We start from the raw sequence: 461373 nt of genomic DNA on the forward strand, positions 1-461373 counted from the left end.
CGCCAGCCGCTCCTGCAAGGAGGGCAGCAACTCCGGAGAAGCGGTGCCGCCGCGCGCCGCGACGAAGGCCTGGGCCAGGGAAACGTCCGGTGTGGACACGAGGGCGACGATAGCACCGCCTCCGGTAATCCGGTTTCGACTGTTTCCCCGGTGAAGTGCTTGCACGCCTGCTGTGTGGCTTCCAGAAGGGAGGGTGTGGGGCACGGGCGCAGCGGAGCCCACGCGGGCTCCCGTCCGCCTGCCCCGCGCGCGGGCACGGGTGTGGCCGGGGTGCCGCATACCCCATGGCCCGCGCATTGCTGGTATGGGGCGCTGAGTGGAGGTGGAGGTGCAAGTGGAGTCGATTGGAAGCGGCCCTGGAGACGCGGTCCATGCCTCGTGGCTGGAGTTGAGCGCGTCCGCGCTGCGGCACAACGTGGCGGTGTTCCGGGCGTTGGAGGGGAAGGGCGCACCGCCGCGCGCGCTGGGTGCGGTGCTGAAGGGCAATGCCTACGGGCACGGACTGGCGCAGGTGCTGCCGCTGGTGCACGGGGACGTGGACGTCCTCTACTTCATCGCACCGCAGGACGCGCTCAAGGTGCGCGAGCACGAGCGGGCGCACGGGCTGCCTCCGCGGCAGGTGCTGGTGCTGGGGGCGGTGGCGCCGACAGAAGCGGTGGTGCTGGCGCGCGAGGGCATCGACGTGGTGGTGGCGGACCGTGGCCAGGCGGACGCGGTGCCGGTGCTGCGCGCGGCGAAGCTGGAGAAGCCGCTGCGGGTGCACGTGCACATCGACACGGGGCTGGGGCGCGAGGGCTTCACGCTGGACGGGCTGCCGCGAGAGTCGCACTTCCTGGTGGAGGCGCGGGACGTGCTGGAGGTGGTGGGGGCGCTGAGCCACTTCGCGAACACGGAGGACGTGACGGAGCAGGGGTACGCGCTGGCGCAGGTGGACGCGTTCGAGACGGGGATGGCGTTCCTGGAGTCGCAGTTGAAGCCGGCGAAGCCGCTGCAGCGGCACATCGCCGCGAGCGCCGCGACGCTGGTGTTGCCCAGGGCGCGGTACGAGGCGCTGCGGGTGGGGATTTCGCTGTATGGGCTGTGGCCCTCGCCGGAGACGCGGCTGTCGGCGCGGCTGGTGCTGGGAGAGGTGCCGGTGCTCAAGCCGGTGCTGGCGTGGAAGTGCCGCAGCCAGGTGGTGAAGTGGCTGCCGGCGGGCAGCTACGTGGGCTACGGCTGCACGTACCGGTGCCCGGAGCCCACGCGCATCGCCGTGCTGCCGGTGGGGTACTACGACGGCTACCCGAGGCTGGCGTCGGGCAAGGCGCACGTGCTGGTGAATGGGCGCCGGTGCCCGGTGCTGGGGCGCGTGATGATGAACCACCTCATCGTGGACGTGACGCGCGCGACGTCCGACGAGCGCCCCGTGACGGCGACGCTGATGGGGAAGGACGGCGAGGAGTCCGTGTCCGCGGAGTCACTCGCGAGCTGGGCGCAGACGATTCACTACGAAGTCGTCACGCGACTGGGCGCGCACCTGAAGCGGGTGGTGGTGGAGTAGGCGCCCAGGGTGTCGTGAGTCGAACGGAGCTCCTGGGGTTTGATTCTGGCTTCAGGAGCAGGGCGCGGAAACGGCTCGGGCCGGCGGGAGCTCCGGCCAGGAGGGCGCATGCGACCGCGTCTCATGCTGACCGTGCTGCTCGGGTGGATGCTGGTGGGGAGCCTGGGCTCCGGCTGTGCGGCCGGCGCTGGGCGGATTCCACCGGCGGCCTTCCAGTTCCACGAGGTGGTTTCTCGGCAGGGCAGTGCGGCAGGAGGGTGGAAGGTGGCGCAGACCACCATCACTCTCACACGCGTTTCTCAGACCCAGCCGGTCCAGGCCCAGTGTGACGTGGAGATTGGCGTCCCGATCAAAACCAAGAGGAGGGTTGTTGCCGACGTCCTGGCGCAAGAGGCGGCAGCCATGGCAGCCGATGAGGCCGCACGTCTTGCCTTGAGCAAGCGACCCGCGACGAGCGCGGAGCTCTGCTTCCTGTTCCTGGAGCACATGAGGACCCTTTTGGAGTCGCGGCTTCCAGGTGTCAGGGTCCGTCGCTTCATCGAGCCAGGAATCCCTCGAACGAAGTTCGCACCGGAGTAGCGACTGCCGTACGGCCAGCACGCATCGCCACTGGCCTCACGAATGCCTATCTTTCAGCAAGCAGGGAGGCAGTCTCATGGGCCAGTTGCTCACCGCGGAGGCACTCCTCCGACTCGTCCATCAGTACTACCCGGCGGGCCTCTATGAGACTGACCCCCGGTACGAGTCCATGGAGGAGTTCAAACGGCTCGACAAGCTCCGGCGTGCCGCCGTGAGCGATGCCCGTGCATGGGACGCATTTCTTCAACGCGTCAAGGCAGCGATGCCCGATTGCAGCGCGTGGGACTATCCCAATATCCGCTATGACCCTGCCTACTCACTTCGGTTGGGGCTGCCTGGCCATCCCATGGGTGCACCGGAGCACAAAGAGGTGGTGCTGATGGTCTGCATCCTGGCGCCCGTGCACATCCTGTATGCAACTCACAGCAAGCAGGTGCATGAGCAGCGCACGGAAAGCATTTCCTACCAGCCACCGCTTCCCGCGGAGTTCCTACCCTTCGCGGAGAAGCTCGAAGCCCTCGCCATCGAAACGTTCGGCACCACTCGCCTGCCTCAGGACGTGCTCTCCACGCCCGTGCCGGACCTGCAGGTGGGCAATACCGGCTTCGGCAAGGTCACGCTCGCCGACTGCCTCTTCGGCGACTATCGCTGGTAGTCGCCCTCAGTCCTTCGCCTCGAGCGCCGCCACCGCCTTGCCGGCGGCCGCCGGCTCCGGCGGGTACTTCCACCGCCGGTGCAGCCACATCCACTGGTCCGGATACTTGCGGATGCAGCGCTCCAGCGCGGCCGTCACGCGCGCCGTGTGCTCGGTCAGCGGGTCCTCCGACTCACCCGGCGCGGGCGGGAGAATCGGCCCCTCCACCTCCAGCCGCAGCCTCGCCCCGCCGCGCCCGTTGCGCACGCCCATCACCACGAACACCGGCGCGCCCGTGCGCTTCGCCGCCACCGCCATGGCCGGCGTCGTGGACGCCAGCTTCCCGAAGAAGGGCACGAACACCGCCGCCTTCGCCGGCAGCGCCTGGTCCAGCAGCATGAGCGGGGACTCACCCCGCTTCACCGCTCCCAGGACTTCCAGGATGGCGCCTCGCGGGTAGATGAGCCCCGCACCCACGCGCACCCGGTTCACCGCGATGCGCGTGTTGAGCGCCCCCTTCAGCGGCCGCACCAGCGCGGTCATCGGTATGCCCCAGCGGATGAGCATCTCCCCCAGCAACTCCCAGTTGCCGAAGTGCGCCGTCACCATCAGCGCGCCCTTGCCCGTGGCCACGTGCGCCTTCAGCGCCTCCCACGCCTCCCCGCCCTCCACTCCCTGCTCCGCCCAGTCCGGAGGCAGCCGCTCACCGCCCGGCAGCGACTCCACCACCACGCGCGCCATGTTGATGTAGGCGCCGCGCGCAATCTCCCGACGCTCCGCCTCGCTCTTCTCCGGCATCGCCATGGCCAGGTTCTCCATCGCCACCCGGCGGCGGATGCCCAGCGTGTACGCCAGGTTCCCCACGAAGCGGGCGAGCGCGTCGCGCGACTCCGGCGACAGCCACGTGAGGAACGCCCACACCACGCGCGTGAGCAGGTCCACCACCTTGCCGGGCGGCGTGCCGACGATGCGGCGCAGATGCTCCGAGGGCAGCTTCCGAGTGGCCGGTTGTGGGATTTCGGGAGAGGGCGTTGAGGCGATCTGGGACACGGCGGCACTCCACCCGAACCCACCGTGACGGGCAAGGCCACACACACTCGCTCGGCGCTACCCTGCCTGCTTTCCATGGGCCACTATGCGCGCCATGCCCAACCTGCTCCGTCCGGCGGCCCTGGTCGCCGTCACCCTCCTCAGCGCGTGCGGTGCTCGGCAGAACCCCCCCACCGAGCCTTCCGCCGCCTCCGCCCAGGCCTCGCAGCCCGCCGCGGCCGAGGCTTCCACTCCCACTCCGCCCGAGCTGCGCCTCCCCGGCGACGTGCGCCCCACCGCGTACACGGTGGAGCTCACCGTGGACCCGAAGGCCACCACCTTCCAGGGCACGGCCGACCTCGACCTGGAGGTGGTGAAGCCCACCTCCGTCGTGTGGCTGCACGGCAAGGCGCTCACCGTGAAGCAGGCCACGCTCATCCAGGATGGCGCGGCCATCGACGTGAAGCCCGTGACGGGCGGCACCGACTTCCTCGGCTTCTCGCTGGCGAAGCCCCTGGAGAAGGGCGCCGCGAAGCTGCGCGTGGTGTACGAGGGCATCGCCTCCGAGAAGGACACGGACGGCGCCTTCCGCGTCAACGAGGGCGGTGACTGGTACGTCTACACCCAGTTCGAGCCCATCGACGCGCGCCGCGTCTTCCCCTCCTTCGACGAGCCCGGCTTCAAGGTGCCGTGGCAGCTCACCTTCCACGTGCCCGCCGGCAATGTGGCCGTCACCAACACGCCGCAGGTGAGCGAGGAGTCCGGCCCCAACGGTGGCCGCACCTTCCGCTTCGCGCGCACCCAGCCGCTGCCCAGCTACCTCATCGCCTTCGGCGTGGGCCCCTTCGACTTCCTCCCTGCCGCGCCCTCCGGGAAGAAGAAGGTGAAGACGCGCATCATCACCCCGAAGGGCCGCACGGTGGAGGCCACCTATGCCGCCGAGGTGACGCCGCAAATCCTCGGTGCGCTGGAGGAGTACTTCGGCATCCCCTACGCCTACGAGAAGCTGGACGTGCTCGCGGTGCCGCTGCTCGGTGGCGCCATGGAGCACCCGGGCCTGGTGACGTTCAACTCGCGCCTCCTCCTCTCCAGGCCGGACGAGGACACCCCCGGCCGCCAGCGCGCCTTCTCCAACACGCAGGTGCACGAGCTGGCGCACCAGTGGTTCGGCGACCTCGTCACCATGGCGTGGTGGGATGACCTGTGGCTCAACGAGGCCTTCGCCACGTGGATGACCCCGCGCATCGTCGAGACGTGGCGCCCCACGTGGGACGCCCCGGTGGAGCGGGTGACCGAGCGCAGCGACGCGCTGGACTCCGACAGCCTCCTGTCCGCGCGCCGCATCCGCCAGCCCATTGAGAGCCAGAACGACATCGTCAACGCCTTCGACGGGATTACGTACGGCAAGGGCGCCGCGGTGCTCTCCATGACGGAGGAGTGGCTGGGTCGAGACGTGTTCCGCCGTGGCATCCAGCGCCACCTCAAGGCGCACGCGCACGGCAACGCCACCGCGAAGGACTTCCTCACCGCCCTGGACGCCGAGTCCGGCAAGGACGTGACGGGGATGATGAACACCTTCCTGGACCAGGGCGGCGCGCCGCTCGTCACCGCGTCGCTGGAGTGCGGCGCGGAGGGCTCCAAGGTCGTGCTCACGCAGAAGCGCTACCTGCCGCTGGGCTCCAAGGCGCCAGGCCCGCAGTCCTGGCGGGTGCCGGTGTGCGTGGAGTACTCGGCCGACAAGAAGGAGGGCCGCGTGTGCACGCTGCTGGAGGGCGAGCGCACGGAGCTGGCGCTGACCGACGCGAAGACGTGCCCGGCCTGGGTGTTCCCCAACGCGGAGGGCGCGGGCTACTACCGCATGCAGCTGTCGGGTGAGGCGGCGGCGAAGCTCACGAAGGTGGGCCTGGACTCGCTGTCTCGCGCCGAGCGCGTGGCGTTCCTGGGCGACGTGCGCGCGCTGGCCATGGCCGGCGCGCTGCCCGCGTCCGAGGCGCTGGCGCTGGCGGCCCGTACCGCCAACGACAAGGACCGCGTCGTCACCGAGGCCTCGCTGGACCTGCTGGACCTGGCCGGCATGCGGCTGATTCCGGAGGCGAAGCAGGAGGAGCGCGCCCGCTTCCTGCGCGACACGTACGGCCCGCGCGCGCGGCAGCTCGGCTTCACGCCGAAGAAGGGCGAGAGCGAGGACACGCGCCTGCTGCGCGGGCGGCTGGTGCGACTGGCGGGCCGCGAGGGCGGTGACCCGAAGCTCGTCACCGAGGCGCGCACGCTCGCGGATGCGTGGCTGAAGGACAAGCGCGCGGTGGCCCCGGAGATGGTGGACACGGTGCTCTCCATCGCCGCCGGCCATGGTGACGCGGCCTTCCAGCAGAAGCTCATCACCGCGGTGCGCACGGAGAAGGACCGCAAGACGCGGCAGCAGCTGATTCAGGCGCTGGGCGGCTTCACGGACCCGCAGCTGGCGAAGCAGAGCTTCTCGCTGATTCTCGAGAAGGACCTGGACCCGCGCGAGTCGATTGGCATGTTCTTCGGCCCGCGCAACCCGCGCACCTCGGCCGTGGTCTTCGACTTCGTGACGCAGAACTACGAGAAGCTCGTGGGGGACTCGCCGGACGCGCTGCTGCCCAAGGACTGGGCGGCGCGCATGGCCTTCGTGGGCTTCGGCGTCTGCGACGCGGACAAGCGCAAGCAGGTGGCCGACTTCTTCACCGAGCGCAACGCGCGCGCTCCGGGCGGCCCCCGACTGCTGGCCCAGGTGCTGGAGTCGGTGGACCAGTGCACCGCGCTGAAGGAGGCGCAGGGGCAGAGCATCGAGACCTTCCTCGACCAGCGCTCCGCGCCGAAGCCGCCGCAGGCGCCGAAGTCGCGCTGACCTCCGGCTGAAGCGGGGGCCCGGATGCCGTCATCGGCGTCCGGGCCCTTTTCATTTCTGCCTACTTCTTGGAGCCGCGAGACATGAAGGCCATGAAGGCCTCCTGCGCCTCGGTGGACTGGAGGCGCTGGACGAACTCGGCGCCCTCGCGCGCCAGCGTGGCGCGGATTTCGGCGCGCAGCGGCTCGCGAATCAGTCGCTTCGTCACGCGCACCGCCTCGGCGGGGCGGGAGGCCAGGGCACCCGCGCGCTCGGCGGCCACTTCCTGGAGGTTGGCGGCCGGCACCACCTTGTTGACCAGGCCCGCGCGCTGCGCGGTGGCCGCGTCGAAGGGCTCTCCGAAGAGGAGCAGCTCGCTCGCCAGCGCGAAGCCCGCCATCCGAGGCAGGAGCAGGCTGCTTGCTCCCTCGGCGCACAGGCCCAGCTGCACGAAGGGCATGTTGAAGCGCGCTCGCTCGCTGGCCACGACGTAGTCGCAGTGCAGCAACATCGTCGTGCCGATGCCCACCGCCGGCCCGTCCACCGCCGCGAGCACCGGCTTGGACGCGTCCACCAGCGCGTGCAGGAAGCGGAACACCGCGCTGTCCTCACCGGAGGGCGGGTGCTCCATGAAGTCGCCAATGTCATTGCCCGCGGTGAAGACGCCACCCGCGCCGGTGAGCAGCACCACGCGCACGTCGGCGTTGCCTTCCGCCTGCCGCAGCGCGTTGGTCGCCGCCTCATACATGGCGTGCGTGAAGGCGTTCTTCTTCTCGGGCCGGTTGAAGGTGAGGGTGAGGACCCCGGACTCCAGCTTCGTCAGCAACGTGTCGGACATGACCCGGCAGCCTAGCCGACTCACTGGCAAGGGGAGGGCGAATGGCAACTTCGGCGCACAGCCTGCGACAATCCCACCAGAACGTCGCCTTATCCGAGGAAGACCATGACTGTCCGCAGCGCCACCGCCAGCGCCCCCAATGTCCGCACGGTCAGCGCCCCTCCGCGCTTCGATGGCAGCAAGCCGGCTCCCGGCACCACCAACACCAACGCCGCGCAGGTGACGAACCCGCCGCTGCGGGGTGACCCGAAGAACCGCAACGCGGACACGTACAACCAGGTCCTCAACCAGTTCGCGGTGGGCAACAACCCTCGCTACACGCCGCGCGACTCCAACGGCGACGGCACCCGCGACACCTTCTGCAACATCTTCCTGTGGGATGCGACGCGCGCGATGGGCGCGGAGATTCCCCACTGGGTGGACGGCAAGGGCAACTCCGTGGCGCCGGGCAAGGGCCGGGAGATGAACGCCAACTCCACCGTGGACTGGATGCACACCCACGGCGAGAGCAAGGGCTGGCGGAAGGTGACGGCGGACGAGGCGCAGAAGATGGCCAACGAGGGCCACCCCACCGTCGCGCTGTGGAAGAACCCGGGCGGCATCGGCCACGTGGCGATGGTGCGCCCCGGTGAAGTCACCGCGCAGGGGCCCGCGTCGGCGCAGGCCGGCGGGAAGAACTTCAACAGCAAGCACATCAAGGACGGCTTCGGCAACGCGAAGCCGGAGTACTGGGTGAACGATAGCGGCAAGGCCACCGGCAAGCCGCCCACCGAGCCCACGAAGCCGCCCACCACCACCCCGCCCACGAAGCCCACCACGCCTCCCTCCACGGGTGGGGTGAGCGTGCCGAAGACGGACCTCAAGCGCGGCGCGGAAGGCGCGGAGGTGCTCAAGCTGCAGAATGCGCTCGTCAAGCTGGGCTACATGACGCAGGCGCAGGTGAACACCGGTCCGGGGACGTTCGGCCCGAAGACGGAAGCGGCGGTGGCGAAGTTCCAGAAGGACCACGCCATCAGCCCCAACTCCGGCATCTTCGGCCCCAAGACGCGCGCGGCGATGACGGACGCGCTCAAGGGCAACGGCGGCACGCAGGGCCCGGGCCCCACCGGCCCCGTGACGGGTCCGACGGCGCCCACGGGCACGGACGCGGCGAAGGCGGCGAAGATTGACCAGATTCTGAAGGGCACGGGCCTGGCGGGCCAGGGCGCGCACATCGTGGCGATGTCCAAGAAGTACAACGTGCCGCCGGAGCTGGCGCTGGCGATGTTCCGCAAGGAAGCGTCGTTCATGACGGCGGGCTCGGCCGTGAAGAACAACAACCCGGGCAACCTGCGCTTCGCGCAGTGGGAGACGCAGTTCGGCGGCAAGCCGAACGGCAGCTTCGCGCACTTCCCCGACGTGAAGAGCGGCGTGGAGGCCTACTTCAAGCTGCTCGGCGGCCCCGCGTACCGTGACTTCATCGACCGCGGCGACTTCAAGGGGCTCATCAACAAGTACGCGCCCCCGACGGAGAACGACAGCGGGCTGTACCTCAAGCAGGTCACGCAGTGGATGCAGGAGTACAAGGCGAAGATTGGCTAGTGCTCGCTGCGTAGACGTCTGGAATTGACGAAGGGGTGGAGGGCACTTCGGGTGCCTTCCGCCCCTTGTCGTTGGTGCGTCTCAGCGCCTCAAGGCCGCAGCGCGCGAGCCACCAGCGGCGCCAGCGTCACCACCTCATGAGGGAACGGCAGCCCGGTGGGTGGCTCCACGCTGTCCGTACTCACCAGCCGCGTCAGCGGCAGCGTGCGCAGCCGTTCAATCGCGGGGCCCACCAGCAGCGCGTGCGTCGTCACCACCGTGAAGTCCTCCGCGCAGCCTGCTTCGCGCAGCGTGCCGGCCGCCGCCGCGAGCGTGCCTCCCGTGGACACCATGTCGTCCACGAGAATCGGGCGCCGTCCGCGCACCTCGCCCATCAGCCCGCTGGCGTGGACCTCATCGCCGCTCAGCCGCACCTTGTGAATCACCGCCCACGGCCGGCCCAGGAGCCGCGCCAGCGCCTCCGCGCGCTTCACCGCGCCCAAATCAGGCGCCACCACCACCGACGTGTCCGTCACGTTCGGCCGCAGCGCCTCCGCCAGCAGCGGCAGCGCGGTGAGGTGCTCCAGCGGCGCGCCGAAGCACCCCTCCAGCGCGGGGCTGTGCAGGTCCACCACCAGCACCCGGGCGAACCGCCCCTGCGACACCATGTCTGCCATCAGCCGGCCACCCAGGGGCTCGCCTGGCCGGGCGCGCCGGTCCTGCCGGGCGTAGCCCAGGTATGGCACCACCGCCTCCAGCCGGGCCGCGCCCGCCCGCCAGCACGCATCCGCCATGAGCAGCAGCTCCAGCAGATGCTCGCCCGTTGGCGGAGTCGTCGCCTGCACGATGACGGCGGTGCGGCCACGCACCGACGCGGGCACCTCCACGTGTATCTCCCCATCGGGGAAGCGTTCGAAGTGGCAATCGGAAGGGGCCACACCCAGGGCGGCGCCGAGGGCTCGCCCCAGGTGGGGGCTGGCAGTGCCAGTGAGGAGGACGGGGTCCATGGCCTCCACCCTAGCGCGCCTTCCGGGCGGGGGCGCGGGGCCCGGCGCTCCCCCCGGAAGCAATCCGACGGGAGGGCCTCTGCCTGGACCTCCGCCGCCACCCGCGCCCGCCGTGCTTCACCTTGAGGGGTGTGGAGGATGGCGATGCGCTTTCAGGACCGGGCAGAGGGAGGCCGCCAGCTGGCGACCCGGCTGTTGTCCTACCGGGGAATGAATGTGGGCGTGATGGGGCTCGCACGCGGTGGAATGCGTGTGGCCTACGAGGTGGCACGCGCCCTGGAGGCACCCCTCCAGGTATGGGTGGCCAGGAAGGTGGATATCCCGGGACGTCCGACGACGCTGGGCGCCGTGTCCGAGGGCGGGGGCCTGTACCTGGACCGTGAGGCGCTCCGGCAGTCACCCGCCATGGAGTGGGCCTTCAACAACCTCGCGAGCGACGCGTCGGCCGAGGTGGACTCCGAGGCGCAGCTCCTGCGCGGGCGCACCGCCCTGTCACTGGGCGGCGCCACGGTGCTGCTCGTGGACGACGGGCTGGTGACGGGCGCCACGGCCGCCGCGGCGCTCCAGGGCTTGCGCAGGCAGGGCGTCGCGCGGCTGATATTGGCCGCGCCGGTGGCCACGCCGCATGCGCTGGACGTGGTGCGCCCCCTGGCGGATGCGGTGCACTGCGTGCGGACGATGGATGCCCTGCACTCGGTGTCCGAGGCCTACGTCGACGCCCGCCCCGTGCCGGACGTGGAGGTGCGGCAGTTGCTGGAGCGCTCGCGCCAGCCGCCCTACCCCCGCGGGGTGCTGGAGTCCATGGACCCTGGAGGCTTCTGGATGTGAGACGAGGAGGCATGGCTACATGAGACACGGGAGGAGCACGGACCCGGACGTACGAGAGGTGCAGGTGGTGGCGGGCGGCGTGGAGCTGGGCGGGAGCCTGGGGCTGCCCTCCGGGGCGCGCGGGCTGGTCATCTTCGCGCACGGCAGCGGCAGCAGCCGCTTCAGCCCGCGCAACCGCGCTGTGGCGCGCGCACTGCGTGAAGCCGGCCTGGGCACGCTGCTGTTCGACCTGCTGAGCGAAGAGGAGGAGGCACGCGACGCGCACTCCGGCGAGCTGCGCTTCGACATCCCCTTCCTCGCGCGGCGGCTGGCGGCGGTGACGGAGTGGGCGCGGGGACAGCCGGAGCTGGCGCCGCTGCGCTTCGGCTACTTCGGCTCCAGCACCGGCGCTGCGGCGGCGCTGGTGGCGGCGGCGCTGCACCCGGACTTCCTCCACGCGGTGGTGTCGCGCGGCGGGCGGCCGGACCTGGCCGGGCCGATTCTGGCGCGCGTGCAGGCGCCCACGCTGCTGCTCGTCGGCGGGCGGGACATCGGCGTGCTGGAGCTGAACGAGGAGGCGCTGGCGCGGCTGGAGGGCCTGAAGGACATCCGCATCATCCCCAACGCCACGCACCTTTTCGAGGAGCCCGGCGCGCTGGAGGAAGTGGCGCGCCTGGCGGCGGAGTGGTTCTCACGCTACCTCGGCGCGGTCTTGCCGGAGGCGCGCGCATGAGCCTGGACACGCAGGGGAGCCCCGACCTCTCGAGGGGCTCCGAAGGAGGCACCATGGACGCTGGACCCGTGCCCGGAGCGGGCGCCCCGATGCCCCGGGGAGAACACCCCGCCCAGGGCATGACGAGGACGGTGCGCGGTGTGGGCCGCTCACCGGAGGAGGCGCTGGAGCGGGCCGGAGTGGCGTTGTCCGCGCTGGTGGCGGACCCGGCCTCCGTGGAGGTGCGCGAGGAGGTGTTGCTGGAGTGCGATGCCAGGGACTTGGACCACCTGCTCGCGGACTGGCTGGGCTCCATCGTCCACAACATGGCCGCGCGACGGCTGCGCTTCCGGTGCTTCGCGGTGCGCCTGGATGGGCGGCGCCTGTTCGGCAATGCCTTCGGTGAGCATGTGGACCCGGCGCGGCACCACGGGGCGCTGAGCCTGCGCCGCGTGTCGTTCGCGAGGCCCACCGTGCGGCGGAGCGCGGACGGGCAGTGGACGGCCGAGTGCGAGGTGCAGGGCTGAGCCTGACGAGAGGAGGCGCGGATGGGCACCCGGGCGGTGGAGTTGCGCGGGGCGGGCGGTGCCCCGGTGACGGCGGTGCTGGAGTTGCCACCCGGCAGGCCCGCCGCCAGCGCGGTGCTGGTGTCGTGCTTCGCGTGCCTGGGCCAGTCACCCGGGCCGGCGCGGCTGTGCCATGCGCTGGTGTCCCGGGGCTTCGCGGTGCTGCGGGTCGACTTCACCGCGCCGCCCGTCGGTAGCGACGGCGCCCGGACGAAGCCGGACACGGTGCCCTCGGTGGACGCGGTGGTGGAGGCGGCGGCGTGGCTGCGCGAGCGCTACCCGCCGGCCCGCCTGCTGGTGGGCCACAGCCTGGGAGGCACCGCGGCGGCGGTGGCGCTGCCCCGCCTGTCGGAGGTCGCCGCGCTGGCCCTGGTGAATGCGCCTTCGGGGCCGGAGCCCGTGCTCGAGCGGCTGACGGCGCAGGAGCGCGAGGCGCAGGAGGGCGAGGTCTCCCTGGGCCCCGGACGGCTGCGCCTGGCGAAGGGCTTCCTCCACGACATCGCCGCGGCGCGGGTGGCCCAGGCGCTGGGCGCCTTTCCGGGCGCGGTGCTGGTGCTGCATGCGCCCGAAGACAGGTACGTGGCGCTGGAGCATGCGCGGCGCCTGGTGGCGGCGGCGAGGCGCCCGGGCAGCCTGTTCCTGCTGGACGGCGCGGACCACTTCCTCTCCCGTGAGGCGGACGCGTCGCTCGCCGCGGACGTGCTGGGCCCGTGGGCCGCGCGGCACGTGACGCCGGTGACGGAGCGCGAGTCCCCGCTGCCGCCGGGCGTGGTGGAGGTCCACGAGGCGGGGGAGGGGCACTTCGCCCAGGACATCCGCACGGGCCGGCACCGGCTGCGCGCGGACGAGCCGCTGAGCGTGGGCGGCGAGGACTCGGGCCCCACACCCTATGGCCTGCTGCTGGCCGCACTGGGCGCGTGTACGGCCATGACGCTGCGCATGTACGCGGCCCGTAAGGGCTGGCCGCTGGAGCACGTCCACGTGCGGCTCAGCCACGACAAGGTGCACGCGAAGGACTGCGAGGAGTGCGAGCTGAAGACGCGGAAGGTGGACCGGCTCAAACGCTCGGTGAGGCTCTTGGGCCCGCTCTCGGAGGAGCAGCGCGCGAAGCTGACGGCCATGGCGGACCGCTGCCCGGTGCATCAGACGCTGGAGTCGGAAGTGGATGTCCTGACGGTGCTGGAGGATTGAGCGTCGCGCTCCGTCGCGGGGCTGGTAGGGTGGCCGCATGATTTCGCGTGAGCAGCGCTTCGTTTGGTTGGACCTGGAGATGACGGGATTGGACCCGGAGACGTGCGCCATCATCGAGATAGGCGTCATCATCACCGGCCCGGACCTTCGTCCCCTCGCGGAGATGGAGCGCGTCATCTGGCAGCCGGAAGAAGTGCTCCTGCGCATGGAGCCGGTGGTGAAGGAGATGCACACCCGCAACGGCCTCCTGGACAAGGTGCGTGCCTCCACCACGGCGCTGCGCGTGGCGGAGCGCGACGTGACGGCCCTCATCTCCGAGCACTGCGCGCTGGGCGAGGGCGTGCTCGCCGGCAACTCCATCCACACGGACCGGCGCTTCCTGTTCCGCTACATGCCCCTGCTGGAGCGCTACCTGCACTACCGCATGGTGGACGTGACGAGCCTCAAGGTGCTGTCGCGCGCCTGGTACCCGAACCTCGTGGAGCCCCGCAAGCCGCCGAGCGGGCACACCGCGCTGGCGGACGTGCGCTCCAGCATCGCGGAGCTGCAGTACTACCGGGACGTCCTCTTCCGCGGCACGCCGGGCTGAGCACCCGGCCTCAGGTGTCGAGCAGCTCGGAGATGGTGTCGAGCAGCAAATCCAACTCGAAGGGCTTGGCGAGGAAGCGCGCGCTGGAGCGGCGCTCCTCGTCGGAGATACGGCCGGCGCTCATCACCACCACGGGGACGTCGCGCAGCGCGGCGTCCTCGCGCATGCGGCGCAGCATCTCCCGGCCGTCCATGACGGGCATCATCAAGTCCAACAGCACCAGGTCCGGCCTGGCGACTGTCATGCGCTGCAGCCCTTCCGCGCCGTTGAAGGCGGTGACGACGTCGTAGCCCTCCACGGAGAGGATGTCCTGGAGCGCCTCGACGATGGCGAGCTCGTCGTCGACGATGAGGAGCCGCTTCATGCGCCCCCCTTCCCGCGCCGCAACAGGCCCCTGCGCTTGCCGGGCTTCGCCGCCTTCTTCGTCATGCTGGGGGGCACGGGCCGCGCCTGGCCGGTGAGGATGGCCTCGGCGCTCTCGAAGGTCTCCGCCACGTCGATGCCCTCGTTGGTGATGGAGAACAGCCGGAGGGCCGGGTCATTGTCGCTCTCGCGCATCTTCAGCACGGACAGCATGCGGTACAGCTGCGAGCGCAGCTCCACGAAGCGCAGGAGGAGGATGTTGTCGATGATGGCCTCCACCCGCTCCAGCGGCGCGTGCAGCACCGGGCCGAAGAGGGTGTTGGTCTGCTGTGTCGCCAGGGTGGTGACGCCCAGGGCGCGCAGTTGGTTGGTCATCGCGGTGAGGAAGCGCGGGGTGCGGTGGGGGTCCGTGGACTCCTGGATGAAGGGCTCCAGCCCGTCCAGCACCAGGCGTTTGATTCCGTGCTTCTTCACCAGGTCGAACAGTTCCTGCACCAGCGCATCCGGCAGCGACTCCACCGCCACGCGCGACTCCAGCCTCACCAGGCCCGAGCTCGCGTACTTGCGCAAATCCAGGCTCACCATGTCCGCCTTGTTGAGGATGCGGGCGCCGGTCTCCACGAAGCCGAAGTAGAGGCCCGGCTCCCCGCGGCGCGCGCCTTCCGCCAGGAAGTGCAGGCACATCAGCGTCTTGCCACTCCCGGGAGAGCCGAAGACGAGCGTGGACGAGTAGCGCACCAGCCCGCCGTGCAGCATCTCGTCCAGCCGGGGAATGCCGAAGGCCAGCCGCTGCCGCAGCTCCGGCACGCGCTCCGCCTGCTCCGAGTAGAGGGCCTCGGTGCGCGGGTAGATGGTGAGCCCGGAGTCCGAGATGTCGAAGCTGTGCTTGCCGGCCAGTTGCCCGGCGCCGCGGAACTTCGTCACCTCCACGCTGCGCACGGACTTGACGCCCTGTGGCTCCATGGCGAGGCGGACGACGCCGTCCACCATGGCGAACTGCGAGTCGGCCGCGTCGTTGCTCAGGCCGGTGAGCAGCAGCGTGGTGCAGCCCGCGAGCGCGTTGTGCACGCACAGGCCATGGAGGAACTCGCGGAAGGCCAGGCGCGACTCGGCGCGCTCCTCCACCGCGGACAGTCCGTCCAGCACCAGTGCGGTGGCGCCGTGCTCGCGCACCGCGCGGAAGATGAGCCGGCTCAGGCCCGCGAGTCCCTCCGCCTTGAGGGGGGCGTAGCCGCTCTCGTAGTTCAGCGTCCGGCCCACCGCCTCCTTGCGGAAGAAGCCCATGTCCTGCAGGTGCAGCACCATGCGCGCGTGCGACTCGGCGAGCACGGTGATGTAGATGGCCTTCCCTCCGTGAGCGACGGTGGCGAAGCAGAACTGGTTGCCGAGGATGGTCTTCCCCGTGCCCGGCACGCCGGTGACGATGTACGTGCCACCACGCAGCCAGCCGCCGCGCAGCAGGGTGTCCAGCCCTGGCACGCCGCTGGGGACCCGCGCGTCGCTCGTGCCCGCCAGGTCAGGGGTGTCCGTCACAGGTGCGCTTTCCTCCCTCGGCCGCGAAGGTAGGCCACCGAGGGGCTCCAGCCACGGAATTGAATGCGCTGTGTTCGGAATGCAGCGATGGACGTACGCGCATTGACGGAGTGGGTCAAAATCACGCAAACACCGACAGACATGTTATCCCCGGTGACCGGTCCGGGGGTCGCCGGGCCGGGCACCGGCGGCCGTGGCCCCGGGTTGATGCATCCTCGAACGGGAGGTCCATCCATGAGCAGTGCACGCGTGCTGGGAATCGCCTTGCTGTCCTGCCTCGTCCTGGCCCCGCTGGCGGAGGCGAAGAGCGTCCTCTTCTCCGGCTATCAGTGGGACGTGCGCAGCGGCCAGGGCGGCCCGGGTCCCAACACCTGGGATGACCGCAACGTCTGGGTGGATACGAATGGCTGGCTCCACCTGAAGATTGCCTGGCGTGACGGCCGCTGGACGACGGCGGAGCTGTACATGCCGCAGCAGCGGCTGGGGTTCGGCACCTACCAGTTCAAGGTGATTGGCCGGCCGGACCTCTTCGACGACAACGTGGTGCTGGGCTTGTTCAACTACACGCGCCCCGACGTGGGGCCGGACGGCACGAACGAAATCGACCTCGAGTTCGCGAAGTGGGGTGGCAGCCAGTCGCAGATGGGCAACTGGGCCGTGTACCCCGCGGTGACGGGCGTCACGTATGCCCATCAGACCTACGCCATCAGCCTCACCGGGACCTACTCCACGCACCGCTTCCAGTGGGCGTCCCGTCAGGTCTACTTCCAGGCGCTGCACGGCCACCAGGATGGCAACACCAACCAGTTCGCGAGCTGGCTCTTCAGTCCGCCGGACTCCCTGCAGCGCATTCCCCAGAACCCGCTGCCCGTCCACATGAACCTCTGGCTCTTCCAGGGACAGGCGCCCAAGAACGGCCAGGAGGTCGAGGTCGTCATCGCGGAGTTCAAGTTCACCCCCGCGCCGTAGGGCGGGCCTGGGATTGAATTTCCAGCGGGCTCCACCGTCGGCTGTTTCAGCCCCCGCGCCGTGGAGTCTCCATGTCCCGCAACCTCGCCCGCTTCCTTCCCCTCTGCTTCCTCATCGCCGCGTGTGGGACGTCCGCGCGGCAGCAGGCGCTCATCGAGCGGCGTGACGCCATCCGCACCGCGAATGCGGAGCACCAGGAGGAGTTCATCCGGACCTATCGCGGCGGCGAGGGGTTCCAGGACACGGTGTGGGGGATGTCGCCCGAGGAGGTGAAGGCGCTGTACCCCGAGGCGCGGATGACCAGCACGGAGGGAGACCTGCGCGCCACCACCCCCGTCGCCGACCGCGACGCCACCGTGGACTTCTTCTTCGCCATGGACAAGCTCGCGGCCGTCGTCGTCCAGTTCGAGGAGCCGGACCCGCTCCGGGAGGAGTTCGACTCACTCTCGGAGTTGCTGCGGATGAAGTACGGCCAGCCCCTGGCCGAGCGGGACACCACCGCGGATGCGGAGCGGAAGCTGTGGGACATCGAGTCGCTCAATGACCGCACGGAGCGCACCGCGAGGATGCGCGAGATTGGCTCCGGGCGCCGCTCCACGAAGGACCCGGTGGATGCCGAGTCCCGGCAGTGGGAGGAGGAACAGCGGCTCGAGGCCATCCACGCCCGAAACGACTTCGCCCTCCGGAGCGAGTGGCAGAACACCGAGACGCAGCTCGCCCTCACCGGACGCCAGACGCCCGCGACGAGCATGCTCCTCCTCCAGTACGAGAGCCGCCACCTGAAGCCCTACCTGAAGCGGACCGTCGAAAGCTCCGAGGCGGAGCGCAAGCGCGAGGAGGCCCGGGACCTGTAGTCCCTCAGCGGGTGACGCCGGGCCGCGGCGTCCAGTCCCTCGCGCATGAGGTCGGGGCGCGGCGTCGTGGCGCTCAGCGGGTGACGCCGGGCCGCGGCGTCCTGCCCCTCACCGGGCCGCGTCTCCCGGCGCCGTCAGCCTGTCGCGCAGCACGTGCTTCTGCACCTTGCCGAGCGCATTGCGAGGCAGCGCCTCCACGAAGACCACGCGGCGCGGCTTCTTGAAGCTGGCGAGCCGGTCCTTGCACCAGTCCACCAGCGCCTGGGCCTCGGGTGCGGGCGCACCGGCCGGCGGCACCACCACGGCCACCACCTGCTCGCCGAAGTCCGCGTCCGGCATCCCGAGCACCGCCACCTCCGCGACGCCGGGGTGCGAGGCGAGCACCTCCTCCACCTCGCGCGGGTACACGTTGAAGCCGCCGCTGATGATGAGCTCGCGTGCGCGGCCGGTAATCCGCAGGTAGCCGTCCGCGTCGTGCTCACCGAGGTCACCGGTGCGGAACCAGCCCTCCGCGTCGAAGGACTCGGCGGTGGCGTCCGGACGGCGCCAGTAGCCGGCGAAGACGTGGGGCCCGCGCACTTCAATCTCACCCGTCTCGCCGCGGGCCAGCGGCCTGCGTGAGCGCACGTCCACCACGCGCGCCTCCTGGCCGGGGTAGGGGAAGCCCACCGTGCCGGGGCGGCGCTCGCCGTCATACGGGTTGGTGGTGTTCATGATGGTCTCCGTCATCCCGTACCGCTCCAGGATGCGGGCACCGAACTCCGCCTCGATGTCGCCGAAGAGCTGCGGGCTCAGCGGCGCCGAGCCGGACACCCACAGCCGCAGCCTGCGAGGCTTCACGCCCGTGCGCCGCGCCTCCTCCAGCAGGCGCCCGTACATGGTGGGCACGCCGAAGAACATCGTGAGCGAGGCGTCGTCCCGCAGCGCCTCCAGTGCCTCCGTGGCCACGAAGCGCCGGCGCAGGTCCGCGCTGGCACCGGTGTAGAGCGTGCCGTGCAGGCCCACCATGAGGCCGTGCGTGTGGAACAGCGGCAGCGCGAGCAGCAGGCGGTCTTTCTCCGTCCAACCCCACGCCTCGGTGACGGCCTTCACGTTGGCCAGCAGGTTGCGGTGCAGCAGCATGGCGCCCTTGGAGCGGCCCGTGGTGCCGGAGGTGTAGCCCAGCACCGCCAGCTCCTCGGGACGTGGCAGCTCCAGCGGCGTCGAAGCGGCGGCGGTGCCCTGCGCGAGCAGCGCCTCGAAGGGCACCACCGTCAGGGACGCGGGCAGCGCGGTGGCCACGAACTCCACGGTGACGAGCCACTGGAGCGAGGGGAGCTGCTCCCGCAGAGGTGCCAGCTCCGCCGCACCGGAGGCGCCGGTGACGCACGCGCGCACCTCCGCGTCGGAGAGGATGTGGGCCAGCTCCACCTGCTTGTACGCGGTGTTGACGAGCACCACCACGCCGCCCGCCTGCTGCACGCCGAGGTAGGCGACGGCGAACTGTGGACTGTTCTCCAGGAACAGCGCCACGCGCTCCCCGCGCTGCAGCCCGAGCGCCTTCAGGCCGCGAGCGAAGTCCGCGACGCGTCCGGCGAGCGCTCCATAGGAGTACGCCTCGCCCTCGAAGGTGAGCAGCGGGCGGGACGGAGTGCGGTGGGCATGGTCCAGGAAGGCTTCGAGCAGGGAGGACGGCATGGCGGCGCAGCCTACCGCCAGCGCCCCGGCTGGAGGCCCGGACAATCAGGTTCGGGTAATAAATGGATAAACGGAATAGACGGTTCCTGGCTAGGGTGGCCCATTCCTCTTCTCCAGGAGCCATCCATGACTTGGGAGTTCCGTCGTTGGAGCCGGTTGCTCGCGGTGCTGCTGACGGGGTGGGTGATGCCCACGGTGGCGTCGGCGCAACTGCCGTACCCCACGCGCAGCGCGTACCGCATCAAGAGCGTGCAGCCCGACTTCTGGCCCAGCTACGACGAAATCGCGGGCAACAACACGGGCGGCGTGGCGATGAACCTGGTGTGGGCCAACTGGGAGCCGTCGGTGCAGGCGCCGCCGTGCGCGGCGGGGCGGGTGGAGTACAGCGGGCGCTGCTACGTGCTGGATGCGGGGGTGGACGCAGCCATTCGCGAGTGGACGGCGCGCGGCCTGGTGGTGACGGCGATTGTGTACGGCGTGCCCGCCTGGGCGCGCGCGGGGCGGGTGTGCACGCCCGCGGCGCCGGGCTTCGAAATCTTCTGCGCGCCCAACAACGCGGCGGACTACGGGCGCTTCGCCGGCATGCTGTCGTGGCTCTACAACGGGCAGAACGGGCATGGCCGCATCGCGGACTTCGTCATCCACAACGAGGTCAACTCCAACGACTGGTTCGACATCGGCTGCGGGCAGGGCGCGGGGGCGTGCAACGTCACGTCGTGGCTGGACACGTACGCGGCCAACTACAACGCGGCCTATGACCAGGTGGTGTCGTGGCAGCCCGCGGCGAAGGTGCTCATCTCGCTGACGCACCACTTCGGCACGGAGTTCGACCAGCCCTCGGCGTCGAGCCCGCTGCTGTCCGGTATCACCGTCCTCAGTGGCATCGCAGCGCGGGCGGGCTCGCGCTCGTGGCGCGTGGCGTACCACCCGTATGCGCCGGACCTCCTGCGGCCGCAGTTCTCCGCGGACGACTACCCGCGCGTGACGTACGGCAACCTGGGCGTGCTGGCGGGCTGGCTGCGCAAGACGTATCCGGGCCGGCCGCACGCGTGGGAAATCCAGCTCACGGAGAGCGGCATCCACTCGGGCAGCCCGCAGTCCTCCGAGGCCGCGCAGCAGGCCGCCGTCTGCGACACGTTCCGCAACGTGCTCGGGACGCCGGGCATCGAGAACTACGTCTATCACCGCATGCAGGACAACGCGGCGGAGGGTGGGCTGGCGCTCGGGCTGCGCCGCACGGACGGCAGCGCGAAGCCTTCGTGGTCCACGTGGGCGCTGGCGAACCGCAACGACTTGAACCCGCCCCAGCTCTCCTGCGGCTTCGAGGACCTGCCGTACACGCGCCTGCGCCGGGCCTACCACTCCACGAAGGGTCACTGGGCCTCGTCGCGGCTGTCGCCTCCGGGTTTCGGGGTGGAGCGCTCGTGGCGGCTGCTGCGTGATGCGGCGCCGAACACACGGCTGTTGTACGAGTGCCGCGTGGGCAACCACAACCTGCTCTCGCCGGATGTGAACTGCGAGGGCCAGTTCGCGATGGGGCCGGTGGGCTTCATCTACACCTCGCAGGTGACGGGCACGGTGCCGCTGTACCGCTGCCGCGTGGGGCAGGGACAGGACCACTTCATCTCCGGTGCGTCCAACTGCGAGGGACAGGTGACGGAGCAGCTCCTCGGCTACGCGGTGCCGTAGCGCTGGAAGTCGGTGGGGCAGTGGGCGCAGAAGACGCTCACTTCCCTCGAGTGGCCCCGCACGAGCTCCCGGAGGCGCGCCTGGTTCGCCACGCGCGCCTTGTTGTCCGTCGAGCGCAGCCACTGGAAGAGGGCCACGCCGGGCGGACTGCGCGGGGACACGGGGTGGATTTCACGGTGGCTGAAGTACGCGTCTCCCGCGTGGAGCAGCCAGCCGCTCGGCGTCTTCACCGCGATGCCGCAGTGGCCCTCCGAGTGGCCCACGAGCGGGACGATGAGCACCTCGTCGGAGAGACCGGGAATGGGGCGCACGGCCTCGAAGCCGAACCAGCGCTCGCCGTCCACCGCGTGCACGTTCCACCGGGGCCCGTGGGCCCACTGCTGGGGCCGGTAGCCGAACTTCTTGCTGCGGTCGACGGGCTTCATCGCGGCGGCGTGCTCGTCGCGGAAGACGTGCACCTCGGCGGTGGGGAAGTCCGACAGGCCGCCCGCGTGGTCCAGGTCCAGGTGCGTGGGGAGGATGTGGCGGACGTCCTCGCGCTTGAAGCCGAGCTGCTCGACGCGGGCGACGGCGGTTTCGCTCGGGTCCAGCCGGGGCGCGTTGCGCTTCACGAAGCGTTGGCCCAGGCGCGAGGGGTCCTCGATGTCACGGATGCCCAGGCCCGTGTCGACGAGGGCGAGGCCCTGGGAGGTCTCCAGCACGAGGCAGTGGCAGACCATCCGGGCGCGAGAGAAGAAGCTGCCCTCGCCCAGCACGAGGCGGGCGCTGGCGGGGCAGAGGGTTCCGCAGTTGATGTGATGGACTCGCATGGTCCGCATCGAATAGGGGCGCTGGCCTGGGGGCGATTGGAGGAATCGGCCATTCCTCCCGGCACGGGTTGAAGGTGGTGGGGCGGTGCCCCATGCTTGGGGCGTGACTGTCTCGGTCCTCCCCGTTGCGCCCGCGAGCGCGCTGTCGCGCTTCGTGAAGTGCTTCCGCGTCATCTCTGGCGGAGACGACGAGGGGTCCTTCATGCGGTTGCCGGATGGCGAGGCGGACCTGGTGGTGCGCTTCACGGCTTCCTACGGTGGGGTGCACGCCATCGGCACGCGCCTGAGCGTGCTGCGCAAGCCGGTGGACGCGGTGCCGCCGCGGACGCTCGTGGTGCGCTTCAAGCCCGGGGGCGCCTACCCCTTCTTCGGCGTGCCCATGTCCGAGCTCACCAACCGCATCGTGTCCATCGACACGCTCTGGGGCGCGGACGGCACGCGCCTGCGCGAGAGGCTCGGGGACGCGGCCTCGGTGTCCGAGCGGCTGCACGTGCTGGAGGGGGCGCTCACGGAGCGCGTCCAGCGCGGAGACGTGTTCGAGCCCGCCGGGGCCTACGTCGTGCGGCGCGCCGTGCGGCTCATCACCGGGTCCACCGAGCTGCCACGCGTCGAGGGACTGGCGCGCGAACTGGGCATCAGCCCGCGGCACCTGCGGCGCGCCTTCGAGGACGTGGTGGGCGTGGGCCCGAAGGAGTTCGCGCGTGTCGTGCGGTTCCAGCGCGCGGTGCGCGCCTCACAGCGCGCCGCCACGCCGGACTGGGGCGCCATCGCCGCGGCGACGGGCTACTACGACCAGTCCCACCTCATCACCGAGTTCAAGGCCCTGACGGGCGTCACGCCTCGCGTGCTCCTGCGCCCGCTCAGCGCGTCTCCTGCTGGAACGTCTTCACCAGCGCGTTGATGCGCCGCCCGGTGGGGTCTTCCTTCCGGGGGTCGGCGATGACGAGCACCAGCTTGCCGGAGACCACCGTGGAACCCACGGTGTTGCCGACGAGATTCCAGCCGGCCTCCTCGGCCTGTTTTGCCTTCTCGGCGTTGTCGAAGACGCACACCGTGGTGTCCAGGCCGCTCACCTTGCCAGCCTGGCACTTGCCACCGGGCAGCTTCTCGCCGGCATCGGTGAACGCGGAGGGCGACTCTCCGGCCGCCTTCCACGCCTCCACCACATCATCCGCGCCGCTGGAGCAGCCCGTCACCAGCAGGGCCATCAGCGGGAATGCCACGCGCCGCATGCTCAGTGCCGTCCCTTGTGCTTCTTGTGCTTGTGCTTGTGGTGGCCGTGACCGTGGTCGTGGTGGTCGCAGTCATCGTCGTCGTGGTCGTGGTCGTGGTCGTCGCGCTCCTCGCGGATGATGACCACCTCTCGCTGGGGCGGCGGAGGCGGAGTGCCCACGCGCACCTCGACGCCAGGCACCGGGAGGTTGAGGCTCACCTGGAAGATGGGGCCGTGGTACTCGGGCGGCGGGGCGATGCGCACCACCGGGCGCGGGGCGCTCCATGGGCGGTAGACCGCGTTGACGCGCACGAGCTTGGGGTTCTCCCGCTTGTACTCCTCGGGGTACTCACCCGCGTAGTAGGAGACGTCTTCCTTCTCCACGAACTCGTGGCGCGGCGGGGGCTCGTAGGCGTGGTAGTGCGGCCCGTCGTGGTAGCAGTACTCCACGTCGTCTTCGTCCACGTCGATGTGGATGAGGACGTTGATGATGACCGGGTGGTGCCCGTAGTAGGCGTGCCGAGGGCCCTCGTAGCCGAAGGGCGTCGGGTCCCCGATGAAGACGTAGACGTTGTCGTGCGTGCGGTAGAGCACGTCCGCGTGCAGCGGCGCGGCGGTGTGCACGTGTGTGATTTCAATGTGGCACAGCCCATCCGCGGGCTGACCGGTGCGCGGATGCAGGCCCGCGTACTTCCACTGCTTCGCCTCGGCCACGCCGGCGGTGAGCAGGAGCACCGCGGACAGGGCGGCCAGATTCAGTCGTGACATGGTGGGGGTTCTTCCTCGGGGGACGGACGCCATGCCAGACCCCGGGAGTGTGGGGTCGATCACACCCGGGCGCGTGGCTTCCACTCAGGGTGGTTGCTCGCCTGCTCTGGGGGCGTTGCGCTCACCGTCAGCGCGAAACATTCCACCTCCTCGCGCTTGTTATCGTGCGCGCCCATGAGTGAGCCCACGGCCGTTTCGGATCCACGCATCGGCTCGGTGCTGCAGGAGCGCTACCGCATCATCGAGCGGCTCGCCGCGGGCGGCATGGGCATCGTCTACCGGGGCGAGCGGCTGGAGGTGGGCAAGCCGGTCGCCATCAAGTTCCTCCATGCCTGGGCGGCGCGGGACGAGGACTTCCGCAAGCGGTTCCAGGTGGAGGCGCGCGCCATGAGCCGCCTCACCCATCCCTGCTGCGTGTCGGTCATCGACTTCGGCGTGGACCAGGACTCGCCGTACATGGTGATGGACTTCGTCACGGGAGAGACGCTGCGAGGCCTGTTGCGCGAGGGCCCGCTGCCCCTGGCCCGGGCGCTGGCCACGCTGCGGCAGGTGCTCGCCGGGCTGGCCCATGCCCACGGGCAGGGCATCATCCACCGCGACATCAAGCCCGAGAACATCCTCGTCACCCACGCCGTCGGGCTCGGGGAGCAGGTGCGCATCCTCGACTTCGGACTGGCCAAGCTCCGGGACGAGGTCACGGGCCTCACCGCGGGGATGATGCTCGGGACACCGGCGTACATGGCCCCGGAGCAGATTCACGGCGAGCCGGTGGGGCCTCCGACGGACCTGTATGCTGCCGGCGTGCTGCTCTTCGAGCTGCTCACCGGTAAGAAGCCCTTCAGCGCGCCGGGCACCGCGGAGCTGCTGCGCATGCACCGTGAGATGCCGCCCCCGCTGCTGCGCGAGGCGGCCCCCGAAGCCGGCTTCTCGGCCGAGCTGGAGGCGACGGTGGCGAAGGCGCTGGCGAAGGCCCCGGCGGAGCGCTTCCAGTCCGCGGCCGAGTTCCTGGCCACGCTCGAGCCGGCGCGGCCGGAGCCCTTCCTCGCGGCGCCTTCGGCCCACGACGCGCCCCAGGCTCCGAGTCCCGCGTCTTCCACGCCGGCACGTCCGGTGGAAGAGGCGCTCGAGACCGAGAGTGAGCGGAGTGACTCCACGGTGCGCGTGCCCGCCGCGCGGCCCGGGGCCTCCGGGGCGACGGTCCGCTCCGGCCTCGTCGCGTCCGCGCTCCCCAGTGTGCGCTCACGCGCCGTGGTGGGGGGCGCGGCGGGGCTCGTTCTGCTCGGGGCGGGCCTCGTCTGGTGGACGGTCTCCTCGACGGCGCGTCCGTCTCCCTCGGCCTCGAAGGAGGGGGCGCGCTCTCGGACGGGCGCCACGCCTGCTGGCGTCCGGCGGCCCGTTCCGGAGCAGCTTCCGGGCATCGAGGAGGTCCATGGGCTGATTGAGGCCCAGCGTCGGGATGCGGCCCTGGCGGCACTGAAGAAGCTGGCCGTGAAGTACCCGGCGAGCGCCTACGTCCGCTACCTGGAGGGGAACGTCGACTTCGACAACCTCCGCTGGGTGGACGGCGTGGCGGCGTACCGGGCGGCGCTGCGCAACGACGCCGCGTACCGGAACGACCCCACCCTCATCCAGAACGCCATCCGCTGCCTCGTCAGCGACCGGTTCCACGGCCTCTGCGAGGACTTCATCCGCAAGGACCTGGGCGAGGCCGCCGTGCCGTACCTGGAGGAGGCCGCGCGCTCGGATGCCATGGCCAACGTGCGGACCCGGGCCGCGGGGCTGCTCCGCCAGCCCTAGCCCCTGTCCTGTCACAAGACGGGCTGTCGCCAGGAGCGTGAGAGGTGAGCAGGGCCTTCCTGGTGGAAGCGCCGTATCAGTTCGTCCCGGCCGGGCTTGCCGTGCTCGAGCAGGTACGCCAGCTCCGGGGGCATCAGTGCCTTGACGGTGACGAGTCGCACTTGACCAGAGGGGACGGTGAGATGCCCGGGCAACGTGGCTGCGTCCATCCCCAGCAATACGCCCACACGTCCGTCCTTCGTGAGGAGGGGCTCGGGCATTCCCTTTCCGGCGACCTCCATGGACATGAAGCCGCCCTTCACCTGCTCGCGCACCCGCTCGTGCGTGGCCACCTCGGCGGCTACTCGCTCCAGCAGGTAGAGCGGCCAGCTCTTCTCCACGTTTCCGAGAGGTTCGTTCGTCTCCAGGGCGAGCTCCACGCCGAAGCCCACGGAGGGTTCGGGGCGCAGGTAGAAGGGGTCCGAGAGTCCGTCGGATACCAGCAGCGTGTGCTCGTCCGGGCGGTGGATGACCCGCCAGGACTCCCGCTTGCTGGGCCAGTCACCGCCAACGACGATGGGGACGAAGGTCTCTTCTTCCATCTTCCCGAGAGCGGACCACGCTTCTGCACGCGCGGCGTGGGTCTGCTCCCACAATTCGCGGAACCTCCGGGTGCGTTCACGTTCCTCGGGACTGATGGCGCTCGGGCCGGTGACTTCCTTGAACCGTGTGCCGGTGATGCCCTCACGCTCCATGGCCTCCTTGATGTCCTCGGAGACGATGAGTGTGACCAGCCACCCCCAGGGGCGGAAGATGTTGGCGTCGCCCACCTTCGCCGGGTCGATGCGCATGCCGTACACAGCCCGATACGTTCCGACCTTTTCTGGACGCCCGTCTTCCGGAAGCCAGTAATGAACTTCTTCGGAAGCATTGTCATCAATGCACCGCACGACCTGGGTCGCATTGAGGACGAAGTGCTCATCGCGCTGGCCATCCACTTCCACTGGGATGAGTTGCACGTCATTGGGAGCCAGACGGGTCAGGATGGATGCCACCCTGGCGCTGACCACGGGGATGCTGAAGGATGCATGCGAGTAGTCGAGAGGCGTGCCGGGGCCTCTGACGGGGATCCGAACACGGCCGTCCGCTCGTGCCCATTCGCCCACCCGGAATTGCCATGGGTTGTCGAGCTTTCGCCCTTCACGGTCGAGGGGATGGCCCAGATCCCACCGACCACGAAAGTTCATGTCATCAGACAAGTCGAAGTAACGCCTGGTCGCGGAGAAGGTCATGGTGACATCAGCTCTTGGTGACCAGCTTGTTGAGCTTGCTGCTCGGCATGGAGATCTCCCTGGCCAGATCCTTCAGTTCCTGAGTGAGCGCTTCAGCGCAACGCTGAATGCTGCGGCATCCCGTCGTCGCGTCATCCAGCCGCTTGTAGACCTCCTCATGGTACTCCTGCGGATGCGGTCCCTTGTGTCCCGGGATGCGGACCTTGTTCGCCGGGTCGTCCAGAGACATGCCCGCACGGTCGAAGATCTCCTGGAACCTGGGTGACCACGGGCCGCCCAGGTTCGTGGACTCCCACCACTTGTTGGTGGCGATGTGGTGCTCATGTCCTTCGGTGTCGACTCCTGAGGACGTCGGGCCCAGGGCCGTCGCAGCCACTGCCTCGGGGGCCAGCGCGATGGTGACGACTCCGCCCGACGAAACGGCCACCGCGCCCACCTGCCCCGAGGCCGCCAGTCGGAATCCTCCCTGCTGCGCGCCCACCAGCGCTGCCTGCGCGGAGCCGGGCAGGGTGGGAATCTTCGTCGCGAGGGTGTTCGCCGTACTCCCCAGCGCGGCCATGGCGAGCATGACGAAGGCCCGCGCGGCATTCTTCCCCATCACCTTGCCGTACCTTTCGCCCGCGTCCCGCACTTCGTCGAAGGTGTTTGCCGTCTTCACCTCCGCCGCCAGCACCCTCCAGCCCTGGACCAGGCTCCACACCGTGTCCCAGCCCAGGTACGCGATGAGCGCCACCGTCAGCGTCGCCGCAATGCCCTTGGACAGCAGCGGCTCGGGCACCAGCCACAGCCCGAAGTAGACGACCCCGGTGGTGACGAGCATCGTCACCAGGGCCTCCCTGTCCGTCATGTCTTCCAGCGCGTCGGCTGTCTCGTCCCACACCACTTCAAGACCGAGCCGGAAGGCCAGGGTGAGCTTGCCCTCCTCATCCAGCGTGACGCCTTCCTCCAGCAGGTGCAGGCAATCACCGGACAGCTTCTTCCGCGAGCACCACCGCCCATAGGCGCTCTCCAGCTCCGAGCCCGCCTCCGACGCTTCAGGCGCGAGAAGCCGACCCCGCTGTGGCTCCTCGACGGAGACGAGCCCAAGGTGCCCGCGCACTCGCGAAGGGCGCACCCCGAACAGCCGGAGCGCCGCGTCCCTCGGTTGCGAAGAGCGGGGCGCGGTGCGCGCCAGCGTCTGCACGGCTTCCTCGAACTCGTCGCCGTCCAGTTGCACCGGCGCCGCATCGGCGCGGGGCGCGTAGACGACGGGCCGGCCCCCACCTGTATCCAGGTGGACGACGCGCGAGGTCGCGCAGCCCGTCTCCACCACGAGCAGCAACACCACGGCACCCCAGCGAGGCATCATGTTCAGCTCCAGGTCATCGCTTCGTGTCGTGCGTGCTCGGCGCTCGGTTCGTAGTGGGTATATGCCACCTCGGCGCGAGCCGAGGCCTACCCGAACACGGAGGTCGCGTCGGAGCGGGTGGCCGATCCGGATGCCTCATGCTTGGAGCGGCCTGCTGGAGCCCGGCCTCGCGGCACTGCCCGCTGGTGGACGCGGCTCGCATTCATGGGCTCACGTCGCACGCTGGACTCAAGGCATCCTCCGTTCGTGGTCTCTCCCGCTCCTTCACCGACCTCCGACCTGGCCGAGCGCGCCTTCACCCGCGCCTCCGGCGCCCTGCTGGTTCCGGGCAATGCCGTTCGGGTCCTCCTCGATGCCGAGGAAAACTATCCCGCGTGGCTCGAGGCCATCCGTTCCGCGCAGCGGTCCATCTTCTTCGAGAACTACATCATCGAAGAGGACGAGGTCGGCCTCGCCTTCGCGGAGGAGCTCGCGCGGCGTGCGCGCGCTGGGGTGAAGGTCCGCTTGATTCGGGACTGGATGGGCTCTCGCTCGGGCGCGTCGCGCCGGTTCTGGCGCACCCTGGAGGAAGCGGGCGTCGAGCTCCGTGTCTTCAATCCACCCAGCCTGACGAGCCCCCTGGGCTGGGTCAGTCGAGATCACCGCAAGATGATTGCCGTGGACGGACACACGGGCTTCATCACCGGCCTCTGTGTCAGCAAGCGATGGCTGGGCGACCCCGCGCGCCGCATCGCCCCCTGGCGCGACACTGGCGTGGAGCTGCGCGGCCCCGCCGTCGCCTGGGTCGAGCGGGCCTTCAAGGAGGTCTGGGACGCCACGGGCGAACCCCTGCCCATGGATGCGCTCTCGAAGCCCGGCGCCGTCGCGCTCGCCGGAGACGTCTCCGTGCGCATCGTCGCGGGGCAGCCCTCGTCCACGGACCTGTTCCGGCTGGACCAGCTCATCGCCGCCGCGGCCCAGCGCACCCTGTGGCTCACCGATGCGTACTTCGTCGGCTTCGTCCCCTACGTCCAGGCGCTCCGCGGCGCCGCGCGGGACGGCGTCGACGTCCGGCTCCTCGTCCCATCCACCACGGACATTCCCATCGTCAGCCCCCTGTCACGCGCCGGCTACCGGCCGCTGCTGGAAGCAGGCGTGCGCGTCTTCGAGTGGAACGGCTCGATGATTCACGCGAAGACCGCCGTCGCCGATGGCCGCTGGGCCCGCGTCGGGTCCTCCAACCTCAACGTCGCCAGCTTCATCGGCAACTACGAGCTGGACGTGGCCATCGAGGACACGTCGGCCGCCAGGTACCTGGAAGACGTCTACCTGCGAGACCTGGCGAACAGCACCGAGATTGTCCTCAGCAGCCATCGCCGCGTCCGGCCCGTCGCACCGCGAGGACCGCCGGCACCTCGGGGCTCGGGCCGTCCGCCCGTGGGCGCGGTCCGGTTCGCCAACGCCGTGGGCGCGGCGGCGGCCTCGGGCACCCAGGCGCTCGGCGCGGTGGAGGGCGGAATCGAAGTGGCCCTGGCCGGCGGCCTGCTCGCGCTGGCCGTGGTGGGCTTCCTGTGGCCGGCCGTGCTCGCGTACCCATTGGCGGTGCTGGGCGTGTGGCTCTCCCTCGCGCTGCTGCTGCGGGCGCGAAGGAACGCCCAACAACGCAAGGCCGACCGCACCGGGCCGAGCGCCGTGCAGAGCCCATCCAAGAGCGCATAGCGCCCGCGGCCCGCCCGTCCGCCTGGCTTCCACCCCGGGTGACAGGCGCCCGTTGATCCGCCCCGGGCCCGCTGTCCGCTTCTGGGACGTCACTTTCCGCAACCGGGCACCGGACCTGGGACGCCCCCCTGCATCCCGAACAAATCCAGGGATTTGAGCGGCGAAAAGCAATTGGCACGAGCCTCGCTCTTAGAGAGCCCGTGGACATTCCCAAAGCCAAGAAGAAGACCCGCAAGCCCTGGGTCCTCGCCATCGCCGGAGCCTGCGCGCTCATCGCCGTGACAGTGGGCCTGTCCAAGCTGCGCCCCGCGGCGCCCTCGGTGGAGCGGGCCTCGGTGTGGCTGGACACGGTGAAGCGCGGCCCCATGGTCCGCCAGGTGAAGGGCGCCGGAACGCTCGTCCCCGAGTACATCCGCTGGCTCACCGCCGACACCGCCGGCCGCGTGGAGCGCATCCACGTGCGCCCCGGCGCCATGGTGAAGGCCGACACGCTCCTCATGGAGCTGTCCAACCCGGACGTGCAGCTCCAGGCGCTGGAGGCGGAGCGTCAGCTCGCCAGCGCCCAGGCGGAGCTCATCCGCATGCGCACGGAGCTGGAGACGATGCGCCTGGCCCAGGAGGCCACCGTGGCCACCATGACGGCCGAGTCCTCCGACGCCTCCCGCCGCGCCGACGCCAGCAACGCCCTCTTCCAGAAGGAGCTCATCGGTGACCTGGAGGTGAAGCAGACCACCGAGAAGGCCGGCGAGCTGACCCGCCGCCTGGACCTGGAGCGCAGGAAGCTCCAGGTGGTGGCGGTGAACATGAAGGACCAGCTCGCCGCGCAGCAGGGCCAGGTCGAGCGCTTGAAAGCGGTCGCCCAGTTCCGCCGTACACAGGTGGAGTCGATGAAAGTCGTGGCCGGGGAGGACGGGGTGCTGCAGGACCTGCCGCTGGAGCTGGGACAGTGGGTGACGCCGGGCGTGCTGCTCGCCAAGGTGGTGAAGCCCGAGCGGCTGAAGGCGGAGCTTCGCATCGCGGAGACGCAGGCGCGAGACATCCAGCCCGGCCAGAAGGCGCTGGTGGACACGCGCAACGGGGTGGTGGAGGGCACGGTGGCGCGAGTGGCGCCGGCGGCGAGCCAGGGCACGGTGCGGGTGGAGGTGTCGCTGCCCGCCGAGCTGCCCCGGGGCGCGCGGCCCGACCTCACGGTGGAGGGGACGGTGGAATTGGAGCGGCTGGGCAACGTGCTCTCCGTGGGCCGCCCCGCGGGTGCTCAGCCCAACGGAACGATGTCCCTCTTCCGGCTGATGCCGGGGAGCGACGAGGCGATTCGCGTGCCGGTGCAGCTCGGCCGGGGCTCGGTGAATGCCGTGGAAGTGGTGCAGGGCCTCCAGGAAGGCGACCAGGTGGTGTTGTCTGACATGGCCGCGTGGGACGCGGTCGAACGGGTGAGATTGCGATGATGACGACGAATGACGTGAAGGCGCCCGCTTCGACGGAAGAGGCGGTGCTGGCGGGTGGACCGAAGACGGACGCGGGCAAGTCCCTCATCCAGCTCGAGGGGCTCACCAAGGTCTTCGAGACGGAAGAAGTCGAGACGCACGCCCTCTCCAACATCCACCTCAACATCCGCCAGGGCGAGTGGGTGGCGATTGTCGGCCCCTCCGGCTCCGGCAAGTCCACGCTGCTCGCGGTGCTGGGCCTGCTCGACACGGCCTCGCGCGGCGCGTACCTGCTGGACGGGCGCAGCGTGCTGGAGCTGTCGCCGTCGGACCGGGCGCTGGTGCGCAACCGGCACATCGGCTTCATCTTCCAGAGCTTCAACCTCATCGGCGACCTCACCGTCTTCGAGAACGTGGAGCTGCCGCTGACGTACCGGGGCATGCCCGCGGCCGAGCGCAAGCAGCGCACGGAGCGCGCGCTGGAGAAGGTGGGCATGGCGCACCGGGCGCGGCACATGCCGGGCCAGCTCTCCGGCGGTCAACAGCAGCGCGTCGCCGTGGCGCGCGCGGTGGCCGGAGACCCGCTCATCCTCCTCGCCGACGAGCCCACCGGTAACCTCGACTCCAAGAATGGCGAGGCGGTGATGCAGTTGCTCTCCGAGCTGCACAAGGGCGGCGCCACCATCTGCATGGTGACGCACGACCCGGCGCACGCGCGCACCGCCACGCGCACGGTGAGCCTCTTCGACGGCCGCATCGTCCAGGACGAGCAGCGCCGCTAGTCCCCTGCTTCACGCTCCGTCCCGCTCCGCTCCCGCAAGGGGCGGAGTCCGGGCGGCGTGTGTCCGTGCCCTTCACCCCCCGTGGTTCCAGGAACCCCGAATGGAAAACTTCCTTCAAGACGTCCGCTACGCGCTGCGCACGCTGCGCAAGAGCCCTGGCTTCGCGCTGGTGGCGGTGCTCGCGCTGGCGCTGGGCATCGGTGCCAACAGCGCCGTCTTCAGCGTGGTGAACGGGGTGTTGTTGAAGGACCCGCCCTTCACCCAGCCGGAGCGGCTGGTCCACATCTGGGGCAACTTCCACGCGGCGAACCTGCAGGACATCTCCGTATCCGTGCCGGAGTACCGGGACTACGTCACGCAGCCGAGGGCCTTCTCGAAGGTGGGGGCCTACTACGCGGATGACGCCACGCTCACCGGCGGCGACGTGCCGCAGCGGCTCAGCGTGACGTTCTCCACGGCCTCGCTCCTCCCCACGCTGGGCGTGTCGCCGGTGCTGGGCCGGGGCCTCTCCGAGGAAGAGGAGACGCCGGGCCGGGAGAAGGTGCTGGTGCTGACGCACCGGGCGTGGCGCACGCACTTCTCGGAGGACCCGAAGGTGCTGGGCCGCACGCTGCAGCTCGACGGTGAGTCGTACACGGTGGTGGGCGTGCTGCCGCGCGGCGCGGAGTACCCGGCGGGCACGGACGTGTACGCGCCCTTCGCGCCCACGCCGCAGCAGGTGTCGGAGGAGTCGCGCGGCAACCGCTACCTCAGCGTGGTGGGGCGGCTGAAGCCCGGCAAGACGCTGGAGGCGGCGCAGGCGGACATGGTGCGGCAGGGCCGGGAGATGGAGACCACGCACGAGAAGAACTACAAGGGCGGCGGCTGGGCCATCACCGTGAAGTCGCTGAACGACGAGGTGGTGGGTGGGGTGCGCGGCACGCTGTGGTTGCTGCTGGGCGCGGTGGGCTTCGTGCTGCTGGTGGCGTGCAGCAGCGTGGCCAACCTCCTCCTCGCGAGGGCGGCGTCTCGCAGCCGCGAGGTGTCCATCCGCGCGGCGCTGGGCGCGGGCCGCCAGCGGCTGGTGGGGCAGTTCCTCGTGGAGAGCCTGGTGCTGTCGCTGGCCGGTGGTGTGCTCGGCCTGTTGCTGGCGATGTGGGGCACGGACCTGCTGCTGGCCCTGGTGGGAGACGGGCTGCCGCGCGCGGCGGAGGTGCGGCTGGACGTGTCGTCGGTGCTCTTCACCGCGGGCGTGTCGCTGCTCACGGGGTTGGTGTTCGGCCTGGTGCCGGCGCTCCAGGCGAGCCGTGCGGACCTGAACAGCACGCTGCGCGAGGGCACGCGCGGCACGGAGGGCCGCAAGGCGGGCCGGCTGCGCGCGGGGCTGGTGGTGGCGCAGGTGGCGCTGGCGCTGGTGCTACTGGTGGGCGCGGGCCTGTTCGCCAAGAGCCTCCAGGCGCTGAGCGAGGTGGAGGCGGGCTTCACGCCCGAGGGCGTGCTCACCGGGCGCGTCGCCCTGCCGCGTTCGAGCTACGGGACACCGGAGAAGTGCGAGGCCTTCGTGCGCGAGCTGCTCGCGCGCATCCAGACGCTGCCCGGCGTGGAGTCCGCGGGAGCGACGAACCTGCTGCCCCTGGGTGGCCGCAGCGACACCAGCTTCGACATCGAGGGCCGGACGCGGGCGCCGGAAGAGATGTGGCCGGCGGTGGAGAAGCGCCAGGTGAGCGCGGACTACCTGCGCACGCTGCGGGTGCGGCTCGTCGACGGGCGCATGCTGCAGGAGACGGACGGCCCGGGCGCGCCGTGGGCGGTGGTCATCAACAAGTCCTTCGCGGACTCCTACTGGCCGAGCGGCAACGCGCTGGGCCAGCGACTGAAGCTGCACCAGAAGGACGCCCAGTGGACGACGGTGGTGGGCATCGTCGATGACCTTCGCGAGTGGGGCCTGGATGCGCCCGCGAAGCCGACGGCGTACTACTCGGCGGCGCAGCTGCCCATCTACAACGTCAACCTCGCGGTGCGCGCGAAGGCGGGCAACCCTGAGTTGCTGCGCACGGCGCTCGAGTCCGAGGTGAAGGGGCTCGACGCCAACCTGCCCCTGTTCAACGTGGCGCCGATGGTGCGGCTGGTGGACGAGTCCATCGGCTCGCGCCGGCTGTCGGCGCTCTTGATGGGGTTGTTCGCGGGCACCGCGCTGCTGCTGGCGGCGCTCGGCATCTCCGGCGTCATCGGCTACTCGGTGGCGCAGCGCACGCGGGAGATGGGCATCCGCATGGCGCTGGGCGCTGCGCGGCGGGACGTGCTGACGTTGGTGCTGGGCCAGGGCCTGAAGCTCGCGGGCCTGGGCGTGGCGGTGGGCCTGCTGCTCTCGCTGGGCCTGGCGCGGCTTCTGAACACGCTGCTGTATGGCGTGACGGCGTATGACCCCTGGACCTTCGTGGGAGTGGCCGCGCTGCTGGCGGGCGTTGCACTCTTCGCCACCTGGCTGCCCGCGCGGCGGGCCACGCGCGTGGACCCCATCATTGCCCTGCGCTCCGAGTGAGCGCCCGAGAGACTCATGTCCCAGCCCCTCATTTCGCTGCGTAACGTCGAGAAGTCCTACCCCCTGGCGGGCGGCCGCGCCTGGGTGCTGCGCCGCATCGACCTGGACATCCAGCCTGGCGAGTTCGTCACGCTGATGGGCCCGTCCGGTGCGGGCAAGTCCACGCTGCTGTCCATCCTCGGCATGCTCGACGCGGAGTGGACGGGCGAGTACGTGCTGGACAACCAGGGCGTGCACGCGATGAAGCAGAAGGAGCGCGCGGAGCTGTCGCGGCGCACCATCGGCTTCGTCTTCCAGCAGTACCACCTGTTGGACAACCTCACGGTGGCGGAGAACCTGGAGGTGCCGCTGTCCTACCGCAACCTCAAGCGCGGCGAGCGCGAGGCGCTGGTGGGCGACATGCTGGACCGCTTCAGTCTGGTGGGGAAGAAGGACCTGTTCCCCTCGCAGCTCTCCGGTGGCCAGCAGCAGTTGGTGGGCATCGCCCGCGCGCTCATCGCCAACCCCAAGGTGCTGCTGGCGGACGAGCCCACGGGCAACCTCCACTCCGCGCAGGCCAAGCACATCATGGAGGTCTTCCAGGGCCTGAATCGGGACGGCACCACCATTGTCCAGGTGACACACTCGGACGCCAACGCCGCGTATGGCCACCGGGTGGTGCAGCTCGCGGACGGCTGGCTGCAGAAGCCCTGAGCCCCTTCGTCGTGAGCCGGGAGGCTCGTCATGTTGAGCGACTTGAGGATGGACCTACGGTACGCGCTGCGCACGATGCGCCAGTCGCCCGTGTTCACCGTGGCGGCGGTGCTGGTGCTGTCGCTGGGCATCGGCGCGACGACGGCGCTCTTCAGCGTGGTGGACGCGGTGCTGCTGCGGCCGCTGCCCTTCGCGGAGCCGGAGCGGGTGGTGATGCTCGGCTCGGACACGGTGCAGCGCGTGCCTCCGCGCTACAGCCTGATGACCTTCGACGACGTGGAGCGCCAGTCCACGCAGCTGCGCGCGCTCACCGCGTACTCCAACAACCTCTTCAACCTCACCGGTGACGGGGACGCGCAGCAGCTGCGCGGCACGGTGGTGGTGGGCGACTTCTTCGGCGCGTTCGGCGTACAGCCGCTGCTCGGGCGCACCTTCACGCCCCAGGAGCTGGCCACGCCGGTGGCGGTGCTGTCCTACGGGCAGTGGCAGGCCATGGGAGGCGGGGCGGACATCCTCGGCCGCTCGCTGACCTTGAGTGGCCAGCCCTACACGGTGGTGGGGGTGATGCCTGCCTCCTTCCAGGTGCCGCAGGCGAACATCGCGGCGTGGGTGCCGTACGACAGCCAGCCCGGGGCGGCCACGTCCGAGGCGCGTACGCAGCGGGGCTACCGTGCGTTCAGCATCACCGGGCGGCTGGCGCCCGGCGCCACGCTGAAGTCCGCGCGGCAGGAGCTGGCGGCGCTCGCCCCGGACCTCCTGAAGGAGGACGCCGCCCAGGAGTTCGGAGTGGTGGGCTACGCGGAGCAGCTCACCCGCGACGTGCGCCTGGCGCTGTGGGTGCTGCTGGGCGCGGTGGCGCTGGTGCTGCTGCTGGCGGCGGCCAACGTGGCACATCTCCAACTGGCGCGCGCGGCGTCGCGCCAGCGGGAGCTGGGCATCCGCGTGGCGCTCGGCGCGGGCCGGGGGCGGCTGGTGCGACAGCTCCTCACGGAGAGCCTGATGCTGGCGCTGCTGGGCGGCGTGGGCGGAGTGCTGCTGGCCCTGTGGGGCACGGATTTGTTGTTGGTCCTGGGCGCCGACGCCCTGCCGCGCGGCGGTGACGTGGCGGTGCAGGGGCGGGTGCTCCTCTTCTCGCTGGCGGTGACGCTGTTGACGGGCGTGGGCGTGGGGCTCGTGCCGGCGCTCCAGCGCAGCCAGCTCAGCCCGGGGACGGTGCTGGGCCGGGGCGTCACCGAGGCGACGCGGGGACGGGCGCACGCGGTGCTGGTGGTGGCGGAGGTGGCGCTGGCGCTGGTGCTCATCACCGGCGCGGGACTGATGCTCAAGAGCTTCTGGCGACTGCACCAGGTGGACCCGGGACTGGACCCGGAGGGCGTCTTCGTCGCGCGGCTGTCGCTGTCGAGGGACCGCTACCAGGAGCCCGGACGCTCGGCGGCCTTCCACCGGGACTTCATGGCCCGGCTCGCCGCGCGTCCGGAGGTGGCCGCCGCCGGTGTGGGGCAGAGCCTGCCGGGGGGCTGGGACATCCGCCGCTCGGGCTACTGGGTGGAGGGGACGGCGGACGTGCCCAACCGGCCCAACGCCCTCGTCAACACGTCCACGCCGGGCTTCCTGGAGGCGCTGCGCGTGCCGTTGCGCGCGGGCCGCCGGCTCACCGACGCGGACAAGGCGGATGCGTCGAGGGTGATGGTGGTGAGCGAGCGCTTCGCCCGCGACGTCTTCCCCGGCCAGGACCCCTTGGGCCGCCGGGTGACGTTCGGCGGCGACGACGCGCAGGGCAATCCCCTGTGGCTGACGGTGGTGGGCGTGGTGGGGGACGTGCCGTATGCCGGAGTGGAGTCCGGCCAGGAGCCCACGGTGTACGTGCCCATGGACCAGGGCGGGCAGGGGTACTTCGCGGGCGGTCAGCTCGCGGTGCGGGCCGCCCCGGGCCTGTCGCCCCTGGCGCTGGAGGCCGTGGTGCGCGAGGAATTGCGCGCGGTGGACTCGACGGTGGCGCTCGCGCAGCCCACCACGCTGGAGGACCGGCTGGCGACGGACCTGTCCCGGCCTCGCTTCCGCACGGTGCTGCTGGGCGCCTTTGGCGTGCTGGCGCTGGTGCTGGCCGCGGTGGGCATCTACGGCGTGATGTCCTACGCGGTGGCGCAGCGCTCGCACGAGATGGGCGTGCGGATGGCGCTGGGCGCCCAGCGCGCGGACGTGCTGCGGCTGGTGGTGGGGCAGGCGCTGCGGCGCGTGGGGCTGGGGCTCGGGCTGGGCCTGTCCGGGGCACTGGCGGTGCACCGGGTGATGGAGGGGTTGCTGTATGGCGTGGGCTCGCTCGACCTCTCCGTGCTCTCCGCCGTGGCGCTGCTGCTATTGGCCACCGCCTGGCTGGCGAGCTGGCTGCCGGCACGCCGGGCGGCCAGCGTGGACCCGGCCTCCGTCCTCCGTCGCGGCTGACGCCGCCCGTTTTCTGGCGCATTCTTGCCCTGGGTACCCTCCGTGTCCGAGCCTCTTCCCCAAGTCCCGAATCCTCCCGCTCCCGCCGCGGCGTCCACCGCCCGGCCCGCCCGCATCCTCGTCGCCGATGACCAGGCCGACGTGCTGGAGGCGCTGCGGCTCCTGCTCAAGCGCGACGGGTATTCCGTCGTCACCTCGCAGTCCCCCCAGGGCGCCCTGGCCACGCTGGAGTCGGAGGACGTGGACCTGGTCCTCATGGACCTGAACTACGCGCGCGACACGACGTCCGGGCGCGAGGGCATGGACCTGCTGGGCCGCATCCGCGCGCAGGACGCGGCGCTGCCGGTGGTGGTGATGACGGCCTGGGGCAGCGTGGAGAGCGCGGTGGAGGCCATGCGCGGCGGCGCGCGCGACTACGTGCAGAAGCCCTGGGACAACACGCGCCTCTTGGCCACGCTGCGCACTCAGCTGGAATTGGGCCGGGCGCTGAAGCGCAGCCGGCGGCTGGAGGAGGAGAACCAGCACCTGCGCCGCGGGCAGGGCGGCCTGCCCACCATGGTGTCCGAGTCGCGCGCCATGCAGCCCATCCGCCGCCTCATCGAGCGCGTGGCGCCGTCCGGAGCCAACGTGCTGGTGACGGGCGAGCACGGCACCGGCAAGGAAGTGGTGGCGCGGCTGCTCCACGCGTCGTCGACGCGGGCGGACCGGCCCTTCGTGGCGGTGAACTCGGGCGGCCTGTCCGAGGGCGTCTTCGAGAGCGAGTTGTTCGGCCACGTGAAGGGTGCTTTCACCGATGCGAAGACGGACCGCATCGGCTGCTTCGAACTGGCGGACGGCGGCACGCTCTTCCTGGACGAGATTGGCAACATGCCGCTGTCGCAGCAGGCCAAGCTCTTGCGCGTCTTGCAGACGGGCGAGCTGCATCCGGTGGGCTCGTCGAAGACGCGGCGGGTGGACGTGCGCGTGGTGAGCGCCACCAACGTGGACCTGTCCAAGGCGGTGACGGAGGGGCGCTTCCGCGAGGACTTGCTCTACCGCCTCAACACGGTGGAGCTGCAGCTGCCGGCGCTGCGCGAGCGGCGCGAGGACATTCCGCTGCTGGCGGCGCACTTCCTGGCGGAGCACGGCCGGCGCTACGGGCGGCCCACGATGCGGCTGTCTCCGGGGGCGCTGGAGGCGCTGCTGTCGTACGCGTGGCCGGGCAACGTGCGCGAATTGGAGCACGCGGTGGAGCGCGCGCTGTTGATGTCGGCGGGCGACGAGGTGACGGCGGAGGACCTGCTGCTCAAGCGGGCGACGCGTGAGGGTGCGTCGCGGCTGGAGGAGATGACGCTGGAAGAGGTGGAGCGCTACCTCATCGAGCGCGCGTTGGCGCGGCAGGAAGGCAACGTGAGCGAGGCGGCCAAGGGGCTGGGCCTGTCGCGCAGCGCGCTGTACCGGCGGCTGCAGCACTACGGAATCAAGGGAGCTCGGTGAAGCAGAAGCGCGGGCCGCCACAGCACGACGTGCAGGTGCTCGGCCTCGCGTGGCTCGCGGGCCTGCCGGGCTCGGTGGCGTCGCTCGTGCTGGTGTGGCTGGGGGACTTCTCCGCCAAGGTGCAGTGGACGCTGACCACGCTGGTGGTGGGCATGTTCCTGGGCGTGGGGCTGCTGGTGCGCGAGCGGGTGATGCGCCCGCTGCACGCGGTGGCGAACCTCCTCGCCGCGCTGCGTGAGGGGGACTACTCCGTGCGCGGCCGCGGCGCGCGAGGCGGCGACGCGCTGGGCGAGGTGCTGCTGGAGGTCAACGCGCTGGGCGACACGCTGCGCGAGCAGCGGCTGGGCGCGCTGGAGGCGGGCGCGCTCCTGGAAGCGGTGATGGAGGAAATCGACGTCGGCGTGCTGGCCTTCGACGGCGAGGGCACGCTGAAGCTCGTGAATCGCGCGGGGGAGCGGCTCTTGGGGCAGTCACGCCAGCAGTTGATGGGGAAGGGCGCGGGCGCGCTGAACCTGGTGGACCTGCTGGAGGGCCCGGCGCCCCGGCGGCTGACGCGCACCTTCGCGGAGGAGGGTGGCCCGTACGAATTGCGGCGCGGCACGTTCCGCCAGGGCGGCCTGCCGCACACGTTGGTGGTGCTGGCGGACCTGCGGCTGGCGCTGCGCGAGCAGGAGCGCGAGGCGTGGCGCCGGCTGGTGCGCGTGCTGAGCCACGAAATCAACAACTCGCTGGCGCCGATTGGCTCCATCGCGGAGGCGCTGCGGGACACGCTGTTGATGCAGCCGCGTCCGTCGGACTGGGAGGACGACGCGAAGAGCGGGCTGGGCATCATCGCGCGGCGCTCGGAGTCGCTGGGGCGCTTCATGTCGGCGTACGCGCGGCTGGCGCGGCTGCCGCCTCCGGCGTTGGCGGACGTGGAGGTGGACGGCTGGGTGCGGCGGGTGGCGGCGCTGGAGAAGCGCCGGCCGGTGGGCGTGCGCGCGGGGCCGGCGCTGGTGCTGCGCGGGGACGTGGACCAGTTGGAGCAGCTCCTCATCAATCTGGTGCGCAACGCGGTGGACGCGGTGCAGTCCGTGCCGGATGGGGGCGAGGTCTGGGTGTCCTGGGCGGTGCTGACGCCCGGTGCGGTGGAGGTCTGGGTCGAGGACGAGGGCCCGGGCCTCGTGGACTCCGGCAACCTCTTCGTGCCGTTCTTCACGACGAAGCCGCAGGGCAGCGGCATCGGGCTCGCGCTGAGCCGGCAGATTGCGGAGGCGCATGGCGGCGGCCTGCGGCTGGAGAACCGGCCCGAGGGACGCGGGTGCCGTGCGCGGCTGAAGCTGCCGCTGGACACGCCGGGCATGCTGGCGAGCCTGGGCTGAGCCGCCGGCCTGTCTGGTGCCGACGCGTGGCCGGCAATTTGGTGCCCTGGAGAGGCCGTCCCTAGGATGGCGCCCTGAGGCGGGCCGTGGCCGGGAACTTCCGGGGCCGGGTCCGTTCTCCTGGGGTGAATGTCATGAACGCAGGACGGATGGCCGTGCTCGTCGTCTTTGGCCTGATGGGGACGGCGCTGGCGGCGGACTCCTCGCCCGAGGCGGACGAGGACCTGTCGAAGCAGTCCACGGGGCTCGTCCAGTCCCGGATGGCCTCGGAGCAGAAGCGGCTGGAGACGTCCGAAGCCGAGCTCACCGTCCTCCGCCACGAGCTCCAGAAGGCGCGGGCGCGACAGGCGGATGTCCGGGCGCGGAAGTTCGACTCCGCGAGGATGGCGCCCCTGCTCACCCGCTTCCAGAAGGACTTCACGGCGGTGAGCGAGGTGACGGCGCGGGGCGGCCTGCCGACGAGGGACGTCTACTCCAGGTTGGAGCGCTCCTCGACCGAGCTGGCCGACGCGATGGCCTTCGAGCTGGCGGACTACCTGCCGCGCACGGTGAGCATCGAGCAGCGCAGCCCGGTCATCGACGAGCTGTTCGGCGAGCTTCGCCAGGTACAGCTTCCGAGCTGGACCGAACTTCAAGTATTGCGCTTCCCCCAGACGGGCCGCGACGGCGGGATGACCCCGGACGTGTTCCAGGAGCAGATGAAGGAGTCGCTCGCGGGGGCCACCGAGCGCGCGAAGACGCTGTCCCTCGGTGAGCTGGAGCGGCTGTTCGCCCAGGACCAGGAGGCGGTGGCGAAGGTGTGGCAGGGCATCATCGACCGCGCGCAGGCCACCAGCGACCTGCACAGCCGGCAGGTGAAGGACTCGCAGGCCGCCATCGACAAGCTGAGCGGGGAGCTGGACGCGCGTCAGGTGCAGAGGTTCGAGACGGATGGGCGGCTCACCTGGGCCATCATCATCATGGTCGTCGTGCTGCTGCTGCTCTACCTCGCCACGCTCCTGTTCAAGCCCGAGGTGCAGCAGACCATCTTCAACCAGCGCATCCTCGTCGAGATGATTGGCATGGCCTTCCTGCTGCTGACCATCATCATCCTCGGCACGGGAGAGAAGATTGACCGCGCGGTGCTCGGCACGCTGCTGGGCACGGTGGGTGGCTACATCTTCGGCCAGCAGCAGGCCCGTCGAAGTGCCCCGGAGCCCCAGCCGGCCGCGCAGCCCGCGGCGGCGGTGGTGCCCCCTCAGCCATCGGCCCAGGCCGCCACGCTGTTGCAGCAGGCCGCGCAGACGGCGAGCCCGCCCGCCCCCGCGCCAGAGCATGCATCGGAGCCCGCCGCGAGCGAGAAGCGCTCCTGACTCAGCCCTCCGCGAGCCGCGCGGTGTACTCCGCCTCCATCCGCGCGTGCGTGGACCAGAAGCCCGCGGGCTCCGCGCCCCGTAGCCTGGCCCCCAGGATGTCCAGGTGGGTGTGCCAGCCGCTGGCGACACCCACGAGGTGCCTCGGCTCCAGCCGCCGGTGTATCAGCACGAGCCGCACGTCCTCACCCCGTGGGGTCAGCTCGAAGGACACTTCTCCATCCCCGCCCCACGTGTAGCTCAGGAGGCGCGGCGGCTCGCAGCGGGTGACGCGGCCTTCGAGGCTGCACCCGTTCTCGAACTGCTTGAAGCGCGCGGGCGTCGGCTCGAAGTGCGACGACAGCGAGGACTGGAGGAAGTGCAGCTCCACCCGCCCGCCGACGTGCAGCTCCATGGGCCCGGAGGCCAGCCACTTCCCGCGCAGCTCCGGCACCGTGAGGTATTCCCAGACGCGCTCCAACGGGCCGGGCAGCACGCGCTCGAAGCGAATCAGGTCCGTGACGACGACGCCGTGCTCACTCATGGGCGGCTCCGCGCTTGCGAGGGGCGGCGGGCTTGCGCAGCTCCCGCTCCAGCGCATCCAGGCTGTCCGTCCAGAACCGCTCGTAGAAGCGCAGCCAGTCGAGCGCACCCGCCAGGGGCTGGGGCGCGAGCCGGCAGCGGTGCGTGCGTCCCTCCACCGTCCGGTGCACCAGCCCGGCGCGCTCCAGCACCTTCACGTGCTTGGAGGCCCCCGCGAAGGACATGCGGAACGGCGCGGCCAGCTCGCCGATGCTGCGTTCACCGCCGGTCAGGCTGTGCAGCATCCCCCGCCGCGTCGGGTCCGCGAGCGCATGGAACACGGCGTCGAGCCGCTCTTCATGACGTTGAACCATCCGGTTTAAAATAGGGGCGCACCGGAGAGCGGTCAACGGGCCCTGGGAAACGTCACGGGCCGCCCGCGGACCGTGGTGCAGGTCCGGGAGCGGCCCATGGGACTGCGGCGTGTCGGAAGGCTCAGGCCGTCTGCGCGGCGGGGGCCTCCTCGTCGGGAGGCGCGTCGTAGGCGGGGGTGAGGTCCACCACGTCGACGGTGACCAGGTGGTAGATGATGCAGTTGCTCATCCAGAAGAACATGGCGCACCAGTGCACGTAGACGAGCGGCGAGCCAGGCCACACCTGGAGCGGGTGGCCGAAGACGTTGGCCGCCATGTACCCGCCGAACCACTCACCGGCAAAGGTGAAGACCGTGGCGATGGCGATGCGCGTCCACACCTTCACGCGGCGCGGGTAGAACCAGAAGAAGTGCAGGCTCCACAGCATGGCCACGCAGCCGGCCCAGAGGATGAGGCTCCCGAAGGAGAACCAGTGGTAGGGCGACTCGGGAAACACCCAGCCCCAGTCCCCGTTCACCTGCCGCCACGCCATGTTCTGCGCCAGCTCCATGAACCAGAAGAGGGGAGCGATGTAGAGCACCTGGGTCATCAGGATGCGCAGCCAGGTCGCGACCCTCTTCGAGAACAGGCCCATGGGCCAGGCGAGCGAGATCATGCGTTCCCCTCCGGCCGCGGCGGTGGTGTGGACGGACGCCGCGCAGAAGTAAGAACGGAGTAAGTCTCATTTCTTGGCAATTTCCGACGACAACGCATTGCGTATGGGCGCCACGAGCACCGCTCTCGCCTGAACAGTGATTCAGGTTCTACGCATTGCGCCGTGAAACAAATCCGAGGAGTCCCGGAGGGTTGTCCTGACTCGCGACGGAGGGGCGCCTGAAAATGCCGGTAGCTCGAGGCACTGTGCCTCGAGCTACCGGGTGCGGGTCGCCATGGTGCGAACGGCCCGCACGAATCCTGTGGTTGTTTGCTGGTCGGGTCGTCCGGCCGGGTGCCCTGGTCGAGCTCGTCCCGGTCCAGCGCGCCGTCCAGATCGCGGTCGATGCCGATGCGGACCTCGGACCTCTTGGGCACCACCGTGTACGTCAGTTCGCTGCCCGTGCGTCCCAGGGTCTGCGGAAGCGAAGCCGACACCGTCTCTGGGACCCGGTCTGACTGAAACTGGCCACTTCCGATCATCGTCACGTGGGTGAAGCCATCCACGGACACGGGCGCGTTGGGGTGCTCGCCGTTGGCGCCCACGGGGATGGACGCGGTCAGCCACCACGATGCACGTCAGCAGGGCCGCGAGGACCTGACGCACGAAACGCATGAGACGCTCCCTGGGACACCACCGGTCACACGCCCACCCCGTACCGCCAGCGCGACCGACTTCTCACAAAATACCGGATAATCCAGCAATTAAGGACCTTGAACACAAATCCCCGGCCACGGTTGCGGGGTGAGGGCGAAAAAGTGCGTGGGGTCGGTGTCACCCCGCGTGGGGGTCCGGGCCCCGGGTAGCCGTTGGCCCCGGGGCCGGAAGCACTCCAGAATCCGCGCCATGGCACCTGTCCCCAGCCCGTACCGCCGCGCGGTACCCCTTCTCCTCACCCTTTTCTGTGCCGTGGCGCCGGGCGCCCGTGCCGAGGTCGCCATCCAGCGCACCTTCCTGCGCCTGCCGTCGTCCAACGGCCACGGCGCCGTCATGCTGGACCTGGAGCAGAAGAAGGTGACGCACTTCCGCGAGCACCTCTTCGCCACCGAGGAGCCCATCATCGACGCGGTGGGCGCGGACGTCTTCGAGCGGGGCCAGCCGAAGGTGGTGCACTCGCGGGATTTGCTCTTCGACGCGTTCTTCGGCCTGCGCTCGGGCGGCACGCAGCGCTGGCTGAGCACGCAGGACGCCAACCTGGAGGCCAGCGGCTACGCGCCGTGGGCGCCGGGGAAGACGGCGGGCACGGGCGTGGCCACGCTGGTGCAGAAGGTGGGCACGCTGGAGGTGACGACGTACGTGTTCGCGCCCCAGTCGGTGCCGCACGCGTCCTTCGTCATGGCGCTGCGCGTGCGCAACACGGGCACGGCGGCGGTGACGGGGGTGAGCGCCTTCTCGCTCCACAACTTCCACCTGGGCTTCGGCCGGCCGGGCGTCATGGCGGAGACGGACGAGAATGGCGAGACGGTGGAGCTCACCGGCGACGTCTTCTCGGAGAAGGGCTTCGCGGGCGCGCTGGCGGCGCGGCCGCTGGGCGCGGTGGCGAAGAAGGCGGCATGGCTGTCGAGCGCCACGGGCTCGCAGAACGGCTTCAACGTGGTGAACGGCGGCGGCTCGCAGGACCTGCAGGACTTCACGGCGCAGCCGTCCGCGGGCACCGGTTGGGCCACGGCGTACCAGTTCAACCTCGGGGACATCGCCGCCGGGGCGGAGAAGTGGGCGGGCGTGGCCTTCGCGCACCACGCGAATCCGGAGGCCGGGGCCGTGGCGCGGCAGTGGCTTGCGGACTTCGCGGGCGCCACCGACGCGAAGACGCTGGTGGAGGCGGAACTGGCGCGGTGGGAGACCTTCCAGCGCGACACGGTGAAGGTGCCCGCGGGCGTGGCGACGGACGAGGAGTCGCTGGTGCGCCAGTCGGCGGTGGTGCTGCACATGGCGCAGGTGCGCGAGAGCGACGCCTTCCTGCGCGAGTGGCTGACGAAGGACGGTGAGGCGCGGCTCACGCGCTTCAAGGCGGCCAATGGCTCGCCGGTGACGCTGCCGGGCACGGTGCGGCACGCGGGCAAGGGAGCGGTGCTGGCCAGCCTTCCGCCGGGGCAGTGGACGTACGCGTGGATTCGCGACGGGGCGTATGCGGCGGCGGCCATGGCCACGCTGGGGATGCGGAGCGACGCGCGCGACGCGCTGGCGTACTACCTCAACGCGGACAGCGGCCGGTTCCGCGACTGGCGCGAACTGCAGTCGTACAACATGCCGCCGTACATCATCACCCTCACGCGCTACCACGGCTTCGGTGTGGAGGAGACGGACTTCAACGAGTCCGGCCCCAACCTGGAGTTCGACGGCTTCGGCCTCTTCCTCTGGTCGCTGCGGCACTACGAGCAGGTGACGGGAGACGCGTCGCTGGTGGACGAGTACTGGGCCACGGTGTCGACGAAGGTGGCGGACGCGCTGGTGGCGCTCATCGACCCGGACACGGGGCTCATCCGTCCGGACTCGTCCATCTGGGAGACGCACTGGAACGGGCGGCAGCGTGCGTGGGCGTACACCAGCCTGACGGCGGCGCGCGGCCTGTGTGACGCGGCGGTGCTGGCCGAGCGCAAGGGCGACGCGGACCGGGCGCTGCGCTACCGCAACGCGGGCAATGGCATCCGCCGCGCGCTGGCGGAGAAGCTGACGGACGCCAACTTCGCGCTGGGCTCGAACCTGGAGGAGTTGAAGACGGGCCGGGGCTACTGGGACTCGGCGGTGTTCGACGCGTTCGCCTTCGGCCTGTTCGACCCGAAGGGGAAGATTGCGACGGCCACGATGCGCGGGTTGGACCTGCGCCTGTCGTCACCGGCGGGCGCGGGCTGGCAGCGCAACGACGACCGGTATGACCACTCGGGCGGCGCGGACGTGAGCCCGTGGGGCAGCGAGTACGACAGCGCGGAGTGGGTCATCGTCAGCCTGCGCGGCGCGACGGCGAAGCGCCTGGCCGGAGACACGGCGCGGGCGGACCGGGTGCTGAACTGGGTGAAGGACCAGTCGCTGAAGAACTACCTCGCGGTGGCGGAGACGTACGACGAGAGCAACGGCACGTACAAGTTCAACGTCCCCATGGTGGGCTTCGGCGCGGGCGCCTACGCGCTGGCCCTGGCGCAGCGCGCGGAGGCGACGGCGGACCCGGCGTGCGGCGCGTACTTCGACGAGAGCACGCTGACGAAGGAGCCGGACGCGGGCACGCCGGACGCGGGCACGCAGGAGCCGGACGCGGGGACGCAGCGGCCGGATGCGGGCACGTCGACCGACGGTGACGTGGGCGGCGGCGGCTGCAACGCGACGGGCCCGGGGGCCCTGGCGATGTGGCTGGTGGTGGCGCTCGCGGGCGCCGTCCTGGCCCTGCGCCGCCGCGGGGCCTGAGCACCGCGCCAGGACAGCCCGGCCTCGAGGAGCGAGGCCGGGCCGGGTGGAACGTGGACGCGGGTTACTGCTGCCAGGCGTGTCCGGCCGGCAGCTCCCCCGGCCGGACGCCGGGTCGGTCAGGCCAGCCTTCAACGCCAGACGCGGAGTAGCGGATGGTGTACCAGCCACCCCAGTTCATGTTGCTGGCCCGGCGCTTGTAGACGGCGACATCCGTGAGTCCGTCACCGTCATAGTCACCTGTGACGGGGACGTCGTCGGGCTCGCCGATGGCGACGGAGTACGAAGTCCCATTCGAGCTGCGGCGGAGGGTGTAGTAGCCACCGCCGTCATTCGCCGGCCAGCGCGGGGTGTAGACACCGAAGTCGCTGAGGCCATCCCCGTCGTAGTCGCCAATGACAGGCAGGTCCCCCTCCTGTCCCATCGTCACCCACTGCCAGGCCTGGCTCGCGCTGCGCCAGACGGTGAACCACCCGCCCCAGTTGATGGAGCTCGTGCGGCGCTTGTACAGCGCGAAGTCGTCCTTGCCGTCCCCGTCGAAGTCCCCCACCACGGGACTGTCGTCGGGCTCGCCCACGGGGAAGGTCCGCAGGTCTCCGTGGAGGCTCGACTTCCACTGGAACTCTCCGTAGACGAGCCCTCCCACGCGGCTGTCGTACACGGCGCTGGTGTACCGGTGGTAGACGGCGAAGTCGGTGGTGCCGTCACCGTCGTAGTCCGCGGCGACCGGCACGTCTCCTGGCTGCCCGAGCGTGAACCAGCGCCATTCCTGGAGGTTGCTCAACCAGACGGAGAACCAGCCGCCCCAGTTCATGCTGCTGGAGCGCGCCTTGTGCAGCGCGAAGTCGGTGAAGCCGTCACCGTCGTAGTCTCCCGTCAGGGGGACATCATCGAGCTCCCCCGCTGGAAAGCGCATCAGCCTCGGCATGGAGCTGGCCTGGACCGTGAACAGGCCCGGCTCCGGCGGCGCGGGCGAGGTCCAGTACCAGGAGGGGTCCGAGATGCCGTCACCATCGAAGTCGTCCTTCTGATGGGACAGCGGCGAGTCCGTGTAGACGTGGACCTCCCAGGGCGCGAAGGCATCCGTCCACCCGCCTTGCGTGGAGCTATAGGCGAGTGTCCTCGGCCCCTCGAACAGGACGCGCACGCCCAGGGACGCGCGCCAGGTGCTGGGATGGATGAGCCCGGAGACGGGCTGCGCGGTCCGGTTGGCGACGATGAAGTAGTTGCGCGGACCGACGCGCCGGTGCAGGCCCTCGAGGCCGGACGGCAGCGTGAAGTTGCCTTGCTGGTCGGTCGAGCTCAGCGCCGGCTCCAGGTAGCGCAGCTGGCTGGCCACCCGCTTGATGTCATGCCAGGCCGTCGAGGACAGCTCGATGTCCTCCGTCCCCCACCAGGTGACGCCGCGAGCCCCGTGGATGACGGAGCTGAAGGCCATGAAGCGCTGCTCCGCGTACTCCGGACGGCGACCGCGCCGGTCGTCGAACCCCACCCCCCATGTGTAGCAGCACTCGTTGTAGCCCTGCCCCTGCAGCACCATGAAGATGGGGCCCGTGGGAGTGTGGGGCGCCTGGTCATCGTCGTCGTAGATGAACTTCATGGCGTCGACGGTGGTGCCCACGGCGTTGAGGTCCACGGTGGGAAAGGGCGGCGTCAGGTCATCCTCGTCACGGACGAAGTAGAGGGGGTAGGTGTCCTGGGACCAGGCATTCGCCGAGGCCTGCCACGCGCGGTACCGCGCCCGGGTGAAGTCGGGTCGGCCGGTCGGACCGCTGGCGGCGGCCTCCGTGGCGACGACGTGATGGGCCGGGTCGCGCGAGTTGACGAAGGCGCGGAAGCTCACCGCCTGCTCGAGGCTGGGGACGCGCGCGCGCTGACGATTCGTCTTCGGCCAGTCGATGCTGCCGTCCGGCAACCGCGCAATCTGCCCGGGCCCCTCCTTGTTCCATCCCATCTCATCGTGGGTGTCGTACGCGAGGAGGGCTTGCTTCCCCTTGACCTCTTGAATCTTCAGGTCCAGCGCGCTGCCCACGACATGCTGGGACGTTTCGCGCACCCAGTGCAGCTCGTGGCCCGGCTCGTCGGTGAGCTTCCAGTTCCAGGCCTCGGCGAGGGCGTGCACGCCGTGGAGCCCCATGCGGTCGAGGTCCGAACCCGTGAGCGACTGGAGGTCTGTCTTCACGGTGTTGATGCCCGACCACGCGAACTCCGCCAGGGCCTTGTCCGAGCGCTCCTGATTGGGATTCTCGGGGGCGCCAGGACTGGCGTATTTGGGGTAGTCGTACAGGCCGATGACAAAGAATGGCTTGCCCTCGTGCATCCAGCGTGGGCCTCGCGCCGGGTCTGTCGTGCCGGGCTCCGGGTCTGGAAGGAGGTCACACGTCGGAGGCGGCTCCGGTTGGGAGCAGAGCGATTCCGCGAGGGAGAGGCCGGGCTGGAGAAGGCAGAGCAGGGTCATGGCTCCGGCCATGACCCTCGAGTCGTTTCTCTTCACGTCATTGCATCCAGTCGAGATGGGCCATCGGGTGATGGCTGACTGCATGCTAATGCGCCCGGGGCTCCGTCGTGGGGGCCGGCTTCGTCCCCATGAACGCCGCATCCCCCATCGCCGAGGGTGACAGCCCGTGGTTGGACAGCCACTCGAGCGCCGTCTCCGCGACCTCCTTCCATCCGTGGTCGATGACCAGCGAGTGCCCCCTGTCAGGGAACACCTTGTAGTCATTCACGGTGGGCGCATTGCGATACAGCTTGTGCGCCGCGCGGCTGATGACCTCCGGGACGGTGTCGTCCCTCCCGCCGCCGATGATGAGCAGCGGGCCACGGCTCGGGTTGTTGACGTCCACCCGGGCCGCGGTCCCGGGGTTCAGGTTGGCCAGCGCTGCCTCAAACAGCGGGCGGGCGGGCGACGGAATCATGTGCTTCGCGTGCAGCGCATCGGACTCCTCCCGGGAGACGGTGCTCGCGAAGCCCCGGTGGAACTGGTCGGGTGTCAGGGCCACGGCGCGCTTGTAGTTGAGCGGGTTGCCGAGCACCGGCAGCGCGTTGCGGAGCTGGACGAGGGGCAGCGGGAGCACGCCCCGCATCTGCGCCGGGTCGATGGCCACGCTCCCCGCGGCAAGCCCCATCCCGAGCAGCTTCTGGACAATCAGGCCGCCGAAGGAGTGGCCAATCACAATCGGCTTCGTGCCGAGCGAGCGGATGACCTGTGCGTAGTGCTCCGTCACCTCGGCGATGCCCCGGTTGGCGACCCGCTCGGGATGCGCGCGTGCCTCGGCCGCGGTACCTGGCTCCCCGGGCCACCCCGGGTTCAGGGGCTCGTAGCCGACCGCACGGAACAGCTCCATCCAGGGCTTCCAGCTGTCGGCATGCATCCAGAGTCCGTGGACGAAGACGACGGTGGGGCGGGTCGCTGCCATGAGGTCCCTCCTTGTCATTGCCGGGCCCGGGAGAGTCCGGGCCCGGCGGGAAGATGCTACCGATTCCGTTGCACGGCAGCGCCACGGCCGGGTGAAGCACGCGAGCCGTGGCCCGTCCACCTCAGGGGTGACTGAGGGGGTTCGCCGCGTCGGTGCCCGCGGCCTGCTCGTCTCCGTCCAGGGACCCGTCGAGGTCCCGGTCCAGACCGATGCGCGCGCCCGAGCCCGGGGGCACGCAGGTATACGTCAGCGCCCCGTTGCCCAGGACGACGCCCAGCCGCAGGTCCGAGTCGGAGACGAGCGGCCACGCCTGCCGGTTGCCCTTGAACTTCCCGCTCCCGACATAGAGGAAGCCCATGTCCTGCCCGGCGACCCGTCCCTTCGCCACCAGCTCACACTCGCTGGCGTCCGCGCGCTGCCGCATCAGGTCGATGCGCGGGCTCGTCACGGACACGTTGCCCGAGGTGAGCGTCACCTGCTGCCCGACGATGGGCGCCAGGTTGCTCTCGAAGACGAGCATGTACTGCTCCATGTTCTTCTTCGCCGTGAAGCCCTCCGGCGTGTGCGGAATGCCGACGGGGTTGGTCAGGGCCAGGTCGAAGTCGCTCCCGAAGCGGAACAGCGTGGGAATGGTGCCGTCGCTGTTGAAGCCGAAGCCGCGCACCTGGTCGCCGAGGAAGGCATCCCCCGGCACCGTGCTGCCCGAGGTGAACGCCACGCCGAACATGCCAATCTTCTGGTACTGGTTGCGCAGGTGCGGCACCTTGGGGAACTGCCTGCCGGCGTCGAAGCCGGAGCGGCCGTCCGCTCCGAAGAAGCCCTTGAAGGGGCCCTCGCCCGGGTTGGCCGTCACGTCCACGGTGTGGCAGGACTGGCACGGCCCCTGGAAGTCGGTGGTGACGTTGACGAAGAAGTCGCGGCCCGCCTGCTGCGCCGGCGTCAGCGAGTTGTCCAGCTTGCGGATGGGGTTGGGCGGGTACATCACCTGGAGGATGAAGGTGGTGAACTTCTGCATCTCCTGCGGGGTGAGCTGCGAGCTGCGCCCGAGCAGGTCCATGAACGCCGGGTTGAACCGCTTGAAGGCCGCGTCCTCGTCGAAGGAGCCGCTGGCCGGCTGCGAGCTGGGCGCGGCGTCGCCGCCGTTCCGGTCTCCACGCCAGTGCATGGGGCCGTGGTTGGCCATGCCGCGCAGGCTCTGCGTCACCATGGGGCCCTTCAGCGGGTGGAAGGACGTGTCCTGCCCCAGCGTCGGGTCATCACCGAACTCGGGCAGCACCGGGACGATGGGGCTCGGGTTGAGCTTCACGGTGCCGTCCGGGTTGCCCAAATCCCAGGCCAGGCTGTCGAAGTCGCCGAAGATGTGGCAGCTCCCGCAGGACGAGTCGCCGTGGCTGGAGCTGCGCCGCGCGTCGTAGAGGAACGGGCGGCCCTCCACCACGCTCGCCGGCTCCGGGTTGAACATGGGCAGGTGGGCCACCTCCTGCTTCGTCGCGGTGTTGACCACGGAGATGGCGTTGTCGAAGCGCGTCAGCACGTAGAGACGCCCGCGCGCCTCGTCCAGCACCATGCCCGTGGGGCCGCCGCCGGTGAGCGGAATCTGGTTGGCCGTGTTGGGCACGAAGGTGTCCGACTCCAGCGCGGCGGTGGAGTACACGCCCAGCTTGGAGGAGCCGAACGCCGCGACGTACAGCGTGGCGCCGTTGGACGTCACCGCCATGCCCATCGGCTGCGCGAGGCTCTTCTCGCTCTCCGCGTTGGGCGCGGGCGCGCAGCAGACGCCGTAGTTGATGTGCTTGTTGAGGTGCCGGGGCGTGACGCCGCCCGCGCCCAGCACGGTGATGCGGCTCTCGTGCAGGTGCCCGCGGAGGCTGGTGCCGGCGAAGGTGCCGGGGCCCTCGAAGCGCAAGTCGTTCCGCGCCTCGGTGTTGCTGACGTAGACCTTCCCGCTCACCGGGTTGACGGCCATGTTGAACAGGACGGTGCCCACGCCGGAGTAGAAGCCCGCGGAGCCCGGGAGCTGCACGGGCGGGTTGGCGGTGGCGGAGATGGCGAACACGTCCTTGTCCGGCAGCGAGAAGCGCACCTGGTCCGTCCACGGGCGCCCCACCACGTCCAGCCAGTCCTGGCCGTTGTACTTGAGAATCATGGCGACCTCGGGTGCGGTCACGCCCTGGAAGTTGGTGTTGGGGCCAGGGTCGCCGCCCGCGGCCTCGCCGCCGTCGGGGATGATGCGCTCGGCGATCACGGTGGTGCGGTTGCCGGAGTGGAACGCCGCCGCGTAGACGCGCGAGCCATCCGGCGTCACCGCGAGCGCGCGGGGTGTGTCACTGAAGAGGGAGATGATGGTGAGCGGGTTGCCGCCCAGCGTGCTGCCCAGGTTCTCCGAGTCGAACACCCAGACGTCCGCGCGGCCGATGCCCGGCGTGGTGAGCTTCGGGTCGAACGGGGCATTCTGTCCCCGGTGCGCGGCGGTGATGAAGGCGCGCTTGCGGCCCGGGCCGGCGAAGACGATGTCGCGGGGCTCGTCACCCACGAGCAGCGTCCGCGTCACCGTGCCGTCGCTCCCATTCGCGTCGAGGCGCACGACGCTGACGCTGTCGGACAGGTGATTGACGACCCAGACCTCGTCGTTGCTCCGCGCCGCGACGGCGACGGGCTCCAGGCCCACGGGCACCGAGCCCTTGTGGACGAGGCCGCTGTTCTCCACCCGGAAGATTTCCAGGCGGTTGTCCGGCGTGTTGGCGGCGAAGAGCAGCTTCCCGTTGGGAGAGAGTGCGAGGGGCCGGACCTGACCGCTCTCGAAGAGGGCGAACGGCGCCGCTGACGCGGAGGTTCCTACCACGAGCACTGAAAGCAACAGCCCTGCGAGAACCGAACTACAGACGTCTCGACAATGATTAACGCAACGGGATTGCATAATTCCCCCTGAGGTGTCGGCCCCCGTACTCGTGTATGGGCGCGAGGATAGGGTGCTGTGGGGAATCAAACGCCCGTGCGGCGGTCGCTGTAAATGGGCGATAGCCAACAGTGAAGCGTCAATACCGCATACACTTTGCACATGACACGCAGTATCAACTGGCGGTGGTGGTTGGCCTCCTTGGCCTGGTGGGCCCTCTCGGGTCTGGCGGCCGCGAGCGAAGCGCACGATGTGGGAGGTGCCACCTGGGAGCACGCGCTGCTCACCTGGGGAAGCTCCAACGTCCTGTGGACGCCCATTACGATTGCCATCCTGTGGTTCGGGCTGCGCTTCCCGCTGGAGCGGCGGCATCTGACTTCACGCGTCGCGTTACATGTGGCCGGGGCGCTCGCGGTGTCGCTGTTCCGCGCGACGGTCATCTTCCTGACGGAGCCGTGGGTCGGCTGGTACAGCCAGCCTCCCGCCTTCCTCGACGTGCTCGCGCACGCGCTGCTCTACAACCCGTTCATCTACCTCACGATTCTCGGGGTGGCGCACGCCGTCTACTACGCCGACCAGGTCCGGCTGCGGGACACCCAGCTCGCCCGCGCGCAGCTGCATGTCCTGAAGGCTCAGCTCCATCCGCACTTCCTCTTCAACGCGCTCAATTCCATCTCCGCCCTGGTGCACCGCGACCCGCGCGGCAGTGAGCGGATGATTGCGCGGCTGAGCGCGCTGCTGCGTGGAACGCTCGATGCGGCCACCCGGGAGGAGGTCACCCTCCAGGACGAGCTGCGCACCCTGCAGCTCTACCTGGACATCCAGGGGGTGCGCTTCGCCGACCGGCTGACGGTGACGCAGGACATCGCGCCGGAGACGCTCGGTGCGCACGTCCCCCACCTCGTCCTCCAGCCCCTCGTGGAGAACGCCATCCAGCACGGCATCGCCCCGCGCTCCGCGCCGGGGACGGTGACGGTGGCCGCGCGCCGCGAGGGCCCCGCGCTCCTGTTGGAGGTGCGGGATGATGGTGTGGGCCTGAACGCCGCTCCTGCTCCCGCGCACGCGAGCAGTGGAAAGGGGCTGTGGATTACCCGCGAGCGCCTGCAGCAGCTCTACGGCACGGACCACCGGCTGGAGCTGCGGGACGCGGCTGGCGGGGGCGCCTCGGTGATGCTTGCCATTCCCTTCCGCACGGTGCCGTCCACATGACTCCGCGCACCCGGGTGTTGATTGTCGATGACGAGCCGCTCGCCCGAGAGCGCCTCAAGGACCTCCTGTCCGAGGAGGCCGACATGGAAGTCATTGGAGAGTGCCGGGACGGCCGCGAGGCCATTGCATCCATCGAGACGGCGCGTCCGGACCTGGTCTTCCTGGACGTGCAGATGCCCGCGCCCGACGGCTTCGGCGTCCTCCGCGCGGTGGCGCCCGAGAAGCTGCCCACCGTCGTCTTCGTCACGGCCCACCGCGACTTCGCGGTGCAGGCGTTCGAGGCCAACGCGCTCGACTATCTGCTCAAGCCGTTCGACCAGGAGCGCTTCCGCATGAGCCTCGCCCGGGCGCGGGAGCGGCGGCGTTCCCCGGCCACGGACCTGCTGGAGCGGCTCGAGTCGCTCTCGCTTCCCCGGCCCCCGGCGCAAGAGCGCTATGCGACGCGGCTCATCACCAAGGTGGGTTGGCGCATGCGCTTCCTGCGCGTCGAGGACATCGACTACCTGGAGGCGGAGGGGAACTACGTCTCCGTGCACCTGGGGAAGCAGTCGTACCTGGCCCGGGAGACGATGAGCGCGCTGGAGGAGAAGCTGGACCCCGCGAAGTTCATGCGGGTCCACCGCTCGCTCATCGTGCGGCTGGACCGCATCGACGAGGTGGAGCCGCTGCCACCGGGGGAGTACGTGCTGCTGCTGCGCGACGGCACGAAGCTGACCACCGGCCGGAGCTACCGGGCGCGGCTGCAACAGGCGCTTGATTTGCCCTCGTGAGGCGGGGCCGCAGGCGCGGCTCCACCGTTCGTCCCCGGACCTCCACCGTTCGTCACATCCGCGTCGACCCCTGAGCGGCGCGGGGCGACTGTCTCCTGACAACCCAGGAGGCCTCGCATACATCCGTCGCTCAAGCAGTGGTCCATGTCCCTCATCCTCGCCATGTCGTCGGCCACCGTGGCGTGCAATCCCCCCGAGCCCATTGTTCCGGATGAGGCGTGGGAGACGGGCGAAGCAACCCAGCCGCTGGGGCCCGCGGCCTGCGAGCCGGGAGGCAGCCTCTTCGCGCCCGGAGAGATTTCCCTGCCGGAGCGCTCGGAGTACCGGCTCTCCATCTCCGCGGACGGGCGGACGGCGTACTACCACGTCGACCACGAGGCGCCGCCGTACCAGACCCTCTACGTGACGCGTCTGGTGAATGGGCACTGGACTCCTGGTGAGGTGGCGCCGTTCTCGGGCACGTACCAGGACTCGGACCCGTTCATCTCCCCGGATGGCCGGTCGCTCTACTTCTCGTCCATCCGCCCGGTGGATGGCGTGCTGCGCGACGACACCGACCTCTACGTCGTACGCCGTGTCGGCAACGGATGGGGGCCGGCCGAGCACCTCGGGCCCAACGTCAACTCCGTGCGGCAGGAATTGTACGCGAGCGTGACGAACGACGGGACGCTGTACTTCGCGAGCGGCACGTTCGACTCGGACTTCGAAATCTACCGCTCGGTGCGCACGCGGACGGGCTACGCACCGGCGGAGAACCTGGGCCCTGGCGTGAACAGCCCGGACACCTGGGAGTACAACCCGTGGGTGTCTCCGGATGGGCGGCTGATGGTCTTCGCCACGCTCAACCGTCCGGATGGGTACGGGTTGGGTGACCTCTACGTGAGCTACAACCGCGGCGGCACGTGGTCGCAGGCCATCAACCTGGGCCCGGCGGTGAACACGGAGAAGGACGAGTTCCACCCCCTGGTGAGCCGGGACTTGCGCCAGCTCTACTTCGTGCGGCAGACGTGGAATCCGTTCGTCCCGTCCGACTTCTACCGCCTCGACACGTACTGCCTCTTCCGCTGAGCCGTGACGGCGGGGCGCCCACGCATGCGAAGGCGTGGGCGCCTTCCTTCACTACCAGGGGATGCTGCATGGAAGCGTCTTGTACACCACGGGCGAGGCCACGCCGTTCGCATCCACCGCGTAGGCCTCCACCTTGAGCGACCAGAGGTACTCCTCGCCGCGGACGGGGGCGCGCGGGCAGTAGAAGTGCTCGGGGCTGCTGCCCTGGTACCAGCCGCTCACGTAGACATTGCCGTTCCAGGACTGCGTCTCCGTGGTCTGCCAGTAGTAGGTGTAGGGCGCGGGGCCGCTGCTGACGGTGTTCGTGAACACGGTGTCGCCCGTGCTGATGTTGCGGGTGAACGTCAGAGAGGACGTGAGCGACTGCACGCTGCTGCCGTACTCGGGAGCAGTGCCTTCCTCCAGCGACGGCGCGCCGCACGCATACAGCGAGGCACTGACCACGACGAGGAGCGCCTGACGGGACACGAGCTTCAGCATGGTGGGTTCTCCTGAGGCACTTCGGGCACGGACGGCAGGGAGACCGCGCCCGCCCGTTTCAGCCGAGGCGGTCCCAGGTGCCGTCGTCCTTCAAGAGGAACACACCTCCGCTCTTGATGGAACACAGCCCCAGGTTTGCGGCGGAGAGGAGCATGCGGCAGGAGGTGTCCTCCACCTGCTCGTCGCTGTCATCCGCCAGGGCGGAGAGGACGCCCTCGCCCGTCAGCTTGAACACGCGGGAGTCCGTGCTGACGAAGACCTCACCCGCGTGCACGCACACGTCCCGGAGGTCCTCGTGCAGGCCCGTGTCGAGCGCCTCCCACCGGCCCCTCCGTCCCCGGACCAGCGTTCCCTCCTGGCCGACGATGTAGACGAGCCCCTCCTCGGTGAGGGTGACGGCGCCCAGCTGCGCCCGGGTCGGCGAGTCCTCACGGCTCCAGCCCTCGCCGGTGCGGACCCAGATTTCGCCCTTCCAGCCCACCGCGTAGATTTCGTTCGCTGAGCGGCCCGCGAGGCCGGTGAAGTGCACGACGCCGTCATCGACACCCGGCGCGGGGGCGCTCAGGTCGGTCCACCGTCCATCCACTTCCCGGCGCAGGACTTCCCGGCCCAGGCCGCACGCGTAGATGACGTTGTCGATGGTGGCGAGGTGGGTCATCCCGATGTGCCCGGGGATGCTCGACACCGACGCCGTCGACCCTTCCGCCGACGGGCGCAGTTCGCACACCGGGCCGCCCTCGCCCAGCGCCAGGACGCTCCAGGTGGACTCGCCCGGAGTGCGCGCGGCCGTCATGCTGAAGGTCGTCCAGTCCAGCCTCGTCTCGAGCGGGTGCCACTGCCCGTCGAGGTACAGGCTGAACACGCTCTGGGGCTTGCCGGCGGCCGCCAGGTGAAGGTCCTCCGCCGCGACGAGGAGCGGCCCGTCCCCGGCACCCACCACGCATCCGCCGATGAACCTGAAGCGCTCCGTATCCAAGTTGCACGCTCTCCGTCGGAGCACCGTAGAGGGCCGGACCTGGCCGGGCAAGCGGCCTGGCCCGCGGACTCCGGGCGCGGCTCCTCACCGCACGGCGGCGGCCAGCTCCAGCGTGTGAGGCTGTGCCACGGCGTCGTCCATCCGGAAGCCATCCGCCAGCCGCACCACGCGCCGGGCCCGCCGCATGACGCGCGGGTCGTGCGTGGAGAAGAGGAACGTGACGTGGTGCGTGCGGTTGAGCTCCTCCATCAGGTCCAGAATCTGCTCGCTCGTCACGGAGTCCAGGTTCGCCGTCGGCTCGTCCGCGAGGACGATTTGCGGCTGCGTCACCAGGGCGCGGGCAATGGCCACGCGCTGCCGCTGGCCGCCGGACAGCTCGTCGGGGCGGTGCTTCAGCACGTGGGACAGCCCCACGTCCTTCGCGATGCTCAGGGCCCGGGCACGCAGGGTGGAGCGCGGCTCGTCGCGGATGAGGCAGGGGAACTCGATGTTCTCCAGCACGTTCAGCACGGGGATGAGGTTGAACGCCTGGAAGATGAAGCCAATCTTCCGGTTGCGCAGCTCGGCGAGCTCGTTGAAGTCGCGGTCGCCAATCTCGCGTCCCTCCAGCTTGTAGGAGCCGTGCGTGGCCCGGTCCAGGCAGCCGATGATGTTGAGCAGCGTCGTCTTGCCCGAGCCCGACGGCCCCATCACCACGGTGAACTCGCCCTCCTCCACGTCCAGGTCCACGCCCCGGAGCGCCTCCACGGTGGTCTTCCCCAACTGGTAGCTCTTGTGGATGTCCCGCATCTCGACGATGGCCATGGTGTTCCTTTCGATTCGTTAGAAGAAGGCGCGAGCGCTCATCAGCGCGCGCCAGTCGGTGGAGGAGAGCGCCAGCTCTCCGTAGGTCCTGCTGCCCACCTCCACGCCGTTCAGCACGGGCAGTGGGATGTAGGCGGCGGCAGTGAGCGTCAGCCAGTCGCGGGCCGACCAGCTCAGGGACGGGCTGAGCTGCCCGGAGAAGTCCCCCAGGCTCAGCACCAGCGATGCGCCCGCCGTGAAGTCGTCGTGAATCTGCGGCTTGCTGTAGCTGACGAAGAGATAGTGCCGGCGCAGCGGGTCGAAGCTGTAGCGCTGCGGCGTCCCCGGGTCCGAGGACGCGCCCGCGCCGCCCAGCACGCCCGCGATGCTCCCGGCCAGCGCCGGATTGGCCCGTGCCAGCTCTCCCGCGGCAGCCAGCGTCTCCACGTAGCGGGCGAAGCCCGTTGAGTCCAACCCGTCCGCATGGAACGCGTACTCCGCTGACAGCATCGCGCTGTCCTCGAAGAGGTACCGCGCTCCCAGGAGCACCTGCGGCCGCAGCCGTCCGTCATGCAGGCGCGGGCGCGAGGCCAGCGCCACGTTCCGCGCCACGCAGTCCGCCAGCGCGTCCGCGTTGCCGGTACACGCGGGCTCCAACTCCAGCCGCGTGGAGCCCGTCTGGAGCAGCGCCTCGCCGTGGACCTCCAGCCCGCCGAAGACGTGCGAGACGGAAGCGCCGAGGCGGTGCTTGTGCGCGAAGGCGTCGTTGTAGAGGTGGGTGAAGGCGTAGACGAGGTTGAGGTCCGTGTCCGCCACCAGCGCATAGGCGCGCGCGGCCACCGCGTAGTGCGCCTCGTCGTCGCGGTCGTCCGCCACCAGGCCCTGCTGGGCCTCGGACGTGGGCTGGTCCGGGTAGACGAGCAGCGCCGTGGGCAGGCCCGCGTACTGCCGCAGCACCCTGGCCGCGCCCACGAGCGAGAAGGTGAAGCGGTCGAAGGGCATCTCCACCCGCGCCAGCCACGCGCCGGCCCGCTGGGACGCCGGGTCGGTGGGGTCCTTGGGCGGGTTGAGGAAGTCTGTCGGGTTCTGCGCCAGACCCGCGCCCCACACCACGCGCTTCTTGCCCACGGTGAGGCTCAGGTGCGGCGTCAGCGCCCAGTCGCCATACAGCTCGCTCACCACGATGGAGGGGCGGTACTCGGGCAGGTCTCTCTCCACGCCCTCGATGAGGCCGGCGCGCTGCCAGAAGAGGGACACGTCCGTGTTCAGGAAGGCTTCGGGAGTGAAGCGCAGCTTGAGCTGGAGGTTGCCCTCGGTGAGGTTCGTCAGCGCGGGCTGGCCCTCGCCGGGCAGCATGCGCTCGGAGAGGATGCGCGCGTAGGTGAAGCGGCTGTCGAGGTAGCCCGTCGTCGTCACCTCGAGCGAGTGAGACGACTCGGCCACGGGCGCGTCCTCGACAGGCGCCTGCGCGAGGAAGGCGGCGGTGAGCAGCGAAGGGAGCAGGGGCATCATGGCGCGCACTCGGGTGTTCAGCGGCCCAGGTCGTCGAGGACGAAGCGCCCGGTCGGCAGCGCGTCGCGCAGCTCGAAGCGGTCGAAGGTCAGCTCGCTGAAGCGCTGGGTGACAATCATGTTCCGCATGCGCACGCGGGACGGGCGGCGCAGCCCGCCGAAGTCGCGCACGTCGGTGAACTCGGCGGTGCGCAGCAGCTTGCCGCTCACCGTGTAGTACTCGCCCTTCAGCGGGAGGCCGTCCGCCTTGCCCAGCCACAGCTTGACGCGGTCATACGCGGCGTCTTCCGTCTTCGCGTGCAGCTCCAGCACCCACGCCTGCTCCTCCCCGGCGAGCAGCTTCGCGTCGTAGTCCCGCGTGTAGTTGGTGCGCAGCACGTCCGCGTTGTTGAAGTCACCGCCCTGGAACGAGTCACGGTTGGCGATGCGCAGCGCTCGCTTGAGGTTGGGCATGTAGACCCAGGAGTTGTCCCCCACGCGGAGGATTTCCTGCCCGCGCGAGGCGGCGGGCTCCTGGAACCAGGCGCGGAAGCGGTCCGTGCCGGACTTCATCACCTTCATCCGGTACGTCCGCGTGCTGCCGTCCTCGCGGTGGGCCGTCATCACCATGATGGCCTCGAAGCTCGCGGGCCCCATGACGGCGTCGTACTGGCGGAGCAGCTCCTCCGCGGACGGCGGCGCGGCGGAAGCGGAGGCGGAGAGTGGGAGCAATGACAGACACAGCAGGAGTGCGAGTGACTTCATGGGAGGTCTCCAGGCGAAGGAGGGCCGCGCTCACAGCGAGCGCAGCGCCTCGACGGGGTGCAGGCGCGCGGCGCGCAGCGCGGGGAACACGGCGGCCAGGACGGCGCCGAGCGTGGAGGTGAGCAGCACCGCCGCCAGCAGCCGCGGCGTGAGGGCGGGGATGATGGTGTACGGAGCGGTGCCGCCGGGCATGGCCATCTGGAACCCGCCCTGCGCGGCGGAGACGGCGACCTGCGCGAAGACGAGGCCGGCGCCGAGCACTCCGCCCAGCAGCGCCTGGAGCGCGGCCTCCAGCAGGAACAGCCCGCCCACCTGCCAGCGGCGGATGCCCACGGCCAGCATGGTGCCAATCTCGCGGGTGCGCTCCTTCACGCTCATCCACATGGCGTTGGCCACGCCGAAGACAGCCAGGATAATGCACACCCCGACGATGATGGTGAGCATGACCTGCTGGGTGCGGATGCGGTCCACGACGCCCGGGCGCAGGTCCGCCCAGGTGTGCACCTCGTACGTGTCCCCCAGCGCCTCTCGCAGCCTCGCCGCCACCGCGTCCACCTCGTCGCGGTCCTTCACCGCCACCACGTACTCGGTGACGCGTCCGTCCATGCGCAGCAGCCGCTGCGCTTCGGCGAGGGGCAGGGACAGCGTGCGCTTGGACTCCTGCGGGTTGAGGCTGATGACGGTGCCGACGAGGTCCAGGTCGAGCGCGTTCTCCTTGTTCTTCTGCGTGGTGGCCTGGAGGACCAGGGTCGCTCCGGGCTTCAGCTCCAGCGCGCTGGCCAGCTCCTGGCCCATCACCGCGCCCTGGGGCGCGTCCGCGCTCACGGGGCGGCCGTGCACCTCGCGGTGGGCCAGGGGCAGCACGTCCAGCTCGCGCGCGGGGTCCACGCCCTGGCCGACCACGAGCGTGGCGCGCGAGCCGTTCGACACCTGCCCGGAGAAGGCGATGCGCGGCATGACTGCTCGTACGCCGGGCACGGAGGCCAGCTTCGCCTCAAGCGCTATATCCTGCGGCAGGTCCAGCTTCAGCGGCTGGTTCTCCTTCAGGTCGAAGTAGCCGCGGCGGTGGACCTGGATGGCACCCACGCGCGCCTCGACGACGTCGTCGACGGCGGCGTTCTGCATGCCCTTGATGCGGGCGCCGAGGAACAGGCTCACGGCGACGCCGAAGAGGATGGCGCCGGTGGTGATGGCATTCCGGGCCTTGCTGCGGGTGAGGTTGCGAACGGCGAGCGTCAGCAGGGGTGACATGGCTTGGAGCTCCGGTGGGGCGCGGAAGAAGAGGGCCTTCAGTTGCCGGCGAGGGCCTGCACGGGACGCAGGCGGCTGGCGCGCCAGGCGGGGTAGAGCGAGAAGAGGGCCGCGCCCACGACGGCCACCGCGACGAGCAGGGCCAGCTCCCCGGGCGGCATCGCGGGGTGCACCTCGATGGGGATGACGCCCTTGGCCCCCATGGGGACGAAGGAGATGCCCTTGCGCCCCAGGTGCGCGACGACGGCCATGCCGACGAGCGCGCCACCGGCTCCCCCCAGGAGGCCCATCACCGCCGCCTCGGCGAGGAAGAGGGCCGCAATCCACGAGCGGCGCACACCCACGGCCATCATGGTGCCAATCTCGCGGGTGCGCTCCAGCACCGTCATCAGCGAGGTGTTGGCCACGCCCAGCAGCATCAGCACCAGGAACACCGTCGTCACGGTGGAGGACAGGGTGCCCATGCGGGCCATGGCGTCCTTCGCCACCGGGGCCACCTCGTCCCACGTGTGCACTTCGTATTCGGGGCCCAGCTCGGCGCGCAGGCGGCCGGCCACCTCGGGGGCACGGTCGAGGTCCTTCACTGACACGGCCAGCTCCGTGGCGCGGCCCTCCATGCGGAGCAGGCGCTGCGCCATCGCGAGCGACACCTGGCCGAAGCGCGCCTCGCCGGGGCCGAGCGCCAGCAGCGTGCCGCTCATCTTCGCGGCCTCCGCGTTGAGGGCGCCGTCGCGGTCCGCCGCGAGCAGCACGGCCTCCGTGCCCGGGTGCAGGCCCACGGCCGAGGACAGCGACTCGGCGAGCAGCAGGTCCGCGTCCTCCTTGAAGGTGGAGCCGGGCAGCCGGGTGAGCGCCCGCCGGGGGCACACCGCCTGCTCACGCTCCGGGTCCAGTCCCAGCGCGGTGAAGAAGAGGCTCTCGTCGCCCACGCTCATCGTGCCGGAGAATTGGAGCCGCGGGGCCACCGCCGTGACGCCCTCCACGTGACTCACGCGGGAGAGGAAGGCGTCGTCGGCGGGCACGTCGAGGGAGAGCGGCGTGGAGAGGACGTTCTTCACGTAGCCCGCGTGGTGCACCTGCACGGCGCCCGTGGCGGCGGTGACGAACTGCACCACGATGCCGCGCTTCATCCCGTTGACGAAGCCGTGGACGATGACGGTGATGCCCACGCCCACCACGAGGGCCGCGAGGGTGAGCGCGGTGCGGCGGCGGTTGCGCAGGACGTTCCTGCAGGCGACGGTGAAGAGGGTCCACATGGGCGGGGCGGCTCCGGCTGGGCGATTCGGCGGAGCGGCCCTTGAGCACGGCGCGTGCCAGGGCCTCTCTCGCTGGAGACGCAGCGTGGACGGCCCGTGAAGCTGTCAGGAGAGCCGGCGGAGGGGTGCCGGATTTCCTGACAGGTGGCCGGGAAGCGAGGGCCTCTCCTCTCGGGAAGGGCGGCCCTGGTGGGTGAGGCCCGGGACGTGCACCATGGGTCCCCGGAGGATGGCCTTGAGCACGAGCCCCACATCCGACACCGAGCTGGCGCTGCCCCCCGAAATCGAGAAGCTCATCACCCCGCGGGGGCTCCTGATGATGGGGCTTTCGCGCCTGGCCTTCGCCCTGGGGCTGTTCGTGGCGCTCGGCTTCGTCGTGCGCAGCGACATGGTGCTGTGGCGCAAGCTCATCCTGGGAGGCATCGCTGGCGGACTCGGGCTGGCGCTCTTCAGCTTCTCCATGACGGTGCTCGTGATGGGGTGGCCGCCCCACCGGAGGCGGCGAATGCTGGCCGAGCGCGTGGCCCAGCACCTGCGCGAGCAGCACCCCTGGGTGCTGCGGCCGGATGTCATGGTGAGTGACTACTGGAGGAAGTGGCAGCCCATGCAGTTCCCGGGCATCACCCAGCGCCGCACGTATGGGGCGCTGGCCGTGTTCCTGCTCCTCTCCTTCGGAGTCATCGTCGCGACGGGCGGCATCCTGAGTCCGGCGCTGCCGCTGCTCATCGTCTTCTGCCTCTTCATCGGCAGCATCATCCCGAAGCAGGCCACGCCTCCCTTCGTCTGGGGCGCGCTGGCGCTCGTCTGGGGGCTTGCCTGGGTGGCGACCCACGGCCTCGTTCCGGGCTACATCCCCGGGGTCTTCGGCGGGGATGCGCTGGTGCCCCAGTCGAAGGCGCTCGTGTATGCGCAGGCCGGCGCGTTCTCCCTCTTCTTGATGTGGAGCGTCTTCGGGGCCAATCGCTTCCAGGTGGTGTTCCTGAGCGCGGTGCAGAAGGCGCTGGATGCGCGCGACGAGGCGCTGCAGAGCCACACCGAGCACGCCGCCACCCTCACCGCGCTGTCGGGGGAGATTGCGCACGAGTTGAAGAACCCGCTGGCGAGCGTGAAGGGGCTGGCGACACTGATTGGCAGGGATTTGGAGGGCAAGCCCGCCGAGCGGCTCGCGGTGCTCCAGCGAGAGGTGGGGCGGATGGAGGAAATCCTGGAGGGCTTCCTCAACTTCTCCCGGCCGCTGCTTCCGTTGCACCAGGAGGAGCAGCCGCTGCGGCACCTGTGCGACTCGGTGGTGGCGCTCCACGAGGGGCTGGCCCGGGAGCACGAGGTGACGCTGACCGTCGTGGACGAGCAGGCCGTCTACGCGTGGTGTGATACGCGCAAGGTGAAGCAGGTGCTCATCAACCTCGTGCAGAACGCGCTCGACGCGAGCCCCGCGGGGGCCACCGTGGAGCTGGTGCTGCTCGGGGGAAGGGAGGCGCGGGTGGAGGTGAGGGATAGGGGGACGGGCTTGTCCGAGTCGGTGCGTGAGCGCCTCTTCGAGCCGGGTGTCACCACCAAGGCGCGAGGCTCCGGCCTGGGCCTGGCGCTGGCGCGCGGGCTGGTGCGGCAGCACGGCGGGGAGCTGACGCTGGAGGACCGCGAGGGCGGCGGGTGCGTGGCGGCGCTGACGCTCCCCGTGCGGCGGCCCGCGTCCAAGGTGGAAGGGGAGGCGGCATGACGGCGCGGGTGCTGGTGGTCGATGACGACGATGGAGTCCGCTACACGCTGCGCGGCATGTTCGAGGACGCGGGACTGGACGTGGAGGAGGCCGCGGACGGCGAGGCGGGCCTGGAGCGCCTGAAGCGCGGCGGGGTGGACCTCGTCGTCTCGGACCTGCGCATGCCGCGCATGGACGGGCTGGAGCTGCTGCGGCAGTCGCGCTCGCTCGTGCCGGTGCCGAAGGTCATCCTCGTCACTGCGCACGGCTCGGAGCGGCACGCGGTGGAGGCGATGAAGCTCGGTGCGCTGGACTACTTCCGCAAGCCCTTCGTCGTGGACGAGGTGCTGGCGGTGGTGCGCCGCGCGGTGGGCCTGGTCCGGCTGGAGGCGGAGAACGAGCGGCTGCAGGGCGAAGTCAACCTGCTCAAGTCGATGGTGTTCGCCTCGCAGGCGATGTCGCGGCTCGCGCTGCTCATCCAGCGCGTGGCCCCACGCGACGTGACGGTGCTGCTCACCGGAGAGAGCGGCACCGGCAAGGAGCGCGTGGTCGAAGCCCTGGTGCGGGCTTCGGCGCGCGCCGAGAAGCCCTTCGTGCGCTTCAACTGCGCGGCGCTCACTCCGGAGCTGGCCGAGGCGGAGCTGTTCGGCCACACCCGGGGCGCCTTCACCGGCGCGGTGCGCGCGCGCAACGGCCTGTTCCGCGAGGCGGACGGCGGCACGCTGTTCCTGGACGAGATTGGCGAGCTGGACGCGGCCACGCAGGCGAAGCTGCTGCGCGTCCTCCAGGAGGGCGAAGTCCGGCCCGTGGGCGAGGACCGGGCGTACCGCATCGACGTGCGCATCGTCGCCGCGACGCACAGAGACCTCGCGCAGCGGGTGGCCGCGGGGCTGTTCCGCGAGGACCTCTACTACCGCCTCAAGGTGGTGCACCTGCAAGTCCCGCCGCTTAGGCAGCGGCCGGAGGACATCCCCGTGCTGGCGCGGCACTTCCTGGGCCGCTTCGCCGAGCGCTTCGGCACCGCGCCAGTGGCCGTCACCCCGGAGCTGCTGGCGAGGCTCTCCGCCCACCCGTGGCCCGGCAACGTGCGCGAATTGGAGAATGCGCTGGAGAGCGCCGTGGCCCTGTCGCTGGACGGCACGCTCGACCTGTCGCTCTTGCCCGGCGGCACACCGGGCGGCGCGGAGCCGGCGGTACGGGCGGGGCTCAAGGAGCGCGTGGGTGCCTACGAGCGGGGGCTCATCGTGGCGGCGCTCGAAGGCGCGAAGGGCAACCGGAGCGAGGCGGCGCGGCTGCTCGACATCAGCCGCGCGACGCTGCACGACAAGCTGCGCAAGTACGGGCTCGCCGCTGGCGAGGAGGACGGCGATTGAGGGACTACGCCTCGGGGTCGACCAGCCTCCCCTGGAACAGCACCGCGCCGCTCCACGTGTCCCGGATGAAGAACAGGAACGGGTGGTCCGCATTGAACTCGAGCACCTCGTTTTCGAGGAGGGCGGCCGTCGGCACTGCCATCATCGCCGTGGCCGCCGCCGCCTCGGTTCCTTCCTCGTTCACGTCGAGGTTCGCCTGGTGAAGCACCGCCGAGAGGTTCAGCCTTTCCCGCGCCGTCATGCCCGAGAAGTCCGCGAGGGCCGGGTCGAACGCCAGCGGCATGCCCATGCCGGAGAGCGCGCCCTGTAGTTGAAGCGTCGTCGCCATCTTGAACTTCGGCAGCGACACCGCCACCTCTCTGCCGGTCAGCTTGAAGATCCGCTTCTCCAGCACGTTGGCATCCAGTGACGCCTCGAGCCGGGCCAGGTCCTCCACGCGTTTCGGAAGCGCTATCAACATGGCCGTCTCTCCCCCCTTGTAGGGAAGCTCCAGCCACTGGGCGATGCCGTCGTCGGTCTGGCGGTACCATTCCGTCTGCCGCATCATCGAGACGGTTGCCGTCCTGTCCGCCGAGACGTGGAAGGGCTGGCCGTCCTCTGTCAGGTCGGGGTCGAAGGGCTCCTGCCAGACGCCCCGGAAGTAGATGGCGTTGGTCAGGACCAGGCGCGTGAGATCCTCCAGCATGCCCTTCCCGATGAGCTCGGGAATCCGCTCTCCCGTCTGCTGCGAGACCCAGCGGTTGATGTGCTGGCGCGCGGCCTCGGTGTTCCTGGCGAAGTCCACCTCCTCCAACGACGCGCCGTAGTGCGTGCTCGTTGCTTCCAGGAAGGGTGGGAGGAACTCGAACCCGCGTTGTCCCCAGAGGCGGTTGGCGGTCCGCAGCTCCACGTTCCCGCTCTTGTTCGCGGTGGCGAGGTGGCCACTCAGCGCCGTGTACGCTTTCTGGAGCGTCGTCTCTCGCACGGCGTCGAGTCCGAGCACCCGCTCCAATTGTGCCTGCGACTCACCGCGTGCGCCCAGCGCCGTCATCGCCAGCGCGAGGGAGAGGCTGGTCGGTGAGTAGAACGTGTTCCCGGGCTCGGCGCCCACGTGGGCATGGAGGGCGAAGGCGAAGTGGTTGCTGGCCGAAGCTCCGGCTCGCATCGCAGCGAAGTTGCTCTCGGTCATGACAGGCTCCTCGTGAGGCGCCCATCCTAGCGGTCATCAGAGGGCGTCGCGCGTCCAGTCCTCGCGGCCGTAGCGCTCCGCGACGAGCGCCTCCGCGCGGGCACGCACGTGCGGCGCAATCGAGCTGGAGGTCCATTGCGCGCCGAGGCTCTCGGTGAAGCCCTGCTTGAGGGCCTCCGCGGCGTCGGCGTGGCTGACTTCGCGGCCGGCGGCCTCCTTCAGGTCCATCATCGCCCCGCGAAGGCGCTCGGGCTCCAGGCCGAAGAGGCGTGCGTGTAGCGCGTAGTCCGTCACGAGCGGCAGCGCGCCGTGCTGCATGAAGGCCCCGCGTTGCCGCCGTTGCGCGCTGCCGACGAGCTTGCGCCCGTTCACCTTCAATTCCTTGAGGGCGGGGGTGAGGAAGCACGCGCCGCTGGCCAGGGTGCGCTCGGGCCGCGAGGGCTCCAGGTCGGCGCGGACGCCGAAGCGGCTCGCGAGGCCCGCGGCGATGGCTTCCGACAGCAGGGTGTAGTTCTGCTCGATGCTGTCGGCGAACGGCGCGCCCACGCGGGCGATGAAGCTGTACGTCAGCTCTCCGTGGTGCAGTACGCCCGAGCCGCCTGTCACCCGGCGCACCAGCTCGAGGCCCTGCTCCTTCGCCGCGGCGGCGTCGACGCTCTCATAGGACTGCGTGCGTCCGAGGCTGAGGCAGCCGGGGCGGAAGACATAGAGGCGCAAGGTGGGGACGAAGTCCGCCCGCGCGCAGGCGTCATCGAGCTGCGCCTCGTCGAGCGCCATCTGCCAGGAGCCTGGGGATTCCTCGAGAGGCTCGATGACGTTCCAGGCGCGGGGCGCTTCGGCGGGGGAGGACGGAGACATGGGGGCATCCTCTCCACTTCGGTCGGGAACGCAATGCCAGCGGCGTGCCACGCCAGGCGGGCCACCCGGGCGGAGGGGTGGCCGGAAGGAACGTTCATTCCGCCAGAGGCTGTGCCGGCCGCTGGGAGCTGGAAGGAACGTTCAATTCGCCGGGCTGGTTGCCTCGGAAGCCAGGTAGCCGGAAGGAACGTTCATTCCGAGCGGTAGGCCGCCGGACGCCGGTGGCTGGAAGGAACGTTCATTCCGCCCGACAGGGCGCCCGGAAGCCAGGTGGCTGGAAGGAACGTTCCTTCCGTGCCGCACTCGGGCCGGGGGCAGGTGACGGCGCGCTCACAGGGCCGCCGCGAACCTCGCGGCGATGGGCGCTGCGACCCGACCGCCCACGCCTCCTCCCTCCACCAGGACGGCGAAGGCGATGCCGTTGCGGAAGCCGATGAACCACGCGTGCGTGGGCAGCGGGGGGACGGTGCCGAACTCCGCGGTGCCCGTCTTGCCGGCGAGCGCCGGTACTCCCACCGCCGCCCGGCCCGTGCCCTCGGTGACGACGGCCCGCATCAGCAGACTCAGCGCTCCCCGGGTGCCGTCCGCCAGTGACGCGCTCGGGCCGTCGTCCAGGTCCGTGACGAGGTAGGGCGCGCGCCATCGGCCCGACTCGGCCGCGGCGGCGACGGAGGCCAGATGCAGCGGCGTGGCCAGCACACGCCCCTGGCCGATGGCCGCGGCCGCCAGCTCGACGGCGTCGCGAGGCGCGGGGAAGGTGCCGCCGGAGGAGGGAAGCCCCGGGTGGTACTCCACGTCGAAGCCGAAGCGGCGGGCCGCCTCGCCGAGCGCCTCACCGCCGAGGCTCGCGGACAGCAGCACGAACGCGGTATTGCACGAGTGCGCGAAGGCCCCGCGCAACGTCGTGGCACCGAGCGCCTCGTCCTCGAAGTTGCGGAAGGTCTTCCCCTTCACCGCCACCGTGGGCGGGCAGGGCGCCGGCGCGTTCACATCCATGCCTCGTGCGAGCAGTGCCTCCGCGGTGACGACCTTGAAGGTGGAGCCCGGCGGGTAGCGGCCGGTGAGCGCCCGGTGCAGCGGCTGCGAGAGCGGACGGCTGGCGATGGCCAGGACCGCGCCCGACTCACTGTCCACCGCGACGAGCGCCGCCGGCTGTGCCACGCCTTCGAGCGCCGCCTCCGCGGCCGTCTGCAGCGCGGGGCGCAGCGTGGTGGTCAGCGGGGTGCCCTGCTTCCCCTCGAAGCGGAAGAGGATCTGCGCCTCTCCCGACGGGCGCGTGAGGAGCACTTCTCCCGAGGGCGTTCCCGCGAGCTGCGGCTCGAAGGCCCGCTCCAGTCCTGACAGGCCCACGCTGTCTCCAGGCTGGTACAGCGGGCCCAGCTGCGCGAGCAGCTCGGCCGTCACCTCGCCCACGCGGCCGAGGGTGTGCGACGCGAAGCCCTCCGAGGGAGACAGCCGGGCCGTCTTCTTGCGGAAGAAGATGCCGGGCACGGGCGCCAGCGCGGGGCGCACGAGCTGGTAGCGCTCGGGGCGCACGTCGATGATGGGCACGAAGCGCTCGGTCGAGCCCGCTGCGTTCAGGACCTTCTCCACGCGCGCCGGGTCCACCTCGAGCAGCGCCTGGAGCGCGGAGGTGACGTCGGCACGGTTGCGCACGCGCGACGGGTCCACGCCGATGGTGATGACCTCTCCCACGTGGGTGAGCGGCTCGCCGTACGCGTCCAGCAGGTGGGCCCGCTCCAGCCACGCCCGGGTGCGCGAGAAGCGGTCGCCCTCGCGCGCCTCGGGGTGGAGCACGGCGGGAGTCCATCGCACGAACCAGCGCCCTTCGCGGCGCACGAAGGGCAGCGTGCCCTCCAGCTCCCACTCGCCGAGCCCGCGCAGCACGTGGACGGCGCGGAAGGTGGCCGTTGCGGTTTCTCCGTCGCGCTCGACGCGGCCGAGCTCGAAGCGGGAGGAGACGACGCGCAGCCCGTCGCGGAAGCGCTGGTGTTGCTCCTCGAAGTTCGCCGGCGGCCCGGCCACCGCGTGCTTTAGGGCAGGCAGGTCATTCGCCGCCCACGCCCGCAGGTACGCCTCGGCTTCGTCCACCGGTCCATCCGCGGGCCTGACTTTCACGGAGGCGCAGGCCGACAGAAACAGGGACAGCGCGACGCCGATTCCAACCCTCCACCCTCGCCAGGACATGCGGCGCACTCTGCTGCGCGGATGCCACGGCGTCACGCACGAAGGATGCGGCGCCGTCGCCATGGCACACGCGGTGCGGCTCCCTCCTCACGGAGGGAGGGCCGGCCGCGCGAGGGCGCGACGACTCCGGGCGTGGCGCGCTCCGCGCCCGGAGTCTTCGTGCGGCGTGGCTAGTTCGGGGTCCAGCACCGGTAGGACTTCGTCACCTCGTTCGACACGTAGGTGTTGGCGTCGACGATGCGGAACCGGATGTACTTCGTCCAGTACGTCCCGTACGTGTAGAGGCCGAACTGGCAGTAGTCGTTGTACGAGGTGGTGCCGTTGTACCAGTAGGGGCTCGTCGAGCCGCCCCCGAAGTCATCCACCACCTGCCACTGGTACGTGTACGGCGTGACGCCGTTGGCGCCGCTGCCGGAGCACGAGACGTTCGTCCCCACCTTCGTACAACCCATCGTCGCCGTCGGGGGGAGGATGTCGAAGGCGGTGACGGTGTCGCCCGCACCGGCTGCCTCCTGCTCGGCCTCCTCGCCTGCGAGGGGTTCACCACAGGCACCGAGCAGGGCTGCCGCTGACACGAGCACGGCCCCGAACTGAAGGTGCTTCACGACACGCTGGATGGACATGAGGTTCTCCTGCGGATGTGGTTGGTGAGGCGGACCCAGTATTCCTGAGATACAGGTAAAACTGAACAACCCTCAAAGGCGTGCGCCCGGTGACTGAAGCGCGCGACGAAGTCGTCGCCCACGAAGGCCCCAGGGCAGGCCGCCGGTGCCGTCGAGCTTTTGCGACCTGCGTCGCCGGGTACAGATGCAATACAGTGGCGATATAATGTGACACCCATGCCGGGGTGCCGCTCCCCACCTGTGCAGCGCGGTGCACGACTCAGGCCTGGCGTCTCCGGGTTGCACTCGGAGCGCGGAGGGCACGTGGCTTGCTCTTCCCGCTCCCGGGTCCACCGTGGAGGAGCTGTCGCATGAAGAGGCGTGCCGTCGCGTTCACCTTGCTCTGGCTGTCGTTGCTGGCTCCGGGCGTCGTCCGGGCGGAGGGCCGCGCGTTCGACTTCTCCGGGGCCTCGCGGTCCGCGCGCCTGGTGGACAGGCCGTCGCCATGGGCGCACGGCCTGGAGGGGGGAGACCGCATCCGTGCGCTCTCCCACTCTGGCGTCACCGTCACCACTTCGGAGGACGAGGTCATCCCCATGCACCTGTGGGTGGTGCCCCTGGTGCTCACCGGAGTCGGGTTCCTCGGCGGCGTCACCTGGTGTGTTCTCGAGAGCGTGTACGGAGGTGATGGCTCCGACTGCTCGGGGGCGCTGCTGGGCGGGACGGCGGTGGGCGCGGTGCTCGGCCTGGGCTACCTGTACGCGGCGGCGTGCGCCGATACGCCGGAGGGCTGTTCCGAGGGGTGCTCCGAGGAGGACGGGGACTGCATCGCGGAAGAGGCCGTGAAGGGTTCCCGCTCACGCGCGGCCCTCCGCGACGCACGCCGCAAGCTGATGCACGGCGCGCCGCGAGGCCTGCCGCTGGGGCTTATGCCCACGGTGGGGTTCGTCAACGACAGGGCCGTCTTCGGGCTGGGCGGCCGCTTCTGACGAGAAGCGTCGCGCGGGCCTACTCGAACAGGGAGACCTCGCCCAACCTCCACAGCAAGCCAGTGAGGCTCCCCTCCTCTGACGTCATGCGCAGCCGGACGTGGCGCACCGGCAGCTCGCCGGTGAGGGGCGCGTCGAGGAAGACGTGGGGTGTGTAGAGCTCCATCGGTCCGTCGAAGGGACTGTCCGTGTCGGTGTCCAGCAGGGAGAACTGGTAGATGTACCGGGTCGGGTCGTCCCGGTCGAAGTTCACGACGGTGAAGCTCCCGAGCGGCGCCCACTCGCCGCCGTCCACGCTGCCCTCCAGCACCAGCCGGATGCGCCCCTGGTAGCCGAGCGTGCCCTCCAGGTTGCGTACCACCACCCGGCGCAGGCGCGCGGGGGTGTTCAGGGAGAAGGTCAGCGCCTCCACGCCGAGGTCGTCGCCCTGCTCGCCCTCGGGACGCGTCAATACGGCCTCGAGCTTTCCGTCCGTGTACGGGCACGGCCGGTCCACGGGGGCCGGGCTGCACGGCATGCCCCGGCTCACGGGGCGCAGGGTGCCGGCGGGCAGGGGCACGCGCGGGCTGCGCCACTCCTGGCGGAACGTCAGCGTGCTGCCCTCCGCGGCCAGCGGCTCGAAGTACCACTGGCCCACGCTGACCGCACGCACCTGGGCCTCCACTCCGCCGAAGTCCTCCAGCACGTAGGGGCTCAGCGCCCACGGAGAGGCGGCATGCTCCTGCTGCCACACCAGCCCGTCACCGCCATGGAGCTGCACCACCGGCTCGGGCGTGCTGGGCGGGACGAGCACCGGCTCCTCATTGCCCTGCATGATTTCAGGCACCGTCGCGGACGGAGGCGTTCGCGGCGCGGGCGGCGTGGGGGCGAAGGTCAGCGAGGGCCCGGGGCCCACCGCGAGGCCTGAGTCCCACCGCTGTAGCGGTGGCAGCTCCACGTCGTCGTAGAAGGAGAAGGCGACGAAGATGCCGTTGCCACCCTCGTCGAGCGGCGGGTACACGCGGAAGCGGTGCTGCAGGTAGCCGTAGTAGCCACCCTCCGGGAAGTAGCCCTCGTATTGGGTATCGCCGGACAGCGCCTCCAGCGTGAAGCGCCCCGAGGCCTCGGTGAGGCCTTCCGAATACGGCTCGTAGTTCCACACGCGCCCCTCCACGGCGAGGAGGTCGTTCGCGGTGTCCAGCGCACGGTCCACGCGCAGCGGGGTGCTACCGGCCGGCGAGCCGTCCGCATGCTTCACCTCGCCGTACATGAAGACGGGGTCCTCCGGCATCCGCTCACAGCCGGTGGCGAGGAGCGCGAGCAGGGGCAGGGTGACAGTCGAAGCGCGCATGTCAGTAGGTCCCCTTCAGGCCGAACATGGGAAGGATGACGGGCAGGCGCATGGGCTCGCGCACCGGGCCCGAGACGTCGTGGTTGTAGTTGTAGCCAAACGTCTCCCACTGGGCGGAGATGTTGAGCACGTCGAGGTACGCGTCGAGCGTGAAGTCCTCCATGGCCCACGACTTCGAGGCGCGGAAGTCCACGCGGAAGAAGCTGCCCAGCCGCTCGACGCGGTCCTCGTCCTGGCGCACCCACTCCGTGCGCCCGTTCGGGTCCGTCACCAGGCGGTGCGTCTGCGAGGACACCTGTCCGGACTCGGGCCGGCCGGTGTTGAAGTGCACCACCGTGCCGAACGTCCAGGTGTCGAACTTGTAGCTGAGCGCGGCGTTGAAGACGTGCGCCTGCTCGAAGGCGAAGGGCAGGGTGCCCTCCACGGTCTCCACCACCCGGTTGTCGTCGCCGTAGCGCTCGATGCGCACGCGGCGCCGGCTCTGGAGGAAGCTGTACGACGCCCAGCCGAACCAGTTGCGGCCCAGCGGGTGGCGCGCCATCAGCTCGAGGCCGTAGGCGTAGCCACTCTCGGACGGGTCCTCGCCCAGCCCGCCGCGGCGCCGGTTCTCCGCCACGTCCAGCACGTCGAACTCCACGGTGCGCGACAGCGGGTTGTAGAAGACGTCGCCGCTCACCTCCAGCCCCTCCAGGGCCTTCCACTCGGCGCCCACGTCGAGCTGCGCGCCGGACTGGAGCCCGTAGCGCAGGCCGGCGGTGTCCACCGCGGGCAGGTGCAGCAGCACGGTGGGCGGCTGGTGGAAGAGGCCCGCGCCGCCCTTGAGCGCCAGCGTCTGCGTGAGCTGGTGGCGCACGGTGAGGCGCGGCTCCACGGCGGCGTGGGTGATTCCGGGCACCAGGTGGTACGCGTCCACGCGGAGGCCGGGCTGGAGGAGCCAGCGCTCCGTCGGGCGCCACGTCGTGGTGGCGTACGCGCCGGAGAAGGTGGCCAGCGACGAGGGACTCTTCAGCGGGTCTCCATTCACGCCCGGGTACTGGCCCGGGGAAAGGGCCTTGCCGGTGATGACGGTGGCGGCGCGCCGGTGCTCCACGTCTCCGCCCACGGCCACCTCCAGCGACTCGGAGAAGTGCCGCTTCCAGCCCGCGCGCAGCGAGTACGTCGTCTGCGCCAGCCCGTATTCGCCCACCGTCTCCGCCACCAGCCCGCCGGAGCGTGACACCGCCTGCTCGCCGGAGAGGGCCACCTTGTCCCAGCCCACCGTGAAGCCCACCTCCGCCTCACCTCCGGCCCACGGGTGCGTGCCGCGCAGGTCCACCCGGTGGAAGCGGGACACGATGCCTCCGCCCGTGTTGCCCTCCCACTCCATGGACGGGCTCGAGCCCACGTCGTCCGAGCTGCCCAGCGCGAAGAGCCGCAGTCGTCCCTCGCCCACCTTCTGCTCCACGCGCGCCTGGTAGTCGTAGAAGGTGGCGTGCAGCTTCTCGTCCTGCGCTCCGGACACCAGCCGCTGGCCGAGTCCAATCAGCAGGCCCGTGTAGCTGACGCGGCCGGCGACGCTGACGGAGGTGCCCGTCTTCTCGAAGGGGTACTCGATGAAGCCGCCGCTGTTGATGAAGTCCGCGTACGCGGTGAAGTGCAGCCGGTCCTCGCGGGGCCGTGAGAGGCGCCCCTCCACCGCGCCGCCCAGCACGCGGCCGAACTGCACCGGCGGCGTGCCCGGGTAGAAGTCCACGGTGTCGATGAAGTCCGGGTGGATGACCGAGGGCCCCAGCAGCAGGTGGTACAGCATGGGGATGCGCACGCCGTCGAGGAAGAAGCCCGTGGCCGCCGGCTGGCTGCCGCGCACCACCGGGTAGCTCACACCCGACGCGATGCTGCCCACGCCCGGCATCAGCATCACCACGCGGAACGGGTCTCCCATCGTGCCGGGCACCTCGCGAATCTCCTGCTCGTGCAGGCTGATGCGGGTGACTTCCGTGCGGGGCCGCTCGTCGCGCACCACGGTTTCATACGGATTCACCCGGCCGGGCTGCAGGCGGTAGACGACCTGCACGGACTGGCCCTGCGTCACCGTCTCCTCGAACGTCGCCGGCTGGTGGCCGGGCGCGCGCACCTCCACGCGGTGGGCGCCGGGAGTGACTTGCAGCGTGAAGCGCCCCCGGGTGTCCACGGTGCCGGCGGGCTCGGGGCTCCCGTCGAGGAAGAGGGTGGCGTCGGCAAGGGGCCGGCGCGTGCCCCGGGCGCGCACCTCGCCGGTGAGGTGCGCGATGGCGGCGGGCACCTGGACGGGTGGCTCGAAGCGGTAGACGAAGGGCAGGCGCACCGCCACGGGCGTGCCGCCCACCGTGGCCGGGGTGAAGCGCAGGCCGGGAGCGGCCTTCAGCGCGGCCTCGGTGAGGCGCGGCTCGTCCGGCGCCTGCACCACCTTCACCTCGGCCACCGCGCCCTGCACGTCCACGAGCAGTTCCAGCGTCACCTCGCCGGGCGTGCCCTCCAGTCCTTCGGGCCACGCGGCGCGGGACTCCGTCACCAGCGTGGGCGGCACCAGTTGCGCCTCGGCGCCTCCCGTGGTGAGGCCCAGGCGCTCGGCATCCTCGGCGGACACGGACGCGCCCCCATCGGTGGCCTGGACGTCTACCTCCACCGCGCGCTGCTCGCTGGCGGGGGAGGGGAGGCCCTGGGCGCCCGCGACGGCGGGCACCACCGCCAGGAGGAGGAAGACGCAGCAGCGTTGCACTCGCATCACACGCACCAACACCGAGGCTCGCGAAGCGGACACTCCGGCCGGTGCGGTTCGCGGGCGCCGCCTATATCAGCCGTGGGGACTCTCCTCAAAACCCCCGACCCGGCTGGCGCGGTCAACGCTCCCTCAATTTCCTTTCGGCCTCTCTGGCGCCACGGGTGAAGGGGCGCGCGCGAGACGCGGAGGTGGGGCGAGGTAGTTGGTGTTGCTCACGAAGAGCCCCGTCCGGGGCAATTCGTTGGCGCGGGGGCCCTTGTAGCGCAGCACGTAGAGGCCGCTGTTCTCGTCGGTGATGTAGATGAGGCCGTTGTAGAGGATGGGGTGCGGCCACATCCCCACGTCGGGGCTGTCGCGGAAGCGCTCCACCACGCGCGAGGCGGGCCTCGGCACGTAGACGCCCACCTCCATGGGCAGCACGGGGTTGGCGATGTCCCACACCCGCAGCCCCGCCGAGTACCCGGAGCTGAAGAAGAGGTTGGGGAAGACGAGCTGCTGCGGAGAGGACTCGCGCGGGAGCGACGGGCTTCCGGGGTCGCCGGGCACGCAGGGGGGCTCCAGGTTCTCCGGCAGCAGGTAGCGCGACACGACTTGCGGCCGTTGCTCGTTGGAGATGTCCAGGATGTGCCCCCAGCTCCGCGGGCACGTCTGTGTGCCGTTGCGCTCGCCGGAGATGACCAGGTACGGCCGGCCCGGCACCGGGTACACCGAGTGCTCCGTCGACGCGGAAGGCGGCGTGAGGGCCCCGCGCACGGCCGGGTCCGGGTTCAGCTTGCGCAGGCACAGGTCGGGGTCGGTGCCGCTCGTCTCGTCCACGGTGACGGTGTCGCGGATGCACGGCTCGCGGTTGGCCAGTCGCGAGCTGTCCAGCACGGAGTAGCCACCGTGGAGGTTGGCCACGTACACGCGCGTGCCGTCCTGGGAGACGGATATCGACGCGCTTTCGGCGGGCGTGAGGGTGAAGGTGGCCACCGGCCTGGGGCTGATGGGGCCGTCCGGGGGCGCCATCAGCTCGAAGACGCGCAGCGACGGCTCGCGCACGTCGCCCAGGTGGACGGAGGAATAGAGGAGGAAGCGCGCCGGCTCGCGCGGGTCTCTCCACAGGAAGAACTCGTGCGGCCGGTCGGTGCCGAGCGAAATCGTCTGCCGCAGCACCGGGCGGCGGCAGTGGGTGATGTCATAGAGCTGGTAGTTGTTCACCGCGCCGCTGTCCTCGCCCGTCTCCCGGAAGTTCATGACGATGAGCGTGTGCGCGTCGGGGATGGTGCGCAGCTCGCGCGAGGTGGCGTTGAGGACGGTGGGGAGCGCGCCCACGGGCCGGGGCCGGCGCGGGTTGGAGATGTCGACGATGAGCACCTCGGGCGGCAGCGGCGGGGTGCCGAACAGCGGGCCGGTGCCGGGTCTTCGACCGATGCGGCTGCCCACGTAGAGACAGTCGCCGGAGATGCCGGTGGGCCCGTTGCGCCCCCGGGCGATGGTGTCTCCCGGGTTGGGCAGCGGGTGGTGGCCGATGAGCTCGAAGCGTTCGCTCCGCGGCAGCCCGTGCCGAGGCTGGCGCCTGGAGTCCTGCGCCGCGCTCCCCCGGGGCACGGCCAGCGCCAGCAGCCCCGTGAGCATCAGCCACGTCCTCATTGCTCCAGCCATGCGTCCCCCGTGCGTCCGATTCCTCGAAGGGGGCGCACGGTAGGGATGGCTCCCGAGCACGACGATGGGCCGTGGGTGGGGCGCCGCGCGCGGCGGAGGACAGCTTTCCTGGCTCGCGGGGTGGGCGGAGTGAGCGGACCTTCAGTGCGCGTCCGCGGTGGGACATGTGTGCGCCTTGCGAGGCATGGGACAAGGGGTCCATCCAAGGGTGGCCGGCTGCACACGCTTCGGCCTCGTCGGGCATGAAGCATGTGGGCCAGCCCACGAAGGGAGGGGCAGGCGGCGCGCGCGCCTGGAGGCACGTGCGCGTGCGTCATTACTCTTTTCCAGACTCAATGAACGAACGCACGCGGTGCTGGGAACGGAGGGCAGCCCATGCGCACGCCGAAGGATGAGCTGTTGCTCCAGGGGTTGGAGCATGCGCTGGCGGGCCGGTCCACGCAGGCGGCGGAGGCGCTCCTCTCCCTGTACGCGCTGCTGGACGTGCAGGGCGTCTCGGAGGATCTGCACTACCTCCTCTTCGCCACCGCGCTCTCGCGGCGGATGGAGGGCGCGGGGGCGGTGCCTCGCAATCCGTACCTGCACCCGGAGCCGGCGCAGGAGCCGCGGCAGATTGATTTGTTCCGCTTGCTGATGACGCACATGCCGCTGGCGTCGGCGGCGGACGCGGTGGCCAACGCGGTGCTGGTGGGCCTCTTGCGCGGGCACGACGAGGCGACGCTGCTGGACGTGGGCATCGGCCAGGGGCGGCAGGAGCGGGGGTTGCTGCATGCGCTGGCGCGGGCGGGCGCGCTGCCGCGCCGGCTGACGCTGGTGGGCGTGGACCCGAGCGGCGCCAGCCTGTGCGAGGCGGAGGCCACGGTGGCGGAGGTGGCGCGCGAGGTGGGCGCGGCCGTGCGCTTCGTGGGGCTGGAGATGCCGGTGGAGGCGCTGGCGGACGCGACGTGGGCGGCGCTGCGCGGGGTGCCCCGGCCGCTGGTGGTGAATGCGGCCTTCGCGCTGCACCACGTGGCGGAGGCGCCCGACAGCGGCGGCACGGCGCGCGACGCGGTGCTGCGGCGCCTGCGGGCGCTGGAGCCGACGGGGCTGGTGCTGTGTGAGCCCAACGTGGACCACCACCGCGCGCCGGTGCGCGAGCGCTTCCGCAATGCGTGGAACCACTTCACGCGCGTGTTCGAATTGCTGGACACGCTGGACGTGCCAAGGGCGGAGCGCGCGGCCATCAAGCGGTTCTTCGGCCGCGAGGTGGATGACGTGGTGGGCACGGTGGACGAGTCGGCCCGCTGCGAGCGCCATGAGACGGCGCAGTCGTGGATGGACCGGCTGCGCCGCGCGGGCTTCGTGGCGCTGGAGGCGCTGGAGCGGGTGAGGCCCGCGGACATCCACCCGGCGGTGGCGCTGCGACGGGAGCGGGGCTTCGTGGGAATCTCCTACCGGGAAGACACGCTGGTGGCGGTGCTGGGTGCACGGCCGGCGGAGGGACGCGGATGACGAGCGACACACCGGACGTGTTGGCCGCCAGGGTGCTGCGGCGCTGCCGTGAGACGGGCGTGCGGCTGGTGCTGGTGGAGTCGTGCACCGGCGGCCTCGTGTGCGCGAGGCTGACGGACGTACCGGGCGCGTCGGCGGTGGTGGAGCGCGGGTTCATTCCGTACTCGAACGAGTCCAAGGTGGAGCAGCTCGGCGTGCCGCTGGAGTTGCTCCAGGCGCATGGCTCGGTGAGCGCGGAGGCGGTGGAGGCGCTGGCCCACGCCGCGCTGGAGCGCTCACGCGCGGACTGGGCGGTGGCGGAGACGGGCATCGCCGGGCCGACGGGGGGCACGCCGCAGAAGCCGGTGGGGCTGGCCTTCATCGCGGTGCTACGCCGGAGCGGGAAGGCCACGGTGGAGCGCCACGTCTTCACGGGAGACCGGAGCGCGGTGCGCCGTGCCATCGCGGACCGCACGCTGGAGGTGTTGCTCGACAGGCTGGGGTCGCAATCATGAATTGAACGCTGGGCCCGTCCTGCTGGACGCCTATCGGCACCCGCGTCGCTTCTCTACTCTCCTAATCACGCCAGAGCGGCTCACCCCGTAATTCCCTGCGCGAGAAGGAGAGCCCGGTGTTCCAGATAGAGGTCGACCGGCAGCACGGCATCGTGGACTTCATCCTCGACGGGTACATCCGCGTGGAGGAGATGCAGCGCTTCGTGGCGGAGCTGCGAGGCGCCACCGACTCGCTGTCGGGGAAGGACATCAAAATCAAGGCGGACGTGAGGACGTTCAAGCCCGCGTCACCGGAAGCCGCGGACATGATTCGCCGCGTGCAGGAGTACGGGCTGCGCTCGGGCGTGGTGCGGGTGGCGGAGCTGGTGGAGAGCCAGATCGTGGCGCTGCAGCTCAACCGGATTGCGCGCGAGAGTCACACGGACCGGATTCTGCGGCGCTTCTGGCAGGAGTCCTCCGCGCGCCAGTGGCTCATCCACGGCGACGAGGACATGGGGATGCATCCAGGGGTGTGACGGGCGCGGCTGGCGCCGGGGAGCTCAGCCCCGGAGTCCCTCCGCGAACGGGCGGCTGAACGACGAAGCCGGCGCCGAACGCGCCTCCTTCAACGCGGCAAGCTGCCGCGTCACGAATGCACGCGTCGGCACCTGAACCGCGCCCCGGCTGCGCAGCGCCAGCTCCAGCGCCAGCGCATGGCGCCGCCGCATGGGCGCGCTGACGAGCGCGTCGAGCACGGCGACGGGAGTGAAGGGCTGACCCGCGAGGTAGCGCTGCTTCGCGTCCAGCCGCTGGCGCTCCTGCTGCCACCACGCGGCCACGCTCTCGGGCCTCGGCATCGGCAGTGCATCCTCGGGCTTCGGCGTGAGGTCCGCGTCGAGGTCCTCCTCGAGGGGAGGGAGCTCCTCGTCCTCCTCCTCGCGCGGGGCCGCATACTCCTCCGCGATGCGCAGCCCGGTGATGGCGCTGAAGGCCTCGCCCGCGAGCGCGGCGACGCGCATGTTCCACATCAGCTCCACGCAGGCCTCCGCGGCGGCCACGCGGCCGGAGAAGCCGAGCGCCCACAGCACGTCCGGCCGGAGCTTCTCGTCAGCGAGCAGCTCCAGCAGCCGCTTCACGTCCCGCTCATCCCCGCTCATCCCCAGCAGCAGCAGGGGCAGCTTCCCACCGGCCTCGGGAGACCCGGCCGCGGCCTGACAGGCACTCCAGGCACCGCGATGGCCCCCCATCAACCCCGTGACGATGGCGGCATCGCGCAGCGCGGGCTCGTCCGAGTCCAACGCGCGCTGCAACACCGCGGGCTCCAGCGGCAGCCGGGCGCGGCCGGCGGCGCGCAGGGCGGCGGCGGCCACCTGGGGCTCGGGGTGCGTGAGGAATGGCAGGCACAGCGGCGCCGTGGCCAGCCCGTGCACGCCCAGCGTGTCGAGCACCAGGGCCTGCAGCTCGGGGACGGCGTCCTCCTCCTTCAGGAGCGCGGGCAGGTTCGCGGGAAGGGTGGTGGTGGGAACCAGCTCGAACGCACGCCGGAGCGCGGCGAGCGCGGGAGGCTCGGCCGCGGGCAGCGCGGCCAGCGCGGCGGCGGGCCCGGAAGGCGCCTCCGCCTGGAGCAGCGCGAGGGCCGCGGCGACGATGCGCTCGGGCTCGTCCGCCAGCGCGGGCACCAGCAGGCGCTCCGCCACGGGCTCACCGCCCAGCACCAGGCCGTCCACGTGCGCGGCGACGTGCTCCTCCTGCTCCGCCACCTCCTCCAGCACGAAGTCGGGCGCCTCGAGCGCCGTCTCCCACTGGCTCCAGCGGAAGGCGGCCTCTTCGAGGTGCGTCTCGTAGATGTCCCAGCGAAGCTTGCGTTCGGAAGGCTCGGCCATGGCGGGCTAGTTGATCTCCACCGAGCCACCCTTGATGCGGTGGGTGCCCGTGGCACGCGATTCCAGGTACGTGCCCTTCACGATGACCTTGCCGTTGCGGCGCAGGGTGATGCTGGCCTCGCCGCACTTGAGGACGATTTCGTCCTGGCCCTCGATGACCACGCGCCTGCCGTCCACACGGGCCTCGGTGGGAGGCCGGGCCGCCTCGGCGTCGGGGGACGCCTCCAGCAGCGCGTCCAGCAGCGGCGTGGCGCTGGGCTCCTGGATGAGGCCCATGACGAAGGGCAGGCCCGGGTCACCGTTCTCGAAGAGGAGGACCACCTTCTGCCGGCGGGCCACGGCCTCCTGGAGGGCCTTCGCATCCAGGACGGTGGCCAGCCGCGCGGACACGGGGCCGGCGGTATTCCCCGGGAAGTCGACGCGAGGCAGGCCGTTGGCGTCGAGCCCGACGAGTTGCCCGGCGCGGCTGCCGAGGATGGGCTCGGGCATGGCCGCGCCGGCGGGGAGTGGCTTGCTGTCGGGATGCGCGCTCATGGTGTGGATTCCGGCGGGGCGCCTAGACCTCGTGGTCGCAGACGAGGCACTTGGGCTTGCCTTCGCTGCCAGCATTGGCCACGACGGGCCCCTGCATGACGGGGAACGGCGGCGTGTTCTTGTCGTTGTGGAGCATCAGGTCCATGGCGCGCGCCACGTTCTTCCCCTCGAACTTCACGTCGAAGGAGAAGTTGACGAACTCGGCCTTGCCCTTCGTCTTGCTGGACGCCACGCCGCCGCCGGCGGTGCCCGCCTCGTCGCCGCTGCTCGTCTTGAAGTTGGAGTCCTTCACGCACACCGGGTTGCCGGCGACGGACACCTTCTTGGTGCCCTTATCCGTGTCCGAGGACTGGGCGATGTTGGGGTACGGAATGGGCACCGGCCCGGCGGGGCTGGGCGTCTTGCACACGTCCGGGAAGGCCGAGGAGACACCGCCACTGTCCTTCGTCACCACGGACATCTTGTTCACACCGGTATTGACGGGCATGGCGTCCACCTCCAGGAAGGCGCAGTCTACTCCCTCGGAGCGACGCGGCGCGAGCACCCGCCGGGACGGGAGTCAGAGGTGCGCTGATGCAGGCGCAGGCCCCCGGAAGCCTGGGAACCCCCTGTTCTTTCAGGCCTTCTTTGGCGGCAAGACGCCTTCCGCGGTGAGCTTCAGCCCGCGCACGTCGTGGACGCCCTCGTCGAGCACCACGTGCCCGCGCCACAGCAGCGTCACCTGCTCCGCGTCCGTGTCGAGGATGACGGTGTCCAGGCGCAGCTCCGGCTTCGCGTCCCCACCACTGGCCAGCTCCACGGTGATGACCGGGGTCGCCTGCCCGGGGAGCGGAAAGGCGAGCCGGCCCTTCGGTGATGCCCCCGCGATGACGACGGCCTCGTCCCCCTTCAGGTAGCCGGGGGCCACCAGGCCCGGAGCGGCGGCGTTGAAGAAGCGCCGGTCGAAGTCCTTGGGGAGCAGCGGCTTGCGCGTCTTGTTCCAGGCCTCGTCATAGGTGCCCGCGAGCTTCGCGCGCGGCTGCCAGTTCGGCGAGGTGAAGCCGAAGCCCGCGGGGGTGACTCGCTGCCCGAACTCGCGCAGCGGCTCCACCGGGTCCTCCAGGTTGGGCAGCTTCAGCCCCTCCTCGAAGTGGCGCGGGCTGGCGCGGAAGCCGGTGCCCACGGGGTTGCGCGGCTCGAAGGAGGGCTTCGCCGCGTCCGTCCTGTCCCACCCTCCGAAGGCGCGCTCCCACGTGAGGGGCAGCTTGTCGAAGGGCAGCGGCTTCGTCGCTGCGATGTGGCCCATGCTCCGGAACCACGTCCGCTCGCCCACCACGCGCACGCCCTTCTTCAGCGGGCCCACCTGCAGGGCCACCAGCGACTCGGTGGCACCCTTCTGCGGCGGGTACGCGTGGCCGAGGAGCACCACGTCCGTGGCGAGCTTGATGAACGCGGTTCCCGGCTCGTACCTGTCGCTGGACTCGCCGGGCTTGCCCCAGGCTTCGCCGCTCCACTTCACCGGCGGCTGCTCCTCTGCGAGCTTCAGCCCGGAGTCACCCATGGAGTAGGTGGCCTTCACCACGAGCAGCAGCAGGGGTCGCCCCTCCTCGTCGGCGAGGCCCATCATGTCGAAGGCGAAGGGGGTCTCGTTTTCGATGGAGGGGTGTCCCATGGCGTGACGGCGAGTGTATCAGCTGGAGTCGGAGGTGCTCGCTCACGACCACGCCAGCAGCCCGACCAGTCCCGCGTACAGCGGCACGTTGAGCGCCAGCGTGAGCCGGTTGATGCGGCGGAAGCGCGCCTGCTCCTCGTCGGCGAACCAGATGCCCTCGTCGCCCGTGGTGCGTCCCTCCACCGCGTGGAAGAAGAGCGCCGCGTAGGCCACCTCGACGAACAGGCTCACCAGTACGAGCCCCACGAAGGCCAGCGCCCACACGTCCGCGGTGCCCGGCGCTCCCATCCACCGCGCGCGGCCCCAGACCAATCCACCGAGCACCAGCGCGATGCACGCCACGTCGTGCGCCACGCCGTACGGGGGTCGCCAGCTCTTCGTCACGTAGAGCAGGTACAGCTCCGCCGCGCCGCGCAGCCACATGAAGCCGGCGAACGCGCCGAGCACCGCGCGCGCTTCCACGGGGACCTTCTCGTCCAGCGCCACCAGGGGGCAGACGAGGAACCAGAGGAACACCGCGTAGAAGAGCCACGCCACCTTGGGCCCGGAGATGCGGCCGCCTCGCGCGCCCTTCGCGTTCTGCGCGCGGCGGAAGAAGAGCGCGGCCACGCCGCAGAGGAGCGCGAGCACGGCGACGACGACGCGGGTGTGCGGGGAGAGCATCAGAAGCGCCGGGGCGGAGGGTAGTGCGTGGGAAAACGCGCGACGTACCACGCGCGCAGCCGGGGCAGGTGCTCCAGCGAGACCTGCGGATGCAGGTGGTGCACCACGTGGCAGCCCACGTTGCGCGGCGCCAGCCACAGCCGGCCCGGCCACCCGAGCCCGTGGTCCGCCGTCACCGCGAGCACGTCCTCCAGCATGCGCCCGCGCGCCTGCGCCGGAGTGTGCTCGGCCAGCAGCCGGTGCGCGTTGAAGCCCGAGGCCACCAGCAGCGGCAGCCCGTAACCCCACGCCACCGCCTGGGGCCAGCGCCACGCCAGCACCAGCACGCCGAGGTGGAAGAGCACCTGTCCCACCTCCGAGCGCGCGCAGGCCCGCACCTCGTCCGAAGCCGCGAGCCCGGGGGCCGCGGGTGCCTGGAGGAACAGCCGCGCATACGGGCCGCGCAGCGCGGGCACCGCCCACGCGAGCAGCCCCACCGGCCCACGCAGCACCCAGAAGGGCACCACGCCCACCAGCAGCAGCCACGCGCGCGCCAGTCGCCAGCCGTGCAGCGGCCTGCGGCGGTACGGGTCCGACGGCAGGCCCGCGTCGTGGTGGTGGCGCAGGTGGTGGTAGCGCGTGGACTCCCAGGTGCTGGCCACGGGGTAGCCCGCGAGCACCTCCACGAGCCTCAGCCCCACGCCCTTGCGCCGCACGCTCAGGTGGACGGCGTCGTGGAAGATGACGCCCAGTGCATGAATCCGCCCGGCGATGACGGGCACCGCGAGCGGCGCGGCCCACGGCCACCACGCCAGCGCGAGCCAGCATGCGCCCATCCAGGCCCACTCGATGGCGGCGAGGCGCAGCAGGCCCGGCACGGTGGCACGCACCAGCAGCGCGGGGGGTACCGCGGCGCGTCGGGGAAGGGGCTCGGGCGCCGTGCTCGCGGCTTGCAGTGAGGCACTCATGGCGTGGACGGAATGCACGAAGTGAGCACAGGCGGGGAGGGCGGATGCAAGCCCCGATGCTGATTGGACAGCCCGCGGGCGGCGGGGCACGCTCGCAAGACCTGCCCGGTCTGGTGCCGAGGCGTGAGTCGCACAGGGGCGGAGGCGGCGAACCATGAGCGCTGGACCGGGGGCGAACCTGGCTGCACAGGTGTATGCCCCGCTGCACACGACACCGCGCGTCGAGCGCTGGGGCTGGACGTGGCCCCGGTGGAATGACCCGCGCCTGCCCTTCGCGGCGCTCCTCACCCTCTACGGCGTGCTGGGCTTCACCTTCTTCGGCTTCAACCGCAGCCCGTGGCAGATGGCCACCATCGTCGTCACCGGCAGCGCGCTGGACGTGGCGCTGGGGTGGCTGCTGGCGCGGCGCAAGGTGGTGCCGCTGAGCGCGTACATCTCCTGCTGCTCGCTGGCGCTGCTGCTCAACTACTCGCACTCGAGCTGGCTGCTCTTCCTGCCGGTGTGGCTGGCCATCGGCTCCAAGTACGTGCTCACCGTCGAGGGCCGGCACGTCTTCAACCCGTCCATGTTCGGCGTGGCGCTGTCGCTGCTGCTGACGCGCGAGCTCATCACGGCGGCGCCCGCGTACCAGTGGGCCAACGGCAGCGTGGCGCTGTCCGCCTTCATCCTCATGGCGGCGCTGGTGCTCTTCTTCTTCCGCGTGGGCCGGGGCTGGCTGGTGGTCAGCTTCCTCGGCTTCTACGCGCTGCAGACGGCGCTGCGCGCGTTCATCATGCGGCACCACCTGCCGCCGGAAGTCCTCTTCCTCGGCACGCTGGGCGCGCCGTCCTTCTTCATCTTCGTCTTCTACATGCTCACCGACCCGGCCACCTCGCCGGGCACGCGGCGCGGGCAGATTCTCCTGGCCCTGGCGGTGACGCTGGTGGACCTGGTTCTCCACCTGAAGGAGAGCGTCTACACGTTCTTCTACGCGGCCCTCACCTGCGCGACGGTGCGCTTCCTCTTCCTCCACGCGCGCGCGGCCTGGAAGCGTGGGGCGGGCGAATCGCTCAGGGCGTTGCTGTCTCCCGCGTACCTGAAGCGCGCGGGTCTGGTGGGCGGGCTCGGCGCCGTGATGGCCGTGGGCTTCACGGTGGCCGCCGCACCGGGTCTCCGCGCGAAGCCGCTGTCCTTCCACATGGACCGCGTGGACGTGGCGGCGGCGGGGCTGGGCTCCACGATGGGCCACACACTGGAGGAACTGGACCCGCGCCTGGCGCACGTGGCGAAGTGGCTGGTCGCGGTAGGTGACGCGGTGGCGACGGGGGACTACGACGGGGACGGGAAGCTGGACCTGTTCCTCTCGCATCCACTGGCCACGCCCGAGCACCACGCCGGCCTCTACCGCAACCTCGGCGACTTCCGCTTCGAGCGCGTGCCCGTGCCCGCGCTGGAGCGCTTCGCCACCCGCTACAAGGAAGAGGGGCTGGCGGGCGGCGGGACGTTCGTGGACTGGGATGGAGATGGGGACGCGGACCTCGCGGTGGCGGTGGCCTTCGGGCCGGTGCGGCTGCTGCGCAACACGCTGCGGGAGACGGGCGTCGCGGGCTTCGAGGACGTGACGGAAGCGGCGGGCGTGGCGGACCACGCGGTGAGCCTGGGGCTCACGTTCCTCGACTACGACCGCGACGGGCACCTGGACCTCTTCGTCCTCAACGCGCTGACGACCCACCTGCCGGACTACTCGCCGCCGGTGCCGCTCAACCTCTTCCACCTGCCCCAGCCGGAGACTCCGGACGACCGGCGCATGTTCCGCTTCATGCACGACGGCTGGCACGACGCCACCAATGGCGGCCTCAATGCGCTGTACCGGGGCCGGGGCGACGGCACCTTCGAGAAGGTGGACGTCCAGGCGCTGGGGCTGAAGGACACGCACTGGTCGCTCGCGGTGAGCACGGTGGACCTCAACCACGACGGCTGGACGGACCTGTATGTGGCCAACGACTTCGGACCGGATGACGTCTACCTCAACGAGCAGGGACGCCACTTCCGCCGCGTCGCCGGGCGACTCTTCGGTGAGATTGGGAAGGACACGTACAAGGGCATGAACGCGTCCGTGGCGGACTTCGACCGCAACGGGTGGCTCGACGTGTACGTCTCCAACGTGCACCACTCGCTGCAGGCGGAGGGCAGCCTGCTGTGGATGGTGGGGCCGGGCGAGGACGCCTTCACTCCGGCGTTCCGCGACGAGGCCACCTTCCGCGGCGCGCTCAACGAGCGGCGCTTCGGCTGGGGCGCGGCGGCGGGCGATCTGGACAACGACGGCTGGCCGGACCTGGTGCAGGCCAATGGCATGGTGGACGACCGGCTGGATGGGCCGCAGTGGCGCATCCCCGACGGGCAGCGCAAGGACTACTGGTACGTCAACCACAAGCTGATGCAGTCCGGGCCGGAGGTGCACACGTACGCGGACAAGTGGGGCGACATCCGCGGGCGCACCCTCTACCCGAACGAGGCGCGGCGCGTGTACCTCAACCTGGGCGAGGAGAAGCCCGGGCACTTCGTGGACCTGGCGCGCGAGCTGGGCATGGAGGACCCGGACAACTCGCGCGGCGTGCTGCTCGCGGACCTGGATGATGACGGGGACCTGGATGCGCTCGTCACCAACCAGCACGCGCCCCTGTCGCTGTACCGCAACACGCTGCGCGGCGCGGTGACTCCGGAGGCGCACTTCGTGGGGCTGACGCTGGTGGGCAACGGCACGGGCACGCACCGGAGCGCGGTGGGCACGCGCGTCGTCGTCTCCTACGAGGAGGACGGGCGGCGCGTGGAGCAGGTGCGCGAGGTGGGGCTGATGGGCGGCTTCTCCGCTTCGGCGGACCCCCGGCTGCACTTCGGCCTGGGGCGTCACTCCGGGCCGGTGAAGGCGGAGGTGCACTGGTACGGCGGCGCGGTGCAGGAGGTGACGCTGGAGCCGGACCGCTACCAAGAGCTGCGGCAGCCGGCGGAGGCCGCCGCGCTGCGCGGGGGCGTCACGCCATGATGTCTCCGCTCAAGGGCTCCACGGTGCGGCGCGAGTCGCTCACGGAGGCGCAGCGCGCGCAGATGCTGGCGCTGATGCAGCTCTGCTACGCGGGCGTGTCGCCGGAGCGCTTCGCGGAGGACCTGGAGGGAAAGCAGTACGTCATCCTGCTGCATGCGCGGCGTGGCGCGGAGCTGGTGGGCTTCAGCACCTTGCGAGTCTCCGAGGAGCGCGCGGGGGCGCGAGTGGTGGAGGTGGTGTACTCGGGTGACACCGTCATCCATCCGGACTGGTGGGGACACAAGGTGTTGCAGGTGTGCTTCGGGCGCTTCCTGCTGTCGCGCAAGCTGCGCAACCCGCTGCGCCCACTGCACTGGCTGCTGCTGAGCGCCGGGTTCAAGACGTACCTGCTCGCGGTGAACTACTTCGGGAGGACGGTGCCCCGGCGCGACTGGACGCCGCCGCCCGGACGCGAGGACTTCCTCCGCGAGCTGGCCACGCGCTGGTTCGGCGCGCAGTACGACGCGGGGCGGGGCACGCTGCGCTTCCATGGCGCGCACTACCGCGTGCGGGATGGCATTGCCCCCATCGACCGTGCCGCGGCGGCGCACCCGCACATCGCCTTCTTCGCCGAGCGCAACCCCGGCCACGCGGACGGCGAGGAGCTGGTGTGCCTGGTGGAGATTCGCTGGTGGGACCTCACCCGGGCGCTGGGGCGCAGCGTGTGGGGCCAGCTCCGCGGCTGGGCGCGGCGCGGGCTGCGGCAGGTGGGCGTCCGCGTGGGGACGTGAGGAGGCGCGACGTGATTGCGTCTTCCATGTTGCTCGGGGGGCTGCGTGCCGCGCTCGCGCCTTCGGCGCTGCGTTTCCACCGTGCCTTGCGTGAGCCCGAAGCTGCGCAGGCGGAGTGTCTGGCCCGGGTGCTGCGAGCCGTCTCGGGAAGTCAGCAGGCCGCGCGCATCCCGGGCTTCGCACGGGTGCGCAGCGCGCGGGACTTCCAGGACGCGGTGCCGCTGGTGACGCCGGATGGCCTCGCTTCGGACGTGGAGCGCATCGCCGCCGGTGAGGCCCGCGTGCTCACGCGCGAGCCGGTGACGCGCTTCGAGCCCTCGGGTGGCTCCTCCGGTGCGAGCAAGCTCGTGCCGGTGACGGCGGGCCTGCTGGACGAGTTCCAGCGCGCCCTGTCCCCCATGCTGTTCGAGATGCTCCACCACAGACCCGCGCTTCGCACCGGGCCGAGCTACTGGTCCATCTCCCCGATGGGCGGCAAGCAGGGCAGGACGTCCGGAGGACTCCCGGTGGGAAGCGTGGAGGACAGCGCCTACTTCTCCCGCGCGCTGCGGCCATTGCTCTCGCGGGTGTTCGCGGTGCCGGGAGCCGTGGGCGCGCTGCCGGACGTGGAGCGCTGCCGCTACGTGACGCTGTGGCACCTCGTCGCCCGTGAGGACCTGTCCCTCATCAGCGTGTGGAACCCGAGCTTCCTCACGCTCCTCATGGACGCGCTGGAGTGGCACGGGGAGCGGCTGGCGGAGGACCTGGAGCGGGGCACCTGCCGTCCACCGGAGCGTGAGGTCGATGCGGTCCGCGCGGTCCTCTCCCGCATGCGCTTCTCCCCGCATCCCGAGCGTGCCGCCGCGCTCCGCTCCGCCCTGCGGCAGGGCCTCCAGGCCCGAGCGCTGTGGCCGCGACTCTCCCTGCTCAGCATGTGGACGGACGCGCAGGCCGCGCACGCGGTGCCCGCCGCGTGCCGCCGCTTCACCGGCGTGGAGGTGCAGGGCAAGGGACTGCTGGCCACGGAGGGCGTCGTCACCTTGCCCCTCTTCGACGCCCCCGCGCCCGTGCTCGCCGTCCGCAGCCACTTCTTCGAGTTCCTCGACGCCGAGCGCCCCGACACCCGCCCGCGCCTCGCGCACGAATTGGAGCGGGGCCACACGTACACGGTGCTCCTCTCCACCTCCGGAGGGTTGCTGCGCTACCGGCTGGGAGACCTCGTGCGCGTGGAGGGCTTCCGGCACGCCACGCCCTGCCTGCGCTTCCTCGGCCGCGCGGACGCCGTCTGCGACCTCGTGGGGGAGAAGCTCGCCGCCACGCGCGTCGCCGCCGTGCTGGATGCCACGCTTCCGTCCCTCTTCGGAGGTACGCGTCCCACCTTCGCCATGCTCGCCCCCGAGTGGCACGCGGCGCCGGAGCCTCCCGCCTACCGACTCTTCCTGGAGACGGCTGCTCCCGACGCACGCCTTGCCGAGGCGGCCGCCGCCGTGGAGCGCGCGCTCCACGAGGGCCACCACTACCGCTACGCGCGCGAGCTCGGGCAGCTCGGCCCGGTGCGCGCCGTGCGCGTCTCGGAAGGGGCCCGCCGCTACGAGGCCCGCTGCATCTCGCTCGGCCAGCGCGCCGGCGACATCAAGCCCATGGACCTGCACCGCCAGCCCGGCTGGTCCGCCTGGTTCTCCGAGGCCTGCGCATGAGACCTCTTCCGCGCATGGACCTGCACCGCCAGCCCGGCGGGTCCGCCCACTTCTCCGGAGCCGCCGCATGAGACAGCCCCTGCACCTGCAACCCGTCGAGGCTCCGCGCACGCCCAACGTGGACCTCGAAGCGGAGGCAGACCTCTCCCGCTGCGGCGCGCTGAAGGACTACTGGTACGTGGCCTGTCTCTCCACGGAGCTGAAGACGGGCACGCCGCTCGCGCGCACCCTCTTCGGCACGGGGGTGGTCCTCTTCCGCGACGCGCATGGCCGGCCCGCCGCCCTGCGGGACAGGTGTCTGCACCGCAACGCACGGCTGTCGCGCGGGGCCGTGTTCGACGGGCGCCTCGGCTGCCCGTACCACGGCTGGGTCTACGACGCGTCCGGCGCGGTGGTGGAGGTGCCCTCGCTCGGGCCCTCGCAGCGCGGTGAATTGCTGGACGCGGAGGCCTGCGCGCGCGAGGGACTCCAGTCCGAGCCCTGCAAGCTGGGGCAGCTCCAGCGCTTCCCGACGGTGGAGCAGGACGGACTCGTCTTCGTCTTCATGGGTGGCCCCGACGCGTCGCGCGCCCGGGCCGAGCCGTTCCGCGTCCCCTACTGGGGACAGCCCGGGTGGACCGTCTACTTCATGGTGACGCGCTTCCCGAACGGGGTGACGAACCTCGTCGAGAACTTCATGGACGTGCCGCACACGCTCTTCGTCCATCCAGGCTGGTTCCGGAAGCCGGCGAGCAAGCGCGTTCCCGCCACGGTGCGGCGCACGGCCGGCAGCGTGCTGGTGACGTACAAGCAGGAGCAGGACACCGTCACGGGGCTCGGCCGCCTCTTCAACCCGAGCGGCCTGCCGCTGCTCCACACGGACAAGTACTACGTCCCCAACGTCACCCGCGTGGACTACCTGTGGGGCGACCACGGCTTCGTCATCAACTCGCAGTGCACGCCCATTGGCGCCACGGACAGCCTCGTCTACACGGCCATCAGCTACCGGCTCCCGGTGGACGTGCCGGGGGCGCTGGTGGGCCGGGCGCTGAAACCGCTGGTGCGCTGGTACACGCGGCAGGTCATCCAGCAGGACGTGGTCATCATGGGCATCCAGCGAGAGGCGCTGCTCGACGGGCCCGGCGGCGGCGTCTACTCCGGCACCGAGGCGGACCTGCACCACGCCGACATCGAGGCCTATCGCCGCTGGCTGCGCGAGGGCGGCCACGGCGCCGGCCCCGAGGAGGCCGAGCGCGACATGGCCTTCTGGATTTGAACCACGGGCCGCGCTCGGCGACCCGTGGTCCTCCTACCGCTGCTCACCCGCGCCGCGAGCCGTAGTAGCCCGTGCCCCCATGCGTCGGGTGGCTGTGCTCCCGCTCCCAGCGCTCGCGCTCCAGCCGCGCCAGGCGTTCGCGCTCCTTGCGCTCGCGCTCGATGCGGGCCAGGCGCTCCCGCTCCACCCGCTCACGCTCGATGCGGGCGAGCCGCTCGCGCTCCAGCCGCTCCTTGCGTTCGCGCTCGATGCGCGCCACCCGCTCCCGCTCGCGCTCCACCCGCTCCCGCTCGATGCGGGCCTGCCGCTCCCGCTCCAGCCGCTCGCGTTCGATGCGGGCCTGCCGCTCCCGCTCGGCGCGGTTGTTCTCCACCCGCCCGTACGGCTCTCCGACGCGGATGCTGGAGGCGCCGTGCACGCTCTGGGCAAGGACCGGACTCCCGACGGACATCGCGAGGACCACGAGCACTCGAATCATCTTCCCGTTCATGACGGCCTCCAGTTGCAGCGGGTTGCGCTGCGTTCTGTCCCTTCTGACGGGAGCCCCCGGGGACGATTCTTCCGCCGGCCATTTCGGTTCATTACGCACCCCGCGCACCCCGACACACCCAATCCCTTTCACGGAGAATCCTGGGGGCTTCAGGCCACACATCGATTGGAGCATTCTTGCTCCACGGGGAAATCAGCGTAAATAAAGCTTACAAAGTGGGGACCCCACCCCTCGGAAAAGCGCGCTCCGCAGGTAACAAAACACTCTGAAACAGAAATCACGCACTGGGGGTTTGAAATTCACATTCCAGGTGTGTCACGAATAGCGGGCCTTTCTCCCTGGAGGTATTTCGTTGGCTATTCGAGTCTTGAAGAAGTTTGGAGCTGCATGGCTGGGTCTGGCCCTCACTGCTTGCGGCGCGGTGGACACCGCGTCGGGTGACGAGGCCCAGCCGGAGAAGGGGGGGGAGGACATCCAGGCTTCGCTGGGTGCCCTCAACAACGCCGGCGTCACCGGCGTCCACGAGGACGGCATCCCGTCCACCATCCGCGGTGAGCTCGGCCAGGTGGAGCGCTCGCTGACGGCCATGGGCATCGGCCAGGCCGCCGTCGCCGCCGCCCCGACGCTGGGTGTCGTGGCGCCCGTGTTCCGCCTGAACCCGGAAGACATGTACCTGCGCAGCGCGCGCACGGACGACCTGGGCAACCAGCACCTGCGCTACTCGCAGACCAAGAACGGCCTGCCGGTGGTCAACGGCGAGCTCGTCGTCCACGTTCGCCCCAACGGCACCGTGTACCTCGCCAACGGCTCCGCCCGTGACGGCCAGACGCTGCCCGCGAAGGCCACCGTGGCCTCCGCCGCCGCCGCGCAGGCCGCCGTGAAGGCCACCGCTGGCACTGGCATCGCCGCCACCGGCAGCCCGCGCCTGGTGTACGTGCGCGACGACGCCGAGAAGCTGCACCTCGCGTGGGAAGTGCGCGTGTCCGGCGCCGAGCTGAACGGCATGCCGATTGTCGACCTGGTCTATGTGGATGCCCGCGACGGCTCGGTTGCCGCGCGCTTCCCGCAGATCCACTCGGCGCTCAACCGCAAGGTGTACTCGGCCAACAACGGCTCGACCACCCCGGGTACCCTGAAGCGCAGCGAGGGTGGCGCCGCCACTGGCGACGCGCATGTCGACATGAACTACGACATGCTCGGCTACACGTACAACTGCTACAAGACGCTGTTCAACCGCGACTCCATCAACAACGCGGGCGCGACGCTCATCAGCACCGTGCACTACAGCACCAACTACGTGAACGCCTACTGGGACGGCACGCAGATGGTGTACGGCGATGGCGACGGCGTGAACTCCATCGAGCTGGGCAAGGACGCGGACGTCACCGTCCACGAGCTGACCCACGCCGTGACGGAGAACGAGTCCAACCTGACCTACTCCGGTCAGTCCGGTGGCCTGAACGAGGCCATGTCCGACACCTTCTCCGCCATCTGCGAGAGCCAGGCCTCGGGCACCTGGAGCACCGCCGCCGCCATCTGGATGATTGGCGAGGACGTGTGGACCCCGGGCACCGCGAACGACGCGCTCCGCTACATGGATGACCCGGCCAAGGACGGCGCGTCCAAGGACTGGGCGGCCAACGTGACGTCGGGCACCGACGTGCACTACAGCTCCGGCGTTCCCAACCTGGCCTTCGCGCTGCTCTCCAAGGGTGGTCTGCACCCGCGCGGCCGCTCCACCATCAACGTGCCGGCCATCGGCGTCGAGAAGGCCGCTCGCATCTGGTACAAGGCCAACACCGACCTGTACACGGCCTCCACCACCTTCGCGAACGCGAAGACCTGGACCATCCAGGCCGCCGCGGACCTGGGCTACGACGCGGCCACGCAGGACGCCGTGAAGGCCGCGTGGGAAGCGGTGGGCGTGGGCGTCACCACTCCTCCCCCGACCACCACCCCGCTGACCAACAACGTCGCGGTGACGGGCATCGGCGACAGCTCGGGCAACAGCAAGTACTACACGCTGGTCGTCCCCACGGGCGCCACCACCCTGAAGTTCACCACCTCCGGTGGCACGGGTGACGTGGACCTGTACGTGCGCTTCGGCGCCGCGCCGGACTCCGCGACCTACGACTGCCGTCCGTACGCCAGCGGCAACGCCGAGACCTGCACCATCACCAACATCCAGGCGGGCACCTACTACGTGATGCTCAACGCGTACTCGACCTACTCGGGCGTGACGCTGCTGGGCGCCTACACCACGGGCACGCCTCCGCCGGGCACCGTGCTGACGCGCGGCGTCCCGAAGACCGGCCTGTCCGGCGCTTCCGGCTCCGTGTCGGCCAACTACACCCTGGCCGTGCCGGCCAGCACCGCCGCCACCATCGCCATCTCCGGTGGCACGGGTGATGCGGACATGTACGTGCGCTGGAACGCCGCTCCGACGACGACCACGTACGACTGCCGTCCGTACTCGTCCGGCAACAACGAGTCGTGCAGCCTGGCGGCGAAGACCACGGCGGGCACGTACTACGTGAACCTCCGCGGCTACACGGCCTACTCGGGCGTGTCGCTGGTGGGCAACTACTAGTCCCAAGCGCTGAATGAAGCACCGGCACCCGGGCGGCCTTCTGGCCTCCCGGGTGCTGTCGTTTCAGGGGGCGGGCGCGGCCGCCGTCACGGCCGGAAACCCGGACTCCTCCTGGGGTGGCCCGACGCACGGCAGCTCCACGGTGAAGGTGGTGCCGACGCCGACGGTGCTCTCCACCTGGATGCTCCCGCCGAGCGCGGTGAGGATTTCACGCACCAGGTGCAGGCCCAGTCCCAGGCCGCCATAGGCGCGCACGGACACGGCGCGCTCGAAGCGGTCGAAGATGTGCGGCAGCCGGTCCGGAGCGATGCCGATGCCCCGGTCCCTCACGCGCAGCCACGCCGTGTCGTGCTCCACCCCGGCCTCGAGGAGGATGGGCTTGCCGGCGCCGAACTTGATGGCGTTGGAGAGGAGGTTGAGCAGCACCTGCCCCAGGCGCATGGCGTCCCAGCGCCCGGGGATGGAGCCCTCCACGTGGACCTCCAGCGCGCAGCCCGCCCGCTCCAGCGGCTCGCGCAGGCGCGTGGCCACGCGGTGGATGACGTCCCGCAGGTCCACCCGCTCCAGGTTCAAATCCAGCCGGCCGGCATGCAGGCGCGAGACGTCGAGCAGCTCCTCGATGAGCGTGGCCAGCCGGAGCGACTGGCCATCCACCGTGCGCAGGGCGCGCACCGCGGCCTCCGGCAGGCCCGCGGGCGCGTGGCGCTTCAGCGACTGCACCATCAGCCGCAGCGACGTGAGGGGTGTGTTGAGCTCGTGCGAGGCGACGCTGAGGAACTCGTCGCGCAGCCGGACGGCGTCCTGGGCCGCGCGGTACAGGCGCGCGTTGTCGATGCAGACGGCGACGCGCCGGGCCAGCTCCTGCGCCAGGTCCAGGTCCGCCTCGCCGTAGTGGCGGCCGGCCGCGCCCGTGGCGAGGGTGATGACTCCCAGCGTCTTGCCCCGTGAGGTCAGCGGCACGTGCATGGCCGTGCGCGTGCCCAGCGACAGGATGCCCGTCACGTACTCCGGCCCCTGCCCCGCCTCCGCCAGCACCTCGGCGGTGAGCTCGGCGCGCAGCAGGGGACGGCCCGTCCGCAGGACGCCCATGATGGAGGCCGGCGAGTTCCAGTCGGGCGGGTACTTCGCCAGCAGCTCGCGCATGCCGACCTCCTTCTCGGGGTCCGCATGCGCGGAAGCCGCCACCCGCACGCGCCCGTCGTCCTCGGCGACGATGAACATGCACCAGTCCGCCAGGAAGGGGACGACCATGCGGGTGGCCTTCGCCAGCGTCAGCTCCAAATCGAGCGACTCGGCCAGCGCCAGCCCCGACTCCGCCAGGAAGCGCACGGTGGCCTCCGCCTTGCGGCGCTCCCGCACCTCCACGTTGAGCCGCTCGAAGAGCTGGCTGTTCTCCAGGGAGATGGCGAGCTGCGAGGACAGCGTCCGCAGCACGCCCACGCGCTCGGAAGTGAAGGCGTGCGTGGCCAGGTCGTTCTCCAGGTAGAGCACGCCCACCGTCCGCGCCTGCCGCTGGATGGGCACGGCCAGGGCGGACTTCACGGCGCGCTGGACGACGCGCGGGTCGGTGACGAAGCGGCCCTGGTGCGCCGCGTCCCCCAGCACGAGCGTCTCTCCCGTCAGCCACGCGTGCTCCACCAACGTGGCGGGGACGGTGCTCGCGGAGACCAGGGGCGTGTGCTCCAGGCTGACGGGCTCCGACACGGTGCCCTGCGCACGAACCACCAGGGTGGTTGCCTCTTCCAGCACCAGCGCGCCCCGCGTGGCGCCCGCGGACTCCAGGCACACCGCCATCAGCTTCTCCAGCAGCCGGTCCAACACCACCTCGCCCACCAGCGTCGCGGACGCCTTGAGCAGGCTGCGCAAATCCAGCGCCGCGCCCTGCGGCCCCTCGTTCTCCGACGGGGCGGCGGGCCCGCTCCAGGCCCTTCCTCCCAGGGACTTCAGGTCCGGGAACTCCTCCTCCAGCAGCGACACCTTGGCCCACGCGCCCCAGCGGGCGAACCCCTCCAGGGCGGCGCGAAGGTGGAGCGCCGCGAAGCGCTTGCGGCCCAGTGCGTGGTAGTAGCGCCCCGCCAGCTCGTTCCCCAGGGCCTCGTCCTGGAGGAAGCCCTCGGCGTGGGCCCCGTCGATGGCGGCGTCGTAGAGGGCCATCGCCTCCACGTGCCGCCCCTCGAGCCGGGCCACCTCGGCGGCGACGAGCTGGTGCTTGTGGCGGAAGTTCTCCGGGCAGCGCTCCGCCCACGCGCCGAGCTGGCGCTGGTTGGCGGCGATGCGGGCCAGGGCCTCGGCCCGTGTGTCTGAACCGTCGCCGCACCGGGCCGCCAGCAGTAGCGACGTCACGACGTTGTGCCTGGAGATGCGGTGCGAGCCCCGGATGTGCACGATGAGGCGGCCCGCCACCTCGGACAGCCGCCAGGCCTCGTCGAAGTCGCCCAGCAGGTACGCAACGAAGAGGCGCAGGATGGCGTGGAAGCCGCGGTTGAGGGGCGCCACCTCCTTCGCGGCGAGGAAGGCCGCCTCGTCGAAGTCGTCGTCGTCGAAGCGGGCCGGCCGGTGGGTGTGTCCCTGCAGGGCGCGGATGGTCTGGCGCAGGAGGGTGGCGGTGTCCTGCATGGGCACATCACCGCACTTGCGGAGGAAGGACAGGCACGTCTCGACAGAGGCGAGCACGCGGGGCAGCTCGGTGCCCATGGCCAGCTCGGTGTTGATTCCGGTGATGAGCGCGTAGCCCGCGAAGTGCAGGTCTCCACCGGCGAGCCCCACCGCGAAGGCGCGGCGCACCAGGGGCGGGTTGGCGCGCAGCGGCATCACCCAGTGGTTCAGGGACAGCAATGAGACGAGCGCCCGGCATTCCTGCCGGGGGTCTCCCTGCCGCCGGCCCAGCTCCGCCGCCATGCTCGCGAAGGCATGGCCGGACACGGGGTCCCCCGCGCCCATGGACAGCATCATCCCGTGGCCCCCGTACACCACGGGCGCCCACGGGGAGTTGCCATGCTCCAGCGTGAGGTTGAGGGCGCGCGTGTTGACGAGGGCGAAAAGCTCCGGGTGGATGTAGTAGGCCACGTTGTCCAGCTCCGCCAGCAGCCGCACGCAGGCCAGCAGCGCCGGGTCCTCCAGGCGCGGCGCGTCCAGCAGGTCCTCCACCGAGCGGCCCTTCATGAGCGGCCCCACCCGGGCCAGCTCCTCGGCGAGCGCCTGCGTGTAGTCGTGCTCCGGCAGCTCCACGCCGAACAGCCGCAGTCCCGACAGCGCCCACCGGAGCCCCTCGTCGAAGCGGGCGTTGATGGCATTCGCGAGCACCAGGAGGCAGTACAGGTTCGCCTGCTCCAGCCGCGAGGGCGCCAGCTCCAGCGCGGTGCGCACCAGCCTCCCGGCCAGCTCGAGGTCTCCCGAGAAGTACGCGCACTCCGCCGCCTCCTTGTGCAGGCGGAAGACCTGCTCCCGGCGCGCGTCCCACTGTTCCCTGGGGAGCAGCTCGATGCCGCGCAGCAGGTACACCAGCGCCGCGCCGAACGCCGCCGTTCCCTTGGCCTTGAGGCCCGCGCGGAAGTTGAGCTCGGCCAGCTCCAGCCCCTCCACGGTTTCGCCGGGCCGCTCCAGGCCCAGGTGGAGGTGGTCCACCGCCGCGAAGAGCCGCTCGTCGAGCAGGTCCCCCCTGGCCTCGCGCAGCAGCAGGCGCCCGGCCTCGCGGTGCACGTGCCGCCGCTCGTCCTCGGAGAGCAGGGCGTACGCCGCCTGGCGGATCCGGTCATGCGCGAAGACGTAGGTCGCCTCCCGCCCCGGGACGTCGGGCGCCGCGGGGTCTTCGCCGCGCGGGGGCCTGCCTCCCTCCCGCTCCGGGATGAGCAGTCCCTCGCGCAGGAGGTGCCAGAGCGCCGAGGCCGCGTCATCCCTGGAGTCATCCACCAGCGCGGACAACAGCGACAGCCGCACCCGGTCCCCCAGGCAGGAGGCGACCTTCAGGGCGCGCTGGGCCCGCTCCGGCAGTTGGCGGATGGTGGCCATCATCAGCTCCACCACGTTCTCCGTCACCTGCACCCGCGCCAGCCGGTCCAGGTCCCACTGCCACTCGCCACGCTCCAGGTCGAAGGTCAGCAGGCCGGACTGGTGGAGCAGCCGCATCAGCCGGGTGAGGAAGAGCGGGTTGCCGGCTGTCTTGCGCAAGAGGCAGTCCGCCAGCGGGCGGGCGCGCGCGGGGCCGCAGCGGAAGGTGTCGGCGCACAGCGCGGTGACGGCGGCCAGGTCCAAGGGGGCCAGCTCGAGCGTGCGGAAGGGCATCGCCTCCTCTTCGCGCAGGGACGCCAGCAGCCGGGACAGCGGGTGGTTCTCGTCCACCTCGCGCGGCCGGTACGCGCCCACCACCAGGACGTGACACGACTCCGGGTCCGCGGCCAGGTGGTGGAGGAGTTGGAGCGAGCCGGGGTCCGCCCACTGCAGGTCCTCCAGGAACAGCACCAGCACGTGCTCGGCGGACGCGAGCGCCTGGACGAAGGACTGGAAGACGAGCTGCAGTCGCGCCGTGGCCTCCACCGGCGCCAGCGGCAGGGGCGCGGGCTGTGGGCCCAGCAGCGCGTCCAGCTCCGGGATGATGTCGCTGATGACACGGCTGTTGGGGCCCAGCGCCGCGCGCAGCCGGCGCCGCCAGCCCTCGCGAGCCTCCGGGGGCTGTTCCTCCAGCCGGTGCATCAGTCCCTGGAAGGCCTCCACGAAGGCCGGGTAGGGCACATTGCCCCGGAGGATGGCGAACTTGCCGCTCAGCACGTGGTCTCCCGGCGCGGCGCGGCGGCCCAGCTCCCGGATGAGCTCCGACTTGCCGATGCCCGCCTCGCCCGCGAGCAGGACGCCCTCGCTGCGGCCGTGGCGCGCACGCTCCAGCGCCTCGCGCAGCCGCGCCAGCTCGCGCTCGCGGCCGTACAGGCGCGGGGGGAAGGTGAGCTGGCGGGCCAGGTCCACGCGGCCCAGCTCGAACGAGCCCACGGGCCCCGAGGCCTGCCGGCGCCGCGTCTCCAGCAGGTCCGCGAGGAGCGCCTCGGCGCTCTGGTAGCGCTCCTCCGGCATCTTCGCGAGCAGCTTCAGCACCAGGTCCGAGAGGATTTTCGGGACGGCGGGGTTGGCGAAGGCGGGCGGCACGGGCGGCTTCGCCAGGTGGGCGTGCACCAGCTCGGCCGGGTCCATGGACACGAAGGGCGGCAGCCCGGTGAGCAGCTCGTAGAAGGTGGCGCCCAGCGAGTAGAGGTCCGCGCGGTGGTCGATGGGGCGGTTCATCCGCCCGGTCTGCTCGGGGGCCACGTAGGGCAGGGCCCACTGCAATTCGCCCGGCATCTCGTGGCTGGGGGGCAGCCCGGCCACGCGCGTGGCGAGGTCGAAGTCGACGACGGTGACGTGCCGGCTGCCGGCGCCCACCACCATGTTGGTGGGGTTGAGGTCGCGGTGGATGACGTGCTGCTGGTGCAGGCTGGCGATGATGCCGGCGAGCTGGAGGGCCAGTTCCAGGAAGGCGTCCATGGCCACCGGCCGGCGCCCCAGCCACTCCTGGAGGTTCTGCGGGCCGGCGTCCTCCAGGATGAGGGACGGCATGCTCGCCGCGTCCTCCTCCAGCGTCACCGGCCGCGAGACGCCGGGCACCTCGCCGTGGAGGGAGCGCAAGAGTGAGTACTCGTGGCGCAGCATGGCCACGCTGCCGGTGGCGAGCGGGCCGGCGCGCACCCGCTTGACGACCAGGGGCTCGCCGTCCTGCTTGAGGCCTCGCAGCACCACGTAGCGGCGCCCGCGGTGGATTTCCCGCAACCCCTCGTCACCACCGAGCGCCTGGAGCATCGCGCGACTCCCCACCTCCATCCATTCTCCTCCTTGAGGATTTGGATGGTGGGGCGCCGGAGCACTCCCGGGAGCCGTTGCCCGGGCGCTCGCCAGCGGTGTCGCGGGGTGTTCTTGCCAGCGGGGCGCTGGCTTCCCACCTCCCCTTCATGACGGTGCTGCCAGAAGGGCTGTGCTACCTGCCCATATGCATGGCGTGGTGGGCCGGTGCGTGAGGCGGGCTACCCCACGCGCCGCAGGCCCGCCAGGTCCTCCGGCCGCAGGGCCCAGCGCGGCGGGGGGGGTGGCGTGGTGAGGGTGCCCGTCTGCACCGCCGGGAAGCCCTCCACCCGCGCGCCGTCCGGGAAGCTGGAGAGCGGCTTCACCAGGCTGCCCGCGCTCACGATGCAGCCCCGGCCCAGGCGGCTGCCGTCGCAGAGGATGGCGCCCGGCTCCACCAGGGTGCCGGCGCCCACGTGGCAGCCGTGCACCATGCAGCCCGGGCCGATGATGACGCCGTCCTCCAGCACCAATCCGCTGCTGTCCTGTGGCAGGTGCAACACGGTATTCGAAAGCACCTGCACACCCGCGCCGATGCGCACCGGCCCCTCGGAGTCGCCGACAATCTTCACCCCGGGCCCGATGATGCAGCCGGGACCGATGACCACGTCGCCGGACACCTCGGCGGTGGAGAAGAGGGTGGCCGTCGGGTGGACGAGCGGGTGCTTGTCCCGATACGTGTAGAGCTGTCCCATGGGGGCATCCTCGGCGCGGTCTCTCGCGGAAAAGGCGGTGAGGGGCTGGCCGGGCAGGGAGAGATTGCCGCCGCGCAGCCGCCGCAGTCGCTCCAGGTCGTCGGCGGTGGCGCGGCGGAGGAGCTGGCCGGGTCGGCCCTCCACCACCGACTCGTCCGGTACCACCATGCCGGAGGGAATGACGGTGCCCTCACCCACGAGGCAGCGCGCGCCCACGCGGGCGAAGGGCATGAGGATGGCGCCGCTGCCCACCTCGGACAGCGCCCCCACCTCCGCGCCCAGCACGACGCAGCGGTGGCCGAGCACCGCCCGCTCGCCCACGATGACGGGGTGCTCGGACGCGCCGGTGACGGTGGCATTCTCCAGCACGGCCGCGCCCGCCCCCAGCCGCACGGAGCCCCCATGGGAGCGAATCACCGCGCCCTGGGCGATGACGGCGCCAGGGCCCAGGTGGAGTGTCCCCAGGACCCGGGCGCTGCTGGCCAGACTGAAGTGCGCGGCCCCCCCGGTGGGTGCCCCGGGCGGGCTCACGGGTAGCAGGCTGATTCCCATTGTGTGAGCACCCTACACCCGGCCCTCCGACTTAAAGACGGCCCTCCGGCGCAGGTAGGCTGTCGGCCCCCCGACGCTTGGACGGATCGCCTCGCCTTCAGGTCCAGGGTCGGGCGGTGAATCCTCGGGGTTTCCCCTCAGGCGGTCAGGCGTGCCGCGCAGCGCTCGCCCGGCCGCGGGGTGGATCAGCGGCCAGGACTCACCCGGGGTCCGGGTCGCACGCACCGGGTCAGGCGACGGCGGCAGTCCCGTCCCTGGACGCCGTCGGACCTTCCTGACACAAGGTCGGCACGGAGGCATGCAATGTCGTCGGATACATCTCCCGCCGGTGCGGAGCCGTCGCCGGTGGTCGAGGCCGGAGGTCTGCCCGAGGTGGCGGCCCCCGGGCTGTGGACGTCCTTGAAGGAGGCCGTCCACGGGACGCGGCAGGACCTCACCCGGCTGCCGATACGGCGGGCCATCTTCCTGCTCTCCGTGCCCATGGTGCTGGAGATGGTGATGGAGTCCGTCTTCGCCGTGGTGGACGTCTTCTTCGTCGGCCGCCTGGGCGCGGACGCGGTGGCGACGGTGGGGCTGACGGAGTCGCTGCTCACCATCATCTACGCGGCGGCCATGGGGCTGAGCATCGGCGCCACGGCCCTGGTGTCCCGGCGCATCGGCGAGGGAGACCCGGAGCGCGCCGCGCGCACCGCGGTGCAGGCCATTGGCCTGGGCGTCGCGCTCGCAATCCCCATCGCCGTGGCGGGCGTCGTCTTCGCGCGGCCGCTGATGGCGCTGATGGGCGGCTCGCCGTGGGTGCTGGAGCACGGCGTGCGCTACACGCAGGTGATGCTGGGCGGCATGGGCAGCGTGCTGCTGCTCTTCCTCATCAACGCCATCTTCCGCGGCGCCGGGGACGCGGCCATCTCCATGCGCGTGCTGTGGCTGGCCAACGCCATCAACATCGTCCTCGCCCCCATGCTCATCTTCGGCGTGGGTCCCTTCCCGGAGCTGGGCGTCATGGGCGCGGCGGTGGCCACGACCTTCGGCCGCAGCTGCGGCGTGGCGTACCAGCTCTACCGGCTGGTGCGCGGGGACGGTCGGCTGAAGCTGCGGCGCGAGCACCTGAAGCTGGAGCCGGGGACGATGCTGGCCATGCTGAAGCTGTCCGGCGCGGGCACCGCGCAGGCGCTGGTGAACACCACCAGCTGGGTGGTGCTGGCGCGCATCGTCGCGACGTTCGGCAGCGCGGCGGTGGCGGGCTACACCATCGCCCTGCGCATCGTCCTCTTCGCGCTGCTGCCCTCGTGGGGCTTGAGCAACGCGGCCACCACGCTGGTGGGGCAGAGCCTGGGCGCGCGGCAGCCGGAGCGCGGTGAGCAGGCGGTGTGGACGGCGGCCCGCCTCAACGCCATCTTCCTGGGCACGGTGGGGCTCGTGTTCTTCGTCACCGCGGAGCCGCTGGTGGCGGCCTTCGCCCGCGAGCCGGAGGTCGTCTCCCACGCGTCCCACGCGCTGCGCATCATCAGCGGCGGCTTCCTCTTCTATGCCTTCGGCATGGTGCTGTCGCAGGCCTTCAACGGCGCGGGGGACACCACCACGCCCACCCTCCTCAACATCTGCTGCTTCTGGCTGCTGGAGGTGCCCCTGGCCTGGGTGCTCGCCGGGCCGGTGGGGATGGGGCCCTCGGGCGTCTTCCTGTCCATCGCCGTCGCCTTCTCCGTGCTGGCGGTGGCGGCGGTCATCCTCTTCCGGCGCGGCACCTGGAAACATCGCGAGGTCTGAAGCCCCATGTCCCTCCAGCTCCTCCCGAGCATCCTGGCGTGCGGGCTCGTCCTGGCCGCGTGTGGCTCCACCGTGGAGTTGCCGGACGACGCGGAGGCGTGCGCCGGCATCCGGTGCACGGCGGGCAGGTGCTTCTCCAACGGCGGTCAGCCCCAGTGCCGCTGCGGTGAGTGGGAGACCGCGGCCGGGGTGGACTGCGAGGTCAGCGCCTTCGAGGCGCCGGATGACCACGGGGCCTCTCCCGCGGACGCCACCGTGTTGACGCTGCCCATGGCCGCGCGGACGGCCGAGCTCCAGGTCGGCCGGCGCTCGGAGCTGAGGGACAGGGACCTCTTCGCCTTCACCGCCCAGGCGCGCCACGCGTACGCCTTCCGCTGCGGGCGGGTGAAGCTGGAGGAGTGCACGCTGCGCCTGCTGGACGCCTCGGGCCACCAGGCCCCGCTCACCGTGAGCCGGTTGCTGGAGGACGGCAGGGTGACGTGGGTGGGCGTGGCCCGGCCGGAGACGGCGGGCACCTGGTACGTGGAGGTGAGCAACGAGACGTTCGAGGGCAGCTACACGTATCAGCTGCTGGACCTGGGCGCGGACGACCATGGCGACAGCCGCGAGGACGCCACGAGGCTCCAGGCCCTCCGCGAGCCCATCGCCTTCCCGGTGACGCACAGCACGCCGGGGGACCGTGACGTCTTCACCTTCCGCGCCGTCGCGGGCCAGGGCTACCGCTTCAGCTGCGAGCAGTCGAACGCCATCTACCATGAGCTGAGGCTGACGACGGCGGGCGGGCGGGTGCTGGAGGTCCTCCCGCAGTTCGCGGTGGGCCGGGCCGCCGTCGGAGCGATGGCGACGGGGACGGAGGACTGGTTCGTGGAGCTGCTCGTCTCGTCCGGAACGTTCCCGGTGACGTCCTCCTGCCGGCTCGACGACCTGGGTCCCGACGAGCACGCGGACGGAGTGGAGGGCGCCACGCCGCTGATGCCCGGCTTCCCGGTGTCCGTCACCTTCCAGTCGAGGGCCGACACGGACGTGCTCTCCTTCACCGGTGAGCCCGGCCACATCTACACGCTGAAGTCGGGAGGGGCGGACGAGTGCGAGGCGAGGGTGACCGACGCCGCCGGGGTGCCGCTGGCCCTGGGCAGCTCCGGCTCGCTGAGCTTCGAGCCGGTGGTGCAGGGGACGTACTACCTCGTCCTGGCGCGGGGCTCCGCCTGGCTGCCTTCCTTCTTCCTCACGTGGGTGGACCTGGGGCCGGACGACCACGGCGACACGCCGGAGACCGCCACCTTCATCGGACAGGCGGCCGTCGCCACCGGCCGGTTCGAGTCGCCGCTGGATACGGACGCCATCGCCTTCTCCACCGAGGCCGGGGGCATCTACCGCGTCGACTGCGAGCCCGCGTGTGACATGTCCCTGGACACGCAGGGTCGCGTCCCGGCGGGCTTCGCCCAACTGGGGCCCGGACGGTACCTGGTCCACTCGTCGTGGCTGGAGCGCCGCACGCTCCTGCTCCGACCCCTGCCCGGCATCGAGAGCTTCACCCTGTGGTTGACGAAGGTGGCCACCGACGATTACGGCGACAGCGCCCTCGACGCGACACCGCTCACGCTGCCGGCCACCGTGTCCGGAATCCTCCATACGGGCGTGGACGAAGACGTCTTCACGGCGCAGTTGGTGATGCGGCGCCGGTATCAGTTGTCCATGACGGTGAGCGGGCTCCCGATAACGGTGACCGACCCGAATGGCTCCCTGATGTGGTTGTTCGGTGACGGGTTCACCACGAATGGCGCCGGCACGTACGTCATGCGGGTCCACGGGGGCGCGGGCCTGACGCAGCAGCCGTGGCGCTTCACGCTGCGCGAGCAGTGAGCGCGGGCCATCACTCCGGACGCCACTGCCACCCGGCCGACGGGTGGCGTGTGCGCTGGGGAACAGGGGCCGCCGCCGCGCGGGTGCGGCGCGTTGGCGGGGCGCGGGGCCATTCATAGCTCCAGTGCGCGCCGTCAACCCGAGGTCCGCACTTGCTTCGTTTTTCGCTCCGCGGGGGAGCCGCTCCCCTGGTCGTCACCGTGCTGCTCGCCCTCGCCGGCTGCGGCCCCACCTTCGAGATGGCGGACGACGAGGTCGCCTGCGAGGGCGTGCGGTGCACGGCGGGCACGTGCTTCTCCAACGCGGGCCAGCCCAGTTGCCGTTGCGGCGCCTGGGAGGACTCCGCCGGGCTGCTGTGCCAGGTCGCCGCCTTCGTGACGCCGGACGACCACGGAGGCTCGCCCGGAGAGGCCACGCCGCTGGACCTGGGCGGCCCGCACGAGGGCCGCATCAACGCCAGCACGCGCGGCCAGTCGGACCGGGACCTCTTCTCCTTCACCGCGAAGGCCGGCCACACCTACTTCTTCTACTGCGGGCAGCAGTCGGATTCGCTGCCCCGCTGCCTGCCGCGGCTGCTGGATGGCTCCGGCCGGCAGGTGAGCAGCTTCGTCCTCGACTCCAAGCGGAGCTCGTGGATTTTCACGGGGCTGGAGGAGGGCACCTGGTACGTCGAGGTGTCCGGCGACGGCGGCGTGACGGGGACGTACACGTACCAGCTCGTGGACATGGGGCTGGATGACTTTGGCGACTACCCGGCGGGGGCCTCGGGAATGGACCCGTCCGACGCGCCCTTCAAGGTGACGAGCACCTTCCTGGGGGACGAGGACGTCGTCCGCTTCCAGGCCGTGGCGGGCCACGCCTACCGCTTCAGCTGCGCGCTGCCGACGCTGGAGTCCGGCGTGGTGCTGCGGCTGATGGATGGCACGGGCCGGGTGGTGGACTCCGCCGAGGGGCTCGGAGTGCGCAACCAGCCCCGGCTGGACATGAAGGCCACCACGTCCGGGACGTGGTTCATGCAGGTGAGCCCGACGCTGGGCGACCCACCCCTGACCTTCGACTGCCGGCTGACGGACCTGGGGCTGGATGACCATGGAGACACGTCGGCCACCGCCACGCGGCTGACGGCCGGCGTGCCCGTCTCCGTGCGGATGCACTCGAGCAAGGACGTGGACGAGCTGGTCTTCACGGCCGTGGCGGGCCACGCCTATGCGCTGCGGCAGCAGCCCGCGCTTCCCGTGGACCTCCAGCTCTTCGACAGCGCCGGGAAGCGCCTGGGGGCGATTGCCGCCAACGCCTACCTTCCGATTCCCGCCGGTGGGGCGGGCGCGTATCACCTCAAGCTCACGCCTCCCCGGAACGGCATGTCGGACGAGCCCTTCCAGCTCGTGCTGGAGGACCTGGGCCCGGATGACCACCCCACCTACGTCGCGGACGCGGCCCGCTCTCCGCTGGGTGTCCCCATCTCCGTGCGCGCCCATTCCAGCTCGGACTTCGACACGCTCGCCTTCGAGACCGACCCGGACGGCGTCTACGTGGCGAGCTGCGAGCCCGAGTGCCTGATGAGCCTCAACGCCTATGGCTCGCGAAGCGGCTCGGAGCAGGAGCGCGTGAGCTCCAAGCACGTCACCGTCAATGGCGTCGCGTCGCTCACCGTCACGGTGCTGTCGACGTCCTTCCTGGAGGCCCACACGCTGAAGGTGGAGCGGGTGGGCACCGATGACTTCACGGGCGTCTCGAGCCAGGCCGCCCCGCTGGCGCTGCCCGCGTCGGGCAGCTTCGAGGCGGAGAACGACCTGGACGTCTTCACCGTCACGCTGGAGGCGGGCCGCACGTACAAGGTCGACGCGTCACCCTCCACGCTCGTGTCCATCTCGAAGCCCGGCGACCCGCAGCGGGTGCCGGCGGGGAGCTCGTTCACCGCGTCGCAGTCGGGCACCCATGTGGTGGCGCTCTGGCTGTCGGAAGGCAGCTACCCGGGGGCCTGGAGTCTGTCGCTGACGCCGGAGTGAGGTGGCTTGACTCGCGCGGTCCGGAAGGAGGCCAATGCGTCCCATGCGACGCTCGCTCCTCCTGGCCTCTCTCGTCCTGTTGTCCTCTGTCGCTTCCGCGGCGGAGGCGCCTCCACCCGCCGCTCCCGTGGCGGGGGCTCCAACGTCCTACGTCCTCAAGGCCGCGCGCCTGTTCGACGCGAAGGCGGGGAAGCTCGTCACGCCGGGCGTGGTGGTGGTGCAGGACGGGAAGGTGACGGCGGTGGGGGCGGGCGCGAATGTCCCCGCCGGAGCGCGCGTGGTGGAGCTGGGTGACGCCACGTTGCTGCCGGGCTTCATGGACGCGCACACGCACCTGACGGGCGAGCCGGGCCCGGACTGGCGTCAGGACCTCATCGACGACCTGCAGCGGACCATCCCCGAGCAGACACTGGAGTCGCTGCCGAAGGTGCGCGCGACGCTGATGGCCGGCTTCACCACGGTGCGCAACCTGGGGGCGCCGGACTTCATCGACGTGGGGCTGCGCAACTCCATCCGCCGGGGCACGGTGGTGGGGCCGCGCATCATCGCCGCCACGGTGGGGCTGGGGAGCACGGGTGGGCACTGCGACGGGGGCAACTCCTTCCGCAAGGGCGTGCTCGCGGAGGAGTCCACGCGCGGCGTGGCGAACGGCCCGGAGGCACTGCGCGCCCTGGTGCGGGAGAACCTCAAGTTCGGCGCGGACCTCATCAAGGTGTGCGCCACGGGCGGGGTGCTGAGCCTGAACTCGGACGTGGACTCGCCGCAGCTCACGCAGGCGGAGCTGGATGCCATCGTCGACGAGGCGCACGCGCGCAAGCGCAAGGTGGCCGCGCACGCGCACGGGGCGGAAGGGGCGAAGCGGGCCATCCGCGCGGGCGTGGACTCCATCGAGCACGGCTCGCTGCTGGATGACGAGGCGCTGGATTTGATGAAGAAGAAGGGCACCTGGTACGTGCCCACGGCCATGGCCTTCCAGGGCGTGCGGGAGCGCGCGGACAAGGGGATGTTGCCGGAGGAGAACATCAAGAAGGTCCGCGCGGTGGACGAGGCGCGGAGGCAGGCGCTGCGCAAGGCGATTGCGAAGGGCGTGCGGATTGCCTTTGGCACGGACGCGGGCGTCTTCGCGCACGGGCGCAACGCGGGCGAGTTCGCTCTGATGGTGGAGGCGGGCCTGCCGCCCGTGGAGGCGCTGCGCGCGGCCACCGTCAACGCGGCGGAGCTCTTGGGTGTGTCCTCGACGCTGGGCACGTTGGAGCCGGGGAAGCTGGCGGACGTGGTGGCGGTGCCGGGCAACCCGCTCCAGGACATCCGCAAGACGGAAGGCGTCTTCTTCGTGATGAAGGAGGGCGTCGTCTACCGGAACGACACGGAGCCCCAGGCGCCGAGCGCCGCGCGGTGACCCGCGACTACGGCAGGCAGATTTCGAAGCCGGTGCGCCCGGGCGGGAAGGTGTCGCGCGGGCGCGAGGCGGGCGTGACGGCGTAGAGGTGGAAGTCGAGCCGGCGCTGGAGGAAGCCCTTCAGCGCCGGGGCCAGCGCGTCGTCTTCGCCCTGGTAGAGGGTGAAGAAGTGGAAGCCCTGGCCGTGGAAGTCCGCGTACACCTGCTCCAGCAGGGCGCGGAAGATGGCGGGGTCCTCGCCGCGCACGCTGGTGTTGCAGAGGTAGAAGTAGCGGAAGTCGCTGCCTGGCGCGGGCAGGCGCGGCGCCCGCACCACGGACGCCATGGCATTCCACCCGAACCGCACCCAGCGCATGCCGCCCCGGTACGCGTGGACGCGGTAGCGCTTCACGGCCTCGGGGTTCCACGCGGAGGTGCAGCCCACCAGCCGCCCGCTCGCGTCGAAGGCGAGGTACGTGTCCTCCACGCGCAGCCCCGGCCAGCGGGCGAAGCGGTGCTCCAATTCGCCGGTGTCGAAGCGGTAGCCGAAGGGACGCGCGCGGTGGTCCGCGTCGAGGAGCGCGGCGATGGCGGGCACGTCCGCGGGCGTGGCGCGGCGCACGGTGAAGGCGCTGGGGCGGGGCCGGCGGCGGAGGAGGAACTGGACGGAGACGGCGGAGAAGCGGCGCAGCAGGGCGTAGTGGGGCTGGGCCTCGCGTCCGGGCTTGCGGCGCACCAGGGCCTGGAGGGCGGTGGCGTTGGAGGCCATGACGGCGGTGAGGAAGGTGTCCACGCCCAGGCGCTCGGCCGTCTCTTCCAGCACGGGGCCGAAGTAGCGGGCGAGTCCACGGGCCCGGCGCGCGGCGAAGCGGGTGCGCAGGTCTCCGAGGTAGCCCACGCGGCACGGGCGGCCGTCCAGCCAGCCGTCGCGCACGTGGATGGCGCCCATGCCGTCGAGCCGGTCCGCCACTTCGCCCTGGTGGACCCAGACCTCGGCGTCCCCGCGCTGCATGTCGAAGAGGGCGAAGTAGTCCGGGGCGCGCTGGGTGGAGAGGACCAGCTCGCCCTGCATCGGCACCGCGCCGAACAGGTCGAGCAGCATCGGGTTGTCGTTACGGGTGGCGCGTCGGAGGAGGCTCATGCGGCGGCGGTGAGCCTACCCGGTGCGGGCCGCGCGTTGGCGCCGGGCACGGCGCCGTGCTCACATCCGGGCCCGTTCGCCCGAGGGGTACGGAAGGAAGGGCCATGCGGGAGCTGTTGCTGCGCCTCAACCGCCGCTTCGCCGGCCGCCTGGCCACCACGGTGGTCGTCCTCGTGGGCACCTTCCAGTGCTACTGGTGGCTCAACGCGCACCTGCCGCCGCGCGTCGATTTGTCGCTGCCGGTGGACGCGGCCATTCCCTTCCTGCCGTGGACGTACGCCGTCTACACGTCCTTCTTCGTCTTCCCGCTCGTGGCGGCCTGGGCGCTGGAGGCGGAGGAGTACGTGCGCATGCTGGGCGCGGTGCTGGCGGTGAATGCGCTGTGCTACCTGGGCTTCTTCCTCTTCACGTCGCACTTCCCGCGCCCGCCGGTGGAGTCGATTGCGTCCCCGTACTGGCGTGAGCAGTTCCGGGTGATGTGGTCGCAGGACTTGCCGGGCAACACGTTCCCGAGTCTCCACGTCGCCGTCACCGTGCTCGGAGCGCTGCGGCTGCGGCACCGGCGCGCGGGGGGACTGTGGCTCGTGTGGGCCGCGCTCATCTCCGTGTCCACGCTCACCGTGAAGCAGCACTTCGTGGTGGATGTGCTGGGTGGGGTGGCGGTGGCGCTCGCGGCGCATGCGGTGTTCTTCCGGCGGTGGCGCGGCGTGGCGCAGGGGCGCGGTGATGTGACGCCCGTCCTCGCGGGCAGGACTTCGGGAGAGGTGAGCCCGTGAGTGGCCGGTCACTGTTTGCCATGGTCTCGGGGAGGCGTGCGCGATGAGCGGCGCGTCCGTGGATATCCCCACGCCACCGGGGCGGCTCAACGTGGCACTGGCGCTCGGCATCATCAGTGGGGGCGTGGCCTTGCAGTGGGTGGCCTCGCACGCGGAAGGGTGGCTCGGGGTGCTGGGCGCAGGCGTGGCCTTCTCGTTCCTCTTCCTGCCGCTGTACTCGCTGCTGCATGAGGCGGAGCACCGCGTCTTCCATGCGCACCCGGCGGTCAACGAGGGCTTCGGCGTGTTGCTCGCGGCCTTCTTCCCGGGGCCGTTCTCCTTCCTGCGCGCGTGTCACCTGGGGCACCACCGCCGCAACCGAAGCGACGCGGAGATGTTCGACCTGTACTACCCGGGCGACGACGTGCGGCGGAAGCGCCTCACCTTCTACGCGCTCTACCTGGGAGGATTCTGGCTGCTGGTGCCCCTGGCGATGGCGGTGGTGCTGGTGGCGCCCGGGGCGCTGCGGGGCCGGCTCGTGAAGGACCCGTCCGCAGTGGCCATGGTGGAGGGCATCCCCGAGTCCTTCATGCGCCGCATCCGCCTGGAGTGCATCGGCGTGGTGCTGCTGCACGTGGGGCTGGTGCTTGCGCTGGACCTGTCTCCCGGGCGGTACCTGCTGCTGTACGCGCTGTATGGGCTCAACTGGTCGGCGCAGCAGTACGTCACCCACGCGCACAGTCCCCGGCACGTGCTGGACGGGGCACACAACCTGCGAGCCCATCCGCTGTACGAGTCGCTGCTGCTGCACTTCAACTGGCACCTGGCGCACCATCAACACCCGCGAGTGCCGTGGCTGTACCTGCCGCGCCATGACGACACGACGCGCGAGCGGCCGGGCTACCTCACGGCCTTCGTGCGCTTCTGGCGCGGGCCCCGGCCCGTGGTTGCGGATGCGCCCGGCGAGGCACGCCGATAGATACCGGGAGTGCGCGCTGTAACACCTGCCCGGGTGGCGACCTATGCGCTCAGGACCCGAATCCAGGAGTCACGAAGCCATGGCCGACAACGAAGCCGTCCGAGCAGGGGAGCGACAGTCAGCTCCTGGCTTCCTGAGCTGGGTGGCGGTCCTCGTACATGAGCACCGCGCGAGGCTGCTGGCCCTGGCGCGGAGCCGGGGGCTGGACGCGGAGGAGGCGCTGGACGCGGTGCAGGACAGCTTCATCTCGTTCTTCCAGCTCCCGGAGGCGCGGGCCATCTCGGGAGCGCCGGAGGACTCGCTGAAGCTGCTGACGGTCATCCTCCAGCACAACGTGCAGAACTGGCGGAGGAAGCACTCGCGGCGGCAGCGGGCGAGGCTGCTGCTCGAAGCGGCCGCCACCCCGCGCGAGGACACGACGAGCGATGAGCTGATTGCCCAGGCCGAGGAGCTGGCCCGGGTGAACGGCTGCATCGTCCGCATGGGCCGGCTCCAGCGGAGTGTGGTGAAGCTGAGCCTCATCGACGAGCAACCGCGAGAGGAGGTCGCGAAGGTGCTCGGCATCTCGGACGGCTACGTGCGCGTCCTCGTGCACCGGGCGAGGGAGCACCTGCGCTCCTGCGGCTTCCCGGAGGATGAGGACGGGCCCCTCGTGGACGAGCCGTGGGACTGACGGGGCCCGTGTAACGCGCGCCCGGGGCGCGACCTACGTGTCTGTGAGCGGGCATTTTCGCCCGTCCCTCGAAGGAGCGGCAGACATGGCAGGCAAGGTGGCAATCGTCACGGGCGCGTCGAGTGGTATCGGCCTGGGGCTCACGAAGGCTCTGGTAGAGCGCGGTTACTCCGTCGTCGGCACGTCGCGGCACGTGTCGAAGTCAGGCGCGCTCTCCGCGTCGAACCGGCTCGCGCTGGTGGATGGCGACGTGGGCGAGGTGTCTACGGCGAGGCGGGTGGTGGATGAGGCACTGTCGCGGTTCGGCGGGGTGGACCTGTTGGTGAACAACGCGGGGACGTTCATCTCCAAGCCGTTCACCGACTTCACACCCGAGGACTACGCGACGCTGCTGTCGACGAACGTCGCCGGCTTCTTCCACATGACGCAGGCGGTGCTGAGGCACATGGTGGGCCGGAAGTCGGGGCACGTGGTGAATATCGGGACATCCCTCGTCAGGCAGCCCATGGCGGGCGTGCCCGGTGCGCTCTCCATCCTCACCAAGGGTGGCATCGAAGCGGCGACGCGTGCGCTCGCCATCGAGTACGCGCCGCATGGCATCCGCGTGAACACGGTGGCTGCGGGTGCCATCGACACGCCGATGCACACGCCGGACAAGCACGGCTTCCTCAAGAGCATGAGCCCGGCGAACCGGGTGGGCACGGTGCCGGAGATGGTGGACGCGGTGCTGTATCTCGACTCCGCGGGCTTCGTGTCCGGCGAAATCCTCCACGTCGACGGCGGCGCGCACGCGGGGCGGTGGTAGCGCGCTCGCGTTCTTCAACGCGGTGACGGTTCGCGGAGACTCACGTCGCAGAGCCAGCGTCGCGTGCCGGGAAAATAGGCGCAGGTCTCCAGCGGGCCGCAGGCCTGGGCATTCTTCGAATCACATGGACGCCGGCACTTCTTCTGCTCGCAGACGGTGCCCTCGGGACAGGGGGGATGGTCCGCACCGCATCGACGCGTGCACTCCATCTCAACCTCCCCCGGGCGTCCGGGCAGATAGCTCACGCTGCACGAGGTCCCTTCAGGACAGGCCTGGCGCTGACAGTTGTCTCCCTGGATGCGAGCACATGCCGAGACACCCTTCTTGAAGGGTACGCATTCCTGTCCTTCAGGGCAGGCGCGTCCATCACAGGTGGGCATGCAAGAGGGCCCGTTTCTCCCGTCCAGGCAGGTGGTGCCTTCAGGGCAGGTTCCTGGCTCCCCAAGCTCGCACGGGCGGCCGCAGTAGCCGTTGCAGAGAAGCCCTGGGCGGCAGACCATCTCGCGGGTGTACGTGAACGCGGACGAGCAGGGCGCGCCTTCATCCGCCAGTCCCTGGACGACACAAAGGCGTACCCATGGCCCATGGCCCCGGCTCCGCAACGCTTTGCAGGTGAAGCCCTCGTCACATTGAAGGTCCGTCCGACACTCGCTGGACAGGCAGAGGGCTGTGCCGCTCGGGAATGAGAGGCATCCGAGCGGGGGCTCACAGTCCTCCGCCTTCTCACACGGCCGCTCATGAGTCAGCAGTGCCCGGCGTTCATCGAGGGTCAGGACGGGGCTTGCCGTCTCCATGTTCCTTTGAGGCTCTTGCGCTGGGGGCCTGTTCGCGGGCCAGTCCCGCCCAGCGGCGACGACGAAAACGACGGGAAGCGGAAGTAGGAAGCCCGCGAGAGCCGCTAGCAGGGGCCGCCACTTCACTTGCATCTCCAGTCGCACTCTTCGTCGTCACCTTCTTTCTGGGGGCAGTCCCACTTCCAGGTCTGCCCAGGAGGGCACTCCTGCTCTTGAGCCTCCTTCGTGTCCTTGCGCGCGGCGCGGTCGATGAAGCCATCCCGCATGTGGTCATGCGGGCATCCCGTTCCGGTCAGGAGCAAGACCGCGGACATCACACCGTGGCGCCAGCGCATGACTTCCCCCGTGGCAGCGACAGCCTGCTCAGGGTAGCGCCAACGAAAGACAGGTCGCGATTAGCGCCGCGTGAGAGTGCTCAACACCCGACTGCCAGCGTCAGCGCTGCTCCGCCTTCTTGAACCGCAGCCGCTTCAACTCCTCGAACCGCGCCCGATTACGCGGCGGCGTCGTGGCCACCAGCCCGTCCAGCATGCGCTTGGAGCTCTGGTAGATCTCCTCCACGGCGATGTCGAACGCATCGGTGTTCTGCTTCGACGGCTTGCGCGTGGCGGCAATCTTGCGGACGAACTGCAGCGCCGCCGCACGGATGTCGTCGTCGGTAGCGGGCGGCTCGAAGTTGAACAGGGGCTTGATGTTCCGGCACATGCCCCAAGGCTAGGAGCGTGCGGGGCGCACGGGCAAGGCCACTCAGGCCGCCCGGTCGGCGGTGGCGACGAGCCGCTCGTGAAGCACGAAGAGCACCAGCGCGAAGCAGGCAATCATCGGTGCGATGGCCCGCAGGCCGGCGTATTCGCTCACGAGGCCAGCCATGTTCGGCAGCACCGCGATGCCCAGCGTCGCCATGCTCACCTGGAAGCCCACCGCGTGCGGCGCCATGTGCACCCCGACGCGCCTGGGCGTCTCGGCCATGAGCCCCGGGTAGATGGACGCGAGCGAGAATGACAGCAGCGGCAGCGCGATGGCCCCCAGTGCGAGCCCTGGAATGGCGAACAAGGCCGCGGAGAGGACCACCCCCACGGTGGCCATCCGGATCATCCGGACCTGCCCCAGCCGCTCCACCACCAGTCCCAGCACGAGCCGCCCCGCGAAGAGCCCACCCCAGTAGGCCGCCACCCAGGTCCCTGCCGCCGTCCCGGAGAGGCCGCGCTCCTCCGTGAGCAGCGTGTAGCTCCACTGCCCGGCGCAGACCTCGATGCCCGTGTAGAAGAAGAAGATGGCCAGCTGCAGCCAGACCGTGCCGCTGCGCAGGGCCGTCCGGCCGCTGACGCGCGGCGCTTCCTCCGGCACCGGGCCGCTGCCACCGGGCGCGTCCAGAACCACCGGCGCCTCGGAGGGCGGCGTGTCCCAGCGTCTGCGCGACACGACAAAGGCGATGACCATGGCGGCGAGCAGCCCGCCAACCACCGCGTAGCCGACCCGCCAGGAGCCACCACGGCTGAGGACGGTGGTCATGATGGCCGGCCCCACCGTGGCGCCGGCCGCGTACGCGGCGTGGAGCCAGGACATGTGCTTCGGCCCGAAGTTCCGGGCCGCGTAGGTATTCAGCGCGGCGTCGATGGCGCCAGAGCCGAAGCCCATCAGGAGCGACGCCAGCAGGATGAGTGCGAAGGCAGGGGCGGCGGAGATGCCCAGGACACTCGCGGCGACGAGCGCCGTGCTCCCCGTCAGTAGCAGGCCGATACCCAGGCCCTGGATGAGCCTGCCGGCGAGCATGCCGGAGAGGAAGTAGGAGCCCGCCGCGACGGCGACAGGCGCACCGAGGAGCGCCTGGTGGAGGCCCATTCCATCCCGCATGGACGGCCAGGCGACTCCGAGCAGCGCATCGGGCAGCCCGAGGCTGATGAAGGCGAGATAGGCGAGGGCCAGGATGGACCCGGAGGTGCGGGAGCTCGGACGTTGCATGGCGGCGTGAGCCGTGGATGCCACGGGACGCGGACATGACGCCAGCGACAGTTTCCGGCGGAGCAGCGTGGCCAACGCACGCCTGCTCGGGCGCGGACGGGGCCCGGGCGGACCGGCACACTTGCGGCACTTTTCGGACCGCGACTGTGTCTTCACGGGGACGGTGGATGCCCGTTAGAACGGGCACACCATGGCTCCACGGACCTGTCTCGTCACGCGGCGCGAGGAGCTGGAGCAGATACTCCAGCTCCAGGCCGCCAATCTGAAGCAACACGTGTCCCCCGAGCAGGCCGCGCGTGAGGGCTTCCTGACGGTGGCGCACACGCTGGACGGGCTGCAGCGGATGCACGCGCTCGCGCCGAGCGTCATCGCGAAGGACGGCGACACGCTTGCGGGCTATGCGCTGGTGATGCCGGTGGAGGCGCGCGCCTTCGTCCCCCTCCTCGAGCCCATGTTCCAGCTCTTCGAGACGCTGAGCTGGCGCGGGCGCCCGCTGGGTGATTACCGCTACTACGTCATGGGCCAGGTGTGCGTGGCCGAGGCGTACCGGGGCCAGGGCGTGTTCGACGCCCTCTACCGCGGGCACCGCGAAGGCTACGGGACGCGCTTCGACTGCACGGTAACGGAGGTAGCCACGCGCAACACGCGCTCGATGCGGGCCCACACCCGCGTCGGCTTCGAGCTGCTGAAGACGTACCGGGACGCCACGGACGAGTGGGCCGTCGTCGCCTTGCCGCTGCACGATTGACTGTCGGGGAATGGGCGGGCCTGTTCAGCGTTGCATGGCCCCGGAAGAGGCGGGGGTGCCCCCGTCTGGCCGGATGGTACGGTCCGGCGCTGCTTCCGCCCTTCCTTCACGACAGAGGAGCCCACCCATGACGCACCGCCGCACCACGCTGAGCATTCCGACCCTGGCCGCGCTCGTCTTCCTCGCCGCCACGCCCGCGCTGGCGCAGAAGACCATTGCCCCCGAGAAGGCTCCCGTCAGCCCGCTGCAGATGACGGCGAAGAAGCTGGACGACAAGACGTACGTGAAGGTGACCTACAGCTCGCCGCGCATGCAGGACCCGAAGACGGGCGAGAAGCGCGTCATCTTTGGCAAGCTGGTGCCCTATGGCGAGGTGTGGCGCCTGGGCGCGAATGCCGCCACGGAGCTGACCACCACGGGTGACCTCGAAGTCGCGGGCAAGAAGCTCGCGGCCGGCACCTACGCGGTCTTCGCCATTCCGCAGGCCGACAAGTGGACGCTCATCTTCAACAAGGACCTCGGCGAGTGGGGCGCCTACAAGTACAACAAGGACCAGGACGCCCTGCGCGTCGACGTGCCGGCGAAGAAGAGCGTCGACACCCATGAGGCGTTCACCATCGCCCTGGACGACAAGGGCACCGCGCTGAACTTCGCGTGGGAGAACACGCAGGTCTCCGTCCCCGTGAAGCCGGCGAAGAAGGGCTGAGCCACACGGCCTTCGCTCACCGGGAGGCGAACCGTTTCGCCTTCCCGATGCGCACGGCCAGCAATTCCCCCGCGCGCGCGTCGCGCGGGGGACCCACCACGCGCAGCAGCGTGCCGCCCACCGGGAAGCGGTACTCCGCCGCGTGTCCGAGGAACAGCCGCGCGGAGAGCGGCAGCAGCGTGCCCTCTCCGCCCAGCTCCAGGTCCTCCGGGCGGACCACCAGCGTGCACGGGCCGTCCGGGGCCACCATGCCCGCGGGCAGGGGGAACTTCGCGTCCCCCTGTGCGGTGTGGAACTCCCCGTCTCGCACGTGGCCCACGAGGACATTCGCCCCTCCGACGAAGCCCGCGACGAACGGTGTCGCGGGCTCGCGGTAGAGGCGCTCGGGGGTGTCCACCTGCTCGATGACACCCTGGTTCATCACCGCGATGCGGTCCGACAGCGCGAGCGCCTCGCCCTGGTCGTGCGTGACGAAGACCATGGTGGTGCCCAGCCTCGCGCGCAGGGCGGCGATTTCCGCGCGCAGCTCCTCGCGCAGCGCCGCGTCCAGGTTGGACAGCGGCTCGTCCAGCAGCAACACGCGCGGGCCCGCCACCAGCGCCCTCGCGAGCGCCACGCGCTGGAGCTGTCCGCCCGACAGCTCGTGTGGCCTCCGCGTGGCGAGCGCCTCCAGCCGCACCCAGCGCAGCGCTTCCTTCACACGTGACGCCACCTCCGGCTTCGGCATGCGCCGCAGCGTCAGCGGGTACGCGACATTCTCCTCCACGGAGCGGTGCGGCCACACGGCGTAGCTCTGGAAGACCATGCCCAGCCCACGGCGCTCGGGCGGGACGCGGACTCCGGGCCCGGCCACCGTCTCCCCGCCGATGCGGATGACGCCTGTGTCCGGATGCTCCAGTCCCGCGAGCATGCGCAGCGTCGTCGTCTTGCCGCAGCCCGAGGGGCCGAGGAGCGACACCAGCTCTCCCTCGCGCACGTCCAGGCTGAGGCCGCGCACCACCGGCGTGGTGCCGTACGACTTGAACAGGCCCTCCAGCGCGAGCGCCGCCATCACCGCACCTCCACCGCGCGCCGGCCCATCCGCGCGAGCACCGCCTGTCCCACCACCACCAGCGCGACGAAGGCACACGCCAGCACCGCCGCCGCCGCCGGGTCCGCGTAGCTCTGCAATTCGAACAGCAGCGTGCCCAGCACCTCCGAGCCCGCTGGCACCAGCAGCACGGACATGGTGATTTCCGTCGCGCACGCGAGGAACGCGAGCACGAAGGCCACCACGAGCGCCGGCCGGAGCAGCGGCAGCGGCGCGTCCACGAACGCCCGCAGCGGACCCGCGCCGCTCACCCGCGCGGCCTCCGCCAGCGACGGGTCAATCTGCGCCAGCGCCTCCGCGCTGTTCCGCGCCCCGAGCGCCAGGTACTTCGCCGCGTACGCGATGAGCAGCAGCCACGGCGTGTGCGCCAGAGCGAGTACGAAGGCGACGCGGCCCAACAGGATGAAGCGTAGGTCGCGCGAGAAGGCGAGGAGCAGCGCCAGCGCGAGCACCGTGCCCGGCACGGCGTAGGGCCACACCGCGAGCGCCTCCACTCCCGCGCCCGCGCGGCGGAAACCTCGCTGGAGCACCGCCGCCGCGAGCCCCAGTGCGCACACCAGCCCGCCCGCGCCCGCCGCCAGCAGCAGGCTGCGTCCGGTGGCGCGCAGCGTGCGCGGCTCCAGCAGCACGCCGGACCAGTGCGCCAGCGTCAACTCCCGCCACGCCAGGTCCGCGCCGAAGCTGCGCTGCATGGACGTGAGGAGGATGGCCGCCAGCGGGAGCAGCACCCACACCGCGCAGGTGACGCCCACCGCCACCGTGGCCGGCCCCCGCGCTCGGCCCAGGGGGAAGAGGCGGGAGGACACACCCTTGCCCGCGCTCAACCGCACACGGCCCGAGCGCCCCAGCGCCCACGTCGCCACGAGCGCCAGGGGCACGAGCAGCAGCAGTCCCGTGGCCAGCACCGACGCACGCGCCAGCCCCGCGTCTCCGCCCAGCAGCACCAACTCGTAGATGCGCGTGGTGAGCACGCGCGTGGGCGGCGACGCCGACACGCCCAGGAGGTACGGCACGCCGAAGGACGACGCCGCCATGAGGAACACCATCACCGCGCCGGACAGCAGCGACGGCAGGGCCAGCGGAAGCGTCGTCGTCAGCAGCGCGCGCACCGGCGAGGCGCCGCACACGCGCGCGGCCTCCTCCAGCGCCGGGTCCACCCGACGGAACGCGGCGGCCCCGGCGAGCAGCACCAGCGGCAGACCCGAGAGTCCCTCCACGAAGGCGATGCCCGCCGGGCCGTAGATGTCGAAAGTGCCCTCGCCCAACAGTCGGTTGAGGTAGCCCGCCCGGGGGCTCGCGAGGGACAGCCACCCCATGCCCCAGATGAACGCGGGAATGGCGGAGGGCAGGGTGAACAGCACCGTGAACGTCCCACGCAGCGGCAGGTCCGTGCGGAACAGCAGCAGCGCCAGCGGTGTGCCGAGCACCAGCGCCAGCAGCGCGGCCCCCGTGGACACCGTCAGCGTGTTCCCCAGCGCCCCACCTTCCGAGGCCAGCCACGACAGGTCCCCATGCGTCCCCACTCCGCGCAGGAGCAGCACGACGACGGGGCCGACGGCGAAGAACAGGACGGGCACCAGCCACGCGCCCAGCCCGAGCCACCGCCCTCGCGCGGCGTGCGCGCTCATCGGGAGAACGCCCGGGTGAAGGACTCCTTGACGTCCCCACCGCGCGTGAGGCCCCGCTCCACGAGCGCGGGTGTCCACGGCTGCGCGCGCTCCAGCAGCGCGTCCACACCGGGCTCACCCCGCGGCCCGCCGAGCCTGGGGTCCACCGCGTGCATGTCGCCCTTCTCGACGATGAGGCGCTGGCCCTCGGGGGACAGGAGGACGTCCAGCACGGCCTTCGCCGCCACCGGGTTGGGCGTCGTCGCGAAGAGGCCCACCGGGCCGGGGATGACCACGGCGCCATCGGTGGGCCACACCACCTGGATGGGACTGCCGCGAGCCCGGGCCGCCAGCGCGTTCTCCAACAGCAGCACTCCGGCGTCCGCCTCGCCGCTCTCCACCTTCTGGAGCACCGCCGCGTTGCCTCCGGCGACGATGGCGCCGCGCTCGCGCAGGCCGGTGAAGAAGGCGTCGCCGTACCTCGCCTGGCAGAACACCGCCCAGGTGAAGGCGGTGCCCGACGTGAGCGGGTCACCAATGGCCACGCGCCCCTTCCAGCGTCCGTCCGCCAACTCAGCGAAGGACGACGGCACAGGCGTGGTGCCCTGGCGGTGCACCAGCACCATGGTGGACAGGCGGATGGCCGCGTAGCGCGCGTCCAGGTCCACCAGCGAGCGGGGCACCCGGAGCACGTTGGGCGAGGCGTAGCGCGCGAAGGCGCCCTCGCGAGCGAGCCGCTCGTAGAGGAACGGGTCCGACGTGGCGAGCAGGTCCGCGCGCACGGCGCCCGCGGCGCGCTCGGCTTCGAGCCGGCTGGCCACCTTCTCGCTGCCGGCCTGGTACCAGTGCACCTGAACGCCGGGGAGCTTCTCCTTCAGCAGCGGGTCCAGCGCGTCCAGCACGTGCCGATACATGGACGTGTAGACCCACACGTCTCCGGACGGTGCGCCCTCGCGCGCGGCCACGGGGCCTGACGCGGGCGCGGCGGACTCGATGCGGCACGCGGCGAGCAGGGCGAGCAGGGCGAGCACGGCGGCCAGGCCGGCGCCCCGGACCAGGGCAGGAGAGGGCATTCGCCGGGGATTATGCGGAACGGGAGCGGAAAGTCACCGCTGCGTCGGGTTGCGGCGGGGATGCATGGGTTTCGGCCACCGCGGCTTCGGGCTCGCGCGCGGCGGTGTGGAAGTTCGTGGGGTGGTAGCGGTCTCGCAGCCGCATGAACGGCGTCTCGACGAAGCGGTACAGCAGCCAACCTCCGAGCAGACAGAGGGCGGCGATGATGGCCACGGTGGTGCCGCTGCCCAGGCCCCAGGGCTTCAGTTGCTCCCGCGCGATGTGGGCGAGCGGCTTGTGCGTCAGGTAGATGGCGTAGGACCACGCCGCGAGCGGCGCGGCGCCCGGCACTCGCACGCGGTACAGCAGCGAGCCCGGGCTCAGTGCAGCCACCACCAGCAGCGCGAAGGCGCAGGCCACCAGCGAGTAGCCAAAGCCCGTCATCGCGAAGCCGTACCCGTAGCCGTCGATGTAGTAGTACCGCGCGAGCAGCGCGAAGAGGACCGTGGTGGCGAGCACTCCCGCGCCCAGCGTGGCCCCGCCCCGGCCGGTGACGCGCTTCCAGAGTTCTGGATGGAAGTTCTTCAGCATGGCGATGGCCACACCGGGCAGGAACTCGTCGAAGCGGCAGAACGAGGAGTAGTAGATGTTCGGGTAGTAGCCCTCGACGGCGCCGCCCTCCTCCAGTCCGTACCGGAACCACAGCACGCAGCGCAGCGTGACACCGGCGACCATCAGCCCCGCCAGCGCGAACCAGGCCACCCGCTTCGACAGGGAGCGGCCGAAGTGCAGCGCGCCGACGATGACCAGCGGGAGCAGGACGTAGAACTGCTCCTCGATGCACAGCGACCATGCATGGGAGAATGCCGTGCCCGGCTGCAGCCACAGGTTCTGTGTGAAGGTGAGGAAGCGCCACAGCGGCGGGGGCGTCTTGCCGCCCATGAGCGTGGGCAGCGTGAAGTACAGCGCCAGCACCACGTAGTAGTTGGGCAGCGTCCGCAGCAGGCGTCGGAGGTAGAACGCTCGCAGCGACAGCGACTTCCCCTTCGTGACGCCGGAGAGGAGCTGGTTTCCAATCAGGTAACCGCTCAGCACGAAGAACAGGTCCACCCCCGTCCAGCCCACGGTGCTGACCCAGCCGAAGGTCGGCTCGCCGCTGACGAACACCCTGTAGTGGTAGGCGAACACCAGCAGGATGGCGACCGCTCGGAGCGTGTCGAGCCCATCGAACCGGGGGGAAGTCTGCGCGGAAGTCACGGTGCGAACCCTCGTCCCGGGAGCGGCGGGCTCCCATGGCTGTAGCACCGGAGCGTGGGCCGGAAAGACCCACCCCGCCACTTTGCGGCGGCGCCCCGCGGATGTGTCCTGCGCCGCGCAGGCGGGCTGCACCCCGAGCCGTTGCCGCTCCGGCGCGCGCCTCCCTAACTCCACCCCCTTCGTCGCGGTCCTTCGCCGACAAGGGGGAAACATGTCCGGGTATCGCCTCATCTCAGGGCTCGTGGGGCTGGGGGTCCTGCTTGGCTTCGCCCGGCCCGCCGAGGCCGCGTGCAGCTACGCGGCGTGCACCGCCCTATCGGCCGTGGACCGCACCTTCACCTCGGGCACGCGGTGGGCGTTCTCCGTCCAGAGCTGCCCGTGTGAGGGGTTGTCCATCCGGAATGCCTCCTTCACGCCTCGGGGAGGCACGTCGCGGGTGGTGCTCTCGCAGGCGGCCATCGCGGAGATTCACGTCCCCTATCTCGTGGGCACGCCCCGCCTCCTGGACGTCACCCGGGATTCCGAGGGGCTGGGCGTCAGGGCCATCCAGCTGAGCCAGGCGGAGTGCGCGGGAGGCACGCTGCTGGCCAACAACCGCATCTGCGTGAACATCGAGGACCGCGGCTACGCCTGGAAGTTGTCGACCACCTTCCAGCGGGGCGAGCTCGTCTCGGTGACCATGGCCTCGCAGCTCGGCACGTACACGTACATCAACCGGTGGGAGTTCCACGATGATGGGACCATCCAGCCCATGCTGGGGATGACGGGGCGGCTCGCGTATTACGGGACGACCGTGGCCTATGCGCCCTATGGCAGTCGCATGGACTCCGTGGCGAACCCGACGCCGTCCTACGGGCTCACCCACATGCACAACGTCTATTACCGGATGGACTTCGACCTCGGTGGCTCGGCGAACGACGCCATCGCTCGGATGACCCTCCAGCCGTCCACGGCCCCGTCTCCCGGGAGCACCTGCGCCACGCCGGGAACCTGCTGGACGAACGTGGAGACGCCCATCCTGACCGAGTCCGCCCATGACATCGTCGCCGAGGCCTATTCGACGTGGCACATCTACGACAAGCAACTCACCAACAGCGACGGGCGCAGCGTGGGCTATGAGCTCGTCCCCAAGCTCGATGGATTGTGGACCGGACAGGTCACCACCGATGAGCCCTGGTCCCAACACGAGGTCTGGGTCACCCGGTTCAATGCCTGCGAGACGCTCGCGGTGAGGAACTTCCCTCCCCACATCAGGTCGACCTGCGCCTCCGCTCCTTCGAATGTGGGCGCCATGGTCGACGGCCAATCCGTGGATGGGCAGGACCTGGTGGTCTGGTACGTCAACCGGCACCTGCACACGCCTCGTGACGAGGACGAGGTCAACATGCCCACCGAGTGGATGTCCTTCACGCTCAAGCCGAGAAGCTTCCACCACCGGAACCCGCTCGAGCCCTGAGCGCGTCCCGGCCCTTGCTTCAGTCCCCTCGCAGCGCAATCGCGGGCGGCACACGGGCGGCCCGGCGCGCCGGCAGCAGCGCGGCGAGGAAGGCCACCGCGCCGAGCACCAGCACCACTCCCGCGTAGGTCATCGGGTCCACGGGGCGTACCCCGCTGAGCAGGTGTGTGAGCGCGCGGCTGGCCCCGGCGGCGAGGCCGAGCCCCACCACCAGGCCCGCCGCGGTGAGACCCAGATAGCGGCCCAGCACCAGGCCCGTCACCTGCCGCTCCCGCGCGCCCAGTGCCATGCGGATGCCCAGTTCGCGCGTGCGCTGCAGCACCGCGTACGCCACCACGCCGTAGAGCCCCACCGCAGCGAGCAGCAGCGCCACGCCCGCGAAGAGCCCCACCAGCAGCAGGTAGAAGCGCAGCGGCGCCACCGTGCCGTCCACCACCGAGGACAGCGTGCGCACGCTGCTGACCGCGAGGCTCGCGTCCAGGGCGCGAAGCTCCGCGCGCACCGCCGACGCCAGCGCGAGCGGCTCTCCGTCCGTGCGCACGAGCAGCGTCATGCCGGTGCCTCGCGCCTGCTCGTAGGGCACGAACAGTTCCGGCACGGCGGGCGCCCCGAGCCCGTCGAGGGCCTGGTCCTCCACCACCCCCACCACCCGGCCTCCGAAGGCGCCGTTGCCCCAGTCCATCTCCGTGCTCACGGTGTGGCCGACAGGGTCCTCGTCGGGCCAGAAGCGGCGCGCCGCCTCGGCGCTGACGAGCACCACGCGCCCGCCCCTGTCTTCCGCCGTCAGGCCCCGGCCGCGCAGCACCTTCACGCGCAGCGCCTCCAGCGCTCCCGGAGTGATGATGCGCACCCGCGTCTCCCACGGCGCATCCCCCGGAGCCGAGGGCCGATGCGCGTCCTTCAGGGGGACGGTCCACTTGATGCCCCCGTCCATGGGCAGCAGGCTCACCGCGCCCGCCGCCTTCACGCCAGGCAGCGCGCGCACCCGCTCCAGCAGGGAGTCGTAGAAGGCCTCGGGTGCGGCGCTGCCGAAGCGGTAGTGCAGGGGTGGCAGCTCCATCCTCACCGTCAGCACGCCCTCGGGCTGGAAGCCCGGCTCGGCGCCGCGCAGGTGGACGAAGCTGCGCAGGAGCAGGCCCGCGCTCACCAGCAGCAGCACCGCGAGCGCCGTCTCCCCGATGATGAGGACCGAGCGCGTGCGGTGGCGATGCGCGCTGGTGCCACCGCCGCCGCTCACCGCGCGCAGGCCGCGCCCCAGGTCCGCCCGCGCGGCGTGCAGCGCCGGCACGAGCCCGAAGAGGAACGTGGTGAGCACCGCCAGCCCGGCCGTGAAGGCCAGCACGGTGCGATTGAGTGCCACCTCGTCGATGCGCGGAATGTCGCGGGGGCCGAAGAGGGCCAGTGCATCCAGCGCCCACATCGCCGCGAGCAGGCCCGCCCCGCCGCCCAGCACGGAGAGCAGCGCGCTCTCCAGCAGCAACTCGCGCGCGAGGCGGCCCCGGCTGGCGCCCAGGGCCAGCCGGACGGACAGCTCCCCCTCTCGCGAGGTGGCGCGCGCCAACAGGAGATGCGTGAGGTTGGCGCAGGCGATGAGCAGCACCAGCCCCACCGCCCCCAGGAGCAGCAGGAGCGAGGGCCGCACGTTGCCCAGCAGCACGTCACGCAGCAGCTCCACGCTGGCGCCCGTGTCCGCGTTCGTCTTCGGGTACTGCTCGGCCAGCCGGCGGGCGATACCGGAGACTTCCGTGCGCGCCTCCTCCAGGCTCACACCCGGGGCGAGCCGGCCGTACACCTCCAGCCAGTGCGCGCCGCGTGCCTCCGACTTCACCATGCTCGCGTCCCATTGCAGGGGCGTCCACAGCTCCGAGCGCGCGGGGAAGTCGAAGCCGGGCGCCGCCACGCCCACCACCGTCCACGGCTGCGGGCCGCCCAAATCCAACGAGCGGCCCAGCACGGACGGGCTGCCGCCGAAGCGCCGCTGCCACAGTCCATGGGAGAGCACCGCCACCTGGGGCGCGCCCGGTGCGTCGTCGCCCGCCTGGAGTCCCCGGCCCAGCTGCACGCCCGCGCCGAGCACCTGGAAGAACTCCGCCGACACCAGCCCCGTCTGGATTTTCTCCGGCGAGGACTCCGGGCCGTCGGCCCCCAGCGTCACCGCCGCGCTCGCCAGGCCCACCACGCCCTCGAAGGCACGGGCCTGCTCGCGCACGTCCCTCAAGTCCAACGGCGAGGTGGGGCCGGGGCCCTGCCTGCCCACCGTGTACAGGCGCACCAGCCGGGCGTCGTCGCGCATGGGCAGTGGCCGCAGCAGCACCGCATGCACCACGCTGAAGATGGCCACATTGGCACCGATGCCGAGGGCCAGCGTGGCCACCGCCACCACCGTGAAGGTGGGGCTGCGACGCAGCCGGCGCAGCGCGAGCCGGAGGTCCTGGAGGAGGGTGTCCATTCCAGGACCCGGGAGCATGGACCATGCCAGCCCGCACGGCCAACCCCGCCCGGACGGCGGGCAGGCACGGCGGGAGACACACGTGCCCGGCGCTGGGAATCTTCATTCCCGCATCCGGACAGGCGTCGTCACGGGAGCGCTCAGAACGGCTCGAAGCAGTCGTAGTTGCGCTGCGAGAGGATGCGGCCGTCCTTGAAGGTGAGGAACATGCCGCAGGCGGCGCGCAGCTCCGCCCCCACGGCCAGCGTGCGCAGCGGCACCGCGAGCGTGCCCGTCCAGTCCACCTCCAGCGCCACGGTGTCGCCCTGCTCCATCGTGCCGCGCACGGCGTAGCGCTGCGACGACAGCAGCGTCTTCGCGCGCTCCGAGTCCTCGAGCAGCTTCTTCAGCTCCCGCGTCTGGCCGTTGCGGGTGAGCGCATTGGGGTACTCGCGTTGCACCGCATCCGGGTGGAAGAAGGGCGCCAGTGCTTCGCCCGCCACTCCGTTCTCCAGGGCCTGGAGGTAGCGCAGCGCGGTGTCGAGGTTCGTCGTGGACATGGACTCCTCCGGGAAATTGCACAACCCATGTTGCACGACCATACGTCTTCCAGCACCTGCCGGGCGGCCCGCGCTCCATCGTGCCATGCTCGCGCGCCATGGCCCTTCCCCTGGAAGACTACGCACTCATCGGTGACACGCAGAGCGCCGCGCTGGTTGGCAAGGACGGCTCCATCGACTGGTTGTGCTGGCCGCGCTTCGACTCGGACGCGTGCTTCGCCGCGCTGCTGGGCGACGCGTCCCACGGACGGTGGCTGCTCGCCCCGGCGGGCGGCATCCTCAAGGTGACACGCCGCTACCGCCCCGGCTCGCTGGTGCTGGAGACGGACTACGAGACGGAGGACGGCGCGGTGCGCGTGGTGGACTGCATGCCCCCGCGCGGCAGGGAGCCGGACCTCGTGCGCGTGGTGTACGGCCTGAAGGGCTCCGTCCCCATGCGCATGGAGTTGCTCGCCCACTTCGGCTACGGCGACCGCTCGCCGTGGGTGCGCCTCCATGACGACCATGCGTCCGCGCGCGCGGGTCCGGACTCGGTGGCCCTGCGCACCCCCGTGAAGCTGCAACGGCGGGGTGGACTCTTCACCGCGGACTTCCCGGTGGAACCGGGTGCGCGCGTGCCCTTCGTCCTCTCCTGGCACCCCTCGCACGAACCGCCGCCGCCCCCGCTGGACGCGCTGGCCGCCGTGGCGGACACCGAGGCGTGGTGGAAGGAATGGTCCTCGCGCCTGGTGTCCACCGGGCCGTGGCACGAGCACGTCGAGCGCTCGCTCATCACGCTCAAGGCGCTCACGTACTCGCCCACGGGGGGCATCGTCGCGGCGCCCACCACGTCGCTGCCGCTGTCCTCGGGAGGCCGTCCTGGCGACGCGCGCTTCTGCTGGCTGGGCGACGCGACGAATGCGCTCCAGGCGCTGCTGGACGGGGGCTACCTGGACGAGGCCCGCGCGTGGCGCGACTGGCTGGTGCGCGCGGTGGCCGGCGAGCCGGACGAATTGCAGTCCTCGTACGGCGTCGCGGGGGAGCGGCGCTTCCCCGAGCAGGAATTGCCGTGGCTGCCCGGCTACGAGGGCGCGCGGCCGGCGCGCATCGGCCATGCGCCCCGTCGCGGCCTGGGCACCGAGGACGTGGGCGAGGTCATGGGGTGCTTCAGCGACGCCGCGCGCCGGGGACTGCCTCCCAGCGGCGACGCGTGGGCACTGCAGCGGGCCATGCTCGAGCACCTGGAGGGGGCGTGGCTCCGGACTCCGGCGGAAGGGCCGGCCCTCACGTATCCCCGGGTGATGGCGTGGGTGGCGGTGGACCGGGCGCTGGAGAGCGCCGCGCGCTTCGGCCTGGATGCGCCGGTGGAGCGCTGGAAGCGGCTGCGCTCGGACGTGCACGCGGAGGTGTGCCGCGACGGCTTCGACTCGCGGAGCGGTGCCTTCACCCGTGAGTACGGCGGCCGAGGCCTGGACGCGCGGCTGCTGCGCCTGGGGCGGTTGGGCTTCCTGCCCGCTGTCGACGCGCGCGTGCGCGGCACGGTGGAGGCGGTGGAGCGCGGCCTGGGCGAGGGGGACTTCGTGCGCCAGGACGACTCGCGCGGCGCGGGCGTGTCCCTGGTGTGCAGCTTCTGGCTGGCGGACAGCCTGCACCTCATGGGCCGGCGCGACGAGGCCCGCGTCCTGTTCGAGCGGCTCCTCCAGGTGCGCAACGACGTGGGCCTGCTGCCGGAGGAGTATGACCCGCGCAAGCGCCGCATGGCCGGCCACTTCCCGCACACGTCCAGCCACGTGGCCCTGGTCCAGGCGGCCATGGGGCTGTCGCGGGGCACCGCGCTGACGGGGGAGGGTGCCTGAAAAGCAGAAGCCCCTCCGTGCGGCATGCACGGAGGGGCCTGTCTTTCAATCTGTAGCCGAACTCCCGCCTACTTGCAGGAGCGCGCCGGCATGCCGTCAATCCAGTCGGCGATGAGCTGCGAGCCCTGGTCGTGCCGGAGGGCGCGGCCAAGCTGCGGCATCATCTTCCCGGACTCCACCGTGTTGAGCCGGTACCAGAGGATGGACACCGTGTGGTCGCCGGGGACGATGTCGAACTCGCCGCCCACACCACTGCCCGCCGAGCCCGGCCGCTTGCAGGCACCCATGTTCAGGGTGAGCTCCTCGGTGCTGTCGATGTCGAGGAACAGCTGGCTGGTATCCCCCGCCGTCGCATTCCGCCGGTGGCAGTGCGCGCAGTTGATGTCCAGGTAGGTGCGGGCCCGGATGCTCAGGTCCGCATCCGCCGGGTTGAACGCGTCCGGCGCGCGCGGCAGCTGGATGGCCGGAGGCGCCCCCGTCAGCTTCCCCAGCTCCGCCAGATGCTGGAGCTGGTTGACCTGCACCCCGCCGTAGTCGTGGTTCCGGTTGAGGTAGCGGGCCTTCACACCGATGGGGAGCAGCACCTGGTTCTGTGCCGCGTCCAGGATGTGGTGGCACTGGCTGCACTGGTTCTTGCTGGGCACCAGGTAGTCGAGCGTCCGGGACACGCCGTCCGCGCCGATGAACGTGAGGTTGCGCACCACGCGGCCGCCGTTGGCCAGCGTGGCCTCCGTCTGGGCGTCGTTCCAGAAGTACGGGTACGCCTCCCAGCCGCCGGGCTGCCGCACCAGCACGCGCGTCTCGATGACACGCACGTTCTTCTCCGGCTCGCGGAGGTCCGCGGGGAAGGAGAACGTCTTGGTGATGAGCGTGCCCACCGGCAAATCCAGCACGTCCTTGGGCTGATACGCCGCCTTCTTCCCCGGGGGGATGTAGAGCGTGCGGGACTTGAGGGCGTAGTCGGAGAAGAGCGCCGTGGTCAGCTCGTAGGGGACGTTGCCCTCCACCGGCACGAGCCCGCCCGTCGCCGGGCTGCCGGTGAAGAGGCCCAGGTCCGACAGGTTCGTGGGGATGACCACCGAGCCGTCCGGCAGCCCCGGCCCGGCGTCCGGTGTCCCCGCGTCCCCGCCGCCATCCGGAGTCCCGCTGTCCTCGCCCGCGTCCGTGCCGGCATCCACCCCGGCGTCCGCGGTGCCACTGTCCACCGGCGGTGTGCCGGAGTCCTCCTGGGAGGTCCCCGCGTCGGGCCCCGTCCCGGGCGGGTCATCACCGCCGGAGCACGAGGCCACCGCTGCGGTCAGCAACACCGCGGCGAGGCCCCATCCGAGTCCGGAGCTGAACGGCTTGCGCATGCGACGCTTCTCCTCCGACACCCGCATCGACGACGGCCTCAGGGAAGCGCCAGCGCCGGAGCGAAGCCGGAGCAGTTGAACGGCGCCGCGCCCTGCGAGTAGCGGCGCGTCTCCGCGAAGGCGCCGGGCACGTCCGGCGACGCGGACATGAGCTTCGCGGCGACGGCCTGCAGGTCGAAGTCCACGATGGCTTCCTTGGTCGTGGCCGGCAGCGTGTTGCCGGTGAAGCAGATGTTGATGGGGTTCTTCAGCGTCTCGTTGCGCGGCGCCGGGTCGATGCCGTCCCAGAGCAGGTGCTCCACGCGCGTCGTGGCCTGCGTCGCGGCGCCGTAGGCGTACACCGCGGCCACCAGCGCGCCCAGCGGGCGGCGCTCCGCGTCCGTCTTGCCGTTGTCCACCGCCTGGCCGCTGCCACCCGTGAAGGTGTTGCCGTGGATGTAGACGTCCGCGCTGTTGAAGTTGAAGAACGCGGCGCTCCACAGGCTCAGGTCATCCTCGATGGCGAGGCCGCTGAGCACGGCGATGTCCACCGTGTGGTTGTCACCCCAGGTGTTGCCGACGAACTCCACCCGGCGCGACGCGAGGATGAACGTACCGGTGCCGGCGGGCACCTGCGACACCGTGCTGCTGCTGGCCGTCACGGAGGCGAAGTTGTCGCGGTTGTTCCCCGTAATCGTGTTGCCGGTGATGAGGATGTCCGTGCCCTTGATGGGGTTGCCGGGGAGGTCGAACACCACGAGGCCCGTGGTGTTGTCCTGCGCGGTGTTGCCCTGCACGTAGGCGAACTTCGTGTTCTCGATTTCGATGCCCGCCACGTTCTGCTTCGCGATGTTGCGGCGGACGATGGCGTAGCGCGTCTGCCCCACGTAGATGCCGGCGTCGGCCGCGTTGTAGGACTCGCAGTCCTCAATCGTGACGTAGGACGACTTCACCGGGTAGATGCCGTACTTGCCGTTGTTCTCGTCGTCCGCGTTCTTCCACTCGGTGCGGATGCGCTGGACGAAGACGTTGGCGGAGTTCTCCACGCGCAGCGCGTCCTTGCGCGCGTTCCAGATGGCCAGGTCCTTCACGGTGAACAGCTTGCCCACCACGTCGATGCCGTTGGTGTTGCTGGCGGCGCCGGTGAAGTCGAGCACCGTGCTGGCGCTGCCGCCCGTGCCCTCGCCCTTGGCGCCCTTGCCCGCGCCGACGATGGTGATGCCGTTCGTGCGGATGGTGAGGGCGTTGTCGAAGACGAACGTGCCCGCGCCGAGCTGAATGGTGGTGCACTCGGCCAGGTCGTTCACCGCGTCCTGGAGCGCCTGCACCTGGTTGGCGTTGAAGGTCAGCGTCGCCTGGGGCTTGCCCGTGCAGGAGAACTCCTGGGGCCAGACCTGGGTCGTGCCGGCGTCGGTGCCCGCGTCGGTGCCGGCATCCGTCCCCGCATCAGTCTGCGTGCCCGCGTCGGTCTGCGTGCCCGCGTCCGTTCCCGGGTTGCCGGCGTCCGGAGTACCGGAGCCGTCATCATCATCCGAGCATGCGGGAAGGGCGAGCAGACCCACCAGGGCGAGGAGCACGGTACGAGGCGCGCGCGACAGCGGCAGACGGTGCATCAGGGGTTCCTCCTGCGGAAAGCGCTGCGCCTCTTCGCTCCCGAGCGTGGGGCTCCAGGGCGCAAGCAAGACCGAGCGAATCCTCCCCGTGAAGATGGTCAACCTCAAGGGTCCGGTGACGAATTCATGACGCACTACCGTGACGCGGTGCGTTCTGTAACCGGGTTGAGAATAGGCGCATGTGTCGAGCGACACCGCGCGTCCGTTGCACGCGGATTCGTGCCGTGGAAGCACCGCGCACAGGACTTCGTCGGGCTCCACCCCGGCGTGTCGGGCACCCGCCTGGCTCGGGTAGAGAAAGCTCCCACCCGATTGTCGGCAGTCCCTGTGGAAGGCGGGCCCCCCTCTGGGAGTTGCAGGGGGAAATGACCCGGGGGCCCCTGAAAAGGCCGGAAACGCCGTCAAGCGGACGACAGACCGTTCCTGTAGTAAGTCGCCCCCGGAACCGACTGTGGCGGCGGTGTCTCACCGACCGCGCAAGGCGAAGGAAGGGCAACGACATGCGGAAGACGTGGCTGGTCGCGGTGATGCTGGTGCTGGCGGGCTGCCAGCAGCCGGCGAAGACGGATACGGCGTCCGGCGGGGGCGCGACGGGTGGCGGCAGCGCCGCGAACCCGCAGACGGAGGAGCAGAAGACGCTGTACGCGCTCGGCCTGTCCATTGGCCGGAGCATCAGCGTGTTCGACATGACTCCGGAGGAGCTCGAGTACGTCAAGGCCGGCATCACCACCCAGGTGAAGGGTGAGAAGTCGCCGGTGGACATGGAGACGTACGGTCCGAAGCTGCAGGAGCTGGCTCGCTCGCGCAGCACCCGCAAGGCGGAGAAGGAGAAGGAGAACTCGAAGAAGTTCCTCGAGGAGGCCGCCAAGGAGTCCGGCGCCAAGAAGACCGAGTCCGGCCTCGTCTACAAGGAGCTGACCCCCGGCACCGGTGAGTCGCCCAAGGCGTCCGACATCGTGAAGGTGCACTACAAGGGCACGCTGACCAACGGCACCGAGTTCGACAGCTCCTACAAGCGCGGCGAGCCCACGCAGTTCCCGCTCCAGGGCGTCATCAAGTGCTGGACCGAGGGCGTGCAGATGATGAAGGTGGGCGGCAAGGCGAAGCTGACCTGCCCGTCGGACATCGCCTACGGCGACCGCGGCGCCCCGCCGAACATCCCCGGTGGCGCGGCCCTGGTGTTCGAGGTGGAACTGCTGGAGATCGTCAAGGCCCCCGAGACCCCGCCGGGCATGCCGGGCATGCCGGGTGGCGCTCCTCCGACGGGCGCTCCGCACGGCAAGCCGGCGACGCCTCCGGCGCCGACGAAGTAGTCACACCGCTGCTCCACGGGAGCGGCGTCTGAAAGAGGGCTGGTGGGGGATGTCTCCCTCCCAGCCCTCTTCGTGTTTGCGGGGCTTCGTCCGCGTGCGAGCCGGTGGCGCGCGGCGGTCGGCCCGGGGTACGCAACGGGGTCATGCACTCGAAGAGGGAGCACGCCATGCGCCAGAGCCTGCTGCTGTTCTTGGGAGCGTTGTTGCTGGGGGCCTGTGTCAGCGGACGCACCGTGGAGGTGGGGCGCGAGCCGTCGCCGACGGGGGCCGTGTCGGAGGCGGAGTTCAAGGCGATGCACACGCTGCGTCCGGACGCGGCGCCGCCGCGCAAGGGGCAGGAGGTGGAGGTGGCGGGGACGAAGATGTACCTGAGCCTCCCCGAGGGTGCGAAGGGACCGCTGCCGGCCGTGCTCGTCATCCACGAGTGGTGGGGCCTCAACGAGCACATCCAGCACTGGGCGGACCGGCTGGCGGCGAACGGGTACGCGGCGCTGGCGGTGGACCTGTACGGCGGCAAGGTGGCCACCACGCGGGACGAGGCGATGGCGCTGGTGAAGTCGGTGGACGCGGCGCGCGCGCTGGAGGTGCTGAAGGCCGCGCACGCCTTCCTCCAGAAGGACGAGCGCATCCGGGCGGAGCGCACGGGGAGCATCGGCTGGTGCTTCGGGGGCGGCTGGTCTCTGCGTGCCGCCATGGCCCTGCCGGAACTGGACGCGGCGGTCCTCTACTACGGCAACCCGGTGACGGACCCGAACGAGCTCGCCACCATCCACGCGGCGGTGCTGGGCATCTTCGGGACGAAGGACGCGTCCATTCCGCCGGAGAAGGTGGCGGAGTTCCGCCAGGCATTGGACACGGCGGGCGTGCGGCACCGCATCCTGGAGTTCGACGCGGAGCATGCCTTCGCCAACCCGTCCGGCGGCCGCTACGACGAGCACGCCGCGTCCACGGCCTGGCAGGAGACGTCCGCGTTCCTGGAGCAGTACCTGAAGCGCTGAGGCGCGGACCGGGGGCGAGGTGTTGGCCACCTGTCCGATGGGAGCCGTGCCGCTCGGCCGCTGTTGCTCCCTGCCCCCGGGTCGGCTTGAAGGGCGGGCTCATCCTGGAGGGCATGTGCTGAGGACTGGAGCGCGCGTCGCGGTGGGGCTGTGCCTGCTACTGGCCAGTGGCGTGGGGCGGGCAGCGGACGGAGGCGTGGCTCCTGCTTCGCGCGTCGAGGAGGTCACCTTCCGCAGCGGGGACGTCACCCTCGCCGGGACGCTGTGGCTGCCGTCGGGCGTGGCACCCCGTGCGGCGGTGGTGCTGCTGCACGACGAGGACTCCGGGGCGCGGCTGTCGCCGGAGCCGTACCCGGCCTTCCTCGTCCAGCAGGGGCTCGCGGTGCTCACATATGACCGGCGGGGCGCCGGGCGCTCCTCGGGGGAGGGGCAGCCGTGGGTGGCCGGCATCGACGCGTGGGCGGACGACGGGCTCGCGGCGGCGAGGCTGCTCCGCGAGCGCACGGGCGTGCGCGACGTGGGGTTGATGGGCTTCGGCCAGGGCGCCTGGGTGGCCCTCCACGCGGCGGCCCGCGCGCCCGACGTCGGCTTCCTGGTGCTGGTGTCCGGCGGTGGCGGTCCGCTATGGAAGCAGCAGGAGCACCGCCTGCGCAACGAGGCCCGCGCGAAGGGGCTCACCGGCCCGGAGGTGGTGGACCTGCAGGAGCACCTGGCCACGCTCCACGACGCGCGCCTCTATGCGCCCGAGCGCGAGGCGAAGGCGTTGAAGACGCTCGACTTCCAGCTCAAGCGGGCGAAGCGCCGACGGTGGTACGCGGTGTCGCCGCTGTCCCGCTTCGAGGAGCTGCCGCCGCCCCGCCTCCTGGAGGTGCAGCGCGGCGTGTGGCGCAACGTGCTGTCCCATGACTCCACGGAGGACCTGGGCCGGGTGCGCGTCCCGGTGCTCGCGCTGCTCGGCGAACTGGACGAGGTGACACCCACCCAGGCCACGGCGCGCGCGCTGTCGCAGCGGAACGCGCGGGACGCCGGGAGCGAGGCTCCGCGGGTGACGGTGAAGGTGCTGCGGGGCGCGGACCACCGGCTCGTGCTTCCGGCCGACGCGAAGCGGCCGGGTGTGGAGACGCTGGCGGAGGACGTATTCCCCACGCTGGAGGGGTGGCTGCGCGAGCGGGGCCCGGCCGCGCCGTGAGTCAGTACGGCCGCTGGCCGGTGTAGTTGCCGGGCGGCGCGTAGTTGCACACCCAGAACTGCCACTGCGTCACCTGCGAGCCGAAGGGCGAGTTCTTCGTGCACACCTGCGTGGCGCAGCCCACGCGCTCCGTGGCCCGCCACACCACCTGCGTGTAGTGGCCGCACTGCTTGCCCTCCGCGCAGGTGTTGCGCGCGTAGTCGTAGTACGCCACCTCGTCCACCCACGCCTTCACCACCCCCTGGGTATCCCAGTAGTCGAGCGTCGCCGCGGCGATGTTCTCCCCCAGGTTGCCGCGGTTGGCGTTGTGCTTGAACTCGCACTTCGCCGCGTGGTTCGTCGCGGTGGTCGCCGCGCCGGTGTCCCAGCCCAGCGGCTTCAACGCCGGGTCGGGCGTGGGCGTCTTCACCGCCGCCCGCGCCGCGTTGTGCGCGTCCAGCATGTCGCGGGCGAACAGGGGCAGCGTGCTCGGATCCGGGTCGGTGTCTTCGTCGTCCGGAGAGGACTCACCAGAATCACAGCCGGTGGCGAGCCACGGCACCAGGAACCCGAGTGCCAGCAGGTATCGAAAGGAGGGGCGGGACATGGCTGGGATTATCCGTGCCCGCGCGTCTCCATGCACCCGGCCAGCGTCCCCCTCCCGAGGTATTGAACCGGGCGGAAAGTTCCAGGGCCCGGGGGCCGGGGCCGCGTCTGGAATCGTACGGCGGGGGAGGGGGAGGAGCGCGGGGGCCGGGAGCCTGTTAATCTCACCCTTCCGTACCGGAGGCCCCCCATGAGCAAAGACCCCCCACAGAGCCGCGCGAGCAAGGTCTTCACCTCGCTCGAGGGCATGGACGAGTTCAGCGTCATGTCCATCGACCCGGATGCTCGGAAGCTGAAGGTCGAGCTGGAGGGCAAGCGTGCGGCCTCGGAGGGCCGGCCCGAGCCCGTCTCGGTCGGCGTCTTCTCGCGGTTGTTCCGCCGCCTCTTCCGCGGCTGAGGCCCCCGTTTCAGAAGGGGCGCTTGCCCACCCAGTTGCCCGGCGGCGTGTAGTTGCACACCCAGTTCTGCCACGTGGGGAACTGCGAGCCGAAGGGCGAGTTCTTGTTGCACATCACCGTGGCGCACCCCACCGCGCCCGTCTCCCGCCACACCACCTGCGTGTAGTGGCCGCACACCTTGCCCTTCTTGCAGGTGATGCGCGTGAAGTCGTAGTCCACCGCCTCGTCCGCCCAGCTCTTCACCACGTCGGCCGTGCTCCACGCGTCGGGCGTGGCGGCGGCGAGGTTCTCCCCGAAGTCACCCCGGTCCGGGTTGTGCTCGAACTTGCATTGCTTCGCCCAGGACGCGGCCTTCTTCGCGGCCTCGTCGGACCAGGTGAGGGGCGGCAGCGCGACCTTCGGCGTGGGTCTGGCCTGCGCGCGCGCCTGGTTGTGCGCCGCCAGCATGTCTCGCGCGAAGTCCTTCGGCGTGGGCAGTCCGGTGCGAGCGGGGGCCTTCTCCCGCGAGGCCGGCGCCGCCTGTCTCGGCGCCACCTGCCGCGGGTTGCTCCGGCGCGTCGGGCCGCAGCCGAGCAGCGGGGTGAGGAGGAGCAGGGCGGACCAGCGGAAGCAGCGCGAAGACGGAGCCATGGGGCGCGATGATGCGCCAGGACGCCCCGCGCCTGCATGGGAACCGTGCGCGCCGGGCCGGGCGGGACGTGCAGGGGCCGGCCGCACGCCTGCTCTCGCCGGCACGGCCCCTCTGACTACGCCGTGAGGCCCGTCAGCGGGCCGGTGCCGTTGTCCCCGAAGGTGGTGACGTTGGGCACGCCCATGGCCTGCATCAGGGAGATGTACAGGTTGGCGAGCGGCACGGCGCTGTAGCGGACGTGCCGGCCCGGGGTGAGCGCCCCGCCGCCGCTGCCGCCGATGAGGATGGGCAGGTTCTTGTGCTCGTGCGAGTTGCCGTCCGCGATTTCGCTGGAGAAGTACACCATCGAGTTGTCGAGCAGCGTCTTCCCGTCCCCCTCCTGGATGCCCTTCATGCGCTCCAGGAGGTACGCGTACTGCTCCACCTCCCACCGGTCGATGGTGGCGAGCGCGTCGTAGTTGGCCTGCACCTTCTGGTGGTGCGAGTACGTGTGGTGCCCGCCGCTCAAGCCGAGGAAGCCGTACACCTTGGGGCTGCGCGCGTTGGCCAGCATGAAGGTGGCCACGCGGGTGAGGTCGCACTGGAAGGCGAGGACGATGAGGTCCATCATCGCCTTCGTCTTCACGCGCGGGTCCTCGTTGTCGGCCGGCACGGTGCCCGGGTTGCACGACGGACCGTCCACTTCAATCGCCTCCACCTGCTTCTCCAGGTCGCGCACGCTGGTGAAGTACTCGTCCAGCTTGCGCAGGTCCGAGGCGCCCAGTTGCGTCTTCAGCGTGGTGGCGTCGTCGCGTACGAAGTCGATGATGCTCTTGCCGTACGCGCGGCGCTTGTCCACCGTGGCCTGGGTGGCGTTCGGGTCGAAGCCCGCGAAGAGCCGGTCGAACACCGACTTGGGGTGCGTTTCTTTAGCCACCGGCGTGCGGGGTCCGGCCCAGGCGATGTTGTTGGCGTACGGGCAGGCATAGCCGGAGTCGCAGTTGCCAATGCCCTTGCCGGCGTCGTTGCCCAACTCCAGTGAAGGGAAGCGGGTGGCCTTCTGCGCCGCCAGGTGGTTGGCGATGACCTGGTCCATGGAGATGCCCGCGTGGAAGTCGGTGCCCTCCGTCTTGAAGGCCTTGGCGCAGCTCAGGAAGGCGGCGGTGGCGGCGGCGTGGTGGCCGTCGCCGTCCGGGCGGCCCGGTTCATTGGCGAGCCCGCTGAGGACGAGCACGTTGTCCTTCACCGCGGCCAGCGGTGCCAGCGTGGGCGTCAGCTCCCAGGTGGCGCCGGTGCCCGTGGGCGTCCACTTGGGCATGTGGATGCCATTGGGCGTGTAGAAGACAGCGAAGCGCCGGGGCGCGGAGCCGGTGGCCGCCCGGGCCGTCGCGGGCACCATCTGTTCCAGCACGGGGAGCGCCATCAGCGCCCCCGCGCCACGCAGGAGGGTTCTCCGGGAGAGTTGGAACTTCTTGCTCATGGCTGCTGGGCCTCCGTCCCGCCGCGACGCATGGTGAAGTGCTCGCTGAGGACGATGCTGAGGATGTAGTCACTGAGTCGGCCGCCGCTGGCCTCCGCCGTGGCGGCGATTTCCCTCACCGCGCACGCGTCGTCCGGCTTCATGCCTCGGCCGAGCGCGTAGGTGAGCAGGTGCTCGGTGAGGCACGAGGGCAGCTTCGGGTCGTCCTTCACGAAGCGCCGCATGTCCTCGCCGCCGCGCAGCACGGTGCCGTTGGGCAGCTCGCCCGTGGGGTCCACCGGCGCGCCGCTGACCTCCTTCAGCCGCCAGCGGCCGATGGGGTCATAGTTCTCCAGCGCCAGGCCCAGCGGGTCCATCATCCGGTGGCAGCCCGCGCAGGCAGGCTGGCTGCGGTGCTGCGCCATGCGCTCGCGCATCGTCTGGTTCGGGTCCACCGCCGGCGGCAGGTTCTCCACGTCGGGCGGCGGCGGTGGCGGCGCGGCGCACAACATCTGCTCCAGCACCCAGACGCCGCGCTGTACTGGCGAGGTCCGGTCCGGGTTGGAGGTGACGGTGAGCAGCGAGCCCTGGCCGAAGATGCCCTGGCGCTCCGGGTGGCCGGTGAGGTCCACGCGCACGGGCGTGCGGCTGCCCGGCTTCGGCAGGCCGTAATGCACCGCCAGCGTGTCATTCACGTACGTGAAGGGCGCGTCCACCAGGTCCTTCAGCTTGTAGTCACCGGTGATGAAGTCGCGGAAGACGAGCTGCGTCTCCTGGCGCATGGCCGCGCGCAAATCCTCGTTGAAGGCGCCGTAGAGCGTCAGGTCCGGCTCCGCCGAGTCCAGCGCGCGCGTGTAGAGCCACTGGCCCGCGAAGTTCTCCACCAGGGCGTTGGACTTCGGGTCCGCGAGCATGCGGCGCACCTGGGCCTCGAGCTCCTCGGGCTTGCCCAGCTTTCCCGCCTCGGCGGCGGCGAGGAGCTGCTCGTCCGGCATGCTGCTCCACAGGAAGTAGGAGAGCCGGCTCGCCAGCTCCACGTCGGAGAGCCGGTGCGGCTTGGAGTCGCCGGGCGCCGGGTCCTTCTCCACGCGGAAGAGGAAGTGCGGCGACACCAGCACCGAGCGCAGCGCCAGCTTCACGCCCGCCTCCGGCCCGTCGCCGTACGTCTTCGCCAGCGCGACGAAGCCCACCAGTCGCTCCACCTCCGCGGGCGTCACCGGCCGGCGCCAGGCGCGGCGGGCGAAGCGGGAGAGGATGTCCCGGGCGCAGGGCTCGGGGTTCGTCGCGGTCAGCGTGCAGGTGCCGAAGGCCCCCTTCGTCCAGGCCGTCTCCACCAGCTTCTCCGCCGCGGTGGAGTACTTCTCCATCAGCAGCGGGGACATGCTGAGCACGTCCGCGTTGTTGTCGAAGCCGTAGCCGTGGTCGTCCGTCGGGAAGTCGCGGGCCGGCCGGGTGGTGTCGCCCAGCAGGTCCCTCACGGTGGCGTCGTACTCGGCGCGGTTGAGGCGGTGCAGGGTGATGCGGCCCGGGTCCTTCGCGGCGTCCTTGCACTCGTCGTTCTGCTGCTGGGGTTCGTCGTCGGGCGGCGGTGGAGTGTCCAGGCCTGGAAGGTCCTCGCCGGGGAGGACCCGGGCCTGGGGAAGACTGTCTCCATTGCAGCCGGCGAGCAGCAGCGCGCAACCCGCGCCCGCCAGCAACCGCCAGCTCCGTCCTCTTGGAAGCCTGGGTGTCACGTCCCTACCCCCTCCACACTCGCCACGCGCCCCCATGCCGCGGCGCCGCCCGGAGGAAAGCAAGACGCTCACCAACGCCAGGTGCGGAGTGGTGGACGGCTCCAGGTGGGCGGGGGCAGGCTGACGTCCGGAATCCACCAGCGTCTGGGTGGCCCCGAGGGGGTGGGAGGGAAAGGGTTTTCCCCAGGTGGGAAGGCTCCGTGTGGGGACGGGCTCCGCACGGCTGGTGCCCTCCCGGCCAGGTGGGGCCCATGCAGGGCGGGCGGGGAGGACACACCGTTGATGAGGGGCGCAGAGGGACAGGACATGACACCGCGTGCCGATGCCGTCGCTGACGACTTCCAGTTGCTGGTGGGCGTGCTCCCCGGCCCCCTGCAGGCGGCGGTGCGAGCGCTGCCGTCCCAGCAGGTGCTCGAGGTGGTGATGGACCTGGGCCGCCCGCCCGAGGCGCGACTGGTGGACCGGGTGGAGCCGTTGCGCGAGGAGCCGGTGCTCCGGGAGGACCTGGAGCACGTACTGGCGCAGGTGGGGCCTCCGGGGGACGACAACCGCGCGGGGATTGAGCGGACGCTGCATCGCGTGTCCGCCATCCGCAACCGCAAGGGCAAGGTGGTGGGGCTGACGCTGCGGGTGGGGCGCGCCATCTACGGCACCATCGACATGCTGAAGGACCTCATCGGCTCCGGGCGCAACATCCTGTTGCTGGGGCGGCCGGGCGTGGGGAAGACGACGAAGCTGCGCGAGGTGGCCCGCGTGCTGGCGGATGATTTGCGCAAGCGCGTCATGGTGGTGGACACGTCGAACGAGATTGGCGGGGACGGGGACGTGCCTCACCCGGGCATCGGCACCGCGCGGCGGATGCAGGTGTCGCGGCCGGACCGGCAGCACGACGTGATGATTGAAGCCGTGGAGAACCACATGCCGGAGGCCATCATCGTCGACGAGATTGGCACGTCGGCGGAGGCCGCGGCGGCGCGGACGATTGCGGAGCGCGGCGTGCAGTTGGTGGCCACGGCGCACGGCAACACGCTGGAGAACCTGGTGCTGAACCCCACGCTGTCGGACCTCGTGGGCGGCGTGCACACGGTGACGCTGAGCGACGAGGAGGCCCGGCGGCGTCACACGCAGAAGACCATCAGCGAGCGCAAGGCGCCGCCCACGTTCGACATCGTGGTGGAGATGGTGAGCCGGGACGAGGTGCTGGTGCACCCGGACACGGCGGAGTCGGTGGACCGGCTGCTGGCGGGACAGGCCGTGGGAGGCGAGCGCCGGAAGCAGGACGTGGACTCGGGTCAGGTGGAGGTGGAGGCGGTGAAGGCGGCGCCGCCGTCACTGCCCGCGCTGCGGCCGGGGCGCACGGCGGGGCCCGGCGTGCGCGGGGCGGAGAACGTCACCGCGCGGATTCCCGGCCTGGGCGGGACGACGAAGGTGTACGCGCACGCGGTGAGCCGGGACTTGCTGGAGAAGGTGCTGCGCGAGCTGGCGGTGGACGTGCGGATGGTGAGCCGGCTGGACGCGGCGGACCTGGTGGTGACGCTGCGCTCGCGGGCGAATGACCCGAGGCTGCGGCGCATGACGGAGAAGTCGGGAGCGCGGGTGGAGGTGGTGAAGCGCAACAGCTCCTCGGAGCTGCGCCGGGTGCTGAAGACGGCCTTCCACGTGGTGGAGGGCGTGGACGAGGACCAGGTCCGCGAGGCCGTGACGGAGGTGGAGCACGCGATTGAGCGGGTGCTCAGCGAGGGCGTGTCGGTGCCGCTGGCGCCGAGGCCGCCGAGGCTGCGCAAGCTGCAGCACCGGCTGGTGAGCCGCTACCACCTGGAGGCGGTGAGCCACGGCAGCGAGCCGGTGCGGCACCTGACCATCTACCCCGTGGGCGCGGAGGTGGAGGCCGCGCTCGCACAGGAGGAGGCCGAGGGGACGGCGTGAGCCACCGTCCCCTCAGCGAGTAGAGACGCGCGTCAGTTCCGGTCGAGGAACGCCTTGTACGCGTCGAAGCCGTAGTCGCGGCCGAGGAAGTCCTTCACCAGCTCGGCGGCGGGCTTGGAGCCGCCGGGCTCCAGCACGGTGCGGCGGTACTTCATCGCCGTGTCCCGGTCCAGGTACCCGTTCTTCTCGAACTGCGTCTCCAGGTCCTTCGCGATGACTGACGACCAGAGGTACGTGTAGTAGGCCGCCGAGTACGAATCGAGGTGCCCGAAGGCGAGCTCGAAGTGCGCGCCGTCGCGGTACTCGTGCTTGAAGGGGCTGAGCTTCTTCTGCAGCACCGCCAGCGCCTCCGTGGTGTCGAAGCCCGGCTTGCGCGAGTAGTAGTCCAGGCTCACCGCCGACAGGAACAGCTGCCGGCGCGACCACAGCCCCTTGCCGAACTCCTTCGACGCGCGCAGCTTCGCCACCAGCTCCGCGGGAATCGGCTCGTTCGTCTGGTGGTGCTTCGCGAACAGCGCCAGCACCTGCGCGTTGCTCGCCCACTGCTGGAGCAGCATGGACGGCGTCTCCACGAAGTCCCACTCCACGCGCGTGCCGGCGATGCCGCTCCACTGCTGGCGGCCCGCGAAGACGGCGTGCACCAGGTGGCCGAACTCGTGGAAGAAGGTCTCCACCTCGTCGTACGTCATCAGCTCGCCGGGGCGGCCGAAGTTGCACACCAGCGTGGCCTCCGGGTAGCGCTTGCCGGCCTGGCCCGCCACGAGGTCGAACTGCGCCGCGTGCTTGTACTTGTCGTCACGCGGGTGCATGTCCAGGTAGATGCGGCCCAGGAGCGTGCTCCCGTCGAGCACGTCGTACGCCTCCACCTCCGGGTGCCACACCTTCGCGTCGTCCACCTTGCGCCAGGTGAGCCCCCACATGCGCGCGGCGATGTCCATGACGCCCGCCTTCACCCGGGCGTACTCGAAGTAGGGCCGCACCGCCTGCGAGTCGAAGCCGAAGCGCTCCGCGCGCAGCCGGTCTTCGTAGTAGTCCTGGTCCCACGGCTCCAGCGTCTTCGCCCCGGGCACGTCCTTCTGCTTGCGCGCCAGCAGCTCCGCGAACTCCTTCTTCGCGCGCGACTCGGTGGCCGCCGCCAGCTTGTCGATGAAGTCCGCCGCCGCCTTCGGCGTGCGGGTCATCTTCGTCTCGGTGGTGTACGCGGCCCAGTTCTCGTAGCCCAGCAGCGTGGCCAGCTCGTGGCGCTTGGAGATGAGCTGCGCCAGCACCGGCTGGTTCTTGGGGAAGGCGCGCTGGCGGTAGGCGCGCCACAGCTTCTCGCGGGCCCGGGTGTCCTTCGCGTACGTCATGAAGGGGAAGTAGTCGGGGTAGTTGGAGGTGATGACCACCTTGCCGTCCTTCCCCACCGGGTGCGACGTCCGGTAGTCCTCCGGCAGGCCGTCCAGCTCCTTCGGGGCGAAGGCCACGCTGCGCACGTCCTCGGCGATGTTCTTCCCGAACTCCTGGCCCAGCTTGAGGATGTCCTCGTTGAGCGACTTCACCTTCTCGCGCGTGGCGTCGTCCCGGTCCACGCCGGCGCGGCGGAAGTCGAGCAGCGAGCGCTCCATCCAGTACCGCGTGGCCGCGTCCGCCTGGGACAGGTCCACCGCCGCCAGGGCGTCATAGACGCCGCGGTCCTGCGACAGCGCCACGTTGGCCGAGTCCACGCGCTGCTCGCACTCGCGCGCGGCGTCGCGGAAGGCGGCGTCGGGGTGCACCTCGCGGGCGAGGCTGGAGCGGTTGGTGGCGGCGTTCAGCGCGCCGGTGGCCTCGTCGTACGCGGCCAGCACGGCCTTGCCGTCCTTGCGCGCGTCCAGCGTCTTGAGCGCGGTGATTTGCGTCCGGGCGCGCTCGAGGTCCGCGTCGCAGGCCGCGGTGTAGGCCTGCACGCTGCCGGAGAGGATGTCGGCGAAGCGGGGCGGGGGCGGCTCGGCGGGCGCGGGGGCCTGCGCGGGAGCGGGAGCAGGGGCCTCGGCCTGGGGCTGGGTATGCTGGGGGGCGGGCTCGGTGGCCGCGGTGCCGTGCGAGCAGCCGGCCGCCGCCAGTGCCGCGGAGAGGGTGAGGGCGGTGAGTCTCTTCAAGGCTGGGTACCTCCGGAGTCCATCGGAAACGCTGAAGCGTCATGCCACATCCCGACGCCTTCCGCTCGGCGGTGGGGCAGGCGTGCCGCATGGCGCCCCACTGTGAGATGACGGGGCGGCCGGGATGTCAGCACCACTCCACGTGAGGAGATTCACTCCGTGACGGACCCTGAGTGCGTGGAGTTGCTGCAGTGGGCCGCGCCCCGGCTGCGCCTGCGCTGGGACGGCTTCCGCCGTGTCCGGGGGCAGGTGTGCAAGCGCATCGGCCGGAGGCTCCAGGCGCTGGGGCTTCCGGACGCCGCCGCCTACCGCGCCCGGCTGGAGGCGGACGCGGCGGAGTGGGCGGTGCTCGACTCGCTCTGCCGCGTCACCATCTCCCGCTTCTACCGCGACGCACACGTCTTCGACGTGCTGCGCGACGGCTTGCTGCCGTCCCTGCTGGAGGCGCTGCCCGCGGGGAGCCCCTTCCGCGCGTGGAGCGCCGGCTGTGCCTCCGGTGAGGAGCCCTCGACGGTGGCCGTCCTCTTCCGGCTCGGCCTCCAGCCCCGCTTCCCGGCCGTGCGTCTGGAGTTGCTCGCCACCGACGCCGACGAGGCGCTGCTCGCCCGCGCGCGCCGGGGCTGCTACCCGCGTGGCTCGCTGCGCGAGTTGCCCTCGGAGTGGGCCGCCCGGGCCTTTCCCGACCCGGGCCCGGAGCCGTGCATCGCCCCCGCGTACCGCGAGGGTGTCACCTTCCTCCGCCAGGACCTGCGCGCGGAGATGCCGGACGGCCCGTTCCACCTGGTGCTGTGTCGCAACGTGGCCTTCACCTACTTCGCCCCGCCGCTCCAGCGCGAGGTGCTGGCGCGGCTGGTGTCACGCCTGGTGCCGGGCGGGCTGCTCGTCATCGGCGGCCATGAGTCGCTTCCCGAGCACGGCGCGGAGCTGGAGTGCGCCGCGGGGCCGCTTCCCGTCTTCCGCCGGACGACGGGCTGAGGCGCTTCGGACCCGGTTTCAATACACCCCGTGAAACATGAGTCATACGTCAGGATTCGTGACGCGCCCCGCCTTGAGCGCTGCACGAGCGCCCGGTACCACGGCTGTCTCTTTTGGGGCCAAACCCCTGGCCGGAGGGAAGGCAACGTCATGCGCAAGGCGCTTTGTGCGGCAGTCGCTTCGTTGATGCTGTCGGCATGTGGAGGTTCTGGCGGTGGTGACACCGCCGCCGAGGTGAAGCAGGACGGGCTGTCCATGTCCGAGGCGGCGGGCCGCACGGACGGCACCTTCGTCCACGGCGGCGGCGAGGTGTCGTTCTCCTCGCGCGAGGTGGAGCCCGGCGTGTACCGGCTGGAGGTCGGGCTGCGCGGGATGACGCTCAGCGGGCTGCTGGACCCGGCCAGCGGCGTCTCCACGCTGGACGGCTTCGCGGACGGGAGCGCGACGGACACGCAGCTCGGTGACGCGGACCGCGAGCTGCTCGCCGCCTTCTACGGCGCGCTCAACGCGCAGCTTCCCGCGGGCGACGCGGCGGCCCCCGAGGCCATGTACCTGCGCCGCGCGGTGGGCCTGTGGGCGCAGAACCCCGCCACCGTGGAGCTGAAGCGCACGGTGATGGGCGAGCAGGGCCGCGGCTACACCATGCTGTGCAGCTACACCAAGTGCAACGGCCGCCAGACGGGCAGCTGCGGTGGCGTGTACAACTGGTACTCGTACTCGAAGCACGACTGCAACAAGGGCGGCTTCGACTGGGCGGGCAACCAGCAGATTGCGCAGCTCGGCGACCACACCTCGTGCAGCGGTGACGAGTTCTACCTGAGCGGCAGCACGTGGCTGTGCGGTGAGCCGGACCACTGGTCCCGCCCGAAGGTGCTGGGCAACTGCTACGGCCGCTGCGGCGGCGGCTGCGGCGGTGACACCCAGTACACGCTGGATGCCACCAACCACGACGGCTGCGTGCGCAACGGCCACGTGCTGGCGAGCGGCTACTGCGATGACCAGTTCGTGTCCGCCAGCGACGACGAGCTGCTGGCGCCCAACTGCTACTGAGCGCATGCCGGCGGTTCGCATGAAGGGGAAGCGGGCGGGCGTCGGGGCGTGCTGGCTGGTGCTGGCCGCCCTCGGGTGCTCGTCCGCGTCTTCCAAGACACAGGCCGCGGAGGAGACGGTGCGCCGCTTCTTCGCGGCGCTGCCCTCGGAGGACTGCGCGGTGCTGGAGCCGCTGCTGGCCACCGGGGGCAACGCGCGCCCCTGCGAGGAGACCGTGCGGGAGCTGAATGAGCACGGCTTCTCCCTGGTGGGCATCTCCGGGGCGACAGTGGACGGGCGGGACGCGGAGGCCGTCATCGTCCGGGCCCGCGTCGCGCGGGACGGTGAGGAGCGCAAGGAGCCGTGGCTGCTGCGAGTGGAGCGGCAGGCAGGCGCGTGGCGCGTGCGGTTCTGAGAAGTGGAGTACGCTTCACGTCCGGCCTCCTGCACGCGCCTTGCAGAACGGCGGGCGCCAGGGAGGGCAAGCGAGTCATGAGGATTCGATACCGTCTGATGCTGGCCGCCGCCGTGGCGCTCACCGTGTCCCTGCTGGCGGTGGTGCTGTGGCCGACGTCTTCCGTTCCGCCGGTGGTGCCGGAGGCTCCCGTCGCGGTGGCTCCCGTGGCGTCCGCGCCCGTGGCTTCTTCGCCGGAGTCGGTGCCCGAGAAGGTCGCCGCGCGGACGCGGGCGGAGCCGGTGCTCACGAGCAGCGAGGCGCAGGCCACGGTGGTGGCGCTGGGGCCCGGTGACGTCGCGCCGGAGCCGGAGGTGGAGGGCGCGCCCGCGCAGGAGAACGACGCGATTGCTCCCGAACTGCCGCAGACGGCGCAGTGGCGGCTGGAGAAGACGACGCGCATCACCGCGCTGCTGGGGCGGGATGTGGAGCGGCTGGAGCGCGAGCGCGAGGATGCCGAGGCGCGCGGTGACGAGCGGCGCAGCGCGCAGCTCCAGACGCTCCTCGTGCGCCACCGGGCCCGGCTGCACGAGCTGCGCGAGGAGATCCAGGAGCTGGGCGAGGCGGCGAAGCAGGAGTCGTCCGCCGAATGAGGCAGGGGCCCGCGTCGGCGTCCCGCTCGAGGGCCCGTGGCTCTCCGTCAGGTGCGTGGACGCGGGGCTCGCCCGTGGGTAGGAGTGGCGCTGTTGCTTGCGCGGGCGGGAAGGAACCGTCCTTCAGCGCGAGGGCCGGTGGCTCTCCGTCAGGTCCGTGGACGCAGAACTCGCCCGTGGGCCGGAGTGGCGCTGTTGCTCGCGAGGGCGGGAAGGAACCGTCCTTCCGCGCGATGGCTGGTGGCTCTCCGTCGGGTCCGTGGACGCAGCGCTCGCCCGTGGGCCGGAGTGGGGCTGTTGCTTGCGAGTGTGGAGAGGTCGCGTCCTTCTGGCGGTCGTGGTCGCATGCCGTGGCTCCGTCGTTTGAGGGCAGCCAGCAAGGCCCTGCTCCGCACGTGCCTCATGGAGAGGTGACTTCGCGGTGGGCCGGCGACACCGCCGTGTCTTGCTCGTTCGGGGGCCGCCGGGGAGGGCCGTTCGTGCTCGGACCTCGTGGCGCGCTTGCCTTTCTCCTGCTGACGGCTGTGGCTTCGCTGCTTGCTTGCCAGCCCGTGGCCGAGGCGCCGTCCGTGCCCGCTCCGCGCACGGACTCGATGTTCATCGTGGACGGCACGGACGCGCCGGACGCCGCCGCCGCCGTGGCGCTCATCGCCCGGCGCACCCGCTGCAGTGGCGAGCCGCCGGTGCTGCTCTGCTCGGGTGCGCTCATTGCGCCGGACGTGGTGCTCACCGCGGCGCACTGTCTGGCCATCTTCGGACCGGAAGGGCCACACGAGGTCTACTTCGGCCAGGTGTTGCTCCCCCAGCCGGAGCCCTCGCCACGAGGCCGATTCGCCCGTGTGTCCCATGCAGTCATCCACCCGGACTACGACGCCGCCACGCACGCGTATGACGCCGCGCTGCTGCGGCTCGCGGCACCGGTGGACGTGGCTCCCTTCCCTCTGCCCGACTCCAAGACTGCCGTGCCCGTCGTCGGTGCCTCCGTGCGGGCGGTGGGCTACGGGGACACGAAGGACGCGCGGGCCCCGTCTGGCCGGAGGCGACAGGGAACGCTCGCGGTGACGCAGGTGGAGCCAGCGGCTTTCCTCGCGGGCCCCTCGCCGAGCATGAGCTGTGTGGGAGACAGCGGTGGGCCGGTGCTCCTGCGCGATGGTGAGCGCGAGGTGCTGGTCGGGCTCACCGCGAGCGGCGACGTCGCCTGCCGGAATGAGGCTCGCAACGTGCGCGTGGATGTGCTGCTCGACGGCTTCATCCGCCCGTTCCTCGCGGAGGCCCCCGCGCCCGTCGTGCCCACGCTGGCCCCGGAAGACCTCTGCCGCGCCACGTGCACGCGCGACGCCGAGTGCCCGTCGGGGCTCACCTGTGTGTCCGCTCAAGGTGCGCCCGGACGGTGCCTGATGCCCGCGCTTCAGGAGGGGGATTACGGAGCGGTGTGCACGGACGACGCTGCCTGTGGCGCGGGCGGGCTGTGCGCGCGGTTGGAGCCCGAGGGCGACGCCGCGTGCCGCTGCTTCACGTCCTGCTCCGGGCCGCTCCCCGACCCGGTGGACCCTCCCGAGCCCGAAGCCGATACGGGCGGCTGCTCGAGCGTGCCAGGCCCCGCGCTCCTCGGACTGCTCGTGCTTGCGCTCCGAGTCGCGCGCGGCGTACGTCGGCCCGCACGGCGCTGAGCGCTGGTTGGAGGACGGTGCGCATGCTGCATCTGCTGGTCCTGAGGTACCGCGTGGCTGAGCAGGAGGCGGAACCCCATGTCGCGGAGCACGTCCGCTACCTGGAGCACCACCACCGGGCCGGGACGTTCCTCGTATCCGGGCAGACGGTTCCGTCGGAGCAGGGAGGCGCCATCCTGGCCCGAGGCGTCGATCGCGCCACCGTGGAGCGACTCACCGCCGAGGACCCCTTCGTCCGGGCCGGCGTCGCGGAGTACACCGTAACGACCATCGACCCGGGCCGTGTGCACCCCGCCCTCGCGGAGTTGCTTGGCGTGAGTGCGTCGCGCGTGCGTCCCAGTTCTTCGGGCGGCGGACGCGTGGAATGAAGCTTCCTTCCACGTTCGCTGGTTGCCGGGTGGGGGGCGCCGGGCGCTGCCGGACGCGTGGAATGAAGCTTCCTTCCGCGTCCGCTGGTTGCAGGGTGGGTGGGGGCCGGGCGGTGGATGCGCGGAATGAAGCTTCCTTCTGCATCTGCTGGCCGCCGTGTGGGGGCGCCGGGCGTCGGACGCGTGGAATGAAGCTTCCTTCCGCGTCTGCTGGTTGTCGGGTGGGGGGCGCCGGGCGTGTCGGACGTGTGGAATGAAGCTTCCTTCCGCGTCCGCTGGTTGCCGGGTGGGGGCGCCGGACGCCGCCGGACGCGTGGAATGAAGCTTCCTTCCGCGTCCGCTGGTTGCCGGGTGGGGGCGCCGGACGCCGCCGGACGCGTGGAATGAAGCTTCCTTCCGCGTCCGCTGGTTGCCGGGTGGGGGCGCCGGGCGCCGGACGCGTGGAATGAAGCTTCCTTCCGCATCTGCTGGCCGCCGGGTGGGGCGCCGGGCGTCGGACGTGTGGAATGAAGCTTCCTTCCGCGTCTGCTGGTTGCCGGGTGGGGGCGTCGGACGCGTGGAATGAAGCCTCCTTCCGTGTCTGCTGGCCGTCGGGTGGGGCGCCGGGCGCCGGACGCGTGGAATGAAGCTTCCTTCCGCGTCCGATGGCTGCCAGGTCGGGTCGCCGGGGCGGGACGCGTGGAATGAAGCTTCCTTCCGTGTCCGATGGCTGCCGGGTGGGGTTGCCGGGCGCCGGACACGCGGAATGAGCCTTCGTTTCGTCATGGCTATCGGGAGAGGGGTCGCCGGGCGTCACCTGCGGAATGAAGCTTCCTTCCGGGACCGCTCAGTGTTGCGGGGTGGCGCCGGCGCCGTCAGGCGGTGCACTGCTGATGGACCAGTGTCCTCCGTGGCGACGAAGGCCCTGACAGTCACGACGGTGCGTGGCTCCACCTGGCGCGCCTTCGTCCCCATGCCATCACGCCCGGGGCACATGCATGTCGCGCCCACATTCCGGCCGAGCCCGGCGGCGTGCCCGATTCTCCGGGACGCGCGGCCACGGTGCCTCAGGCGGGGATGCTCGTCTTGCGCGCGCCCCGGCGCTTGTAGACCTTGCCCGCCTTCAGCGGCGTCGTATCCCCGCGTCCGGTGGTGCGCTTGGCGGTGCCTTCCTTGCGGTACGCCACGGCGGCCGCGGACGGCAGCGTCTTGCGCCGCGACATGCTGCTGCCCGATTCCGGCACCGGCAATCTGCGGCCCGTCGCCGTGAGCCCCTTGCCCGGCGCACTGCGCGGGCTGACGTTGCGGTCCTCGAAGTCCGTACTCCCCAACGCCCGACGGCCGCTCTTCTTCGCCTTGTGGGAGCTCTCGCCCGCGGCCCGGCCCACGTCCGTGGCCTTGAGGGCCAGCGTCGTGCCCCTCTTCTTCGCGTTCTTCACACGCACCGCTCGAGTCTTCTCTGGCATGGAACCTCCCAGGCACTCAGGTAGGAATGAATCTCCCCGGTTGCCAGGGCGCGGTAGGACGGACGGGCCCCAGCGTTGCGTCCGTTGCGCGCCTTCCTTCCGCTCCACATCCGCGTCGCACCCGGGGACGAGGTTGCGCACGCGCACGTCGCGGTGCTCCCATGCCGCCACCGTGCACCGCCCGCCCTTCATGCCCGACGCGTCCCACCGCGTCTGCCCCGGCTGTGGCCGGGCCGTCCTCCCGGGCCGAGATGCGCGCTGCCGGGAATGTGGTGGCTTCCTGGAGGATGCCGCGTACGTCTCGCGCGGACCTCCGCCCCCACCGCCTCCGCGCCAGCTCAGCCGGGCACAGCGCGGCGCCGTCCTCCGTCCGAAGCTGAGTACCCAATATTGGCTGGGCACGCTCTTCCTCACCCTGGGCGCGCTGATGCTGCCGGTGGCGCTCGCCTTCCTCCGGCCCCTGCTGTTGATGACCGGCATCTTCCTGCTGGTGGGCATGCTGCTCCGCCGCTCCGGCTGGCCCGGAGCGCTCCGCCGCGAGCAGCGCCGCCGCCTCCAGGCGCTGCGCTGGGGCCTGAGCGCCCCGGCGGAGCTGACCCGCGTGGAGCGCCACACCCTTCCAGGACTCCAGGCGGGACGCGTGGCGCAGCTCGACTACGTCTTCCTCGTCCACGGCCAGCCCGTGCCGGGAAGTGTGCCCTCGTCGCGCCTCGCGGACGCGCGGCGGCTCCCGGGGGAGCCCGTCTGGGCCGTCTACCTGGCCGACAGTCCGGACGTCAGCGCGCTCTGGCCGCCCGCGTCCTGACGGACACCCGCCCCTGGCCCGGACGTTGCTTTGCCTGTGGGCACATTCCTTCCCAGGCCGCGCACCGTGTCCTCCGGGCCACGGTGCGCGGCCCGGCTGCCCCACCGCGACCATGTCCCAGACCCAGACTGCGTCCCCCGCCTTCCTGTCCGTGCTGCGCCGCCATGGCTTCTGGCCCGCGCTCCTGAGCAGTGCCGCCGCGGTGGGCATGCTGGCCCTCCGGCTGGACTGGAGCGAGCGCGCCAGCTTCGCGTTCCTCCCCTGGAACCTGTTCCTGGCGTGGGTGCCCTACGTCCTGTCGCTGGTGGCGCGCCTGCTGATGGCGCGGGGCCGGGGCCACGGGTGGCTGCTGGCGCCGCTGGCCCTCGGGTGGCTCGCGCTGTTCCCCAATGCGCCGTACCTCCTCACGGACTTCATCCACCTGCACCAGCGGCCCGTGGTGCCGCTCTGGTTCGACGCGGCGCTGCTCGCGCTCTTCGCCGCGACGGGCTGGCTGATGGGGCTGCTCTCGCTGGAGGTGTGGAAGGAGTGGCTGGAGCAGCGCTGGGGCCGGGCCCGCGCCTGGGCCTTCGTCGCCGCCACGTCGCTCCTGTGTGGCTATGGCATCTACCTGGGCCGCGTGGAGCGGTGGAACAGCTGGGACGTGCTCGCCGAGCCGGGGCGCCTGCTCTCCGCCATGGCCGCGCACCTGCGCGAGCCCGGAGCCTTCCCGCACCTGACGCGCCTCACCGTCCTCTTCGCGGGGCTGTTGCTGCTCTCCTACGCCCTCTTCGAAACGCTGATGGCGCGCTTGCGCTGCCGCCGTGCCACGTAGCGGGCGGGAGCCTCCAGCCGGGGGTGCCCCCGGAAACGAGGACACCGCCTCCACCCGGTGCGCCCGGGTGGGGACGGTGTCCCACGTGCTTCGCGCTTCCGCTCAGCCGCCGTGCAGGGGCGCCCGCTTCTTGGGCCCGCCCCCGTGCTTCACGTTCATCTCGCTGGGGGTCTTCTTGCGGCCCTTGAGCGTCGTCACGCGGCGCCGCTGGCTCTTGGGCTCGTGCAACTCGGCGGCGGGCCCGAGCGTCACCCGCTCCAGCGTCTTCTGACGGCGCAGCGCCGCGGCGTCGTCTCGGGGCAGCGTCTTGCGCCCCTTGCTGGCCTGCACACTGGGCTGGGCCGAGTGCGCATCCACCCGCCGCTTGTTCTTGATTCCTGCCACTTTCGTCCGCACGGCCATGATGCCCTCCTTCCCTGGAGAGGTAAGGACGGCGCCCCGGCTTTTCCATCCCCCTCCGGGGGAAGGGACGGGGGCCACGCCGCGTGCCTGCGTGCCCTCCAGCCGCTCCTCCCTCCCCGCGGGGAGGGGCACTTCCCTCCGGGCCGACCTCGGGCCCGTGGGCCCGGCGGCGCCTGGCGGGGAGCTGCTACGTCGAGGAGCGCTTCCCCTTCTTGGGCGGGCGGGTGCTGGTGGTGCTCTCGGGCGGGAAGAGCCAGCCCTCGGCGGCGCGGGAGGAGGAGGTGTTCTGCGTGGCCTCGGAGGGCTCCAGGTGGAGGCCGCGGCAGCCGCGGCACCAGGACTGGGGCCGGCGCCCGCTCTTCATGATGCGGTAGCCGAAGTCCTGCTCGGTGGGGCCGACGTGGCCGCAGCGCGGGCACCGGGTCAGCGACGTGGTGCCGGTCTCCTTTGCCTTCTGGCGGCCGTGCTCCACCACCAGGGCCAGGGCCGCCGCGAAGCCAATCCGTCCCGTCGAGGCGACGTGGAAGCTACGGCCGCGCTTGCGGTTGCCGCGGCCCAGTACGGGCCTGAGGTCCATCCCCCCGAGCAGGTTGCGCTGCTCGAGGACACGCGACGGCGAGTTGTCCGGGGTCGAGTGGCTCACGGGACAACTCATACCGGGGCGGTCTGACATGCCCTGCCCGAGGGCCCAGGTCCCCTGGCCGCCTTCCAGGTGGGTACTGAACAAAAGTCCAGCAATGTCGCGGATCTACGCGCATCCCACCCCGCGAGTGGGGTGGCTCGGGAGGCCGTACGACTGGCTGGAAGGCCCGGTGGAGGTGGGGGCGTGAGCAGCTTGTCGGGGGCGAACGGAGGCCCCCGACATGACCCGCCCGACCAATGAGACGGAGCTGATGCAGCGCCGCGTGCAGCGGCACGAGTCCCACACCCGCTCCACCTACGCGGCCTTCATCCGCCACCTGTGCGAGGTGGGGAGGCTGGAGCCGTCGCTGGCCGAGTGCGCGGCGGTGGCGGTGCTCCGGGCGCTGGAGCGGCGCATCCTCCCGGCCGAGGCGAAGGACTTGGAGGCCCAGCTGCCGCGCCGGCTGGTGGACTTCCTCCCCCCGCTGGAGCAGCGCCCGCAGCGGCCCCGGCGCTTCGGCAGGGAGGAGTTCCTCCAGACGGTGGCGGACGACCTGGAGATGCCGGTGGAGGAGATGGAGCCCGTGGTGCGCGCGGTGTTCCGCGCGATGCAGGACCTCATCTCCGAGGGCGAGGCGAACGACGTCGCCAGCAACCTGCCCCCGGACCTCCAGGCGCTCTGGCGGCTCACGCAGTAGGGGCGGCGCCGCTACTCCCCGGTGTCCGGCCCCAGCAGCCCGCCGCCGCCCCCGTCCGAGGAGGGGAACACGGGCGTGCCGCCGGGCAGGCTCGGGTCATGCGGCAGGCTGCCGCGCGGGCTGCGCAGGTACACGAAGGGCGTGGCGAAGAGGAAGTTGGACACGCGGGACGTGTAGATGTCCGCGTAGCGCTCCATCTGCCGCGCCAGGTGGCTCTTGTCGTTGCCCGCGCGCGTGAGCAGACCCCAGACGGGGTTGGACAGCTCGGTGGCGGCGCGCGCCATGGGGCCCAGCTCCGCGTCCAGCGCCTCCAGCTCCGTGCGCAGCTCGGCCTGCCGCGCCACCAGCGCTGCCTCGGAAGGGGTGTCCGAGCGCGGGCCGTACTGGAAGCGGCGCCGCTGCTGCTCCAGCCGCAGCTGGCAGCTCTCCGCCTCCAGCCGCTCCTTGTGCTCCATGCGCTCGCCCAGCCGCGCCTCGGTGGCGCGGAAGCCGGCGATGGCGCGCACCTCGTCCTCCAGCTCGCGGAGGATGAGCGCCGTGCGCCAGCGCAGCACGTCCTTCGTCACATGCACGTCGCCGAACATGTGGTCGCCCACGTAGAGAATCTGGTCCCCGCTCAGCCCCAGGTGCCGCTCCAGCTCCACCGCGCTGCCGCCGAAGTAGGGCGTGCCGGGCTTGAGGGGCCCCGAGTGCTGCCGCAGGAGCGCCTCGCCGCCCACCTCCACCACCTCATAGAGCGCCGAGCGCGTGGTGAAGAACTCCGGCTTGCGCGCGGACACAATCACCACGTCGAACAGCTGCCGCCACGTCATGCCCCCCGGCAGGTGCCGGTCGAAGGCGAAGTGCATCATGGGCTCGGTGTAGGCCCACTCGCTGTTGGTAATCAGCAGGAGCTTCTTGCCGGCGTGACGCTGGTCCAGCAGTGCCAGCGGCGTCTCCGGGTCGTCGATGACGTAGCGCTCCGGGTCGGCGATGATTTCCGCCTTCAGCCGCCCCTGCATGTGCGTGGCGTCCAGATTCTTCCGCACGTGCTCGTAGAGGTCCGTGTACCCCATGGGCGTCGAGCCCGGGAGCTGGCCGGCGTCCAGCCGGTCCACGAGCTGCGCGAAGATGCAGGCCTCGGACAGCGAGAAGAGCGTGTTGAGGAACACCCAGCGCCGCTCGTGCAAATCGATGAGGGTGCTGGCGTACTCGTCGCGCTGGGCCTCGAAGTCCATGGGCCGGGTGCCATGGAGGGCCTTCTTCACGATTCCGAAGCGGTTGGCCTTGAGGAGGTTGCCCTTCTCGGTGTCGATGATGAGGCCGCGGATGGCGAGCCCCGGGTCGAACGTCAAATCCCCCACCGGCCAGCCCTGCGCCACCAGCCTGTCGCGGATGTATTCGTACGCACGGCGCTCCCACGCCTCCACGCGGTAGTGGATGAGCGTGTAGTCCATGTCGTAGCCCACGGCCTTGATGGCGCGCAGGTTGAGGGTGCGGTTGCAGAAGAGGCCCCGCTCGGGCGGGGGACCGGATGGATGCGAGCGCATAGACACCCCTGGCTTTGCCCCGGACCGGGGCAAAAGTCGATGCCCACGTGGACCCTCGTTTGCTGGCGGGCACATGCCAGGGCCCGTTGCGCGGGCGACGGACGCGTGGAAAGTGACGGGACGAGGGTTGCTCCCGGAGAGAGGTGTCCGTACCGTGCGCGGAGCCTCGGAGCCCCATGCCCGGAGTCTCGCGCCGCGTTGCCATCAGCGCTGTCGTGCTTGCCGTCCTGGTGGGGGCTGCCATCGGTGCGGGCGGGTACACCTTCGTCTACGCGAAGGGCGCCTCGTACCTCACCGACGACCCGGCCGCGTGCGCCAACTGCCACGTGATGAACGAGCAGTACGCGGGCTGGGTGAAGAGCAGCCACCACACCGTGGCGGTCTGCAATGACTGCCACACCCCGCACGACTTCTTCGGGAAGTACTTCACCAAGGCGCTCAATGGCTGGCATCACTCGGTGGCCTTCACCTCCGGGGACTTCCACGAGCCCATCCACATCGGTGAGCGCAACCTGCGGGTGACGGAGGCGGCGTGCCGCTCCTGTCACCAGGACATCGTCGACGCGATTGAGCCGGGGCTGTGGGTGCGGGTGTCCGCGCAGGCCCCGGGTGACTCCCGGAAGGACGCGAACCTGCATGGCAGCCTGCACCCTCCGCCCGAGGACGGGAAGCTGAGCTGCCTGCGCTGCCACCACTCGGTGGGACACCTGGAGCTGGACTGATATGGCGAACCCGAATGCTCCCATGAAGCGCCGGGGCTGGTGGCTGCTGGTGGCCGTGGGCGGGGTGTCCGCCCTGGCCGCGGCGGCCGCGGTCGCGCTGGCCACCAACATCCTCGAGCGCAAGCAGGAGGCCCGAAACCCGTTCTTCCGCGTGGTGGAGCTCACCGACGACACGGTGGACCCCGCCGTGTGGGGGAAGAACTTCCCGCTCCAGTACGACATGTACCTGCGCACCGTGGACCAGACGCGCACGAAGTACGGCGGCAGCGAGGCGGTGCCGCACGCGCCCACGCAGGCGGACCCGCGCTCGGTGGTGGCGCAGAGCCGGCTGGAGGAGGACCCGCGCCTGAAGCGCATGTGGGCCGGCTATGCCTTCAGCAAGGACTTCCGCGAGGAGCGCGGCCACGCGTACATGCTGACGGACCAGACCTTCACCGAGCGCCAGCAGGTGACGCAGCAGCCGGGCGCGTGCCTGCACTGTCACGCCAGCTCGTACACGCTCTACAAGAAGCTGGGCAACGGGGACCTCTTCAAGGGCTTCGACGCCGTCAACCACCTGCCGTACTTCGAGGCGCGCAAGCTGGTGGAGCACCCGGTGAGCTGCATCGACTGTCACGACAGCCAGACGCTGCAGCTGCGGGTGACGAAGCCGGCCTTCATGCTGGGCATGAAGCGGATGAAGGCCGCGCAGGGCGTGCAGGACTACGACGTCAACCGGGACGCCACGCGCCAGGAGATGCGCAGCTACGTCTGCGGCCAGTGCCACGTCGAGTACTACTTCAAGGGCCCGGAGAAGACGCTCACCTTCCCGTGGGACAAGGGGCTGAAAATCGAGAACATCCTCGCGTACTACGAGGAGAACCCGCACAAGGACTGGACGCACGCGGAGACGGGCGCGCCGGTGCTGAAGGCGCAGCACCCCGAGTTCGAGATGTGGAACCAGGGCATCCATGCGCGCTCGGGCGTGGCGTGCGCGGACTGCCACATGCCGTACACGCGGGTGGGCGCGCAGAAAATCAGTGACCACCACGTGCGCAGCCCGCTGCTCAACATCAACCGCGCGTGCCAGACGTGCCACCACTTCTCCGAGGCCGAGCTGCGCGACCGCGCCGAGGCGCTCCAGGAGCGCACCTTCCGGCTGCGCAACCAGGGGCTGGACGCGCTGGTGGGGTTGCTCAACGACGTGAAGGCCGCGAAGGCGGCGGGGAAGACGGACGCGGAGCTGGCCGGGGTGTACGCGCTGCAGCGGCGCGGGCAGTTCATGCTCGACTTCATCGAGGCGGAGAACTCGATGGGCTTCCATGCGCCGGAGGAGGCGGCCCGCATCCTCGGGCAGGCCACCAACATCATCCGCCAGGCGCAGGTGCTGGTGAGGGACCCGACCTTCAAGCCGGAGATTCCCGACATGCTGCCCGCCGCCGAGGGAGATGCCCACCCCGGGCCCGGCGTCCGGGGCAAGACGGTGGGTGCCCCCATGGGGGACGCGGACGGTGGAGGGAGGCCCGGCGATGAGGGTGGCGCGGCCGTTGCTCCGGCGGAGGGTGGCGGTGCGGCCGATGGTGGCAATCCGACCCGGTGACGATGGAGCCGGTGCGGATGCCCCGGCGGCGGTGGCGGCACTCAGCGCAAGCCGGGCGGCGATGGCGGCACTCAGTGCAAGCCCAGCGGCGATGGCGGCACTCAGCGCAATCCCCGGGCATGGCGGCACTCAGCGCAATCCCCGGGCATGGCGGCACTCAGCGCAATCCCCGGGCATGGCGGCACTCAGCGCAATTCCCGGGCATGGCGGCACTCAGCGCAATCCCCGGGCATGGCGGCACTCAGAGCAAGCCCGGCGGCGATGGCGGTACTCAGCGCAAGCCGGGCAGGGCGGGTGGCACGCATTCGGGGCGCGGGAAGACACGGCACTCCGCCCCTGGGCCGCGGACGAGCGGAATGAACGCTCCTTCCGCGATGAGAAGCGGCTGCCCGGCCGGTGGTGGAGCGGGCGCACGCTGTCTTCGGAAGGTCTCCCTCCCGGGTGGAGGAGAAGAAGCGCCGGGCCTGGGTGGACTGAATGCCCGGGAGCGTTCGCCCGTTGGAATAATGGTGGGAGAAGCACACCGGGCCGGAGCGCAAGGGAAGGTCGCATGAGGATGCCATGGAGCCCGGGAGCCATCGCCGTCGCGCTGGTGCTCTCCGCTGGGCTGTCGCGCGCGGAAGAGGCGTGGGAAACGGTGGCGGAGAAGCCATACCTGGTGAAGGTGCGGTCCAGGCCGGGCACCGGTGCGAAGGACGTGTGGGCCGAAGGTGAGCTCGCCGCCAGCGCGGCCGACGTGCAGGCCGTGCTGACGGACGTGGATGCGTATCGACTGTGGATGCCGTACGTGAAGGAGTCGCGTACCCTCAAGGAGCTGCCCGACGGCGCGCGGCTGACGTACACGCGGCTGGACCTGCCCGTGGTGTCGTCGCGCGACTACGTGAGTCATGTCGTGCAGGACTCGAAGCTGGCCGAGGATGGCACGGGTGTCTTTGCCCAGCACTGGCGGGCGGAGCCGGACGCCATTCCCCAGCGTCGCGACACGGTGCGGTTGCGGCTCAACGAGGGAAGTTGGCACGTGGAGCCTCGCGGCGAGGGGAAGGCCCGGGTCGTGTACCGCTTCACCGTGGACCCCGCCGGCTCCATCCCCGGCTTCCTGGCCAACATGGGCCAGAAGGACGGCGTGGTGGACACCTTCCGCGCGGTGGAGAAGCGGGCCCGGCAGCATGCGGAGGCGCGCCGGAAACCGAAGTGACGAAGGCCGGCTTCGCGGCGACGCCATGGCGGTGTGGGGCCATGACGGAGGAATGAACCTCCGCGAGCCCACCTGCCGAGGCACCGCGCCCGCTGCCCGAGGCGCCACATGTGCGAAGCACGCCGGGCTGGAGCGGTGGTGGTGCGTGGGCCGCCGCGCCGGGACGCACCAATCTGCGGATCGGATGTGTAGCGCGAGAGGTTCGGCGCGGGGCGCTGGAGGCTCGGCACGCGGTGTTCGTGAGCGCGCGGCCGAGAGCTTCATTTCCGGAACATGCGGGGCTCGAAGCTGAAGCGCCGGGCTCCGACTCCGTGCCGCACAGGTCCCGCAGACGGACCACCGGGCCGGAATTCGGGACGTGCAACCGGGCCTGGTGGGCGGGGCACGGGAGACGCTCCCGATGGACGCAAACCCCTACGTCCCGGGAGAGGTAGTCCCTCCCTACCTGACCCATGTCAGCCCCCTCCGGTAGAAGGTATTGGCGGAAGAAACGTTCCTTCCGCCCAAGGGTCCGCCCGGCGGGGTGGGGGAAGGGGATGGGGTATGGGGCTGCTGGAGCTGCACTACGGCGGGATGATGCGCGACGCGGCGGAGGTGTTGGGGCTGCGCGGCTATGACCACGTGCCGGCGGAGGAACTGGCCCGGGTGGCGCGCATGTCGGTGGGCTCGCTGTACCGGCGCTTCGGCAGCAAGGAGACCTTCGCCCAGACGGTGCGGGCCTACAACGAGGACGACTTCTGCCGCTCGGCGGAATGGACTCCCTGCGCGCGGCTGCGTGCGGCCGCGGAGATGGACTTCCACGAGGCGTTCTTCACCTTCTGGTACAGCCTGGTGAACTGGGCGGTGGCGCTGCCGGGCCCCTTCTGTTTCGCCTTCCTTCACCGGCACCCGGAGACGCCCGGGCAGCAACCGCCTGGAAGTGCGGCGCGAGCCCTGGTGCGCGATGTCCTCCTCCAGGGTGAGCAGGAAGGTGCTCTGGTTCCGGGGTGCGCCCGGGCGGGCGAGACGCTGGTGTGGGGGACGCTGACCGAAGTGGCGCGCGCTTGGGCCGAGCGACATGAGCCGGTGTCCGAGGACGACGTCCTCGCCTCCGCGCGGACTCTCTGGCGCGCGCTGGCGAAGGCGGAGACTTCCAACGGGCCCCGCGGAGCCGGAACTCCTCCGCATGGGGCAGCGCAGCCCGTACCCGCGATGTCCGGAACGCTCGCGTCGACCCCAGAGCCCGCTTTGTTGGAGGCCGTGCAGGATGCGGCGCAGGCTCGAACAGAGCGGGCTCGGAGTTCACGCCAATCCCACGCCGAGCAGCACGGCGGTGGAGAGACCCGCGATGGCGAAGCTCCAGCCCAGTCGCTTGAGATGTCGCGGCGTGGGCATCAGGACAAAGGTTCCGAGCGCCACCAGCGCGGTCGGCAGCAGCGCCACCACGCGCCATGGCGACACGCCCGTGGACTTCGTCCACAGGAGGGCGCCCGCGACTCCGAACCCACTGGCGGCAAGGCCCACGAGGCGCAGCAGGGCGCGGTCCTGGCCGGGCTTGTGGGCACGGATGACGACGTGCACCGCCACCGTGGCCAGCGAGAACCCGAGTGCGAAGGTGCCCCACAGGGACAGGGCCGCGCCCGGTGCCAGGCCTCCCGCGATGCCCACCGGTACCGCCCACGCTCCGAGCGCCAGGGATGCGATCAACTCTCCCGAGAGCGTGCGCTCCTGCCGTCCCCACGTCATCAGCAGCACCTCCGCGCCCAGGATGCCGGGAAGCGCGAGGTAGGGCCGGGCGGTGGCCTCGAGGTCCTGGAGGGCGAGCAGCAGCGCGGCGGCTCCCAGCGCGGCGAGGACGGCCGTCTGACTCCGGGCCAGCAGGCCCTCCTCCTCGTGACGGCGAGCACCCCGGTGGCCGAGCAGGACGAGGAGGGGCTCGTGCACGAGGAAGCTGGCGACCGCCGCGGCGGCGAGCCACAGCGCGGTGGCGCTCGGACGGGTGACGGCGAGCGCCGTGGCCAGCGGCAGACCGAGCTGGAAGTACGCGCCGTGCTCCCGGGGCAGGAGCGCCTGTCGGGAGAGGGAAGCCCGCGGCCGGGCGGAGAGAGTCATCATGGGACGGCGTGGAGCAAGCGGCGTTCCGCTCCTGAAACCAGGAGACGATGCTGGCGGACGGCGCAATGGGTGCGGAAGCGCCAGGGGCCCGCGCAAGCCTTGCGCCGGGACTCCGTCCGGGACGCCCGGGATGGAGAGGCACGGTTCCTGAAACGTCTCCGCTCCGCCCTGGAGCACACGACTCGGGGAGTGGCCATGGCCTTGAAGCCGCCAGGGGGCCGCTGTGGGAGGCGAACATGGACGTGCTGGCCCGTGAGGCCCAAGAAGCGCTGCGGCAGCGCAGCCAACGCCTGCGGGCTCGCGCCCGAGCGTCCTCGGAAGAACGCGAGGCCGAGGCGGCCGGGCTCACCGACTCGGAGCGACAGGAGTTGGATGCCATCGAGGAGGCGCTCGCCCGCATCGATGGCGGGGAGTTCGGCCGCTGCGCGCGGTGCGGCGGGGCCATCGGGCGGCACCGGCTTCGCGCCGTCCCCGAGGCGCGTCTCTGCATGACGTGCTCGGCCGTGGAGCGGTGAGCGGTGTCCCACGTGGGCTCGTCGCGCGTACCGGTTCAGCGTTGCTCATCCCGGCGGAGCTCACAGGTCGGGGAACGCCACCGAGCCGAGCCTGAGGGTGCGGTCTCCTCCCGCTTCCCGCAGCTCCAGGGTGTGGGGGCCGAGGGGTCTGCTCCCGGCGGCCTCTGCTTCCACGACGAGGAGGACCTTGGCAGCGTCTCCCGCCGTGGGCTTCGACTGCCACACCTGAACGATGTGCAGCCGTTGGCCATCCGGGCCGATGAGCGCCGCGCTCCCCAACGACCAGGGTCGCTCGCTTCGAGAGAACGTCACCGTCAGCTTCACCGCGACCCTGCTTGCCGCTCGGAATGACAGGGCTTCATCCAACTCAAGGTCCGCGCCCGTGACGCGGGGAAGGGGCCGCTTGAATTGTTCGGCGGCGATGCCTCCGCCCTGCATCCATGGCGCCGTGATGGCATCGAGGAGGTTGAAGGACGCGCGCTCCGCTCGAAGTCGGGCGTTCTCCTCCCGTAGCTGCTGAAGCTCCTCGGCCAGTCCGGTGGACTCGTTTCGTGCAGGCCCGGGGTTGCGTTGGACGCGCAGGACTTCCACCTGCGTATCCGCCTGCCCTGGAACCACGACGAGCAGGAAGTGGGCTTCGCCCGGCGTTGCATCCGCGACGAAGCGGACGGTGAGGCGCAGGCGCTCTCCCTCACGGAGCGCCTCCGAAGGCACGAGCGCCACCGTGTCCTCGCCGACGACCACGCGGCGGAAGCGCTCCTTGCCCTCCAATTCGACGCCGTCGCTCGCGAGCGGCGCGTCGAACAGCAAGAGGCTGGCGATGCCCGGCTGGATGGAAATCTCCGGGAGTGTGGCGGGTGGCTCGGAGGTCAGCTCGATGCGCCGTGTCCGGCCCTGCACGGCGGAGCCAGGTGGCTCCTGTGCTCCAACAGCGGTGCTCCTGAGTGCGACGAAGGCGAGGAGCAGGACACGAAGCCGGGCGGACACGAAGCAGGCTCCGGCAGTCACTCGAAGCGCTTGAAACGGTGAACCACTTCGATGTCGACCCGGGAGATGATGATGGCATTCCGCTCATCGCCCCCGGTCTCTCGGCGGATGCCGCGCATCCGGTCCTCCAGTTCACGGATTTCGAAGCAGACCGGGTACTGTGCACCCCCGAAGCGCAGCGTCGTGAAGCGGCCGAAGACGCGCTTGCTTCCAACAAAGAGCTGCCCGGAGAACTCCGCATCATCGGGGATGTTCATGAGGCTTCTGACGATATAGGCCGTGACCCGCTCCTCATGAACGGTGGTGATGGGGTTGGCCTTGCCATTCGGGACGAGCTCGACGGGCACAGTGTTCCCATCGAAGACCTTCAGCTTGTTCATCGCCGCAATCGCCTCGGGTGGGCACTCCTCCTCGGGCGGCATGGCCGGCTCCAGTCGAGGGGGGGCGCCGGCACAGGCAAGCCCCACGCATGCGGCGGCGGCGGCGGCCGTCCGGACCAGGCTGCTGGCGGCGCGGGCGCGGGGCGTTTCGGGCTTCTTCTCCGGGGCCTGGAGCCCGGATGCAGGGTGGGTCTTCTTCACGGCGGCGGCTTCCTGGGGTGGCGCCACCGGTGCGATGGCGGCCGCGATGGTGGGCCCCACGGGTGGCGGGCTCGCGACCGTTGCAGTGTGTGGGGCCTCCGCGAGGCTGGCCAATTTATGACCGGCTGCGGTGGTTGTTTCATCCACGACCTGGGTGGTTGTGTCGCGCCATGAGGCCATGGCCAGGCCCACCAGTGCCACCACGGCGACGCCCATCGCCGCCAGCAGGGCCCGTTGCCTGCCGCGTGGATGTATCCGGCGGGCCCGGCCCTCCACCACGGCCTTCCGTGGGGACGCATGGGGGCTGGGCTTCGGTGGTGGCCGCAGCACCCCGAGCAGCTCCGCCCACAGGCGCAGCAGCTTCGCCCTCACGAGGGAGGGCGGCCGGTGCGTGTGCGTCGGCCACTCCGGACGGCGGGTGCGCGGATTCCGGGTGGGGGCTCCTTCTCCGGCGGGCAGCGGAGGCTCATGCCACTCGAAGAGGAGGGCGTCCCGCGCCTCGCGCGGCTGTTCGTCGAGGGCCGCCTCCAGGGCCTGGTGCAGCTGCGCGCCCGTCTGGAAGCGCTGCTCGGGGTCCTTCTCCAGCAGGCGGAGGATGACGGCCCCGAGCGCGGGCGGCACGCGGGGATTCACCACCGAGGGCGCCGGCGGCGGCTGCGAGACGATGGCCGCGCACAGCACGTCTGGCGGCCACTCGGGGGAGAAGGGGTAGTGGCCGGTGACGGCGCGGTAGAGGCAGACGCCCAGCGAATACAGGTCGTCGGTGGTGGCGAAGGTGTAGCGCCCGTCGATGCGCCAGTGGCGCTGGTGGAAGCGGACGGACTCGGGGCTGCGCAGGTGGCGCGTGCCCGGCGGCAGCGGCCCCGTGGTGAGCGTGGGCGCCCCGGCGTAGTCACCCGAGCCCAGGTCGATGAGCACCGGGTCGCCGTGGGGGCCCCGCATGAGGATGTGCTCGGGCTTGAGGTCCCGGTGCAGGACGCCCCCGGCGTGCAGCGTGTCCAGGATGAGCGCCACCCGGCGCGCGGTGTCCACGAACTGCTGGAAGGACGGATTGTGGAGGTCCGCCCAGAGGTGGAGCGCGGGGCCGGGCACCCAGTCCATGACGAAGAAGAAGTGCCCGGTGACGACGTCCGGCCAGCGCCCGCAGGCGTGGACGGCCACCACGTGCGGGTGGACGGCCTTGTCCAGCAGCAGGGTCAGCTCGCGCATCGAGCGCGGCTCGAAGGGCTGCCGCGCCAGCTTGAGCGCGAAGTAGCGGCCCGGGTCCTGGGTGGCCTCCACCTTGTAGACCGCGCCGTAGCCGCCCGCTCCCAGCCGCTCGAGGAGGCGCCAGCAGCCACCCACCACCGTACCGGGTGGCAGCGTCTCCGGGTTCACCTGGGGGATGTTCGTGGACATGACCTTGAGAGTCTCCTGGAATCTAATCAACCTAGCAGGTTGAGTTGGCTTGTGGAGACCTGGTGTGTCCTCCGGGGCGGGCGTCCATCCGTCGGAACGCCCGGCCCCCCGGTGTCCTCCGGGAGGCGCCCGCCGGGGGCCTTCCGGAAAGAAGCCGTGCACGGAGGCGTGTCTATGGGTATAGACACGCCCACATGTGTCCCATGGTGAAGACCGAAGACCTCATCGACGCCCAGGGAGTGGCCGGGTTGCTGCGCCTGAGCCATACCAACAGCGTCAGCACCTACCTGCGCCGCTACCCGGACATGCCGCGGCCGGTGCTGGACCTGGGCGCGGGCCGCCCCCGGCTCTGGCTCCGCCCCCAGGTGGTGCGCTGGATGCGCGCCCGACACTCCGAGCAGCTCAGCGTTGGAGGTGAATCATGACCACCGCCGTTCCCCGTACGCCCCCGGCCGTCCTGCCCGGCCCCAATGACACCTGCTGGTGCGGCAGTGGCGCCAAGTACAAGAAGTGCCACCGTGGCGCCGACGCCGTCGAGGCCCGCAAGAAGGGGCCGGACGCCGCTCGCAAGGGCGTGCGTCCCGGCATCGTCGGCCCGCGCCGCGACGTGCCCCTGCACATCCCCCGCCCGGACTACGCGGCCACGGGCCGGCCGGGGCGCCGCGGCAATGCCTCGGAAATCAACACGCCGGACGTCATCGCCCGCATGCGCCGCGCCTGCAAGGCCGCCGCCGAGGTGCTCCAGGAGGTGGCCGCCCACGTGCGCCCGGGCATCACCACCGACGAGCTGGATGCGATTACGCACGAGGCGTACATCAAGCGCGGCGGCTACCCGAGCACGCTGAACTACCACAACTTCCCCAAGTCGCTCTGCACCTCGGTCAACGAGGTCGTCTGCCACGGCATCCCCGACAGCCGCGCGCTGGAGGACGGCGACATCGTCAACCTGGACATCACCATCTACCTGGATGGCGTGCACGGTGACTGCTCGGCCACCTACTTCGTCGGCAACGTGGACGCGGAGAGCCAGCGGCTGGTGAAGGTGACGCGCGAGTGCCTGGACGTTGGCATCGCCGCGGTGAAGCCGGGCCGGCCCATCAGCGACATCGGCCGCGCGATTGAAGACCACGCCACGAAGCACGGCATGAGCGTGGTGCGCGCCTACTGCGGCCACGGCATCGGCGAGACGTTCCACACGTCCCTGCAGATTCCCCACTACTACGAGCCCGAGTCCACCACCGTCATGGAGCCCGGGATGATTTTCACCGTGGAGCCGATGATCAACCTGGGCGGGTGGGGCAGCCGGACGTGGGACGACGGGTGGACCGCCGTCACCTCCGATGGCAGCCGCAGCGCCCAGTTCGAGCACACCCTCCTCGTCAACGAGAAGGGCGCCGAAATCCTCACGGTGCCTTGAGCGAGGCGTCGGGCGCGGGCAGCCGCTGGATGCGGCTGCGCGCGCTCGCGAGCACGCAGCCCACCACGAGCAGCGCGGCGCCCAGCGTGCCGCGCCCCACCTCCTCGCCGAGCAGCAGCGCGGACCAGCCCATGGTGAGCAGGGGCTGGAGGAGCTGGATTTGACTGACGCGGGCGACGCCTCCCAGGGCGAGGCCCCGGTACCAGGCGAAGAAGCCGAGGAACATGCTCACGCCCGAGACGTAGGCGAAGCCGGCCCAGGCCCGGGGGCTGGCGTGCAGCATGCGTGCGTCGAGGTGGAGCGCGACGATGGGCAGCAGCACCGGTGCGGACAGCACCAGCGCCCAGCACAGCACGCGCCAGCCGCCGAGCTCCCGGGAGAGCGCTCCGCCCTCGGCGTAGCCCACCGCCGCGGCCGCCACCGCGAGGAGCACGAGCCCGTCTCCCTGCGTGGGCTTCCCCGCGCCCTGCGCCGCCGCGAAGGCCAGCACGGCGGCGAGGCCCGCGGCACTCACCAGCCAGAAGGTGACGGAGGGGCGCTCGCGGGCGCGGAACACGGCCGCCACGGCGGTGGCCGCGGGCAACAGGCCCACCAGCACGGCACCGTGCGCGGCGGGGATGTCGCGCATGGCCAGCGCGGAGAGCAGCGGGAAGCCCACCACCACGCCAGCCGCGACGAGCGCGAGCCGGGGCCAGTGGCGCCGCTCGGGGAGCCGCTCGCGCCGCAAGGCCAGCAGGATGCCCGCGAGCATTGCCGCGACCAGCCCGCGCCCGAGTCCCACCATCGTGCTGCCAAGCTCCGGCACGGCGGCGCGGGTCGCGGGCAGCGTCAGGCTGAAGGCGAGGACTCCGAGCCCGCCGAGCAGGAGTCCTTCGCGGGTTCTCGACTGTTCCGTCATGGGCTGTGCGTCTCCGGGCCACGGGGCTGTGCCGCCGCGCGGGGCGGCGCGGTTTGCGTTCTCGACTGTGCCGTCATGGGCCGTGCGTCTCCGGGCTGGGGGGCCGTGCCGCCGATGCGCGGGGCGGCGCTGTTTGCGTCCTCGACTGTGCCGTCATGGTGCGCAGGCCTCCGGTCCGTGGAGTCGTGGCTCCCGCCCGACTCCCGCCGGCCACCGCGCGAGGCAGAGGCTCGCGGGCCGCAGCGCCTGCACCACCACGTGCCCGGGCGCGTCCGCGTGCACCGTGTCCCCGGGGCCGAGCACGTAGTCCCTCGCGTCTCCCTCGCACGTGAGCCACAGCTGCCCGTCGACGCAGGTGAGCGCCAGGTGCTCGCCGCCGTGCAGGTGCGTGGTCCACATGGCGCCTCGCACCAGGCACAGCGGCCCCGCGCTCCCGTCCCCGCGCGCCCCGGGCCTCAGCCGCTCCGCCAGGGCCCGCATCCAGTCGTGAATCGTGAAGGTGGGAGTCACCGTCATCGCCGCCTCCTCCTGTCCCGCGCAACATGCGCCCGGCGGGAAGAACAGAACAGATGCAGGGTATTTAGATTGTGACCGGTACAGTGGTAGGCGGCAGAACTGTGCCGGTCACTGTGCCGGTGAGCTGTATCTGTTCCGCGAGACGCGGGCCGGGTACCGATGACGGCCGGGAAGCGACACACCCGGGAGGACGCATGGGCGCGCTGGCGCATAGACCGAAGCTGTACGAGCAGGTGGCCGAGCGGCTGGGAGACGCCATCTCCGCGGGCACGCTGCGAGCGGGAGACCGGCTGCCGTCGGTGCGGCAGCTCAGCCTCCGCGAGCGCGTGAGCATCTCCACCGTGCTCCAGGCGTACCTCCACCTGGAATCCGTCGGCCTCATCGAGACGCGCCCGCAGTCCGGCCACTACGTGCGCCGCCGCGAGCGCCCCCGCCTCGCCGAGCCCCTGGTGTCCCGGCCCGCCGCCGCCGCCATGCCCGTCACCGTGAGCGCGCTGGTGGCCCGCGTGTACCGCTCCGCACGCGATTCACGCCTCGTGCAGTTCGGCACCGCATCACCCGCCCCCGAGCTGCTGCCCACCCGGAGGCTGTACCGCGAGCTCAACGCCCTCACCCGCGAGGCGGGTGACACCGGCATCCTCTACGATTTGCCTCCCGGCTGCCTGGAGCTGCGCCAGCAGCTCGCCCGCCGCTCGCTCGACTGGGGCTGCGCGTTGTCCCCCGAGGACTTCATCACCACGTGCGGCGCGTCCGAGGCCATCAACCTGTGCCTGCTCGCCGTGGCGCGCACCGGTGACACCATCGCGATTGAGTCCCCCGCGTACTACGGCACGCTGCAGGCGATTGAGGCGCTCGGGCTGCGCGCGCTGGAGATTCCGAGCAGCCCCCGCACCGGCATGGAGCTGGACGCGCTGCAGGCTGCGCTGGAGCGGCGGCGCGTGGCCGCGGTGCTGGTGGTGCCCAGCTTCAGCAACCCGGTGGGAAGCTGCATGCCGGAAGAGCACCGCAAGCGACTGGTGGCCATGCTCGCCGAGCGCGACGTGCCCCTCATCGAGGACGACATCTACGGCGATTTGCACTTCGGCCCGGAGCGCCCGCGCACATGCAAGGCGTTCGATACGACGGGCAACGTGCTGTTGTGCGGCTCGTTCTCCAAGACGCTCGCCCCGGGCTTCCGCGTGGGCTTCGTGGCCCCGGGCCGCTTCCGCGAGCGCGTGGAGCTGCTCAAGTTCTCCCACACCGTGGCCACCGCCACGCTGCCGCAGCTGGCGATTGCGCGCTTCCTCCAGGAGGGTGGCTACGACAGGCACCTGCGCGCCCTGCGACGCCGGCTCGCCGCGCAGGTGGAGCGCATGGCCGAGGCCGTGGCCGAGCACTTCCCCGAGGGCACCCGCGTGGCCCGCCCCTCGGGCAGCTCGCTGCTCTGGGTGGAGCTGCCTCCGCGCGTGGACGCGCTGGACCTGCACGCGAAGGCGCTGGAGGCGGGCGTGAGCATCGCTCCCGGGCCCATCTTCTCCGCGCGGCCGGACTCGTACCGGAACTTCATCCGGCTGAGCTGTGGCCATCCGTGGACGCCCCGAATCGAGGGCGCCGTGTCCACCCTGGGCAGCCTGGCGCGCAGCCTCGCGTGACGGTGTCGTCCGCGCCGTCGTCCGCGCCTACTGTGGCCGCATCCCGAAGGACGACAGCCGGTCGTCCGGCGCGAGCCCCACGATGAGGCGAAAGGTCTTCGTCCCGAACGTCACGAGGTACGTGTACACGCGGTCATCACCCAGCGTGCGCCGCTCCACCAGCACCAGCCGGCCCGCGGGCCCCAGCGTGTTCAGCTGGTCCTGGTACAGCTTCGCGATGTCCGGAAAGAACCCCGCGCGGACGTACGCGAAGTCGGCCGGCGCGAGCCTTCCATCGCGGGCCTTCTCCAGCAGCGCCGTGACTTGCGCGGTGATTCGGGGCTCGCGGTCCTCGATGGGGGTGGTGAGGGCCGGCGGGGCGAGCGCGGGGTTGATGAGGGCGGCAAGGCCCTGCGCGAAGCGCGAGGGGTTGGCGTTCGCGGAGTTGGTCAGCACGACGAGGGAGAGGCCCTCTCCGAGGTAGCGGCCGAAGTAGCTCGTGAAGCCCTGCCATGCACCCGTGTGCTGGTGCAGCGGCTTTCCGGCCCGCTCGTCGAGCTGCCAGCCAAAGCCATACGGAAACGTGGCGCCGCTGGTGAGCGGCGCGGGCGTGAGGATTTCCTTCCAGCTCTCCGGGGTGAGGATGGCCCGCGCCTGGACGGCCGCGTCCCACGCAATCATGTCCCGCACGGACACATACATGGAGCCGTCCGCCGTGGTGTTGAGCGAGGGCGACACCCACTCCTGGTTCTTCAACGTTCCGTTGACGAGGCGGTAGCCGGCCGCGCGGTGGGGGATGATGTCCTCCTCGCTGATGATGCGCGCCGTCGTCATGCCGGCGGGCTTGAAGACCTTCTCCCGCAGCACGTCGCCGTAGAACGTGCCGGAGACGCGATTCACGATGATGCCCAGCAGGACGTAGCCGGTGTTGCTGTAGGACCAGCGCGAGCCGGGGGCGAACTCGAGCGTCAGCGCCTGGGCGAAGCGTGCGAGGTCCTCGTCGGTGTAGTCCTTCCGGTAGTCGAGCGTGCCCTCCAGGTCCGGCAGGCCGGAGGTGTGGTTCAGGAGGTGCCGCACGGTGATGCCGGCCCACGACGCGGGGGCTCCGGGGAAGAACTTCGTCAGCGGGTCCGTGAGCTGGAGCTTCCCCGCCTCCACCTGGAGCATCACCGCCATCGCGGTGAACTGCTTTCCGAGCGAGCCCGCCTGGAAGAGGGTTTGCGGCCCGGCCGGCACCTGATGCTCCAGGTTGGCGAAGCCGTACCCCTTCGCCACGAGGACCTTGCCGTTCTTCACGATGCCGATGCCGACGCCAGGAACATCCTGCCGCTTCAGCTCCGCCTGCACGAAGGCGTCGATGCGCTCGCGGAGTGGGGCCGGTGCGGCGGAGGAGCGGCTCGCGGTGAGACCCAGCAGGAGGACGGAGAGCAGGGCGAGACGGCGCACGTGAGGCTCCTTCAGGGGGGACGGGCAGCAGCAGGATATGCAGGGAGCGTCAGCGGGCGAAGAGCAGCCCCGAGCCTTCGCGGGCCGCGCGGTCCACCGCGTGCGTCACCGCGTCCAGGGCGACAGCCGGGTCCCCTCTGCTCGCGAGCGACAGCCCGCGCTGGAGCATGGAGGTGAAGCGCGCCATGCCGCGCACGGGCTTGTAGTCCGGCGGCCCGCCCAGGTGCTCGCGCAGGTCCTCGCGCACCTGCTTCGCTTCGGTGGCCGTCCAGTACCCCAGCGAGGGAACCTGGCGCTTCAGGCCGATGCCCTGGCCCACCTCCATGCCCGGCGCGCGGCCCCACGCGAGGTGCCTCCAGAGTTGGCGCGTCCGCTCCGGGCAGGCCGAGCCGATGACGGCCTCCGCCGCCTGGACGTCGCGGTCCTCCGGCTTGCGGTCCGTGGCCAGCACCAGGGCGTGGTCCTCGCCGTGCTCGCCCCGGGTGAAGAAGTCGGAGAGCTCGTCGAGCAGGTCCACCACCGAGCCTTGGAGGCGCTCCGGCGGCCGGGCCAGTGTGGACGCGCCCTGCTGGAGGAGGTGGTCCACCAGCGTCACCGTGGCCTGGAGGTCTTCCTCTAGTTCCTGCTCACCCGGAGGCGCGTCCTGGGTCCACTCGTGGATGAACCACGCGCGGAACACCGTGAGCCGCTCCGGGGTGAGCAGGCCGGTGAGTCCCTCGGGCGGGGTGAGGAAGATGCAGACGTCCATGGCGTCCTTCTACCCCGGGATGCAGCAGGTCGGCGTCGCCCGCCGGGCCCCGGCGGAAGCGGAAGGAACGTTCCTTCCGCCGACCCGCCGCTTCGGGGGGCGCGGTGGCTCAGCCGCCCGGGCCCGGGCGGAAGCGGAAGGAACGTTCCTTCCGCCGACCCGCCGCTTCGGGGGGCGCGGTGGCTCAGCCGCCCGGGCCCGGGCGGAAGTGGAAGGAACGTTCCTTCCGCCGACCCGCCGCTCGGGGGGGAGCGCGGTGGCTCAGCCGCCCGGGCTCCGGCGGAAGCGGAAGCGGAAGGAACATTCCTTCCGGCGGGCCCGCCGGAGGAAGGCTCGCGGTGGCGCATCAGCCCGCGCGGGTCACCTGGGGCATGTCGATGTGCAGCTCGACGCGCCGGTTGGCGGTGCGGCCCTCGTCGGTGGTGTTGGGGGCGACGGGCTCCGTCTCGCCCTGGCCGAGCACCACCATCTGCCGCTCCTCCACGCCGCGCCCCTTGAGCACGCGTGCCACCGCGTCCGCGCGCCGCAGCGACAGCGATTCGTTGTAGGGCTCCGTGCCCCGGCTGTCCGTGTGGCCTTCGATGGTGAGGCGGTCATCCGGGTACTTCGCGAGGATGTCGCCAATCTGCGTCAGCCGCGCCACCGCGTCCCGGGTGAGCACGGCGCTGTTGGTCTCGAAGAGCAGCTCGCTCTGGAGGTTCAGCAGCAGGCCGTGGTCCGTCTTGCGCGTCTCGGCGACCTTCTCCAGTTCCTGCGCGCGCTTGTCGAGGTAGTTGCCCACGCCGCCGCCCACGGCCGCTCCCGCCGCTGCGCCCACGGCCGCGCCCTTCCAGCCACCGGCGATGGCACCCGCGCCCGCGCCCGCGACTCCGCCCACGGCCGCGCCCGTCGCCGTCCGCTTCCCCGGAGTGGCGCAGCCCGCGCCCAGCAGCGCCGTGGAGAGGAGCACCGCCGCCGCCGTCTTCCGAATCGTCGCGTTCTTTCGAGTCGTCACGTGAAGCCTCCTTGTCCCTGGGTTGGAAGGCTCCACACGGTGGAGATTCATGTGACGGATGGGGAGCCCCGGACGGCTGCCTGCTGTCCAGGCATCGGCTGCTCCGTCGGCCGTGGGGCGGGCAGCCGCGTCAGGTTCCGGGGTCCACCTGGGTGTCCGCTGGCGGCGGCCCCTTCACGCGGAGCAGCCGCCAGAAGCACCAGACGTACGCCGCGACCAGCGTGACCATGGCCCAGGCCGAGACGTTGAACATGGTCACATGCCTCAACTCCGAGCCGTGGTACGCGCCGCCCACGGAGATGGCGGCCAGGCCGAAGGTGGGAATGGCGCACAGCCCCAGAATCAGCATCCAGACGAGCGCGGCCGTGGACCCGCGCACCACCAGCCCGACGAAGAAGGCGATGACGGCGCAGAGGAAGACGGGCGGGAGGAAGACCAGCGCGCCCAGTTCGCACATGTCACTGGCCCACGCGGGGAACGCGACCAGGAGCGCGAGGACACCCACCGCCTGCTTCATGCCGCGCATCGAGAACCCCTCATCCGGTGGACGGGCTGCTTCCGGGAGCGCACGGCACCGCGTGGGCCGGTCATCCGGGAGCGCCACCCGGAAGCCGGGCCAGGTGGCATCGGGAGGCTACCGCACGTGTGCCTCCGGCTACACGCGGATGGGCGGCTCGATGAGCACCGGCGCCGTGGCCTTCGGGTCATCCGGGTCGAAGGCGGGCGCGTAGGGGCCCGCGTGTGTCGCCTTCCACTCGCGCGGCACGCGCTCCACGCCCACCGGGTACACCATGAGGTGCCCGTCCTCGTTGATGTGCAGGCGTAGGAAGTTCTTCCAGTCCGGCAGCGCCAGCGAGATGAACGCCTCGTTGGAGTGGGCCCCGAAGAAGTTGACGCTCAGCCACAGGTACAGCCCCATGACGAACGGGCCCACCAGGAAGCCGAACAGGAAGGTGAAGCCCGAGGACAGCAGGAACTTGCCCGCCAGGTGCGCCCAGCCGTCCGCGCAGTTGAGCCCGTCCGCCGTCAGGTCCGGACAGACGCCCAGACAGCTCACCGTGAAGTACGTGGCCGCCCATGCCGTGAAGAACGCGCCGAGGATGTGGCCCAGCCCGTGGAGCGTCCCCGCCAGCGTCCGCCACTTCCCGAAGTGCGGGTCCGCGAAGCCGATGAGCCCGCCGATGGTGCCCAGCCCCAGCACCAGAGTCCATGGCCGGCTCACCATGCTGTTGGCCACCGCCATCACCACCTTCGGCAATTGCGTCAGCCCCAGCGAGCCCACCTCCGCGTACGCCGCGAGCGCGAGCAACAGGTAGAGCGCCCCCGTTATCAACCCGAAGAGCGGGCTGTAGCGGATGAGCAGCAGGTTCTTTCGCGCCAGCTTCCGCGACGTGCGCTCGTCCGGGAAGCTCTTCTGGAGTGTGTAGCCGTCTCGCAGCACGTGCGCCGCCGGAGCGTGCGTGGGGTGCAGGAAGGCGCCGCCTCCGCCCGCCGTGATTTTCTGCCGGCCCGCGGCGTCCTCGTGCCGGCGGTAGTGGTGCAAATCGCCCGCGAGGAAGACGCTGATGCGCCGGCCCAGCACCTTCTCCTGGAGGTACTCCAGGTTGTTCTCCAGGTAGCTGCCCTTGCGCCGCGCGGCCGCCGCGAGAATCCACGCGGGCTCCGCGTTGCAGAGGATGACGCGGTCATCCGGCCCCATGTGCTGGGCCACCTCGCGGAAGTACTCCACCTGGGGCACGTCGATGTCGCTGTTGAGCTGCACGTCCGTGCCGATGAGCCACCAGCGGTGCGGCAGCTTCAGCGCGAAGTAGCTGCGGCTCTGCCGCGTGCGCCGGCCCGCAATCCACCGGTTCGCGCAGAACAGCCGCATGAAGGCGGACAGGCCGTCGTACCAGTCGTGGTTGCCCGGAATGACGAACAGGTCCGGGTTGGGCGCCTGCGTGCGGCGCATGGCCGCCTCGTAGGGCTGCACCAGTCGCTCCTCGTACACCTCGCGGCTGGCCCCCGGGTACACGCCGTCCCCGCCGAACACGAGCACCCGCCCGCGCTTCGTCTCGTAGGGCTCACCCCGCGAGATGCCGCGCACGGGCAGCGTCAGCCGGGGCAGCGCGAGCAGCCGGGCCACGGTGTACGTGGAGTTCCACCCGTCCCCCGTGTCCGCCACGTAGTCGAGCCAGAAGTCGCCCTCGGGAAGCGCCTCCTGCGAGTAGTCGAAGTAGGGCGCCTGCGGCCGCACCACGGCCTCGATGAGGCGGTGGTCCGCTCGCGCGCCGAACACCGCCGCCACCAGCGCGTCCAGGCCCGTGCGCAGCAACTGCGCCGGGTGCAGCCAGCGCACCATGTCCGCGCGCTGGCGCGGATGCGTGGCCATGCCGCTGTCGGAGATGGGCAGTCCTTCGCGCGGCGACACCGGCTGCAGGCGCTCGGCGACGGGGAGGGCGGGTGAGGAGCCGGTGGGCTCGTCCGCGCGCGCGGCCGCCGTGTTCCGCTCACCGGCCATGGGGGGCATTCTCCCGGGGGCCCTGCGTGAAGCGCTGCTCGGGGCCGGGGCCGGCGTATACCTGCACGGCCTTGAACGTCGGGCCCGGCGACACGCGCGCCGAGTGCTTCGCTCCCGCGGGGATGTAGACGGCGTCTCCCTTGCCGACGCGCAGCTTCTCTCCGGAGACGGTCATTTCCGCCGTGCCTTCCTCGATGTAGAGAATCTCGGCGCTCGAATCGTGGATGTGCTCGGGCACCTCCGCGCCGGGCTGCAACTCCAGCAGCGTGACGGACGCGGCGGTGGCGCCGGTGGACGGGTTGAGGAGCAGCGTCGCGCGGCCCTTGCCCCCGGCGATGACGTGGCGCGGGGCCTCCGAGGTGGGCACGCGGTAGCGCACGGTGGGCGTGGCGGGGTTCGCGGGTGCGGGGGCCGACGACGTGGCGGTTGCGCTCGTGGGGGCTGACACGGGCCCGCGTGGGCTCGCGGGTGCGGCCGCCGTGGTGGGCGCTGCCGTGGGCGCGGAAGCCGTGGCCGGCTGGGGCACCTGCGCGAGGGGCTTCACGGCGGCGGGGGCCGGCTGGGGCGCTGGTGCGGCGGGATTCGCGGACACGGGCGCCGGCTCGCGGGCCCAGGACAGCGCGGCGGTGCCGGTGACGGCGAGCACGGGAATCAGGAGGCGGGAGCGCATGACCCCCATGAATTACCACGGCGGTGCCACTTGTCTGGAGGGCAGGCAGGCGCGGTTCGCCGTTCCCTGGACGCCCGGCCTGGGGCACCCTGGCCGGCATGTCGCACTCCCCCCTCGAGGATTTCCCCGTGGTCGTCCCCTTCACGCTCCACTGGAGCGAGATGGACGCCTTCGGCCACGTCAACAACGCCCGCACCTTCACCTGGTTCGAGACCTCCCGCATCGCCTACTTCGCCCGCGTCGGCCTCACCAGCACCTCGGGCGCGGGGGAGGACAGGACGCCGGGCGGCATCGGCCCCATCCTCGCGGCGACGAATGCGGAGTACCTCCGCCCCGTCGTCTTCCCCGCGCGCCTGCTGGCCGGCACCCGCGTGAGCCGCATCGGCAGCTCGTCCATCACGATTGAACACGCGGTGGCGGGCGAGGAGGACGGCATCCTCTACACCCGGGGCGGCTGCGTCATCGTCACCCTGAAGTACGGCACCCACGAGAAGGTCCCCGTCCCGGCGCCCATCCGCGCCGCCATCGAGGCGCTCGAGGGGCGCTCCTTCGGGCCGTGACGTCCACGGTCCACCGCGTGACGCCTGTGCGTACGAGGGCAGGTGCGCGCCCGGTCATGAGTGGTAGGACACGCCGCAATGAGTGACGCGGTGCTGGGGTTCTACGAGGGGCTGGCGGAGGAGTACCACCTGCTCTTCGCCAACTGGGCGCAGTCGGTGGAGCGGCAGGGCGCCGCGCTGGATGCCCTGCTGCGCCGCTGCGGCGCGCCTCCCCCCCGCCGCGTGCTGGACTGCGCGTGTGGCATCGGCACCCAGGCGCTGGGACTGGCGGCTCGCGGCTACAACGTCCACGCCACCGACTTGAGCCCCGCCGCCGTGGCCCGCGCCGAGCGCGAGGCCCGCGCCATGAATGTCACCCTCACCACCGGCGTGGCGGACATGCGCACGCTGGACACGCAGGTGGCAGGCCTCTTCCCCGTGGTGCTCGCCTTCGACAACGCGGTGCCGCACCTGCTGACGGACGAGGACCTCGACGCGGCCGCGCGCGCCATGGCGGCGAAGCTGACCCCCGGAGGACTGCTGGCGCTGAGCATCCGCGACTACGACACGCTGGTGGCGCAGCAGCCGCGCTTCACCTCGGAGCGCGTGCTCGATGCCCCCGAGGGACGCCGCATCCTCTTCCAGCTCTGGGACTGGTCCGCCGACGGCCGGATGTACACGGTGCACCAGTTCATCCTGCGCCCCGAGGGCAGCGGCTGGCAGACCACCGAGCACACCGGCGTGTACCGCGCCCTCCACCGCGTGGAGTTGGAGCGGGCCCTGACGCGGGCCGGCCTCATGGACACGCGGTGGTACCTGCCCGAGGAGACGGGCTTCTACCAGCCCATCCTCACCGCCCGGAGGCCGTGACCCGGCGGGCCCTGGGCTCGCTGGCGTTCTTGCGGGGAGTCTTCGCCTGCCGGGCCCGCGCCTCGAGGATGCGGGGCAGGCTCTCCTCAATCCAGTCGGTCAGCGCCTCGACGTGTCCGGCGACCTCCTCGCCCAGGGGCGTGAGGGTGTAGTCCACGTGCGGCGGAATCACCGGGTGGACCTCGCGCAGCACGAAGCCGTCCTCCTCCAGCGCATGCAGCGTCTGGGCGAGCATCTTCTCGCTCACCCCGGACACCTTCCGCCGCAGCTCGCTGAAGCGGTGCGTGCCGTCCACCAGGGCGACCAGCACCAGCACGCCCCAGCGACTGGTGACGTGCTCCAGGACGCCACGGGAAGGGCAGTCCGCCGCGTGCACGTCGCCATGCTGCTCCGCCAGCTTCGTCATCATCCGGCTCAGGTGCCGGGGCCCCTTCGTCGTCGCCATGCCAGTAACTTACCTCAAGGTAGGTACTTACGAATAGTTAGTACCGCCGTTACGGTGAGTCTCGCGATTCAACGAAGTGCTCACGCCAGGAGATTCACCCCATGATTCTCGTCACCGCCGCCACCGGGAAGCTCGGTCGTCTCGTCGTCGAGGAGCTGCTCAAGAAGGTCCCCGCCAGCCAGGTCGCCGTCGCTGTGCGCAACCCCGCGAAGGCAGGGGATTTCGCCGCGCGCGGCGTGCAGGTACGACAGGCGGACTACAGCCGGCCGGAGACGCTCGGGCCGGCGCTGGCCGGGGTGGAGAAGGTGCTGCTCATCTCCTCCAACGAAGTGGGTCAGCGGGCCGCGCAGCATCAGGCGGTGATTGCCGCGGCGAAGAAGGCCGGAGTCCGGCTGCTGGCCTACACGAGCATCCTGCACGCGGACAGCACGCGCATGGCGCTGGCCGGAGAGCACAAGGCCACCGAGGAGGCCATTCGCGCCTCGGGCCTGCCCTTCGTGTTCCTGCGCAATGGCTGGTACTTCGAGAACTACACCGAGAACCTAGGGCCCGCGCTGGCGCACGGCGCGCTCGTGGGCAGCGCAGGCGAGGGGCGTGTCGCGGCGGCCACCCGGGCGGACTACGCGGCGGCCGCGGCGGCGGTGCTGACCACGCCGGGGCAGGAGAACAAGGTGTACGAGCTGGCGGGTGACGTCCCGTTCACCATGGCCGAGCTCGCCGCCGAGGTGTCTCGCAAGGCGGGCAAGCCCATTGCCTACAACAACCTGCCGGCGCAGCAGTACCAGGGAGTGCTCACGGGAGCCGGCGTGCCGGGGCCGTTCGCGGAGATTCTGGCGGACTCCGACGTCGGCGCCTCTCGCGGCGAGCTGAATGACAGCTCCGGTGATTTGCGCCGCCTCATCGGCCGGCCGACGACGTCGCTCGCGGACGCGGTGGCGGTGGCGTTCAAGCGCTGAGGCTCCATCACGGCGGCTCATCGGGCGGCCCGTATCGCAGCCCGTGGCGAGCCTCCGCGCCGTGGAGTTCGAGCGCCGAGGCTCGCCAACGTATCGGGCCCCTGTCTCGCATGTTCACGTGCGGAGAGGGGGGGTCCCCACGGAGGTTCACCCGGCGCACGCCTCGAGTCAGCCGGTGTGCTTCGCGGACTGCATCCGGGCCGCCCGGGCGGAGGCCGCCGCGAGGAAGGCCTGGACGAGCGGATGGGGCTGGCCCGTGCTCGCGCTGAGCTCGGGCTGGAACAGCGTGGCGAGGAAGAAGGGGTGCTCCGCGAGCTCCACCACGCGCACGGAGCCCTCTTCGTCCTCGCCGGTGATTTTCAACGGCGCGCCGTCGAGCACGTGCCGGTAGCTCGCATTCAGCCCGTAGTTGCAGTGGTAGGACTCGGTGGACTCGGTGCGGCCGAAGGCCCGGGCCGCGTGGGAGCCCGCCGTCAGCGTCACCTTGCCCCGCGTGCCCACCAGCGAGCAGGAGAGGGCGCCGACCAGCGGCAGGGCCGCGTCCGGATTGGACTCGGCATGGTCCGCCTCGCGCAGTCCGAGCACGTGGCGCGCGAACTCGATGAGCGCGTGCTGGAAGCCGCCGCAGGTGCCGAGGAACGGGATGCCCTGCTCGCGCGCCACGCGAATCGCCGCGAGCGCGCCGTCCATGCTCTCGTAGGGGCTGCCGGGCACGCACCAGATTCCGGCGAACGGGGTGAGCGTGTCCTCGCGCACTCCGTCCAGCTGGCGCGTGCTCAACCAGGTCAGCTCGGGGGCCGACACACCGACTGCCCGGCTCGCGAGCTCCAGGGCCACGGGGATGGCACCATGCGCGCGCACGGTGGGACTGCGGTCTCCCACGAGACCGATACGGACGACGGGGTGGCTCACGGCTCCTCCTGACGGTTCGACCGCTCCGGGTACGCGACAGCAGCGCGAGCGGGATGCGCCAGGGAGTTCGCGGATACCAGCCCGGCCTTCGTGCGGCAAGGACTCAGTGCCGCGCGTCCATGAGCCTCGACCACAGCTCCTCGTCGAAGTCGGAGAGCGTCTCCGCCGTGCGGGTGCCGGCCTGCGCTCCCAGCCGCGTCACCACGAGGCGCAGCGAGCGGCTCACGTAGACCTTCTGGTCGTCCTTGCCCAGGCCCGCGAACACGTCCTGCGGCGCGCTGGGGATGAGCGGGCCGTCGATGCGGGCGCTCCCGGGCGGTATCAGCGTGAAGGCCTGGCCGTTGAGCCAGAAGAGCTGGCCATAGGCGGGGTTGAGCGCCTGCGACGGGCGGGTCGCCGTGGCCAGGTACGCCGAGGGCGCGACCTGCGTCCCGTTCCACGCTCCGTCCGCCATCATCAGCAGTCCGAAGCGGGCGAAGTCTCGTGCGCTCATCGACAGGCCCCAGAGGGGAAGTCCCTGGCTGTCGGCCTGCGCGCGCGGCGCCCACTCGCTGTGCGTCGCGCCCAACGGCTGGAACAGCCAGGCCCGCGAGAGCGCGTCGATGCCCAGGCCGCTGCGCTTCTCGAGCACGAGCTGGAGCCGATGGTAGGCGTCGTTGTTGTACAGCCATGTCGTCCCGGGCGCCGCCTGCGCTTCGAGCGTCAGGCCCAGGCCGCTCGTCATGGTCAGCAGGTGCCTCACGGTGATGCGGGCTTCGGCCTCCGCGTCCGCGTTCGACCAGCCGGCGCCGAGCACGCCGGAGACGGTTTCGTCGAGCGTGAGGAGCTGCTTCTCCACCGCGATGCCGACCAGCACCGAGACGATGCTCTTCTGCGCGGAGGCGATGTCGCGCATGAAGTTCGGGCCCACCGCCCAGTAGCGCTCCGCGAGGATTCGACCGTCCTGCAGGATGACGAGCGAGCGGGTGTTGCGAGAGCCCGCGAAGTCGAGCGCCGCGTTCAGCTTCGCCACGTCCCAGCCCGCGCTGGCCGGGTCCACCGTCGGCCAGCTCGCGTCGTCCCCGGGGAAGATGAGCACCTGCGTCGCGCCCGCGTCCGTGCCGGCATCCACTCCGGCATCCAGGGAGGCATTCACGCCGGCGTCCGCGGGGACCTCCTCGCCGGCATCCGGAGTCGCGTCCGGGGCTTCGTCCGGTGTGGCGGCTGCGCACGCACACGCGACGCAGACGAGGGCCAGGAGCAGGGCACGCAGGAGCATTCGAGCAGGAACCCATTCCGGCGGGGAAAGTTGCGGCCGGTGTTCGGCCCCGAGGTCAGTCATGGGGAGGGGGTTGGCATGAGGGGGGCCGGGACGGGGTCTGGGGCGTACTGTTCGGAAATGTCGGGGGTTTTGTGGCGCGGCGGTCTCAACCGGTGAACGCACCAGTCGGGATGCACGGCATAGCGGCGTGCATCCGGGGAGGTGTCCGGTGCAGAGGCGAGGCAAGCTCGGCAGGATGAGTGCAGAGGACTGGCTGGCGGTGCGGCGCTCGGTAGCGGCCGGGCAGACGCTGGAGGCGGCAGCGCGGGCGGCTGGGGTGAGTGAGCGCACGCTGCAGCGGCTGCGCCCTGGGGCGGGCAGCATGATGCAGAGGGCCCACGTGCGTTCCGCTTTGCGGCTGTCGGTGCAGGAGCGCGAGGAAATCTCGCGGGGGCTGCGGGCGGGCGACTCGCTGCGTGCCATCGCGAGGCGCCTGGGCCGGGCGGCCTCCACGCTCAGCCGTGAAGTGGCCCGTACCGGTGGGCGCAAGCGCTACCGGGCGTGGCGCGGCGAGCGGGGCGCAACGCACCGGGCACGGCGTCCCAAGCACACGAAGCTGCAGGAGTACCCACGGCTGCGCCAGGAGGTGGAGCGGCGGCTGGAGGAGTGCTGGAGTCCTCAGCAGGTTGCCGCCAGTCTCAAGCGAGACTTCCCGCACTGCCCCGAGCTGCACGTGTCCCACGAAACCCTTTACCGCAGCCTCTACGTCCAGACGCGCGGCGCCCTGCGCAAGGAGCTCACCGCGTGTCTGCGCACGGGCCGCACCCAGCGCCGGCCCCAGGGGCGCACGGACCTACGCGGCCAGTTGCCGGACAAGCTGATGCTGAGCGCGCGTCCACCCGAAGTCGAAGACAGGGCCGTGCCAGGCCATTGGGAGGGTGACCTCATCCTCGGTAAGCAAGGCAAGTCCGCGGTGGGCACGCTGGTGGAGCGCCACAGCCGCTACGTCATGCTGCTGCACCTGCCCGAGGGCCGCACCGCGGGCCACGTGCGCCAGGCCCTCACCCACAAGATTGGCCAGCTGCCTGACGCCCTGCGCCGCAGCCTCACCTGGGACCAGGGCAAGGAGATGTCCGAGCACGTGCGCTTCACCCTCGACACCGCCGTGCAAGTCTACTTCTGCGACCCGCACAGCCCCTGGCAGCGCGGCAGCAACGAGAACACCAACGGCCTGCTGCGCCAGTACATGCCCAAGGGCATGGACTTGAGCCACCTCTGCGCGCAGCAACTCGATGCTATCGCCGCCCAACTCAACAGCCGCCCGCGCCAGACACTCGACTGGCACACCCCCGCCGAGGTATTCGCCCGAGCCGTTGCGATGACCGGTTGAGACCGCCTGGCGCGAAATGTCCCGACATTTCCGAACAGTACGGTGCCGGGAGCGTCCGGACCGTTGCCGGGGTTGGTGCTCCCGGGCCGCCGCATCGTCGAGCGGAACATCTGGCCGCCCTGGGCGGTAGCCCGCCAGGTCTGGACGAGCAGCCGTGAGGCTTCGCCGACGGCTTCCGCTCCCTGAATCAGGGGCCGCGCTTCGCGTCCGCGGGAGCGTTGGGGTGGCGGGTGAGGAGCGTGCGCAATTGTGGCTGGCGGCGGACCGCCTCCTGCCGCAGGAGGTGCGCGATGAGGACCGGCGGCGCCGCGCTCCAGCGCGCGATGTTCTGGATGAGCAGGGGCGAGCGGTACGTGCGCCCGCACAGCAGCGACGCCGTCTTCCCGTCCACCGGCAGGCCGATGAGCGCCGCCAGCGAGCGGCCCTCGGTGTTGATGATGAGCTCCACCTTCTCCTCGGCCGGCCCGCTGGCGAAGCGCTGCCGGAGCACCTCGCGCGCCGAGCGCCGCGTGCCCTCGGGGATGTCGCGGTCGTTCGTCACCTTGTGCAGCTCCATGAGACGCCTCGCGCCCCACAGCCGGCGGAAGATTCCCGCCGGGAGCTGCGGGTTGCGCACCAGCCACCGCCGCACGCCCGCGTCCGCCGCGAAGGCCGCCCGCCCGCACAGCGCCTCCAGCCCCACCGGGTTGCGGTGGTAGCGCGCCACCAGCCGCGCATGCGCCAGTCCCGTGCGCGCGTTCTCCAGCACCGCCTTGATGACCACCGGCACCGGGTCGAAGCACAGCGCCGACAACTCCGGGTCCTCCGCCGCGTGCGCGTGCGCCACGCGTTGGTCCTCGGGCAGCGGGTGCAGCCGTGTCTCGAAGAGCTGGCGGTAGTTGCCCAGCGCGACCTCCGGCTCGTCGTCCGCGGGCTCCGAGTCGTCCGGAGCTTCGCCGGCCTCAGGGGGCGCATCGGCCTCCCGGGCCGTCAGGTCCAGCGTGGGGAGGTCTTCCTCCACTTCACCGGGGGGACCCGGCTGGGGGCGTGCACCCTGCACCGGAACCGTGTGGCCGTGAATGGGGCTCGCGCCCTGTGCCGGAGCCGTGTGGCCGTGAAAGGGGCTCACGGCTTGCGTCGGGGCCGAGGCAGCCACCGGTGTCTGTGCCGGCGCCGTACCCGGACTCGCGACGGCGGGGAGCAGGGCGCCCTCGGAGACGAGCCGCGTGAGGATGGTCCTCAACCGCTCCACGGGCAGCCCCGTCAGGGCGGGGAGGTTCCTCGCGGCCGTGGCCCCGTCCAGCCGCGAGAGCACGAAGCCCTCCTCGGGGCTGAGCGCCAGCTTTCGCAGATCCACCGCGGGATTCAGCTTGGGAATCCAATCCGCCATCGCCCCGCAGTCTCCCACGAGCCGCGCGCCTCGCGGAGCGCCTCACTTCCCCCTGCCAGCACCCTGTCGCAAATTGCGCGTGAGACTGAAAGCCCGCCCCATGGACGGTTGGCTGGCGGGCATCCGGCCGGGCCCATGCCTACACGCTACGACCTGGGGCGGGTTGACGCGGGGCCTCCCCCTGGACACAACTTCACCCTATGTCCGACCGCATCCAGACCTACGCCGAGTTCTGGCCGTTCTACCTGCGAGAGCACGCGCTGCCCTCCACGCGCTGGCTCCACTTCGTGGGCACCAGCCTGGGCACGGGCATCGGAATCACCGCCGCCGTGACGGGGCGGGGGCTGCTCGTGCCGGCCGCGCTCGTCGCCGCCTACGGCTTCGCGTGGTTCAGCCACTTCGTCATCGAGCGCAACAAGCCGGCCTCCTTCAAGTACCCGCTCTGGTCGCTCATCTCCGACTACCGCATGGCGGGGCTCATGGCGCTGGGCAGGCTCAACCCGCACATGGACCAGGCCCTCGCCGCCGGGCCCGGCTCCGGCGCCGCGAACCGGCTGCCCGCCGCGCAGCAGGCCCGGTAGTCGTCCCAGGGTCACCCAGGACAGCGCCGCGAGTGATGTCGCGTGGGAGTAGCCACGCGGAAGGGCGCCGACCTATACATCCCCACCCATGGGACGCATTTTCGAGACGCGCAAGGCCACGATGATGGCCCGCTGGAACAAGATGGCGAAGGTGTTCACGCGGATCAGCAAGGACATCGCCATCTCCGTGAAGTCGGGTGGGCCCAATCCCGATACGAACTCGACGCTGCGCCGGGTGCTCCAGAACGCCCGCGCCGCGAACATGCCGAAGGACAAGGTCGACGCCGCCATCAAGCGCGCCAGCGGCCAGACGGCGGCCGACTACGAAATCGTGCTCTACGAGGGCTACGCCCCCCACGGCATCGCCCTGCTGGTGGAGACCGCCACCGACAACGTGGTGCGCACCGTGGCCAACGTGCGCATGCACTTCAACAAGTACGGCGGCAACCTGGGCACCACCGGCAGCGTGGCCTTCATGTTCCAGCGCATGGGTGTCTTCCGCCTCAACCCCGAGGGCCTCAACGCGGACGAGCTGGAGCTGGAGCTCATCGACCACGGCCTCGCGGACATGGGCGAGGGCAAGGGTGAGAAGGGCGAGAAGCAGCTCATCCTCCACTGCGCCTTCACCGACTTCGGCCAGCTGCAGCACGCCATCGAAGCCAAGGGCCTGACGCCCATCTCCGCCGAGTCCGAGTACGTGCCGCAGAACCTCATCGAGCTGCCCGAGGACAAGGCCACCGAGGTGCTCGAGCTGGTGGACTCACTGGAGCAGGACGAAGACGTGCAGCGCGTCTTCCACAACCTGGGCTGAGCTTCCGGCGCCCGTCTGCTTGCCTGCCAAAGCCTTCTTGGGTGGCCCTCCTACCCTCATGCGATGCTGCGCGGAGTGAGAAAGCGTCTTCCAGCGTTCTGCGCCGCGCTCCTGCTGGCGGGCGCGGGCTGTGACGAGTCCGACGACGACTCGCCCCAGCCCGTCGTCGCCACGGCCCCGGACGCGGCGACCGCCCCGCCGCGCAATGCGTGGCGCGAGGCGCGCGTCGGAGACTCGGTGGAGTACGAGTACACGTACGAGCACGGCTCCTTCAAACGCCCCGAGTCCCGGAGGAAGCTGGACGCCACCGCGAGGCTGGAGGTCATCTCCATCCAGCCGCCCTGGGTCTGGGTCCAGGCCACGGTGAAGGTGGCGCACGCCGCCACGCCCCAGCGGAGGTTCCTCATCCCCGTGGACTGGGAGCGCGCGCCTCCGCCGTCTCCGCGCCCCATTCCGCCTCCCAGCGAGGATGACCCGCGCGTGACGACGCAGATTGGCGGGACGCCCGTCACGTGCGTGGAGGGCGGGGCCGATGACCGCACGGCCGACGGGCCCGTCAGCTTCTGGTGCGACGCGGACGCGCCGGAGTTCTATCTCGCCCGGCGCATCTGGGAGAAGACCACCGGCGCCGTCCTGGCGGGCGGCTATTACAGCTGGAAGCTCCAGGCCACCCGCATCCAGCGCGGCGCGAAGAGCCAGCCGGTGCCGCCGCCCGCGGACGTGCCCCGGCTCTTCTCGCCGGAGGCGTGGTGCCGGCGCATCCCCGTCTCCGGCCACCATGGCGCGGTGGGCGCGGAGCAGCAGGAGCGCTTCATCGGCGGGTGGGGCCTGTCGCGCCGCCGCACGCTCTCGCGCGTCCTGCGCACGACGGAGGACCTGCGGCGCGGCGACCTGCTGAAGGCCGCGGACGGCTGGTACGAGGCGAGCGAGTGGTACGAGGAGCCCACCGGCTCGCTCCTCGACGCGGTGCTAACCATCGGCCGCATGGAGGGCCAGCGGCCGGGGCACGCCGGGAAGGCCACTCCCGGACGCTTCCGCCTGGCCTCGGGCGTGGAGGTGGAGAGCCGCACCTTCGAGGACCGCCTGTTCCGCAGGGAGTATGCGAAGGACCCCTGGGACCCCGCCTTCGACGGGCTCCCCTGGTTCCCCCGCTGGGAGCCGCTCGTCGAGGTGGAGCTGCCGGACGGCCGCGTGCGCGGAGACCGGCTGTGGGAGTGTGGCCCGGGGCCGCTGGCGCCCTCGCCCATACCCCCGGAAGACTTGCCGGACCGCGTCAGCCCGCATGAAGTCTCGCGGCTCGCCAATGCGCCGGAGCTGCACGAGGCGTGCGGGCAGACCTCGCCCGCGAGCAAGCCCTCGCCCTACACGCTGAAGGTGCAGGTGGAGCCGGATGGCAGCGTCCGGTCCGCCACGCTGAGTGCCGCGAGCCGCGAGTCGCCCAGGGAGGGCGTCGTCCCGTCCCGGCGCCTGCGGTGCCTGGAGGGCAAGTTCCGGCAGCTCCGTTTCCCGGCGCACAAACTGCGCATGCCCCCGGTGGAGACCGTCCTCTTCCTCCGCCACTGAGCTACACCTGTTCTCCGGATGAGGCGGGCGATGGGTGCTCTCGGAAGGGCGCGGGCGATTCCCGCGCCACCGGGCCAGACCTGTCACCGGCATGAGTCGGGCGGAGTGCGCCCGCGGAAGGGAGCAGGCGATGAGCACCGGGGGCTGGTCCAGGGCGCGGCTCGGCCGCATGCACGACGTCATGGCCCGTCACGTGGAGGAGGGCCGTGTGCCCGGCCTCGTCACGCTGCTGTGCCGGCGGGACGAGGTGCGCGCGGACGTGATGGGCCACCAGGCGCTCGGCGGCGGTGGACCGATGCGGCGTGACACGCTCTTTCGCATCACTTCGATGACGAAGCCCGTCACCGCCGTGGCGGCGATGCTGCTGGTGGAGGAGTGCCGGCTGCGGCTGGACGAGCCGGTGGACCGGTGGCTGCCCGAGCTGGCCAACCGGCGGGTGCTGAAGCGGCTCGCGGCGTCGCTCGAGGACACCGTGCCCGCGAGCCGGCCGATAACGGTGCGCGACCTGCTCACCTTCCAGATGGGCTTCGGCCTCGTCATGCCGCCGTCGGGCTCGCTGCCCATCGAGAAGGCCATCAACGACTTGCAGCTCTCCGCGGGGCCACCGAAGCCGGCGACGCCGCTCGCGCCGGATGAGTGGATGCGCAGGCTGGGGACGCTGCCGCTGATGCACCAGCCGGGTGAGCGGTGGATGTACAACACGGGCTCGCACGTGCTGGGCGTGCTGATTGCGCGCGCGTCCGGCCAGCCGTTGGAGGCGTTCTTCCGAGAGCGCATCTTCGAGCCGCTCGGCATGAAGGACACCGGGTTCACCGTGCCGGCGGAGAAGCTGGAACGGCTGGCGACGTCCTACCTGCCGAATGGCACGACGGGGGCGCTGGAGCTGCACGACGGCGTCCAGGACAGCCAGTGGAGCCGCCCGCCCGCGTTTCCGGACGGCGCGGCGGGGCTGGTGTCCACCGCGGATGACTACCTGGCCTTCGCGCGGATGCTGCTGGGCAACGGGAAGCTCGGGAGCGTGCGCCTCCTGTCGCGGCCGTCGGTGGAGGCGATGACGACGGACCAGCTCACGCCCGAGCAGAAGGTGGCGTCCGGGCTCGTCCCCGGCGCGTGGGGCAGCTTCGGCTGGGGGTTCGGCGTCTCCATCGTCACCTGGCGCGACGGGGTGGCGGCGGTGCCGGGACGGTACGGCTGGGACGGTGGCTATGGCACCGCGTGGGGCAATGACCCGGAGGAGGAGATGATCTCCATCCTGATGACGCAGCGCGGGGGCTACCCCGCGCTCTCGCCCGTGTATCAGGACTTCTGGACGCTGGCGTACCAGGCCATCGACGACTGAGGGCGGCCGCCCGTGAAGCGCGGCCGCCCCGCTGTGTCACGCGTTGCTACTTCGTGAAGGTGATGGGCCCGTTGGACTGCGTGCTGTTGCCCGCGCCGTCCACCGCGCGCACCCGCCACGTGTGGCTGCCGGCGTTCAGCCCCGTAATCGAGAGCTGCTCGGTGCCCACGCCGTACACCTCGAACTCCCACAGCGAGTAGCCGTAGCCCGTCGCACGCTGCACGCCGCGCATGCGCACGTAGCGCCCGACGCCGCTCAGCGCGGTGAGGTCGTCCTCGCCGCCGTCACCGGTCGTCACGCTGCGCAGCGTCTGCCAGCCCGTGGCGCCGTCGAGCGACGTCTCCACGACGTACTGGCGGCCGTACGCGGCCTCCCAGCTCAGCCTCACGCGCTTGATGGAGTAGACGCCGCCCAGGTCCACGGTGATGGACTCCGTGTCCGGGTTGGCCACGTCGATGCGGCTGGACCAGCGCGTGGCGGCGTTTCCGTCCACCGCGTCGTTGGGGCTGCCGAACTCGTTCGAGGTCGCCGCCACGTTGCGACCGAGCGCGAGGTTGGTGGTCGTCCCCACGTAGGCGCGCGGCGTCGCAGTGGGCGAGCGGTCCGTGCCATCCACGTTGAGCACGTACTGCGAGACGCCCGCGCCCACGTCCGTCGTCTGCTCCCAGATGAACGTCGTAATCGTCCCCGGCGCCGTGGAGCCCGCCGCCGGCACCAGCGCCGTGAAGGCCACGGGCGGCGTGGTGTCGTTCATCGTGAAGGTGGCCGTGGCCGAGGTGGTGACGCCCCCCGCCCAGTTGTACGCCTTCACGAACCACGTGTGCGCCCCGTTGCCGATGGCCGTGCTGGTGAGCGAGGCGGACGGCGTCTTCGTCGTCGCCACGGGGAACGGATTCCCGTCGAGGAAGACCTCGTAGCGGTGGATGCCCGTCTGCGGGTCGCTGCTCGCCGTCCAGGTGAAGGTGGGCTTGGTGGTGATGGTGGAGCCCGGCGTCGGCGTGGTGAGCGTGAAGGCCGTGGGCGGCGTGCTGTCGCTCAAGCCGAAGCCCTGGATGCCCGCGCCGTACTGGAACAGCGGGTTGCCGTAGATGGGCTGCACCGGCAGGCCCTGCGCGATTCGCGAGCGAATCTCCGCCCGCTGCGCCGCCGTGGCGCCCAGGTCGAAGGGCAAATCCCACTGCTCGAGCTGGCCCGTCTCCACGTCGGTGCCCACCTGGTTCATGTCACGCGGGAGCTGCCAGGGCAGCATGCCGCGCGGGAAGACGTCGCCGAAGAGGATGTCCGCGACGGCGGGGCCTCCGGAGTCACCGGGCCGGTACGCAAGCAGCAGCGCATTGGTTTGTGGCACCACGTTGGTGAGGACGTACGGGCGCGGCAGGATGACCACCGTCGTCGTGGGGATGTTCCGCGACTTGAAGCTGGTGATGACGCCGTACTGGTTACCCCACTTCGCGTCGTGCGCCGGGCCAATGGGGTCGCCCGGCAGGTAGGGCTTCTCCTTGTCCCACTCGGTGCCGTGGGTGAAGTAGCTCTCGCCCACCACGACGATGGCCGCGTTCGGCGTCACGCCCGCGGGCGCGTTGTCCTTGTAGACGGTGATGCCCGCCGCTTCCGCGCGCTGCTTGACGGCCTGGTAGATGGTGAGGTCGCCGAACTCCGTCCCGTGGAAGTCGGAGCGCCACGTCACCATGCAGGACGGGTCGTCCGCGCGCGGGCCGGCGATGACGATGGAGGAGCCGGCGGCCAGGCGCAGCGGCAGGGCGCCGTCGTTCTTCAAGAGCGTCATCGCGTTGGCGGCCGCGCGGCGCACCAGCGCCTTGTGGTCCGCCGTGTGCCACTGCGAGGTGCCGGCGAGGCCTCCGCGGTACGGGTCCTCGAAGATGCCCAGGCGGAACTTCAGGTCGAGGATGCGGCGCACGGCCTCGTCGATGCGGGACGCCGGGACTTCGCTCTCGAAGGCGCCCATCTGCGCGGGGTTGGCGCCGCCCATGACGTCCGAGCCCGCGTTGGCCGAGCGCGACCACGCGCCCGACGGCAGCCAGTCCGAGCAGATGACACCCGTGTAGCCGAGCTTCTGGCGCAGGTAGTTGAGGATGCCCGGGTTGTCACCGGCGCCGTAGCCCTCCGGCCCCAGCAGCCAGCTTCCCGCGTAGCCCGGCATGATGCCGCTGGTGCCGGCTTCAATCGCCGCGTGCCACGGACGCATGTGGTAGTGGATGGTGGTGCCGTCGTAGGTGATGCCGGCCTCACCGCCCGCGCCCTGGCCCGGCCAGTGCTTCGTCGTCACCCAGATGGAGTGCGGGTTCACCTCGGGGCCACCCTGCAGGCCCGCGACGATGGCGCGGGTGATGCCGGCGGCCAGGTCGGCGTCCTCGCCGTTGCCTTCCTGGATGCGCGGGTAGAGCACCTTGGTGCCGACCTCGGCCAGCGGCGACAGCGTGCCGCGGCTGCCCACCGCGAGCTGCTCGCGGCGCTGCATGTCACCCACCTCGTAGACGGTGTCGAGGTCTCTCGCGGCGGCGAGCGCGGGCTGCGTGGGCCAGCTCGTCTTGTAGCCGTGGATGCTGTCGCCCGCGTCGATGTGCGGGATGCCCAGGCGCGTGGCGGCGGAGGCCCGCTGGAAGCTGACGATGTCCTCCGGGCTCAACGGGCCCATGGTGAAGCCGGCCTCCGGCACCGTCTTCGCCTCGTAGAACATCTGCAGGGCCTTCTCGTGCAGCGTCATGCGCGACATCAGGTCGTTGACGCGCGTGGTGATGGGGTTGTGCCAGTCCTCGTACGGCTCAATCTGGCCGTTCTTGTTGAGGTCTCGCATGCCGTTGATGAGCGGCACCGCGTCCGCCGCCGTCTCCACCACGGGGAGGTAGACGGAGAAGCTGCGCAAATCGGAGCGGCTGGTGTTGCCGCTCGGGAGGGTGGCCACGACGTACCACTTGTACGTCCAGCGGTCGGCCAGGTCTGAGGTCAGCGTCCACGAGGTGCCCGTGGTGGTGGTCATCAGCGTGTAGCGGTCCAGCAGGCTGCCCGGCGCCATCCAGTCGTAATCGTCGCGGCTGATGTTGAGGTAGACCTTGTAGTTCGTCGCGCCGGTGACGGCGGCCCACTGGAGCGTGGGGCGGCGGGTGTTGGTAATCATCGCGGCGTTGGCGGGCGCGGTGACGGCGAAGGCTCCGCCGACGGCGGGCGGCGCGGGCGCCACGTACGGGTCGGGGATGATGGTCCTGTCACGCCCGTCCGGGCCCGTGCCCGTCGAGTAGATTTCCACCTTCCACTCGGCGCCCTGCACCGCGAGCGCGGAGACGGACTGGCCTCGCTGCACCACGCCGTTGGAGTCGGTGACGACCAGGCGGATGTCCGTGTTGGGCTGGGTGGGGGAGAACTGGTTCTTCGACATCGTCACCGTCGTGTTGGGCGCGAAGGTGATTTCGTAGGTGAAGGGCCCGGGCGGGTTGCGCACGGACGGCGTGGTGTTGCCCTCCTCGGGCGTCGGCGTGACGCTGATGGGCGCGGGCGAGACGTTGATTTTCGCGTAGGCCAGCTCGGGGAACATGAGCTTCACCGTCTGGTTCGTCGTCTGCGGGGGCGGGTTGTTGGGGCCGCCGCCGGGCGCGTACACCTCGAAGGACCAGAGCGAGTAGCCGTAGCCGGTGCCGCGCTCGATGCCGCGCATGCGCACGTAGCGGGCGGTGCCCGTCACGGTGATGGTGCGCAGGCCCGCCGCGCCGTTGGTGACGTTGGGCGCGAGCGCCGACCAGTTCGCATCGTCGTTGGAGCCCTCAATCGCGTACGTCTTGCCGTAAGCGCCCTCCCAGTTGAGCACCACCGAGCCCAGCGCCTGCGGCGAGCCGAGGTCCACGCGAATCCACTGCGCTTCCAGCGGTTCGGAGGACCAGCGCGTGTTGACGTCGCCGTCGAACGCGTATCCCGGCGCGAGCTGAGGCGCGTTGACCTCCACGCTGGACGCGGTGGCGGGCCGGCCCTTCGCGAGGTCACCCGTCGCGCCGGTGCCGCTGTACACGGCGAGCTCCCACAGTGAGTAGCCGTACTCCACCACGCCGCGCACCTGGCCGAGGATGCGCACGTAGCGGCCGGTGGCCGTCAGCGCGAGGTCATCCGTGCCGCCGTCGCCGTCGGTGACGACGCGCGCGTTCTGCCAGTTGGCCCCGTCCGTGGAGACCTGCACGGTGTAGCCCTTGCCGTAGGCCGTCTCCCAGGTGAGCACCACGCGGCCGATGCTCGTGCTCGCGCCGAGGTCGACCTGAATCCACTCATTCGTGGTGAAGGCGCTGCCCCACCGCGTGGTGGCGATGCCGTCCACCGCGTAGCTGCCGGGGAGGCCGGCCTCCGCGGAGGACGTCGTCACCGGCTTGTTGAGGGCCAGGTTCACCGTCCCCACCTGGGCCTCGGCGGAAGGCGCGAAGGCCATGACTCCCACGACAGCGAATACCGCGCACGCCCGGGCCAACCACGAGCCGGGGCCTTGCGCTCCCTGCACACGTCGCGTCAGCACACTCATAGGGGAAAAGCGGACCACTGGAGAAAGTGGGGGAGGGGGGCGGCGGACACCGGTCGAGGAGGCGCTACGTCCGAGTGGTCCTTTCCTTTCTGGTCGGGATTTTAATTGTTCGGACTCTGAATAAAGTCAAACCAGGTCCAGATAACGCGGCAAGTCAGGACTTCCCCGTGGGCGCGGGCGCGCGCGGAAAACCGCAGTCCGGACGGGCATCTACCGGGCTGCTACTGCCTTCGGGTTGCAGTGGAAGAAAGATGGCGGCGGGCGCCCTCGCGTGGGGGCGCCGCGGGCACGCCGGGGCCGCCGCGCCTGGAAGGGCATCCGCGGTTCGCGATGCCGGGGCGCGGGAGGCGCCTCCGCGTGCGGACGCGGAGGCCGGGCCCGGGGACGCGAAGCCGCGCCCCGAGCGACAGCAGGCTCAGGCGCTGACGCCCACGCCCACCGGGCACGTCACGCCGGTGCCGCCGATGCCGCAGTAGCCACCCGGGTTCTTCTCCAGGTACTGCTGGTGGTAGTCCTCGGCGTAGTAGAAGGGCGGCGCGGGGATGATTTCCGTCGTAATCGCGTCGAAGCCCTTCGCCTGCAGCGCCTTCTGGTACGCGTCGCGGCTGGCCTCGGCGGCGCGCTTCTGCGCCTCGCTCGTGTAGTAGATGCCGGAGCGGTACTGCGTGCCCGTGTCGTTGCCCTGGCGCATGCCCTGCGTCGGGTCGTGGTTCTCCCAGAACACGCGCAGCAGTTGCTCGAAGGAGACCTTCTTCGGGTCGTATACGACGCGCACCACCTCGTTGTGGCCCGTGAGTCCGGAGCACACCTCGCGGTAGTCGGGGTTGGGCGTCAGGCCTCCCGCGTAGCCCGCCGCGGTGCTGTACACGCCGGGCACCTGGTAGAACTTGCGCTCCACGCCCCAGAAGCAGCCCATGCCGAAGATGGCCACCTCGTGGCCCTCCGGAACCGGGCCCTTGAGCGGGGTGCCGAGCACCTCGTGCTTCGCGGGGACGGGCATCTCTTCCGACCGGCCCGGCAGTGCCTCTTCCGGGCTCGGGATACGCAGCTTCTTCGTGGGGTTGAAGAACATGCCCCAGGAATAGCGACCTTGGCGCCCGGTTTCACCCCCAGACGGAGCAGGCGGCCGACCGGAGGGTGGAAGGCCCGTTCCGACGGTGGGCCGCCCTGTGTCCCTGGACTACGGTGTCCCCCCACATGCGCTCAACACTGACCGCTGCCCTCCTCTGTGTCCTCCCCTCCCTGGCCTTCGCCGCGAAGGACTCGCGCTGCCAGGGCACCCCCAAGGCCCGCGCCGCCCGCTTCTCCGAGGCGGCGATGAAGGGTGCCCCCGCCGCCGAGCGCTACGCCGCCTACGTCCAGACCTGCGCCCTGGACGAGGTGGTGGAGCTGACGAAGCAGCTCGTGCGCTTCAAGACGGTCAGCAGCGAGCTGCCCGCCGCGAAGAGCCCCGCCATCGCCGACATGGGCCGCTTCCTCCAGAAGTGGGCGAAGGCGCACGGCATGACGTACCGCGCCGTGGGCACCAACGACGTCTTCGAGCTGTCCTGGGGCGAGGGCGCGCCGCAGCTGGGGCTCGTGTTCCACGGCGACGTGGTGCCCGCCCCCGCGCACGAGTGGAAGAAGCCTCCCTTCGAGCCCTACGTCCAGGACGGCCGCCTCTACGGCCGTGGCGTGGAGGACGACAAGGGCCCTCTGGCCCAGGCGCTGGTGGCGCTCGACTTCGCGCGGCAGCTCGGCCTGAAGCCCCAGGGGCGCGTGCTGGTCATCGTCGGCAACGGCGAGGAGAGCGACTGGTCGGGCATGACGAAGTACGCGGCCTCCGAGCCCAAGGCCACGCACGTCATCTCCGTGGACTCCAACTACCCGGTGGTGGCCGCGCAGTCCGGCTTCGTCGCGTGGAGCCTGGAGGCCCCCGTGGGCGAGCCGGTGAAGGGCGCGGGGGCGAATGCCACCCTGCGCGCGGTGGACGTCACCGGCGGCGAGTTCCTCACCCAGGTGCCCGGCGCCGCCACGCTGAAGCTGGCGCCCGCCACGGGCCGCACCGCCGAGCAGGCCCTGGCGGACGTGCAGGCCGCGGTGACGGCGGAGCAGGGCGCTCGTGCCACGCTCCAGGCCGACGTGAAGCGCGACGGTGACACCGTGGTGCTCACCACGCACGGCAAGGCGGTGCACGCGTCCATCGCCGACGAGGGCCACAACGCGATGTGGGACCTGGCCGCCGTGGCCGCGCGCCTGCCGCTGGAGGACAACGGCATCGCCGCCATGCTGCGCGTGGTGGCCCGCCGCTTCGACGGAGACCACTTCGGGCAGAAGCTGGGCGTGGCGTACAAGGACGACGGCCTCATGGGCCCGCTCCTCTCCGCGCCCACCGTGCTGCGCGTGGCGGACGGAAAAGTCACCCTGGGCGTCAACATGCGCCGGCCGCAGGGGAAGGACGCCGCGGCCTTCAATGCCACGCTCGACCAGGCGGCGAAGCTGGTGGGCGAGGACACCGGCGGCCGCGTGAAGGAGGCCGACGGCCGCTACGTGGGCGATGCGCACGTGGCGGACACGTCCGGCACGCTCGTCACCACGCTGCTCGACGTCTACAAGCGCCACAAGAACGCCCCGGACGTGAAGCCCGGCTCCGTGCGCGGTGGCACCTACGCGCGTCTGTTCCCCAAGGGCGTGGACTTCGGGCCCGGCTTCCCCGGCGAGCTGTACACCGGCCACGCGCCGGACGAGTCCATCTCCCTGGAGAGCCTGGACGCCGGCACGCGCATGCTGGCCGACGCCGTGCACACGCTGGTCCTGGCGCCCCCGGCTCCCCAGCAGGCTCCGGCGACGAAGTAGGGCCCCCGCGCCCCCGCTCACCCGGGCGGGGGCACGCGAGGCCAGTGCACGGTGAATGTGGTGCCGTCTTGCGCCGTGGAACGCACCTCCACGCTGCCGCCGTGCACCCCGGCAATCTGGCTGACGATGTAGAGCCCCAGCCCCAGGCTGCGCTTCTGCTTCGCGGTGTCCGGCGGGCCGAGGTACGTCTTGAACGGGTCGAAGATGCGCGCCATCAGCTCGGCGGGAATCGGCTCGCCGAGGTTGTGCACCTCCAGCACCACCTCGTCGGGCTCGCCCCGGACGCAGGTGCGCACCGGGGCTTCGTTCAGCCCGTGCTGAATCGCGTTGGACACCAGGTTGCCCAGCACCTGGGACACGCGGTCCGGGTCCCAATCCCCCCACGTGTCGCCGTGCGCCTCGAAGTGGAGCTGGCGCTCCGGTTGGCTGACCTGCAGCTCCTCCAGCGCGGCCTGGCACGCCTCGGCCATGTTCATGCGCTGGCGCGCCACCGGAATCCCGCCGCCCAGCCGGCTGCGCGCGAAGTCGAGGATGTCGTTGATCATCCGCCCCATTCGCGCGGTGGCCTTGCGGATGCGGTCCACCGCGCGTCGCTCCGGCGCTCCCAACGCCTCCGCCCGCGACAACTGGAAGGCCGATGCGCTGATGGCGTTGAGCGGGTTGCGCAGGTCGTGTCCCAGCACCGCGAGGAGCTGCTCGCGGAAGTCCACCGCCTGCCGGAGCGCGGCCTCCGACTGCTTGTGCTCGGTGATGTCCACCACGGCGCAGCCCAGGCCCAGCACCTCGCCCAGTGCGGTGCGCACCGGGTAGAAGCTGGCCTGCCACCTGCGGCCTCCACCCCTCGGTGCGGAATTGGGCAGGCTGTACTCGAAGGCTCGCACCGGCTCGCCCGTCTCGAGCGCGCGGCGGAGGATGGGCTCCACCGTGTCCGCGACCCCGTGCAGGTGGACTTCGCGGAAGGAGCGGTCCTGGTGCCCGTCCAGCGGCAGGCCGTTGATGTCCGCCATGGCCTGGTTGAGGCGCACGTAGCGCAGCTCCGTGTCCAGGAAGGCGATGCCCACGGGCGTGGCGGCCAGCAGCGCGTCCAGTTGCGCGAGCGAGCGCTGCGCCTCCACGCGCGCGGCGCGCTCATCCGCCCGCAGCCGGGCCTGGACGAGGTAGGCGGTGGCGCGCTGGGCGATGCTGCGGAACAGCAGGGTGTCCGGGTCGGAGAAGATGAAGGCGGTGCGCGAGCCCATGTACGCCACGCCCAGCAGCCGCTCGTCCTCCATCAGGGGCACGCCGTAGACGGCGCGCAACCCCGGCTCCCGGAGCGAGGGCAGCAACACGCGCGGGTCCGTGGTGGCCGAGCGCAGCGCCTGCGCCTTGCAGGTGGTGGCCACCTGGCCCATGAAGCCCTCGTCGCGCCGCAGGGAGCTGCCGAGGGCCCTGTCCGCCCCCAGCCCCACCGCGGCGCGCACCACCAGCCGGTCTCCCTCCAACATCATCACCGCCGCCGTGTCCACCGCGAGCGCGGACTCCATCAGCACGGTGAGCAGCCGCATCAGGAGCGTGTCCGCGGGTGGGTTGTCCAACGTGGCCTGCGTCATGCGGTCCAGCGCCTGGAGGATGCGCTGACGGGCCTGCGAGAAGCACGTCATGGTGCGCGTGACGACGCGGTCCAGCGCTTCCTCCAGCCGCTCCAGTTCGCCCGGCGCCAGCCCGCGCGGCTCGGCCTCCAGCCGGCGCAGGATGCACTTGCGCAAGAGCGCGTACTCGGACGCCACCTCGCCCAGGTCGAAACCCTGGTCCAGACGTATCACCGCGTGCTCGTCCCACAGCGCGGTGCCGAGCCCCTCGGGGCCATGCTCGATGACCTCGGCCAGCGCGAGGAGCAACTCCGGCATGTGGTCCATGAGCCAGGAGTGCCGCTCCGCGCGGTCCGCGTGGAGCGCGTGCATCCCCTGCTCCCAGTCGGACAGGAGCACGGCGCGATGCGCGCGCAGGAAGTCAGCGGCCCGGAGCGTCCTCGCCCCACCGGGCTCCTCTTTATTCACGGAGCGTGAATCCGGCTCCAGCATCGCCGACCTCCCGAGGCCCTGCTCGCCCCAGCCACCTCCGCCTCAATGTTGGGCACGATGGAAGCGGCGCGCCCTGCCCTCGCGTCCCGGTGAAGGCGCACTCCCGGGCGCCACGTCGTGCCGCCGCCGTACGGGCCCGCGGCGCTGCGCCCGCCGGGGCCGGCTGCCTCCCCCCGCGGGGCGACGCACCCTCGTCCAGGGGACACTTCGTCCACCGGCGGGCGCTTGCCGCGCGCGAGGTGCACGGGGCGCTGGGGGGACGGAGCCGCTGGCGTTAGGTTGGGTGAAGATGCGCACCCTCCTGCTGAATCGCTCCGACGTGTCCCGCAACCTCCAGGCGCTCACCCTGCTGGAGGACATGCGTGAGGCCTTCCGCACCGATGCTCTCGCCCGCACGGTGGCCCCCCAGCGCGCGCGCGGGCCCCTGCACGCGGAGGGCACCGCGCTGGTGCTCTTCCCCGGCAGCCTGCCCGGCATCCCCGCCTATACGGTGAAGGTGCACGCGAAGTTCCCCGGGCAGACGCCGGCCATCCAGGGCGTGGTGCAGTTGCACGACCTGGCCACGGGCGCGCTGCTGGCCATCATGGACTCCGGCCACCTGACGGCGGTGCGCACGGGCGTGGTGGGCGCGCTGTCGGCGGACGTGCTGGCGCGGCCGGACGCGAGCCGGGTGGCGCTCATCGGCACGGGGCGGCAGGCGGTGCTCCAGCTCAAGTCGCTGCGGCTGGTGCGCTCGCTGGAGCACGTGCGCGTCCATGACACGGATGCCGAGCGGGCGCTCGCCTTTGCCACGCGCATGTACCAGGAGCTGAACCTGCCGGTGCGCATGGAGGAGTCGGTGGCGGACGCGGTGGCGGACGCGGACATCGTCGTGACGTCGACGTGGAGCCGGGAGCCCTTCCTGCACCCCGGCATGCTGCGGCCGGGCACGCACGTCATCACCCTGGGCGCGGACGAGCCGGGCAAGGCGGAGGTGTCCGCGGAGGTGCTGAAGGCATCCCTCTTCGTGGTGGACCACCGGGGGCTGGCCGTCAGCGGCGGCGCGGCGGGCGGCGTGGGGCTGGGCGAGGACGCCATCCACGCGGAGCTGGGGGAAGTCATCGCGGAGCTGAAGCCGGGGCGCACGTCGCCAGAGCAGGTGACGGTGTTCGGCGCGGTGGGGCTGCCGTTCCAGGACCTGGCGGCCGCGTGGCACGTGTACCAGTCGGCACAGGGCGACGACGCGCTGCAGGGCGTGGACTTCAGCGCATGAGGGCCTGGGATGCGCTGCTCACGCGCCTGGGGCTGACCCGGCCGGAGCTCCGCGCGTGGGCGCTGTACGACTGGGCCAACTCCGCCTACGTCACCACCGTCATCGCGGTGGTGTTCCCGCTGTACTACGCGTCGGTGGTGTCGGACGGGCTGCCGCGCGAGGTGGCCACCGCGCGCTTCGCCACCGCCACCTCCGTGGCGCTGGCCGTGGTGGCGCTGCTGTCGCCAATCCTGGGCGCGCTGAGCGACAGGGCGGGGCGGCTCAAGCAGCTGTTGGGCGGCTTCCTGGTGCTGGGCGTGCTGGCCACGGTGGGGCTGTCCGGGGTGGGGCGCGGCGACTGGGCCTGGGGGCTGGTGCTCTTCGGCCTGGGCAATGTGGGGTTGACGGGCAGCATCGTCTTCTACGACGCGCTCTTGCGGCACATCGCCCGGGACGACGAGCTGGACCGGGTGTCCACCGGGGGCTACGCGCTGGGCTACCTGGGCGGAGGACTGCTGCTGGCGGCGCAGTTGGTGCTGCTGCTCCAGCCGCACTGGTTCGGGCTGCCGGACGCGGCGGCGGCGTCGCGCGTGGCCTTCCTGTCCGTGGCGGTGTGGTGGGCGGGCTTCTCGGTGCCCCTGTTCCTGCGGATTCCGGAGCCGAAGCCGGTGCACAACGGCCGCGACAGGCGCGTGTCCCTGCGCGGCACGTTCCTCCAGTTGGGCCAGACGTTGAAGGGGCTGCGCGCGCACCGGCAGGCGTTGCTGCTGCTGGTGGCGTACCTGCTCTACAGCGACGGCATCGGCACCATCATCCGGCTGTCCACGCTGTACGGGACGGAGCTGGGCATCGGCCGTGGGGCGCTGATTGGAGCGCTGCTGCTGACGCAGGTGGTGGGCGTGCCGTGCGCGGTGCTGTTCGGCCGTGGGGCGGCGCGGGTGGGGGCGAAGCCGGCGCTGATGCTGGCGCTGGCGGTGTACGTGGGGGTGACGTTCCTGGGCTACTTCATGCGCACGGCGGCGCACTTCTTCGCGCTGGCGCTGCTGGTGGGCATGGTGCAGGGCGGCAGCCAGGCATTGAGCCGCTCGCTGTTCGCGCAGATGGTGCCGCGCGACAGGGCGGCGGAGTTCTTCGGCCTCTTCAGCGTCTTCGAGAAGGTGACGGCGGTGGCGGGCCCGCTGGTGTTCGCGGCCACGGTGGAGCTGACGGGCTCCAGTCGGCAGGCGGTGCTGTCGCTGCTCGTCTTCTTCGCCGCGGGTGCGGCGGTGCTGTGGCGCGTGGACGTGGAGGCGGGACGGCGCGCGGCCCGCGAGGCGGAGGCGCGCGCCGGCTGGGGCGAGGCACCGCTGACGGACGGCGCCCCGAACGGTGTGCCTGGAGACCGGGCGTAGCCCGGTGTGTCCGAAGCCCGGGCGTAGCCGTCACTGGTGGATGGGAGGCACTTCCCGCGGCGCGGCGAAGAGGCTGTCGCGGCCGTGGTTGAGCACCACCTCGCCGTGGAGCACCTCGCGCACGTCCTCGATGGCGACGGCGAAGTCATGGTGGCGGAAGATTCCCTTCTCCACGATGAGCTCCTTGTCGTTCATGTCGACGATGCGGCCGATGGTGTGGCCGTCATTGCCCCGGACCTTCATCCCCTTGTGGATTTCCGAACGGTTGAACATCGTTGGCTCCCCGGGGCCAGGAAGGGCGGGCCCCTGCGGAAAAGCTGCCGTGTGCCTCCTGGGGACGCAGCGGGCGGGCAGTGCGTGGCCCCGTTTCTTCCCCGTGCCCCGGACATGCCGGGCGGCGGTGCGACTCCTGGTTGGCGCGGCTCCGCGTCGAGGAGGCAGGCAGGCGTCCGTTGCGAGGCTCCCGGTCGTTGATGCCCGTCGCCGGCTTGCACCGGGAGCGGGGCAGCCCCATCGGTGAAGGGTGGAGGACCGGGCGAGGAACCGTCGCGTGCCGGGCCCTCCGCCCGTGGGGTGCGGGCGCGGGCCGGCGCCTCCCTCACGGTCCTTCTTCGTGGGAGAGGAGTGCGGATGCGCCGCATCGCCGACTACGCGCTCCTGGGGGACTGTCACTCCGCCGCGCTGGTGGGGAAGGACGGCTCCATCGACTGGGCCTGCTTCCCCCGCTTCGACTCGCCCGCGGTGTTCTGCCGCATCCTCGACGTGCGGCGCGGCGGCAGCTTCGGCGTGGCCCCGGAGGGGAGCTTCCGCTCCACGCGCTCCTACCTTGAAGACACCAACGTCCTGGTGACGACCTTCAACACGCCGCGCGGCGTCCTGGAGGTCGTGGACTGCATGCCCGTGTTCCCCGGAGGCGGCGCGCGCGGCACGCACGTGGGCACGCGCCACGCGCTGCTGCGGCGGGTGCGGTGCCTGGCCGGTGAAGTCACGGTGCGCGTGGTGCTGACGCCGCGCTTCGAGTACGGCGCCTTCGTCCCGCGCATGCGCCTCACCTCGAGGCACACCGCGGAGGTGGTGGGCGGCGCCGACGCGCTGTGGGTGACGACGACGCACCCATTGGTGGCTCGCGAGGACGCGCTGCGCGCCCGGTGGAAGCTGCGCGCGGGCGAGGAGGCCTGGGTGGAGGTGGCGTGGACGCCCTCCTTCGTCGAGCGCTCCCCCTCGGACGCGCCGGACCGCGCCGCCTTCCGCCAGCGCCTGGAGGACACGCTCACCTTCTGGCGCACGTGGATTGCCCGCTGCTCGAACACCGGTGAGCACGTGCGCGCGGTGCGGCGCTCGGCGCTCACGCTCAAGGCGCTCACGTATGCACCCACCGGCGCGCTGGTGGCCGCGCCCACCACGTCGCTGCCGGAGGAGCTGGGGGGCGTGCGCAACTGGGACTACCGCTTCACCTGGCTGCGCGACGCGTCGCTCACGCTCATCTCGCTGCTGGTGCTGGGCTACCGCGACGAGGCGGACGCGTTCCGCCACTGGCTGCGGCGCACCAGCGCGGGACGCGCGGCGGACGTTCAAATCATGTACGGCATCCAGGGCCACCGCCTGCTGCCGGAGGTGGAGCTGGCGCACCTGGAGGGCTTCGGCGGCGCGAGGCCGGTGCGCGTGGGCAACGGCGCGGTGAAGCAGCTCCAGCACGACGTGTCCGGGGAGCTGCTGGAGGCGGCGTGGCTGTACGTGCGCGCGGGCGGGCCGCTGTCGAAGACGAACTGGGCCTTCTTGTCAGGACTGGTGGAGGAGGTGTGCCTGCGCTGGCGCCTGCCGGACCAGGGGCTGTGGGAGATTCGCGACGCGCCCCGGCACTTCGTCCACTCGAAGCTGCTGTGCTGGGTGGCGCTGGACAGGGCGCTGCGGCTGGCCCGCGCACGGAGGCTGCCGGCGCCGCTGTCCCGCTGGGCCCGGGAGCGCGCGGCGCTGCGGCGCTACCTGCTGGAGTGCGCGGAGGACGGCTGGTTCCCGCAGGCCCGGGGCTCCGGCTCGGCGGACGCGTCCACGCTGCTGGTGCCGGCCCTGGGCTTCCTGCCGGTGGCGCACCCGCTGGTGCGGCGCACGGTGCAGGTGGTGCGCGAGCGGCTGGAGTCCCATGGGCTGCTGTACCGCTACCACGCGCCGGACGGGCTCGCGGGCGGGGAGGGGACCTTCCTCCTGTGCTCGTTCTGGCTGGTGGACGTGCTGGCCCACGCGGGCCGGTGGGACGAGGCGGAGGCGGTGCTGGCGCGGCTGCTGGGCCTGGCCAATGACGTGGGGCTCTACGCGGAGGAGGCCGTGCCCGGCACCGGCGAGGCGCTGGGCAACTTCCCCCAGGCCTTCACGCACATGGCCCTGGTGTCCTCGTGCGCGCAGCTCTCCGCCGTGTACGCCGCGGAGCGGCGCCCCAGGCCCGAGCGGGCGTATGACTTCGCCAGCTTCGCACTGGAGAAGCTGCTCACGCGCAGGAGGGACAGGGTGGAGCGGCCGGATGACTCCATCGTCCCGCGGGGCTTCAGGTCCGACGCCGCGTCGCCGGACTGAGGCGCGGCGTCGTGCCCGGCCGGCTGCCCGTCAGGCCTCCGGACGTGGGGTGCGCTCCCGCTGGTCGGCCCACGGAGCGTGCCCATCTTCGCCCTGGGGAGGTGTCTATGGTCGTCGGCTTCATGGCGTCGCGGACGGGGCGGTGGCTCCGCATCGTGACGGGCGCTGGGCTGGTGCTTGGAGGGCTGACCTCGGGAACGTCGCGCGGCGCGCTCGTGGCGCTCGCGGGGCTGGCGCCGCTCATCACCGGCGTGCTGGACCTGGTGCCCATCGCCCCGCTGTTCGGCCTGCCGATGCGCGGCGAGGAGCTGCGCCGCGCGTTGGGCGTGCCGGATGAGACACCGCTGCTGGACGGGCTCCAGCGTCCGTCCACGCGTCCCACGCCCATCACCCTCCACTGAGGACGGCGGTCCGTCAGTGCTTCTGGACCTGGAAGGGGATGTCGAGCGTGCCGAACGGCTCGCCGGTATTCCCATCCACGAGCCGGGCCTGGAGCACGACCTGTCGCTCACGCTGGGCCACGCCCTGGAAGTAGAGGAAGCCCTCCACGCGGCCCCCGTCCGCGAGCGTGCCCTCGGGCAGCGCCTGCTCGAGCATGTCCTTCGTGGGCAGTGGCTCCGCGCAGCCGTAGCCGCCGTAGTACGGATAGTAGGGACTGTACGGGCCCACGAAGGGCCCGGGCGGTCCACCATAGGGGCCGTAGCCGTAGCGGTAGTGGCCGTAGAAGGGGCGATAGCTCCCGTAGGGCCCATACCCCCAGCCCGGCCCGCCGCCCATGTACAGCGACCCACTCCCCGAGCCGCCCTGGCCCTGCCCCTCCCGCGGGGCCCCGCTGTTGCTCAACTCCAGCGGTGGCACCGCGGCGTATTGGAAGCGCGACTCGGCGCCGACAATCGCGAAGTCGCTGTACTGGAGGCGAAGGGGCCGGCCGCTGTGGTTGTCCACGAGGACCCGCACGGGCGTGAGGCTGCGCTCCAGGTCCGCCGGCGTGCCCTTCCACGCGGTGCCGTCCGCCAACAGCACCACCCCGGACACCTCCGTCCTGGCGACGTCCGCGTCACCCTGTTGCAGCTGTGCCCCGGTCGACGGACGCAGCTGCGCCTCCGGTACGCAGCCCGACGCGACGAGCAGCGACGCGGCGACGAGCCCGAATCCACGCATGGCGCTTCCTCCTCGTGTGAAAGGTAGGAAGCCACGCCCCGGGCGCGGGCACCGGCGGGGGTGTCAACTCGGGCCGCGAGGGGCCGGAGTGGTGTCTCAGTGGCTGGTCGGAGGGGTGGGCTCCGCGGCCGCATGGGGCCAGGCGGGCGAGGTGAGCGCGCTCCAGTCCTGGCCCCGCGCCCAGTCCTCGAAGGTGTGCCAGCGCACCTCGGGATACGAGTGCCGCAGGGTGAGGACGTCCGCGTGGTAGCCCACCCTGTCCAACCATTCCCACATGGCCGCGAGGTCCTCGCTGCGCTCGAGCAGGAAGTCCAGGGGGAGCTGCTCGTAGTGGATGCGATGGCCGCTCACCATGGAGAGCAGCCCCGCGGCCTGCTGGCCCGTCACCTCGTCCGACGCCACGTCGACGCGCTCCTCGAAGAAGCGGTCCGGCTCCTCGATGACGCGCACCGTGAAGGCGGCCAGGTCGTCCAGCGCCACCATCTGCAGGCCACGCGAGGGCGGCAGGCCCGTGGCGAGCACGCCCGCCTTCAGCCCCTTCTCGAACATGGGGCTGGTGAGGTTCTCCATGAAGAAGGTGGGGCCCAGAATCGTGTAGGGCAGGCCGCTGCGCCGCACGTGCAACTCCACCCGGTGCTTGCTGTCGAAGTGGGGGATGCCCGTCTTGCGGTCCGCGCCGGCCACCGACGAGTAGACGTAGTGCCGCACGCCCGCCAGCCGCGCCGCGTCCGCCAGGTTGAGGCCGTGTCGAATCTCCGTCTCCACGCCACCCTCGAAGGGCGTGGCCATGGCGTACATGGCGTCCATGCCCTGCGCCGCGAGGGCGATGGCGTCCACGTTGTCGAAGTCTCCCACGGCGAGCTCGGCGCCCATGGACCGGAGCTCCTCGGCGGCGGGGGATTCAGCGCTCCGGACGAAGGCGGTGACGCGGTGGCCGCGCTTCAGGAGCTGGCGGGCCACGGCGCCGCCCTGCTTGCCGGTAGCGCCGGTGACGAGCACGGAGCGGAAGAAGGCCATGGGCATGGTTCGAACCTCGGGCGATGGATGTGGGGAAGTTGGGGACGGCGGGAGCCGCTGGCGAGCATGAGCGGCCGGGTTCCGCGGGCTCCTGCCTGGGACTGCCGGGCAGGAGGGCAGGCAGGGTGGCCATGGCCCGGCCGCGCGCGCTTCCCGGCACGCCTCAACCCCGGAAGGGTCTCCGCCAGGGCATGCAGGCGGAGACCCGCGGCGGACTAGCGCTTCTTCTTGCTCGCGCCGCCGCGCTTGCTCGACTTGTCCGCCTTCTCCGTCGTCTTGGAGGTCTTGCCCTTGCCGGCGCGGACCTCCTTCGCGAGGGCGGTCGCGCGCGCCAGGCCCTTCGAGCCCGTCGCCAGCGCCGTGCCCACCACGCGCCCGAGCAGGCCCCGCTTCGGGGCCGCCTCGGTGCGCTTCGCCGGGGCGCTGGTGCGCTCGGACGCCGGCTCCGCGCGCTTCGCCGTCTTCTTGCGCGCCGTCTTCGCCGTCGTGTGCCCCGCCGTGGCCTTCTTCGCCGTCTTGCTCGCGGGCTTCGCACGGGCGGTCTTCGCGGTGCGCGCCGTCTTCGCCTTCGCCGTGCCGCTGCCCTTGGTGGCCGCCTTGCGCGCGCCCGAGGGCCGCTTCGTGGCCGCCTTGGCGCGGGCTTCCTTCTTTGCCCGGGCCGCCCGGCGCTCCTGGAGGCGCTTCACCGTCTCCGAGTGCGCCATGCCGTAGTGGATTCCGCCCTGGTGCGCGCCGGGGACGTTGTCCGGCTGCGTCGCCTGCAGCTCGCTCTTGAGCGGCTTCTGCTTGTCGTCGTTGGTGCCGAGCTGTCCCGGCGTACCGATTGCCGCCTGCACCGGCTTCTTGGGTTGGAAGTGGTCGAAACTGTAGGTCCTGGTCATGCCGTTCTCCCTCGGGTGCCGCGCGCGCCCGCGCGCTTTGCTCACAAGGTAGGAACCCTCCGCTCCAGAGGGCAGGTGTCCCGCGCGCGCAGGAGGTCCCGAGCTGCGCGCATGCGGACACTCGGTGCCGCGTGGAGCAGTCCCCGCACCGCGCTCTGTTCGGAATCAGAAGCGCCGGCACCACACCGGCCCTGGTGCGTGCCATGTTCCCGCCCACCATGAGCAAGCGCGACAAGCCGCAGGACTCGGAGCTGGTGACCGCCGCACAGGCCCTCGACGAGGGACTGGAGCGCTTCGAGGCCCTGTCCGAGCAGCTCCAGAAGGCGCCCCTCCAGTCCGAGAAGCACCTGGAGCGGGCCTCCGCCACCCTCAAGAGCCTGGCCGACATGGATGACCAGCTCCGCCAGCGCGTCAGCGCGCTCGTCGCCGCCATCTCCCAGGTGCGTGACAGGCAGCAGGCCCAGGCCGAGGCCGTCCACCAGCGCGCCCAGGAGCTGCAGGCCCGCACCGAGGTCTTCAAGGATTTGCTCGTGCGCTACGGCAACATGGGCCAGAGCGCGGGCGAGCTGAACGTGCAGATGACGCAGTTCGCCCAGCAGCGCCAGCAGGCGAAGACGCCCGAGGAGAACGCCGCACTGGCCACCACCTTCCAGGCGCTCCAGGACCGGATGGCCCAGGTGGCGATTGAGGCCGAGGACCTGGCCCGCGCCGCGGACGAGAAGGAGTTCCACGACATCGCCCGGCAGGCGGACTCGCTGCGCCAGCAGCTGTTGTCCGCGCGCAACAAGATGGGCCTGCTCCAAAAGAGCTTCGGCGGGAGCTGAGCGTCCTTCAGCTGAGGTAGGTGGGCGCGAAGTCGTCCGGGCTGTCGATGGGGCGCCGTCCGGCGAAGCCGTCCTGCAGCTCGTGCCAGTGGGTGACGGCGGGCTCGCCGAAGCGCCAGCAGAGGAACACGGGGTCGTCACCGCGGTGCGCGCGGAAGTCCACCAGCCCGTCCGCGCCCTTGATTTCCAGCCCCATCTCCGTGAGCTGGAGCAGCTCGCCGCGGATGCGCTCCAGCAGGGCGTCGCGCTCCTCGCGCAACGTGTCCTGGTGGACGTCGCGGGTGCTCTCGGACGAGCCGAGGGTGTCCGCGAGTTGCTGCGCCCGCTCCACCCACGGGCGGACGCGCTCGAAGGTGCGGGACAGCAGCGGCACCAGCCGGTTGGCTTCTTCCACGCTGAAGTAGCGCATTGCCCGGCAGCATGCCGCCTCCGGGCCCGCTGCCGCTACTACCTCCATGCGGCGGGCGTCAGCCGCGCATCAGCGAGGTGAGGTTCTCCGCGAGCCAGCGCTGTGCCGTGTCGCGCAAGGGAAAGGCGGCCTCGCGCTCGCAGAAGGCCGGGGTGTGCTCGGGGGCACAGCGGCCGTCCGCGTCCAGGGGCGCGTCGTCCGGCCCGGCGAGGTCCGCGTGCAGCATGGCGTGGAAGACGAGGTAGTCGACCACGAACGCCGGGACGTGCGGGCGGTCCAGGGCGGGGTGGATGCGAATCTCGCGCAGCCGCGCATCGTAGCCGCCCAGGTGGATGCTGCGTCGCCGGGCCCTGCCGGGCTTGCGCGCCCAGCCCACGTCCACGCGCACGCGGCCGTCGAAGTGGGTGGCGTTGAGGCGGGTGAGAAGGGCGCGCAGGTCGAAGCACCTGCCGCGCGTGCGCAGGGGCTTGCCGGGGCGGCGCTCGCGGCGCACGAGGCCGCGATGGGAGCGGGCGTAGGCTTCCAGCTCCTCACCCGCGGCCGGGTCGTTGCGGCCCGCGTAGCGCGCCATGGCGTGGACCACGGCGTCCGGGGCTCCGAGGAAGAGGTGGTGCGCGCGCAGGCGGAGGCCCTCGGGTCCGCGGCGGAAGCTGACCAGCGTGGCGCGGTTGTCCGTGAGCCGCAGCTGCACGGGGACACCGAGCAGCGAAGACAGCCCGCGGGCCAGGTCCGCGGCCAGCGGGAGCGCATCCTCCCGCGCCGGCAGCCGGTGGCGGATGGAGTCTTCACCGGGGGCATCCGTGGAGGGCTCGGGGGCGTCGGAACGGGCAGCGCCCTCGGCACGCTCAGGACGCGCGGGTGCTAGAGCGTCGAACAGCGCCAGCTGCGAGGGTGGGTGCGAGGGCATCCGCCGTCAAAGGTAAGCCTCCCGGCGCGAGGTTTCCAGGAGGACGAGCGCTCCCCGGACAGGGGAGCGGGGTTCACTGTTCACAACCCAGGGCCCCATGCGCGTCTCGGGCCGGCTGGGTGCGGAACGGGCCCGTCACCTCGAAGGTGACACCCCGCCCGTCGATGCCGCGCTGGGAGCTGAAGTAGAGGCGCCGGCCCTCCGGGCTGAAGGCCGCGCCGGCAATCTCCGAGCCGGAGTGCCCCACCACCTGGAGGACGGGCGACACCTTCCGGTCCGACGAGAGGAGGCACACCTGCATGTCATCCCCGTCCTCGCAGACGAAGACCTCGCGGCCGCGCGACACGGTGACGTTGTCCACGCCCATCAGCGGTGAGCCCGGATAGCTCGCCGCATCGTAGAGCACCACCAGCCGCCCGTTGCTGAGCGTGAGCGCCCAGACGCGGTTGTCCCGCTTGGTGGTGAAGTACACGACGCCCCCGTCGTACCAGCAGCCCTCTCCGCCCCGGAACACCGTCGTCTCTTCCGCGGCGGGCTGCTCGGAGGCGGGGGCCTCGGGAGACACGGGCACCCACTCCACCTTCGCGCCCTTCAGCACGTCACCGACGACGCGCGCGGCCTCCAGCGTGCCCGCGTCCAGCGAGGGCCACTGCGCCGGAGTGAAGCGGTAGAAGCGCCCGTCCGGCGTGTCCTCGGTGAGGTACAGGCGCCGGCCAATCGGGTCCACCGCCACGGCCTCGTGCGTGAAGGTGCCGAGCGCGGGCCGCTCCACGCCCTGCCCGGGGCGGGACGGGTCACACTCCCAGACGTGGCCGCGCGGGTGCTCCTCGCAGGACAGCCACGTGCCCCAAGGCGTGGGGCCGCCGGCGCAGTTGACGTTCGTGCCGGAGAGGATGCGGTAGGCGTCCGTCACCTCGCCCCCGGCGCTGAAGCGCACCGCGGACACGCCGCCGTCCGGAGACGTCTCGCTGTTGCACGCGTACACCCAGCCGCCATCCGGCTGCGTGAAGCAGGCGCCGCCATCCGGAGCCATGTGCCATGCGTAGCGCGTGCCCGGCACCACGTCGCGGCTGACGGCGATGATGCGCGAGGTGAAGCCCTGGGGCAGGAGCAGGCCATTCGCATCCGGAGCGTTCGCCAGCGGGCCGTAGGGGCCGGCGCCGTCAGGTTGCGGCGGCGTGGCGTAGATGTTCTGCCAGAAGCCGAGGCTGCTCAGGGCGAGCGCGCCGCCCCCGAGGGCGGAGAAGCGGAGGAAGTGACGGCGTTCCATGAAGCGGTTGTCGCTCAGGTCGCGCCCGCGTGGAAGCCCCCCGCGAGGGCAGGGCCGGAGCCGTTGCGCTGCCTCGCGTCATCCCTGCCTGGAGGGCAGCCAGGGCTTCACGCCCCCTCAGGACTCACGGCACAGCCGGTCCACCCGGTTGAGCATGGTGGGGATGCGCGAGGCCCCATGCATGCGCCGGACGCACTGCGCGGCGGTGGCCGTGTCCATGCCCACCGAGGTGACGAAGAGCGGGCGCAGGCTCTGGCCGCGAAGCACGGGCAGGGCGGGGCCGGTGGTGACGTACGCCGTCTTGGCCACGCCGATGATGGGCACGGCGCGGTTGAGCGACTCGTACAGGTGCGCGCCCAGGCCGGGCTTGTCCTCGCCGAGCCACACGTAGCCATCCACGATGATGGCCTCCAGCGGCTCCTGCACCATGGCGAGCACGCGCAGCAGGTGGGGCAGCTCGCGGCGGTAGAAGTGGCCCGGCTCGTACGGCGCGGCGGGAGGGCCGTGGTCCACCAGGAGCGACGCCTCCGAGCCCGCCGGCCAGTCACGGAAGAGGACACACGCGGCCACGGTGAGCTCGGGGCGGTAGTCCACATCCAGGCAGGCGAGCATCGGTTCCTCCTCGGGGGCAGGGGCCCCACATGCCAGGGCCTGACGCGGGGTGCTCCGGCGGGCTGACCGGAAGGGGAGCGGCACTTCAGGGGCCGACGTAGTCCTCCAGCTCCACGCGGGCCGTGCTCAGCCGCTCCAGTACGTCCGGCGCGGGCCACGCGGTGGTGCGGTGGCGGGGGGGCCAGGCCTCGGGCACGGGCGTGAGGCACCCGGGCATCAGGCGCTCCAGGTCCTCCCACGGCACCATGAAGACGTCCTGGTTGCCCGGGTTCATCGCCACCACGTCCGAGCGCGGCAGCAGCGTGTCCACGTCACGGCTCCAGACGCACCAGGTGACAGGACGCTCGTCCTTCTTCCGGGCGACGGCGGAGAGGCTGGCGACGAACACGTCCACGCTGTTCGCCTCGTGGAGCTTGTCGAGCGACTCCTTCTGCGCGGCGTACTCGGACAGGGCGAGGCGCACGTGGGCCAGCCGCACGCGCTGGGCGAGCGCGTCGTTGCCCGGGCGCAGGTACGGCACCACGCGGCCGGCCTCGTCCACCGTGTAGAGCGCGGGGGTGAGGCGGCGCGACGCGGCCTCGTACTCGCGCTCACCGCTCTCGCACAGGCGCGCCACGGTGGCGGGATTCGCGTCTCCGGCGATGAGCACGGTGGAGCGCTCGGGGAGGATGGCGATGGGGCGGCCCTCCACGCGCCCGGTGAAGGACGCGAGGAAGCCCGGGTGCAGCAGGCGCGACGTCTCGTACGTGTCGCCGGAGTCGACGGACCAGATGGGGCTCGGCTCGCGGTCGTACAACTCCACGCCGTCGAGCGGCAGGCCGGCGAGGTTCTCGTGCGCCGCGGCGAAGGCGGCTTCCGCGTCCGCGCCCCACTCCTGGAGGTGTCGCCGCTGCACGAACATGGCGGACTCGGGCATGTCCACCACCAGCAACTCCCGCAGGAAGGGCAGCGTGCGCCGTCCCACCAGCTCGCGGTCGGACTCGAGCTGGGCGAGCTGCGACATGCCGAAGGTGGCCGAGCGCAGCACGGGCAGCAGGCGCTGCCGCACTTCCTCCCAGGGGAGCGAGTCCGGGCCGTCCTGCCACAGCGAGCGGAGGAAGCGCTGGATGAGCTGGGAGCGCGCCTCGGGTGGCACCTCGCGCGTGTCCGCGAAGAGGTTGTCGAGGAACACGCTGCCCTGGCGGCCGTCGCGGGTGAACTGGAGGCCGTAGCTGTCCGGGTGGCGTTCCACCTTCTCCACCTTCGGCTCGGCGCGCAGCAGGGCCTCCACCTGCTTCAGGAGGTACTCGCGCGGGTTCACGGTCTGCACCGCATTCGCCGCCGGGGCCGGGACGGCAGGTTGCGGCTCCGGAGCCTTCCGTCCGAACAGCCTGTCCCAGAACCCCATGCGTGCTCCCGCGTGCGTGCCGGAGGCGAGGTTACGCCCTGGACGCGGTGGGTGTCACAAGTCCAGGAAGGAGAGCAGCGCGCCGAGGTCCGCGTCGGACAGGGCCTCCAGGCTGTACGGAGGCATGTTGCCGCCGACGCCGAAGAACTGGCCGTGCCGCACCTTCTCGATGACCACCAGTGACGGTGGCACCCCGGGGAAGACCTCGCCGTAGTCCGCCGTCACCTCGGGCAGCACCGAGGCCGCTTCCGTCAGCCGGCCCTCTCCCGTGTGCAGCTCGCCGTGACAGTTCTGGCAGGCCGCGCGGTACACCTCCTGACCGCGCGCCCTGTCACCGCGAGTCACGTCGGCGGCGTTCTTCACCACCGTCATCGGCAGCGGCCGCGCGTCCTGATTGGGGCTGATGCTCACGAGGTACTCGTAGAGCGCGCGGCTCTGCGGCGAGTCCTCGGGCAGCGGCGCCACGCCGCGCATGAAGTTGACGTAGCAGAAGTTCACCGCGTCCAGCAGGCGCGTCTCGTACCCGCCCCACCACGACTTGCGGAAGGCCGAGTCATGCAGCGTGTAGCCCGAGTCCATCCGTCCCGCCGCGGGCGTGGGCGTCGTCGAGTGGCACGTGGCGCAGGAGAAGCTGTTGAACCGGCTCTCCGACAGCTTCGCGTCGCTGAACAGCCGCTCGCCGTACTCCGCCGCGGGCACCGGTTCATCATCGCCGCACGCCGCCGCGAGCAGCGTCAGCGCCGCGAGCAGCGCCAGCCTCGTGCGCCTCATGGCTGCCCCCGGAGGATGCTCACCGAGTCCGGGAAGATGCCCACCCGCACCGTGCCCACCACCGTGCCGGCGGCGAGGTCCACCGCGTGCACCGTGCCCGGGCCCTGGTGGTCGCCCTCGCAGACGACGAGCCCGTACTTCTCGTCCGGCGTCAGCGTGACCTGGTGCACGTTGAGGCAGCCGGCCGACGCGAGGTCCACCTCGCGCCGCACGAGGCCCGTCGCCGGGTCGATGTCCGCGAGCACGTCCGCGGCCTGGTAGGGCAGGTAGAGCGTGTTGCCGTCGGAGGTGAATGTCCCGAACATGGGCGCGCCGCGCAGCCCCGTTACCGTGCGCGTCGGGTCCATCGCCTTCGTGGTGGGGTTGAGCACCTGCACCTGTCGGCTGGACATGGAGCTGACCCACGCCTCGCCCGTGGTGGGCGACAGGGTGAGCGCGTAGGGCTCGTGTTGGGGGCGCACCGCCGTGCCCGTGTTGGCCGCCACCTTCACCCGCTGCACCGTGGGCGGAGTCGCGGTGAGGTCCACGATGGCCACCTCGTCCGACCAGCAGGCGATGTAGGCCGTGCGCTCGTCCGCGGACAGGCGCACCGCGTGGGGCGCGGGGCACACCGGCACCATGTCCTTCCGGGTCATGGTGGCCGCGTCGATGATGGCCAGCCGCGCGTCCATCTCCGACTCCTTGCCGCCCCGCCGCGCTACCTCGGTAATCTTCAGGGTGTCGAAGTGCGTCTGGTACAGCGTGCGCCCGTCCCGGCTGACGATGATGTCGCCGGGGTTGGGGTCTACGCGCACGGAGCCCATCAGCCGGTTGTCGCGCGCGTCCAGCTTGAGGCAGTAGCCGTCCTCGGAGCCCGTGCCGTGCGTGCCATGCGGCCCCGAGCCGCCGCCCGGTACGTAGTTGGAGATGCCGACGTAGTAGGCCGTGCCGTCCGGAGCCACCGCCGTGTGGTGAGGCCCCTCCAGCTCCACCGGGTTGAGCCCCACCGGCACGCGCGCGAGCTCCTTGAAGCCGGGCGTGCCCACGGTGTCCAGCTCGATGAGGCTCAGCGTGTCGTCGAGGCTGTTGGTGATGAGGATGCGCCCGCCGGGCCCGGGAGGTGGAACGACGGTTCCTTCCGCCCACGGGTCCGGGTGCGCGTACTCGAGCTCCTCCGGGGGCGTCCCGGCGTCCCCGGGCTCCGGGTCGTCGGTGCACGCGGCCAGCGCGAGCGCGAGCGCCGGCACCCACCGGCGTGCCTGCTTCATCGTGCGCCCACCATGTGCACGGTGCGCGGCATGGCCATCTTGTAGGGCCCCTCGCGGAGGCGGTTCTCCACGAGGTACGCGCTCGTCACCTGGATGGACAGGTCCTGGCCAATCGCGCCGCGCAGCGTGTCCCACGTGGCCGCGTCGAGCTGCCACTCCAGGTTCGAGGTGAGCATCTCCACCGGGCACGTCCGGCCCGGCACCGTCACCTGCACCCAGTAGATGTCGCCGGTGAAGGGCGGCAGGTGCGCCTCGGCCGAGGGCAGAATCAGGTTCCCCAGCCACGCCAGCACGGAGCGCCCCTCGTTACGTGGGCGTGCCTGCGGGGAGGGCGTCAGGGGCGCCGCGCCGGGCGTGAGCGACGCAATCGGCGACGTCCACCGCCACGTGGGCGCCGCGTCGGTGCCGATGTAGGTCTGTCCCTCGGTGGGTGACTCCAGCGTCACCGCCTGTGCGCTGGCCGTCGCCTTGTCCTTCGCGTCCACCAGCGAGCGCCACGCCTCGTCGGTGGCGTCGCCGCCGTAGAGCGGCTCGCCGCACTCGTCGGCCTCCGGCTCGTCGTTGTCGCAGGCGGGGGCCAGCGCCAGCAGCGCGGCCGACAGGGACGTCCACAAAAGCTTCCGGGAGAGGGTCTTCATGGTGAGGGGCCTACTGGTGGTTCGAGCGCCGCCGGCCGCGGCGCCACAGCGTGAGGGTCGACAGAAGCATCAGGGCGGGTGCCGCATTCCCGGACGCCGCGCCGCAGCCATCGGACTTCGACGGAGGCGCCGTCCCTGCGTCGACGTCGGGCGTGCCCGCGTCCTCGGGCGGCGGTGGCGGAGGCGGAGGTGGCTCCTCCACGCCGCCGTCGGTGTACACCTCAGCGCCGAGCTGGTCCGCGAGCTGCGGCCACAGCCCCGGGCAGATTTTCTGCACCGGCGTGCCCGCGGGGCACTGGTCGGGGCCCTTGATGCCGTAGAGGGTGAACAGCGGCTCCCACGTGTCGCCCTGGTCGTTGCTGCGCGCCAGGGCCCAGTCGTGCAGCCAGGTGGAGCCGCAGGCGTAGAGCGTCTCGCCCGTGCGCAGCGCGCACGAGTTGCCGGTGGGCAGCGGCCGCTTCTCCAGCGGGCCTGCGCGCGGGCCGCGGAAGAAGGAGTTCAGCGTGCCCACCCAGGCGGTGCCGCCGTCGGAGGACAGCTCCATGTTGGTGAAGATGTCGTCCAGCATCTGCACCTGCGTCAGCGTGCGGCCGCCGTCGTCGCTGCGCATCAGGTGCGTGTAGCCCTGCGCGGACACGCGCACCCACACCCCGTCCGCCTGAACGGGGTCCACCGCCGTCACCACCAGGTCGTACGGCCGGAGCAGTTCCGGCAGCGCGTGGGGGATTTCCTCCCAGGTGTCGCCCGCGTCGTCGCTGCGGAAGAGGAGCAACTGGCCGCTCGCGTCGCCGGAGGCATACACGCGCCGGGGGTCCACCGGCGAGACGCGCACGGCATTGAGGTTGAGTCCCGTGCGCAACAGCGGCGTGGGCTCCCACGTCTCGCCGCCGTCGTGCGAGCGGTACACGCCATTGGGCGTCGTGGGCCGGCCGGTGACGGCGTAGAGGATGCGGTCATCCGTGGGGTGCGCGGCGAGTCCCGTCACCCAGGTGCTCTTGAAATACGGATGCGTATTCCAGGAGCAGCCGTTGTCGGCCGAGCGCAGGATGGAACTGCCGGTGGCGGCGATGATGTCGCCGGCCTCGCGCCACAGGAAGGACTCCGGGCGCCAGCCGCCGTAGCCCATGGCGTCCGGACATATCCACCGCCACGTCTGGCCGCTGTCGCGCGAAATCACCGCGCCGAAGGACGCGCCCACGAAGAAGTCCTCGGGGTGGCCGCGGCGAATGGTGACGTTGGACGTCTCTGGCAGGCCCGCATGCGCGTGCGCGGCCCCGCCCGTGCCCAGGGCCAGCAGGGTGATGACCGCTGTCACCGTGTTGCGAGGATTCATCCGCGGGACTCCAGGAACGTGCCGGCCCGGCTCCACGATAACGCCCGGCGCGCCCGCGCATAGCGGCGGAGCGTGAAACGTCGCGCGATATGTGTGTGCTTCCCCGCTCGTTCACCAGGCAGAGCAGGACGGAAGGACTCCGCGGGCCGGGCGGGGTTCCCCGACGCTCCCACCCATCATTTCGGAAGGATGCCTTCGATGAGGCAGTGGACGCGTAGCGCGTGGGGATTGGTGTTGTCCGGTGTACTGGGCGTGGCGGCCGGTTGCTCGGGGGAGCTGGTGGCCCCTCCCCTCGTCAAGCACGAGGTGACGCCGTGGATGGTGGACGACCCGGACTGGGAGCACACGGGCCCGCTGGCCGCCTGCAAGCCGGCCGCGAATGCCGCCGTCCCGTGCGGCGCCCACGAGTCCTTCGACTACTCCGCCTGCAACCTGCCTTCACTGAAGGGCGCGAAGGCGGGCGGCCTCTACACCACGCACCTCCTCATCGATGACACCGAGCCGGTGTTCAGCACGGTGAACTCGCTGCTCGTGGCGACGGATGGGGGCGTCTCCCGCCACAGCACCGTCGTCCTTCCCGAGCAGCAATTGGAGGATGGCCGGTTCTTCCTCGGGGCGCGCTCGAGCCGTCCGGACGGCGGCTCCACCGCGCTGGTGATGGTGGGGTGCGAGGCCAGCGAGGACGGGCTCACGCTGAAGGGCTGCTACCAGCAGTGCCGCAACGGGGCGCAGACCTTCTCCGGCACCTTCGAGGCCGCGCGCGTGGTGCGCCGCCAGGGCGAGTCTGAGGCCTCCGGCCTGTCGCTGCTGTCGGAGATGGCGGTGGGCGAGGCGACGCCCGTGGACGTGTACGTGACGAAGGGCCACGCGTACGTGGTGTCGGTGCCCTCCCTGAGCCGGCCCGGCGGGCTGAGCGTGTTCGACGTGTCCAACGCGCGCGCGCCGGTGCTGAAGAAGTCCATTTCGTACCCCAATGACAACTACTGGAACGGCGTCTGGGCGAAGGATGACGCGCTCTACGTCGCGAGCGCCGACCAGGGCCTGCTCGTCTTCGACATCTCCAACCCGGCGGACCCGCGGTTCCTGCGCTCGCTGCCCGGGGACGAGGGCGGCATCGAAGTGCACACCGTCATCGTCGAGGGCAACCGGCTGTACGCCATGTCGCCGGGGCCCAACGTGGAGACGCTCATCTTCGACGTGAAGGACGCGAAGGCGCCTGTCCTGCTCACCCGCTTCGTGGCGCCGGGCGTGGCCACGGCGGCGAACGTCACCTACCCCCACGACGCCTTCCCCTTCGAGAACAGGCTCTACATCAGCCACTGGGAGAGCGGTTACCTCATCGCGGACGTGCGGGACACGGAGGCGGTGGAGGTGGTGGGCGAGTACATCGTCCACGAGCACTCCACCAGCCACACCAGCCGGGTGATGCGCCAGGGGCAGCGGCTCTTCGCCTTCGAGGGCGGTGAGCACTGGGGCGCGCACCTGCGCGTGCTGGACGTGACGGACCCGGCGGCGGTGCGCATCGTCGGTGAGTACCGCCTGCGGCCGGGCGTCTCCATCCACAACATGGAGCTGAAGGGCAACCGGCTGTACCTCTCCCACTACCAGGAGGGGGTGCGGGTGCTGGACGTGACGCTGCCCTGGCAGCCGCGCGAGGTGGGCTATTACAACACCTACCAGCCGGAGCACCCGAAGGCGGGCTACTCCTTCTACGACGGTGCCATCGGCATCCGCGTGCCGGGGGACGGCCACGTGTACGTCATCGACACCGTGCGCGGCCTGCTCATCCTGCGGGAGGGCTGAGCGGCGCCTTCGTGGCGGGTGGAAGGTTGTCCACCCGTCACAACGCCCCGGGGGAGGCCCACCCCGGAGCGTCGGCGGGAGGTGGGCGCGGTGCGCGGGGCTCGCCTCCCACCCGTCCTGTCTGCTACGGACGCGGGAGACACCCGGCACGAGGGCGGCTCCGGGCGGGCTGTCCACGGGTGTCTCTGGGGGAGTGCACGACATGGCGGGGTCCACGGTGGAGCCCAGGCTCATCGACGACGGTGCGGGGCGGGGGGACATTCCCGCGGGGACCGCCACGCGCGCCGTCTGGGAGGCGGTGATGCAGGGAGCGGTGGAGGTGGCCGTCCGGGCCTACGAGGACCTGGCCGCGCCGCAGCGGGAGTGCGTGCTGGAGGAGTCCTCCGGCGTACCCGGGCAGACGCGCTCGTCGCTGGTGGAGGTGCTGAGGCGCGCACGGGACTTCGCGGGTGCCGCGCGCCTGCTGGAAGCGGATGGCGCGCACGCGGCGGCGGCGCCCCTGCACGAGCAGTCCGGTGCATTGCAGAAGGCGGCCGAGGCGTGGCTGCGCGCCGGTGAGCGCGGCCGCGCGGCCGCCGCCTTCGAGCGCGCGGGCAGCCTGGAGCGCGCGCTGGAGTTGTACCGGGCGCTGGACGCGCGCGAGTCCATGGCCCAGTGCCTCACGCGCCTGCACCGGCCCCAGGAGGCCGCGGCGGTGTACCGCGAACTGGGCAACGCACACGCGGAGCTGGAGTCGCTGCGCGCGATTGCGCCCGGGCACCCGCGCCGGCGCGAGGCGGTGCTGCGGATGAGCGCGCTGCTGGACGCGCTGGGAGACTCGTGGCGGGCGCTGGTGCTGCTGGCGGACGCGATGCAGGAGTCCGGCCCGGCGCGCGAGGACGGCGCGCTCCAGGCGGAGCACGCGCGACTGCTCAGGCACCTGGGGCTGGACGCGGCCGTGGTGGAGCCCGAGCGCGCGCCCCCGCCGCCCCCGGACGGCTACGAGTACCTCAAGGCCATCCCCATCTTCGGCGAGCTGCCGATGCAGGACATGAAGGACCTGTTCCGCATGGCGCAGCAGGTGCTCATCCCCGAGGACACCACGGTGCTGGAGAAGGGAGCGCGGGGCACGGGGTTGCTGGTGCTGCTGGACGGGACGGTGGACGTGTTCAGCGGCCCGGGGATGGACGCGCGGCTGCTCAACACGCTGGGGCCGGGGGCCTTCCTGGGTGAAATCTCACTCATCCTGGACGGGCCCACGTCCGCGCACGTGCGCTCGCGCACGGCGGTGCGGGCGCTGCGGGTGACGCGGGTGGACTTCCAGCACTACCTGGACACCCACGAGGCCGCCGCGCTGCGCATCTACCGGCTCTTCACCGAGAATCTGGCCGAGCGCGTCCGGGCGCTGAGCGCGTAGGCTGGAGCCCGCAATGGCGGATACGCGTGGCGCGAGCAGGGAGCGGGCCGTCCAGCTCGCCAGTGAAGGAAAGCTGGAGGACGCCCTGGCGGAGTACCAGGGCATGGCGAGGTCCGCCCCGGACGACGCGGAGGTCCGCCAGCGGGTGGCGGAGCTGCTGGAGTGGCTCGGGCGACAGGCGGAGGCGGCGACGGCGTACGAGGCCGCCGCGCTGGCCTGGACGAAGGCGGCGCAGCCGCTGCGCGCCGTGGCCGCGTGTCTGGCGCTGTCCCGGCTCGGCGCGCCCCCGGCCGCGACGACGCGCACCGCGCGCGTGCTGGCCGAGCGCTTCGCCCTGGCGCCGAGCGCCGCGGCGCCGACGGCTTCCCCGGGGACGATGGCCCCGGTGCCCGGGCCCGAGGCCCCGGGCGCGATGCCCATCCTCTCGCACCTGGGCCGCGAGGCCTTCATCGCGCTGCTGGAGGCGATGGAGGTGCGCGCCTTCTTCCCTGGGCAGGCGGTGGTGGAGGAGGGCAGTGCGGGCGCGTCCATGTTCGCGCTGGTGGAGGGGAAGGCGGACGTGCTGCGCACGCTGGAGGGCGGCGAGCGCAAGTCGGCGGGCACCGTGCTCCCGGGCGACTTCTTCGGAGAGCTGGCGCTCGTCTCCGAGGGGCCCCGGCTGGCCACGGTGGTGGCCACCGAGCGGGCCGTGCTCCTGGAGCTGACGCGCGAGCGCATGGAGGCGGTGGCCGCGCGCCACCCCACGGTGGCCGGCGCGGTGGAGGCCTTCTACCGGCGGCGCATGGTGGAGAACCTGCTGCGCAGCAACCCGCTGCTCAGCAAGCTGACGCCGGAGCAGAAGGCGGCCGTGTCTCGCGACTTCCAGCTGCGCACGGTGAGCGCGGGCGAGGCGCTGCTGACGCAGGGGCAGGCCGGGGACGCCTTCTACGTGGTGCTGCGCGGCCGGTACACGCCGTGGCTGGAGCAGATGCACGGCCGGCGCGTGGCGCTGGCGGAACTGCGCGAGGGCGACGTCTTCGGCGAAATCTCCCTGCTGCTGGACAAGCCCGTGTCCGCCACGGTGCGCGCGGAGGTGGCGGGAGTGGTGCTGCGCCTGGACCGCGCCGCCTTCGAGAAGCACCTGCTCAGCCAGCCCGGCCTCAAGGGCATGCTGATGCGCATGGGCACCGAGCGCCTGCAGCGCACCGCCCAGGCGCTGGCCTCCGGCCGCGTGCTGCACGACGGCGACCTGCGCGTCTGACCGCGGGCGTACCCCTGGAAAACGAAACGCCCGGGCCCCCGTGAGGGAGACCCGGGCGTCAGGACCGCCCCGGCTCAGGGAGCCGGGGCAGGCCTTCCGGCTACTGCATGGAGTAGCCGAGCGTCAGGCCGAACACGTGCGCGTGGCCGTTGTACCGGCCGGGGATGCCCGGCGCGGTGCTGTCGTTGTTGGACAGCGTGACGTACTGGTAGGCCGCATCCGCGCGCAGCGCGCCGAAGGCGTAGCCCACGCCGCCCGTCACCGCGACGCGGTCCGCGTCCGGCAGGTCCGGCGTCAGCGTGTCCTGCGGGCTCGGGGACGGGTCGAGGACGAGGCCCGCGCGCACGTGGAGCGCCTCCGTCACGCCGTACTCGGCGCCGAGGTGGAAGTTCCACGTCGCCTTCCAGCGCTTGGGCAGCGGGTTGTTGAGCGCCGGGTTCTCCGGGAACTCAATCGCCAGCTGCTCGAAGTCGGACCAGTCCACCCAGTTCGCATCGAAGGCCAGCGTCAGCCGCTCGAGGGGCGTGACGGCCACGCCCGCCGCGATGGACTGCGGCAGGGTGACGTCACCCTGGACGATGGTGTCCTTCAGGCGGCCCTGGAACTCCGCCGGGACGTCCTGGAAGTCCGCGTCGCCCTTGAAGGTCAGCTTCATGGGGCTGCGGTAGTGCACGCCGGCGGTGATGAGCTTGGGCACCACCACGCCCTGGACGCCGACGTTGGCGCCGAAGCCCCACGCGCCGCCGCCCAGGTGGACGTTGCCCTCGCTCTCGACGAAGTCCAGGCCACGCTTCAGCTCCAGCGTGCCCCGGCCGATGTCGAGCCCGGCGCCCACGCGGAAGCGCTCGTGGACCTGGTAGGCCACCGTCGGGTTGATGTTGTAGACGGCCATGGCCGACTCACGGGCGCGGAAGCGGCCCGAGAAGTCATCCACCCAGCGGCTGCGCGCGCCGAAGGGCGTGTAGATGCCCAGGCCCACCGCCAGCTTGTCCATCACCTTGTACGTGGCGAACAGGTGCGGCGGCGGGGACAGGGTCGTCTTCTGGCCCTCCGTCGCCCCGCCCTCCGGGGTGAACTTCAGGGTGGGGAGGATGCCGGTGTCGCCCACCGACACGTCCAGCTTCTTGTCGCCCAGGATGTTCGCCGCGTTGGAGTACACGGCGGACGAGTCATCGAGCCACGCGGCGGCCGCGTTGCCCATGCCCGTGGAGCGGGCGCTCTGGGTGTTGATCTGGAAGCCCGCGGCCTGCGAGGTGCCGGCTGCGAGCAGCGCTACCAGGGAGAGTGTCTTCTTCATGGTTTTGGGTCTCTCTCGGGAGGCGATTACGGAGTGGGCGCGACGCCGGTCTTCAGGAAGTCGGCCACCTGCTGCTGGGCCGAGTCACGGACGGACTTGAGGAACTGCGCCGTGGGGTCGGTCGCGTCCAGCGTGGGGTCGAAGATGGTGAAGAAGCCATGCTTGACGTTCGCGGGCAGCGGCTGCACGTCGAACTGGTACGACTGCACCGCGCGCTCCCCGCCGCGGTTGGCCGCGCCGAGCAGGTAGTCCGTCACCGGGTTGGTGATGACGTCGTCGCCCTTGATGTACTGGATGAACGCATCACGGTTGGCCGCCTGGCCGTTCTCCAGGAAGTAGCCGTAGTTGCGCGGGTCCGCCGGGTCCAGGATGGTCCGGGCCAGGGTGATGAACTCGTCGTAGGCCGGCGTGCCAACGGGGCGGTTGGCGCTGGCCAGCAGGTTGTTGAAGCCGGTGCGGTACGCGACGAAGGTGGGGTTGGTGGCCGTCAGCAGCACGTCCGTCAGGCCGCCGCCCGCGGTGTTTAGGGCCACGCGCCGGAACTTGTCGTTCACGGAGTTGGTCAGGGCGCCCTGGAGGCTGCCGAGGCTCTGACCCACGTAGTGCATCTGCGCGGCGTTGAGGGTGCCGGCGCCGACCGCGGAGAGGCGGGCGTTGATGCTGTCGGTGGCCAGCACGCGGGTGAGCTGCGCGGCGTCCACCACGGCGTGGCGGAAGTTGTCGCGCGTGGCGAACAGGTTGGTGAGGTTGAGGAAGTTCCAGGCGTTGATGACGGGCACCGCGCGCGCGTTGTCGTTGCTGGCGCGGAGGAAGTCACCGCCCTCGCACTTGCCGGTGGTGGCGCTGGTGGCCACGCAGCGGCCCTGGCGCTGGGAGGCGCAGACCAGGTCGCCGTGGAGGGCGGCCGGGGTCGCCGGGTCCGTGGGACGCGGGTCGCAGTCGATGGCGGCGGCGGCATTCACACAGCGCCCGTAGGTGGGGCTGTTCAGCGTCACGTCGCAGGTGCTGCCGCCGGAGCACGCGCCGTTCGGCGTGGTGATGTCGTCGGCGGAGCTGGCCGGGTCACCGTAGGGCACCGGCGACGCGGCGGAGATGCCCGCGCAGCTGACGCGGTCGCCGTGCTGGACGGAGTCGATGGCGGCCACCGCGAAGCCATTGGCGTTCAGCTTGTTGGCGACGGCCAGGATGTTGGTGCGGTTGCCCGTCAGGCCGTGGCCGAAGACGATCACCGGGAAGCCACCCTCGGGCGCCGGCGTCTTCGGCGTGAAGAGCATGAACGGGATGCGGTCGATGCGCGGCGCGGCGCGGTTGAGCGTGCCCTGGTCGTCGCTGAGCAGGTAGGGCGTGAGGTAGGCGCCGACGAACGCGCTGCCCACGTCGGCGTTGTCCAGCTTGTTGGCCGCCATGGAGGCCTTGAGCGTGGCCGTCTGGTCCGTCAGGAAGTACGGGTCGGCCGGCACCGCGCCGGGGGCCGCGTTCAGCTTCTGGAGGATGGAGCGGGTGCTCTGGGTGGTGAAGGCCCACGCAAGATTCACATCCTTGCGCTTGATGCCCTGGGCCTCGAGCGCGTCATACAGCGGCTTGAGCGCCAGACGCGCCGGCTCGAGCTGGGCGGCGAGGAAGCTCGGCACCGCGGCCAGCTGGCTGTTGCCGGCCGAGTCGACCAGCGCGGCCTTGCTGCGCAGCAGGACCTGGGGCGCGGTGGGCGCCACGGCGCGGCCCTTGATGTCCTTCATGCCGCGCAGCATGACCACGGCGTACTGGGTGCCCTCGTCCAGCGGCACCTCGGGGACGATCTGCAGTTGCTGCGGCGTGGTCTGCGCGCTGCCGTCCACCTTCAGGCTGGACGTGCAGTTGATGCACACCTTGACCTTGGGGGCCGTGCCCGTGGTGGGGTTGGTGGCCTTGATGAAGAGCACCGTCTGGCCCAGCTTGACGGTGTTCATGTCCAGCTCGGCGCCCACGTCGATGGCGCCCGTCTTCACGCCGTTCTCGGTGACGATGGGGGCGGTGGTGGACCAGCCGTCCAGCGTGTTGAGGCCCTTGGAGATGGCGACCTCCAGCGGGTTGGCGTTGGGGGACGTGTTGACCGGCAGGTTCAGGTGCGCCGGGGCGGTGGCCGTGGCCGGGACGCGCAGCAGGTCGTTGGGGAAGGGGATGATGCTGTTGGCCGGGTCGAACGTGGCCTCCGGCATGTTCATCACCGTGAAGGTCCACAGCAGGACGATGTCGTCGCGCTTGAGGGTGAACTTCTCGGCGACCGCGTCGATGACGGGCGCGTAGCTGCGGCGCAGCTGCTCCAGGCGGAGCGCGGTGGCCGTCTGCTCCGCGATGCGCGCGTTGGGCTCCGTCGCGGTGGCGGGGATGAGCTCGGTGGCGGCGCGGCAGGTGGGGGCCGTCAGGTCCTCGCAGGTGACGAGCGCCTCCTGGGAGCTGGCGAAGGCCCACGTGGCCGACGGGATGACCGTCTTGCCGGACGTCGTCTTCAGGCCGTTCTCACCGCCGACGAGCGCCACCGCGTAGCGGCCGCCCTTGGGCCAGCCGGTGGGGGCAATCACGTTGATCTTGTCGGTGTCCTCGTTGTAGCCGACGACGACGTTCGCCGGCACCGGACGCGACAGCGGCGTGCCCGCGTACAGGTCCAGGATCTTCACCGTGTTCGGCGTCACGCTCGCCGGGTCCAGGTTCTTGACCGTCGTGGACGCGGAGATGGCCGTGGGGAAGCCATCCAGCGTGTTCACGTAGTCGCGCGTGAATTCCTGCTCAGCCTCGGGCGCGTTCGGGTTGATGGGCGCGGCGACGAGGCCCGTCTTCGCGTCCAACGCCAGGTCGTTGGGCGACGGGACGATGGCGGGCGAGGCCGCGGGGTCGAACTCCGCGACGACAGCTTCTTCGGCGGGCGGTGCATCCTTCGCGATGTCCGGATCACACGCAGCCGCACCGAGGGCAAGAGCCCCCAGGAACAACACCTTTTTCATGGGTAAGACCCCTCGCGTCCAAAGTTGGACTGCTGGAAACGATTCCGTGGCGTAGCACGTTGCTTGGTCGTCAGGAAGACAGCCGGGTTGACGCGTCGTGTTAGCCGTGGCTGGCGTGCGAGCGGAAATACTGCGTGTCTCAGCGGCTGCGCCGGGGACATGCGGCGGGTACGTTACGGGGCATGAACCGACTGCTGAGTGTGCTGGTGGTGACCGCGGCCGTGGTGGCTCACGCGGAGGATGCCGGGGGATTGACGTGGACGGCCCCGGCGGAGTGGACGACGCAGGGCGAGCGGCCGATGCGCGCGGCCACGTACAAGATTCCGGCGGCGAAGGGTGACGCCGAGGGCGGTGAGCTGGCCGTCTTCTACTTCGGCCAGGGCCAGGGCGGCGCGGTGGACGCCAACGTGAAGCGCTGGGTGGGCCAGTTCCAGACGCCGGACGGCAAGCCCGTGGACAAGGCGGCGAAGACGAAGACGGAGAAGCTCAACGGCATGCCCGTCACCACGGTGGACGTGAAGGGCACGTACGCGGGCGGCGGGCCGATGATGGGCCCCTCCACGCCGAAGCCGGGCTTCCGCCTGCTGGGCGCGATTGTGGAAGGCCCCGAGGGCGCCGTCTTCTTCAAGCTGACCGCGCCCGAGAAGACGGCGGCGTCCGCGGAGAAGCCCTTCCGCAAGCTGCTGGAGTCGGTGAAGAAGAAGTAACCGGCGCCCGCTGGGACGAAAGGTTACTTCGTCCCCTTCGCGGGCTTCACCGCGTTCTTCGGCGGGGTGGAGTCCGCGAGGGCGCGCTTCACCGCCGCGGTGTTGCGCTGCCTGGGCAGGTCCGGCATGAGCAGCACTTCGATGCGGCGGTTGCGCGCGCGGCCCACCGGGGTGGCGTTGGCGGCCACCGGGCGCATCTCGCCGTAGCCCGCGGCCACCAGCCGGCGCGCGGGCACGCCGCCCTTCTCCTGGAGGAAGCGCACCACGTTGACGGCGCGCGCCACGGACAGCTCCCAGTTGGTGGGGAAGGTGCCCTGCAGCTTCTGGGACGGCGGCGAGTCATCCGTGTGGCCGGACACCTGGATGGACTTGTCGTCCACCCTGGCCAGCACGCCGCCCAGCCGCGTGAGCACCTCCTGGCCGCGCGTGCTGATGCTCGCGTCGCCGGAGTCGAAGAGCACCTTGTCCACCAGGTCCACCTGGATGCGCCCTTCCGCCTGCGACAGCTTGATGGCGCCGTTGGCGATTTCCGCCTTCATCTTGTCCTGCAGGTCGTCGTAGGTGGCCTTGAGCTTCGCGAGCTCCGCCTCCTGCTCCTGCACCGTCTGGCTGAGCTGCTCCTTCTCGTTGCTGAGTTGCTCCTTCTCGGTGGCCAGCTTCGTGCGCTCGGACTCCGCCGCGGCCAGCTTCTCCGCCAATTGCAGTCGCGCGGCCTCCGCGTCACGGGCGCGGTTGGCGGCCTCCTCGGCGGCGGCGCGTGACTGCTCGGCCAGGGCCTGGGCCTGCTGCGAGCTCCTGTTGGCGAGGAACAGGACGCCGCCCGCGAGCAGCACCACCAGCGCCGTCACCAACCAGGGGACCCAGGTGCGCTGCTGCCGGCCGTGCTCGTGCGGGACTTCCGTCATGTCGTGACCTCCAGTAGGGGCGCCGGGGGGGCGCCATGGTCTCTACGGTCGCGCCGGGGGGCGCCACGGTCTGCACGCTGACGCCGGGGGACGCCATCGTCTTCGGTGAAGAAGAGACTCGCGAGCCACCGTAGCGACCACGCCCGGGTGCGCTTCAAGGCGCCCCGGGTGCGTGCAGGTATCTGGAGGTTCAACGTTGCAGCAACGTCAGAACGGGAACCACGAGGGGCGCACGCTGCGTGGATTGCCCAGGGCCTCGCCGAGCTGCGCGTTCAAATCCCCGAAGGCCTGGTTGTCCAGCCACATGGCCTCAATCTTCTGCTTCCCGAGCTTCACCTCGTGCGGCTTGCCGTCCGCGCCGGTGGCCGTCACCTTGTCCCCGCCGTTGTACGTGACGCGGAAGGACTCGCCCTTCACGTTCACCGGCACGTCGAAGTGGAGGTTGGCGGGCACCTGGGTGGAGAGGTTGGTGCCGCGCGCGCCAGGCTTGCCGAGGTCGTCCATGAACTCGCGCAGGAAGCCCTGCGTCACCTGGCGCGTCTGCTTGTCGAGCGTGGGGTCCACCTTCGCGTCGTAGCCGAAGCCGAGCATGCTGTTGCTCTTCTTCGGGTCGGTGAGGTCCCACGTGGGCACGCTGAGCATGAACTGGTTGGCGCCCGGCTGGGTGCGGTCCTTCCAGTCCTGCGCGTTGGTGGCGTTGTCCTTCAGCATGGCGACGCCGTTGAAGGCGTTCCACAGCACGTCGTCCGTGTCGAGCTGGCCGGTGGGCAGCGGCTTCGCGGTGGCCTGGCCATTCACCGGGTGCGCGTCGCCGCGCGAGGAGAGCGACGCGCCAATCTGCGGCAGGTCGTTCTTGTTGTAGCCCATGGGCAGGTTGTCCAGCGTGCCGCCGTCAATCAGGTGCATGTTGCGGCCGGTGACGGGGTCCACCACCTGCACGGGCTCGAAGACGCCCGGAATGGCCATGGAGGCGCGCATGGCGAGCGCCACCGGCGTGTCCGGCGTCGTCTCCTGGCTGAAGACGAAGACGCGGTCCTTGGCGCTCTTGAAGCCCTCCTTGCCCACCGCGCTGTCGTACGCCTTCGCGGCGACGAGCTGCAGCGGCACCTTCAGGTCCGCGAAGGTGACGGGCCGGTCCTTGATGCCGGTCAGCTCGCGCAGCTTCGCGTCGAAGAGGTCATACGCGGCCTGCCCGTCCAGGATGCCGCCGTCCTTCATGTCCAAATCGAAGTCGTACAGGTTGCCCAGGCGCGGGTCCTTCGCCACGTCCTCCAGCTGCTTCGGCGTGGCGCCGGTGGCGGCGAAGGCCGCGGCGATGGAGCCGGCCGACGTGCCCGTCAGGCTCACCGGCACGACGCCCAGCTCCTGCATCTCCGCCATCATCGCGGCGTAGCGCTTGCCCTTGCCGCCGCCGCCCTGGAGGGACAGGTGCACGCCGATGGGCTCGCCGCCCTGCACCGGCATGCCGGCCTCTTCACGGCGCTTCGCCACGGAGGCGGTGTACGCGGCGGCCTTCGCCTTGTCGCCGCCGAAGAGGAAGTCGAGCGGCTTGGGCGGCTTCGTCACCGGCGTGCCGGTGGGGAACTTGCTGGCATGGACCTGGCCGTTGGGCAGCTCCTTGGCGAGGAACTGCGGGTCCAGCCACAGCGAGCCCGCGCGGGGCGCGGTGGCGCGGGTGTAGCCGGTCGTCTTGGTCAGCTCGGCCTCGGCCCTGGCCAGCTCCGCCTTCACCTGCGCGTGGCGCGGGTGCGAGGGGGGCAGCATGTCCAGCTCCAGCCCCAGCGAGCGCACCTTGCCGAGGTTGTCGCGGAAGCCCTGCGTCTGGGCGATGAGCTGCTTGCCCTGCTTGTCGTCAATCTTCTGCGGGACGATGTGCTCCAGGACCTTGCGGAGGTCCCCCAGGTCGACCTGGAGCAGCTTGTCGAAGGGAATCTGGAGCGGCTTGCCGGTGAGGGTGATGCCCTCCCAGGGCTTGCCGGAGATGCCGGGCAGCTTCGGGAGGCCGAGCTTGCCCAGGTCCGGCAGGCGGGCCTCGAAGCCGTCGACGAGCTGATCCGCCTTGCGGGCGACGTTCTGGAGGCCCTGGCCGAGCTTCGCGAGGAGGTTGGGCTCCTCCGCCTTGCGGGGCGCCACCGGCGCGGGAGCGTCAGGGGTGCGGCGGGGCGCGACCGGGGTGGGAGACGGGGTGTTCTTGACGGTCATGGGCGGGCAGGCTCCGCGGATCAGCCGGGGGGAAAGGCGATTGTAGCGGGATTATCGCGCGTACCTTGTCGTAGGTTGTGTGTACTTCTCTCGGGGCGAGAATTCGGGGCGGCAAGGCCCTTGCTACGGGGTGATCCACGAGGCGTCCGGCGCCTCGGTATCCGGAGGCATCCGTGACGACGTGCCGCAGTCCCCAGGTCCAGTCCCTCGTTTCGCGTGCGGTGACGCTCTTCCCCGAGGACACCGTCCTTGCCGCACTCCAGGTGATGCACCGCCACGGGCTGCACGTGCTCCCGGTGGTGGATGGCCAGGGCGGGGAGCTGCTGGGGGAGGTGTCGGAGGGGGAGCTGCAGCGGCTCTCCGCGTGCGCTCCGCTGGCCCGGCTGGCTGAAATTCTGACCGCAAAGGCCCTCACGGGCACGGAAGAAACGACGGGCGTTCCCTACGAGGCGTTGATGGCCGCGCCCGAGCGTCCCTGGCTGCACTGAGCTCGCTAGGCGGCCCCACCCGCCACGCGCAGCACCGCCGCGGCGATTTCGTCCGGCACCTCTTCCTGGAGGAAGTGTCCCGCCTGGGTCTCCGTCACGCGCGCGTGCGGCAGCGCTTCCCGGTGCCGCTTCAGCGCGCGCCCCAGAATCGGGTCCTTCAGTCCCCACACGAACTCCGCGGGCCCGCGGAAGCCGCGCACCCACGCGTCGCCCTGCGCCAGCTCCGGCACGGTGGGGTGGTCCTCGCGGTTGGGCACCATGCGCGCCAGCGCGAGCGGCGCGGCCCGGTCCACCACGCGCCGCAGCGGCCACGCATACGCCTTCGCCACGTCACCGGAGATGGAGCGCGCGTCGCCCTGCGTGCGCCCCAGCACCGGCACCGGGAAGTTGAACAGCCGGAACGCCACGTCGCTCACCACCGGCAGGTGTGAGAAGCGGTGGAACGCCGTGGTCCGGAACACGCGCGGCGCCAGCACCGACGTGTTCAGCACCACCAGCCCCGTCACCCGTCCGCCCGAGCGCGCCGCCAGCCACGCCCCTATCGGTCCGCCCCAGTCCTGCACCCCCAGCACCACGTCGCGCAAATCCAACCGCTCCACCAGGTCCAACACCGCCTGCCCATGGTTGCGCAGCGTGTGCACGGCCAGCGCGCGAGGCTTGTCGCTCAGCCCCAGGCCGATGAGGTCCGGCGCCACCACGCGCAGGCCCTTCCCGTCCAGCCCCGCCATCACCTTGCGCCAGAGGAAGGACCACGTCGGGTTGCCGTGCAGCAGCAGCACCGGACGGCCCTGTCCCTGGTCCAGGAAGTGCATTTTCACGAGCCCGGGACCGAAGCGCACCGGGGCGAAGTGGGAGGGGAAGGGGAGCAGGCGCGCGAGGAAGTCGGGAAGGGCGCTCATGGCGGGTGGTGGACGTTCTACCGCCAGGCAGGCTCCTCCAGCCAACACCCGCCCGAGTGACTGGCGGCTGGCTGACGGCTCGGACCTGGGGGCGGGCTGCAATCCCGGAAGAAGTCCACAGCCTCTAACGGGTGGCCCCCGGGCCTGCTGGCGTTCATTTCTTGGGGGGCGGAGGAGGCGTGGCATGAAGGCAGTCGCAATCATCCTCGCTGCGGGTGAGGCCCGGCGGATGGCCCATCCCAAGGCGCTCATCGAACACGAGGGAGGAAAGAGTTTCCTCCAATCACTGGCATCCACCTTTGGAAAGGCGGGTTGCTCCATCATCGGAGTCGTGGGCAAGGACTCGGAGGCCGTGCGCGAGCAGCATCCGGGGCTGGAGTTGGTGGAGTCGGAACGGTGGCAGGAGGGGCCGTTGGCCTCGGTGAAGGCGGGGCTCGACGCCGCGCTGGAGGCCGGAGCGGACGTGCTGCTGCTGCAACCGGTGGACATGCCCGCGCTGCGCGCGTCCACGCTCAAGTCCCTGCTCAAGCTGATGGGGGAGGGGGACGAAGTCATGCGGCCGGAGTTCGAGGGCGCGCCTGGCTGGCCGCTGGTGCTCTCACGGGGCGCGGCCGAGCGGCTGCGTGCCGCGGAGGGCCTGCAGCTGGAGCCCGCGCTGGCGACCCTCAAGGTGCGGCGCGTGCCGGTGAAGGACCCGGGCGTGGTGGTGAACATCAACACGCCGGAGACGTACGAGCGGCTCTTCGGCACGGCACCGAAGCTGGCGCCTCCACCGAAGCGGCGCGCCAAGCGCACCGGCACCGGGGCCACCACGGTGGGGGAACTGAGCGGTGGCTCGGCGCCCATGGCCGCCGCGTCCGAAGAATAGGTCCTCGAGGGCCGGAGCTCCCCAGTGTCCGGGTGGCTCCGGCCCGGAAGCATCTTCGCAATGTGACGGGCCCCGTCCCTTTCGCGCCGTGCGGCGGAAGGCCGGGGCCCGCGCGCTTCACGGCGTGAGGCGCCGGTGCTTCAGTCCGTGAGACCCACGCCGGGGGCGGGCAGCCGCGGCTCCCAGCATGGAGCACCTTCCGCTTCAGGACGTGGAGCCCGCGCCGGAGTGCCGGCCTCCGGGGCTCCGGCATGGAGCCGCCTGCTCAGAACGCGAAGCCCAGGCCGAGGTACGGGCCGGCGAGGCCCTCGGTGTGCTGGATGCCGTCCACGTGGCCGGCGTCGTCGAGGTACAGGCCGCGCCAGCCGCCGCGCACGTTGAGGGAGCCCAGGTGCGCCGCGAGGCCGGCCTGCACATCCACCTGGCGGTGCGGGTAGGGCGTGGCGTGCAGGCGAGCCTCCAGGTCCACCGGGGAGCGGCCGATGCACGCCTCCGCCGAGGCGCCGAAGCTGGGCCCCACGAAGATGATGTGCGGCGCATGGGCCGTGGCCACGCCCGCCTCCACACGCACTCGGCCGCGCGGGCCCGCCCACAGCGCCGCGGTGAGGTGCGCGCTCATCAGGGTGATGCGGTCCACCTCGTCCGAGCCGTCATCCGCCGGCAGTGAGATTCCGGTGATGCGCGTGTCCACGCCGAGGCGCCGTCCCTCCGTGGCCATGAACAGACCCATGGCGCCGCCGTCGCCGAGCAGTCCGCCCTCCACACCCAGCCGCACCATCAAAGGGACGGGCTCGTGCCGCTCGCGCACCCGGGTGAGGGCCACGGCGCGGGGGCGCGGCGCGGCGATGATGGCGCCGGCGACGATGAGCTCCGGGAGCGGGCGGCGCACCACGGCCCTCCGCCTCCGCCGGGGCGCGTCGTCGTTGTCGTTCGACGCCTCCTTGCCGATGGGCGTCGCCTGGTGCGTGCGCGGCTGCTCGTCACGCGGGGGGCGCGAAGGGCGCGAGGGGCGGTCATTGCCCCGGTTGTTGTTGGATTGCGAGGAGGAGTGCTTGCCGAAGCGGGCCTCGGCGGAGCTGGAGCCCAGGAGGGCACCGGCGGCAAGCGCGGCGCACAGCACGGCCTTGGGGGATGGCACGGTCCACTCCTCTTCTGGGGATTCGGAATGCTCTCGGGGAAGCGGGATTCAACCGCCTTCACGGCCAGGCCAGCCATGGGCCCCCGGGCGGGGCGTGTCGTTGGCCAGCGTCACCTGTGTGGCGGTGGACAGCGCTCCCGCCAGAAGCCCGGCGCCATGCGCGGCGGTGGAACATCAACCCCCGCGCCGGGCCGGGGCGCTGACTCCTTCCGGATGCCTGTAATATCTGCCTGTACCCCCCATGCAGATGCTCATGGTTCGACACTGGGCCGCCAGAGGGATGGCGGCGCATGCGACTCGCGTGTTTCCCGAGGAAGGAGCGGTTAGGGTGGCTGGTGTGACCCACGCTCTGGCGCGGCCCATGGTCCTCCTCGTCGAGGACGACCCGGACGTCCGGGGAGCCATGGCGGAAGCGCTCCACGATGAAGGCTACGAAGTGGCCATGGCCATCAACGGCCACGAGGGGCTGCGCGTGCTGGCGTCCCTGGAGGCGCCGTGCCTCGTCCTGCTGGACCTGGAGATTCCGCGGGTGGACGGGCACGCCTTCCTCGAGCGGGTGAGGACGGACGCGCGCTTCGCCGGCACGCAGGTGGTGGGGATGACGGGGGAGCCCGGGCCCTCGCCCGAGGGCGTGGTGGGGCTGTTGCGCAAGCCCGTCAAGCTGGCCGCGCTGCTCGCCACGGTGTCGCGGCATTGCCCGCGGCGGGACACCGCGGGCTCGTCGTCGAGCGGCTAGTAGGCGAGGCCCAGGCCGAAGAACGGGCCGTGGAAGGTGTCCACGTGGGTGACGCCGTCCACCTGCCCGGCGTCATCCAGCACCATGCCCCGGTAGCCGCCGCGCACCACCAGCGCGCCCAGGTGCAGCGCCAGCGCGGCGCTCGCGTCCACCTGGCGGTAGGGGAAGGGCGTCGTCTGCACGCGCGCCTCGAAGTCCAGCGGGCCCGCCATGCACGCCTCCAGGGACATGCCCAGGCTGGGGCCCACGAAGGTGACGTCCGGCGCATGCGCGCTGCTCACGCCCGCCTCCACGCGCAGCCGCGCCCGCTGCATGGAGATGAGCGCCCAGGTGAGGTGCGCCTCCATCAGCGAAATGCTGTCCGTGTCCTCGGAGCCGTCATCCGCGCTCAGCCCCATGCCAGTCAGGCGCGCGTCCACGCCGAAGCGCCGCCCCTCCAGGCCGATGAACAGGTCCACCGCGGCGCCCTCGGTGACGGGGCCGCCCTGCAGGCCCAGGCGGAAGGACAGCGGCGCCGCGTGGCGCTGCTCGCGCAGTTCGCCGCGGGGGCCCTGCCGGTCGTCGACGATGAGCCGGTGGTTGCCGCTGGAGAAGATGAAGGCGAAGAAGCCCACCGTCGCGTCCAGGTCCGAGTGGTGGCGCACGTTGCGGCGGCGCGGACGGTCATCGTCCTTGTCGTCTTCCGAGTCCTCCTCGCCCACCGCCGTGGCCTCGTGCCCCTTGTCGTCGTCCTTCTTCGACTCGCTCTGGTTGGAGCGCGAGCGCTTGCCGAAGCGGGCCTCGGCCGGCGTCGAGCCGAGGAGGAGCCCGAGTGCGAGAAGGGCACACAGCACTGGCCGAAGTGGGGACACGGTTCTGCTCCTCGGTGGGGACCGGGAAAGGGGCCTTCCGGAACCGTGGACGGATGCCCGGCTGCTTTATTCATTTCACGGCAATTCTCCACCCCCGCCCGGAGGGCACCGGGGCGCGCCTTCCGCCCCGGGCCCAAGCCGACCCGCGCCTACTTCTGGGGAGACTCGGGAGGCTTGGACGGCGGGGTGTAGCTGTACTTCTGGAGGCACTCGCCCGGCGACATGGGCCGGCACTTCGTGGTGCAGGCGCTGAGCCGGTTGCACGTCGTGACGCACACCTTCTGCACGCTGGGGGGGACGAGGTCACACGGGCTGCTCAGGTAGATGGAGATGGGCTCGGGGTGGAAGGCGCCAATCTCGTCCTGGCAGGACTCGAAGTCTCCGTCGCCCTTCACCGCGTAGCCGTCATTCACCTTGCAGCGGGGGGGCCGCGTGCTGGTGCTGCCGGGCTCGCAGGGCCCCGCCGTGCGGGCCACGCAGACGTTGGCGCTCACGCCGGAGACGGTGGTGTTGGCGCAGATGCGCGCGGCGAGGTGGCTGTCGCCGGACACCCAGTCCCGCGAGTAGCAGGCGTGGACGCCGTTGTAGGGGTAGCCCTTGAACTCCGACTTCGTGACGAGCTTGGGCTTGAAGGTGTCCTTCTCCAGGATGACCTCCGCCAGGAGCAGGCCCGGGTCGAAGAGGTTCCCGTAGAAGGCGCCCTCGCGGAAGGTGTACGCCCCGAAGGGCTCCGCCGGGTACGCGCTCGGCGAGCTGGAGTACGCCTGCGGCCACACCCACGAGCCGGGCAGGGCGTTGCGGTTGTACGGCGCGGACATGAGGCTGTAGCTGCCGGAGCCGGGGCAGGTGAAGGTGACGCTCGGGGCGATGCCGCACGGGTTGTGGTCCGTCTCCGCGATGAGGTCCGCCCGCGCGCAGCCTTTGGGGTCCTTGCACACGCGCAGGACGCGGTCGCCGCTGATTTCGCCCAGCTTGCCCGTGCAGGCGACGGTGTCATACGGCGCGCCCGCGGCCACCGTCACGGAGGCGCCGGGGGTGCAGCTGCCCACGCCCTCACCCAGCCAGCCGCACTCGGGCGTCAGCCCGGAGCCGCCAGAGGGGCAGGGCAGGAACATCGTGCTCCACTCCTCGGTGGCGCCGGACGGGTTGAAGCGCTTCTCGTCGCGCGGGTCCTCGCCGCGCATGGACAGCGGCACCTCGACGCCATAGGCGTTGTTGCGCGCCAGCAGGCATGCCGACACGTAGCCCAGGCACTCGCGGCTCGGCGCGCCGTACTGCCAGTCCTTGCACAGGCCCACGGAGCCCTCGAAGTAGTGCGTCACGCCCGCCCGGCTCGTCCACTTCACGCCCTCGCCCGCCGGCAGGGCGCACTCCACCAGGTACTTCATGACGTGGAGCGCGGGCGGGTGCTCCAGCTGGTGCCGGAGGCGGTCATCGCCGTCGAAGGCCTTGGAGTTGAGCGGCCCCGTCGTGAGGGCCTCCAGCGAGTCCCGGTTGGTGGTGAGGGCGTTGAGGGCCAGGTCCGACGTGGAGAGCGAATTCAGGATGCGGATGCCCGGCTCGGCCGCGGCCCTGGACGCCGGAAGCATCAGCGCGAGCAGGCACGCGAGCGCGGCCAGCACGGGTCGCGAGGGAGCACGGAGGACGAAGGGCGACATGCGGAGCGGACCTCGACGAGGAAGGAGACGACGCGAAGGAGCCGGTTAGCACGAGGCGGGCCGGACCCGGAGGCCCCGTCTTTTCGCGAGGTTGCGCGGCGCGGACGGCGCCGGTGTTGCCTGCCGGTCCACAGCGTCCCCAGCGGGTGTGGACGCGAGGGCAACGGCGGGCGCCGTCAGCGCCGGGCCACCTTCTTGCCCCGGACGGAGGCCTTCGCGGCGCGGCGGGGCTCGGGGCGGACCTGGGCGGAGTCCGGGGGCGTGGTGCAGGTGGCGGTGGTGGTCGCCAGGGCGGCCTGCGCGGCCTGGTGCTGCTGCTCCAGCGTCCGCAGCCGGCGCGACTGGGACTCGCGCAGCGCCTGCAGTTCCGCCACATGGGCCTCGGACTCGGCGGCCTCGCGCTCCAACTGGCCGTTGCGCTCCACCAGCGCGGAGATGGAGCGCGAGCCCGCCCAGGCCCCCGACGTGGCGAGCACCACCGCGCCCACCAGCAGGCCCCAGGGCAGCCACGCCCGGCGTCGCCGCGCCGACTCGCTCTTCTGAGTCGCTTCCATGGCCCCAAGGCTAGCGGGCCCACCGGGGTAGGCCTCAAGGTGGCGTCCCTCGCCCCGCGTCCTACCCGTGGACCGGGGAGGCTCCGTGCGGCGGGAGGGGGGGCCCCGAGGCGTCCGCTTCATGGGGCGCCGTGGCGGGGCGGGCCGCCGGCGCCTTTCGTGCGCTCACTGCCGGGGCAGCCGCAGCACGAAGCGGGCGCCGGGGCCCTCGGGCGGGTCCTCCACGGTGAGGTCGCCGCCGTGGGCGCGGGCAATCTGCCGGGAGATGTAGAGGCCCAGGCCCAGGCTGGCGCGGGCGTGCTCGCCGCTGGCGCGCGCGAAGCGCTCGAAGATGCGCGCCTGCGCCTCGCGGGAGATGCCGGGGCCCCAGTCGCGCACGACGATGACGGCCGCCCCGTCCGTGGACTCGACGGACAGCTCCACCGGCTGGCCGGGCGCGTACTTCATCGCGTTGGACAGGAGGTTCATCAGCACCTGCTCCATCCGGAGCCGGTCCACCCGGGCCCGCACCGGCGCGTCCGTGTGGACGACGGGCGCGCAGCCCGCGGCGGCCAGCGCGTCCTCCATGCGCGCCACCAGCCGGTGCGCCAGCGCGGACAGGTCCACCTCCTCGCGCTCCAATTCCAGGCGCCCGGTGCTGATGCGCGCCACGTCGAACAGGTGGGTGACGAGGTGGCCCAGCCGCTCCGCCTGCCGCCGCGCGCCGTCCAGCCCCTGCTTCAGCCGCTCTGGCGGAAGCGGCGTGTCGCGCTCCGTCGCGCGCTGGAGCGAGCCGAGCTGCAGCTGCAGCGCGGACAGCGGGGTGCGCAGCTCGTGCGTGGCGATGGCCACGAACTCGTCGCGCGCCGTCACCGCCCCCTCCACCTCGCGGTACAGCCTCGCGTTGTCCACCGCGAGCGCCGCGCGCGCCGCCAGGTCTTCCAGGAAGACGAGGTCCCTGGCGCCGTAGCGTCGGGAGGGGGTCTGCGAGACGACGCTCACCACGCCGAGCGTGCGCCCGTGTGCCACCAGCGGGACGAACATCGCCGAGCGCGGGTGCAGCGCCTCCATGTGCCGGCGGTGCTCGGGCGACACGGCGAGGGCGTCCAGCCACGCCGGGTCCACCTCCGACGCCAGCTCCGGCTGGCCCGTCTCCAGGACGCGGCGCAGCGGCGTGCGCGCGCCGGGTGGCGGAGGGTAGTGCAGCGACTTCTCCAGCAGTTGCTGGGTGCGCGCGTCGCTGCCCCGCGCCTCCACGCGCTCCAGTTGCTCGCCGTCCGGGGTGAGGATGTCCACCGTGCAGTAGTCCGCCAGCTGTTCCACCAGCACCTGGGCCACGGTGCGCAGCGTGGTGCGCCAGTCGAGCGAGGTGGACAGGCGCACGGTGGCATCCGCGAGGAAGCGCAGCTGCTCCTCCTCCCGCTTCTGCTCCGTCACCTCCCGCACCGTGGCGCCCACGCCCAGCGGCTCGCCGTCCACGCACACCGGGAAGTAGGTGGCCAGGTAGTGGCGGAGCTCGGTCGGACGCGGGTCGTCCACCACCAGGTCCACCACCGGCTCGCCCGTGCGCAGCACCTGCCGCAGCAGCGCCACCAGGCCTTCCGCGCCGGGCCCCAGCACCTCTGTCGGCGTGCGGCCCCGGTGCTCCTCCGGTGACATGCTGTTGATGTCGGCCAGCACCGGGTTGACGTGCACGTAGCGCAGCTCCCGGTCCAGGAAGCCCATGCCCACCGGCGAAGCGGCGAGGAGCGATTCCAGCAGCGCCAGCGACGCGTCACGCGCCCGCAGCGCCTCCTGTGCCTCGCGGTACAGCCGTGCGCTCTCCACCGCGAGCGCCGCGCGGCGGGCGAACTCCTCCGCGTACGTGAGGTCCCTTGGTGTGTAGCGGCGCGCGAGCGAGGTGGAGATGAGGGTGATGAGGCCGAAGCGCTGCTCGCCCCGCACCAGCGGGAGCGCGAGCATGGAGCGCGGCGCCAGCTCCTCCATCAGCCGCAGATGCTCCGGGTTGCGCGCGTGACGCTCCAGCCACTCCGGGGTGATGTCCGGCACCAGGATGGAGCGCCCCTCGGTGATGGCCCGCGCCATCACCGTGTCCGAGTCCAGCCGCGCCGGGTAGGGCATCGTGCGATTCAGCAGCGCCTGGCGCTCCGTGTCCCTGGCGAAGAGGGCGAGCCGGTGCAGGGTGCCATCCCCGGCCAGCACGTCCAGCAGGCAGTAGTCCGCCCACTCCTGCGTGGCCAGGCGCGCCACCGCCTTGAGCGTCGTCTCCCACTCCAGGGACTCCGCCAGCAGGCGGCTGGCCTTGGAGAGGAAGGCCTCCGCGCGCTCGGCCACCTTGCGCTCGGTGATGTCGACGTTGACGGCCACCGCGCCCAGCAGGCTGCCGTCCGCGGCGTACAGCGGCGTGGCCGAGTTGAGGATGGTGCGCCGCGCGCCGTCGAAGGCGACGATGTCCACCTCCTGGTTGAGCACCGTCTCCCCGTCGCGCAGCGCGCGCGCCAGGCCCCACTCGTGCGCCTCCAGCCGCCTTCCGGTGTCCGGCCACCAGGCGGCGTACTCGCCATACCGGGAGGTGTCCTCCACCAGGGGCGGCCGTCCTCCCCAGATGGCGTTCGCCACCGCGTTCGTCTCCAGCAGCCGCCCCTGTGCGTCGGCGATGAAGACGCCCACCGGCAACAGCCGCAGCACGGCGCGCAGCCGCTCCCGCTCGGCGGAAGGCACGGCCTCGGTGGCGGAGGGCGGGAGCTCGGTCATGTGAAGGGTGGGGGGCGCCCCGGACACCTACCTTGGGGCTGCCCTCCCGGGCTGACAACCCGGGCCTGCTCGCAACGTTGGCAGCTGGATTTGCATGGCTCTCTGGGAATCATGGACGTGGGCGGGCGGGGTGGACTTGATTCCGGAACGGGGGCGGGGCGTCATCTGGCCCCTTTCACGAACTGACTTCGGGAGCCGGTGGTCTGATGGCGATTGCGTGTGTGGTGCTGGACTTCGATGGAACCTTCACGGACGTGGCGGCGGAGAGCGCGCCCTTCCTGCGTCACTTCCGCGACGGGCTGGCGCGGGTGCTGGGGCAGGAGCTGGAGGTGGCATGGGAGGAGGAGGTCTCCGCGCTGAAGGCGGGGGCGGACTCGCTGGGCTGGGAGCTGGGCGGCAGGGTGGTGGCGCCGGCCACGGCGGACCCGTACCTGACGGCGACGTGCGCGGCGCACCGGCTGCTGCAGCGCTTCGGCAGGGGCGCGGACGAGGCGGTGCGCTCGGAGGCGGTGCAGGGGCTGTACCGCGAGGCGTACGCGTACTCCGCCACGGCCTTCAAGCCGGAGGCGAAGGAGGTGCTGGAGGCGCTGCTGGCCACCGGCCTGCCGGTGACGGTGGTGACCAACGCGCACACCGATTTGGTGGAGAAGAAGCTGGACCAGCTCGCGCCCAGGGGGCGGGAGCGGCTGCGGGTGTCCGGGGACGCGCGCAAGTTCCTCCTGGACCCGCCGGACGCGCCCGACGCGCGCTTCGACTCGGTGCCGGAGACGCAGGTGATGGACGGGGCGCTGCGCCGGCCCATCTACCTGCGCCGTGGCCGCTACTTCCAGGCGCTCAAGCGCGTCTGGGACTCCACGGGCACGCGGCCCGAGGAGACGCTGGTGGCCGGTGACATCTACGAGCTGGACCTCGCGCTGCCGGCCGCCCTGGGCGCGCACGTGCAGCTGGTGGCCCGCGACAACGTGCTGCCCTACGAGCTGAAGGCGGTGCACGCGCTCGGCATCCGCGGCGGCGTGGACCGCAGCCTGCGCGCCCTGCTGCCGCGCCTGCGCTGAAAGCACGAAGCCCCGCGTCCCGGTGAAGGGAGCGGGGCTTCTGTGTTGGCGGGGCCCTCCGCGAAGAGGGCCCCACCGGAGCAACGGGGGACGCCCTAGACCTTGGCGCCCGGCGTGGGCTGGAACACCTCGTTGAACTCGGTGATGGCCTTGTTCAGCGTCGCCTTGGTGTCGTTGCTCAGCTCGCGCTTCGTCTGGATGTCCTTGGAGATGTTCGGGTGCTTGCCGTCCGCGAACTCCAGGAACTCACGCATCCAGCGCACGATGTCGGACACCGGGACGTCGCGAATCCAGCCGCGCTTCTTGGGGTCGTCGCGGTTGGTGGCGGCGTACAGCTGCATGACCTGCTTCTCGACGGGGAGCGGCTCGTACTGACCCTGCTTGAGCACCTCCACCATGCGGGCGCCGCGGGCCAGCGTCTCCTGGGTGGCCTTGTCGAGGTCCGAGCCGAACTGCGCGAAGGCCGCCAGCTCGCGGTACTGCGCCAGGTCCAGCTTCATGGTGCCGGCCACCTGCTTCATGGCCTTGATCTGCGCGGCGGAACCGACGCGGGACACCGACAGACCGACGTTGATGGCGGGGCGGACGCCGGCGAAGAAGAGGTCCGTCTCGAGGAAGATCTGCCCGTCCGTAATCGAGATGACGTTGGTCGGGATGTACGCGGACACGTCACCGGCCTGCGTCTCGATGATGGGGAGCGCGGTCAGCGAGCCGGCGCCCTCCTCGTCGGACAGCTTGGCGGCGCGCTCCAGCAGGCGGCTGTGGACGTAGAACACGTCGCCCGGGTACGCCTCGCGGCCCGGCGGGCGGCGCAGCAGCAGCGACAGCTGGCGGTACGCCACGGCCTGCTTGGACAGGTCATCGTAGATGATGAGGGCGTGCATCTTGTTGTCGCGGAAGTACTCGCCAATGGCCACGCCGGCGTACGGCGCGAAGAACTGCATCGGCGCCGAGTCGGAGGCGTTGGCCGCCACCACCGTGGTGAACTCCATGGCGCCGAAGCGGTTCAGCTTCTCCACCACCTGGGCGACCGTGGACTGCTTCTGGCCGATGGCGACGTAGATGCAGTAAACGCCCAGGCCCTTCTGGTTGATGATGGTGTCGATGGCGACGGCCGTCTTGCCCGTCTGGCGGTCACCGATGATGAGCTCGCGCTGACCGCGGCCCACCGGCACCAGCGCGTCCAGCGCCTTGATGCCCGTCTGCAGGGGCTCGTGCACGCTCTTGCGCTTCACGATGCCGGGCGCCTTCACCTCGAGGCGGCGCGTCTCGGTGCCGACGATGGGGCCCTTGCCGTCCAGCGGCTTGCCGAGCGGGTCCACCACGCGGCCCAGCAGCCCCTTGCCCACGGGCACGGAGGCAATCTGCTGGGTGCGCTTGACGGTGTCGCCCTCGCGGATGTGCTGGAAGTCACCCATGATGGCGACGCCGACGTTGTCCTCTTCGAGGTTGAGCACCAGGCCCTGCACCCCGTTGTGGAACTCCACCAGCTCGCCGGCCAGGGCGCCCTCGAGGCCGTAGATGCGGGCGATACCGTCACCGACGGACAGCACGGTGCCAGTCTCCGCGACGGTGACCTTCTTGCCGTAATCCTTGATCTGCTCCCGGATGATTCTGCTGATCTCGTCGGCGCGGATTTCCATGGGCGTTTCGCGTCCTTGCACTGGGCGGCCAACTGTGGGGGACGGCCGCGTAAAGCTGGAAGTGGGGGCCCCTTACCATGCACTCCCCCCCGCTGCAATGCGCACGGCACGCTCGCGCGTGCGGGGAATGATGGCCTCTAGTAAAGCCAGGCCGGGCCGGGTCTGGAAGGAGGGAGGGCGGGCAGGGGCCCGGGCGCCTCAGGAGCTGGTGGCCTCGCGAGGGAGCCAGACGATGAAGCGCACTCCGCCGCCGGTGCGGGACTCCACCGTGAGCCGGCCGCCGTGGGCCAGGGCAATCTGCCGGGCGATGTAGAGCCCCAGCCCCAGGCCATCCGGGCTCGCGGCGCGGCCCCGGCGGAAGGGCTCGAAGAGGGCGGCGTGCTCCTCGGCGGGCACCACCAGCCCGTCGTTGTGGACGGAGAGGGTGACGCCTCCCACCGTGCCGGACAGCCGCAGCAGCACGGGGGCGTCCTCGGGGCCGTGCTGGAGGACACTCCCCAGCAGGTTGTCCGCGAGCTGCGCCAGCCGGGGCGCGTCCCACCGCCCGTGCAAATCCCCCTCGGACTCCAGCTGAATCGCGCGCCCGGGGTGCGCCAGCCGGCGCTCCTCCACCACCCGCTCCACCACCAGGTCCAGCACGCCCGGCTCCGGCCGGACCACCAGCCCGCCGGCCAGCCGCTCCCGGGTGAAGTCGAGCAGCTCGTGGATCATCCGCTCCATGCGCCGGGCCGCCTGGGCCATGTGGCCCACCAGCCGCCGCTGGGGCTCCTCCATCCCGCCCAGGCGCTGCAGGGCGCCGGTGCCCAGCTGGATGGACTGCAGCGGCGTGCGCAGGTCCGTGCCGATGACGCCCAGCAACTGGTCCCGGAAGTGGTCCGTCCGGGCCACGCGCTCCTCGGAGGCCTTGCGGCTGCTGATGTCCCAGATGGCCACCAGCCGTGCCGGTTGGCCCTCCCACGTCACGTCCTTCGCCAGCACCTCCACGGGGACGCGCTGGCCGTCGACGCGCACGCACACGACTTCGTACGGCGTCTCCACCCCGCGGCTCATCGCCCCGAGCACCGTCTGGCGGAACTCCGGCGCCACCCACTCGGACAAATCCCGGCCCCGCATCTGCGAGGGCGAGGTGAGCCCCAGCAGGGTCGCCACCGCGCGGTTGGCCTCGAGGACCTTGCCGTTGATGTGCAGGAAGTGCCCGTCGCACGCCACGTCCGCGAGGCTGCGCATGTGCGCCTCGCGCTCGCGCACCCGCTGCTCCTCGCGCACGCGCTCCGTCTCGTCGCGCACCCACAACACCACACCCGCCAGCGCGCCGCCATTCAGCGCGGGCGACGTGCCCACCCTCAAATGCCGCTCTCCCGCCGAGGCCGCCAGCGCGCCATACACCGGCGCCTCCGTCACGTCCTCGCCCGCCAACGCGCGGGCCAGCAGGGGGGACAGCGCGGGCGCCACCTGGGGCCACAACTCCAGCAGCGGACGGCCCACGTGCGCGCGGGGCTCCTGGCCCGACAGCGCCGCCATCGCCGCATTCACCCAGACCGGCCGGAGCTCTCTGTCCAGGAGGGCCACGCCACAACCCGCGGCGTTGAGCAACGCGCCAAGGAAGGGCCTCGACTCCTCGGGCGCGGCCGACGAGGGCGCGCCATCAGGGAGCCAGTGGAGCAGGGACTGCGGCATGTTCAGGTCGTCCGGATAACGCGGGCTTGTCCCGCGTCACACCGAGTATACCCCTTACCAGGGCCCGCTGGAAATACCGGTTTACCCTGGACTGCGGGACGAGAAGACGACCTGGAAAGTTGGCTGCCGGACGGGCAGCCAGACGTCAGTGCTCCTTCAGCTCGCGGCGCATCTGCTCCAGCTGGGTGCGGATGCTGCCGTCATACAGGATGCTGCCGACCTGCGCGGACACGCCGCCCAGGATGGACGGGTCCACGCGCGTCTCCAGGATGACGTTGCGCTGGGTGAGCTGCTGCAGCTGCTGCTGGATGCGGGCCAGGGCGTCGGCCTGCAGCGGGGTGGCGGTGGTGACGTGGCCCCGGACGCGGCCGGCACGGGCATCCGCCATGTCGCCGAAGAGGCGGGCGATGTCGGTGAGGTAGTTGAGGCGGCTGCGGTCCACCAGCAGGCGCAGGGTGCTGGCCAGGATGGGGTCCGCCCCACCGGGGAGGGCCTTCATCACACCCTCCACCACCTGGGTGCGCTGGCTGCGGGAGTAGGCGGGGTTGAGGAGCACGTCCGTCAGCTCCGGGCTCTTCGCGAAGACCTGGGCGAAGGCGGTGAGCTGCTCGGCGACGGCTTCGGTACGGCCGGCCTCCGAGGCAACGTCGAGGAGCGCACGGGCGTAGCGGCGGGCGATGGACACGTTCACCATGACGGGGGCGCCCTTAGCATGGTGCCCTGGCCCGGGCAACGGCCGTGGCACCCGCCCTCTCCGTGACGGGAAGGACGGCCCGGAGGGCGGGGAGGCGTCAAGTACACCGGGGGTATGGGAAATAGGGGACTTGGCGAGGTGGCCGGAAGGCCCGTAGCGTGGTGTCCTGACCGCCCCCATGCACGACCCCGTCATCGGCATCGACCTGGGTACCACCAATAGCGCCGTGGCGACCGTCGAGGACGGACGCGCGCGGCTCATCCCCTCGCGCGCCGGTGGCCGGCTGACGCCCTCCGTGGTGGGAATGACGAAGTCGGGCGAGCGCGTGGTGGGCCATGCCGCGCAGGCGCTCGGGGAGGAACATCCCGACGCGGTGGTCTGGGCCACCAAGCGTTTCCTGGGGCGGCGCTACACGCCGGAACTGGTGCAGCAGGCGAAGGCGACGGTGCCCTATCCGCTGGTGGCGGGGCCGTCGGGCGACGTGCGCGTGAAGCTGGGCGGACGGGTGATGCCCGTCACCCAGGTGTCCGCGATGATTCTGGGTGAGCTGGCGCTGGACGCGCAGGCGCACTTCGGACGTCCCGTCTCCAAGTGCGTGATTACGGTGCCCGCCAACTTCGACGACAACCAGCGCCAGGCCACGCGCGAGGCGGCGACGATTGCCGGGCTGGACGTGGTGCGGCTGGTGAACGAGCCCACCGCGGCGGCGCTGGCCTACGGCCTGTCACGCGGCTTCGAGGGCAACGCGCTGGTGTTCGACCTCGGCGGCGGCACCTTCGACGTTTCGATTCTGGAGGTGAAGGCCGGCGTCTTCGAGGTGCGCGCCACCGGTGGAGACCCGAGGCTGGGCGGAGAGGACTTCGACCAGCGCATCGTCCAGTGGCTGCTGGCGCAGGTGGACGATGAGATGCGGCACGTGGTGTCGCAGGACGCGCAGAGCCTGCGCCGCCTGAAGGTGGCCGCCGAGGCCGCCAAGCGCACCCTCACCGAGGCGGACGAGGCCAGCGTCTCCGTGTCCGGGCTGGGCGACCACGCCACCAGCGGCCGGCGCCTGACGGAGCTGGAGACGGTGCTGACGCGCTCCTTCTTCGAGACGCTGTCCGAGCCGCTCTCGCGCCGCTGCCTGGAGGTGTGCCAGGGGGTGATGCGCGAGGCGAAGATGGACCCTCGCTCGGTGGACGTGGTGCTGCTGGTGGGCGGCATGACGCGCGTGCCGCTGATTCGGCGGCTGGTGGCGGACTTCTTCGGCCGCGCGCCGTCCACGGACGTGCACCCGGACGAGGCCGTCGCCCTGGGCGCGGCGGTGCAGGCGGACGAACTGCTGCGCCAGTCCGGCCAGGCGCTGCTGCTGGACGTGGCCAGCCAGAGCCTGGGCGTGGGCGTGCTGGGCGGGCGCGTGAAGCGGCTCATCGCGAAGAACACCGGCGTGCCGGTGGTGGCGCGTGACATCTTCTTCCCCGGGACTGCCGGGCAGAACGAGGCGCGCATCCCCGTGTACCAGGGGGAGAGCGACTTCCAGGATGAGAACCACAAGCTGGGCGAGGTGGTGCTGAAGAACCTGCACGTGGCCGCGCGCGGCGACGTGCCCCTGGAAGTCGTCTTCGAGCTGTCCAGCGAGGGCATCCTCGCGGTGAAGGCCACGGACCTGACCACCGGCAACATGGAACTGGTGCGCCTGGAGGCGCGGCCGGGCATGCCGCAGGGCGAGGCGGAGAAGCTGGGCGCGGAGCAGGCCCACTACGCGCAGAGCCAGGGCGTGGTGGACGCCAGGCGCGCGGAGGACCTGTTCCGCAAGCTGCTGGAGCGCGGTGACAAGCTGGCGCGGATGCTCCAGAAGAGCGCGCAGGAGAACCCCAGCCCGGAGGCCCAGGCCGCCGTGGGCACCGTGCAGCAGTTGCTGGACGGCGGGCGCACCGCGCTCCAGAGCGGGGACGCCGCGCAGTGCGCCTCGATTGCAAGGCAGCTCACGCAACTGCTGTCTGGCCGGCAGGAGCCCCGCGCCTGAGCGTCCAGACCCGAACGCTGGCCCGCCAGGCCCGTGGTTGTCCCTTCTCTTCCTTCCTATCCGTGAGCCCATGACCGTCCCCCCCTCCGCCGCGCGCGACACCGTGTTCGTGGTGGACGACTCCCGTACCGCCCGGGAGGTGGTGCGCCTGCACCTGGCGCGGCTGGGCTGCGAGGCCGTGGCGATGGAGGGCGGCGAGGCGTGCCTGGCGGAGCTGGCGCGGCGCGCGCCCTCGCTCATCCTCCTGGATTTGCGCATGGAGCGCATGCAGGGCGACGAGGTGTGCCGCCTCGTGAAGGCGCACCCCGCGGGCCGCAACGTGCCCGTCATCATGTTCACCTCCGCGGGCGAGCCGCACGAGGTGATGCACTGCTGGCGCGCGGGCGCGGACGACTTCTTGCCCAAGCCCGTGGCGCTGGAGGCGCTGGAGGCGAAGCTGGCCGCGGTGCGCGCGGCGCGGGAGCGGGGACAGGGCGTCCCTCGCGGGCGCCGCGTGCTGCTGGTGGAGGGCGGGCGCTTCCTGCACACCTTCCTGGGCGGAGCGCTGGAGCAGGAGGGCCTGCACGTGCTCTACGCGCGCGACGCCGAGGACGCCGCGCGTCTGGCCGCGCTGCACGGCGCGCAACTGGACGGCTTCGTGGTGGACGTGTCCCGCACGCCCCGTGAGGCGCTGGGGCTGGCCACGAAGCTGCGCGAGGTGCATGCGCGCAAGCCGCTGGTGCTGCTGTCGCGCGCGGAGGAGTCCGCGGACGTGCTCACCCGGGCCCAGGCGGTGTCGGGCGCGCCGCTGCTGGAGAAGCGTCACCTGGGCGCGGACGAGCTGCTGGGCAAGGTGCTGGGGCGGCTGATACCGGGGCTCGTCCCGCTGCGCGCCGCGGAGCGCGTGCCCTTCTTCACCGTGGTGGAGTTCGCCACCGCGGGCGGCGCGGCCATGTCCGGCTTCAGCCACGACGCCAGCCCGGAGGGCCTCTTCGTGCGCACCCTCACCCCCGCGCGCGAGGGTGCACGGCTGTCTTTGAAGGTCCTGCTCGCCGGCCAGCGCACGCCCTGCACCGCGGAGGCGACGGTGGCCTGGGCCAACCCGCCGCACCCCCAGGGCCCCTTCCGCGCTCCCGCCGGCATGGGCCTGCGCCTGGAGCGCATGGACTCGTCGCTCACCCAGCAGTTCGTCCGCTTCGTGCCGCGGACCCTCGGTTTTCCGCTCTCGGGTTCCCCGCGCGTCTCAGGTTTCTGAGAGGCCCCCTGTCTCGCAAACCCCTGGAAACCCCGGGGCCCGGGCTCCCGTGTGCCCTGGCATGGGCGTGGCAAAGCGTGGGCGGCCGCTGGTGCAGGCATGGACGTCAGGTCCGCGCCGCCAGTGGGGCCGATGATGAAGCGGGAGGGTTCGATGCGGCAGTGGAAACGCTATGGATGGGTGGGACTGGCGTTGGTGGCGGCGGGCTGCGGCAGTAGCTCGAAGACTTCGGGAGTCACGAACGAGCCGGTGCAGTCGGCGGCGAAGCTGGAGTCCTTCGCCGGCTGCGAGGACCTGGAGCAGTTCATCGAGGACAGCGCGACGAAGCAGATGCGCGCCTCGCTGGAGTCGCTCAAGAACAACGGCGGAGGCTGGGGCTACGGGGGCCTTCCCCGCGGGGGCGACATGGCGGACGGCGCGCCGCCGGGCGCTCCCACTCCGACGGAGGACGCCGCGGGAGGCGGCAGCTCCGGGCCGAACGACTCCACGGACACCAACAACCAGGTGGAGGGCGTGCACGAGGCGGACTTCGTGCAGAACGACGGCACGCGCATCTTCGTGCTGTCCGGCCCCCGGCTGTACATCCACCGCTCGTGGCCGGCGGAGCAATTGGTGCGCACGGCGGCGCTGGAGGTGGAGGGCTGGCCTCGGGAGATGCTCCTGGACAAGGAGCGCAACCGGCTGGTCATCACCTCGCAGGTGTATGAGCAGCGGCCGGGCAAGCCCACGCTGACGGGTGGCGGTGGCGGTGTCGCGGAGCCCGCCATCGACTGCGCGGGCTTCGGGTGCGGCTACTACTACGGCGACACTCTGAAGGTGACGGTGGTGGACGTGGCGGACCTCGCCGCGCCGAAGGTCGTGGAGCAGGTGTACCTGCCCGGCGGCTACCTCAACGCGCGGCGCGTGGAGGGCGCGGTGCGGCTGGTGCTGTCGGACCAGTTCCGCTGGCCGGAGGACGTGCGCTTCTACCCCGAGTACTCGCGAGACCTCTACGAGGACAAGGACAAGCTGGCGGACGTGGTGGACGCGCTCATCGCCAAGAACGAGAAGCTCATCCGCGAGCAGGCGCTGGAGGACTGGCTGCCCGGTGGACGGCGCGTGGACGCGGCGGGGCACACCGCGCCGCTGACGTATTCGTGCACGGACTTCTTCCACGCCAACGCGCCCACGGGCCTGGGCTTCGTGACGGTGCTGTCCATGAACCTGGACGCGGACGCGGCCAATGCGGCACCGCGCCGCACCAGCGTGGTGACGTCGCCGGGTGAAGTCTACGCGTCGAAGGACTCGCTCTACATGGCCACCGGTCACTGGTGGTGGTGGCCGGAGGTGGGGCAGTCGGACTTCACGTACCTGCACAAGTTCGACATCCGCGAGCCGGGCAAGGCCACCTACGTGGGCAGCGGCACCATGGAAGGCCACATCGCCAACCAGTTCTCCATGGACGAGCACGAGGGCGTGCTGCGCGTCGCCACCACCGTGAGCACCCGGACCGTGGACCTGCAGAACCAGAACTGGTGGCGCTTCGACACCGTCAGCCGCGTCGTCACCTTCCACGAGCAGGAAGGGAAGCTGGAGGAATTGGGGCGCACGGAGAATCTGGCGCCGGGTGAGAGCATCTTCAGCGCGCGCTTCGTGGGCAAGAAGGGCTACGTCGTCACCTTCCGGCAGACGGACCCGCTCTTCACCTTCGACCTGAGTGACGCGGCCCACCCGCGCAAGGTGGGCGAGCTCAAGGTGCTGGGCTTCTCCACGTACATCCACCCGATTGGCGACACGCACCTGCTCACCCTGGGCGAGCAGCGGGACGAGACGGGCGGCTGGAACAGCCGCGCCCTCAAGGTGACGCTGTTCGACGTGACGGACCTGGCGAACCCGAAGGAGGCCTTCACCCAGACGGTCGGCACGGCGAGCAGCTACAGCGAGGCGCTCTACGAGCACAAGGCCTTCAACTACTTCGCGGCCAAGGGGCTGCTGGCCATTCCCTTCACGGACTGGAGCTACGACTACAACGACTACTGGTCCAGCTTCCGCAGCGAGCTGCGCGTGTTCCGCGTGGACACCGCCACCGGCATCACCCCGGTGGGCGCGCTGTCGATGAAGGACGTGTACCAGACGTTCAACCAGCGCGGCTGGTCCTGGTACTGGTCGCCCATGGTGCGCCGCAGCGTCATGGCGGATGACTACGTCTACGCCATCACCGACGGCGGCCTGCGCGTGGCGAAGGTGGATGCGCTCCAGACGCCGCTCGCCACGTCGCTGTTCCAGCCGCCGATGGTGCCCTGATGAAGCTCGCGCAGTGGATGATGGCCGCGCTTCTCGTGGGCTCGGTGGGGTGCGGTACCGAGGCCACGCGGGAGCCGGAGCCACTGCCCGACACGGTGGTCCAGGCCGCCTCGGAGGACCCCCGCCTGCCCGAGAGCGAGGTGCGCAGGTTGACCCTCACCGACCTGCCCGGGGGCTGCAAGGTGGCCGCCACCTGTGGCGACCTGGTGGGCGTCGACTGCGGGGCCGAGGTGGACGGGCCGTACTACTACGTGGAGAAGCCCACGGGGCGCATCGTCGAGTACTGCGGTGGGGCGTGCATGATGGGGCCGTCCCCGGACAGCCCGTATTGCCGTCACTGCCCGCCGCTCGGGTGGACCTGCAGGGGCTTTCCGTAGCCGTCCCGTGACGAGGCTGGACCCGCCCTCCCCGGTCAGGTTGGGGAGCGGCGGGGCGTCACAAGCGGGGAGCGCATTCTCTGTCGGAAGGCGCTATAGGCGCGCCTGCCATGACCATCGCCGCGACTTCGTCCCAGCCCGTGAAGACCTACCGCACGGAGCTCCGCGAGCTGAGCCGGCTGGCGGTCCCCATCGCGATTGCGCAGGGCGGCCAGGCGCTCATGGGCCTGGTGGACACGCTGGTGGTGGGGCGGGCGGGAACGTCCGCGCTGGCGTCGGTGGGCCTGGGCAACGGCCTCTTCTTCGCCGTGAGCGGCTTCGGCATGGGGCTGATGATGGGCTTCGACCCGCTCCTGTCCCAGGCCATTGGCGCGCGCCACTTCGACCGGGCGCGGGCGCTCTTGTGGCAGGGCGGGTGGATGTCGCTGTTCGCGGGCGTGGCGCTGTTCGCGCTGATGTTGTTGACGCCGTTGCTGTTGCCACTGGCGGGCATTGCCCCCGAGCAGGTGGACGGCGCGCGGGACTACCTGTTGTGGCGCGGGCCCAGCATGCCGCTGATGCTGGCCTTCTTGACGATGCGCTCGTACCTCCAGTCCACGGCCTTCACCCGGCCGCTGGTGGTGGCCACGGTGGCGGCGAACGTCCTCAACCTGTTCGCGGACATCCTGCTGGTGTTCGGCGGGGCGGACCTGCCGGCGTACTTCGGGCCGCTGCGCGCGGTGCCGGCGATGGGCGTGGCGGGCTCGGCGCTGGCCACGTCGCTGTGCACGGGGCTGCAATTGCTCATCGTGCTCTGGTCGGTGCGGGCACGCGGGCTGGAGGGCACGGCGCGGCCCACGCGCAGGCCGGTGTGGGCGGACCTGGCGCAGGCGGCGCGGGTGGGCATTCCGATTGGCCTCCACATCACCGCGGAGATTGGCGTCTTCACCCTGGCGGGCGTGCTGGCGGGAGGTCTGGGCGCGGCGAGCGTGGGGGCGCACCAGATTGCCATCTCCTTCGCGAGCGTCACCTTCACGGTGGCCATGGGCATTGGCAACGCGGGCAGCGTGCGGGTGGGCTGGGCGGTGGGAGCGCACAACACGCCGCAGGCGCGGGTGAGCGGCTTCACCGCCTTCGCGGGCGGCGCGGGCTTCATGGCGCTGGGGGGACTGGTGTTCGCCCTCTTCCCGCATGCGCTGGCGAAGCTGGCCGGGGCGCCGGAGGACGTCTTCCCCCTGGTGGTGCCGCTGTTGATGGTGAGCGCCGTGTTCCAGGTGTTCGACGGCGTGCAGGGCGTGGGCGCGGGCGTGCTGCGCGGCGCGGGCGACACGCGCTTCACCTTCATCGCCAACATGGTGGGGCACTACGCCATTGGACTGCCGCTGACGCTGCTCCTGGGCTTCGGCCTGGGCCTGGGCGTGGTGGGCATCTGGTGGGGCCTGTGCGCGGGGCTCGTCTCGGTGGCGGTGGCGCTCTTGTGGCGCTTCAACCGGCTGAGCGCCGGTACGCTGCGCCCGCTGGAGGCGTAGGCGCGTACCGGCGCGGCCCGCCGCGCTACCAGGGCAGGTACTGCTGAATCATCTGCCGCCACACGGGCCAGTCGTGGGTGCCGCCCTGCCACACGGCGAGGTGGTTGCCGATGCCCTTCTTCCACAGGAGGCTGGAGAGGTTCTCATTGGAGGGGCGGCAGAAGTCGTGCTCGCCCACCGCGAGCACCATCTCCACGCGCTGCAGGGCGGACAGCTGCGCGGCGTCGTTGAGGCCGTGCAGCCACTGCGTGCAGGAGTGGAAGTAGACCTCCGGGTCGTGGTGGCCGTCGAGGAACTCGTCCGTCTCGAACTTGCCGCCCATGGAGATGAGGCGGCGGAAGACGTGCGGGTGGCGCAGGCCCACGTTGTACGAGTGGAAGCCGCCGAAGCTGCACCCGGCGAGGGTGAGGCGGCCGCCGGTGCCGCGGCGGGTGAGCAGCGGCACCACCTCGTGGAGGAGGTAGTCCTCCCACTGCTGGTGACGCATGACGCGGTCATGCGGGGGGATGGACTTGTTGAACCAGGACTCCTCGTCGACGGAGTCCGGACACACCACGATGTAGCGGCCGGACTGGATGCGGTCGGCGATGGCGCCGATGAGGCCGAAGTCCTCGGCCTGGTAGAAGCGGCCCTTGCTCGTGGGCAGCAGCAGCACCGGCTCGCCCGAGTGGCCGAAGAGGAGCACCTCCATGTCCCGGTGCAGGCGCTCGCTGTACCAGCGGTGGTATTCGCGGTTCATGCGCGGGAACTTAACCGCGTTGCGTCAAAGGCAAGCAAGGGAGTGCGCCGCGCGTGGCCGGGGGGCGCGGGAGTGAACATCCGGCTCAGGGGAGCGCCCGCCGTACGATTTCGAGCCCGGACCGCATGGCGGCGCGTGTGGAACCCGCGAAGCCGAAGACGAGCCCGCCATGGCCGGTGGCTCCGAACTTCGAGAGCGGTTGGACCTCGATGCGCGAGCGGGCGCACTTCGCGGCCACCGCGCGGTCGTCCAGGCGCGCCTTGAAGAAGCCGGCGACATGCATGCCGGCCCTCGCCGGACCGAAGTCCAGACTGTCAGCGAGGACCTTCGCTTCCTCCAGGAAGGCCCGGCGCCGTTCATCGTAGACGGCGCGCGTCTTTCGCAGATGGCGCGCCAGGTGCCCTTCCTGGATGAACGCCGCGAGCACGCCTTGCGTGAGCAGGGCGGTGTGTCCGTCGGCGACGTGCTTCGCGTCGACGAAGGCGCCGACGAGTGGCTCCGGCACGATGGCGTAGGCAATCCTCAGTCCGGGGAAGAGGATTTTGTTGAAGCTGCCCACGTAGATGACCCGCCCATCTCCATCCATGCCTTGCAGGGACGCGAGCGGTCGGCCTTCGTAGCGGTAGTCGCCGTCGTAGTCGTCTTCGACGATGTATGCGTCCTGCTCGCGGGCCCAGCCGAGCAGCGCCTTCCTGCGCTCGAGCGACATCTCGTAGCCCAGCGGATACTGGTGCGCCGGGGTGACGTACGCCAGGCGCGCACGTGGCGCGAGCCGCTGGCCGGCGGCGACGTCGAGGCCGTGTTCGTCGACGGGCACCTGGATGACTTCCAGTCCCACCGCGCGCAGGCAGTGCTGCACGGGCTGGTATCCCGGCACCTCGGCCCAGGCGCTGTCACCAGGGTCGGCCAGCGCCTTTCCGGCGAGCTCCACGGCCTGCTGTGTGCTCGTCACCACGACCACCTGTTCGGGAGAACAGGCCACGGCCCGCATGGCGGAGGCGTGCGCGGCGATGGCCTCGCGCAGGGCCGGCAGGCCGTTGCTCGCGCCGTAGGCCCAGTAGGCGCTGCCGGGCCGGGCCGCCTCGCGGTTGAGGAGGCGATTCCAGACGGCGCGCGGAAACAGCTCGAAGGGCGGGAGCGAGGGAGTGAACGGCACCGCCTTGAGGGGTTGATAGTGGCCGGGATAGCTCCGCAGCGCCGTGGCGCGTCTGGACAAGCGCCGTTCCGTTCCGGCCGCCTTCGATGGGGCCACGCGCCTCGGTGTCAGCGGAGGCGCGTCGTGTTCGGGAAGGTGGGGGGCCACGAAGCTGCCCGCGCCCGGCGCCGGACGATGTAGCCCTCGGCCACCAATTGGCCGAGCGCCCAGTCCACGGTGTTCCTCGCCACGCCGAAGTCCTTCGCGAGCGTCCGGCTCGAAGGCAGGCGCGCATTCAGGACGAGCGCCCCGCTCCGGATGGCGGTGCGGATTCTGTCGCAGATGCGTGCGTAGGCGGGCTGGCCCGGCGCGGCTTCGAGACCGGCGACATCGACCGAGAAGATGGAAACGGCATGTTTGGCCATCAACTCCCGAGGTTAGCCCTTCACCCGGGAGTGCTCGACCACCCAGTTCTTCTCCCACGCCTTGCCGTCGAGGGAGAAGGACTGCTCCCAGCGCGCGGCGTCAGGGCCGAGGCGCGTCCAGTGGAACACGACCTTGATGGGCCGGCCGTCGTCCGTGTCGTCGCCGTAGAACTCGCCGTGGTCGCCGGTGAAGCCGCCCACGACGGGAGGGAACAGCTCGCCGGTCCTGCTGTTGATCCAATACAGGGACCACTGGCGCTTCTCGATGCTGAAGGTGCGCACGGTCATCCCGGACCAGCCCTTCGTGGGGAAGACCACCTCGTCGATGTTCACGATGCCGCCCATGCGGCTCTCGCAGCGGACCGTGTTCGGAAAGACGTCCCAGTCGGTGGAGCCGACCCAGCGCTTCTTCAGGCGGCGGTTCACGCTCGACCAGTTGCCGACGAAGAAGTCGAAGTCGTGGATGTCCCCGGTGGGGAGCTTGGGTGCGGGAGGCGTCTTGCCTCCGGTCGGAACCTGAGTGCCGGCGGCGCTCGGGAAGGGAAGGAGTGACATGGCGCCGGCACCCGCGAGGGCGTGGGTCAGCAGCTTCCGGCGTGACGGGGAGATGAGGAGAGGCATGCGGGAACGCTCGCTCGGGAGGAGGTGTGCCCGAGCAAGATGCGCGCAAGGTGGAGGGGCGGGAAGCGCCACTTAGGCGGAGCGGACTGGGCCACTCCGCCTGGCGTTGCAGGCATCAAGGGGTGGAGCGCCCGCCGATCTCCGGGAAGCGCTCGTAGGCCCGCAGGAGCGCGTTCAGGTGCGCGGGGTTGTCGAGATCGAGCGGAGCGTCCGTGAGGCGAACTACCCATCCGCCTGTTGCTGTGCGCCGCGAGCGTGACAGCAGCTCAGCATCGCGGGCCGCGTCAGGGAACCCGATTGCTTGCGCGGCGGCGTCCGACCAGTAGTTCAGCCACCCCAGACGGTGCGGAATCTCCGGCGCGCGGATCTTCTCCGGGAGCTTGAGCGCTGGCAGCCCGCGTGGAGGAGGCCGTGGGTTGGCAGTCCAGTTCTTCGTCTGGCGCGCGATATCCACTGCTGCTTTGAACGGCGTCGCATGCCCCCAGAACGCACGTGCACCCTCCGCCACGGCCTCCAACACATCCGCTGCCGCCGCGATGCCCTCCGCGGTCAGCGGCAGCGCAACATGCACGTCGAGTTGGGCCTGGCCACACGGCGCGCTGTCCGCCAGGAGCTCCAGTCCAGTCACCGTGACGCGGAAGTCATCATCGCCGTTGCGGAGGAGTGGAAATCCCCCGCCGTCGGACCTCCCTCTGGCGAGCCATGCCTCGCGCTGTGGCACTGGGATGCGCTGTCCCTCGTTGGAAATCGTCCACTCCAAGCGCAGACCAGGCAGCGCGCGCTCCATTCCATGAACTATGGCCAGAGGGCGGCCATCATTGCCCACGAGTGCAGGCGCATAGACGGCCAGGGCGAGCTCATCCTCTTGTGTGGCCGGCATCTCAGCACCACTCCATGACGACGATGATTCCTTCGAGCTCCGGAGCCGTGACCTCCAGCGCGGTCTGGTGCGCGGGGCTTCGCACGCCGACCCGGAAGTCAAATCCGCAGGCTCGTGCGAGCTCGCGTTCACGCCGCAACTCATTCACCTGATTCCTGGTCACAATTCCTCGAAGGTCGGGCGGGTAGGTGTCGAACTTGTCTGTCTTGACCTCCCACAGCACGCGCTCGCGCAGTTGCAGCCCGTCGAAGTTCTTCCCGTTGACGAGCGCATCCCAGCCGGAGAAGTCGTTCCGCGGAATCCTGTCGGCGCACCTGTTGTGGAGGTCATTGCCGCCAAGGTGCGGCACCCGCCGGGGCGTGCACTCTGCGTGGCGCTCCCCGACCAGGGGGCCGGTCGGCACCGGGGGAAGCACGTCCTGCCCTGATGGTTCTGGCCGGAGCTTTCGATTTGCTGAAGATTCGCTCTGGGCGGTCTCCAACTGAGGCACGTGCTCTGTCTCCTCGGCGCGGCTTCCCCTCAGTTCGTACGCATCCAGTGCCTCCTTGATGAGGACGGCCGCCATCACCGCGCCAATGACAATCACCGCACCAACCACAATCTCCGGTGCCGCCAGGGCACAGAGCCCGATTCCCAAGGCAGCCGCTCCCGTGGTGGCGACCGCGCACCTTCCCGTGGGGTCCTTGAACCGGACCCGGTCATGGTCGAGCGCGTGAAAGCACCGCTCCGCCAGCACCGGCCAGGGCTGGGACGCCTCTCTGACGACGCACCGCCCTTCGTCCCTCCAGGGCAGCGCCGCCGCTCGCTGGAGGTTGGCTCTCCTCGGGCTCTGGACCGCAGACTCCCTTGGGCTCGGCGCCGATGTAGCGCAGGCCGAGAGGAAGAGGAGAAGCGCGACGCTTGCTCGGAAACGCAGGGTCATGGCGACGTGTCTTCCCGTGAGGACAGGCCGCTACCGGCCCACTCCCCACGGGCGCAGGAAGTCGTCGGACTCGGAGAGGATGCGAGGGAGGGACGCGGTGAGCTCATGGCCGTCGTCCACCTCCACCAGGCGGACGTGGCGCCGGCCTTCGGCCCACTGCTGCGAGTAGCGGATGAGGCAGGTGTCGTCCGTGCGCCCGTGGATGATGAGCGTGGGGACTCGCACGTCGGGCCAGCCGCCCGTGCGCGCGTCCACCGCTTCCGCGTCCGGGATGAAGCCGGAGTGGATGCGCACCTTGCGCTTTTCCGCGAAGTCGTCGGTCTCAATCCAGCCGGCCTTGTTCCAGTGCGCCCAGCCCGCGTCTCCCATGCGGCGGTGGAGCTGCTCCACCACCCGGAACGCGGGCGCCAGCAGCACGAGCGCGCACACGCGCGCGTCCTGCTCCGCCGTGCGCGCGGCGACGAGCCCGCCCAGGCTGGAGCCGAAGAGGACCGCGCGCTCCTCGGACCCTCCGAGCGTCGCGCGCACCGTGGCGAGCATCGCGCTCAGGCGCAACTCTTCCATCGACGGCACGCGCAGGTTGAGGCGCTCCACGTGGAGGCCCTGGCTCGCGTAGTGCCGCGCCACCGCCACGCCTTTCGTCGAGTCCGGCCCCGAGGCGAAGCCGTGCAGGTACAGCCAGCGAGGACCGATGGGCGCGGGGACGAGAGGCGGCGTGCTCATGGCGGCGCACTGTACCTGTCGGTTGTCACAGGTGTGCGCTGGAATGCTTTCGTGAGCGTCCTCCCGATTCTCGCCAGCAGGTGCTCTGCTTCGGTGACGCGACGGAAACCCCGGGTACACGCGGCCACGATGATGGGGTGGCCCGGCTGGAATTCGAGGATGCCCACGTCACAGGCACGTCGGTGCTGCGTGCCCGTCTTGTGGGCCCAGATGGCGGTGGCGGGGAGGCCGGCCCGGATTCGGGCCCGACCCGTGTCGCAGCTTCGCATCAGGGACTTCGCTTGCTCGCACGTCGCTGGGCTCAAGCCCTCGCAGCGAGCAACCTGCTCCAGCAGCCGGCCCAGCTCGCGCATCGGAGCGGAGTTGGTGCCCTCCGCGTAGTACGCGTCGAAGGCGGACTCCAGCTCACTGCCAGTCCAGGCGGGCGTGTGGCCCAGGACTTCGGAGAGGGCCCTTGCTCGCGTCCCGAGCGTGTTCCTCCGGCCCAGCTCGTGCACCTGCTCGGGCGTCAGCGCCGCGCCCCTCGGGTCCAGCTTTCCGTAGACGTGGTGTCGGTCCTCCAGCAGCGAGATGAGCGGACCGAAGCGCACGCTCCTGCGCTCCAGTCCCGCATTCACGTGGCCGATGCCGACCTGTGCGATGAGCAGGTCCGCCGCGGCATTGTCGCTGTGCACCATCATGTATTCGAGCAGCGTCGCCACGGTGAGCGGCGTGCCCGGGAGCACCTTCGCCATCGGGTGCATTCCGTCGCGGACGTCACCGGGCTCGAAGACGATGGAAGTGTCGAGTGCGAGCTCCCCCGCGTCCACCTGGCGCAGAACCTCCAGCATCACGGCCACCTTGATGGCCGAGGAGAGGTACATGGGCGTGCTCGCGTTGAGGGCGTACTCCTCACCCGTGCTCACGTCGCGGACGTAGAGCGCCAGTTCCCCGTCGAAGTCGCGCGTGGCCGCGTCCATGCCTTCGCGCAGGACGGTGCGCCATGGCGGCTCGGGGATGGCGGCCGCCTTCATGCCTTCGCTCAGGACGGTTCGCCTCGACGGTGGCTCGGAAGCGGCGGACGCGGCACGGGCGGCACCGGCCAGCGTTCCGAGCAGCGTCACGAGGAGTGACAGCCACCTGCTTCCGATGCCGCTGCGCAAGGCGTGGGTCTCCGAGTCTTGTCAGGAGGGCTTGTTACCGCTCAGCCCCCACCGCCTCCGGCCAGGCCCGTGTCCTCGCTCGCGGGCGGGGATGCGGGTGCCTCGGACTGCTGGCCCGCGCCGCCGATGCCCGTGGCATCTTCGTCGGTGTCAGGGGCTGGCGCCGTGTCCGGCTCCGGTGCTGCTTGCTGCTGGGCCGTGGCGCTGGTGTCCGGAGTCGCGGGCGAAGGCGTCGACGCGGGAGGCATCGCCGGCTGTTGGGCCGCGCTGCCGACGGCGGTGGCCTCGGTCGACGTGTCCGAAGCGGGCGGAGTGGCGGACTGCTTCGCGGCACTGCCGCTCGTGGTGGCCTCCGACGAGGTGTCGGATTCAGACGGGCTCGTGGACCGCTGAAGCCCCGCGCCTCCCGTGGCCTGCTCGTCGCAATCCTCCTTGTGCTCCTTCGGCGCGGCACTCACGGACTGCTGCCCGGAGCCACCGGTGCCTACCACCTCACAGGCGAGCTCGGGCTGTTGCTCGGGCGTGGGGGCGCTCGCGCGTCGCGGGCTGACGTGCTGTCCCGTGCTGTTCGTACCCTGTACGCGCGGTTTGGGGTTCGTCGTGTCCGCGGGTCTGCTCTGTTCATGCGCGCAGCCAGTGCCGAGCAGCAACGCCGCCGCGATGGGTCCAATGACTTTCATGGTCAACCCCGTTGGGTCTGGGACTGTTGCCGGGGAAGGTGGGGCGTGCGTCGCGGAACGAACAGTTGGGGGCCTGCCGGGACGCTCCCCCTATGGGAGGGCTGGCGGGGAAGCAGCCGCCCGCCGTGCCGCCCGCCGCGGGCTCAGAACCGCAACACCGGACCCGCAATCACGGACTGAATCGGCCGGAAGCACACGTCCTGGATGTCCTCGGGGATTCGCACATCGCAGAACTGGATGGCCGAGGCCACCGACACGCCCCAGCGCTCACTGAACCAGCCGTCGATTCCCACCCGGATGGCCATGCTCGTGGTGTCGAACTTCGTCCGCCGCAGCTCGCCGAAGTCATCCGGCGTGAAGGGGTTGGACCAGCTCTTCGACAGCCGCGCTCCCACCCACGGGTTGATGGGCTTGTCCCGGAAGAAGCGCAGCCGCGCCTCGACGCCAACCGCCTTGTAGTCGAACTGCGAGGACTCCAGGCGATTCGGGTCCACGGACGTCGGGAACTTCTCGCCCCACATCTCCGCGACCTCGGCCAACAGCCCCAGGGACAGTCCCACCGGCGCCTCCACGCCCAGGTAGCCGTGCAGCGCTCCGCCCTTCGCGTGGAATCCGCTCAGGTGGTCCAGCGCGATGCCCGCGCCCAACGACGCGTAGCCGTGCCAGCCGTCCGCCATCGCCTCCGTGCCCAGGCCCAGCACTCCTGCCAGTGCCACCCACTTCGACAGCTTTCTCATGCGCGCCAGTCTAAGCCCGGGAGTGTGCTCCCCGGGAGCGCTGTCGCCTCTCTCCCCGCGCGTCCGTGTCATGAACGCCGACGGACCCTCGTCACGGAGAGTCACAGGCGCGTCCCACACCGGACGACCCGCTCTTCGCGCCGGCCGAGTCCGGCGGTTAGGCTCACGCCCCATGTCTGTTTCCTTCGAAGCCGCCGCCTCCGCCGTTCGCGATGCCCTCACCGACGCGGGGCGCGGACTCGTCGAGCGCGAGGCCATGGTGGAGCTCGTCGCCCTGTCCGCCGTGGCCGGCGAGCACCTGCTCGTCATCGGCCCGCCCGGTACCGCGAAGAGCGAGGCCGTGCGCCGCACCTCGCGCGCCCTCGGTGGCTCCTACTTCGAGTACCTCCTGGGCCGCTTCACCGAGCCCTCCGAGCTGTTCGGCCCCGTGGACCTGCGCAAGCTGCGCGAGGGGCTCGTGGAGACGGAGACCTCCGGCATGCTTCCCGAGGCCGAAGTGGCCTTCCTCGACGAGGTGTTTCTCGGCTCCACCGCCATCCTCAACACGCTGCTCGGCATCCTCAACGAGCGCACCTTCCGCCGCGGCCACACGCGCATGCGCTGCCCGCTGCGCGTCTGCGTGGGCGCGTCGAACGCGCTGCCCGAGGACGACTCGCTCGCCGCCTTCGCCGACCGCTTCCTCGCGCGCATCTTCGTCGAGCCCGTGCCCGACCCCCGGCTGGAGGAGTTGCTCGCGGGCGGTGCCTCGCTGTGGGGCGAGGGCGAGGCCCGCTCCACCTCGCTGGAGTCCCTGGACGTGCTCGCCCAGGCGGCGCGCGAGGCGGACCTCTCGGCCGTCCGCCCGCACCTGGCGCATGCGCTGCGCACGCTGCGCTCCGCTGGCATCGGCCTGTCCGACCGCCGCGCGGTGAAGGTGCAGAAGCTCATCGCCTCCGCCGCCGCCCTCGCCGGACGGAACGTGCCGACGACCGCGGACCTGTGGCCGCTCGTCTACGCCGTGCCCACGAAGGAGGCGCAGGCGCTCGCTCGCGACGTGCTGCGGGACTTGCTCGCGGCATCGGAGAACCCGGCCCTGGCCGCCGCCGCGCTGGAGGCCAGCGCGGGCCCGCGTGCTCGCGCGCAGCGCATCGCCACGGCGGGACAGTTGCTGCTCTCGGAGCGGCCCGCCCACGGTGATGCGGAGGCGCTCGCCGCGTGGCGGCTGAAGCTGGAGGGTGTGGCTCGGGAGATGGACGCGGGCTTCGCGCCCGAGGCCATGCCCGAGGACCTCAAGGCCCTGCGGGCCCAGGTGTCCGCGGCGCTGGTGCCCGAGGCACCGATGGACGCGCCGGGCGTGGCGGCCTGAGCATGGGGAGCGAAGGAGTACCGGTGCGTTGGGGACCTCGGGCCGAGCCGCTGGAGCCGCTTGCCGTCGCGGGTGAGGGAGACGTGGCGCTCGCGCTCGCGCGCCGGGTGCTCTCCGAATCGGACGCGCGGCTCGCCGGGTGGAGCGGGGTGGCCGGGACAGGCGTGCTCGTCCTGCTGGGCCCCGCGGGCTCGCTGCCGTGGGTGGATGGCGCCGTGTACCTCGGCAGGGACTCCTCCGCGCCGTCGCTGTTGATGCCGTGTGCGCTCGCGCCCGACGTGGCGGCGTCGATGCTGGAGCGCGCGCTGCTCGCTCGCGTGGGGAGCAAGGGGACTCCGGTGGCGGTGCTGCCCGCGTCCGGCCACCTCGTCTCCGTGGGCGCGGCCCGGCCCGTGTCCCGCATCACACTCACCGCCTGGCTGGAGCCAGCTCCGAGGACCGCGCAGGTGACTCCATGAGCGCGCTGCTTCCGGCGATGCGCTTCGCCATGGCGCTCGACGCGCTTCGGTGCCACGCCCGCGAGGTGACTTCGTGACTGCCCTGCCTCCGGCGCTGCGGCCCTGGGCCTCGCAGCTTTCCCTGTTCCCCGATGAGCTGGCCCTGCACCTGGGCCCGTACGTGGCGCGGCTGTCCGCGGCGCTCGGCGCGCTGCGCCCCCGGAGCGAGGCCGATGGCGGCGAGCCGCAGGGCTACGACGGCCTCACCCGACGCGGCACCTATGACCGGCTGCTGGTGAGCGAGTGGCTGTGGGCCCTCGAGTCTCCCGACGAACTGGTGCGCCGTGCCGCCTTCGGCGAGCTGTCCTTCCTCAAGCCCGCGTTCCGCCAGCCGCAGGGGGCTCGCCGCACCGTGGCGCTGCTGGACGCGGGGCCGGACCAGCTCGGGGCTCCGCGCATCGCGCACCTCGCGCTCCTCATCGTCCTGTCCCGCCGCGCCGAGGCCGCGGGTGCCGCCTTCTCCTGGGCGGTACTCCAGTCCGACCCCGGCAAGGGCGCCTTCTCCGAGGTGACGGCGCGCACCCTCAACCCCTGGCTCGCCGCGAGAGACCTGGAGCCTCCCACCGACGAGCGGCTCGCCGCGTGGCGGGATGCGCTGTCGCTCGACGCGGCCCCGGAGGATGCGTGGCTCGTGGGCGACGCGCGGCTGTCCCGGCTGCCGAAGGCCACCGGCCTGTCCCGCGTGGAGGTGGCCGAGGTGCTGGCCCCCGGCACCCGGCAGCTCACCGTGGACGTGCGGCCCGCCTCGCGCGCCTCGCGCTCCGTGCTGCTGGACCTGCCGCCGCCCGACACCAGCGTGCGGCTGCTGAGAGACCCGATCCAGAAGCCCCGCGTCGCGGCACCGGTCGTGCCGCGTCCCTCGCAGGCGACGGCGCCGCTGCGCAGGTTCTCCTTCTCCGCGGATGGCAAGCGACTGCTGCTCTACCGCGAGGACGGCAGCGTGGGCGCCATGGCCATTCCGCACTCCATCCGCGCCACCGTGCCCAAGGCCCGCCGTGTGATGCCGCTTCCAGGGCAGGTGGTGCTGGGCACCGGCTGGCGCCACAACGGAGGCCTCATCATCCTGTCGGTGCGCGGGAACGAGTACGTGCTCCACGGCAAGCTCCGGGGCTCCTCGCGCGGCAAGCCCGACCGTGAGGTCTTCCACTACGAGCCCACGTCCGTGGAGTTGTGGCCTCTGGCGAGTGGCGCGGCTCCGGGCCGGCTGTTGAGCTGCGAGGACTCCAACGGCAACGAGTGCCTGCTGCTGGCCGGAGTGAACAACAGCCTCTACCTCGTCGAGGAGGACCGGGCCACGCGGCGCATCAGCGTGTTCCTCGTGGCACGAGGCGTCACTGCCGCGGCCGAGGTGAACCGCAAGGTGGTCTTCGTGTCGCGCTCCCCGCCCGCGGCGCCGGGAAACGAGTCGACTGGCGCATGGCTCGGCGTCGTGGAGAAGGACTGCGTGCGCCACCTGCCGCTCGGCGCGCGGGACGGTGACGCGTACTTCGGCTACCTGGACGGAGCCGCCCACCCCGACGCGGGCCTGCTCGCGGTGCGGCACAAGCCGGGTTTGTGGCGCCTGTTCCGCTCGGATGGCGCGCGGGAAATCGAATTCTCCACGGACATGAGCGTCATTGGCGTGGGCACGTGCCGCGAGGCCCCGGGTGACCCCGGGCTGTTCGTGCTCGACGAGGACCGGCGCACGCTGTGGCTCATCAGTCCCGATTCCCGCTACCAACTGACGGTGACCTGGGACGGCGTGATGCACGCGGAGGCCAGCCATGCGATGCCGGTGCTCGGGTGGATGTTGAGAGGGGGCACGCTGGTGCTGAGCAACCTGCGCGAGGGCGGCATCCTGTACCAGGCGATGCCGGGGTCGGGATGATGAGCACGACTTCCACGCCGCTGCGTCCTCGAAGACACCTGCACCGGGGCACCGTGCGGGCCTCCGCGCTCTGGTTCGACCCCGCGCTGCTCGGTGAGGGCGAGGCGCGGCGGCGCGTGCTCGCCGCGTGGACTCCGGGCGCCGCCGTGTTCGCCGTGGCCGGGGGCTACCTGCTGCGCCTGTCCCGGCCGTGTGTCGTCGCCAGTGATTCCGCGCCGGGGCTGCCGCTCACGCTGGAGCAGGGCGTCCTCTCCTCCGCGCCGCTGTCGGCCGCCGAGCGCGCGCACCCGGAATTGCGCGACGGCACGGTGGTGCTGGTGCGCGCGGGGCATGCCCGCGTCCACATGCTGACGGGAGCGCGCGCAGTGGACCTGTCGGAGTGGCTCGACGTGTCCGCGTGGGTGTCGCTGCCCGTGCGCGGACTCGGTGCGCCGCCACCGCCGGTGCCCGCGCTGGAGCCCCTGTCGCCACCGACGCGCGCGTTCTTCGGTCCCGCCGTGCCCACGCTCGCGCCCGAGGCGCAGGTGATGCTCGCGCGCATGCAGGGGAAGCCTCCGCCAGAGGGACTCGTGGTGGCGGAGCCTCCGGGCCTGCTGGCGCGGCTGCGCGCGGCGTTCAGGTCCGGGACGGCTTCGGGCGATGCGGCGCAGGCGGGCTCCGCCTCCACCGCGTCCCGTCCCGGTCTGCTCTCCCGGCTCGCCGCGTGGTTCCAGCGGGGCGAGGCTTCGCAGTCCCTGCCCTCGGGTGCTCGTCCCGCCGCGAGCGCCATGCGGCGCGGCCCCGCTGCGTCGAAGCCGCGCCGGCCCTCGTTGCTGAGCCGGCTCCTGGCGTTCTTCGCCTCCTCCGACGAGCAGGGGAAGGGCGCCACCGCCAGCGCCGGTGGCAATGCCGGCGCGGCACCCACCGGCCCCCCGCCGCCAGCGCCGGGGCCGAGCATGCTGTCCCGCCTGTCCGAGTGGATGCTGCGCAACACGCCGCTCGGTGAGCTGCTGGGGCGGCGCAAGGCGGAGTACGTGCGCCGCCTCTTCGACCTCTTCGAGGAGGGCAACCTCCAGGAGGCCCTGCGCTATGCCATTCCCCTGGGTCACAACGAGCTGAGTGAGAATGCGCGCATCGCGCTCGGCGTGCCCGGCCCGCGCGAGTCGCTCTCCATCCAGCCCTCCCGGGGTGGCGCCGCCTCTGTCTTCGCAGGGGGCGAGGCGCTGTTCTCCGCCCTCAAGGAGCGCTACCGCGAGGCCTTCCGCCGCTTCGAGCGCGAGGGCCGCATCGACGAGGCGGCCTTCATCCTGGCCGAGCTGCTGGGCGCGCACGAGGAGGCCGTCTCCTTCCTGGAGCGACACGGCCGCCTCAAGCTGGCCGCCGAGCTGGCCGAGGGCCGCAACCTGTCCCCGGGCCTGGTGGTGCGCCAGTGGTTCCTCGCGAGGGACGTGGCGCGCGCGACGGCCATCGCCCGGCGCAGCGGCGCCTTCGCGGACGCGGTGCTGCGGCTGGAGCGCACGCACCCGGAGGAGGCCCGCGTGCTGCGCCTGCTGTGGGGCGAGACGCTCGCCGAGTCCGGCGACTGGGCCCGCGCGGTGCAAGCGGTGTGGCCCATCACCGACGCCCGCGAGCTGGCGCGCGGCTGGGTGGAGCGCGGCGTGGCGTGCGGCGGCGCGGGCGGCGCGCGGCTGCTCGCGCTGTGGGCCACCGCCTTCTCCGACGGGCTTGCGGCGGCTCGGGCCCGGGTGCGCGAGTTGCTCGACGACGATGCCCCGGAGCGCGCCCCCGAGCGCTTCGCCTTCGCCCTCACGCTGGCCGGCGAGTCGCCCTCCGCGGGCCGCACCGCGCTGGTGGTGCCCACGGTGCGCGCGCTGCTGCGGGACAGGGCGGCGGGCCGGGCCCGCTTCACCTCCGACTTCCTCAGCCGCCTGCTGCGCGACGCCCCCGACGGCACGCTGCGCGCCGACCTGCCCCCACTGACGGAGCGCTCCCGCACCGCGTGGAGCAGCGACGTGTCCCGCCCCCCCGTCCACGCCACCGCGCGCGAGACGGACGACGGCGCCTTTCCCGTCCACGACGCGGTGGCGCTGCCGGACGGCCGGCTGCTGCTCGCGCTGGGCGAGGCGGGCGCGCGGCTGGTGCGCGCGGACGGACAGACGGTGGCGCACTTCGACGTGCCGGCCTTCGCGCTGGTGCCTTCCGTCCACGGAGACCGGGCCCTGGCGCTCGCGCCGCGCGGCGAGGTGCAGCGCCTGTCTCGCCTGGACCTGGTGGCGCGCCGGGCCACCCCGTGGTGCGACGCGGAGGTGCATGCCTGGGCCCCCACCTACGACGGCAGCGTCTGGTTCGTTTTCTCCTGCAGCACGGTGATGATGGTGGACGCGCTCGCCAGGGACTTGCGCGCGCTCTGGCGGGTGCCGGGCTTTCCAAGCTGCTCCGTGGTCGCGATGGCCGTGGATGCCGGGCGGCTCAGCTTCGTCATCAAGGCGCAAGAGCGGTGGACCTACGACTTGCCGCAGGGACCCACGCTGCGCGCCCGCACCCCGCTGACGCCCGACAACCGCTCCTTCGGGAACATCGCCCCGTTCTGCTCGCTGACCGCGGATGGCGAGGCGGCCGTGGTCGCCGACATCCTGGTCAACGACCCACGCTTCCCAGATTCGCCCGACGCGCCCACCCCCATGCGGTCCGAGCCGCGCACCTTCTGGCTGAAGCCCGAGGGGACCCGCTCGGCGTTGCCACCGGAGCCCCACCGCGCCGGACGCAAGCAGCTCTACCTCTCCGAGAACTGGCGGGTGGACGTGCTGCGCTGCACGGGCCACTGGCAGCTCCACCTGACGGACGCGCGCGGCGCCGCGCGCGCCCTGCTCGTGTTCGAGGGAGATGCGCGTCCCCGGGTCCGCCTCACCGCCACCGCGCTGCTGGCCTTCGACGCGCGCGGCCGGCTGCTGTGGCTGGATTTGGAGGAGGGCATCGCCCGGCACGTGGCCGTGCGGTGACGCTCAGGACACGCGGAGGAGGTCCGGCGGAATATCGATGGAGGAGGCGGTGAGCACGCGCTGCTCGTCGTCCACCTCCAGCACCACCCGTACGCCCCCCACCGTCACCAGCAGCGCGGGCGGCACGCCCGGCAGCGCCATCAGCCACGTGGACGTCATGGGCAGCTCCGTGCCCACCAGCTCCGCCGCGCGCAGCAGGTGCAGCCGCACCCCGTGGCTCTGTGCCTGGGGCAGCTGGTCCAACGAGAGGGCCACGTGCTCCTGGAGCCGCAGCGCGTACGGCCCGGAGGGCTCGCGGAGCGGAGTCTCGGGCAGGTGCCGCAGCCGCGCGCGCAGCTCGCCCAGCATCGCCTCCGGGTCGGCGGGCTTGCGCAGGTAGCCCACCACGCCCCCGAGCGGCGGCTCTTCGCCGCTCAGCGCCCCGGAGAACATCAGCACGTTCAGGTGCCGCAGCCGCTCGTTCGTCCGCAGCTGGCCATACAGCTCCCAGCCGTCCATCCGCGGCAGCACCAGGTCCAGCAGGATGAGGTCCGGGTGTCCGGCGCGCGGATGGGTGCGCAGCCACTCCAGGGCTTCCATCCCATCCGAGGCGTGGGAGACGTGAAGGCCTTCCGCACGCGCGGCGTCTCCCAGGCGTTCCTGCCAGGTGGAGTCATCCTCGACGAGGAGCAGATGATGGACGGGCCGGGACATGACGCGGAGCTCGGCGACGAGCAGGGCCTGATTACCGCCAGCGAAGACTTCGAGCCAGATGGGAAATGACCCCCCGTTTCCTGGCGGACAGGGGGCGGGGTGTTTCGCACCACACAGCGGAGTGTGGGGGACACCCCCCCGCATGGCGTCGGAAACCGACGGCTGCATTGGACCCGTGGTACGGCTTGTTCCGTAGGACGGAACTGGTCAGTCTGGCAGTACCATGGCCTTCCGCCTCCAGCTCGAGCCCCGGGCTCTGCGCACCCTCCGCGGGTGTCCATCGGCGGTGCGGGAGCGGCTGCAGTCGGAGCTCGGCGCGCTCGTCGCCGGACTCCCGCTCGAAGGGCCGCCCGTCACCGTGCGGGCCGGGCTGGTGGTGCTCGATTCGGGCTTCCGCGTCCACTACCACCTGGAATCGGGCCACGGCCTGGTGCGGCTGACGCACATGCAGCCTCCGCCGGGCCAGGCAGGCTGAGCGGAGGCCGCCAGTCAGACCTCCCTGGCTGGTGGGGGCCGGAGCTCTCATGTCAGCCCGGGGTACTACCGTCAGTTGAATGGAAATCTCCGTCCCCGGCGTCGGCTCGGTCCTCGTGGTGGAGGACGACGCGGACCTGCGCGCCGCCGTCGCCGACATCCTGGAGGACGCGGGCTTCGAGGTGCATGTGGCCGAGAACGGCCAGGACGCCCTGCATGTCTTCGGCGAGCTGGGACACCGGGGGGAGCGCCCCTGCCTCGTGCTGCTCGACTTGATGATGCCCGTCATGGACGGCCTCACCTTCATGGAGCACGCGCGCGCGGACCCCGGGCTGAGCCAGGTCCCCATCGTGGTGTTCTCCGCCTCGGTGCGCGAGCCGCCCGAGGGCGCCCGGGCCATGCTGCGCAAGCCCTTCGAGATTCCCCTCCTGCTGGACACCGTGGCCGGCTTCTGCGCCCAGGGCTGAGCGGCCCGCGCCTTTCGCTGCACGGCACTCCGCGCGGATTGCGGTTGTGGGAGGGCGACCCGGGGACTTAATTCCCCGCCACCGTGCCCACCGCCCTGGCCGACTTCCTCCTCCTGCAGCGGGACGCCATCATGGAGGCGTGGGAGGCGGAGGTGCGCGCCATGCCCGGGGCGCGGGCCCTGTCGCGGCCCGCGCTGCGCGACGGCCTGCCCCGGTTGCTGGAGGTCGTCGCCACGCTGATGCGCGAGCGGCCCCAGGGCGGGGAGGCCTCGGGGCTGGACTCCATTCCGGACCTGCACGCGCTGGAGCGGCTGGGAGAGGGCTTCGACCTGAGGCAGGTGGTGACGGAGTACCGCCTGCTGCGCGGCTGCGTGCTGAGGATGTGGATGCGCCGGGCCGAGGTCGCCCCCACCTCCGAGGCGGAGCGCGTCTTCCACGAGGCCATGGACGAGGCCGTGGCTGCCTCCATCAGCCGCTCGTCCCAGGCGCAGGCCCAGGCCCGCGAGCGCCAGGCGCGCGCCGAGGCGGAGGCGTCGCTGGCCCGCCTGCGCGAGAGCGAGGCCGGCCTGCGGCGCTGGGAGGAGGTCTTCACCCGGCTGGGCGTGGGCGTGGTGGTGGTGAGCGCGGAGGACAACATCCTGCGCGACGTGAATCCCGCCTTCGCGCGCATGCACGGGTACTCGCCGGAGGAGCTGAAGGGACGGCCGTTGGAGGACACCCTCGCGCCCGAGGCGCGCGGCGCGCTGCCCCGGCACGTGGCCGCCGCGCACTCCAAGCTCTCCCATGAGTATGAGTCGCTCCACGTCCGGAAGGACGGCAGCCGCTTCCCCGCCTACTCCCACGTGACGGCCTTCCGCGATGGGACGGGCCGCGTGGTGCAGCGCGTGGCCACCGTGCTGGACATCACCCAGCGGCGCGCGGTGGAGGTGGACCGACAGCGGCTGCTGGCGGCGATTGAAGCGGAGCGGGCGCGGCTGGCGTCGGTGCTGGAGCAGATGCCCGCCGGCGTCTTCATCGCCGAGGCGCCTGGCGGGCGGCTGGTGATGACCAACCGGCAGGTGGAGGCGCTCACCGGCCAGCCCTTCCACCCGCCCTCCCCGGCGGAGGACATCACCCGCGGCTACCCCGAGGTGCTGCACCCCGACGGGCGGCCGTACGCTCCCGAGGAGCGGCCGCTGATGCGCAGCGTGCTCCAGGGCGAGGTGGTGCGTGGCGAGGAGCTGCTCCTCCCGCGCGAGGACGGCCAGCGGTTGACGGTGCTCGTCTCCAGCGCGCCCATCCGGGACAGGGACGGCGCCATCGTCGCCGCCGTGGCCACCATGGTGGACGTCACCGAGCGGCGCCGCGCGCAGGAGGCGGCCCTGCAGGCCGCCCTCTTCGGCGAGCGGCTCATCGCCATCGTCAGCCATGACCTACGCAACCCCCTCAACGCCATCCAGCTCTCCGCCACGCAGCTCCTGCACAGCGAGGCGCTGGCCGAGCGCGAGCGGCGGCTCGTCACCCGGCTGGCCCGCTCCGCGGACCGGATGCGGCGCATGATTTCGGAGCTGCTGGACTTCACCCGGGGGCGGCTGGGCGGCGGCATCCCGATTCAGCGCGCGGTCGGCGACGTGCGCGCGGTGGTGCGCCAGGGCGTGGAGGAGCTGGAGGCGGCGTTTCCGGAGCGGAGCCTGCGCATCCAGGTGGGGCCGGGCCGCTACGAGGGCCAGTGGGACGCGGACCGGCTCCTGCAGGTGGTGAGCAACCTGGGCGGCAACGCGCTCCAGTACGGCCCGCCCGAGCTCCCCGTCACCTTCCTCCTGGCGGACGCGGGCGACGCGGTGGTGCTGGAGGTCCACAACGGGGGCGAGCCCATTGCCCCGGAGATGCTGCCGCGCCTGTTCGACCCGTTCCGGCGCGGCACCTCCGCCGGCCACGCGGGTGGGACGGGCGCCGGCCTGGGGCTGGGGCTCTACATCGTCGAGCAGGTGGTGAAGGGCCACGGCGGGCGCATCGAGGTGCAGTCCGAAGCCGAGGCGGGCACCACCTTCCGGGTGACGTTGCCGCGCGCGCAGCCGGGCTGAGCGAGCGGCCCTCCTTCAGTTCAGGCCCACCACGCGCGTCAGCGTGTCGCGCAATTCGCCCAGGTCCACCGGCTTGGGCACGGTGGCGCGCACGCCCTCGGGCAGGGGTTGCGAGCTGCCCGCGCCGGACACCACCACCACCGGCAGGGTGCGCAGCCGCGAGTCCTCGCGCACGTGGCGCATCAGCTCCCAGCCGCTCATCACCGGCATCATCAAGTCGAGCAGCACCGCGTCCGGCATCGGCGGGCGGCGCAGGCGCTCCCACGCGCAGAGGCCATTGCCCGCCGTCTCCACCTGGAAGCCCTCCAGGGTGAGGAATTCCTCTAGCAGCTCGCGGCTGTCGGCGTGGTCTTCCACCAGGAGGACGAGACTTGGCGTGGACATGGGCCCCAGCGTTGTACCGGGGTCCAATGGCCGCCAGGGCCGCACTGTGAAGGCGTCCGCCCGTCGACGCCCGGAGTGTCCGGGAGGACACGCTGCGGGTTGGTGGGTGTCAGGAGGCGGCTTCGTCTTCCGGGAGGAGCCGGTCTTCCGTGGCCTCCTCGGGGGACTCGCCGCCCTGCACGCGCAGCGCGGCGTAGCGCAGGCCGGCCAGCTCGGCGAGGGCCTCCGCGCGGCCGAAGGGCTGGCCGGCACGGCGCAGGTGCTCGCGCAGGGCGCGGGCCAGCTCCGCGACGGTGGTGAAGCGCTCCGCCCGGTCCGGGGCGAGCGCCTTCTGGACGATGGGCAGGAGGGAGGCGGGCACCGCGCGTGTGGCGTCGTCCAGGTCCGCCTGGGAGTAGGCGAGGATGCGGCCCTTCAGCTCGGTCGCGGCGGCGAGGCTGACGGCCTCGTGCATGGCGACGTCCAGCGCCAGCTCGTGGGAGGGGGAGTCCTGGACGCGCACGCGCTCGCGGCGGCGGCGGGCCTCCGTGTCGAAGCGGTCCGCGCCCTCGAAGAGGTGGCGGCCGGTGAGCAACTGGAGCAGGACGATGCCCAGGGAGAACAGGTCCGCGCGCGCGTCCAGGCCAATCTGGGCCACGTGCTCGGGCGCCGCGTAGGCGAGGCTGCCCGGCAGGTCCGGCCCGCCGCTGGCCAGACGCCCCGGCAGCCGGGACCAGGCGGCGCCGAAGTCCAGCAGCTTCACCGCGCCGTGCTCGGTGACGAGGATGTTGTGGGGGCCCACGTCGCGGTGCACCACCTCGAGCGCGCGGCCGTGCTCGTCCGCGAGGCCGTGGGCGTGGTGGAGCGCGTCCGCGACTTCCGCGGTGATGTAGAGGGCGAAGCCCTCCGAGAAGGGGAGCTGGGCGCGGGTGGAGGACTCCAGCAGCGCGTCCAGGCGGTGGCCGGGCGTGTGCTCGAAGACGAGCACCGGCGCGTCGTCGGGGCCCTTGAGGTGGTGCATGGTGACGAGGTTGGGATGGTGGAGCTGCGCGCTGAGGCGCCCCTCCTCGAGCAACCGGCGCGGGGCCTCGGCCACCGCGTGCAGCGGTCGCTTGACGACGGCATAGCCACCGAAGCCCCAGTCATACAGGCGCCGGGCGAGCACCAGCTCTCCGTGGTGGGCGCGGCCCAGGGTGCGAACGAACTCGTAGGTCGTGCGGCCGGAGCGCAGCAGCACCAGTGGCGGCGGGGGGACTTCGGACGGCAGGGACGACATGGCGGCTCTCCTGATGCCGGCAGACCTCCCACGTCGGCCGGCTCACCTTCCGAGTATGGTCGTCCTGTTCCCGGAAGTCACCCGGTGGGTAGTCACCACCCGGCCCCGCCGCGTGGGCTCGGCCTTGCCCGCGCACAGGCGGGGATTCGCGAGCCATTCAATGTCAATGCAGACACCCGGCGGGTGAGGCCGGGCGTGAATTCCTTTCGCTGAACGTGTCGGCGATGGCTGCCTTTCAGCGGAGCGTCCGGGGTGGCTCGGGCACGTGTCCCGGGATGGGGGGCTGCCCACGCGCGGAGGGGACTGCCGCCCGGGTCCGCACCTCCACCTCCGGAGGCGGGACGGCTCCGGTAACGCCGCCGGCCTCCGGACGGAGCGGGCAGGGCGCTTCTCAGGGAATTCAGGGGGTGTGGTCCAGGGTGGGATACACGCCCTGTCCCAGGCGCGGGTGACGGGATGGGTGGGGGGCGCGCCCCGGGTTTCCGGAGCGCTCCCGGGGCGGATACACTACCCGCCATATCGGTATATCGCCTGCTGACTTGCTGGGTTATAAGTCGGGAAGCCCGCGACCGGGGGCGGCTTGTTCCTGCTCAGGCCGTGGCTTCGGTCCGAACTCAGAAGGTTGACGTGGTGAAGACCCACCCTGAAGGTTCCGCTACCCCCCGCAGGCGGCCCCGGCTCCGCAGTGTGACGGACCGCGCGAGGAAGTCGCGTCAGCAACTGGAGCGGCGCCTGGCGGCGAGTGTTGGCGAGGAGGCCCGGATTGCGCGGCTGCGCGCGGGGCTGACGCAGGCGGACGTCGCGGAGCGCATCGGCATCGCGGCGGAGGTGTATGGGCGCATGGAGCGCGGGAAGATGATGCCCAGCGTGCCCACCCTGTTCCGGCTGTGCCTGGCCCTGCGGCTGTCCGCGGATGTGGGGATGGGGCTCGTCACGGCGGCGTCGGTCGGCGCCGCGCTGTGGGAGGACGAGTCCCGGGACAAGGACCACCTGCCGGAGATGCGCCGGCTGCTGCGGACGCTGCGGCGCATGTCGCGCGGCCAGCTCAAGCTGATGAACCAGGTCGCCGCCGCCATCCTGCCCCAGCGCTGAGTGCCGCCCCGGCCGTGTGCCTTCCACGCCGGGGCCAGCCCTGGGAGGTCCTCAGCGCCAGGACACCGCGTACTCCGCGTCGAGCACGCCGGTGTCGCGCCCGTGGACCTGGACGTCCCGCGCGCCCACCGCCTCCAGCATCCCGGCGAGGACGCCCTCGTGGTACGCGGGCGGCATGAAGTTGCGCTTCATGGTGAAGCAGCCGCTCGTCGGCCCCGTCCACGTCATGCCGCGCTCGCCGTAGCTCACCGACAGGCGGAAGCCCGTCGGGAGCTGCTCGAGGAGCAGGCGGGGCTCGTCACGGGCGAGCATCCGCAGCGTCTTCCCCGCGACGGACGCCAGGAAGTCGTGCGCGGCCTGCTGGCCCATGCGGTGGTGGGCCTCGTCGAAGCCCCCGCACGCGTCCGCCAGCAGGTGCGCCGCCAGGAAGGAGAGCTGCAGGAAGTGCGTGACGGGGTAGGAGTAGAAGTCGAGGTAGCGCTTTTCCGGCAGCAGCTTCCGGCACTCCTCCTCCAGGGCGGGGCCGCCCAACTGTCGCACCATCTCCAGGACGCCCCGGAAGAACATGCCGCGCGTGGTGTCCTCGGGTGTGGCGAGCGCGCACCGCTGCTTCAGGGACCGCTCCACCTCCGGCGCCATGGGGCGGACCCGGAGGAGCGGGGTCATGACGTCGGATTCCAGCTTCAACGAGAGGCGCGGTTGCATGGAGGGCAGGGCGGACGGCTGACGGGGGAGTCCAGGGGGGAATGGACAGACGGGTGCCGCACGCTGTCTGGGCGTGTCTGCACTCGAGGTGGAGTGAGGAGTGGCTCCGTGTGTGACGAGGCCGGCCTCGAATCGTGTTCCCGCGTACGCTGTTTTTTCGCGATTGAGGTGATTCCCAGGTAACAAATGATTTCATGAAAGGCAAATGAGGTTTGCGGCGACGAGGCCGCATGTCTTTGCCAGCACGGCGGGCAGGCTTTGGATGTAAGGGATTCCCACGAGAGCAGGCCGTCCCGCTTCCAGATTTCAGATCTGAAATCCAGACAGTGACGGTGCCCGGCGCCTTTCCTCCAGCGGCGGGTGTAAGGAATTGCGGGCCCGCCGCTCAGCTTCCGCGCCGCCGCCGCAGCGCGAGCATCAGCAACAGCAGCCCCGCCACCGCGCCCGGAGCTGGCGCGCCCGTGCAGCCCATGCCCGAGCCCAGGTAGTCCAGCGCGTCGGAGGTCGGGGCGTCGTCCGGAGGCACCGGGTCCGGTCGTCCCGCGTCGTCGCCCGTGCCGCCATCCCCGTCGCCCGTGCCGCCATCCTCGTTGGCCGTGCCCGCGTCCTCCGCCGGAGTGCCGCCGTCCTCGCCGCCACCCGGGTTCGCCCCCCCGTCCTCGTCGCCGGATGTGCCCCCGTCGCCGCCACCGGTGCCCGCGTCGCTCGGCGACGGGCCTCCATCGCCACCGCCCGTGCCCGCATCGCCGCCCGCCGGGCCGCCGTCGTGGTCACCGGTGCCCGCGTCGCTCGGTGACGGGCCGCCATCCGCATCGCCCGTGCCCGCGTCACCTCCGGACGAGCCCCCATCCGCGCCCGTCCCCGCGTCACCTCCGGGCACGCCGCCGTCATCGCCCGGGCTGCCAGCGTCCAGCGGCGGAGGAAGCTCCTCCACCGTCCACTCCCAGGTCGCGGGCGTCTCGTCCACCAGGTCCTCACGCCAGTCGTACGCATAGACCTGGATGCTGTGCGGACCCGGCGCGAGGCCCTCGAGGTGCCAGGTGTCGCCGTCGCAGAGCACGTAGACCGGCCCTTCATCCAGCCTGCACCAGAACTCGGCGTCGGCCACGTTGGACGCGAAGGTGAAGTCGGCCGTGGTGGACGTCGTGAAGTCGTCCGGGCCGGTGAGGATGTGGGTCCGCACCTCCCCATCTCCGGCGAAGGCGGACGGCGCGCACAGCAGCGTCAGCCCCAGCAGCACGAGCCAGCCGGCCACGCGCATCACTCCGGCGCGCACCAGGTCGAACGTCGGCGGGGCAATCATGGCGTGGCCTCATGGGCGCTGCCCGGCGTCGCGGTGGCGGGCGGGATGATGTGGAACTCCACGCGGCGGTTGCGCTCGCGTCCGGCGGAGGTGTCGTTGGTGTCCGCGGGCACGTCCGGGCCCCGGCCCACCGCGCGCAGCCGCTTCGCCTCCACGCCGCGCCGCTCCAACTGCCGGCACACCGACTCCGCGCGCGCCTGCGACAGGCGCCGGTTGTACGAGGCCGGGCCGATGTTGTCCGTGTGCCCCTCCACCACCACCTGCTCCAATTCCGGGTGCTCGCGCAGCACCTTCGCCACCTGGTCCATCAGCGGGTAGGAGCGTGGCAGCACCTCCGCGCGGTCGAAGGCGAAGAAGATGCGCTCGGTAATCTCCAGCGTCTTCTCGGTGAGGTAGACCACCTGCCGCACCGACTCCGGGCAGCCCTGGTTGGACGGCGGGCCGGGCTCGCGCGGGCAGTTGTCCATGCCATCCGCCACCGTGTCCGCGTCCATGTCCAACACCTCCACGACGTCCGGCTCGGGCGGCGCCGCGCCGTCCTCCACCTCGGGCTCCACCAGGGCCAGGGTGTCCTCACCGGGCAGCCCGTCGCGCACGTCGCTGTCCGGCTCGCGCGCCACCGCGGGCAGCGGGACGGAAGGGGCCTCCTGCTTCAAGCGCAGCGGGTCGAAGCCCATGCCCATCAGCACGCGGAAGGCGGGCACGCCGGGCGCGACCCCCAGGCCGGGGCCTCCCAGGGCAAACACTTCGAAGCGCTCGCTGAAGAGGTAGCGCGCGCCGGCCAGTACCTCGCCGGACCAGAGGGAACCGCCGGTGAGCGGCGCGGCGGCGCGCACGCTCAGCTCGCCTCGCAGCGAGCCGTCCACGTTCGTCACCCCCAGCGCGAAGGGCAGCTCCGAGCCCACCGCGTGCGTGCCCACCTGCACGCGCTCGCGCAGCCGCGTGCCCGCCTCCAGCGACACGCGCATCCGGTCGAACTTCCGGCCCACCGCGAGGCGCGGCGTCACGCTCCAGCGCCCGTCCCCCATGAGCGCCTCGCGCCGTCCCAGCGGCAGGCCCGCGTCCACCTCCGCCGCCAGGTCCACCAGCGCGCCGTCCGCCTCGCGCAACAGGCCCACGCGCGCGCGCACCAGCGGCGTTCCGAGGCCGGAGCGCCGCAGCTCCCCCAGGCCCAGCCCCGCCAGCGACATGCCGCCCTGGCCCAGCAGCACCGGCACCGCCGCGCCCACCTCCAGCCGAGGGTGCGGTGCGACGGCCACCGCCAGGTGCAGCAGTGCGCGCTCGCGCACGACCTCGCCCACCCGGCGCCCGTCTCGCACCATGACGAGCGGGTGGTGCTGGTAGTGCGTCACCACCGCCAGCCGCAGCGTGCCCGGCTCCAGCAGCAGGCCATCCGAGCCCAGCAGCGCGCCACGCGAGGTGGGCGTCACGATGAGGCGCTCGAGGTCGAAGGCGGGCAGCGGCGGAGGCTCGGCGGCCACGGCGACCGTGCCCGAGAGGAGCAACAGCACGGCGCACGCCAGCCGGCTCCAGGTCGAAGGGGGTGTGAATCGCATGGAGGGGGTTCTCCGGGGTGGAGAACAAGGTGGGGAGCGCCCCGGCTCGCGTCCTCCCGCCCCGGTGGCCGAGCCGCGTGTCCTTCCCCCGACGAGGCCCCCCACACCGTCCACCCGCTGACGGATGCGGGGAACTTCGACGGCATGAGAGCAGTCAGGCGAGGGCCTTCGCTCGGGGGCGCTTGTCACCCTGGCCCGTCCCTGGCCTCATGGGGCCCAGGGGCCGACTCGAAAACAACGTGAAGCACATGATTCGTGGACAGAGGCGGAGGGGGGGGCCCCGGACGCGCGCGCTCGCGCTGGTGCTCGGACTGCTCGTGCCGGTGCTGGCGGCGCGGGCGCAGGACGTGGGCGCGCCGGACGGAGGCCCGAGGGAGGTGGAGCGGGAGCTGGCGCGCACGGACGCGGGCTGGGCCGTGGACCCGCGTGCCGAGGCCTCGGGGACGGAGGCCGTCGCGGACGCGGGCGTGCCGCAGCAGGCCTTCGTGCCGCCGTCGCTGGTGGCGGACTCGCCCGCGCCGTACCCGCCGCAGCTCGCGGCGGAGGGCGTGGCGGGCGTGGTGAAGCTGGAGTTGCTCATCGACGAGGCGGGCGAGGTGGAGTCCGCCACGCTGGTGGAGGGACTGCATCCGCAATTGGACCGGGCCGCGCTGCACGCCGCGCCGTCGCTGCGCTTCAACCCGGCCACGCTGGACGGGCAGCCGGTGCGCGTGCGCCTGTTCTTCGAGTACCGCTTCGAGGCCCCCGTGCCGCTGGCGGGCGTGGACGGCGGCGTGGCCCCCGACGGGCCCGTCACGCTGCGCGGCCTGGTGCGCACCCGGGGCAATCGCCGCCCCATCACCGGCGCCACGCTGCTGTCGGACGCGCTGCCGGACGCACCGGTGCAGACGGACGAGCACGGCCGCTTCGAGGCGCGCTGGCCCGCGGGCGCGCACAAGGTCCGCGTGGTGGCGCCCGGCCACAAGCCCTTCGTCTTCCGCGAGAAGCTCAACGCGAAGGAGGCGCTGGAAGTCGTGTACGGGCTGGAGCCGCTCGTCATCAACCCGTACGAGACGGTGGTGCGCGGAGACAGGGACCGCACCGAGGTGAGCCGCGTCACGCTGCACGACGCGGAGCTGCGCGAGGTGCCCGGCACCATGGGCGACCCGTTCCGCGTCGTCATGCTGATGCCGGGCGTGGGCAGCATGCTGTCCGGCGTGGCGTACCCGGTGGTGCGCGGCAGCCAGCCCGCGTCCACCGGCTACTTCCTCGACGGCATCCGCGTCCCCATCCTCTTCCACCTGTTCCTCGGGCCCGCCGTCATCCACCCGGACTTCATCGACGCCATCGACTTCTATCCGGGCACGCCGCCGCCGAAGTACGGGCGGCTGATGGGCGGCGCCATCGAAGGGCGCCTCAGCCGGCCGCGCGACGACGGCGTCCACGGCAGCGCCTACGCGGACCTCATCAACGCGGGCTTCTTCATCGAGACGCCCTTCGAGGACACCCGCACCAACGTCAGCCTCGCCGGCCGCTACTCGTACACGCCGTGGATCATCGCGCTCGCGGCCAACAGCCTCCAGGCCCCGCCCGCGCCGGGTCGGGAGAACCCGAAGGTGGTGCTCGACTTCTGGGACTACCAGGGCCGCATCGAGCAGGACATTGGCAAGGGCAAGCTGCGGCTGTTCGCCTTCGGCTCCTCGGACACCTTCGGCAGCGAGGCACAGGACGACTTCAGCAGCAGCGCGCTGCAGTCCATCATCTTCCACCGCGTGGACCTGCGCTTCCGCCACCCGGTGGGCCCCGGCGAGCTCGAGGTGGGCGCCACGTGGGGGCTGGACCGCTTCTCCATCGTCAGCGAGGACGTGGCCGACAACGCCAACGCCATCTACATCGACCAGGGCACCCTGTCCGCGCGCCTGGGCTACACGATGACGGTGTCCCCGACGCTCTCGCTGCGCGGCGGCGCGGACATCGACTCCAAGCGCGCCATCGTCGACATCCTCGACGAGACGCGGGACAGCTCCGAGGAGGTGGAGACGGCGCCCGTCGCGCTGGGCACCTTCATGGGTGCGTATGCGGAAGCGGTGTGGCAGCCCGACGACAAGTGGTCCGTGGTGCCCGGCCTGCGCGTGGACAACTACCACCTGTCTCCCGGCATCGACCACGGCGTGCTGGAGCCGCGAATCACCGTGCGCAGGAAGATGTCGGAAACGCTCACCCTCAAGGGCGGCGCGGGCCTCTTCCACCAGCCGCCCACCACCCTCATCAGCCTGCCCGTGGTGGACGTGGGCAGCCTGCTGCTCGGGCTCCAGGAGGGCATCCAGGTCTCCGCGGGCGCGGAGTGGAAGGCGTGGCGCGATTTGGAGGTGGGCGTGGACGTCTACGTCAACCCCATGGTGCGCACCATCGAGCTGACGCCCTTCTCCGACGAGGGGCTGGTGGACGACGTGGACCCCGACCTGCCCGGCGACGTGGAGGTGACGAAGGGCGCTCGCCAGTCACGCGCCGTGCGCCGCGCGTTCCAGGAGGAGGACGATGACGGCGGCGGCCTCATCCCGGACCGGGGCGACATCGACTTCCCGGACTTCACCAGCAACGGCCTGGCGTACGGGTTGGAGGTGCTCATCCGCCACCCGCTGGGGAACAACTGGTTCGGGTGGCTCTCGTACACGCTGCAGCGCAGCACCCGTCTCACGCGCTTCTACCGCTACGACGGAGCGGGCAACGTCATTGGCGAGGACGAGAAGGACCTGCCCTTCGCCTTCGACCAGACGCACATCGTCAACCTGGTGCTCAGCTACAAGTTCTCCAACAGCGTCACGGTGGGCGGCGTGGTGCACTTCAACAGCGGCCGCCCGGAGTACGGCTCCCTGGGCACGCAGACGCACCGCCAGGGCGAGGACGCGGCGCGCCGGCCCGCGTGGGTGAAGTCGGACCGGGACGAGGTGGACCGGCTGCCGGGCTTCCTCCGCTTCGACCTGCGGCTGTCCAAGGCGTGGGTCTACGACTCCTTCAACCTGGAGGCGTACCTGGACATGCTCAACGTCACCATCAGCCGGGAGACGGTGGGCTTCGAGTACAACGGCGGCGACGGACGGCCGCTCACCAAGGAGGCGGTGGGCCTGCCCATCGTTCTGCCCATTCTTGGAGTGAAGGGGCGCTACTGAGCAGGAGGATTGATGGATAGCGCACGCTTACCTGCCCGCCCCGCCGCCGTGCGGGGCACGCGCTCCTTCGCGGAGGTGTAATCCTAAGCTGACTTTTGTTCCCAGAGCCCCCGCCCCCGGGGCCATGGGCCCGGACGCACTCCGGACCGCCGAACACCCAGGTGACCTCTTCATGTTCCAGGACGGGATTCCGACGAAGGCCGAGGGCTTCGAGCGACTGGGGGCTCCCGCTCGTCACCATGCGGTGACAGCGCCGAGCCTCATGCTGGCGCCCCTGCTGCCGCCACCTGAAGAGTCCTCGCACCACCCCGTCATGGCGAGCGTCGAGGTGCCCGCGGTGCTGCTGGTGGACGACAACCCCGCCAACCTGGTGGCGCTGGAGGCCATCCTCGAGCCGCTGGGCGTGCGGATGGACAAGGCGCCTTCCGGTGAGCAGGCCCTGCGCTTCCTGCTGCGCGAGGAGTACGCCGTCATCCTGCTCGACGTGCGCATGGCGGGGCTGAGCGGCTTCGAGACGGCGGCGCTCATCAAGCAGCGCGAGCGCACGCGCAACGTCCCCATCATCTTCCTCACCGCCTACGGGCGGGACGACGTGGAGCTCATCACCGGCTACTCCACCGGCGCGGTGGACTTCCTGCAGAAGCCCTTCCCTCCGGAGGTGCTGCGCTCGAAGGTGTCCGTCTTCGTGGAGCTGTTCCGCGCGCAGCAACAGGTGCGGCGCCAGTCGGAGCTGCTGAAGCAGAAGGAAGCCGAGGCGCGCGACGCCGCGCTGCGGGCGTCCGGCTACATCGACCGGCTGCGCGACTTCGCCGCCCGCCTGTCCGAGGCGGACACGGTGGCGGAGGTGTGCCGCGCCCTCTTCGAGCACGGGCTGGTGGCGGCCGGGGCAAGGGCGGCGGCCGTCAACCTGCTGGACGCGGCCGGCGAGACGCTCGAAATCGTGGACGCCACCGGCTACTCGGAAGCGGTGCTGACGCAGTGGCGCCGGGTGCCGCTGTCCGCGCCCATTCCCCTCACCCAGGCGGTGCGGGAGCAGCGGGCCATCTGGCTGGGCTCGCTGGAAGAGTGGCAGGAGCACTATCCGGACGTGGACGCGCGCGGCGCGCATGAGGCGGCCGTGTCGCTGCCGCTCATGGTGAAAGGCCGGGTGGTGGGCGCCATCGCGCTGGCCTTCGCCACCACGCGTGTCTTCACGGAGATGGACCGGGCCTTCTTCACCGCGCTGGCGCACGCGTGCGCGCAGGCGATGGAGCGGGTGCGGCTGTCCACCGAGGAGCGCCGGGCCCACGAGCAGGCGCGCACGGCCGCCGCGCGGCTGCGGCTGTTGGGTGAGGTCTCGGACGCGTTCAGCGTCACCAACCGCGACCTGGGCGGGCTGCTGGACACCATCGCCCAGCACGTGGCGCTGCACCTCGCGGAGGCGTGCGCGCTCTACCTCCTGTCCGCTGACGGCGAGCGGCTGGAGCTCCAGACCTTCCACCACGTGAATCCGGAGGCGGAGGCGCTCTACCGCGAGGTGCTCCAGGTGCCGCTGCGCTCCGGCGAGGGCTTCAGCGGGCGCGTGCTGGCGTCCGGCCAGTCTCAGCTCATCCCCTTCGTGACGCAGGAGGCGCTGCTGGCCATGGTGCCGCCGGAGCGGCAGGAGGCCGTCCTGCGCTTCCCCATCCACAGCCTGGTGGGTGTCCCGCTGCGGATGCAGGGCCGCGTGGTGGGCGTGCTGTCGCTGTGTCGCTTCGGCCCGGACCGGCCCTTCACGCGGGACGACCTGGGGCTGCTGGAGGAGCTGGCGGCGAAGGCGGCGATTTCCATCGAGAACGCGCGCCTGTTCACGGAGCAGCGGCGCGCGCAGGAGGAGCTGCGGCGCCGCGCCGAGTTCGAGCAGCAACTGGTGGGCATCGTCTCGCATGACCTGCGCAACCCGCTGGCGGCCATCTCCATGTCCGCGGGGCTGATGGAGAAGAAGGGCGAGCTGTCCGACGCGCAGCGGCGCATGGTGACGCGCATCAACCAGGCCACCGAGCGCGCGGCGCGGATGATTCGCGACCTGCTGGACTTCACCAAGGCGCGGCTGGGCGGCGGCATTGCGCTGCACCCCCAGCCCACGGACCTGAAGGACGTGGTGCACCAGGTGGTGGACGAGGTGCTGGTGGCGCACTCCGGGCGGCACGTGGAGCTGGACGTGGGGCCCGAGCTGAAGGGCGAGTGGGACCCGGACCGCATCTCGCAGGTGCTGACGAATCTCTTGAGCAACGCGCTGACGTACAGCCCTTCGAGCGCGCCGGTGCGGGTGGCGGCGTGGGTGGACGGGGACAGCGCCGTGATGACGGTCTTCAACGGTGGAGCCTTCATCCCCGCGGAGCTGCTGCCCCGCCTGTTCGAGCCGATGACGCGTGGCACGCTGAAGGAGGGCCAGTCCAGCCGGAGCATCGGCCTGGGGCTCTACATCGTCCGCGACATCGTCCGTGGCCACGGTGGCAGCGTGGACGTGGTGTCCTCCGAGGCGCACGGCACCACCTTCACCGTGCGCCTGCCCCGGCACGGGGCCTGAGCCGCGCGTCCCACGGGGTGGGCCTGGGAGTGGACGATGCGCGCTGAGGCCCTGCTGCTGAGCGTGGCCGTGCTCACCACAAGCTGTGCGTCGTTGCCGGCGGCGCCCGGCCGAAGGGAAGGCCTGAGCTACCAGCCGCGCGGTGCCGGGGAGCCCGAGCGATTGAATCGCCTTCAGGGCTCCGGTGAAGTCGTGACGGGAATGGCCTCCGGTGGCGTGTCGAGTGGGCAGAGCGCCACGCTGACCCGTCAAGCGGTCGTCGATGCGGTTGACGAGGTGAGGGACTCCACTTCCGGAAGCGCCAACGCGCTCGCGAAGCTCGCGGCTCGCAAGGCGGGCATTGGTGGAGCCAACGGCGTCTTCATTCGCTACGTCGCCTACGGTTCCAGCCAACTGCCATGGCTTCGGGGCGCACTCGGTGGTGCAACCACGCTGGTGGATGCAGCCGAAGAGGTCGCTGACGCGGACATGGAGTTGGGCCTCCTCGGGATGACGGGCCCACGCCTCCAGGCCGCGATGTTCGGCGACATGCTGCTCGCCGCATGGCTCGACTTCCTCAACCTCGCTGACGTCGTGCTCCAGCAGTGCCCGGCCTACAGCGCCGAGCGGCTGCTCAAGGACATGGACCGCGTGCAGCGAATGATGGAGCCCACCCTGGCGGCGCTCGCATCACAGGACCCGGAGCGGGTCGAGACAGCGGCTGCGACGATGCCCGGGTTGATGGGGCAGCTCGCGCGCGAGTTCGGTTCCATCCGTGAGGGCGCGCGCACGGCCATGGAGCGCAGCGGGCAGGCGATGGCGGCGGCGCAGTTCGTGGAGATGCTCACCCTCGTTTCGACGCTGAAGCTGTCACTGCCCCGGTTGCCGCCGGCCGCTCCCGCCACGGTCGGCGTGGGGCTCGTCATGGGCTCGGGTGGAGTGATGGCGGGCTCGCGGCTCGTCGTTTCCGCGGAGTGGGTGGAGATGATTCGCCGGCTCGTGAAGGCGGGCGTCATCTCCGTGCCCGTCGTCAGCGCTGCCGTCCGCATTCATGCAGGTCAGGTGATGATGGCGCAGTCGAACGGGGACCTGCCGCGGGGCGTGCGTGACGCGCTCGGTGACGGGCCCGAGGTTCGCGGCATGCGCGAGACCGGTAGAGCCGGAGCGGGCATGTCCGAGAATCCGCTGCACCACGTCCTGCCGCGGGAGCGCCGTGCATGGTTCGAGCAGCGAGGTTTCACGGGTGACATGGACATCGACCATTTCTGCGTCAGGCTGGAGCAGGCACACCACGAGGCGATTCACGGTGGGGGTGATTGGCGCCTGGGACGCATGTGGCCCAAAGAATGGAACCGGATGATCATGAAGGAGTTGCTCGACGCCGAGGCCAGGGCTGGCCGGAGATTGTCGCGAAGCGAGATCTTGAGGCTCGTCGCAAGGAGCATGAGGAACTATAAAATCCCGATGAACTTCGCTTCTGGGAGAAGGCGATGAGCGAGGACCGCTCCTGGCAGGGGAACTGGAGGGTTCGCCTGTATGAGCGGGTCCGCGAGCGCGGGTATGATTCGCTGACCGCCTTCGCTGAGGCGCGCCCTGCCGTCCCGCTGTATCTCCTGGCCGAGGAACTTGGCAGGAATGACGTCGCGGGCGTGCAGGTGTTGAGCGCGTTGCTTGCTGAAGCGGAACAGCGGAAGCAGGTTACACGCTGTGTCCGCGACGTACTCGCGCGCGAGTTGTCCGAGAGTTTTCCTGACGGCTGGCCGGCTGTGATGAACGAAGAAATCCGTTTCGAGGCCATCATGGCGCTCAGTTCATGGACTGCCCACGTCCCCGATACGCATGAGGAGCGAGCAAGGCAGGCCGGCGATGCTCTTCTCGCTACGCCGCCGCCCCCTGGCTGGCGCCCGCTTGGCCCCGATGACGAGTTGTTGCAGACGTTGTTACCCGACGAGGAAGCCTGACCTACAATGGCGTGGACGGAGATTTCCTCCACGGAGCAAGCGCGCGCGGCTGTACCGTCACAGCGCCTGCGGTAGGGTGATTTCGCAGTGACTCCTCGCTGTCACGGAGCGGCGACCCCTGACACGGGGTGGCCGGCCCCCGCATGCGCTACCTCCTCGCGGCGCTCGCACTGCTGAGCGCTCCCGTCCTGGCTCAGTCGAAGCCCGCGCCGTCCTCCGTTCCCACCGAGGATTCATTCCTCCGGCAGCTGTCCGAGACACGCAACTTCAACCTCGGGCGTCCCGGCCTCGGGACCATCACCCCCGACGAGAAGACAGTCTTCTTCCTCCGGGCCCAGCCTCCCTCCGGCGCGCAGACGCTCTTCGCCTTCGACGTGGCGACGGGCCAGACGCGCGAGGTGCTCACCCCGGAGTCGCTCCTCAAGGGCGCCGAGGAGACGCTCACCGCCGAGGAGAAGGCCCGGCGCGAGCGCATGCGCATGGTGGCCTCCGGCTTCGCCTCCTACGCGCTGTCCACCGACGGCGAGCGGCTCCGGCTGTCGCTGTCCGGCCGCCTCTACGTCGTCGAGCGCGCGTCCGGCAAGGTGACGGAACTGAAGACGGGGCCGGGCACCATCGACCCGCAATTCTCCCCCGACGGCCGCCAGGTGGCGTACGTGCGCGACAACGACGTCTACCGCGTGGACCTCGCCTCCAACACCGAGTCCCGGGTGACGCGCGGCGGGACGCCGGAGAAGACCCACGGCCTCGCCGAGTTCCTCGCCCAGGAGGAGATGGGCCGCTTCTCCGGCTTCTGGTGGAGCCCCGACTCGAAGCTCATCGCCTACACCGAGTCCGACACCTCCCAAGTGGAGCAGTTCACCATCGTCGACGTCATGCACCCCGAGGCCGGCGCCCAGCGCTTCCCCTACCCGCGCGCGGGCAAGGCCAACGCCAAGGTGCGCCTGGGCCTCACGCCCGTGACGGGCGGCAGGACGACGTGGGTGGACTGGGACGCGACGAAGTACCCGTACCTCGCCTCCGTCACGTGGCCGGCGAAGGGGCCGCTGACGCTGCTGGTGCAGAACCGCCTGCAGACCGAAGAGCAGGTGCTCGCGGTGGACGTGAAGACGGGCCGCACGCGCGTGCTCCTCACCGAGAAGGACGACGCGTGGCTGGATTTGCACCCGCCCTTCCCCGAGTGGCTCCCGGACGGCAGCGGCTTCCTCTGGCTCACCGAGCGCAACGGCGCCCTGGAGGTGGAGTTGCGCGACGCGGGCGGCGGCCTCGTGCGCTCGCTGGTGAAGCCAGACGCCGGCTTCCGCGGCCTGGTGCGCTACCTGCCCGCGGAGGACACGCTGTACTTCCTCGGTGGCCCCAACCCCACCGAGCGCTACCTGTGGCGCGTGGTGAAGGGCGGCGCGCCTGCGCGCGTGACGTCCGGCGGCCCGGCGCTGGAGTCCGCGCGCATGAGCGAGAAGGGCCATCTCGCCGTGCTCCTCACGGAAGGTCCCACGAGCCTGCGCCGCGCCCAGGTGCTGAAGGCAGACGGCACGCGCGTGGGCGAATTGCCCTCCGTGGCGAAGGAGCCGCCCTTCCAGCCCCGGCTCGAGGTCCGCCAGGTGGGCAGGGAGCGCTTCTGGGCGTCCATCGTCCGCCCGCGTGACTTCAAGCCCGGCGTGAAGCTGCCCGTCATCGTCGACGTGTACGGCGGCGCCATCGCCACCAGCGTCCACCAGAGCATGGCGCAGAGCCTCCTGTCGCAGTGGATGGCGGACCAGGGCTTCCTCGTCGTGAAGTTCGACGGGCGCGGCACGCCGCTGCGGGGCAGCGCCTGGCTGCGCGCCGTGAAGTACGACCTGGGGCTGGTGACGCTGGAGGACCAGGTCGCCGCGCTGAAGGCGCTCGCGGCGGAAGTGCCCGAGGTGGACCTCCAGCGCGCGGGCATCGTCGGCTGGAGCCACGGCGGCTACATCAGCGCGCTCGCCGCCATGGAGCGGCCGGACGTCTTCAAGGCCGCCGTCGCCGGCGCGCTGGTGGCGGACTGGCGCGACTACGACACCCACGTCTCCGAGCGCCTCCTCGGCCTGCCCGACGAGCATCCGGAGGCCTACGAGAAGAGCTCGCTGCTCACCTATGCGAAGCAGGACAGGCCCATCGGCCGGCTGCTGCTCATCCACGGCACCGCGGACGACAACGTCTACTTCTTCCACACGCTGAAGCTGTCGGACGCGCTGTTCCGAGCGGGCCGGCCGCATGAGCTGCTGCCCCTCAGTGGCTACACGCACATGGTGGGCGACCCCCTCGTCAGCCAGCGCATGTGGGAGCGGGTGATGCGTCACTTCAAGGAGTCCCTGGCCGCCCTCCCGGGTACGGCGGCCCGCTGAGCGGCGAAGTGCTCACGGGTGAGCAATGGGCCGGGGGGCTGTACCCCGGGACAGGCTCGCTCCGGTGGGGACATGGCACTCTTTTCCTCCACCGCATGCTTCGTGCCGCGGGTCTGGGCGGCGCGCGCTGGGGGAAAGCCGATGGCGGGTCTGTCATCACTCCCAGGGTCCGCCCTGGCATGGACGCCTCATGCCGGGAGCCCGGCGCCCTGCCTCTTCTTCGAGCCGGTACGGAACCCCTCCGGTGAGGTGCTCGACTTCCTGTGGACGTCGTACAACGCGGCGGCCGGGGACGTGGTGCGCGACTGGGGGCTGGACGCCCACCTGTCGCGCTGGCCCACCGACGGAGTGACGGGACTGGAGCTGGAGGACTGCGTGCGCCTGGTCGCCACCGGCGTGCCGCTGTCCGTCCCGCTGCGGGTGCGGTGCGACGGCGGGGAAGCGCGCTTCCAGGCGGTGGCGATGAGGGAGGGGGAGGGCTTCTCGCTGTGGCTGCTGCCCCCGGTGGAGGAGGACGCGCGGGCCCTGCGCGAGACGCTGGAGCGTGAGCGCGAGGCGCGGCGCAGGGCGGAGGCCGCGCTGGAGGGCGCGAGCGCGCTGCGGACCCGCGAGGAATTGCTGCGGCTGGCGCTGACCACCGCGCGCATGGTGGCGTGGGAGTGGACGGAGGCGCGCCGCGCCGTCACCTGGTCGCAAGAGGCGGACGCCTTCTTCGGGCAGCTCCCCGGCACGCTGGGCAGCTCGCTGCCGGGCTTCCTCTCGTGCGTGGTGGTGGAAGACAGGCCCCGCGTGGCGCGTGCGATTGAACAGGCGCTGGCGGCGGACGGCCCCTACACCCTCAAGTTCCGCTGCCGGCATGCGGACGGCGCCACGCACTGGTACGAGGCGGTGGGGCAGGGCGTGCGCGACGGCGAGCGCGCGCACCGCATGGTGGGCGTCGTCATGGACTGCACCGAGCGCGAGCAGGCCGAGGCCACGCTGCGCGAGGCGGAGGAGCGCTACCGGCTGGCGGCGCGCGCCACCCATGACGTGCTGTGGGACTGGGAGCTCGGCGCCGGCACCGTGCGCTGGGAGGCCAGCCCTGGGGAGTGGTTCGGCTACGGCCAGGAGCCCTCCACCCACGGGTTGGACTGGTGGCAGGCCCGCGTGCACCCCGACGAGCGCGACGCGGTGGCCGCCGGGCTGCGCGCCTTCGTGGCCTCCACGGGCGCCACGTGGCAGGCGGAGTACCGCTTCCAACGCGGCGACGGCACCTGGGCCCACGTGCTGGACAGGGGCGTGCTCGCGCGAGACGCGGCGGGTCGCCCGGTGCGGATGATTGGCTCCATGATGGACATCACCGAGCGCCACCGCGCCCTGGAGCGGCTGTCCGAGGAGGCCCGCTTCCGCGAGCGCTTCATCGGCATCCTCGGACATGATTTGCGCAACCCGCTGAACGCCATCTCCCTGTCCGCGCGGGCCATGCGGCGTCGCACCCCGCACAATTCCAACCAGCAACAGCTCGCCCAGCGCATCGAGACGAGCGCGGCGCGGATGGGGACGATGATTTCAGATATCCTCGACCTCACGCGCGCGCGGTTGTCCGGCGGCATTCCGCTCAACCTCGCGCAAGCCAACCTCGCCACCCTGTGCAGGCAGGTGGTGGAGGAACTGTCCGCCGCGTGGCCGGACCGCCACATCGCCTTCGATGTGGAGGGCCGCGCGGACGGCGTCTGGGACGCGGACCGGCTGGCGCAGGTGGTGAGCAACCTCGTCGGCAACGCGCTGGAGCACGGCGCGCAGGACGCCCCGGTGATGCTGCGCTGCGAGGAGCAGGACACCTGGCTCGTCCTGGAGGTCAACAACCCCGGAGCCCCCATCCCCACGCCGCAGCTCGCCACGCTGTTCGACCCCTTCCGCCAGGCCGCCACCGCGCGCGAGAAGGGCCGGCGTCGGGGTGGATTGGGACTCGGCCTGTTCATCGTCCGGGAGATTGTCCAGGCCCACGGCGGCAGCGTGCACGTGAGCTCGTCCGAGCGCGACGGCACCACCTTCACCGTGTCACTGCCGCGTGACGCGCGGCAGGCTCGCGCGCCCGTAAATACGACGCGCGATACATGAATCAAAACCTGAGTCATTCCAGACGAGAAAGTCTTCCGTGAGTCTGTCTAACGACAGAGCGTCATGCGGCGCACGGAGTACGTGTTTGCCGTAAGACCGAGTTGTTCGATCTGCACGCGGGGACACCTGTCAGTCCGCGCGGGAAGCCTTACCGGTTGTCATGGCCGCACGAACCGCGGTCACCCCCAACGCGGAGGCATTCCCATGCGCCACCTCATCCCGCAGACCTCATCCCACTCCGAGGTCACCCGCAGCTGGAGCCGCCATCCGCGCGGATGGGGTTGGATGCCCGTGCTGCTCTGCGTCGCGGCCATCGGCTGCGGCCCCGCGGAGCAGGGGATGGACCTGGAGGGCGAGTCTCTCGGCACCCATGCGGACGGGGTGGTGTCGACGAACGGGCTCTCCACGAATGGCCTTTCCACGAATGGCCTTTCCACGAATGGGCTCTCCACGAATGGCCTGTCGACGAACGGGCTCTCCACCAACGGGCTCTCCACCAACGGCCTGTCGACGAATGGCTTCAGCACCTGGTTCGGGACGAACCCGGCGAAGGCGGACGAGGTGATGCGGTACATCGCGCGGTGCGCGCTGGGCTCGACGCAGTCGCTCTCGTACACGTACTCGGGCACCACGTACACGTGGACGGGCGTGCTGGGCCTGGCGCCGGGTTGGGCGGGCGGCTCGGCGGCGACGCTGGCGGAGCAGCAGGTGGTGTCCGGCTGCCTGGCCGCGCACGTGAACAAGTACGGCGTGCACCTCGAAATCTCCGTGCAGGGGCGGGACGCGACGAACGTGCCCATCCCCCTGGGCACCAACGAGCTCACCACCTTCAACCAGCCGGAGGCGGTGTTCTTCGGCAACCTCTTCAACGGCGAGGGGCTCTTCGTGGGCAACGACGCGGACTACCTCACGTACAGCCAGAGCACGGTGCGCGCGTGCGGCCTGTCCCAGTGGGCCGGCGACCCGGACTGCGCCGTGGTCATCAGCCATGTGGGCTCCGCCGGCACGTACTGCCAGCTGGACACGTCGCGCAACTACTACAAGACGTGCACGTACAACGGGAAGGTCTACCGCCCCATCACCACCCGCATCCGCACGCAGGACATCTACACCTGCGGCGACGGCACCTGTCAGCTCTCCGAGCACTGCGGCACCAGCAACACCGCCGCGAGCTGCCAGTCCGACTGCGGCGTCTGCCCGTGAGTCGGTGGGCCGTCTCACGGTGCACCGCACGCGAGCCACTGCCCCAGCTTCACACGCTCGTCCAGGGAGGGCGCGGGGCGGGAGGACGGTGGCATCCCTGAATTGACCGAGGAAGGTCCCGCGGCCGAGTGCGCGTCGATGGCCTCCGCCCACTGTCGCACCGCCTCGGGAGTATCGAAGTCCACGCCTGTCGGAGCGCCCTCGCGGGCCTCGCCCGTCACGCTGACGCTGTGACACGCCAGGCAGTGCGTCCGCAGGAAGGCGCTCCCGAAGTCCGAGGCCGTGGGGCCTCCTTCGGAGGGGCACACCGCGCCGGACGCAGTCTTGTGCTCCTCGTCGTGGGAGTGCGCGTCGGAGTCTCCGCCGCCACAGCCGCCCCCGCCACCCTCGCTGCTGCTTCCCCCGTGTCCCAGGCTCAGTCCCGCCAGGACGAGCAGGGGCACGACGCGGGACAGCAAGCGAGCGGACAAGGGCAGCCTCCAGGGTTTTGAGAGAACGGCATGGGTAGGGTCGTCAGGCCGTGGGGGCCAGCGCACCGGAGGGCCGGGCGGCGTCCGGTTCCACACGCCAGGGCCCGATATGTCCCGGGCGCGGCCGCGTTCCCGACCCCAGACGCAGAGGGGTGTCCCGCCGTGGGCGCCAGCCGGGGCTCCCCGTGCCGGGCCGGACACGGCGGGCGCCGCGACAACATGCCACAGCGGCCGGGCCGGGCCCCTCTGCTACCCATCCCCGCTGTCAGGGTGGCCCCCGCCCACCCTTCGTGGAGGTCCTTGGAATGAACGCCGTGCTGAAGTCCGCAGGCCTGTGGCTGGTCCCGTCCCTGTTGTTGATGCAGGGCTGTGCCGAGAACGAGAAGACGTACCAGGTGCGCTTCAGCCCGCAGGTCCGCGAGCAGCCCCTGGCGTGCGGCACCCGCTACACGGATATCGGCACCTCGCGCGGCGCCATCGAGCTGCTCGACTTCAAGATGTACGTCCGGGACGTCACCCTGGTGCGCGCCAACGGCGAGCGGCACGTGCTGGCGCTGGAGCAGGACGGCACGTGGCAGCGCGACACCATGGCCCTGCTGGACTTCGAGGATGGCACCGGCACCTGTGACACCGGCAGCCCGCTGACGCGCCGGGAAGTGGTGGGCACCGCGCCCGAGCACGACGACTACACGGGCCTGGAGTTCAAGGTGGGCCTGCCCCCGGAGATGAACCACCTGGACGGCGCCACCGCGCCCGCGCCGCTCAACGCGCCCGGCATGTGGTGGAGCTGGCAGGGCGGCTACAAGTTCCTGCGCCTGGACGTGCGCTCGCAGGCCAATGAGAGCTTCTACTTCCACCTGGGCGCGGCCGGCTGCAAGGGCTCGGTGGGCGAGGGCTTCACCTGCACCTCCGACAACCAGGCCATGGTGACGCTGTCCGGCTTCGACCCGGACACCCACGTCGTGGTGCTGGACGCGGCCGGCCTGTACTCGGAGCTGGACGTGGAGCGCGTGCCGGACGGCACCTCGGATGGGATGCCCGGCTGCATGTCCAGCGCGGGGGACCCGGAGTGCGCGGCCTTCTTCAAGCAGGTCGGCCTGGCCGTGGATGGCAGCACGCTCTCCCGGCCCGACACCTTCTTCCGCGTCCGCTGAAGGCCGGGGGCTCCACTCATGTCTGTCTTTGCCCTTCGCTGCTCCGCGGCGCTGCTGCTCGCGCTGGCCGCCGGCTGTGGTTCCGGTGACGATGACGGGACGTCCCCTCCGCCCACGGTGCAGCGCGCGCCGGAATTGGATGCCGTGTCGCTGAAGAGCCAGCGCGGCGGCACCAGCCACGAGGCGGGGAACAACTGCATGGCCTGCCACGGGCCCAACGGCACCGCGCCGGGGCGCTTCACCGTGGCGGGCACCGCCGTCACCTCGCGGCGCGAGCCCAACCCTGACGCCACGATGACCCTCTCCACCGCGCCCAACGGCGCGGGCACCGTGGTGCTGACGCTGGAGGCGGACGCGAGCGGCAACTTCTACACGACGGAGGCCGCGCCCTTCCCCAACCAGTCGCTCTTCCCCCGCGTGACGAGCCGGGCCACCGCGTCCTTCAACTTCATGCCGTTTCCCACCATGTCGGGCGCCTGCAACGTCTGCCACGTGGGCAGCAACCCCGTCGACCTGGACTGAGGGAGCCACCCACGATGTTGCGCGCATGGAAGGTGAGCGCTGTAGCGGACGCGCTGCTGGTGCTGGGCGCGCTGCTGGCGGCGGGCTGCGGCGGCGAGGACCCGCCGGCCCCGGCCCCGTCCGGGCCCACGTACGACTGGAAGCTGCCGGCCGGCTTCCCCGAGCCCTTCGTCCCCGAGGACAACCCCATGTCCGAGGAGAAGGTGCAGCTGGGCCGCCACCTCTTCTATGACACGCGCCTGTCCGGCAACGGCACGCAGGCCTGCGCGAGCTGCCACGAGCAGCAGCGCGCCTTCACCGACGGCAGGGCCACGCCGGTGGGCTCCACGGGGGACCACGTCCCCCGCAACGCGCCGGGGCTGGCCAACGTGGTGTACCTGTCCACGTACACCTGGGCCAATCCTCAATTGGAATCGCTGGAGGACCAGGCCCTGGTGCCCCTCTTCAATGAAGTTCCCACCGAGCTGGGCCTGGCACCCCGGCTGGACGAGGTGCTCGGGCGCCTGCGCGGCGACGCGCGCTACACCGAGCTGTTCCGCGCGGCCTTCCCGGACGCGGCCGAGCCGGTGGGCCAGGACACCATCGTCAAGGCGCTGGCGTCCTTCCAGCGCACGCTGCTGTCGGGCAGCTCGCCGTATGACCGCTACCTGCAAGGCGACGACACGGCGATGTCCCGGTCAGCGAAGCGGGGCATGGAGCTGTTCTTCGGCGAGCGGGCGGAGTGCTACCACTGCCACAGCGGTACCAACCTGACGCTCTCGTTCCGCGCGAAGGACTCGCGGCTGCCGGAGCGGCAGTTCTTCAACACCGGCCTCTACGACGTGGATGGCAACGGCGCGTACCCGCCGGACAACCCGGGCCTCTTCGAGTTCACCCACAACGCCAGGGACCAGGGCCGCTTCCGCGTGCCGCCGCTGCGCAACGTGGCGCTGACGGCGCCGTACATGCACGACGGCAGCATCCCCACGCTGGAGGCCGTCATCGACCACTACACCTCCGGCGGGCGCAACGTGACGCAAGGCCCCTTCGCCGGGGACGGCCGCGCCAATCCCAACAAGGACCCGCTGGTGCGCCCCTTCACGCTCACCGCGGACGAGCGCGCCGACCTGGTGGCCTTCCTGGAAAGCCTCACGGACACCGCCTTCACCCAGGACGCGCGCTTCTCCAATCCCTGGCGGTAGTCCGGGGCACGACGCTGGCCCCGCCTTTCGGGCTGGGGCCGCGTCCACCCACCGGGACACACAGGACACTCCGCGAATATTCAGCACTCCCTGTCTTTCCTGTGGCCGATTCGCGGACCTAAGGGTCCGCCCCCATTTCATCTGCTTTTTGACTGTGTATACTCGTCAAAAGTTACGCTGATGATGGAACGTTCGAGGGCGAAGGAGTGCCCTGGGGTTGTCCGGACTCCCCACTGTCAGCGTGGCCCTCCCGCGGAAGGCACTCCCCCAGGATGCCGTCAGCGGGGGTTCCCCCTGACGTAGTACGGCGGAGTCAAATCCATGTCCAAGCCGTGGCCTCGGTGGCCTCTGCTCCTCGCCGGTCTGTTCACGGCGAGCTCATCCCTCGCGGCTGAGAAACTCACTCCCGCTGCCCAGCCCATGCTGGCGCAGCTCAAGGCCCAGGAGCCGGCCCGTGTTGCGCAATCCCTGGCAAGCCTGAAGGCCCAGGGCCAGAAGCTCGGGCTGGGCTCGCGGGACGACTTCACGCTGTCCAGCTCCAGCACGGACAGCTTCGGTCAGACGCACGCGCGCTTTGCGCAGACGTACCAGGGCGTACCCGTGTGGGGCGCCATGGCCATCACCCACCAGGGGCTGTCCGCCGGGGACATCAGCATCACCTCCGACGGCCTGCGCAAGGGCATCCGCCTGGATGTGACGCCCACGCTGGACGCGAAGTCCGCGCTGACGAAGGCCACCCAGGAGCTGGCGCCCAAGGGCGAGTTCAGCATCACTCCGGATAGCGAGCTCATCGTCTATCCCCAGACGCGGCTGGTGAACCGCTACCCCGGCAAGCCGGCCGCGAAGCAGAACGCGGCGGACTTCACCACGGAAGTCGTCGCCTACAAGCTCGCGTACCACGTGCACACCGAGCTGGAGAACCCGAAGGACGGCGTCAAGCACACGGACTTCATCGTCGACGCGCACTCGGGCGAGGTGCTGAAGAAGTGGAACTCGCTCCAGACGGCCGCCGCCAAGGGCCTCGGCCACTCGCAGTACAGCGGTGACGTCCAGCTGGACGTCTTCCAGAACGCCCAGGGCGCCTTCGAGCTGCGCGACGTCACGCGCACCGGCGGCGAGGGCATCCGGACCTACGACATCAACCACGCCGCCGTGCAGAACGGCGTGGTTCCCACGCTGACCCTCTACACGGACCCCGACAACGTCTGGGGCGACGGGCTGAACTACATCGTCGGCGCCAACAACACGCTGAGCACCAACGGCCAGACGGCCGCCGTCGACGCGCACTTCGGCCTGCTGGCGACGTGGGACTTCTACAAGAAGATTTTCGGCCGCAACGGCATCGACGGCTTCGGCTCGCCCACCTACAACCGGGTGCACGCCAGCAACGCCTACGACAACGCCTTCTGGAGCGACGGCTGCTTCTGCATGAGCTACGGCGACGGCTCGTACCCGGCCGCTGGCGGCTTCAAGTCCATGGGCGTGCTCGACGTGACGGGCCACGAGATGAGCCACGGCGTCACCTCGCACACGGCCGGCCTCATCTACGAGGGCGAGTCTGGCGGCCTCAACGAGTCCAGCTCGGACATCTTCGGCACCATGACGGAGTTCTGGGTGGCCAACGGTCGCGGCAGCACCATTGGTGACACCGGCGGCAACTGGCTCATGGCCGAGCAGCTCAGCGAGTTCCCGCTGCGCGTCATGTTCCGCCCGTCGCTGGACGGCCTGAGCGTGGACGCCTGGTTCCCCGGCATCGGCAACATCGACGTGCACTTCAGCAGCGGCCCGATGAACCGCGCCTACTACTTCCTGTCCCAGGGCGTGCAGCCGCTGGTGGTCGGCACCGACTACTCCAGCACCTACCTGCCCGCGGGCATGAGGGGCATCGGCAACGACAAGGCGGCGGCCATCTGGTACCGCGCGCTCACCGTCTACATGTTCCCGTCGTCCAACTACCTGTCGGCCCGCACCAGCAGCCTCCAGGCCGCGGCGGACCTCTTCGGCGCCCAGTCCAACGAGTACCGCGCGGTGCAGAACGCCTTCGCGGCCATCAACGTGGGCTACACCGCCGAGACGTACGATGACCGCACGGCCCCCACCGTCGTCGCGAGCGTCTCCGGCAGCTCTCCCAACCTCCAGCTGCGCGCGCAGGCCGACGACAACGTCGGCGTGGCCCGCGTGGAGCTCTACGTCGACGGCGCCCTGGCGGGGAACGTCTCCGCCCAGCCGTACCAGTTCCCGCTGGACGCCACCTCGCTGTCCAACGGCGCGCACCAGCTGGTGGCGGTGGCCTACGACGCGGCCGGCAACTACGCCGCGTCCGCCCCGGCGAGCTTCACCGTCGCCAACAGCTTCGAGCAGCTGCTCACCGACCCGGGCTTCGAGCTCGCCGGTCAGGGCTGGACGGCGGACCCGCCGGAGAACATCAACTTCCCCGCGGCGGGCGGACACTCCGGCCAGGGCTACGTGTGGCTCAACGGCTGGGGCACGACGCACGTCGACAAGCTGTGGCAGGACGTCACCATTCCCGCCGGCGTCACCAGGGCCGCGCTGACCTTCTACCTCAACCTCTCCACCGCCGAGACGACGACCACCGCCGTCCGCGACACGCTGACGCTGCAGGTGCGCAACACCTCGGGCACGGTGCTGGGGACGGTGGCGACGTGGTCCAACCTGGACGCGAACCTGGGCTGGACGCAGCAGAGCGTGGACCTGACGGCCTACGCGGGCCAGACGGTGCGCATCTACGTGGAGGGCAACGAGAACGCCTCGCTCGCCACCAACTTCCAGCTGGATGACTTCTCGCTGCGCGTCACGCACGCCGCGGACGCGGAGACGCCCCGGGTGGCGGCCAACGTGGTCTTCTCCGGCACGCGCGTGGGCTACCTCGCGGATGTGTCCGACAACGGCTTCGTCAACGCGGTGGAGTTCCTCGTCGACGGCGTGTCCCTGGGCAACTCGGTCAAGTCGTTCTCCCGCACCGTCAACCTCTCCACGCTGACCGGCGGCGCGCACACGCTCGTCGCCCGGGCCACGGACGCGGGCGGCAACGTGGGGAACTCTCCCGCGGTGACGTTCTACGTGGACACCACCGCCACCCAGCGCGTGCTCAACCCCAGCTTCGAGACCTCCGCGAGCTGGACGACTGCGACGACGGTGTCGGGCTCGACGGGCATCTTCAGCAGCGCGTCCTTCGCGCACACGGGCAGCCGCTTCTACATCTTCTGGACCTCGGGTCCGGTGCGGCACTCCGTCCGTCAGTCCGTCGCCATTCCGGCGACCGCGACCTCGGCCATCTTCAGCTTCTGGCTGCGCATCTACAACGGCGGGTTCACCGACGCCCTGCCCCACCACACCTTCAGCGCGAAGGTGCGGGACTCCGCCGGCACCGAGCTGGCGACGCTGAAGACGCTCTCCCAGGCGGATGACACCAACGCGGAGTACTTCCAGCACCGCTTCGACCTGACGCAGTACAAGGGCCAGACGGTGCAGTTGTTCTTCGACGTGGACCAGACGGAGGCCATGCATGACCCGGACGGCGACGTCCAGTTCTTCCTGGACGACGTCAACCTCGTCACCTCCACCCAGGCGGACGTCCAGAGCCCCACGCTCTCCGCGGCGGTCGAGGGCAGCTACGGGACGGTGCAGCTGACGGCCTCCGTGAGCGACAACGTCTGGACGAACTCCCTCGAGTTCCTGGTGGATGACGCCCCGGTGACCTCGTTCACGAACGTCCAGGGCATCTACGCGGCGGCGTTCGACACGTCCACGCTGACCAACGGCCCGCACCAGTTCAAGGCGAGGGCCACGGACAAGGCGGGCAACGTGACGGAGCGCGTGGTGAGCTTCGAGGTGCACAACTCCACCGTCGAGGACACGGGCGCGCCGCACATCACCGCCAGCCTGGAGGGCATGTTCGAGAACTACACCCTGCGGGCCGAGGCCACCGACGACACGGGCGTTGCGTACGTGGAGTTCTACGTGGACGGCGCTCTCAAGGGGAAGACCTCGTACGAGCCGTACACGCTGCCGCTGTTCCCGATTCCGCTGGCGGCGGGTGAGCACGTCCTGGAGGCGGTGGCGTACGACGCGTACGGCAAGTCCTCCAAGGCGACCACCACCTTCACGCTCCAGCCGGTGACGGTGGAGTTCGCGGTGGCGCAGGTCGTGCTGCCGGTGGGCGGCTCCGTCGCCCTGCAGGCGAGCGTGGCGAACGCGGTGAACACGGCGGTGACCTGGTCCGTGGCGGAGGGCCGCATCTGCGGCACCGTCAGCGCGGCCGGCCTCTACGCCGCGCCGGTGGTCCGTGGCCTCTGCCACGTGTCCGCGGCGAGCGTCGTGGTACCGACGGCGAAGGCCGTGGCGGCCATCCAGGTCTACACGGGCGACATCAATGGCGACAGCGTCGTGGACGGAGAGGACATGGGCCTGCTCGCGCAGGACTACGGCACCAACGGTTCCGAGGAGACGAACCTCGACGGTGCCGGCTCCGTGAACGACAACGACATCACCCTCTTCGTCAGCCAGTTCGGACGGTAATCCCCATGAAAACGTGGATGAAGCTCATTGTTCCGCTCCTGATTGGAGCGCTGGCTGCCTGCACCGACCCCGACTCGGGGCCGGTGACGGTGACCCCGAAGAGCGTGACGGTGAAGGCCGGCGAGAAGACGACCTTCAGCGCCGCGGTACAGGATGCGGAGGACCCGCGCGTCCTCTGGTCCGTGGAGGGAGGCGACTCCCACGGCACCATCACCAGCACGGGCGTCTACACCGCGCCCGCGGAGGCCGGCACGTACACCGTGGTGGCCACCAACGCGGTGGACACCTCGAAGACGGACACGGCCACCGTCAAGGTGGAGGCCGTCCAGACTCCGACGGTCATCGTGAAGGTCACCCCGGGGACGGTGTCCATCGGTCAGGGCACCACCACCCAGCTCACGGCGGAAGTGTCCGGCTCCTCCATCACGGCCGTGCAGTGGTCCGTGGAGGGTGGTGACACCAACGGCCTCGTCAGCAGCACGGGCGTGTACCTGGCGCCGCACAAGTCCGGCACGTTCACCGTGACGGCCACCAGCGTCGCGGACCCGTCGAAGAAGGCCTCCGCCGCAGTGACGGTGGAGCCGGTCGTCGTCGAGGAGGTGGTGGTTGCGGTCTCCCCCGCGACGGCCACCACGACCTGGGGCGGCTCCGTCTCCCTGACGGCCGAAGTCACGGGCACCAACAACCTCACGGTGCTGTGGTCCGTGGAGGGTGGTGACGCCAACGGCTTCGTGAGCAGCACGGGCGTGTACCGTGCCCCGAACAAGTCCGGCACGTTCACCGTGACGGCCACCAGCGTGGCGGACCCGTCGAAGAAGGCCTCTGCCGCCGTGACGGTGAACCCGGTCGTCGTCGAGGACGTGGTGGTGGCGGTCTCCCCGAAGACGGCCACCGTGGCTCAGGATGGCTCCGCCAGCCTGTCCGCACAGGTCACCGGCACCAACCTCACCGCGGTGCAGTGGGCGGTGGTGGGCGGTGACGAGAACGGCACCGTCAGCAGCACGGGCACGTACCGGGCGCCGCGCCGCGCGGGCACGTTCACCGTGACGGCCACCAGCGTGGCGGACGCGTCCAAGTCGGACTCGGCCACCATCACCGTGGAGCCGATTGTCGTCCCGGACGTCGTCGTGACTGTCTCTCCGAAGACGGCCACCGTGTCCGCGAACGGCTCCGTCAGCCTGTCCGCACAGGTCACCGGCGCCAGCGTCACGGCGGTGCAGTGGGCGGTGGTGGGCGGTGACGCCAACGGCACCGTCAGCAGCACGGGCACGTACCGCGCGCCGAACCAGGCGGGTACGTACACCGTGACGGCCACCAGCGTGGCGGACGCGTCCAAGTCGGACTCGGCCACCATCACCGTGGAGCCGATTGTCGTCCCGGGCGTCGCCGTGACTGTCTCTCCGAAGACGGCCACCGTGTCCGCGAACGGCTCCGTCAGCCTGTCCGCCGAGGTCACCGGCACCAGCGTCACGGCGGTGCAGTGGGCGGTGGTGGGCGGTGACGCCAACGGCACCGTCAGCAGCACGGGCACGTACCGCGCGCCGAACCGGGCGGGTACGTTCACCGTGACGGCCACCAGCGTGGCGGACGCGTCCAAGTCGGACTCGGCCACCATCACCGTGGAGCCGATTGTCGTCCCGGACGTCGTCGTGACTGTCTCTCCGAAGACGGCCACCGTGTCCGCGAACGGCTCCGTCTTCCTGTCCGCCGAGGTCACCGGCACCAGCAACACCTCGGTGCTGTGGACCGTGGTGGGTGGTGACGCCAACGGCTACGTCAGCAGCACGGGTCTGTACCTGGCCCCGAACAAGTCCGGCACGTTCACCGTGACGGCCACCAGCGTGGCGGACCCGACGAAGTCGGACTCGGCCACCATCACCGTGGACCCCATCGTCGTTCCGAACGTCACTGTGTCCGTCACTCCGAAGACGGCCACCGTGTCCGTGAACGGCTCCGTCAGCCTGTCCGCACAGGTCACCGGCGCCAGCAACACCGCGGTGCTGTGGACCGTGGTGGGTGGTGATGCCAACGGCTACGTCAGCACCACGGGCGTGTACCGCGCGCCGAACCAGGCGGGTACGTACACCGTGACGGCCACCAGCGTGGCGGACGCGTCCAAGTCGGACTCGGCCACCATCACCGTGGAGCCGATTGTCGTCCCGACCGTCACTGTGTCCGTCACTCCGAAGACGGCCACGGTGGCCCAGGGTGGCTCCGTCAAGCTGTCCGCCGCGGTCACCGGCAGCAGCAACACCGCGGTGCAGTGGACGGTGGCGGGTGGCGACGCCAACGGCTACGTCAGCACCACGGGCACGTACCTGGCTCCGAACCAGGCGGGTACGTTCACCGTGACGGCCACCAGCGTGGCGGACCCGACGAAGTCCGACTCGGCCACCATCACCGTGGACCCGATTGTCGTCCCGAACGTCGCTGTGTCCGTCACTCCGAAGACGGCCACGGTGGCCCAGGACGGCTCCGTCAAGCTGACCGCACAGGTCACCGGCACCAGCAACACCGCGGTGCTGTGGACCGTGGTGGGTGGTGACGCCAACGGCTTCGTCAGCACCACGGGCACGTACCGCGCGCCGGGCAGGGCGGGCACGTTCACCGTGACGGCGACCAGCGTGGCGGACTCGACGAAGTCCGACTCCGCGACCATCACCGTGGACCCCGTCGTGGGCCCGACGGTGGTTGTGGCCGTCACTCCGAAGACGGCCACTGTCGACCAGGGTGCCACCGTCAACCTCACGGCCGAAGTCACGGGCACCTCCCTCGTCGCGGTGACCTGGGCCGTGGAGGGCGGTGCGGCCAACGGCTCCGTCACCAGCTCCGGCGTGTATACGGCGCCGAACAAGCCGGGCACGTACACCGTGACGGCCACCAGCGTGGCGGATGCGTCGAAGAAGGACTCCGCCGTCATCACCGTGCCCGTCGCCGGTACGGTGAGCTACGTGGACCCCACGGGCACGGGCTGGCGGCTGGTGCGCAACGCCAGCCTGTCCTCGGGCAACACGCTGGTGCTGGACCTGGTGGGCCCCACGGGCCAGTCCGGCCGTGGTGCGGACCTGGCGCTGGCGCTGAACCCGGCCACCGCCGACTGGTCCACGGTGGGCGGCTCCGAGTACGTGGCCAACCAGGGCTACGACCTGGGCGCCGCGCCCCACCTGCTCAAGTCGGGTGTGAAGGGCAGCACGCTGAGCGTGGGCGTGTACCAGAAGGGCGCTCCGGCGCACGCGTACAACGGCGCGCTGCTGTCCGTGGCGCTGACCGTGAAGGCCACCGCCCAGACGCCGGCCGGCACCCTCGTGCCGCTGAACGTCCTCAAGGCGCACGCGCTGCCGGCCTCCGGCGCGCTGCAGGCCATCGACGTGGCGGTGGGTACCATCACCACCGCGCCGTAGTCCGGAGTCCGAAGCAGTGAGAGCGGCGGCCTTCCTCAGGGAAGGCCGCCGTTTTCTTTTGGTGCGCCCAGCATGGGCGTGGGAGCGAACCGCAAGTGGTGGCTGACTGCGAGGGAGGCTCTGGAGGAAGCGGGAAGCGAAAGCGCGGGTCGACGAACAGCTAGCGGCTACGAGGCGCTGGGCGTCAGGGCGAGCGGGCATGAAGCCGCGAAGCTCTCGCGATGGGTCGCGATAGGGACGGGCCTTGAGGCCCTCCCCCCGCGCGGATTCGGACAGGCGGAACTACCCTGAAGCGGGTTAGCGCGTGCGCAACTCGCGGAAGGTGATGCCGTCCAGCTCCAGCCGGCGCACGGCCTCCATGAATCGCTCGGTGCCAATCATCATCGTTGCGAAGTTCCCCACTCGGAACAGGTCCAGCTCCGGCGGAAGGGATGCCGCGTCGAGAATGGGCTCATCTGGTCGCCTGAAGCCGTGCCGGCCACAGGTGGGGCAGGGGGGCGGCACGTCCGGAGGGATGCAGTCCGGATGGAGGCGGCCGTGTGGCTCTATCTGAAGCTCCAGCAGTTCCGGAGCGTCCTTCTTGCGGAACCGCAGCGCCGTGCGGCAGCCGAGCAATCCTCGCACGCCTTCCGCTTGGAGACGCTCCAACGCATCCCGACGCAGGAGAAGCTTCCTCCCGACTACCCACACGATGGGACCGAACGTCCCGGAGGCGCGGCCCACCAGCGGGCCGAAGCCGGTGCCGGGTGGAAGCTCGGCATTCGGGGGCGCCAGGGGACGCACCAGCTCGCGTAGGCGCGCGAACTCGGGGAAGGGCTCAGGTCGGGCCTTCTCGAACTCGCGGTGCTCGGGTAGCTGTGAAAGGTCAATGGATGGGTATTCGTGGCCCACGTCGCTCCAGGTGACACCGCACGCGTGACACCTCACGCCGGGCAGCACCAACTTGTGCCACGCATCGATTTCCCCGCCGTGCTTCGCTGTGACCGCTCTGTCTTCAGTCAGCCAGAAGAATCGCGTCATCCGTCCTCACGCTCCCGGGCGGGAATAGTAGGGCTGAATGGGACCGCCAATGAGCTGGAAGCGGTGGATGAGCTCTCCGGCGTGCTTGTAGATCTCCTCGGGTGGGGCTCGTGGGTGCAGATCGATGAACTCACGCCAGGCGTCATTCCATGCCCCGCCGCGCCCGGTACCGTCGTGAATCCTCCTGTGGAGGTCACGCGGAATAGGCATGGTGTAGTCATGGATCTTGATGCCTTGCTGCTCGAACCACAGCGCAAGGTCTTGGGCCTGGGGAAAGATGTGGTGCTTCTCCCAGCGCCCAGGCGAGAGCTGGCGTGAAGGGGGAATGAGCCGGTCAGGGGCCCCGTCCCAGTTGGGGAAGACCATGACGGCGCCACGAGGGAGATTCTGCGCGGCTCCCCAGTTTCGCTGCGGACCCATACCCGGAGCCGCGGCCGCTGCAGGCGGGCGCGTGGGTGGGAAACGCGCCAGTTCGACGTCACCGGGCAGGTCTCCGCAGCGGTAGAAGCCGCAGGCGTCACCCAGGCACAACAGCGTGATGCATTGGTCGTCCTCGGGCGCGTGGCACTCCAGCTCCGCCTCCTCCCAGGCTTGCTGCATGGGAGCGCTGACGGTGGCGCAACCCAGCCAGGAGAGGGCGAGCCACGAAAGACAGAAAGCATGGAGGGTTCTCATCACTGGCGAACCCTACCATTCTGTCTGTCCTTCCCTTGCGGAGGCGGACCGTGTCGCGCCCGGGCTCAGCCCCCGGACTGGCGGCCTTCAATCGCGCACAGGAGCACCGCGGCGGCGATACCCAGGCGGCGGTCCAGCCGGCCTTCCCGGTCCATGGAGTAGTCGAGGTCGATCTTCTGGATGAACGGGTTGAAGCGCTGGGTGAAGGTGAGCACCGGCGCGCCGCCCACGTTGCCGCTGAAGGTCTGCGGGATGAGGTTGGTGAGGAAGCGGCGGACGAGCGCCATCACCATGCTGTCCTCCTCAATCTTCCCCCGCTCCTGGTCGTTCGCGTCGAGGATGAGCCACTCGTCGCGGAGGATGGAGCGCAGGCCCTTGCGGCGCAGCGCGCCCACGCGCTCGCCGGTGGCTGCGTCGGTGACGTCGTACGTGGCGCCGAAGTCCAGGATGCTGCGCGCCTTGATGGTGAGCAGCTCGTCCTGCATGTCCTCGCTGCCGTAGATGCGCAGGTCCTCCTTCAGCTTGAAGGCCTTCATCTTCGAGTAGAAGGCGACGTTGCCCGCCTCGTCGTAGATGTGGAACGCGCCGCCGAACAGCTTGAAGAACTGACGGCGAATCATGTAGCGGCTCTGGCCGAAGCGGCCGCGAGCCAGGTCACTGCGAGAGCGGGGCGTGAGTGCGGTGGACATGGCGTTCCACCTACCGCGAAGTGGGGGCGCGCGAACAGGGGGCCCCCACCTGTCGGGTCCAGGCTTAGCGGGAAGGCGGGTATTTCTGCAGCTTCCGTTGCAGGGAGCGCCGGTGGATGCCGAGCTTCCGTGCGGCCTCGGAGATGTTGCCACCAGAGTCGGCGAGCACGCGGTTGATGTGCTCCCACTCGGCGCGTGCGAGCGAGGGCGCCTCGAAGCTCTCCGGCGCCGCGACGGCGGGCTCACCGGAGGCACGGGCGAAGGCCGCGAGGAGGTCGTCCACGTCCGCGGGCTTGGGGAGGTAGTTCACCGCGCCCAGGCGGATGGCGTCCACCGTGGTGGCGATGCTGCCGTAGCCCGTGAGGACGACGACGCGCGTGGAGGCGTCCACGGCGAGCAAATCCCTCACCAGCTCCAGGCCGCTGCGGCCGGGCATGCGCAGGTCCACGACGGCGTACTCGGGTGACTCGCGGCGCGCGGCGGCGAGGGCCGCGTCGTAGTCCCCGGCCGTGGTGACGTCCCAGCCCCGCTCGCGGAAGGCACGGGCCAGCCGCTCGCGCAGCGTCGCATCGTCGTCCACGAGGAGGAGGCTGGGGTGCTGTGCTCCGGCCGTGCTCATGGCGCCGCCTCCGCGAGAAGCCGCACGCCGCACCGCCGCGATGCGCTCGTGGCGCGGGTGCCACGCATGCTCATGACGCCGCCTCCGCTCCGCCCACCGGCAGCGCGAGGCTCGCGGTGGTGCCCTGGCCCGGTGAGGAGCGCAGCTCCAGCGAGCCTCCGAGCTGCTCCGCCAGCGTGCGCGCCAGGAAGAGGCCCAGGCCCATGCCCTCGCCCGGGGCCTTGGTGGTGAAGAACGGCTCGCCCGCCCGCGCGAGCACCTCCGCCGGCATGCCCGGGCCGCCGTCGCGCACCTCCAGCTTCGCGCGGGCCTGCTCCGCCCGCACGCGCAGCTCCACGGGCTTCGACTCCGGCGTGGCCTGGAGCGCGTTCTTCACCAGCCCGCGCAGCACCCGGGCCAGCGCGCGCGGCGGGCCGTGCACCTGCCAGGCGCTCAACTCGGCGGGAACCTCCACGCGCACCCGCGCGGCGCCGGGCAGCTCCGCCAGCGTGTCCTCCACCAGCCGTCCCAGCGCAATCGCATGGAAGGGCTCTCCGGTGGTCTGCCCCGCGTCCGCGGACATCTGCACCAGCACGTCGCGGCAGCGGTCCACCTGCTGGCGGATGAGGCGCAGGTCCTCGCGCACGGACTCGGATGTGCCCGAGGCCGCCAGCGCGCGCTCCACCTCCTTCGCCACCACGGCGATGGTGGACAGCGGCGTGGACAGCTCGTGCGCCGCGCCTGCCGCCAGCGTGGCCAGGGAGGCCACCTTCTCGCGCCGCGCGTGCAGCGCTCGCGCCTGGGCCAGCTCCTGCTCGCGCGCGCCCAGCGCCCGGGTGACGCGCTGGACGAAGTAGACGATGAAGCCCGCGGCCACCGCGAAGGCCACCCACATGCCATTGATGTGCAGCCGCATCAGCTCCGCATGGTCCGGCCGGGACAGCCCGTGCGGCAGCTCCACGTCCTGAAGCACGAAGAGCGAGCCGAACGCCGCGAGCGTGAAGCCCAACAGTCCCCACGTCCACCGCGCGGGCAGCAGCACCGTGCCCAGCGCCACATTCACCAGGTACAGCGTGGTGAAGGGGTTGTGCGTGCCGCCGCTGAGGGCCAGCAGACCGGTGAGCACCAGCGTGTCCCACAGCATCAGCTTGCCGATGGTGCCTTCCGTCACCCGCCGCGCCCGGTGCAGCCACGCGCGCACGGACAGGTTGGTGAGCGCCTCCAGCCCCAGCAGCGCCGCGAGCACCGGCACGGGCAGCGCCAGTTCCAACCCATACGCCGCCACGGCGATGACCACCGCCTGGCCCAGCAGCAGGCCCCACCGCAGCCGCAGCAGCCACTCCAGGTTGATGCGCGCTCGCGAGGCCGGCTCGGGGAGCGTGGGGGCGTCAGGCTCTGGCTTCATGGCACGGTGGAGGGGGCCGCTCGGGTTGATGCGCGCCCGCGAGAAAGACTCGCATGGACACCCGGTGTGATGCACACGCGCGCCGCCTGCTCGCAAGAGGCACAGACTGAATCGGGATGCGGATTCGAGCTGTATGGAATGAACAGGAGGGGCCTGGTGCTCGTGGGTGTGGAGCTCCTTCGAAACCTCGCGGTGGGGCCCCCGGGCCGGGCTTGAGGCGTCCTGTTCGGAAATGTCGGGACATTTCGCGCCTCAAAACCCCCGACATTTCCGAACAGGACGGTGCCGGCAGGCGGGGGGAGGCGCGTCTGCGATGTGGCCTCGGAGCCGGCCAGTGGGCGGACACGGGCGTCATGGCGTGGAGGCCGGCCGGGCCGAAGCGGAGCGGGCCACGTTGCCCAGCAGGTCGACGCGCGTGGGAGGCTCCTGGGGCTCCACCCCGTCCAGCCACATGTCCCACGCCAGCGTGAAGACGAGCGTGGCCCGGGGCTGCTCCTCCGACAGCGTCAGCCCGTCGAGCACCACGTCCACCGACGAGTGCCCGGTGCTGGTGGCGTCGAACGCCTGCGCCACGCCGCCATCCGTCGGGGAACGCGTGCCGCGCACGTGGAGGCTGCGGCCTTCCATGTCCACGGGTTCAGGGCCCTCGGTCGCGGAGGCCAGTCCCTGTGCGTCCGAGTCCGCCGGCTCGAAGGTGAGCCGCGCGCGGCAGTACCGGCCCGGTGGTGGGCGCAGCACGCCCAGTTCCGTGACGTCCCCATCCGCGCCATCCAGGCCCAGGACATGCGGCGTGCCCAGCCGCCGGGGGCTGGAGCTCGAGTGCGCCCACGCGGTGCTCACGGGCGACAGCCCCCGCAGCAGCCGCAGCCAGCCGGCTTCTTCACACGGCAGCAACTCCACGCTGCCCAGCGTGACGAGCGCACGGGTGAAGGACGCACGCGTGCCCTGCGCATTGAGGAGGGTGCGCGCGCCCCCCGCCTCCACGGCGGGTCGGGCGCGCGCGGTGGTGATGCCAAGGGACAGCTCCATCCCCTCCACGCGGTCCCCGCCACCACAGGCGGCGAGACAGAGGAGGGCGGCGGCGCCGAGGACGGACGGCTTCATGTGCGTATGCTCAGAGGTCATACGCGACGGACATCATCGCGATGGGAGTGGGGGCCACGCGGCCATTCAGCCGGTTGAAGAAGGGCACGCGCACGCCGGCCGCGAGGACGATGTCCGTCGCCGGGCTGAAGAGGACGTCGGGCGAGGCGTAGCCGATGACACCGCCGCCGTCCTCCTCCTTCTCGCCGTTGATGTCCGCGGCCTTCTCCACCCGCCCATCCAGCCCCAGCCGCACCGCCCAGCGCGGCGCCGGCTGGTACTGCGCTGCGAGCGTGGTGCGCACGGACGCTCCGGCGCGAAAGCCCCGGATGCCGCGCGTGGGCAGGAAGCCCGTCGCGCTGGCGACGAAGGACCATGCGCCCCGGAAGTGCTGGTACGCCACGCCGAACAGCGGGTCCACCGAGCCGCTCCCCAGCTGCGTGTCCAGATCCAGCTCCGTCCCATCCTCCGCATGCAGCACGGGCGCGGTGGGCAGCTTCACGCCGGCCAGCACGCTGAAGAGGTGGTCCGGCGAGAAGTCCTTGTCCTGGTACACGAAGGCCTTGGCGCTGATCTCCACGTCCCCCACGCCCCAGCCGCGCTCGCGCGCGAGGCTCACGTCGCGCACCTCGCGGGCCTGCAAGGGGAGGGTGGCCGCGAGGAACAGCCACGGCAGCGGCGCGTACGCGGCGGCCACGTCCATGCGGGCTTCGCGCAGGCGCAGCGCGTTCTCGTTGTCCTGGCCCACGGTGTGGCCCCAAGCGCGCAGCGTGGTGGACAGGCGCAGGCGGCCGGAGAACGGCTGCTCCGTGCCCATGGAGGTGAGCGTAGGGTCCCCGCAGGCGCAGGTGGCGCAGGCCCAGGCGGGGGCGCCGGGCACCAGCAGCACCGCGCTGGCGAGGATGAGGGTGGCGGCGAGGGGCTTTCTCACGGCGGCAGGCACCATACGTACCCCCGGGGGGGCCGGCGTGCGGCGAGTTGTCGCAGCGGGGACAACCCGACGGGGACCCTGTCCTACCGTCGTAGAGCAGGCGGGCAGGCGGGTGCCCGCTGTCCCGCCGGAATCAATGGCCACCTTGTGAATGACTTCCGCCCGCCGGCGTTGAGGGGGGTGGGAGGCGGGACACAGGGAGGACGTCATGGGCGTGCTTGCGCCGCTGGGCCGGCTGCTCTTCTCGGCCATCTTCATCACCAGTGGCTTGAACCACTTCTTCCAACTCCAGGCGCTGACGGCCTATGCCCAGTCCTCGGGTGTGCCGGAGCCCCGCATGGCGGTGCTGGCGTCCGGCGTGGCGCTGGTGCTGGGCGGCCTCATGGTGCTGCTGGGCGTGTTCGCCCGCCTGGGGGCGGCGGCCATCGCCGTCTTCCTCCTGGCTGCGGCCTTCATGGTGCACAAGTTCTGGCTCATCGCCGACCCGGTGCAGGCGCAGGACCAGCTCGTCCACTTCATGAAGAACCTCTCCATGGCGGGAGGTGCCCTCTTCATCGTCTACTTCGGCTCCGGGCCCTTCAGCCTGCGCAGCCGCAAGCGCGAAGAGGGGCTCGGCGGCGGACGGCTGGGCATGCCGCTGCGGCACTGAGCCGGGAGGTCCGCAAGGCGCCCTTGCAGGCGGCGGAAGGAACGCTCCTTCCGCGAGTCCGCCACCGCGAGGGGCGGAGCGTTGCGTCGGGAGTGCGCTCGCGAGCGGCTACGACGCGGGCGTGGCGCCCGCTCCGCCCGCCGGCTGCGCATCCGGCACCCAGGGGATGTGCGCGGCGGCCTCGGGGAGGTTGCGCTTCAGCTTGTCGCAGGGCACGGTCACGAGCGAGTAGTTGAAGTCCGAGCCCGACATGCGCAGGAAGCACGTCTCCGTGCGCGGGTCGATGAGGTAGCTGTATCTGCCCCCCATGTCGATGATGGAGAAGCGGCCCTGGGTCTGGAGGTCCGCCTGGTTCTCCTGGGTGTGGGGGATGAGACAGCCCGGCAGGGCGAGCGCGGCGACGAGGACGATGAGAGGGCGCATGAGCGCCCATGCTACCCGGCCCGCCGCTCGCGGGGCACTGCTCAGCTCGCGACGGCCATCGCTTCGCCGCGCAGCGTGAAGAAGGCCACCTCGGGCTCGGCGCCGCGGCGCAGGTACGGGCCGCCGAAGCCGAAGCCCAGCCCGCGATTCACGTAGAGCTGGTTGCCATTCACGCGGTAGTGGCCGCTGATGTACGGCTGGCCCGCGCGGCGGAAGATGGCCTCGGTGAGGCCGCGCACCACGAACTGGCCGCCGTGCGTGTGCCCGGAGAACTGCACCAGCCCGGCGTGCGCGGGCAGCTTCTCCACCGTCGGCGGCGCGTGCGTCAGCACCAGCCGCGTGCCGCCCTCCGGCGCGCCGCGGAACGTCGCTTCCACGTCGTCGCGGCCCGTGCGCCCGTCGTCGATGCCCAGCACCGTCACCGGCGCGCCCTTCACGTGCACCAGGCGGTGCTCGTTCTGCAGCACCGTGTAGCCCAGCCGCTCGAAGCCCTCGCGGATGTAGGGCCCGTTCACCCAGTGGTCATGGTTGCCCAGCACCGCGTAGACGGGGCCCTGCAGGCCCGCCAGCAGCTCGCGCACGCGCGGCAGCGGCTTGGGGCTGTGCGTCACGTAGTCGCCGGTGAGGAAGACCAGGTCCGGCTTCGCCTCGTTGACCGCCTCCACCGCGCGGCGGATGCGAAGGGCGGAGGTCGCCTGCCCCACGTGCACGTCGGAGAGCTGGGCGATCCTCAGCCCGTCGTGCTCGGCGTGCAGGTGCGGCACGAAGAGGACGTTCTCGGAGAGGGAGAAGTGGTCCCTCCAGCGCAGCCGCCGCTCCTCGCGCAGCGGGTCCGCGCCGCTCCGGGCCACCAGCTCGTTGCGTCCACCGTGGTGGGTCTCCCGGTACGCATGGGCGGCCGAGGAGACATGGGGCGTGGTGCGGCGGGCGAGGCGTCTCAGGCGCATTCGGGGCGGTTCCTCCGTGCCGGGGGCTGCATGAGTGGCTCCAGTCTACGAGAGCCGGTGGGGGTGGGATGAAGCAGGTGTCCCGCGCACGCCTGCCCTCCATGCGGCCGGCGGCTGGGGTCACCGAGAAACGCCCGCGATTTCAGGAAGATTCCGGGTGGGACTCGGGCATCCTTCCACCACTGGACACACGGTCAACGGGGGCGCGGTGACGTCGTCAGGCGGGGTTGCTACACACGCGGGGACGATGACCCCGAGGCTCGGGTCGGCCCAGGACGTGGGACCGGACGTGACAACGCCAGCAGGTGGTGGAGGTGACGGGCGCCAGCGTCCCGCCGAGGACGTGCGGCCGGTGGCCCTGGCGGAGCTGATGTCCACCGTGCCGCTGGGCATGGCCCTCGTCGACCCCGAGCTGCGCTTCCTGGAGGTGAGCGAGGCGATGGCCGCGATGAATGGCGTGCCGCGCGAGGCCCACCTCGGCCGCTCCATGACGGACGTGCTGCGGGGCACGCCTTCCGGCGCCGACGTCATCCGCCGCGTCCGCCGCGTGTTGGAGACGGGCGAGCCGCTGGAGGGCGTGGAAATCGTCCACCGCGAGCACGGCGGCGGCGTGGAGCGCGTGCGCGTGTACCGCGCCAGCTACCACCCGGTGCGCCGCGACGGCGTCGTCGCCGCCGCGTGCATCTACGTGGAGGACATGACGGAGCGCCGCCGCGTGGAGGCCCAGCGCGACGCGGGCGCCGCGCGCGAGCGGGCGGTGCGCGAGCAGGCCCTGCGCGAGACGCAGGAGGCGGTGCGCGCGCGCGACGAGTTCCTCAGCGTGGCCGCGCACGAGCTGCGCACGCCGCTCACCAGCATGCGGCTGCACCTGCAGTTGCTGCAGCGCCAGGTGGGCACCGCGCAGCCCGAGTTGTCGGAGGCGCTGGCCCCACGCACGCAGGTGCTGGAGCGGCAGTTGTCGCGGCTGGGCAGCCTGGTCAACACGCTGCTGGACGTGTCGCGGCTGGCCGCGGGCAAGCTGAGCCTGGAGCCGCGCGAGCTGGACCTGGCGCAGTTGGTGCGGCAGATGGCGGACGCGTTCGCGGAGGAGTTCAAGAAGGCGGGCAGCGTGCTGACGGTGCACCTGGACGGGCCGTTGCAGGGCTCGTGGGACCCGCTGCGCGTGGAGCAGGTGCTCGTCAACCTGCTGTCCAACGCGGCGAAGTACGGCGCGGGCCAGCCGGTGGAGGTGTCGCTGGTGGGCGAGGGCCACACGGCGGTGCTCGCCGTGAAGGACCACGGCATCGGCATCTCCGAGGACGGCATGGCCCGCCTCTTCGGCAAGTTCGAGCGCGCCGTGTCCGAGCGCCACTACGGCGGCCTGGGCCTGGGGCTCTACATCACCCGGCAAATCGTCGAGGCCATGGGCGGCAGCATCACCGTGCGCTCGGCGCAGGGGCAGGGCTCCACCTTCATCCTCCGGCTGCCCACCCAGCCCCAGCCGCCCGTGCGGGCGCGGGCCGCGCTGTAGACGCGACGAAGCCCCGAGGCGCCAGCGGGCACCCCGGGGCTCCAGTGCCGGCTTCGGGGCCGGCGCGTCTTCAGTAGTCGCGCAGGACGGTCAGCCCGTCGTTGGTCAGCACGTAGAGCATGGCCGGCTTCACGCGCGGGTCATACACGAGCTGCAGCACCTGCGAGCCCTTCACGCCCGTCACCTTCTCCAGCGTCTTCTGCGGCGTGAGGCGCCACAGGCCGGACTTCTCGGTGCCGATGAAGAGCGAGCCGTCGCCCGTGGCCGCCAGCGCGTTGATGTTCTGCACCGCGTCGGACTGCTCGGACTTCACCGGGGTGCCCTCCTGGGCCTGGTCGGCGGCCCTGCCCACGGTCAGCTGCCACAGGCCGTACTGCTTGCTGCCCAGGTAGTACGTCCCGTCCGTCGTCTGCTGGAAGCCGCGCCAGTAGTCGAACTCGCTCAGGCCGTTGAGCGCCGGCAGGTAGGCGGACTCCACCTTCATCTTGTTCACCGTCTTGCTGGTGTTGTCCCAGTCGCCGATGCCGGGCGTCGGCGTGACGATGCCGAACATCCACTCGTTGCCGATGAGCACGTCCCCGTCCTGGGCGATGCCGAGCCCGTAGGTGTAGCCGGCCATCTGGCTGCCGTCCTTGAGCCACACCGGGTGACGGTGGGCGTTGTACTCCAGCCCGCGGATGCGGGTGACGCCGTGGTTGGAGCCCACGTAGACGTCGCCCTTGTTCGCCCCCTGCATCACCGTCACGCAGCTGTAGATGGCGCGGTCCTCGTCGTAGTGGTGGTCGTTGCTGTTGCGGATGCCGAGGTTGTCCAGGTCGTCAATCTTGCGCGGCCCCGTCTGCACCCGCGTGTTGCCCTGCTCGTCCTTGGTGTTGCGGATGGACTGGTGCAGGTGCTCCTCGAGGACAATCTGCCCGCCCGTGTCCAGGCGGACCGCGTCCACGTCGCCGTCCCGATAGATTTGGAGGCGGCGGTGGCTGTACTCGTAGCACTCGGGTGCGCCCTGGTACGGGTAGTAACAGGGGTCGCCCTTGCTGATGATGTAGTTGGTGTGCAGCAGCGGGTACTCCGGGTCCTGGCGCAGGTCGTCCGCGTAGTAGCCCACGTAGGCGCGGCCCTGGCTGCCACCGCAGATGACGGTGGAGCTGTAGCCCGCGCTGGCCTGGCCGATGGGCGACGTCGTCCACGTGGCGCGCTTGGTGTCCGCGCGCAGCACGCCGATGGTGGCGCCGTTCAGCAGCCAGATGTTGTGCGCGGCGTCCACGCCCACCGCCTTCACCTTCGAGAGCCCGTACGTCTTCGTGTAGTCGACGACGCTGTCCGTGGGCCACGGGCCCGTGGTGGGCCCCGGGTCCGTGCCGGCGTCGGTGCCGCCGTCCGTCGTCCCACCGTCCGTCCCGCCGGTGGTGCCACCGTCGGTGCCGGCATCCGTGCCCGCGTCGGTGCCCGCGTCCGTGCCCGCGTCGGTGTCGGTGCCCGCGTCCGTGCCCGCGTCGCCGCCCGCGTCCGTGCCCGCGTCGCCGCCCGCATCCGGACCCGCGTCGGTGCCCGGACGCTCGTCGATGTCATCTCCCGGCGGAGGCGTGGGGACGGGATTGTCCGAACCACCGCATGCCCACGCCGTCACCACCACCACCCCGATACACGCGCCCAGCAGTCGTCGAATCACCGAATCCTCCATGGGGCCCGGCACAGAGCAAGCCGCGTACCGGGCCCGCCACGCTTGTCTGGCCGGGTGGAGCGCCCCGGGTGGTGAAAGTTCTTCCCACCGTGGCGCCCGCGAGGGCACGGCCTGGGCGGAAGAAACGACCGGGCCCGCCTCCCTGGTGGGAAGCGGGCCCGGTCCGGACGCGTTCGGTGTGCGAGCGCGAGGGCTACTTGTTCAGCGTCTCGTCCACCTCGTGGTGGACATCCTCGCCGGCCTTCTGGGCGTCCTGCTTCACCTCGCTGCCCTTCTGCTCGGCCTTGTCCGCGGCCTTCTGGGCGTCGTCCTTCATCTCCTGCGTGCCGGAGCCACCGGTGGCCGGCTCCTTCTTCTTCACGTCCTTCTTGGTGCCCTTGGGGCTGGTGGCGCGCAGCTCCAGGGCCACGACTTCCTGGCCCTCGAGCTGGAACTTGGCGCGCACCTGCGAGCCCTCGGGAATCTGGTCGGTCTTCTCCACCTTCTTGCCGTCCAGCATCAGCACCGTCTTGTCACGCACGTCCAGGTCCGCGTCGGGCAGGCCCGCGCGGGCGATGCTCACGCCGTCCGCGGTGGCATCCTTCATGGTGCCCGACAGGCTCATGGCCTTGTCCATCTTGAAGGTGCCCTCGTCCTCCGTCTGGGCGCCGACCACCTTCTTGGCGGTGTTGCCGATGGCGGGGCCGACCTCCGTGGCGTCGACGCCGGTCTCCATCTTCTTCTCCGTCTCGGGTCCGGGCACCTGCTGCTTGGACGGCGCCTGTTGCGCGAAAGCGGCAGTCCCCATGCACAGGGCCAGCGTGGCGATGAGCTTCTTCATGGTTCCCTCTCCCTTCGGTCAGTTGTTCTGACTTCTGGGAGCAAGGGTGGGGAGGCTCTCTTCCCGTGCCAACCTGCTCACCCCCGCGCCCAACCCTCCCGACTGGAGAGCAGGCAGGCGGGGGCGGCAGTCCTCAGGCCGCCTGGCTGAGGCGCTTCACCGCGGACAGCAGCTCGGACAGGTCCAACGGCTTGCGCAGCCAGCCGGCCACTTCCAGCCCCTCGGCCGCGCCCTTCACGTCCAGGTCCGCGCTGGCCACCAGCACGGGGATGTCGGAGAGGGCCGCGTCGTGGCGCAGGGCCTCGCGGAAGGCGAAGCCGTCCATGCGCGGCATCATCAGGTCGAGCAGGATGAGCCCCGGGGGTGTCTCCACCTGGCGCAATTGGGCGAGCGCTTCCAGGCCGTCCGCGGCGAGCAGGACGGCGTAGCCCTCCAGCTCGAAGACGTCCTGGAGCGCATCTCGAATGTCCAGGTCGTCGTCCACGACCAGCAGTGTCTGAAGCGGTTGCACCCAGGCCTCCGGCGAGGTCGGGAAGGCAGATCCCGCTCAACACCGCGGACTAGATGCGTCCGCCCCCTCCCTGGCGGAAGCGCAGGCCGGAAGACGGCCGGGTGGAATGCTCAGCAGCCAACGAAAGGGCCCGCGCCGCCCGCGTCCGGCCTGTAGCGGGGTGGATCAACCCCGCCCTCGGGGTTTTCCATTCGTGCATATTCAGTTCTATTTGTATCCAAGTTGCAATAATCCCGGGGGACTGGGTCTTCCTTCACTTCGTGAATTGGTTGAGTTGCGGATAATCCAAGGTGGAGACAGCATGGGGGCGGCCTCCGGCCCGTCGTCGGGCGGACGGCCTTCACCCCCAAAGGAGTGTTCACCTCATGCGAATCCCCCGGTTCTCCACCCGCAGGACGCTGCTCGGCACGCTGCTGTGTACCCTCTCCCTGGCGGCGTGTGGCCCGGCCCCGGAGGCTGGAACCGCCGACAGCGCGCCCACGGGCACGGAGAAGCAGCCCGTCGTCTACGGCACGGACAACCGCACGGACGTGTACGCGCACGCGAATGCCACCCTGCGCGCCCGTGCCCAGCAGGCCACCGTGGCGCTGATGAACACGTCGGACTACAACGCGACCAACCCCAACAACGTCACCTTCAACGCGTCCACGCTGCAGAGCGCGTACGGCCTGTGCAGCACCGAGCGCTTCCTGACGGACCTGACGCCGGCGTTCTGCTCGGGCACGCTCATCGACGATGACCTGGTGCTCACCGCGGGCCACTGCGTCACCAGCGCGTCGGCCTGCACCAGCACGCGGCTGGTCTTCAACTTCTACCGCACGGCCGCCAACGCCATGCAGACGGTGACGACGGCGGACATCTTCTCCTGTACGTCCATCGTCGCGCGCCAGCAGGCCACGGTGAACGGGCGCAACCTGGACTACGCCATCCTCAAGCTGGACCGCGTGGCCACCCCGCGCTTCACCCCGGCCCCCATCCGCGCGGGCAACGCCGCGCTGGCGGTGGGCACCAACGTGACGGTGATTGGCTCGGGCAGCGGCATCCCCTTCAAGATTGACTCGGGCGGCTCGGTGCGCGACGCGCGCGCCAGCACGCTGGACTACTTCGTCGCCAGCACGGACACCTTCGGCGGCAACTCCGGCTCGGGCGTGTACGAGAACAGCGGCTACACGGTGGCCGGCATCCTGGTGCGCGGCGAGACGGACTACAAGGCCAACGGGAGCTGCAACATCGTCAACGTGTGCACGGAGACGGGCTGCCGCGGCGAGGACATCACCTACGTGCGGCCCGCCATCGACGCGTACTGCGGCGTGGCCACCAGCACGCGCCTGTGCGCCGGCTACCCGCCGCCGCCCACGCCGGTGACGTTCACCTTCACGGCCACCAACACCAACAGCGCGCAGCAGAACACCACCAACCGCAACGTCACCCTGGCCGCCGGCCAGACGCTCAACTTCGGCACCTGCACGGTGCCCGGCGCCTCGGGCACCGGTGACACGTACCTGCGCCTGTACAACGGCACCACGCTGGCGGCCTCCAACGACGACGCGTGCGGAACGCTGTCGTTCGCCAGCTTCAAGGCCACCACGGCGGGCACGTACCAGATTCGCGCCGGCTGCTACTCCAGCGGGAGCTGCAGCGGCACGGTGGCGTACACCATCCAGTAGCGCGGAAGTCCCCGGAAGGGCTCGCGCGGGCGGTGGCTCCACCGTCCGCGCGCTTTCCGGCCCGGCGCGAGCGGCCCTACAGGGCCAGCGTCACGCGAGCCGGGAGTCGGCGGGCCCGGCTTGCCCCGCGAGGGAGCGAAGGCGGGCCCCGTCCGTCACACGCAGCGGTCACACAGGCCGCGCAGCTGCACTTCCACCGCGCGCTGGGACACCGCGCGGGGCACGCCCTTGGACGAGGCGATGCGGACCGACTCCTCCGGGAGGCACGCCACGGTGCCGCAGTCGGTGCAGGTGAAGTGGGGATGGCTGCTGCCATGCTCCTCACCCTCGCGCTTCAGCTCGAAGCGCCAGACGTGGTCTCCCAGGTCCGCCCGCACCACCAGCCCGGCCTCGGTCAGGTCCGTCAGGTTGCGGTAGATGGTCACCCGGTCGTAACCCTCGTCACCGAGCGAGTCCACCAGGTCGGCATGGCTCATCGGCGAGGAGGCGCTCTCCAGCTCCCTCAGCACCGCCACGCGGGGCGCGGTGCTGCGCAGGCCCGCGGCACGGATGCGGTCCTGGAACTCGGTGAGCTTCGGCTGCGCGGCAAGTCTCTTGGCTCCCATGATGTCCTTTCAATTAACGCAACTGCCATGCACTTTCACCTGTGTCACGAAACAACCCGGAGGGTCCGTCCCGACTCTCCGAGGCGTGGGGGCGGACGGGCGCTCGCGACACTGATGCAACTGTCTTGCAGAAGAACTTCTGTTGCCCTCGTAGACACGTAGAGGCCGAGTCGAGAGGCACCCGGGTGGGTTTTCCGTGCTCTCGGCGAGTGCGGCTTTCTTCCGGAGGCCGCGAGCCGGTTCCCCGGGGAGTGACCCCGTGGGTCTCCAGGTGGCCACGTGTTTGTAGACGCTCGGACGGCTGGAGGGAGCCGACCCACGCTGCCAGTGTTGACGCGGCTACTGCTGAAACCGTGGATGCATCCGTTACGCGGATGCGTTGGCGGTGGTCGGGAGGCTGCCGCGCCTCCGGCGCGGGCGGGGAGGCATCGGACATCTGGCCGGTTTGCACCGGAGAACACTTGCGTCGGGACGGCTTGACTCGGTGGCCCCGCTGCACAGACTGCGACTCTTTCTTCATCGTCAGGGCGGAAGCCGCGTCCTGCCTGCCCGCCCGCCCTGTCGAACTCGCCGAGATGAAGCCCACCCTCCTGCTCGTCGAAGAACCCGGCCCCGTACGGGAACTGCAGGTGCTGGCGCTGGAGAGTCAGGGGTGGCAGGTGACGGCCCTGGCGGACCTCCCGGCGGCCATCACCCTGCTGCACGCCGAGCCAGCGCACGTGCTGATGGTGGCGGCGGGCCTGCTGACGGCGGGTCTGCTGGCGGCGGGCCCGGTGGGGCAGGAGGCGCTGGGGCGGGCCCTGAAGGTGTCGGGCGCGGTGCCGCGCGTCATGGCCTTCCCCGCCGAGCAGGAGGGGCTGCGGAACGTGGAGTTGCCGGGGCTCGGCTTCCTCGACCGGCCGCTGTCGCTGGGCGCGCTGGTGGAGTGCGTGCGGCAGGCGCTGCCCCCGGAGGTCCGCGAGGCCGGGGGCGCGGCGCGGCCCACGGTGCTGGTGGCGGATGACGACCCGGTGTCCCGCAAGCTGCTGCAATTGCACCTGGTGCCGCTGCGCTTCGAGGTCCTCATGGCCCCCGACGGCGTGACGGCGCTGGAGCTGGCGAGGCGCCGGAGCCCCGACGTGGTGCTGGCGGACGCGCTGATGCCGGGGCTGGACGGCTTCCGGCTGTGCCTGGCGCTGCGGCAGGACCCGCGGCTGACGCGCGTGCCCGTCATCCTCACGCACACCGTGGTGCCCGACGAGCTGGATTTGCGCATGGCCCACAACGTGGGGGCCAACGGCTTCGTGCGGCGCACGCAGGAGGGCGACGAGCTGGTGGGCGCGCTGCTGCACGAGCTGCGCGCGGGGGCCCCCTCGCACGTGGCCCCGCCCCTGGAGCTGGGCACCGAGGAGCACCTGTACCGGATGGTGCGGCAGCTCGAGCGGCGGGTGGGCCTGCTGGAGCAGGCCGAGCGCAACGCGCGCGAGGGCGAGGCGCGCTTCCGGCTGGTGGTGAATGGCTCGTATGACGGCATCTGGGACTGGGATTTGCGCCGCCAGACGCTCTACTGGAGCCCGCGCCTGCTGGAGATGCTGGGCCTGAGGCCGGAGGACTTCGCGGGCACGTACGAGGCCTTCACGGAGCTGATTCACCCGGAGGACCGGCCGGACGTGCTCGCCGCGCTGGCCGCCCACCTGGAGCGGGGCGCGCCGTACGACGTGTCCTACCGGCTGCGGCACTCCACCGGGGGCTACCGCTCGTGTGTGAGCCGGGGCAAGGCGATGCGCGACGCGCAGGGCCGGGCGGTGCGCATGGCCGGCATCATCGGCGACGTGACGGAGCAGCTGCGCATGTACCGCGAGACGCAGGAGGCGGTGCGCGCGCGCGACGAGTTCCTCAGCGTGGCCGCGCACGAGCTGCGCACGCCGCTGGCGGCGCTGCGCCTGCGGGTGCAGGGCGCCCAGGGCGTGCTGCGCGCGGGCGTGGCGTCCGCGCCCGAGCGGCTGGCGCGGGCGCTGGACTCGGCGGACCGGCAGGTGCAGCGGCTGGCGGACCTGGTGGAGTCGCTGCTGGACGTGTCGCAGCTCCAGGGCGGAGCGCCGCGGCTGTACCTGGAAGAGGTGGACCTGGCGTCGGTGGTGCGCGAGGTGGTGTCGCGCTCCGAGGAAGCGGCCGCGCGCGTGGGCTGCCAGCTGGTGGTGCGGCCGCTGGTGCCCACGTCGGGCCGGTGGGACGTGGCGCGGCTGTCCCAGGTGGTGACGCACCTGTTGTCCAACGCGATGAAGTTCGGGCCCGGCAAGCCGGTGGAGGTGGCGCTGGAGTCCGGGCCGGACACGGCGACGCTGGTGGTGACGGACCACGGCATCGGCATCGCCCCGGGGCGGGTGGACGGCATCTTCCGGCGCTTCGAGCGCGCGGTGCCGGTGCGCCACTATGGCGGGCTGGGGCTGGGGTTGTACCGGCTGCGCCGAATCGTGGAGGCGCACGGCGGCGAGGTGTCGGTGAACAGCACCCCCGGCGAGGGCGCCACCTTCCGCATCCGCCTGCCGCGCGCGGGCCCGCCCGCCGCGCGGGCCTGAGGCGGGCCCTTCGCGTCAGAGCGAGTCGAGGAAGGCGAGCAGCGCGTCGCGCTCCGCCTGCGTCAGGTGGTGCACGGCCTCGCGCGCGCCTTGGGCCTCGCCGCCGTGCCAGAGAATGGCCTCCAGGGGCGAGCGCGCCCGGCCGTCGTGCAGCAGGCGGGTGTGCCCGCTCACCGCGCGCGTGCGGCCCAGGCCCCACAGGGGCGGCGTGCGCCACTCGCGGCCGGTGGCGAGGAAGTCCTCGCGCCCGTCCGCCAGGGCGTCGCCCAAATCGTGCAGCAGCCCGTCCGAATAGGGCCAGATGCGCTGGCCGGACAGCTCCGGGTAGCCGGCCAGCGTGCTGGTGGTGAGCGATGGGCGGTGGCAGCGCGCGCAGCCCACGCGGTGGAAGACGGCCTTGCCCGCCAGCACCTGGGGCGCGTCCACGTGCTCGCGCGCCGGCACCGCCAGCGTGTGCGTGTAGAAGTCCAGCGCACGGGCCTGTCGCTCGCTCACCTCCGGCGTGCCGCCGCCCGGCGCGGCCCGGCACGCGGCCTGGGCCTGGGTGCAGCCCTCGTCCGCGAGTAGCGGTGAGGTGAGCCCCAGGTCGCCCAGCAGCGCGCCCGCGTTCTGGTGCTCCAGGTCCGGCTGGTTGGCCTTCCACCCGAAGCGCCCCAGCACCGCGCGGCCCTCACGCCGGCTCCAGACACGGTTGGGCCGGCCGGAGACGCCGTCGCCATTGGCGTCGTCCGGGTCCGCCCACTCCAGCCACGTCGCCTCGGGCACCGCCGCCAGCAGGCCCAGGCCCGGCAGCGGCTGCGCCACCCGCGCCGAGGTGCGCGTGTCCGGAGACAGCGGGCCGTGCGCCAAATCCGTGAGGCTCAGCTCCGGCGCGGCGAGCGAGTAGGGCGCTCCGTCCGCGAAGGTACCGGGGACTTCCGTCCAGCGCAGGCGCGCCTGTCCCTCGGCGGGCACGCCGGGGATGCCGTGGGGCTGGAGCTGGTCCCCGTAGGTGGGCTCCGGAAGGGGCCCGCCGTGCGCGTCCGCGCCGGGCACCGACAGGCGCACCAGCAGCGTGTCCGCCACCGCGTCCCCTTCGGGAGGACGGCCCCGCCCGTTGCCCAGGTGGCAGGCGACGCAGGAGACGGAGTGGAACAGCGGGCCCAGCCCGTCCCGCTCCGCCCGCGTGTCGGGCGCGGGCAGCCAGTCCGCCTCGAAGACGGCCTCGCCCGTGAAGAACTCCGCGCGCCGCGCGAGCGTGAGGTTGGCGGCCGGGCGCTTGAAGGCCGTGGCCGCGCCCGGGGACGGGACGGTGGTGGCGCCGCCGGGCCACGCTTCGCCCTCCTCCACCACGTCGAAGCGCGGTGGGGGAGGGGGCGGCGGCTCCCCGGGCCCGGCATCGGGAGGGGACTCTCCGGGCCCTGCGTCGGGAGGCGCAAGGGGCGGCGGTGCGCTGCCCGCGCCGCCGCACGCGCCGAGGCCGAGCGCCCAGAGCAGCGCTCCCAGGGACAGGACGGGACGCTGCTTCAAGGCACCGGCACCGAGATGGGATTGGTGTAGGACCACCGGTCGATGACGGCCTCCGGGCCCAGCGAGCCGTTGAGGTTCCACCCCCACCCGTACAGCGAGCCGTCCCGGCGCAGGGCGAGCACGTGCGTGGCGCCCATGCCCAGGGTGGCGACGGGGCTCACCTCGGTGGAGACGGGCGTGGGCCCGGGCCTGTCTTCCTTGTCACCGACACACAGTTGCCCGTTGCCGTTCTGCCCCCAGCCCACCAGCGAGCCGTCCGCCCGCCGCGCGAAGCTGAAGTTGCCGTTGGCGTAGACGGCGCGCGCGTCGATGAGGTCCTTCACCTTCACCGGCGCCGCGCGCGGCGTGCCCGCCGCGCCCGTGCCGAGCTGCCCGCTGGCGGCCAGGCCCCACGCGGACACCGTGCCATCCGCGTGCAGCGCGAGCAGGTGGTCTCTGCCGTTGGCGAGGTCCACCACCTGCTCCAGCCCCGGCACCCGCGCCGGCGTGGGGTGCACGTCCTGGTCCGTGCTTCCCGCGCCCAGGTTGCCGTAGGTGTTGCGGCCCCAGACCCAGACGGTGCCGTCTCGCTCGAGGGCCGCCGAGTGCTGCGAGCCTCCCACCAGCTTCACCACGCCCGTCAGCCCCCGCACGGGCACCGGGTAGTCCCGCGACTCGACGGTGCCGTCGCCGAGCTGCCCGTCGGCGTTGTTGCCGAAGGCGCGCACCGAGCCGTCCTCCAGCAACACCAGGGCGTGCCGGTAGCCGAGCGCCACCGCCACCGCCCCGTCGAGTCCGGGAACGCGCGTGGGCTCGCGGCGCAGGGTGACGTCCGGGGTGTGCGGCTGGCCCGGCTCGGGAGGCGTGCCGAGGCCGAGCTGGCCGTCCGCGTTCTCTCCCCACGTCCACACGGTGCCGTCCGAGCGGAGCGCCACCGAGAAGTTCTGGTTGAAGGCGATGGAGGCCACGCCCTCGAGGCCGGGCACCGGCTGGGGCTGCTTCTGGTCCGCCGTCACCGCCGCGCCCAGGCCCAGCTGCCCGCGGTTGTTGCGGCCCCACGCGTGGATGCGCCCGTCGCGCAGCAGGCCGCTGTGCAGCGCGCCCGCGGACGCGAGGCCGCCGAAGTGGAAGGACACGGTGCTCTCGCCCACGTTGCCGTGCGCGTCCCGGGCGCGAAGGAGGAGCTGGTTGGCGCCCGGCCGCGGCGTCAGCTCGAAGGCGAGCGCGCCGGTGTCACCCGTCGCGGGGGGCACCTCGTGCTCCTCGCCGCCGTTGAGCACCCAGGCCACGGACACCACGCCCCGGTCGTCCGTCGCGCGGGCGTCCACGGACACCCGGCGCACGCCGAGCGCCTGCCCTGCTTCCGGCGACAGCACCTGGACCTGGGGCGCCGTGGTGTCCGGCGTGTGGCGCAGGCGCAGCGTCCGCGTGTCGCGGCGCCCCGTCGCGTCCTCCGCCTCCAGCAGCACCTCGCTCTCGCCCGCGGGCAGGGTGAGGTCCACGGTGAAGGCGTAGTGGCCCGGCTGCGTCTGCGTCACGGCGGCGGCGTGCGCGTCACCGCCATCCACCCGCGCCGTCAGCGAGGCCAGCCCACCCGCCGCGCCCACCGTGCCGGACAGGCGCACCGAGGGCTCATCGAACGACGCGCCTGCCACCGGTGAGAGCACTTCGATGGCGGGCGGCGCGGGGACACCTGGTGGGACGGTGACGTCCGGACCACAGGCGGCAAGCCACAGCGCGAGCAGCGCCGGGACGGGGCGAAGGCACTTCATGAGAGGGACTCCCGAGGGAAATGAGATTGATTTGCAGAATCAAATCAGGGGCCGCCTCTTACCTCCCCGGGAGTGGGGCATGCAAGGAGGTGGAGGCCCGCTGTCAGTGATTTCCGCTCGGGAGTGCGGGAATGCAATCCGGTTACCGGGGAAGGGAGCCTGGAGGCTCCGCGTGCCCCGGTACCGGGGTGACGCTACGCCTTCGGCTTGTCGACGCGGGCGGCGGCGCCGCCCACCTTGATGCGCTTGGGCTGCACCTCGGGCTTCTTGGGCAGCGTCAGGTGGAGCACGCCGTCCTTCAGGTCCGCGGCGATGTGCTCCGCGTCCACGCCCTCCGGCAGGGTGAAGGCGCGGCTGAACGAGCCGAAGCTGCGCTCGAAGGCGAAGTAGCGCTCGTTCTCCTCGCGCTTCTCGGACTCACGCTTGCCGCTGACGACCAGGCGGTCGCCGGTCAGCGAGATGTCCAGGTCCTTCTCCTGCACGCCGGGCAGGTCCGCCTTGAAGACGAACGCGTCCTTCGTCTCCTTCACCTCGAAGGCGGGAATGAACGAGGGGCCCGCGCCCCGCCCGCCCAGCAACTGCGTCATCGCCTCCAACGGGTCCCAGTTCATCAATTCCTGCATCTGGGAGAACGGGTCCCGCTCACGACGGGGAATGCCGCCTTCGCGACGGGTGATGTCGGCCATGGGAAGTCCCTCCTGTTTTCCGGTTGGAAGGGCCCGGTGGCGTCACCCCGGCGCCATCGCGCCCTCAGTGGACCGTAAAGCAGCGCGAGGACGCCGCAAGACTGGGCGCGGGAGGGCGCCAGCCTGCACGTCGGGAGTGGCTCCAGAGGCACTTTCCGTCCTGGAGCGCAGGTGTACCTGGGTACGATTGTCAGCCACTGGGCGCTGTAAAGGCCGTATGTGCGCCGTTCTCTTTCATCTTCACGGAATCGCTCTAGGGTCCGCACTCGTTGCCAGGGGAAGCCATGCCAGAGGTGCTCGTCGTCGATGACAGCAAGGTGATGCGCGACATGGTCGTCGCCTGCCTGCGCCCCTATCCGGGTCTCACCTTCACCCATGCCTCGAGCGGTCTGGAGGCCATCGAGCGCCTGTCGCTCCAGCCGTACGATTTGCTCGTGCTGGACCTGAACATGCCGGACATCGGCGGCATCGAGGTGGTCGAGTTCGTGCGCAGCCAGGACCGGCTGCGCAACCTGCCCATCATCATCGTCACCACGCGTGGGGACGAGGCGTCGCGGGCCCGGGCGCTGGCGGTGGGCGCCAACCGCTTCATGACCAAGCCCTTCACCCCGGACGCCATCCTGGCCGAGGCGCGAGCCCTGCTGGAGGAGAAGCGCGGGTGACCGGCTCCGTGGACCTCGCGGACTTCCTGCCAGCCTACCTGGCGGAAGCCGAGGAACTGCTAGGCGCGGCCCACCGGCACCTGCTCGCCGTGGAGGCCAGCGTGCGGCGGGGGCTCGCCCACCCGCGCGCCGTGCGCGAGCTGTTCCGCGCGCTGCACACCATCAAGGGCCTGTCCGCCATGGTGGACGTGGAGTCCATCGTCTCCATCGCCCACTGGATGGAGACGTCCCTGCGCCACTCGGACCGCGCCGGGGGCCGGCTGCCCGAGTCCAGCGTGGAGCCCCTCATGGAGGGGCTGCGCGAAATCGAGCAGCGCGTGCGGCAGCTCGCCGCCGGCAGGCCCGTCACCCCCGTGCCCGCGGGACTCCTGGAGCGCCTGGAGGCGCTGGAGTCGGCCGCGCTGGGGACGGCGCCCGCGAAGCCCGCGCCCGTCGCATTGGATTTGGACGCGGCGCTCTCCGCCCGTCTCTCCGCCGCGGAGCGCGAGCAGCTCACCGTCGGCGCCGCCGGCAAGCGCGCGGTGCGGCTGGACTTCATCCCGGGCGCCGAGCGCGCCGCCAGCGGCATCACCATCAACAGCGTGCGCGAGCGCGTGGCGAAGCTGGCGGAGGCGGTCAAGGTCCTGCCCCTGTCCGGCCCCGCGGCGGGCGGCGGCTCGCTCACCTTCGCGCTGCTGCTGCTCACCGACGCGACGGACGACGCGCTGCTGGAGGCCGCTGGAGGCCCGCCCGCCACGGTGCGCGCGCTGGCCACGGCGCCCGCCGCACCCGTGGTGCCCGCCGTGCCCGTTGCCGAGCCCGAGCTGGAGGCGGTGGTGGCGCGGGTGGAGGACGAGCCCGAGGAGCAGCGCCGGGGCGGGGGCACCCTGCGGGTGGAGGTGTCCCGGCTGGACGAGGCGCTGGAGCGGCTGGCGGCGCTCGTCGTCAACCGCTCGCGGCTCACCCGCGCGGTGGCGGCGCTGACGGCCGCGGGGGCGCCCACGCGCGAGCTCACCGCCATCCTCCAGGAGAACGGCCGCCAGCTGCGCGACATGCGCGCGGCCATCATCCGCCTTCGCATGGTGAAGGTGGCGGACGTGCTGGAGCGGCTGCCGCTGCTGGTGCGCGGCCTGCGCCGCAGCACGGGCAAGGCGGTGCGGCTGGAGCTGGAGGTGGGCGACGCGGAGCTGGACAAGGCCGTGGCGGACCGGCTGTTGCCCGCGCTGGTGCACCTGGTGCGCAACGCGGTGGACCACGCGCTGGAAACGCCAGAGGCGCGCCGCGCGGCCGGCAAGCCCGAGGAGGGGCTGGTGCGCCTGGCCTGCCACGGCGGCGCCAGCGGGCTGCTCGAGCTGACCGTCACCGACGACGGGCGCGGCGTGGACGCGGAGGCGGTGGCCCGCCGCGCGGGCGTGCCCGTCCCCGCCACGTCGGACGGGCTCCTGGACGTGCTGTGTCGCCCCGGCTTCTCCACCCGTGACGCCGCCACCTCGACGAGCGGCCGTGGCATGGGCATGGACATCGTCCGCCGCATCACCGTGGACCAGCTCGGCGGCGAGCTGCGGCTGGAGACGCGGCCCGGCCAGGGCACCACCTTCCGCATGCGGGTGCCGCTGACGATTACGCTGCTGGACGCCTTCGTCTTCGAGTGCGCCGGCCTGCGCTACGCGGTGGCGGTGGGCTCCGTGGAGGAGCTCATCGACGTGGACGCGGCGAGGCTGACGCGGCCCGCGGGCGCCAGCGGCGTGGTGCTGGTGGAGCGGCGGGGCAGCGCGGTGCCGCTGCTGTCGCTGGAGCGGCTGCTGGAGCGCGGGAGCCCGGATGGCCAGCGCGGCGGCGTCGGGGCCAAGGCGCTCATCGTGCGCCAGCGCGGCGAGCCGGTGGCCTTCGCGGTCGACCGGCTGCTCGGCCAGCAGGAAATCGTCCTCCGTCCGCTGGAGGACCCGCTGGTGCGGGTGCCCGGGGTGGCCGGGGCCACGGACCTGGGCGACGGCCAGCCCACGCTGGTGCTGGACCTGGCGGCGCTGGGCGCTGCCCGGAGTGGCAACGGCAGAAGGGAGCGCGCGACATGAGCGTGCTGCACGTGGTGTTCAAGGTGGACGGGGCCGAGTACGCGTTGCCGGCGGCGGACGTGCTGCAGATGGAGAGCTTCACCGGCGCCACGCCGGTGCCGGGCGCTCCGTCTCACGTGGCCGGGCTGGTGCAGGTGCGCGGCCGCGTCATCCCCGTGGTGGACGCGCGGGTGCGTTTCGGGCTGCCGCCCCTGCAGCGCTCGCTGGACACGCGGGTGGTGGTGGGCCAGCTCGGTAGCCGGACGGTGGGGTTGCTGGTGGACAGCGCCCGCGAGGTGCTGAAGCTGGATCCAGCGCAGGTCAAGCCGCCCCCTCCGCTGGTTGTCGAGGGAGCGCGCGGGTTCGTGAAGGCCGTGGCCCAGGTGGGGCCGCGCCTGGTGATGCTCATTGATTTCCCCCGGGTCATCGGGGAGGAGACGCCGGATGGCGACGGACAACGGTAACGGGGCGATTGCGCTGGAGGACGCGCGCAACCTGGCCGAGAGCGCGGCGCGCGGCGTGCAGGAGACCGCCGGGCTGGTGCAGGCAACGGAGGCCCTGGCGGCGCGGCTGGCGGCGAGCGGCAACGAGCAGGCCGCCGCCTCCGAGCAGGTGCGCTCCGCGATGGAGTCCGTCGCCGCCCATGTGGAGGAGACGGGCCTGTCGGTGCACGAAATGGTGCGGGCCCAGCGCACGGTGAGCGACTCCGCGCGCGCCGTGCAGCAGGAGGCCGAGGCCACCGCGGGCGCGTTGCAGGAGGTGAACGCCTCCGTGGCCGGCGTGCGCAAGGACGCCGCGCACCTGGCCTCGTCGTCGGACACCACCGCGGCCACGCTGGAGCAGGCGACGCGCTCGGTGAAGGGCGTGAGCGCCAACGCGGAGGAGCTGGCCGCCTCCAGCGAGGAGCTGCTGGCCTCGGTGACGGAGATGAACGCCACGGTGGCGGACCTCGTCGCCCGCAACCAGTCCAGCGCCGCCGCCACCGAGCAGGTGGCCGCCACCGCAGAGGAGATGTCCAAGGGCATCTCCCGTCTGGCCACGGACTCGCAGGCGGTGGGCGAGCGCGTGGCGCAGGTGTCCAACGCGGTGGTGGGCATTGGCCGGGTGCTGGGCGAGGTGGCCCGGGACGCCACCAGCATGGCCGCCAGCGTGGAGGAGACGGCCTCCACCGCGGAGGAGCTGGCGCGCAGCGTGCGCGGCGTGGCCGAGCATGCGCGCACGCTGGAGGCGAGCGCCGCCTCCACCGCGTCCACCGTGGAGGAGGTGGCCGCCAGCGTGGAGGAGGTGGCCGCCACCGCGGAGAAGAACGCCGCCGTGGTGGACGCCAACGCGGCCACGATTGAGCAGCTCGCCCGCTCCGCCCAGTCCGTGGCGAAGTCCGCGGAGAGCATCAACGCCCTGGCCGCTGGCAGCGCCACCGCCTCCACGCAGCTGGAGACGTCCACGCGCAGGGTGGCGCAGATGACGGAGGAGGCCCGCGTCAACGCCGAGCGCGTGGGCACCACCGCGCGCGACGGCGGCGCCACGGTGACGCGCTCCATCGCCGGCTTCACCCGCATCCGCCAGTCCATCGTCGAGTCCTCCGGCGTCATGAAGGAGATGGGCAAGCGGGCGGAGGAGATTGGCGACATCGTCCAGACCATCAACCTCATCGCGGACCGCACGAATCTGCTGTCCCTCAACGCCAGCATCGAGGCGGCGCGCGCGGGCGAGCACGGCCGCGGCTTCGCGGTGGTGGCGGAGGAGATTCGCGCCCTGGCGGACCGCGCGGCGGCGGCCAGCGCGGACGTGGCGAAAATCGTCCGGGGCCTCCAGACGACGGCGCGCGAGGCGGCCACCGCCACCGGCGAGGGCGTGCGCGCGGCGGACGAGAGCGCGGCGCTGGCGTCCGACGCGGAGCGGGCGCTGTCCACCATCCTCAAGGGGGTGGAGGACCTGGGCCAGAATGTGCGCGAGGTGTCGCGCGCGTCCGGCGAGCAGGTGCAGGCGGTGCAGGCCCTCACCCAGGCCACGGCGAAGGTGAGCGAGCAGGGGCGTGCCATCACCACGGCCGCGGCGGAGCAGGCGCAGGCGGCGCAGTCGCTGTCCCAGGGCGGCACGGAGATGCGGCGCATGGCGCGCCAGACGACGCAGGCCACGGCGGACCAGGCGCGCGCGCTGCGCGACGCGGTGCGCTCCAACGGCCAGTTGGCGGAGGTGGCGCAGAAGGTGTCGCGGGCCGTGCAGGAGCAGGCCGCGGCGTCCGGGGAGCTGGCCAAGGCCTCCGCGCAGATGCGGCAGTTGGTGCAGACGGTGAGCGGGGCGGTGGCGGCGCAGAGCAAGGAGGTGGCCGCCGTGGGCGCGCTGTCGCAGGAGGCGACCACCGCCACCCAGCGCACGCTGCTGGGGCTGGCCGAGCAGGCCAAGGCCGCCGCCGAGGTGACGCGGGCCATGGAGGAGACGCGCAAGCAGGCATCCCAGTCCGCGCGCGGCGTGGCGGAGCAGGCCCGCGCCCTCAAGCAGAGCGAGGTGGCCAGTCGCCAGGTGGCGAAGCTGGCGGCGGAGGTGACGCGCGCCACCGACGAGCAGGCGCAGGCGCTCACCGCGCTGGTGAAGGGCGCGGACGAGGTGCGGCGGGTGGCGAAGGGGACGTCGCGGGCGCTGGACGAGCAGACGGAGGCGCTGGCCGCCCTCGCCAGCTCCGCCACCCGTCAGGCCACCGGCGTGGCCGCGGTGGCGCGCGCCAGCACGGAGTCCACCACGGTGACGGAGGGGCTGGCCAAGAGCGTGGAGGAGATGCGCGCCCGCGCCCGGGAGGTGCTCACCACCACCGCGCAGCAGACGCGCGCGGCCACCACCACCGCGGCGGAGGTGCGCGAGGTGGCCGGGCGGCTGGGCCAGCTCACGCGGCTCCAGGGTGAGCAGGCGGAGAGCCTGGCGCGGCTGAGCGCCGCGCTCGGTGGCGCACGCGGCACCGAGCCGGGGGCCGCGCGGGCCCGGGAGCAGCAGGCGTGACGGCATCTTCTTCGGTACCGGGCCACCCGCTCGCCCTGTCCGCGGACGACCGCGCGCAGGTGGAGGCGGTGGAGCAACTGGCGCGGCGCGGCCCGGGCAGCCTGGACACGCTGGTGGCCGGCCTGGACGCGACGAGCTGGGCGGTGCGCCGCGCCGTGGTGGGCGCCCTGGCGCGGCTGGGCACCCCGGCCGTGGCGCCGCTGCGCGACGTGCTCAGCCACCGCCGCGACAGCGAGGCGCGCCTGGCCGCCGCGGTGGAGGCGCTGGTGGCCTCGTCGGGCGACGTGGAGGGGCTCCTGGAGCCGCTCGCGGAAGACTCCAACCCGGCCGTCGTCTGCGATGTCGCCCAGGTGCTGGGCCGTCGCCGCGGTCGCCGCTCGGTGCCGCTGCTGGCCCGGCTCACCGTCCACGCGGACGACAACGTGGCGGTGGCGTCCATCGAGGCGCTGGGCCGCATTGGCGGCGGGGCCGCGGTGGACACGCTGCTGGCGGCGCTGGGCAGCGGCAACTTCTTCCGCATCTTCCCGGCCATCGACGTGCTGGGCCGTTGCGGGGACCCCATCGTCGTGCCGGCGCTGCTGGGCCTGCTGTCGGACCCCTTCTACTCGCTGGAGGCCACGCGCGCGCTGGGCCGCACCGGCCAGGAGGCGGCGGTGCCCGCGCTGGTGGGCCTGTTGCGCCGGGGCAACGACGCGCTGGTGCGCGGGGCCGCGGTGGCGTTGGTGGACATCCACGAGGCGCAGGTGCAGCGCTTCGGCGGAGCGCGCGCGGTGCAGGGTGCGCTGCGCTCCGACGCGGACGTGACGGTGCTGGGCCGGCGGCTGTCCCAGGCGATTTCGGGCGCGGACTCGGCGGAGAAGGCCGCCCTGGCCCGGCTGCTCGGCTGGGTGGGCGGGCCGGACGCCGCGGCGGGCCTGCTGAAGCTGCTGGACGGGCCGGACCCGACGGTGGCGCGCGCGGCGGCCAGCGCCCTGGCGGACCTGGGCTCGGACGCGGACGCGCAGATTCTGGCCGCGCTGCGCGACGGCGACAGCGCCCGGCGCCGCGTGCTGCTGCCGCTGGTGGGCCGCAAGGCGGTGTCGGTGCCGGACGTCATGGTGTGCCTTGAAGACCGGGACGCCTCGGTGCGCGCGCTGGCGGCGGACACGCTGTCGCGCATCGGAGACCCCAGCGCGGTGCCGGCCCTCTTCGCCCGCCTGGTGGACGAGGACCCGCGCGTGGTGCAGGCCACGGTGGGGGCGATTCAATCGCTGGGCAGCGAGGGGACGGAGGCACTGGCGCTGCAAGCGGCGCGCTCGCCGGACGCGCGCCTGCGTCGCGCGGCGCTGCGCATCATCGCGTACTTCGGCTACCCGCGCGGGCTGGACGTGCTCCTGCAGGCCATGCGGGACTCGGACGAGCGGCTGCGCGACGCGGCCATCTACGGCCTGCCCTACATCGAGGACCCGCGCGCGGTGGACGCGCTGCTGTCGGCCGCGGCCCATGAGTCCGAGCGCACGCGCGCGGCGGCCATGCGCGCGCTGGGGCAGACGGAGAAGAGGCCCGCATCACCTCCACGCTGCTGGGGGGCCTCAACGATAGAGACCCATGGGTGCGCTACTACGCGTGCCAGTCGCTGGGGAAGCTGAACGAGGAGGCGGCGGCGGACGCGATTGTCGCGCTGGCGGACGACGACGCGGGCCAGGTGCGCGTGGCGGTGGTGGACGCGCTGGCGCACATGCACACCGAAGGGGCCATGGCGGCGCTGCGCCGTGCGGCCTCCAGCGCGGACGCGGACGTGCGCCGCGCGGCGCTCTTGGGCCTGGGCGTGGCCCGCCGCCCGGACGCGCTGCCGGTGCTGCTGGAGGCGGTGGGCTCCGAGGACGCGGCCACGCGGCTCGTCGCCCTGTCCGCGGTGGCCGAGTACGACACCTCGGAGACGTTGCCCGCGCTCTTGCGCGCCGCCAGCGACAGGGACGACAGCGTCCGCAACGCGGCGGTGGGCTTCCTCGCCACGCGCCCCGGCGTGCCCGCCACCCAGGCGTTGGTGACGCTCCTGGGGGACGTGACGCTGCGCGAGCGGGTGGTGAGCGCGCTGGCGCTGCCCATGGAGGGCCGGCTGCCGGGGCTGCTCACCGCGCTGGAGGTGGCGGACGAGGTGACGTCTCCGTTGCTGGTGGCGGCGCTGGCCCGCATGCGCCGGGCGGACGCGCGCGCCGCGCTGCTGCAGGCGCTGGTGTCCGCCAGCCCCGCGGGTCGCCGCGCCGCGGCCCCGGCCGTGGCGGCGCTGGGCACGGTGGAGGCCCGCGAGGCGCTGGAGCACGGCTCCACGCACGACGAGGACGCCGACGTGCGGCGCGCCTGCGTCCAGGCGCTGGGACGGTAGTGGAGAACCATGTCCTCGCTGCCCATGTCCCCGCAGGTGTTCGCGATTCTCTCCGCGTTGATTGAGCAGCGCGCGGGCCTGCACTACGCGCCGGAGGACCGCGACCTCTTGCAGGAGAAGGTGTCCGCGCGCGCGCTGGACGCCGGCTTCGACTCGCTGCTCGACTACTACTACTTCCTCCGCTACGACCCGGCGGGCCCGGAGACGCTGGACGCGCTGGTGGACTCGCTGCTGGTGCACGAGACGTACTTCTTCCGCGAGGCGCAGCCGCTGACGGTGCTGGTGGAGGACCTGCTGGCGCCCGCGGTGCGCGAGGGGCGGAAGCTCCGGGTGTGGTGCGCCGCGTGCTCCACCGGCGAGGAGCCGCTCACGCTGGCGATGATGCTGGCGGAGCGCGGCCTGCTCTCCGGCGTGGAAGTGGTGGCCAGTGACTTGAGCACCCGCGCGCTGGAGCGGGCCCGCACCGGCGAGCACAACCTGCGCGCGCTGCGTGCGCTGCCGCCGGGCGTGGAGGGGCGCTGGCTGGAGGTGCGCGGCGGGCGGCCGTACGTGAAGCAGGAGCTGGTGTCGGCGGTGGACTGGCGCCGCGTCAACCTGGTGGACGCGGCGGCGGTGGCGGCGCTCGGCACCTTCGACGCCATCCTCTGTCGCAACGTGCTCATCTACTTCCAGGACGACACCGCGCTGCGGGTGGTGGCGTCGCTCGGCAGGGCCCTGGTTCCCGGCGGCCACCTGCTGGTGGGTACTTCCGAGTCGCTGATGCGCTTCGGCACCGCGCTGATCTGCGAGGAGCGGCGCGGCGCCTTCTTCTACACCAAGGTGACTTCATGACGGCGTCGGCTCCCACCCCCATCCGCGTGTTGGTGGTGGACGACTCCGCCTTCGCGCGCAAGGTGCTCCGGCAGGTCCTCTCCAACGCGGCAGGGCTGGAGGTGGTGGGCACCGCGCGCGACGGCCTGGACGCGCTGGAGAAAATCGAGGAGCTGTCTCCGCACGTGCTCACGCTGGACCTGGTGATGCCCGGCCTGGACGGGCTGGGCGTGCTGCGGGCGCTCGCGTCCAACCCCTCCGCGCCGCGCGTGGTGGTGGTGAGCAGCGCGGGCGAGGAGAGCGAACTGGCGGTGTCCGCGCTCCAGGCCGGCGCCGTGGAGTTGGTGAACAAGCCCACCGCGCTCGCCACGGACCGGCTCTATGAGCTGGGCGCGGAGCTGGTGCAGGCGGTGCGCACGGCGGCGGCGGCGGTGCCGCACCCCGCTCCGGCCGCTGCCCCGGCCGCCGCGCCCTCGCCGGTGGGGGAGGACGGGCCGTCCCGGAAGCTGGTGGTGGTGGGCACCTCCACCGGAGGCCCGCAGGCCCTCACCCGGTTGCTGTCGGGGCTGCCCGCGGACTTCCCCGCGCCGCTCGCGCTCGCGCTGCACATCCCCGTGGGCTACACGCTCGCGGTGGCCAGGCGTCTGGACGCGCAGTGCGCGCTGGAGGTGGTGGAGGCGGAGGACGGCGTGGAGCTGCGCCCGGGGCGCGTGGTGCTGGCGCGCGCCGGGCACCACCTCAAGGTGGAGCGGCACGGCGCGGTGAGCCTGGTGCGGTTGGACAGGCACCCGCTGCGCATGCCGCACCACCCCTCGGTGGACGTCCTCTTCGAGAGCGCCGCCAGTGCCTGGGGGGCGGACGCGGTGGGCGTGGTGCTCACCGGCATGGGCGAGGACGGCCGCGAGGGCGCGCGCGCCATCCGCGCCGCGGGCGGCACCGTCCTCACCGAGGCCGAGTCCTCCTGCGTGGTGTACGGCATGCCGCGCGCCGTGGAAGAGGCGGGGCTGGCCACCGCCACCGCCCCCCTGGAGAACATGGTGGCCCTGCTGGAGCGCCACCTCCGCTGAGGGCCCGCGGCCCCGGGTGGGCGGGCGGCGCCTGGGGGCCTACACACCGGGCGTCCGGGCGGCCCCTCCTTCAAGTCGCCAGGAAGTTTTGATCCTCGAACAGGGGCTGGGGCAGTATCCGCCCCATGCTTCGATACTCCGCTGACCGCAGGACCATGCTCTGGTGCCTGGCCATGCCCGTGGTCGCCCTTTCGATGTATGCGGCGCCCGAGCTCATCCCGTTCCTCTGCCCGGTGTCCTGCTACCTGGCGCTGTCGGCGGGAGTCATCGCTCACAACCACAACCACAGCCCCACCTTCCGCAACCGGAAGATGAACGAGGCCATGGGCATGTGGCTGTCGCTCTTCTACGGCTACCCCACCTTCGTGTGGATTCCGACGCACAACCTCAACCACCACAAGTTCGTGAACAAGGCGGGCGACGCGACGATTACGTGGCGCTACTCCAAGAAGCACAACTTCCTGGTGGCCTTCCTCTTCCCCTTCGTCTCCACGTACTGGCAGCAGGAGCCGACCAAGGCCTTCATCGAGAAGGCCAAGGAGCGCAACCGCCCGCTGTTCCGCCAGATTGTCCTCCAGTACATCGTCTGGGGCGGCACGCACGCGGCGCTGCTGGGGCTGGCCATGGTGCTGCACGGCGTGGCCGGCGGCGCGCGCATCTGGGCCTTCGCCTTCCTCGTCCCGGCGTTCTTCTCGCTGTGGACCATCATGTTCTTCAACTACATCCAGCACGTCCACTCGGACCCCTGGAGCGAGCACGACCACAGCCGCAGCTTCACCGGGAAGGCCATCAACTTCTTCCTCTTCAACAACGGCCTCCACGCCGCGCACCACGAGATGCCGGGCCAGCACTGGAGCCTGCTGCCCGAGGCCCACGCGAAGATTGCGTCCGAAATCCACCCGGACCTCAAGCCGGTGACTTTCTTCGGCTGGTGCTTCCGCGTGTACGTGCTGGCGCCCTTCTTCCCCCGCTTCGGCACGAAGCAGGTGGGCCGCGCGCCCTATGACCCGCCCACCGGTGAGACGGTGAACGTCGCCTTCGGCGACGAGTTGCAGGCCGTGGACTCGGGCATCAACGTCGCCCGCGTCTGAAGTCCGCGGTGCGCAGTGCGCACGAAGTCCGCGGCGCGCGACGCGCACGAAGCTCTGGAGGCTTGGAGCGGGGGGCTGGGGAGGCGTTCTCCTCCCGACCCCCGGCTCGCCTCCGTGTCCCCCTCTGTGTCGTGTATTCCCCATCTCTCCCTGGAATCGGTCCAGGGGGAGTATTCGCCGTGTGTCTGTTTCTCATATCTCGGAGCATCGAGGAGACAGACGGGCGTGCCGGGGGGAAGGAACGACACGGAGGCACCGAATGATGACGGCTTCAGGGCGCATCCGTCCGCCGCCCGCCGTGGTGACTGCATCGCCGCGCGTGTTGTGGGTGGGCCCCTCGGGTGAGCCGTGGCTGGCGCTGTCCCGGGTGGTGCGCGCACTGGGTGGTGAGCCGGTGCATGTGTCCTCGCTGGAAGCCGCCGTTCCGGAGATGGCGCGCGTGCGGCCGGCGCTGGTGCTGGTGCACTGGCGGCTGGTGGCGGACGCGCGAGGCCCCGCGCTGAGCGCGCTGCGGACGCGCTCGGGCGCGGCGCCGGTGGCGGTGGTGGCGGAGTCCAACACGCCGGCCGAGGTGCTGGAGGCGGGCGAGTCCGAGGGCGTGGAGGACTGCCTCCTGTCGCCCCTGCGCCTGTCCGAGCTGCGGGCCCGGCTGGCGGCGCTCACCGGTGAGCCGGCGGCGGCCCCGGCGCGGCCGGTGGAGCGCTACACCCCCCGGGTGGTGCTGATGGCGGGCTCGAGCGGCCCGCGCGCGTGGGGCGGGCTGGGCGCGCTCCTGGAGGCGTGCGGCCATCACCTCATCTACAGCGCCAGCGTGGAGGGCGCGGCCGTGCGGCTGACGGAGGGCGGCGTGGTGCCGCACCTGGTGCTCGTCTCGGGCGAGGGGCCGCTGGCGGCGCTGAAGCTGTTGTCCACGCTGCGCTCGCGGGCGGTGCTGGAGGGCGTGCCGGCGCTCACCGTGGCGGTGGGGCCCGGGACGCGGGCACCGGGGCTGGCGGCGCTCCTGCCGCGCATCGACGCGCTGCTGGGGCGGGACTCGGGCACGCTGCACGTGGAGGAGCGGGTGCCCTTCTGCTGCCCGGTGGAGTTCGGCGAGGGCGGCTCGCGCGAGACGGAGTGGACGTCCGGCTTCTCCAGCGCGCTGAGCCCCGGGGGCCTCATCATCCGCACGCTGGTGCCCCCGCGGCCGGGGACGACGGTGCGGCTGCGCATCCTCCTGCCCACCACGGGCGAGCGGTTGGAGACGCACGGCGTGGTGGCGTGGGCCAACCCCTTCGCCCCCAGGACGGGCCTGGCCTTCCCGTATGGCATGGGCGTGCGCTTCATGGGCATGGGCCCGCCGCGGCTCATGCACCTGCGCCAGCTCTGCCAGCCGGTGGCCTCACTGTGAAGCCGGGAGGCGCCATGCGACGCAAGAAAGTGCTCCTCGTCGACGACTCGGCCACCGTGTTGCTGTTGCATCAGGGAATGCTGATGGAGCTGGGGTACGAGGCCGTCACCGCGCGCAACGGGCTGGAGGCCCTGGCGCGGGCCGAGACGGAGCGGCCGGACCTGGTCTTCCTGGACGTCGTCATGCCGCACCTGGACGGCCTGGAGACGTGCCGGGCGCTGCGCACGCGCGAGCCCACCCGCAACACGCCCATCATCCTCTGCAGCACCCGCGCCGAGCCGCGCAGCGTGCAGGCCGGCTTCGACAGCGGCTGCACGGACTACCTCGCCAAGCCCTTCGATGGCGCGGAGCTGACGGCCCTGTTACGCCGCTACCTGGACTGAAAGGCCCAGGGAGGGCCGCACGGCATGAAGGTGATTCTCTTCGGAGCGACGGGCATGGTGGGGCAGGGCGTGCTGCGCGAGTGCCTGCTGGACGACGGCGTGGAGCGCGTCCTCACGGTGGGCCGCGTCGCCACGGGCCAGCAGCACGCGAAGCTGCGCGAAATCGTGCACAAGGATTTGCTGGACTACGCCTCCATCGAAGGGGAGCTGGCCGGCTACGACGCGTGCTTCTTCTGCCTGGGTGTGTCCTCGGCCGGCATGAAGGAGGCGGACTACGCGCGGGTGACGTACGAGATGCCGCTGGCGGCGGCGCGCACGCTGGTGAAGCTCAACCCGGACATGACGTTCATCTACGTGTCGGGCGCCAGCACCGACAGCACCGAGCAGGGCCGCGTCATGTGGGCGCGGGTGAAGGGCCGGGCGGAGAACGCGCTGCTCGGGTTGCCCTTCAAGGCGAAGTACATGTTCCGCCCGGCGGCCATCCAGCCGATGCACGGCATCGTCTCGAAGACGCGCTCGTACCGCATCCTCTATGCGGTGATGACGCCGCTCTATCCGGTGTTGAGGGCGCTCTTCCCGAAGTACGTGACGACGACGGAGAAGGTGGGCCGGGCCATGCTCCATGTCGTCCGCCACGGCGCGCCGAAGCCCGTGCTGGAGAACGCGGACATCAACGCGCTGGTCCAGGCCGCGGGCTGACGGCTACGGCGGCGGCCGCGGCGGCCCGCTGGGCTTCGCCGGCATCGAGCGGCGCGGCAGCGTCACCAGGAAGCTGGTGCCCTCGTCCTCGCTGGAGGTGACTTCAATCGTGCCCCCGTGCGCCTGGACGATTTCCCGGACGATGTAGAGCCCCAGCCCGTAGCTCATCTTCAGCGTGCGGGCCGTCTGCGGGCCGCGGCGGAAGGGCTCGAAGAGGTGGGGCAGCAGGTTGTCGGGGATGGGGCGGCCGGCGTTGCGCACCTCCAGCACCACCTTGTTGCGCACGCCGCGCACGGCCAGGCGCACCGGCGTCTCCGCCGGGCTGTACTTCAGCGCGTTCTCCACCAGGTTGGACGCCACCTGCCCCAGCCGGTCCGGGTCCCACGTGCCCTGCGTGTTGCCCTTGTGCTCCACCTCCACGAGGCGCTGCGGGAAGGCCACGCGGAACTCGTGGGCCACCTTCGCCGCCAGGTCCTTCAGGTCCATGGAGCGCGGCTCGATGGCCACGCCGCCCACCAGCCGCGTGCGCGTGAAGTCCAGCAGCAGGCGCGTGAGCCGCTCGATGCGCACCGCCGCGGTGGCGATGCGCTTGCTGGTCTGCTTCGCCTCCTCCGCGGTGCCGCTCTCGGCCAGCACGCGGGACCAGTTCATGATGGCGCCCAGCGGGCTGCGGATGTCATGGCTGACGATGCCCATGAGCTGCTCCTGGAACTCCGCGTGCCGGCGCGCCTCCTCCTCCGCCCACTTGCGCTGGGTGATGTCGCGGCTGATGCCGAACAGGCCGGACACCTTGCCCTCCGGGTCCCTCAGCACGCCCTTGGTGGACAGCCACACGCGCGGGCCCTCGGCGCCCGGCTGCGCGTCCTCGTAGGTGACGGTGCGGCCGAAGGCGAAGACCTCCCTGTCGTTGGCGATGTTGGCGCGCGCCACCTCGGGGGCGAACAGCTCGGCGTCCGTCTTGCCAATCATGGCCTCCGCCGAGTAGCCCACCGCCTTCGCGCCCGCGGAGTTGATGAGCTGGTACCGGCCCTGGAGGTCCTTGGTGTAGACGGCGTCCGTCGTCCCCTCGAGGATGGAGCGGAAGACTTCGCTGGTGCGCCGCAGCTCCTCGCGCGCCCGTCGCTCACCGGTGATGTCGCGGCAGTGCACCAGCAGGCCGCCCTCCACCGGGCGCACGCGGACGTCGAAGCACAGGTCCCGGTCCGGCCAGCCATGCTCGAAGCGCACGGCGCCCTGCTCGGTGGCGGGGAGGTCGAAGCGCAGTTGGCGGCGCAGCTCCAGCAGGTGGGGGCACACGCGGCGCAGGTCGTCACCGGTGCCGCCGCAGCCTCCCAGCAGCTCCGTCATGCGGGGGCTGACGTAGAGGAAGCGCCACCCGGCATCGAGCATGAAGAAGGCGTCCGGCAGGCCCTCCAGGAGCGCATGGAGCGGCACGGCGGGCGCCTCGGAGGGGGGCGCGGCCGGGGGGCGCTGGCGCTTCTTGGCGGAGGTGGGAGCCATGCGTCGTCGGTGGGGAGGTGGGCCGGAGGCCCTCAAGGGGTGAACACGGGGTGGGGTGTACCTTCAGGGCACGGGCGTGAGGCCGAGGTTGCGGGCGACGTCCTGGAAGCTCTCCACGGCGGGGGTGGGGACGCGGGCCTTGTCCGGACTGGCGAAGTCCACGCGGAAGAGGCCGAAGCGGGGCGTGTAGCCCTCGGCCCACTCGAAGTTGTCCATGAGGCTCCAGTGGAAGTAGCCGTGCACGTCCGCCCCCTCTGAGACTGCCTGCTCCACCGCGTACACATGGCTACGGAAGTACTCCGGCCTCCGGTTTCCTTCCGCGTCCGCCATCCCATTCTCCGTCACCACGAGGGGGATGCCCAGGTCGCGAAAGCGGAGCAGGAAGAGATAGAGTCCCTCGGGGTAGATGTCCCAGCCGAGGTCGCTCACCGGACGCCCCGAGGGGACGTACTGGTTGGAAAGCGACGCCTCGCGGAAGTCCTGCCGCACGTAGTCACGCGAGTAGTAGTTGAGCCCGAGGTAGTCGCTGGAGCCCTTCAGGTCCGCCACCTCGCGGTCGATGCTCGCGCTGCCGGGCACGGACAGGCGGATGCGGCCGGTGGAGAGCGCCAGGGGAACGCTCTCGTTGAAGAAGGCGTCGGTGAGGCCCGCGGCGGTGACGTCCGCGGTGGAGCCGGTGGCGGGCTGGAAGATGCGCACGTGGTGCGCCAGGCCCACGCGGGTGGCGTGGCCGTCGCCGTCGGCGTCCACGGTGTCCCGGGCGCGCAGTTGCCGGGCCGCGCGCGCGTGTGCCTCGATGAGGTGCGACAGCGCGGTGGCCATGGCCTTCGCGTCCTTCTTCCCCGGAGGCCACACGCCGTCCAGGTAGCCGAACACCGCGAGCACGTTGGGTTCGTTGACGGTGCACCACCAGTCCACCTCGCCGCCCAGCTCCGCGGCGATGCGGGAGGCGTAGGCCTCGAAGTCGTCGAGCGTGGCGGGGTTCTCCCATCCGCCCGCGTCGGCGACCCATTGCGGCAGGGTGAAGTGGTACAGCGTCACCAGCGGGGTGATGCCCTGCGTGCGCAGCGCGTGGGCCTGCTCGCGGTAGCGGGCCAGGGCGTCCTCGTCCCACTCGCCGCGCGCGGGCTGGAGGCGGCTCCACTCCAGGCTGAAGCGGTAGGCGTTGGTGCCCAGCTTGCGCATCAGCGCCACGTCGGTGTCGAAGCGCTCCCACGATTCGGCCGCGTCGCCAGACACGCTGCCGTCGTGGATGTGGGGCCGGCCGTCGGGGAAGCGACCCTGCTCCCACGCGCTCCAGTCGTTGGTGGTGCCGCCCTCGATTTGATGGCTGGCGGTGGCGGTGCCCAGCAGGAAGCCCGAAGGCAGGCCGGTGCCGAGCGTGGCGCGGCGGATGTCCTCCGCGTCGAAGGCGGGCCTGTCGCTGCACGCGGCCAGTGCCAGCGGGAGGACGGCGAGGGCGCGGCGCCTCATGAGGCACCTCCAGCGCGCTCGGAGGCGGTGGGGCGGCCGACGATGCCCACGGTGACGAGCGACGTGCGCACGTCGCCGTACTGGAAGACGAAGCCCTCCAGGCGCACGCCGGCGCGGGCGGCCAGGGGGATGTCCACGCGCGCGCGGGCGCCCAGGGGGAAGACGTACGCGAGGCCCACGGGCCCGTAGGAGGCGCCGAGGTGCGCGGGCACCTGTCCATTCGCATCGAAGATGCCGGCCTCGAGGTCCACGCGGCCCACGCGGTAGAGGCCCTTCACGGAGGGCAGCACCTGGAGGAGCGGCCGGGCGGTGTAGCCGAGGCCGACGACGGCGCCGCCCACCACGCTCCAGCGCTCACCGGTGTAGCCCAGGCGCGCGGTGACGGTGGTGCTGCCGCCGGGGCCGCCGCGCTCCAGCGGCAGCAGCGACAAGAGGCCCCCGTCGAGCGTGAAGCCGCCGAGCAGGAAGCGCGCGGAGGAGGTGTTGGCGAGGTACGCGTCCTCCCAGCGTCCGCCGGCGAAGGCGTAGCCGCCGGTGAAGAGTCCGACCGCGGTGCCCAGCTCCGCGGCGAGCGCGCGCGGTGTCTCCACCGTGGACGGAGCCGTGGCCGTCTCGTGCCCGGGGATGGGCGCGCTGGAGAGTGCGAGGCCGAGGAGTGCGGGGAGCGAGAAGCACATCCGGGTCGGAACCATACCCCGCTCCCCGTCCCGCGCGAGGACAGCCGGCCTCCTGTCCACTGCGCGTCACAGGAGGCAACGCGAGGAGCGGGACTCGTGTGTCATGGGGTCCACCCGAGACGGAGGAATGCGGCTGGGTTGAATGCGGGGTTGGGTGAAACAGGGATTTCCTGTGTCTCACGCGGACTTGGACTGCTCCTTGTCATCCTGCTCGAAGAGGCTCTCCAGCTCCTTGCGTGCCTTGGCGGCCATCTCGACGAGCTTCGCCTCGTCCGTGTGGAACTTCGCCGTCTCGCGCAGCAGTTCCTCGTCGTGGTCCCTCAGGCGCTCCAGCGCGCGGTGGCTCTCCGAATAGGTGAGCCCCATGACCATGAGCACGTCCTGCGCCATCTCCAGGCTTCCGGCGAATGTCTCGCGCATCACCCGTTGGATGCCCATGTCCAGCAGCCGGTACGCATGCACGCGGTTGCGCGCGCGGGCGAAGATGGTCAGGTGCGGGAAGTGCTCCTTCACCGCCTGCGCCGTGCGCACCGACGCCTCGATGTCGTCGATGGCGAGCACGAACACCTTCGCCTTGTCCGCGCGCGCGGCGCGCAGCAAATCCAGACGTGACGCGTCGCCATAGAAAATCTTGCTTCCGAAGCGCTTCATGAAGTCGATGTGCTCGGGGCTCGCGTCAATCGCCGTGAAGCCGATGCGCTTCACGCGCAAGAGGCGGCCCACCACCTGACCCACGCGCCCGAAGCCGGCGATGATGACCGGGTTGTCCTCCTCGGGGGCCACGTCGAACTCGCGCGCCGCCGCCTTCTTCTTGAAGCGCGGCCGCAGCCACCGCTCGTGCGCGGCGTACAGCAGCGGCGTGGTCGCCATGGACAGGCCCACCACCACCACGAGCAGGTCCGCGAGCGCGCGGTCCATGACGCGGAACGAGACGGCGAGCGCGAAGAGCACGAAGGCGAACTCGCCGCCCTGGGAGATGACGACGCCCAGGCTGAGCGCGGGCTCGTCCTGCTTCAGGCTGAAGCGGCCCAGCCCGTACAGCACCGCGCCCTTCACCACCACCAGCGCCACCACCAGCCCGCCCACCAGCAGCGGCTTCTCCACGATGAGCCCCAGGCTCACCGACATGCCCACCGCGATGAAGAACAGGCCCAGCAAGAGGCCCTTGAAGGGCTCGATGTCCGCCTCCAATTCGTGGCGGTACTCGGACTCGGCCAGCAGCACGCCAGCGAGGAACGCGCCCAGCGCCATGGACAGGCCCACCGCGCTGACCAGCGACGCGGTGCCCACCACCACGAGCAGCGCGGTGGCGGTGAACAGCTCCTGGCTGTGGAAGGACGCCACCGCGCGGAACACCGGGCGCATGAGGTAGCGGCCCGCCACCACCACGCCCACCAGCACGCCCACGACTTTCAGGCCCGTGAGCCAGCCCGGCTCGGTGGACGCGCTGGTGCCGTCGCCCAGCAGCGGCAGCAGCGCGAGCAGTGGAATCACCGCCAGGTCCTGGAAGAGGAGGATGCCGAAGGCCAGCCGCCCGTACCCCGTGGTGAGCTGGTTGCGCTCGGCGAGGAGCTGGAGCGCGAAGGCGGTGGACGACAGCGATAAGCCAAAGCCGGCGATGATGGCCGCGCCGGGCACCATGCCCAGGGCCATGCTCACACCCGCCAGCAGCGAGCCGGTGAGGAGCACCTGGGCGCCGCCCATGCCGAACACCGAGCGGCGCAGCTCCCACAGGCGCGAGGGCCGCAGCTCCAGGCCGATGACGAACAGCAGCAGCACCACGCCCAGCTCGGACACGTGGAGGATGTTCTCCACGTCGGTGACGAGCTTCGCGCCCCACGGGCCGATGACCGCGCCCGCCGTGAGGTAACCCAGCACGGACCCCAACCCGAGCTTCTTGAAGAGGGGCACCGCCACCACCGCCGCGGCGAGGAAGACCAGTGCCTGATGCAGGAAGGACATGGCCCTTCCTCGCATGGAGGGCGCGGCGGCGGCAAACCGGTGAGCGCGAGGCGCCGGACGCGGTGCGTGGAGACCTGCCCGTTCAGGCAGGGGCCGGCCCGCAAGGCCCCTCCGTTCCGGCAGGCTCAGGCGTGCGTGCAGAAGCGCGCCACCGCCTGGAGCAGGTGCGCCATCTCCACGGGCTTGCGCAGCAGCCCCGCCGCGCCGTCGGGCAGCTCCGTGACGTGGCTGGCCGTCATGATGAGCACCGGCACCAGGGACTGGGCGCCGGTGATGCGCAGGCGCTCCAGGAACTCGTACCCCGTCAGCACCGGCATCATCAAGTCGAGCAGGACGAGGCAGGGCTGGCGGAGGGTCGCCAGGACGTTCAGTCCTTCCTGGCCGTTGCTGGCGCTGGAGACGGAGTAGCCCTCCAGCTCCAACAGCTCGGCGACCGCTTCACGGATGTCCGGGTCATCCTCCACCACGAGGATGGAGTGCTGGGCGTGCTCGCGGCGCATGTTCCCACCCTAACCGGGCCGAGAGGTTGAGGCCCCGAATGGTACCTCCATTCCGGGGGCTCTGTCCTGCGTAGCACCCTGGTCCGGCGGGCCCGAAGCGCAAGGGCTACTCGTCCTCCTGCTGGCCGAAGAGCAGGCGCAGCAGCGGCAGGTCCTCGGAGTGGCAGAAGACGTAGACGTGGTCCCCCGTCTGGAAGACGGTGTCGCCCCGGGGCGCCATCAGCTCCTGTCCCCGCACCAGCAGCATGGCGGCGGAGCCGGGAGGGAAGGGCAAATCCGAGATGCGCTCGCCGGCCACGGCGGAGGCGGAGCCGATGTAGAAGGCGCTCAGCTCGCCGTTGAGGAGCTGGGTGGAGGCAATCTCCAGCACGGCCGGGGGCGGCTCGGGCGCGTTGGAGGCCAGCCCCAGCCGGCGCGTCACCCAGGGCACGGTGGCGCCGGGGATGAGCCCGTTCACCACCACGATGAAGAAGACGATGGTGAAGACCTCGCGCGCGTTGTGCGTGCCGGACAGCACGGGGAAGGTGGCGAGGATGATGGGCACCGCGCCGCGCAGGCCCACCCAGCCGGTGAAGAGGATTTCCCGCGCGGGGAAGCGGAAGGGCAGGAGGCACAGCAGCGCCGCCAGGGGACGCGCGATGAAGGCGAGCACCAGCGCCAGTCCCAGTCCCTCCCACGCCACGTCGAGCAGCCGCCGGGGGAAGACGAGCAGCCCCAGCACGAGGAACATGCCCACCTGGGACAGCCACGCCAGCGCGTCGTGGATGCGCAACAGGCCCGTGCGGTAGCGGATGCTCTCGTTGCCCAGGGCGATGCCCACGATGTACACGGCGAGGAAGCCGCTGCCGTGCAGGAGCGTGGGCAGGCCGTAGGCGAGCAGGGCGAGCGCCAGCGTCATCACCGGATAGAGGCCGGCGACGCGCAGGCGCAGGCGCTTGAGCAGCATCCTCCCCGCCCACCCGAGGCCCAGGCCCAGGCCCGCGCCCACCACCATCTGCACCACGGCCTCCCCCAGCAGCTCCCAGCCGGGGGGCTTGCCGCTCGCCACGCTGTGCGTGAGGGCGGTGGTGAGGATGACGGCCATGGGGTCATTGAGGCCGGACTCCAGCTCCAGCGTGGTGCCCACGCGCCGCTTGAGGGTGATGCCGCTGCCGCGCAGCACGGCGAAGACGGCGGCCGCGTCCGTGGAGGAGACGATGGCGCCCAGCAGCAGGGCCTCCGTCCACGCGAAGTCGAAGAGCAGGTGCGCGGCGACGCCCACGATGGCCGCCGTGGCGACCACGCCCACCGTGGCCAGCACGGTGGCGGGGCGCAGGGCGTGCTGGATGGCGTGCAGCGGCGTGTTGAGGCCACCGTCGAAGAGGATGAGGACGAGCGCCACCGTGCCCAGCCGGAAGGCGAAGCCGTAGTCGCTGAACTCGATGCCGCCCGGCCCGTCCGTGCCGGCCGCCATGCCGACGCCGAGGAAGAGCAGCGCCACGGGGACGCCGAAGCGTCCCGTGGCCCGGCTGAACAGCACGCTCAGCGCCAGCAGGACGCCGCAGAGGGTCAACAGGAAGGCGGTGGGGAGCGGCTCCGCGCTGAGCATGACTGCACGGGACTCTACCGGGCCCGGCGCCGCGTCCGCCGGCTGTTACCTCGCCTTTCCGCGCAGTGTCCGCCACCACATGCGCGCAAGGCCCGGCCCGCCGCCGGGACTCGTGGGCGGAGGACGGCAGCCGTGCGCGGGCGTCAGGTGTTGGGTACCGGGCGACGGCGTCACGCGAGCGCGTCGTGAGTCACCGCGCGCGGGCACCGGAGCGGGCCGTGCCGGTGGCGGAGCCCGCGTGAATCAGTCGTGAGCCACCACGCGCGCGGTCGTCGACGCCATGACGGCACCGGCGACGGCGGGCAGGGTGAAGGTGAAGGTGCTGCCCTCGCCCAGGGTGCTCTGCGCCTGGATGGTGCCGCCATGCGCTTCCACCAGGCCCTTGGCGATGGCGAGCCCCAGGCCGGTGCCGCGGCTGGCCGCGTCGCGCGCCTGCCAGTAGCGGTCGAAGATGTGCGGCAGCGCCTCGGGGTCGATGCCGGCGCCGGTGTCGCGCACGTGGAAGACCACCTCGGGGCCCCGCGTCCTCGCGCCCACCGCGAGCTCCCCGCCGACACCGGTGAACTTCACCGCGTTGCCGAGCAGGTTCCCCAGCACCTGGAGCACCCGCACCTTGTCACACCGCGTGCGCACGTCGCCCGCGGGCAGCTCCACGTTCAGGTGCAGCCCCTTGGCCTCGGCCAGCGGGCGGATGGACTCCACCGCCTCGGTGACGAGCGCCGCCACGGTGTGCTCGCCACAGTCGAGTGGCAGCCCGCCCGCCTCCAGCCGTCCCCAGTCCAGCAGGTCCGAGATGAGCCGCGACATCCGCTCCGTCGCGTCCTGGATGCGCGTGGCCTGCTTCGCCACGCTCTCCCCGCCGGGCTTGCTCCCCGCGCCGCGCAGCAGCAGCGCGGCGCCCAGCTGCACCACGCCCAGCGGGTTCTTCAGGTCGTGCGAGACGACGGCCAGCAGGTCCTCGCGGGCCCGGGCGGCGCGGCGGGACTCGCCCACCAGCCGCGCGTTGTCGATGGCGAGGCTGGCGCGCAGGCACAGGTCCTCCGCCAGCGCCAGGTCGTCCGGCCCGTAGCGGCGCCCGGAGCCGGAGGCCACGAAGGTGACGGCGCCCAGCGTGTGCCCGCGCGCGCGCAGCGGGACAATCATGTACGAGCGCGCCTGCAGGGCCCGCAGCAGCGCGGGGTGCGCGGGCTCGGCGGCGGCCGCGCGCAACAGCGAGTCCGTCACCGCGGGCACCAGCTCCGGCTCGCCGGTGCGCAGTACGCGCAAGAGGCCCACCAGCGCATCGTCACGCAGCTCCGTGCGCGTGGGGAGCGAGCCCACGCGCTCCTGCTGCCTCGGGTCCAGGCACGCGGCCGCCATGCGCGACACCCACGGGCCCTGCTCCAGCGCGTCCACCAGGCACCAATCCGCGATGTCCGGCACGGCCAGGTGCGCCAGCAGCGTGTACATGCCCTGCGGGTCCGGCGGATGGGTGAACAGCGTCGTCATCGCCTGGTACAGGAAGGAGCGCCGCCGCTCGGCCTGCTCCACCTCCGAGCGCGCGGCCTGCTCCAGCTCCATCGCGCGCGAGTACACCGCCTCGGCTTCCGTGAGGGGCCGTGCCGTCACCAGCACGGCCGCCGCGCGCCCCTCTTCCGCCGGCAGCGGGGTGAACACCAGCGCGTGCCGGCGCGGGCCCAGGTCCGTGGGCCAGGGCAGCTCCAGCGTGTCCGTGGCGCCGGTGCTCAGCACGTGGGCGCGCACCAGCTCCAGCCGGGCCACGTCCTGCGCGGACACGCCCAGCTCACCCCAGGACCTGCCCGTCAGCTCGGTGGGCGTGCGCTCCAGCGCTCGCGCGCCCGCGACACTACAGGCGAGCACCCGTCCCAGGCCGTCCAGCACATAGGCGGGCTCGGGGAGGGCGGTGAAGGCGGCGGCGAGTGAGGGGGAGAGGGCTTCCATGCGTCGCTGAGCGGGGGCCCCATGATGACACGTGGGGCGCGGTGGACCATTCCGCGATGACGGTCCACAGGGGGAGTTTTCAGTAGCCGATATTGTCACTCATGCTGTGGAGCTACCCACCCGGACGCTCTGTAGGAGCCGCGAGGCGATGGAGGGCAGGGGCACCACCTCGTGCGCCAGGCCCGCGCCCACCACCACGCCCGGCATGCCGTAGACGACGGAGCTGGGCTCGTCCTGGGCCAGCACGTAGCCGCCCGCCTCGCGCAGCTCGCGCACGCCCTCCAGCCCGTCCTGTCCCATGCCGGTGAGGACGACGGCGAGCGAGCGGGGGCCATGCGCGCGGGCCACCGAGCGGAACAGCCACGTGGCGGACGGCCGGAAGCCATGCACCGGCGCCCCCCGGGACACCTCCGCGCGCCCCTCGCCATGGACGCCCAGGTGTCTGTCATCCGGCGCGAGGTAGACGTGGCCGGGCAGGAGCGCCTCACCGTCCTCGGCCACCTTCACCGGCAGGGGGCCGGCGGTGCCCAGCCAGGTGGCAAAGCCCTGGCTGAAGCCGAGGGCGATGTGCTGCACCACCAGCAGCGGCACGGGGAAGTCCGCGGGCAGCTCGGACAGCACCCGGTGGAGGGCGGCCGGGCCTCCGGTGGAGGCGGCCAGCGCCACCACCGCCGGACGTTGGACGACGGGCGCCGGAGCGGGCACGAGCGGCAGCGGAGCGGCCGTGCGCTCCGGCCAGCGGCGCACCACCTTCACCTCCGCCATGGCCTTGAGGGTGTCGCGCAGGCGGCGGCTCTCCGCGTCGAAGTCGGGCGACTCCGGGCCCACCGGCTTCTGGAGCACCGCGAGCGCTCCGGCGCGCAGCGCGGCCATGGACGTCTGGATGTCGCGCTCCACCAGGGTGGACACGACGACGACGGGCGTGGGCACCTCCGTCATGATGCGGCGGGTGGCGTCCAGGCCGTCCATGCGCGGCATCTGGATGTCCATCGTCACCAGGTCCGGCCGCAGGCGCTGCACCAGGTCCACCGCCTCCACGCCGTCCTTCGCCTCGCCCGCCACCGTCAGGGCGGGGTCGGCGCGCAGGATTTCCACCAGCAGGCGCCGGGCGGTGGGCGAGTCCTCGGCCACCACGATTCGCAACGCGTCTTTCCTCATAGCAGTCGCCTCAGCGTCTCCAGCAGGCTCGTCGGGTCGAACGCGCTCTTCACAAGGTAGGCACTGGCGCCGGCCTGGAGGCCGCGCGCCTTGTCCTCGGGCTTGCCGCGCGCGGTGACGAGCACCACCGGCAGCCGCGAGTAGCGCGGGGAGGCCCGCACGGCCTCGGTGAGCGCGAAGCCGTCCATGCGAGGCATCTCCACGTCCAGCACCAGCGCGTCCGCGCCGCCCGCCTGGAGCCGCTCCCAGGCCTCCGCACCGTCCGCGCAGGCCACCACCTCGTAGCCCGCACCCTCGAGGATGCTCTGCTCCAACGCGCGCGTCGTGGGCGAGTCGTCCGCCAGCACCACGCGGCGCTTCGTCCGCTGGGCCGCCGGGGCGGGGAACAGCGCCGTGGAGGGCCGGCCTCCGGCCGCGCGCACCAGTGACAGGGGGTTGAGCAGGAGCGACAGCCGCCCGTCGGGCAGCACCGCCGCGGCGGACACGTGGCGGGCCCGCCGCACGCGAGCGCCGAGGGAGCGCACCAGCGCCTCCTGCTCGGAGAGCACCTCGTCCACCACCAGCAGGGCGCGCGCGGTGCCGGCGGCGAGCAGCACCGCGCCCCGCCGCGCGCGCGGAGGCCCGGGAGGCAGACCCAGCACGTCCGCGAGCGAGGCCAGCGGCACCAGCGCGTCCCCGGCGGCCCAGGTGGGGCGGCCCTCCACCTCACGCACCTCGCCGGGCGCCACGCGGACCAGCCGCGCCACGCTCTCGCTGGCCAGTGCCAGCGTCTGCCCGCCCGCGGACACCAGCAGCACGCGCAGCGTGCTCAGCGTGAGGGGCACATCGAGGAGGAAGGCGGTGCCCTGGCCTGGACGCGTCGACACCTCCACCGTGCCGCGCAGCGCCTCCACCTGCGTGCGCACCACGTCCAGGCCGACGCCGCGGCCCGACACGCGCGTCACCTCCGACGCGGTGGACAGGCCGGGCAGGAAGGCGAGCCGCGCGGCCTCCGCGTCGTCCTCCGGCGCGTCGAGCCCCCGGGCCCGCGCCTGCGCGCGCAGCGCGTCCAGGTCCAGGCCCCGTCCGTCGTCCTCCACCGTCACCTGCACCCGGCTGCCGAGCAGGCGCGCCGAGAGGACGACGCGGCCCTCCTCCGGCTTGCCCGCGGCGCGGCGCGCTTCCGGGGCCTCCAGCCCGTGCGCCACCGCGTTGCGCACCAGGTGCAGCAGCGGCTCGCGCAGGGCCTGGAGCAGCGAGCGGTCCAGCTCCAGTGCTCCGCCGTGCACCTCCAGCCGCACCGCGCGGCCCAGGCTGCGCGCCACGTCGCGCGCGGCGCGCTCCAGGCCCTCGCAGCCCTCGAAGAACGACAGGGTGCGCGCGCGGCGGACCTCGTCGTCCAGGCCGGTGGCCACGCCGCCCAGGGCGCGCCGGTCCGCGGCCAGCTCGCGCGCCACGCGCGACAACTCCGTCTCCGCGCGCCGCAGCGCCGTCTCACCCGCCGTCCCGCGCACCGCCTCGCGGGCCTGGGCCAGCGACTCGCGCACGGCCTCCAGTGCTTCGGCCCGTCCGTCCAGCCGCAGCGTCGCCACCCGCAGCTCGCCGCTGCGCGCCAATAGCGCGTCCAGCTTCTGCGCGGACACGCGCACCGGCAGCGTCTCGGCCATGAGGGGGCCGGGGGAGGGAAGCTCCGGTGGCGGGGGCTCCGGGGGGGCCGTGCCACGAACCGGTGCCGCGGGAGGCGCGGGAGGCGCGTTGGTTTCGCGTCTGGCGGCGCGCTCCAGTTGGGGCAGCAGTGCGTCCAGCGGGGAGCCGGCGAGGTCCTGCTTCGCGCCCAGCCGCCGGCCCGCGTCGTCCAGCGCGTCCACGGTGGCGAAGCACAGCTCGAACACCTCCGGGGAGCCGGTGCCCTCGTCGCGCACGCGCTCCAGTACCTCCTCCATGCGGTGGCACGCCGTCTCCACCAGGGTGGCGCTGGCCGCGCGCGCCGCGCCCTTCACGCTGTGCAGGATGCGCAAGAGCGACGCCACGTGCTCCGCCGCGCGTGACGGTGCCCGCTCGCGCTCCAGGGCGAGCAGCTCGCGGTTGAGCGAGGCCACGTGTCCCTCGAGCTCCTCGAGGAACGTGGCCAGCAGTGCCTGGGCCAGCCGGTCCCGGTCCATCAGCGCCCGTACTCTCCCAGCAGTCCCTTGAGCTTCTGGCCCATGCCGTTGACGTCCTGCATGGCGCGCTCGGTCTGCCGCGAGGACTGGAGGGCCTGCTGCGTGGCCTGGTTCACGTCATGCATCGCCTGGCGAATCTGGGCGATGCCCGTGGCCTGCTGGTTGGCGGAGGCGGCAATCTGCGCCGCGGTCAGCGACGCCTGGGTGAGCAGGTCGGACAGCGTCTGGATGTTGGAGCCCGCCTCGGACACCACGCGGGTGGCGGCGGCCACGCTCTTGGTGCCCTCCTCGGTGGTCATCACCGCGCCGTGGGTGGCCTTCTGGATTTGACCCAGAATCTGGCGCACCTGGCCGGTGGCCTTCTTGGACTGGTCCGCCAGCGCCTTCACCTCGGCGGCCACCACCGCGAAGCCGCGGCCCTGCTCGCCGGCGCGGCTGGCCTCGATGGAGGCGTTGAGGGCCAGCATGTGCGTCTGCTCGGAGATGTCGTTGACGGTGGTGATGATGTCGCCAATGGCCTGCGCCTGCTCGGCGAGGGCGAGGATGCGCGAGGCGATGGACTCCACCTGCTCGCGCACGACACCCATGGAGGCCACGGCCTCCTCCACCGCGCGCCGGCCGCCGCGGCCCACCTCCTCCGCGTGGCGGGCGGAGTCGCTCACCGCGCGGGCGCGGCCCGCGGCCTCCTCGGACGTCTTGGTGATTTCCTCGATGGTGCTCACCGTCTCCGTCACCGCGCTGCCCTGCTCCTGCGCGCCGGCCACCTGCTCGGTGGTGCTGGCGAGAATCTCCGAGCTGGCCCCGGCGAGCTGGTTGACGAACTCGGCCACCGTCCGCAGCGTGTGCTCGCGCTGCTCGGACTGCTTCGCGAGCTGGGCCTCCGTCTGCCGGCGGCGGTCGGCCATCTCGTTGAAGGCACGCGCCAGCTCCGCCGCTTCGTCGCTGCCCCGCACTTCGATGCGGTGGTCCAGCTGGCCCCGGCCGAGCTGCTCGGCGCCGACCATCAGCTTGTGCAGGGGCCCGGTGATGCTCCTGGTGATGAAGTAGCTGCCCACCGCGACGATGGCCATGCCCAGCAGGGAGCACGCGGCCAGCACCCACATGAGGCGCTGGGCCATGGCCGTGGCTTCCTCCGAGTGGTCCTCCCAGCGCTGCTGCTCGGCCGCGAGCATCTCGCCACTGATGTCCTTCACCTGGCTCATGAGCCGCTCGCCCTGGCCCACCCGGATGTACTTCGAGCCGCCCTCCAGGCCTTGTTCCCGGCGCACGCGGATGCCCTCCGCCAGTCGGTCCATCCGCTCGGTGACGGTGGGCTCCAACTGGTTCAGCCGCGCCCGCTGCTCGGGGTTGGTGGCCGCGGCGTCGCGGAGTCGCGCCAGGTCGTCCTTCAGCACGGCGCTGGCCCGCTGGTACGGCGCCAGGTACGGGTCCTCACCGGTGAGGAGGAAGCCGCGCTGGCTGGACTCCGCTTCCGCCAGCAGCGTGCGCACCTCGCTGATGGCGCGGACGTTCTCCTGCGTCTTCAGCAGGTTCGTGGTGCTCTCCTGGAGCTGGTTGGCGCCCTGGAAGGCCACGCCCGCCAGCACCAGCAGCACCAGCAGGGACAGTCCGAAGCCGAGTGCGATGCGGTTCCCGATGCTCATACAGCTCCTTCGTCGGACAAATCGAACACGAGGCGACTGTCACCCAGCAGCGCCTCTCCCTCCAGCACGAGCGTGCCGTCCTCTTCCGCGGCGGACACCAGCGAGGTGTCCACGGTGGACGGTGGGGGCAGCAGCGTGCGCCCCCGCAGCAGGGTGACCTCTTCGACTTCTTCGGTGCGCAGGCCCAGCTCGGGCCGTCCCTCGCCGATGACGAGCAGCGGGCCGGAGGCCTCCGACGGCGCGCGGCCGAAGAGGGGGGCCAACTCCACGACGGGGAGCACCTCGCCGTGCAGCAGCGTGAGGCCGCGCAGCGAGGGCGGGGCGCCCGGCAGGGGGACGACCTCGGCGGCGCGCACGACTTCCAGCACGAAGCGCGACTCAAGCGCGTACCGCTGGCCGGCGGTGCGGAAGTGGACGGCCTCGCGCAGCGTGCCGGGCTCCACCTCGGTGCCAGGCTCGCGCGCCAGGGCGCGGGCGCGGGCGTCCAGGACGGCCAGGGCCTCGGCGGGCGCGAGGACGTCCTCCTCCTGCGCGGCGGCCGCCAGCCGGGCGAGTCGGGCGCGTGCCGCGTCCCAGTCGATTCCGGAGCCCGGCATCAGGTCTTCTCCTCACCGGCAGCCAGGGCTGCCTCCAGTCGTGTCCGCTCGCCGTGAGCGACGTCCGCCAGCCCCCGCGCGCGCTCACCATCCGCGAGGGGGACGGGGGCGTCCGGGGGAAGCACGGCGCACAGTGACTCCGCCTCGCGCCAGGCCTTGAGGGCTCCGGCCGTGTCGCCGCGCCGTCGCAGCACGCGGCCCAGCACGAGCCACGCCACCACCAGCGAGGGCTCCAGGTACAGCGCCTGCCGGGCGGAGCGCTCGGCGGCGTCGAGCCGACCCTGGCCGAGCAGCAACAGCGACTCCAGGTAGCGCAGCCCGGCGACGAGCGGGTGGCGCGCGGCGGCTTCGGTGCAGGCCTCCACGGCGGCGTGGGCGTCCAGGTTGGCGAGGGCGCGCACCGCCTCCATGGCGATGGCCGGGTCCTCGTCGAGCGCGCCGAGCCGCCGGGCCGCTTCGCGCCAGTCGCCGCGAGCCAGGGCCCGGCGCGCCGTTGCGAGCGACTCCGCGTCCGGCGCGCGGGCCGCGCTTCGTGACGGAGGTGGAACGGTCGCGGAGGCGGAGCGCCCGGACGCCACGCCCGCCTCCGTCAGCGGTTCGGAGCCGGTGCCCGGGGCAGCCCGTGCGCCCGGGACCTGGTGCGCTCCGCTCGCGGCGCTGGAATACGGCTCACCCGGGACGCGGGGCGCTCCGCTCGCGGCGCCGGAGGCCGGCTCACGGGACATCGGGCCGAAGGGCGTCCGCGCACCCGGTACTCCGGGGGGCGCCTCGTCCGGACGCGCAGGTCCGGGCCCGTGCGCGTGCGTCGCGGACGCGGTGGCGCCGTGCGGGGGCCGGCGGTAGATGACGCCCCACTCGGTGAGGATGGACTCCAGCGGGGCCAGGTCTCCGAGCGGCGGGTCCGACGGGCCGGTGAAGAGGTAGCCCCCTTCCGCGAGCGCATCATGGAGCCTGCGTGCCACGGCCTCGATGGTGGCGCGGTTGAAGTAGATGAGGACGTTGCGGCAGAAGATGACATCCAGCTTCCAGATGCCGCTGTCGGGCGAGGGCCACGTGTCGAGCGCGAGGTTGAGATAGCTGAAGCGCACGCGCTGCTGCACGTCCGGGGACAGGACATACCGGCGGCCCTCGATGCGCAGGTACGGCCGCATGCGGTCCGCCCACGGGCCGCGCAGGGACCACTCGCCATAGGTCGCCTGCCGGGCGCGGGCGAGCGCGCCGCGCGACACGTCGGTGGCGTACACGGCCATGTGCTCGCCCCAGCCCTCGGTCTGGAGCAGCACGGCCAGCGAGTAGGGCTCCTCGCCGGAGGCGCACGCCGCACTCCACAGGCGCACGGTGTACTCGGGCCCGAGCCGCTCGCGCAGCTCGGGCAGCACGACGCGGCGCAGGTGCTCGAAGTGCTCGGGGGTGCGGAAGAAGTACGTCTCGCCGACGGTGAGCTCGATGAGCAGGTCATCGAGCGCGGCCGGGTCCTCGGCGAGGCGGGCGCGGTAGGCGTCGAAGTCGTCGAGGCCGGCGCGGGCCATGGCGCGGGAGATGGCCTCCTCGGCGGCGGCGGGGCAGCTCGGCGCGACGAGCCCCGCGCGCTCCTCCACCAGCGCGAGCACGGCCGAGAAGCCCGGGTGGCTCCAGACGCCCCAGCTCACGGAGTCTCCGGCGGCGAGGCCAGCGCGGCGTCCAGCTCCAGGCCTTCCGCCTCGGAGAGGAAGGAGCGCAGGTCATGGACGAGCACGAGCCCGTCCGCCAGCTTCGCGGCGCCGGCCACGTAGCCCACGCCGGGCAGCTCGCGGGGCGTGGCGTCCCACTCACCGGGGGCGAGCACGCGCAGGCCCTCGGCGCGGTCCACGCGCAGCACGACGTGGCGCGTCCCGGCGCGGGCGACGATGAAGTGGTCCAGGGGGGACAGCGCGCGGGGCGGGTGGCGGAAGCGGCGGCGGAGGTCGAGGACGGGGAGCAGGTCGCCGCGCAGGTTGAGGAGGCCCTCCACCACCGCGGGCGCGCGTGGCAGGGGCGTCAGGCGCGCGGCACGCACCAGCTCCCTGACATCTTCTGCGGGCAGGCCGTAGCGCTGGCCGTCCAGGGTGAACAGCAGCACCTCGCGCGGTGCGGGCTCCATGACGTGGGACATAGACACGGACGTGCGGGCTGTCGAACACTCATGTGCCCCCGTGCGCCGGGTGTCCACCAGTGCCCAGTCACCACGGGGTGTCCTCGCCGGGCTGGGACGGGCGGTGTGGCCCGGCTCCCGCCGCTCAGTGCAGCGGAGCCCGGGGCGGCTCGGAAGCGGGAGCCGGGCCCTCCGCCTCCTCCCCTGGCCCCGTCACGGGCAGGCGCACGGTGAACGTGGACCCCTGCCCCGGGAGGCTCTCCACGGCGATGCTCCCACCGAGCGCCTCCACGAGCTGGCGGGTGATGAACAGCCCCAGCCCCAGTCCGCCGTAGTGCCGGCTCGACACCGCCCGCTCGAAGCGGTCGAAGATGCGCTCCGCGTCCTCCCGCGCAATCCCAATCCCCCGGTCCCGCACCTCCAGGAAGGCCGCGCTCCCGTCACCGCGCACGCGCACGTCCACCGGCGTGCCCTGTCCGTACTTGAGCGCGTTGGAGACCAGGTTCGTCAGCACCTGCTCCAGCCGCAGCCGGTCCCACCGGCCGCGCACGGGCTCGGGCGCGTCCACCGTCAGCAGCACGCCCACCGACTGCGCGTCCGTCTCGAAGCGCCGCACCAGCTCGCGCACCACGTCGCCCAGCTCCAGTGGCTCCAGCCGCAGCTCCATCCGTCCGTGCATCAACCGCGACACGTCCAGCAGGCTGTCCACCAGCTGCGACAGCCGCGTCGTCTGCCGCTCGCAGGACTCCACCCCGCGCGCCACCCGCTCCACGTCCAGCGGCCCGGGCTGGCGCAGCTGCCGGTACAGCAGCTGGAGCTGGAGCTTGAGGGACGTGAGCGGCGTGCGCAGCTCGTGCGCGGCGACGCCGAGGAACTCGTCGCGCACGCGCACCGCCGTCCGCGCCTCGCTCGCCAGCCGCTGCTGCTCCGTGCTGGCGGCCTCGGCCGCGGCCCGGGCGTTGACCTGCGCGCGCGTCATCAGGAACAGGAGCAGCGTCACCAGCAGGCCGCTGAGCACCACCGTGCTCAGTTGCATCTGGCTGTTCCTCTCGATGAAGGACTCGCGCGCGGTGAACACCAGCGTCCACCGCCGGCCGGCCACGGCAATCGCCACCTCGCGGCGCAGGCCCAGCCGCGGCCCCTCCTCCCACAAGCCATTGCGGCGCGACGTGAAGAACAGGGTCTCCGGGCTTGCATCCGCGCCGTCATGAACCGCCAGGTCCACGGTGTCCTGGAAGCCCGGGAAGCGCAGGCCCTCCATCAGGTCCCCCATGCGGAACGGCGCGAAGACGAAGCCCCGCAGGGAGGCCCGGCGGTCTTCGGGCGGGGTGGGCGGCGTGCCGTTGTAGACGGGCACGTAGATGAGGAAGCCCGCCTGGGGGGGCCAGGTGTCCGCCTCGTCCTCCTGTTCCAGCCGGACCGTCCCGCTGGCGGCTGGCAGCGCTGTCTCCAGCGCACGCCGCATGGCTTCCTGGCGGGTGGGTTCGGAGAACATGTCGAAGCCGATGGCGCGCCGGTTGTGCGCATCGAGCGGCTCCATGAAGACGATGGCGGTGTACTCCGCGCGCTCGCCCTCCGGCCACAGGTGGTAATCCGGGAAGCCCTCCGCGCGCACCTCGGCCTCGTGCGCCTTCAGCCTCCCGGGCTTCAGCCACTGCGAGAAGCCGATGCCCTGGACGCCGGGGTAGCGCCGGTTCAGCTCCAGGCTCTCCACATACGCGTGGAACTCGTCGCGCTCCACCTTCTGGCTGCTGCTGAACAGCCCGCGCGTGCCGAGCAGCATGGCCTGGTACATGTCGATGCGCTGCTGGAAGCCCAGCGTGCCCTCGCGGACGGACTCGTCGAAGCGCCGGTCGCGTCGCTCGTCGATGCCGCGTTGCACATACAGCGCAGCCACCCCTGTCACGGCCAGGCCGACCAGCAGCGCGCAGTACGCGGAGGCGTGACGGCGCAGGTGGGAAGACAGGAGGGCAGGCACGGTGTCGCGAAGAACACGAAGCGCGGGCCCCTGGATAGGGTCCACCAGGGCGATACACAGGATGCCAGGTCCAGGCGAGCCCCTTTCCCCTACGGGCCAGTGCGCATGTCCGGCAGGTGAAAGGGGCGCGGGGCGTCCGTCCGCCCGTGCACCGACGGGGTGCAACCTCCCGGGCGTTCAGGCATGAATGCGTCATGGTGCGTCACGTCATCGTCGTGGGAGCAGGGCCCGGGGGCCTGTCGGCCGCCATCAATCTGGCCGGGCAGGGGCTGCGCGTCACCGTGGTGGAGAAGGACGCGGTGCCCGGGGGGCGGATGAAGGGGCTGAAGCTCGGCGCGAATGGCGAGTACGCGCTCGACACCGGGCCCTCCATCCTCCAGTTGCCGGGCGTGCTGGAGCAGATCTTCCGGCGGGCGGGCCGGCGCATCGACGACTACGTGAAGCTGGTGCCGCTGGACGTCAACACGCGGGTGCACTTCTGGGACGGCACGCACCTGGACACGTCGCGGGACATGGCGCGCATGGAGGCGGAGGTGGCGAAGTTCGGCCCGGACAAGGCCGGGGCGCTGCGCCGGTGGATGGAGGAGGGGCGTGAGAAGTACGCCATCGCCTACGAGAAGTTCATCTGCACGAATGCGGGCAGCCTCGCGTACTACGCGCCGTGGCGGCTGGCGCCCACGCTGCGCTTCAAGCCGTGGCAGACGTTGTACCGGCAGCTCGACTCGTTCTTCCACGATGACCGGATGACGTACGCGCTGGCGTACCCGTCGAAGTACCTGGGGCTGCACCCGACGACGTGCTCGTCGGTGTTCAGCGTGATTCCGTTCCTGGAGCTGGCCTTCGGCGTGTGGCACGTGGAGGGCGGCTTCCGCGAGCTGGCGCGGGGGATGATGCGCTGTGCGCAGGACCTGGGCGCAACGTTCCGCATGGGCACGGCGGTGGAGCAGGTGCGCGTGGAGGCGGGGCGGGCGGTGGGTGTGAAGCTCGCGGGCGGCGAGGTGCTGGACGCGGACGCGGTGGTGGTGAACGCGGACCTGGCGTACGCGGCGACGAAGCTGCTGCCGGCCGAGGCGCGCGAGGGCTCGCGGCTGACGGATGCGGCGCTGGAGAAGGCGAAGTATTCGTGCAGCACCTTCATGGCGTACTACGGGCTGGACACGGTGTACGCGGACCTGCCGCACCACCTCATCTACCTGTCGGAGGCCGCGCGGCGCACGGACCGGGACGCGCTGGAGGACAGGCACGTGGACGTGGACGACCCGCCGTTCTACGTGTGCAACCCGACGGTGACGGACGCGTCCGGCGCGCCGAAGGGCCACTCCACGCTGTACGTGCTGGTGCCCACGCCGAACACGGCGCGGGACGTGGACTGGGCGGCGACGGAGGCGAAGCTGCGCGAGCGAATCCCCGCGATGCTGGAGAAGGTGGGCCTGAAGGGCGTGCGGCAGCACATCCGCGAGGAGCGCTACTTCACGGCGGAGACGTGGCGGGACGACTTCAACGTGTTCCGCGGCGCGGTGTTCAACCTGTCGCACACGTGGCTGCAATTGGGCCCGCTGCGGCCGAAGGTGAAGAACCGCGATGTGGAGGGGCTCTACTGGGTGGGCGGAGGCACGCACCCGGGCAGTGGGCTGCTGACCATCATGGAGAGCGCCAACATCGCGGCGGACTACCTCACGCGCGAGGCCGGCAAGGGCCCGTTGCCGGGCTGGCCGTACGTGCCGCCGCTGGACGGAGCGGACGCGGAGCCCCGGGCCCGCGCGGGCTGAGCCGGGGCTACTCGTAGTTGATGGACCCTGGCGGCGCGGCCCGCGAGAGCGGGTAGATGGCGCGGAGGCCGACCTTGTAGTGGTACGCGACGAGGTGGGGCTCGCCCGCAATCGTGATGACGACCTGGCGTGGCGGTTCTGGCTGACTGTCGACCCAGGCCCTGGCCTGCTCCAGGGTGTCGAACGTGGCCGCTGGTGGGGGGAGCCCGTCGTCAATCGCCGCTCGCAGGTAGTGTTCGAGCGTCTTGGTGCGGAGCAGATGGCGACGCTTGAGGTCGTCTGAGCAATTGGCGTAGTGGTATTCGCCCGCGACCAGGACGTCGGCCCCGGTTGGAGGGTTGGGGTGGTTCTTCAGCCAGGCTTCGGCGCTCTCCTTCGTGTCGAAGGCCGCGATGACGAGTGGCGGCGCGCCGTCCTTGTTGCTCTCGCGATAGGCCTCGAAGTCGTGAGACTGACCAGTCCGCAAGATGAAGTAGAGCGCGTCCATGGCCGCACCGAGGTACTCCTCTTCCTCGGACGTGGACTCCTCTCGGAGCCGTCCCAGGAGGTTCAGGACGCGAAAAGGAAACTCCCAGTCCTTGCTCATGGTGAGACCTCCGCCATCCAGGGTTCGGTGGCAGTTGCCGGCTCGGCCAGGAGCACGGCGGGCGCGAGGACGACGAGCCCCGCCCCAGCGGAGAGCACCACGAAGGCAACGCCCGCCACGACGACCACGCTTCCCACCAGGACCGCCTTGCGGTTGCGCTTCAGCCAGTCCACCGCGCTGTCGACAGCCGTGAACTCTTGAGGTTTCAACTCCTGTAGCTCGCTGCAGTCTCGATAGGGTTGCCAGCATCTACCCTGGCAGTGCACCTCTTTGCTGGCCTTCCTGGCGTCCTTGGATTTACCGGAGGTGATGTGTCCGTATCCCGGGGCAAGAGGGCGTGATTTGCACTCATCGATACAATCGACGAATTCCTGATGGCAGTCCCGCGGCCGGGCCACCACGGGCAGGATGTTCCGGGCTCCACGTCGCGAGCGTGACAGGGCCCTGTACTCAGCGAGGTTTACCTCCTCAGCGCGTTGCCAGGAATGGGTGACGGTGCCGTCGGGCCGCTCCCGGATGAAGAGCACGAAGCGGGTGAGTTCGCTGGCATTGGCTGGAGCGACGTGACGTGTGGTGCCGCAGGCCCCGAGAAGGACGCTGAGGAGTGCCGCTGTGACTCTTGCTGACGTCGTGCTGCTTCGCATGGATGAGGGGCCGTTCCCGGAGGGGGTCGCCCTACGCTAGCAGGCGCTCGGAACGGCGGGCTGATTGGCTGACGACCAGGCGACAGCCTGGTTGTATCGGGTGGGCAATGAGGGTGGGATGCTGACACCCTTCTCCAGAGGAGAGACGCGCATGCCCTTCTTCATCCCGTTCGCGATGGGTGGCCTGGTGCTGACGGCACTGGGGCTCGGCGTGAAGCGGGTCCTGGAGGAGGGTGAGCCCCGGACGCCCGAGGAGGCGAGGGTGCGCGACGCACGCGCGCGCCACCGCGAGGCCCTGGCGTCCCTCAAGGCGGCCCGGTTGCGCGTGAGGGACGGCGTCACGGCATGGGGCGAGCTCCAATCGCGCGCGCACGCGGAGGGCGTGGTTCCCTTCCGCGCGCTGCTGGAACGGCTGGAGCGCTGGGAGCAAGCGAGAGAGGACGATGTCCTCGAGCCCGGCGCGCGAGAGGCGCTGCGTTCCCTCCCCATGGAGCCACTACCCCGCGCCGCGAGGCGTCCGTGGCCGCTGCTGGGCGCGGGCATGGAGGCACCTCCCGCTCTGGTGCCGGTGCTGACGTGGCTGGATAGGGGCTGGCTGGATGAGGACGCGCCGCCGGTGGTGGTGGACGGCGCATCGCTGTTCGAGGCCGCGGCACCGTGGGCCGCCACGATGCCGGGCACGGCGCCGGACGCACGGGTCCGCGCGCTGGACGAGGCCGCAAGCGCACTGTCTCAAGCGACGGTGTTCCTCGGAGCGCTGCACGCGAAGCTGGAAGCGCGGACGGTGCGAGTGGCCGGAGTGTATGGCCGAGCCTCGGCGCAGCTCGCGTACCTGGACCCGGCCAGCTTCGAGCAGGGCGGCCCGGAGCCACGAGAGCGACTACAGCGATTGGCCGAACTGATGGGCGAGTTGGCGGTGCTGCTCCGCGCGCCGGTGCTGACGCCGGAGGGGCGGCTCGCGCCGGAATTGCCCGTCGAGCAGTAGCAGGAGCAACTCACCCCCGCGCAAGCCCAGGCATGAACCGCGACCGCATGAACGCGATGTACTCCGGCTCGGACGTCTCCCGGCGCGCCTGGACCAGGGGCTCGATGTCCTTCGTGGCCACGTAGCGCAGCTGGTCCGTGCCATCCGTGGCTGCGCGGAAGATGACCTCCGCGACCTCCTCCGACGTCGCCAGCCGGCCCGCTCGGAGCCCCGCGAAGACAGTCTCCGCGCCCGCGAGGAACTTCGCATAGTCCGCGGGCGGGGCAGCGCCGGCCGCCTCCGCGCCACTCCGCTTCCCGAAGTCGGTGCTGAGCACCCCGCCGGGCTCGACAATCTTCACGACGATGTTCTGCGAGGCCAGCTCGTAGGAGAGCGCCTCGGAGAACCCCTCCAGGGCGAACTTGCTCGCGCAGTACGCCGAGCTCATGGGCAGCGTGAAGACGCCGGCCCCCGAGCTGATGTTGATGACCAGCCCGCTCTGCTGCTTCCGGAAGTGCGGCAGCACGGCCCGGGTGACGTCCATGACGCCGAAGACGTTGACGTCGAACTGCTCCTGCAGCTTCTCGCGGGAGAGGCTCTCGAAGACGCCGAAGAGGCCGAAGCCGGCGTTGTTGACCAGCGCGTCGATTCTTCCGAAGCGGGCGAGGCCCGCCGCGAGGGCCTGCTCGATACTGGCGCGGTCCTGCACGTCGAGCCGGGTGACGAGCACGTCGTCCAGGCGGGCCAGCGCGTCCCCCGCGTCGGGCGAGCGCATCGTCGCGATGACATTCCACCCTTCGCGGGCGAACAGGAGGGCGGCGGACCTGCCGAAGCCGGTCGAGGTGCCGGTGATGAGGACGGTCTTCTTCATGGGGTGCGCTTCGCTTTCGTCGGTGGGACTTCGTGACGGAAGTGAAGGTAGCGTCCACGAATTGTTGAGACTATCAGGTCAAAAGTGGATGCCTTGATGCAGGACTTCGAACAATGCGCAGAGCCGGTCTCCTCGAACTGAATGCCGTGGTCGCGGTGGCGCAGCACCGGAGCTTCCGTGCGGCGGCGGCCGAGCTGGGCCTCTCTCCGTCGGCGCTGAGCCACGCCATCGCCACGTTGGAGCAGCGGATGGGCGTGCGGCTCTTCAACCGCACGACGCGGAGCGTGGCCCTGTCGGAAGCGGGCGAGCGGTTCCTCTCCCGCGTCCGGCCAGCGCTCCGCGAGATTTCCGACGCCATGGAGGTCATCAACGAGTTCAAGGACCGGCCCACCGGCACGCTCCGCCTCAACACGTCGGAGGGCGCGGCGCGCCTCGTGGTGATGCCGCTGGTGATGGAGTTCCTCCGGCGCTACCCGGAGATGCAGGTCGAGCTCGTCACCGAGGACCGGCTCATCGACATCGTCGCCGAGGGCTTCGACGCCGGGGCGAGGCTCGCGGAGGCCGTGCCCCAGGACATGGTCTCCATCCCGTGTAGCCCGAAAGTCAGCTTCGCCGTCGTCGGCGCTCCGCGCTACTTCAAGGGCCGCACGCCGCCGGCCACGCCGGGAGACCTCCTCGCCCACAACTGCATCCGCCATCGGAAGCGCAGCGGTGGCTACTTCCGGTGGGAGTTCGAGAAGCGCGGCAAGGAGGTCGTCGTCGACGTCAAAGGCTCGCTGGCGCTGGACAACGACACCCTCATGCTCCAGGCCGCGCTGAAGGGCGCGGGGCTGGCGTATGTGAGTGATTGGGCCGCGGCCTCGGATGTCGCGGCGGGGCGGCTGGTCCGCGTGCTGGAGGACTGGACGCCGCCCTATCCCGGCCTCTGTCTCTACTACCCCGGCCACCGCCATGTGCCGGCGGGCCTGAAGGCGTTCATCGGAGTCATCCGCGAGGCCCGCTCCCGGCGCGCGGAAGCGGACTGAAGGACTCGTGCTTCAGACGTACCGCTCCGCCAGTTGCGACACCTGCCCGGTGGCCTGGGTGACGGCGGTGGCGGCCTGCTGGGCGGCATCCAGGTGGCGCAGCGTGTCCGTCGTCAGCTCGTCCAATTCACGCACGGCGGCGAAGAGCTGGTCCACGCCCTGATGCTGCTGCGACACCGCCTCCGTAATCTGGCGCACCGCCGTCGCGGACTCCTGGGACAGCGACGCCAGCTCGCGCAGCCGCTCGCCGCTGGTGCGCAGCGGGCCCAGCGCCGTCTCCACGCCCGCCGCGCCCCGGTCCGACATCGCCGTGGCCTGGTGCGTGGCGGTGGCCATGGTCTCCAGCATGCCGCGCACCTGGTTGGTGGCCTGAATCGACTGGTCCGCCAGGTCGCGCATCTGCCGCGCCACCACGCCAAAGCCCTTGCCGTGCTCGCCCGCGCGCGTGGCTTCAATCGCCGCGTTGATGGCGAGCATGTGCGACTGGTCCGCCAGCGCCTTCACCATCTCGGACACGCGGCCCACCTCGCGGGCGCGCTGCTCCAAATCGAGCATCTGCTCGTGCAGGCCGGAGGCGATTTCGCGGATGGAGGTGAGCCCCTTCTCGGTGCCGGCCAGCGACTCCTCACCCAGCTTGCCCACGGCGGCGGCGCGCTCGGCCACGCGGAGGATGCTGGTGGCGCGCGACGCCGTGACGTGGGAGGCCTGCTGGATTTCCTGCGCGGTGGCGCGCGCCTGGTGCAGCGCCGCGGCCTGCCGCGACAGCGTCTGGTTCTGCTGGGTGCTGGCCTGCGACAGCCGGTGTCCCGCCACCGCCAGGTCCCCGGCGGAGGAGCGCAGCGACCGAGGCAACTCTTGCAGCCGCTGGTAGAGCTGCCACGTGTTGGCCGCGAGGTCCCCCAGCTCGTCCGAGGACACCCACTGCGGCGGCGCGGCGCGCCCGTCCACCAGCGCCTCCAGTGACGCGCCCACCGCGCTCGCGCCCTTCGCCAGCCGGCGGGCCGCCCAGGCGGCGGTGAGGATGGAGCCCAGCGCCGCGTAGCCGCCGAGCATCACCAGCGGCAGCACCAGGTCCTCCTGGAGCGGGCGGACGGTGGCCTTCACACGCTCCGCCGCGACCAGGTCACCGCGGGCCTTCATGTCGGACGCGAGCGCGCCCATCCCGCGCTCCAGCCGCAGGTTCAGCGTGACGATGCTGGTGAGGCAGGTGACGAGCAGCGCGGAGACGACGGTGGCCGGCAGCAGCCAGAGCTGGCGCGGCGCGAAGCCGTCACCCGCGGGCCTCGCGGTGGGCGCCTGCCGGTAGGCGTCCAGCACCGTGGGCATCATCACCCGCTCGAAGGCCATGAACATCAGCGGGCAGCTGAAGAGGCCCGCGCTGACCGCCACCGCCACGCCCACGAAGACCACCGAGGCCGGCCTGTCCAACAGCACCGCCACCCCGCCGTTGAAGAGGATGCCGCCCACCGTCCACGACACCATCGCCTCGCCGAAGGCCAGCGTCGCGGGGATGCGGATCAACCGCTGCACCCGGAGCGTGCCTTCCGAGCGCAGGGCACGCCGCAGCAGCCAGGGCGTCACCACCAGCGGTTGCGCCACCGCGCACAACCCCAGCACCAGCGGGGTGATGACGCCGAGGAAGATGCGCAGCTCGTGCTCTCCCTCCAGCGCGAGCAGCTGCATGTCCACGTAGAGGGCCGGGGTGAAGGCCACCGTGGTGATGACGGACCGGAGCAGATACAGCCGCCGCAGCAGCGCGCCAGGGGTCGGGAGCGAGGTGGTCGACATCGAAGCTGAGACTCCGGGGTTGCAGTGACCCCAGCGTGCGGCGCGAAACGCCCTGCGTCAATGTCCCGATTCACTCTCCATTAGACATGCTTCTGCCGGAAGGCCCGGGCCGCGTGGCCTCCTCACTGGGAGGGGACACGAATAAAACAAGTATTACCCGCCAGGCAGGCAGGCGTGCGGGCCACCGTCGCCTGCGCGGCGCCGCCTGGGTGCTCACTTTTCCGGAGCTGATGGCTTGAGCGAAAGGAGCCCGGACATGGGTGAGTGGACCGACAAGGCCAAGGGACGCGTCAAGGAAACCGTGGGCGTCGCGACTGGCGACCGTGAGCTGGAGGCCGAGGGCAAGAAGGACACGGCCAAGGGCCAGATCAAGGAGAAGGTCGAGGACGCGAAGCGCGTCATCAAGGATGCGCTGGACCCCGACAAGCCGCGCAGGGACGAGCCGTAGTCGCCTGACGCATTGAATTGAAACCGAAGTGTGTTGTTGGTGCGGGCCGCGGGGAGGACTTCCTCCCGCGGCCCGTGTCGCGTTCTAGCGCTTGGTCACCGGCGGGCAGGCCACTTCGAGAAACGTGGTGGACTTCCCGCTGAGCATGACCCACAGACAACGCAGAACGCAGCTGGCACCGAACTCCCGGTAGATGAGCCCCAGGTTGGCGACCACCTCTCGTCCGGTGATGACCCCGCGCATTGGTACTACCCCCTTCTTCCGCAACCCATCCGACCCGCCGCCCACTGCACCGAGCGCCGCCGCAGCACCTCCTCTGCAAACCTCCGGCCGTGCTTCGTGTGGCCGTCCGGAGTCGCTCTGTCGCCCTTCGGACGGGCCAAGCACGCCAACCGCCGTTCGCCGATGCACGGCCTGCTGCGCCCAGGTGTGATACGCGCGCCCCGGCGCTGGAGATTTTTCAGGGTGCCCGTCCACCGTAAGACGCACGTGGCAGACCGGCGGTGAATCCCCGCGTCGCGCCCGGACGCGAAGCGCCACGGTTTCCGCCCGGGCCGCGAAGTCATCCCGTGACGCGCGGGGCCAACCCGCCTGCTCGTGCTGTCGCCGGCTCGGCGGGTCTCGTGGCACATCCGCGAGGGGACCTGAATCTTCTGCCCACGGGGCCCTTCATGTCAGGGGTGCGGCGGCTGCTCGTGGAGCGGCGGCCCGCCCGAGGCCTCCCTCCGCGAGAACCGTTGTCACCCACGCGGGAGCGCGGACACTAAACAATTGAGGAAGGCGGAAGGAGGGACGTGAGATGAGGACCCAGGAGCTTTCACAGCGAGCCCTGCCCCTGCTGGCGGCGGGCCACTTTCGCGGCCAGCGCGGGGTGTCGCGGCTCATCGTCGGAACGGACTTCTCCCTGCGCTCCGAGTTCGCGCTCGCGCGAGCGCTGCGTCTGCCTTTGGGGCAGGGCGGCGTCTTCGCGGTGATGCACGCGGGGCCGCCATTGGATGGCCATGACGGGCCCGCGGGCGCGGTGTCGGGGGAGCGCTGCCTGCGCAAGGCGGTGTCCTCCGTGTGCCGGCGGCTGCGGCACCGGGTGGACGTGGAGGTGCAGGAGGTGCTGCGCCTGGGCGACCCGGTGGAGGCGGCGTCCGGCGTGTCGCGCGAGCTGGGGGCGGAGCTGGTGGTGCTGGGCCGGCCGCTGGTGACGTACCCGGTGCGGGAGCTGGCGGAGGACTCGATGGTGCGCCGCATGGTGCGGGGCCTGGGCGCGTCGGTCTTGGTCGTGGTGCCGCACCCGGTGAGACCGTACGCGCGGCCGCTGGTGGCGGTGGACTTCTCGCGCGAGTCGCGGCGGGCGCTGGAGCTGACGCTGCGGCTGTGCCCGTCGCCCACGCCGGTGGACGTGCTGCACGTGGTGGACACGCGCGAGGAGGAAGCGGCGCTGCGAGCCTCGGGCGCGCCCGCGGAGCGGTGGCTGCTGCTCCGGCAGGAAGCGGAGCACGGGGCGCGGGTGGCGCTCGGGCGGTTCCTCGCTCCCTACCGGGAGACGGGGCGCGAGCTGGCGGTGCGGGTGCGCAGCGGCGAGCCGGGGGAGGGCATCCTCGGAGAGGCGGCGGAGCGCGGCTCGGACGTGTTGGCGGTGGCCATGTCGGGCGCCCAGGCGCGCACGCCGCTGACGGAGCGGGTGCTGGCGCGGGCGGGCTGCGACGTATTGGTGGCGAGGCACACGACGTCCGCCTCTTGAGCGCGGAGGGAGGGTCCGCGTTATGAACGCGGACCGTGTCCCCTCGTCCGCCTGCTTCCCCCGTCCCGCCGTCCCTCCTGGCCCGCCTGAAGAGCACGGGCAGCCTCGTCCAGCAGCTCCCCGGCACGTTCCGCCTCTTCTGGCAGGCGAGCCCCCGCATGGCGGTGCTGCTGGGCGCGCTGACGCTTGTGGCGGCGGTGCTGCCCGCGGGCATCGCCTGGGTGGGGAAGCTGATTGTGGACTCGGTGGTGGCGGCGGCGCAGGGCTCGCTGGAGGCACGCGCTCGCGTCTACGGCCTGGTGGGGCTGGAGTTCGGGCTGATGCTGGGCTCGGCGGTGGTGGAGCGCGGGCTGAACCTGACGCGCGAGCTCTTGCGGGCCAACCTGGGCAACCTGCTCAACGAGCGGATTCTCCAGAAGGCGCTGGATTTGGAGTTGCGCCACTTCGAGGACTCCGAGACCTACGACAAGATGCAGAACGCGCGGCGCGAGGCGAACAGCCGGCCGCTGTCGCTGGTGATGGGCGCGTTCTCGATTGTGCGCAATGGCATCACGTTGAGCACCTTCGCGGCGCTGTTGGTGGCGCTGTCTCCGTGGAGCGTGGTGGTGCTGGTGGCGGCGTCGATTCCGGCGTTCATCGCCGAGGCGCGGCTGGCGGCGGAGGGCTTCCGGCTGTACTCGTGGCGGGCGCCGGAGGGGCGCAAGCTGAACTACCTGGAGTGGATTCTCACGCGGGACAACCACGTGAAGGAGGTGAAGCTGTTCGGGTTGGGGCCGCTGGTGTTGGGGCGCTACCGGACGCTCTTCCAGAAGTTCTTCAACGAGGACCGGGCGCTGGCCTTCAAGCGGATGGCGTGGGGCCTGGGGCTGGGGTTGTTGTCGCTGGCGGCGTTCTACGCCTGCTACCTGTACGTGGCGGGGCGCGCGGCGGGCGGGGCGATTACGGTGGGCGACATGGTGCTGTACCTGGGCGTGTTCCGTCAGGGGCAGGCGGCGTTCCAGGGCATCCTGACGAGCATCGGCTCCATGTACGAGGACGCGCTCTTCATGAGCAACCTCTTCACGTACCTGGACATCCCCACGGGCGGCGAGACGACGCGGGTGCTGCCGGCGAAGTCACCGCCGCGCGGGCACCGGAATGCGATTGAGCTGCGCGACGTGTCCTTCCGCTATCCGGGGAAGGAGGCGTGGGCGCTCAAGGGTGTGAATCTGACGTTGAAGCCGGGGCAGAAGCTGGCGCTGGTGGGGGAGAACGGGGCGGGGAAGAGCACGCTGGTGAAGCTGCTCCTGCGCCTGTACGAGCCGTCGGAGGGGGAGATTCTCTACGGCGGGGTGAACCTGAAGGACATGGACGTGGAGGATTTGCGCAGCCGCTTCGGGGCGGTGTTCCAGGACTTCGTGCGCTACCAGTTCAACGTGGCGGAGAACATCGGTCTGGGGCACGTGCCGGCGCTGGAGGACCGGACGCGGATTGTGAAGGCGGCGGAGGAGGGTGGGGCGAGCACGGTGATTGCGGCGCTGCCGAACCAGTACGACACGATGCTGGGGGGCTGGTTCGAGAAGGGGCAGGAGCTGTCGTCGGGGCAGTGGCAGAAGCTGGCGGTGGCGCGGGCGTTCATGCGGGACGACGCGGAGGTGCTGATTCTGGACGAGCCGACGGCGAGCATCGACGCGGAAGCGGAGCATGCGCTGTTCGAGCGCTTCCAGGCGCTGGCGGCGGACCGGATTGCGATTGTGATTTCGCACCGCTTCTCCACGGTGCGCATGGCGGACCAGATTGCCGTGCTCCACAACGGGCAGGTGGAGGAGCTGGGGAGCCATGACGAGCTGATGGCGAAGGACGGGCGCTACGCGCACCTGTTCCGGTTGCAGGCGCGGGGGTACAGGGACTGAGCAGCGCGTGGGCCGTGCTCCTTGCGCCGGCCCGCTCTCCAGTGCAGGTTGTGTCCATGCCGCGCCGCTTCAACATCGCGGGCCCCTGCCGCCCGGACTGGCACTACATGATTCCCGCCGAGCGCCGGCTGCCCGAGGCGCCCGGGCTGGTGGAGCAGCTCGGCTACTTCGTGGTCCACGCGCCCCGGCAGACGGGGAAGACGACGGCGCTCCGGGCCCTGGCCGAGCAACTGACGGCCTCGGGCCGCTACGCCGCGCTCTACTTCTCCTGCGAGGTCGGTGAGGCGGCCGGCGACGACTTCGGTGAGGCGCAGCGGGCCATCCTGGCGAACCTGCGCCTCGGTGCCGGGCACTCCCTCCCGCCCGAGCTCCAGCCGCCTCCGTTCCCTGAAGCCCCCGACAGCCTGCTCCTGGGCACCGCGCTGTCCGCCTGGGCGAGCGCCTGCCCACGTCCCCTGGTGCTCTTCCTGGATGAGATTGATGCCCTGCGGGGGCAGAGCCTCATCAGCGTGCTGCGCCAGCTCCGGAGTGGCTTCCCCAACAGGCCTCACGCCTTTCCCGCGTCCGTCGTCCTGTGCGGTCTGCGGGATGTGCGCGACTACAAGGCCGCCAGTGGAGGCGACGCCGACCGGCTCGGCACCGCGAGTCCCTTCAACATCAAGCTCGCCTCTCTCCGCCTGGGGGACTTCGACACGGAGGAGGTGGCGGAGCTGTATCGACAGCACACGGCCGATACCGGCCAGGTCTTCACCGAATCGGCAGCCGCGCGCGCCTTCGAGCTGACGGCCGGCCAGCCCTGGCTCGTCAATGCCCTCGCCCGAGAGGTCATCGAGGAGCTGAAGGTGCCGGTCGGTGAGCCCATCACCGCCGAGCATGTGGAGTCCGCCAAGGAGCGGCTCGTCTACGCGCGCGTCACGCATCTCGACTCGTTGGTTGCTCGGCTGCACGAGCCGCGCATCCGCAGGGTGCTGGAGCCCGTGCTCGCGGGCACGCTGACGTCCGGGGACAGCTACCAGGACGACGTGCAGTACGCGCGAGATTTGGGGCTGCTCGCGCCGGACAACCCGGTGCGAATCGCGAATCCCATCTACCGCGAGGTGATTGCCCGGGTGCTCGCGGGGGACGCCGAGCTTCAAGTTCAGGCCGAGCCGAGGAGCTTCGTCCTGCCGGACGGCCGGCTGGACTTCGACCGCCTGCTGCGCGAGTTCGCCGCCTTCTGGCGCGAGCACGGAGAGGTGCTGACCGCTGGGCTCTCGTACCACGAGGTCGCACCGCAACTGGTGCTCATGGCCTTCCTGCACCGGGTGGTGAACGGTGGCGGCTTCGTGGACCGTGAGTACGGCGTGGGCCGGGGTCGCATCGACCTGCTGGTGCGTTGGCCCCATAGCGAGGCCGGCCAGCGCCGCTGGCAGCGCCAGGCGATGGAGCTGAAGGTGTGGCGGGAAGGGGAGAAGGACCCGCTGCCAAAGGGGCTTGCCCAGCTCGACGAATACCTGGAGCGGTTGAGCCTCGACACGGGCGTGCTCGTCATCTTCGACCGGCGCCGGGAGGCCGGGGATGCGGACTCACGAACGCGCTTCGAGCAGGCGCAGGCTCCCTCGGGTCGCAAGGTCACCGTGCTGCGGGCATGAGCCGCGCCTCTGCCGCTCAGAACGGATGCAGGTTCGACAGGAAGGTCTGGAGCGTCGTGAAGGACTTGCCGTAGGGGTGGTACCACTCCCCTCCACGCTCGAGCCGGTAGACGGGGATGTTCGCCAGCGCCGTGTCGTCCTGCGTGGCGGGCACGTCCTCCAGGCACAGGTGGTAGTAGTAGCCACCGCAGCCATCCGTGGCCATCTGGACGTAGGGCCGCTTTGCGTACGCCTCGTAGTCGAGGAAGTGCGGCGTCCGGAAGCTCACGGAAACTTCGCCGTGGGCATCACCGCCAAACATCCAGGTGCTGCCCCGGAAGCTCCGAGCAGCCCACTTCACCGTGAAGAGGTCCCGGAAGGGCTGCGGGACTTCGACCTCACCGGCGGGCGTCTTCATGCGCGTCAGCTTGGGAGTGTGCGGGTGGAAGCTGCAGCCGAGGCGCTGGAGCTCCGCGATGACCGGCCAGCCCACGGCGGAGGACTCCCAGGGGGAGTGGGGCGCTGGCAGCCCGCGTGACTCCAGCTCGCGCCGGGCCAGGCTTCGCAGCGACGCGTCGGAGGAGTCGAGCAGTGGAGTGAGCGACCTGCGCAGGGTTTCCCTGGGCGCACCGCAGCCCAGGAGCGCCTCGGTCAGCCGCAGCAGGATGGGCGTCGTCTTCTGCGACGGGCGCCGCGCCCGCAGCGTCACGACGAGGTCCGCCATCGCATCCGCCGCATCCCGCGCCCCGGAGCCGAGCTGCTTCGCGAGGTCCGCCACGGTTTCGTAGCGCTTCTCCGTTGCATCCGGCTCGCGCAGGGCCGCGATGACACCGGGCGCCGCGAGCGCGCCGAAGTCTGCGAGCTGTTTCATCATTGTCCGGTCTTCCACGCGGACGAAGTACGCGAGCGCGTTGCTCGCTGCCGAGGGTGCGAGCTTCGCCAGCCGGTCGATGAACTTCCGTCGCTCGGCGGGCTTGAGCTTCTTCGCCGCCTCGAAGGTGTCCGCCAGCACCAGCAGCGGGGCCCGACCTTCTTCCACGCCCTGGACCCAACTGGCCGGTGCATCGCGCAGTCCCGGCGGCCAGCTCGCGAAACGGCTCGTGAGCGCGGGCACCCACTCCGCGGCGACGTCACCTGGCGCGAGGGCCCACGCCTGCTCCACCACTGCGACGAGCTCCTTCCACGCGGCCTCGCCCGGCGGCTGTGCGAACACCGCGTCCCGTGCTCCCTTCAGCGCATCCAGCTCTCCGGCCACGTGGTTCCCCTCGGGGCGGTGCCCAGGGGACTCTTCAGCCGAGGTCCCGTCCGCCCATCGAGAGGATACGCCCGGCTTTCGACGGAACACGAGGCGGGCCCTTGAGGGCCATGTCATGGCATCCGTCCGCAAGCACGTCACCCACGCCAGCATGACCCAGCCCCATCCTCGGCGTCATGGTGCGTGCGTGAGTCGCCCCTGACTTCAGCTCTGTCTGTCCAACGCTGGCGCAGCCTGCCTGTGCATTCTCGCGTTAGGCTGATGGGGGCATGTTGGTAGGGCACGTTGGTGCTGGCTTCATCGGGGGTGGAACGTGGGACCGCGAGTACCTGCATGGGAACAGGTCATTGCGATGGAGCAGTGGATCTCTCCGGAGGGAAGGTTGGAGCTTCCCGGAGAGGACCGTGCGCAGGTGCAGGCCGTCGCGCTGCAGATGACGATTGCCGAGGCGGAGGTCTACACCTCCTTGCTGACGCCCGAGGGAACAGCAGCGCTGGTGCGGGAAGTCCGCCGCCGGGTCAGGGAGGGCGGGAAGCGGTACTCCAGCACGCTCGCTGATGTGCATGACCTCCAGGAGGCGGAAGACACCGATGGCGCGCGCAAGGTGTTGGAGGAGTACATCGCGAGCGAGTCCATTCCTCGTTATCGGGAGTGGGCCGAGGAAGAGCTGAAGGATCTGGAGTGAGGGGGATGTCCATGTTCGACGCGCTCGGTTCCATCAAGGTCCTCAGCAAGCTGATGCAGATGGGGATGGCCGCATGGGATGCCTTCAAGGAAGAGGGCATCAGCAGCAAGGAAATCACCGCGATACGTCTGGCGACGGACCTGCTGGGAGACCTGGGAGGAAAGAGCTCCGGGCAGCTCTCGGACATGGCGGCCCTGCACTTCGGCGTCATCACGCAGTGCTTCGGTCATGCGCTCGGACGGCAGTGGGCATTCAACAAGCAGTTGGTTCCAGGTGGGCTCCGCATCTTGATGAGTAGGGAGCAGCTGGAACGGGCGAAGGAGATCGAGGTTCGGGTGAGGCTCGCCGTCAGCTCGCTTCCGAAGTTCGGGGGCCCCTCCCTGCTACAGCCGGGAGACCTGCCCGCGAGCGTGGAGGGAGTGAGGGAAGCGGCCGTCATCGACGAGCCCCTCGCGACTCCGTACTACCGGGCACTCTGGGAGGCCTTCTCCAACCCGAAGCTGGACGAGGGGGACGAAGGAATAATCCCGCTGCTCGACCTGGAGAAGGGACGGCTGGCGTTCGAGCGTGACTTCCTTCTCGCCCATCAGCAGATGCTGGCTTCTTCAGAAGGTCAGAAGCTTCAGCAGTATGTGGCCGGCGTGGCTGGCGACTACCGCGCACGCATGCTGCGCGAGCTGCTCCTGCGAGACATGGCCGAATGGGGCGAGCGCCACACCTTCGGCAACGTAGAGCGTCGCGACAGGCCCGCGGATGACCCCATTCCGTTCATGCCGCTCGCGAAGATGTACGTCGAGCCCAATGCCTGCCTCGCGGCGAAGGCGCGCCAGGAGGATGCGACAGGGGAGCCCGTGCTTGCCCTGATCGAGCAGTGGCTTGCTGCTTCGAAGACGAACGCCGTTGTTGTCCGTGCGGACTTTGGAATGGGGAAGTCGCTCACGGCGCGGTCGCTGGCGCAGCGGCTCGCTCGGCGGTTTCTGGATATGCGTACCCCGTCGCCAGAGGCGGAGCTACCTGTCTTCATCCGGTGCGCCGAGGATTTGACCGAGGAGGGGTTCGATCTCGACGCGTTCGTACGCAGAGCGTGGAAGCGCGAAGCGGGGGAACTGGACTTGAAGCTGAAGCTCGATGACCCGGTCCTCGAACCCCCGAAACGCACGCAGCGTGCCCTGTTCATTCTCGACGGGCTGGACGAGGTCATCCTCGGAGAGCGGCGGCTGGAATCGTTCTTCCAGCGCATCAAGGACGAGGCCTCGGATTGTCACCGTTTCATCATCTTCTCTCGTCCGGGTGCACTTCCTGCGGAGCAGGGGCTGGAAGGCATCCCGGTGCTCGAAATCCTGCCGTGGGCCGAACCCCAGATCTCCTCGTGGCTCAAAGCATGGCGCGGCTTGAACGGAGGTGAAGGGCCGACACCTCAAGAACTGGAGTCGAGGCAACTGGCCGAATTGGCCAGGACCCCCATTCTCCTCTTCATGGTCGCGCAAACCTGGAAGGGTCAGTCCCGCGAAGTTGGCGTCAGCCGCGCCGCCCTTTACGAGGAGTTCTTCTGGCAGATCGCGCGGGGAAAACATGAGGCGGACCGGAAGCATCATAAGAACGTTTACGATGCGTCTGCCGAGCTTCATCGGCACCTGATGCGTAGGGGGTTGGTGACGCAGGGGACCGAGCCGCCGGATGCCATGCTCTGGCTCATGAGCCGAGTGGCCTGGGAGGCAACGAAGCTCGACCAGCGTCAGATGATTGAGCCCTCGCGGAAGCCGGAAGTGCTCACGAAGCACGGCATCACGAGCCTTCTCGTCCATGAGTTGCAGGTGGATGGCAGTGCGTCCGAGACCATCGAAGCGATCCAGGTGGGCCTGCTCCTGACACTCCAGGCCCACCTGCGCTCCGGAGCCGCAAGCCAACTTCTCTTTGGCCACAAGTCCTTCCGCGAGTTCCTGGTAGCGCGCTACTGGGCGGACCGGCTGAAGGCAATTGCGTGCGCATCCTCGCGGGACTGGGAGGACATCGAGGCTCCGCTCCTTGGAGGAAGGCTGCTCAGTCGGGAGGATCGGACGTTTGAGTTTCTGCTGGAGATGCTCGACGGAGAGCCGCACCCAAAGCGTCAGGCAGCCCCATTCAGTTTGAGGGAGCCTGAGCGTCGTTCCCTGCTCGAATGGGCCCAGGCACGTTTCGAGTCGGAAGAGCCTGAGGTGCCGGCAGACTCTGCTCGCGGAGGGCGGAGTCGTCAGCCGTCGCTGCGCGAGGACAGACGCCCCTGGCTGCGCGAAGCGGCGCTTGCTATCGGAAGCGCACTCCGGGGCAGTCCCGGTCTGAGACAGCGTGACAAGCTGACCATGCGGTCGATGCTTGCATGGTTCTGGCTGATGAGAGTCGGCCCTATCGTCATCGCGCGCAAGGCTTACCTGCCAGGTGCGTCAATGCCAGACAATTCTCTTCGAGGTGCCGACTTCAGCGAGGCCAATCTTGAGGACTCGAACTTCTCACGGACCAGCTTGAGGTGGAGAGGTTCCAGTGCAGGCGAGCCCCCTACGACCTTTGATGGGGCATTGCTCGACCGTGCCTTGTTGATGAATGCAGACCTCTCAAGTTGCAGCTTTTATGGAGCGTCATTGAGAGGAGCGGATCTCACTGGCGCTTTACTGCGCAGCTCGTTCTTGCGCGAAGCGAATCTTGAAGGCGCGGAACTGCATGGCGCCTTTGCGGACCATGCTTTCTTCGATAGTGCAAAACTGAGAAGGGCCGTTCTGATGGAGACCGACTTCACCGGGGCATCGTTCGTTGGGGCCGACATGACGGACGCCTACTTGCAGGGCGCGAATCTTACCCGAGCCGTGCTCCACGATGCCGTTTTGAAGGGAGCCGCCTATGACGATACGACGCAATGGCCCGCCGGGTTCGATCCAGTCGCAGCAGGCGCCATACACTCACATGAATAAGGCTCGAAGTTACGCCTTCGGCAGATGGTCCCTCACCACGCCGAGCCAGTACTCCTTGCCATAGTACTGGCTCATCTTCCCGAGCAGCTTCCCGTCGCGGAACAGTAGGAACGTCGGAATCCCGAAGAGGCCGAAGCGCTTCGCCAGGTCCTCGTACTGGTACGCGTTCACCTTCACCACGCGCATCGGCGCGCCGTCGAGCTCCGACAGCAGCATGGGCTCGGCGGCCGCGTAGATGTCGCAGTTCGGGCAGCCGTCGCCCCAGAAGTCCACCACCACCAGCTCGCCCTTCGGCTCCATGACCAGCTGGTCGAAGTTCTCTGCCGTCCCCTCGTAGCTCACGGGATGTGCCATGGCCTCCTGCCTAACGGTCTCCCCCTCCGCCTTCAACCTGCTCACGGAGCGCGCCGCTCGAAGTCCTCGCTGGCTCCGCCGCCCTTGCGCCCGTACACCGTGCCAGCGGGCAGCGGCCCGTACCAGACGGCGTCCTCCGGCCCATGCAGCACCGGCCTCCCCGTCGCCGCCGAGCGCCGCGCCCCGTCGAACACTCCCACCTCGCCCCCGTCGCTCGACAGTGTGAAGGGCGGGTGCAGCCGCACCGTTTGCCCCGGCTCCAGCGTTCCCGCCTCCAGCCGGTACCGCGTCGTGGCCCGCAGGTCGTTCGTCACCTCGTAGCTCCCCAGCTCCAGTGCCTGGGTGCCACGGTTGTACAGCTCCACGTACCCCGAGCCTCCCGTCGTCACCTCGCGGATGACCAGCGGCCCACTCCCGTGCGCCCTCAGCGCCGCCAGCGCCTTCGCCAGGTACTCACGCCGTCCGCGCACGTAGTCCTGGAGGAACCGCCGCGCGCGCTCCACGTGCTCGGCGGAGGCGTACGGGTCGTTCCTCAGCTCCGGCTCCACCACCGTCCACAGCGCATCGATGTGGGCCAGTGCCTGCTCCTCGGAGAACGGCCCCGCGAGCGCCGCCTCCAGCTTCGCGAGCACCCGCGCTCGCAGCGCCGGCCGGTCCCACACCCGCGTGGCGAGCACGCTCCACGTGGGGCGCAGCTCGGGCCGCGCCGTCACGCGCGTCTCGAACAGGTCCTGCACCTCCGGGTCATACAGCGTGAAGGACCGCGGCCACCGGTCCACCACGGGCGCTGCCTCCGGACTCCGCGTGCGCCAGTAGAGCATCCGCGCGTTGTTCAAATCCCACGGCACGTACGTCCACCGGTCCGCGTGCAGCGCGTGCACCCAGTAGCCGCGTGAGTCCTCGATGAGTGTGTTCGAGATGAGCGCGTCCGCCGCGAGGTTGCCCAGGTACGCCTCCACATCCACCCGGCGCTCCAGCTCCTCCTCGAAGCGCGCGTCGTCGCTCCGGTTCACCCACTCGAGGAGCGCGGTCAGGTCCTCGCGGCCGGTGTCCTCGTTCGTCTTCTTCTCGAAGTTGCCCTGGTACGGGCCGGGCCCCAGCGTCAGCTCGCAGTTGCGGTGGCCGCAGCGGTAGATGGACGCGTCGCGCTCGTGGCCGTGGAGCTTCAACCAGTCCTTCCCCACGTGCTCCATGTCCAGGTAGAGCCCCTGGTGCTCGCCATTCACGTGGACCCGTGCGTAGCGGGCGCTCGGCACCGGCAGCCCGAGCGCCTGGTACAGGTCCACCGCGAACTTCTCCGTCAGCTTGCCGCCGTCGAGCCAGCTCGCGAGCAGCTCGAAGTGGTCGCGGTCCTCCAATTCCTGTCCCGGGTCCAGCTCGATTTTGTAGCTCTTCTGCGGCAAGTCTCGCGTGCTCGCACCTCGGTAGCGCACGCGCCCCGTCGCCCGCGCGCCCTCCAGCGTCACCACGCAGGGAACGGACGCGTCGGAGGTCGGATCCGCCTCCAGCTTCCGCAGGTCGGCTGGTGCCACCTCCAGCGCGAAGGTCGGCACGGCCGACTGTACCGGCGGGTACAGGTCCACGGGCCCGGGCGGTGGACTCGAGGGGGCTCCCGGCCCGCACGCCAGCAGGCCCACGAGCCCCGCCACCCACCATCCCGCTCCACGACCCATGTTTCCTCCGCGCAGGGCTGGCGGAGGCTATGCACTGTCCTGGAGATTGCTCGTCCCTCCTTCCAGGCTCGGAAGGAGGCAGGGCAGGCGGCCAGGAGAGGCCCCATTCCCCGGCGAAGTGGATCAGGTGTGTTGCGGGCCCACGGTGCGCCTGGCGGCATTCCGCGCCCGCGCCCGTTCCTGGGAGCCGGAAGATGGCCCTGTCCTCCGTGGGAGGTAGGGATGGAGAGGCCGCGCGCCAGGGGTTTTCCCAATATCTGCTCGGGAGGCCTCGCGATGTCAGCCCGTGGGGGTTGGATCATCCGTGGCGGGCTGTCATCAAAAGCCAACACCCGCACTGCGCAGGAGGGCACAGCCGCCGTAAGGTTGTGTCACTGCTGGATGTCGTGGAGGGGTTCATGCACGAGTGGTTGGAGGCACTGCGGAAGTCGGCGAAGGCTGCGTCACCCGGTGTCCCCGCGGAAGAGGTCCGCCGGGCGGAGACGGAGTGCGGCGTCCCATTCCCCGAGGAGCTGGGTGCCCTCTATCAGGCCCTCAATGGCGGGGAGCTCAACGGTGACGTGCACCTGTTCCAGCTGCACGGGCCGGAAGGGTCCGCGAGCGTCCTGGAGAAGTCCCGGCTCAAGCTGGTGGGCCTGCCCGCGGCGGGCGTGTGGCGCATCGGCTTGAAGGGGATCCACCGGCACCTGTTCACCGCGCGCAAGTCCGCGATGGTCGAGCAGGGGGACGGGGGCGGGCCGCTGCCCGGCTGGATGGACCCGCTCGGCGACGAGGACTGGGTCTACGGCACGTGGGACGGAGAGAAGCAGGAGCTGCGGCTGTACCGTTCGCTGAAGGACATGCTCGACGTGCTGGTGCCGCCCGCGGAGGTAGAGAGCTTCGGTGAGCGCACGTTCGCCCGCGCGATGAACGCCGTGCTGCAGGGGGCGCTGTCCGGCGCGCAGGCAGACGCGGAGGAGGGCAGCGAGGCCGACAGCGCCGCGATGGAGGCTGAAGCGACCGAGGCGGCCGAGGCGGAGGACCTGGGCGAGGTGCGCGAGCTCGCGTACGAGTACGACGATGACTCGCGCCGCAGGCGCGACGAGGAGCGGCCCTTCGGTGGGAAGAAGCCCAAGGCGGAGCCCAAGAAGCCGGTGCGCCCGGTGGGGATGGGTGCCGGCAAGGCGAAGGAGAAGCCCGTGGCGCGTGCGGAGCCCCGGTCCCCGGACACCGGAGGGGCGGGAGTCTCGCCTCCTCGCGCCGCGAGCGGGACGGGCGAGGCCACGGAGACCCCAGCGAGTGAAGCGGGGGCGCCTGGCGAGCCCGCTGCCGCACCCGCGGCTCCCGAGGTGAAGGGGGCCGAGGTGATTGCCGCCATGAAGAAGAAGGCGGCTGCCGGGAAGCCCATGGTCGCGAAGAAAGCGGCCGCTGCGCCCGCCACCGCACCGGCTGCGGCGAAGAAGGCCCCTGCTGCACCTGCCGCCGCGAAGACGGCGCCTGTGAGCAAGACCGCTGCTGCCCCTGCCTCCAAGCAGTCCGCTGCCGCGAAGAAGGCTCCTGTGAAGAAGGCGGCCGCGAAGAAGGCACCGGCGAAGAAGTCCGCCGCGAAGAAGTCCGCCGCGAAGAAGTCCGCCGCGAAGAAGTCCGCCGCGAAGAAGTCCGCCGCGAAGAAGGCACCGGCGAAGAAAGCCGCAGCGAAGAAGGCTCCTGCGAAGAAGGCACCGGCGAAGAAAGCCGCGGCGAAGAAGGCTCCTGTGAAGAAGTCCGCCGCGAAGAAGTCCGCCGCGAAGAAGTCCGCCGCGAAGAAGTCCGCCGCGAAGAAGGCGCCCGTCAGCAAGGGAGCCGCGAAGAAGGCCGCCGCGAAGAAGGGAGCGAAGGCTCGCGGTCGTTGAACGAAGGAGCGGAGGCCGGGCGAACCCGTGATGCCCGGCCTCGCTTCACAGCCGTTGAACGTCGGAGTAGCGGCCAGGCGAAGCCATGACGCCCGGCCTCGCTTCACTGCTCCCGAGCAGGACGCGAAAGAGGCCGGGCACCCCATCGGTGCTCGGCCTCACCCAAAGCCCTCACGTCAGCGCCGGACGCTCCACACCTCGCGCACCGGGACCTCCAGCGCACGGGCCCGGCGCGATACCCAGGCCCGGTCCACTCCCACGGAAGCCGCGCCCCCGCGCCGCTCCCTGGCACGGACGGCGAGCCCGTGCCCGCTACCCCTCCGGGAGCTGGTCGCGGCGGATGGGGCGGATGCGCTCGTCGGGCTGGGCGGTCAGCTCCGGCCCTTCCTCTTCCTCGTCGCCCCGGCGGAACTCGTGAATCTGGTCCGGTAGGATGTCGCGGAAGTCCGGCTCGTCTTCCAGCGGCGGAGTCGCCGCCATGTCCTGGTCGGAGATGTTGATCTCCTCCTCCCCGGTATCCGGGTTCATGTGACGTCGCGAGGTCGACTCGCCCACGTCCTCCGAACCGAGCTTCTTGAATCGCATGGCCTCTCCTTCGAGAAAGCGCGGTGGGTCGGCTGCCTTCGGGTCAACAATGAGAACCGGCCGGGTTCGCCGCAATTCTCGCCGCCCGCCTGCCTGCCCCCGCTCGCTCGGGACTCAGCGCTCCGGGAGCGCCGCGCGGCCCGCGGGGTAGACGGGCTCCACCTCCAGCAGCACCATGGCCAGCGCCAGCACGCGCGACAGCGTCTCGCGCACCGTGTACCGCCAGGGCGTCGAGCGCCCCTCGTCCGCCGCCACGCCCCACGCGTCGATGCCCACGGAATTGGCGATGAACAGCGCCCGCGACAGGTGGAAGCGCTGCGTGACGAGCAGCGCCCGCTTCGCCCCGAACACCGTGTACGCCCGCAGGCAGCTGTCGTACGTGGACAGCCCCGCCTCGTCTCCCTGCACCGCCGTCTCGGGCACCCCGCGCTCCAGCAGGTAGCGCCGCATGGCCCGCGTCTCGTGGTGGAAGGGCTTCGTCTGGTCCCCGCTCACCAGCACCGCCTGCACCTTCCCCTGCTTCCACAGCGCAATCGCCGCATCCAGGCGCTGGGCGAGCACCGGAGAAGGCACCGCCCCCGGCGCCAGCCCCGCGCCGAAGACGAGCGCCACCGGAGCCTCCGGCGCCGTCGAGAGAGGCACGATGCGGTCCTCGTAGCTCACCCGCACGAGGTGCGAGAGGGCAAGCAGCCCCAGGCCGACCACGACCAGCGCGAGGAGGCCCCTGCGCACCCACACCCTGCTCGCACCGCCTGGCTTCATGGACCCCGAGAACACCCGTGGAGGGGCCATTGTGTTCCGGCCGCCTGCCTCCGAAAAGGGCCGTGAAGGCCCACTGTGTCAGGGAGACGTGTCCGCCTGGGCTCCGGACGACTTCAGCGCGTGGCGCTCGATGACCTCCAGCAACCGCCGGGGCTCCACCGGCTTCTTCAGGAAGGCCGCCACGTCGTAGCTGGACGCGTACACGGCCCTGTCCCGCGGGTTCATCGCCGCCATGCCCGCGGACAGGATGACGACGGGCACCTCGGCCAGCACGCTGCTCGCCTTGCGCGTCGTCAGCACCCGGTGGCCGTCCATGACGGGCAGGGCCATGTCGAGCAGGATGAGCGCGGGGCGGGGCGGCGTACCCATGTACTCGAGCGCCTCCTTCCCGTTGCTCGCCGCGCGCACCGTGTAGCCCTGCAGCTCCAGGTAGCCCTGGAGGGCCTCACGGATGTCCGCATCGTCCTCGACGATGAGCAGGGGACCGTTGGCAGCTGTCATGGGTACTCCGCGCGGGGGATGAGCACCCTTCCAAGGTAAGTCGGCCACCCACCACGAGGAGGCCGCCCGGGATGCCCGCCCGCCTGCCCCACCCGGGTCCGCGCCGGGTCCAGACAGGCCGCCGTTGACCGGCCCCCGGCCCGCCTATATAGGGGGCCCGCCGCCGTCCCCTGGTCCCACATGGGCGACGCGGGCTGAACGTCCCACAGGAGCTTCCCGGTCCATGGCGTCCCTTCGTGACATTCGCAAGCGCATCCGCTCGGTGAAGAACACTCGGCAGATCACCAAGGCGATGAAGATGGTGTCCGCCGCGAAGCTCCGGAAGGCGCAGGACGCCATCCTCGCCGCGCGCCCCTACGCGACGATGCTGGACCAGATCATCGCGGACCTGTCGGCGCGCTCCGGCGATGCGAACCTCAGCCACCCGCTGCTCGCGGCCCGTCCGGTGAAGAAGGTGGAGCTGGTGCTCCTCACCTCGGACCGTGGCCTCGCCGGCGGCTTCAACTCCAACGTCATCCGCCGCGCCAACCGGTTCCTCTACGAGAACACCGCGCTGGAGAGCATCCGGCTCGCCACGGTGGGCCGCAAGGGCAACGACTTCTTCCGCAACCGCGGCCAGACCATCCGCAAGGACTTCGGCGGCCTGTACCAGCGCCTGAGCTACCGCGCCGCCGCGGACGTGGCCGGGGAGCTGGTCGCCAGCTACCTCAATGGCGAGGTGGACGCGGTCCACATCGTCTACAACGAGTTCGTCTCCGCCATCGCCCAGAAGGTCACCGTCACGCAGCTCTTGCCGCTGCAGACGCTCGGCGCCGAGGGCCAGGCCCCCGCCGAGGGCGCCCCCACCCTGGTGGACTTCAAGTACGAGCCGGACCGCCAGGCGGTGCTGGACAAGCTGGTGCCCCAGGCCGTCAACATCAAGCTCTACCGCGCGCTGCTGGAGAGCGTGGCCAGCGAGCACGGCGCCCGCATGAGCGCCATGGAGAACGCCACCTCCAACGCGTCGGACATGATCGGCAGCCTGACGCTGACCTACAACCGCACCCGCCAGGCGGTCATCACCAAGGAGCTGATGGAGATCGTCTCCGGCGCCGAGGCGCTCAAGTAATCCAGGCGCTCCTCGCGTGAGACTCCTCAGGGCCTGCTCCGTGTCATCGGAGTGGGCCCTTCGCTTTTTCCGGCAAGGGCCCTCCGGCAGCCTCCAGGGCGGCCTGCCAGGGGCGGGCGGACGGCGGGAAGCCAAGAGGGTGGCGTCCGGCGCTTGGGTCCGCTAAGCCCGCCTTACCCCAAAGTGCCCGGGAGGCTTGACCCTGCGGGATGGCCCCGGTAAAGGGGGCGCGCCCTCCCACCCGGGCCGAATTTTAAAAGGGGGCGGCGTCATGCCGCTCCCCCCGCGAGGCAGACGAATTCCATGAGCGCTCAAGTTCCGACGGCAGGCAAGGTCATCCAGGTCCTCGGCCCCGTGGTCGACGTCGAGTTCCCGCCCGGCGGGCTTCCCGAGGTCTACACGGCCCTGAAGGTCACCAACCCCAACCTGGGCGCCGAGGCGGACAACCTCACCCTCGAGGTGGCGCAGCACCTGGGCGAGAACACGGTGCGCACCATCGCCATGGACTCCACCGAGGGCCTCGGTCGCGGTATGGCCGTGCGCAACACGGGCACCCCCATCCAGGTGCCGGTGGGCAAGGCCACCCTGGGCCGCATCCTCAACGTCACCGGTGAGCCGGTGGACGAGATGGGCCCCGTGAAGGCGACCGAGTACTGGTCCATCCACCGCCCGCCCCCGCCCTTCACGGAGCAGGACGTGCGCGTGCAGATGTTCGAGACCGGCATCAAGGTCATCGACCTGCTCGCCCCCTACACCCGTGGCGGCAAGATTGGCCTCTTCGGCGGCGCCGGCGTGGGCAAGACGGTGCTCCTGCAGGAGCTCATCCGCAACGTGGCCGTGGAGCGCGGTGGCTTCTCCGTGTTCGCCGGCGTGGGCGAGCGCACCCGCGAGGGCAACGACCTGTACCACGAGATGCAGGAGACCAAGGTCATCCAGACGGACAACCTGGAGGCCTCGCAGGCCGTCCTCGTGTACGGCCAGATGAACGAGCCGCCCGGTGCCCGCGCCCGCGTGGCCCTCTCCGCGCTCACCATGGCCGAGTACTTCCGCGACGTGGAGGGCCGTGACGTGCTCCTCTTCGTGGACAACATCTTCCGCTTCACCCAGGCCGGCTCGGAAGTGTCCGCCCTCCTGGGCCGCATCCCCAGCGCCGTGGGTTACCAGCCCACGCTGTCCACGGAGATGGGCGGTCTGCAGGAGCGCATCACCTCCACCACGAAGGGCTCCATCACGTCCGTGCAGGCCATCTACGTGCCCGCCGACGACCTGACGGACCCGGCGCCCGCGACGGCCTTCGCCCACCTCGACGCGACGACGGTGCTCAACCGCTCCATCGCCGAGCTCGCCATCTTCCCGGCCGTGGACCCGCTGGACTCCACCAGCCGCATCCTGGACCCGGGCGTCATCGGCCAGGACCACTACGCGGTGGCCCGCAAGGTCCAGGGCGTGCTCCAGCGGTACAAGGAGCTGCAGGACATCATCGCCATCCTCGGCATGGACGAGCTCTCCGAGGAGGACAAGCTGGTGGTGGCCCGCGCCCGCAAGATCCAGCGCTTCCTGTCGCAGCCCTTCTTCGTGGCCAAGGTCTTCACGGGCAAGGATGGCCGCTACGTGAAGCTCGCGGACACCATCCAGGGCTTCAAGGAAATCGTCGACGGCAAGCACGACGACATCCCCGAGGGCGCCTTCTACATGACGGGCTCCATCGACGAGGTGGTGGAGAACGCCCGGAAGATGGCGGCCTCCTAGTCGTCCCGCTTCGCCTCACCTCCCGAGGTGACCATGCGTTGCCGTGCGTTTGCCCTGGCCCTGCTGTTCCTGGCGCTCCCCGCCCTGGCGGAGGAGCGCAAGGGGAGGACCCGGGTGAGCGCCAATGGGCTCTTCAGCGTGAGCCTGGTGGAAGTCGCACCGGGGCAGTGCCGGCTGGAGGTGACGAAGGAGAGCGGTCCCGTCTGGCAGCTTCCGCAGTGCCTGGGGAACGTGGACGACTTCTTCTTCGTCTCCAACGATGGCGAGCGCGTCTGGGTGCTGTGGCCGCTGGTGGAGAAGGGCAAGCCACCGCCTCCGCCGCCGAAGGTGAAGGGCAAGAAGCAGAAGCGGCCCAAGGGTCCGCCCGCGTGGGCCAACGTGGCGGTGGCGGCGCAGTACGACAGCAAGGGCAACCGGCTCCAGGAGAAGCGGCTGACGGAGCTGCTCAACACGCGGCAGCTCTCCGAGGTGCGCCAGCTCACCCACCACTTCAAGTGGCTGGAGGGCACGCTCGGCATCCCCGGCAAGGGGCCTCGGCTGACGGACGCCGGGGTGGTGGAGTTCGAGCCCGTGGGTGGAACCACCCAACGGCTCACGTTCTGATGCGGTAGTGCGAGGAGCCTCATGGCCAAGCTGACTGTGGAGATTGTCACCCCCGAGAAGCGCATCCTGTCGGTGCAGGCCGACGAGGCCATCGTCCCCGGCGGCCGGGGTCTGTTCGGCGTGCGCCCGGGCCACACCCCGTTCCTGTCGCTGATGGAGCCGGGCCCGCTGACGCTCATCGACGCCGGCCGGCGCGAGTCCTACTTCGTCGCGGGCGGCTTCGTGGAGGTGGGCAACGACAAGGTGCTGGTGCTCGCCGACGCGGCCGAGCCCGTGGCCGGCATCGACGTGGAGGGCGCCCGCCGCCGCATGGCCGAGGCCCAGGAGCGCATGAAGGGCCTGTCCGCCGAGGACGCGCGCTTCGAGCTGGAGCAGGCCACGGTGCGCCGCGAGGCAGCCCGCATCGGCGCCGCCGGCGTCGCGCGCGGCTAGCCCGCCCGCCTCACCTCACGGCCAGGACAGCCCCAGCTCCCGGTCGAAGCCGCGCCGGCCTTCCACGGTGAGCCGCACCCCGCGGCCCTCCGTGCGGCGCGCAATCCAGCGCAGCGCGAAGAGGCGCTCCGCCAGCGCCGCGCCCAGGGCCCCACCCACGTGGGCCCGGCGCTCGCTCCAGTCCAGGCAGCGGCGCGCGAAGGCCCTGCGTCCCCTGGACAGCGCTCCGGCTTCCACGCCCAGCCGCTCCAGGAAGTGCTCCCCCGCCGGGGTGAGCGCCCACGTCTCCTCGGACGCCTCCAGGTAGCCGCGCCGCTCCAGCGCGTCCGCCAGGTCCACGCCGAGCTTCCCCGCCAGGTGGTCGTAGCAGGTGCGCGCGAAGCGCAGCGGCGAGGGCACCTTCACCGGCGCGGCGCGCGAGGGGGCAAGCAGGCTCAACGCCTCCAGCGCGCGCGCCACGTCCGGCCCGGCGAGTCGGTAGTAGCGGTGACGGCCCTGCGCCTCCACGCGCACCAGTCCGCCCTCGAGCAGTTGCGACAGGTGGCCGCTCACCGTCTGCGGAGACAGGCCCACCTCGCGCGCCAGTTCGCCCGCGGTGCGCGCGGGGCCTTCGAGGAGGCGCGAGAGCATCCCCGCGCGGGCGGGCTCGCCGATGAGGTGGGCAATCAGCGCGAGGTCGAGCGGGTGGGCCATGGCTTCGAAGCGTGGGTGACGCGGGCGCGCGGACGTTTCGGCGCGCGCCGAACCATTCCTTGCGCGCGGGCCCTGGGGAAGGGGCATGTCGACGGCTCGCCCCACCGCTCGCCCCTCCGCCGGCACCGGGCCGGGCCTCGGGCGCAACTTCCGCGCGGAGACGTGACACGGCGCAACTTCTGCGCGCGGACAGCCTGCTCGCTCCGGGCGCACCGCTCGGGTTGACGGCGTGGCATTTAAGATGCATTCGAGATGCATCATTGTGCGCCCGAGCCGGGCGCGACGGAGTGAAGGACATGAACGCAGCGGCGATGAAGAGCGTCTACGAGCAGATTGGCGGGGAGCCGGCGATGGCGGCGGCGGTGGAGGTCTTCTACCGGAAGGTCCTCTCGGACGACCGCATCAGCCACTACTTCGAGGACGTGGACATGGAGCGCCAGGCGGCCAAGCAGAAGGCGTTCCTCACCATGGTGACGGGCGGGCCGTCGAGCTACTCGGGCCGGGACATGCGCGCGGGGCACGCGCACCTCGTGGCACGCGGGCTGAATGACACGCACTTCGACGCGGTGGCGGGCCACCTCAAGGAGACGCTGGAGGAGCTCGGCGTCGCAGCGCCACTGGTGGCGCGCGTGCTGGCCATCGCGGAGAGCGCCCGCGCGGACGTGCTCAACCGCTAGGACTGTCGAGGCTCGAAATGGCGAAGGTGAAACATGAGTCGCGGTGGTATCCGCTGGAGTCGGGGGAGAGCGTCCTGGACGGGCTGCTGCGCCAGGGCGTGTCCGTCCCCAACTCCTGCCGCGCGGGTGCCTGCCAGTCCTGCCTGATGAAGGCGGAGCGCGGCACGGTGCCGGAGGCCGCGCGCGTGGGGCTGAAGGACACGCTCGTGGCCCAGGGCTACTTCCTCGCGTGCACCTGCCGGCCTCCGGCGGGCACGGAGCTGGAGGTGGCGGGCGCGGAAGCGCTGCGGGTGCCGGCGCGAATCTCCTCGCTGACGCTGCTGTCCTCGGACGTGCTGCGCGTGCGGCTCGTCACCGACGTGCCCTTCGAGTACCGCGCCGGGCAGTACGTGTCACTGGTGCGCGCGGACGGGCTCACCCGCAGCTACTCCCTGGCGAGCCTGCCGCGCGAGGGCGAGCTGGAGCTGCACGTGCGCCTCCTCCCGGGCGGAGCGATGAGCTGCTGGCTGGCCGGCGTGGCGCGGCCGGGAGACGCCGTGCAGCTCCAGGGTCCCGCGGGGAGCTGCTTCTACGTCCCGGGCCGCCCCGAGCAACCGCTGCTGCTGGCCGGCACGGGCACCGGCCTGGCGCCGCTGTACGGCATCGTCCGCGACGCGCTGGAGGCGGGTCACTCCGGTCCCATCTGGCTCTTCCACGGGGCGCGCGGGCCGGAGGGGCTCTACCTTCGAGACGCACTGCGTGAGCTGGCCGAGCGCCACCCGCAGCTCCACTACCGGCCGGGCGTGCTGGCGGGCGGCAGCCGGGACGTCGCGGAAGGGCCGCTCGACGTGCTCATCCGCGCCGAGTGTCCGAAGCCGGTAGGCTTCCGGGCGTACCTCTGCGGAGACCCCCAGTTGGTGTTATCCCTTCGCAAGAAGCTCTTCCTGTCGGGGCTCTCGCTGAAGGACCTCCACGCGGACTCCTTCCTGCCGAGCGCTCCCAAGGCGGAGGTTGCTACAACCCCCGCCACCGGAGTCCGCTGACCGTGCACCTCACCCTCCACGCCGACTACTCGCTGCGCGTCCTGCTCTACCTGGCCACCCGTCGTGAGAAGCCCTCGTCCACGCAGGAGATTGCGGACGCGTACGGCATCTCCAAGCACCACCTGGTGCGGGTGGTGCAGACGCTGGCGGGGCAGGGCTTCGTGGACGCGCGCGCGGGGCGCTCGGGTGGGGTGACGCTGGGGCGCGAGCCGAAGGACATCAACGTGGGCAAGGTGCTGCGCGCGGCCGAGCCGGACTTCCACCTGGTGGAGTGCTTCGACCGCGAGCGCAACGGGTGCCCCATCACCCCCGCGTGCGGCCTCAAGGGCGTGCTGGCCGAGGCACGCGAGGCCTTCCTCGGCGTGCTGGACGGGTACACGCTCGCGGACCTGCTGGAGCGCTCGCGCCCGGACCTGGCGGACTTCTTCCTGCCCGCGCGCGCGGGGTGACATGACGTCCGGCACGCTGGAGTTGTTCCACCGCATCGCCGACCCGCCCTCCGCCGAGGCGCGGCGCTACGTCGTCGACTATGCACTCGAGGACCGCGTGGCCTTCCGCAACGTGGCGTTTCGCGAGGCGGAAGAGGACTGGCTCCGGCGGGGTGGCCACACCACGCCCGCGCTGTGGGACGGCACGCACCTGCACCAGGGCGCGCAGGCGGTGCTGGCGCGGCTGCAGGCCGTCGTCAACCTGGGGCGCGACGACGCGTGAGCGGAGCGGGGGCTGCGTGAGCGAGCCCCCTCGAAGGCTCACTGGACCTGGTACTGCTCCACCACGCGGGCGGCCGCGCGGGACACCTCGCTCACCACACTGGCGGCGCGCCGGGTGGACTCGAGGCGCGCCATCGACTCGTCCATCATCTTCTGCAGCTCGCCCAGGGCGAGGAAGGTCTGATGGACGCCCGCGCCCTGCTGCGAGACGACCGCGGAAATCTGCCGGGCGGCGACCGTGCTCTCCTTCACGATGCCGGAGAGCTGGCGCAGGCTGTCACCCGTGACGCGCACCTCGGCCAGGCCGGTCTCGATGCGCAGCATCCCGCTCGCATTCATTCCGACCGCCTCGTGGATGGCGGCGCTGATGTCGTCGAGCACGTCGCGCACGCGCTGCGTCGCCTGGATGGACTGGTCCGCGAGCGAGCGGATTTCCCGCGCCACCACGCCAAAGCCCTTGCCGTGCTCGCCGGAGCGCGCGGCCTCGATGGCGGCGTTGAGGGCCAGCATGTTGGACTGGTCCGCCAGGTCCTTCACCGTGCCGGTGATGGTGGCGATCTGCCGGGTGCGCTCGGACAGCCGGGTGATGCGGCCGGTCATCTGCTCCACCTGCTCGCGAATCTCGCCCAGCCGCTGGATGCCGTTGTCGACGGCGGACGCGCCCTCGCGGGAGGCCTGGTCCGCGTGCTCCATCACCTCGAGCACGTCCCGGGCCTTCTGCGCCGCGAGCGTGGACGTCTGCTGAATCTCGTTGGCGGTGGTGTGGGTCTGCTGCAGGGCGCTGGCCTGGCGCGACAGCGTCTCGCCCTGGTCGTGGGTGGCGGCGGTGAGCTGGGTGGCGGACTCGTCCAGCCGGCGTGAGGACGTCTGGAGGTTGCTCAGGGCCTCGCGCATCTTCGCTATCATCTCGGCGAACGCGGCGGAGAGCCGGCCGATTTCATCCACCGAGTCCACGCGGATGTCCTGACGGAGGTCGCCGGTGCTCACCACCTCCTCGGCCACGCGCGTCAGCTCGCGCACCGGCCGCAGCAGGTGCCGGATGAGCAGCGCGATGCCGAGGCCCGCGGCCACCAGGGTGGCGAGCACGCAGCCCAGCACGAGGACGAGGCCCCTCCGGGTGCTCTGCTCAATCGCCTCGCGGGTGAAGTACATGCGCAGCGTCCCCAGCGGGCGGCCGTCCGCGTCCTGGAGGGCGCGCTCGTAGCGCAGCAGCGCCGCATTCGCGACGGGCTCGGTGGGCGGCGACTCCTGCTGGGTGAGGAGCTTGCCCGACTCGTCATGGAAGGCCGCGAAGACGACCTCCGGCGCCCGGGTCACCTGCGTGGTGAGCAGGTCCAGGTTGCGCAGGTTGTAATAGGAGACGGAGTCCCGGCCGATGTTCGCGAGGAGGTCCGCCATGGCCTGCCCCCGGTGCTCCAGCGCGGTCTCGTTCATCTCGCGCATGCCATGCACCAGGTACACGCCCTGCCCGCCGAGCAGCGCCGTCAGCAGGGCGAAGGTGGGCAGCAGGAGCTTCCATCCAACGCTCCGAAGTCTCAGCTTCATCGTACTCCCGTCCCTTCGTCCGCGAGCTTCTCGAGGGTGGGCGGCTTCTTCGCCGCGCGGCGCTCGGCCTCCCACTCCCCGCGCGTCTGCGCCGCCTCCTGGCCCGTCATCTGGTCCAGCACGTCGAAGTAGCGGAGCCGGTACTTGTCCGCGCGCACCACGTCCGGAGGGTTGCCGCGCACCACGTACACCGTCTGCAGCGACTGGTGGTCGAAGGCGCGCCACTCCTGCGCGTCCTTGAGGCGCGTGTACCGGTGGCCCTCGAGCGCCCGCACCACGGCACTCCCGCCGAAGGTGCCCGCGCGCTCCACGGCCGCCTTGTATTCGTGGACGATGGTGTACGCGGACGCGCCCGCGGTGGACGGGTAGCGCCCGTAGCGCCGAGCGAATGCCTCGACGAACTGGATGCCGCCCTCGAAGCGGAACTGCCAGGCAATCTCCCAGCTCCACGGAACCGTGCCGACGACTCCGGCCATGTTCTCCGGGCCAGCGCCCTCGGCCATGGCCAGCGTCAGGTTGGGGACCACCAGCTGCATGCGCTGCTTGAGGCCCCAGCCCGAGGCGATGTTGATGGCGTTCACCATGTCCTGGCCGAACAGCACCAGCACCAGCACGTCGGGCTTCGCCGCCTGGGCGGCGCGCAGGGCCCGCTTGAAGTCCTCGGCGGTGGAGACCGGGAAGGGCGTGCGCACGCCCTGGTGGACGGCCGTGTCCGCGGTGCCGGTGAAGCGCCGCAGGGACTCCTCGGTGCTCCAGCCCCAGGTGTAGTCCGCGGTGATGTAGAAGTACTTCTTGCCGTCGAAGCGGGCGTTGAGGTGCTTGGAGAGCACCTTCGCCGCCATCCACGCGTTGTTGCACTCGCGGAAGGTGTGCCGGTGCCCGTCGCCGCCGGTGGTGGCGTTGGAGTACGTCAGCGTCCCGAAGAAGGGCACGCCCTTCTCCTCGGCGACCTCCCCCATGGCGACGGCGACGCTGGACGACGAGCCGCCGAAGAGCATCACCGCGCCTTCCTTCTCGACGAGCTCCACCGCATTGGCCCGCGCCACCCTGGCGTCGCCGCGGGTGTCACGGATGGCGAGCTCCACCCGCCGGCCCAGGATTCCGCCCGCGGCGTTGACCTCGTCCAGGGCCAGTTGCGCGGCGCGCAGCTGGTCCAGCCCTTCCGCGAAATAGGGGCCGGTGCGGGGGTAGTTGAAGCCGAGCTTGACGGTCTCCGCCGAGGCCGCCGCGGCCCACGGGGTGACGAGCAACAGCAGCAGCAGGACGGCGCGCACCGGAGTGGGTCGTGGAGGGGGCATGACGGGGGCGCGTAGTATTCCCGGCGCAGACGCGGCGTCTATGACGGGGCGGTGGACATGGGCACCGCTTCCGGGTCGTGCAGCGGGAGAGCCACCAGGCGATGCACACCCGCCTGCTCGTGCCATTCCCGGTCCATGGCGGCCGTCTCTCGAGTCAGGCCCGGGGCGGACCGGGCCGTGACCTGGCAGGCGCTCGGAGTGCTCCGCACCGTCCGACCTGGATGTGACGGCGCGTGTCGTGACGCGACGACGCAGGTGCCGACACCCGCGCGCCGCTGCGACCCGTGCGTTCCTTGTGCGCCATGTGTGGCGCGCGTGGAACTTCCGGAGTTGGACACGTGTGCAGGTGCGCGCATGCGTGCATGGGTCCGGGCTTGCCGCGCGCGTGCTGGTTGCGGTAGTCAGCCCCTCCGCGCACGCACCCGGCAGGTGGTGGCGAGGGATGGAGGGTGGACGGTGATGACCGCGCGTCAGTTGGTGTATGGGGACGGACCGCCGCGCACGCGGCGCACCACCTCAACTGACGTGTGCGCGTCAAGTCCCCGCGCGATTTCTCCCTTCATCGCGTGCGCGCGTTTCGCGCGCTTCTCGCTGGCCGTCCGGCCCTGAGCCTCGGTTAATCTCCACGACCCCATGCCGCTGACTCCCGCCGAGCGCCAGGACAGGTTCCATGCGGCGTTCGTGGGGCTCGCCATCGGTGATGCGCTCGGCTTCCCGCTGCGCGGCATCCCGCCCGCGAGTCTCGCGCGGCTGCCCAACCTGGCGGATGACTTCGCGCCCCGTCCGCGCGGCAAGTTCGCCAAGGGCCAGTTCAGCGACGACACGCAGCTGCTGCTCGCCGCGGCGGAGAGCGTCATCCGCGAGGGCAAGGTGGACGGGCGCAGCGCGGCGGCGCACCTGGCGTGGCTGTGGCAGGAGGGCATCATCCTCCAGCCGCCCAGGAGCCTGGCGGACGCGCTGCAGCGGCTGGCCGGTGGCACGCCGTGGATGAGCGCGGGCGCGTCGCTGGGCACGAAGTGCCCGTCGGTGCTCAGCCGCGCGCTGGTGGTGGGCCTCCTGGAGAGTGGCCACCGCGCGCGCCTGCCGCACGACGCGGGCGTGCTCACCGTCATCACCCACAAGGACCCCATCTGTGCCGCCGCCGCGGCCGCCTTCGCGCAGGCCGCCGCGCTGGGCATGGAGGAGGAGGCGTTGACCCCCGCCGCCTTCTGCGAGGAGCTGGCGCTGGCGGCGGCGGTGCACGACAAGGGGCTGGCCGAGGAGGTGCGCCACCTGCCACGCCTGCTGACCTGGGACACCGTGCGCGCGCTGGGGCAGTTGCGCAAGGTGGGCGTGCCCCCCAGTGAGCTGAAGGGCGTGGACGGGCTGCCGGCGCACGTGGTGCCGGTGCTGCTCACCTCGCTGTACGCGGCGCTCAAGGTGCCGCACGACTTCCGCGAGGCCGTGGCCCTCACGCTGCGCTGTGGCGGCGAGGCGGACGTGGCCGCGGCCCTCACCGGCGCCCTCATTGGCGCGCACCTGGGCACGCGCGCGATTCCGGCGCGCCTGCGCAAGCAGGTGCTGTACTCGGAGAACCTCGTGGACACCGCGGACCGCCTCTTCCGCGCCCGCCAGGTGCGCGAGACGCTGGCCACCGCGCTGGCCCACCACCGCCGTCGCTGAGCTCCGTCCGGTTCCGGTAGGGGTGCCGGCTGGAGGGCAGGCAGGCGGCCATGCCTCCCCCCAGGGCTGGGACTTCTCCCATGAGCGACTGCTGCCCACCTTGTGCGAAGGAGCGGGGCCGCATGGGTGCCGGCCAGGCCTGCGAGCGCACGGCGAACCCGCGAAGTCATCGCAGGAGGCACACGTCGTGGACCTCGAATCGGAACGCCTGGAGCGCAGTCAACTGGAGTCGCTCTCCACGGCGGAGCTCATCCGGCATGCCCTGGCGGAGTCCCGCCTGCTGGTGAAGGCCGAGCTGTTGCACGCGAAGAAGGAGCTGCGTGACGAGCTGAAGGCCGCGCGCACCGCGGGCATCTTCATCGGGGTGGGCGCGGTGCTGTCGCTCATCGCCCTGTCCTGCCTCGTCGTGGGCGCCGGGCTGGCCATTCCGATGGCCGAGCCCTGGAACGTGCTGGTGATGGGCGTGGCGGTGCTGGCGATTGCGGGCCTCCTGCTGTTCCTGGGTGTCAAACGGCTGCCCAAGAAGCCGCTGGCGCACACGCAGGATCGGCTGAAGATGGACTACCAGCTCACGCGGGAGACGCTGCAATGAACGGCAACGGCCGCGACAAGGAGGCTGGCGGGCCGGTGGAGATTGAACGGCACGTCGACCACCACATCACCCGGGGCATGGATGACCGGAAGCAGGTGGAGCAGACGGCGGACCGCATCCGCGACGAGCTGCTGCTGACGCTGGAGGAACTGGACCGCCGCCGCGAGCGCGCGCTCAGCGTGCGCTACCAGGCGGCACAGCACAAAGACGTCCTCATCGGCGTGGGCGCCGTGGCGATGATTGGCGTGGGGCTGGGCGTGGGCTACGCCATCTACCGCTCGAGCCACCGCGAGGAGAAGCTGCGCCGCGAGCGCCGCATTGCCCTCAAGCGCGCCTGGGCGCACCCGGAGACGGTGGCCTACGCCGCGAAGCAGCGCCCGCTCGGCGTGGAGCTGGGGCGCAAGCTCGTGCTCATCTTCGCCACCGCGCTCGCCACCCGCATCGCCCAGAACTCCGTGCGCTCACTGGTGCCCGTGGGGCAGAAGCCCAACTCCGCTGGAGGGTAGAAGTAGAATACGTAATTGCGACAAAACCGCGCATAAAGCAGACTGATTTCCATGACGGACCTGCTCTATGCGCGGGCGCAGATGGGCCTGTCGCTCGCGTTCCACATCGTCTTCGCGGCGGCGGGTGTGGCGCTGCCGGTCCTCATGGTGCTGAGTGACTTGAAGGCGCGGCGCACGGGGGACGGCGACTACCGGCTGCTCAGCCAGAAGCTGGCGAAGGGGACGGCCATCCTCTTCGCGGTGGGTGCGGTGAGCGGCACGGTGCTGTCCTTCGAATTGGGCCTGTTGTGGCCCGAGTTCATGGGGCAGTACGGCGAGGTGATTGGGCTGCCCTTCAGCCTGGAGGGCGTGGCCTTCTTCACCGAGGCCATCTTCCTGGGCATCTACCTGTACGGGCGCGAGCGGGTGTCGCCGGGGCTGCACCTGTTCTCCGGCGTCATGGTGGCGGTGAGCGGCGCGGCCAGCGCGTTCTTCGTCACGCTGGTCAACACGTTCATGAACAACCCGTCGGGCTTCACGCCTGGCCCGGGTGGGCCCACGGACGTGCAGCCGCTGGTGGCCATGTTCAGCCCCGGCTGGCAGTACCAGACGACGCACGTGCTGCTCTCCTGCTACCAGGCGAGCGCCTTCGCCATGGCGGGCATCCACGCCTTCGTGCTGCTGCGCCACCCGGGCGCGGACTTCCACCGCAAGGCGCTCACCGTGGCGTTGCCGCTCGCGTGCCTCACCGCGCTGCTCCAGCCGGTGGTGGGAGACTTCTCCGCGAAGCACGTGGCGAAGGCGCAGCCGGTGAAGCTGGCCGCCATGGAGGGCCACTTCGAGACGGAGCGCGGCGCGCCGCTGCTCGTGGGCGGGCTGCCCGACGTGGAGACGGGGACGGTGCCCTGGGGCATCGAGATTCCGAAGGGGCTGTCCATCCTCGCCTTCGCGGACCCGGACGCGGAGGTGAAGGGGCTCAACGACTTCCCCCGCGACGAGTGGCCACCGGTGGCGAAGGTGCACCTGGCCTTCCAGATGATGGTGGGCACGGGCAGCCTGATGGCGCTGCTCGCGCTGGTGACGCTGGCGTACCGGTGGCGCAAGAAGGCGTGGCCTTCCGGGCGGCGGATGACGTGGGCGTGGCTGTTGTCGGGGCCGCTCGGGGTGGTGGCGCTGGAGGCGGGGTGGCTCGTCACCGAGTGGGGACGGCAGCCGTGGATTCTCCGGGGCGTCATGCGCACGGCGGAGGCGGTGACGCCGGTGCCGCACCTGGCGGCGCCCTTCTGGACCTTCACCGCCGTGTACCTCTTCCTCGGCGTCACCGTGGTGTTCCTGATGGTGCGGCAGGTGGCGGGCACACTGCCGGGTCGGTCCGTGGGAGGCGCGCATGGGCACTGAGCTGCCAGGCTTCGCGGTGGCGCGGACGTTCGTCCTCCAGGTCCGCTTCGGAGGCGCGCATGGGCACTGAGCTGCTGCTGGGCTTCACGGTGGCGGGGACGTTCGTGCTCTATGCCCTCTTCGGCGGCGCGGACTTCGGCGGCGGCGTCTGGGATTTGCTCGCCTCCGGTCCGCGCAAGCAGGAGCAGCGGGCGCTCATCGCCCACGCGCTGGGCCCGGTGTGGGAGGTGAATCACATCTGGCTCATCGTCGGCGTGGTGCTGCTGTTCGCCGGCTTCCCGCGCGCCTTCGCGGTGCTCAGCGTGGCGCTGCACGTGCCGTTGACGCTGCTCCTGCTGGGCATCGTCTTCCGGGGCGCCGCCTTCACCTTCCGCACGTACGACACGCGCGGGGACGCGGTGCAGCGGCAGTGGGGACTCGTCTTCAGCATCGCCAGCGTCATCGCGCCGCTGCTCCTTGGGATGTGCGTGGCCGCGGTGGTGGGCGGTGACATCCGCGTGGAGGGCCGCGCGGTGGTGAGCGGCTTCTTCGGGCCGTGGCTCACCCCCTTCGCGTGGGTGGTGGGCGCGCTGGCGCTGTGCCTCTTCGCCTTCCTGGCGGCGGTGTACCTCACGCACGAGGCACCCACGCCGGAGCTGCGCGAGGACTTCCGCCTGCGTGCGCTGGGCGCGGGTGGGGCCGTCTTCCTCGCGGCGCTGGCGGTGCTCGTCTTCGCTCGCGAGGGCGCGCCCCGGGTGTGGCAGGGCCTGCTGCACTCGCCCTTCGCGCTGGCGCTGCACGCGGGCACCGCGCTGTCCGCGGTGGCGGCCTTCGCCCTGCTGTGGACGCGGCGCTTCAAGTGGGCCCGCGTGGCGGCGGCCACGCAGGCGGGCCTCATCGTCCTCGGGTGGGCCGCGTCGCAGCACCCGTACCTCGTGGTGCCGGACGTCACGCTGAGCAGCGCCGCGTCGGGTCCCACCGCGCAGCGCATGCTGCTGGTGGCGCTGGTCGTGGGCGCGCTCACCGTGCTGCCCTCGCTCGCGCTCCTCTTCCGCGTCTTCCGGCCGGGGCCCGCGCCCTCCGCTCGCGCGGGGAAGTGAACTGTTTCACAGGCTCTGATTGTCTTTCGTGCTACTCGTGGAAAGCCCGCGAGCTTTGGCCAGACATGGATTGTCTGGTTTGAAGTCGCGGGTGTTCTCCCGGCGTCTCGTTTTCTCATTCCGAGTCAAGTGCCGTAAAAGTTCCGTCCTGCTGGACGCCGTGCGCAGGGATTTTCGCGCCGTGCGTCCGGGGCTTCGCACCACGCGCCGCGCCGCGACAGCCCACCGCGTGAGGATGGGCTGGCTGTAGCTTTGCCGTGTCTGGATTTGCTCGGGGTGTGACGGGCCGTGACGGCGTCCAGGCCGCGCGTAGCTCTGGCTTACGAGTGAAACAAACCCATGGCGGCGGATGTGGTTCTGCGTTTGCTTCACGCAAGGACTTGCACTCATTGCGTTGATAAAGGCAGACAATGGAGAAGCACCGCTGCTCCTGACTCGGAGGTCGCCGCATGGGTGTCATCACTCGCGCCGTCGTACTGTTGAGTCTCCTCGCGGTCCTGGCTCCGGGGGCCTCACAGGCCTCGAGCTCCTTCGTCAACTGGGAGGACCCGCACGTCCACCCGCTGGACCTGACGCCGGACGGCTCGCGCCTGCTGGCGGTCAACACCGCTGACAACCGGCTCATGGTGTTCGACCTGACGTCGAAGCGCGGGCCGGAGCTGGTGGCCTCCATCCCCGTGGGCCTGGACCCGGTGTCGGTGCGTGCGCGCAGCAACTCCGAGGCCTGGGTGGTGAATCACATCTCCGACAGCGTGAGCATCGTCGATCTGCGCAAGGGCTACGTGCGCGCCACCGTCCAGACGGACGACGAGCCCGCGGACGTCATCTTCGCGGGCCGCCCGGAGCGCGCCTTCATCACCTGCTCGCAGGTCAACCGCGTGCTGGTGGTGGACCCGCACCGCCCGGACAAGGAGCCCCGGCGCATCACCCTGAAGGGCGAGGACCCGCGCGCCCTCGCCGCGAGCGCCGACGGCCGCTTCGTCTACGCCGCCATCTTCGAGTCCGGCAACGGCAGCACCCTCATCGGCGGCGGCTCGCTGATTCCGGAGGCCTTCCCTCCCAACGGCGTGGGCGACGCGCGCGGCCCCTATGGCGGCATCAACCCGCCGCCCAACGCGGGCACGGCCTTCGTGCCGGCGCTCAACCCGGCCAACCCGCCGCCGCCCGCCGTGGGCCTCATCGTGAAGAAGGACGCCCGGGGCCGGTGGATGGACGACAACCGGGGCGACTGGACGGACCTGGTGAGCGGCGCGCACGCCTCGGCGTCGGGGCGCGTCACGGGGTGGGACATGCCGGACCGGGACCTGGCCATCATCGACACCGACACCCTGGGCGTCACCTACGCCACGCGGCTGATGAACCTCAACATGGCGCTGGCCGTGCACCCCTCGGGCTCCGTCACGGTGGTGGGCACGGACGCCACCAACGAGGTGCGCTTCGAGCCCAACGTCAACGGCCGCTTCCTCCGCGTGCTGATGGCGGTGGTGGACCCGCGCCGGCCCGGCGCCCGCGCGGTGCATGACCTCAACCCGCACCTGGACTACTCCACGCCCACGGTGCCGCAGGCGGTGCGCAACCTGTCCGTCGGCGACCCGCGCGGCGTCACGTGGGACTCCAGCGGCGCCCGCGCCTACGTGACGGGCATGGGCTCCAACAACGTGGTGGCCATGAGCCCGGGCGGCTCGCGCCTGGCGCAGGTGACGGTGGGCGAGGGCCCCACGGGCATCGTCTTCGACGCGGACCGGCAGCGGCTCTACGTGCTCAACCGCTTCGGTGCCAGCCTCTCCGTGCTGAGCACGGACCGCCTCCGTGAAGTCTCCCGGGTGCCGTTCTTCGACCCGTCGCCCGCCGCAATCAAAGCGGGCCGCAAGCACCTGTACGACACGCACAAGACGTCCGGCCTGGGGCACCTGTCCTGCGCGTCGTGCCACGTGGACGCGCGCATGGACCGGCTGGCGTGGGACCTCGGCGACCCTTCGGGCACGGTGAAGGCGCTGGACGGGCAGAACCTGGGCATGGGCCTGGGGATGCCGCCCTTCGAGTCGTGGCACCCGATGAAGGGCCCCATGACGACGCAGACGCTCCAGGACATCATCGGCAAGGAGCCGCTGCACTGGCGTGGAGACCGCGCGAGCCTGGAGGAGTTCAACCCCGCGTTCCAGCACCTGCAGGGCGACGACACCCAGCTCACCCCGAAGGAGATGGCGGAGCTGCGCTCCTACCTCGCGACGCTGACCTTCCCGCCCAACCCGTTCCGCGAGCTGGACAACTCGCTGCCGCGCAACCTGCCGCTGCCGGGCCACTTCACCACCGGCCGCTTCGGCCCCGCGGGCCAGCAGCTGCCCAACGGCAACGCGGCCAACGGCATGGCCATCTTCCGCCCGCCGCGCCTGCTCGCGCAGGGGATTTTCGCGTGCAACACGTGCCACACCTTCCCCTCGGGCGTCGCCACCAACATGCAGTTCAACGGCGCCATGTGGATGGACCTGCCGCGCGGGGAGAAGGGCGAGTTCCACCACGCGCTCGTGTCCACCGACGGCAGCACCAACGTCACGCTCAAGGTGCCGCAGCTGCGCAACCTCTACGAGAAGGTGGGCCTGGAGCTGACGCAGAAGGAGAGCCTCGCGGGCTTCAGCTTCATCCACGACGGCAGCGTGGACTCGCTGGCGCGCTTCGTCACCGAGCCCACCTTCTTCCCGAACAATGACCAGGAGGTCGCCGACCTGGTGGCGCTGCTCCTGTCCTTCTCGGGCTCGGACCTGCCGAAGGGCTCGGCCACGGAGTTCTTCCTGCCGCCGGGGCCGGACAGCCAGGACACGCACGCGGCGGTGGGCCAGCAGGTGACGCTGGGCTCCACCGGGTCCACTCCCGCGCAGCTGGGCCGCGTGATGCTCTTCATGTCCCTGGCGGAGAAGGGCCGGGTGGGCCTGGTGGTGAGCGGTCGCCAGAAGGGCCAGGTGCGCGGCTTCGCCTACGCGGGCAAGGGCATGTTCCAGTCGGACCGGGCGTCGGAGAAGGTGAACGCCTACGTGCTGATGGCCCGCGCCCGCGAGGGCAGTGAGCTGACGTACACCGTCGTCCCCGCCGGCACCGAGTGGCGCATCGGCGTGGACCATGACGAGAACGGCCTGCTCGACCGCGATGAGGAGGACCGGGTGGCACGCGCGGAGCTGTCCTCCGACGACGTGGCCGAGCTGGCGGTGAACACCATGGACATGACGCGGTAGGGCTCTGGCTTCTGTGTCCGTGTCGCACCCCGCCATCCGCTCCCCGCCCTGAAGGAGGGCAGGGGAGCGGAGGTCCGAGGGCCTCGTGCAGCCTGGGCAGGCCGTCCTGGAAGTCAGTGTTTACGCGCCCTTGTCCACTCTCGGGCCTTCCGCGAGCGGAGGCCTGGAGTCACCCCTCCCGGACGCGCGGTGCGGGTGCCGGGTCGACATGCCGTCGCGCCTTTCCACGCGAGGGGTTGCGCGCGCAATCCCAGGGCGATACGTCACCCATGGGTTTCATCCGAGGGTGGAAGACACGTGAACTGCCGCTTCACCATGGCCGCGCACATGCTGGGAATGCTGGCCTGCGCCGAGCGTGAGGCGAAAGGCTCGCTGACGTCCGAGAGCATGGCGCGCAGCATCCAGACGAATCCCGTCGTGGTGCGGCGGCTGCTGCGAGACCTGGCGCGCGCGGGCCTGGTGGAGACGAAGCGCGGCGTGGGCGGCGGTGTGTCCCTGGCGCGCGGCCCGGAGGAAATCACCCTCCGCGACGTGTACGAGGCGGTGGAGGAGGACGCGGAGCTGCTTGGCCGCTACCCCACCGGGCCCAGCCAGTCCTGCGACATGGCCCCCATGGTGGCCGAGTACCTGGAGGGCGTGGTGGGCCGCGCGGAGTCCGCCTTCAAGCAGAGCCTGGAGACCACCACGCTGGCCATGATGTCCCGCGACCTGGCCGCGCGCGCCCGCCGCAAGAGCAGCCCCCGCCGCCGCGCGGCCGGGGCCTGAGTCGCACGCGTCAGGACGCCGGTGGAGGCCAGACGGCCTTCGGCTCCTCGTCCCCGAGGGCCACGAGGATGCTGGCCCCTTCGAGCAGGTCTTCTGAGTCCAGTGCCTCCACCGTGGTGCGCACGCCCGCGTCCGGGTCCATGACGCGGCAGTGCACGCTGAGGCGCTGCTCCTTCATCTCGCCGCCTTCGACTTCGCCATTGCCCGTCCAGCCGAGTGCATCCGTGAGCAATTCCTCCACGGCGACGCGCTTCTCCAGGTCATGGCCGGAGCCCTTGCCCTCCACGACGTACTGGACGACGAGGGTGTGCATGGAGTCCGGGTCGGGCTCGTCATAGCCCTCGTCCACCAGCGGGCCGGCGGCCTCGGCGATGGCCATGTCCGGGTCCTCGTCGGCGGGCACGGGCTGCTGCCGCTCCTCGCCCACCTGACCCACCTGGCCCTGGTGCACGGTGAGCACGCCCTCGTGCACCCACGCCTCCCAGTAGCGGAGCGAGTCGCCTTCCTTCTTGTAGAGCTTCAGCACGCGTGCGGCCTCATGCGAGGGGCCCTGCATAACACGACAGCGCGCCAACGCTCGCCGTCAGAAGGCACGGCCCTGTCCTCCATCCACCGGGAGGGTGGCCCCCGTCACCCAGCGTGCCCGCTCGGAGCACAGGAAGGCGACCACGTCCGCCACCTCCTCCGGCGCGCCGAAGCGGCCCCAGGGCAGCTCGTCGCGGACGAGCTTCGCCACCTTCTCCGGGTCCGCCTGCCGGCGTTTGTCCCAGCTGCCGCCGGGGAAGAGGATGGAGCCCGGCGCCACGCCGTTGACGCGGATGCGGTGGCGGGCGAGGTCCACCGCCATCTCCTTGGTGAGCGCGGTGAGGCCCGCCTTGGCGGTGGTGTAGGGCGCGCTGGTGGCGTACTCGCGGCCGTAGATGGAGTTGATGTGGATGATGCAGCCGCCGCCCCGCTCGCGCATGACCTCCACCGCGCGCTGGCTGCACCACACGGCGGACATGAGGTTGCGGTCCATGACGGAGGCCCACTGCGCCACCGTCGCGGAGTCGAACGCGCCCGCGCCGCCGCTGCCGCCCACGTTGTTGACGAGGATGTCCAGCGTGCCGAAGGCCCGCACCGCCGCGTCCACCGCCGCCACCGCGCCGGCCTGCGTGGCCACGTCGGTCACCACGGGGGTGACGTCCGCGCCCGAGGCACGCAGTTCCGCCGCGGTGGCCTCCAGCGCCTCCGCGCCGCGCGCGGTGAGGCACACCCGCGCGCCCTCCCGCGCCAGCGCGGTGGCGATGGCCCGGCCAATGCCCCGGCTGCTGCCGGTGACGAGGGCCGCCCTTCCTCTGAGCTCCAGGTCCATGGGCCCGGGTTCTACCGCTTCGGCCGGTGGCCGGGTTGTCACATGGAGGCCCGAACGTCCGGGCGAGCACGCCCAGGGCTCTACCTGCTCCCAGGCGTGCCGCGGGTGTCGCGCGCCACGCGGTGAGCGCGGGGCGCTTCAGGCTCCCCGCGCGTACCTCGGGGACAGCGCCTTGTCCGCGAGCCAGTCGGCGGCGTCCGCCCAGAGCGAGCCGCGGAAGGGCTCGCGGAAGAAGCCGAAGTGGCCAATGGGCCTGCCCAGCTCCTTCGGGGACAGCAGCCGGTGGTCCACGAGCGCATCCGCGTAGAAGGACAGCAGCGCGCGCACCGCCTCGGGCGAGGCGAAGGGGTCATCCGTGAAGCTGTAGGCCCGCAGCGGCAGGTACAGCGAGGCGTAGGCCTCGCGGCGCGGCTCGCCGCCTTCGCTCAACAGATAGTCCGGGGCCAGGCACCAACGTGCCCACTGTGCGGCCACGCCCGCGGGCAGGTCCTCCGCGGTGCCGGCCCAGCCGGGCAGCTTCCCGAAGGACTTCACCAGCAGGGGCGCCATGACGCGCCAGTTGAACTCCATGCGCAGCCGCTGGGGGAACAGCCGGTAGTAGCCGGAGCCCGACGCCACGTGGAGCAGCGCCGTCACCTCGCGCGCGTTGTCCGCCAGCCCGAGCAACTGTCCGCCCGCGCTGTGCCCCACCAGCAGGATGCGGCGGCCCGGGAAGCGCTCGCGCACGGTGTCGATGGCGCCCGCCAGGTCCAGCGCTCCCCAGTCCTCCATCCGCGCCCCGAAGCCCGCGAGCGACGCCGGCCGCGAGCCGCCGATGCCCCGGTTGTCATAGGTGACGGTGGGCAGGCCCCGCCCGGCGAGGTACGCGGCGAAGCGCGAGTAGTACCGCTGCCGCACCCCCATGGCGGAGCCGATGAGCACCACGGCCCCCAGCTCCGCGCCCGCGTGGGGGAAACACGTCCCGGAGAGCGCGTAACCGTCGCGCGCCCGGATGGGGAAGGGAACTCCCGGGCCGGTGTCCAGCGTGAGGCCTGCCTCGTCCTCCGCCGTGTTCCGCACTGCCGGGCCCACCGACTGCTCCAGCGTCGCCGCGTGAGACATGTCCGTCCTCCTGTCCGCGTGGGGCCGCCGTGCGTGCCCCCGCATCGCGGGGATAACTCCGGCAGGGCTGCATGGATGCAGCACTTTGCTGCATCATTGCAGGCATGGATTTGCGATGGGATGACCTGCGGTACCTGCTGGCGGTGGCGCGCCAGGGCTCGCTCGCGGGCGCGGCGCGCGAGCTTCGCGTGGACGCCACCACGGTGGGGCGGCGGCTGGACGCGCTGGAGAAGTCGCTGGGCACGCGGCTGGTGCTGCGCGGCGCCCGGGCGCTCGCCCTCACGGAGGCCGCGGAGGCGGTGGTGGTCCGGGCGCGGGAGATGGAGGACGGGCTGCGCCTCCTGCACGATGCGGTGGCCACGGAGGCCCGCGCCGTGGGCACCGTGCGCCTCACCGCCACCGAATACCTTGCCCAGGCCCTGCTTGCTCCGCGCCTGGGAGAGTTGCACACGCTGCACCCCGGGTTGGATTTGGAGCTGGTGTCGGGCAGCGAGCTGGTGGACCTCCAGCGCGGCGACGCGGACCTCGCGCTGCGACTGGCGCCGCCCCGAGGAGATGCGCTGGTGGTGCGCAAGGTAGGGGAGGTGGCCTTCGCCATGTATGCGGCGCGCGGCTATCTGCGCCGCCACGGCGCGCCCCGGCCCGGGGACTTCCACGGGCACTGCGTGCTCGTCTACCGCGCCTCCCTCACCTCCGGTGCCGAGTCCGAGGAGCTGAAGCGACTGACGGCGGGCGCGCGACGGCTGCTCCAGAGCAACAGCTCGGTCGTCCTGCGCGAGGCAGCCGCGGCAGGGCTCGGCGTGGCGCTGTTGCCATGCCTCAGTGGGGAGCGGGACTCACGGCTGACGCGCGTGGGCGCGGGAGTCCTGGCGAAGCGGCCGCTGTGGCTGGTGTTCCACAAGGACTTGCAGAAGAGCCCCCGCGTGCGCGCCGCCTCCGACTGGGTGGTGGAGCTGTGCCGGAAGGAGCGGGCGGGGCTCGCGGGCCAGGAGTCCGGCGCGCGGTAGTCCGAGGGCGGCGTGGGCTCCCGCGCACGGACGGGCCCTTCCCGAAGCCGCGAGCCCTCGGGAACGGGCGGGCTTGCGGGGACGGAGGGCGGGGCCTGGGGCGCCCGAGGACGCGGGCCCCCTCACTTCGCGGAGCCGCGAGCCCTCGGGAACAGGCGGGCTCGCGGGGACGGAGGACGCCCGGGGGGACCCGGGCTCCCCTCACTTCACTTCACGCGGAACCGTGCCTCCGCCGGGCTCGCTCCGCCGGAGCGCTGCACGCCCCGGTCCGGATTGGCGGCCAGGTGCTCCAACACCTTGAACACCGTCTCCACCTCGTTCGGCATGCCGATGTCGGCGGCGAGCTGCTCGGCGGAGCGGGCCTCCGCGCGGGCCTCGCCCAGACGGGCCGTCAGCTTGCGCTGCAGCTCCAGCACCACACCCGCGGCCTTCTTGCCCGCCTCCACGCCCGGCTGGTGGTAGGCATTGATGTGCACGAGGCTGGCGTAGAAGCCCACCGCGCGCTCATACAGCGCAATCAGCGCGCCCACCGTGCGCGGGCTCACGTCCGGCACGGTGAGGGTGAGCGACTCGCGGCCCTTCTCGAACAGCGCGCGGCGCGTGCCCAGCAGGAAGCCCAGCAGGTAGTCCCCGCTGGTGACGCCGGGCTCCACCTCGAAGGTGGGCCCCTGGCGGTCCTTCAGCACCTCGATGAAGGTGGCGAAGAAGTTGTGCACGCCCTCGCGCAGTTGCTGCACGTACGCGTGCTGGTCCGTGGAGCCCTTGTTCCCGTAGACGGCGATGCCCTGGTTCACCACCTTGCCGTCCAGGTCCAGCTCCTTGCCCAGCGACTCCATGACGAGCTGCTGGAGGTAGCGCGACATCAGGAGCAGCCGGTCCTTGTACGGCAGGATGACCATGTCCTTCGCGCCGCGCCCTTCGCCCGCCTGGTGCCACATCAATGCCAGCAGCGCGGCCGGGTTCTTCTGCACGTCCCGCTGCCGCGTCGCCGTGTCCATCTCCCGCGCGCCCGCGAGCATCCCGTCGATGTCCAGCCCCTGCAGCCTTGCCGGCAACAGGCCCACCGCCGACAGCACCGACGTGCGCCCGCCAACCCAGTCCCACATGGGGAAGGTGCGCAGCCAGCCCTGCTTCTTCGCGGTGCCGTCCAGCTCGCTGCCCGCGCCCGTGACGGCCACCGCGTGCTTGCTGAAGTCGAGCCCCTTCGCCTGGTACGCGTGCCCGGCCTCCAGCATGCCGTTGCGCGTCTCCTTGGTGCCGCCCGACTTGCTGACGACCAGCGTCAGCGTCTCGGCCAGTCCGTCACCGAGCTGCGCCACCACCCGGTCCATGCCGTCCGGGTCCGTGTTGTCGAAGAAGGACACCTTCATCGTGTCCCGCGCCGTGCCCAGCGCGTCCGCCACCAGCTGCGGCCCCAGCGCCGAGCCGCCGATGCCCACCACCAGCAGGTGCGTGAAGCGCTGCGCCTTCTGCGGCTTCACCGTGCCGGCGTGCACGTCGCGCGCGAAGGCGTGGATGGCCGCCACCGTGTCGGTGATTTCCTTCTTCAGCCCCGCATCCGGCGCCAGTTCCGGCGCGCGCAGCCAGTAGTGGCCCACCTTGCGCTTCTCGTCCGGGTTGGCAATGGCGCCCTTCTCCAGCGCCTCCATCTCCGTGAAGGCCTCTTCCATGCGCGGGCGCATCCGCTCCAGGAAGTCCGCGGGGAACTGCATGCGCGAGATGTCGAGCGAGAACCCCACGGACGGCACGACGCACAGGTAACGCTGGTACCGCTCCCACAGCTCTCGCTCGGTCATGACTCCTCTTTCGCGCGCAAAGGTGCCACGTGGCTTAGCGCCTCCGCATGCGGGTGGGAAGCCGCTCGCGGGGGCAGCGAGACTCGAGGGCACCCCCGGAAGGCCAGTGCTCAACACCTCATGGTGGCATGGGGGGCAACGCCCCCAGCGCGACGGCCTACGCTGACGGGGGGGCGGCCTCCGGTGACGGGCGGGCGGCCTCCGGTGGCGGCACGGACGCCGCCGGCTTCCAGGCGGGGTTGCGGAAGATGTAGCCCAGCCGCTGGCTCAGCGGGCCGGGCTTCTTCGCGTCGCGGATGATGGCCGCCACCTCGTGGGTGGCGATGCGCAGCGGGTTGTATGTCTCGAGGTTCTTCGTCAGCCCGTACACCGGCTTCTCCGTCTCCGGCTCGAAGGTGCCGAAGAGCCTGTCCCACAGCATCAGGATGCCCGCGTAGTTCTTGTCGAGGTAGCGCGGGTTGGAGCCGTGGTGCACGCGGTGGTGCGAGGGCGTGTTGAAGAGCCACTCGAACGGACGCGGCAGCTTCACGATGGCCTCGGTGTGAATCCAGTACTGGTAGAGCAGGTTGAGCCCCTGCTGGATGAAGATCATCGCCGGGTGGAAGCCCAGCAGCGCGAGTGGTGCCCAGAACGGCCAGCTCGTGGGGACCAGCCACGGCTGCCGCAGCGCAGTGGAGAGGTTGTAGTGCTCGCTGGAGTGGTGCACCACGTGCGACGCCCAGAAGAAGCGGCTCTCGTGGTGGATGCGGTGGTACCAGTAGTAGCAGAGGTCCTCCGCGAAGAAGAGCAGCACCCAGGCCACCACGCCCGAGCCCATGCGCAAGGGCGTCCACTCGTAGAGCGCGAGGTAGCCGGCGAAGGCGACGAACTTCCACCCCAGCGACAGGGCCGAGTAGCCCAGGCCCATGGTGAGGCTGGCAATGGTGTCCTTCCAGGTGTGGCCCACCACGGGGCGGCCCGCGTCCTTCAGCTTCTTCACCCAGAACGCCTCGGCGATGACCGTGAGGACGAAGACGGGGATGACGGGGGTGAGCACATCGGGGATGTGAGCCGCGTCCATGACGGGCCTCCTATGGACGGGAGCGGCGGCGAGGCCGCTCCGGGGTGGGTGAGAACGCGGCGCGCAGGAAGCGCGTCAGGGTGTCCAGCATGCGGCGGTGCGCCGGGTCATTCGGGCGCGCGCTGCCGCCGACGACGGCGCCCTGCACCGCGTCCAGCGCCAGCTCCACCACGTCGTCGAACTCCGGCTGTGTGGCGGCCACCTCGGGGAACAGCTCGCGCGCCACGCGGTGCAGGTTCTCCCGGTGCGGCCCGTCCACCGCCTCCAGCGCCGAGCGCAGCTCCGGGTCCGTGCGCGCCGCCACGTACAGCTCCACCGCCGCCTGCAGCTCCGGCCGCTGGTACGCGGCCCACAACATGTCTACCGCCGACGCGACGCGGTCTCTTCCCGCCGGCCGCGCCCCCACGCCCGCCAGGTAGTCCTGGATGATGCGCGGGAAGAGGTGCTCCACCGCCGCGGCGAGCAGCTCCTCCTTGGTGTCGAAGTGCGTGAAGAGCGCCCCCTGCGACAGGCCCGCCCGCTTCGCCACCTCCACCGTCGTCAGCCGCGCATGCCCCAGCTCCACCAGCGCGGAGATGGTGGCGTCCAGCAGCTTGCGCCGCGTCGTCTCGCGGCGCTCCTGCTGTGTGCGGCGAGGTGGACGCGGCATCTCCGGCGCGGAGTTCTTCGAAGCCATTTCACGGAGAGGATAACTCCGAACTTAACGAGTGACCAGTCACTAAGTGCGATGCAGGCGAGGGAGCCAGGGCCGCGCCGGTTGGGTGTACGCTCCGGCTTCCCCCCCTTCTTCCGTGATTACAGGACTGAGACCCTGCTCATGCGGTGGCTGACAAAACCCTTCCTGATGTGTCTGTCCGTGGTGGTGGTCATCTCCGGCTTCGTCCTCAACACGAGCCGCAAGCTGCGTGAGATGATCCGCTTCCATACGGGGTTCCGCCCCCGGCCCGACGACATCTTCATCGCGACCTTCCCGAAGTCAGGCACCACCTGGATGCAGATGATCCTGGTGCAATTGCTCTCCAGCGGTGACGCGGAGTTCGACCACATCCTCCAGAAGTCGCCGTACCTCGAGGAGCTCATCCGCCACGAGAACTTCGGCTACATGGAGAAGATGCCGTCGCCGCGCATGTTCAAGACCCACCTGCCGTACAAGGAGCTGCGGCCGTCGAAGGACTCGCGCATCATCTTCGTCACCCGCGACGCTCGGGACACCTTCGTCTCCTGCTACCACCACTACGAGATGCTGCGCCGATTCCGCTCGCCGTTCGACCGCTTCATGAAGGGCATGGTGAGCGGGCGCGGCTTCTTCGGAAGCTGGTTCGGCTACATGCGCTCGTGGATGCCCCACCGGAACGACGCCAACGTGCTGTGGATCCGCTACGAGGACCTGAGCGCGGACCTGGAGGGGCAGGTGCGGCGCATCGCCGCCTTCCTCAAGGTCTCCGTGCCGGAGGAGCGCATGGCGGACCTCCTGCGGAAGTGCAGCTTCGAGTACATGAAGCAGCACAACCACAAATTCGACTTCCGCATGGGGCTGTACGAGGAGAACCCGGGCACCTTCATCCGCCAGGGTGGCACGAAGTCCCGCCAGCCCATCCGTGAGGAGCACGTCGCCGAGCTGGAGGCGAACCTGTCGAAGCTCCGCGGCGAGCTGAAGCTGAAGGAGACGGAGACCTTCTAGGCGCGCCGGATGGAGTGGGGCGGTCCTCCCCTGACGGCGGCCGCTCACCGGGGGTTTCCGACTGTTCAGCCATGGAGGCGCCGCCCGGCCCGCGCGGGCCGGCATGCTCGGCGCCATGGCTTCTTCTTCCTCCCTTTCCGTGACGCACGCCGCGGCGCCGCGGCGCGGGGGCGGGCTCGCTTTCCTTCCGGGGCTCGTCGTCGCGCCGGTGGCCGTGTTGCTGATGGCCGCCGCGGCCTTCATCGGCGCCTCGCCTTCGGGCTGGGGCTACGCCGTGGGCTTCGCGCTCGTGTCCGTCGGACTGCTCGCTCCACCCGGGCGGCGGGGGCTGGCGCGGGCGGGGCTCGGGCTCATGGTGCTCGTGGCGCTGGGGCGGCTGGTCTTCGCGGGGGGCACGCAGGTGGAGACCCTGCGGCTGCCGGACGCCGGCCACCGGTGGGTGAACCGGCTCGTCGCCGAGCGGGATGGGACGCTGTTCGCGGGGCACGTGCTGGTGCGCTCCGGCCGCCTGCCGCGCTCGGACGCGCGCGACTTCATCCCCGCGCTGGAGTCGGCGTTCGACCGGATGGACGCCGCCGAGGGCGAGCTCGCCACGCCCGCCATCGCCACGTACCTGGGCCTCCAGTCGCCGGAGTCCTTCGACACGCTGGTCATTCCTCCGAAGGGTGACGCCACGCCGCGCACGGCCGTCGTCTTCCTCCACGGCTTCGCTGGCAACTTCGCGGTGTACTGCTGGGAGATGGCGCGGTCCGTCCAGGCCATCTCCGCGCTCACCGTCTGCCCGTCGGTGGGGCCCGCCGGGGACTGGTGGTCCCCCCGGGGCGAGCGCACGTTGAAGGCGACGCTCGAGTGGCTCGCGGGCCGGGGCGTCCGCCGCGTCTACCTGGGCGGGCTCTCGAATGGAGGCGTGGGCGCCAGCATCCTCGCGGGCCGTGTCTCCCATCCGCGCCTCGAGCTGCGCGGCCTGGTGCTGGTGTCCGGTGCCGACTCGCGGGCTCCCGCGCCGTCCGTGCCCACGTTGATGGTGCAGGGGCGGCATGACTCCATGATGCCCACCCGCTCCATGCGCGCCTACGCCGAGCGCCTGGGCCGGCGCGCGACGTACGTGGAGGTGGACAGCGGGCACTTCGCCTTCCTCGACCGCCATGAAGAGTGCGAGCGCGCCATCTCCACGTGGCTCGTCCAGCGCGAGCGGGAGTGAGCGGCGCGGGGGCTACGGCGCCGGCACCTTCACCGCCGCCTCCACCTCTGCCAGCATCGCGTCCAGCTCCGCGCGCGGCAGCCACCGGCCGCGCAGCACCACGCCGTGCGGCGCTCGAGTGTGGCGCACGTCCTCACGTGGGTCCGCGTCCAGCAGCAGCAGGTCCGCGCGCTGGCCGACCGCCACCGTGCCCCATTCGGCGGACTCGCCCAGGTACTCCGCCGCGTTGCGCGTGGCGGCCTCCAGCACCGTGCGCGTCGGCAGGCCCGCCGCGGCCAGGGCCTCCATCTCCCGGTGCACCGCGAAGCCCGTCACCATGAAGAACTGCGGCGAGTCCGAGCCCACCAGCAGCCCCGCTCCCGCCGCGTGCAGCCCGCGCACCACCTGCCGCCGCAGCTCCACGAAGCGCTGCCTCCGCGCGGCGGGAGCGCCCGCCAGCTCCGGGTCCGACAGGTCCTTCGTCCACGCCTCCACCGCGGCGGAGGGTACGTAGCGCAGCTCCGGCCTCGCGCGCAGCGTGTCCACCTGGTCCGCGTTGGAGAGCAGCTCGAAGAGCTCCATCGTGGGCGAGCTCCACACGCCCGCCTTGCGCGTCGCCTCCGCCAGCGCGGGGATGCGCGCCGCGTCCATCCGCTCCACCGCGTCGGTGAAGTCGAGCTGGTCCACGACGGCCTTGTCGCCCGGCGGGAGCAGCGCGGACAGCCAGCCGTCGAGGTGCTCCACCTGCTGTCCCGACTCCAGCGCGTGCGCGAGCCCCACGTCCTGCGTCACATGGCCGCTCACGGGCAGCCCCTGGGCCTTCGCCTCGGCCATCATCGCGTCGTACGTCTCGCGCCCCAGCCCGCCGTGCGTCTTGAGCAAATCGAAGCCGGCGGCCTTCTGCTCGCGCACGCGCTGCCGGGCCTGCTCCGGTCCCTGCACGGACTTGCCATGGAAGGACGGGCCGGCCACCAGCAGCCGGGGCCCGAGCACCTCGCCCTTCGTCACCCGGGCCCGCAGCTCCAGTCCCGTCGGCGCGGCTCCCAGCGCCCGCGCGGTGGTGATGCCATTGGCGAGCAGCAGCCGCAGTTGCCGGCCCGCCGCGTCTTGCGCCTGCCCGGTGCCCGGCTGGAGGTGCAGGTGCATGTCCACCAGCCCGGGCATGAGCCAGCGCCCGCGCCCGTCCACCCGCGTCGCGCCTTCCGGCACCGGCGTGTGGGCCGAGGGGCCCACCGCGACGATGCGCTCGCCGTCCATGAGCACCGTCTGCTCTCGCAGCGCGTCAGTACCGGTGGTCATCGGGAGCACCGTCACCCCCACCACGGCCAGGGTGGCGTTCGGTGCGGCTGACGTCCCTTCCGGCGCGGAAGTCCCCCGCGTTTCCGGCCCGCCACGGCAGGCTGCCAGGCAGACGAGCAGACAGAGGCTCCAACCCCACCGCTGTGATTTTCCCTCGGAAGCCATGCGCGCAGCCCTCCATGGAGGAGAACGGAGCATAGGCCCCCCGGTCGCGAAGCACGCGGGCTTCTGGGAAAATGCACCAGGAAATATCGGGGGCACTTGCCTCCGTTTCCAGCCCGCCCCGATATGAACCTTTCCGCCCTCCTCCTTGGTTCTCTCCTGGCTTCGGCCCCCGCGGTTCCCCCCTCGACTGCTTCCCTGCAGGGCGACATGCCCGAGGTCGGCGTCCCCTTCGCCTGTGGTCGCATCTACACGGTGAGCCAGGGTCACGACACCGGTAGCCACCAGCACAACGACACCTACGCCTGGGACTTCCGCATGCCGGACGGCACCCCCATCGTCGCCGCGCGCGACGGGGTGGTGCGGCTGGCGCGTGGTGACAGCTCCACGGGTGGCTGCGACGAGAAGTTCGCGCCGCAGGCGAACTACGTCGTCATCTCCCACGGGGATGGCCTGGAGACGCAGTACCTCCACTTCAGCGCGGTGGTGGTGAAGCCTGGAGAGCGCGTGCGCGAGGGCCAGCTCATCGGCTTCTCCGGTTCCACCGGCTGGGCCTGCGGTGCGCACCTGCACTTCAAGGTGGCGCGCGAGGTGGGCAAGGGCTGGAACAACCCGTCCGTCCCGGCGCGCCTCGCGGGCTTTGGCGACCCGGTGCGCGACACGCGCGTCTCCGCGCCCATCTGCAAGGACGCGGGCCAGCAGACGCTCATGGCCCACAACGAGGGCACGCACGCGCCGGGCCAGGCCGTGGACTCGATGTCACCTGAGCGCCAGCAGGCGCTTCGCGGCCTCCCGCCCGGGGCGCAGTCCATCATCGACGGCCTCAATCAGCCTCCCGCCCAGGGCGGCCAGGGCCTCGACGAAGCGGGCGCGGCCCGCCGCACCCGCACGGCGAGCGGCCCCAGCGAGACTCGCTGACGCCAGCAGCGCGCCTGCTCCAGAGAGCAGCGCGAAGAAGGCCCCCGCGTTGATGAAGTAATCCAACGGCAGCAGGGGGCCTTCCACGTAGGCCCGCACCACGCGGTAGCCCACGTGTCCCAGCAGGCCGAGCAGCGGCAGGTTGATGAGGGGCAGCACCAGCCAGCGCGCGGTGCGCCACCAGCCTGCCACCGCCTCGCCCACGCCGGTGGTCGCCGTGTAGCGCCACGCTCCGGCGCGTGCCGCGCGCACGGCGTCCAGCAGGGCGTCCACGTCCGGCACGCCCAGCAGCGCCGGCTCCAGGCCTCCGGCCCGCACCACGCTGCGCGCCTCCGCCAGCGCCGTGCGCGCGGCGGACTCCACGCCGAAGTCGTCCTCGAAGGGCTCCACCACCGCCGTCTCCGCGGCACGGGCGCGCGTGCGTCCGCGCACCGCGTCCAGCGCGGTGGAGGCGGCCGCGACGGCCAGGCCCGCGGGCAGGCTGGCCCGTCCCACGAGGGCCGCCGCGCCCAGCCCGCTCGCTCCCCACAGTGACAGCCGCAGCCCCCAGGCCGCGGGTCCCCAGAAACGGCCTCCCGCCTGACGCCGCACCTCCGCCGCGAGGTGTCCGTGGGCGAGCCGCAGCCGCGCGTCGAAGTCCGCGCGCAGGCCCTCTGAGGCCTTCTCCAGGCCAGAGCCCAGCGCGTCGCGGGTGCGTGCGAGCAGCGCGTCCGTCTCCTTCAGCGCGGCCTCCACGCGCGTGTGTACCTCTTCCAGGGCGCCCATGGCGTTGGTGCGCCGCACGCGCGCGGCCACGGCCTGGGTGGCGAGCCCGCGCAGGTGGAAGAGGAGGGCTCCGAATTCTCCGGACACGTCGCGGCCGTCCTTCGCGGCGAGCGCGCTGATGGCGAAGATGGGCACGTCCTGCTGCGGCAGGCCGTACTGCTCGGAGGCCACTCGGCGGACCTGGGCCTTGAGGGACTCTCGCGACTCGGGGGACAGCTCGTCCGCGAAGTTGAGGATGAAGACGAGCGCGCGGCGGTGGGCGAACTCCGCGAGGAACTCCACCTGTGACGCTTCGGCCACGCTGCCACGATGCATGACGACGAGTGCGACGTCCGCGCGCTCGAGCGCGGCGCGTGCGACGTCGCGGTGGGTGGTGGCCACGCTGTTGAGGTCCGGCGTGTCGATGAACACCTGGCCGCCCCAGAGGCCCTGCGGCCCGGGCGAATAGCGCACCACGCGCGCGCCTGTCTGGGCCAGTGCGTCCGCGGCTGCGCCTTCCGGTGCGAACACGGTGGCGGCGGTGCTGGTGGGCCGGTCCACTCCTTCGCGCGACAGGGCCTGTCCGGCCAGCGCGTTGAGGAGGGTGGACTTGCCGGCGCCGGTGGCCCCGACGAGCGCCACGACGAGCGGTGCGTCCTTGCGGGCGACGCCGCGCGCGTAGTCGTCCACGAGCCGCTCCAGGCGTGCCGCGTGCGGTTGCAGCGCGGGCAGCTCCAGGGCGGCCTTCAAGAGGGGGCGAAGGGCTTCGGGGTCGGGGAGGCTCGTCTCGTCCACGTGGGGTGGGAGCCTGTCCCGGCCACGCCCGGGTGACTACGAAGAAGATGCGCCGAGGGTGCGCCAGCGTGCACTTTGCCGGGCGGATTCAGGCGTGGGTGTGGCTTGCACGGAATCGGGTGACAGGGTCACCCGCCCGGCGGAAGGCGGAAGGCGGAAGGCGGAAGGCGGAAGGCGGAAGGCGGAAGGCGGAAGGCGGAAGGCGGAAGGCGGAAGGAAGGTTCATTCCGCGAGCGCGCCGGCCGGAGGGGTGGAGCGGAAGGAAGGTTCATTCCGCGAGCGCGTCGCTCGGAAGGGTGGAGTGGAAGGAAGGTTCATTCCGCGAGCGCGTCGCTCGGAAGGGTGGAGTGGAAGGAAGGTTCATTCCGCGAGCGCGTCGCTCGGAAGGGTGGAGTGGAAGGAAGGTTCATTCCGCGAGCGCGCCGGCCGGAGGGGTGGAGCGGAAGGAAGGCTCATTCAGCGAGCCCGCCGCCCGGAGGGGTGGAGTGGAAGGAAGGTTCATTCCGCGAGCGCGCCGCTCGGAAGGGTGGAGTGGAAGGAAGGTTCATTCCGCGAGCGCGCCGGCCGGAGGGGTGGAGCGGAAGGAAGGCTCATTCCGCGAGCGCGCCGGCCGGAGGGGTGGAGCGGAAGGAAGGCTCATTCAGCGAGCCCGCCGCCCGGAGGAGTGGGGCGGAAGGAAGGCTCATTCCGCGCGTCCGCCGCCTGGAGGAGTGGGGCGGAAGGAAGGTTCATTCCGCGCGTCCGCCGCCTTGAGGGGTGGAGCGGAAGGAAGGCTCATTCCGCGAGCCCGCCGCCCGGAGGAGTGGGGCGGAAGGAAGGCTCATTCCGCGCGTCCGCCGCCTGGAGGGGTGGAGTGGAAGGAAGGTTCATTCCGCGAGCGCGTCGCTCGGAGGAGTGGGGCGGAAGGAAGGCTCATTCCGCGCGTCCGCCGCCTGGAGGGGTGGAGTGGAAGGAAGGTTCATTCCGCGCGTCCTGCGCCCGCAAAGACGGAAGCGGAAGGAAGGTTCATTCCGCGCGTCCTCTGCTCGGAATGTGGAGCGGGGGAAGACTCATTCCGTGCGTCCGCCGCTCAGTGGAGTGGAGCGGAAGGAAGGTTCATTCCGCATGCAAGTCCGCCGCTCGGAGTGGGACGGATTCCTGGGAACTGTCGCGTCCTGAAGGGGGCCGGATGCAGATGGCCCGGCGGGAGCCGATGCGAGGCTCCCGCCGGAGTGGAGGACTCAGCGCTCAGCAACCGGAGCAGCCATCGGGCTCCTCGCCGCAGGCGAGGGTGGTGAACTCCGGGCACTTCGGCGCCTTGTCCTTCTGCGGTTGGCCCGCGCCTCCGTGGATGCGGGCCAGGTCCTGCACGAACAGCTCCTTCACCTTCTTCACCTTCTTGTCGGTGCTCATGCGGGTGCTCTCCGTGTTGTGGGGGCGCGTGGGGTGTCGGCCCGTGCGTGCGCCCCGTGTTGTCGCCTCGGGCCGCTTCGACACGAGGGAGAACGGTGGGCGTCCGCGAGCCTTTTCCGGCGGAAGCCTTTACAGGCCGGTGCGCCCGGGCAGGCGCCCTGCGTGGAGGGCTCGTTCGGAAGGCCGCTTCGGGGAATGCGCGCGGGTGGCGGTGCGCGAGGCGGCGGGAGTAGAAGCGAAAGCACCATGGACCTCTTCCTCATGTCGCCCCCGGGGCGCGCGTGGGCCCTGCGCGGGCGCAACAACTTCCGCAGCCGCGAGGCTCCGCAGGTGGACGCGCGCCAGGCCCGGCTCGAGTGGCTGGCCCTCGCGCGAGAAATCGAAGCGCGCGGCGGCACGGTGGTGGCGCTGCCGTCGCCTTCCGAAGTGCTCACCGGCATGCCCTACGCCGCGGAGTGCGGGCAGGTGGTGCCGCGCGACGGTGCTCCGCCGTTGTTCCTGCTGCCGCGGATGATGAGCGCGCACCGGCAGGCCGAGCGTGAGCACTGGGCCCCGCTGGCCCGCCGCATGGGCATGGAGGTGGTGGACCCGGGCGTGGGCATCTGGGAAGCACACGGCGACGTGGCCACGTTCGACGGCGTCACGCTGCTGTTCTGGGGCGGGCGCACCACGCTGGACGGGCTGGAGGCCGCGGCGTCGCACTTCCCCGGCGAGGTGCTGCGCGTGCAGGTCCGCGAGCCCGCCTTCCACGGCAACATGGCCGTGCTCCCGCTGTCCGCCGTGGACCGGCTGATGGTGTGCCCGGACGTCATCGCCCCGGACTCGTACGCGCGCCTGCGTGAGCGGTTCGGTGCGCAGCGGCTGCTCGTGGTGACGGAGGACGAAATCAAGCACTACGCCACCAACGGGCTGCCGGTGGGGAGGGACCTGCTCGCGCCCTCGGTGGTGCAGGACGCGGTGCGCGCGCGGCTGGCCCTGCTGGGCATGCGCGTGGTGCCGCTCACCATGCGCGAATTGTGTGAGAAGGGCGGTGGCTCGTCGCGCTGCCTCGTGTCTCGCGCGGAGGTGGACGCGTCGGCGGTGCGCATTCCGGATGAGTACCGGCTGGCGGCAGTGGCGCGAGACATCGAAGCCGATGCGTGATTCGGGCGAACGGGTGGGGCAGGCGCAGGCGTCATGCCCACTGGCGGTACTGACAAAGGGCGAGGAACCCGATGCGTGACGCGAGCGCACTGACGAGGCAGGCGGAGGCGTTCTTCTCCCAGCACCCGGGCGTGTCGATGATGGCCCTGGGCTCGGGCGAGCACGCGGACTCGATGGACCTGTCACCCCTCGGCGTGCCCGTGCGGTACCTGCCCGCCGAGCGGAACCTGGACCTGGCGACGCAGTACCTCGCGCTGAACCAACTCGCCTTCGGTGGCATTGGCGTGCCGCGCTGGGTGCTGTCGGATTTGTACCTGCTGCCGGGAGCCATCGGCCTGCTGCGGTGCCCGGCGCGGATGGTGAAGCCCGAGGTGCGGGAGCGGCTGGGACTGGCCGACGAGGACCCGACCATCGGCGCGGCGTACTACGCGGCGCCCTCGGTGACGCCGGGCCTGTTCATCGGCGTGTCGCTGCTGAGCTTCCTGCCCGGCACCGGCGCCGCGCCGTGGGTGAAGGTGCTCACGCTGAGCATGCTGCGCGCGAAGCGGCTGCGCGGAGTGACCCAGTGGGACAACCCGAGCGTCCGCGCCCACGCGCGGCTCGGCCCGCTGCGCCTCGTGGGCCGCGTGCCCGGAGGCCATGAGTACGGCGAGCGCACCTTCGTCTACGAGACGGACGTGTCCGACGGCGCGCGCGTGGCGGAGGCCATGGAGCGGAAGTCGTCCCTGTCTCCCACGCGGCGGGTGTCCGTCACAGACCTGCCCACCCTGAGCGGACTGCTGGACCGCGCGGAGGCGGGCGAGGTGCTGCACCTCGTCCCGCCCGGCCAGGACGCGGGGCACGTGCTGGTGCGCGAGGGCGCGCTCTGACTCAGGGCGCCGGCGCGGTGGGGGACTCCGAGTCCTCCTCCAGCGCGCGGCGCAGCGCGGCGGCGCCCTCACCGACGATGGGTGCGCCGTGCGCGAAGCACACTGTCTGCACCGGCAGGTGGTCGAGGATGCGCCGCACGCTGTGCCGCGTGCGGACGGGGTCGTCCTGGTACTCGCCGGGAACGAACTCCGGCGTGCCCCGGCCCGCGTGCGACAGCAGGTCCGAGATGAAGGCCACGCTGCGCGGGTGCTGCTGAATCCACAGCGTGTACATGGCCTCCGTGGGCCCCGGCGTGTGGAAGGAGACGATGCCCGCCGGCAGCGTTTCGCCCGCCACGTAGAAGAAGTCCGGTGCCTCCTCCAGTCCCTGCGCGCCCTCCGGCGCCCACACCGGAGCGCCGAAGGCCTTGCGGAAGCGCCACGCCGAGCGCTGATGGTTGCCCGCCGTCAGGACGATGGCGGTCACCTTGCCCAGCCGGCGCAGCGGCTCCTCGTCGATGGGCAGCGGGTCGATGAGGACGACGGCGCCGTCTTCATCCACCACCGCGTACGCGTCACTGCGCGCGCCGCCGATGCGCTCGTCGGAGAGGGTCCAGTGATGGACTCCGGGGACCACCTCGACCAGTCGCTTTGCCTTCCCCTTGGGCTCGCTCATGCCGAGAAACGTAGGCACCCCTGTCGTGTGTCACCTGGACCAACGGACGGTGGGGCCGCGGGCTCGTCGGGCCTCCTGCTCCGGGGGCGGCCAGTCCGGGAGGGGAGGGGCAGCCATCGCCCCATCGTGCACACCACCTTTCCTCATGGTGGAGCGACTCCCGCGTGGGACGGCCTCACGGCCGCTCGTACTCTTCGATGGGGACTGTGGCTTCTGCCGCCGCTGGGTGGCGCGGTGGCAATTGAGCACGCGGGGGCGCGTGCGCTTCGAGCCGGGCCACTGGTGGCTCCGCTGGCCGCTCGGCATCCCCAAGGCGAACCTGCGGCGGGCCATGCAGTTGGTGGAGCCGTCCGGCCGCGTGTCGCAGGGCGCCGAGGCGGTCTTCCGGATGCTCGCCTGGTCGCCCCGGAGGGGAACGCGCGCGGTGGCGAGGCTGGGGCTGCTGCCCGGCGTGCTGCACGCGGCGCGCGGCGTCTACGCCGTCATCTCCCGCAACCGGCGCACGGCCGCGAAGGTGGACTCCTGGCTCTTCGGCCGCACGGTGGTGCCGCATGAGTACCGGCTGGTGCGCTGGGCCTTCCTCCGGCTGATGGGCGGCACGTTCTTCATCGCTTTCACGTCGCTGGGGCGGCAGGTGCTCGGGCTCTACGGCGCGCGCGGCATCCGCCCGGTGCGCGAGCGATTGGACGCGCACCTGAAAGGAGAACCCGGCTGGCAGCGGTGGCGGCTGACGCCTTCCGTGTTCTGGCTGGACGCGTCCGATGAGGCGCTGGTGCGTGGGTGCCGCGCGGGACAGTTGTTGTCGCTGGCACTCACCTTCAACCTCGCGCCGAGGCGCAGCGCGATGCTGCTGTGGGCGCTGTACCTCTCCTACGTGGCCGTGGGCCGCGAGTTCCTCTCCTTCCAGTGGGACGTGCTGCTGCTGGAGATGGGCCTGCTCTCCGCGCTCACCGCGCCCGGTGGCCTGAGGCCGGGCCTGGGCCGCGACGCGCCCTCCGCGCTGGACGTGTTCCTCTTCCGGATGCTCGTGTTCCGCCTCTACTTCGGCTCCGGCGTCAGCAAGCTCCAGTCGGGAGACCGGACGTGGCGCGAGCTGACGGCGATGGACCACTATTACGAGACGGCGCCGCTGCCCACGCGCGGCGGCTGGTACGCGCACCACCTGCCGCAATGGTTCCACCGCGCCACCACGGCGGCCACGCTCGGTCTGGAGACGGGGCTGCCGTTCCTCACCTTCGCGCCCCGGAAGGTGCGGCAGCTCGCCTTCTGGGTCTTCGCCGGGCTGCAGGGCACCATCGCGGCCACGGGCAACTACGGCTTCTTCAACGTCCAGGCCCTGGCGCTGGGACTGTGGCTGCTGGACGACGCGGCACTGAAGCGCGTGCTGCCGCTCGAGGCCGACGCGCCCGCCCGGCCCCGCCGCTGGTGGCGCACGGCGTTGTCCGCGGTGGTGGCCGCGCCGGTGGTGGCGCTCGGCGCGTCCGAGGTGCTCCGCCGCTTCGACTGGTGGCCGCGCCGCTCGGAGCGCGTCCTGGGCGCGCTGGGGTGGCTGGAGTCCCAGGCACGTCCGCTGCGCTCCGTGAATCCGTATGGCCTGTTCAGCGTGATGACGGTGGAGCGGCCGGAAATCCTCATCGAGGGCTCCGACGACGGGGCGCACTGGAAGGAATATCCCTTCCGTTACAAGGTCAGCGACCTGGAGCGTCCGCCCCGGTGGGTGGCGCCCCATCAGCCACGGCTGGACTGGCAGATGTGGTTCGCGGCGCTCGGCGCGCCGTCGGGTTGGTTCCTCGCATTGATGGGCCGGCTGCTGGAGGGCTCGCCCGAGGTGCTGAAGCTGCTCGAGGCCAATCCCTTCCCGGACACGCCGCCGCGCATGGTCCGCGCGGTGCTCTACGACTACAAGATGGCGGACCTGGAGGAGCGGCGCCGCACCGGCACGTGGTGGAAGCGCGAGCGGCTGGGCCTCTACGTCCCACCGCTGGCCCTGGCCCCGGGACCCCGTCCGACGGACCGCGTGCCCCGGTTGCAAAGGAATGCACAGGCGTAATCGTGGTGCGATAGCAAGTCGCGCCGCGGTGGGATGTGCAATGCCTTACATGGCGCGGTGCTCCATGAAGGCCAGACGTGCTCTCTCCGGTGGTGGAGTGGCTTTCCGGGTGGGGCAGCTAATAGCGTGCACGCGCGATGTCATCCGCGAGAGATTCCGCGTCGCTCATCTTTGGCAGATATGCCGTGCTGCGCCGGCTCGCCGTGGGCGGCATGGGGGAAATCTTCCTGGCCCGCCAGGTGGGGGTGAGCGGCTTCGAGCGCCCCGTCATCCTCAAGAGCCTGCTGCCGGACATGCTGGACCACGAGGGGTCGGTGGAGATGTTCCTCGACGAGGCGCGCGTGGCCGGCCGCCTCAACCACCCCAACGTGGTGTCTCTCTTCGAGGTGGGGGAGTGGCAGGGCACCTTCTACATCGCGATGGAATACATCGAAGGCGAGGACCTGGGCCGGCTGGCCCGTCATGCCCGCCGGGTGGGCACGCCCCTGTCGCCGCGCGTGTCCGCCGAAATCATCCGTGACGCCGCGCTGGGGCTGGACCACGCGCACCATGCGATGGATTCGCAGGGCGCCTTGTTGGAATTGGTCCACCGAGACATCAGCCCGCAGAACATCATGGTGCGGCTGGATGGGCTGACCAAGGTGGTGGACTTCGGCGTGGCGAAGGCGGCCAACCGCGCCACCCGCACGCGCACCGGCGTGCTCAAGGGCAAGCTGCGCTACATGTCGCCCGAGCAGGTTCGCAACGAGCCGCTCGATGGCAGGAGCGACCAGTTCGCGCTGGGCGTGGTGCTGTGGGAGTTGTGCACGCAGCGGCCGCTCGTCGAGGCGGAGAACCCCGCGCAGGCCATGCAGCAGATTGTCCTGCGGTCGGCGCCCCGGCCCTCGTCCCTCGTGGAAGGCATCTCGCCGTTGCTGGACTCCATCATCCTGCGGATGCTGGCCCTGCCGAGGGAGCAGCGCTTCAACCGGTGTGCGGACGTGGCGCGCGCCCTCCAGGCCTACCTGGACGACGTGCCCGCGCCTCCCGCCGGTGAGGTCTCCGCGGTGGTGACGCGCCTGGTGGGGGAGACCGTGCGCGCGCGGATGCGCGACGCCGCCGACGGCGTGGAGGCGCTGCTGGCGCGTGGCCCCGGCTCCAACGTCTCCTGCCCCAACTGCGGTCAGGCGACGAGCGGCATGGCGCGCTTCTGCCCTCACTGTGGCAGTGCGCTCTCTCCCCAGGCGGCGGCCGCCCGGCCCGAGGTTCCGGCCCCGCCCGAGCCACGCCTCCGCCCGCCTCCGCCTCCGTCCGAAGCCCTGGGCACCGACGTGCTGACCACGCCCGGTGGTGGCGCGCGCGCCACCGCGCTCGGTAATGGCGCGCGCGCCACCGCGCTCGGTAATGGCGCGCACGCCACCGCGCTCGGTAATGGCGCGCGCGCCCTCCCGCCACCTCCCCCCGAAGCCCTGGGCGCCGACGCGCCGACCACGCCCGGTGGCGGCGCGCGCCTCCTCCCGCCTCCTCCGCCGCTCCAGGCCCAGGGGACTGCTCCACCTCGGGCCGCCACGCCTCCGCCCCTCGACGGAGCACGCACGGCTCCTCCCGCCGGAGCACGGGCCCTCACACCTCCCCCGCTGCTCGCCGTGGCCCCGCCCGAGCCGACGACGCTGCAGGTGCAGGCCTCGCGCACGCATCCGGCCGAGGTCTCTCCCACCGAGACGCTCACCCAGCCCCTGGAGGCCGCGAACCTGGAGCACTCCGCGCAGCGGCCCACCGTCAACCTGCGTCCCGTGCCGATGGAGGCTGGCGCCCTCAAGCGCAAGCTGACCGTGGTGGTGGTGGGCGTCGAGGGCGCGGAGGCCCTGCGCCGGAGCCTGGGCCCGGAGGAGGGACTGGAAGCCGTCGGGCGGCTGCTGGACACCGCCGCCGCCGCCGCGGAGCGCCACGAGGCCGAGGTGGTGCAGCTCACCGAGGAGCGCTGGTGCTTCGTCTTCGGCCTGCCCTCGGCGAGCCGGGATGACCCCCTGCGCGCCGTCAGGTGCGCGCTCGACGTGCAGCGAGAGGTGGCGGGCCTGGGGCTGTCGCCACCGCCCGTGCTCCGGGTGGGCATGGAGTTCGACGTCGCCCTGGTGAGCAGCGGCCGTGGCCGCATGCCGTGGCGGGTGACGGGCGCGAGCCTCGACAGGGCGGCCTCGCTCGCCACCACGGCCGAGCCGGGCGAGGTGCTCGCCACCACCGCCGTCAAGGCGCTCCTGGAAGAGGAGGTGCGCTTCTCTCCCGCCGCGCTGCTGGAGGACGGGCCGGTCTGGCGCGTCGAGGGGCTCGGCGGGATGGCGCGCGCCACGCCCTTCGTCGGGCGCGCGGAGGCGTTGGTGGAGGCCGCGCGTTCCATGACGGGAGGCGCAAGGCTCTTCACCGGGGCCTCCGGCATGGGGAAGAGCCGCTTCCTGGAGGCGGTGGCCGAGCGCGCCGCGAAGGCCGCGCCCCTGCGCGTCGTGCACGCCCGGGCCGCGGACCCCCGCGCCGCCGGAGCCATGGGGCTGGTGCGCGCGGTGCTCGTCGGCGTGGCCCGGGAGCTGGGGCCCTCGCCCGAGAAGTCGCCGCTCCAGCCGCTCACCGCGCTGGGCTTCACGGAGGCGGAGACCGCGGCCCTCTGGAAGCGCCTCTCCCAGGGCGGCCTCTCGGGGCAGGCGCAGGTGGGGGACGCGACGGTGGCGGAGGCCCTCCAGCGCGCCGCGCGCCCCGCCGGGTTGCTGCTCTTGCTGGACGACCTTCACCGCGCGGATGGGGCCTCGCTGGAGCTGCTGGCCTCCGCGGTGTCCGGGCCCGGCGCGCGCGTGGGCCTGGTGGGCACGTGCACTCCGGACGCCATCCCCGCGCCGCTCGCGCCGCTGCCCTCGACGACGCTGCCCGGCCTGTCCCGGGTGGAGCTGCGCGCGCTGCTCACCGGGGCCCTGGGCGCGGCCTGCGGGGCGGAGGTGGAGCGGCTCGTCTCCGAGCGCTCCCAGGGCAGTCCCTCCTTCGCACTGGAGCTCGTTCGCGCGCTCGTCGAGCGCGGCACGGTGCAGCGGCTCGGCGGCACCTGGCAGCTGGCCGTGTCCCTCTCGGAGACGGTGCTGCCCGACAGCCTCGCGCTCGCGCTGGGCGCCAGGCTGGACCGGCTCCCGTCCGTGTCGCAGCGCTTCCTCACCCGCGCCGCCGTCGAGGGGAGCACCTTCTCCGTGGCCCTGGTCCACGCGTCGCTGAGGGCCGAGGACGGTGGCTTCGATGTCCTGGAGACGCTCGCCGCGGAGGGCTGGCTGGTGGCCGTCCCGGAGCGGCCCGGCACGTTCCGCTTCGCGCTGGAGCTGGGGCGGCAGGTGCTGCTGGAGCGGCTCACCCAGAGCGCGCTGCGCAAGGCGCACCAGGAGCTGGCCGACACCCTGGAGCGGGCGTCCTTCGCGTCGGAGCCCGCCCGGGAGGTGCGCATCGCGGAGCACCTGCTCGCCGCGGGCTCACCCGAGGCGGCCGCCGCATGCGAGCGGGCCGGTGAGTGGCTCTCCGCGCGCGGGGAGTGGCGCGCCGCCGCGGAGTACCTCCGGCGGGCCGTGGGAGAGGCACCCGGCGTCACCGCCTCCGTGCGTGCGTGGCAGCTCGGCGTGCTCGCGCGCGCGGCGGGGTGCCTGACGCACGTGGCCCCGGCCGCGGTGGAGGCCCTGGTGGCGCCGTGGCTGGAGCGCATCTCCCCCGACGAGGCGCCCGCGGCCTGGGCGGAGCTGGCGCGCCGTCAGGCCGTCGCGGAGTGCAAGCTGGGGCGGGTGGCGGACGCCGAGGTGCGCCTCACGCTGGCCCAGGGCCTGGCCTCCGTGGACCCGGAGGCCGAGGCCTGGGTGTTGGGCGACAGGGCCCGGGCGCGCGAGGTGCGCGGTGATGCCACGGGCGCGGTGGAGTTGCTCTTCCAGGCCTTCCAGCGCATGGGCGCGCGTCCCGCCCGCGCGCCGGACTTCTACTGGGAGCACCTCAACATGCTGGGGCGGCTGCAGCACCGGCTGGGGCAGACGGACCGGGCGCGCACCGCCTTCTCCCGCGCCTGTGAGCAGGCGCGCGCGGTGGGCAGCACGGCGGGGCAGGCGCGGGCGCTCTCCAACCTCGCCGGGCTGCGCATGCTGGCGGGCGAGCCCGCCGCCGCGATGGTCGACCTGGAGCGCGCGCTCGTCCTCGCGGAGCAGGCCGGCGACATCCAGGAGGTGGCCCGCATCCACTACAACGTCGGCCGGTTGCTGGGGGCCGGAGGGCGCGCGCCCGAGGCCCGCGAGCGCCTGGAGCGGGCGCGAGAGCGCGCACGCGTCGCCGGGTGGCGCGAGGGCGAGGCGCTGACGGCCCAGGCCCTGGGCGTCCTGGAGCAGCGGGCCCCGCGCCGTTGAGGGCCCAACACCGCCATTGCCCACGGGGCTCCCGTGGTTTGCGGTGATGAAAGGGAAGGAAGTAACTCCGGACCCATGGACTCCCCACGAACCCATCCACCTCACCGCCCGGCGGTGGGGAGTGAGCCTCCCGCCACGCCGGAGCAGGTGGCGGCGGCGGAAGTCGGGGTCGCCCTGCTGCGCGCGCTCAACGCGCACCGCTTCTACGCGGAGGGCAACGTCCGCGTCACCGAGTTCCAGCAGAAGCTGTGGGCCACGCTCCAGCACTACCACGGCGTGTCGGGCGGGGCGGCCGTGCTGCACGTGCGCTCCACCGGGTTGCTGGTGGGCGACGTCCCCGTCGCCGAGTTCGACTCGGCGCGCGACTCGCTCACCCGGCCCCTGTTCCTGGAGGGCGTGCGGGAGATTCTGCTCCAGCCCGGACTGGAGCAGGAGCCGCTGGGGGCCTTCGTCCTCATGTGGCACCGCGCCCTGCAGCGCTCGCTCCCGGACGAGCACGACTTCTATACGAGCTTCTGGGAGTACGGCTTCGAGGACCTCGAGCTCGTCGTCGCGGAGGTGCCGCCCCCGCTGGAGGCGGGCGTGGACCTGGCGGGCCACGAGGAGCAGCTCTTCTCCCAGTTCACCCCGCGCCACGCCCCCAGCCTCGGCGCCCCGAGCAAGTCCCTCGGACGCGACGAGTGGCTGGCGCACCTGGAGGCCGAGGTGCTCGCGCCGGTGAGCATGCAGGACCTCGCGCGCTCCGCGGCCCCGTCCTTCACGGGCATTCCCGACGTGGAGCTCGCCGAGCTGCGCGTGGGGCTGGAGCGGCCCGAGGGCGGATTGCTGGGGCGCGGCCTGCGTGTGGTGTGGGATCTGCTCGCCGTGTGCCGCGAGGACGAGCGCATGGAGCTGCTCGGCTGGGCGGAGGAAGTCCTGTCCGCGCTCATCTCACGCGGCCTGTGGGTGGAGCTGCAGCAGGGGGTGCAGGAGATGATTCGCGACGCGCGCGCCACCAGCGCGCGCGCGCCGGACCTGTACGCGCTCATGCGCCTGTTCATGAAGCAGCAGGTCCGTGGCGCGCTCGCCGTGGCGGCGGCCCGGCCTGGAGAGCTGCCCCGCCTGCTGGGGCTGCTGGACTCGCTGCCGCGTGACGCGTTGCTGGAGGGCCCGGAGCTGCTCTTCGCGCTGTCCTCGCCAGAGGCCCGGGCCGCGCTCGCGAAGCTCCTCGCCCGCCGGGGCGTGCCGCTGGGCGCGCTGGTGGCGCGGGTGGCGTCGCTGGGCGAGGTGGACGTGGAGTGGCTGAGGGCCCTGCTCGACGCGCCACCGCTGACCGCGGCGCTGCTGGGCCACCCCCTGCCGGCGGTGCGCCTGGCCGTGCTGGGCAGACTGGGCGCGAGGGAGGTGGAGGTCCACCGCGTCATCCTGCTGAAGCTCCTGGGGGATGCGACGTTGCCGGTGCGCCAGGCGGCGCTCGGGTTGCTCGTGCAGCACCAGGTGGAGGCGGCGGTGGGGCCGCTGGTGAGCCGGCTCCAGGCGCCACTGGAGGCCGAGGAGCGCAAGGCCGTGTTGCGCGCGCTGGCGGAGCTGGGGGGCGCGGCCGCCGCCGCCGCGCTCCGGCAGGCCTTCGAGCGTGAGCAGGATTTGGAGCTGAAGGCGCACTGCGCGCGCTGCATCGGCCTGCTGGGAGACCCGCGCGCCCGGCCCCTGCTGGAGGCGGTGGCGCAGAAGCCCTTCGCTCCGAAGGTGCTGCGGGATGCCTGCCGCAGGGCGCTCACCCAGCTCGCGCCGGTGGGCTGAAGCCGCTTCGAGGTTCCGGGGGGAACGGACATGACGACGACACAGGTGGGGCTCCGGCTCCTGGGCGCGCTGGTGCGGTGTCTGCACACGGTGACGCTGCACGAGGTGGACAACGCCGCGACGCGGGAGGCCATCGACGCGCTGGCGGTGCTCCTGGAAGGGGAGCTGCGCAACCGCATGGCGGTGGAGCTGCAGCTCGTGGGGGGCATTCCCTTCGTCGCCGGGGCCCGGCTGCGGCTGGGGGAGGAGCACCTGGAGACCGTCGTCGCGCTCCGCCGCTACCTGGAGCCGTTGCAGATACAGGAGCTCTCCTTCGGCGCCGGGGTGGGGCGCGAGGACCTGGGGCGCTTCCTGCACGCCTTCCAGAAACACCGCCGGAGCCGCAGGCCCCAGGCCATCCTCCAGGAGTCGTTGCACCCCATCCGCCTGGACTCCAAGGTCTCCACGCCGAGGATGGCGACGGCGCCGGAGGTGCTGGTGCGCTACTACGCGCGCCTGGTCGTCATGCTCAAGCACGTCATCACCTCCCAGGTGCCCGTGCGAATCGAGCGCTTCCGCCGCGTGCTGCAGCAACTGGCCGATGCCTCCGTGGGACAGGAAGCGCTGCTGGTCGGCCTCACCCGGTTCCGTCGCGCGGAGCTGGATGGAGGTCAGCACGGCGCCGCCGTGGCGGTGCTCACCCTGCTGATGGCGCGCCGGCTGGGCGTCGCACGCGCACCGCAGATGGAGCTGGCGCTGAATGGCCTGTTCCACGACCTGGGACGCGGGGCGGCGGTGCTCGGGCCCGAGCAGGAGCTGGACCGCGCCGCGCACGAGCTGCTGGCCCGCCGTGGCCCCTTGAAGACGGCGCTGCGGCTGCTCCAGCGTCCGCTCCTGCCCGGCCAGCTGGAGCGGATGGTGGCCGCGCATGACTGCATCCAGCACGTGAAGGGGGACGCCCACCAGCGGCCGGTGGGCATGGCGGGGAGGCTGCTGGCCGTGCCGTGCGCGTTCGACTTGCTGACCTTCCCCGCGGGCTCGCACCCGGGGCTTCCGCCAGACCAGGCGCTGCGGCTCATCACCCACCGCGCGGGGACGCGGTTCGACCCGCGGGTGGTGCGACTCTTCACCTCCGTGGCGGGCTTCTACCCGGTGGGGACGCTGGTGCGGCTGTCGGGAGGGCAGCTGGGCGTGGTGATGGACGTGCCCGCGTCTCCCGCCATGTCCGCCCGGCCCCGGATTCGCGTCATCCAGGACGCGAACCGGCTGGAGGCGGACTACATGGTCGACCTCGCCGAACCGGGCCAGCGCCTGGCCATCCTCGCGTCGCTCGACTCCACCGAGCATGACCTCAACGTGCCCCACTTCCTGTTCTCGTAGGGGACGCCTGCCCGGACGGTGGGGCTCCGGGCGGCACCCGGTGCGTGGAGCAGGCGTGCGGTCATGGACGGAGCGGGCCCCTTTTCCCACCGGGGTTCGCCCACGGCGTTAGGATGGTCGCTGCTCTCCGTCCCCTTCGTGCCGTGAAGACGCGCCTTCCTCTCCCTTCCGTCCTCGTTCTCGTCCTCGGGCTCCTGAGTGCCTGCGGGCCGTCCCCCGCCTCCATCACCGTCGAGCCGCTGCCGTCGAAGTACCTGCGGACGCCAGGGCAGAATGTGAAGCTGGAGTACGTGGTCCTCGACACGGAGGGCCAGCGGATGTCCGAGCCGAAGCTGCGGTGGACGAGCTCCGCCACGGACGTGGCCCTCGTGCAGGAGGGCGTGGTGACGGTGCGCAAGTCCGGGAAGACGACCATCGGCGTCACCGGCGGCAAGATTCGCACGGCGATTCCGTTGGACCTCACCATCCTCAACTCGCTCGACGTGAAGGCGCCGGGCGCGGACTTCATGGAGGTGAGTCGCATCATCAAGCTGCGCGTGGTGGCGAGGAACGAGCAGGGTGAGTTGCTCGCCGACGCGGCGCCCGAGTTCCGCTCGTCCGACGAGACGGTGGTGCGCGTGGAGGACGGGCAGCTCGTGGCCGTGCGTCCGGGCACCGCCACCGTCACCGCGGCGCTGGGGCACCTGAACCGCGCCATCGCGGTGCAGGTGGTGCCCCCGGACTTCGCGCGCCTGGGCCTCAACCTCACGCACCACGCCTTCCAGCGGCCGGGCCAGTCCGTGATGCTCCAGGCCAAGGCCTACAACCGCAACGGCGCCGTGCTGGAGAGCGTGCCGCTGGAGTGGTTCACCTCGGACGCCGCGGTGGTGACGGTGGCGCCCGATGGCCGCGTGACGGCGGTGGGGACCGGCCGCGCCGTCGTCTCCGTGGTCGCGGGCCGGCGGCGCTCGGCGGCGGAGTTCGTCGTCCCGTAGCGGGCTGTCGTGACGGCGGAGCGCGCCGCGGCTTCCGCCGTGGAAGGAGCGCGGGCCACACGTCCACTTCACGCGTGAGAGGCGCCTCTCCTCCTCGCGAGAGGAGAGGCGCTCGCCCTGCTACTTCTTCGGCGCCGGGGCGGGAGCCTTCTCCTTGGGCGTCAGCAGCTTCGGACGGGAGCGCTTGAGCTTCTTGTCGAGCGCCTCGTCCGGGCACGGCGGGCGGGGCCCTTCGCTCGGCGGCTGAATCGTGAACTCGACGCGGCGGTTGAGCGCCATGCCCTCTTCCGTCGCGTTGTCCGCCAGCGGCTTGCTCCGGCCGAAGCCCTGCGAGCACAGGCGCTCCGCCGCCACGCCGCTCTCGATGAGGAAGCGCACGACGCTGGCCGCGCGGCGCTTGGACAGGTCCAGGTTGTACGCGTCGCTCGCGCGCGCGTCGGTGTGGCCTTCCACGAGGATGCGGTCCACCTCCGGGTTCTCGTTCATCACCCGGGCCACCTCCTCCAGGATGGGGAAGGACTCGGAGAGGATGACGTCCTGGTCCGTGGCGAAGTTCACCTGCTCCAGGATGACAATCTTGTTCCCGTCGCGCCGGGCCAGCGGGCACCCGTCGCGTCCGCGGCTGCCGGCCGGCTGGTCCGGGCACTTGTCGAGCCGGTCCACCACGGCGTCGCCGTCCCTGTCCGTGTCCGGGCAGCCCGAGTTCCCCACGGGGCCGGCCACGTCAGGGCAGAGGTCTCCCCCGCCAATCACGGAGTCGCCATCCGGGTCCACCGGCGGCGGGGGCGGAGGCGTCGGCTCCGGCGGGTCCTTGAAGCGCTCCAGTGCCTCCCACTCGCGCGTCTTCGCCGGGACCCAGATGATGGACGTGAAGAGGCTGAGCGTGGGCGACGCGAGCGAGCACCCGCAGCCCGCACCGCCGCCGAACGTGAAGGTGAGGCCGGTGGAGCTGTACCAGCGCAGGCCGAGGAGCAGCTCCGCGGGCACCTGGCGGGGCTCGTCCGGCAGCTTCTCCAGGCCCACCGCGCCGTGCACCATGCCAACGGCGGTGATGCCGCTGCCGCGGAGCAGGGGCACCTCGGTGCCCACGCCGAAGGGCATCATGTCGCCCACCGACGCGCCGTTGAAGACATGGTCCGGCCGCTTCCAGAAGCCGCCGTTGAGCGCGAGGAGGATTCCGTTGCCGAAGCGGTAGTCGAGCACCAGGCCCGGCGCCCACGTCATCTCTCCGTCGCCGGCGAACGCGTCCTGCGCGCCGGTGGGGAAGCTCACGTTGAGCGTCAGCGCGGCGCCGAAGCCCTTGCCCTCGGCGGGCCGGCGCAGGCCGGGGATGGCCACCTTGCCGGTGAGTCGCAGGTCGCCGAGGACGAAGCTCTCCACGCTTCCCTCGGTGCCGATGACCTCCAGGTTCTGCCCGCCCTGCGCGAGGATGAGCGGCATGTCCACGCCCACCTCGGCCCAGTCGAACAGGCCCACGCTGGCCATGGCGTCCAACTGGAGGCGGTTGCCGACGAGGGAAATCTTCCCCAGGTCGCCGCCCTCGGGGACGAGCGTCAGCGGGTTGAGCGAGTAGCTGAAGTACGGGCCACCGGCCACGGACAGGTGCGACAGCGGGCGTGACTGCATCACGACCACCAGGTCCTGGGGAGCGCCGGAGGGGCGGAAGAGCTGGACGTTGAAGCGCGTGTCCGGCTGGGCGCTGGCGGTGGTGGACAGCCCCAGCGCCAGGAGGAGGAGCGGAAGGTGCGAGGGCTTCATCGGGCGCGGCGCTGGTTCCGGAGGAGCATGAAGCCCGCGGCGAGCAGCACCAGGAAGGTGGTGCTTCCCGCGGGAGTGGCGTCGGCGGTGGTGCCACAGCAGAAGGCGCCACCCTGGGGCTCGGTGCCGGGCTTGCGACGCCCGCGCTCGCACTCCTGCGTCTTGGCCGAGCAGTACTCCATGCCGAGGCAGTCTCCGCTGTCCTCGCAGGAGGTGGAGCAGCTGTTGGTGGAAGTGTCGCAGGTGCCACCGCAGGGGCAGTGCGCGTCGGCGAAGCACTCCACGCAGGTGCTGCCGTTGCAGACGAGCCCCTGCTGGCACGTCACGGCGCAGGCGCCGGCGTTGTCACAGGTGCGGGTGGTGGGGTTGCACACGCCGCTGCCGCAGTCCGAGTCCTCGCGGCAGCCCACGCAGGCGCTGCCCTGCACGGAGCCGTCGGAGAGGCAGAAGGGCGTGTCACCCTCGCAGGCGCCGCAGCGCTCGCCGCAGTGCCGGTCGGTGGTGCAGGCGCTGCACTCGCCGCTGAGGCAGAAGCTGCCGTCGCCGCACTCCATGTCGTTGCGGCACTGGACGCAGACCTCTCCGTCCAGACAGAAGGGGCGCTCGCCGGGGCACTTCGCGCAGCCTGGGCCGCAGCTGTCGGCGGTGTTGCACTCGGGCACCGCGTCCACGCAGCGGCCGTTGAGCGCGTCGCACTGCTGGCCGGGGGAGCACTGGCTGTTGCTGGTGCACTCCACGCAGGACGGAGAGGCGCCGGGCGTCAGTGCCGCGCACTGGGTGCCGTTGGGGCAGCAGTTGCAGGAGTTGCCCGCGCACGAGTCATTGGTGGCGCAGGTGGAGCACTGGTGGTTGGAGCAGATCTCACCGCGCGGGCACTGCGAGTCGTCGTTGCACTCGTTGCACGTGTGGGTGTTGGGGTCGCAGACCTCGTCGCCGGGGCAGTGGTCGTCGGTGGTGCACTCCACGCAGGTGGAGTTCGGCACGTCGCATTTGGCGCCGGGGCAGTCGCTGTCGTCGTTGCAGCCGGTGCACTGGTTGGTCGCCGTATCGCAGCGGCCGTTGTCGGGGCAGTCCGCGTCGTCGTTGCAGCCCCGGCAGACGTTGTCGGACAGGTCGCAGCGGCCGTTGAGGGGACAGTCCGCGTCGTCGTTGCAGCCGCGACAGGTGTTGTCCGAAAGGTCGCAGCGGCCGTTTTCCGGACAGTCACCGTCATCGTTGCAGCCGCGGCAGGTGTTGTCCGTCAGGTCGCAGCGGCCGTTGGCGCACTGGCTGTCGTCCGTGCACTGCACGCACTGGGTTCGGCTGTTGAGGTTGGCGCAGTAGGGCGTGGACTGGCCGCAGGGAGAGCAGGAGTCGCCGCACCTGAGCGACGAGTTGCACGGTGCGCATAGCGCAGCGGCGTTGCAGTAGTAGAGCGAACCACAGCCGCCGTTATTGGGGGCGTTGGCGTTGGCGCGGCTGCACTGCTCGCAGCGGTCGAGATTCTCCGGGTAGGACGGAAGCCCGTTCTCGGTCTGGAAGAACTGCGCGGGCTGCAGCAGCTGGAATCCCGAGTCGAACAGGTTGACGATGGGAGGCTGGTTCGCGGCGCGCTCGAAGTCCGTGAACGCACCCGATCGCATGCCCATCTCCAGCGCGGCATGCTCCGTCACCTGGACATAGAGCATTTCCACGGCGTAGATGCCGGGCTGGGTGAACGTGACGGCGTTGGTCGTTCGCCAGGTCGCGGCGCCCAGCTGGGGCGGGCGGTTGATGACCGTATACGACTGGCCCCGGTCGTAGATGACGAGGCTGATGGCGTCGTCCGTGTAGAAGCTGAAGTGCAGTGCTTGGCCTTCGAGCCCAGCGGGGATGTTCAGGTAGCCGCGGAAGCGCGAGACGAACGAAGTGAACGCGTCGTTGTCGTTGATGATGTTGTAGCTGCAGCCGCCCGTGGAGCAGCGTGGCGCAGTGACCTGACCGACGAAGTCGCCGTAGCTCAGCGTGCGTCCGTCATTGAGGTTGTTCGACAAGTCGAACGGCGTGCGCATCACCGTGGTGACACGGCTCTGCTTGCTGGTGGGCTCCTCGATGTATCCGTTGATGCCATCGAGATACGTGCCGCGTGTCTGCGGGAACTCGTTCAGGGTCCGTGTCCACACGTTGGACGCGACGCACAGGCCGTGGCCACTGCTGCTCAGCGCGGGCGCTATCGGAGGACCTTGAACAGTGATGTCCGGCAGCTTCTGGCCCAGAGCAGGGGAAGCCGTGAGACACACCGTCACCACTGCGAGCGCGAGACGCGCGATGCGGAACAGGGGGGATTTCAAAGCGGCGCTAGAATGCTGGATTCCTCTGACAAGAGCAAATTCAAGCGCTTACTCCATGGGTGTGGGTGTGCCGGGCTGGTGACACAACGTAGCAGGTCTTCTTCAATTCTCACGACCTGGGGGTGTTCGAAGCAGGTCGATGAACTCCTCCACGATGCGTTCGGTGGAAAACCGCTCCCGGACGAAGCGCATCCCCGCCTCGCCCATGGCCCGTCGGCGCTCGGGGGGCATGTCGGCGACGGTGACGAGCGCGTCACGCCACGCCGCCTCGTCCCCGGGTGGAAGCAGCAGTCCGGTTTCCCCTTCGAGGAGTGTCTCCGGCAGCCCACCAATCCGGCTCGCGAGGACGGGGACTCCGCTGGCCTGGGCCTCGATCGAGACCCGTCCGAAGGGCTCCAGCCACTCCGAGGGGACGACCGCTACGTCCATGGCTGCGTAGAGCGGCCGCATGTCCCCCGTCCAACCCTTCAGGACATGTCGCTCCTGGAGCTCGGGGGAAATCGCCTCTCGCAGCCTCGGGTGCGAGGCTTCTTCACCCACCCAGAGGGCACGGAGCCTCGGACTTCGAGGCATGGCCTGGTTGAAGGCCGCCGCCAGCCGGAAGACCCCCTTCTCGGGCTTCAACGCTCCGACGAAGCCGACGAGCAGTGCATCCTCATTCACGCCCAGTGCCCGGCGAGACGCGTCTCGGAGCCCGGCGTCCGGACGGAAGTACTCCACGTCCAGTGGGTTGTAGAGCAGGCTCACCCGCTCGGACGCAACCCCCTGCTCCGCCAGGTTGGAGCGCATGGACTCGGAGACGGCGATGAAGCGGTCCGCCCACCGGGGCAGCAGCGCGCGAGACATCGGCTTGAGCCGGCTGTTGAGGTGACGGAACAGCGCCACGGGCGTCCCGGTGAGCTTGCCCAGTGTGAGCAGTGGCCAGTACTCATGGCCGAAGCTGCCGACCAGCCAGTCCGCCTTCACCTTCCGGAGGGCGCGCAGGACGCCCCGGGCGCCGCGGACATCCGCCGCATTGCGGAAGATGCCGGGCTCGATGGCAAGGCCGCTCGCCGCCAGCTCGCGGGCGATGTAGCCCTCCGGGCGGGCCACGGTGAGCACCTCGTGCCCCGCGCGGGCCAGGGCTCGCACCATGCACACGAGGTGGGTCTCCGTGCCTCGCGCGCCCAGGCTGGTGCCGACAAATACGAAGTTCATGGCCTCCAACACACCATGGGTTCCCCTCGCGGACGAGGGGAACCCGGCACTCCAGGCGGCGGATTTCACGCTCCGCCGCGCTCACGTCTCACTCGTTGATGTAGAGACGCGTGACCTGCATGCGGTGGTCCGACAGGTACGGCGTCAGGTGAGGGAGCCTGTCGTAGGCCGTGTAGGAGTCCACGAACCCGAAGCCCGGCGTGCTCACCCAGACCCAGAGCTGGTCGAGATTGTAGCGCGGCGGCGTCTCCGGCGTGACATGGCAGCCGGTGCTCGGGGGCAGGCAGAAGTGCTTGTAGGGAGGCGTGTAATAGAAGAACTCGAATTCGTAGCGGACGTAGGTGAAGAGCGGGTCCATGTCCGTTCGGAAGACGTCCGCGTTCATGTCGCCGCCGATGATGGCCGGCATGCCGGGGTTGCGCATGTGGGCCATCACCTCGTCCACTTCCTGTCGCCGATAGGGCACCTCGGGAATGCCGCGGTTTTCCGCCACGCTCCCCGCGATGAGGTGGAGGTTGGCCACCTTGACCGGGAAGCCCCCCAGGTCCAGGACGACGTAGTGCCACCGGTGGTTGTAGCCCTCGAGCGGCTGTGAGAACTGGACCGGCACGTTCTCGCTGATGGGGAACTTGCTCATGACGGTCAGGTCATCATTGCCCGAGAACCGGACCTGTCTGCTCAGCTCCTTGATGTACGGGCTCGCGGTGATGCCCCACACCGTGTTCTCGCGCGACTCCTGGAGCATGACGACGTCGATGTCGTTCCTGTCATTCATGTGCTGGGCGAGGCGGTCGGCGCTGCCCACACCCGCGACGTCGACACCGTTGAGGATGTTGAAGGTCGCCACCTTGAAGGACTGCACGAACACGTAGCGCTTCAGCGGCGTCTTCAGCACGCCACCGTTCCCATCCGTTGACTCGGCCACCAGGGAGAAGTCCTGCCGGTAGGGCAGGTAGTCGGTCGGGCACCGCGTCTCCTCGGCATACGACTTGAAGTTGATGGAGAGGGAGGTGGTGCGCGAGGAGGCCGTGGTCGTAGCGCTGTTCTGGTTGGAGAAGGTGAAGGTCTGGGTCGAGAAGCCCTCACGCAACAGCACGTCGCTTCGCCGTTGCATGCAGATGACGTTGAGCGTCCCCTGGAGCTTGACGGACGTGACGCCCCGGGCCGGGTCCGCCGCCGTCGCGGTGAAGGTGAGGGACTTCTGGGCCTGCCGGAAGAGGTAGGTCGGGAGGTTGTCCGTCGTGGGCGCGCCGGTGACGCCATCCACCTGGCGTTCACGGCCCGCGCCGATGCCGCTGGTCACATAGCGGAGCGTCATGGGAGGCGGCTCGTTGCAGGTGCTCGAGCCACCGCAGTCGCTCCAGTCGGAGCCGTCGCATACCGACGTTCCCGGGCAGCCCCATTCATTGGTGCACGCCTTCTTGGTGCCCGCGACGCATGCGGCGCTGGCGGCTCCCCCCACGAGTACGAGCATCAGCGCGGCCCAGGTCGCGAGGTTCTCCTTCAAAAAGGAGCGCGCGCGCCCGTGGAATCCGTAGGTCGATGATGGCATTGCAATCAAGTGCGGCAAGGTTCCCCCTCTTGTGTGTGGTCGTGCCACGCCCCAGGCCCGCGTGGCGGCTGCGTTCCGCCCGCGACGAGACGTTTGATGGGGATACGCGCTGACGGCGACGGGCTGGTTGCTCCACGTGGCCGGGCCCTTCAAGAAGGCCCGTCGCTCACGCCCTGCGGCAGCTCACGTCGCCATCCTGCGAGCGGATGAGCGCGGCGGTCAGCTCATGGCCCAGGGCCGCGCAGAGCACCTCGAAGGTCCTCCGCCTCGCGCCTCCGACGACGACGGAGGGCTGGCTGGTGAGCGTCTCCGGGTGTCTCACGAAGATGTTGTAGCCGACGATGCACCCATCCGCGCGCAGCACCGTGATGCCGTCCGTGGCCATCATCCCCCGGAGCAGCTGCGCCGTGGCGCGCACCGCGGTGGCGGAGGCGTCGGTGGGGTCCGCGTGGTAGCGCTCCAGCAGGGCGACGATGTCCAGCGGGCGCGGCAGGATGATGCCGTCCACGAACAGCATCGAGCCCGCGCGCTCCCGGGGCAGCACGGCCACCAGCGTGCCGTGCGAGCCCTGCATCACCTCGAAGAGGACGCGGCGGAAGAAGCCCCGGGCGCGCTCGCGGCTGGTGGTGGCCACGCCGTCCGTGACGGCCTCGGCCAGCTCGTCCAGCACCTCCGGCGGGGACGCCGCCTCCACGCGCGCGCCTGACAGGTACACGTGCCGGCACAGCCCGCCGCACGCGCGCAGCTCCAGGATGTTGTCCGCGAGCTGGAGCACCCCCACCACGCCCGAGGCTCCGTCGTCCGACCTGCGCAGCCGCTCCAGCGGCGTCTCCGCCAGGGGGAACGGGTCCGTGCGGAAGACGCCGTACGCGAAGCCCTCCGGCACCCGCAGCAGGTACAGCGCCCACCAGCGGCCCTGGCCCAGCGGCGCGCACTGCTTCAGCGCCCGCTGAATCGTGGCCCGCGAGCGGGGACCGATGCCGATACCGATGGGGTCGTGCCCGCCGAGCTGCGCCAGCATCTGCCCCAGGTCGTCACAGACGAAGGCCATGGGGAACAGCGGCGCGCCTTCCTCGCGGTAGCGCGACAGCGTGACGATGAGCTCGCCAATGGAGTCCGCCGTCTGCGGACACGTCATGCGGGCTTCGTCCAGGAACGTGCTGACCGCGTCGGTCAGCAGGTGGCGGAAGGAGAGGACGAGAGGTGGCGACCCCGGGGCGGCCGGGTCCGAGCCGTTCATGACGCCCCCAGCATGGCGCATTGCCGCCGCTCACGCACGGACGGAGTGCGTCCGCGCCCGCCTGCCTGCCCCTCTCGTCAGCGCTCCTGCCGCTTGAGGCTCACCAGGAACTTGCGCAGGGCCCGCCACTCGTCGGGCTCGAAGCCCTGGAGGGTGCGGATGAGGCGGCGCAGCTCGGGCGGGTGCTCGGCGTGGGGCGGGGGCGGCTCGGCCACCTGCCAGGGGCCGGGAGGCAGCGTGCCCGCGGGGAGCCCCAGCATCCGGTCCGCGGACTCCTGAAGCACATGGCATAGCCGCCAGAAGGTGGGGATGCTGGGGAAGGCGCGCCCCCGCTCGATGCGGCCGTAGACCTCGGTGGCCAGGTCGATGCGCTCGGCCACGTCCGCCTGGGTGAGCTCCTGGCGCACGCGTGCCGCCTGAGCGTTCCTGCCCAGCGTCTTCTTCAGTGACGACTTCTCGCGCTCACCGAGCATACCTGCCAACCCATCCTGTAAAGTCCTGGGCCGTAGATACGACTTAATGGATTGGGGGCACAGGACATGCGGAGTGGGGCCGGCGGCAGGACCCGGCAGGTTGCGGTTCCGACCCGATTCCTCCCATCGGAATGCCAGACCCTACCCGTCCAGGAGGCCCGGCCCTGCGCGGGGATGGACCGCTCAGGCCAGCCCGGTCCGGGCCTCGTCCAGCTTCGCCGCCGTGCGCGTCCAGTCGTTGGACAGCCCGTCCAGGTGCGCCAGCACGCCGGAGAAGAACCGCGCCTCCAGCGCCTTCGCCAGGGTGGCGCCGTGCGAGTCCGCCCACTTCCGGGTGACGCGGGCCCGCACCTGTGCGCCCAGCAGGTCCACGAAGCGCTCCATCAGCGGCGTGGACAGCAGCGTGCCCGCCCACACCACCGCGTCATGGCCGAAGCCGCCCGTGGCCACCGTCACCACCGCCGCCGCGCCCGACGGCACCGAGTACACCAGCGTCGTCAGCGTCTGGAGCATCTCCTCCCGCATGCCCCCCTGGAGCTCCATGGCCACCAGGTCGCGGCAGTAGGCGTACAGCGTGGCCCGGTCCGCCGCGTGCGCGTGCAGCGGCTCGAAGCCCAGCGGCTCCTCCAGCTTCGCCAGCGTCACCGGGCCGAAGGCCTCCGCCAGCTTCGCCTTCGTCTCCGCGTCCCCGTGCCACGCGGCCACCTCGGAGGCCAGGGCGTCCACCAGCCTGCGCACGCCGTCCTTCATGGACTCGTCCACCGCGTGCGTGGGCGTCTCCGCGCCTTCCGGCTCCGGGCCGGTGAAGGACTGGCGCACCTTGCGGCTGACGAAGGTGAGCGCCGTGGCCAGCCCGCGGAAGGGCAGCCGCACCCACTTGTGGAACTGGCTGCGCGCGTCCAGCTCGTCCCGGAAGGCGTCGATGAGCACGTCCGCCGGCACCGCCTTCAGCGCCGCGCTCGCGCCCACGCCATTCAGCTCGTGCCGCAGTCGCTGCCGCAGCCGCTCGGGCTCCTGCGCCGCGCGTGACGCCGCGCGCGCCACCACGTCCAGTTCCGCGCGTGCGTCCGCGAGCGACGCCTCCAGCGCCCGGGCCTTCAGCTCGCGCGCGTGCTCGGCCTGGCCCAGCAGCGCGGACAGCGGCGGGCGCCCGTCCAGCGGCGCGGTGGCCAGCGGCTTCAGGCCCGCCTCCACCTCTGGCTGGTGCGGCGCCAGATAGCGCGCCATCGGCGGGTGGCCCACGTCCGCTGCCAGCTTGTCCATGTGTCCGCGCGCCACCTCCTCGCGCGTGGCCTCGTTGTAGACGAGGAGGTACGGCCGCCCATGCCCCACCGCCGCGCGCAGGAAGTCCACCAGCGCGGCGTTCTGGTACGTCTGCCGGCTCACCACGAAGACGAGCACGTCCACGGTGACGAGCAGCGCCTCCGCGCGCTCGCGGTTGTCGCGGTACACGCTGTCGAAGTCCGGCGTGTCCATGACGAGCAGTCCGCGCGGCACCGCGTCCGACAGCACCAGGTACAGCCGCCCCGCCGGGCCCGGCTGGTCCACCGGCGCCACGTCGCCCGACGCCACCGGCACCGTGTCGTAGCGCCGGGTGAGGAAGTCCTTCAGTGCGCCCGTCCACGTCTCCGGGTGCGCCGCCGCGAGGCACTGCTTGGTGAGGCCGCCCTCGGGCCGCGCCGGGGACAGTGCCGCGCCGACCAGCGCGTTGAAGAGGGTGGACTTGCCCACGTTGTTGGGGCCGGCGATGGCCACGAGCAGCAGCGGCGCGTCCGCGGAGCCCAGCCGGGGGAGCAAATCCCGGCGCAGCCGCTCGGCGAGGCGGCGCGCGGCGTCCGCGTCCGGGGCCTCCGGGAAGCGCTCGGGGGCGGGCAGGGCGTCGAGTGCCGACGCGAGGAAGGTGCGCAGGGTGTACGGGTCTCTCATCACCGGAAGTCCGCGCGCACCAGAGCATGCACACGGCGTCCTGCCCAGGAGACTGCACTCGAGGTGTCGGCCGAGGACAGAGGCTGCCATTGGCGCTAGGGTCGCCCCCATGCGCCTTCCCGCCGCCTGCCTGCTCCTCATGGGGCTCGTTGCCTGCACCGCCGCCAACACCAACGCGCCCGCGGACGAGTCCCATGCCGGCTCCCCGCTGCCCTTCATCGACGACGACTACGGCCGCGCGCTCGCCGAGGCGAAGGCGAAGGGGCTGCCCCTGTTCGTCGACGTCTGGGCGCCGTGGTGCCACACCTGTCGCTCCATGAAGGCGTACGTCATGTCCGACAAGGCGCTGGCGAAGCACTCCGGCCGCTACGTCTGGCTGGAGGTGAACACCGACCTGACGACGAACGCGGCCTTCCAGGAGAAGTACCCGGTGGAGTTCTGGCCCACGCTGTACGTCATCGACCCGCGCCAGGAGAAGCCGCTGCTGCGCTACGCCGGCAGCGCCACGGTGGACCAGTTGGTGAAGCTCTTCGACGACGGTGAGCGCGCATATAAAGGAGGCGTCACCGGCGCCGAGGCGCTGCTGGCGCGCGGCGACGCGCTGTACGCGGAGGGCCGCGCCGCGGAGTCGGCCGACACGCTGGCCGAGGCCCTGGCCGAGGCGCCCGCCGACTGGTCCCGCCGGGGCCGCGCGGTGGCGTCGATGCTGACGGCGAAGTACGGCGCGAAGCAGTACGAGTCGTGCGCGCGCACGGCGTTGGAGGAGCTGCCGAAGACGCCGCGCTCGCTGTTCTGGGCCAGCGGCGCGTCGCTGGGGCTGTCCTGCTCCCTGGCGCTGGAGGAGGGGTCCGCGGCGGCGAAGGAGCTGCGGCCCGCCCTGGAGGCGAAGGTGACCGAGGCCCTGGCGCCTCCGGCCATCGAGATGGCCGCGGATGACCGCTCCGACCTGTACGGCGTGCTCGTGGAGGCGCGCGAGGCGGCGAAGGACGAGGCCGGTGCGAAGGCCCTCGCCAGGGAGTGGCTGACGTACCTGGAGGGCGAGGCCGCGAAGGCGCCCAACCCCGAGGCGCGCACCGTCTTCGACTCGCACCGCATGGGGGCGGCGATGAAGCTGGGCGCGCCCGAGCGCGTGATTCCGGCGCTCGAGCAGAGCGAGAAGGACTTGCCCCAGGACTACAACCCGCCCGCGCGGCTGGCCACGCTGTACCGCATGCAGGGGCGGCTGGACGACGCGCTCGCCGCGAGCGACCGCGCGCTGGCCCGGGTGCAGGGCGCGCGCCGCCTCACGGTGCTCTCCAGCCGCGCGGACATCTTCGTCGCGCGCAAGGACCCGGCCGGCGCCGCGAAGACGCTGGAGGAGGCCATTGCCTTCGCGAAGACGCTGCCCGCCTCGCAGGTGTCTCCGCGCGCGGTGGCGGGCCTGGAGAAGAAGCTCGCCGGTCTCCAGCCGGCGGCCCAGCCGGCGCCGAAGTAGCGCTCAGCGCGCGGCGGCGCGGGTGTCCAGGTCGAACAGCTCGTAGTCCCTGGGCGGGCACTCGCGCATGCCGCCGTCGGTGAACACGAGCATCGCCGCCTCCGGCGTCGGTGGTGGCGGTGCGCCGTGCGCGTAGTCCACGCGCGTCCCATCCGTGACGAGGTGGCGCACCACGCCGTCGCGCGCCTGGGCGGTGGAGACGCCCAGCAGCTCGCGGTTGCGCTTGTCGCGCGTGTGCCCCACCACCTGTGTCAGTCCGGCGGGGAGCCGCCTCGGGTCGAAGCGCCGGCGAGGCGTCCCCCGCACGCGCTCGGCGTCCTCCGGCTTCAGGCTGGGGCGGTGGTAGAAGATGCCCACGCCCTCGCCGGTGGCCGCGTCGCCGGGATGGTGCAGGCCCGGCACGGACAGGGGCCCTCCCGTCCACGCCGCCACCGCCGCATCCACCGTCCCGTTCAGCGCGTCCGCCACCGCGCCCGCGTCCGCCCGTCGCGCTTGCGGCAGGCCCGTCACGTCCAGGTCCTCGTGGGTGACGCCCGCGTGCAGCACCAGCAGTCCCGGCCCGGCCGCGTACGCCGTGCGGAAGCGCCGCACGCGCAGCAGGTGCTCCACCCACGCGCGCTGCGCCTCGCGGAAGTTGCCGAAGTCGCGAGCCACCAGTTCGGCCGTGGGCACTCGCGGCCAGCGGGCGAGGAACGCGCGCTCCGCCGTCTCGTCGGTGTGGCCGCCCTGGTAGGCCCGGTCCGCCTCCTCCTGCGCGGCGGCGAAGGTGGCGTCCGTGAAGCCCGCCAGCTCGCCCACGCGGCCGAGGTCATGGTTGCCCAGAATCATCACCGCCTGGTCCGCCGGGTGCGTGGCCAGCCACGCCAGCAGGGACAGGGCGCTGATGGCCCCTGCCTCGCGCTCATACGGCTTGCCCCAGTCGAAGTGGTCGCCCACCGACACGAGCAACACGTCGGGCCGCAGCCGGCCGTCGTCTCCCAGCACGTCGTGGTGCGCGAGGATGGCCAGCACGCGGTCCAGGTCCGCCTGCGGGTCCCCCATGACGAGCCTCCGCCTCCGGGGCCGTCCGTCCGCGGGAGTGGAGTGGGGGCCCTTCGCCACGGCCTCCGCGGCTCTGGCGAAGGCTGCGTGGATGCGGGCGTCGCGCGTGTCGTTCACGGCGCCCATCCTACGGCATGGGGACGGCGACTCAGGAGGACTGGAAGAAGCGGGCGATGAGCGCCGAACGGCTTTCCACCTGCGCCTTGCTCAGCAGGTGGGTGACGTGGACCTCCACCGTGCGCTCCGCGCAGCCCAGCCGCGCGGCGATGGACTTGTTCGTCTCGCCCTGGACGATGTGGGTGAGCACCTCCGACTCGCGCGCCGTGAGCGACCAGCGCGCGGACAGCGCATGCACGCGCGCGGCGGCGCTGGACGCGGTGCCGGTGTCGATGGCCAGGTAGTGCGACGGCAGGCCCGGAGTGCGCAGCGGGGTGAGCGTCAGCGGGCCGGAGCAGGGAACGCCCTGGGCGCCGTGCTTGAGCTGCTCCATCAACTCCGGCTCGCCGCGCTCCAGCCGGATGCGCCCGGCGGCGTTGGCGTGCACCACGCGGCCGCTGGAGCTGACCACCCAGGCCGCGCGCCCGAGCGCCTCCATCGCCACCTCCAGCGCGGTGGACATCAGCCCCGACTCGCGCAGCCGGGCCTCCATCGTCAGCCGCCGCTGCAGGGCCGGCGTCAGCGCCTGGAGCAGCCGCTGCTCGCGCTCCGTGAAGGGCTCCTCGCGGCCCAGGCCCACCCAGCCGAGCAGGGCCGGGCCCTCGCACACCAGCGTGCGCAGCCAGGCCATGTTCTCCACGCCGAGCTGCCGGAACACCGCGCCGGAGCGGGTGAGCGCGCGCTCACGCACCGCCTCCAGCTCGCCTTCGCTCAGGCCCAGCCGGCGCCCCACCTCACCCGCGGGCAGGTCGGGCAGCGGCATCCGCTGCGCCTCCGTCTGCGCCAGCGAGCGGAAGTGCAGCGCGCGGTTGCGCTGCGCCGGCTCGGGGCGGGCCGGATCGAACCAACCCCACGGGTCACCCACCGCGGAGATGGAGCCGTCGAGCAGCCCGTGGACGGTCGCCGCCGACAGGGAGAACCCCTGGCTGTGCGAGTAGCTGGCGTTGTTGCGGTCGGGGCCTACGTCCACCCCGTACGCAATCGCGCGCTCGGCCTTCATCACCTCGCGCAGGGCTCCCAGCACCGACGGGAGAGACTCCGCGCTGGGTTCGGCCTCCGCGACCAGGACCTCAAGGTCCGCCAGCAGGCCCTGCTCCTCGGAATTCAAACGGATCAAGATTTGCGGAGTATACGCCCAAGGACAGGGTGGCCGTCACGGGCGACCCCGGCGGGCCCCCCAAGCGTCCGGGTCCTGACGTCTGATGGGCCCACACCCCGGGGTTGATTTCGACCCGACGGGTTTCCCTTATGGAACTGTGAACAGAATACCGTGACACTCATGGGGTCGGCTCCCGGGGGGGAGGGCCGGTACCGTGGTGCGTGAGCGCGCGCCGGGTGCTCGACCTCCGGGTGCCCGGCGCGCTGTTCCGTGACTCCGCCGAGCAGTGGAGCGCCCTTCCGGTGAGCCGCGTCAGGCGACCGGACGCAGGAAGCGCGGAAGGCGCCCGGTTGGCACCACCCTCTGGAGGAAGTGCAGCGAGCCGAGCCCCAGGTACGCGAGGCCGAACACGAGCGTCGCCCAGCCAATCCACGCGCTGACGTCCCGGGTCCCCAGGCCGACCAGCCCCCAGATGCAGAGCGCCGCTCCGACGGCCCATGGCGCGGCGGTGCGCAGGTGGGGACGGCTGAAGGCGGCGCCGAGCGAGAAGAGGGCCGCCGCCAGCACCCCGAAGCCGAACCAGGCCGGCTCGTCGGGAGGGAAGAGCACGGCCAGGGCCAGCAGCGCGCTGAAGAGTCCGAGGATGGAGAGTCCCAGGGTCATGACATGGCTCCACGAAGTACCTGGAGGAAGGGTGGAGGCGCACCCCCCGGAATCCAAGCCCCTGGCGCGTAGCCGGCAACGCACTTCCGGCAAGCGGGCTTCGCGCCTTGCCGCGCGGCGTCGTGGGCCAAGGCCGCGAAACCGCTCCTCCTCGGCCTCCGGCACGCGGCTGGCTACGGGAGGCGATCCGCAACGACTGAACAAACGCAATCAAGGAGGAAGTGCTTTCGAAGGGAGGCTGGATGGGGAGTGATTGGAATTCCGCCGTCACCGGAGTGGCTCCCCACCTGGTTCGCGCCGCGCGTCTGTCGCATGAGTACCTGCGCATCCACCTCGGTCGGTTCCGCGAGGACGTGATGCGGGGCATGGGCCCCACGGTGGAGGCGCTGGCCTCGGTGGTGATGCTGCGTCGGGAGCACGTGCCGCTCTTCGGGATGCTGCTGCAATCCCATCGGCACGAGCTACTGGAGCTAGCGGATGCTCGCACGCTCACTCCCGCGCGCTCGCTGGAGTTGATACAGCGATTGGGCTCGCTGGTGCGCGAGGACCCGCTGCTGCGCAAGGACCTCGAGGCCGCGCTGGAGGCGCACGCGACGCATTGAGCACGCGCCAGGCATGACCGTGCGCCGGCCGGGCCGCGCGGAAACGAACGGACATCCAAAAGGGGTGCGGGATGAAGACGAAGAGTTCCGCGAAGTGCGCGCTGTGCATGGCCGTGGTGATGGCGGTCTCCGGCTGCAGGACGCCCGCGGCCATGGGCTCACGGGGATTGAGCGCGTCGGACACGGGCGCCTCGGCTGCCGGCGACTCCAGCCAGGGGTCGGACTCGGGCTCGGGGGACTCCAGCCAGGGGGACTCCAGCAAGTCGGGCTCGGGCGACTCCAGCCAGGGGGACTCCAGCAAGTCGGAGTCGGGAGACTCCAGCCAGGGCAACAGCTCGGAGGAGGGAGGCTCCAGCGACTCGGGCGGCAGCTCGGAGTCGAAGAGCTCGGAGTCGGATGGCTCCAGTGACAGTCACAGTGGCTCCAGTGAGCGGACCTCGCGCAGCTCCGAGGAGGGCGGCTCCAGCGAGGGCTCCAGCGGGACGGAGAAGGCGGAGGGCGAAGCGTCGCGCTCGAACTCCGACAACAGCAGCCACAGCAACAACGACAACGTGGTGTCGGCGGTGACGGTGGGCGTGGTGGTGGTGGGGCTCGGCGTGGTCATCTGGCAGGCGTACGCGGCGGTGGAGCGTCGTCGGGGCGTGGCGCCGAAGGAGCTGGGACGCTCGGCGCAGGTGTACCTGCGCTCGCGCACGCACCAGCTCCGCGAGGACCTGGCGCTGGGGGCGGGCCCGACGGTGGAGGACCTGGCGGCGGCGGCGCACATCCGCCGGGAGAACCTGGGGACCTTCGGCCGCGTGCTGCGGGCGCACCGGCAGGAGCTGCTGGCGATGGCGGACGCGCGCACCCTCACGCCCGCGCGAGCGCTCGCGTGGATGGAGCGCGTGGGCGAGCTGGCCAGCGCCGACCCTCGCCTGGACGAGGACCGCCGTGCGTTCCTCCTCTCCGCGCCGGGAGGAGCGGAGACGGCGGAGGTGGCGCATTGAGGCGCCATTCGGCCTGGGTGCTCGGCCTGGTCTGCGCGCTGCCGGTGACGGCGGTGGGCACGTCTTCCGGACGCCTGGAGCAGATGGACGGCTCCGGCATGGTCCTGGAGCGTCCGAGCCCGGTACCGCCGGAGCTGCCCGTCAATGCGGAGGAGAACCTCTCCACGCGGGTGCGCGCCCTGGAGCTCGCCGGCGTGGTGCTGCGAGGCGCGGCGGCGCGGGACGCGGCGCTGGTGGCCGAGGTGGAGGCGGGACTCCAGGCACTGCCGCCCGCGATGCGCCGGCTCCCCGGAGGCCCGTTGGAGTTGGTGCTGCACGAGCAGTCCGCACCGCTGGGGCTCGGTGACGGCACACCGGAGCGGCCCGACTGGACGGAGGGAAGGGCCCGCTTCCACCTCTACCGGTACGCACCGTCCAACGAGCACCGCGCCACGCTGCGACTGTCCCGGCTGACGGACGCGGAGTCGGAGCAACTGTGGCGCCGCCGCGCGGTGGTGCACGCGGTGGTGCAGCGCTGGGACGACGAGCGCGGCTGGAGCGGCACGCCGCTGTGGCGCCGGCTGTCGGGCTGGCAGAAGCCCTTCGAGCGGCCGCTGGTGTGGAAGGAGGAGGCGCGCCTCACCTACGCCGGAGCCTTCAGCCGCGCCCTGGGACAGCGGAGCGCCTCGCTGGACCTCGTCACCTTCGCGGAAGAGCTGCTCATCCCCGCCGAGTCGCTGCGCGCCGACGCGGTGCCGGTGGACGACCAGGTCCGCTGCCAGGAGTTCTCCAAGGCGCGCGCGCTGTCGGAGCTGGTGGAGTCCTCCGGCCTGGGCACGCTGACGCCGCGAGGAAGCTGCCCGGCCTTCGACGCCTGGGCGGAGCTGGAGTCCCTGTCCCACTTCGAGGTGCTGCTGGTGGCGTCCACCGGGCGCCAGCCGGAGTCCCTCTTCGGCCACATGTTGCTGCGCCCGGTGTGGCGCGAGGGCGCGGTACCGCGCGGCCCCAACTTCGAGCGCGTGGTGCAGTTGGTGGCGCTCACCGGCATGGAGTCCAAGGGACTGGGCTACCTGGTGAAGGGGATGACGGGCGGCTACGACACCGTCTTCCTCACGGGGACGATGGGCGACCTGTCCCACGAGGCGCTGGAGTTGGAGCAGCGCTCCATCCGCCGCTTCCGCCTGCGCCTCACGCGCGGCGAGGAGGCGCGGATGTTGGAGCGCGTCTGGGAGCTCGAGCGCCGCGGCTACATGGGCTACTACTTCTTCACCGACAACTGTGCGAGCGCGCTCCTCTTCCTCCTCAACGGAGCGATGGAGGGCGGGCGGCAGGTGCGCGCGCCCGGCACGTTCTGGGTGCTGCCCACGGCCACGCTGGACGCCCTGGCCCGGGTCGAAGTGGTGGGCCAGGACGGACGCGCCGGGCCGCTGCTGGAGCACATCCCGGACGCCTTCGAGTCCACGGGGGACCGTGCGGTACGCGCGCATGCGGCGCGCGAGGACGCCCTGTCCGCCCTGGCCGGGCACGTGGGCACCGCTGAGTACGCGAGGCTCCGGGAGCTTCACGCAAACCTCCAGTCGCCCGAGCCCGACGTGCGCCGCGCCGCGTACGACGCCCTGCCGGACGTGGTGCGCGCACTGCTCGCCTCGGCGCCGCCCCAGGAGCACGCGAAGGTGCGGGAGCAACTGCACGCCTACGTGGCCCACGCGGTGCGCGTGGAGCGCGCGGCCGTGGACCGCGCGGAGGGTGAGCGCCTGCGCATCGAGCGTGAGCAACTCCTCGCGGTGAGGGTGCCGGTGCCGGGCTCGGCGGCGGCGGGCGTGCGCGAGCGCCAGCGCATCTTCGAGAACGAGGACGCCCTGCAGCGCAAGCTGGCCGTGCTGGACCGCACCACGCTGTTGCAGGAGGCGCTCGCCACCGCGCCGCGCCGCCTGGCCACGCCGGAGGAGCTGCGCATCCTGGTCCGTGCCGAGCGCACCGAGGCCGCCTTCACCCGTGCCACGGAGGTGCAGGGCGCGCTCAACGACGGCGTGCTGGCGGAGGTGGACCCGGTGGCCTTCCTGGGCGAGGACCGCCGCCGCAAGGTGGAAGCGGAGACCGCCTGGGCGGACACTGCGCTGCGGGACTCGGGCGCGGGGCGCACGGTGGTGAGCATGGGCGTGGACTTCCCGCGGGTCGGCGGCGCGAGGCCGGTGGTGAGCCTGCGCACCGCGGGCATGGCCGAGGCGCTCGGCGACGCGCGCCTCCACGGCTTCCAGCCGAGCAGCGAGCTGCGCGTACTGGACGGAGAGCTCTCACTGGAGCCGCGCTGGGGCGTGCCCCGGCTGGTGGCCTCGGAGCTGACGCTGGTGGGCTACCGCACGCTGCTGCGCGAGCTGCCGCAGTTCCGCGAGTCCGCGTGGGATTCGCTGGGCTGGGGCGCGGAGGCCCGCGTGACGTCGGACCCGGCGCGCTCGCTGCCGCACCGGGCCTCGGTGCAGGCGGAGGCGCTCATGGTGCTGGACGAGAGCGCGCGCTTCTCGAGCTTCACGGCGGTGGGCGTGGGGGGAATGGCCACGATGCACTGGAGCCAGGACGTGCTGACTCCGGCGGCGGGGCCGCGCCTCTCGGTGGCGCACCGCACGGGGCTGCCCGGCTCGGGGGCCAATGCGGTGCGGTTGGAGGCGGCGTATGCCCCCACCTGGCGCGTGGGCGACGCGCACGTCACGCACGAGGCGGGGGCGTCACTCCAGGTGGAGTGGTGGCTGGGGCGAGCGGGGCCCTTCGGTGTGCTGCTCACTCCTCGCGCACGGGTCCGGTGGGAGGGGACGTCACGGTCTCCGTCGACCTGGCTGGACGGCTTTTCGGAACGGCGCCTGGCACTGGGCCTGGAGATGCGCTGACGGCGAGGGGCTCGTTCCGCTGGAGCATGTCCCCGGTCGCCAGCGGGCGGCTGGCCGCGCCCGCCACCGCGCCGATGAAGGTGCCGATGACGTGGAGCAACACGAAGCCATGGAAGCCCAGCCCGTAGAAGAAGCGCGAGGAGTCCTGCTGGCTGAAGAAGTAGAGGAATCCGAGGACGCCCGGCACCGCGACGGAGTTGACCGCGGCCGCCGCGAGCGCGCGTTTCATGCGGCCCGCGTGGAAGCCACCGAAGGCACCTCCGAGGAGCCCGTTGAAGAGGGGAATCCAGAAGGTGACGAAGCTGGCGATGAACATCGTCAGGACGCTGCCGACGAAGATGCGCCGCTTGAGGACGACCTGCTCGGGTTTCATGGTGACGCCCGGAGGCAGCTCGGCGCGGATGAACTCGTATTGGGGGGGTGGCGCCGCGCTCGCGTCGGGCTTGATGAATTCAGGCATGTGCGTCGAAGCTCCCAAGGGACAGGGTGAGGACAACGCTCGATGCCCTTGAGGTTGGGACGGTGGCGGGAACAAGGAAGGGCTGCCCGGCGCACTGCTGGGCGGGCCTCCCTGCGAGCCCTGGCGCACTCCCACCGGAATACGGGTGCGCTGCATGCCTCCCGACAGTGCAACGGGAAGATGGGCACGGACCTGGCGATGCGGTGTGTTGCGGCTATGCTGCCGCGCCCGGCCGCACCCCCCTCTCCCATCCCGCACGGAAATTCCCATGAGCCTTCGCCGCACGCTGCTGACCGCCGTCCTGGCCTCGACCGCCCTCCTGTCCGCCTGCACCCTGCGTCCCCGCTACAAGGACGTGGTGGCGCCGGGCCCCACCGCCAGCGTGGCCGGGCAGACGGTGGCGCTGCGCGTGGTGAACACGGAGACGAACCAGCCCGTGCCGGGCGCCCGGGTGCTGGCCGGCGACAGCCGCTCGCGCCTGTCGGCCGTCACCGACGCGGAAGGCCTGGTGACGCTCCAGGTGTCGCCGGAGCTGCTGAAGGAGAACCCGCTGTTCGAGGTGGTGCTGCCCGCGGGCGTGAAGAGCTACCGCCTCCAGGTCATGCCCTCGGGACAGTCGCCCGCGCCGGAGAGCATGCCCGCCACGCCGGAGACTCCCGCCGCGCCGGAGACTCCCGCCGCGCCTGTCTCGCCGGAGACGCCCGCCACGCCTGAGTCGCCTGCCTCGCCCGCCACGCCTGAGTCGCCTGCCTCGCCCGCGACGCCCGCCACCCCGACCGGGCCCAGCGCCGGCATCTGAGCCGGCGCCGTCCTCCTCCACGCGTGCGCTCAGCCGAGCTTCGCGTGGAGGAAGTCCACGGTGCGCTTCCACGCCGTCTCGGCGTTGGCTCGTGAGTAGACCTCCGGGCGCGTGTCGTTGAAGAAGGCGTGGTCGGCGTCATAGCGGTGGATTTCCACCGGGACGTTGGCGCCCTTCAGCTTCTTCTCCAGTGAATCCACACGCTCCGGCGTGCACCAGTCGTCATGCTGCGCGAAGTGGCCGAGCACGGACGCGCGGATGCGGGACACGTCCGCGCCCTGCTCGGGCGGAATGCCGTAGAAGGGCACGGCCGCGTCGAGCCCCGGGTCATTCGCGGCGGCAAGCAACGTCAGCGCGCCGCCCATGCAGAAGCCCATGATGGCCACCTTCGTGCCCGGAGCGCGCTGGCGCAGCGCCTCGGTGGCCGCGCGGAGCTCGGCGGTGGCCCTGCCCCAGTCCAGCGCGTTCATCAACTGCTCGGCCTCCGTCGCGTCCTTCGCCACGCGGCCGCCATAGAGGTCCGCGGCGAAGACGGTGAAGCCCTCGCTCGCCAGCCGGTCCGCGATACCGCGGATGTGCGCGTTGAGGCCCCACCACTCGTGGATGAGCACCACCGCGCCGCGCGACCTGCCACCGGGGGCCTCGCTGAGCTGGCCCGCCAACTCCTGGCCCTGCGTGCCGGTCAGCTTCGCCTGTCCTGCCATCGCGCACCTCTATGAAGAAGAAGAGAGGGCGCAGCGTAACCATGGGCTCCGGCGCGGAGCATGGGAGAAACGGCGGCTCAGGTGAACCAGCGCACGAGCCGCTTGCCCTGCATCTTCCGGTACTCCTGCAGGCGGCGGCGGAACTCCTCGGTGACGTGCGTGAAGCGCACGCCGTAGCGCCCCCGCACGCGCTCTCCCGCCGCGCGCCGCGTCCACACCACTTCACCCTGGAAGGGCAGCTCCGACTCGCCCACGGCGATGGAGCCTTCGATGGGCGTGCCCGGCTTCAGCGGCTGGAGCATGTCCGCGCAGAAGCCGCCCTCGGACACGTCATGCGTGTAGACAGGCAACATCCCGCGCAGCCGGACGGTGAGCCGGTGCGCGAATCGGGGGAGATTGCGTGGCAGGGGCATGTCCGTGATTCTGCCATTTTTCACATTAGACAGAAAAGAGGGCCGCCCACTGGACGGGCAGGCGTCCACGGCGGGGGCTACAAATCCCTGGAAGGACTGAAGAATCTCTCCAGGGCGGAGGCAGGCATGTCGAAGGCATTCACCAAGGAGGACGCGGGCGGGGACGAGGGGCTCCTGCCCGCGCGGCCGCGCCCGGCGTCGGGGGAGAAGCGCTACATCACTCCGGAGGGCTACCGGGCCCTACAGGAGGAGTTGCTCGCCGTGCAGGGGCCGGACACCGGGGCGGCGGGGCTGACGCCGCTGGAACTGGGCACGCGGCGCAAGGAGCGCGAGCGGCGCGCGCGGGAGCTGGCGGCGGTGCTGGAGGAGGTGCGCGTCGTGGCGCCGGACGGGGCGCAGGAGGGCCGCGTCTTCTTCGGCGCGTGGGTGGAATTGGAGGACGAGGACGGAAGCCGCGTGCGCTACCGCGTCGTCGGGCCGGACGAGGCGGACGTGAAGGCGGGGCGGCTGAGCGTGGAGTCGCCGCTGACGCGCGCGCTCCTGGGCAAGGAGGTGGGCGAGTCCGTGGTCGTGGAGCGGCCGCGCGGCGCGGTGGAGTACACGGTGACGCGGGTGGACTACGTGACGTGAGCGTGGCGTGCACAAAAGCAGGTGGGGCGACGTGCCTCCGGTTATGTTGCGCGACCGTAAATTCCTGCTTCGTGGAGCCTATAAATGAGAAGTCTCCTGGCCGTCCTGGTGGCGATTCCCTCGGTAGCGCTGGCGCAGCTCCCGGACCCGGCGAAGGGGAACGTGACGAGCGAGCCTGTCGCCGGCAACGTGCACATGCTGACGGGCGTGGGCGGCAACATCGGCGTGTCGGTGGGCCCGGACGGCCTGCTCATCGTCGACGACCAGTTCGAGGTGCTGGCCCCGAAAATCAACAAGGCCATCGACAAGCTGAGCAAGGCGAAGATTTCGTACGTGCTGAACACGCACTACCACTTCGACCACACGGGCGGTAACGGCGTGTTCGGTCGCGAGGGCCGCATCGTCGCGCAGCGCGAGGTGCGCACGCGCCTGGTGGCCGGCGTCGACATGGGCCCCATGGGCAAGATTCCTCCCGCGAAGAAGGAGGCCCTGCCGGTCATCACCTACGACACGGGCATGTCCCTCTACTTCAACGGCGAGGAGATTCGCCTGACGCACCTGCCCGCGGGCCACACGGACGGCGACTCGATGGTGTACTTCGTGGGCTCCAACGTGCTGCACATGGGCGACCACTTCTTCGTGGGCGCGTTCCCGTTCATCGACCTGAATGGCGGCGGCTCGGTGGAGGGCTACCTGGCCAACGTCGAGAAGGTGCTGGCCACGCTGCCGCAGGGCGTGAAGATCATCCCCGGCCACGGTCCGCTGGCGGGCCGCGCGGAGCTGGAGAGCTTCGTGGCCGCCATCCGCGAGTCGGTGTCGCTGGTGCGCGCCCGGCGCGACGCGGGCAAGACGCTGGCGCAGGTGAAGGCCGAGGGCCTGCCGGAGAAGTTCAAGCCGTGGGGCGCCGGCTTCATCAACCAGGACACGTGGCTGGAGACGGTGTTCACCAGCCTGGAGAAGGGCGCGAAGAAGGTGAGCGCGCCCACGCCGTAGTCGTCAGTCGAGCCACGGTGCCCGGGGCCCGGCCGCGATGCGGCGGGCCCCGTTTCATTTCCGCGTGGCGATGACGGTGCTGAGTGGCGTGAAGGGCTCGGGGAGGATGCCGTCGCGCACCTCGACGGTGAAGCCCTCCGCCTCCAGCAGGGCGCGGGCTCGCGGCACCAGGAACGTCAGGTAGTACATGACGAACGGCGGCCGCCAGAGTGCGTTGCGCACGCGCATGGCCGCGTTGAAGCTCTTGGCCACCCAGAAGCCCGGGTGGAGCTTCGAGGGCGGATGTGACGTGACGAAGACGAAGCGGCCGCCGGGACGCAGCGCCCGGGCGATGCCGCGCACCAGCCGGGGCTCGTCCTCCTCGAGGATGTGGCCGAAGGCGCCGAAGCTGGTGACGACGTCGAACTCGCCGTGGAACGGGAGCTCCAGTGCGTCGCCGCGAAGGAATTCGAAGCGTGCGTCGCCGGGAGCGCCGGAGAGGCGGCGGCTGGCCTCCTCGAGCATGCCCTGGCTGAGGTCGAAGCCGACGACGCGCTCGCGGGCGAGGGGCCGGAGGAAGCGCATCGCGGCGCCGGTGCCGCAGCACACGTCGAGCGCGCTGCCGACGGTACCGGGCGGCCCGAGCTGCTCAATCGCGACCTTGAGGACGGGGTCCGGGGTGCGGAAGGGCGTGTAGTCGAACTTGGGGGCGAGCAAATCGTACCCGCGCTCGACGGAGGAGAGCGCCTGTTCGGCCAGCTCCCGGAAGGTGGGCCCTTGGCGGTGGAACATGGTGCCCTTGCATGTAGCGCATCTTCGGCCGGTGCAGGGGGCTCGGCGGTGGAAGTGGAAGGTGGACGACGCGAGCCCGGGCGGGGCGCGAGACGGGGAGGATGGGCTAGGCTGCACGCCCCATGCGCCGTGCCGCCGCGGTCGCCTTCCTGGCGCTCCTCTCCGTGTCCTGCCGTGACGAGCGGCTCGTGCCTTCGCTGCCGCCGGGCTACCACGTGGACACGTACGCGCAGCGCTCCGCCTCGGCGGTGGACGTGCTGTGGGTGGTGGATGATTCGGGCTCCATGGCGCCGAGGCAGGAGGCGCTGGCGCGCAACTTCCAGGCGTTCATCGCGCTGTTCCGCGAGGGGCGCATCGACTTCCGGATGGGCGTGGCGACGACGGACATCTTCACGCGTCCGGGAGAGCTGGTGGGCGAGCCGCGCGTACTGGCCCCGGACACGCCGGAGCTGGAGCGGGCCTTCGGGGACAGCGTGAGGGTGGGCACGCAGGGCAGCGCGTACGAGGCGGGCCTGGAGGCGGCGAGCCGCGTGCTGGAGCGCCAGGCGCGGGAGAACGCGCCGGTGCTGGAGGCGCGCGCCGCATGTGAGTCGGGCTGTGCGTCGGAAGCCTGCCGCGAGGCATGCGCGACGGCTCACCCGGTAGCCTTCTTGCGCCCCGGGGCGTGGCTGTACCTGGCCTTCGTGACGGACGAGGACGACCGCTCGCCGCACGACGTGCGCACGTACTGGCGGATGTTCGAGCAGGCGAAGGGGATTGGGAATGATGGGACGGTGGTGGCGTCGGCCATCATCGGAGACGTGCCGGCGAACGGGTGCGGCGCGGAGCCGGGGACGCGCTACGCGGAGTTGGTGACGCTCACCGGGGGAGAGGTGGGGAGCATCTGCGACGCGGACTTCGCGGACACGCTGCGCACGCTGGCGACGAGCGCGGTGGGCCTGCGGCGCACGTTCGCGCTGGAGCAGGTACCGAAGGTGGACACGCTCCGGGTGCGCGTGCGCCATCCGTGTGGCACGTCACAGGAGTCACTCCAGGGTTGCGAGTCCGTGGACCGCGCGGCCTGCGAGGCGCAATCGGCGGAGGCGCTGGAGGCGGTGTGTACGCCGGTGCAGGGCGGGCCGGACGGCTGGACGTACGAGCCGGCGAGGCGGGTGGTGTTCTTCGCGGGTGGGTCCGTTCCGGGGCTCGGCACGCGGGTGGAGTTGGAGTACGTGGAGGAGGACGCGTCGTGAGCCGTCGCCGCGACACGTCTCCGCTGGCGTCGTGCGCTCGCGTTCTCCACGAGTGGCTCACGCAGGCTGAGCGGCCTCATGCGAATGCGGCCCGGCCCTTGGTGTCGCGTGCCCGCCTTCTCCACAAGTTGTCCCTCCTGCTCCTCGCGCTCCTCTGCCTTCTCGGAACCGCGTGCGGTGGAGACGCGCCCGCGCGCCCCGTGCTGCCCCGCTGGGTTGCGCCGGAGCCGACGCTCGACTTCGGGCCAGTGCCCGCACTGAACGAGCGCACGGTGACGCTGCCGCTGGTGAACGCAGGGCGCGCGTCGCTGCGAATCCTCGGCGTCACCGTGCGCGAAGCGGAGGCCCCCTTCCGCGTGGTCTCCGCGCCGCAAGAAGTCGCCGCGCAGAGCGAGGCCCCCGTGACGCTGGCCTTCGTCCCCCTACGCGAGGCGGCCTACACCGCGACGCTGGAGCTGCGCACGGACGACCCGGAGCAGGGCACGGTGGAGGTCTCACTCCGGGGAGAAGGTCGTACCGCAGCCGTCATCGAGCTGGACCCTCCGCGGCTCGACTTCGGCCGTGTTGCGGAGGGAAGCGCGGCGGTGCGGAGCTTCACCGTGCGCTCGCGAGGCAGTGCCCCTCTGGTGCTGGAGGAAGTCGGGCTCACGAGCGACACCCCCTCCACCTTCGAGCTGGTCGGCTCGACGCGAACGCCCGCGATGCTGGACACCGGCACCGAGGCCCCCATCACCGTGCGCTACACCGCGCCCGTGGGGCCGATGTCCGAGCCCGCGAGCGGCACCCTGCGCCTGCACACCACGGACCCCGACCATCGCGAGGCCATGGTGTCGCTGCGCGGTGGAGTGAACCGCGCGCCCGTGCCTGTGATGGCTCCGCTAGAAGCCAGCGCACCGGGCCAGGAGGTGACGCTCGACGCGACGAGCTCGCAGGACCCGGACGGAGACACACCCCTCACGTACCAGTGGGCCCTCCGCCAACGGCCCGTGGGAGCCCAGGCCGCCATTGCCCAGGCCGGAGCCGCAAGCACGGTGCTGCGGTTGGACCCGGTGATTCCAGGTGAGTACGAGGTGGAGCTGCACGTGACGGATGCGGCGGGGGCTCGGAGCCTCCGGCCCGCGACTACGCGGGTGGTGGCGGTGCCCGCGCAGCGGTTGCTGGTGGAGGTGTCCTGGAACAACGCGCTGACGGACCTGGACCTGCACGTGTTGCGCGGGACGGAAGCGGAGCCCGGCTCCGCACCGGATGACTGCCACTACGCGAATCCGCGTCCGGACTGGGGCACTCCCGGTCCGCTGGACGACCCGGAGCTGCTGAGAGACCGGCTGACGGGCTACGGGCCGGAGGTGTTCGGCTACGAGAGCCCCGTGTCCGGGACGTACCGCGTGGCGGTGGTGTTGGCTCGGGAGAACGGAGCCGTGGACCCGCGCAGCGAGGCCACGGTGCGGGTGTACGACCGGGGCGTGCTCAAGGGCGAGTTCCGCCGCACGCTGGCGAAGCAGGGCGATGTGTGGACGGTGGCGGACGTGCAGTGGCCCGCGGGCCTCGTCACGGAGGTGCCGTGATGGCGCGCGCTCTCGCCCGCGTCTCGTGGCTGTTCGCCCTGCTCCTCGCGGCCTGTTCCTCCGACCCGGCGAAGCCCGTGCCGGATGCGGGCCCGGAGCCCACGGCCTGCGAGCGCCGCGACGACTGCGAGGGAGGTCAGGTCTGCGGGATGCAGGGCTTCTGCGGCCCCTGCGAGTCCAGTGGCCAGTGCCGGCTGAAGGAGCGCTGCGAAGCGGACGCGCGGGTCTGCACCCTCCGCGAGGGCTGGGGCACCGACTGCACGGCCAGCGCGGACTGCGAGCTCGGGAGGTGGTGCCGTCAGGGACTCTGTCGCCAGCGAGCGGATGTGGTCCTCTGTCCATCGGGCCAGCGGGACGAGTGCCCGACAGGCCAGCGCTGCAACACGGCGGGCCTCGTGTGTGAAGAGGACCTGGGCTGCGTGGAGGACGCGGACTGCGGCCCGGAGGAGCGCTGCAACACGGGGCTGCACGCCTGCGTGCCCCGCTGCACCGAGGCTACAGCGTCCCGAATCTGTGCGTCCGAAGAGCGCTGCGCGGAAGGCCGGTGCGTCCAGTGCGAGGCGGATGGGGAGTGTGGCCCGGGCCTCCTCTGTGACGCCGCGGGACGCTGCACTGCGACACCGCGTTGCTACTCGGACCGGGACTGCATGGTGCCCCTCCAGTGCCACGTGCCGAGCGGAGCGTGCCTGCCCGAGCCCCCGCCCTGCACCTCGGATGACGGATGCGCGGCCGACCGGCGCTGTGAAATAGGAACCGGCACTTGCGTGCCAAGGGCCTGCGAGCCGGACACATTGGAGCCCAACGACACCACCGTCGCTGCATACCCGGTGCGAGCGAGCCGATACCTCGGTCTCACGCTCTGTCCGGACGACGTGGACCACTTCTCCATCACGCTGGAGCGAGGTGACCAGCTCGGAGTGAACGTGGAGGCGGAGGCCTTCGCGGAGCCGGCGTTCTCCACCACGCTCCAGGACGCGAGCGGACGCGTGCTCGCGTCGGGGCGCTTCCTGGCGACACACGTCGCGGCGGTGCCCGGCACGTACACGGTGCGCATCGCGGCGCGGGGCAGTGAGCCGCGAGCATACGACGTGGGCTTCTTCCTCTCGCGGGGAACACCGTGTGACGACGACTCCCACGAGCCCAATGACACACCCGCCACGGCGACAGCCCTGACGGCAGGCCTGCCGTTGGAAGGGATGCTGTGTCCGCAAGACCAGGACCACTTCCGTCTCACCGTGCCGGAGGGGCAGGGCGTGCGGGTGTCACTGTCGAACTACGTCGCCGCCGCCGGCCTGCTGCGCCTGTGCCTGCTCGGAGAAGAGGGCACCCAGGCGCCAGGCTGCTCCACCGAAGCCAACGGGGCGACAGTCTCGCTGCCCGCCTCCATCGCTGGAGGAAGGACGCTCACCGCGCGAATCACCGGAGAGGCTTCGCGCACCGCGAATGGCTACACCCTCCAAGCGGAGCTGCTGCCATGAGCCGTGGCCACCGCATCCGGTGCCATGTCACCACCAGGGTGGGGCACCTGCGTCTGGCGGTGCTGTGCCTCCTGCTCGCCGCCTGTGGTGACAGCTCGCATCCGCCGGGAGTCACCCCAGACGCCGGCCTCATCGACGCGGGAGCCGGAGCCGAAGATGCGGGCCCGGACGCGGGCTCCCAGTCAGACGCGGGCCCAGCACCCACGCTCCTGTCGCTCCTGCCAGTGCGGGGCGAAAGTGGAGGCGGCGCCTGGGTGCGACTGACGGGCAGCGGCTTCGTCCAGGGCGTGGCCGCGACTCCCACGGAAGCGGCCCGTCGCACGATGCTCAAGCTGGGCGAGCGTGAGGTGCGCGACTTCCAGCTCATTGACGACACCTCGCTCGACCTCCGCACGCCGCCGGGGGCTCCCGGGCCCGCGAGCCTCACACTGGAGAACCCGCGAGGCACGGCCCGCTGCGAAGCCTGCTTCACGTACTTCGAGTCCTTCGACCTGCGAGACCTCTCTCCGGCGGAAGGAGCGCTCTCCGGTGGCAACACGGTGACACTGGTGGGCACGGGCTTCCCCACGGAACTCCAGGTCCTCTTCGGGGGCACGGCGAGCCCCGCCGTCACACGGGTCTCCTCCACCGAATTGCGAGTCGTCGTCCCCCGAGCCCTGAGCGAGGGGCCCGTGGACGTGAGGGTCCACGGGCAGGGAAGTGGAGGCGTGCTGCGGCGCGCGTATCGCTACATTCACGACCCGCGAATCACGGACCTTGCTCCGCTCACCGGCCCTCGGTCCGGAGGCACGCGGGTGGTGCTCACGGGGAAGGGCTTCGAGGGCACGACCTCCGTCCTCTTCGGAAGCACACCCGCTCCGCTGTTCCAGGTGGACTCACCGTCCCAGCTCACGGCGACCACGCCACCGGGCCCGAGCGCGGGCGCCCTGGACGTGACAGTCCTCACCCCGCGAGGCACCTGGAAGGTACGCAACGGCTTCACCTACGAGGAGGCCACCGCGGGCACCCTCACCCTGCGCGGAGTCTTCCCCCACGTCGGCACGAGGGCGGACGGCACGGTGACGCTCACGGGGAGCGGACTCGACACGCCCGGGCTCGCGGTGTCCTTCGGAGGCCAGTCCGTCCCGCTCGTCACGGCCACGTCGACCACGGCCACCGTCACCGTACCCGCGCAGTCCTCACTGCCACGCAGCGTCACCGTGAGCGCCATGTCCGGCACCGAGAGCGCCAGCCTCTCGAATGGCTACACCTTCCGGCTCTCGCTCTCCCAGGTGACGCCCGACACGGGGCCCACCGCAGGCGGGACGCAGGTCACGGTGGAAGGAACGTTCATTCCACCGGACGCGGTGGCGCGGGTGGGGACGCTCGAAGCCACGGCGGCCTCGACACCCACGCAGGAGCAACTGCGCTTCACGACACCACCAGGAGGCGCGGGCGCACAGTCCCTCCATGTCTTCTCCGCGAGTGACCCGGAGAACGAAGTCCTCCTACCAGCCACCTTCATCTACGAAGCGCCGCTCCTGCTCGCCCAGGTGGAGCCCTCCCGAGGCGCCATCGCCGGAGGCACCCGCGTGACGGTGAGAGGCGCGGGCCTGGGTGAAGGCACCACCGTTACCTTCGGAGGCGAGCCCGCGACGGATGTGCAGGTGGTGGACGGCCACACGCTGACCTGTCGCACGCCGTCCTCGCGAGTGCAGGCCCCGGTGGAGGTGTCCATCACGCGAGGAACCACCCGCGCCGCGCTGTCTGAGGTCTTCACGTACTTCGACCCGAGGGGCCCAGGAGGACTCTCCGGTGGCCCGCTCACGGGGACGCTGAACGTCACGGTGCTCGACACCTCGTCCGGTGCCTACGGTCAGCCCGTCGCGGGAGCACGGGTGATGCTCGGCACGGACGCGGCGACACCGCTCCAGGGCGTCACGGATGCGAGGGGGCAGCTCACGCTCTCCGACACACGGATGGTGGGCGTACAGGTCGCCACGGTCTTCAAGGAGGGCTACGACGCGGTGACGGTGGCGGGCATCCGCGCGGAGAACCTGACGGTGTTCCTGCGCAAGCTCACGAGCGACGGCAACCCGGGCAATCCCCCCGAGCTTCCTCCTGCCGCCATCACCGGCCGGGTGCGAGGCTTCAAGCCACCGAGGCCCCTCGGTCCGAATGAGGTGTTGGAGGCCCGCATCTTCGTCGCGCAGCCGAGCCCCACCTCCGGCCCGCCCTTCGCGGGGCCGGGAGACCGGCGCGCGGACACCTGGCGCGTGCGAGAGGACGGAGGCGCATTCCAGGTCCACAGCCAGCCCGGCCTGCGCGCGGTGTACGCGGTGCTGGGCGTGCTGAAGGACGAGGTGGACTTCGAGCCCTACCTGCTCGGAGTGCGGCGCGGCATCGCGGCCTCCTCCACGCGAGTCGCGCAAGGGCAGGACGTGGTGCTCGACATGCACCTGGACGTCACCGCGTCGCTCACGGTGGACGGCCCCATCAGCGTGTCGGGGCAGCCCGCGCTGCACCAGGTGTACGTCTGGCTGGACCTGGGCGCGGAGGGACTGGTGCCGCACCCGCACAACTGGGGCACGGGGACACGCTTCTTCTCCATCATCGAAGGCCCGGGGCCTCGGCTCACGTTCCCCGGCCTGCCACGGCTGGACGGAGCGAGCCTCCTGTTCCTCGACCTGCTGCGAGGCACCACCACGTATCCGCAGAGCCTGCTCTACCACCGCCAGCCGGGAGACCCCGCGCAGGGCATGACGCTCGGGCCCCTGCTACCGCTACCGACCTTCGCCGCTCCCCCGTCGGGCCAGTGCTTCACCGGCGAGGTGGCGTGGAGCTCGGCGCCGTCGTCCACGGAGCCAGACCTGCAGCGGCTCACCCTCACCGCGCTGGGCGAGGGAAGCGGCATCCGCTGGACGGCCATCCTCCCGGCGGGAGAGACCCACGTGACGCTGCCAGCCCCCGCGCTGGAGTTGCTCCGCGCGGGACTGTCCGAGGGCACGCGTCTGCGCGCGGACCTGTCCATGGCGCGAGTGCCGCGCTTCGAGTACGCGCAGTGGACGTACGACACCCTCTCGCCCGCGACGTGGACCGCCTACGTGCTGAGCCGCTCGGAGGTCTTCGACCCGTGAACAACCGTCGCCGTTCATGGCCCGCCGCGCTGCTGCTGCTCGTGCTCGCCGCCTGTCACGAGGATGCGCTGGAACCCGGCACGACCTGCCGCGCGGACGCTGACTGTGGCACGCCCACGGAAGCGTACCGCTGCGACACGCAGGCCCACGTCTGTCGCTGCCGCACGGACACGGCCTGCGGCCCGAGCGAGACCTGCAACGCGGCGGGCTTCTGCCAGGACCGCGCGGGCTGCGAGTCGAACGCGGACTGCGGTGATGCCTCGCTCTTCTGCGACACGGGCACCGGGACCTGCCTCACCCGAGGCCGCTGCACCTCGGACCTGCACTGCCCGCTGGGCGAGGTCTGCGACGTCTCGCGCACCACCTGCGTGTCCGGCTGCCGGAGCGAAGGCGACTGTCCGGGCACGGCCTGCCGCTGCGGCGACGCCCCCTGTACCTGCGACGCCACCACGCCCGAGGGCCGCGCCGCCTGCGCGCTGGGCGTCTGCGACGCGACCTTCTGCGCGGAAGCCACGGACTGTGCCTTCGGCGAGCGCTGCGGCACCACCACCCACAGCTGCGACAGCGACTTCGACCCGACGCGCCGCCCCTACTGCGCGAGCTGCACCTACGGAGGCGGCCTCCAGGTCTGCGGTCGCGGCGCGAACTTCTGCCTGCGCGAGGCCTCGAGTCCGGGCACCGCCTTCTGCGGCGTGGACTGCTCGCAGGGGCAGGGCTGTCCCCACGGCTACCAGTGCGCGGACGTGGTGGTGGCCGCGAGCCGTGCGCGCTGCCGCTCGGATGCGGAGTGCGCGCCGTCGCCTTCGCTCCCGTGTCGCGAGGACCCGGACTGCGGACACGGCGGTCGCTGCGTGAAGGCCCCGGGCCAGGACACGGGCGCATGCGCGGGCCGCTGTGCCATCGACGAGGGCGACGTGGAGGGCTTCTGCACCTGTCAGCAGGACGCGGACTGCGTGCAGGACGCATGCAGCCAGGGCGCGTGCACGGTGAGCCGCCGCTCCTGCACGGGGGATGCGGACTGCCGCCCCATCCGCTGCGTGGACCCTGGAGGCGTGGGTGGCTGCCTCGTGGGACAGAACTGCGCGCCCGAAGAGGGGCTGACCTGCGCGGAGGTCGCACCCCGCTAACCCCGCGTGCTCCCGGGCATTTTCGATGTAGGTCCAGGTGGCGCCCGCCCGGGGAAATGGCGGGGCCATGGGCATTGAATGAACCGCGGGGACCCCCGTCAGAAGGTGCAAGCAGGACGACGGAGGTTGAACGACATGGCTCTCAAGACTGGTATCGCGTCCCTGGTTCTCGGCACCCTTCTCTTCGGCTCCACGGCGGCTCTGGCGGAAGACGGCAACGTGCGTGACTGGGCCAACCAGGAGGCCTCGCGGCGGACGAACGGCGGCGACAACAACTACCGCGATGACCGTCGCAACGACCGCAACGACGACCGCCGCAATGACCGCTACGACGACCGCAACCATGGTGGCGGCAACGGCTACGTCGAGGTCCACGTCCACGGCAGCGCATGCAACCACGGCCCGGCGCCGCTGCCCCCTCCGCGGGCCCGCGGCCGCTACGAGCTGCAGACGGTGAACCGCTACGTCGACGGCCGCAACGACCGCGTGTGGGTCCCCGAGGTCTGCAAGGAGCGCTACACCCGGCGCGGGCACGTCACCAAGTGCACGGGCGGCTTCTACGAGAACCGCTGGGTCCCCGGCCACTACGAGGCCGTGCAGGAGTGGGTCTGGGTGTCCTACGGAAATGACGGCGGCTGGCGCAACAACCGCGCCCACGCGGCCAGCTACTACCCGTAGCGAAGACGGTTTCAAGCTTCAGGGGGAAGTACCGCAGTAGGGGAGAGCACTCAGTACGGAGTACCGCGGGGCGCGTCGGACTACGGGGGTAGTCCGGTGCGCCCCGCGCCTTTTCAGGCGCATGGTGCCTTTCCGCGAGCGGCCTGTTACTGAATGCGGCCCATGGGTACCGCATTCGTCACGGGAGCCGGCATCCGCATTGGCAGCGCGGTGGCCCGCGCCCTCGGTCGCGCCGGCTATGACCTGGCGCTCCACGCGAACCGCTCGCTCGACTCGCTGGAGTCGCTGGCGGAAGAGCTCCGGGCGCTCGGCCGCCGCGTCACCCTCCACGTGGGGGACTTGAGCGACCCCGACGCGGTGGATGCGCTCGGCGCCAGCGTGCGCGAGGCGTGCCCCGCGCTGGACGTGGTGGTCCACAACGCGGGCCTCTTCGAGCGGGTGGACTTCGCCGCCGTCTCCCGCGCGCAGTACCGCACGATGCTGGCGGTGAACCTGGACGCGCCCTTCTTCCTCACGCAGGCGCTGCTGCCGAGCCTGCGCGCCGGGAAGGATCCGCTGGTGGTTCACCTCACCGACGTCGGCGGCGAGCGGCCGGTGAGCCACTACTCGCACTACTCGGTGAGCAAGGCGGGCCTCATCATGCTCACCCGTGCGCTGGCGGTGGAGCTGGCCCCGCACGTGCGGGTCAACGCCGTGTCCCCGGGCACGGTGGCCTTCCCCGAGGACTTCGACGCGGCGGCGCGCGAGGCGGTGCTGAAGCGGATTCCCCTGGGACGCGAGGGCAGTGTCGAAGACATCGCCCGCGTCGTCGTCTTCCTCGCCCGCGAGGCGCCGTACATCACCGGGCAGGTCATCGCCGTGGATGGCGGCAGGAGCGCACAGCTATGACTGGAGAGCCCCCCTTCCATCCCCCGGTGGTGACGTCCCCGCAGGGCCGGCCGCTGGACGTCATCGAGCTGCGGGGCCTCACGGTGGACTGCATCGTGGGTGTCTTCAACCGCGAGCGCTTCGCGGCCCAGCCGCTGCGGCTGGACGTGGCCCTCTTCCTGGACACGCGCAGCGCGGCGACGGGCGGGAGGCTGGCGAACACCGTGAACTACGGCCGGCTGACGGGAGAGCTCCGCTTCCTCCTGGAGGCGTGCCGCTTCGAGTTGCTGGAGTCCGCCGCCGAGGCCGTGTGCCGCTACGTGCTCGCGCCGCCCACGGGCGACGTGCCCCGCGCGCAGGTGTACGCGGCCACGGTGCGCGTCACCAAGCCGCAGGCGTTGGGTGGCATGGCGGTGCCTTCGCTCCAGATTCACCGCACCTCCGAGGAGATGGAGTACGCGCGCGAGGACAAACCCTTCGGCCGCGTGGACATCATCCACGAGGGCGCGGGCTACGGCGTCTACCGTCTGCGCGTGAGGCCGGGCGGCACCATCCCCACGCATGTGCACCAGCAGATGGAGGAGAGTGAATTGGTGCTCGGCCCGGGCTTGCTGCTGCAAGGCAAGCCGGTGGAGCGGGGCATGGCCTTCCACTGGCCGCGAGGCTTCCCGCACCGGTACGACAACCCGACGGCCACGGAGCAGACGGTGCTGTGTGTGGACCGGCCGCGCTTCATCCCCACGGACGAGGTGGAGACGGAGCCACCCGCCGAGGGACTGGCTCCCGCAACGGGCTTCTCCTACTACCCGCTCGAGGCACCCGTGGCCCCGGGCTCGCCGGCGGAGCGCAGCCCGTGAGCGCGACGGGCACCCATGACTCCGGACCCGCCACGGGAGCGCGACAGTGAGCGCGACGGGCACCCGGAAGGTGCTGGTCACCGGCGGCGGCACTGGCATCGGCCGCGCGGTGGCGGAGACGCTGCTGCGCGCGGGCGGCCAGGTGGTGGTGACAGGCCGGCGCGCGGAGGTGCTGGAGTCGCTCGTGCGCGAGTGGCCGGGCAAGGCCTTCGCCCTGCCGTGTGACCTGGCCTCTCCAGAGGCGCGCGAAGGGTTGCTGCGCCGAGCATCCTCGCTGCTGGGCGGACTGGACGGCTTCGTCCACAGCGCGGGACAGGTGGTGCACCAGCCGCCGGGCCACATCGGCGAGGACGCCCTGCGCGCACAACTCGAGGTCAACCTGGTGGCGCCGCTGCGGCTGGGAGAGCAGGCGCTGGAGGTGCTGGAGCCGGGTGGGGCGCAGGTCTTCGTGGCGTCCACGCTGGCCACGCGGCCCGTCCTCACCAGCGCCGTGTACAGCGCTGCGAAGGCGGGGCTGCTCCAGGTGATGAAGGTGCTGGCACTGGCCGGCGCCGCACGGGGCGTACGAGCCAGCGCGGTGCTTCCGGGCGTGGTCGAGACGGACATGACCCGCGAGGTGCGGCTCGCACCCGGAGAAGGCCCGTTGTCACCCGCGGAGTACGCGCGCAGGCAGGAGGTCCAGCTTGCGGGCCTGCGGGCGCTGCACCCGCTCGGCCGCCTCGGAAAACCGGAAGAAGTGGGGGAAGCGGTGCGCTATCTCCTGGGTGCTTCCTGGCTCACCGGGTCGGAACTGGTGCTGGATGGGGGACTACTGCTGCGGGAGTGAGGCGCGGTATAGACGCGGGGCGATGGTACTCGACAGGCGGATTCAGCTCTTCGTGGTGCTGGCGGCGGTGTTCGTCATCTCGCTGGTGGTGGGCGACATCATCTCGGTGAAGCTGTTCGAGGTGAACCTGGGGCCCATCGTCGCGGTGATGTCCATCGGCATGCTGCCGTTCCCGGTGACCTTCCTCCTCACGGACATCCTCAACGAGTTCTACGGGAAGAAGTCCGCCCGCTTCATCACCTGGGTGGGCTTCTTCATGGCCATCTTCGCCTTCGTGGTGATTGCCATCGCGGTGCGGGTGCCCTGGGCCCCGCTCACGCGCGCGCCGGACTGGCAGGGCGCGGTGGAGACCACGTTCAACAACATCTTCGCCGGCTCGCAGCGCATCCTGATGGCGTCGATGGTGGCCTATCTCATCGGCCAGTTCTGCGACATCGCCCTCTTCAACCTGCTCAAGCGCGTCACGAAGAACCGCATGCTGTGGCTGCGCGCGACGGGCTCCACGCTGGTGTCGCAGCTCATCGACACGGTGGTGGTGCAGTTCGTCGCGTGGTCGGGCCTGCTGCCCACCGCGACCATCCTGAACATCATCTACACGTCCTACGTGGTGAAGCTGCTGGTGGCGGTGGGCCTCACGCCGTTCATCTACCTGGGCCACGCCTTCGTCGAGCGCAAGCTGGGCATCAAGCCGGTGGTGCTCGGGGAGGACGGCGAGCCCGTGGAAGCCATGCCCGCGCAGGCCACGCCCCCGGAAGCCACGTCTCGCGCCGCCTGAATCAGGGCACCAGTCGCTGGAGGAAGACGTCGGTGTCGTCCGCGGCGAAGGAGCGGCCGCCGAAGGTGCGGGTGCCGAAGAACATGCCCGCGCCCACCACGTCTCCGCCGGGCAGGAAGGTGACGTCGCGGAGCAGGGGCGTCGCGAAGCACGGCGTGGTGACGTAGAAGTCCTGCCACAGCACGTCGCCCCCGGCCGACAGGCGCGCCAGCTCCGAGCCACACCCGTGCCGCCACACCATCGCCGAGCTCCCGTCCGCATCCACCGCGAGCCGGGCTCCCTCCGAGCCGCTCACGTCCTCGCTGTCCAGCACGCGCCCCCAGAGCGGCTCTCCGTAGGCGTCCGCGGCCAGGGCGAACACGGTGCGGTAGCAGCCGCGCTCCGTGCAGGGCGTCTGCACGGTGGCGCGCCCCCACTCGAGGGTGCCGTTGAAGTCACCGGTGAAGAGGAAGCTGCCATCCGGACGGAAGGACACGTCCGTGAAGT

The 461373-nt window shown here is 71.3% G+C and carries 378 protein-coding genes and 2 pseudogenes (2 of these 380 only partly in view); 190 read left to right on the plus strand and 190 right to left on the minus strand.

All coding sequences use genetic code 11. The features are described 5' to 3' along the window. On the minus strand, positions 1-99 hold the 5' portion of the coding sequence (locus OV427_RS23240) for a sigma-70 family RNA polymerase sigma factor (RefSeq protein ID WP_267858341.1). It extends 798 nt beyond the left edge of the window; only the first 99 of its 897 coding nucleotides appear in the window; the start codon lies at positions 97-99; its stop codon lies beyond the left edge, outside the window. Between the two features lie 235 nt (positions 100-334). On the opposite strand from OV427_RS23240, the gene alr reads away from it, so the two are divergent. The 3 genes from alr to OV427_RS23255 all read left to right on the plus strand — a co-directional run bounded on the left by alr (position 335) and on the right by OV427_RS23255 (position 2774). Then, positions 335-1540: an alanine racemase gene (gene alr, locus OV427_RS23245; RefSeq protein WP_267858342.1), complete on the plus strand. Its 1206-nt coding sequence runs from the start codon at positions 335-337 to the stop codon at positions 1538-1540. 108 nt (positions 1541-1648) lie between these two features. Further along, entirely contained in the window at positions 1649-2119 is a 471-nt protein-coding gene (locus tag OV427_RS23250) for a hypothetical protein (RefSeq protein ID WP_267858343.1), read from the plus strand. A gap of 76 nt (positions 2120-2195) precedes the next feature. Continuing rightward, a complete protein-coding gene (locus OV427_RS23255) occupies positions 2196-2774 on the plus strand; it encodes a hypothetical protein (RefSeq protein ID WP_267858344.1) in 579 nt (192 codons plus the stop codon). Positions 2775-2780: 6 nt separating this feature from the next. Here OV427_RS23255 and OV427_RS23260 read toward each other — a convergent pair whose 3' ends face one another. After that, positions 2781-3803, minus strand: a complete 1023-nt coding sequence (locus OV427_RS23260) for a lysophospholipid acyltransferase family protein (protein WP_267858345.1) — start codon at positions 3801-3803, stop codon at positions 2781-2783. A 94-nt stretch (positions 3804-3897) separates the two neighbouring features. Here OV427_RS23260 and OV427_RS23265 point away from each other — a divergent pair, with 94 nt between their 5' ends. After that, entirely contained in the window at positions 3898-6654 is a 2757-nt protein-coding gene (locus tag OV427_RS23265; protein ID WP_267858346.1) for a M1 family metallopeptidase, read from the plus strand. 61 nt (positions 6655-6715) lie between these two features. Here OV427_RS23265 and OV427_RS23270 read toward each other — a convergent pair whose 3' ends face one another. Next, a complete protein-coding gene (locus OV427_RS23270) occupies positions 6716-7471 on the minus strand; it encodes an enoyl-CoA hydratase (RefSeq protein ID WP_267858347.1) in 756 nt (251 codons plus the stop codon). Positions 7472-7576: 105 nt separating this feature from the next. Between OV427_RS23270 and OV427_RS23275 the strand changes: the two genes are divergently transcribed. Then, positions 7577-9052 (plus strand): peptidoglycan-binding protein, encoded by a 1476-nt coding sequence (locus OV427_RS23275; protein WP_267858348.1) that lies wholly within the window; start codon positions 7577-7579, stop codon positions 9050-9052. A gap of 89 nt (positions 9053-9141) precedes the next feature. Here the strand turns inward: OV427_RS23275 and OV427_RS23280 are convergent, their stop codons facing one another. Continuing rightward, positions 9142-10047, minus strand: coding sequence for a ribose-phosphate diphosphokinase (locus OV427_RS23280; protein WP_267858349.1), 906 nt, complete (start codon positions 10045-10047; stop codon positions 9142-9144). A gap of 135 nt (positions 10048-10182) precedes the next feature. Here OV427_RS23280 and OV427_RS23285 point away from each other — a divergent pair, with 135 nt between their 5' ends. The 5 genes from OV427_RS23285 to orn are packed head-to-tail and all read left to right on the plus strand — an operon-like array spanning position 10183 to position 13903. After that, the gene (locus tag OV427_RS23285) at positions 10183-10866 is read left to right on the plus strand and encodes a phosphoribosyltransferase (protein WP_267858350.1); all 684 of its coding nucleotides are present in this window, start codon (positions 10183-10185) and stop codon (positions 10864-10866) included. A gap of 19 nt (positions 10867-10885) precedes the next feature. Further along, positions 10886-11578, plus strand: coding sequence for a dienelactone hydrolase family protein (locus OV427_RS23290; RefSeq protein WP_267858351.1), 693 nt, complete (start codon positions 10886-10888; stop codon positions 11576-11578). Positions 11579-11631: 53 nt separating this feature from the next. Continuing rightward, positions 11632-12084, plus strand: coding sequence for an archease (locus OV427_RS23295; RefSeq protein ID WP_267858352.1), 453 nt, complete (start codon positions 11632-11634; stop codon positions 12082-12084). A 21-nt stretch (positions 12085-12105) separates the two neighbouring features. Further along, positions 12106-13314 (plus strand): OsmC family protein, encoded by a 1209-nt coding sequence (locus tag OV427_RS23300; protein ID WP_267858353.1) that lies wholly within the window; start codon positions 12106-12108, stop codon positions 13312-13314. Between the two features lie 37 nt (positions 13315-13351). Beyond that, a complete protein-coding gene (gene orn, locus OV427_RS23305; protein ID WP_267858354.1) occupies positions 13352-13903 on the plus strand; it encodes an oligoribonuclease in 552 nt (183 codons plus the stop codon). A 10-nt stretch (positions 13904-13913) separates the two neighbouring features. Here orn and OV427_RS23310 read toward each other — a convergent pair whose 3' ends face one another. Then, positions 13914-14267, minus strand: coding sequence for a response regulator (locus OV427_RS23310; protein WP_267858355.1), 354 nt, complete (start codon positions 14265-14267; stop codon positions 13914-13916). After that, entirely contained in the window at positions 14264-15799 is a 1536-nt protein-coding gene (locus OV427_RS23315) for an ATPase domain-containing protein (protein WP_267858356.1), read from the minus strand. The genes OV427_RS23310 and OV427_RS23315 overlap by 4 nt, the downstream gene beginning before the upstream one ends. A gap of 234 nt (positions 15800-16033) precedes the next feature. On the opposite strand from OV427_RS23315, the gene OV427_RS23320 reads away from it, so the two are divergent. Next, complete coding sequence (locus OV427_RS23320; protein ID WP_267858357.1) at positions 16034-16768, plus strand: glycoside hydrolase family 16 protein; 735 nt, start codon at positions 16034-16036, stop codon at positions 16766-16768. A 71-nt stretch (positions 16769-16839) separates the two neighbouring features. Beyond that, entirely contained in the window at positions 16840-17622 is a 783-nt protein-coding gene (locus OV427_RS23325; RefSeq protein ID WP_267858358.1) for a hypothetical protein, read from the plus strand. A gap of 108 nt (positions 17623-17730) precedes the next feature. Here OV427_RS23325 and OV427_RS23330 read toward each other — a convergent pair whose 3' ends face one another. Then, positions 17731-19299, minus strand: coding sequence for an AMP-binding protein (locus OV427_RS23330; protein ID WP_267858359.1), 1569 nt, complete (start codon positions 19297-19299; stop codon positions 17731-17733). Positions 19300-19425: 126 nt separating this feature from the next. Here OV427_RS23330 and OV427_RS23335 point away from each other — a divergent pair, with 126 nt between their 5' ends. Then, positions 19426-20988 (plus strand): DUF5722 domain-containing protein, encoded by a 1563-nt coding sequence (locus OV427_RS23335; protein ID WP_267858360.1) that lies wholly within the window; start codon positions 19426-19428, stop codon positions 20986-20988. Here OV427_RS23335 and OV427_RS23340 read toward each other — a convergent pair. Beyond that, the gene (locus OV427_RS23340; RefSeq protein ID WP_267858361.1) at positions 20973-21797 is read right to left on the minus strand and encodes an MBL fold metallo-hydrolase; all 825 of its coding nucleotides are present in this window, start codon (positions 21795-21797) and stop codon (positions 20973-20975) included. The two genes, OV427_RS23335 and OV427_RS23340, sit on opposite strands and share 16 nt — an antisense overlap. Before the next feature lie 103 nt (positions 21798-21900). Between OV427_RS23340 and OV427_RS23345 the strand changes: the two genes are divergently transcribed. After that, positions 21901-22698, plus strand: a complete 798-nt coding sequence (locus OV427_RS23345) for a helix-turn-helix transcriptional regulator (protein WP_267858362.1) — start codon at positions 21901-21903, stop codon at positions 22696-22698. Here OV427_RS23345 and OV427_RS23350 read toward each other — a convergent pair. Further along, entirely contained in the window at positions 22658-23029 is a 372-nt protein-coding gene (locus tag OV427_RS23350; protein WP_267858363.1) for a hypothetical protein, read from the minus strand. The two genes, OV427_RS23345 and OV427_RS23350, sit on opposite strands and share 41 nt — an antisense overlap. Positions 23030-23031: 2 nt before the next feature. Then, on the minus strand, positions 23032-23778 hold the full coding sequence (locus tag OV427_RS23355; RefSeq protein ID WP_267858364.1) for a hypothetical protein: 747 nt from the start codon (positions 23776-23778) through the stop codon (positions 23032-23034). 174 nt (positions 23779-23952) lie between these two features. Between OV427_RS23355 and OV427_RS23360 the strand changes: the two genes are divergently transcribed. Beyond that, positions 23953-25575 carry a serine/threonine-protein kinase gene (locus tag OV427_RS23360; protein ID WP_267858365.1) on the plus strand — a complete coding sequence of 541 codons (1623 nt, stop codon included), beginning with the start codon at positions 23953-23955 and terminating at the stop codon, positions 25573-25575. Between the two features lie 11 nt (positions 25576-25586). On the opposite strand, the gene OV427_RS23365 is transcribed toward OV427_RS23360, so the two are convergent. Together OV427_RS23365 and OV427_RS23370 are read right to left on the minus strand one after the other, a co-directional pair. Then, a complete protein-coding gene (locus OV427_RS23365) occupies positions 25587-26846 on the minus strand; it encodes an imm11 family protein (RefSeq protein ID WP_267858366.1) in 1260 nt (419 codons plus the stop codon). Positions 26847-26853: 7 nt separating this feature from the next. Beyond that, positions 26854-28194, minus strand: a complete 1341-nt coding sequence (locus OV427_RS23370; protein WP_420718275.1) for an AHH domain-containing protein — start codon at positions 28192-28194, stop codon at positions 26854-26856. A gap of 204 nt (positions 28195-28398) precedes the next feature. Between OV427_RS23370 and OV427_RS23375 the strand changes: the two genes are divergently transcribed. The 9 genes from OV427_RS23375 (at position 28399) to OV427_RS23415 (ending at position 41943) form a co-directional block, all read left to right on the plus strand. Continuing rightward, positions 28399-29892 (plus strand): phospholipase D-like domain-containing protein, encoded by a 1494-nt coding sequence (locus tag OV427_RS23375; protein WP_267858367.1) that lies wholly within the window; start codon positions 28399-28401, stop codon positions 29890-29892. Between the two features lie 200 nt (positions 29893-30092). Continuing rightward, positions 30093-31337 (plus strand): HlyD family secretion protein, encoded by a 1245-nt coding sequence (locus OV427_RS23380; protein ID WP_267858368.1) that lies wholly within the window; start codon positions 30093-30095, stop codon positions 31335-31337. Then, on the plus strand, positions 31337-32098 hold the full coding sequence (locus OV427_RS23385; protein ID WP_163992188.1) for an ABC transporter ATP-binding protein: 762 nt from the start codon (positions 31337-31339) through the stop codon (positions 32096-32098). Before OV427_RS23380 ends, OV427_RS23385 begins: the two co-directional genes overlap by 1 nt. Before the next feature lie 100 nt (positions 32099-32198). Then, positions 32199-34619: an ABC transporter permease gene (locus tag OV427_RS23390; protein WP_267858369.1), complete on the plus strand. Its 2421-nt coding sequence runs from the start codon at positions 32199-32201 to the stop codon at positions 34617-34619. 15 nt (positions 34620-34634) lie between these two features. Beyond that, positions 34635-35312 (plus strand): ABC transporter ATP-binding protein, encoded by a 678-nt coding sequence (locus OV427_RS23395; protein WP_267858370.1) that lies wholly within the window; start codon positions 34635-34637, stop codon positions 35310-35312. 30 nt (positions 35313-35342) lie between these two features. Continuing rightward, positions 35343-37754: an ABC transporter permease gene (locus OV427_RS23400; protein WP_267858371.1), complete on the plus strand. Its 2412-nt coding sequence runs from the start codon at positions 35343-35345 to the stop codon at positions 37752-37754. 42 nt (positions 37755-37796) lie between these two features. Next, complete coding sequence (locus OV427_RS23405) at positions 37797-39230, plus strand: sigma-54-dependent transcriptional regulator (protein ID WP_267858372.1); 1434 nt, start codon at positions 37797-37799, stop codon at positions 39228-39230. Next, positions 39227-40591 carry a sensor histidine kinase gene (locus tag OV427_RS23410; RefSeq protein ID WP_267858373.1) on the plus strand — a complete coding sequence of 455 codons (1365 nt, stop codon included), beginning with the start codon at positions 39227-39229 and terminating at the stop codon, positions 40589-40591. Before OV427_RS23405 ends, OV427_RS23410 begins: the two co-directional genes overlap by 4 nt. 134 nt (positions 40592-40725) lie before the next feature. After that, entirely contained in the window at positions 40726-41943 is a 1218-nt protein-coding gene (locus tag OV427_RS23415) for a hypothetical protein (protein ID WP_267858374.1), read from the plus strand. A 1-nt stretch (position 41944) separates the two neighbouring features. Here the strand turns inward: OV427_RS23415 and OV427_RS23420 are convergent, their stop codons facing one another. The 3 genes from OV427_RS23420 to OV427_RS23430 form a co-directional block, all read right to left on the minus strand. Beyond that, a complete protein-coding gene (locus OV427_RS23420) occupies positions 41945-42466 on the minus strand; it encodes an SRPBCC family protein (RefSeq protein ID WP_267858375.1) in 522 nt (173 codons plus the stop codon). Then, positions 42459-42830: an ArsR/SmtB family transcription factor gene (locus tag OV427_RS23425; RefSeq protein WP_420718365.1), complete on the minus strand. Its 372-nt coding sequence runs from the start codon at positions 42828-42830 to the stop codon at positions 42459-42461. The genes OV427_RS23420 and OV427_RS23425 overlap by 8 nt, the downstream gene beginning before the upstream one ends. A 109-nt stretch (positions 42831-42939) precedes the next feature. Further along, entirely contained in the window at positions 42940-43473 is a 534-nt protein-coding gene (locus OV427_RS23430; RefSeq protein ID WP_267858377.1) for a hypothetical protein, read from the minus strand. Between the two features lie 885 nt (positions 43474-44358). Between OV427_RS23430 and OV427_RS23435 the strand changes: the two genes are divergently transcribed. After that, the gene (locus OV427_RS23435; protein ID WP_267858378.1) at positions 44359-46911 is read left to right on the plus strand and encodes a glycoside hydrolase family 15 protein; all 2553 of its coding nucleotides are present in this window, start codon (positions 44359-44361) and stop codon (positions 46909-46911) included. Between the two features lie 64 nt (positions 46912-46975). Here the strand turns inward: OV427_RS23435 and OV427_RS23440 are convergent, their stop codons facing one another. The 3 genes from OV427_RS23440 to OV427_RS23450 form a co-directional block, all read right to left on the minus strand. Then, a complete protein-coding gene (locus OV427_RS23440; RefSeq protein ID WP_267858379.1) occupies positions 46976-49231 on the minus strand; it encodes an FG-GAP repeat domain-containing protein in 2256 nt (751 codons plus the stop codon). Between the two features lie 223 nt (positions 49232-49454). Then, complete coding sequence (locus tag OV427_RS23445; protein WP_267858380.1) at positions 49455-50327, minus strand: alpha/beta hydrolase; 873 nt, start codon at positions 50325-50327, stop codon at positions 49455-49457. Positions 50328-50448: 121 nt separating this feature from the next. Beyond that, on the minus strand, positions 50449-53244 hold the full coding sequence (locus tag OV427_RS23450) for a YncE family protein (protein ID WP_267858381.1): 2796 nt from the start codon (positions 53242-53244) through the stop codon (positions 50449-50451). A 171-nt stretch (positions 53245-53415) separates the two neighbouring features. Here OV427_RS23450 and OV427_RS23455 point away from each other — a divergent pair, with 171 nt between their 5' ends. The 3 genes from OV427_RS23455 to OV427_RS23465 all read left to right on the plus strand — a co-directional run bounded on the left by OV427_RS23455 (position 53416) and on the right by OV427_RS23465 (position 56270). After that, a complete protein-coding gene (locus OV427_RS23455; protein WP_267858382.1) occupies positions 53416-54432 on the plus strand; it encodes a sensor histidine kinase in 1017 nt (338 codons plus the stop codon). Continuing rightward, the gene (locus OV427_RS23460; RefSeq protein WP_267858383.1) at positions 54429-55202 is read left to right on the plus strand and encodes a LytR/AlgR family response regulator transcription factor; all 774 of its coding nucleotides are present in this window, start codon (positions 54429-54431) and stop codon (positions 55200-55202) included. Before OV427_RS23455 ends, OV427_RS23460 begins: the two co-directional genes overlap by 4 nt. Before the next feature lie 144 nt (positions 55203-55346). After that, complete coding sequence (locus OV427_RS23465; RefSeq protein ID WP_267858384.1) at positions 55347-56270, plus strand: Xaa-Pro aminopeptidase; 924 nt, start codon at positions 55347-55349, stop codon at positions 56268-56270. 51 nt (positions 56271-56321) lie between these two features. On the opposite strand, the gene OV427_RS23470 is transcribed toward OV427_RS23465, so the two are convergent. The 7 genes from OV427_RS23470 to OV427_RS23500 all read right to left on the minus strand — a co-directional run bounded on the left by OV427_RS23470 (position 56322) and on the right by OV427_RS23500 (position 63271). Next, positions 56322-56750, minus strand: a complete 429-nt coding sequence (locus OV427_RS23470) for a hypothetical protein (RefSeq protein ID WP_267858385.1) — start codon at positions 56748-56750, stop codon at positions 56322-56324. Between the two features lie 58 nt (positions 56751-56808). Continuing rightward, positions 56809-57726, minus strand: coding sequence for a hypothetical protein (locus OV427_RS23475; RefSeq protein WP_267858386.1), 918 nt, complete (start codon positions 57724-57726; stop codon positions 56809-56811). Positions 57727-57810: 84 nt separating this feature from the next. Further along, entirely contained in the window at positions 57811-58530 is a 720-nt protein-coding gene (locus OV427_RS23480) for an ABC transporter ATP-binding protein (RefSeq protein ID WP_267858387.1), read from the minus strand. Between the two features lie 18 nt (positions 58531-58548). Next, entirely contained in the window at positions 58549-60021 is a 1473-nt protein-coding gene (locus OV427_RS23485; RefSeq protein ID WP_267858388.1) for a hypothetical protein, read from the minus strand. Between the two features lie 17 nt (positions 60022-60038). Next, positions 60039-60764 (minus strand): outer membrane lipoprotein-sorting protein, encoded by a 726-nt coding sequence (locus OV427_RS23490; RefSeq protein ID WP_267858389.1) that lies wholly within the window; start codon positions 60762-60764, stop codon positions 60039-60041. A gap of 30 nt (positions 60765-60794) precedes the next feature. Further along, a complete protein-coding gene (locus tag OV427_RS23495; protein ID WP_267858390.1) occupies positions 60795-62015 on the minus strand; it encodes an ABC transporter permease in 1221 nt (406 codons plus the stop codon). A 38-nt stretch (positions 62016-62053) separates the two neighbouring features. After that, on the minus strand, positions 62054-63271 hold the full coding sequence (locus OV427_RS23500) for an ABC transporter permease (RefSeq protein WP_267858391.1): 1218 nt from the start codon (positions 63269-63271) through the stop codon (positions 62054-62056). Between the two features lie 235 nt (positions 63272-63506). On the opposite strand from OV427_RS23500, the gene OV427_RS23505 reads away from it, so the two are divergent. Further along, positions 63507-64988: a sensor histidine kinase gene (locus OV427_RS23505; protein ID WP_267858392.1), complete on the plus strand. Its 1482-nt coding sequence runs from the start codon at positions 63507-63509 to the stop codon at positions 64986-64988. Beyond that, positions 64985-66340, plus strand: a complete 1356-nt coding sequence (locus OV427_RS23510) for a sigma-54-dependent transcriptional regulator (protein WP_267858393.1) — start codon at positions 64985-64987, stop codon at positions 66338-66340. Before OV427_RS23505 ends, OV427_RS23510 begins: the two co-directional genes overlap by 4 nt. A 4-nt stretch (positions 66341-66344) precedes the next feature. Here the strand turns inward: OV427_RS23510 and OV427_RS23515 are convergent, their stop codons facing one another. The 4 genes from OV427_RS23515 to OV427_RS23530 form a co-directional block, all read right to left on the minus strand. Continuing rightward, the gene (locus OV427_RS23515; RefSeq protein ID WP_267858394.1) at positions 66345-67508 is read right to left on the minus strand and encodes a serpin family protein; all 1164 of its coding nucleotides are present in this window, start codon (positions 67506-67508) and stop codon (positions 66345-66347) included. Positions 67509-67544: 36 nt separating this feature from the next. Then, a complete protein-coding gene (locus OV427_RS23520) occupies positions 67545-68366 on the minus strand; it encodes a lipoate--protein ligase family protein (protein WP_267858395.1) in 822 nt (273 codons plus the stop codon). Positions 68367-68696: 330 nt separating this feature from the next. Continuing rightward, a complete protein-coding gene (locus OV427_RS23525) occupies positions 68697-70553 on the minus strand; it encodes a penicillin-binding transpeptidase domain-containing protein (protein ID WP_267858396.1) in 1857 nt (618 codons plus the stop codon). A gap of 170 nt (positions 70554-70723) precedes the next feature. After that, positions 70724-71176 (minus strand): hypothetical protein, encoded by a 453-nt coding sequence (locus tag OV427_RS23530; RefSeq protein ID WP_267858397.1) that lies wholly within the window; start codon positions 71174-71176, stop codon positions 70724-70726. 350 nt (positions 71177-71526) lie between these two features. On the opposite strand from OV427_RS23530, the gene OV427_RS23535 reads away from it, so the two are divergent. Next, positions 71527-72144, plus strand: a complete 618-nt coding sequence (locus OV427_RS23535; RefSeq protein WP_267858398.1) for a hypothetical protein — start codon at positions 71527-71529, stop codon at positions 72142-72144. A gap of 19 nt (positions 72145-72163) precedes the next feature. Here the strand turns inward: OV427_RS23535 and OV427_RS23540 are convergent, their stop codons facing one another. From OV427_RS23540 to OV427_RS23550, 3 genes are all read right to left on the minus strand, one after another. Next, a complete protein-coding gene (locus OV427_RS23540; protein WP_267858399.1) occupies positions 72164-73474 on the minus strand; it encodes a hypothetical protein in 1311 nt (436 codons plus the stop codon). A 1-nt stretch (position 73475) separates the two neighbouring features. Beyond that, the gene (locus OV427_RS23545; protein WP_267858400.1) at positions 73476-76217 is read right to left on the minus strand and encodes a TonB-dependent receptor domain-containing protein; all 2742 of its coding nucleotides are present in this window, start codon (positions 76215-76217) and stop codon (positions 73476-73478) included. Positions 76218-76343: 126 nt separating this feature from the next. Then, positions 76344-77858, minus strand: coding sequence for an LVIVD repeat-containing protein (locus tag OV427_RS23550; protein WP_267858401.1), 1515 nt, complete (start codon positions 77856-77858; stop codon positions 76344-76346). A 375-nt stretch (positions 77859-78233) separates the two neighbouring features. On the opposite strand from OV427_RS23550, the gene OV427_RS23555 reads away from it, so the two are divergent. The 3 genes from OV427_RS23555 to OV427_RS23565 all read left to right on the plus strand — a co-directional run bounded on the left by OV427_RS23555 (position 78234) and on the right by OV427_RS23565 (position 80358). Then, positions 78234-79349, plus strand: a complete 1116-nt coding sequence (locus OV427_RS23555) for a GRAS family protein (protein WP_267858402.1) — start codon at positions 78234-78236, stop codon at positions 79347-79349. Continuing rightward, on the plus strand, positions 79346-79843 hold the full coding sequence (locus OV427_RS23560; protein WP_267858403.1) for a CinA family protein: 498 nt from the start codon (positions 79346-79348) through the stop codon (positions 79841-79843). Before OV427_RS23555 ends, OV427_RS23560 begins: the two co-directional genes overlap by 4 nt. Positions 79844-79959: 116 nt before the next feature. Beyond that, on the plus strand, positions 79960-80358 hold the full coding sequence (locus OV427_RS23565) for an STAS/SEC14 domain-containing protein (RefSeq protein WP_163991464.1): 399 nt from the start codon (positions 79960-79962) through the stop codon (positions 80356-80358). A 24-nt stretch (positions 80359-80382) separates the two neighbouring features. On the opposite strand, the gene OV427_RS23570 is transcribed toward OV427_RS23565, so the two are convergent. The 6 genes from OV427_RS23570 to OV427_RS23595 form a co-directional block, all read right to left on the minus strand. Further along, positions 80383-81705, minus strand: coding sequence for a TIGR02270 family protein (locus OV427_RS23570; RefSeq protein WP_267858404.1), 1323 nt, complete (start codon positions 81703-81705; stop codon positions 80383-80385). Positions 81706-81711: 6 nt separating this feature from the next. Then, positions 81712-82239, minus strand: a complete 528-nt coding sequence (locus OV427_RS23575) for a DUF6484 domain-containing protein (protein WP_267858405.1) — start codon at positions 82237-82239, stop codon at positions 81712-81714. Positions 82240-82261: 22 nt separating this feature from the next. Then, positions 82262-82726, minus strand: a complete 465-nt coding sequence (locus tag OV427_RS23580) for a DUF4150 domain-containing protein (protein ID WP_267858406.1) — start codon at positions 82724-82726, stop codon at positions 82262-82264. A 129-nt stretch (positions 82727-82855) separates the two neighbouring features. Beyond that, positions 82856-83890, minus strand: a complete 1035-nt coding sequence (locus OV427_RS23585) for a DUF2169 family type VI secretion system accessory protein (protein WP_267858407.1) — start codon at positions 83888-83890, stop codon at positions 82856-82858. A 42-nt stretch (positions 83891-83932) separates the two neighbouring features. After that, a complete protein-coding gene (locus OV427_RS23590; protein ID WP_267858408.1) occupies positions 83933-84553 on the minus strand; it encodes a hypothetical protein in 621 nt (206 codons plus the stop codon). After that, complete coding sequence (locus OV427_RS23595; RefSeq protein WP_267858409.1) at positions 84553-85500, minus strand: fatty acid desaturase family protein; 948 nt, start codon at positions 85498-85500, stop codon at positions 84553-84555. Before OV427_RS23595 ends, OV427_RS23590 begins: the two co-directional genes overlap by 1 nt. Before the next feature lie 154 nt (positions 85501-85654). Here OV427_RS23595 and OV427_RS23600 point away from each other — a divergent pair, with 154 nt between their 5' ends. From OV427_RS23600 to OV427_RS23615, 4 genes are all read left to right on the plus strand, one after another. Then, positions 85655-88522: an FG-GAP-like repeat-containing protein gene (locus OV427_RS23600; protein WP_267858410.1), complete on the plus strand. Its 2868-nt coding sequence runs from the start codon at positions 85655-85657 to the stop codon at positions 88520-88522. Further along, complete coding sequence (locus OV427_RS23605) at positions 88519-89292, plus strand: hypothetical protein (RefSeq protein ID WP_267858411.1); 774 nt, start codon at positions 88519-88521, stop codon at positions 89290-89292. Before OV427_RS23600 ends, OV427_RS23605 begins: the two co-directional genes overlap by 4 nt. A 26-nt stretch (positions 89293-89318) precedes the next feature. After that, entirely contained in the window at positions 89319-90968 is a 1650-nt protein-coding gene (locus OV427_RS23610; RefSeq protein ID WP_420718366.1) for a GH3 auxin-responsive promoter family protein, read from the plus strand. Positions 90969-91035: 67 nt separating this feature from the next. After that, positions 91036-92223, plus strand: a complete 1188-nt coding sequence (locus OV427_RS23615) for an aromatic ring-hydroxylating oxygenase subunit alpha (RefSeq protein ID WP_267858413.1) — start codon at positions 91036-91038, stop codon at positions 92221-92223. A 43-nt stretch (positions 92224-92266) separates the two neighbouring features. Here OV427_RS23615 and OV427_RS23620 read toward each other — a convergent pair whose 3' ends face one another. Continuing rightward, on the minus strand, positions 92267-92713 hold the full coding sequence (locus OV427_RS23620; RefSeq protein WP_267858414.1) for an ATP-dependent DNA helicase: 447 nt from the start codon (positions 92711-92713) through the stop codon (positions 92267-92269). Positions 92714-93065: 352 nt separating this feature from the next. On the opposite strand from OV427_RS23620, the gene OV427_RS23625 reads away from it, so the two are divergent. Continuing rightward, the gene (locus tag OV427_RS23625; RefSeq protein WP_267858415.1) at positions 93066-95303 is read left to right on the plus strand and encodes a M4 family metallopeptidase; all 2238 of its coding nucleotides are present in this window, start codon (positions 93066-93068) and stop codon (positions 95301-95303) included. Between the two features lie 63 nt (positions 95304-95366). Here the strand turns inward: OV427_RS23625 and OV427_RS23630 are convergent, their stop codons facing one another. Further along, positions 95367-101144: an AAA family ATPase gene (locus OV427_RS23630; RefSeq protein ID WP_267858416.1), complete on the minus strand. Its 5778-nt coding sequence runs from the start codon at positions 101142-101144 to the stop codon at positions 95367-95369. Between the two features lie 200 nt (positions 101145-101344). Continuing rightward, positions 101345-102409, minus strand: coding sequence for a gamma carbonic anhydrase family protein (locus tag OV427_RS23635; RefSeq protein WP_267858417.1), 1065 nt, complete (start codon positions 102407-102409; stop codon positions 101345-101347). Between the two features lie 303 nt (positions 102410-102712). Here OV427_RS23635 and OV427_RS23640 point away from each other — a divergent pair, with 303 nt between their 5' ends. The 4 genes from OV427_RS23640 (at position 102713) to OV427_RS23655 (ending at position 109444) form a co-directional block, all read left to right on the plus strand. Continuing rightward, entirely contained in the window at positions 102713-104173 is a 1461-nt protein-coding gene (locus tag OV427_RS23640) for an MATE family efflux transporter (protein ID WP_267858418.1), read from the plus strand. Between the two features lie 6 nt (positions 104174-104179). Further along, the gene (locus tag OV427_RS23645) at positions 104180-106036 is read left to right on the plus strand and encodes a hypothetical protein (RefSeq protein ID WP_267858419.1); all 1857 of its coding nucleotides are present in this window, start codon (positions 104180-104182) and stop codon (positions 106034-106036) included. Positions 106037-106188: 152 nt separating this feature from the next. Next, entirely contained in the window at positions 106189-108045 is a 1857-nt protein-coding gene (locus OV427_RS23650; RefSeq protein ID WP_267858420.1) for a hypothetical protein, read from the plus strand. A gap of 43 nt (positions 108046-108088) precedes the next feature. After that, positions 108089-109444 carry a metal-dependent hydrolase family protein gene (locus tag OV427_RS23655; RefSeq protein WP_267858421.1) on the plus strand — a complete coding sequence of 452 codons (1356 nt, stop codon included), beginning with the start codon at positions 108089-108091 and terminating at the stop codon, positions 109442-109444. Between the two features lie 7 nt (positions 109445-109451). Here the strand turns inward: OV427_RS23655 and OV427_RS23660 are convergent, their stop codons facing one another. After that, positions 109452-110564 carry a GNAT family N-acetyltransferase gene (locus tag OV427_RS23660; RefSeq protein ID WP_267858422.1) on the minus strand — a complete coding sequence of 371 codons (1113 nt, stop codon included), beginning with the start codon at positions 110562-110564 and terminating at the stop codon, positions 109452-109454. A gap of 104 nt (positions 110565-110668) precedes the next feature. Between OV427_RS23660 and OV427_RS23665 the strand changes: the two genes are divergently transcribed. The 4 genes from OV427_RS23665 to OV427_RS23680 all read left to right on the plus strand — a co-directional run bounded on the left by OV427_RS23665 (position 110669) and on the right by OV427_RS23680 (position 113776). Continuing rightward, entirely contained in the window at positions 110669-111340 is a 672-nt protein-coding gene (locus tag OV427_RS23665) for a phosphatase PAP2 family protein (protein ID WP_267858423.1), read from the plus strand. A 43-nt stretch (positions 111341-111383) separates the two neighbouring features. Continuing rightward, positions 111384-112298 carry a fatty acid desaturase gene (locus OV427_RS23670; protein WP_267858424.1) on the plus strand — a complete coding sequence of 305 codons (915 nt, stop codon included), beginning with the start codon at positions 111384-111386 and terminating at the stop codon, positions 112296-112298. Between the two features lie 79 nt (positions 112299-112377). Beyond that, complete coding sequence (locus tag OV427_RS23675; RefSeq protein ID WP_267858425.1) at positions 112378-112971, plus strand: RNA polymerase sigma factor; 594 nt, start codon at positions 112378-112380, stop codon at positions 112969-112971. A gap of 85 nt (positions 112972-113056) precedes the next feature. Then, complete coding sequence (locus OV427_RS23680) at positions 113057-113776, plus strand: SDR family NAD(P)-dependent oxidoreductase (RefSeq protein WP_267858426.1); 720 nt, start codon at positions 113057-113059, stop codon at positions 113774-113776. A 1229-nt stretch (positions 113777-115005) separates the two neighbouring features. Here OV427_RS23680 and OV427_RS23685 read toward each other — a convergent pair. After that, positions 115006-115275 (minus strand): DUF2277 domain-containing protein, encoded by a 270-nt coding sequence (locus OV427_RS23685; RefSeq protein ID WP_163991533.1) that lies wholly within the window; start codon positions 115273-115275, stop codon positions 115006-115008. A 42-nt stretch (positions 115276-115317) separates the two neighbouring features. Next, complete coding sequence (locus OV427_RS23690; protein ID WP_267858427.1) at positions 115318-116532, minus strand: MFS transporter; 1215 nt, start codon at positions 116530-116532, stop codon at positions 115318-115320. Between the two features lie 190 nt (positions 116533-116722). Between OV427_RS23690 and OV427_RS23695 the strand changes: the two genes are divergently transcribed. Both OV427_RS23695 and OV427_RS23700 read left to right on the plus strand, forming a co-directional pair. Continuing rightward, positions 116723-117280, plus strand: a complete 558-nt coding sequence (locus OV427_RS23695; protein WP_267858428.1) for a GNAT family N-acetyltransferase — start codon at positions 116723-116725, stop codon at positions 117278-117280. A gap of 127 nt (positions 117281-117407) precedes the next feature. Continuing rightward, positions 117408-117986: a DUF2911 domain-containing protein gene (locus tag OV427_RS23700; protein ID WP_267858429.1), complete on the plus strand. Its 579-nt coding sequence runs from the start codon at positions 117408-117410 to the stop codon at positions 117984-117986. A 16-nt stretch (positions 117987-118002) separates the two neighbouring features. Here the strand turns inward: OV427_RS23700 and OV427_RS23705 are convergent, their stop codons facing one another. From OV427_RS23705 to OV427_RS23720, 4 genes are read right to left on the minus strand one after another with little or no spacing between them, the layout of a single operon-like run. Next, complete coding sequence (locus tag OV427_RS23705; protein ID WP_267858430.1) at positions 118003-119037, minus strand: ABC transporter ATP-binding protein; 1035 nt, start codon at positions 119035-119037, stop codon at positions 118003-118005. Then, positions 119037-120704, minus strand: coding sequence for an ABC transporter permease (locus tag OV427_RS23710; protein ID WP_267858431.1), 1668 nt, complete (start codon positions 120702-120704; stop codon positions 119037-119039). The genes OV427_RS23705 and OV427_RS23710 overlap by 1 nt, the downstream gene beginning before the upstream one ends. Continuing rightward, positions 120701-121756, minus strand: a complete 1056-nt coding sequence (locus OV427_RS23715; protein WP_267858432.1) for an ABC transporter substrate-binding protein — start codon at positions 121754-121756, stop codon at positions 120701-120703. The genes OV427_RS23710 and OV427_RS23715 overlap by 4 nt, the downstream gene beginning before the upstream one ends. A gap of 10 nt (positions 121757-121766) precedes the next feature. Next, positions 121767-122993, minus strand: coding sequence for an acyltransferase family protein (locus OV427_RS23720; RefSeq protein ID WP_267858433.1), 1227 nt, complete (start codon positions 122991-122993; stop codon positions 121767-121769). Between the two features lie 211 nt (positions 122994-123204). Here OV427_RS23720 and OV427_RS23725 point away from each other — a divergent pair, with 211 nt between their 5' ends. After that, positions 123205-124449, plus strand: a complete 1245-nt coding sequence (locus tag OV427_RS23725; RefSeq protein ID WP_267858434.1) for a hypothetical protein — start codon at positions 123205-123207, stop codon at positions 124447-124449. 19 nt (positions 124450-124468) lie between these two features. On the opposite strand, the gene OV427_RS23730 is transcribed toward OV427_RS23725, so the two are convergent. Continuing rightward, positions 124469-126898, minus strand: coding sequence for an ABC transporter permease (locus OV427_RS23730; RefSeq protein WP_267858435.1), 2430 nt, complete (start codon positions 126896-126898; stop codon positions 124469-124471). A gap of 140 nt (positions 126899-127038) precedes the next feature. Then, the gene (locus OV427_RS23735; RefSeq protein ID WP_267858436.1) at positions 127039-127437 is read right to left on the minus strand and encodes a nuclear transport factor 2 family protein; all 399 of its coding nucleotides are present in this window, start codon (positions 127435-127437) and stop codon (positions 127039-127041) included. 98 nt (positions 127438-127535) lie between these two features. Between OV427_RS23735 and OV427_RS23740 the strand changes: the two genes are divergently transcribed. After that, positions 127536-129272, plus strand: coding sequence for a glycoside hydrolase family 15 protein (locus tag OV427_RS23740; protein ID WP_267858437.1), 1737 nt, complete (start codon positions 127536-127538; stop codon positions 129270-129272). A gap of 68 nt (positions 129273-129340) precedes the next feature. On the opposite strand, the gene OV427_RS23745 is transcribed toward OV427_RS23740, so the two are convergent. Further along, complete coding sequence (locus tag OV427_RS23745; RefSeq protein WP_267858438.1) at positions 129341-130624, minus strand: SO2930 family diheme c-type cytochrome; 1284 nt, start codon at positions 130622-130624, stop codon at positions 129341-129343. 38 nt (positions 130625-130662) lie between these two features. Next, positions 130663-132216 (minus strand): parallel beta-helix domain-containing protein, encoded by a 1554-nt coding sequence (locus OV427_RS23750; protein ID WP_267858439.1) that lies wholly within the window; start codon positions 132214-132216, stop codon positions 130663-130665. A gap of 500 nt (positions 132217-132716) precedes the next feature. Between OV427_RS23750 and OV427_RS23755 the strand changes: the two genes are divergently transcribed. The 3 genes from OV427_RS23755 (at position 132717) to OV427_RS23765 (ending at position 135716) form a co-directional block, all read left to right on the plus strand. Beyond that, complete coding sequence (locus tag OV427_RS23755; RefSeq protein WP_267858440.1) at positions 132717-133529, plus strand: FKBP-type peptidyl-prolyl cis-trans isomerase; 813 nt, start codon at positions 132717-132719, stop codon at positions 133527-133529. A gap of 167 nt (positions 133530-133696) precedes the next feature. After that, entirely contained in the window at positions 133697-134527 is an 831-nt protein-coding gene (locus tag OV427_RS23760) for a dienelactone hydrolase family protein (RefSeq protein ID WP_267858441.1), read from the plus strand. A gap of 115 nt (positions 134528-134642) precedes the next feature. Next, positions 134643-135716 (plus strand): alpha/beta hydrolase, encoded by a 1074-nt coding sequence (locus OV427_RS23765; protein ID WP_267858442.1) that lies wholly within the window; start codon positions 134643-134645, stop codon positions 135714-135716. 1 nt (position 135717) lies between these two features. Here OV427_RS23765 and OV427_RS23770 read toward each other — a convergent pair whose 3' ends face one another. Then, entirely contained in the window at positions 135718-136302 is a 585-nt protein-coding gene (locus OV427_RS23770; RefSeq protein WP_267858443.1) for a CAP domain-containing protein, read from the minus strand. Between the two features lie 189 nt (positions 136303-136491). Here OV427_RS23770 and OV427_RS23775 point away from each other — a divergent pair, with 189 nt between their 5' ends. Then, entirely contained in the window at positions 136492-136698 is a 207-nt protein-coding gene (locus OV427_RS23775) for a hypothetical protein (RefSeq protein ID WP_267858444.1), read from the plus strand. A 10-nt stretch (positions 136699-136708) separates the two neighbouring features. On the opposite strand, the gene OV427_RS23780 is transcribed toward OV427_RS23775, so the two are convergent. The 3 genes from OV427_RS23780 to OV427_RS23790 form a co-directional block, all read right to left on the minus strand. Then, positions 136709-137329 carry a CAP domain-containing protein gene (locus tag OV427_RS23780; protein WP_267858445.1) on the minus strand — a complete coding sequence of 207 codons (621 nt, stop codon included), beginning with the start codon at positions 137327-137329 and terminating at the stop codon, positions 136709-136711. A 116-nt stretch (positions 137330-137445) separates the two neighbouring features. After that, positions 137446-138789: a DUF1552 domain-containing protein gene (locus OV427_RS23785; RefSeq protein ID WP_267858446.1), complete on the minus strand. Its 1344-nt coding sequence runs from the start codon at positions 138787-138789 to the stop codon at positions 137446-137448. After that, a complete protein-coding gene (locus OV427_RS23790; RefSeq protein WP_267858447.1) occupies positions 138786-140501 on the minus strand; it encodes a DUF1592 domain-containing protein in 1716 nt (571 codons plus the stop codon). Before OV427_RS23790 ends, OV427_RS23785 begins: the two co-directional genes overlap by 4 nt. Before the next feature lie 306 nt (positions 140502-140807). Between OV427_RS23790 and OV427_RS23795 the strand changes: the two genes are divergently transcribed. Further along, complete coding sequence (locus OV427_RS23795) at positions 140808-142427, plus strand: R3H domain-containing nucleic acid-binding protein (RefSeq protein WP_267858448.1); 1620 nt, start codon at positions 140808-140810, stop codon at positions 142425-142427. A gap of 32 nt (positions 142428-142459) precedes the next feature. On the opposite strand, the gene OV427_RS23800 is transcribed toward OV427_RS23795, so the two are convergent. Next, positions 142460-144547 carry a M3 family metallopeptidase gene (locus OV427_RS23800; protein ID WP_267858449.1) on the minus strand — a complete coding sequence of 696 codons (2088 nt, stop codon included), beginning with the start codon at positions 144545-144547 and terminating at the stop codon, positions 142460-142462. A 159-nt stretch (positions 144548-144706) separates the two neighbouring features. On the opposite strand from OV427_RS23800, the gene OV427_RS23805 reads away from it, so the two are divergent. The 6 genes from OV427_RS23805 (at position 144707) to OV427_RS23830 (ending at position 149636) form a co-directional block, all read left to right on the plus strand. Continuing rightward, entirely contained in the window at positions 144707-145522 is an 816-nt protein-coding gene (locus OV427_RS23805) for a CheR family methyltransferase (RefSeq protein WP_267858450.1), read from the plus strand. 150 nt (positions 145523-145672) lie between these two features. Beyond that, on the plus strand, positions 145673-146572 hold the full coding sequence (locus OV427_RS23810; protein ID WP_267858451.1) for a hypothetical protein: 900 nt from the start codon (positions 145673-145675) through the stop codon (positions 146570-146572). Between the two features lie 19 nt (positions 146573-146591). After that, on the plus strand, positions 146592-146966 hold the full coding sequence (locus OV427_RS23815; RefSeq protein ID WP_267858452.1) for a hypothetical protein: 375 nt from the start codon (positions 146592-146594) through the stop codon (positions 146964-146966). A gap of 77 nt (positions 146967-147043) precedes the next feature. Next, positions 147044-147598: a hypothetical protein gene (locus OV427_RS23820; protein ID WP_267858453.1), complete on the plus strand. Its 555-nt coding sequence runs from the start codon at positions 147044-147046 to the stop codon at positions 147596-147598. Between the two features lie 479 nt (positions 147599-148077). Continuing rightward, positions 148078-149268, plus strand: a complete 1191-nt coding sequence (locus OV427_RS23825) for a S1 family peptidase (RefSeq protein WP_267858454.1) — start codon at positions 148078-148080, stop codon at positions 149266-149268. 23 nt (positions 149269-149291) lie between these two features. Then, positions 149292-149636, plus strand: a complete 345-nt coding sequence (locus OV427_RS23830; protein WP_267858455.1) for a YciI family protein — start codon at positions 149292-149294, stop codon at positions 149634-149636. A 1046-nt stretch (positions 149637-150682) separates the two neighbouring features. Here the strand turns inward: OV427_RS23830 and OV427_RS23835 are convergent. Next, positions 150683-151081, minus strand: coding sequence for a hypothetical protein (locus OV427_RS23835; protein ID WP_267858456.1), 399 nt, complete (start codon positions 151079-151081; stop codon positions 150683-150685). Between the two features lie 133 nt (positions 151082-151214). On the opposite strand from OV427_RS23835, the gene OV427_RS23840 reads away from it, so the two are divergent. Then, positions 151215-151886 (plus strand): hypothetical protein, encoded by a 672-nt coding sequence (locus OV427_RS23840; RefSeq protein ID WP_267858457.1) that lies wholly within the window; start codon positions 151215-151217, stop codon positions 151884-151886. 112 nt (positions 151887-151998) lie between these two features. Continuing rightward, positions 151999-152700 carry a DUF1361 domain-containing protein gene (locus OV427_RS23845; protein WP_267858458.1) on the plus strand — a complete coding sequence of 234 codons (702 nt, stop codon included), beginning with the start codon at positions 151999-152001 and terminating at the stop codon, positions 152698-152700. 102 nt (positions 152701-152802) lie between these two features. Here OV427_RS23845 and OV427_RS23850 read toward each other — a convergent pair whose 3' ends face one another. Both OV427_RS23850 and OV427_RS23855 read right to left on the minus strand, forming a co-directional pair. Then, a complete protein-coding gene (locus tag OV427_RS23850; RefSeq protein WP_267858459.1) occupies positions 152803-153102 on the minus strand; it encodes a hypothetical protein in 300 nt (99 codons plus the stop codon). Positions 153103-153289: 187 nt separating this feature from the next. Beyond that, positions 153290-153775: a hypothetical protein gene (locus tag OV427_RS23855; RefSeq protein WP_267858460.1), complete on the minus strand. Its 486-nt coding sequence runs from the start codon at positions 153773-153775 to the stop codon at positions 153290-153292. 190 nt (positions 153776-153965) lie between these two features. Between OV427_RS23855 and OV427_RS23860 the strand changes: the two genes are divergently transcribed. Further along, positions 153966-154421, plus strand: coding sequence for a DUF2267 domain-containing protein (locus OV427_RS23860; protein WP_267858461.1), 456 nt, complete (start codon positions 153966-153968; stop codon positions 154419-154421). Positions 154422-154432: 11 nt separating this feature from the next. On the opposite strand, the gene OV427_RS23865 is transcribed toward OV427_RS23860, so the two are convergent. Further along, positions 154433-155950 carry an HAD-IG family 5'-nucleotidase gene (locus OV427_RS23865; RefSeq protein WP_267858462.1) on the minus strand — a complete coding sequence of 506 codons (1518 nt, stop codon included), beginning with the start codon at positions 155948-155950 and terminating at the stop codon, positions 154433-154435. A gap of 176 nt (positions 155951-156126) precedes the next feature. Here OV427_RS23865 and nrfH point away from each other — a divergent pair, with 176 nt between their 5' ends. The 4 genes and pseudogenes from nrfH to OV427_RS50820 form a co-directional block, all read left to right on the plus strand. Further along, positions 156127-156672 carry a cytochrome c nitrite reductase small subunit gene (gene nrfH / locus OV427_RS23870; RefSeq protein ID WP_267858463.1) on the plus strand — a complete coding sequence of 182 codons (546 nt, stop codon included), beginning with the start codon at positions 156127-156129 and terminating at the stop codon, positions 156670-156672. 1 nt (position 156673) lies between these two features. Then, complete coding sequence (locus OV427_RS23875; RefSeq protein ID WP_267858464.1) at positions 156674-158251, plus strand: ammonia-forming cytochrome c nitrite reductase subunit c552; 1578 nt, start codon at positions 156674-156676, stop codon at positions 158249-158251. A gap of 550 nt (positions 158252-158801) precedes the next feature. Further along, positions 158802-159446 (plus strand): START domain-containing protein, encoded by a 645-nt coding sequence (locus OV427_RS23880; RefSeq protein WP_267858465.1) that lies wholly within the window; start codon positions 158802-158804, stop codon positions 159444-159446. Positions 159447-160022: 576 nt separating this feature from the next. Continuing rightward, positions 160023-160136 (plus strand): annotated as a pseudogene (locus tag OV427_RS50820) (helix-turn-helix domain-containing protein); the annotation flags it as partial. Positions 160137-160727: 591 nt separating this feature from the next. On the opposite strand, the gene OV427_RS23885 reads toward OV427_RS50820, so the two are convergent. Further along, positions 160728-161540, minus strand: coding sequence for a YwiC-like family protein (locus OV427_RS23885; RefSeq protein ID WP_267858466.1), 813 nt, complete (start codon positions 161538-161540; stop codon positions 160728-160730). A gap of 236 nt (positions 161541-161776) precedes the next feature. On the opposite strand from OV427_RS23885, the gene OV427_RS23890 reads away from it, so the two are divergent. Beyond that, positions 161777-162055: a TraR/DksA family transcriptional regulator gene (locus OV427_RS23890; RefSeq protein WP_267858467.1), complete on the plus strand. Its 279-nt coding sequence runs from the start codon at positions 161777-161779 to the stop codon at positions 162053-162055. A gap of 60 nt (positions 162056-162115) precedes the next feature. Here OV427_RS23890 and OV427_RS23895 read toward each other — a convergent pair whose 3' ends face one another. Beyond that, positions 162116-163063 (minus strand): DUF2381 family protein, encoded by a 948-nt coding sequence (locus OV427_RS23895; RefSeq protein ID WP_324289982.1) that lies wholly within the window; start codon positions 163061-163063, stop codon positions 162116-162118. Continuing rightward, a complete protein-coding gene (locus OV427_RS23900) occupies positions 163060-165021 on the minus strand; it encodes a serine/threonine protein kinase (protein ID WP_267858469.1) in 1962 nt (653 codons plus the stop codon). The genes OV427_RS23895 and OV427_RS23900 overlap by 4 nt, the downstream gene beginning before the upstream one ends. A 203-nt stretch (positions 165022-165224) precedes the next feature. On the opposite strand from OV427_RS23900, the gene OV427_RS23905 reads away from it, so the two are divergent. After that, the gene (locus OV427_RS23905) at positions 165225-165446 is read left to right on the plus strand and encodes a hypothetical protein (RefSeq protein WP_267858470.1); all 222 of its coding nucleotides are present in this window, start codon (positions 165225-165227) and stop codon (positions 165444-165446) included. After that, complete coding sequence (gene map / locus OV427_RS23910; RefSeq protein ID WP_267858471.1) at positions 165443-166438, plus strand: type I methionyl aminopeptidase; 996 nt, start codon at positions 165443-165445, stop codon at positions 166436-166438. Before OV427_RS23905 ends, map begins: the two co-directional genes overlap by 4 nt. Here the strand turns inward: map and OV427_RS23915 are convergent. Together OV427_RS23915 and OV427_RS23920 are read right to left on the minus strand one after the other, a co-directional pair. Continuing rightward, positions 166425-167336, minus strand: a complete 912-nt coding sequence (locus OV427_RS23915) for a DMT family transporter (RefSeq protein ID WP_267858472.1) — start codon at positions 167334-167336, stop codon at positions 166425-166427. The genes map and OV427_RS23915 overlap by 14 nt on opposite strands. Before the next feature lie 153 nt (positions 167337-167489). Then, positions 167490-167852 carry a DUF2917 domain-containing protein gene (locus OV427_RS23920; protein WP_267858473.1) on the minus strand — a complete coding sequence of 121 codons (363 nt, stop codon included), beginning with the start codon at positions 167850-167852 and terminating at the stop codon, positions 167490-167492. A 194-nt stretch (positions 167853-168046) separates the two neighbouring features. On the opposite strand from OV427_RS23920, the gene OV427_RS23925 reads away from it, so the two are divergent. Then, positions 168047-169483: a PLP-dependent aminotransferase family protein gene (locus OV427_RS23925; RefSeq protein WP_267858474.1), complete on the plus strand. Its 1437-nt coding sequence runs from the start codon at positions 168047-168049 to the stop codon at positions 169481-169483. A gap of 27 nt (positions 169484-169510) precedes the next feature. On the opposite strand, the gene OV427_RS23930 is transcribed toward OV427_RS23925, so the two are convergent. From OV427_RS23930 to OV427_RS23955, 6 genes are all read right to left on the minus strand, one after another. Then, on the minus strand, positions 169511-170908 hold the full coding sequence (locus OV427_RS23930; RefSeq protein ID WP_267858475.1) for a serine hydrolase domain-containing protein: 1398 nt from the start codon (positions 170906-170908) through the stop codon (positions 169511-169513). Between the two features lie 49 nt (positions 170909-170957). Next, entirely contained in the window at positions 170958-171656 is a 699-nt protein-coding gene (locus OV427_RS23935) for a hypothetical protein (protein WP_267858476.1), read from the minus strand. Between the two features lie 346 nt (positions 171657-172002). Beyond that, positions 172003-172650, minus strand: a complete 648-nt coding sequence (locus OV427_RS23940; protein ID WP_267858477.1) for an OmpA family protein — start codon at positions 172648-172650, stop codon at positions 172003-172005. 130 nt (positions 172651-172780) lie between these two features. Next, on the minus strand, positions 172781-173176 hold the full coding sequence (locus tag OV427_RS23945) for a hypothetical protein (RefSeq protein ID WP_267858478.1): 396 nt from the start codon (positions 173174-173176) through the stop codon (positions 172781-172783). Between the two features lie 129 nt (positions 173177-173305). Beyond that, on the minus strand, positions 173306-175021 hold the full coding sequence (locus tag OV427_RS23950) for a metallophosphoesterase (RefSeq protein WP_267863469.1): 1716 nt from the start codon (positions 175019-175021) through the stop codon (positions 173306-173308). 118 nt (positions 175022-175139) lie between these two features. Beyond that, the gene (locus OV427_RS23955; RefSeq protein WP_267858479.1) at positions 175140-175820 is read right to left on the minus strand and encodes a cupin domain-containing protein; all 681 of its coding nucleotides are present in this window, start codon (positions 175818-175820) and stop codon (positions 175140-175142) included. A gap of 98 nt (positions 175821-175918) precedes the next feature. Between OV427_RS23955 and OV427_RS23960 the strand changes: the two genes are divergently transcribed. Further along, positions 175919-176380, plus strand: coding sequence for an acyl-CoA thioesterase (locus OV427_RS23960; RefSeq protein WP_267858480.1), 462 nt, complete (start codon positions 175919-175921; stop codon positions 176378-176380). A 78-nt stretch (positions 176381-176458) separates the two neighbouring features. After that, positions 176459-177229 (plus strand): class I SAM-dependent methyltransferase, encoded by a 771-nt coding sequence (locus OV427_RS23965; protein WP_267858481.1) that lies wholly within the window; start codon positions 176459-176461, stop codon positions 177227-177229. Here the strand turns inward: OV427_RS23965 and OV427_RS23970 are convergent. Further along, positions 177210-177674 (minus strand): winged helix-turn-helix transcriptional regulator, encoded by a 465-nt coding sequence (locus OV427_RS23970; protein ID WP_267858482.1) that lies wholly within the window; start codon positions 177672-177674, stop codon positions 177210-177212. The two genes, OV427_RS23965 and OV427_RS23970, sit on opposite strands and share 20 nt — an antisense overlap. 101 nt (positions 177675-177775) lie before the next feature. Between OV427_RS23970 and OV427_RS23975 the strand changes: the two genes are divergently transcribed. Further along, complete coding sequence (locus OV427_RS23975) at positions 177776-178630, plus strand: SDR family oxidoreductase (RefSeq protein WP_267858483.1); 855 nt, start codon at positions 177776-177778, stop codon at positions 178628-178630. A 168-nt stretch (positions 178631-178798) separates the two neighbouring features. Here the strand turns inward: OV427_RS23975 and OV427_RS23980 are convergent, their stop codons facing one another. After that, positions 178799-179542: a glutamine amidotransferase-related protein gene (locus OV427_RS23980; protein WP_267858484.1), complete on the minus strand. Its 744-nt coding sequence runs from the start codon at positions 179540-179542 to the stop codon at positions 178799-178801. Positions 179543-179645: 103 nt separating this feature from the next. Continuing rightward, on the minus strand, positions 179646-180800 hold the full coding sequence (locus OV427_RS23985) for a serine hydrolase domain-containing protein (protein ID WP_267858485.1): 1155 nt from the start codon (positions 180798-180800) through the stop codon (positions 179646-179648). Between the two features lie 238 nt (positions 180801-181038). Here OV427_RS23985 and OV427_RS23990 point away from each other — a divergent pair, with 238 nt between their 5' ends. After that, on the plus strand, positions 181039-182172 hold the full coding sequence (locus OV427_RS23990; RefSeq protein WP_267857086.1) for an IS30 family transposase: 1134 nt from the start codon (positions 181039-181041) through the stop codon (positions 182170-182172). Between the two features lie 187 nt (positions 182173-182359). Here the strand turns inward: OV427_RS23990 and OV427_RS23995 are convergent, their stop codons facing one another. Then, positions 182360-183541: a hypothetical protein gene (locus tag OV427_RS23995; protein WP_267858486.1), complete on the minus strand. Its 1182-nt coding sequence runs from the start codon at positions 183539-183541 to the stop codon at positions 182360-182362. A gap of 200 nt (positions 183542-183741) precedes the next feature. Here OV427_RS23995 and OV427_RS24000 point away from each other — a divergent pair, with 200 nt between their 5' ends. The 4 genes from OV427_RS24000 to OV427_RS24015 all read left to right on the plus strand — a co-directional run bounded on the left by OV427_RS24000 (position 183742) and on the right by OV427_RS24015 (position 187835). Next, positions 183742-184122, plus strand: coding sequence for a DUF962 domain-containing protein (locus OV427_RS24000; protein WP_267858487.1), 381 nt, complete (start codon positions 183742-183744; stop codon positions 184120-184122). An 88-nt stretch (positions 184123-184210) separates the two neighbouring features. Then, on the plus strand, positions 184211-184933 hold the full coding sequence (locus OV427_RS24005) for a YebC/PmpR family DNA-binding transcriptional regulator (protein WP_267858488.1): 723 nt from the start codon (positions 184211-184213) through the stop codon (positions 184931-184933). 75 nt (positions 184934-185008) lie between these two features. After that, entirely contained in the window at positions 185009-186496 is a 1488-nt protein-coding gene (locus OV427_RS24010; RefSeq protein ID WP_267858489.1) for a DUF6068 family protein, read from the plus strand. A 130-nt stretch (positions 186497-186626) separates the two neighbouring features. Continuing rightward, on the plus strand, positions 186627-187835 hold the full coding sequence (locus OV427_RS24015; protein WP_267858490.1) for a serine hydrolase domain-containing protein: 1209 nt from the start codon (positions 186627-186629) through the stop codon (positions 187833-187835). A 46-nt stretch (positions 187836-187881) separates the two neighbouring features. Here the strand turns inward: OV427_RS24015 and OV427_RS24020 are convergent, their stop codons facing one another. Next, positions 187882-192261 (minus strand): discoidin domain-containing protein, encoded by a 4380-nt coding sequence (locus tag OV427_RS24020; RefSeq protein WP_267858491.1) that lies wholly within the window; start codon positions 192259-192261, stop codon positions 187882-187884. 505 nt (positions 192262-192766) lie between these two features. Then, positions 192767-193423 carry a peptide-methionine (S)-S-oxide reductase MsrA gene (gene msrA / locus OV427_RS24025; RefSeq protein WP_267858492.1) on the minus strand — a complete coding sequence of 219 codons (657 nt, stop codon included), beginning with the start codon at positions 193421-193423 and terminating at the stop codon, positions 192767-192769. Between the two features lie 125 nt (positions 193424-193548). Here msrA and OV427_RS24030 point away from each other — a divergent pair, with 125 nt between their 5' ends. Beyond that, positions 193549-195186, plus strand: a complete 1638-nt coding sequence (locus OV427_RS24030; protein WP_267858493.1) for a Sapep family Mn(2+)-dependent dipeptidase — start codon at positions 193549-193551, stop codon at positions 195184-195186. A 17-nt stretch (positions 195187-195203) separates the two neighbouring features. Here the strand turns inward: OV427_RS24030 and OV427_RS24035 are convergent, their stop codons facing one another. Beyond that, positions 195204-197246, minus strand: coding sequence for a PAS domain-containing protein (locus OV427_RS24035; protein WP_267858494.1), 2043 nt, complete (start codon positions 197244-197246; stop codon positions 195204-195206). Positions 197247-197535: 289 nt separating this feature from the next. Between OV427_RS24035 and OV427_RS24040 the strand changes: the two genes are divergently transcribed. Further along, complete coding sequence (locus OV427_RS24040; protein WP_267858495.1) at positions 197536-198498, plus strand: ornithine cyclodeaminase family protein; 963 nt, start codon at positions 197536-197538, stop codon at positions 198496-198498. Further along, complete coding sequence (locus tag OV427_RS24045) at positions 198495-199868, plus strand: MFS transporter (RefSeq protein ID WP_267858496.1); 1374 nt, start codon at positions 198495-198497, stop codon at positions 199866-199868. The genes OV427_RS24040 and OV427_RS24045 overlap by 4 nt, the downstream gene beginning before the upstream one ends. A 30-nt stretch (positions 199869-199898) precedes the next feature. Here OV427_RS24045 and OV427_RS24050 read toward each other — a convergent pair whose 3' ends face one another. Next, a complete protein-coding gene (locus OV427_RS24050; RefSeq protein ID WP_267858497.1) occupies positions 199899-200141 on the minus strand; it encodes a hypothetical protein in 243 nt (80 codons plus the stop codon). 357 nt (positions 200142-200498) lie between these two features. On the opposite strand from OV427_RS24050, the gene OV427_RS24055 reads away from it, so the two are divergent. Together OV427_RS24055 and OV427_RS24060 are read left to right on the plus strand one after the other, a co-directional pair. Further along, the gene (locus OV427_RS24055) at positions 200499-202436 is read left to right on the plus strand and encodes a glycoside hydrolase family 15 protein (RefSeq protein WP_267858498.1); all 1938 of its coding nucleotides are present in this window, start codon (positions 200499-200501) and stop codon (positions 202434-202436) included. 107 nt (positions 202437-202543) lie between these two features. Next, positions 202544-202837 carry a YgaP-like transmembrane domain gene (locus tag OV427_RS24060; protein ID WP_267858499.1) on the plus strand — a complete coding sequence of 98 codons (294 nt, stop codon included), beginning with the start codon at positions 202544-202546 and terminating at the stop codon, positions 202835-202837. Between the two features lie 13 nt (positions 202838-202850). Here OV427_RS24060 and OV427_RS24065 read toward each other — a convergent pair whose 3' ends face one another. The 3 genes from OV427_RS24065 to OV427_RS24075 all read right to left on the minus strand — a co-directional run bounded on the left by OV427_RS24065 (position 202851) and on the right by OV427_RS24075 (position 205495). Next, the gene (locus OV427_RS24065) at positions 202851-203597 is read right to left on the minus strand and encodes a hypothetical protein (RefSeq protein WP_267858500.1); all 747 of its coding nucleotides are present in this window, start codon (positions 203595-203597) and stop codon (positions 202851-202853) included. A gap of 96 nt (positions 203598-203693) precedes the next feature. After that, entirely contained in the window at positions 203694-204620 is a 927-nt protein-coding gene (locus OV427_RS24070; RefSeq protein ID WP_267858501.1) for an NmrA/HSCARG family protein, read from the minus strand. Between the two features lie 209 nt (positions 204621-204829). Further along, entirely contained in the window at positions 204830-205495 is a 666-nt protein-coding gene (locus OV427_RS24075; RefSeq protein WP_267858502.1) for a hypothetical protein, read from the minus strand. A 203-nt stretch (positions 205496-205698) separates the two neighbouring features. Here OV427_RS24075 and OV427_RS24080 point away from each other — a divergent pair, with 203 nt between their 5' ends. Continuing rightward, positions 205699-206319 carry a hypothetical protein gene (locus OV427_RS24080; protein ID WP_267858503.1) on the plus strand — a complete coding sequence of 207 codons (621 nt, stop codon included), beginning with the start codon at positions 205699-205701 and terminating at the stop codon, positions 206317-206319. Positions 206320-206326: 7 nt separating this feature from the next. Here the strand turns inward: OV427_RS24080 and OV427_RS24085 are convergent, their stop codons facing one another. The 9 genes from OV427_RS24085 to OV427_RS24125 form a co-directional block, all read right to left on the minus strand. After that, positions 206327-206728: a DUF2203 domain-containing protein gene (locus tag OV427_RS24085; RefSeq protein ID WP_267858504.1), complete on the minus strand. Its 402-nt coding sequence runs from the start codon at positions 206726-206728 to the stop codon at positions 206327-206329. A 58-nt stretch (positions 206729-206786) separates the two neighbouring features. Continuing rightward, entirely contained in the window at positions 206787-207635 is an 849-nt protein-coding gene (locus tag OV427_RS24090; RefSeq protein WP_267858505.1) for a hypothetical protein, read from the minus strand. Positions 207636-207708: 73 nt separating this feature from the next. Beyond that, positions 207709-208905 (minus strand): alkaline phosphatase PhoX, encoded by a 1197-nt coding sequence (locus tag OV427_RS24095; RefSeq protein WP_267858506.1) that lies wholly within the window; start codon positions 208903-208905, stop codon positions 207709-207711. Positions 208906-209022: 117 nt separating this feature from the next. Beyond that, the gene (locus OV427_RS24100) at positions 209023-209517 is read right to left on the minus strand and encodes an endonuclease V (RefSeq protein ID WP_267858507.1); all 495 of its coding nucleotides are present in this window, start codon (positions 209515-209517) and stop codon (positions 209023-209025) included. 85 nt (positions 209518-209602) lie between these two features. Beyond that, a complete protein-coding gene (locus OV427_RS24105) occupies positions 209603-210904 on the minus strand; it encodes a DUF1444 family protein (RefSeq protein ID WP_267858508.1) in 1302 nt (433 codons plus the stop codon). 54 nt (positions 210905-210958) lie between these two features. Next, the gene (locus OV427_RS24110) at positions 210959-211675 is read right to left on the minus strand and encodes a c-type cytochrome (protein WP_267858509.1); all 717 of its coding nucleotides are present in this window, start codon (positions 211673-211675) and stop codon (positions 210959-210961) included. Beyond that, entirely contained in the window at positions 211672-212922 is a 1251-nt protein-coding gene (locus tag OV427_RS24115; protein WP_267858510.1) for a YncE family protein, read from the minus strand. Before OV427_RS24115 ends, OV427_RS24110 begins: the two co-directional genes overlap by 4 nt. Then, positions 212919-213560 (minus strand): hypothetical protein, encoded by a 642-nt coding sequence (locus OV427_RS24120; RefSeq protein WP_267858511.1) that lies wholly within the window; start codon positions 213558-213560, stop codon positions 212919-212921. Before OV427_RS24120 ends, OV427_RS24115 begins: the two co-directional genes overlap by 4 nt. A gap of 10 nt (positions 213561-213570) precedes the next feature. After that, positions 213571-214893, minus strand: a complete 1323-nt coding sequence (locus tag OV427_RS24125) for a WD40/YVTN/BNR-like repeat-containing protein (protein WP_267858512.1) — start codon at positions 214891-214893, stop codon at positions 213571-213573. 198 nt (positions 214894-215091) lie between these two features. On the opposite strand from OV427_RS24125, the gene OV427_RS24130 reads away from it, so the two are divergent. The 3 genes from OV427_RS24130 (at position 215092) to OV427_RS24140 (ending at position 219332) form a co-directional block, all read left to right on the plus strand. Next, the gene (locus tag OV427_RS24130) at positions 215092-216696 is read left to right on the plus strand and encodes an LVIVD repeat-containing protein (protein ID WP_267858513.1); all 1605 of its coding nucleotides are present in this window, start codon (positions 215092-215094) and stop codon (positions 216694-216696) included. Positions 216697-216898: 202 nt separating this feature from the next. After that, entirely contained in the window at positions 216899-218092 is a 1194-nt protein-coding gene (locus OV427_RS24135) for a cyclic nucleotide-binding domain-containing protein (RefSeq protein ID WP_267858514.1), read from the plus strand. Between the two features lie 13 nt (positions 218093-218105). Beyond that, on the plus strand, positions 218106-219332 hold the full coding sequence (locus OV427_RS24140) for a cyclic nucleotide-binding domain-containing protein (RefSeq protein ID WP_267858515.1): 1227 nt from the start codon (positions 218106-218108) through the stop codon (positions 219330-219332). 100 nt (positions 219333-219432) lie between these two features. On the opposite strand, the gene OV427_RS24145 is transcribed toward OV427_RS24140, so the two are convergent. Both OV427_RS24145 and OV427_RS24150 read right to left on the minus strand, forming a co-directional pair. Then, positions 219433-220629, minus strand: coding sequence for an OmpP1/FadL family transporter (locus OV427_RS24145; RefSeq protein ID WP_267858516.1), 1197 nt, complete (start codon positions 220627-220629; stop codon positions 219433-219435). 26 nt (positions 220630-220655) lie between these two features. Beyond that, positions 220656-223607: a hypothetical protein gene (locus OV427_RS24150; RefSeq protein ID WP_267858517.1), complete on the minus strand. Its 2952-nt coding sequence runs from the start codon at positions 223605-223607 to the stop codon at positions 220656-220658. 182 nt (positions 223608-223789) lie between these two features. On the opposite strand from OV427_RS24150, the gene OV427_RS24155 reads away from it, so the two are divergent. Beyond that, entirely contained in the window at positions 223790-224314 is a 525-nt protein-coding gene (locus tag OV427_RS24155; protein WP_267858518.1) for a hypothetical protein, read from the plus strand. A 23-nt stretch (positions 224315-224337) separates the two neighbouring features. Here OV427_RS24155 and OV427_RS24160 read toward each other — a convergent pair whose 3' ends face one another. Then, entirely contained in the window at positions 224338-225219 is an 882-nt protein-coding gene (locus tag OV427_RS24160; RefSeq protein ID WP_267858519.1) for an OmpA/MotB family protein, read from the minus strand. Positions 225220-225426: 207 nt separating this feature from the next. After that, positions 225427-227421, minus strand: a complete 1995-nt coding sequence (locus tag OV427_RS24165; RefSeq protein ID WP_267858520.1) for a patatin-like phospholipase family protein — start codon at positions 227419-227421, stop codon at positions 225427-225429. Positions 227422-227594: 173 nt separating this feature from the next. Between OV427_RS24165 and OV427_RS24170 the strand changes: the two genes are divergently transcribed. Further along, entirely contained in the window at positions 227595-227909 is a 315-nt protein-coding gene (locus tag OV427_RS24170) for a CBS domain-containing protein (protein WP_267858521.1), read from the plus strand. A gap of 5 nt (positions 227910-227914) precedes the next feature. On the opposite strand, the gene OV427_RS24175 is transcribed toward OV427_RS24170, so the two are convergent. Next, positions 227915-228808: an alpha/beta fold hydrolase gene (locus tag OV427_RS24175; RefSeq protein WP_267858522.1), complete on the minus strand. Its 894-nt coding sequence runs from the start codon at positions 228806-228808 to the stop codon at positions 227915-227917. A 184-nt stretch (positions 228809-228992) separates the two neighbouring features. On the opposite strand from OV427_RS24175, the gene OV427_RS24180 reads away from it, so the two are divergent. Beyond that, positions 228993-229676: a nucleotidyltransferase family protein gene (locus OV427_RS24180; protein ID WP_267858523.1), complete on the plus strand. Its 684-nt coding sequence runs from the start codon at positions 228993-228995 to the stop codon at positions 229674-229676. 265 nt (positions 229677-229941) lie between these two features. Here OV427_RS24180 and OV427_RS24185 read toward each other — a convergent pair whose 3' ends face one another. Next, positions 229942-230814, minus strand: a complete 873-nt coding sequence (locus tag OV427_RS24185) for a hypothetical protein (protein ID WP_267858524.1) — start codon at positions 230812-230814, stop codon at positions 229942-229944. Positions 230815-231151: 337 nt separating this feature from the next. On the opposite strand from OV427_RS24185, the gene OV427_RS24190 reads away from it, so the two are divergent. After that, a complete protein-coding gene (locus OV427_RS24190; RefSeq protein WP_267858525.1) occupies positions 231152-231550 on the plus strand; it encodes a response regulator in 399 nt (132 codons plus the stop codon). Here OV427_RS24190 and OV427_RS24195 read toward each other — a convergent pair. The 4 genes from OV427_RS24195 to OV427_RS24210 form a co-directional block, all read right to left on the minus strand. Then, a complete protein-coding gene (locus OV427_RS24195; RefSeq protein ID WP_267858526.1) occupies positions 231547-232401 on the minus strand; it encodes a hypothetical protein in 855 nt (284 codons plus the stop codon). The genes OV427_RS24190 and OV427_RS24195 overlap by 4 nt on opposite strands. A 149-nt stretch (positions 232402-232550) precedes the next feature. Next, positions 232551-234059 (minus strand): hypothetical protein, encoded by a 1509-nt coding sequence (locus tag OV427_RS24200; protein ID WP_267858527.1) that lies wholly within the window; start codon positions 234057-234059, stop codon positions 232551-232553. Between the two features lie 176 nt (positions 234060-234235). Further along, entirely contained in the window at positions 234236-234613 is a 378-nt protein-coding gene (locus OV427_RS24205; RefSeq protein WP_267858528.1) for a hypothetical protein, read from the minus strand. Positions 234614-234778: 165 nt separating this feature from the next. Next, positions 234779-237346 (minus strand): PAS domain-containing protein, encoded by a 2568-nt coding sequence (locus OV427_RS24210; RefSeq protein WP_267858529.1) that lies wholly within the window; start codon positions 237344-237346, stop codon positions 234779-234781. A 206-nt stretch (positions 237347-237552) separates the two neighbouring features. Between OV427_RS24210 and OV427_RS24215 the strand changes: the two genes are divergently transcribed. Next, complete coding sequence (locus tag OV427_RS24215; protein WP_267858530.1) at positions 237553-238401, plus strand: HAD family hydrolase; 849 nt, start codon at positions 237553-237555, stop codon at positions 238399-238401. A gap of 95 nt (positions 238402-238496) precedes the next feature. Here the strand turns inward: OV427_RS24215 and atpA are convergent, their stop codons facing one another. The 3 genes from atpA to atpH all read right to left on the minus strand — a co-directional run bounded on the left by atpA (position 238497) and on the right by atpH (position 242415). Continuing rightward, entirely contained in the window at positions 238497-240044 is a 1548-nt protein-coding gene (atpA, locus tag OV427_RS24220; protein ID WP_267858531.1) for a F0F1 ATP synthase subunit alpha, read from the minus strand. Between the two features lie 198 nt (positions 240045-240242). Continuing rightward, a complete protein-coding gene (locus OV427_RS24225; protein ID WP_267858532.1) occupies positions 240243-241721 on the minus strand; it encodes a PAS domain-containing sensor histidine kinase in 1479 nt (492 codons plus the stop codon). A gap of 145 nt (positions 241722-241866) precedes the next feature. Continuing rightward, positions 241867-242415, minus strand: a complete 549-nt coding sequence (atpH, locus tag OV427_RS24230) for an ATP synthase F1 subunit delta (RefSeq protein WP_267858533.1) — start codon at positions 242413-242415, stop codon at positions 241867-241869. 178 nt (positions 242416-242593) lie between these two features. Here atpH and OV427_RS24235 point away from each other — a divergent pair, with 178 nt between their 5' ends. From OV427_RS24235 to OV427_RS24255, 5 genes are all read left to right on the plus strand, one after another. Beyond that, the gene (locus OV427_RS24235; RefSeq protein WP_267858534.1) at positions 242594-244420 is read left to right on the plus strand and encodes an Hsp70 family protein; all 1827 of its coding nucleotides are present in this window, start codon (positions 242594-242596) and stop codon (positions 244418-244420) included. A 70-nt stretch (positions 244421-244490) separates the two neighbouring features. Continuing rightward, positions 244491-245654, plus strand: a complete 1164-nt coding sequence (locus tag OV427_RS24240) for a TIGR02266 family protein (protein ID WP_267858535.1) — start codon at positions 244491-244493, stop codon at positions 245652-245654. Positions 245655-245807: 153 nt separating this feature from the next. Further along, complete coding sequence (locus OV427_RS24245; protein WP_267858536.1) at positions 245808-247937, plus strand: beta-propeller domain-containing protein; 2130 nt, start codon at positions 245808-245810, stop codon at positions 247935-247937. Then, the gene (locus OV427_RS24250; RefSeq protein ID WP_267858537.1) at positions 247937-248314 is read left to right on the plus strand and encodes a hypothetical protein; all 378 of its coding nucleotides are present in this window, start codon (positions 247937-247939) and stop codon (positions 248312-248314) included. Before OV427_RS24245 ends, OV427_RS24250 begins: the two co-directional genes overlap by 1 nt. A gap of 110 nt (positions 248315-248424) precedes the next feature. Further along, the gene (locus OV427_RS24255) at positions 248425-249822 is read left to right on the plus strand and encodes an MATE family efflux transporter (RefSeq protein WP_267858538.1); all 1398 of its coding nucleotides are present in this window, start codon (positions 248425-248427) and stop codon (positions 249820-249822) included. A 25-nt stretch (positions 249823-249847) separates the two neighbouring features. On the opposite strand, the gene OV427_RS24260 is transcribed toward OV427_RS24255, so the two are convergent. From OV427_RS24260 to OV427_RS24305, 10 genes are all read right to left on the minus strand, one after another. Beyond that, the gene (locus tag OV427_RS24260) at positions 249848-250561 is read right to left on the minus strand and encodes an esterase family protein (RefSeq protein ID WP_267858539.1); all 714 of its coding nucleotides are present in this window, start codon (positions 250559-250561) and stop codon (positions 249848-249850) included. Positions 250562-250646: 85 nt separating this feature from the next. After that, positions 250647-251777 carry a PLP-dependent aminotransferase family protein gene (locus OV427_RS24265; protein ID WP_267858540.1) on the minus strand — a complete coding sequence of 377 codons (1131 nt, stop codon included), beginning with the start codon at positions 251775-251777 and terminating at the stop codon, positions 250647-250649. A 47-nt stretch (positions 251778-251824) separates the two neighbouring features. After that, positions 251825-252121, minus strand: a complete 297-nt coding sequence (locus tag OV427_RS24270) for a GntR family transcriptional regulator (RefSeq protein WP_267858541.1) — start codon at positions 252119-252121, stop codon at positions 251825-251827. Positions 252122-252133: 12 nt separating this feature from the next. Further along, positions 252134-252676 carry a hypothetical protein gene (locus OV427_RS24275; protein ID WP_267858542.1) on the minus strand — a complete coding sequence of 181 codons (543 nt, stop codon included), beginning with the start codon at positions 252674-252676 and terminating at the stop codon, positions 252134-252136. A 181-nt stretch (positions 252677-252857) separates the two neighbouring features. Continuing rightward, positions 252858-253622 (minus strand): DUF5953 family protein, encoded by a 765-nt coding sequence (locus OV427_RS24280; protein ID WP_267858543.1) that lies wholly within the window; start codon positions 253620-253622, stop codon positions 252858-252860. Position 253623: 1 nt separating this feature from the next. Next, positions 253624-254544, minus strand: a complete 921-nt coding sequence (locus tag OV427_RS24285) for a DUF6310 domain-containing protein (protein ID WP_267858544.1) — start codon at positions 254542-254544, stop codon at positions 253624-253626. Between the two features lie 30 nt (positions 254545-254574). Further along, on the minus strand, positions 254575-255267 hold the full coding sequence (locus tag OV427_RS24290) for a YqiA/YcfP family alpha/beta fold hydrolase (protein ID WP_267858545.1): 693 nt from the start codon (positions 255265-255267) through the stop codon (positions 254575-254577). Continuing rightward, complete coding sequence (locus OV427_RS24295) at positions 255264-256409, minus strand: serine hydrolase (protein WP_267858546.1); 1146 nt, start codon at positions 256407-256409, stop codon at positions 255264-255266. The genes OV427_RS24290 and OV427_RS24295 overlap by 4 nt, the downstream gene beginning before the upstream one ends. 41 nt (positions 256410-256450) lie before the next feature. Beyond that, positions 256451-257089, minus strand: coding sequence for a hypothetical protein (locus tag OV427_RS24300; protein ID WP_267858547.1), 639 nt, complete (start codon positions 257087-257089; stop codon positions 256451-256453). A gap of 143 nt (positions 257090-257232) precedes the next feature. Further along, on the minus strand, positions 257233-257826 hold the full coding sequence (locus tag OV427_RS24305) for a hypothetical protein (RefSeq protein WP_267858548.1): 594 nt from the start codon (positions 257824-257826) through the stop codon (positions 257233-257235). A gap of 172 nt (positions 257827-257998) precedes the next feature. Between OV427_RS24305 and OV427_RS24310 the strand changes: the two genes are divergently transcribed. From OV427_RS24310 to OV427_RS24325, 4 genes are all read left to right on the plus strand, one after another. Next, the gene (locus OV427_RS24310) at positions 257999-259171 is read left to right on the plus strand and encodes an AAA family ATPase (protein ID WP_267858549.1); all 1173 of its coding nucleotides are present in this window, start codon (positions 257999-258001) and stop codon (positions 259169-259171) included. Positions 259172-259194: 23 nt separating this feature from the next. Next, complete coding sequence (locus tag OV427_RS24315) at positions 259195-259629, plus strand: hypothetical protein (protein WP_267858550.1); 435 nt, start codon at positions 259195-259197, stop codon at positions 259627-259629. Between the two features lie 73 nt (positions 259630-259702). Continuing rightward, positions 259703-261535, plus strand: coding sequence for a hypothetical protein (locus OV427_RS24320; protein ID WP_267858551.1), 1833 nt, complete (start codon positions 259703-259705; stop codon positions 261533-261535). After that, the gene (locus tag OV427_RS24325) at positions 261535-264513 is read left to right on the plus strand and encodes a bpX6 domain-containing protein (protein ID WP_267858552.1); all 2979 of its coding nucleotides are present in this window, start codon (positions 261535-261537) and stop codon (positions 264511-264513) included. The genes OV427_RS24320 and OV427_RS24325 overlap by 1 nt, the downstream gene beginning before the upstream one ends. Before the next feature lie 3 nt (positions 264514-264516). On the opposite strand, the gene OV427_RS24330 is transcribed toward OV427_RS24325, so the two are convergent. After that, the gene (locus OV427_RS24330) at positions 264517-265185 is read right to left on the minus strand and encodes a response regulator (RefSeq protein WP_267863470.1); all 669 of its coding nucleotides are present in this window, start codon (positions 265183-265185) and stop codon (positions 264517-264519) included. On the opposite strand from OV427_RS24330, the gene OV427_RS24335 reads away from it, so the two are divergent. The 4 genes from OV427_RS24335 (at position 265114) to OV427_RS24350 (ending at position 268210) form a co-directional block, all read left to right on the plus strand. Then, the gene (locus OV427_RS24335) at positions 265114-265275 is read left to right on the plus strand and encodes a hypothetical protein (RefSeq protein ID WP_267863603.1); all 162 of its coding nucleotides are present in this window, start codon (positions 265114-265116) and stop codon (positions 265273-265275) included. The two genes, OV427_RS24330 and OV427_RS24335, sit on opposite strands and share 72 nt — an antisense overlap. A gap of 154 nt (positions 265276-265429) precedes the next feature. Continuing rightward, positions 265430-265681, plus strand: a complete 252-nt coding sequence (locus tag OV427_RS24340; RefSeq protein WP_267858553.1) for a hypothetical protein — start codon at positions 265430-265432, stop codon at positions 265679-265681. A 79-nt stretch (positions 265682-265760) separates the two neighbouring features. Next, a complete protein-coding gene (locus OV427_RS24345) occupies positions 265761-266147 on the plus strand; it encodes a response regulator (RefSeq protein WP_267858554.1) in 387 nt (128 codons plus the stop codon). 83 nt (positions 266148-266230) lie between these two features. Beyond that, positions 266231-268210: a PAS domain S-box protein gene (locus OV427_RS24350; protein ID WP_267858555.1), complete on the plus strand. Its 1980-nt coding sequence runs from the start codon at positions 266231-266233 to the stop codon at positions 268208-268210. Positions 268211-268225: 15 nt separating this feature from the next. Here the strand turns inward: OV427_RS24350 and OV427_RS24355 are convergent, their stop codons facing one another. After that, positions 268226-268594 carry a response regulator gene (locus OV427_RS24355; RefSeq protein WP_267858556.1) on the minus strand — a complete coding sequence of 123 codons (369 nt, stop codon included), beginning with the start codon at positions 268592-268594 and terminating at the stop codon, positions 268226-268228. A 109-nt stretch (positions 268595-268703) separates the two neighbouring features. Further along, complete coding sequence (locus tag OV427_RS24360) at positions 268704-269849, minus strand: serine/threonine-protein kinase (RefSeq protein ID WP_267858557.1); 1146 nt, start codon at positions 269847-269849, stop codon at positions 268704-268706. Positions 269850-270536: 687 nt separating this feature from the next. On the opposite strand from OV427_RS24360, the gene OV427_RS24365 reads away from it, so the two are divergent. Then, positions 270537-270941, plus strand: a complete 405-nt coding sequence (locus OV427_RS24365; RefSeq protein WP_324289983.1) for a helix-turn-helix transcriptional regulator — start codon at positions 270537-270539, stop codon at positions 270939-270941. A gap of 51 nt (positions 270942-270992) precedes the next feature. Here OV427_RS24365 and OV427_RS24370 read toward each other — a convergent pair whose 3' ends face one another. The 3 genes from OV427_RS24370 to OV427_RS24380 all read right to left on the minus strand — a co-directional run bounded on the left by OV427_RS24370 (position 270993) and on the right by OV427_RS24380 (position 274505). Next, a complete protein-coding gene (locus tag OV427_RS24370; protein WP_267858558.1) occupies positions 270993-271607 on the minus strand; it encodes a TIGR02265 family protein in 615 nt (204 codons plus the stop codon). A 424-nt stretch (positions 271608-272031) separates the two neighbouring features. Next, positions 272032-272949: a hypothetical protein gene (locus OV427_RS24375; RefSeq protein WP_267858559.1), complete on the minus strand. Its 918-nt coding sequence runs from the start codon at positions 272947-272949 to the stop codon at positions 272032-272034. Next, on the minus strand, positions 272946-274505 hold the full coding sequence (locus tag OV427_RS24380; RefSeq protein WP_267858560.1) for an OmpA family protein: 1560 nt from the start codon (positions 274503-274505) through the stop codon (positions 272946-272948). Before OV427_RS24380 ends, OV427_RS24375 begins: the two co-directional genes overlap by 4 nt. 248 nt (positions 274506-274753) lie before the next feature. Here OV427_RS24380 and OV427_RS24385 point away from each other — a divergent pair, with 248 nt between their 5' ends. The 7 genes from OV427_RS24385 to OV427_RS24415 all read left to right on the plus strand — a co-directional run bounded on the left by OV427_RS24385 (position 274754) and on the right by OV427_RS24415 (position 287811). Next, positions 274754-277654: a TonB family protein gene (locus OV427_RS24385; protein WP_267858561.1), complete on the plus strand. Its 2901-nt coding sequence runs from the start codon at positions 274754-274756 to the stop codon at positions 277652-277654. A 172-nt stretch (positions 277655-277826) separates the two neighbouring features. Beyond that, positions 277827-280202: a GAF domain-containing protein gene (locus tag OV427_RS24390; RefSeq protein ID WP_267858562.1), complete on the plus strand. Its 2376-nt coding sequence runs from the start codon at positions 277827-277829 to the stop codon at positions 280200-280202. Positions 280203-280238: 36 nt separating this feature from the next. Beyond that, positions 280239-281675 (plus strand): DUF2380 domain-containing protein, encoded by a 1437-nt coding sequence (locus OV427_RS24395; protein ID WP_267858563.1) that lies wholly within the window; start codon positions 280239-280241, stop codon positions 281673-281675. Beyond that, the gene (locus tag OV427_RS24400) at positions 281672-282142 is read left to right on the plus strand and encodes an NUDIX hydrolase (protein ID WP_267858564.1); all 471 of its coding nucleotides are present in this window, start codon (positions 281672-281674) and stop codon (positions 282140-282142) included. Before OV427_RS24395 ends, OV427_RS24400 begins: the two co-directional genes overlap by 4 nt. A gap of 143 nt (positions 282143-282285) precedes the next feature. Next, positions 282286-284508, plus strand: a complete 2223-nt coding sequence (locus tag OV427_RS24405) for a S9 family peptidase (protein WP_267858565.1) — start codon at positions 282286-282288, stop codon at positions 284506-284508. 249 nt (positions 284509-284757) lie between these two features. Then, positions 284758-286608 (plus strand): sensor histidine kinase, encoded by a 1851-nt coding sequence (locus tag OV427_RS24410; protein WP_267858566.1) that lies wholly within the window; start codon positions 284758-284760, stop codon positions 286606-286608. A 204-nt stretch (positions 286609-286812) separates the two neighbouring features. Then, positions 286813-287811 carry a hypothetical protein gene (locus tag OV427_RS24415; RefSeq protein ID WP_267858567.1) on the plus strand — a complete coding sequence of 333 codons (999 nt, stop codon included), beginning with the start codon at positions 286813-286815 and terminating at the stop codon, positions 287809-287811. Positions 287812-287825: 14 nt separating this feature from the next. Here OV427_RS24415 and OV427_RS24420 read toward each other — a convergent pair whose 3' ends face one another. Then, entirely contained in the window at positions 287826-288281 is a 456-nt protein-coding gene (locus OV427_RS24420; protein ID WP_267858568.1) for a hypothetical protein, read from the minus strand. 305 nt (positions 288282-288586) lie between these two features. On the opposite strand from OV427_RS24420, the gene OV427_RS24425 reads away from it, so the two are divergent. The 5 genes from OV427_RS24425 (at position 288587) to OV427_RS24445 (ending at position 299078) form a co-directional block, all read left to right on the plus strand. Continuing rightward, positions 288587-289435: an MbnP family copper-binding protein gene (locus OV427_RS24425; RefSeq protein ID WP_267858569.1), complete on the plus strand. Its 849-nt coding sequence runs from the start codon at positions 288587-288589 to the stop codon at positions 289433-289435. A gap of 18 nt (positions 289436-289453) precedes the next feature. Continuing rightward, the gene (locus tag OV427_RS24430) at positions 289454-289957 is read left to right on the plus strand and encodes a hypothetical protein (RefSeq protein WP_267858570.1); all 504 of its coding nucleotides are present in this window, start codon (positions 289454-289456) and stop codon (positions 289955-289957) included. Positions 289958-289971: 14 nt separating this feature from the next. Further along, on the plus strand, positions 289972-291138 hold the full coding sequence (locus OV427_RS24435) for a methanobactin export MATE transporter MbnM (RefSeq protein WP_267858571.1): 1167 nt from the start codon (positions 289972-289974) through the stop codon (positions 291136-291138). A gap of 420 nt (positions 291139-291558) precedes the next feature. Continuing rightward, positions 291559-295677, plus strand: a complete 4119-nt coding sequence (locus tag OV427_RS24440) for a M4 family metallopeptidase (RefSeq protein WP_267858572.1) — start codon at positions 291559-291561, stop codon at positions 295675-295677. A gap of 17 nt (positions 295678-295694) precedes the next feature. After that, positions 295695-299078: a beta strand repeat-containing protein gene (locus tag OV427_RS24445; RefSeq protein WP_267858573.1), complete on the plus strand. Its 3384-nt coding sequence runs from the start codon at positions 295695-295697 to the stop codon at positions 299076-299078. A 297-nt stretch (positions 299079-299375) separates the two neighbouring features. Here OV427_RS24445 and OV427_RS24450 read toward each other — a convergent pair whose 3' ends face one another. The 7 genes from OV427_RS24450 to OV427_RS24480 form a co-directional block, all read right to left on the minus strand. Next, positions 299376-300098, minus strand: a complete 723-nt coding sequence (locus OV427_RS24450) for a double-CXXCG motif protein (protein WP_267858574.1) — start codon at positions 300096-300098, stop codon at positions 299376-299378. 6 nt (positions 300099-300104) lie between these two features. Next, a complete protein-coding gene (locus tag OV427_RS24455; protein ID WP_267858575.1) occupies positions 300105-300773 on the minus strand; it encodes a TIGR02269 family lipoprotein in 669 nt (222 codons plus the stop codon). Between the two features lie 65 nt (positions 300774-300838). Beyond that, on the minus strand, positions 300839-301462 hold the full coding sequence (locus OV427_RS24460) for a hypothetical protein (RefSeq protein ID WP_267858576.1): 624 nt from the start codon (positions 301460-301462) through the stop codon (positions 300839-300841). 64 nt (positions 301463-301526) lie between these two features. Continuing rightward, positions 301527-302081 carry a response regulator transcription factor gene (locus tag OV427_RS24465; protein WP_267858577.1) on the minus strand — a complete coding sequence of 185 codons (555 nt, stop codon included), beginning with the start codon at positions 302079-302081 and terminating at the stop codon, positions 301527-301529. 70 nt (positions 302082-302151) lie between these two features. Beyond that, a complete protein-coding gene (locus OV427_RS24470) occupies positions 302152-303465 on the minus strand; it encodes an ATP-binding protein (protein WP_267858578.1) in 1314 nt (437 codons plus the stop codon). 351 nt (positions 303466-303816) lie between these two features. After that, on the minus strand, positions 303817-304569 hold the full coding sequence (locus tag OV427_RS24475; protein WP_267858579.1) for a hypothetical protein: 753 nt from the start codon (positions 304567-304569) through the stop codon (positions 303817-303819). A gap of 10 nt (positions 304570-304579) precedes the next feature. Continuing rightward, positions 304580-305479: a transporter gene (locus OV427_RS24480; RefSeq protein ID WP_267858580.1), complete on the minus strand. Its 900-nt coding sequence runs from the start codon at positions 305477-305479 to the stop codon at positions 304580-304582. A 208-nt stretch (positions 305480-305687) separates the two neighbouring features. On the opposite strand from OV427_RS24480, the gene OV427_RS24485 reads away from it, so the two are divergent. Next, the gene (locus tag OV427_RS24485) at positions 305688-306128 is read left to right on the plus strand and encodes a DoxX family protein (protein ID WP_267858581.1); all 441 of its coding nucleotides are present in this window, start codon (positions 305688-305690) and stop codon (positions 306126-306128) included. 108 nt (positions 306129-306236) lie between these two features. Here the strand turns inward: OV427_RS24485 and OV427_RS24490 are convergent, their stop codons facing one another. Continuing rightward, entirely contained in the window at positions 306237-306551 is a 315-nt protein-coding gene (locus OV427_RS24490) for a hypothetical protein (RefSeq protein ID WP_267858582.1), read from the minus strand. Between the two features lie 41 nt (positions 306552-306592). After that, positions 306593-307498: a metallophosphoesterase gene (locus OV427_RS24495; RefSeq protein WP_267858583.1), complete on the minus strand. Its 906-nt coding sequence runs from the start codon at positions 307496-307498 to the stop codon at positions 306593-306595. 289 nt (positions 307499-307787) lie between these two features. Between OV427_RS24495 and OV427_RS24500 the strand changes: the two genes are divergently transcribed. Then, positions 307788-309008, plus strand: a complete 1221-nt coding sequence (locus OV427_RS24500) for an ATP-binding protein (protein ID WP_267858584.1) — start codon at positions 307788-307790, stop codon at positions 309006-309008. Positions 309009-309078: 70 nt separating this feature from the next. Here OV427_RS24500 and OV427_RS24505 read toward each other — a convergent pair whose 3' ends face one another. From OV427_RS24505 to OV427_RS24515, 3 genes are all read right to left on the minus strand, one after another. Beyond that, positions 309079-310677 carry a hypothetical protein gene (locus tag OV427_RS24505; protein ID WP_267858585.1) on the minus strand — a complete coding sequence of 533 codons (1599 nt, stop codon included), beginning with the start codon at positions 310675-310677 and terminating at the stop codon, positions 309079-309081. Between the two features lie 205 nt (positions 310678-310882). Continuing rightward, on the minus strand, positions 310883-311509 hold the full coding sequence (locus OV427_RS24510) for a hypothetical protein (protein ID WP_267858586.1): 627 nt from the start codon (positions 311507-311509) through the stop codon (positions 310883-310885). 133 nt (positions 311510-311642) lie between these two features. Then, a complete protein-coding gene (locus OV427_RS24515) occupies positions 311643-312020 on the minus strand; it encodes a response regulator transcription factor (protein ID WP_267858587.1) in 378 nt (125 codons plus the stop codon). Positions 312021-312385: 365 nt separating this feature from the next. Here OV427_RS24515 and OV427_RS24520 point away from each other — a divergent pair, with 365 nt between their 5' ends. Continuing rightward, positions 312386-313687 carry a serine protease gene (locus OV427_RS24520; protein WP_267858588.1) on the plus strand — a complete coding sequence of 434 codons (1302 nt, stop codon included), beginning with the start codon at positions 312386-312388 and terminating at the stop codon, positions 313685-313687. Between the two features lie 155 nt (positions 313688-313842). Here OV427_RS24520 and OV427_RS24525 read toward each other — a convergent pair whose 3' ends face one another. Next, complete coding sequence (locus OV427_RS24525; RefSeq protein WP_163991841.1) at positions 313843-314292, minus strand: Fur family transcriptional regulator; 450 nt, start codon at positions 314290-314292, stop codon at positions 313843-313845. A gap of 575 nt (positions 314293-314867) precedes the next feature. On the opposite strand from OV427_RS24525, the gene OV427_RS24530 reads away from it, so the two are divergent. Then, positions 314868-316850 (plus strand): sensor histidine kinase, encoded by a 1983-nt coding sequence (locus OV427_RS24530; protein WP_267858589.1) that lies wholly within the window; start codon positions 314868-314870, stop codon positions 316848-316850. 15 nt (positions 316851-316865) lie between these two features. On the opposite strand, the gene OV427_RS24535 is transcribed toward OV427_RS24530, so the two are convergent. The 3 genes from OV427_RS24535 to OV427_RS24545 all read right to left on the minus strand — a co-directional run bounded on the left by OV427_RS24535 (position 316866) and on the right by OV427_RS24545 (position 320796). Next, on the minus strand, positions 316866-318359 hold the full coding sequence (locus OV427_RS24535; protein ID WP_267858590.1) for a di-heme oxidoredictase family protein: 1494 nt from the start codon (positions 318357-318359) through the stop codon (positions 316866-316868). Beyond that, positions 318356-320110 (minus strand): Ig-like domain-containing protein, encoded by a 1755-nt coding sequence (locus OV427_RS24540; protein WP_267858591.1) that lies wholly within the window; start codon positions 320108-320110, stop codon positions 318356-318358. Before OV427_RS24540 ends, OV427_RS24535 begins: the two co-directional genes overlap by 4 nt. A gap of 194 nt (positions 320111-320304) precedes the next feature. Then, positions 320305-320796: an Hsp20/alpha crystallin family protein gene (locus tag OV427_RS24545; protein WP_267858592.1), complete on the minus strand. Its 492-nt coding sequence runs from the start codon at positions 320794-320796 to the stop codon at positions 320305-320307. A 284-nt stretch (positions 320797-321080) separates the two neighbouring features. Here OV427_RS24545 and OV427_RS24550 point away from each other — a divergent pair, with 284 nt between their 5' ends. The 12 genes from OV427_RS24550 (at position 321081) to OV427_RS24600 (ending at position 334284) form a co-directional block, all read left to right on the plus strand. Next, positions 321081-321458 (plus strand): response regulator, encoded by a 378-nt coding sequence (locus tag OV427_RS24550; RefSeq protein WP_163991847.1) that lies wholly within the window; start codon positions 321081-321083, stop codon positions 321456-321458. Further along, a complete protein-coding gene (locus OV427_RS24555; RefSeq protein WP_267858593.1) occupies positions 321455-323509 on the plus strand; it encodes a chemotaxis protein CheA in 2055 nt (684 codons plus the stop codon). The genes OV427_RS24550 and OV427_RS24555 overlap by 4 nt, the downstream gene beginning before the upstream one ends. After that, entirely contained in the window at positions 323506-323952 is a 447-nt protein-coding gene (locus OV427_RS24560; protein WP_267858594.1) for a chemotaxis protein CheW, read from the plus strand. The genes OV427_RS24555 and OV427_RS24560 overlap by 4 nt, the downstream gene beginning before the upstream one ends. Further along, positions 323933-326482, plus strand: a complete 2550-nt coding sequence (locus tag OV427_RS24565) for a methyl-accepting chemotaxis protein (protein ID WP_267858595.1) — start codon at positions 323933-323935, stop codon at positions 326480-326482. Before OV427_RS24560 ends, OV427_RS24565 begins: the two co-directional genes overlap by 20 nt. Continuing rightward, positions 326479-328110 (plus strand): HEAT repeat domain-containing protein, encoded by a 1632-nt coding sequence (locus tag OV427_RS24570; RefSeq protein WP_324289984.1) that lies wholly within the window; start codon positions 326479-326481, stop codon positions 328108-328110. The genes OV427_RS24565 and OV427_RS24570 overlap by 4 nt, the downstream gene beginning before the upstream one ends. Then, positions 328044-328847, plus strand: a complete 804-nt coding sequence (locus OV427_RS50590) for a HEAT repeat domain-containing protein (RefSeq protein ID WP_324290066.1) — start codon at positions 328044-328046, stop codon at positions 328845-328847. Before OV427_RS24570 ends, OV427_RS50590 begins: the two co-directional genes overlap by 67 nt. A 9-nt stretch (positions 328848-328856) precedes the next feature. Next, positions 328857-329678, plus strand: coding sequence for a CheR family methyltransferase (locus tag OV427_RS24575; protein ID WP_267858596.1), 822 nt, complete (start codon positions 328857-328859; stop codon positions 329676-329678). Further along, a complete protein-coding gene (gene cheB / locus OV427_RS24580) occupies positions 329675-330724 on the plus strand; it encodes a chemotaxis-specific protein-glutamate methyltransferase CheB (protein WP_267858597.1) in 1050 nt (349 codons plus the stop codon). Before OV427_RS24575 ends, cheB (OV427_RS24580) begins: the two co-directional genes overlap by 4 nt. 173 nt (positions 330725-330897) lie before the next feature. Beyond that, entirely contained in the window at positions 330898-331815 is a 918-nt protein-coding gene (locus OV427_RS24585) for a fatty acid desaturase family protein (protein ID WP_267858598.1), read from the plus strand. A 259-nt stretch (positions 331816-332074) separates the two neighbouring features. After that, positions 332075-333202: a PilZ domain-containing protein gene (locus OV427_RS24590; protein WP_267858599.1), complete on the plus strand. Its 1128-nt coding sequence runs from the start codon at positions 332075-332077 to the stop codon at positions 333200-333202. A gap of 14 nt (positions 333203-333216) precedes the next feature. Continuing rightward, entirely contained in the window at positions 333217-333585 is a 369-nt protein-coding gene (locus tag OV427_RS24595) for a response regulator (protein WP_267858600.1), read from the plus strand. 24 nt (positions 333586-333609) lie between these two features. Beyond that, positions 333610-334284 carry an NAD-dependent epimerase/dehydratase family protein gene (locus OV427_RS24600; RefSeq protein WP_267858601.1) on the plus strand — a complete coding sequence of 225 codons (675 nt, stop codon included), beginning with the start codon at positions 333610-333612 and terminating at the stop codon, positions 334282-334284. 3 nt (positions 334285-334287) lie between these two features. On the opposite strand, the gene OV427_RS24605 is transcribed toward OV427_RS24600, so the two are convergent. The 14 genes from OV427_RS24605 to OV427_RS24670 form a co-directional block, all read right to left on the minus strand. Next, positions 334288-335784, minus strand: coding sequence for a sensor histidine kinase (locus tag OV427_RS24605; protein ID WP_267858602.1), 1497 nt, complete (start codon positions 335782-335784; stop codon positions 334288-334290). A 63-nt stretch (positions 335785-335847) separates the two neighbouring features. Beyond that, on the minus strand, positions 335848-337257 hold the full coding sequence (locus tag OV427_RS24610) for a glycoside hydrolase family 1 protein (RefSeq protein ID WP_267858603.1): 1410 nt from the start codon (positions 337255-337257) through the stop codon (positions 335848-335850). Continuing rightward, positions 337254-337949, minus strand: coding sequence for a hypothetical protein (locus tag OV427_RS24615; RefSeq protein ID WP_267858604.1), 696 nt, complete (start codon positions 337947-337949; stop codon positions 337254-337256). Before OV427_RS24615 ends, OV427_RS24610 begins: the two co-directional genes overlap by 4 nt. A gap of 162 nt (positions 337950-338111) precedes the next feature. Beyond that, positions 338112-339896, minus strand: a complete 1785-nt coding sequence (locus tag OV427_RS24620) for a monovalent cation:proton antiporter-2 (CPA2) family protein (protein ID WP_267858605.1) — start codon at positions 339894-339896, stop codon at positions 338112-338114. Positions 339897-340021: 125 nt separating this feature from the next. Further along, a complete protein-coding gene (locus OV427_RS24625; RefSeq protein WP_267858606.1) occupies positions 340022-340396 on the minus strand; it encodes a response regulator in 375 nt (124 codons plus the stop codon). Positions 340397-340502: 106 nt separating this feature from the next. Further along, complete coding sequence (locus OV427_RS24630; RefSeq protein ID WP_267858607.1) at positions 340503-341984, minus strand: potassium/proton antiporter; 1482 nt, start codon at positions 341982-341984, stop codon at positions 340503-340505. 243 nt (positions 341985-342227) lie between these two features. After that, positions 342228-343925, minus strand: a complete 1698-nt coding sequence (locus OV427_RS24635) for an ATP-binding protein (protein WP_267858608.1) — start codon at positions 343923-343925, stop codon at positions 342228-342230. Between the two features lie 99 nt (positions 343926-344024). Beyond that, positions 344025-345083, minus strand: a complete 1059-nt coding sequence (gene cheB / locus OV427_RS24640) for a chemotaxis-specific protein-glutamate methyltransferase CheB (protein WP_267858609.1) — start codon at positions 345081-345083, stop codon at positions 344025-344027. Beyond that, the gene (locus OV427_RS24645) at positions 345080-347224 is read right to left on the minus strand and encodes a hybrid sensor histidine kinase/response regulator (protein ID WP_267858610.1); all 2145 of its coding nucleotides are present in this window, start codon (positions 347222-347224) and stop codon (positions 345080-345082) included. The genes cheB (OV427_RS24640) and OV427_RS24645 overlap by 4 nt, the downstream gene beginning before the upstream one ends. Next, positions 347224-348867: a methyl-accepting chemotaxis protein gene (locus tag OV427_RS24650; protein ID WP_267858611.1), complete on the minus strand. Its 1644-nt coding sequence runs from the start codon at positions 348865-348867 to the stop codon at positions 347224-347226. The genes OV427_RS24645 and OV427_RS24650 overlap by 1 nt, the downstream gene beginning before the upstream one ends. Beyond that, entirely contained in the window at positions 348864-349463 is a 600-nt protein-coding gene (locus tag OV427_RS24655; protein ID WP_267858612.1) for a chemotaxis protein CheW, read from the minus strand. The genes OV427_RS24650 and OV427_RS24655 overlap by 4 nt, the downstream gene beginning before the upstream one ends. Beyond that, positions 349463-351112 carry a CheR family methyltransferase gene (locus OV427_RS24660; protein ID WP_267858613.1) on the minus strand — a complete coding sequence of 550 codons (1650 nt, stop codon included), beginning with the start codon at positions 351110-351112 and terminating at the stop codon, positions 349463-349465. Before OV427_RS24660 ends, OV427_RS24655 begins: the two co-directional genes overlap by 1 nt. Further along, positions 351109-351582, minus strand: coding sequence for a chemotaxis protein CheW (locus OV427_RS24665; protein ID WP_267858614.1), 474 nt, complete (start codon positions 351580-351582; stop codon positions 351109-351111). Before OV427_RS24665 ends, OV427_RS24660 begins: the two co-directional genes overlap by 4 nt. A 136-nt stretch (positions 351583-351718) precedes the next feature. Continuing rightward, positions 351719-353551, minus strand: coding sequence for a CHASE domain-containing protein (locus OV427_RS24670; protein ID WP_267858615.1), 1833 nt, complete (start codon positions 353549-353551; stop codon positions 351719-351721). A 194-nt stretch (positions 353552-353745) separates the two neighbouring features. Between OV427_RS24670 and OV427_RS24675 the strand changes: the two genes are divergently transcribed. Beyond that, positions 353746-355320 carry a phytoene desaturase family protein gene (locus OV427_RS24675; protein ID WP_267858616.1) on the plus strand — a complete coding sequence of 525 codons (1575 nt, stop codon included), beginning with the start codon at positions 353746-353748 and terminating at the stop codon, positions 355318-355320. A gap of 7 nt (positions 355321-355327) precedes the next feature. Here OV427_RS24675 and OV427_RS24680 read toward each other — a convergent pair whose 3' ends face one another. Both OV427_RS24680 and OV427_RS24685 read right to left on the minus strand, forming a co-directional pair. After that, entirely contained in the window at positions 355328-355906 is a 579-nt protein-coding gene (locus tag OV427_RS24680) for a head protein (protein WP_267858617.1), read from the minus strand. Then, on the minus strand, positions 355903-356550 hold the full coding sequence (locus OV427_RS24685) for a hypothetical protein (protein WP_267858618.1): 648 nt from the start codon (positions 356548-356550) through the stop codon (positions 355903-355905). The genes OV427_RS24680 and OV427_RS24685 overlap by 4 nt, the downstream gene beginning before the upstream one ends. A 151-nt stretch (positions 356551-356701) precedes the next feature. On the opposite strand from OV427_RS24685, the gene OV427_RS24690 reads away from it, so the two are divergent. After that, positions 356702-357535, plus strand: a complete 834-nt coding sequence (locus OV427_RS24690) for a hypothetical protein (RefSeq protein ID WP_267858619.1) — start codon at positions 356702-356704, stop codon at positions 357533-357535. A gap of 10 nt (positions 357536-357545) precedes the next feature. On the opposite strand, the gene OV427_RS24695 is transcribed toward OV427_RS24690, so the two are convergent. Beyond that, a complete protein-coding gene (locus tag OV427_RS24695) occupies positions 357546-358385 on the minus strand; it encodes an SDR family oxidoreductase (protein ID WP_267858620.1) in 840 nt (279 codons plus the stop codon). A 113-nt stretch (positions 358386-358498) separates the two neighbouring features. Between OV427_RS24695 and OV427_RS24700 the strand changes: the two genes are divergently transcribed. Beyond that, positions 358499-359410, plus strand: coding sequence for a LysR family transcriptional regulator (locus OV427_RS24700; RefSeq protein ID WP_267858621.1), 912 nt, complete (start codon positions 358499-358501; stop codon positions 359408-359410). 12 nt (positions 359411-359422) lie between these two features. Here OV427_RS24700 and OV427_RS24705 read toward each other — a convergent pair whose 3' ends face one another. Further along, a complete protein-coding gene (locus tag OV427_RS24705; protein ID WP_267858622.1) occupies positions 359423-361198 on the minus strand; it encodes a methyl-accepting chemotaxis protein in 1776 nt (591 codons plus the stop codon). A gap of 256 nt (positions 361199-361454) precedes the next feature. On the opposite strand from OV427_RS24705, the gene OV427_RS24710 reads away from it, so the two are divergent. The 4 genes from OV427_RS24710 (at position 361455) to OV427_RS24725 (ending at position 366904) form a co-directional block, all read left to right on the plus strand. Next, positions 361455-361646: a CsbD family protein gene (locus tag OV427_RS24710; RefSeq protein ID WP_267858623.1), complete on the plus strand. Its 192-nt coding sequence runs from the start codon at positions 361455-361457 to the stop codon at positions 361644-361646. Between the two features lie 799 nt (positions 361647-362445). Next, entirely contained in the window at positions 362446-363381 is a 936-nt protein-coding gene (locus tag OV427_RS24715; RefSeq protein ID WP_267858624.1) for a universal stress protein, read from the plus strand. A gap of 35 nt (positions 363382-363416) precedes the next feature. Continuing rightward, on the plus strand, positions 363417-365273 hold the full coding sequence (locus OV427_RS24720) for an ABC transporter ATP-binding protein (protein ID WP_267858625.1): 1857 nt from the start codon (positions 363417-363419) through the stop codon (positions 365271-365273). A gap of 56 nt (positions 365274-365329) precedes the next feature. Further along, entirely contained in the window at positions 365330-366904 is a 1575-nt protein-coding gene (locus OV427_RS24725; RefSeq protein WP_267858626.1) for an AAA family ATPase, read from the plus strand. Positions 366905-366920: 16 nt separating this feature from the next. Here OV427_RS24725 and OV427_RS24730 read toward each other — a convergent pair whose 3' ends face one another. Further along, complete coding sequence (locus OV427_RS24730) at positions 366921-368138, minus strand: hypothetical protein (RefSeq protein ID WP_267858627.1); 1218 nt, start codon at positions 368136-368138, stop codon at positions 366921-366923. A 313-nt stretch (positions 368139-368451) separates the two neighbouring features. Between OV427_RS24730 and OV427_RS24735 the strand changes: the two genes are divergently transcribed. Next, positions 368452-368823: a DUSAM domain-containing protein gene (locus OV427_RS24735; protein ID WP_267858628.1), complete on the plus strand. Its 372-nt coding sequence runs from the start codon at positions 368452-368454 to the stop codon at positions 368821-368823. 5 nt (positions 368824-368828) lie between these two features. Further along, the gene (locus tag OV427_RS24740) at positions 368829-371765 is read left to right on the plus strand and encodes an NACHT domain-containing protein (protein ID WP_267858629.1); all 2937 of its coding nucleotides are present in this window, start codon (positions 368829-368831) and stop codon (positions 371763-371765) included. A 9-nt stretch (positions 371766-371774) separates the two neighbouring features. On the opposite strand, the gene OV427_RS24745 is transcribed toward OV427_RS24740, so the two are convergent. Further along, positions 371775-372119: a thioredoxin family protein gene (locus OV427_RS24745; protein ID WP_163991921.1), complete on the minus strand. Its 345-nt coding sequence runs from the start codon at positions 372117-372119 to the stop codon at positions 371775-371777. Positions 372120-372160: 41 nt separating this feature from the next. Next, the gene (locus OV427_RS24750) at positions 372161-373792 is read right to left on the minus strand and encodes a CotH kinase family protein (protein ID WP_267858630.1); all 1632 of its coding nucleotides are present in this window, start codon (positions 373790-373792) and stop codon (positions 372161-372163) included. A 398-nt stretch (positions 373793-374190) separates the two neighbouring features. On the opposite strand from OV427_RS24750, the gene OV427_RS50595 reads away from it, so the two are divergent. Beyond that, entirely contained in the window at positions 374191-375663 is a 1473-nt protein-coding gene (locus OV427_RS50595; protein WP_324289985.1) for an SMI1/KNR4 family protein, read from the plus strand. Between the two features lie 312 nt (positions 375664-375975). Here OV427_RS50595 and OV427_RS24760 read toward each other — a convergent pair whose 3' ends face one another. From OV427_RS24760 to OV427_RS24770, 3 genes are all read right to left on the minus strand, one after another. Beyond that, positions 375976-376248, minus strand: coding sequence for a hypothetical protein (locus tag OV427_RS24760; protein ID WP_267858631.1), 273 nt, complete (start codon positions 376246-376248; stop codon positions 375976-375978). A 114-nt stretch (positions 376249-376362) separates the two neighbouring features. Next, a complete protein-coding gene (locus OV427_RS24765) occupies positions 376363-377040 on the minus strand; it encodes a SanA/YdcF family protein (RefSeq protein ID WP_267858632.1) in 678 nt (225 codons plus the stop codon). A 48-nt stretch (positions 377041-377088) separates the two neighbouring features. Then, positions 377089-377511, minus strand: a complete 423-nt coding sequence (locus OV427_RS24770) for a response regulator (RefSeq protein ID WP_267858633.1) — start codon at positions 377509-377511, stop codon at positions 377089-377091. A 223-nt stretch (positions 377512-377734) separates the two neighbouring features. On the opposite strand from OV427_RS24770, the gene atpG reads away from it, so the two are divergent. The 4 genes from atpG (at position 377735) to OV427_RS24790 (ending at position 381403) form a co-directional block, all read left to right on the plus strand. After that, positions 377735-378619, plus strand: a complete 885-nt coding sequence (gene atpG, locus OV427_RS24775) for an ATP synthase F1 subunit gamma (RefSeq protein ID WP_267858634.1) — start codon at positions 377735-377737, stop codon at positions 378617-378619. Positions 378620-378922: 303 nt separating this feature from the next. Then, positions 378923-380368, plus strand: coding sequence for a F0F1 ATP synthase subunit beta (gene atpD, locus OV427_RS24780; protein ID WP_267858635.1), 1446 nt, complete (start codon positions 378923-378925; stop codon positions 380366-380368). Between the two features lie 33 nt (positions 380369-380401). After that, entirely contained in the window at positions 380402-380971 is a 570-nt protein-coding gene (locus OV427_RS24785; protein ID WP_267858636.1) for a hypothetical protein, read from the plus strand. A 21-nt stretch (positions 380972-380992) separates the two neighbouring features. Then, a complete protein-coding gene (locus OV427_RS24790) occupies positions 380993-381403 on the plus strand; it encodes a F0F1 ATP synthase subunit epsilon (protein WP_267858637.1) in 411 nt (136 codons plus the stop codon). Positions 381404-381418: 15 nt separating this feature from the next. Here OV427_RS24790 and OV427_RS24795 read toward each other — a convergent pair whose 3' ends face one another. Next, complete coding sequence (locus OV427_RS24795) at positions 381419-382096, minus strand: ArsR/SmtB family transcription factor (RefSeq protein WP_267858638.1); 678 nt, start codon at positions 382094-382096, stop codon at positions 381419-381421. Between the two features lie 296 nt (positions 382097-382392). Here OV427_RS24795 and OV427_RS24800 point away from each other — a divergent pair, with 296 nt between their 5' ends. The 4 genes from OV427_RS24800 to OV427_RS24815 are packed head-to-tail and all read left to right on the plus strand — an operon-like array spanning position 382393 to position 384506. Further along, positions 382393-382773: a group I truncated hemoglobin gene (locus tag OV427_RS24800; protein ID WP_267858639.1), complete on the plus strand. Its 381-nt coding sequence runs from the start codon at positions 382393-382395 to the stop codon at positions 382771-382773. Positions 382774-382790: 17 nt separating this feature from the next. Further along, positions 382791-383795, plus strand: a complete 1005-nt coding sequence (locus OV427_RS24805) for an FAD-binding oxidoreductase (RefSeq protein WP_267858640.1) — start codon at positions 382791-382793, stop codon at positions 383793-383795. Between the two features lie 2 nt (positions 383796-383797). Continuing rightward, complete coding sequence (locus OV427_RS24810) at positions 383798-384244, plus strand: RrF2 family transcriptional regulator (RefSeq protein ID WP_267858641.1); 447 nt, start codon at positions 383798-383800, stop codon at positions 384242-384244. Position 384245: 1 nt separating this feature from the next. Next, positions 384246-384506: a hypothetical protein gene (locus OV427_RS24815; protein ID WP_163991950.1), complete on the plus strand. Its 261-nt coding sequence runs from the start codon at positions 384246-384248 to the stop codon at positions 384504-384506. A 38-nt stretch (positions 384507-384544) separates the two neighbouring features. On the opposite strand, the gene OV427_RS24820 is transcribed toward OV427_RS24815, so the two are convergent. Continuing rightward, positions 384545-386050: a methyl-accepting chemotaxis protein gene (locus OV427_RS24820; protein ID WP_267858642.1), complete on the minus strand. Its 1506-nt coding sequence runs from the start codon at positions 386048-386050 to the stop codon at positions 384545-384547. Continuing rightward, positions 386047-387348: a substrate-binding protein gene (locus tag OV427_RS24825; protein ID WP_267858643.1), complete on the minus strand. Its 1302-nt coding sequence runs from the start codon at positions 387346-387348 to the stop codon at positions 386047-386049. Before OV427_RS24825 ends, OV427_RS24820 begins: the two co-directional genes overlap by 4 nt. A 633-nt stretch (positions 387349-387981) precedes the next feature. On the opposite strand from OV427_RS24825, the gene OV427_RS24830 reads away from it, so the two are divergent. The 7 genes from OV427_RS24830 (at position 387982) to OV427_RS24860 (ending at position 396556) form a co-directional block, all read left to right on the plus strand. Next, positions 387982-389010 carry an ADP-ribosylglycohydrolase family protein gene (locus tag OV427_RS24830; protein ID WP_267858644.1) on the plus strand — a complete coding sequence of 343 codons (1029 nt, stop codon included), beginning with the start codon at positions 387982-387984 and terminating at the stop codon, positions 389008-389010. 187 nt (positions 389011-389197) lie between these two features. Beyond that, positions 389198-389602, plus strand: coding sequence for a phage holin family protein (locus OV427_RS24835; protein WP_267858645.1), 405 nt, complete (start codon positions 389198-389200; stop codon positions 389600-389602). Then, on the plus strand, positions 389599-390108 hold the full coding sequence (locus OV427_RS24840) for a hypothetical protein (protein WP_267858646.1): 510 nt from the start codon (positions 389599-389601) through the stop codon (positions 390106-390108). Before OV427_RS24835 ends, OV427_RS24840 begins: the two co-directional genes overlap by 4 nt. Before the next feature lie 51 nt (positions 390109-390159). After that, positions 390160-391485, plus strand: coding sequence for a cytochrome ubiquinol oxidase subunit I (locus OV427_RS24845; RefSeq protein ID WP_267858647.1), 1326 nt, complete (start codon positions 390160-390162; stop codon positions 391483-391485). A 59-nt stretch (positions 391486-391544) separates the two neighbouring features. Beyond that, positions 391545-392564, plus strand: a complete 1020-nt coding sequence (locus OV427_RS24850; RefSeq protein WP_267858648.1) for a cytochrome d ubiquinol oxidase subunit II — start codon at positions 391545-391547, stop codon at positions 392562-392564. A gap of 449 nt (positions 392565-393013) precedes the next feature. Beyond that, positions 393014-395791, plus strand: coding sequence for a hypothetical protein (locus OV427_RS24855; RefSeq protein ID WP_267858649.1), 2778 nt, complete (start codon positions 393014-393016; stop codon positions 395789-395791). Between the two features lie 297 nt (positions 395792-396088). Further along, on the plus strand, positions 396089-396556 hold the full coding sequence (locus OV427_RS24860) for an RrF2 family transcriptional regulator (RefSeq protein WP_267858650.1): 468 nt from the start codon (positions 396089-396091) through the stop codon (positions 396554-396556). 10 nt (positions 396557-396566) lie between these two features. On the opposite strand, the gene OV427_RS24865 is transcribed toward OV427_RS24860, so the two are convergent. From OV427_RS24865 to OV427_RS24875, 3 genes are all read right to left on the minus strand, one after another. Beyond that, complete coding sequence (locus OV427_RS24865; protein ID WP_267858651.1) at positions 396567-397082, minus strand: hypothetical protein; 516 nt, start codon at positions 397080-397082, stop codon at positions 396567-396569. Positions 397083-397139: 57 nt separating this feature from the next. Continuing rightward, complete coding sequence (locus OV427_RS24870; protein ID WP_267858652.1) at positions 397140-397910, minus strand: SDR family NAD(P)-dependent oxidoreductase; 771 nt, start codon at positions 397908-397910, stop codon at positions 397140-397142. Positions 397911-398048: 138 nt separating this feature from the next. Next, positions 398049-399011 (minus strand): alpha/beta fold hydrolase, encoded by a 963-nt coding sequence (locus tag OV427_RS24875; RefSeq protein WP_267858653.1) that lies wholly within the window; start codon positions 399009-399011, stop codon positions 398049-398051. A 104-nt stretch (positions 399012-399115) separates the two neighbouring features. Between OV427_RS24875 and OV427_RS24880 the strand changes: the two genes are divergently transcribed. Next, positions 399116-400018 carry a LysR family transcriptional regulator gene (locus OV427_RS24880; protein ID WP_267858654.1) on the plus strand — a complete coding sequence of 301 codons (903 nt, stop codon included), beginning with the start codon at positions 399116-399118 and terminating at the stop codon, positions 400016-400018. Between the two features lie 206 nt (positions 400019-400224). Here OV427_RS24880 and OV427_RS24885 read toward each other — a convergent pair whose 3' ends face one another. The 3 genes from OV427_RS24885 to OV427_RS24895 all read right to left on the minus strand — a co-directional run bounded on the left by OV427_RS24885 (position 400225) and on the right by OV427_RS24895 (position 403550). Further along, the gene (locus tag OV427_RS24885; protein WP_267858655.1) at positions 400225-401814 is read right to left on the minus strand and encodes a glucose-6-phosphate isomerase; all 1590 of its coding nucleotides are present in this window, start codon (positions 401812-401814) and stop codon (positions 400225-400227) included. A gap of 157 nt (positions 401815-401971) precedes the next feature. Beyond that, positions 401972-402874, minus strand: a complete 903-nt coding sequence (locus OV427_RS24890) for a sterol desaturase family protein (protein ID WP_267858656.1) — start codon at positions 402872-402874, stop codon at positions 401972-401974. Between the two features lie 10 nt (positions 402875-402884). Further along, positions 402885-403550: a TetR/AcrR family transcriptional regulator gene (locus OV427_RS24895; RefSeq protein ID WP_267858657.1), complete on the minus strand. Its 666-nt coding sequence runs from the start codon at positions 403548-403550 to the stop codon at positions 402885-402887. A 141-nt stretch (positions 403551-403691) separates the two neighbouring features. Between OV427_RS24895 and OV427_RS24900 the strand changes: the two genes are divergently transcribed. Continuing rightward, entirely contained in the window at positions 403692-404555 is an 864-nt protein-coding gene (locus OV427_RS24900; RefSeq protein WP_267858658.1) for a sulfotransferase domain-containing protein, read from the plus strand. 115 nt (positions 404556-404670) lie between these two features. After that, entirely contained in the window at positions 404671-405756 is a 1086-nt protein-coding gene (locus OV427_RS24905) for an alpha/beta hydrolase (RefSeq protein ID WP_267858659.1), read from the plus strand. A 12-nt stretch (positions 405757-405768) separates the two neighbouring features. On the opposite strand, the gene OV427_RS24910 is transcribed toward OV427_RS24905, so the two are convergent. Next, entirely contained in the window at positions 405769-407034 is a 1266-nt protein-coding gene (locus OV427_RS24910; protein WP_267858660.1) for an amidohydrolase family protein, read from the minus strand. Between the two features lie 372 nt (positions 407035-407406). Between OV427_RS24910 and OV427_RS24915 the strand changes: the two are divergent. Next, a pseudogene (locus OV427_RS24915) lies at positions 407407-407772 on the plus strand (M23 family metallopeptidase); the annotation flags it as partial. Positions 407773-407955: 183 nt separating this feature from the next. On the opposite strand, the gene OV427_RS24920 reads toward OV427_RS24915, so the two are convergent. Both OV427_RS24920 and OV427_RS24925 read right to left on the minus strand, forming a co-directional pair. Further along, on the minus strand, positions 407956-409653 hold the full coding sequence (locus OV427_RS24920) for a GTPase (RefSeq protein ID WP_267858661.1): 1698 nt from the start codon (positions 409651-409653) through the stop codon (positions 407956-407958). Between the two features lie 1227 nt (positions 409654-410880). Continuing rightward, a complete protein-coding gene (locus OV427_RS24925) occupies positions 410881-411045 on the minus strand; it encodes a hypothetical protein (RefSeq protein WP_267858662.1) in 165 nt (54 codons plus the stop codon). Positions 411046-411291: 246 nt separating this feature from the next. On the opposite strand from OV427_RS24925, the gene OV427_RS24930 reads away from it, so the two are divergent. Both OV427_RS24930 and OV427_RS24935 read left to right on the plus strand, forming a co-directional pair. Beyond that, positions 411292-412188, plus strand: coding sequence for a dimethylarginine dimethylaminohydrolase family protein (locus OV427_RS24930; protein WP_267858663.1), 897 nt, complete (start codon positions 411292-411294; stop codon positions 412186-412188). A gap of 71 nt (positions 412189-412259) precedes the next feature. Beyond that, positions 412260-413057, plus strand: coding sequence for a hypothetical protein (locus OV427_RS24935; protein WP_267858664.1), 798 nt, complete (start codon positions 412260-412262; stop codon positions 413055-413057). 1 nt (position 413058) lies between these two features. Here OV427_RS24935 and OV427_RS24940 read toward each other — a convergent pair whose 3' ends face one another. Then, positions 413059-413712 carry an MBL fold metallo-hydrolase gene (locus OV427_RS24940; RefSeq protein ID WP_267858665.1) on the minus strand — a complete coding sequence of 218 codons (654 nt, stop codon included), beginning with the start codon at positions 413710-413712 and terminating at the stop codon, positions 413059-413061. 145 nt (positions 413713-413857) lie between these two features. Between OV427_RS24940 and OV427_RS24945 the strand changes: the two genes are divergently transcribed. From OV427_RS24945 to OV427_RS24965, 5 genes are all read left to right on the plus strand, one after another. Next, entirely contained in the window at positions 413858-415762 is a 1905-nt protein-coding gene (locus OV427_RS24945) for a lipase maturation factor family protein (RefSeq protein ID WP_267858666.1), read from the plus strand. A gap of 137 nt (positions 415763-415899) precedes the next feature. Further along, positions 415900-420147, plus strand: a complete 4248-nt coding sequence (locus tag OV427_RS24950) for a protein kinase domain-containing protein (RefSeq protein WP_267858667.1) — start codon at positions 415900-415902, stop codon at positions 420145-420147. 75 nt (positions 420148-420222) lie between these two features. After that, positions 420223-421926: a HEAT repeat domain-containing protein gene (locus OV427_RS24955; protein ID WP_267858668.1), complete on the plus strand. Its 1704-nt coding sequence runs from the start codon at positions 420223-420225 to the stop codon at positions 421924-421926. 30 nt (positions 421927-421956) lie between these two features. Then, positions 421957-423285, plus strand: a complete 1329-nt coding sequence (locus OV427_RS24960) for an HD-GYP domain-containing protein (RefSeq protein ID WP_267858669.1) — start codon at positions 421957-421959, stop codon at positions 423283-423285. Between the two features lie 113 nt (positions 423286-423398). Further along, a complete protein-coding gene (locus tag OV427_RS24965) occupies positions 423399-424259 on the plus strand; it encodes an Ig-like domain-containing protein (RefSeq protein WP_267858670.1) in 861 nt (286 codons plus the stop codon). Positions 424260-424379: 120 nt separating this feature from the next. Here the strand turns inward: OV427_RS24965 and traB are convergent, their stop codons facing one another. The 7 genes from traB to OV427_RS25000 all read right to left on the minus strand — a co-directional run bounded on the left by traB (position 424380) and on the right by OV427_RS25000 (position 434714). After that, a complete protein-coding gene (traB, locus tag OV427_RS24970; protein ID WP_267858671.1) occupies positions 424380-426017 on the minus strand; it encodes an outer membrane exchange protein TraB in 1638 nt (545 codons plus the stop codon). Continuing rightward, complete coding sequence (gene traA / locus OV427_RS24975; protein WP_267858672.1) at positions 426014-428326, minus strand: outer membrane exchange protein TraA family protein; 2313 nt, start codon at positions 428324-428326, stop codon at positions 426014-426016. Before traA ends, traB begins: the two co-directional genes overlap by 4 nt. A 102-nt stretch (positions 428327-428428) precedes the next feature. Then, positions 428429-429523 (minus strand): glycosyltransferase family 4 protein, encoded by a 1095-nt coding sequence (locus tag OV427_RS24980; RefSeq protein WP_267858673.1) that lies wholly within the window; start codon positions 429521-429523, stop codon positions 428429-428431. A gap of 88 nt (positions 429524-429611) precedes the next feature. Next, positions 429612-430841, minus strand: coding sequence for an endonuclease/exonuclease/phosphatase family protein (locus OV427_RS24985; protein WP_267858674.1), 1230 nt, complete (start codon positions 430839-430841; stop codon positions 429612-429614). A gap of 400 nt (positions 430842-431241) precedes the next feature. Then, a complete protein-coding gene (locus tag OV427_RS24990; RefSeq protein WP_267858675.1) occupies positions 431242-432315 on the minus strand; it encodes a hypothetical protein in 1074 nt (357 codons plus the stop codon). A 77-nt stretch (positions 432316-432392) separates the two neighbouring features. Beyond that, positions 432393-432788 (minus strand): helix-turn-helix transcriptional regulator, encoded by a 396-nt coding sequence (locus OV427_RS24995; protein WP_267858676.1) that lies wholly within the window; start codon positions 432786-432788, stop codon positions 432393-432395. A gap of 183 nt (positions 432789-432971) precedes the next feature. Continuing rightward, positions 432972-434714, minus strand: a complete 1743-nt coding sequence (locus tag OV427_RS25000) for a GTPase (protein ID WP_267858677.1) — start codon at positions 434712-434714, stop codon at positions 432972-432974. Between the two features lie 109 nt (positions 434715-434823). On the opposite strand from OV427_RS25000, the gene OV427_RS25005 reads away from it, so the two are divergent. Beyond that, the gene (locus OV427_RS25005; protein ID WP_267858678.1) at positions 434824-436188 is read left to right on the plus strand and encodes a thioredoxin family protein; all 1365 of its coding nucleotides are present in this window, start codon (positions 434824-434826) and stop codon (positions 436186-436188) included. Positions 436189-436191: 3 nt separating this feature from the next. On the opposite strand, the gene OV427_RS25010 is transcribed toward OV427_RS25005, so the two are convergent. The 3 genes from OV427_RS25010 to OV427_RS25020 form a co-directional block, all read right to left on the minus strand. Then, positions 436192-437355: a metallophosphoesterase family protein gene (locus OV427_RS25010; RefSeq protein ID WP_267858679.1), complete on the minus strand. Its 1164-nt coding sequence runs from the start codon at positions 437353-437355 to the stop codon at positions 436192-436194. Positions 437356-437377: 22 nt separating this feature from the next. Beyond that, positions 437378-438502, minus strand: a complete 1125-nt coding sequence (locus OV427_RS25015; protein ID WP_267858680.1) for a helix-turn-helix transcriptional regulator — start codon at positions 438500-438502, stop codon at positions 437378-437380. Positions 438503-438796: 294 nt separating this feature from the next. Beyond that, a complete protein-coding gene (locus OV427_RS25020; protein WP_267858681.1) occupies positions 438797-439147 on the minus strand; it encodes a hypothetical protein in 351 nt (116 codons plus the stop codon). A 221-nt stretch (positions 439148-439368) separates the two neighbouring features. On the opposite strand from OV427_RS25020, the gene OV427_RS25025 reads away from it, so the two are divergent. From OV427_RS25025 to OV427_RS25035, 3 genes are all read left to right on the plus strand, one after another. Further along, a complete protein-coding gene (locus OV427_RS25025) occupies positions 439369-439749 on the plus strand; it encodes a hypothetical protein (RefSeq protein ID WP_267858682.1) in 381 nt (126 codons plus the stop codon). A 71-nt stretch (positions 439750-439820) separates the two neighbouring features. After that, positions 439821-440735 carry a hypothetical protein gene (locus OV427_RS25030; protein ID WP_267858683.1) on the plus strand — a complete coding sequence of 305 codons (915 nt, stop codon included), beginning with the start codon at positions 439821-439823 and terminating at the stop codon, positions 440733-440735. After that, complete coding sequence (locus OV427_RS25035; protein ID WP_267858684.1) at positions 440732-443596, plus strand: DUF4105 domain-containing protein; 2865 nt, start codon at positions 440732-440734, stop codon at positions 443594-443596. Before OV427_RS25030 ends, OV427_RS25035 begins: the two co-directional genes overlap by 4 nt. On the opposite strand, the gene OV427_RS25040 is transcribed toward OV427_RS25035, so the two are convergent. Continuing rightward, on the minus strand, positions 443490-444056 hold the full coding sequence (locus OV427_RS25040) for a hypothetical protein (RefSeq protein ID WP_267858685.1): 567 nt from the start codon (positions 444054-444056) through the stop codon (positions 443490-443492). The two genes, OV427_RS25035 and OV427_RS25040, sit on opposite strands and share 107 nt — an antisense overlap. A 268-nt stretch (positions 444057-444324) precedes the next feature. On the opposite strand from OV427_RS25040, the gene OV427_RS25045 reads away from it, so the two are divergent. After that, positions 444325-444855 (plus strand): hypothetical protein, encoded by a 531-nt coding sequence (locus OV427_RS25045; RefSeq protein ID WP_267858686.1) that lies wholly within the window; start codon positions 444325-444327, stop codon positions 444853-444855. Positions 444856-444884: 29 nt separating this feature from the next. Here OV427_RS25045 and OV427_RS25050 read toward each other — a convergent pair whose 3' ends face one another. Further along, on the minus strand, positions 444885-445559 hold the full coding sequence (locus OV427_RS25050) for a dienelactone hydrolase family protein (protein ID WP_267858687.1): 675 nt from the start codon (positions 445557-445559) through the stop codon (positions 444885-444887). A gap of 77 nt (positions 445560-445636) precedes the next feature. Continuing rightward, positions 445637-445972: a PilZ domain-containing protein gene (locus OV427_RS25055; protein WP_267858688.1), complete on the minus strand. Its 336-nt coding sequence runs from the start codon at positions 445970-445972 to the stop codon at positions 445637-445639. Between the two features lie 126 nt (positions 445973-446098). On the opposite strand from OV427_RS25055, the gene OV427_RS25060 reads away from it, so the two are divergent. Together OV427_RS25060 and OV427_RS25065 are read left to right on the plus strand one after the other, a co-directional pair. After that, a complete protein-coding gene (locus tag OV427_RS25060) occupies positions 446099-446602 on the plus strand; it encodes a GreA/GreB family elongation factor (RefSeq protein ID WP_267858689.1) in 504 nt (167 codons plus the stop codon). 84 nt (positions 446603-446686) lie between these two features. Further along, a complete protein-coding gene (locus OV427_RS25065) occupies positions 446687-447595 on the plus strand; it encodes an MBL fold metallo-hydrolase (RefSeq protein ID WP_267858690.1) in 909 nt (302 codons plus the stop codon). A 54-nt stretch (positions 447596-447649) separates the two neighbouring features. Here OV427_RS25065 and OV427_RS25070 read toward each other — a convergent pair whose 3' ends face one another. Beyond that, positions 447650-448366: a class I SAM-dependent methyltransferase gene (locus OV427_RS25070; protein WP_267858691.1), complete on the minus strand. Its 717-nt coding sequence runs from the start codon at positions 448364-448366 to the stop codon at positions 447650-447652. Between the two features lie 122 nt (positions 448367-448488). Here OV427_RS25070 and OV427_RS25075 point away from each other — a divergent pair, with 122 nt between their 5' ends. From OV427_RS25075 to OV427_RS25120, 10 genes are all read left to right on the plus strand, one after another. Beyond that, positions 448489-449598, plus strand: coding sequence for a vWA domain-containing protein (locus tag OV427_RS25075; protein ID WP_267858692.1), 1110 nt, complete (start codon positions 448489-448491; stop codon positions 449596-449598). A gap of 200 nt (positions 449599-449798) precedes the next feature. Further along, positions 449799-451163 carry a choice-of-anchor D domain-containing protein gene (locus OV427_RS25080; RefSeq protein ID WP_267858693.1) on the plus strand — a complete coding sequence of 455 codons (1365 nt, stop codon included), beginning with the start codon at positions 449799-449801 and terminating at the stop codon, positions 451161-451163. Further along, positions 451163-452641, plus strand: a complete 1479-nt coding sequence (locus OV427_RS25085) for a hypothetical protein (RefSeq protein ID WP_267858694.1) — start codon at positions 451163-451165, stop codon at positions 452639-452641. The genes OV427_RS25080 and OV427_RS25085 overlap by 1 nt, the downstream gene beginning before the upstream one ends. Beyond that, positions 452638-455757 carry an IPT/TIG domain-containing protein gene (locus tag OV427_RS25090; protein ID WP_267858695.1) on the plus strand — a complete coding sequence of 1040 codons (3120 nt, stop codon included), beginning with the start codon at positions 452638-452640 and terminating at the stop codon, positions 455755-455757. The genes OV427_RS25085 and OV427_RS25090 overlap by 4 nt, the downstream gene beginning before the upstream one ends. Next, positions 455754-456884: a hypothetical protein gene (locus tag OV427_RS25095; RefSeq protein WP_267858696.1), complete on the plus strand. Its 1131-nt coding sequence runs from the start codon at positions 455754-455756 to the stop codon at positions 456882-456884. The genes OV427_RS25090 and OV427_RS25095 overlap by 4 nt, the downstream gene beginning before the upstream one ends. Positions 456885-457019: 135 nt before the next feature. Then, positions 457020-457562 (plus strand): hypothetical protein, encoded by a 543-nt coding sequence (locus tag OV427_RS25100; RefSeq protein ID WP_267858697.1) that lies wholly within the window; start codon positions 457020-457022, stop codon positions 457560-457562. 162 nt (positions 457563-457724) lie between these two features. Continuing rightward, a complete protein-coding gene (locus OV427_RS25105; RefSeq protein WP_267858698.1) occupies positions 457725-458450 on the plus strand; it encodes an SDR family oxidoreductase in 726 nt (241 codons plus the stop codon). Continuing rightward, positions 458447-459286 (plus strand): dihydroneopterin aldolase, encoded by an 840-nt coding sequence (locus OV427_RS25110; protein ID WP_267858699.1) that lies wholly within the window; start codon positions 458447-458449, stop codon positions 459284-459286. Before OV427_RS25105 ends, OV427_RS25110 begins: the two co-directional genes overlap by 4 nt. Before the next feature lie 46 nt (positions 459287-459332). Then, positions 459333-460112, plus strand: a complete 780-nt coding sequence (locus OV427_RS25115; RefSeq protein WP_267858700.1) for an SDR family NAD(P)-dependent oxidoreductase — start codon at positions 459333-459335, stop codon at positions 460110-460112. Positions 460113-460134: 22 nt separating this feature from the next. After that, positions 460135-460887 (plus strand): queuosine precursor transporter, encoded by a 753-nt coding sequence (locus OV427_RS25120; protein WP_267858701.1) that lies wholly within the window; start codon positions 460135-460137, stop codon positions 460885-460887. A gap of 1 nt (position 460888) precedes the next feature. Here OV427_RS25120 and OV427_RS25125 read toward each other — a convergent pair whose 3' ends face one another. Continuing rightward, positions 460889-461373, minus strand: the end of a protein-coding gene (locus tag OV427_RS25125) for a hypothetical protein (RefSeq protein ID WP_267858702.1). Its footprint extends 820 nt past the window's final position; the window shows 485 of its 1305 coding nt (coding positions 821-1305); its start codon lies beyond the right edge, outside the window; it ends in the stop codon at positions 460889-460891.

This window comes from Pyxidicoccus sp. MSG2, from assembly GCF_026626705.1.
GTDB lineage: Bacteria > Myxococcota > Myxococcia > Myxococcales > Myxococcaceae > Myxococcus.

Excerpts from the sequence above, each read along its gene's own strand:
- OV427_RS23250 (WP_267858343.1), top strand. The coding sequence starts at position 1,649 with ATGCGACCGCGTCTCATGCTGACCGTGCTGCTCGGGTGGATGCTGGTG.
- OV427_RS23255 (WP_267858344.1), top strand. The coding sequence starts at position 2,196 with ATGGGCCAGTTGCTCACCGCGGAGGCACTCCTCCGACTCGTCCATCAG.
- OV427_RS23265 (WP_267858346.1), top strand. The coding sequence starts at position 3,898 with ATGCCCAACCTGCTCCGTCCGGCGGCCCTGGTCGCCGTCACCCTCCTC.
- OV427_RS23270 (WP_267858347.1), bottom strand. The coding sequence starts at position 7,471 with ATGTCCGACACGTTGCTGACGAAGCTGGAGTCCGGGGTCCTCACCCTC.
- OV427_RS23275 (WP_267858348.1), top strand. The coding sequence starts at position 7,577 with ATGACTGTCCGCAGCGCCACCGCCAGCGCCCCCAATGTCCGCACGGTC.
- OV427_RS23285 (WP_267858350.1), top strand. The coding sequence starts at position 10,183 with ATGCGCTTTCAGGACCGGGCAGAGGGAGGCCGCCAGCTGGCGACCCGG.
- OV427_RS23290 (WP_267858351.1), top strand. The coding sequence starts at position 10,886 with ATGAGACACGGGAGGAGCACGGACCCGGACGTACGAGAGGTGCAGGTG.
- OV427_RS23295 (WP_267858352.1), top strand. The coding sequence starts at position 11,632 with ATGGACGCTGGACCCGTGCCCGGAGCGGGCGCCCCGATGCCCCGGGGA.
- OV427_RS23300 (WP_267858353.1), top strand. The coding sequence starts at position 12,106 with ATGGGCACCCGGGCGGTGGAGTTGCGCGGGGCGGGCGGTGCCCCGGTG.
- orn (WP_267858354.1), top strand. The coding sequence starts at position 13,352 with ATGATTTCGCGTGAGCAGCGCTTCGTTTGGTTGGACCTGGAGATGACG.
- OV427_RS23310 (WP_267858355.1), bottom strand. The coding sequence starts at position 14,267 with ATGAAGCGGCTCCTCATCGTCGACGACGAGCTCGCCATCGTCGAGGCG.
- OV427_RS23320 (WP_267858357.1), top strand. The coding sequence starts at position 16,034 with ATGAGCAGTGCACGCGTGCTGGGAATCGCCTTGCTGTCCTGCCTCGTC.
- OV427_RS23325 (WP_267858358.1), top strand. The coding sequence starts at position 16,840 with ATGTCCCGCAACCTCGCCCGCTTCCTTCCCCTCTGCTTCCTCATCGCC.
- OV427_RS23330 (WP_267858359.1), bottom strand. The coding sequence starts at position 19,299 with ATGCCGTCCTCCCTGCTCGAAGCCTTCCTGGACCATGCCCACCGCACT.
- OV427_RS23335 (WP_267858360.1), top strand. The coding sequence starts at position 19,426 with ATGACTTGGGAGTTCCGTCGTTGGAGCCGGTTGCTCGCGGTGCTGCTG.
- OV427_RS23340 (WP_267858361.1), bottom strand. The coding sequence starts at position 21,797 with ATGCGAGTCCATCACATCAACTGCGGAACCCTCTGCCCCGCCAGCGCC.
- OV427_RS23350 (WP_267858363.1), bottom strand. The coding sequence starts at position 23,029 with ATGCGGCGCGTGGCATTCCCGCTGATGGCCCTGCTGGTGACGGGCTGC.
- OV427_RS23355 (WP_267858364.1), bottom strand. The coding sequence starts at position 23,778 with ATGTCACGACTGAATCTGGCCGCCCTGTCCGCGGTGCTCCTGCTCACC.
- OV427_RS23360 (WP_267858365.1), top strand. The coding sequence starts at position 23,953 with ATGAGTGAGCCCACGGCCGTTTCGGATCCACGCATCGGCTCGGTGCTG.
- OV427_RS23365 (WP_267858366.1), bottom strand. The coding sequence starts at position 26,846 with ATGACCTTCTCCGCGACCAGGCGTTACTTCGACTTGTCTGATGACATG.
- OV427_RS23370 (WP_420718275.1), bottom strand. The coding sequence starts at position 28,194 with ATGATGCCTCGCTGGGGTGCCGTGGTGTTGCTGCTCGTGGTGGAGACG.
- OV427_RS23375 (WP_267858367.1), top strand. The coding sequence starts at position 28,399 with ATGGGCTCACGTCGCACGCTGGACTCAAGGCATCCTCCGTTCGTGGTC.
- OV427_RS23385 (WP_163992188.1), top strand. The coding sequence starts at position 31,337 with ATGACGACGAATGACGTGAAGGCGCCCGCTTCGACGGAAGAGGCGGTG.
- OV427_RS23390 (WP_267858369.1), top strand. The coding sequence starts at position 32,199 with ATGGAAAACTTCCTTCAAGACGTCCGCTACGCGCTGCGCACGCTGCGC.
- OV427_RS23395 (WP_267858370.1), top strand. The coding sequence starts at position 34,635 with ATGTCCCAGCCCCTCATTTCGCTGCGTAACGTCGAGAAGTCCTACCCC.
- OV427_RS23400 (WP_267858371.1), top strand. The coding sequence starts at position 35,343 with ATGTTGAGCGACTTGAGGATGGACCTACGGTACGCGCTGCGCACGATG.
- OV427_RS23415 (WP_267858374.1), top strand. The coding sequence starts at position 40,726 with ATGAACGCAGGACGGATGGCCGTGCTCGTCGTCTTTGGCCTGATGGGG.
- OV427_RS23420 (WP_267858375.1), bottom strand. The coding sequence starts at position 42,466 with ATGAGTGAGCACGGCGTCGTCGTCACGGACCTGATTCGCTTCGAGCGC.
- OV427_RS23430 (WP_267858377.1), bottom strand. The coding sequence starts at position 43,473 with ATGATCTCGCTCGCCTGGCCCATGGGCCTGTTCTCGAAGAGGGTCGCG.
- OV427_RS23435 (WP_267858378.1), top strand. The coding sequence starts at position 44,359 with ATGGCACCTGTCCCCAGCCCGTACCGCCGCGCGGTACCCCTTCTCCTC.
- OV427_RS23440 (WP_267858379.1), bottom strand. The coding sequence starts at position 49,231 with ATGCACGAGGGCAAGCCATTCTTTGTCATCGGCCTGTACGACTACCCC.
- OV427_RS23445 (WP_267858380.1), bottom strand. The coding sequence starts at position 50,327 with ATGGCAGCGACCCGCCCCACCGTCGTCTTCGTCCACGGACTCTGGATG.
- OV427_RS23450 (WP_267858381.1), bottom strand. The coding sequence starts at position 53,244 with ATGCAATCCCGTTGCGTTAATCATTGTCGAGACGTCTGTAGTTCGGTT.
- OV427_RS23460 (WP_267858383.1), top strand. The coding sequence starts at position 54,429 with ATGACTCCGCGCACCCGGGTGTTGATTGTCGATGACGAGCCGCTCGCC.
- OV427_RS23465 (WP_267858384.1), top strand. The coding sequence starts at position 55,347 with ATGTCCCTCATCCTCGCCATGTCGTCGGCCACCGTGGCGTGCAATCCC.
- OV427_RS23470 (WP_267858385.1), bottom strand. The coding sequence starts at position 56,750 with ATGCTGAAGCTCGTGTCCCGTCAGGCGCTCCTCGTCGTGGTCAGTGCC.
- OV427_RS23480 (WP_267858387.1), bottom strand. The coding sequence starts at position 58,530 with ATGGCCATCGTCGAGATGCGGGACATCCACAAGAGCTACCAGTTGGGG.
- OV427_RS23485 (WP_267858388.1), bottom strand. The coding sequence starts at position 60,021 with ATGATGCCCCTGCTCCCTTCGCTGCTCACCGCCGCCTTCCTCGCGCAG.
- OV427_RS23490 (WP_267858389.1), bottom strand. The coding sequence starts at position 60,764 with ATGAAGTCACTCGCACTCCTGCTGTGTCTGTCATTGCTCCCACTCTCC.
- OV427_RS23495 (WP_267858390.1), bottom strand. The coding sequence starts at position 62,015 with ATGTCACCCCTGCTGACGCTCGCCGTTCGCAACCTCACCCGCAGCAAG.
- OV427_RS23500 (WP_267858391.1), bottom strand. The coding sequence starts at position 63,271 with ATGTGGACCCTCTTCACCGTCGCCTGCAGGAACGTCCTGCGCAACCGC.
- OV427_RS23510 (WP_267858393.1), top strand. The coding sequence starts at position 64,985 with ATGACGGCGCGGGTGCTGGTGGTCGATGACGACGATGGAGTCCGCTAC.
- OV427_RS23515 (WP_267858394.1), bottom strand. The coding sequence starts at position 67,508 with ATGACCGAGAGCAACTTCGCTGCGATGCGAGCCGGAGCTTCGGCCAGC.
- OV427_RS23520 (WP_267858395.1), bottom strand. The coding sequence starts at position 68,366 with ATGTCTCCGTCCTCCCCCGCCGAAGCGCCCCGCGCCTGGAACGTCATC.
- OV427_RS23525 (WP_267858396.1), bottom strand. The coding sequence starts at position 70,553 with ATGTCCTGGCGAGGGTGGAGGGTTGGAATCGGCGTCGCGCTGTCCCTG.
- OV427_RS23530 (WP_267858397.1), bottom strand. The coding sequence starts at position 71,176 with ATGTCCATCCAGCGTGTCGTGAAGCACCTTCAGTTCGGGGCCGTGCTC.
- OV427_RS23535 (WP_267858398.1), top strand. The coding sequence starts at position 71,527 with ATGAAGAGGCGTGCCGTCGCGTTCACCTTGCTCTGGCTGTCGTTGCTG.
- OV427_RS23540 (WP_267858399.1), bottom strand. The coding sequence starts at position 73,474 with ATGCGCGCTTCGACTGTCACCCTGCCCCTGCTCGCGCTCCTCGCCACC.
- OV427_RS23545 (WP_267858400.1), bottom strand. The coding sequence starts at position 76,217 with ATGCGAGTGCAACGCTGCTGCGTCTTCCTCCTCCTGGCGGTGGTGCCC.
- OV427_RS23550 (WP_267858401.1), bottom strand. The coding sequence starts at position 77,858 with ATGGCTGGAGCAATGAGGACGTGGCTGATGCTCACGGGGCTGCTGGCG.
- OV427_RS23555 (WP_267858402.1), top strand. The coding sequence starts at position 78,234 with ATGCGCACGCCGAAGGATGAGCTGTTGCTCCAGGGGTTGGAGCATGCG.
- OV427_RS23560 (WP_267858403.1), top strand. The coding sequence starts at position 79,346 with ATGACGAGCGACACACCGGACGTGTTGGCCGCCAGGGTGCTGCGGCGC.
- OV427_RS23570 (WP_267858404.1), bottom strand. The coding sequence starts at position 81,705 with ATGGCCGAGCCTTCCGAACGCAAGCTTCGCTGGGACATCTACGAGACG.
- OV427_RS23575 (WP_267858405.1), bottom strand. The coding sequence starts at position 82,239 with ATGAGCGCGCATCCCGACAGCAAGCCACTCCCCGCCGGCGCGGCCATG.
- OV427_RS23580 (WP_267858406.1), bottom strand. The coding sequence starts at position 82,726 with ATGCCCGTCAATACCGGTGTGAACAAGATGTCCGTGGTGACGAAGGAC.
- OV427_RS23585 (WP_267858407.1), bottom strand. The coding sequence starts at position 83,890 with ATGGGACACCCCTCCATCGAAAACGAGACCCCCTTCGCCTTCGACATG.
- OV427_RS23590 (WP_267858408.1), bottom strand. The coding sequence starts at position 84,553 with ATGCTCTCCCCGCACACCCGCGTCGTCGTCGCCGTGCTCGCGCTCCTC.
- OV427_RS23595 (WP_267858409.1), bottom strand. The coding sequence starts at position 85,500 with ATGAGTGCCTCACTGCAAGCCGCGAGCACGGCGCCCGAGCCCCTTCCC.
- OV427_RS23600 (WP_267858410.1), top strand. The coding sequence starts at position 85,655 with ATGAGCGCTGGACCGGGGGCGAACCTGGCTGCACAGGTGTATGCCCCG.
- OV427_RS23605 (WP_267858411.1), top strand. The coding sequence starts at position 88,519 with ATGATGTCTCCGCTCAAGGGCTCCACGGTGCGGCGCGAGTCGCTCACG.
- OV427_RS23610 (WP_420718366.1), top strand. The coding sequence starts at position 89,319 with ATGTTGCTCGGGGGGCTGCGTGCCGCGCTCGCGCCTTCGGCGCTGCGT.
- OV427_RS23615 (WP_267858413.1), top strand. The coding sequence starts at position 91,036 with ATGAGACAGCCCCTGCACCTGCAACCCGTCGAGGCTCCGCGCACGCCC.
- OV427_RS23620 (WP_267858414.1), bottom strand. The coding sequence starts at position 92,713 with ATGAACGGGAAGATGATTCGAGTGCTCGTGGTCCTCGCGATGTCCGTC.
- OV427_RS23630 (WP_267858416.1), bottom strand. The coding sequence starts at position 101,144 with ATGGAGGTGGGGAGTCGCGCGATGCTCCAGGCGCTCGGTGGTGACGAG.
- OV427_RS23635 (WP_267858417.1), bottom strand. The coding sequence starts at position 102,409 with ATGGGAATCAGCCTGCTACCCGTGAGCCCGCCCGGGGCACCCACCGGG.
- OV427_RS23640 (WP_267858418.1), top strand. The coding sequence starts at position 102,713 with ATGTCGTCGGATACATCTCCCGCCGGTGCGGAGCCGTCGCCGGTGGTC.
- OV427_RS23645 (WP_267858419.1), top strand. The coding sequence starts at position 104,180 with ATGTCCCTCCAGCTCCTCCCGAGCATCCTGGCGTGCGGGCTCGTCCTG.
- OV427_RS23655 (WP_267858421.1), top strand. The coding sequence starts at position 108,089 with ATGCGACGCTCGCTCCTCCTGGCCTCTCTCGTCCTGTTGTCCTCTGTC.
- OV427_RS23660 (WP_267858422.1), bottom strand. The coding sequence starts at position 110,564 with ATGAGCCTCCTCCGACGCGCCACCCGTAACGACAACCCGATGCTGCTC.
- OV427_RS23665 (WP_267858423.1), top strand. The coding sequence starts at position 110,669 with ATGCGGGAGCTGTTGCTGCGCCTCAACCGCCGCTTCGCCGGCCGCCTG.
- OV427_RS23670 (WP_267858424.1), top strand. The coding sequence starts at position 111,384 with ATGAGCGGCGCGTCCGTGGATATCCCCACGCCACCGGGGCGGCTCAAC.
- OV427_RS23675 (WP_267858425.1), top strand. The coding sequence starts at position 112,378 with ATGGCCGACAACGAAGCCGTCCGAGCAGGGGAGCGACAGTCAGCTCCT.
- OV427_RS23680 (WP_267858426.1), top strand. The coding sequence starts at position 113,057 with ATGGCAGGCAAGGTGGCAATCGTCACGGGCGCGTCGAGTGGTATCGGC.
- OV427_RS23685 (WP_163991533.1), bottom strand. The coding sequence starts at position 115,275 with ATGTGCCGGAACATCAAGCCCCTGTTCAACTTCGAGCCGCCCGCTACC.
- OV427_RS23690 (WP_267858427.1), bottom strand. The coding sequence starts at position 116,532 with ATGCAACGTCCGAGCTCCCGCACCTCCGGGTCCATCCTGGCCCTCGCC.
- OV427_RS23695 (WP_267858428.1), top strand. The coding sequence starts at position 116,723 with ATGGCTCCACGGACCTGTCTCGTCACGCGGCGCGAGGAGCTGGAGCAG.
- OV427_RS23700 (WP_267858429.1), top strand. The coding sequence starts at position 117,408 with ATGACGCACCGCCGCACCACGCTGAGCATTCCGACCCTGGCCGCGCTC.
- OV427_RS23705 (WP_267858430.1), bottom strand. The coding sequence starts at position 119,037 with ATGGCGGCGCTCGCGCTGGAGGGCCTGTTCAAGTCGTACGGCACCACG.
- OV427_RS23710 (WP_267858431.1), bottom strand. The coding sequence starts at position 120,704 with ATGAGCGCGCACGCCGCGCGAGGGCGGTGGCTCGGGCTGGGCGCGTGG.
- OV427_RS23715 (WP_267858432.1), bottom strand. The coding sequence starts at position 121,756 with ATGCCCTCTCCTGCCCTGGTCCGGGGCGCCGGCCTGGCCGCCGTGCTC.
- OV427_RS23725 (WP_267858434.1), top strand. The coding sequence starts at position 123,205 with ATGTCCGGGTATCGCCTCATCTCAGGGCTCGTGGGGCTGGGGGTCCTG.
- OV427_RS23730 (WP_267858435.1), bottom strand. The coding sequence starts at position 126,898 with ATGGACACCCTCCTCCAGGACCTCCGGCTCGCGCTGCGCCGGCTGCGT.
- OV427_RS23735 (WP_267858436.1), bottom strand. The coding sequence starts at position 127,437 with ATGTCCACGACGAACCTCGACACCGCGCTGCGCTACCTCCAGGCCCTG.
- OV427_RS23740 (WP_267858437.1), top strand. The coding sequence starts at position 127,536 with ATGGCCCTTCCCCTGGAAGACTACGCACTCATCGGTGACACGCAGAGC.
- OV427_RS23745 (WP_267858438.1), bottom strand. The coding sequence starts at position 130,624 with ATGCGCAAGCCGTTCAGCTCCGGACTCGGATGGGGCCTCGCCGCGGTG.
- OV427_RS23750 (WP_267858439.1), bottom strand. The coding sequence starts at position 132,216 with ATGCACCGTCTGCCGCTGTCGCGCGCGCCTCGTACCGTGCTCCTCGCC.
- OV427_RS23755 (WP_267858440.1), top strand. The coding sequence starts at position 132,717 with ATGCGGAAGACGTGGCTGGTCGCGGTGATGCTGGTGCTGGCGGGCTGC.
- OV427_RS23760 (WP_267858441.1), top strand. The coding sequence starts at position 133,697 with ATGCGCCAGAGCCTGCTGCTGTTCTTGGGAGCGTTGTTGCTGGGGGCC.
- OV427_RS23770 (WP_267858443.1), bottom strand. The coding sequence starts at position 136,302 with ATGTCCCGCCCCTCCTTTCGATACCTGCTGGCACTCGGGTTCCTGGTG.
- OV427_RS23775 (WP_267858444.1), top strand. The coding sequence starts at position 136,492 with ATGAGCAAAGACCCCCCACAGAGCCGCGCGAGCAAGGTCTTCACCTCG.
- OV427_RS23780 (WP_267858445.1), bottom strand. The coding sequence starts at position 137,329 with ATGGCTCCGTCTTCGCGCTGCTTCCGCTGGTCCGCCCTGCTCCTCCTC.
- OV427_RS23785 (WP_267858446.1), bottom strand. The coding sequence starts at position 138,789 with ATGAGCAAGAAGTTCCAACTCTCCCGGAGAACCCTCCTGCGTGGCGCG.
- OV427_RS23795 (WP_267858448.1), top strand. The coding sequence starts at position 140,808 with ATGACACCGCGTGCCGATGCCGTCGCTGACGACTTCCAGTTGCTGGTG.
- OV427_RS23810 (WP_267858451.1), top strand. The coding sequence starts at position 145,673 with ATGCGCAAGGCGCTTTGTGCGGCAGTCGCTTCGTTGATGCTGTCGGCA.
- OV427_RS23815 (WP_267858452.1), top strand. The coding sequence starts at position 146,592 with ATGAAGGGGAAGCGGGCGGGCGTCGGGGCGTGCTGGCTGGTGCTGGCC.
- OV427_RS23820 (WP_267858453.1), top strand. The coding sequence starts at position 147,044 with ATGAGGATTCGATACCGTCTGATGCTGGCCGCCGCCGTGGCGCTCACC.
- OV427_RS23830 (WP_267858455.1), top strand. The coding sequence starts at position 149,292 with ATGCTGCATCTGCTGGTCCTGAGGTACCGCGTGGCTGAGCAGGAGGCG.
- OV427_RS23835 (WP_267858456.1), bottom strand. The coding sequence starts at position 151,081 with ATGCCAGAGAAGACTCGAGCGGTGCGTGTGAAGAACGCGAAGAAGAGG.
- OV427_RS23845 (WP_267858458.1), top strand. The coding sequence starts at position 151,999 with ATGTCCCAGACCCAGACTGCGTCCCCCGCCTTCCTGTCCGTGCTGCGC.
- OV427_RS23850 (WP_267858459.1), bottom strand. The coding sequence starts at position 153,102 with ATGGCCGTGCGGACGAAAGTGGCAGGAATCAAGAACAAGCGGCGGGTG.
- OV427_RS23855 (WP_267858460.1), bottom strand. The coding sequence starts at position 153,775 with ATGTCAGACCGCCCCGGTATGAGTTGTCCCGTGAGCCACTCGACCCCG.
- OV427_RS23860 (WP_267858461.1), top strand. The coding sequence starts at position 153,966 with ATGACCCGCCCGACCAATGAGACGGAGCTGATGCAGCGCCGCGTGCAG.
- OV427_RS23865 (WP_267858462.1), bottom strand. The coding sequence starts at position 155,950 with ATGCGCTCGCATCCATCCGGTCCCCCGCCCGAGCGGGGCCTCTTCTGC.
- nrfH (WP_267858463.1), top strand. The coding sequence starts at position 156,127 with ATGCCCGGAGTCTCGCGCCGCGTTGCCATCAGCGCTGTCGTGCTTGCC.
- OV427_RS23875 (WP_267858464.1), top strand. The coding sequence starts at position 156,674 with ATGGCGAACCCGAATGCTCCCATGAAGCGCCGGGGCTGGTGGCTGCTG.
- OV427_RS23880 (WP_267858465.1), top strand. The coding sequence starts at position 158,802 with ATGAGGATGCCATGGAGCCCGGGAGCCATCGCCGTCGCGCTGGTGCTC.
- OV427_RS23885 (WP_267858466.1), bottom strand. The coding sequence starts at position 161,540 with ATGATGACTCTCTCCGCCCGGCCGCGGGCTTCCCTCTCCCGACAGGCG.
- OV427_RS23890 (WP_267858467.1), top strand. The coding sequence starts at position 161,777 with ATGGACGTGCTGGCCCGTGAGGCCCAAGAAGCGCTGCGGCAGCGCAGC.
- OV427_RS23900 (WP_267858469.1), bottom strand. The coding sequence starts at position 165,021 with ATGTCCACGAACATCCCCCAGGTGAACCCGGAGACGCTGCCACCCGGT.
- OV427_RS23905 (WP_267858470.1), top strand. The coding sequence starts at position 165,225 with ATGGTGAAGACCGAAGACCTCATCGACGCCCAGGGAGTGGCCGGGTTG.
- map (WP_267858471.1), top strand. The coding sequence starts at position 165,443 with ATGACCACCGCCGTTCCCCGTACGCCCCCGGCCGTCCTGCCCGGCCCC.
- OV427_RS23915 (WP_267858472.1), bottom strand. The coding sequence starts at position 167,336 with ATGACGGAACAGTCGAGAACCCGCGAAGGACTCCTGCTCGGCGGGCTC.
- OV427_RS23920 (WP_267858473.1), bottom strand. The coding sequence starts at position 167,852 with ATGACGGTGACTCCCACCTTCACGATTCACGACTGGATGCGGGCCCTG.
- OV427_RS23925 (WP_267858474.1), top strand. The coding sequence starts at position 168,047 with ATGGGCGCGCTGGCGCATAGACCGAAGCTGTACGAGCAGGTGGCCGAG.
- OV427_RS23935 (WP_267858476.1), bottom strand. The coding sequence starts at position 171,656 with ATGGACGTCTGCATCTTCCTCACCCCGCCCGAGGGACTCACCGGCCTG.
- OV427_RS23945 (WP_267858478.1), bottom strand. The coding sequence starts at position 173,176 with ATGCGCGGCATGAAGCAGGCGGTGGGTGTCCTCGCGCTCCTGGTCGCG.
- OV427_RS23950 (WP_267863469.1), bottom strand. The coding sequence starts at position 175,021 with ATGGCCACGCATCCGCGCCAGCGCGCGGACATGGTGCGCTGGCTGCAC.
- OV427_RS23955 (WP_267858479.1), bottom strand. The coding sequence starts at position 175,820 with ATGCGCTCCCGCCTCCTGATTCCCGTGCTCGCCGTCACCGGCACCGCC.
- OV427_RS23960 (WP_267858480.1), top strand. The coding sequence starts at position 175,919 with ATGTCGCACTCCCCCCTCGAGGATTTCCCCGTGGTCGTCCCCTTCACG.
- OV427_RS23965 (WP_267858481.1), top strand. The coding sequence starts at position 176,459 with ATGAGTGACGCGGTGCTGGGGTTCTACGAGGGGCTGGCGGAGGAGTAC.
- OV427_RS23970 (WP_267858482.1), bottom strand. The coding sequence starts at position 177,674 with ATGGCGACGACGAAGGGGCCCCGGCACCTGAGCCGGATGATGACGAAG.
- OV427_RS23975 (WP_267858483.1), top strand. The coding sequence starts at position 177,776 with ATGATTCTCGTCACCGCCGCCACCGGGAAGCTCGGTCGTCTCGTCGTC.
- OV427_RS23985 (WP_267858485.1), bottom strand. The coding sequence starts at position 180,800 with ATGCTCCTGCGTGCCCTGCTCCTGGCCCTCGTCTGCGTCGCGTGTGCG.
- OV427_RS23990 (WP_267857086.1), top strand. The coding sequence starts at position 181,039 with ATGAGTGCAGAGGACTGGCTGGCGGTGCGGCGCTCGGTAGCGGCCGGG.
- OV427_RS23995 (WP_267858486.1), bottom strand. The coding sequence starts at position 183,541 with ATGGCGGATTGGATTCCCAAGCTGAATCCCGCGGTGGATCTGCGAAAG.
- OV427_RS24000 (WP_267858487.1), top strand. The coding sequence starts at position 183,742 with ATGTCCGACCGCATCCAGACCTACGCCGAGTTCTGGCCGTTCTACCTG.
- OV427_RS24005 (WP_267858488.1), top strand. The coding sequence starts at position 184,211 with ATGGGACGCATTTTCGAGACGCGCAAGGCCACGATGATGGCCCGCTGG.
- OV427_RS24015 (WP_267858490.1), top strand. The coding sequence starts at position 186,627 with ATGAGCACCGGGGGCTGGTCCAGGGCGCGGCTCGGCCGCATGCACGAC.
- OV427_RS24020 (WP_267858491.1), bottom strand. The coding sequence starts at position 192,261 with ATGGCCTTCGCGCCTTCCGCCGAGGCCCAGGTGGGGACGGTGAACCTG.
- msrA (WP_267858492.1), bottom strand. The coding sequence starts at position 193,423 with ATGTTCTTCAACCCCACGAAGAAGCTGCGTATCCCGAGCCCGGAAGAG.
- OV427_RS24030 (WP_267858493.1), top strand. The coding sequence starts at position 193,549 with ATGCGCTCAACACTGACCGCTGCCCTCCTCTGTGTCCTCCCCTCCCTG.
- OV427_RS24035 (WP_267858494.1), bottom strand. The coding sequence starts at position 197,246 with ATGCTGGAGCCGGATTCACGCTCCGTGAATAAAGAGGAGCCCGGTGGG.
- OV427_RS24040 (WP_267858495.1), top strand. The coding sequence starts at position 197,536 with ATGCGCACCCTCCTGCTGAATCGCTCCGACGTGTCCCGCAACCTCCAG.
- OV427_RS24045 (WP_267858496.1), top strand. The coding sequence starts at position 198,495 with ATGAGGGCCTGGGATGCGCTGCTCACGCGCCTGGGGCTGACCCGGCCG.
- OV427_RS24050 (WP_267858497.1), bottom strand. The coding sequence starts at position 200,141 with ATGTTCAACCGTTCGGAAATCCACAAGGGGATGAAGGTCCGGGGCAAT.
- OV427_RS24055 (WP_267858498.1), top strand. The coding sequence starts at position 200,499 with ATGCGCCGCATCGCCGACTACGCGCTCCTGGGGGACTGTCACTCCGCC.
- OV427_RS24060 (WP_267858499.1), top strand. The coding sequence starts at position 202,544 with ATGGTCGTCGGCTTCATGGCGTCGCGGACGGGGCGGTGGCTCCGCATC.
- OV427_RS24065 (WP_267858500.1), bottom strand. The coding sequence starts at position 203,597 with ATGCGTGGATTCGGGCTCGTCGCCGCGTCGCTGCTCGTCGCGTCGGGC.
- OV427_RS24070 (WP_267858501.1), bottom strand. The coding sequence starts at position 204,620 with ATGCCCATGGCCTTCTTCCGCTCCGTGCTCGTCACCGGCGCTACCGGC.
- OV427_RS24075 (WP_267858502.1), bottom strand. The coding sequence starts at position 205,495 with ATGACCAGGACCTACAGTTTCGACCACTTCCAACCCAAGAAGCCGGTG.
- OV427_RS24080 (WP_267858503.1), top strand. The coding sequence starts at position 205,699 with ATGTTCCCGCCCACCATGAGCAAGCGCGACAAGCCGCAGGACTCGGAG.
- OV427_RS24085 (WP_267858504.1), bottom strand. The coding sequence starts at position 206,728 with ATGCGCTACTTCAGCGTGGAAGAAGCCAACCGGCTGGTGCCGCTGCTG.
- OV427_RS24090 (WP_267858505.1), bottom strand. The coding sequence starts at position 207,635 with ATGCCCTCGCACCCACCCTCGCAGCTGGCGCTGTTCGACGCTCTAGCA.
- OV427_RS24095 (WP_267858506.1), bottom strand. The coding sequence starts at position 208,905 with ATGGAACGCCGTCACTTCCTCCGCTTCTCCGCCCTCGGGGGCGGCGCG.
- OV427_RS24100 (WP_267858507.1), bottom strand. The coding sequence starts at position 209,517 with ATGCTCGCCTGCCTGGATGTGGACTACCGCCCCGAGCTCACCGTGGCC.
- OV427_RS24105 (WP_267858508.1), bottom strand. The coding sequence starts at position 210,904 with ATGGGGTTCTGGGACAGGCTGTTCGGACGGAAGGCTCCGGAGCCGCAA.
- OV427_RS24110 (WP_267858509.1), bottom strand. The coding sequence starts at position 211,675 with ATGAGGCGCACGAGGCTGGCGCTGCTCGCGGCGCTGACGCTGCTCGCG.
- OV427_RS24115 (WP_267858510.1), bottom strand. The coding sequence starts at position 212,922 with ATGAAGCAGGCACGCCGGTGGGTGCCGGCGCTCGCGCTCGCGCTGGCC.
- OV427_RS24120 (WP_267858511.1), bottom strand. The coding sequence starts at position 213,560 with ATGAAGACCCTCTCCCGGAAGCTTTTGTGGACGTCCCTGTCGGCCGCG.
- OV427_RS24125 (WP_267858512.1), bottom strand. The coding sequence starts at position 214,893 with ATGAATCCTCGCAACACGGTGACAGCGGTCATCACCCTGCTGGCCCTG.
- OV427_RS24130 (WP_267858513.1), top strand. The coding sequence starts at position 215,092 with ATGAGGCAGTGGACGCGTAGCGCGTGGGGATTGGTGTTGTCCGGTGTA.
- OV427_RS24135 (WP_267858514.1), top strand. The coding sequence starts at position 216,899 with ATGGCGGGGTCCACGGTGGAGCCCAGGCTCATCGACGACGGTGCGGGG.
- OV427_RS24140 (WP_267858515.1), top strand. The coding sequence starts at position 218,106 with ATGGCGGATACGCGTGGCGCGAGCAGGGAGCGGGCCGTCCAGCTCGCC.
- OV427_RS24145 (WP_267858516.1), bottom strand. The coding sequence starts at position 220,629 with ATGAAGAAGACACTCTCCCTGGTAGCGCTGCTCGCAGCCGGCACCTCG.
- OV427_RS24150 (WP_267858517.1), bottom strand. The coding sequence starts at position 223,607 with ATGAAAAAGGTGTTGTTCCTGGGGGCTCTTGCCCTCGGTGCGGCTGCG.
- OV427_RS24155 (WP_267858518.1), top strand. The coding sequence starts at position 223,790 with ATGAACCGACTGCTGAGTGTGCTGGTGGTGACCGCGGCCGTGGTGGCT.
- OV427_RS24160 (WP_267858519.1), bottom strand. The coding sequence starts at position 225,219 with ATGACGGAAGTCCCGCACGAGCACGGCCGGCAGCAGCGCACCTGGGTC.
- OV427_RS24165 (WP_267858520.1), bottom strand. The coding sequence starts at position 227,421 with ATGACCGTCAAGAACACCCCGTCTCCCACCCCGGTCGCGCCCCGCCGC.
- OV427_RS24175 (WP_267858522.1), bottom strand. The coding sequence starts at position 228,808 with ATGAGCGCCCTTCCCGACTTCCTCGCGCGCCTGCTCCCCTTCCCCTCC.
- OV427_RS24180 (WP_267858523.1), top strand. The coding sequence starts at position 228,993 with ATGAAGGCAGTCGCAATCATCCTCGCTGCGGGTGAGGCCCGGCGGATG.
- OV427_RS24200 (WP_267858527.1), bottom strand. The coding sequence starts at position 234,059 with ATGTCGCCCTTCGTCCTCCGTGCTCCCTCGCGACCCGTGCTGGCCGCG.
- OV427_RS24205 (WP_267858528.1), bottom strand. The coding sequence starts at position 234,613 with ATGGAAGCGACTCAGAAGAGCGAGTCGGCGCGGCGACGCCGGGCGTGG.
- OV427_RS24210 (WP_267858529.1), bottom strand. The coding sequence starts at position 237,346 with ATGACCGAGCTCCCGCCCTCCGCCACCGAGGCCGTGCCTTCCGCCGAG.
- OV427_RS24215 (WP_267858530.1), top strand. The coding sequence starts at position 237,553 with ATGGCGATTGCGTGTGTGGTGCTGGACTTCGATGGAACCTTCACGGAC.
- atpA (WP_267858531.1), bottom strand. The coding sequence starts at position 240,044 with ATGGAAATCCGCGCCGACGAGATCAGCAGAATCATCCGGGAGCAGATC.
- OV427_RS24225 (WP_267858532.1), bottom strand. The coding sequence starts at position 241,721 with ATGCCGCAGTCCCTGCTCCACTGGCTCCCTGATGGCGCGCCCTCGTCG.
- atpH (WP_267858533.1), bottom strand. The coding sequence starts at position 242,415 with ATGGTGAACGTGTCCATCGCCCGCCGCTACGCCCGTGCGCTCCTCGAC.
- OV427_RS24235 (WP_267858534.1), top strand. The coding sequence starts at position 242,594 with ATGCACGACCCCGTCATCGGCATCGACCTGGGTACCACCAATAGCGCC.
- OV427_RS24240 (WP_267858535.1), top strand. The coding sequence starts at position 244,491 with ATGACCGTCCCCCCCTCCGCCGCGCGCGACACCGTGTTCGTGGTGGAC.
- OV427_RS24245 (WP_267858536.1), top strand. The coding sequence starts at position 245,808 with ATGCGGCAGTGGAAACGCTATGGATGGGTGGGACTGGCGTTGGTGGCG.
- OV427_RS24250 (WP_267858537.1), top strand. The coding sequence starts at position 247,937 with ATGAAGCTCGCGCAGTGGATGATGGCCGCGCTTCTCGTGGGCTCGGTG.
- OV427_RS24255 (WP_267858538.1), top strand. The coding sequence starts at position 248,425 with ATGACCATCGCCGCGACTTCGTCCCAGCCCGTGAAGACCTACCGCACG.
- OV427_RS24260 (WP_267858539.1), bottom strand. The coding sequence starts at position 250,561 with ATGAACCGCGAATACCACCGCTGGTACAGCGAGCGCCTGCACCGGGAC.
- OV427_RS24270 (WP_267858541.1), bottom strand. The coding sequence starts at position 252,121 with ATGGCCAAACATGCCGTTTCCATCTTCTCGGTCGATGTCGCCGGTCTC.
- OV427_RS24275 (WP_267858542.1), bottom strand. The coding sequence starts at position 252,676 with ATGTCACTCCTTCCCTTCCCGAGCGCCGCCGGCACTCAGGTTCCGACC.
- OV427_RS24280 (WP_267858543.1), bottom strand. The coding sequence starts at position 253,622 with ATGCCGGCCACACAAGAGGATGAGCTCGCCCTGGCCGTCTATGCGCCT.
- OV427_RS24285 (WP_267858544.1), bottom strand. The coding sequence starts at position 254,544 with ATGACCCTGCGTTTCCGAGCAAGCGTCGCGCTTCTCCTCTTCCTCTCG.
- OV427_RS24290 (WP_267858545.1), bottom strand. The coding sequence starts at position 255,267 with ATGAGCACGCCGCCTCTCGTCCCCGCGCCCATCGGTCCTCGCTGGCTG.
- OV427_RS24300 (WP_267858547.1), bottom strand. The coding sequence starts at position 257,089 with ATGAAAGTCATTGGACCCATCGCGGCGGCGTTGCTGCTCGGCACTGGC.
- OV427_RS24305 (WP_267858548.1), bottom strand. The coding sequence starts at position 257,826 with ATGAGAAAGCTGTCGAAGTGGGTGGCACTGGCAGGAGTGCTGGGCCTG.
- OV427_RS24310 (WP_267858549.1), top strand. The coding sequence starts at position 257,999 with ATGTCTGTTTCCTTCGAAGCCGCCGCCTCCGCCGTTCGCGATGCCCTC.
- OV427_RS24325 (WP_267858552.1), top strand. The coding sequence starts at position 261,535 with ATGAGCACGACTTCCACGCCGCTGCGTCCTCGAAGACACCTGCACCGG.
- OV427_RS24340 (WP_267858553.1), top strand. The coding sequence starts at position 265,430 with ATGGCCTTCCGCCTCCAGCTCGAGCCCCGGGCTCTGCGCACCCTCCGC.
- OV427_RS24345 (WP_267858554.1), top strand. The coding sequence starts at position 265,761 with ATGGAAATCTCCGTCCCCGGCGTCGGCTCGGTCCTCGTGGTGGAGGAC.
- OV427_RS24355 (WP_267858556.1), bottom strand. The coding sequence starts at position 268,594 with ATGTCCACGCCAAGTCTCGTCCTCCTGGTGGAAGACCACGCCGACAGC.
- OV427_RS24360 (WP_267858557.1), bottom strand. The coding sequence starts at position 269,849 with ATGTCGTCCCTGCCGTCCGAAGTCCCCCCGCCGCCACTGGTGCTGCTG.
- OV427_RS24370 (WP_267858558.1), bottom strand. The coding sequence starts at position 271,607 with ATGACCCCGCTCCTCCGGGTCCGCCCCATGGCGCCGGAGGTGGAGCGG.
- OV427_RS24375 (WP_267858559.1), bottom strand. The coding sequence starts at position 272,949 with ATGATTGCCCCGCCGACGTTCGACCTGGTGCGCGCCGGAGTGATGCGC.
- OV427_RS24380 (WP_267858560.1), bottom strand. The coding sequence starts at position 274,505 with ATGCGATTCACACCCCCTTCGACCTGGAGCCGGCTGGCGTGCGCCGTG.
- OV427_RS24385 (WP_267858561.1), top strand. The coding sequence starts at position 274,754 with ATGATTCGTGGACAGAGGCGGAGGGGGGGGCCCCGGACGCGCGCGCTC.
- OV427_RS24390 (WP_267858562.1), top strand. The coding sequence starts at position 277,827 with ATGTTCCAGGACGGGATTCCGACGAAGGCCGAGGGCTTCGAGCGACTG.
- OV427_RS24395 (WP_267858563.1), top strand. The coding sequence starts at position 280,239 with ATGCGCGCTGAGGCCCTGCTGCTGAGCGTGGCCGTGCTCACCACAAGC.
- OV427_RS24400 (WP_267858564.1), top strand. The coding sequence starts at position 281,672 with ATGAGCGAGGACCGCTCCTGGCAGGGGAACTGGAGGGTTCGCCTGTAT.
- OV427_RS24405 (WP_267858565.1), top strand. The coding sequence starts at position 282,286 with ATGCGCTACCTCCTCGCGGCGCTCGCACTGCTGAGCGCTCCCGTCCTG.
- OV427_RS24415 (WP_267858567.1), top strand. The coding sequence starts at position 286,813 with ATGCGCCACCTCATCCCGCAGACCTCATCCCACTCCGAGGTCACCCGC.
- OV427_RS24425 (WP_267858569.1), top strand. The coding sequence starts at position 288,587 with ATGAACGCCGTGCTGAAGTCCGCAGGCCTGTGGCTGGTCCCGTCCCTG.
- OV427_RS24430 (WP_267858570.1), top strand. The coding sequence starts at position 289,454 with ATGTCTGTCTTTGCCCTTCGCTGCTCCGCGGCGCTGCTGCTCGCGCTG.
- OV427_RS24435 (WP_267858571.1), top strand. The coding sequence starts at position 289,972 with ATGTTGCGCGCATGGAAGGTGAGCGCTGTAGCGGACGCGCTGCTGGTG.
- OV427_RS24440 (WP_267858572.1), top strand. The coding sequence starts at position 291,559 with ATGCTGGCGCAGCTCAAGGCCCAGGAGCCGGCCCGTGTTGCGCAATCC.
- OV427_RS24445 (WP_267858573.1), top strand. The coding sequence starts at position 295,695 with ATGAAGCTCATTGTTCCGCTCCTGATTGGAGCGCTGGCTGCCTGCACC.
- OV427_RS24450 (WP_267858574.1), bottom strand. The coding sequence starts at position 300,098 with ATGACGCGATTCTTCTGGCTGACTGAAGACAGAGCGGTCACAGCGAAG.
- OV427_RS24455 (WP_267858575.1), bottom strand. The coding sequence starts at position 300,773 with ATGAGAACCCTCCATGCTTTCTGTCTTTCGTGGCTCGCCCTCTCCTGG.
- OV427_RS24460 (WP_267858576.1), bottom strand. The coding sequence starts at position 301,462 with ATGTCCACCGCACTCACGCCCCGCTCTCGCAGTGACCTGGCTCGCGGC.
- OV427_RS24465 (WP_267858577.1), bottom strand. The coding sequence starts at position 302,081 with ATGAGCACGGCCGGAGCACAGCACCCCAGCCTCCTCCTCGTGGACGAC.
- OV427_RS24470 (WP_267858578.1), bottom strand. The coding sequence starts at position 303,465 with ATGAAGCCAGAGCCTGACGCCCCCACGCTCCCCGAGCCGGCCTCGCGA.
- OV427_RS24475 (WP_267858579.1), bottom strand. The coding sequence starts at position 304,569 with ATGAAGCCGTCCGTCCTCGGCGCCGCCGCCCTCCTCTGTCTCGCCGCC.
- OV427_RS24485 (WP_267858581.1), top strand. The coding sequence starts at position 305,688 with ATGGGCGTGCTTGCGCCGCTGGGCCGGCTGCTCTTCTCGGCCATCTTC.
- OV427_RS24490 (WP_267858582.1), bottom strand. The coding sequence starts at position 306,551 with ATGCGCCCTCTCATCGTCCTCGTCGCCGCGCTCGCCCTGCCGGGCTGT.
- OV427_RS24495 (WP_267858583.1), bottom strand. The coding sequence starts at position 307,498 with ATGCGCCTGAGACGCCTCGCCCGCCGCACCACGCCCCATGTCTCCTCG.
- OV427_RS24510 (WP_267858586.1), bottom strand. The coding sequence starts at position 311,509 with ATGAAGAAGCTCATCGCCACGCTGGCCCTGTGCATGGGGACTGCCGCT.
- OV427_RS24520 (WP_267858588.1), top strand. The coding sequence starts at position 312,386 with ATGCGAATCCCCCGGTTCTCCACCCGCAGGACGCTGCTCGGCACGCTG.
- OV427_RS24525 (WP_163991841.1), bottom strand. The coding sequence starts at position 314,292 with ATGGGAGCCAAGAGACTTGCCGCGCAGCCGAAGCTCACCGAGTTCCAG.
- OV427_RS24530 (WP_267858589.1), top strand. The coding sequence starts at position 314,868 with ATGAAGCCCACCCTCCTGCTCGTCGAAGAACCCGGCCCCGTACGGGAA.
- OV427_RS24540 (WP_267858591.1), bottom strand. The coding sequence starts at position 320,110 with ATGAAGTGCCTTCGCCCCGTCCCGGCGCTGCTCGCGCTGTGGCTTGCC.
- OV427_RS24545 (WP_267858592.1), bottom strand. The coding sequence starts at position 320,796 with ATGGCCGACATCACCCGTCGCGAAGGCGGCATTCCCCGTCGTGAGCGG.
- OV427_RS24550 (WP_163991847.1), top strand. The coding sequence starts at position 321,081 with ATGCCAGAGGTGCTCGTCGTCGATGACAGCAAGGTGATGCGCGACATG.
- OV427_RS24560 (WP_267858594.1), top strand. The coding sequence starts at position 323,506 with ATGAGCGTGCTGCACGTGGTGTTCAAGGTGGACGGGGCCGAGTACGCG.
- OV427_RS24565 (WP_267858595.1), top strand. The coding sequence starts at position 323,933 with ATGGCGACGGACAACGGTAACGGGGCGATTGCGCTGGAGGACGCGCGC.
- OV427_RS24575 (WP_267858596.1), top strand. The coding sequence starts at position 328,857 with ATGTCCTCGCTGCCCATGTCCCCGCAGGTGTTCGCGATTCTCTCCGCG.
- cheB (WP_267858597.1), top strand. The coding sequence starts at position 329,675 with ATGACGGCGTCGGCTCCCACCCCCATCCGCGTGTTGGTGGTGGACGAC.
- OV427_RS24585 (WP_267858598.1), top strand. The coding sequence starts at position 330,898 with ATGCCCGTGGTCGCCCTTTCGATGTATGCGGCGCCCGAGCTCATCCCG.
- OV427_RS24590 (WP_267858599.1), top strand. The coding sequence starts at position 332,075 with ATGATGACGGCTTCAGGGCGCATCCGTCCGCCGCCCGCCGTGGTGACT.
- OV427_RS24595 (WP_267858600.1), top strand. The coding sequence starts at position 333,217 with ATGCGACGCAAGAAAGTGCTCCTCGTCGACGACTCGGCCACCGTGTTG.
- OV427_RS24600 (WP_267858601.1), top strand. The coding sequence starts at position 333,610 with ATGAAGGTGATTCTCTTCGGAGCGACGGGCATGGTGGGGCAGGGCGTG.
- OV427_RS24605 (WP_267858602.1), bottom strand. The coding sequence starts at position 335,784 with ATGGCTCCCACCTCCGCCAAGAAGCGCCAGCGCCCCCCGGCCGCGCCC.
- OV427_RS24610 (WP_267858603.1), bottom strand. The coding sequence starts at position 337,257 with ATGAGGCGCCGCGCCCTCGCCGTCCTCCCGCTGGCACTGGCCGCGTGC.
- OV427_RS24615 (WP_267858604.1), bottom strand. The coding sequence starts at position 337,949 with ATGGTTCCGACCCGGATGTGCTTCTCGCTCCCCGCACTCCTCGGCCTC.
- OV427_RS24620 (WP_267858605.1), bottom strand. The coding sequence starts at position 339,896 with ATGTCCTTCCTGCATCAGGCACTGGTCTTCCTCGCCGCGGCGGTGGTG.
- OV427_RS24625 (WP_267858606.1), bottom strand. The coding sequence starts at position 340,396 with ATGCGCCGCGAGCACGCCCAGCACTCCATCCTCGTGGTGGAGGATGAC.
- OV427_RS24630 (WP_267858607.1), bottom strand. The coding sequence starts at position 341,984 with ATGCTCAGCGCGGAGCCGCTCCCCACCGCCTTCCTGTTGACCCTCTGC.
- OV427_RS24635 (WP_267858608.1), bottom strand. The coding sequence starts at position 343,925 with ATGGAAGCCCTCTCCCCCTCACTCGCCGCCGCCTTCACCGCCCTCCCC.
- cheB (WP_267858609.1), bottom strand. The coding sequence starts at position 345,083 with ATGAGGAAAGACGCGTTGCGAATCGTGGTGGCCGAGGACTCGCCCACC.
- OV427_RS24645 (WP_267858610.1), bottom strand. The coding sequence starts at position 347,224 with ATGGACCGGGACCGGCTGGCCCAGGCACTGCTGGCCACGTTCCTCGAG.
- OV427_RS24650 (WP_267858611.1), bottom strand. The coding sequence starts at position 348,867 with ATGAGCATCGGGAACCGCATCGCACTCGGCTTCGGACTGTCCCTGCTG.
- OV427_RS24655 (WP_267858612.1), bottom strand. The coding sequence starts at position 349,463 with ATGCCGGGCTCCGGAATCGACTGGGACGCGGCACGCGCCCGACTCGCC.
- OV427_RS24665 (WP_267858614.1), bottom strand. The coding sequence starts at position 351,582 with ATGGAGCCCGCACCGCGCGAGGTGCTGCTGTTCACCCTGGACGGCCAG.
- OV427_RS24675 (WP_267858616.1), top strand. The coding sequence starts at position 353,746 with ATGGTGCGTCACGTCATCGTCGTGGGAGCAGGGCCCGGGGGCCTGTCG.
- OV427_RS24680 (WP_267858617.1), bottom strand. The coding sequence starts at position 355,906 with ATGAGCAAGGACTGGGAGTTTCCTTTTCGCGTCCTGAACCTCCTGGGA.
- OV427_RS24685 (WP_267858618.1), bottom strand. The coding sequence starts at position 356,550 with ATGCGAAGCAGCACGACGTCAGCAAGAGTCACAGCGGCACTCCTCAGC.
- OV427_RS24690 (WP_267858619.1), top strand. The coding sequence starts at position 356,702 with ATGCCCTTCTTCATCCCGTTCGCGATGGGTGGCCTGGTGCTGACGGCA.
- OV427_RS24695 (WP_267858620.1), bottom strand. The coding sequence starts at position 358,385 with ATGAAGAAGACCGTCCTCATCACCGGCACCTCGACCGGCTTCGGCAGG.
- OV427_RS24700 (WP_267858621.1), top strand. The coding sequence starts at position 358,499 with ATGCGCAGAGCCGGTCTCCTCGAACTGAATGCCGTGGTCGCGGTGGCG.
- OV427_RS24705 (WP_267858622.1), bottom strand. The coding sequence starts at position 361,198 with ATGTCGACCACCTCGCTCCCGACCCCTGGCGCGCTGCTGCGGCGGCTG.
- OV427_RS24710 (WP_267858623.1), top strand. The coding sequence starts at position 361,455 with ATGGGTGAGTGGACCGACAAGGCCAAGGGACGCGTCAAGGAAACCGTG.
- OV427_RS24715 (WP_267858624.1), top strand. The coding sequence starts at position 362,446 with ATGAGGACCCAGGAGCTTTCACAGCGAGCCCTGCCCCTGCTGGCGGCG.
- OV427_RS24725 (WP_267858626.1), top strand. The coding sequence starts at position 365,330 with ATGCCGCGCCGCTTCAACATCGCGGGCCCCTGCCGCCCGGACTGGCAC.
- OV427_RS24740 (WP_267858629.1), top strand. The coding sequence starts at position 368,829 with ATGTCCATGTTCGACGCGCTCGGTTCCATCAAGGTCCTCAGCAAGCTG.
- OV427_RS24745 (WP_163991921.1), bottom strand. The coding sequence starts at position 372,119 with ATGGCACATCCCGTGAGCTACGAGGGGACGGCAGAGAACTTCGACCAG.
- OV427_RS24750 (WP_267858630.1), bottom strand. The coding sequence starts at position 373,792 with ATGGGTCGTGGAGCGGGATGGTGGGTGGCGGGGCTCGTGGGCCTGCTG.
- OV427_RS50595 (WP_324289985.1), top strand. The coding sequence starts at position 374,191 with ATGCACGAGTGGTTGGAGGCACTGCGGAAGTCGGCGAAGGCTGCGTCA.
- OV427_RS24760 (WP_267858631.1), bottom strand. The coding sequence starts at position 376,248 with ATGCGATTCAAGAAGCTCGGTTCGGAGGACGTGGGCGAGTCGACCTCG.
- OV427_RS24765 (WP_267858632.1), bottom strand. The coding sequence starts at position 377,040 with ATGGCCCCTCCACGGGTGTTCTCGGGGTCCATGAAGCCAGGCGGTGCG.
- OV427_RS24770 (WP_267858633.1), bottom strand. The coding sequence starts at position 377,511 with ATGACAGCTGCCAACGGTCCCCTGCTCATCGTCGAGGACGATGCGGAC.
- atpG (WP_267858634.1), top strand. The coding sequence starts at position 377,735 with ATGGCGTCCCTTCGTGACATTCGCAAGCGCATCCGCTCGGTGAAGAAC.
- atpD (WP_267858635.1), top strand. The coding sequence starts at position 378,923 with ATGAGCGCTCAAGTTCCGACGGCAGGCAAGGTCATCCAGGTCCTCGGC.
- OV427_RS24785 (WP_267858636.1), top strand. The coding sequence starts at position 380,402 with ATGCGTTGCCGTGCGTTTGCCCTGGCCCTGCTGTTCCTGGCGCTCCCC.
- OV427_RS24790 (WP_267858637.1), top strand. The coding sequence starts at position 380,993 with ATGGCCAAGCTGACTGTGGAGATTGTCACCCCCGAGAAGCGCATCCTG.
- OV427_RS24795 (WP_267858638.1), bottom strand. The coding sequence starts at position 382,096 with ATGGCCCACCCGCTCGACCTCGCGCTGATTGCCCACCTCATCGGCGAG.
- OV427_RS24800 (WP_267858639.1), top strand. The coding sequence starts at position 382,393 with ATGAACGCAGCGGCGATGAAGAGCGTCTACGAGCAGATTGGCGGGGAG.
- OV427_RS24805 (WP_267858640.1), top strand. The coding sequence starts at position 382,791 with ATGGCGAAGGTGAAACATGAGTCGCGGTGGTATCCGCTGGAGTCGGGG.
- OV427_RS24815 (WP_163991950.1), top strand. The coding sequence starts at position 384,246 with ATGACGTCCGGCACGCTGGAGTTGTTCCACCGCATCGCCGACCCGCCC.
- OV427_RS24820 (WP_267858642.1), bottom strand. The coding sequence starts at position 386,050 with ATGAAGCTGAGACTTCGGAGCGTTGGATGGAAGCTCCTGCTGCCCACC.
- OV427_RS24825 (WP_267858643.1), bottom strand. The coding sequence starts at position 387,348 with ATGCCCCCTCCACGACCCACTCCGGTGCGCGCCGTCCTGCTGCTGCTG.
- OV427_RS24830 (WP_267858644.1), top strand. The coding sequence starts at position 387,982 with ATGCCGCTGACTCCCGCCGAGCGCCAGGACAGGTTCCATGCGGCGTTC.
- OV427_RS24840 (WP_267858646.1), top strand. The coding sequence starts at position 389,599 with ATGAACGGCAACGGCCGCGACAAGGAGGCTGGCGGGCCGGTGGAGATT.
- OV427_RS24845 (WP_267858647.1), top strand. The coding sequence starts at position 390,160 with ATGACGGACCTGCTCTATGCGCGGGCGCAGATGGGCCTGTCGCTCGCG.
- OV427_RS24850 (WP_267858648.1), top strand. The coding sequence starts at position 391,545 with ATGGGCACTGAGCTGCTGCTGGGCTTCACGGTGGCGGGGACGTTCGTG.
- OV427_RS24855 (WP_267858649.1), top strand. The coding sequence starts at position 393,014 with ATGGGTGTCATCACTCGCGCCGTCGTACTGTTGAGTCTCCTCGCGGTC.
- OV427_RS24870 (WP_267858652.1), bottom strand. The coding sequence starts at position 397,910 with ATGGACCTGGAGCTCAGAGGAAGGGCGGCCCTCGTCACCGGCAGCAGC.
- OV427_RS24875 (WP_267858653.1), bottom strand. The coding sequence starts at position 399,011 with ATGTCTCACGCGGCGACGCTGGAGCAGTCGGTGGGCCCGGCAGTGCGG.
- OV427_RS24880 (WP_267858654.1), top strand. The coding sequence starts at position 399,116 with ATGGATTTGCGATGGGATGACCTGCGGTACCTGCTGGCGGTGGCGCGC.
- OV427_RS24885 (WP_267858655.1), bottom strand. The coding sequence starts at position 401,814 with ATGACCGAGCGAGAGCTGTGGGAGCGGTACCAGCGTTACCTGTGCGTC.
- OV427_RS24890 (WP_267858656.1), bottom strand. The coding sequence starts at position 402,874 with ATGGACGCGGCTCACATCCCCGATGTGCTCACCCCCGTCATCCCCGTC.
- OV427_RS24895 (WP_267858657.1), bottom strand. The coding sequence starts at position 403,550 with ATGGCTTCGAAGAACTCCGCGCCGGAGATGCCGCGTCCACCTCGCCGC.
- OV427_RS24900 (WP_267858658.1), top strand. The coding sequence starts at position 403,692 with ATGCGGTGGCTGACAAAACCCTTCCTGATGTGTCTGTCCGTGGTGGTG.
- OV427_RS24905 (WP_267858659.1), top strand. The coding sequence starts at position 404,671 with ATGGCTTCTTCTTCCTCCCTTTCCGTGACGCACGCCGCGGCGCCGCGG.
- OV427_RS24910 (WP_267858660.1), bottom strand. The coding sequence starts at position 407,034 with ATGACCACCGGTACTGACGCGCTGCGAGAGCAGACGGTGCTCATGGAC.
- OV427_RS24925 (WP_267858662.1), bottom strand. The coding sequence starts at position 411,045 with ATGAGCACCGACAAGAAGGTGAAGAAGGTGAAGGAGCTGTTCGTGCAG.
- OV427_RS24930 (WP_267858663.1), top strand. The coding sequence starts at position 411,292 with ATGGACCTCTTCCTCATGTCGCCCCCGGGGCGCGCGTGGGCCCTGCGC.
- OV427_RS24935 (WP_267858664.1), top strand. The coding sequence starts at position 412,260 with ATGCGTGACGCGAGCGCACTGACGAGGCAGGCGGAGGCGTTCTTCTCC.
- OV427_RS24940 (WP_267858665.1), bottom strand. The coding sequence starts at position 413,712 with ATGAGCGAGCCCAAGGGGAAGGCAAAGCGACTGGTCGAGGTGGTCCCC.
- OV427_RS24945 (WP_267858666.1), top strand. The coding sequence starts at position 413,858 with ATGGTGGAGCGACTCCCGCGTGGGACGGCCTCACGGCCGCTCGTACTC.
- OV427_RS24950 (WP_267858667.1), top strand. The coding sequence starts at position 415,900 with ATGTCATCCGCGAGAGATTCCGCGTCGCTCATCTTTGGCAGATATGCC.
- OV427_RS24955 (WP_267858668.1), top strand. The coding sequence starts at position 420,223 with ATGGACTCCCCACGAACCCATCCACCTCACCGCCCGGCGGTGGGGAGT.
- OV427_RS24960 (WP_267858669.1), top strand. The coding sequence starts at position 421,957 with ATGACGACGACACAGGTGGGGCTCCGGCTCCTGGGCGCGCTGGTGCGG.
- OV427_RS24965 (WP_267858670.1), top strand. The coding sequence starts at position 423,399 with ATGGTCGCTGCTCTCCGTCCCCTTCGTGCCGTGAAGACGCGCCTTCCT.
- traB (WP_267858671.1), bottom strand. The coding sequence starts at position 426,017 with ATGAAGCCCTCGCACCTTCCGCTCCTCCTCCTGGCGCTGGGGCTGTCC.
- OV427_RS24980 (WP_267858673.1), bottom strand. The coding sequence starts at position 429,523 with ATGAACTTCGTATTTGTCGGCACCAGCCTGGGCGCGCGAGGCACGGAG.
- OV427_RS24985 (WP_267858674.1), bottom strand. The coding sequence starts at position 430,841 with ATGACGCTCCGCTATGTGACCAGCGGCATCGGCGCGGGCCGTGAACGC.
- OV427_RS24990 (WP_267858675.1), bottom strand. The coding sequence starts at position 432,315 with ATGAACGGCTCGGACCCGGCCGCCCCGGGGTCGCCACCTCTCGTCCTC.
- OV427_RS24995 (WP_267858676.1), bottom strand. The coding sequence starts at position 432,788 with ATGCTCGGTGAGCGCGAGAAGTCGTCACTGAAGAAGACGCTGGGCAGG.
- OV427_RS25000 (WP_267858677.1), bottom strand. The coding sequence starts at position 434,714 with ATGAGAGACCCGTACACCCTGCGCACCTTCCTCGCGTCGGCACTCGAC.
- OV427_RS25005 (WP_267858678.1), top strand. The coding sequence starts at position 434,824 with ATGCGCCTTCCCGCCGCCTGCCTGCTCCTCATGGGGCTCGTTGCCTGC.
- OV427_RS25010 (WP_267858679.1), bottom strand. The coding sequence starts at position 437,355 with ATGGGCGCCGTGAACGACACGCGCGACGCCCGCATCCACGCAGCCTTC.
- OV427_RS25020 (WP_267858681.1), bottom strand. The coding sequence starts at position 439,147 with ATGACCCTGGGACTCTCCATCCTCGGACTCTTCAGCGCGCTGCTGGCC.
- OV427_RS25030 (WP_267858683.1), top strand. The coding sequence starts at position 439,821 with ATGAAGACGAAGAGTTCCGCGAAGTGCGCGCTGTGCATGGCCGTGGTG.
- OV427_RS25040 (WP_267858685.1), bottom strand. The coding sequence starts at position 444,056 with ATGCCTGAATTCATCAAGCCCGACGCGAGCGCGGCGCCACCCCCCCAA.
- OV427_RS25045 (WP_267858686.1), top strand. The coding sequence starts at position 444,325 with ATGAGCCTTCGCCGCACGCTGCTGACCGCCGTCCTGGCCTCGACCGCC.
- OV427_RS25050 (WP_267858687.1), bottom strand. The coding sequence starts at position 445,559 with ATGGCAGGACAGGCGAAGCTGACCGGCACGCAGGGCCAGGAGTTGGCG.
- OV427_RS25055 (WP_267858688.1), bottom strand. The coding sequence starts at position 445,972 with ATGCCCCTGCCACGCAATCTCCCCCGATTCGCGCACCGGCTCACCGTC.
- OV427_RS25060 (WP_267858689.1), top strand. The coding sequence starts at position 446,099 with ATGTCGAAGGCATTCACCAAGGAGGACGCGGGCGGGGACGAGGGGCTC.
- OV427_RS25065 (WP_267858690.1), top strand. The coding sequence starts at position 446,687 with ATGAGAAGTCTCCTGGCCGTCCTGGTGGCGATTCCCTCGGTAGCGCTG.
- OV427_RS25070 (WP_267858691.1), bottom strand. The coding sequence starts at position 448,366 with ATGTTCCACCGCCAAGGGCCCACCTTCCGGGAGCTGGCCGAACAGGCG.
- OV427_RS25075 (WP_267858692.1), top strand. The coding sequence starts at position 448,489 with ATGCGCCGTGCCGCCGCGGTCGCCTTCCTGGCGCTCCTCTCCGTGTCC.
- OV427_RS25085 (WP_267858694.1), top strand. The coding sequence starts at position 451,163 with ATGGCGCGCGCTCTCGCCCGCGTCTCGTGGCTGTTCGCCCTGCTCCTC.
- OV427_RS25090 (WP_267858695.1), top strand. The coding sequence starts at position 452,638 with ATGAGCCGTGGCCACCGCATCCGGTGCCATGTCACCACCAGGGTGGGG.
- OV427_RS25100 (WP_267858697.1), top strand. The coding sequence starts at position 457,020 with ATGGCTCTCAAGACTGGTATCGCGTCCCTGGTTCTCGGCACCCTTCTC.
- OV427_RS25105 (WP_267858698.1), top strand. The coding sequence starts at position 457,725 with ATGGGTACCGCATTCGTCACGGGAGCCGGCATCCGCATTGGCAGCGCG.
- OV427_RS25110 (WP_267858699.1), top strand. The coding sequence starts at position 458,447 with ATGACTGGAGAGCCCCCCTTCCATCCCCCGGTGGTGACGTCCCCGCAG.
- OV427_RS25120 (WP_267858701.1), top strand. The coding sequence starts at position 460,135 with ATGGTACTCGACAGGCGGATTCAGCTCTTCGTGGTGCTGGCGGCGGTG.